This is a genomic window from Luteimonas sp. J29 (assembly GCF_000472505.1).
Taxonomy (GTDB): domain Bacteria; phylum Pseudomonadota; class Gammaproteobacteria; order Xanthomonadales; family Xanthomonadaceae; genus Luteimonas.
In genome coordinates, this window is the sequence record NZ_AWZR01000001.1 from 55,417 (window position 1) to 506,236 (window position 450,820).

383 protein-coding genes, 1 pseudogene and 3 riboswitches (2 of these 387 running past the window's edge) are annotated in these 450,820 nt (G+C 72.5%); of the genes and pseudogenes, 192 read left to right on the forward strand and 192 right to left on the reverse strand.

The features are described from left to right. From LUTJ29_RS0100235 to queF, 4 genes are all read right to left on the reverse strand, one after another. A protein-coding gene (locus LUTJ29_RS0100235) for an NADP-dependent isocitrate dehydrogenase (protein WP_027070781.1) crosses the window boundary here: on the reverse strand, window positions 1-1,349 show its 5' portion. 874 nt of this gene lie to the left of the window's left edge; the window shows 1,349 of its 2,223 coding nt (coding positions 1-1,349); it begins with the start codon at window positions 1,347-1,349; the stop codon falls past the left edge of the window. Window positions 1,350-1,535: 186 nt separating this feature from the next. Then, window positions 1,536-2,012, reverse strand: a complete 477-nt coding sequence (locus tag LUTJ29_RS0100240; protein ID WP_027070782.1) for a hypothetical protein — start codon at window positions 2,010-2,012, stop codon at window positions 1,536-1,538. A gap of 32 nt (window positions 2,013-2,044) precedes the next feature. Further along, on the reverse strand, window positions 2,045-2,413 hold the full coding sequence (locus LUTJ29_RS15540; RefSeq protein WP_084524499.1) for a LysM peptidoglycan-binding domain-containing protein: 369 nt from the start codon (window positions 2,411-2,413) through the stop codon (window positions 2,045-2,047). An 87-nt stretch (window positions 2,414-2,500) separates the two neighbouring features. After that, entirely contained in the window at window positions 2,501-3,313 is an 813-nt protein-coding gene (queF, locus tag LUTJ29_RS0100250) for an NADPH-dependent 7-cyano-7-deazaguanine reductase QueF (RefSeq protein WP_027070783.1), read from the reverse strand. Between the two features lie 61 nt (window positions 3,314-3,374). Between queF and LUTJ29_RS15545 the strand changes: the two genes are divergently transcribed. Continuing rightward, window positions 3,375-3,815 (forward strand): protease inhibitor I42 family protein, encoded by a 441-nt coding sequence (locus tag LUTJ29_RS15545; RefSeq protein WP_051322546.1) that lies wholly within the window; start codon window positions 3,375-3,377, stop codon window positions 3,813-3,815. Window positions 3,816-3,833: 18 nt separating this feature from the next. Here the strand turns inward: LUTJ29_RS15545 and LUTJ29_RS0100265 are convergent, their stop codons facing one another. After that, window positions 3,834-5,153, reverse strand: coding sequence for an amidohydrolase (locus tag LUTJ29_RS0100265; RefSeq protein ID WP_027070784.1), 1,320 nt, complete (start codon window positions 5,151-5,153; stop codon window positions 3,834-3,836). Window positions 5,154-5,246: 93 nt separating this feature from the next. Between LUTJ29_RS0100265 and LUTJ29_RS0100270 the strand changes: the two genes are divergently transcribed. Next, window positions 5,247-6,032, forward strand: coding sequence for a TSUP family transporter (locus tag LUTJ29_RS0100270; RefSeq protein WP_027070785.1), 786 nt, complete (start codon window positions 5,247-5,249; stop codon window positions 6,030-6,032). A gap of 3 nt (window positions 6,033-6,035) precedes the next feature. Here the strand turns inward: LUTJ29_RS0100270 and LUTJ29_RS0100275 are convergent, their stop codons facing one another. Further along, entirely contained in the window at window positions 6,036-7,331 is a 1,296-nt protein-coding gene (locus tag LUTJ29_RS0100275; protein WP_043739972.1) for an amidohydrolase, read from the reverse strand. Between the two features lie 56 nt (window positions 7,332-7,387). Further along, the gene (locus LUTJ29_RS15550; RefSeq protein ID WP_084524501.1) at window positions 7,388-8,041 is read right to left on the reverse strand and encodes a mechanosensitive ion channel family protein; all 654 of its coding nucleotides are present in this window, start codon (window positions 8,039-8,041) and stop codon (window positions 7,388-7,390) included. A gap of 396 nt (window positions 8,042-8,437) precedes the next feature. Here LUTJ29_RS15550 and LUTJ29_RS0100285 point away from each other — a divergent pair, with 396 nt between their 5' ends. Together LUTJ29_RS0100285 and pncA are read left to right on the forward strand one after the other, a co-directional pair. Further along, window positions 8,438-9,322, forward strand: a complete 885-nt coding sequence (locus LUTJ29_RS0100285) for a fructose bisphosphate aldolase (RefSeq protein WP_043740098.1) — start codon at window positions 8,438-8,440, stop codon at window positions 9,320-9,322. Window positions 9,323-9,503: 181 nt separating this feature from the next. Then, window positions 9,504-10,148 (forward strand): bifunctional nicotinamidase/pyrazinamidase, encoded by a 645-nt coding sequence (gene pncA, locus LUTJ29_RS0100290; protein ID WP_027070788.1) that lies wholly within the window; start codon window positions 9,504-9,506, stop codon window positions 10,146-10,148. 12 nt (window positions 10,149-10,160) lie between these two features. Here pncA and metE read toward each other — a convergent pair whose 3' ends face one another. The 10 genes from metE to LUTJ29_RS0100340 form a co-directional block, all read right to left on the reverse strand. Beyond that, window positions 10,161-12,449: a 5-methyltetrahydropteroyltriglutamate--homocysteine S-methyltransferase gene (gene metE, locus LUTJ29_RS0100295; protein ID WP_027070789.1), complete on the reverse strand. Its 2,289-nt coding sequence runs from the start codon at window positions 12,447-12,449 to the stop codon at window positions 10,161-10,163. A gap of 129 nt (window positions 12,450-12,578) precedes the next feature. Then, a riboswitch (cobalamin riboswitch) is annotated at window positions 12,579-12,808 on the reverse strand. A 210-nt stretch (window positions 12,809-13,018) separates the two neighbouring features. Continuing rightward, window positions 13,019-13,870 (reverse strand): formyltetrahydrofolate deformylase, encoded by an 852-nt coding sequence (gene purU / locus LUTJ29_RS0100300; protein ID WP_027070790.1) that lies wholly within the window; start codon window positions 13,868-13,870, stop codon window positions 13,019-13,021. 88 nt (window positions 13,871-13,958) lie between these two features. Beyond that, window positions 13,959-14,285, reverse strand: a complete 327-nt coding sequence (locus LUTJ29_RS0100305) for a thioredoxin family protein (RefSeq protein WP_027070791.1) — start codon at window positions 14,283-14,285, stop codon at window positions 13,959-13,961. Beyond that, entirely contained in the window at window positions 14,257-14,736 is a 480-nt protein-coding gene (locus tag LUTJ29_RS0100310) for a flavodoxin (RefSeq protein WP_027070792.1), read from the reverse strand. Before LUTJ29_RS0100310 ends, LUTJ29_RS0100305 begins: the two co-directional genes overlap by 29 nt. A gap of 196 nt (window positions 14,737-14,932) precedes the next feature. After that, complete coding sequence (locus tag LUTJ29_RS0100315) at window positions 14,933-16,009, reverse strand: ribonucleotide-diphosphate reductase subunit beta (RefSeq protein WP_051322547.1); 1,077 nt, start codon at window positions 16,007-16,009, stop codon at window positions 14,933-14,935. Window positions 16,010-16,160: 151 nt separating this feature from the next. Further along, window positions 16,161-18,677 (reverse strand): ribonucleoside-diphosphate reductase subunit alpha, encoded by a 2,517-nt coding sequence (locus LUTJ29_RS0100320; protein ID WP_027070794.1) that lies wholly within the window; start codon window positions 18,675-18,677, stop codon window positions 16,161-16,163. Window positions 18,678-18,842: 165 nt separating this feature from the next. Beyond that, window positions 18,843-19,067: riboswitch (cobalamin riboswitch) on the reverse strand. Between the two features lie 103 nt (window positions 19,068-19,170). Then, window positions 19,171-20,322: a cell division protein ZapE gene (gene zapE, locus LUTJ29_RS0100325; RefSeq protein WP_027070795.1), complete on the reverse strand. Its 1,152-nt coding sequence runs from the start codon at window positions 20,320-20,322 to the stop codon at window positions 19,171-19,173. After that, window positions 20,315-20,986 carry an alpha/beta hydrolase gene (locus LUTJ29_RS0100330; protein ID WP_027070796.1) on the reverse strand — a complete coding sequence of 224 codons (672 nt, stop codon included), beginning with the start codon at window positions 20,984-20,986 and terminating at the stop codon, window positions 20,315-20,317. Before LUTJ29_RS0100330 ends, zapE begins: the two co-directional genes overlap by 8 nt. Before the next feature lie 628 nt (window positions 20,987-21,614). Further along, the gene (locus LUTJ29_RS15555) at window positions 21,615-23,387 is read right to left on the reverse strand and encodes an ExeM/NucH family extracellular endonuclease (protein WP_051322548.1); all 1,773 of its coding nucleotides are present in this window, start codon (window positions 23,385-23,387) and stop codon (window positions 21,615-21,617) included. Between the two features lie 82 nt (window positions 23,388-23,469). Next, window positions 23,470-23,985: a c-type cytochrome gene (locus tag LUTJ29_RS0100340; RefSeq protein WP_027070797.1), complete on the reverse strand. Its 516-nt coding sequence runs from the start codon at window positions 23,983-23,985 to the stop codon at window positions 23,470-23,472. Between the two features lie 140 nt (window positions 23,986-24,125). Between LUTJ29_RS0100340 and recC the strand changes: the two genes are divergently transcribed. Genes recC through recD form a run of 3 tightly spaced genes read left to right on the forward strand, consistent with a single transcriptional unit; the run spans window position 24,126 to window position 33,282 of the window. After that, window positions 24,126-27,515, forward strand: coding sequence for an exodeoxyribonuclease V subunit gamma (recC, locus tag LUTJ29_RS15560; protein ID WP_043739975.1), 3,390 nt, complete (start codon window positions 24,126-24,128; stop codon window positions 27,513-27,515). Beyond that, window positions 27,512-31,315 (forward strand): exodeoxyribonuclease V subunit beta, encoded by a 3,804-nt coding sequence (locus LUTJ29_RS15565; protein WP_084524505.1) that lies wholly within the window; start codon window positions 27,512-27,514, stop codon window positions 31,313-31,315. The genes recC and LUTJ29_RS15565 overlap by 4 nt, the downstream gene beginning before the upstream one ends. Beyond that, complete coding sequence (gene recD / locus LUTJ29_RS15570) at window positions 31,312-33,282, forward strand: exodeoxyribonuclease V subunit alpha (protein WP_043740104.1); 1,971 nt, start codon at window positions 31,312-31,314, stop codon at window positions 33,280-33,282. Before LUTJ29_RS15565 ends, recD begins: the two co-directional genes overlap by 4 nt. Before the next feature lie 260 nt (window positions 33,283-33,542). Here recD and LUTJ29_RS0100360 read toward each other — a convergent pair whose 3' ends face one another. From LUTJ29_RS0100360 to LUTJ29_RS0100375, 3 genes are all read right to left on the reverse strand, one after another. Next, entirely contained in the window at window positions 33,543-35,417 is a 1,875-nt protein-coding gene (locus tag LUTJ29_RS0100360) for a 3'-5' exonuclease (protein WP_232221118.1), read from the reverse strand. A 35-nt stretch (window positions 35,418-35,452) separates the two neighbouring features. Continuing rightward, complete coding sequence (locus LUTJ29_RS0100365; RefSeq protein WP_144774706.1) at window positions 35,453-35,773, reverse strand: hypothetical protein; 321 nt, start codon at window positions 35,771-35,773, stop codon at window positions 35,453-35,455. A gap of 898 nt (window positions 35,774-36,671) precedes the next feature. Further along, on the reverse strand, window positions 36,672-37,649 hold the full coding sequence (locus tag LUTJ29_RS0100375) for a helix-turn-helix domain-containing protein (protein WP_027070800.1): 978 nt from the start codon (window positions 37,647-37,649) through the stop codon (window positions 36,672-36,674). A 107-nt stretch (window positions 37,650-37,756) separates the two neighbouring features. Here LUTJ29_RS0100375 and LUTJ29_RS0100380 point away from each other — a divergent pair, with 107 nt between their 5' ends. Both LUTJ29_RS0100380 and LUTJ29_RS0100385 read left to right on the forward strand, forming a co-directional pair. After that, on the forward strand, window positions 37,757-38,635 hold the full coding sequence (locus tag LUTJ29_RS0100380) for an MBL fold metallo-hydrolase (protein ID WP_027070801.1): 879 nt from the start codon (window positions 37,757-37,759) through the stop codon (window positions 38,633-38,635). A 137-nt stretch (window positions 38,636-38,772) separates the two neighbouring features. Next, on the forward strand, window positions 38,773-39,687 hold the full coding sequence (locus LUTJ29_RS0100385; protein ID WP_027070802.1) for an AEC family transporter: 915 nt from the start codon (window positions 38,773-38,775) through the stop codon (window positions 39,685-39,687). 67 nt (window positions 39,688-39,754) lie between these two features. Here the strand turns inward: LUTJ29_RS0100385 and LUTJ29_RS0100390 are convergent, their stop codons facing one another. After that, the gene (locus LUTJ29_RS0100390; protein WP_027070803.1) at window positions 39,755-41,101 is read right to left on the reverse strand and encodes an outer membrane protein transport protein; all 1,347 of its coding nucleotides are present in this window, start codon (window positions 41,099-41,101) and stop codon (window positions 39,755-39,757) included. Window positions 41,102-41,309: 208 nt separating this feature from the next. On the opposite strand from LUTJ29_RS0100390, the gene LUTJ29_RS0100395 reads away from it, so the two are divergent. The 3 genes from LUTJ29_RS0100395 (at window position 41,310) to crcB (ending at window position 42,796) form a co-directional block, all read left to right on the forward strand. Continuing rightward, window positions 41,310-42,002, forward strand: coding sequence for a rhomboid family intramembrane serine protease (locus tag LUTJ29_RS0100395; protein ID WP_027070804.1), 693 nt, complete (start codon window positions 41,310-41,312; stop codon window positions 42,000-42,002). A gap of 79 nt (window positions 42,003-42,081) precedes the next feature. Continuing rightward, window positions 42,082-42,402 (forward strand): DUF1820 family protein, encoded by a 321-nt coding sequence (locus tag LUTJ29_RS0100400; RefSeq protein WP_027070805.1) that lies wholly within the window; start codon window positions 42,082-42,084, stop codon window positions 42,400-42,402. A 7-nt stretch (window positions 42,403-42,409) separates the two neighbouring features. Next, the gene (gene crcB / locus LUTJ29_RS0100405; RefSeq protein ID WP_027070806.1) at window positions 42,410-42,796 is read left to right on the forward strand and encodes a fluoride efflux transporter CrcB; all 387 of its coding nucleotides are present in this window, start codon (window positions 42,410-42,412) and stop codon (window positions 42,794-42,796) included. Window positions 42,797-42,811: 15 nt separating this feature from the next. On the opposite strand, the gene LUTJ29_RS15575 is transcribed toward crcB, so the two are convergent. From LUTJ29_RS15575 to gpmI, 3 genes are all read right to left on the reverse strand, one after another. After that, entirely contained in the window at window positions 42,812-44,371 is a 1,560-nt protein-coding gene (locus LUTJ29_RS15575; RefSeq protein ID WP_232221119.1) for a S41 family peptidase, read from the reverse strand. A 97-nt stretch (window positions 44,372-44,468) separates the two neighbouring features. Beyond that, the gene (locus LUTJ29_RS0100415) at window positions 44,469-45,665 is read right to left on the reverse strand and encodes a peptidoglycan DD-metalloendopeptidase family protein (protein WP_043739979.1); all 1,197 of its coding nucleotides are present in this window, start codon (window positions 45,663-45,665) and stop codon (window positions 44,469-44,471) included. Then, window positions 45,662-47,176 (reverse strand): 2,3-bisphosphoglycerate-independent phosphoglycerate mutase, encoded by a 1,515-nt coding sequence (gpmI, locus tag LUTJ29_RS0100420; RefSeq protein ID WP_304412411.1) that lies wholly within the window; start codon window positions 47,174-47,176, stop codon window positions 45,662-45,664. Before gpmI ends, LUTJ29_RS0100415 begins: the two co-directional genes overlap by 4 nt. A 161-nt stretch (window positions 47,177-47,337) precedes the next feature. On the opposite strand from gpmI, the gene LUTJ29_RS0100425 reads away from it, so the two are divergent. The 3 genes from LUTJ29_RS0100425 to LUTJ29_RS0100435 all read left to right on the forward strand — a co-directional run bounded on the left by LUTJ29_RS0100425 (window position 47,338) and on the right by LUTJ29_RS0100435 (window position 50,559). After that, a complete protein-coding gene (locus LUTJ29_RS0100425; protein WP_027070809.1) occupies window positions 47,338-48,009 on the forward strand; it encodes a hypothetical protein in 672 nt (223 codons plus the stop codon). Window positions 48,010-48,083: 74 nt separating this feature from the next. Then, window positions 48,084-49,760, forward strand: a complete 1,677-nt coding sequence (locus LUTJ29_RS15580; protein WP_043739982.1) for a M28 family metallopeptidase — start codon at window positions 48,084-48,086, stop codon at window positions 49,758-49,760. A gap of 400 nt (window positions 49,761-50,160) precedes the next feature. Beyond that, window positions 50,161-50,559: an MAPEG family protein gene (locus LUTJ29_RS0100435; protein ID WP_027070810.1), complete on the forward strand. Its 399-nt coding sequence runs from the start codon at window positions 50,161-50,163 to the stop codon at window positions 50,557-50,559. A gap of 7 nt (window positions 50,560-50,566) precedes the next feature. Here LUTJ29_RS0100435 and LUTJ29_RS0100440 read toward each other — a convergent pair whose 3' ends face one another. Next, window positions 50,567-51,058, reverse strand: coding sequence for an MgtC/SapB family protein (locus tag LUTJ29_RS0100440; protein ID WP_027070811.1), 492 nt, complete (start codon window positions 51,056-51,058; stop codon window positions 50,567-50,569). A gap of 27 nt (window positions 51,059-51,085) precedes the next feature. Next, a complete protein-coding gene (tyrS, locus tag LUTJ29_RS0100445) occupies window positions 51,086-52,303 on the reverse strand; it encodes a tyrosine--tRNA ligase (protein WP_027070812.1) in 1,218 nt (405 codons plus the stop codon). Between the two features lie 177 nt (window positions 52,304-52,480). On the opposite strand from tyrS, the gene LUTJ29_RS15585 reads away from it, so the two are divergent. Both LUTJ29_RS15585 and LUTJ29_RS0100455 read left to right on the forward strand, forming a co-directional pair. Beyond that, window positions 52,481-53,956: a peptidoglycan DD-metalloendopeptidase family protein gene (locus LUTJ29_RS15585; protein WP_232221120.1), complete on the forward strand. Its 1,476-nt coding sequence runs from the start codon at window positions 52,481-52,483 to the stop codon at window positions 53,954-53,956. A 94-nt stretch (window positions 53,957-54,050) separates the two neighbouring features. Further along, entirely contained in the window at window positions 54,051-55,151 is a 1,101-nt protein-coding gene (locus LUTJ29_RS0100455) for an anhydro-N-acetylmuramic acid kinase (RefSeq protein ID WP_027070813.1), read from the forward strand. Window positions 55,152-55,154: 3 nt separating this feature from the next. Here LUTJ29_RS0100455 and LUTJ29_RS0100460 read toward each other — a convergent pair whose 3' ends face one another. From LUTJ29_RS0100460 to LUTJ29_RS0100485, 6 genes are all read right to left on the reverse strand, one after another. Then, window positions 55,155-56,252, reverse strand: coding sequence for an alpha/beta hydrolase (locus tag LUTJ29_RS0100460; RefSeq protein ID WP_043739991.1), 1,098 nt, complete (start codon window positions 56,250-56,252; stop codon window positions 55,155-55,157). Window positions 56,253-56,536: 284 nt separating this feature from the next. Next, window positions 56,537-56,800, reverse strand: a complete 264-nt coding sequence (locus LUTJ29_RS15590; RefSeq protein ID WP_051322550.1) for a hypothetical protein — start codon at window positions 56,798-56,800, stop codon at window positions 56,537-56,539. Further along, window positions 56,797-58,107 (reverse strand): MFS transporter, encoded by a 1,311-nt coding sequence (locus LUTJ29_RS0100470; RefSeq protein WP_027070815.1) that lies wholly within the window; start codon window positions 58,105-58,107, stop codon window positions 56,797-56,799. The genes LUTJ29_RS15590 and LUTJ29_RS0100470 overlap by 4 nt, the downstream gene beginning before the upstream one ends. Continuing rightward, complete coding sequence (locus LUTJ29_RS0100475) at window positions 58,104-58,904, reverse strand: exodeoxyribonuclease III (RefSeq protein ID WP_027070816.1); 801 nt, start codon at window positions 58,902-58,904, stop codon at window positions 58,104-58,106. The genes LUTJ29_RS0100470 and LUTJ29_RS0100475 overlap by 4 nt, the downstream gene beginning before the upstream one ends. Window positions 58,905-59,028: 124 nt before the next feature. After that, a complete protein-coding gene (locus tag LUTJ29_RS0100480) occupies window positions 59,029-59,379 on the reverse strand; it encodes a zinc ribbon domain-containing protein YjdM (protein WP_027070817.1) in 351 nt (116 codons plus the stop codon). 66 nt (window positions 59,380-59,445) lie between these two features. Further along, on the reverse strand, window positions 59,446-60,621 hold the full coding sequence (locus tag LUTJ29_RS0100485) for a cytochrome-c peroxidase (RefSeq protein ID WP_084524507.1): 1,176 nt from the start codon (window positions 60,619-60,621) through the stop codon (window positions 59,446-59,448). Between the two features lie 122 nt (window positions 60,622-60,743). On the opposite strand from LUTJ29_RS0100485, the gene pyrE reads away from it, so the two are divergent. Then, window positions 60,744-61,403, forward strand: a complete 660-nt coding sequence (pyrE, locus tag LUTJ29_RS0100490; protein WP_027070819.1) for an orotate phosphoribosyltransferase — start codon at window positions 60,744-60,746, stop codon at window positions 61,401-61,403. 25 nt (window positions 61,404-61,428) lie between these two features. After that, the gene (locus tag LUTJ29_RS0100495) at window positions 61,429-62,085 is read left to right on the forward strand and encodes a hypothetical protein (RefSeq protein WP_051322551.1); all 657 of its coding nucleotides are present in this window, start codon (window positions 61,429-61,431) and stop codon (window positions 62,083-62,085) included. Window positions 62,086-62,091: 6 nt separating this feature from the next. Here LUTJ29_RS0100495 and LUTJ29_RS0100500 read toward each other — a convergent pair whose 3' ends face one another. Continuing rightward, window positions 62,092-63,345, reverse strand: a complete 1,254-nt coding sequence (locus LUTJ29_RS0100500) for a TIGR03862 family flavoprotein (protein WP_027070821.1) — start codon at window positions 63,343-63,345, stop codon at window positions 62,092-62,094. A 134-nt stretch (window positions 63,346-63,479) separates the two neighbouring features. Between LUTJ29_RS0100500 and LUTJ29_RS0100505 the strand changes: the two genes are divergently transcribed. Beyond that, a complete protein-coding gene (locus LUTJ29_RS0100505) occupies window positions 63,480-64,550 on the forward strand; it encodes a Gfo/Idh/MocA family oxidoreductase (RefSeq protein ID WP_144774712.1) in 1,071 nt (356 codons plus the stop codon). A 929-nt stretch (window positions 64,551-65,479) separates the two neighbouring features. On the opposite strand, the gene LUTJ29_RS0100510 is transcribed toward LUTJ29_RS0100505, so the two are convergent. From LUTJ29_RS0100510 to coaBC, 3 genes and pseudogenes are all read right to left on the reverse strand, one after another. Further along, on the reverse strand, window positions 65,480-67,816 hold the full coding sequence (locus LUTJ29_RS0100510; RefSeq protein ID WP_084524572.1) for a phosphomannomutase/phosphoglucomutase: 2,337 nt from the start codon (window positions 67,814-67,816) through the stop codon (window positions 65,480-65,482). Between the two features lie 20 nt (window positions 67,817-67,836). After that, a complete protein-coding gene (gene dut, locus LUTJ29_RS0100515; protein ID WP_144774711.1) occupies window positions 67,837-68,292 on the reverse strand; it encodes a dUTP diphosphatase in 456 nt (151 codons plus the stop codon). 14 nt (window positions 68,293-68,306) lie between these two features. Next, window positions 68,307-69,514: pseudogene (gene coaBC, locus LUTJ29_RS15595) on the reverse strand (bifunctional phosphopantothenoylcysteine decarboxylase/phosphopantothenate--cysteine ligase CoaBC). A gap of 195 nt (window positions 69,515-69,709) precedes the next feature. Between coaBC and radC the strand changes: the two are divergent. From radC to LUTJ29_RS0100545, 5 genes are all read left to right on the forward strand, one after another. After that, entirely contained in the window at window positions 69,710-70,384 is a 675-nt protein-coding gene (gene radC / locus LUTJ29_RS0100525; protein ID WP_027070825.1) for a DNA repair protein RadC, read from the forward strand. A 108-nt stretch (window positions 70,385-70,492) separates the two neighbouring features. Beyond that, window positions 70,493-72,181: an arginine--tRNA ligase gene (argS, locus tag LUTJ29_RS0100530; RefSeq protein WP_027070826.1), complete on the forward strand. Its 1,689-nt coding sequence runs from the start codon at window positions 70,493-70,495 to the stop codon at window positions 72,179-72,181. Window positions 72,182-72,193: 12 nt separating this feature from the next. Continuing rightward, window positions 72,194-72,916 carry an SPOR domain-containing protein gene (locus tag LUTJ29_RS0100535; protein WP_027070827.1) on the forward strand — a complete coding sequence of 241 codons (723 nt, stop codon included), beginning with the start codon at window positions 72,194-72,196 and terminating at the stop codon, window positions 72,914-72,916. 147 nt (window positions 72,917-73,063) lie between these two features. Next, the gene (locus LUTJ29_RS0100540; RefSeq protein ID WP_027070828.1) at window positions 73,064-73,417 is read left to right on the forward strand and encodes a hypothetical protein; all 354 of its coding nucleotides are present in this window, start codon (window positions 73,064-73,066) and stop codon (window positions 73,415-73,417) included. Window positions 73,418-73,652: 235 nt separating this feature from the next. Next, entirely contained in the window at window positions 73,653-74,408 is a 756-nt protein-coding gene (locus tag LUTJ29_RS0100545; RefSeq protein WP_027070829.1) for an SDR family NAD(P)-dependent oxidoreductase, read from the forward strand. Between the two features lie 178 nt (window positions 74,409-74,586). Here LUTJ29_RS0100545 and LUTJ29_RS15600 read toward each other — a convergent pair whose 3' ends face one another. The 3 genes from LUTJ29_RS15600 to LUTJ29_RS0100560 form a co-directional block, all read right to left on the reverse strand. Beyond that, a complete protein-coding gene (locus tag LUTJ29_RS15600; RefSeq protein WP_051322552.1) occupies window positions 74,587-75,537 on the reverse strand; it encodes an MBL fold metallo-hydrolase in 951 nt (316 codons plus the stop codon). A 185-nt stretch (window positions 75,538-75,722) separates the two neighbouring features. Then, window positions 75,723-77,612, reverse strand: a complete 1,890-nt coding sequence (speA, locus tag LUTJ29_RS0100555; RefSeq protein ID WP_027070830.1) for an arginine decarboxylase — start codon at window positions 77,610-77,612, stop codon at window positions 75,723-75,725. A 66-nt stretch (window positions 77,613-77,678) separates the two neighbouring features. Beyond that, window positions 77,679-79,469: a M48 family metallopeptidase gene (locus LUTJ29_RS0100560; RefSeq protein WP_186442033.1), complete on the reverse strand. Its 1,791-nt coding sequence runs from the start codon at window positions 79,467-79,469 to the stop codon at window positions 77,679-77,681. A gap of 218 nt (window positions 79,470-79,687) precedes the next feature. Between LUTJ29_RS0100560 and speE the strand changes: the two genes are divergently transcribed. Beyond that, a complete protein-coding gene (gene speE / locus LUTJ29_RS0100565; RefSeq protein WP_027070832.1) occupies window positions 79,688-80,539 on the forward strand; it encodes a polyamine aminopropyltransferase in 852 nt (283 codons plus the stop codon). Between the two features lie 55 nt (window positions 80,540-80,594). Here speE and LUTJ29_RS0100570 read toward each other — a convergent pair whose 3' ends face one another. Continuing rightward, window positions 80,595-80,933 carry a P-II family nitrogen regulator gene (locus tag LUTJ29_RS0100570; protein ID WP_043740114.1) on the reverse strand — a complete coding sequence of 113 codons (339 nt, stop codon included), beginning with the start codon at window positions 80,931-80,933 and terminating at the stop codon, window positions 80,595-80,597. A gap of 162 nt (window positions 80,934-81,095) precedes the next feature. Between LUTJ29_RS0100570 and LUTJ29_RS0100575 the strand changes: the two genes are divergently transcribed. The 3 genes from LUTJ29_RS0100575 to LUTJ29_RS0100585 all read left to right on the forward strand — a co-directional run bounded on the left by LUTJ29_RS0100575 (window position 81,096) and on the right by LUTJ29_RS0100585 (window position 85,052). Continuing rightward, complete coding sequence (locus tag LUTJ29_RS0100575; RefSeq protein ID WP_027070834.1) at window positions 81,096-81,380, forward strand: accessory factor UbiK family protein; 285 nt, start codon at window positions 81,096-81,098, stop codon at window positions 81,378-81,380. A gap of 10 nt (window positions 81,381-81,390) precedes the next feature. After that, on the forward strand, window positions 81,391-82,902 hold the full coding sequence (locus tag LUTJ29_RS0100580; protein WP_027070835.1) for a YifB family Mg chelatase-like AAA ATPase: 1,512 nt from the start codon (window positions 81,391-81,393) through the stop codon (window positions 82,900-82,902). A gap of 92 nt (window positions 82,903-82,994) precedes the next feature. Continuing rightward, window positions 82,995-85,052: a S9 family peptidase gene (locus LUTJ29_RS0100585; protein WP_027070836.1), complete on the forward strand. Its 2,058-nt coding sequence runs from the start codon at window positions 82,995-82,997 to the stop codon at window positions 85,050-85,052. Window positions 85,053-85,235: 183 nt separating this feature from the next. On the opposite strand, the gene LUTJ29_RS17920 is transcribed toward LUTJ29_RS0100585, so the two are convergent. After that, window positions 85,236-87,092 (reverse strand): GGDEF and EAL domain-containing protein, encoded by a 1,857-nt coding sequence (locus tag LUTJ29_RS17920; RefSeq protein WP_186442032.1) that lies wholly within the window; start codon window positions 87,090-87,092, stop codon window positions 85,236-85,238. A gap of 165 nt (window positions 87,093-87,257) precedes the next feature. Here LUTJ29_RS17920 and LUTJ29_RS0100595 point away from each other — a divergent pair, with 165 nt between their 5' ends. Together LUTJ29_RS0100595 and LUTJ29_RS0100600 are read left to right on the forward strand one after the other, a co-directional pair. Next, window positions 87,258-90,965 (forward strand): indolepyruvate ferredoxin oxidoreductase family protein, encoded by a 3,708-nt coding sequence (locus LUTJ29_RS0100595; RefSeq protein ID WP_027070837.1) that lies wholly within the window; start codon window positions 87,258-87,260, stop codon window positions 90,963-90,965. Window positions 90,966-90,985: 20 nt separating this feature from the next. Then, window positions 90,986-91,630, forward strand: coding sequence for a hypothetical protein (locus LUTJ29_RS0100600; RefSeq protein ID WP_027070838.1), 645 nt, complete (start codon window positions 90,986-90,988; stop codon window positions 91,628-91,630). Window positions 91,631-91,642: 12 nt separating this feature from the next. On the opposite strand, the gene LUTJ29_RS15610 is transcribed toward LUTJ29_RS0100600, so the two are convergent. Beyond that, entirely contained in the window at window positions 91,643-93,310 is a 1,668-nt protein-coding gene (locus LUTJ29_RS15610; protein WP_051322554.1) for a serine hydrolase, read from the reverse strand. Window positions 93,311-93,419: 109 nt separating this feature from the next. Continuing rightward, window positions 93,420-97,265, reverse strand: a complete 3,846-nt coding sequence (locus tag LUTJ29_RS17925; RefSeq protein ID WP_156911522.1) for a patatin-like phospholipase family protein — start codon at window positions 97,263-97,265, stop codon at window positions 93,420-93,422. Window positions 97,266-97,409: 144 nt separating this feature from the next. Between LUTJ29_RS17925 and LUTJ29_RS0100615 the strand changes: the two genes are divergently transcribed. Together LUTJ29_RS0100615 and LUTJ29_RS17930 are read left to right on the forward strand one after the other, a co-directional pair. Next, entirely contained in the window at window positions 97,410-98,300 is an 891-nt protein-coding gene (locus tag LUTJ29_RS0100615) for a hypothetical protein (RefSeq protein WP_198012641.1), read from the forward strand. Window positions 98,301-98,388: 88 nt separating this feature from the next. Continuing rightward, window positions 98,389-98,883 carry an I78 family peptidase inhibitor gene (locus tag LUTJ29_RS17930; RefSeq protein WP_084524511.1) on the forward strand — a complete coding sequence of 165 codons (495 nt, stop codon included), beginning with the start codon at window positions 98,389-98,391 and terminating at the stop codon, window positions 98,881-98,883. A 56-nt stretch (window positions 98,884-98,939) separates the two neighbouring features. Here the strand turns inward: LUTJ29_RS17930 and LUTJ29_RS0100625 are convergent, their stop codons facing one another. The 11 genes from LUTJ29_RS0100625 to LUTJ29_RS18775 all read right to left on the reverse strand — a co-directional run bounded on the left by LUTJ29_RS0100625 (window position 98,940) and on the right by LUTJ29_RS18775 (window position 111,294). After that, on the reverse strand, window positions 98,940-99,176 hold the full coding sequence (locus tag LUTJ29_RS0100625) for a hypothetical protein (protein ID WP_027070841.1): 237 nt from the start codon (window positions 99,174-99,176) through the stop codon (window positions 98,940-98,942). An 82-nt stretch (window positions 99,177-99,258) separates the two neighbouring features. Further along, window positions 99,259-100,503: a tetracycline resistance MFS efflux pump gene (locus LUTJ29_RS0100630; RefSeq protein WP_027070842.1), complete on the reverse strand. Its 1,245-nt coding sequence runs from the start codon at window positions 100,501-100,503 to the stop codon at window positions 99,259-99,261. A gap of 194 nt (window positions 100,504-100,697) precedes the next feature. Beyond that, complete coding sequence (locus LUTJ29_RS0100635) at window positions 100,698-101,894, reverse strand: lytic murein transglycosylase (RefSeq protein ID WP_043740126.1); 1,197 nt, start codon at window positions 101,892-101,894, stop codon at window positions 100,698-100,700. A gap of 340 nt (window positions 101,895-102,234) precedes the next feature. Then, window positions 102,235-102,624, reverse strand: a complete 390-nt coding sequence (locus tag LUTJ29_RS0100640) for a YchJ family metal-binding protein (RefSeq protein ID WP_027070844.1) — start codon at window positions 102,622-102,624, stop codon at window positions 102,235-102,237. Between the two features lie 4 nt (window positions 102,625-102,628). After that, window positions 102,629-103,234 (reverse strand): GTP cyclohydrolase I FolE, encoded by a 606-nt coding sequence (gene folE, locus LUTJ29_RS0100645; protein ID WP_027070845.1) that lies wholly within the window; start codon window positions 103,232-103,234, stop codon window positions 102,629-102,631. 49 nt (window positions 103,235-103,283) lie between these two features. After that, the gene (locus LUTJ29_RS0100650; RefSeq protein WP_027070846.1) at window positions 103,284-104,780 is read right to left on the reverse strand and encodes an efflux transporter outer membrane subunit; all 1,497 of its coding nucleotides are present in this window, start codon (window positions 104,778-104,780) and stop codon (window positions 103,284-103,286) included. Continuing rightward, window positions 104,774-105,517, reverse strand: coding sequence for an SDR family oxidoreductase (locus LUTJ29_RS0100655; protein ID WP_027070847.1), 744 nt, complete (start codon window positions 105,515-105,517; stop codon window positions 104,774-104,776). The genes LUTJ29_RS0100650 and LUTJ29_RS0100655 overlap by 7 nt, the downstream gene beginning before the upstream one ends. Before the next feature lie 111 nt (window positions 105,518-105,628). Further along, window positions 105,629-108,808 (reverse strand): multidrug efflux RND transporter permease subunit, encoded by a 3,180-nt coding sequence (locus LUTJ29_RS0100660; RefSeq protein ID WP_027070848.1) that lies wholly within the window; start codon window positions 108,806-108,808, stop codon window positions 105,629-105,631. A gap of 191 nt (window positions 108,809-108,999) precedes the next feature. Continuing rightward, window positions 109,000-110,205: an efflux RND transporter periplasmic adaptor subunit gene (locus tag LUTJ29_RS0100665; protein ID WP_051322556.1), complete on the reverse strand. Its 1,206-nt coding sequence runs from the start codon at window positions 110,203-110,205 to the stop codon at window positions 109,000-109,002. Continuing rightward, complete coding sequence (locus LUTJ29_RS15625; protein WP_051322557.1) at window positions 110,195-111,025, reverse strand: SDR family oxidoreductase; 831 nt, start codon at window positions 111,023-111,025, stop codon at window positions 110,195-110,197. Before LUTJ29_RS15625 ends, LUTJ29_RS0100665 begins: the two co-directional genes overlap by 11 nt. Before the next feature lie 23 nt (window positions 111,026-111,048). Next, window positions 111,049-111,294 (reverse strand): hypothetical protein, encoded by a 246-nt coding sequence (locus tag LUTJ29_RS18775; protein WP_027070850.1) that lies wholly within the window; start codon window positions 111,292-111,294, stop codon window positions 111,049-111,051. Window positions 111,295-111,429: 135 nt separating this feature from the next. On the opposite strand from LUTJ29_RS18775, the gene LUTJ29_RS0100680 reads away from it, so the two are divergent. After that, complete coding sequence (locus LUTJ29_RS0100680; RefSeq protein WP_027070851.1) at window positions 111,430-112,467, forward strand: LysR family transcriptional regulator; 1,038 nt, start codon at window positions 111,430-111,432, stop codon at window positions 112,465-112,467. 21 nt (window positions 112,468-112,488) lie between these two features. On the opposite strand, the gene LUTJ29_RS0100685 is transcribed toward LUTJ29_RS0100680, so the two are convergent. Further along, entirely contained in the window at window positions 112,489-113,466 is a 978-nt protein-coding gene (locus LUTJ29_RS0100685) for a zinc-binding dehydrogenase (protein ID WP_027070852.1), read from the reverse strand. A gap of 130 nt (window positions 113,467-113,596) precedes the next feature. Between LUTJ29_RS0100685 and LUTJ29_RS0100690 the strand changes: the two genes are divergently transcribed. Next, a complete protein-coding gene (locus LUTJ29_RS0100690; protein WP_027070853.1) occupies window positions 113,597-114,757 on the forward strand; it encodes a mechanosensitive ion channel domain-containing protein in 1,161 nt (386 codons plus the stop codon). A 97-nt stretch (window positions 114,758-114,854) separates the two neighbouring features. Then, window positions 114,855-115,349, forward strand: a complete 495-nt coding sequence (locus tag LUTJ29_RS0100695; RefSeq protein WP_027070854.1) for a lipocalin family protein — start codon at window positions 114,855-114,857, stop codon at window positions 115,347-115,349. A 181-nt stretch (window positions 115,350-115,530) separates the two neighbouring features. On the opposite strand, the gene LUTJ29_RS0100700 is transcribed toward LUTJ29_RS0100695, so the two are convergent. The 3 genes from LUTJ29_RS0100700 to LUTJ29_RS0100710 are packed head-to-tail and all read right to left on the reverse strand — an operon-like array spanning window position 115,531 to window position 118,269. Beyond that, entirely contained in the window at window positions 115,531-116,919 is a 1,389-nt protein-coding gene (locus LUTJ29_RS0100700; protein WP_027070855.1) for an MFS transporter, read from the reverse strand. Window positions 116,920-116,939: 20 nt separating this feature from the next. Further along, window positions 116,940-117,827 carry an RNA polymerase sigma factor SigJ gene (gene sigJ / locus LUTJ29_RS0100705; RefSeq protein WP_027070856.1) on the reverse strand — a complete coding sequence of 296 codons (888 nt, stop codon included), beginning with the start codon at window positions 117,825-117,827 and terminating at the stop codon, window positions 116,940-116,942. A 10-nt stretch (window positions 117,828-117,837) separates the two neighbouring features. Beyond that, window positions 117,838-118,269 (reverse strand): carboxymuconolactone decarboxylase family protein, encoded by a 432-nt coding sequence (locus LUTJ29_RS0100710; protein ID WP_027070857.1) that lies wholly within the window; start codon window positions 118,267-118,269, stop codon window positions 117,838-117,840. Window positions 118,270-118,638: 369 nt separating this feature from the next. Between LUTJ29_RS0100710 and LUTJ29_RS0100715 the strand changes: the two genes are divergently transcribed. From LUTJ29_RS0100715 to LUTJ29_RS0100725, 3 genes are all read left to right on the forward strand, one after another. After that, window positions 118,639-120,033 (forward strand): hypothetical protein, encoded by a 1,395-nt coding sequence (locus tag LUTJ29_RS0100715; protein ID WP_027070858.1) that lies wholly within the window; start codon window positions 118,639-118,641, stop codon window positions 120,031-120,033. A 76-nt stretch (window positions 120,034-120,109) separates the two neighbouring features. After that, the gene (gene htpG / locus LUTJ29_RS0100720; RefSeq protein ID WP_027070859.1) at window positions 120,110-122,017 is read left to right on the forward strand and encodes a molecular chaperone HtpG; all 1,908 of its coding nucleotides are present in this window, start codon (window positions 120,110-120,112) and stop codon (window positions 122,015-122,017) included. 537 nt (window positions 122,018-122,554) lie between these two features. Further along, window positions 122,555-123,394 (forward strand): hypothetical protein, encoded by an 840-nt coding sequence (locus LUTJ29_RS0100725; RefSeq protein WP_027070860.1) that lies wholly within the window; start codon window positions 122,555-122,557, stop codon window positions 123,392-123,394. A gap of 3 nt (window positions 123,395-123,397) precedes the next feature. Here the strand turns inward: LUTJ29_RS0100725 and LUTJ29_RS0100730 are convergent, their stop codons facing one another. Together LUTJ29_RS0100730 and putA are read right to left on the reverse strand one after the other, a co-directional pair. Further along, window positions 123,398-123,661: a hypothetical protein gene (locus LUTJ29_RS0100730; RefSeq protein ID WP_027070861.1), complete on the reverse strand. Its 264-nt coding sequence runs from the start codon at window positions 123,659-123,661 to the stop codon at window positions 123,398-123,400. A gap of 80 nt (window positions 123,662-123,741) precedes the next feature. After that, window positions 123,742-126,984: a bifunctional proline dehydrogenase/L-glutamate gamma-semialdehyde dehydrogenase PutA gene (gene putA, locus LUTJ29_RS0100735; protein ID WP_027070862.1), complete on the reverse strand. Its 3,243-nt coding sequence runs from the start codon at window positions 126,982-126,984 to the stop codon at window positions 123,742-123,744. 416 nt (window positions 126,985-127,400) lie between these two features. Here putA and coxB point away from each other — a divergent pair, with 416 nt between their 5' ends. The 5 genes from coxB to LUTJ29_RS0100760 are packed head-to-tail and all read left to right on the forward strand — an operon-like array spanning window position 127,401 to window position 131,595. Beyond that, window positions 127,401-128,327 (forward strand): cytochrome c oxidase subunit II, encoded by a 927-nt coding sequence (gene coxB, locus LUTJ29_RS0100740; protein ID WP_027070863.1) that lies wholly within the window; start codon window positions 127,401-127,403, stop codon window positions 128,325-128,327. Window positions 128,328-128,350: 23 nt separating this feature from the next. Then, window positions 128,351-129,967, forward strand: a complete 1,617-nt coding sequence (gene ctaD, locus LUTJ29_RS0100745) for a cytochrome c oxidase subunit I (RefSeq protein ID WP_027070864.1) — start codon at window positions 128,351-128,353, stop codon at window positions 129,965-129,967. Between the two features lie 5 nt (window positions 129,968-129,972). Continuing rightward, window positions 129,973-130,116, forward strand: coding sequence for a hypothetical protein (locus tag LUTJ29_RS18780; RefSeq protein WP_198012649.1), 144 nt, complete (start codon window positions 129,973-129,975; stop codon window positions 130,114-130,116). Beyond that, a complete protein-coding gene (locus LUTJ29_RS0100755) occupies window positions 130,113-130,691 on the forward strand; it encodes a cytochrome c oxidase assembly protein (protein ID WP_027070865.1) in 579 nt (192 codons plus the stop codon). The genes LUTJ29_RS18780 and LUTJ29_RS0100755 overlap by 4 nt, the downstream gene beginning before the upstream one ends. Before the next feature lie 25 nt (window positions 130,692-130,716). Continuing rightward, the gene (locus LUTJ29_RS0100760; protein WP_027070866.1) at window positions 130,717-131,595 is read left to right on the forward strand and encodes a cytochrome c oxidase subunit 3; all 879 of its coding nucleotides are present in this window, start codon (window positions 130,717-130,719) and stop codon (window positions 131,593-131,595) included. Between the two features lie 122 nt (window positions 131,596-131,717). On the opposite strand, the gene LUTJ29_RS0100765 is transcribed toward LUTJ29_RS0100760, so the two are convergent. Further along, complete coding sequence (locus LUTJ29_RS0100765; RefSeq protein WP_027070867.1) at window positions 131,718-131,948, reverse strand: twin transmembrane helix small protein; 231 nt, start codon at window positions 131,946-131,948, stop codon at window positions 131,718-131,720. Between the two features lie 65 nt (window positions 131,949-132,013). Here LUTJ29_RS0100765 and LUTJ29_RS0100770 point away from each other — a divergent pair, with 65 nt between their 5' ends. The 4 genes from LUTJ29_RS0100770 to cyoE are packed head-to-tail and all read left to right on the forward strand — an operon-like array spanning window position 132,014 to window position 135,492. Continuing rightward, the gene (locus tag LUTJ29_RS0100770; protein WP_027070868.1) at window positions 132,014-132,733 is read left to right on the forward strand and encodes an SURF1 family protein; all 720 of its coding nucleotides are present in this window, start codon (window positions 132,014-132,016) and stop codon (window positions 132,731-132,733) included. Next, window positions 132,730-133,299, forward strand: a complete 570-nt coding sequence (locus LUTJ29_RS0100775; protein WP_027070869.1) for a hypothetical protein — start codon at window positions 132,730-132,732, stop codon at window positions 133,297-133,299. The genes LUTJ29_RS0100770 and LUTJ29_RS0100775 overlap by 4 nt, the downstream gene beginning before the upstream one ends. Continuing rightward, the gene (locus LUTJ29_RS0100780; RefSeq protein WP_043740130.1) at window positions 133,299-134,510 is read left to right on the forward strand and encodes a COX15/CtaA family protein; all 1,212 of its coding nucleotides are present in this window, start codon (window positions 133,299-133,301) and stop codon (window positions 134,508-134,510) included. The genes LUTJ29_RS0100775 and LUTJ29_RS0100780 overlap by 1 nt, the downstream gene beginning before the upstream one ends. A gap of 43 nt (window positions 134,511-134,553) precedes the next feature. Beyond that, complete coding sequence (gene cyoE, locus LUTJ29_RS15630) at window positions 134,554-135,492, forward strand: heme o synthase (RefSeq protein WP_043739997.1); 939 nt, start codon at window positions 134,554-134,556, stop codon at window positions 135,490-135,492. On the opposite strand, the gene LUTJ29_RS0100790 is transcribed toward cyoE, so the two are convergent. From LUTJ29_RS0100790 to LUTJ29_RS0100805, 4 genes are read right to left on the reverse strand one after another with little or no spacing between them, the layout of a single operon-like run. Continuing rightward, window positions 135,485-135,925, reverse strand: coding sequence for a hypothetical protein (locus LUTJ29_RS0100790; RefSeq protein WP_027070871.1), 441 nt, complete (start codon window positions 135,923-135,925; stop codon window positions 135,485-135,487). The two genes, cyoE and LUTJ29_RS0100790, sit on opposite strands and share 8 nt — an antisense overlap. 41 nt (window positions 135,926-135,966) lie before the next feature. After that, complete coding sequence (locus LUTJ29_RS0100795; RefSeq protein ID WP_027070872.1) at window positions 135,967-136,572, reverse strand: GyrI-like domain-containing protein; 606 nt, start codon at window positions 136,570-136,572, stop codon at window positions 135,967-135,969. Between the two features lie 19 nt (window positions 136,573-136,591). After that, a complete protein-coding gene (locus tag LUTJ29_RS0100800) occupies window positions 136,592-136,942 on the reverse strand; it encodes a DUF2200 domain-containing protein (protein ID WP_027070873.1) in 351 nt (116 codons plus the stop codon). Between the two features lie 26 nt (window positions 136,943-136,968). Continuing rightward, window positions 136,969-137,352 (reverse strand): nuclear transport factor 2 family protein, encoded by a 384-nt coding sequence (locus LUTJ29_RS0100805; protein ID WP_027070874.1) that lies wholly within the window; start codon window positions 137,350-137,352, stop codon window positions 136,969-136,971. 160 nt (window positions 137,353-137,512) lie between these two features. Between LUTJ29_RS0100805 and LUTJ29_RS0100810 the strand changes: the two genes are divergently transcribed. Both LUTJ29_RS0100810 and LUTJ29_RS0100815 read left to right on the forward strand, forming a co-directional pair. Continuing rightward, entirely contained in the window at window positions 137,513-138,103 is a 591-nt protein-coding gene (locus LUTJ29_RS0100810) for a hypothetical protein (protein WP_144774609.1), read from the forward strand. A gap of 11 nt (window positions 138,104-138,114) precedes the next feature. Beyond that, window positions 138,115-139,098 carry a hypothetical protein gene (locus LUTJ29_RS0100815; protein WP_027070876.1) on the forward strand — a complete coding sequence of 328 codons (984 nt, stop codon included), beginning with the start codon at window positions 138,115-138,117 and terminating at the stop codon, window positions 139,096-139,098. A 15-nt stretch (window positions 139,099-139,113) separates the two neighbouring features. Here the strand turns inward: LUTJ29_RS0100815 and LUTJ29_RS0100820 are convergent, their stop codons facing one another. From LUTJ29_RS0100820 to rpsU, 8 genes are all read right to left on the reverse strand, one after another. Beyond that, on the reverse strand, window positions 139,114-139,509 hold the full coding sequence (locus LUTJ29_RS0100820) for a GFA family protein (protein ID WP_027070877.1): 396 nt from the start codon (window positions 139,507-139,509) through the stop codon (window positions 139,114-139,116). A 108-nt stretch (window positions 139,510-139,617) separates the two neighbouring features. Beyond that, on the reverse strand, window positions 139,618-140,928 hold the full coding sequence (locus LUTJ29_RS0100825; RefSeq protein WP_027070878.1) for a glycosyltransferase: 1,311 nt from the start codon (window positions 140,926-140,928) through the stop codon (window positions 139,618-139,620). Next, window positions 140,925-142,907 (reverse strand): S9 family peptidase, encoded by a 1,983-nt coding sequence (locus LUTJ29_RS0100830; protein WP_043739999.1) that lies wholly within the window; start codon window positions 142,905-142,907, stop codon window positions 140,925-140,927. The genes LUTJ29_RS0100825 and LUTJ29_RS0100830 overlap by 4 nt, the downstream gene beginning before the upstream one ends. Before the next feature lie 96 nt (window positions 142,908-143,003). Then, complete coding sequence (gene dnaG / locus LUTJ29_RS0100835; RefSeq protein ID WP_027070880.1) at window positions 143,004-144,722, reverse strand: DNA primase; 1,719 nt, start codon at window positions 144,720-144,722, stop codon at window positions 143,004-143,006. Between the two features lie 137 nt (window positions 144,723-144,859). Further along, a complete protein-coding gene (locus LUTJ29_RS0100840; RefSeq protein ID WP_051322558.1) occupies window positions 144,860-145,735 on the reverse strand; it encodes a YihY/virulence factor BrkB family protein in 876 nt (291 codons plus the stop codon). A gap of 36 nt (window positions 145,736-145,771) precedes the next feature. Beyond that, entirely contained in the window at window positions 145,772-146,272 is a 501-nt protein-coding gene (locus LUTJ29_RS0100845; protein ID WP_027070882.1) for a GNAT family N-acetyltransferase, read from the reverse strand. 365 nt (window positions 146,273-146,637) lie between these two features. Further along, window positions 146,638-147,084 (reverse strand): GatB/YqeY domain-containing protein, encoded by a 447-nt coding sequence (locus LUTJ29_RS0100850; RefSeq protein ID WP_027070883.1) that lies wholly within the window; start codon window positions 147,082-147,084, stop codon window positions 146,638-146,640. Window positions 147,085-147,181: 97 nt separating this feature from the next. Next, window positions 147,182-147,397, reverse strand: a complete 216-nt coding sequence (rpsU, locus tag LUTJ29_RS0100855; protein WP_027070884.1) for a 30S ribosomal protein S21 — start codon at window positions 147,395-147,397, stop codon at window positions 147,182-147,184. A 139-nt stretch (window positions 147,398-147,536) separates the two neighbouring features. On the opposite strand from rpsU, the gene tsaD reads away from it, so the two are divergent. The 5 genes from tsaD (at window position 147,537) to LUTJ29_RS0100880 (ending at window position 151,822) form a co-directional block, all read left to right on the forward strand. Next, window positions 147,537-148,574: a tRNA (adenosine(37)-N6)-threonylcarbamoyltransferase complex transferase subunit TsaD gene (gene tsaD, locus LUTJ29_RS0100860; protein ID WP_027070885.1), complete on the forward strand. Its 1,038-nt coding sequence runs from the start codon at window positions 147,537-147,539 to the stop codon at window positions 148,572-148,574. Window positions 148,575-148,648: 74 nt separating this feature from the next. After that, a complete protein-coding gene (gene folB, locus LUTJ29_RS0100865; RefSeq protein WP_027070886.1) occupies window positions 148,649-149,017 on the forward strand; it encodes a dihydroneopterin aldolase in 369 nt (122 codons plus the stop codon). Next, the gene (locus LUTJ29_RS0100870; protein WP_027070887.1) at window positions 149,018-150,286 is read left to right on the forward strand and encodes a mechanosensitive ion channel family protein; all 1,269 of its coding nucleotides are present in this window, start codon (window positions 149,018-149,020) and stop codon (window positions 150,284-150,286) included. A 64-nt stretch (window positions 150,287-150,350) separates the two neighbouring features. Then, a complete protein-coding gene (folK, locus tag LUTJ29_RS0100875; RefSeq protein WP_027070888.1) occupies window positions 150,351-150,863 on the forward strand; it encodes a 2-amino-4-hydroxy-6-hydroxymethyldihydropteridine diphosphokinase in 513 nt (170 codons plus the stop codon). A 128-nt stretch (window positions 150,864-150,991) separates the two neighbouring features. Next, window positions 150,992-151,822, forward strand: a complete 831-nt coding sequence (locus LUTJ29_RS0100880) for a DUF6159 family protein (protein WP_027070889.1) — start codon at window positions 150,992-150,994, stop codon at window positions 151,820-151,822. A gap of 180 nt (window positions 151,823-152,002) precedes the next feature. Here LUTJ29_RS0100880 and LUTJ29_RS0100885 read toward each other — a convergent pair whose 3' ends face one another. Beyond that, on the reverse strand, window positions 152,003-152,740 hold the full coding sequence (locus tag LUTJ29_RS0100885; RefSeq protein ID WP_027070890.1) for a pteridine reductase: 738 nt from the start codon (window positions 152,738-152,740) through the stop codon (window positions 152,003-152,005). Window positions 152,741-152,793: 53 nt separating this feature from the next. On the opposite strand from LUTJ29_RS0100885, the gene LUTJ29_RS15635 reads away from it, so the two are divergent. Next, window positions 152,794-153,972: an SAM-dependent methyltransferase gene (locus tag LUTJ29_RS15635; RefSeq protein ID WP_043740000.1), complete on the forward strand. Its 1,179-nt coding sequence runs from the start codon at window positions 152,794-152,796 to the stop codon at window positions 153,970-153,972. Further along, window positions 153,969-154,394 (forward strand): hypothetical protein, encoded by a 426-nt coding sequence (locus LUTJ29_RS0100895; RefSeq protein WP_051322559.1) that lies wholly within the window; start codon window positions 153,969-153,971, stop codon window positions 154,392-154,394. The genes LUTJ29_RS15635 and LUTJ29_RS0100895 overlap by 4 nt, the downstream gene beginning before the upstream one ends. A 33-nt stretch (window positions 154,395-154,427) precedes the next feature. Here LUTJ29_RS0100895 and LUTJ29_RS0100900 read toward each other — a convergent pair whose 3' ends face one another. The 3 genes from LUTJ29_RS0100900 to LUTJ29_RS0100910 form a co-directional block, all read right to left on the reverse strand. Further along, window positions 154,428-156,776 (reverse strand): family 20 glycosylhydrolase, encoded by a 2,349-nt coding sequence (locus LUTJ29_RS0100900; RefSeq protein WP_027070892.1) that lies wholly within the window; start codon window positions 156,774-156,776, stop codon window positions 154,428-154,430. A gap of 159 nt (window positions 156,777-156,935) precedes the next feature. Next, window positions 156,936-159,749: a TonB-dependent receptor gene (locus LUTJ29_RS0100905; RefSeq protein WP_027070893.1), complete on the reverse strand. Its 2,814-nt coding sequence runs from the start codon at window positions 159,747-159,749 to the stop codon at window positions 156,936-156,938. 83 nt (window positions 159,750-159,832) lie between these two features. After that, complete coding sequence (locus LUTJ29_RS0100910; RefSeq protein WP_051322560.1) at window positions 159,833-160,861, reverse strand: glucokinase; 1,029 nt, start codon at window positions 160,859-160,861, stop codon at window positions 159,833-159,835. Between the two features lie 347 nt (window positions 160,862-161,208). On the opposite strand from LUTJ29_RS0100910, the gene LUTJ29_RS0100915 reads away from it, so the two are divergent. The 4 genes from LUTJ29_RS0100915 to LUTJ29_RS0100930 are packed head-to-tail and all read left to right on the forward strand — an operon-like array spanning window position 161,209 to window position 165,552. Then, window positions 161,209-162,282 carry a LacI family DNA-binding transcriptional regulator gene (locus tag LUTJ29_RS0100915; RefSeq protein ID WP_027070895.1) on the forward strand — a complete coding sequence of 358 codons (1,074 nt, stop codon included), beginning with the start codon at window positions 161,209-161,211 and terminating at the stop codon, window positions 162,280-162,282. Window positions 162,283-162,287: 5 nt separating this feature from the next. Next, window positions 162,288-163,337 carry an SIS domain-containing protein gene (locus LUTJ29_RS0100920; RefSeq protein WP_051322561.1) on the forward strand — a complete coding sequence of 350 codons (1,050 nt, stop codon included), beginning with the start codon at window positions 162,288-162,290 and terminating at the stop codon, window positions 163,335-163,337. Continuing rightward, complete coding sequence (nagA, locus tag LUTJ29_RS0100925; RefSeq protein WP_027070897.1) at window positions 163,337-164,488, forward strand: N-acetylglucosamine-6-phosphate deacetylase; 1,152 nt, start codon at window positions 163,337-163,339, stop codon at window positions 164,486-164,488. Before LUTJ29_RS0100920 ends, nagA begins: the two co-directional genes overlap by 1 nt. Continuing rightward, window positions 164,485-165,552, forward strand: coding sequence for a heparan-alpha-glucosaminide N-acetyltransferase domain-containing protein (locus LUTJ29_RS0100930; RefSeq protein WP_027070898.1), 1,068 nt, complete (start codon window positions 164,485-164,487; stop codon window positions 165,550-165,552). The genes nagA and LUTJ29_RS0100930 overlap by 4 nt, the downstream gene beginning before the upstream one ends. A gap of 110 nt (window positions 165,553-165,662) precedes the next feature. On the opposite strand, the gene LUTJ29_RS15640 is transcribed toward LUTJ29_RS0100930, so the two are convergent. Both LUTJ29_RS15640 and LUTJ29_RS15645 read right to left on the reverse strand, forming a co-directional pair. Next, window positions 165,663-168,743 carry an efflux RND transporter permease subunit gene (locus LUTJ29_RS15640; protein WP_043740001.1) on the reverse strand — a complete coding sequence of 1,027 codons (3,081 nt, stop codon included), beginning with the start codon at window positions 168,741-168,743 and terminating at the stop codon, window positions 165,663-165,665. Window positions 168,744-168,748: 5 nt separating this feature from the next. Then, the gene (locus tag LUTJ29_RS15645; RefSeq protein ID WP_084524514.1) at window positions 168,749-169,906 is read right to left on the reverse strand and encodes an efflux RND transporter periplasmic adaptor subunit; all 1,158 of its coding nucleotides are present in this window, start codon (window positions 169,904-169,906) and stop codon (window positions 168,749-168,751) included. Between the two features lie 63 nt (window positions 169,907-169,969). On the opposite strand from LUTJ29_RS15645, the gene LUTJ29_RS0100945 reads away from it, so the two are divergent. The 3 genes from LUTJ29_RS0100945 to LUTJ29_RS0100955 all read left to right on the forward strand — a co-directional run bounded on the left by LUTJ29_RS0100945 (window position 169,970) and on the right by LUTJ29_RS0100955 (window position 172,373). Then, window positions 169,970-170,431 carry a MarR family transcriptional regulator gene (locus tag LUTJ29_RS0100945; RefSeq protein WP_198012642.1) on the forward strand — a complete coding sequence of 154 codons (462 nt, stop codon included), beginning with the start codon at window positions 169,970-169,972 and terminating at the stop codon, window positions 170,429-170,431. 36 nt (window positions 170,432-170,467) lie between these two features. Next, window positions 170,468-170,827 (forward strand): SDR family oxidoreductase, encoded by a 360-nt coding sequence (locus tag LUTJ29_RS15650; protein ID WP_232221121.1) that lies wholly within the window; start codon window positions 170,468-170,470, stop codon window positions 170,825-170,827. Between the two features lie 256 nt (window positions 170,828-171,083). Then, window positions 171,084-172,373, forward strand: coding sequence for an alpha/beta hydrolase (locus LUTJ29_RS0100955; RefSeq protein WP_051322562.1), 1,290 nt, complete (start codon window positions 171,084-171,086; stop codon window positions 172,371-172,373). Between the two features lie 542 nt (window positions 172,374-172,915). On the opposite strand, the gene LUTJ29_RS18540 is transcribed toward LUTJ29_RS0100955, so the two are convergent. From LUTJ29_RS18540 to LUTJ29_RS0100965, 4 genes are all read right to left on the reverse strand, one after another. Beyond that, window positions 172,916-174,169, reverse strand: coding sequence for a hypothetical protein (locus LUTJ29_RS18540; RefSeq protein ID WP_144774556.1), 1,254 nt, complete (start codon window positions 174,167-174,169; stop codon window positions 172,916-172,918). A 76-nt stretch (window positions 174,170-174,245) separates the two neighbouring features. After that, entirely contained in the window at window positions 174,246-174,719 is a 474-nt protein-coding gene (locus tag LUTJ29_RS0100960) for a hypothetical protein (RefSeq protein ID WP_027070901.1), read from the reverse strand. A 743-nt stretch (window positions 174,720-175,462) separates the two neighbouring features. Then, window positions 175,463-175,849 carry a hypothetical protein gene (locus LUTJ29_RS18545; RefSeq protein WP_144774557.1) on the reverse strand — a complete coding sequence of 129 codons (387 nt, stop codon included), beginning with the start codon at window positions 175,847-175,849 and terminating at the stop codon, window positions 175,463-175,465. Window positions 175,850-175,996: 147 nt separating this feature from the next. Further along, window positions 175,997-176,923, reverse strand: a complete 927-nt coding sequence (locus LUTJ29_RS0100965) for a LysR family transcriptional regulator (RefSeq protein ID WP_027070902.1) — start codon at window positions 176,921-176,923, stop codon at window positions 175,997-175,999. A 145-nt stretch (window positions 176,924-177,068) separates the two neighbouring features. Here LUTJ29_RS0100965 and LUTJ29_RS0100970 point away from each other — a divergent pair, with 145 nt between their 5' ends. Together LUTJ29_RS0100970 and LUTJ29_RS0100975 are read left to right on the forward strand one after the other, a co-directional pair. After that, window positions 177,069-177,773, forward strand: coding sequence for a pirin family protein (locus LUTJ29_RS0100970; RefSeq protein ID WP_027070903.1), 705 nt, complete (start codon window positions 177,069-177,071; stop codon window positions 177,771-177,773). A 164-nt stretch (window positions 177,774-177,937) separates the two neighbouring features. After that, window positions 177,938-179,023, forward strand: coding sequence for a DNA topoisomerase IB (locus tag LUTJ29_RS0100975; RefSeq protein WP_051322563.1), 1,086 nt, complete (start codon window positions 177,938-177,940; stop codon window positions 179,021-179,023). Window positions 179,024-179,156: 133 nt separating this feature from the next. Here the strand turns inward: LUTJ29_RS0100975 and LUTJ29_RS0100980 are convergent, their stop codons facing one another. Together LUTJ29_RS0100980 and LUTJ29_RS0100985 are read right to left on the reverse strand one after the other, a co-directional pair. Next, window positions 179,157-180,380, reverse strand: a complete 1,224-nt coding sequence (locus LUTJ29_RS0100980) for a multifunctional CCA addition/repair protein (RefSeq protein WP_027070905.1) — start codon at window positions 180,378-180,380, stop codon at window positions 179,157-179,159. A 335-nt stretch (window positions 180,381-180,715) separates the two neighbouring features. Then, window positions 180,716-182,665 (reverse strand): lytic transglycosylase domain-containing protein, encoded by a 1,950-nt coding sequence (locus LUTJ29_RS0100985; protein WP_027070906.1) that lies wholly within the window; start codon window positions 182,663-182,665, stop codon window positions 180,716-180,718. A 68-nt stretch (window positions 182,666-182,733) separates the two neighbouring features. Here LUTJ29_RS0100985 and LUTJ29_RS0100990 point away from each other — a divergent pair, with 68 nt between their 5' ends. After that, window positions 182,734-183,531, forward strand: coding sequence for a sulfite exporter TauE/SafE family protein (locus tag LUTJ29_RS0100990; RefSeq protein WP_027070907.1), 798 nt, complete (start codon window positions 182,734-182,736; stop codon window positions 183,529-183,531). 284 nt (window positions 183,532-183,815) lie between these two features. Here the strand turns inward: LUTJ29_RS0100990 and LUTJ29_RS15655 are convergent, their stop codons facing one another. The 3 genes from LUTJ29_RS15655 to LUTJ29_RS15660 all read right to left on the reverse strand — a co-directional run bounded on the left by LUTJ29_RS15655 (window position 183,816) and on the right by LUTJ29_RS15660 (window position 186,667). Then, on the reverse strand, window positions 183,816-184,730 hold the full coding sequence (locus tag LUTJ29_RS15655) for a hypothetical protein (RefSeq protein ID WP_043740002.1): 915 nt from the start codon (window positions 184,728-184,730) through the stop codon (window positions 183,816-183,818). Between the two features lie 72 nt (window positions 184,731-184,802). After that, window positions 184,803-185,348 carry a response regulator transcription factor gene (locus tag LUTJ29_RS0101000; RefSeq protein ID WP_027070908.1) on the reverse strand — a complete coding sequence of 182 codons (546 nt, stop codon included), beginning with the start codon at window positions 185,346-185,348 and terminating at the stop codon, window positions 184,803-184,805. Further along, entirely contained in the window at window positions 185,345-186,667 is a 1,323-nt protein-coding gene (locus tag LUTJ29_RS15660; RefSeq protein ID WP_051322564.1) for an ATP-binding protein, read from the reverse strand. Before LUTJ29_RS15660 ends, LUTJ29_RS0101000 begins: the two co-directional genes overlap by 4 nt. 126 nt (window positions 186,668-186,793) lie before the next feature. On the opposite strand from LUTJ29_RS15660, the gene LUTJ29_RS0101010 reads away from it, so the two are divergent. The 3 genes from LUTJ29_RS0101010 to LUTJ29_RS15665 are packed head-to-tail and all read left to right on the forward strand — an operon-like array spanning window position 186,794 to window position 190,044. Beyond that, window positions 186,794-188,647 carry a DUF294 nucleotidyltransferase-like domain-containing protein gene (locus tag LUTJ29_RS0101010; protein WP_027070909.1) on the forward strand — a complete coding sequence of 618 codons (1,854 nt, stop codon included), beginning with the start codon at window positions 186,794-186,796 and terminating at the stop codon, window positions 188,645-188,647. Then, window positions 188,644-189,327 carry an exonuclease domain-containing protein gene (locus LUTJ29_RS0101015; RefSeq protein WP_027070910.1) on the forward strand — a complete coding sequence of 228 codons (684 nt, stop codon included), beginning with the start codon at window positions 188,644-188,646 and terminating at the stop codon, window positions 189,325-189,327. Before LUTJ29_RS0101010 ends, LUTJ29_RS0101015 begins: the two co-directional genes overlap by 4 nt. Before the next feature lie 48 nt (window positions 189,328-189,375). Continuing rightward, window positions 189,376-190,044, forward strand: coding sequence for a hypothetical protein (locus LUTJ29_RS15665; RefSeq protein WP_051322565.1), 669 nt, complete (start codon window positions 189,376-189,378; stop codon window positions 190,042-190,044). A 49-nt stretch (window positions 190,045-190,093) separates the two neighbouring features. Here the strand turns inward: LUTJ29_RS15665 and LUTJ29_RS0101025 are convergent, their stop codons facing one another. The 4 genes from LUTJ29_RS0101025 to LUTJ29_RS0101040 all read right to left on the reverse strand — a co-directional run bounded on the left by LUTJ29_RS0101025 (window position 190,094) and on the right by LUTJ29_RS0101040 (window position 194,143). Next, window positions 190,094-190,456 carry a hypothetical protein gene (locus LUTJ29_RS0101025; protein WP_027070911.1) on the reverse strand — a complete coding sequence of 121 codons (363 nt, stop codon included), beginning with the start codon at window positions 190,454-190,456 and terminating at the stop codon, window positions 190,094-190,096. Window positions 190,457-190,568: 112 nt separating this feature from the next. Then, entirely contained in the window at window positions 190,569-192,389 is a 1,821-nt protein-coding gene (locus tag LUTJ29_RS0101030; protein WP_027070912.1) for a sodium:solute symporter family protein, read from the reverse strand. 18 nt (window positions 192,390-192,407) lie between these two features. Then, the gene (locus LUTJ29_RS0101035) at window positions 192,408-192,662 is read right to left on the reverse strand and encodes a DUF4212 domain-containing protein (protein WP_027070913.1); all 255 of its coding nucleotides are present in this window, start codon (window positions 192,660-192,662) and stop codon (window positions 192,408-192,410) included. Window positions 192,663-192,766: 104 nt separating this feature from the next. After that, window positions 192,767-194,143 carry a DcaP family trimeric outer membrane transporter gene (locus tag LUTJ29_RS0101040; RefSeq protein ID WP_027070914.1) on the reverse strand — a complete coding sequence of 459 codons (1,377 nt, stop codon included), beginning with the start codon at window positions 194,141-194,143 and terminating at the stop codon, window positions 192,767-192,769. Window positions 194,144-194,346: 203 nt separating this feature from the next. Here LUTJ29_RS0101040 and acs point away from each other — a divergent pair, with 203 nt between their 5' ends. Then, entirely contained in the window at window positions 194,347-196,290 is a 1,944-nt protein-coding gene (gene acs / locus LUTJ29_RS0101045) for an acetate--CoA ligase (RefSeq protein WP_027070915.1), read from the forward strand. 82 nt (window positions 196,291-196,372) lie between these two features. Next, window positions 196,373-197,041: a response regulator transcription factor gene (locus LUTJ29_RS0101050; RefSeq protein WP_027070916.1), complete on the forward strand. Its 669-nt coding sequence runs from the start codon at window positions 196,373-196,375 to the stop codon at window positions 197,039-197,041. A gap of 7 nt (window positions 197,042-197,048) precedes the next feature. Here the strand turns inward: LUTJ29_RS0101050 and LUTJ29_RS0101055 are convergent, their stop codons facing one another. From LUTJ29_RS0101055 to LUTJ29_RS0101090, 8 genes are all read right to left on the reverse strand, one after another. Beyond that, window positions 197,049-200,513: a PAS domain-containing hybrid sensor histidine kinase/response regulator gene (locus tag LUTJ29_RS0101055; protein WP_027070917.1), complete on the reverse strand. Its 3,465-nt coding sequence runs from the start codon at window positions 200,511-200,513 to the stop codon at window positions 197,049-197,051. 645 nt (window positions 200,514-201,158) lie between these two features. Continuing rightward, window positions 201,159-201,323 carry a 50S ribosomal protein L33 gene (gene rpmG, locus LUTJ29_RS0101060; protein WP_027070918.1) on the reverse strand — a complete coding sequence of 55 codons (165 nt, stop codon included), beginning with the start codon at window positions 201,321-201,323 and terminating at the stop codon, window positions 201,159-201,161. Window positions 201,324-201,336: 13 nt separating this feature from the next. Continuing rightward, window positions 201,337-201,573 carry a 50S ribosomal protein L28 gene (gene rpmB, locus LUTJ29_RS0101065; RefSeq protein WP_027070919.1) on the reverse strand — a complete coding sequence of 79 codons (237 nt, stop codon included), beginning with the start codon at window positions 201,571-201,573 and terminating at the stop codon, window positions 201,337-201,339. A gap of 238 nt (window positions 201,574-201,811) precedes the next feature. Further along, complete coding sequence (locus LUTJ29_RS0101070) at window positions 201,812-204,532, reverse strand: bifunctional acetate--CoA ligase family protein/GNAT family N-acetyltransferase (RefSeq protein ID WP_027070920.1); 2,721 nt, start codon at window positions 204,530-204,532, stop codon at window positions 201,812-201,814. Between the two features lie 220 nt (window positions 204,533-204,752). Then, the gene (locus LUTJ29_RS0101075; protein WP_027070921.1) at window positions 204,753-205,679 is read right to left on the reverse strand and encodes a ParB/RepB/Spo0J family partition protein; all 927 of its coding nucleotides are present in this window, start codon (window positions 205,677-205,679) and stop codon (window positions 204,753-204,755) included. Beyond that, on the reverse strand, window positions 205,676-206,500 hold the full coding sequence (locus LUTJ29_RS15670) for an AAA family ATPase (protein WP_051322566.1): 825 nt from the start codon (window positions 206,498-206,500) through the stop codon (window positions 205,676-205,678). Before LUTJ29_RS15670 ends, LUTJ29_RS0101075 begins: the two co-directional genes overlap by 4 nt. 155 nt (window positions 206,501-206,655) lie before the next feature. After that, window positions 206,656-207,297 carry a 16S rRNA (guanine(527)-N(7))-methyltransferase RsmG gene (gene rsmG / locus LUTJ29_RS0101085; RefSeq protein ID WP_027070922.1) on the reverse strand — a complete coding sequence of 214 codons (642 nt, stop codon included), beginning with the start codon at window positions 207,295-207,297 and terminating at the stop codon, window positions 206,656-206,658. Next, on the reverse strand, window positions 207,294-207,944 hold the full coding sequence (locus LUTJ29_RS0101090) for a 4'-phosphopantetheinyl transferase superfamily protein (RefSeq protein WP_232221122.1): 651 nt from the start codon (window positions 207,942-207,944) through the stop codon (window positions 207,294-207,296). Before LUTJ29_RS0101090 ends, rsmG begins: the two co-directional genes overlap by 4 nt. Before the next feature lie 85 nt (window positions 207,945-208,029). On the opposite strand from LUTJ29_RS0101090, the gene LUTJ29_RS0101095 reads away from it, so the two are divergent. The 4 genes from LUTJ29_RS0101095 to LUTJ29_RS19120 all read left to right on the forward strand — a co-directional run bounded on the left by LUTJ29_RS0101095 (window position 208,030) and on the right by LUTJ29_RS19120 (window position 211,742). Continuing rightward, on the forward strand, window positions 208,030-209,391 hold the full coding sequence (locus tag LUTJ29_RS0101095) for an AMP-binding protein (RefSeq protein WP_027070924.1): 1,362 nt from the start codon (window positions 208,030-208,032) through the stop codon (window positions 209,389-209,391). 89 nt (window positions 209,392-209,480) lie between these two features. After that, window positions 209,481-209,747 (forward strand): GlsB/YeaQ/YmgE family stress response membrane protein, encoded by a 267-nt coding sequence (locus LUTJ29_RS0101100; RefSeq protein WP_027070925.1) that lies wholly within the window; start codon window positions 209,481-209,483, stop codon window positions 209,745-209,747. A 362-nt stretch (window positions 209,748-210,109) separates the two neighbouring features. Then, window positions 210,110-210,553 (forward strand): PepSY domain-containing protein, encoded by a 444-nt coding sequence (locus LUTJ29_RS0101105; RefSeq protein WP_232221123.1) that lies wholly within the window; start codon window positions 210,110-210,112, stop codon window positions 210,551-210,553. A gap of 106 nt (window positions 210,554-210,659) precedes the next feature. Then, entirely contained in the window at window positions 210,660-211,742 is a 1,083-nt protein-coding gene (locus tag LUTJ29_RS19120; protein WP_198012643.1) for a DUF5671 domain-containing protein, read from the forward strand. A gap of 6 nt (window positions 211,743-211,748) precedes the next feature. Here LUTJ29_RS19120 and xth read toward each other — a convergent pair whose 3' ends face one another. The 4 genes from xth to LUTJ29_RS0101130 all read right to left on the reverse strand — a co-directional run bounded on the left by xth (window position 211,749) and on the right by LUTJ29_RS0101130 (window position 217,233). Next, the gene (xth, locus tag LUTJ29_RS0101115) at window positions 211,749-212,522 is read right to left on the reverse strand and encodes an exodeoxyribonuclease III (protein ID WP_027070927.1); all 774 of its coding nucleotides are present in this window, start codon (window positions 212,520-212,522) and stop codon (window positions 211,749-211,751) included. A gap of 68 nt (window positions 212,523-212,590) precedes the next feature. Further along, window positions 212,591-214,735 carry an EAL domain-containing protein gene (locus tag LUTJ29_RS0101120; protein WP_027070928.1) on the reverse strand — a complete coding sequence of 715 codons (2,145 nt, stop codon included), beginning with the start codon at window positions 214,733-214,735 and terminating at the stop codon, window positions 212,591-212,593. Between the two features lie 168 nt (window positions 214,736-214,903). Beyond that, window positions 214,904-215,815 carry a hypothetical protein gene (locus LUTJ29_RS0101125; RefSeq protein WP_027070929.1) on the reverse strand — a complete coding sequence of 304 codons (912 nt, stop codon included), beginning with the start codon at window positions 215,813-215,815 and terminating at the stop codon, window positions 214,904-214,906. A 5-nt stretch (window positions 215,816-215,820) separates the two neighbouring features. Continuing rightward, window positions 215,821-217,233, reverse strand: a complete 1,413-nt coding sequence (locus LUTJ29_RS0101130) for a coniferyl aldehyde dehydrogenase (protein WP_027070930.1) — start codon at window positions 217,231-217,233, stop codon at window positions 215,821-215,823. 49 nt (window positions 217,234-217,282) lie between these two features. Between LUTJ29_RS0101130 and LUTJ29_RS0101135 the strand changes: the two genes are divergently transcribed. The 7 genes from LUTJ29_RS0101135 to LUTJ29_RS0101165 all read left to right on the forward strand — a co-directional run bounded on the left by LUTJ29_RS0101135 (window position 217,283) and on the right by LUTJ29_RS0101165 (window position 224,738). Then, entirely contained in the window at window positions 217,283-217,840 is a 558-nt protein-coding gene (locus LUTJ29_RS0101135; protein WP_027070931.1) for a gamma carbonic anhydrase family protein, read from the forward strand. A 144-nt stretch (window positions 217,841-217,984) separates the two neighbouring features. Beyond that, entirely contained in the window at window positions 217,985-218,668 is a 684-nt protein-coding gene (locus LUTJ29_RS0101140; RefSeq protein ID WP_027070932.1) for an RDD family protein, read from the forward strand. Next, window positions 218,665-219,702, forward strand: coding sequence for a stage II sporulation protein M (locus LUTJ29_RS0101145; RefSeq protein WP_027070933.1), 1,038 nt, complete (start codon window positions 218,665-218,667; stop codon window positions 219,700-219,702). Before LUTJ29_RS0101140 ends, LUTJ29_RS0101145 begins: the two co-directional genes overlap by 4 nt. Then, complete coding sequence (locus LUTJ29_RS0101150) at window positions 219,699-221,300, forward strand: DUF4129 domain-containing protein (protein WP_027070934.1); 1,602 nt, start codon at window positions 219,699-219,701, stop codon at window positions 221,298-221,300. The genes LUTJ29_RS0101145 and LUTJ29_RS0101150 overlap by 4 nt, the downstream gene beginning before the upstream one ends. After that, window positions 221,297-222,421: a DUF4350 domain-containing protein gene (locus LUTJ29_RS0101155; RefSeq protein ID WP_027070935.1), complete on the forward strand. Its 1,125-nt coding sequence runs from the start codon at window positions 221,297-221,299 to the stop codon at window positions 222,419-222,421. The genes LUTJ29_RS0101150 and LUTJ29_RS0101155 overlap by 4 nt, the downstream gene beginning before the upstream one ends. Then, window positions 222,418-223,407: a MoxR family ATPase gene (locus LUTJ29_RS0101160; RefSeq protein WP_027070936.1), complete on the forward strand. Its 990-nt coding sequence runs from the start codon at window positions 222,418-222,420 to the stop codon at window positions 223,405-223,407. The genes LUTJ29_RS0101155 and LUTJ29_RS0101160 overlap by 4 nt, the downstream gene beginning before the upstream one ends. Then, on the forward strand, window positions 223,404-224,738 hold the full coding sequence (locus LUTJ29_RS0101165) for a DUF58 domain-containing protein (RefSeq protein WP_232221124.1): 1,335 nt from the start codon (window positions 223,404-223,406) through the stop codon (window positions 224,736-224,738). Before LUTJ29_RS0101160 ends, LUTJ29_RS0101165 begins: the two co-directional genes overlap by 4 nt. 162 nt (window positions 224,739-224,900) lie before the next feature. On the opposite strand, the gene aroE is transcribed toward LUTJ29_RS0101165, so the two are convergent. The 5 genes from aroE to LUTJ29_RS0101190 all read right to left on the reverse strand — a co-directional run bounded on the left by aroE (window position 224,901) and on the right by LUTJ29_RS0101190 (window position 228,838). Beyond that, window positions 224,901-225,743, reverse strand: a complete 843-nt coding sequence (gene aroE, locus LUTJ29_RS0101170) for a shikimate dehydrogenase (RefSeq protein ID WP_027070938.1) — start codon at window positions 225,741-225,743, stop codon at window positions 224,901-224,903. Between the two features lie 52 nt (window positions 225,744-225,795). Then, the gene (locus tag LUTJ29_RS15680) at window positions 225,796-226,221 is read right to left on the reverse strand and encodes a GNAT family N-acetyltransferase (protein ID WP_051322569.1); all 426 of its coding nucleotides are present in this window, start codon (window positions 226,219-226,221) and stop codon (window positions 225,796-225,798) included. Continuing rightward, window positions 226,218-227,207, reverse strand: a complete 990-nt coding sequence (hemB, locus tag LUTJ29_RS0101180; protein ID WP_027070940.1) for a porphobilinogen synthase — start codon at window positions 227,205-227,207, stop codon at window positions 226,218-226,220. Before hemB ends, LUTJ29_RS15680 begins: the two co-directional genes overlap by 4 nt. Window positions 227,208-227,257: 50 nt before the next feature. Next, on the reverse strand, window positions 227,258-227,506 hold the full coding sequence (locus LUTJ29_RS0101185; protein ID WP_043740010.1) for a hypothetical protein: 249 nt from the start codon (window positions 227,504-227,506) through the stop codon (window positions 227,258-227,260). A 342-nt stretch (window positions 227,507-227,848) separates the two neighbouring features. Next, window positions 227,849-228,838, reverse strand: a complete 990-nt coding sequence (locus LUTJ29_RS0101190; protein WP_232221140.1) for a pteridine-dependent deoxygenase — start codon at window positions 228,836-228,838, stop codon at window positions 227,849-227,851. 385 nt (window positions 228,839-229,223) lie between these two features. Here LUTJ29_RS0101190 and LUTJ29_RS0101195 point away from each other — a divergent pair, with 385 nt between their 5' ends. The 10 genes from LUTJ29_RS0101195 to LUTJ29_RS0101240 all read left to right on the forward strand — a co-directional run bounded on the left by LUTJ29_RS0101195 (window position 229,224) and on the right by LUTJ29_RS0101240 (window position 237,057). Beyond that, a complete protein-coding gene (locus LUTJ29_RS0101195) occupies window positions 229,224-229,493 on the forward strand; it encodes a phosphopantetheine-binding protein (protein WP_027070943.1) in 270 nt (89 codons plus the stop codon). Further along, window positions 229,490-230,173 carry a ketosynthase gene (locus LUTJ29_RS0101200; protein WP_232221125.1) on the forward strand — a complete coding sequence of 228 codons (684 nt, stop codon included), beginning with the start codon at window positions 229,490-229,492 and terminating at the stop codon, window positions 230,171-230,173. The genes LUTJ29_RS0101195 and LUTJ29_RS0101200 overlap by 4 nt, the downstream gene beginning before the upstream one ends. Then, complete coding sequence (locus tag LUTJ29_RS15685) at window positions 230,170-231,030, forward strand: lysophospholipid acyltransferase family protein (protein ID WP_084524520.1); 861 nt, start codon at window positions 230,170-230,172, stop codon at window positions 231,028-231,030. Before LUTJ29_RS0101200 ends, LUTJ29_RS15685 begins: the two co-directional genes overlap by 4 nt. Next, a complete protein-coding gene (locus LUTJ29_RS0101210; protein WP_027070945.1) occupies window positions 231,018-231,314 on the forward strand; it encodes a dehydratase in 297 nt (98 codons plus the stop codon). The genes LUTJ29_RS15685 and LUTJ29_RS0101210 overlap by 13 nt, the downstream gene beginning before the upstream one ends. Beyond that, complete coding sequence (locus tag LUTJ29_RS15690; RefSeq protein ID WP_051322570.1) at window positions 231,311-232,309, forward strand: acyltransferase; 999 nt, start codon at window positions 231,311-231,313, stop codon at window positions 232,307-232,309. Before LUTJ29_RS0101210 ends, LUTJ29_RS15690 begins: the two co-directional genes overlap by 4 nt. A 10-nt stretch (window positions 232,310-232,319) precedes the next feature. After that, window positions 232,320-232,871, forward strand: coding sequence for a LolA-related protein (locus LUTJ29_RS0101220; protein WP_232221126.1), 552 nt, complete (start codon window positions 232,320-232,322; stop codon window positions 232,869-232,871). Beyond that, on the forward strand, window positions 232,868-235,216 hold the full coding sequence (locus LUTJ29_RS0101225; protein ID WP_027070947.1) for an MMPL family transporter: 2,349 nt from the start codon (window positions 232,868-232,870) through the stop codon (window positions 235,214-235,216). The genes LUTJ29_RS0101220 and LUTJ29_RS0101225 overlap by 4 nt, the downstream gene beginning before the upstream one ends. A gap of 100 nt (window positions 235,217-235,316) precedes the next feature. Continuing rightward, complete coding sequence (locus tag LUTJ29_RS0101230) at window positions 235,317-235,748, forward strand: phosphotransferase (protein ID WP_043740013.1); 432 nt, start codon at window positions 235,317-235,319, stop codon at window positions 235,746-235,748. A gap of 51 nt (window positions 235,749-235,799) precedes the next feature. After that, window positions 235,800-236,519 (forward strand): 3-oxoacyl-ACP reductase FabG, encoded by a 720-nt coding sequence (fabG, locus tag LUTJ29_RS0101235; RefSeq protein ID WP_027070949.1) that lies wholly within the window; start codon window positions 235,800-235,802, stop codon window positions 236,517-236,519. A gap of 76 nt (window positions 236,520-236,595) precedes the next feature. Beyond that, window positions 236,596-237,057 (forward strand): hypothetical protein, encoded by a 462-nt coding sequence (locus tag LUTJ29_RS0101240; RefSeq protein ID WP_043740016.1) that lies wholly within the window; start codon window positions 236,596-236,598, stop codon window positions 237,055-237,057. Window positions 237,058-237,078: 21 nt separating this feature from the next. On the opposite strand, the gene LUTJ29_RS0101245 is transcribed toward LUTJ29_RS0101240, so the two are convergent. From LUTJ29_RS0101245 to LUTJ29_RS0101260, 4 genes are read right to left on the reverse strand one after another with little or no spacing between them, the layout of a single operon-like run. Further along, a complete protein-coding gene (locus tag LUTJ29_RS0101245; RefSeq protein ID WP_051322572.1) occupies window positions 237,079-238,740 on the reverse strand; it encodes a tryptophan 7-halogenase in 1,662 nt (553 codons plus the stop codon). 51 nt (window positions 238,741-238,791) lie between these two features. Beyond that, on the reverse strand, window positions 238,792-239,595 hold the full coding sequence (locus LUTJ29_RS0101250; protein WP_027070952.1) for a glycosyltransferase family 2 protein: 804 nt from the start codon (window positions 239,593-239,595) through the stop codon (window positions 238,792-238,794). Beyond that, window positions 239,588-240,367, reverse strand: coding sequence for a beta-ketoacyl synthase chain length factor (locus LUTJ29_RS0101255; RefSeq protein ID WP_027070953.1), 780 nt, complete (start codon window positions 240,365-240,367; stop codon window positions 239,588-239,590). Before LUTJ29_RS0101255 ends, LUTJ29_RS0101250 begins: the two co-directional genes overlap by 8 nt. Further along, on the reverse strand, window positions 240,364-241,566 hold the full coding sequence (locus tag LUTJ29_RS0101260; protein ID WP_027070954.1) for a beta-ketoacyl-[acyl-carrier-protein] synthase family protein: 1,203 nt from the start codon (window positions 241,564-241,566) through the stop codon (window positions 240,364-240,366). The genes LUTJ29_RS0101255 and LUTJ29_RS0101260 overlap by 4 nt, the downstream gene beginning before the upstream one ends. 110 nt (window positions 241,567-241,676) lie before the next feature. On the opposite strand from LUTJ29_RS0101260, the gene LUTJ29_RS0101265 reads away from it, so the two are divergent. Next, complete coding sequence (locus LUTJ29_RS0101265; RefSeq protein WP_043740022.1) at window positions 241,677-242,366, forward strand: YdcF family protein; 690 nt, start codon at window positions 241,677-241,679, stop codon at window positions 242,364-242,366. A 23-nt stretch (window positions 242,367-242,389) separates the two neighbouring features. On the opposite strand, the gene LUTJ29_RS0101270 is transcribed toward LUTJ29_RS0101265, so the two are convergent. From LUTJ29_RS0101270 to LUTJ29_RS0101280, 3 genes are all read right to left on the reverse strand, one after another. Further along, window positions 242,390-244,618, reverse strand: a complete 2,229-nt coding sequence (locus LUTJ29_RS0101270; RefSeq protein WP_051322630.1) for a S9 family peptidase — start codon at window positions 244,616-244,618, stop codon at window positions 242,390-242,392. Window positions 244,619-245,044: 426 nt separating this feature from the next. After that, complete coding sequence (locus LUTJ29_RS0101275) at window positions 245,045-245,758, reverse strand: glutathione S-transferase C-terminal domain-containing protein (protein WP_027070957.1); 714 nt, start codon at window positions 245,756-245,758, stop codon at window positions 245,045-245,047. A 171-nt stretch (window positions 245,759-245,929) separates the two neighbouring features. Then, window positions 245,930-248,509: a glycoside hydrolase family 3 protein gene (locus tag LUTJ29_RS0101280; protein WP_027070958.1), complete on the reverse strand. Its 2,580-nt coding sequence runs from the start codon at window positions 248,507-248,509 to the stop codon at window positions 245,930-245,932. A gap of 309 nt (window positions 248,510-248,818) precedes the next feature. Here LUTJ29_RS0101280 and LUTJ29_RS0101285 point away from each other — a divergent pair, with 309 nt between their 5' ends. Both LUTJ29_RS0101285 and LUTJ29_RS0101290 read left to right on the forward strand, forming a co-directional pair. After that, a complete protein-coding gene (locus LUTJ29_RS0101285; RefSeq protein ID WP_232221142.1) occupies window positions 248,819-249,778 on the forward strand; it encodes a LacI family DNA-binding transcriptional regulator in 960 nt (319 codons plus the stop codon). Between the two features lie 261 nt (window positions 249,779-250,039). Then, window positions 250,040-253,093, forward strand: a complete 3,054-nt coding sequence (locus LUTJ29_RS0101290; protein WP_027070960.1) for a TonB-dependent receptor — start codon at window positions 250,040-250,042, stop codon at window positions 253,091-253,093. Window positions 253,094-253,197: 104 nt separating this feature from the next. Here LUTJ29_RS0101290 and LUTJ29_RS0101295 read toward each other — a convergent pair whose 3' ends face one another. Continuing rightward, complete coding sequence (locus LUTJ29_RS0101295) at window positions 253,198-254,787, reverse strand: MFS transporter (RefSeq protein WP_084524524.1); 1,590 nt, start codon at window positions 254,785-254,787, stop codon at window positions 253,198-253,200. Window positions 254,788-255,004: 217 nt separating this feature from the next. On the opposite strand from LUTJ29_RS0101295, the gene LUTJ29_RS0101300 reads away from it, so the two are divergent. The 10 genes from LUTJ29_RS0101300 to LUTJ29_RS0101345 all read left to right on the forward strand — a co-directional run bounded on the left by LUTJ29_RS0101300 (window position 255,005) and on the right by LUTJ29_RS0101345 (window position 268,965). Then, window positions 255,005-255,655: a TIGR00645 family protein gene (locus LUTJ29_RS0101300; RefSeq protein WP_027070962.1), complete on the forward strand. Its 651-nt coding sequence runs from the start codon at window positions 255,005-255,007 to the stop codon at window positions 255,653-255,655. Between the two features lie 575 nt (window positions 255,656-256,230). Further along, a complete protein-coding gene (locus LUTJ29_RS0101305; protein WP_027070963.1) occupies window positions 256,231-259,386 on the forward strand; it encodes a TonB-dependent receptor in 3,156 nt (1,051 codons plus the stop codon). Window positions 259,387-259,679: 293 nt separating this feature from the next. Next, window positions 259,680-260,435 carry a SapC family protein gene (locus LUTJ29_RS0101310; RefSeq protein WP_027070964.1) on the forward strand — a complete coding sequence of 252 codons (756 nt, stop codon included), beginning with the start codon at window positions 259,680-259,682 and terminating at the stop codon, window positions 260,433-260,435. A 5-nt stretch (window positions 260,436-260,440) separates the two neighbouring features. Next, a complete protein-coding gene (locus LUTJ29_RS0101315) occupies window positions 260,441-261,463 on the forward strand; it encodes a cupin-like domain-containing protein (protein WP_043740023.1) in 1,023 nt (340 codons plus the stop codon). Window positions 261,464-261,524: 61 nt separating this feature from the next. Further along, the gene (locus tag LUTJ29_RS15695) at window positions 261,525-263,159 is read left to right on the forward strand and encodes a tryptophan halogenase family protein (RefSeq protein ID WP_051322573.1); all 1,635 of its coding nucleotides are present in this window, start codon (window positions 261,525-261,527) and stop codon (window positions 263,157-263,159) included. A 7-nt stretch (window positions 263,160-263,166) separates the two neighbouring features. Then, window positions 263,167-263,868, forward strand: a complete 702-nt coding sequence (locus LUTJ29_RS0101325) for a DUF6445 family protein (protein ID WP_027070966.1) — start codon at window positions 263,167-263,169, stop codon at window positions 263,866-263,868. A gap of 55 nt (window positions 263,869-263,923) precedes the next feature. Next, window positions 263,924-265,186 carry a cation:proton antiporter gene (locus tag LUTJ29_RS0101330; protein WP_027070967.1) on the forward strand — a complete coding sequence of 421 codons (1,263 nt, stop codon included), beginning with the start codon at window positions 263,924-263,926 and terminating at the stop codon, window positions 265,184-265,186. 55 nt (window positions 265,187-265,241) lie between these two features. Next, window positions 265,242-267,422: a DNA helicase II gene (uvrD, locus tag LUTJ29_RS0101335; protein ID WP_027070968.1), complete on the forward strand. Its 2,181-nt coding sequence runs from the start codon at window positions 265,242-265,244 to the stop codon at window positions 267,420-267,422. Between the two features lie 58 nt (window positions 267,423-267,480). Continuing rightward, complete coding sequence (gene gnd, locus LUTJ29_RS0101340; RefSeq protein WP_304412412.1) at window positions 267,481-268,428, forward strand: phosphogluconate dehydrogenase (NAD(+)-dependent, decarboxylating); 948 nt, start codon at window positions 267,481-267,483, stop codon at window positions 268,426-268,428. Between the two features lie 87 nt (window positions 268,429-268,515). Next, the gene (locus LUTJ29_RS0101345) at window positions 268,516-268,965 is read left to right on the forward strand and encodes a universal stress protein (RefSeq protein ID WP_027070970.1); all 450 of its coding nucleotides are present in this window, start codon (window positions 268,516-268,518) and stop codon (window positions 268,963-268,965) included. On the opposite strand, the gene LUTJ29_RS15700 is transcribed toward LUTJ29_RS0101345, so the two are convergent. Then, the gene (locus LUTJ29_RS15700; RefSeq protein WP_232221127.1) at window positions 268,928-270,031 is read right to left on the reverse strand and encodes an oxidoreductase; all 1,104 of its coding nucleotides are present in this window, start codon (window positions 270,029-270,031) and stop codon (window positions 268,928-268,930) included. The genes LUTJ29_RS0101345 and LUTJ29_RS15700 overlap by 38 nt on opposite strands. Continuing rightward, complete coding sequence (locus LUTJ29_RS0101355) at window positions 270,028-270,327, reverse strand: DUF2782 domain-containing protein (RefSeq protein WP_027070971.1); 300 nt, start codon at window positions 270,325-270,327, stop codon at window positions 270,028-270,030. Before LUTJ29_RS0101355 ends, LUTJ29_RS15700 begins: the two co-directional genes overlap by 4 nt. A 112-nt stretch (window positions 270,328-270,439) precedes the next feature. Here LUTJ29_RS0101355 and polA point away from each other — a divergent pair, with 112 nt between their 5' ends. The 5 genes from polA to LUTJ29_RS0101380 all read left to right on the forward strand — a co-directional run bounded on the left by polA (window position 270,440) and on the right by LUTJ29_RS0101380 (window position 276,607). Further along, window positions 270,440-273,217 carry a DNA polymerase I gene (gene polA, locus LUTJ29_RS0101360; RefSeq protein WP_027070972.1) on the forward strand — a complete coding sequence of 926 codons (2,778 nt, stop codon included), beginning with the start codon at window positions 270,440-270,442 and terminating at the stop codon, window positions 273,215-273,217. Between the two features lie 483 nt (window positions 273,218-273,700). Then, window positions 273,701-274,180, forward strand: coding sequence for a YetF domain-containing protein (locus tag LUTJ29_RS0101365; protein WP_027070973.1), 480 nt, complete (start codon window positions 273,701-273,703; stop codon window positions 274,178-274,180). Window positions 274,181-274,224: 44 nt separating this feature from the next. After that, window positions 274,225-275,307 (forward strand): DNA polymerase IV, encoded by a 1,083-nt coding sequence (gene dinB, locus LUTJ29_RS0101370; RefSeq protein ID WP_027070974.1) that lies wholly within the window; start codon window positions 274,225-274,227, stop codon window positions 275,305-275,307. Next, window positions 275,304-276,029 carry a phosphoglycolate phosphatase gene (gene gph / locus LUTJ29_RS0101375; RefSeq protein WP_051322575.1) on the forward strand — a complete coding sequence of 242 codons (726 nt, stop codon included), beginning with the start codon at window positions 275,304-275,306 and terminating at the stop codon, window positions 276,027-276,029. The genes dinB and gph overlap by 4 nt, the downstream gene beginning before the upstream one ends. Before the next feature lie 98 nt (window positions 276,030-276,127). Then, on the forward strand, window positions 276,128-276,607 hold the full coding sequence (locus LUTJ29_RS0101380) for a hypothetical protein (RefSeq protein WP_027070976.1): 480 nt from the start codon (window positions 276,128-276,130) through the stop codon (window positions 276,605-276,607). 54 nt (window positions 276,608-276,661) lie between these two features. Here LUTJ29_RS0101380 and LUTJ29_RS0101385 read toward each other — a convergent pair whose 3' ends face one another. The 3 genes from LUTJ29_RS0101385 to LUTJ29_RS0101395 all read right to left on the reverse strand — a co-directional run bounded on the left by LUTJ29_RS0101385 (window position 276,662) and on the right by LUTJ29_RS0101395 (window position 279,829). After that, window positions 276,662-278,536 (reverse strand): TonB-dependent receptor, encoded by a 1,875-nt coding sequence (locus LUTJ29_RS0101385; protein WP_043740163.1) that lies wholly within the window; start codon window positions 278,534-278,536, stop codon window positions 276,662-276,664. A 114-nt stretch (window positions 278,537-278,650) separates the two neighbouring features. Next, window positions 278,651-278,887: riboswitch (cobalamin riboswitch) on the reverse strand. A gap of 91 nt (window positions 278,888-278,978) precedes the next feature. Continuing rightward, window positions 278,979-279,350: a TfoX/Sxy family protein gene (locus LUTJ29_RS0101390; RefSeq protein ID WP_027070978.1), complete on the reverse strand. Its 372-nt coding sequence runs from the start codon at window positions 279,348-279,350 to the stop codon at window positions 278,979-278,981. Continuing rightward, window positions 279,347-279,829 (reverse strand): GAF domain-containing protein, encoded by a 483-nt coding sequence (locus tag LUTJ29_RS0101395; RefSeq protein WP_027070979.1) that lies wholly within the window; start codon window positions 279,827-279,829, stop codon window positions 279,347-279,349. The genes LUTJ29_RS0101390 and LUTJ29_RS0101395 overlap by 4 nt, the downstream gene beginning before the upstream one ends. A gap of 43 nt (window positions 279,830-279,872) precedes the next feature. Between LUTJ29_RS0101395 and LUTJ29_RS17935 the strand changes: the two genes are divergently transcribed. Then, window positions 279,873-280,643: a TMEM175 family protein gene (locus LUTJ29_RS17935; protein WP_051322576.1), complete on the forward strand. Its 771-nt coding sequence runs from the start codon at window positions 279,873-279,875 to the stop codon at window positions 280,641-280,643. Further along, window positions 280,640-281,305 carry a dethiobiotin synthase gene (gene bioD / locus LUTJ29_RS0101405; protein ID WP_027070980.1) on the forward strand — a complete coding sequence of 222 codons (666 nt, stop codon included), beginning with the start codon at window positions 280,640-280,642 and terminating at the stop codon, window positions 281,303-281,305. The genes LUTJ29_RS17935 and bioD overlap by 4 nt, the downstream gene beginning before the upstream one ends. Before the next feature lie 92 nt (window positions 281,306-281,397). Here the strand turns inward: bioD and LUTJ29_RS0101410 are convergent, their stop codons facing one another. The 3 genes from LUTJ29_RS0101410 to LUTJ29_RS15710 are packed head-to-tail and all read right to left on the reverse strand — an operon-like array spanning window position 281,398 to window position 286,573. After that, window positions 281,398-284,553 carry an efflux RND transporter permease subunit gene (locus LUTJ29_RS0101410; protein WP_027070981.1) on the reverse strand — a complete coding sequence of 1,052 codons (3,156 nt, stop codon included), beginning with the start codon at window positions 284,551-284,553 and terminating at the stop codon, window positions 281,398-281,400. 60 nt (window positions 284,554-284,613) lie between these two features. Beyond that, window positions 284,614-285,804, reverse strand: a complete 1,191-nt coding sequence (locus LUTJ29_RS0101415; protein ID WP_051322577.1) for an efflux RND transporter periplasmic adaptor subunit — start codon at window positions 285,802-285,804, stop codon at window positions 284,614-284,616. 25 nt (window positions 285,805-285,829) lie between these two features. Then, a complete protein-coding gene (locus LUTJ29_RS15710; RefSeq protein ID WP_051322578.1) occupies window positions 285,830-286,573 on the reverse strand; it encodes a TetR/AcrR family transcriptional regulator in 744 nt (247 codons plus the stop codon). 221 nt (window positions 286,574-286,794) lie between these two features. Here LUTJ29_RS15710 and LUTJ29_RS15715 point away from each other — a divergent pair, with 221 nt between their 5' ends. Both LUTJ29_RS15715 and LUTJ29_RS15720 read left to right on the forward strand, forming a co-directional pair. Further along, window positions 286,795-287,994 carry an efflux RND transporter periplasmic adaptor subunit gene (locus LUTJ29_RS15715; RefSeq protein WP_043740025.1) on the forward strand — a complete coding sequence of 400 codons (1,200 nt, stop codon included), beginning with the start codon at window positions 286,795-286,797 and terminating at the stop codon, window positions 287,992-287,994. Between the two features lie 6 nt (window positions 287,995-288,000). After that, window positions 288,001-291,168 carry a multidrug efflux RND transporter permease subunit gene (locus LUTJ29_RS15720; RefSeq protein ID WP_051322579.1) on the forward strand — a complete coding sequence of 1,056 codons (3,168 nt, stop codon included), beginning with the start codon at window positions 288,001-288,003 and terminating at the stop codon, window positions 291,166-291,168. 123 nt (window positions 291,169-291,291) lie between these two features. Here LUTJ29_RS15720 and LUTJ29_RS17940 read toward each other — a convergent pair whose 3' ends face one another. From LUTJ29_RS17940 to queD, 4 genes are all read right to left on the reverse strand, one after another. Continuing rightward, window positions 291,292-293,496, reverse strand: coding sequence for a phospholipase (locus LUTJ29_RS17940; protein WP_144774518.1), 2,205 nt, complete (start codon window positions 293,494-293,496; stop codon window positions 291,292-291,294). Between the two features lie 24 nt (window positions 293,497-293,520). Continuing rightward, a complete protein-coding gene (locus tag LUTJ29_RS0101440) occupies window positions 293,521-294,450 on the reverse strand; it encodes an ankyrin repeat domain-containing protein (protein ID WP_144774517.1) in 930 nt (309 codons plus the stop codon). 131 nt (window positions 294,451-294,581) lie between these two features. Further along, window positions 294,582-294,986: a phasin family protein gene (locus LUTJ29_RS0101445; RefSeq protein ID WP_027070984.1), complete on the reverse strand. Its 405-nt coding sequence runs from the start codon at window positions 294,984-294,986 to the stop codon at window positions 294,582-294,584. Between the two features lie 138 nt (window positions 294,987-295,124). Beyond that, window positions 295,125-295,481 (reverse strand): 6-carboxytetrahydropterin synthase QueD, encoded by a 357-nt coding sequence (gene queD / locus LUTJ29_RS0101450; protein ID WP_027070985.1) that lies wholly within the window; start codon window positions 295,479-295,481, stop codon window positions 295,125-295,127. A gap of 146 nt (window positions 295,482-295,627) precedes the next feature. Here queD and LUTJ29_RS0101455 point away from each other — a divergent pair, with 146 nt between their 5' ends. Further along, on the forward strand, window positions 295,628-297,310 hold the full coding sequence (locus LUTJ29_RS0101455) for an electron transfer flavoprotein-ubiquinone oxidoreductase (protein WP_027070986.1): 1,683 nt from the start codon (window positions 295,628-295,630) through the stop codon (window positions 297,308-297,310). A 212-nt stretch (window positions 297,311-297,522) separates the two neighbouring features. Here LUTJ29_RS0101455 and LUTJ29_RS0101460 read toward each other — a convergent pair whose 3' ends face one another. The 3 genes from LUTJ29_RS0101460 to LUTJ29_RS0101470 form a co-directional block, all read right to left on the reverse strand. Further along, entirely contained in the window at window positions 297,523-298,443 is a 921-nt protein-coding gene (locus tag LUTJ29_RS0101460; protein WP_027070987.1) for a 2-dehydro-3-deoxygalactonokinase, read from the reverse strand. After that, window positions 298,440-299,351: an SMP-30/gluconolactonase/LRE family protein gene (locus LUTJ29_RS0101465; protein WP_027070988.1), complete on the reverse strand. Its 912-nt coding sequence runs from the start codon at window positions 299,349-299,351 to the stop codon at window positions 298,440-298,442. The genes LUTJ29_RS0101460 and LUTJ29_RS0101465 overlap by 4 nt, the downstream gene beginning before the upstream one ends. A 295-nt stretch (window positions 299,352-299,646) precedes the next feature. Then, window positions 299,647-300,270 (reverse strand): 2-dehydro-3-deoxy-6-phosphogalactonate aldolase, encoded by a 624-nt coding sequence (locus LUTJ29_RS0101470; RefSeq protein ID WP_027070989.1) that lies wholly within the window; start codon window positions 300,268-300,270, stop codon window positions 299,647-299,649. Window positions 300,271-300,530: 260 nt separating this feature from the next. Between LUTJ29_RS0101470 and LUTJ29_RS0101475 the strand changes: the two genes are divergently transcribed. From LUTJ29_RS0101475 to LUTJ29_RS17945, 11 genes are all read left to right on the forward strand, one after another. Further along, window positions 300,531-301,496 (forward strand): LysR substrate-binding domain-containing protein, encoded by a 966-nt coding sequence (locus LUTJ29_RS0101475; RefSeq protein WP_051322581.1) that lies wholly within the window; start codon window positions 300,531-300,533, stop codon window positions 301,494-301,496. Window positions 301,497-301,696: 200 nt separating this feature from the next. Continuing rightward, window positions 301,697-304,648, forward strand: a complete 2,952-nt coding sequence (locus LUTJ29_RS0101480) for a TonB-dependent receptor (protein ID WP_232221128.1) — start codon at window positions 301,697-301,699, stop codon at window positions 304,646-304,648. 475 nt (window positions 304,649-305,123) lie between these two features. Further along, a complete protein-coding gene (locus LUTJ29_RS0101485; RefSeq protein WP_027070992.1) occupies window positions 305,124-308,216 on the forward strand; it encodes a TonB-dependent receptor in 3,093 nt (1,030 codons plus the stop codon). Window positions 308,217-308,570: 354 nt separating this feature from the next. Then, on the forward strand, window positions 308,571-310,556 hold the full coding sequence (locus tag LUTJ29_RS0101490) for a sialate O-acetylesterase (RefSeq protein ID WP_084524527.1): 1,986 nt from the start codon (window positions 308,571-308,573) through the stop codon (window positions 310,554-310,556). Window positions 310,557-310,612: 56 nt separating this feature from the next. Beyond that, window positions 310,613-312,325, forward strand: coding sequence for a DUF5597 domain-containing protein (locus LUTJ29_RS15730; protein ID WP_051322582.1), 1,713 nt, complete (start codon window positions 310,613-310,615; stop codon window positions 312,323-312,325). Between the two features lie 4 nt (window positions 312,326-312,329). Then, window positions 312,330-315,188, forward strand: coding sequence for a TIM-barrel domain-containing protein (locus LUTJ29_RS0101500; RefSeq protein WP_027070994.1), 2,859 nt, complete (start codon window positions 312,330-312,332; stop codon window positions 315,186-315,188). Window positions 315,189-315,384: 196 nt separating this feature from the next. Then, window positions 315,385-317,811: a glycoside hydrolase family 95 protein gene (locus tag LUTJ29_RS15735; protein ID WP_051322583.1), complete on the forward strand. Its 2,427-nt coding sequence runs from the start codon at window positions 315,385-315,387 to the stop codon at window positions 317,809-317,811. 217 nt (window positions 317,812-318,028) lie between these two features. Then, window positions 318,029-319,441, forward strand: a complete 1,413-nt coding sequence (locus LUTJ29_RS0101510) for a sugar porter family MFS transporter (RefSeq protein WP_027070995.1) — start codon at window positions 318,029-318,031, stop codon at window positions 319,439-319,441. Window positions 319,442-319,586: 145 nt separating this feature from the next. Beyond that, window positions 319,587-321,143, forward strand: a complete 1,557-nt coding sequence (locus tag LUTJ29_RS0101515; protein WP_027070996.1) for a sodium/sugar symporter — start codon at window positions 319,587-319,589, stop codon at window positions 321,141-321,143. A gap of 60 nt (window positions 321,144-321,203) precedes the next feature. Next, a complete protein-coding gene (locus tag LUTJ29_RS0101520) occupies window positions 321,204-323,177 on the forward strand; it encodes a S9 family peptidase (RefSeq protein ID WP_043740027.1) in 1,974 nt (657 codons plus the stop codon). A gap of 73 nt (window positions 323,178-323,250) precedes the next feature. Continuing rightward, a complete protein-coding gene (locus LUTJ29_RS17945; protein WP_051322584.1) occupies window positions 323,251-324,369 on the forward strand; it encodes a sensor domain-containing diguanylate cyclase in 1,119 nt (372 codons plus the stop codon). A gap of 10 nt (window positions 324,370-324,379) precedes the next feature. On the opposite strand, the gene LUTJ29_RS0101530 is transcribed toward LUTJ29_RS17945, so the two are convergent. The 6 genes from LUTJ29_RS0101530 to LUTJ29_RS0101555 form a co-directional block, all read right to left on the reverse strand. Continuing rightward, window positions 324,380-324,769, reverse strand: a complete 390-nt coding sequence (locus LUTJ29_RS0101530; RefSeq protein WP_027070998.1) for a YciI family protein — start codon at window positions 324,767-324,769, stop codon at window positions 324,380-324,382. Window positions 324,770-324,791: 22 nt separating this feature from the next. Next, complete coding sequence (gene msrB, locus LUTJ29_RS0101535; RefSeq protein ID WP_027070999.1) at window positions 324,792-325,259, reverse strand: peptide-methionine (R)-S-oxide reductase MsrB; 468 nt, start codon at window positions 325,257-325,259, stop codon at window positions 324,792-324,794. Window positions 325,260-325,336: 77 nt separating this feature from the next. Beyond that, window positions 325,337-325,591 carry a DUF3297 family protein gene (locus LUTJ29_RS0101540; RefSeq protein ID WP_027071000.1) on the reverse strand — a complete coding sequence of 85 codons (255 nt, stop codon included), beginning with the start codon at window positions 325,589-325,591 and terminating at the stop codon, window positions 325,337-325,339. 46 nt (window positions 325,592-325,637) lie between these two features. Beyond that, window positions 325,638-325,922: a DUF4031 domain-containing protein gene (locus tag LUTJ29_RS0101545; RefSeq protein WP_027071001.1), complete on the reverse strand. Its 285-nt coding sequence runs from the start codon at window positions 325,920-325,922 to the stop codon at window positions 325,638-325,640. 125 nt (window positions 325,923-326,047) lie between these two features. After that, window positions 326,048-326,611, reverse strand: a complete 564-nt coding sequence (locus tag LUTJ29_RS0101550; protein ID WP_043740028.1) for a DUF3016 domain-containing protein — start codon at window positions 326,609-326,611, stop codon at window positions 326,048-326,050. Window positions 326,612-326,719: 108 nt separating this feature from the next. Continuing rightward, window positions 326,720-327,355 (reverse strand): arylesterase, encoded by a 636-nt coding sequence (locus LUTJ29_RS0101555; protein WP_232221129.1) that lies wholly within the window; start codon window positions 327,353-327,355, stop codon window positions 326,720-326,722. Window positions 327,356-327,539: 184 nt separating this feature from the next. Between LUTJ29_RS0101555 and LUTJ29_RS0101560 the strand changes: the two genes are divergently transcribed. From LUTJ29_RS0101560 to LUTJ29_RS0101570, 3 genes are read left to right on the forward strand one after another with little or no spacing between them, the layout of a single operon-like run. Next, complete coding sequence (locus tag LUTJ29_RS0101560) at window positions 327,540-328,271, forward strand: ABC transporter ATP-binding protein (RefSeq protein ID WP_051322636.1); 732 nt, start codon at window positions 327,540-327,542, stop codon at window positions 328,269-328,271. Between the two features lie 4 nt (window positions 328,272-328,275). Next, window positions 328,276-330,780 (forward strand): FtsX-like permease family protein, encoded by a 2,505-nt coding sequence (locus LUTJ29_RS0101565; protein WP_027071005.1) that lies wholly within the window; start codon window positions 328,276-328,278, stop codon window positions 330,778-330,780. A 10-nt stretch (window positions 330,781-330,790) separates the two neighbouring features. Continuing rightward, window positions 330,791-331,021 (forward strand): RNA-binding S4 domain-containing protein, encoded by a 231-nt coding sequence (locus LUTJ29_RS0101570; protein WP_027071006.1) that lies wholly within the window; start codon window positions 330,791-330,793, stop codon window positions 331,019-331,021. 257 nt (window positions 331,022-331,278) lie between these two features. Here LUTJ29_RS0101570 and fabB read toward each other — a convergent pair whose 3' ends face one another. The 3 genes from fabB to LUTJ29_RS0101585 all read right to left on the reverse strand — a co-directional run bounded on the left by fabB (window position 331,279) and on the right by LUTJ29_RS0101585 (window position 333,423). Continuing rightward, complete coding sequence (gene fabB / locus LUTJ29_RS0101575; RefSeq protein WP_027071007.1) at window positions 331,279-332,511, reverse strand: beta-ketoacyl-ACP synthase I; 1,233 nt, start codon at window positions 332,509-332,511, stop codon at window positions 331,279-331,281. Then, a complete protein-coding gene (gene fabA / locus LUTJ29_RS0101580) occupies window positions 332,508-333,017 on the reverse strand; it encodes a 3-hydroxyacyl-[acyl-carrier-protein] dehydratase FabA (protein WP_027071008.1) in 510 nt (169 codons plus the stop codon). The genes fabB and fabA overlap by 4 nt, the downstream gene beginning before the upstream one ends. A 148-nt stretch (window positions 333,018-333,165) precedes the next feature. Beyond that, window positions 333,166-333,423: a hypothetical protein gene (locus tag LUTJ29_RS0101585; RefSeq protein ID WP_027071009.1), complete on the reverse strand. Its 258-nt coding sequence runs from the start codon at window positions 333,421-333,423 to the stop codon at window positions 333,166-333,168. Between the two features lie 160 nt (window positions 333,424-333,583). Between LUTJ29_RS0101585 and LUTJ29_RS0101590 the strand changes: the two genes are divergently transcribed. The 3 genes from LUTJ29_RS0101590 (at window position 333,584) to LUTJ29_RS0101600 (ending at window position 336,085) form a co-directional block, all read left to right on the forward strand. Then, window positions 333,584-334,579: a methyltransferase gene (locus tag LUTJ29_RS0101590; RefSeq protein ID WP_232221130.1), complete on the forward strand. Its 996-nt coding sequence runs from the start codon at window positions 333,584-333,586 to the stop codon at window positions 334,577-334,579. A gap of 88 nt (window positions 334,580-334,667) precedes the next feature. Beyond that, the gene (locus LUTJ29_RS0101595) at window positions 334,668-335,378 is read left to right on the forward strand and encodes a 16S rRNA pseudouridine(516) synthase (protein ID WP_027071011.1); all 711 of its coding nucleotides are present in this window, start codon (window positions 334,668-334,670) and stop codon (window positions 335,376-335,378) included. Further along, window positions 335,375-336,085, forward strand: a complete 711-nt coding sequence (locus LUTJ29_RS0101600) for an HAD family phosphatase (protein ID WP_027071012.1) — start codon at window positions 335,375-335,377, stop codon at window positions 336,083-336,085. The genes LUTJ29_RS0101595 and LUTJ29_RS0101600 overlap by 4 nt, the downstream gene beginning before the upstream one ends. A 45-nt stretch (window positions 336,086-336,130) precedes the next feature. Here the strand turns inward: LUTJ29_RS0101600 and LUTJ29_RS0101605 are convergent, their stop codons facing one another. Further along, on the reverse strand, window positions 336,131-336,712 hold the full coding sequence (locus LUTJ29_RS0101605; RefSeq protein WP_051322585.1) for a DUF1415 domain-containing protein: 582 nt from the start codon (window positions 336,710-336,712) through the stop codon (window positions 336,131-336,133). Further along, window positions 336,705-337,187, reverse strand: coding sequence for a YajQ family cyclic di-GMP-binding protein (locus LUTJ29_RS0101610; RefSeq protein WP_027071014.1), 483 nt, complete (start codon window positions 337,185-337,187; stop codon window positions 336,705-336,707). Before LUTJ29_RS0101610 ends, LUTJ29_RS0101605 begins: the two co-directional genes overlap by 8 nt. A gap of 153 nt (window positions 337,188-337,340) precedes the next feature. Between LUTJ29_RS0101610 and LUTJ29_RS0101615 the strand changes: the two genes are divergently transcribed. The 3 genes from LUTJ29_RS0101615 to LUTJ29_RS15750 all read left to right on the forward strand — a co-directional run bounded on the left by LUTJ29_RS0101615 (window position 337,341) and on the right by LUTJ29_RS15750 (window position 340,097). Next, entirely contained in the window at window positions 337,341-338,453 is a 1,113-nt protein-coding gene (locus LUTJ29_RS0101615; protein WP_027071015.1) for a prephenate dehydrogenase, read from the forward strand. Window positions 338,454-338,604: 151 nt separating this feature from the next. Next, window positions 338,605-339,516 (forward strand): DMT family transporter, encoded by a 912-nt coding sequence (locus LUTJ29_RS15745; RefSeq protein WP_051322586.1) that lies wholly within the window; start codon window positions 338,605-338,607, stop codon window positions 339,514-339,516. A gap of 8 nt (window positions 339,517-339,524) precedes the next feature. Further along, complete coding sequence (locus tag LUTJ29_RS15750) at window positions 339,525-340,097, forward strand: hypothetical protein (RefSeq protein ID WP_051322587.1); 573 nt, start codon at window positions 339,525-339,527, stop codon at window positions 340,095-340,097. 58 nt (window positions 340,098-340,155) lie between these two features. On the opposite strand, the gene LUTJ29_RS0101630 is transcribed toward LUTJ29_RS15750, so the two are convergent. Further along, the gene (locus LUTJ29_RS0101630; protein WP_027071016.1) at window positions 340,156-340,785 is read right to left on the reverse strand and encodes an OmpW family outer membrane protein; all 630 of its coding nucleotides are present in this window, start codon (window positions 340,783-340,785) and stop codon (window positions 340,156-340,158) included. 508 nt (window positions 340,786-341,293) lie between these two features. Between LUTJ29_RS0101630 and aceF the strand changes: the two genes are divergently transcribed. The 11 genes from aceF (at window position 341,294) to LUTJ29_RS0101685 (ending at window position 352,582) form a co-directional block, all read left to right on the forward strand. After that, the gene (gene aceF / locus LUTJ29_RS0101635) at window positions 341,294-342,670 is read left to right on the forward strand and encodes a dihydrolipoyllysine-residue acetyltransferase (protein WP_027071017.1); all 1,377 of its coding nucleotides are present in this window, start codon (window positions 341,294-341,296) and stop codon (window positions 342,668-342,670) included. Between the two features lie 89 nt (window positions 342,671-342,759). Beyond that, window positions 342,760-344,889: a dihydrolipoyl dehydrogenase gene (gene lpdA, locus LUTJ29_RS0101640; protein ID WP_084524531.1), complete on the forward strand. Its 2,130-nt coding sequence runs from the start codon at window positions 342,760-342,762 to the stop codon at window positions 344,887-344,889. A 266-nt stretch (window positions 344,890-345,155) separates the two neighbouring features. Then, window positions 345,156-345,551 (forward strand): ATP synthase subunit I, encoded by a 396-nt coding sequence (locus tag LUTJ29_RS15755; RefSeq protein ID WP_198012644.1) that lies wholly within the window; start codon window positions 345,156-345,158, stop codon window positions 345,549-345,551. Continuing rightward, window positions 345,548-346,420: a F0F1 ATP synthase subunit A gene (gene atpB, locus LUTJ29_RS0101650; RefSeq protein ID WP_027071019.1), complete on the forward strand. Its 873-nt coding sequence runs from the start codon at window positions 345,548-345,550 to the stop codon at window positions 346,418-346,420. Before LUTJ29_RS15755 ends, atpB begins: the two co-directional genes overlap by 4 nt. A 68-nt stretch (window positions 346,421-346,488) precedes the next feature. Next, window positions 346,489-346,767, forward strand: a complete 279-nt coding sequence (gene atpE / locus LUTJ29_RS0101655; RefSeq protein WP_027071020.1) for a F0F1 ATP synthase subunit C — start codon at window positions 346,489-346,491, stop codon at window positions 346,765-346,767. A gap of 89 nt (window positions 346,768-346,856) precedes the next feature. Further along, the gene (locus LUTJ29_RS0101660) at window positions 346,857-347,342 is read left to right on the forward strand and encodes a F0F1 ATP synthase subunit B (RefSeq protein WP_027071021.1); all 486 of its coding nucleotides are present in this window, start codon (window positions 346,857-346,859) and stop codon (window positions 347,340-347,342) included. A 3-nt stretch (window positions 347,343-347,345) separates the two neighbouring features. After that, complete coding sequence (locus LUTJ29_RS0101665) at window positions 347,346-347,873, forward strand: F0F1 ATP synthase subunit delta (protein ID WP_027071022.1); 528 nt, start codon at window positions 347,346-347,348, stop codon at window positions 347,871-347,873. Window positions 347,874-348,015: 142 nt separating this feature from the next. Continuing rightward, window positions 348,016-349,581: a F0F1 ATP synthase subunit alpha gene (atpA, locus tag LUTJ29_RS0101670; protein ID WP_043740029.1), complete on the forward strand. Its 1,566-nt coding sequence runs from the start codon at window positions 348,016-348,018 to the stop codon at window positions 349,579-349,581. 122 nt (window positions 349,582-349,703) lie between these two features. After that, on the forward strand, window positions 349,704-350,564 hold the full coding sequence (gene atpG / locus LUTJ29_RS0101675) for a F0F1 ATP synthase subunit gamma (protein WP_027071024.1): 861 nt from the start codon (window positions 349,704-349,706) through the stop codon (window positions 350,562-350,564). 106 nt (window positions 350,565-350,670) lie between these two features. Beyond that, window positions 350,671-352,086, forward strand: coding sequence for a F0F1 ATP synthase subunit beta (gene atpD / locus LUTJ29_RS0101680; RefSeq protein WP_027071025.1), 1,416 nt, complete (start codon window positions 350,671-350,673; stop codon window positions 352,084-352,086). A 73-nt stretch (window positions 352,087-352,159) separates the two neighbouring features. After that, a complete protein-coding gene (locus LUTJ29_RS0101685; RefSeq protein ID WP_027071026.1) occupies window positions 352,160-352,582 on the forward strand; it encodes a F0F1 ATP synthase subunit epsilon in 423 nt (140 codons plus the stop codon). Window positions 352,583-352,676: 94 nt separating this feature from the next. Here the strand turns inward: LUTJ29_RS0101685 and LUTJ29_RS0101690 are convergent, their stop codons facing one another. Beyond that, on the reverse strand, window positions 352,677-353,060 hold the full coding sequence (locus tag LUTJ29_RS0101690; RefSeq protein WP_027071027.1) for a GtrA family protein: 384 nt from the start codon (window positions 353,058-353,060) through the stop codon (window positions 352,677-352,679). A gap of 168 nt (window positions 353,061-353,228) precedes the next feature. On the opposite strand from LUTJ29_RS0101690, the gene glmU reads away from it, so the two are divergent. After that, the gene (glmU, locus tag LUTJ29_RS0101695; RefSeq protein WP_027071028.1) at window positions 353,229-354,599 is read left to right on the forward strand and encodes a bifunctional UDP-N-acetylglucosamine diphosphorylase/glucosamine-1-phosphate N-acetyltransferase GlmU; all 1,371 of its coding nucleotides are present in this window, start codon (window positions 353,229-353,231) and stop codon (window positions 354,597-354,599) included. 169 nt (window positions 354,600-354,768) lie between these two features. On the opposite strand, the gene LUTJ29_RS0101700 is transcribed toward glmU, so the two are convergent. From LUTJ29_RS0101700 to LUTJ29_RS0101735, 8 genes are all read right to left on the reverse strand, one after another. Then, complete coding sequence (locus tag LUTJ29_RS0101700; RefSeq protein WP_156911532.1) at window positions 354,769-356,049, reverse strand: ATP-binding protein; 1,281 nt, start codon at window positions 356,047-356,049, stop codon at window positions 354,769-354,771. Window positions 356,050-356,091: 42 nt separating this feature from the next. Beyond that, window positions 356,092-357,435, reverse strand: coding sequence for a sigma-54 dependent transcriptional regulator (locus LUTJ29_RS0101705; RefSeq protein WP_027071030.1), 1,344 nt, complete (start codon window positions 357,433-357,435; stop codon window positions 356,092-356,094). A 29-nt stretch (window positions 357,436-357,464) separates the two neighbouring features. Beyond that, a complete protein-coding gene (locus LUTJ29_RS0101710; protein WP_232221131.1) occupies window positions 357,465-357,962 on the reverse strand; it encodes a nuclear transport factor 2 family protein in 498 nt (165 codons plus the stop codon). Between the two features lie 10 nt (window positions 357,963-357,972). Further along, a complete protein-coding gene (locus LUTJ29_RS0101715) occupies window positions 357,973-359,205 on the reverse strand; it encodes an FtsX-like permease family protein (protein ID WP_027071032.1) in 1,233 nt (410 codons plus the stop codon). 32 nt (window positions 359,206-359,237) lie between these two features. Then, window positions 359,238-360,539, reverse strand: coding sequence for an ABC transporter permease (locus LUTJ29_RS0101720; RefSeq protein WP_027071033.1), 1,302 nt, complete (start codon window positions 360,537-360,539; stop codon window positions 359,238-359,240). A 43-nt stretch (window positions 360,540-360,582) separates the two neighbouring features. Further along, window positions 360,583-361,308: an ABC transporter ATP-binding protein gene (locus tag LUTJ29_RS0101725; RefSeq protein ID WP_027071034.1), complete on the reverse strand. Its 726-nt coding sequence runs from the start codon at window positions 361,306-361,308 to the stop codon at window positions 360,583-360,585. A gap of 104 nt (window positions 361,309-361,412) precedes the next feature. Then, on the reverse strand, window positions 361,413-361,622 hold the full coding sequence (locus LUTJ29_RS0101730) for a hypothetical protein (protein WP_027071035.1): 210 nt from the start codon (window positions 361,620-361,622) through the stop codon (window positions 361,413-361,415). 2 nt (window positions 361,623-361,624) lie between these two features. Further along, complete coding sequence (locus tag LUTJ29_RS0101735) at window positions 361,625-362,920, reverse strand: efflux RND transporter periplasmic adaptor subunit (protein ID WP_027071036.1); 1,296 nt, start codon at window positions 362,918-362,920, stop codon at window positions 361,625-361,627. A gap of 179 nt (window positions 362,921-363,099) precedes the next feature. Here LUTJ29_RS0101735 and glmS point away from each other — a divergent pair, with 179 nt between their 5' ends. Continuing rightward, the gene (glmS, locus tag LUTJ29_RS0101740; RefSeq protein WP_027071037.1) at window positions 363,100-364,929 is read left to right on the forward strand and encodes a glutamine--fructose-6-phosphate transaminase (isomerizing); all 1,830 of its coding nucleotides are present in this window, start codon (window positions 363,100-363,102) and stop codon (window positions 364,927-364,929) included. 33 nt (window positions 364,930-364,962) lie between these two features. Here the strand turns inward: glmS and LUTJ29_RS0101745 are convergent, their stop codons facing one another. Next, a complete protein-coding gene (locus LUTJ29_RS0101745; protein ID WP_027071038.1) occupies window positions 364,963-365,202 on the reverse strand; it encodes a hypothetical protein in 240 nt (79 codons plus the stop codon). 158 nt (window positions 365,203-365,360) lie between these two features. Here LUTJ29_RS0101745 and LUTJ29_RS0101750 point away from each other — a divergent pair, with 158 nt between their 5' ends. Further along, window positions 365,361-367,478: a TonB-dependent copper receptor gene (locus LUTJ29_RS0101750; RefSeq protein ID WP_232221132.1), complete on the forward strand. Its 2,118-nt coding sequence runs from the start codon at window positions 365,361-365,363 to the stop codon at window positions 367,476-367,478. Between the two features lie 3 nt (window positions 367,479-367,481). On the opposite strand, the gene LUTJ29_RS15760 is transcribed toward LUTJ29_RS0101750, so the two are convergent. Beyond that, complete coding sequence (locus LUTJ29_RS15760; protein WP_051322590.1) at window positions 367,482-369,065, reverse strand: AMP-binding protein; 1,584 nt, start codon at window positions 369,063-369,065, stop codon at window positions 367,482-367,484. A gap of 247 nt (window positions 369,066-369,312) precedes the next feature. Here LUTJ29_RS15760 and LUTJ29_RS18790 point away from each other — a divergent pair, with 247 nt between their 5' ends. From LUTJ29_RS18790 to LUTJ29_RS0101775, 4 genes are all read left to right on the forward strand, one after another. Further along, on the forward strand, window positions 369,313-369,615 hold the full coding sequence (locus tag LUTJ29_RS18790) for a hypothetical protein (protein ID WP_027071040.1): 303 nt from the start codon (window positions 369,313-369,315) through the stop codon (window positions 369,613-369,615). A gap of 169 nt (window positions 369,616-369,784) precedes the next feature. Further along, window positions 369,785-370,624: a p-hydroxycinnamoyl CoA hydratase/lyase gene (locus LUTJ29_RS0101765; protein WP_027071041.1), complete on the forward strand. Its 840-nt coding sequence runs from the start codon at window positions 369,785-369,787 to the stop codon at window positions 370,622-370,624. 33 nt (window positions 370,625-370,657) lie between these two features. After that, window positions 370,658-372,109, forward strand: a complete 1,452-nt coding sequence (locus LUTJ29_RS0101770; protein ID WP_027071042.1) for an aldehyde dehydrogenase — start codon at window positions 370,658-370,660, stop codon at window positions 372,107-372,109. A gap of 9 nt (window positions 372,110-372,118) precedes the next feature. Continuing rightward, window positions 372,119-373,840 carry an acyl-CoA dehydrogenase family protein gene (locus tag LUTJ29_RS0101775; RefSeq protein ID WP_043740031.1) on the forward strand — a complete coding sequence of 574 codons (1,722 nt, stop codon included), beginning with the start codon at window positions 372,119-372,121 and terminating at the stop codon, window positions 373,838-373,840. 9 nt (window positions 373,841-373,849) lie between these two features. Here LUTJ29_RS0101775 and LUTJ29_RS0101780 read toward each other — a convergent pair whose 3' ends face one another. Both LUTJ29_RS0101780 and LUTJ29_RS0101785 read right to left on the reverse strand, forming a co-directional pair. After that, entirely contained in the window at window positions 373,850-374,530 is a 681-nt protein-coding gene (locus LUTJ29_RS0101780) for a TetR/AcrR family transcriptional regulator (protein WP_027071044.1), read from the reverse strand. 194 nt (window positions 374,531-374,724) lie between these two features. Next, the gene (locus LUTJ29_RS0101785) at window positions 374,725-375,639 is read right to left on the reverse strand and encodes a helix-turn-helix domain-containing protein (protein WP_051322591.1); all 915 of its coding nucleotides are present in this window, start codon (window positions 375,637-375,639) and stop codon (window positions 374,725-374,727) included. Window positions 375,640-375,805: 166 nt separating this feature from the next. Between LUTJ29_RS0101785 and pobA the strand changes: the two genes are divergently transcribed. Next, on the forward strand, window positions 375,806-376,984 hold the full coding sequence (gene pobA / locus LUTJ29_RS0101790) for a 4-hydroxybenzoate 3-monooxygenase (protein ID WP_027071046.1): 1,179 nt from the start codon (window positions 375,806-375,808) through the stop codon (window positions 376,982-376,984). A 25-nt stretch (window positions 376,985-377,009) separates the two neighbouring features. On the opposite strand, the gene LUTJ29_RS15765 is transcribed toward pobA, so the two are convergent. Genes LUTJ29_RS15765 through LUTJ29_RS0101805 form a run of 3 tightly spaced genes read right to left on the reverse strand, consistent with a single transcriptional unit; the run spans window position 377,010 to window position 379,989 of the window. Further along, on the reverse strand, window positions 377,010-377,945 hold the full coding sequence (locus tag LUTJ29_RS15765) for a LysR substrate-binding domain-containing protein (RefSeq protein WP_051322592.1): 936 nt from the start codon (window positions 377,943-377,945) through the stop codon (window positions 377,010-377,012). A gap of 50 nt (window positions 377,946-377,995) precedes the next feature. Continuing rightward, complete coding sequence (locus LUTJ29_RS0101800) at window positions 377,996-378,952, reverse strand: PDR/VanB family oxidoreductase (RefSeq protein WP_027071047.1); 957 nt, start codon at window positions 378,950-378,952, stop codon at window positions 377,996-377,998. Next, window positions 378,949-379,989 carry an aromatic ring-hydroxylating dioxygenase subunit alpha gene (locus LUTJ29_RS0101805; RefSeq protein ID WP_027071048.1) on the reverse strand — a complete coding sequence of 347 codons (1,041 nt, stop codon included), beginning with the start codon at window positions 379,987-379,989 and terminating at the stop codon, window positions 378,949-378,951. Before LUTJ29_RS0101805 ends, LUTJ29_RS0101800 begins: the two co-directional genes overlap by 4 nt. 366 nt (window positions 379,990-380,355) lie before the next feature. Between LUTJ29_RS0101805 and mhpT the strand changes: the two genes are divergently transcribed. The 9 genes from mhpT (at window position 380,356) to LUTJ29_RS0101850 (ending at window position 388,300) form a co-directional block, all read left to right on the forward strand. Next, on the forward strand, window positions 380,356-381,570 hold the full coding sequence (mhpT, locus tag LUTJ29_RS15770) for a 3-(3-hydroxy-phenyl)propionate transporter MhpT (RefSeq protein WP_043740033.1): 1,215 nt from the start codon (window positions 380,356-380,358) through the stop codon (window positions 381,568-381,570). A gap of 176 nt (window positions 381,571-381,746) precedes the next feature. Further along, window positions 381,747-382,445 (forward strand): substrate-binding domain-containing protein, encoded by a 699-nt coding sequence (locus LUTJ29_RS0101815; protein ID WP_027071049.1) that lies wholly within the window; start codon window positions 381,747-381,749, stop codon window positions 382,443-382,445. Window positions 382,446-382,491: 46 nt separating this feature from the next. Then, window positions 382,492-383,520, forward strand: coding sequence for an amidohydrolase family protein (locus LUTJ29_RS0101820; RefSeq protein WP_027071050.1), 1,029 nt, complete (start codon window positions 382,492-382,494; stop codon window positions 383,518-383,520). Window positions 383,521-383,522: 2 nt separating this feature from the next. After that, window positions 383,523-384,206: a 4-carboxy-4-hydroxy-2-oxoadipate aldolase/oxaloacetate decarboxylase gene (gene ligK, locus LUTJ29_RS0101825; RefSeq protein WP_027071051.1), complete on the forward strand. Its 684-nt coding sequence runs from the start codon at window positions 383,523-383,525 to the stop codon at window positions 384,204-384,206. A gap of 2 nt (window positions 384,207-384,208) precedes the next feature. Next, complete coding sequence (locus LUTJ29_RS0101830) at window positions 384,209-385,129, forward strand: DUF1932 domain-containing protein (RefSeq protein ID WP_027071052.1); 921 nt, start codon at window positions 384,209-384,211, stop codon at window positions 385,127-385,129. Next, a complete protein-coding gene (locus tag LUTJ29_RS0101835) occupies window positions 385,126-386,031 on the forward strand; it encodes an amidohydrolase family protein (protein ID WP_027071053.1) in 906 nt (301 codons plus the stop codon). The genes LUTJ29_RS0101830 and LUTJ29_RS0101835 overlap by 4 nt, the downstream gene beginning before the upstream one ends. Before the next feature lie 3 nt (window positions 386,032-386,034). Then, window positions 386,035-386,475 (forward strand): protocatechuate 4,5-dioxygenase subunit alpha, encoded by a 441-nt coding sequence (gene ligA, locus LUTJ29_RS0101840; RefSeq protein WP_027071054.1) that lies wholly within the window; start codon window positions 386,035-386,037, stop codon window positions 386,473-386,475. Further along, window positions 386,475-387,332, forward strand: coding sequence for a class III extradiol dioxygenase subunit beta (locus LUTJ29_RS0101845; RefSeq protein WP_027071055.1), 858 nt, complete (start codon window positions 386,475-386,477; stop codon window positions 387,330-387,332). Before ligA ends, LUTJ29_RS0101845 begins: the two co-directional genes overlap by 1 nt. Then, on the forward strand, window positions 387,329-388,300 hold the full coding sequence (locus tag LUTJ29_RS0101850; RefSeq protein WP_027071056.1) for a Gfo/Idh/MocA family oxidoreductase: 972 nt from the start codon (window positions 387,329-387,331) through the stop codon (window positions 388,298-388,300). Before LUTJ29_RS0101845 ends, LUTJ29_RS0101850 begins: the two co-directional genes overlap by 4 nt. Window positions 388,301-388,503: 203 nt before the next feature. On the opposite strand, the gene LUTJ29_RS15775 is transcribed toward LUTJ29_RS0101850, so the two are convergent. The 3 genes from LUTJ29_RS15775 to LUTJ29_RS0101865 all read right to left on the reverse strand — a co-directional run bounded on the left by LUTJ29_RS15775 (window position 388,504) and on the right by LUTJ29_RS0101865 (window position 392,880). Next, window positions 388,504-389,268, reverse strand: a complete 765-nt coding sequence (locus tag LUTJ29_RS15775; protein WP_051322594.1) for a YggS family pyridoxal phosphate-dependent enzyme — start codon at window positions 389,266-389,268, stop codon at window positions 388,504-388,506. Between the two features lie 7 nt (window positions 389,269-389,275). Beyond that, complete coding sequence (gene hemF / locus LUTJ29_RS0101860) at window positions 389,276-390,205, reverse strand: oxygen-dependent coproporphyrinogen oxidase (protein WP_027071057.1); 930 nt, start codon at window positions 390,203-390,205, stop codon at window positions 389,276-389,278. 311 nt (window positions 390,206-390,516) lie between these two features. Further along, complete coding sequence (locus tag LUTJ29_RS0101865; RefSeq protein WP_027071058.1) at window positions 390,517-392,880, reverse strand: S9 family peptidase; 2,364 nt, start codon at window positions 392,878-392,880, stop codon at window positions 390,517-390,519. A 168-nt stretch (window positions 392,881-393,048) separates the two neighbouring features. Between LUTJ29_RS0101865 and LUTJ29_RS0101870 the strand changes: the two genes are divergently transcribed. The 4 genes from LUTJ29_RS0101870 (at window position 393,049) to LUTJ29_RS0101890 (ending at window position 399,288) form a co-directional block, all read left to right on the forward strand. Continuing rightward, a complete protein-coding gene (locus LUTJ29_RS0101870) occupies window positions 393,049-393,321 on the forward strand; it encodes a YcgL domain-containing protein (RefSeq protein WP_027071059.1) in 273 nt (90 codons plus the stop codon). Next, window positions 393,314-396,592: an ankyrin repeat domain-containing protein gene (locus LUTJ29_RS0101875; RefSeq protein ID WP_027071060.1), complete on the forward strand. Its 3,279-nt coding sequence runs from the start codon at window positions 393,314-393,316 to the stop codon at window positions 396,590-396,592. The genes LUTJ29_RS0101870 and LUTJ29_RS0101875 overlap by 8 nt, the downstream gene beginning before the upstream one ends. A 707-nt stretch (window positions 396,593-397,299) precedes the next feature. Then, on the forward strand, window positions 397,300-397,824 hold the full coding sequence (locus tag LUTJ29_RS18550; protein WP_144774505.1) for a hypothetical protein: 525 nt from the start codon (window positions 397,300-397,302) through the stop codon (window positions 397,822-397,824). A 528-nt stretch (window positions 397,825-398,352) separates the two neighbouring features. Continuing rightward, complete coding sequence (locus LUTJ29_RS0101890; protein ID WP_027071062.1) at window positions 398,353-399,288, forward strand: energy transducer TonB; 936 nt, start codon at window positions 398,353-398,355, stop codon at window positions 399,286-399,288. A 7-nt stretch (window positions 399,289-399,295) separates the two neighbouring features. On the opposite strand, the gene LUTJ29_RS0101895 is transcribed toward LUTJ29_RS0101890, so the two are convergent. The 3 genes from LUTJ29_RS0101895 to trxA form a co-directional block, all read right to left on the reverse strand. Then, the gene (locus tag LUTJ29_RS0101895; protein WP_186441988.1) at window positions 399,296-399,823 is read right to left on the reverse strand and encodes a GAF domain-containing protein; all 528 of its coding nucleotides are present in this window, start codon (window positions 399,821-399,823) and stop codon (window positions 399,296-399,298) included. A 171-nt stretch (window positions 399,824-399,994) separates the two neighbouring features. Continuing rightward, entirely contained in the window at window positions 399,995-401,740 is a 1,746-nt protein-coding gene (gene rho / locus LUTJ29_RS0101900; RefSeq protein WP_343122685.1) for a transcription termination factor Rho, read from the reverse strand. Window positions 401,741-401,969: 229 nt separating this feature from the next. Then, on the reverse strand, window positions 401,970-402,296 hold the full coding sequence (gene trxA / locus LUTJ29_RS0101905) for a thioredoxin TrxA (RefSeq protein ID WP_027071065.1): 327 nt from the start codon (window positions 402,294-402,296) through the stop codon (window positions 401,970-401,972). A 364-nt stretch (window positions 402,297-402,660) separates the two neighbouring features. Here trxA and rhlB point away from each other — a divergent pair, with 364 nt between their 5' ends. From rhlB to ung, 5 genes are all read left to right on the forward strand, one after another. Beyond that, window positions 402,661-404,415 carry an ATP-dependent RNA helicase RhlB gene (gene rhlB, locus LUTJ29_RS0101910; RefSeq protein WP_027071066.1) on the forward strand — a complete coding sequence of 585 codons (1,755 nt, stop codon included), beginning with the start codon at window positions 402,661-402,663 and terminating at the stop codon, window positions 404,413-404,415. Window positions 404,416-404,542: 127 nt separating this feature from the next. Continuing rightward, a complete protein-coding gene (ftsE, locus tag LUTJ29_RS0101915; protein WP_027071067.1) occupies window positions 404,543-405,232 on the forward strand; it encodes a cell division ATP-binding protein FtsE in 690 nt (229 codons plus the stop codon). Next, entirely contained in the window at window positions 405,225-406,175 is a 951-nt protein-coding gene (gene ftsX, locus LUTJ29_RS0101920) for a permease-like cell division protein FtsX (RefSeq protein ID WP_027071068.1), read from the forward strand. The genes ftsE and ftsX overlap by 8 nt, the downstream gene beginning before the upstream one ends. 5 nt (window positions 406,176-406,180) lie before the next feature. Next, window positions 406,181-407,023, forward strand: a complete 843-nt coding sequence (locus LUTJ29_RS0101925) for a response regulator (protein ID WP_027071069.1) — start codon at window positions 406,181-406,183, stop codon at window positions 407,021-407,023. Then, window positions 407,020-407,745 (forward strand): uracil-DNA glycosylase, encoded by a 726-nt coding sequence (ung, locus tag LUTJ29_RS0101930; RefSeq protein ID WP_027071070.1) that lies wholly within the window; start codon window positions 407,020-407,022, stop codon window positions 407,743-407,745. The genes LUTJ29_RS0101925 and ung overlap by 4 nt, the downstream gene beginning before the upstream one ends. Window positions 407,746-407,915: 170 nt before the next feature. Here the strand turns inward: ung and LUTJ29_RS0101935 are convergent, their stop codons facing one another. From LUTJ29_RS0101935 to aroQ, 6 genes are all read right to left on the reverse strand, one after another. Further along, window positions 407,916-408,656 (reverse strand): copper resistance protein B, encoded by a 741-nt coding sequence (locus tag LUTJ29_RS0101935; protein ID WP_051322595.1) that lies wholly within the window; start codon window positions 408,654-408,656, stop codon window positions 407,916-407,918. Window positions 408,657-409,018: 362 nt separating this feature from the next. Next, a complete protein-coding gene (locus LUTJ29_RS0101940; RefSeq protein WP_051322596.1) occupies window positions 409,019-410,812 on the reverse strand; it encodes a copper resistance system multicopper oxidase in 1,794 nt (597 codons plus the stop codon). Between the two features lie 88 nt (window positions 410,813-410,900). After that, window positions 410,901-411,269 (reverse strand): CopL family metal-binding regulatory protein, encoded by a 369-nt coding sequence (locus LUTJ29_RS0101945; protein ID WP_027071073.1) that lies wholly within the window; start codon window positions 411,267-411,269, stop codon window positions 410,901-410,903. Between the two features lie 73 nt (window positions 411,270-411,342). Beyond that, complete coding sequence (gene accC, locus LUTJ29_RS0101950) at window positions 411,343-412,710, reverse strand: acetyl-CoA carboxylase biotin carboxylase subunit (RefSeq protein ID WP_027071074.1); 1,368 nt, start codon at window positions 412,708-412,710, stop codon at window positions 411,343-411,345. A 10-nt stretch (window positions 412,711-412,720) separates the two neighbouring features. Then, window positions 412,721-413,206: an acetyl-CoA carboxylase biotin carboxyl carrier protein gene (accB, locus tag LUTJ29_RS0101955; RefSeq protein WP_027071075.1), complete on the reverse strand. Its 486-nt coding sequence runs from the start codon at window positions 413,204-413,206 to the stop codon at window positions 412,721-412,723. Window positions 413,207-413,247: 41 nt separating this feature from the next. Continuing rightward, the gene (gene aroQ, locus LUTJ29_RS0101960) at window positions 413,248-413,697 is read right to left on the reverse strand and encodes a type II 3-dehydroquinate dehydratase (protein WP_027071076.1); all 450 of its coding nucleotides are present in this window, start codon (window positions 413,695-413,697) and stop codon (window positions 413,248-413,250) included. 188 nt (window positions 413,698-413,885) lie between these two features. Between aroQ and LUTJ29_RS0101965 the strand changes: the two genes are divergently transcribed. Beyond that, a complete protein-coding gene (locus tag LUTJ29_RS0101965; protein ID WP_027071077.1) occupies window positions 413,886-414,503 on the forward strand; it encodes a glutathione S-transferase family protein in 618 nt (205 codons plus the stop codon). A gap of 102 nt (window positions 414,504-414,605) precedes the next feature. On the opposite strand, the gene LUTJ29_RS15785 is transcribed toward LUTJ29_RS0101965, so the two are convergent. Next, a complete protein-coding gene (locus LUTJ29_RS15785) occupies window positions 414,606-415,031 on the reverse strand; it encodes a MerR family transcriptional regulator (protein ID WP_084524536.1) in 426 nt (141 codons plus the stop codon). Window positions 415,032-415,106: 75 nt separating this feature from the next. On the opposite strand from LUTJ29_RS15785, the gene LUTJ29_RS0101975 reads away from it, so the two are divergent. Next, window positions 415,107-415,931 (forward strand): aminotransferase class IV family protein, encoded by an 825-nt coding sequence (locus LUTJ29_RS0101975; RefSeq protein WP_051322597.1) that lies wholly within the window; start codon window positions 415,107-415,109, stop codon window positions 415,929-415,931. A gap of 19 nt (window positions 415,932-415,950) precedes the next feature. Here LUTJ29_RS0101975 and LUTJ29_RS0101980 read toward each other — a convergent pair whose 3' ends face one another. The 5 genes from LUTJ29_RS0101980 to LUTJ29_RS15795 are packed head-to-tail and all read right to left on the reverse strand — an operon-like array spanning window position 415,951 to window position 422,050. Then, window positions 415,951-416,550: a TlpA disulfide reductase family protein gene (locus tag LUTJ29_RS0101980; RefSeq protein WP_027071079.1), complete on the reverse strand. Its 600-nt coding sequence runs from the start codon at window positions 416,548-416,550 to the stop codon at window positions 415,951-415,953. After that, window positions 416,547-418,883 carry a protein-disulfide reductase DsbD gene (locus tag LUTJ29_RS0101985; protein WP_027071080.1) on the reverse strand — a complete coding sequence of 779 codons (2,337 nt, stop codon included), beginning with the start codon at window positions 418,881-418,883 and terminating at the stop codon, window positions 416,547-416,549. The genes LUTJ29_RS0101980 and LUTJ29_RS0101985 overlap by 4 nt, the downstream gene beginning before the upstream one ends. Continuing rightward, window positions 418,880-419,209 carry a divalent-cation tolerance protein CutA gene (gene cutA, locus LUTJ29_RS0101990; protein WP_027071081.1) on the reverse strand — a complete coding sequence of 110 codons (330 nt, stop codon included), beginning with the start codon at window positions 419,207-419,209 and terminating at the stop codon, window positions 418,880-418,882. Before cutA ends, LUTJ29_RS0101985 begins: the two co-directional genes overlap by 4 nt. Before the next feature lie 52 nt (window positions 419,210-419,261). Continuing rightward, window positions 419,262-421,112 (reverse strand): hypothetical protein, encoded by a 1,851-nt coding sequence (locus LUTJ29_RS15790; protein ID WP_043740036.1) that lies wholly within the window; start codon window positions 421,110-421,112, stop codon window positions 419,262-419,264. After that, entirely contained in the window at window positions 421,109-422,050 is a 942-nt protein-coding gene (locus LUTJ29_RS15795; protein ID WP_051322598.1) for a GNAT family N-acetyltransferase, read from the reverse strand. Before LUTJ29_RS15795 ends, LUTJ29_RS15790 begins: the two co-directional genes overlap by 4 nt. Window positions 422,051-422,196: 146 nt before the next feature. On the opposite strand from LUTJ29_RS15795, the gene LUTJ29_RS0102005 reads away from it, so the two are divergent. Beyond that, window positions 422,197-422,691, forward strand: a complete 495-nt coding sequence (locus LUTJ29_RS0102005; protein WP_027071082.1) for an acyloxyacyl hydrolase — start codon at window positions 422,197-422,199, stop codon at window positions 422,689-422,691. A gap of 15 nt (window positions 422,692-422,706) precedes the next feature. Here LUTJ29_RS0102005 and alr read toward each other — a convergent pair whose 3' ends face one another. Next, window positions 422,707-423,780, reverse strand: a complete 1,074-nt coding sequence (alr, locus tag LUTJ29_RS0102010; RefSeq protein ID WP_027071083.1) for an alanine racemase — start codon at window positions 423,778-423,780, stop codon at window positions 422,707-422,709. Continuing rightward, window positions 423,780-425,063 (reverse strand): D-amino acid dehydrogenase, encoded by a 1,284-nt coding sequence (locus LUTJ29_RS0102015; protein ID WP_027071084.1) that lies wholly within the window; start codon window positions 425,061-425,063, stop codon window positions 423,780-423,782. The genes alr and LUTJ29_RS0102015 overlap by 1 nt, the downstream gene beginning before the upstream one ends. A gap of 214 nt (window positions 425,064-425,277) precedes the next feature. On the opposite strand from LUTJ29_RS0102015, the gene LUTJ29_RS0102020 reads away from it, so the two are divergent. From LUTJ29_RS0102020 to groL, 3 genes are all read left to right on the forward strand, one after another. Continuing rightward, on the forward strand, window positions 425,278-425,751 hold the full coding sequence (locus tag LUTJ29_RS0102020; RefSeq protein WP_027071085.1) for a winged helix-turn-helix transcriptional regulator: 474 nt from the start codon (window positions 425,278-425,280) through the stop codon (window positions 425,749-425,751). Window positions 425,752-426,628: 877 nt separating this feature from the next. Then, window positions 426,629-426,919 carry a co-chaperone GroES gene (gene groES, locus LUTJ29_RS0102025; RefSeq protein WP_027071086.1) on the forward strand — a complete coding sequence of 97 codons (291 nt, stop codon included), beginning with the start codon at window positions 426,629-426,631 and terminating at the stop codon, window positions 426,917-426,919. 140 nt (window positions 426,920-427,059) lie between these two features. Next, on the forward strand, window positions 427,060-428,697 hold the full coding sequence (groL, locus tag LUTJ29_RS0102030) for a chaperonin GroEL (RefSeq protein WP_027071087.1): 1,638 nt from the start codon (window positions 427,060-427,062) through the stop codon (window positions 428,695-428,697). Window positions 428,698-428,776: 79 nt separating this feature from the next. Here groL and LUTJ29_RS0102035 read toward each other — a convergent pair whose 3' ends face one another. The 3 genes from LUTJ29_RS0102035 to aat all read right to left on the reverse strand — a co-directional run bounded on the left by LUTJ29_RS0102035 (window position 428,777) and on the right by aat (window position 431,474). Next, on the reverse strand, window positions 428,777-429,973 hold the full coding sequence (locus tag LUTJ29_RS0102035; RefSeq protein ID WP_027071088.1) for a hypothetical protein: 1,197 nt from the start codon (window positions 429,971-429,973) through the stop codon (window positions 428,777-428,779). Window positions 429,974-430,111: 138 nt separating this feature from the next. Further along, a complete protein-coding gene (locus tag LUTJ29_RS0102040) occupies window positions 430,112-430,684 on the reverse strand; it encodes a hypothetical protein (RefSeq protein WP_027071089.1) in 573 nt (190 codons plus the stop codon). Between the two features lie 106 nt (window positions 430,685-430,790). Beyond that, on the reverse strand, window positions 430,791-431,474 hold the full coding sequence (aat, locus tag LUTJ29_RS0102045) for a leucyl/phenylalanyl-tRNA--protein transferase (RefSeq protein WP_198012645.1): 684 nt from the start codon (window positions 431,472-431,474) through the stop codon (window positions 430,791-430,793). A 483-nt stretch (window positions 431,475-431,957) separates the two neighbouring features. Here aat and LUTJ29_RS0102050 point away from each other — a divergent pair, with 483 nt between their 5' ends. Beyond that, window positions 431,958-432,167: a cold-shock protein gene (locus LUTJ29_RS0102050; protein ID WP_027071091.1), complete on the forward strand. Its 210-nt coding sequence runs from the start codon at window positions 431,958-431,960 to the stop codon at window positions 432,165-432,167. 136 nt (window positions 432,168-432,303) lie between these two features. On the opposite strand, the gene LUTJ29_RS0102055 is transcribed toward LUTJ29_RS0102050, so the two are convergent. The 7 genes from LUTJ29_RS0102055 to LUTJ29_RS15805 form a co-directional block, all read right to left on the reverse strand. Continuing rightward, window positions 432,304-432,747 carry an HIT family protein gene (locus LUTJ29_RS0102055; RefSeq protein WP_027071092.1) on the reverse strand — a complete coding sequence of 148 codons (444 nt, stop codon included), beginning with the start codon at window positions 432,745-432,747 and terminating at the stop codon, window positions 432,304-432,306. Window positions 432,748-432,991: 244 nt separating this feature from the next. Beyond that, a complete protein-coding gene (locus LUTJ29_RS0102060; protein ID WP_027071093.1) occupies window positions 432,992-433,219 on the reverse strand; it encodes a hypothetical protein in 228 nt (75 codons plus the stop codon). 137 nt (window positions 433,220-433,356) lie between these two features. Continuing rightward, window positions 433,357-435,294, reverse strand: coding sequence for a hypothetical protein (locus tag LUTJ29_RS15800; protein WP_043740037.1), 1,938 nt, complete (start codon window positions 435,292-435,294; stop codon window positions 433,357-433,359). A gap of 146 nt (window positions 435,295-435,440) precedes the next feature. Then, window positions 435,441-438,062 carry a serine/threonine-protein kinase gene (locus LUTJ29_RS0102070; RefSeq protein WP_027071094.1) on the reverse strand — a complete coding sequence of 874 codons (2,622 nt, stop codon included), beginning with the start codon at window positions 438,060-438,062 and terminating at the stop codon, window positions 435,441-435,443. Then, window positions 438,052-438,633 carry an ECF-type sigma factor gene (locus LUTJ29_RS0102075; RefSeq protein ID WP_027071095.1) on the reverse strand — a complete coding sequence of 194 codons (582 nt, stop codon included), beginning with the start codon at window positions 438,631-438,633 and terminating at the stop codon, window positions 438,052-438,054. The genes LUTJ29_RS0102070 and LUTJ29_RS0102075 overlap by 11 nt, the downstream gene beginning before the upstream one ends. A 75-nt stretch (window positions 438,634-438,708) precedes the next feature. Further along, on the reverse strand, window positions 438,709-439,566 hold the full coding sequence (locus LUTJ29_RS0102080; RefSeq protein WP_051322599.1) for an EcsC family protein: 858 nt from the start codon (window positions 439,564-439,566) through the stop codon (window positions 438,709-438,711). Between the two features lie 67 nt (window positions 439,567-439,633). Next, window positions 439,634-439,891, reverse strand: coding sequence for a hypothetical protein (locus tag LUTJ29_RS15805; RefSeq protein ID WP_043740039.1), 258 nt, complete (start codon window positions 439,889-439,891; stop codon window positions 439,634-439,636). Window positions 439,892-440,789: 898 nt separating this feature from the next. Between LUTJ29_RS15805 and LUTJ29_RS0102090 the strand changes: the two genes are divergently transcribed. From LUTJ29_RS0102090 to LUTJ29_RS0102130, 9 genes are all read left to right on the forward strand, one after another. Further along, the gene (locus tag LUTJ29_RS0102090; protein WP_027071098.1) at window positions 440,790-441,842 is read left to right on the forward strand and encodes a glycoside hydrolase family 11 protein; all 1,053 of its coding nucleotides are present in this window, start codon (window positions 440,790-440,792) and stop codon (window positions 441,840-441,842) included. A 13-nt stretch (window positions 441,843-441,855) separates the two neighbouring features. After that, window positions 441,856-442,773: a hypothetical protein gene (locus LUTJ29_RS0102095; protein ID WP_027071099.1), complete on the forward strand. Its 918-nt coding sequence runs from the start codon at window positions 441,856-441,858 to the stop codon at window positions 442,771-442,773. A gap of 107 nt (window positions 442,774-442,880) precedes the next feature. Next, window positions 442,881-443,414 carry a hypothetical protein gene (locus LUTJ29_RS15810; RefSeq protein ID WP_051322600.1) on the forward strand — a complete coding sequence of 178 codons (534 nt, stop codon included), beginning with the start codon at window positions 442,881-442,883 and terminating at the stop codon, window positions 443,412-443,414. Between the two features lie 77 nt (window positions 443,415-443,491). Then, window positions 443,492-443,938: a hypothetical protein gene (locus LUTJ29_RS17950; RefSeq protein WP_051322601.1), complete on the forward strand. Its 447-nt coding sequence runs from the start codon at window positions 443,492-443,494 to the stop codon at window positions 443,936-443,938. Between the two features lie 43 nt (window positions 443,939-443,981). Next, on the forward strand, window positions 443,982-444,242 hold the full coding sequence (locus LUTJ29_RS18555) for a hypothetical protein (RefSeq protein WP_156911526.1): 261 nt from the start codon (window positions 443,982-443,984) through the stop codon (window positions 444,240-444,242). A 73-nt stretch (window positions 444,243-444,315) separates the two neighbouring features. Continuing rightward, window positions 444,316-444,771: a PA2169 family four-helix-bundle protein gene (locus LUTJ29_RS0102115; protein ID WP_027071100.1), complete on the forward strand. Its 456-nt coding sequence runs from the start codon at window positions 444,316-444,318 to the stop codon at window positions 444,769-444,771. Between the two features lie 168 nt (window positions 444,772-444,939). Beyond that, window positions 444,940-446,235, forward strand: a complete 1,296-nt coding sequence (gene egtB / locus LUTJ29_RS0102120) for an ergothioneine biosynthesis protein EgtB (RefSeq protein WP_027071101.1) — start codon at window positions 444,940-444,942, stop codon at window positions 446,233-446,235. Beyond that, window positions 446,232-447,194, forward strand: coding sequence for an L-histidine N(alpha)-methyltransferase (egtD, locus tag LUTJ29_RS0102125; protein WP_027071102.1), 963 nt, complete (start codon window positions 446,232-446,234; stop codon window positions 447,192-447,194). The genes egtB and egtD overlap by 4 nt, the downstream gene beginning before the upstream one ends. Window positions 447,195-447,332: 138 nt before the next feature. Then, window positions 447,333-447,701: an excalibur calcium-binding domain-containing protein gene (locus LUTJ29_RS0102130; RefSeq protein WP_051322602.1), complete on the forward strand. Its 369-nt coding sequence runs from the start codon at window positions 447,333-447,335 to the stop codon at window positions 447,699-447,701. A 94-nt stretch (window positions 447,702-447,795) separates the two neighbouring features. Here the strand turns inward: LUTJ29_RS0102130 and LUTJ29_RS17955 are convergent, their stop codons facing one another. Together LUTJ29_RS17955 and LUTJ29_RS0102140 are read right to left on the reverse strand one after the other, a co-directional pair. Further along, window positions 447,796-448,269, reverse strand: coding sequence for a BON domain-containing protein (locus LUTJ29_RS17955; protein WP_027071104.1), 474 nt, complete (start codon window positions 448,267-448,269; stop codon window positions 447,796-447,798). A gap of 248 nt (window positions 448,270-448,517) precedes the next feature. Then, window positions 448,518-449,438 (reverse strand): LysR family transcriptional regulator, encoded by a 921-nt coding sequence (locus LUTJ29_RS0102140; protein WP_027071105.1) that lies wholly within the window; start codon window positions 449,436-449,438, stop codon window positions 448,518-448,520. 139 nt (window positions 449,439-449,577) lie between these two features. Here LUTJ29_RS0102140 and LUTJ29_RS15820 point away from each other — a divergent pair, with 139 nt between their 5' ends. The 3 genes in view from LUTJ29_RS15820 to LUTJ29_RS0102155 are tightly spaced (at most 41 nt apart) and all read left to right on the forward strand, a layout consistent with a single transcriptional unit that may run on beyond the window. Then, on the forward strand, window positions 449,578-449,883 hold the full coding sequence (locus tag LUTJ29_RS15820; RefSeq protein WP_232221133.1) for an Atu4866 domain-containing protein: 306 nt from the start codon (window positions 449,578-449,580) through the stop codon (window positions 449,881-449,883). A gap of 41 nt (window positions 449,884-449,924) precedes the next feature. Then, the gene (locus LUTJ29_RS0102150; RefSeq protein WP_027071106.1) at window positions 449,925-450,662 is read left to right on the forward strand and encodes an SDR family oxidoreductase; all 738 of its coding nucleotides are present in this window, start codon (window positions 449,925-449,927) and stop codon (window positions 450,660-450,662) included. Then, a protein-coding gene (locus LUTJ29_RS0102155) for a nuclear transport factor 2 family protein (RefSeq protein WP_027071107.1) crosses the window boundary here: on the forward strand, window positions 450,662-450,820 show its beginning. The gene runs 327 nt beyond the window's last position; the window shows 159 of its 486 coding nt (coding positions 1-159); the start codon lies at window positions 450,662-450,664; the stop codon falls past the right edge of the window. The genes LUTJ29_RS0102150 and LUTJ29_RS0102155 overlap by 1 nt, the downstream gene beginning before the upstream one ends.

Genomic DNA, 450,820 nt, shown 5'->3' on the forward strand with positions numbered 1-450,820 from the left:
ACCGCGTGCTCGAACACGGTCTCGCCCTTCGAGTCGGTCACCCGGATCACGCCGTCGCCCGGCGCCTGGAAGGTCTTGTCGTGGCTGCCGTATTCCTCGGCCTTCTGCGCCATCAGGCCGACGTTGGGCACGCTGCCCATGGTCGCCGGGTCGAACGCGCCGTTGGCCTTGCAGTCCTCGATCACCGCCTGGTAGATGCCGGCGTAGCAGCGGTCGGGGATCACCGCCTTGGCGTCCTGCAGCTGCCCTTGTGCGTTCCACATGCAGCCCGAGTCGCGGATCATCGCCGGCATCGAGGCGTCGACGATCACGTCGCTGGGCACGTGCAGGTTGGTGATGCCCTTGTCGGAGTTGACCATCGCCAGCGCCGGGCGCTGCGCGTACAGCGCGGCGATGTCGGCCTCGATCGCCTCGCGGGTGGCCGCGGGCAGCGCCTGGATCCGCGCGTACAGGTCGCCGATGCCGTTGTTCGGGTTGAAGCCGGCCTCGGCCAGCGCCGCGGCGTGCTTCTCCAGCACCGGGCGGTAGAACTCCTCGACCACCACGCCGAACATGATCGGGTCGGAGACCTTCATCATGGTCGCCTTCAGGTGCAGCGAGAACAGCACGCCCTGCGCCTTCGCGTCCTCGATCTGGCGGGCGACGAACGCCGCCAGCGCCCTGCGCGACATGCGCGCGCCGTCGACGATCTCGCCGGCCTGTACCTTCAGCGAGTCCTTCAGCACCTTCGTGCTGCCGTCCTTGCCGTGGAAGGTGATCGACAGGACGTCGTCGGCCGGCATCGTCGCCGACAGTTCGCTGGCGTAGAAGTCGCCCTCGTCCATGTGCGCGACGTGCGACTTCGAATCCGGCGACCACTTGCCCATCCGGTGCGGGTGCTTGCGCGCGTAGTTCTTCACCGCCGCCGGCGCGCGGCGGTCGGAATTGCCCTCGCGCAGCACCGGGTTCACGGCGCTGCCCAGCGCCTTTCCGTAGCGCGCCTTGATGTCGCGCTCGGCGTCGTCCCCGGGTTCGTCGGGATACTCGGGCAGCGGGTAGCCCTGCGCCTGCAGTTCGCGGATCGCGGCCTTGAGCTGCGGCACCGAGGCGCTGATGTTGGGCAGCTTGATGATGTTGGCTTCCGGGGTCTTGGCCAGCTCGCCCAGTTCGGCCAGGTCGTCGCCCACCGCGCGCTCGCCCAGCAGGTCCGGGAACTGGGCCAGGATCCGCCCCGACAGCGAAATGTCGCGCGTCTCCACCGCGATCCCCGCGGCGCCCGCGAACGCCTGCACGATCGGCAGCAGCGAGGCCGTGGCCAGGAACGGCGCCTCGTCGGTGAGGGTGTAGATGATCTTCGGGGTCTCGGACATGCGGGCTCGTCTCGTCGCGGCGGCGGAAAGTCAATCGCGCCATTGTCGCGCGTCGGCCCGGACGGGGCAAAACCGCGCCGTGCCTTACCCCGGCGCAGGGACGGCGGGCCCGCGTTGCGCGCGCGAAAAAAGAAGAGGCGCGGGCTGTGCCGCGCCTCCTGCCCGCTTCGCGTCCGGTGGTGCTGGTCAGCGCACCTCGAATTCGCTGCTGCCGACCGGGTTGCCGTCCTGCGACACCTCGAAGCGGTAGCGGCCGGGCGGCCAGCCGTCGGGCTTGCTGATGTGGAAGTCGGTGACCTGCGCGCCGGCGGCGACGTCCTTCTGCTCTTCGGCCACGACCTGGTCGCTGTCCAGGTGGGTCCACCTCGCGTCCAGCCGCCGCGCCGGGCCGTCGGTCTCCACCGACGCGTGGATGGTGTCGCCGCTGGCGAAGGTGGTCTGCGGCGCGGCGATGCGGTTGTCGGCACCGATCGCGTTGCCGAGGCTGATGCTGGCGGTACTGGCCGGTGCCGGCGCGGGCATCGGTGCCGCTGCGGGTGCGGCCGGTTCGGCGGCGGTCGGCGGCGGCACGGCCGGGGCGGGCTCTTCCTTGCGGCAGCCGGCGAGGGCGGCGGCGCCCACGGCAGCGGCCAGCAGGGCCTGGGAAAGTCGGATCTGGCGCATGGGAAGGTCCTCTTCGATGGGCGATGGGCGTGTCAGGCCTCGGCAGGCGGCGGGGCGCGGCCCTCGCCGGCCTCCTCGATCTCGGGCAGGGTGATCACCTGGCCGGGGAAGATGCGGTCGGGGTTGTCGATGGTGTCGCGGTTGGCGTCGAAGATGCGCTGCCAGTAGCTCGCCTTGCCGTACACGCGCTTGGCGATCGCCGACAGGGTGTCGCCCTTCTCGATGGTGTAGCTGCGCGCGCCGAGGCTGCCGGCACCGCCCTGGGCGGCCGGGACGCTGTCGGCGCCACTGACCACGTTCGAAAAATCGGGCTTGCCCCCGGTCGGCTTCACGCCGTCGGCCGGCACGCTGCTGGCGCCGCTCTGGACGCCCGAGAAGTCGGGCTTGCGGTCGTTGGTCATGGCGCGGCTCCTGCGCTGGAAGTGCAGCGCGACGGTCGCACGCGACGCGTTAAGGGCGCATCGCGATCGCGCCCGCGGGCCGTTCAGCTATTGCCGGTCCTCGCGTCGCGGCGGTGGCGGCGTGGTACCGGGCGTGGCCCGCCACGGATTGATGTCCAGCCCGCCGCGGCGGGTGTAGCGCGCCTCTACCGAAAGCCGCCGCGGCGCGCAGCGCGCGAGCACGTCCACGAACACCTTCTCCACGCACTGCTCGTGGAAGCCCGCGTGCTCGCGGAACGAGACCAGATAGCGCAGCAGCGCGGTGCGGTCGATGCGCGGGCCGCTGTAGGCGACGTCGATCGTGGCCCAGTCCGGCTGGCCGGTGACCGGGCAGTTGGACTTGAGCAGGTGGCTGCGCAGCACCTCGTCGGCCTCGTCGCCGGGATCGGCCCGGAGCAGGCCGGGATCGGGCGGGCCGTAGCGGTCGATGTCCACCTCGAGCGCGTCGATGCAGGCCGCGCCGTCGTCGCCGCCCGCCGGCGGCAGCCCGAAGCGCACCTCGACCGGACCGCCGGCCGCGCGCGACAGGTCGTCGGCGATGCGCTGGCGCACCGCTTCGGGCGCATCGAAGCGCTCGCCGTTGAGCGAGTTGAGGTAGAGCTTGAGCGACTTCGACTCGACCAGGTGCGGGGTCGTGGCGGGCACCAGGAACGTGGCGGTGGCGACCTGCGGCTTGCCGCGCGCGTCCAGCCACGACAGCTCGTAGGCGTGCCAGCGGTCGTGGCCGGCGAACGGCAGCGCGCCGTCGACGCCCAGCGCCGCGCGCGATGGTGCACGCGCCACCGGGAACAGCAGCGCCGGATCGTAGCGGCGGGGATAGGCGACCTCGCGGCCGAGCAGCGAGTCTTCGGGTCGTGTCATGGCGCGATTCTAGTCGCTGTGCTGTCATGAGCCCGGGAACCGCCCTGCGGGAGGCGACGCGATGCGCCCGCTCCACGTCCTGCTGCTGCCGTGCCTGCTGGCCGCCTGCGTCCACCACCGGTCACCGGCCAATGCCTCGGAACCCGCCCGGTTGTCTGCCGCCGACGCGCCGGAGGTCGTCGCGCCGGCAGCGCAGGGCCCGACCGTGCTGGCCGTGGGCCAGGTACTCGAGATCGCCCTGCAGGGCAATGCCGGCACCGGCTACGCCTGGGAACTCGTGGAGGACGGTGCACCGCGGCTGGTGCGCGCGGTGCCGCCGCCACGGCAGGAAGACGGGGCGCCGGCGGACCCGCCCCTGGTGGGGGCGGCCACCACCCTGCGCTGGCGTTTCCGCGCCGTGGAGCCTGGCCAGGCGCGGATCCGGCTGGTCTACCGGCGGCCGTGGGAGCAGGGCGTCGCGCCGCTGCGCGAGGCGGTGTTCGATGTGGTGGCGGCGCCCTGAGGAGCGGCCCGCGCGGCCTCAGCCCTCTCCGCCGTGCAGGTAGTCGAGCGAGACCTGCAGCATCGCCCGCAGTCCGACGTCGAGCGCCTCCTCGTCGAGGAAGAACTCCGGCGAGTGGTTGCTGGCCGCGTTGGCGGGATCGACGCCGCGCGGGGTGGCGCCGACGAAGAAGAACAGGCCCGGCACCTCGCGGGCGAAGAACGAGAAGTCCTCCGCGCCGGTGATCAGGCCCGGGTCGAGGACGTTGCCCTCGCCGACCGCCTGCTCGAGGCTGGGCCGCATCCGCGCCGCCAGCGCCGGGTCGTTCACGGTGACCGGGTAGTTGTGGTCGATCGGGATCCGCGCCTCCACCGTGGCCCCGTGCGCGGCGGCGACGTGTCCGGCGACGTTGCGCAGGTCGTCGAGCACCGCCTGGCGCATGTCGTCGTCGAAGGTACGGATGGTGCCGATCAGTTCGACCTGGTCGGGGATGATGTTGTGGCGGATGCCGCCCTTCACCGCGCCGAAGGTCAGCACGACCGGCAGCCGGGTGATGTCGGTGCGGCGGCTGACGATGGTCTGCGCGGTCGACACCAGGTCGGCGGCGGCGACGACCGGATCGACGCCGTTCCACGGCCGCGAGCCGTGCGTCTGCCGGCCCTTGACCGTGATCTCGAACGCGTCGGACGCGGCCATGAGCGGGCCCGGGCGCACCGCGATCCGGCCGGCATTGAGCGAGGAGCTCACGTGCAGGCCGAACACCGCGTCGGGCCGGAAGTCGGCGAACACGCCCTGGGCCAGCATTTCCTCGGCGCCGCCGGCCTCGCCTTCCGGTGCGCCTTCCTCGGCCGGCTGGAAGATGAAGAGCACCTCGCCCGGAAGTTCGTCCCGCATCGCGACCAGCGCTTCGGCCACGCCCATCAGGATCGCCACGTGCGCATCGTGGCCGCAGGCGTGCATCACGCCCACGGTCTCGCCGCGGAAGGTGGCGGTGGCCTTCGAGGCGAACGGCAGGTCCACGCGCTCGGTGACCGGCAGAGCGTCCATGTCGGCGCGCAGCGCGATCCGGGGGCCGGGCCGCCCGCCCTTGAGCACCGCGGTGACGCCGGTGGTGGCGATGCCGGTCCTGGGCTCGAGCCCGAGCGATCGCAGGTGCGCGGCGACCAGCGCGGCGGTGCGCGTCTCGCGGTTGCCCAGCTCCGGGTGCTGGTGGATGTCGCGGCGCCACTCGATCACCTTCGACTGCAGCGTCCGCGCGGCCTCGACGACTTCGGGGCGCTGTTGCGCGGACACGGCGGCGAGGGGCAGGCTGGCGGCGAGCAGGCAGGCGAGGGCGGTGGGCAGCAGGCGCGGTTGCATCGAGCGGTCTCCCGGGAAGTGCCCCGGATGCTAACCGAACGCGCGCTGCGTAGACTCGCCGTTCCCGCGCCACGCGCTCCTTCTTCCCCCGCGATGCACGAACTCGCCCTGCAGGTGCTGGCGTGGCTGTTCCTGGCCGCGCTGCTGGCCGGTTTCATCGACGCGATCGCCGGCGGCGGGGGCATGGTCACGATCCCGGCGATGCTGCTGGCGGGGATCCCGCCGCTGCAGGTGCTGGGCACCAACAAGCTGCAGGCCGCGTTCGGCTCGGGCGCGGCCAGCTGGAGCTACGCGCGCGGCGGCCACGTCGACCTGCGCGCGCAGTGGCCGATGGCGACGGGGGCGGCGCTGGGTTCGGTCGGTGGCGCGCTGCTGGCCACCGCCCTGCCCACCGACTGGCTGCGCGCGGTGCTGCCGCTGCTGCTGGTGGCGGTCGCGCTGTACTTCGGCTTCAAGCGCGGCGTGGGCGAGCTCGAACGCCACCGCCGGATCAGTCCGCTGCTGTTCGGACTGCTGTTCGTGCCGGCGATCGGCTTCTACGACGGCGTGTTCGGTCCCGGCACCGGTTCGTTCCTGATGCTCGGCTTCGTGTCGCTCGCCGGCTTCACCATCCTCAAGGCGACCGCGCACACCAAGCTGCTCAACTTCGGCTCCAACCTCGGCGCGCTCGCGGTGTTCGCCGCGGCCGGCGCGGTGTTGTGGAAGGTCGGCCTGGTGATGGGCGCGGGCCAGTGGATCGGCGCGCGGCTGGGGGCGCGCTTCGCGATGCGCCGCGGCGCGCGGGTGATCCGGCCGCTGCTGGTGGTGGTGTCGATCGCGCTGGCGCTGCGCCTGCTCGCCGACCCGGCGCATCCGCTGCGCCAGTGGGCGGGCGGGTAGGCCTCAGCCGCCCTCGAGGAAATCCACGGTCGCCTGCAGCAGCGCGCGCAGGCCGAGGTCGAGCGCGGACTCGTCCGGCGCGTACAGCGGCGAGTGGTTCATCGGCGCCGACTCGAGCGCCTGCCCGCGCGGCGTGGTGCCGACGAAGAAGTAGAAGCCCGGCACCTCGTTGGCGAACACCGAGAAGTCCTCGGCGATGGTGTAGCGCGGCACCTCGACCACGTTGCCGGCGCCGGCGGCCTTCTCCAGCGAGGGGCGCAAGCGCTGGAACAGGGCCGGGTCGTTGCTGGTCGAGGGCGCGTTGCCGGCGACCTCGAGCTGCGCGGTCGCGCCGCTGGCCGCGGCGAAGTGGGTGGCGGTGGCGCGGAAACGTTCGATCACGTCCTCGCGCACCTGCGGGTCGAAGGTGCGCAGGGTGCCGACCATCGTGGCCTGGTCGGGGATGATGTTGAAGCGCGTGCCGCCCTGGATCTGGCCGGCGGTGAGCACCACCGGATGCGCGGTGATGTCGACCTGGCGGGCGATGATCGCCTGCGTGCCCAGCAGCACCTGCGCGGCGACGGTGAGCGGGTCCACGCCGGCCCAGGGCTGCGAGCCGTGGGTCTGGCGGCCGCTGATGGTCAGGGTCCACTCGTCGGCGCTGGCCATGAACGGGCCGCTGCGCACGCCCAGCTGGCCGGCGTGCAGCCGCGACCACACGTGCAGGCCCAGCACCGCGTCGGGCCGGAAGTCGTCCCAGATCCCTTCGTCCAGCATGCGCCGCGCGCCGGCCACCTCGCCGGCCACCGGCGGCCCTTCCTCGGCGGGCTGGAAGATGAACATCACTTCGCCCGGCAGCTCCTCGCGCATGCCGGCCAGCGCCTGCGCCACGCCCATCAGGATCGCCACGTGCATGTCGTGGCCGCAGGCGTGCATCACCCCCACCGGCTGGCCGCGGTACTCGCCGCGCACGGTCGAGGCATACGGCAGGCCGGTGGCCTCGGTGACCGGCAGCGCGTCCATGTCGGCGCGCAGCGCGATGCGCGGGCCGGGCCGGCCGCCCTTGAGCACCGCGGCCACGCCGGTGGCGCCGATCCCGGTGCGCGGCTCCAGGCCCAGCGCGCGCAGGTGGTCGGCGACGACCCCGGCGGTGCGCACTTCCTCGTTGCCCAGTTCCGGATGCCGGTGCAGGTCGCGCCGCCACTCGACCACCTTCGCCTGCAGCGCGCGCGCCGCGGCGTCGACGTCGGGCGCGGCCTGGGCGGCCGCGGGCAGCAGGGCGATCAGGGCGGAGAGGGCAAGCGGGGCGATGCGGGGCATCCGGGACCTCCGGCGTGGCGTGGAGCCCGCATCCTATGCGAACGGCGCCTGCGCGATCAGGGGAAGTGGCTGGCCACCGAACTTCCGCCGCCGCCGGTCGGCAGGCGCGCGGCGTCGCCGTCGCCGCTGGAGGGCTGCGCGGGCGGGGGCGGGGGCGGTTCCCCGCGCCAGCGCCGGGTCGCGCGCTGGAAGAACAGGCTGTTGGGCACCCGCAGCACGCTCTCGCCGCCGCCCGGGTGGGATTCGGCCAGGGTGACGTAGACCAGGTTCATGTCCACCACGCGCCCGCGCAGGCCGGGCTTGTCGCCGCTGTCGACCAGCTCGATGTGGTCGAGCAGCCGGAACGGGCGCGTGACCAGGATCAGCAGCGCGCAGAACACGTTGGTGAGCACGCTCCACAGCGCGAAGAACGCGACCGCGGCCACGGTGGCGAAGCCGGTGAACGCGCCCCACAGCACCGCGCCCGACACGCCCAGCGCGCGCAGCACCAGCAGCAGGGCGGCGAAGCCCAGCAGGAAGCTGGTCGTGCGCCGGGCGATGAGCACGATCTGGGCCGGCAGGTCGTAGCTGGCCGCCAGGCGCCGCACCAGGCGCAGCACCAGCCAGCGCAGCAGCAGCGCCGCGAGCACGATCGCCACCACCTGGAGCAGGACGCTGATCCCCTCCAGCCAGGGCTGCAGCCACGGCGGCAGCATCGGCCTCAGGTCCATGCGCGGGGCTCGCGGTCGCGGGATCCGGCGCGGGTGCGATGCGGAATCATGCAGGCGTCGCCGGCAGGGGCGCGGATCGGAAGGGGCGCCAGCTTGCACCAGCGCGCGGCGCGTGGGCAAGCGCGGCCGCCGCCGTGCCGGACATGCGCGGCAGGTGCGCTCTGGCGCTGCGTGCAAGGCCGTGCAGGCCGATGCGGGCGGGCTCTCGTGCGTTGCGCGCGGGCCACGACGTCGCGCCACGCACCGCGGCGTCCGTCCGACGACAGGACGGGTCGGTGGCGCGCCGCCGCCCGCCGCCGGCCGCACGTCGCGCGGGGCGGGCCGGCGCCGGCGGGCGCGCTATCATCCCCGGCTCCCGTCCCCGACCCATTGCACAGGAGTCCCGCCATCGTGGCCATCAACCCGCAGCAACGCGACCGCATCGCTTCCGGCAAGGGCTTCATCGCCGCGCTCGACCAGAGCGGCGGCAGCACGCCCAAGGCACTCAAGCTCTACGGGGTGGACGAGTCGGCGTATTCGAACGAGGAGGAGATGTTCGCCCAGGTGCACGCGATGCGCACCCGGATCGTCACCAGCCCGGCGTTCGACCAGCGCATCCTCGGCGCGATCCTGTTCGAGCGCACCATGGACGGCGAGTTCGCGGGCAAGAACGCGGTCGCCTACCTGTGGGAAGACAAGGGCGTGGTCCCGTTCCTGAAGATCGACAAGGGCCTGGCCGACGAGGCCGACGGCGTGCAGGTGATGAAGCCGATGCCCGGCCTGGCCGACCTGCTGGAGCGGGCCAGGGCGCGCGGCGTGTTCGGCACCAAGGAACGCTCGGTGATCAAGGCCAACAACGCCAAAGGCATCGCCGCGGTGCTGGACCAGCAGTTCGAGGTCGCCCGCCAGGTGGTCGCCGCCGGCCTGGTGCCGATCATCGAGCCGGAGGTGGACATCAAGGCCGCCGACAAGGCGCAGATCGAGGTCGCGCTCAAGCAGGGCCTGCTCGAGCGCCTGGACGCGCTCGATCCGTCCGGCCCGGTGATGCTCAAGCTCACCCTTCCCGAGGTGGACGGCTTCTTCAAGGAGCTGGTGGAGCACCCGGTGGTGCTGCGCGTGGTCGCGCTCTCGGGTGGCTACAGCCGCGACGAGGCGAACGCCCGGCTCGCCCGCAACCCCGGCGTGATCGCCAGCTTCAGCCGCGCGCTGACCGAAGGCCTGACCGCGCAGCAGAGCGACGACGAGTTCAACAAGGCGCTCGACGCCTCGATCGAGTCGATCTACCAGGCCTCGATCACCTGAGTCCGCGCGCTGTCACCCTCCCGCGGCGGGCCCCGCCATCCCCCTCCCCCGCGGAGCAGGGCCTGATTCATCCTCCCCCGTCTGCGGGGCAGGGCCGGATCCCCCTCCCCCGCCTGCGGGGGAGGGCCGGGTGGGGGCCAGCCGCCCCCCGCCCCTCCCCTTCCCCGTCACGCCCCCCACGATGCCCACGCCCCACCCCCCCACCACCGCCCTGCTGGTGATCGACCTCCAGCCCGACTTCATGCCCGGCGGCGCGCTCCCCTGCCACGAGGGCGACGCGATCGTGCCCGGCATCGCCGACCTGCTCGCCTCGCGCGCCTACCGCACCGTGGTCGCCACCCAGGACTGGCATCCGCGCGGCCACGCCTCCTTCGCCTCCAGCCACGCCGGGCGCCGGCCGTTCGAGACGATCGAACTGCACGGCCATCCCCAGGTGCTGTGGCCCGACCACTGCGTGCAGGGCACGCCGGGTGCCGCCCTCGATGCGCGTGTCGACTGGAGCCTGGCCGACCTGATCCTCCGCAAGGGCACCCGCCCGCAGGTGGATTCCTACAGCGCCTTCCGCGAGAACGTCGGCCCCGACGGCCACCGCCCGCCCACCGGCCTGGCCGGCTGGCTGCGCGAGCGCGGCATCGAGGAGGTGCACCTGTGCGGCCTGGCGCGCGACTACTGCGTGCTGTGGTCGGCGCAGGACGCGATCGAGGCGGGCTTGCGCGCGAGCGTCCTGTGGGAGCTCACGCGGCCGGTGACGCCGGAAGGCGATGCACCCACGCGCGCCGCACTCGGCGCGGCGGGTGCATCGGTGGAACAGGTCTCGCCCCCATGAGGGGCATGGATGCTAGGCGGCCGCCTGGTCCAGGCGCAACTCCTTGGCCGCCGCAACCATCGCCTCCAGGGCGGCCGTTGTCTCGGCCCAGCCGCGGGTCTTGAGTCCGCAGTCCGGGTTGACCCAGATCTGGTCGACCGCGAGCACCGACGTGGCCTTGCGGAGCAGGTCGCCCATTTCATCGCGATCGGGAATGCGCGGGGAATGGATGTCGTAGATGCCCGGGCCGATGGCGTTGGGATAGCGGAACTGCGCGAACGCATCCAGCAGCTCCATCCGCGACCGCGAGGTTTCGATCGAGATCACGTCCGCGTCCATCGCGGCGACCGCTTCTATGATGTCGTTGAACTCCGAGTAGCACATGTGGGTGTGGATCTGCGTCCCATCGTCCACCGGCGAAGTCGTGATGCGGAAGCACTCCACGGCCCATTCCAGATACGCGTCCCAGTCCTTGCGCAGCAGCGGCAGGCCCTCGCGCAGCGCGGGTTCGTCGACCTGGATGATGCCGATGCCGGCCGCCTCCAGGTCCGCCACCTCGTCGCGCAGCGCAATCGCGATCTGCCGGCATGTGTCCGCACGCGGCTGGTCGTCGCGCACGAACGACCACTGCAGCACGGTCACCGGGCCGGTCAGCATGCCCTTCATCGGTCGTTGGGTCAGCGACTGGGCGTAGGTCGACCAGCGCACCGTCATCGGCGCGGGGCGCGACACGTCGCCATAGATGATCGGCGGCTTCACGCAGCGCGAGCCGTAGCTCTGGACCCATCCGTTCCGGGTGAAGGCGAATCCTTCCAGCTGCTCGCCGAAATACTCGACCATGTCGTTGCGTTCGAACTCGCCATGCACCAGCACGTCGATGCCGATCTGCTCCTGTACCTGCACGCAGTGCGCGGTCTGCTGTTCGAGGAACTGGACGTACTGTGACTCGTCCAGCCGGCCGGCCCTGAACGCGGCGCGCGCCTTGCGCACCTCCGGGGTCTGCGGAAACGACCCGATCGTGGTGGTCGGAAACGCCGGCAAGCCATAGCGGCGCTGCTGGAGCGCGCTGCGCTGCGCATATGGGCTCTTGCGGCGCGCATCGTCCGGGGTGAGGGCCTCGACCCTCGCAGCGACCTCGGCCCGGTGGACGCGCCTGGACCGGCGGCGTTGCTGGAGACGCTCGCGTGCGAGCTCGAGGGTCGCGTTTGCCGATGCCAGGCCATTGAGCGCATCGGCCACCACCCGAAGCTCGCCGATCTTCTCCTTGGCGAAGGCAAGCCAGCCGCGAAGTTCCGTCGCCAGTCCGGTTTCGAGGCTCGCGTCGATGGGCACGTGCAGCATCGAACACGAGGGCGCCACCTGCAGGCGCTCCTTGCCGAGGCGGTCGGCGGCGCTGCGCGCGAGCAGCACGGCCCGGTCGAGATCGGCGCGCCAGATGTTGCGACCGTCCACCAGCCCGAGCGAGAGCACGCAGTCCTCGCGCAGCGCACCGAGCACCGCATCCAGCTGTCCGGGCGCACGCACCAGGTCCACGTGCAGTCCCTGGGCCGGCAGGGATGCGGCCCACGGCAGGTTGTGCTCCAGCGTGCCGAAGTAGGTCGCCAGCAGCAGCTTCGGGCCGGCCGCATCGGCAAGCGTGTGATAGGCCTCCTCGTATGCGCGCCGCTCCGCATCGCCGAGATCCAGCACCAGGCAGGGCTCGTCCAGCTGGACCCACTCCGCGCCGGCATCCCGGAGCTGGGCAAGCAGTTGCGCGTACGCCGGAAGCAGCGCCGGCAACAGGTCCAGGGCCTGGCTGCCGTCCACGCACTTGGACAACAGCAGGAAGCTCACCGGGCCCAGCAGCACCGGGCGTGCCCTGGCGCCGGCGTCGCGCGCTTCGATGAACTCCGCAAGCGGCTTGTCGCCACGCAGGCGGAACGACTGCCCGCGCTCCAGCTCCGGCACCAGGTAGTGGTAGTTCGTGTCGAACCACTTGGTCATCTCCAGCGCAGGCAGGTCGAGGCCGTCGTCCTGCCAGCCACGCGCCATCGAGAAGTAGCCGCGCAAGGGGTCCGCATCGAACAGGGGCCTGTAGCGTGCGGGAATGGCGTCGAACAGCACGGCCGTGTCCAGCACGTGGTCGTACAGGGAAAAATCGTTGCAGGGCACGACATCGGCGCCTGCGGCGTGCTGCAGCTGCCAGTGCCGCAGCCGGAGCGCCCTGGCCTGGTCGTGCAGCTGTCCGGCGGTTGAGTCGCCGCGCCAGTAGGCCTCGACGGCCTTCTTCAGTTCGCGTCGCAGGCCGATGCGGGGAAAGCCCAGATTGCATACGGTGGTCATGTACGTGTACTCCTCGGTTCGTGGTCGCCCCCTCGGGCGATGCGGAGCCGTGCGGACACACGCGAAGGCACGCGCCTTGGTTCGAAAGGCGCGACCTTCCCGCGCCTCCCACGGGCGCCAGGTCGACGGAGATCGCTCTCCGGCCGAGGCAGGTCTTCGGGCTCGTGGACGCAGGACGGGGTGCGTCCTCCCTACTGTTCGCCGCTTCCCGGGCAATGCCCAGTGCTTATGGCGAAGGTCGTTTCCACATACCGCTGCGGGGCAGCGCCGGCTTCGACCCGTGGGTCCTACCGGCTTCCCTTTCAAACATATCGCTCTATCAAGATAAAGCGATACGTACCTTGGCGGGCGGGACATTACGCCGGTCCAGGGGCGGGGTCAAGCGTCGGCGAGGCGGCTTCGGGCATCCTCCCGACGTCGGCCTCGCGGCTGGCGGAAGGGCCGCGGGAGATGTCGAGCTACGGCGGGCGTACCGGGCCAGGTGCCGGGATGCCGAGGCGATCGGATCGATCCGGCTGCAGGCGGCGGGCGCGCACCTGCATCGCCCCAGGGCATCCGGGAATGGCGGCTCAGCGGAACACGACCGTCCGGTGGCCGTTGAGCAGGATCCGGTGCTCCACGTGCAGCCGCACCGCGCGCGCCAGTACCCGCGACTCGATGTCGCTGCCGATGCGGATCAGGGCGGCGGGCGTCATCGCGTGGTCCACGTGTGCCACGTCCTGCTCGATGATCGGGCCCTCGTCCAGGTCCGCGGTCACGTAGTGCGCGGTCGCGCCGATGATCTTGACCCCGCGCGCGTGCGCCTGGTGATAGGGCCGGGCGCCCTTGAAGCTGGGCAGGAAGCTGTGGTGGATGTTGATCGCGCGCCCGGCCAGCGCCTCGCACAGCTGCGGCGAAAGGATCTGCATGTAGCGCGCCAGCACCACCAGGTCGACCCGCTCACGCTCCACCAGATCCAGGAGCTGCCGCTCCTGCGCGGCGCGCGTGGCGGCGTCCACCGGCAGGTGGTGGAAGGGCACGCCGTAGGAGCCGGCCAGCTGGGCGTAGTCGGGATGGTTCGAGGCCACGCCCACGATGTCCGCGCGCAGCTGGCGGCTGTGGGTGCGGAACAGCAGGTCGTTGAGGCAGTGGCCCTGGCGGCTGACCAGTACCAGCAGGCGCGCGCGCCGGCGCACGTCGTGCATCGCCCAGTCCATCGCGTGCGCGGTCCCGACCGGCTCGAACGCGCTGCGCACCGCGTCGATGTCGCCACGGGCGGGCACGTCGAAATGCACGCGCAGGAAGAAGCGGCCCGACTCGGCATCGCCGAACTGCTGCGCGTCCAGGATGTTGCAGCCGTGCTCGAACAGCAGGCCGGACACGTGGTGGACGATGCCGGTGCGGTCCGGGCAGGACAGGGTCAGGACGTAATCGCGGGGCATTGCAGGCAACGGCAGGACGGCGCGCGACTATGTCATACGCCGCAGCGCAGCACGACCACCGTTTCCGGCGCAACCGATCCGGTCGCGCCTAGAAGTGTGCCGACACGGCCGCGGCGAGCTGCGCCGGCGACTGGAAGCCGGGCAGCCGCGCCACCTCCACGCCGTCGCGGAACAGGGCGAGCGTGGGCGTCTGGCGCAGGCCCAGCTCGCGGAAGAACGCCTCGCCCACCGTCTCCAGCCTGGCCCCGAGCAGGACCAGGCCGGCGGCCGCCGGTTCCCCGGCGAAGCGCTGCAGCGACAGATCCAGCATCCGGCAGGCGGGGCAATCGTCCTTGTAGTAGTCCACCAGCAGGCGCGGATGGGCGGAGATGGCCGCCCGCCAGTCGTCAGGCGATGCGGCGTGCAGGGTCTGCATGGGCAGGGCTCCCGAGGGTGTCGAGGACGTGGTCGGTCCATTGCGCGATCCGTTCGCTGTCGCGGCGACCGTGCGGCATCTGTTCGATCTCCAGGCGCGGATGCGGGGAATCGAAGAAGGCGGCGATGCGACGCACGGCGCCGCAGTAGTACTCCTGGCCCCACTGGGTCTCGCCGGTGCCGAACACCGCGACCTGCCGGGGCTTGCCCACCGCCTGCACCAGCTGCGCGATGAAGCGTTTCATCTCCGCCGGCGTGCGCCCGCCGTTGTCCGACCAGGTGCCGAACAGGTACAGGTCGTGGCGCGGATCGGGGCCGGCGGCGGACAGCTCGTCGATGCCGGTTTCGATCCAGCTGACCTGGTGCCCGCGCGCGCGACAGCGGTCGCGCACGATCCGCGCCACGTCGCGGGTGTTGCCGCTGAGGGAGGTGAAGGCGATCAGGATGCGCATGCGCTGGGGCCGCACGCCGGTGCGGTTCCGCGATGACCTGGAACGGAGCCGGGCCGCAGGAGCGCGCCTGCGCGCGAGGTGCTTCGCGACCAGGGTCGTGCCGAGGCGGAGAATGTGCCGCCCGGCGCGGCCTGCGCGCCAGGGCTGCCCGCTGCGCGGCGAACGGCAAGAGGCCAGCCGGGGCAACGGCGCCGGCTCACAGGTCGTCGAAGCCGTTGTCGAGGTTGGTCTTCTTGTACGACGCGTTGCGCATCTCGAAGAAATCGGTCTTGGTCTCGGTGAAGTTGTCGGCGTAGGCCTTGATCCACGGCATCACGTTGTCGGCGGTGTCCGGGTACAGGCTTTCGATGCCGAGCATCCCGGCCATCTTGTTGGCCCGGTACTTCACGTAGCGGATCATCTCGTCGATGTTGATGCCGTCGATGCCGTCGAGCACCTCGCCGGTCCACTGCACCTCCAGCTCCACCGCGTGCTCGAAGGCGCGGTGCACGTACTCGGTCAGCTCGTCGGTCTGCAGCTCCGCGTTCTCGCCGACGATGGCGCGGATCACCTCGCTGATGAACTTGGTGTGGGCCAGCTCGTCGCGGTTGATGAAGCTGATGATCTTGCCGGTGCCGGCCATCCGGTTCTGGCGCACCAGGTTGTAGAAATAGGCGAAGCCGGAATAGAAATTGATGCCCTCCAGGATCGAGGACTGGATCAGCGCGCGCAGCAGGGTCTCGGCGGTCTTCTCGCGCATGAAGTCGTCGTAGGAGCCCATGATCGGCGCGTTGCGCCTGAGGATCGTGGGGTGGGTGCGGGCGATCTCGAAGATCCGCTTCTGGTTGGCCAGGTCGGTGATCGAGGCCAGCACGTAGCTGTAGCTCTCGTTGTGGATCACCTCCTGCTGGCCGATGATCGCCGCGTTGGCGTGCGCGGCCGGGTCGGTGATGTACTCGGCCACGTTGTAGATGAAGCGCGTCTGCGGCGAGTCCAGCGTGGCCAGCAGGCCGATGATCGAATCGAAGGCGTTCTTCTCGCGCGCCGACAACTCGCCGTACTGGCGCGCGTCGCCCTTCATGTCGACCTCGTCCGGGATCCAGAAGTTGGTCGAGAGCTCCTTGTAGGCGCGGTAGAAGGACGGGTAGGGGATATCGTTCCAGTTGAGGATGCCGGAGGTGCGGCCGTTGATGATCCCGGTGGATCGGTTGGGATGGCGCGGCTCCAGGATGCGGATGCGTTCGAGCGGCGTGGCGGTGCGGGGCGTGGCGGTCAGCGGTGCGGTGGCAGACATGGTGTCCGGTCCTCGATGTGGGTTCATGCTCCCTCCCCCGCGTGCGGGGGAGGGCTGGGGTGGGGGCGCGCGCCGCAGGAGCGAAAAGCGGGCCCCCATCCGGCCCTTCGGGCCGACTTCCCCCGCAGGGCGGGGGAAGCGGGTCAGCGCGTCAACTCGAACACCATTCGCACTCCGCGATATCGATATCGTTCGAGCGCACGTAGTAGGTGGTCTTCAGCCCTTCCCGCCACGCCGTCATGTGCAGATCCAGCAGGGTCGAGGCACGGATGGTGGAAGGCACGTAGAAGTTGAAGCTGATCGACTGGTCGATGTGGCGCTGGCGGCGCGCGTTCTGCCGCACCGAGGCGAACTGGTCCAGCTTCCACGCGCCCTTCTCGTAGTACGGCCAGGTCTCCAGCGACAGCCCGGGCGCGGCCACCGGACGCCGGTAGTCCTTCTTCTCCTCGTAGTAGAACGCCGAGTAGATCGGGTCGATCGACGCGGTACTGCCCGCGATCTGCGCGGTCGACATGTTGGGCGCCACCGCGAGCAGCCAGCCGTTGCGCAGGCCGTTGACCGCCACCTGGGCCGCCAGGTCCAGCCACGCCGGGCTGTTGTAGCCGCGCTCGCGGAAATAGGCGCCGGTATGCCAGTCGCTGCCGGCGAAAACCGGATAGGTGCCCTTCTCTTTCGCCAGCTCCATGCTCGCCTGCACCGCGAGGTAGTTGATGCGTTCGTACAGCGCATCGCTGAACTCCTCGGCCTCCGCCGAGTTCCAGTCGACGCCCTTGAGCGCCAGCAGGTGGTGCCAGCCGAAGGTGCCCAGGCCGATCGCGCGATACTTGCGATTGGTGATCGTGGCCTGCGGCACCGGCAGCTCGTTGAGGTCGATCACGTTGTCGAGCATGCGCACCTGGATCGGCACCAGGCGCTCGAGCACGTCGCTGATCAGGTCGCCCTGCCCCTCGGCCGCGACCACCGCGCGCCCCAGGTTGATCGAGGACAGGTTGCAGACCACGAAATCGCCGGCTTGCCTGGTGGTGACGATCTGGTCGCCGGAGATGACCTCCCGGATCATCCGGGTCGGGCCCTGGTTCTGCAGGATCTCGGTGCACAGGTTGGACGAGTAGACCATGCCGCAGTGCTTGTTCGGGTTCTTCCGGTTGACCTCGTCGCGGTAGAACATGAACGGGCTGCCGGTCTCCAGCTGCGACACCATGATTCGCTTGAAGATGTCGATCGCCTTGACCGTCTTGCGCGCGATGCGCTCGTCGTCCACGACTTCCTGGTACTTGCGGCGGAAAGTGCCGTCGCCGCGCGCCTCGTCGTAGAAGTCCTGCAGGTACCAGCCCTTGATCCGCTTCACTTCGTACGGGTCGAACAGGTACCAGTCGCCGCGACGCTCGACGGCCTCCATGAACAGGTCGGGAATGCAGACCGCGGTGAACACGTCGTGCGCGCGCAGGCGCTGATCGCCGTTGTTGAGGCGCAGGTCGAGGAAGGCCTCGATGTCGCGGTGCCAGATGTCCAGGTACACCGCCACCGCGCCCTTGCGCTGGCCCAGCTGGTCCACCGAGACGGCGGTGTTGTTGAGCTGCTTGATCCACGGCACCACGCCGCCGGAGGAGTTGGGCACCCCGCGGATCGGCGCACCGGCCGCGCGCACGTAGCCCAGGTACGCACCCACGCCGCCGCCGCCCTTGGACACGCGGGCGATGTCGGTGTTGGAGTCGTAGATGCCCTGCAGGCTGTCCTCGACCGTGTCGATGAAGCAGCTCGACAGCTGGCCGCCCACCTTGCCCGCGTTCTGCAGGGTCGGCGTGGCCACGGTCATGTACAGGTTCGACAGCGCCCAGTAGGCCTCGCCGACCAGCTGCATGCGCCGCTCGCGCCCGCCCTGTCCGGTGCCGCCCTCGTGCTGCATCAGGTACAGCGCGATGGTCAGCCAGCGCTCCTGCGGCAGCTCGTAGACGTTGCGCGCGTTGTCGGTGGCCAGGTAGCGCGTGGCCAGCAGGTACAGCCCGTTGTAGGTGAACAGCCGGTCGCGCCCGGGATCGATCATGCGCCCGGCCTGCTCCAGCTCTTCCTTGGAGTAGGCGCGCAGGATGTCGTTGGAGTAGATGTTGCGGTCGGCCAGGCTCTCCTGCAGGCCGACATAGGAGCCGTACTTCTGCGCCGCGTCGTAGAAGCGGTTGCGGCTGGCGCGCTTGTACAGCCGGTGCAGGTAGATGCGCGCGGCGAAGTGCTCCCACTCCGGCGCGGTCAGGTCCACGCGTGCCTCGGCCTCGCGGATCAGGTGGTCGACCAGGTCGTCGGCATTCACCGTCGCCTTGCGCTCGACGAAGCCGAACACGCTGCGCTTGTAGTCGGCCACGTCCAGCTGGGGGAACTCGGCGTGGATGGCGTCGATGCTGCGCTCGAGCCGGGCGCGGTCGAAGGGCAGGCGGCGGTTGCCGGCCTCCTTGGTGATCCAGGTATCCACCGGTGCGTCCGGCTGCGCGGACCCCGTGGGGCGTTCGACCGGCGGTGGGGGGATCGCGTCGCAGGGGTTCGCGATGGATTGCAGGGGCGAGTGGCCGGTGGCGGGGCCGGCCGGCCCGGCGCCCGGCGCCGGCGGCGGAACAGGCGGCGACGGGCTTGCACTCGCGGCCGCGGGGGCGGCGCAGGTCGGGTCTGGGTGGGTCATGCATCCTCCACGGGTGGCGCACGGCCGGCCTGTCCCTCGCAGGCGGGCATGGCGGCGGAGGCGGGGCGGGAAACGGCGTCGCGGGACGGTGGACGCGTGCGCGTCCACGGACCTGCTCCACCGGCCATCTCCCCCCGGAGATTCCGCGGCCGGCACCGCGCGGCGTGCATGCGCGCGGCTGTCGGCAGGTCTTCGGACTGACGGGTCCGGAAGGCCGTGGCCTTCCACCTCCCCCGCCGCTTCCCGGAGCGTTGGCTCCAGTGCTGGTGGCGGGTTCGTTCCCGATTACCGCTGCGGGGCAGTGCCGGACTGGCGCCAGGGGCGCGTCACCGGCTTCCCTTTTAATCCGGCCAGCTGCGGCTGGCCCGAACCGACGACCACAAGGTAGTGGGGTGGGTCGGCTTCCGTCAACCCATATCTTGTGTACGGCCCGACGGCGGGCGCCTGTTTGGCCGGCCTGCCTGCCGGCCGGTCCGGCGCAGGGCGGGCGCCCTCAGCCGCGGTGCTCGCGCGCCAGGTACTCGGCGCCCTGCATCTCGACCAGGCGCGAGGACGTGCGCTCGAACGCGGCGGCCAGGCGCTCGCCGGTGTAGAGCGCGTGCGGCGCGGCATCCGCGGTGCAGACCAGGTTGACGTGGCCGTCGTAGAGTTCGTCCACCAGGTGCACGAAGCGGCGAGCGGCGTCGTTGCGCAGTTCGTCGAGCACCGGGATCCCGCCCAGCAGCACGGTGTGGAACTCGCGCGCGATCTCGATGTAGTCGGCGGTGCCGCGCGGTCCCTCGCACAGCGCGGCGAAGTCGAACCAGGCCATGCCCTTGCTGCGCGCGCGCACCGGGATGCGGCGGCCGTCGATCTCGATCCCCGCGTTGCGGTGGCCGTCGTCGCCGCCGAGCTCGTGCCAGCGCGACTCCAGCCACGCCTCCGAACCGGGGTCGAGCGGCGCGCGGTATACCGGGGAACGGGTCAGCGCGCGCAGCCGGTAGTCGGTGTCGCTGTCCAGGTGCACCACGGCGCAGTGGGCCTGGAGCAGGTCGATCGCGGGCAGGAAGCGCTGGCGCTGCAGGCCGTCGCGGTACAGGCCGGGCGGGTCGATGTTGGAGGTGGTCACCAGCACGATGCCCTCGGCGAACATGCGCTCGAGCAGGCGGCCGAGGATCATCGCGTCGCCGATGTCGCTGACGAAGAACTCGTCGAGCACCAGCACCCGCAGCCGGCGCCGCCAGGCGCGCACGATCGTCGCCAGCGGATCGCGTTCGCCGGCGTGGGTCCGCAGCAGTTCGTGCACCGCGCGCATGAAGCGGTGGAAGTGGGTGCGGCGCTTGCCGGGCACCCCGCCGGCCCCGGACGACAGCGCCTCGCCGCGCAGCTCGGGCAACGGCAGCGACTGGTGGAACAGGTCGACCAGGAAGGTCTTGCCGCGGCCGACGCCGCCCCACAGGTACAGGCCGCGCGGCGCCGGCGTCGCGGCCTGGCCGCGCAGGCGCGCGATCAGGCCCGTGCGTGGCGGTGGACGCAGCAGTTCGGCATGCAGGCGGTCGAGCTCGCGCAGAGCGGCGTGCTGCGAGGGGTCGTCGTTCCAGTCGCCGCGTTCCACGCCGGCGCGGTACAGCGCCGAGGGGGGCGATGCCTCCGTCGGCTCAGCCATCCGCGGTGGGGAGGTAGGGGCGCACACCGTGCTTGATCGCGCCGCGCAGGTCGATCAGCTTGCGGTGGAAGAAGTGGCTGGTGTCGGGCATGCGCACCAGCTCGGCCTGGGCGCCGCTGCGCTCGAGCCAGTCGTACACCGCCTGCGGGTCCACGATCTCGTCGGCCTCGCCCTGGATCACCAGCCACGGCATGGTTGGCAGCTCGATCGCGTCGAAGTCCCAGCGCCCGGCCGGCGGCGCGATCGAGAGCAGCAGCCCGGGCTGCAGTTCCGCCGCCGCGCGCAGCGAGACGTACGCGCCGAAGCTGAAGCCGGCCAGCCACAGCACGTGGCCGGGCCGCCGGGCGCGCACCCAGGCCGCCACCGCGCGCAGGTCGTCGGCCTCGCCATTGCCGTGGTCGAACTCGCCTTCCGAGGCGCCGGTGCCGCGGAAGTTGAACCGCACCGTGGTCGCGCCCAGCTCGCGCAGGCTGCGCGCGGCCATGGTCACGACCTTGTTGTGCATGGTCCCGCCCTCGGTCGGGAGCGGGTGGCAGACGATGGCCACCAGCGGCAGCGGCGTCGCGTCGCCCTCGGGCGGGTCGACCGCCACCTCGAGCCGGCCCGCGGGTCCCGGCAGCTGGAGCGTGGCGGCGTCGTCGGGGAACGGGGGCAGGTTGGACATCGCGGCATGATACCGGGGCGCGCCGTGCGACCGGCATCAACCGCCCGCGAACGCGCCGCCAACCTGCACGGGAGGCACAGGCCACTGACGGCCTCTGAATCGGGAATACGCCGGCTGATCGACGCCGTTTTCCGCATTTTCGCAGGAATTACCGACGCAAGGCGCCAACTGGCGTCGGCGCCCCGCCTTCGATCGCCCCCCTTGCCGTCCGGCACGAGCACCGTTCCAGCGCGCGGACGCCGATCCCGGGATGGCGGCCGTCCAGCGCGCCGACCCGGACCGCGACGCCAGGTCGAGGCGCTGATCGGCCGGCACCAGCGCAACGTCCTCGATCGCGACCCGGCGGATTCGAGCCGGCCGGTGGCCAGCGCCTCCCCGGCGCCGCCAGCGCCTGGCCGATGGCCTTGGGCGAGCCGTCGATCGCCACCACGTGGCAGCCCGGGCGGTGCCTGGCCAGCCAGCGCGCGGCGGCCCCCGGTCCGCCGCCGGTCTCGAGGGCGCGCATGCCAGGTCGCACAGGCAGCGCCTCGGCCACCGCGCGCAGCCCGGGTGAGATCCGCTCGTCCCCGGGGTCGCCAGCCATGTCCGGACCGCCTGCCTGCGACGGGGGGCCATGGGCGCGGTGAGGCTAGAGGTCCAGCCCCACCAGCAGCGGGTCGTGGTCCGAACTGCGCCAGGGTCTGGGTGGACGATCGCCGCCGTTGCCGTCACGATCGCTGGCGTTCGCCGGTTCGTCGGCATTGCTGTGCCACACCGCCGCGCCCGCGAGGCGGCGGGCCAGGGCCGGGCTGAGCAGGGCGTGGTCGAGGCGACCGGCGAGGCCGTCGAACACGAAGCTGTGGGGGCCGCGACGGCCGGAGGGGGCGAGCGCATCGACCCAGCCTTCGGCACGCAGCAGGCGCAGCGGGTCTTCCTGGCTGTAGCTGTTGAAATCGCCGGCGATCACGGCCAGATCGCTGCCGGTTCCGGTTGGGTCGCGGGCCATCCACGCCGCCAGGCGGCGTGCCGATTCGACCCGGGTCGCGTTCCAGCAGGCCTGGCCGTCGCCCTGGTCGGCATCGGCGCCGCGGGCCTCGCCGCAGCCCTTGGACTTGAAGTGGTTGGCCACCAGCACGAAGGCCGGCCCGCTGTCGCGGCCATCGTTCCGGGGAACGAAGGCCTGGGCCAGCGGCACCCGGCTGCGGGTGCCGAAGGGGCCGCCCTCGAGCGTGGCCGGCGCGCCGAGCGGACGCAGCCGCGAGCGGCGATAGACGATGGCGACCCGGATCACGTCCCCGCCCGGGCCGTGCCCGGCGTCGACGAAGGCCCAGTCGCCGCCGCCGGCGTTGAGCGCCGCGACCAGCTGGGCCAGGCTCGAATCCGGCCCGTAGCCGTCGTTCTCCAGCTCCATCAGGGCCGCCGCGTGGGGATCGAGCGCGTGCAGCGTGGCGACCAGGGCGTCGAGCTGGGCCCGCAGCTGGGCCGGGGTGCGGGCGCCGCGCGCGGTCGGGAAGCCGCCGCCGCGGCCGTCGCCGTTGAACAGGTTGTGCAGGTTGAGCACCGCCAGGCGCAGGTTGCCCGGCACGGTGGGCGGCGGCGGCCGGTCTGCGGGCTCGAGACGCAGCGGCGCGATCAGCTGCAGCCGTACCTCGCCCCAGCGCTGGTCGACGATGCCCTCGACGTCGCGCGCCACGCTGCCCAGGCGCGGCGGCGGCCGGTCGTCGAGGTACCAGGTGCGGCCCGGGTTCTCGTCGGCCCTGGCGTCGTCGAGCAGCAGCAGGCGGCGCGCGTTGTCGGCCGCCACCCGGGCGGCCTGCTCGCCGGGCGGCACCACCTCGGTGGGCACCGCCAGGCGTCCGCCGAAGCTGGCGTGCAGCACGCCGCGGCGGGACAGCTGGTGCTGGCCGGACACGGTCAGCGGCGCCGCGATCCGCACGCGCATGCCCTCGTAGGGCTCCCAGTCCACCGGGGGTGCGTGGAGCAGCAGCGGCGCCACCTCGCCGCGGCCGGTGACCTCGATCCGGCCTGCCTGCAGGGTGGTGAGCGTGCCGCGCGCGCGGTCGCCGTGTTCGACCACCCGGCCCTGCAGGCGCACGCGGTCGCCCGCGCGCAGGCCGGGCTCGTCGAGGTCGGAGACCACGAACAGGCCGTCGGAGGTCGCCGGGTCGCCGTCGCCGTCGTCCTGCACGAACCAGCCGCCGAGGTGGCGGGCGAAGTTGCCGGTGACCACGCCTTCGACGGTGACCTCCTGGCCGAGCAGGGGGCTGGCGTCGCCGCGGCCCTGGACCGCGCCGATCGCGACCACGCCATCGGCCCGCGGCGACGGCTGCGGCGCGGCGGTGCCGGTGGGGAGTTCGCAGCCGGCGGCCAGGCTCGCGGCCAGGAGCAGGGCGGGGAGGCAGGGGCGGCGGGCGACGGGCATGCGGAGGCGTCGTGCGGGTGGCGGACACGACAACGCCGCCCGGAGGCGGCGTCGCGCGCGGTGGCCGGAACCGGCGACCAGCCTACTTCAGGTTGTCGAGCATCCAGTCGACCGACGCCCGGACCTGCTCTTCGGTCAGGGCCGGGTTGCCGCCCTTCGGCGGCATCACGCCGGCGCTGCCGGTGTAGCCCTCGATCGCGTGGCGGTACAGGGTCTCGGCGCCCTGGGCGATGCGCGCGGACCACTGGCCGGCGGCCAGGGTCGGCGCTCCGCCGGCGCCCGAGCCGTGGCAGCCCGAGCACAGGTTCTGGTAGATCACCGAGCCGTCCAGGGTGCCGCCGTAGGCGACCTGCGACGCGGCGGCAGCCGCGGCGGCGGCGGCGGCCGCGGCCTTGGCGGCGGCGCCGGTGCTGCCGGCATAGACCGCGCCGACCGGGGCGATGCGGTTCTCGGTGCGCTTGGCGGCGGCCGGGTCGACCTCCGGGGGCAGCACGCGGTGGAGCGCGATCGCGGCGACGATCAGGCCAAGCGTGATCGCGACCAGGAAGGCGATCACCAGCGAAAAGCGCTTGAGGAACTCAAGGTCGTAATTGCGCACGAAAACACCCTTGGCAGGCGGCAGACGGGCCGCAGCTGGCCGGCAAGTATAAGGCAAGCCCCGGCCGCGTTGCGCCCGCATGCCGGGCGCGGCCCCCGGGTCTCGTGTCCTGCGAAGCGGCTCCGGCACAATGCCCGGACATGGCCGACCCCGCGCAGCCCGACTTCCGGCTCTACCACTCCAACGCGCTGGAGGTGCTGGCGGGCGTGCTGGCCGACGTCCTGCGCACGCCCGCCGACCCGCGGCGGCCGCTGGCGCCGGACGTGGTCCTGATTCCGCAGGTGGCGATGCGGCGCTGGCTGCAGGCCACCCTGGCCGAACGCCACGGCGTGGCCGCGAACATCGCCTTCCTCACCCCGGGCGAGTTCGTGGCCCTGGCGCTGGAAGCCAACCTCGGCCCGACCCCGGACGAACTCGAGCCGGAGGTGCTGCGCTGGCACCTGTACGCCGCGCTCACCGACCCGGTGCTGCTGGCGCGGCCGGCGCTGGCGGGCATCGCCGCCTACGTCGGCGGCGACGACCCGCTGCGTGCCTGGTCGCTGGCCGGCGAACTGGCCGGGGTGTTCGGCAAGTACCAGGCGTGGCGCCGCGACTGGCTGCTGCGCTGGGAGGCGGGCGCGGACCCCGACGACCCGCAGGCCGAGCTGTGGCGACGGGTGGCCCGCGGCCGCGCCCACCGCGCGCGCCGGATCCAGGCCTACCTCGAGCGCCACGGCCGCCACGACGGGCCGCTGCCCGCCGGCCTGCCGCCGCGGCTGTGCGCGTTCGCCACCCTCAACGTCTCGCCCGACGTGCTGCGCGTGATCGCCACCCAGGCCCGGGTCGGGACCCTGCACTGCTTCGTGCCTTCGCCGGTGAAGGACTACTGGGGCGACCTGCAGAAGGTGCGCCGGCTGCCCGAGGCCGAGCTGCACGCGCAAGGCCCGCTGCTGGCCGGCGGCGAGAACCGCCTGCTCCAGGCCTGGGGCGTGGCCGGCGTCGACTTCATGCGCCTGGTCGGCGACCACGAGGTGGTGCACGCCTCGGCCGAACTCGATGTCCACGCCGACCCGGGCGACGGTGGCGGCCGGCTCCACGGCAGCCTGCTGCGGCGGCTGCAGTCGGACCTGTTCCACCGCCGCGGCGCGCCCGGCTGGCCGCTGCGCGAGGCGGTGGACCGCAGCGACCCGAGCCTGCAGTTCCACGCCTGCCATACCCGCCTGCGCGAACTGCAGGTGCTGCGCGACCAGCTGCGCGCACTGTTCGACGACGACCGCTTCGATCCGCCGCTGCAACCGCGCGAGGTCGCGGTGCTGGCGCCGGACATCGATCCCTACCTGCCCTACCTCGACGCGGTCTTCGGTGGCCGCGGCCAGGGCGACGCGATTCCCTACGCGCTGGCCGACGCCAGCCCGCTCGCCAACGAACCGCTGGCCGAGGTGTTCCTGCGCCTGCTGGCGCTGCCGGTCTCGCGCTTCGGCCTGCACGAGGTGCTCGACCTGCTCGCCAGTCCGGCGCTGGCCGAGGCCAACGGACTCGACGCGCCCGCGCTCGAGCAGCTGCACGCCTGGCTCTCGGCGGCCGGCGCGCGCTGGGGCCTGGACGGCGAGCATCGCGCGCGCTTCGATGCGCCGGCCGACCACGCCTACACCTGGACGTTCGCCCTGGACCGGCTGCTGCTCGGCCATGCCAGCGGCAGCGACGCGCTGGTGGCCGCGCCCGACGGCCGCCTCGTCGCGCCGCTGCCGGAACTCGAAGGCGGCGCGCTGGACGCGCTCGACACCCTGCTGCGCCTGTTGCGCGAGCTGGCGCGGCAGGCACAGGTCCTGGGCGAGGCGATGCCGCCCGCGCGCTGGCGCGAGCGCCTGCTGGGCCTGCTCGACGCGCTGCTGCCGCGGCCGCCGTCCAGCCCGGCGTCGCAGCGTGCGCTCGACCGCCTGCGCGCGCTCGTGGATGCGTTCGCGAAGAGCGCGGAACAGGCCGGATTCACCGCCCCGGTCCCGGCCGAGGCGGTGCGCGCGCACTTCGCCGCCGTGCTCGCCGAGGCGGACACGCGCGCGCCGCTGCTCACCGGCGGCGTGAGCATCGCGCGCATGGTGCCGATGCGGCTGCTGCCGTTCCGGGTGATCTGCGTGCTCGGCCTCAACGACGGCGAGTTCCCGCGCCGCGATCCCGCGCCGGGGCTCAACCGCCTCACCGCCGAACTCGGCACGTCTCGCCGCCGCGCCGGCGACCGCTCCAACCGCGACGACGACCGCTTCCTGTTCCTGCAGCTGTTCACCGCGGCGCAGGACGCGTTCTACGTGAGCTGGCAGGGCGCCGACCCGCGCGACGGCAGCCGCCGCGAGCCCTCGGTGCTGGTGTCGGAGCTGCTCGAAGCCGCGGCCGCGCAGCACGCGCCCGGTGCCGCGGAGGACGTGGCCGAGGCGCTGGTCGTGCGCCATCCGCTGCAGCCGTTCTCCGCCGAGGCGTTCGGCGCCGGCGGCGATCCGCGCCGCTTCTCCTACGCCGCGCACTGGCGCGAGGCCGCAGCCGGGGCCGGGCGCCGGCGCGCGCCGTTGCCGCCGTGGTTCGAGGGCGAACCGCTGCCGGCGCCCGACGCGGAACCGGACCTGCCGCTGTCCGCGCTGCGTCGCTTCCTGATGCGGCCGGCCGAGGAACTGCTGCGGCGCATGGACGTGCGCCTGGTCGGCATCGACGAGCGCGGCGAGGACCTCGAGCCGCTCGACGCGCCGGCGGGCGGGCTCGAGCGCAGCCGGCTGCAGCATGCGCTGTTCGAGGAACTGCTGCAGGGACACGACGACGCGCGCATCCACGCCCGCCTGGGCGCGCGCGGCCTGCTGCCGTCGGCCGCGCCGGGGCGGCGCGTGCTGGCCGAGGCGCGCCGGACGCTGGCGCCGTGGGTGGACGCGTTCTCGCAGTGGCGCGGCGATGCGCAGCCGCGGTCCGTGGCCGCCGAGGTGCAGATCGACGGGGTGCGCATGCATGGCCGCATCGAAGGCGTGTATCCCGACGGCATCGCGCGCCTGCGCTTCGGCAAGCTCAACGGGCCGGCCGCGATCCGCCATGGCCTGGACTGGCTGCTGGCGCGCGCGGCGGGCCTGGACCTGCGCCTGGTCGAGTTCCACGACGCCGGCAGCGACGGCCACGGCCCGCACGAATCGCCCGACCTGTCGCCGCAGGCCGCGCGCGCCGCCCTGCGCCGGCTGCTGGAGCTGCGCGCCACCGGCCTGCGCGAACCGCTGCCGTACGCACCCTACAGCGCCTGGGCCTACTTCAGCTGCGACAAGGATGAGGCCAGCGCGGTCGCCGCCGCGCGGGCGCAGTGGCATGGCGGCGGCAACGGCGGCTATGCCGAAGGGCAGGGCGAGGCGATCGGACAGGTGCTGCGCGGACGCGATCCGTTCGCGGACGACGCGCTGCTGCTGCGCTTCGCCGACCTGGCGATGACGGTGTTCCTCGCCCTGCGCGCGGGCCAGGTCTACCAAGGCGTCGATGCCGACGCGCTCGCGGGGCTGGCCGCGCGCTTCGAGCCGGAGGAGGGCCAATGAGCGCGTCCGACCCGTACCTGGCCCAGCCGCTCGAAGGCGTGTTCGCCATCGAGGCCTCGGCCGGCACCGGCAAGACCTTCACCCTCGCCACCCTGCTCGCGCGCCTGGTCATCGAGCGTGGCCTGGGCGTGGACGGGATCCTCGCGGTCACCTTCACCGAGGCCGCCACCCAGGAGCTGCGCGCGCGCGTGCGCCGGCGGCTGCTGCTGGCGGCCGAACTCGCCGCCGGCAACGAGTGTCCGGGCGCCGATGACGCGCCGCTGATGCGCCGGCTGATCGACGCGCACCTCGCCCGCGGCACCGAAACGCCGGCCGCGCTGCGCCGGCGCCTGCGCCAGGCCGCCGACGGCATCGACCTCGCGGCGATCTCCACCATCCACGGCTTCTGCCTGCGGGTGCTGCGCGAGCATCCGCTCGAAAGCGGGCAGGGCTTCGACCCGCCCGAACTGCTCGCCAGCGACTCGGAACTGCGCGCGGCCATCGCCGCCGACCTGTGGCGTGCCCATGCGCGCGACGTGGCCGCGGTCGAGGACCTGCACGCGCTGTGGCCGCAGGGCCCCGATGCGCTGGCCGCGGATCTTGCCCTGCTCACCGGCGAGCCGGTGCTGCGGCCGCCGCCGCCCGCGGACCTGCCCGATCCCGGCCCGATGCTGCAGGCCGCGCAGCAGGCCTTCGCCGAAGCCGCGCGCACGCATGGCGACGCGTTCCGCGACGAGCTGCTGCGCGCGGTCGAGGGCAAGGTGCTGCACGGCGGCAGCTACCGGGCGGACTGGATCCAGGACCTGTTCGACCAGCTGCGCCGCTGGTGCAGCGGCGTGCCGGACGCTCCGTTCGAGCATGGCAAGCTCGGCCAGCTGCACCGCGACACGCTGCGCCTGCGCACCAGCAAGGCCGGCGCCGGGCGCACGCCCGACTCGCCGCTGTGCGATGCGGTCGAGGCCTACGCCCATGCGCTGGCCGAGGCGGGGCGCATGACCGGCGCGCGCCGCGTCGCGCTGCTGCACCGCGTCCGCGAAGACGCCCGCCGCCGGCTGGAGGCCCACAAGCGGCAGGCGCGGGTGCTCACCTACGACGACCTGATCGCGCGCGTCGCCGACGCGCTCGACGGCCCGCACGCCGACGCGCTGGTCGCGCGGCTGCGCGCGCAGTACCGCGTCGCCCTGGTCGACGAGTTCCAGGACACCGATCCGCGCCAGTGGCGGATCTTCCACCGCACCTTCGGCGCCGCCAGCCCGGAGCCGGCGCTGTTCCTGGTGGGCGATCCGAAGCAGGCGATCTACCGCTTCCGCGGCGGCGACGTCGAGACCTACCTCGACGCCGTCGCCACCGCGCAGGAGGCGCCGCCGCTGGCGCACAACTTCCGCTCGCGGCCCTGCGTGCTGCAGGGCATCGAGGCGCTGTACGCGCAGGCGCAGGCGGTGCACGAGGCGGACGCCGACAAGGTGCCGCCGCCCTTCATCGACGGCCGCATCCGCTTCCATCCGGTGCAGCCGGGCGGCAAGCGCGACGATGCCGCGTATCTGCGCAATGGCGCGCCGGCGCCGGCGGTGACGTTGTGGCGGGCACCGTTGCCGACCGAGGTGGACCGCAGCGGCAAACTCAAGCCGCACAGCGCGCCGGCGTCGCGCGAACTCGCCACCCGGGCCTGCGTCGCCGCGATCCATTCGGTCCTGCGCGACGCGCGCGAGGGCCGCGCGACGATCGGCGACCGTCCGGTCCAGCCCGGCGACATCGCGGTGCTGGTCCGCACCCACCGCGACGCCACGCGCATGCGCGACGCGCTGGCCGCGGCCGGCATCCCGGCCGTCGCCGCCGGCCGCCAGAGCCTGTTCGCCACGCCCGAGGCGCACGAGCTGCACACCCTGCTGCAGGCGCTGGTGCACGGCGCCGACGACCAGCGCCTGCGCGCGGCGCTCGCCACGGTGCTGCTGGGCCACGACGCGCACGCGATCGCCGCGCTCGCCCGGGGCGAGGCCCTGCAGCGCTGGCAGCTCGAGGCGCTGGGCTGGCGCGAACGCCTGCAGCGCGGCGGTCCGCTGGCCCTGGTCGGCGAACTGTGCGCGCAGGCCGCGCGGCGCCTGCTCGGCCTGGCCGACGGCGAACGCCGCCTCACCAACTACCTGCAGCTGGCCGAACACCTGCAGGAGGCGCAGCGCACCACGCTCGGCCTGCACGGGCTGCTCGACTGGCTGGCGCGCGCGATCGCCGGCGCCAGCGCCGACGACGAGGCGCAGCAGCTGCGCCTGGAGTCGGACGCGCGCCGGGTGCAGATCGTCACCCTGCACAAGAGCAAGGGCCTGGAGTACCCGCTGGTGTTCCTGCCGTATGCGGGCATCGGCGCACGCGCGCCGAGCCCGGGCCGCCGGGTCGTCGTCCACGACGGGCGCGGCCGCGCCCTGCACTGGAAACTGCAGGAGGAGGCGAGCGGATGGGAACGGGCCTGCGAGGCCTGGCTGCAGGGCGAGCGCGCCGAGAACGCGCGCCTGCTCTACGTCGGTCTCACCCGCGCCCGCGACGCGCTATGGCTGGCGACGGGCCTGTTCTACAACCACGCGCAGTCGCCGCTGTGGACCATGGTGTCCGACCTCGACGCGCTTGTTGCGCGCGCGCCAGACGCCATCGCCATCGATGCCGCGCCGCCGCCTGCGCAGCTGCCCTGGCTGGGCGCCGACGAAAAGGACGACGTCCCCCGCGCGCGCGCGCCAAAGCGCCCGCTCGCCAGCGACTGGTGGGTCTACAGCTTCACCCAGCTGGCCAACGCCGACGCCGGCCACGACCTGTCCGGCGCCGCCACCCAGCCCGCCCCGGGCGGCCGCGACGAGCCCGATCCGGACCCCGACGCCGCGCCCACCGACGCTACCGACACCGACACCGATATCGACGTCGACCCGCGCTTCGGCGGCACGCGCTTCGGTGTGGTGCTGCACGAAGTCTTCGAACATGCCGACTTCGCCGCCTGGCAGGGCTGGCACGCCGGCGACGACGCACCCGCAGGCGAACGCCGCAAGATCACCGAGGCCCTGGGCAAGGGCGGCTATGCGGCCGCAGACATCGATGACGGCGTGGCCCTGATCGTGCCCATGGTCGGCCACACCCTCAATACCCGCCTGCCCGAAGGCACCACCCTCGCGGCCGTGCCCGACGCGCACCGCCGCCCGGAGATCGAATTCCAGTTCGCCCTCGCCCCCACCCGCGTCGACGCGCTGCTGTCCCTGTTGCACCGCCACGGCCTGCTCACCGGCCGTCAGGGCTTCGGCCTGCGCCGCCGGCTGGAAGGCCTGATGACCGGCCTGATCGACCTCACCTACCTGCACGACGGCCGCTGGTACGTCCTCGACTGGAAATCCAACCGCCTGCCCGGCTACGCCCCCGCGCAGCTGCAAGACGCCATGGCCCACAACGAATACCACCTGCAGGCGTTGCTCTACACCCTCGCCCTGCACCGCTGGCTCCGCTTCCGGCTGGGCGAGGCCTACGACTACGCCCGTGACTTCGGCGGTGTCCGCTACCTCTTCTGCCGTGGCATCGACGCCACCCGCAACGATGGCCAGGGCATCCACGCCTGGCGCTTCGACCCGGACCTCGTCCACGCCTTGGACGCCCTGTTCGCCGGCGACTCCACGCGCTCCCACGCGGGTGGCCAAGGATCCGGACACGCGCCACCGGAGCCTGCCGGATGCGCTCCTTCCTCCGACCCCGGTGAAGGGCCGGGGCCGCAGACGCCGAATCCCGCCGGATCCGCTCCCTCCCCCGCCAGCGGGGGAGGGCCGGGGTGGGGGCCGCCGGAGCCGACCAAATGACCCTCCTCAGTACCCTCCACCGAAGCGGCCACCTCCGCACCCTCGACCACGCTCTGGCCGAAAGCCTGCGCCGCCTCGACCCGGACACCCCCGACGCCGTTCTCGCCGCCGCCGCCCTGGCCTCGCTGGCCGTTGCCGCAGGCCACGCTGGCTTCGATCCCGCGCAGCCGCACCAGCTGGTCGACGCCCCGATCGACTGGCCCACCCCCGAGACCTGGCGCCAGGCCCTGGCCTCCTCGCACTGGGTCGCCCGGCCTGACGCCGGCGACGCCGAATCCCCCGCCGAAGCGCCCCTCGTCCTCGAACACGGCCTGCTCTACCTGCGCCGCTACCGCGAGTACGAGCGCCGCCTGGCCGCCGGCCTGCGCCGCATCGGCGAAAGCGCCCCCGCCGCACCTCTTCCCCCGCCTGCGGGGGAAGATGCCCGAAGGGCAGATGGGGGCCCGCCCGCGCCTCCTGCCGGCGACGAAGCCGCCCAGGTCCCCACCCCCCTGGCCAACCTCTTCGCCCAGCTCTTCCCCCAGGCCGCGACCGGCGGCGACCTCCAGGCCCACGCCGCCGCCGCCGCGCTCCACCACCACCTGCTGCTGGTCACCGGCGGCCCCGGCACCGGCAAGACCACCACCATCACCCGCATGCTGGTGCTGCTGGTCGCGCAGGCGCTGCAGGCCGGCGGCGCGCCCCCGCGCATCGCCCTGGCCGCGCCCACCGGCCGCGCCGCCGAACGCATGGCCGAGAGCGTGCGCAACGCCGTGCAGACCCTGTCCGCGCTCGGCATCGACCCCGCGCTCGCATCCCACCTGCCCACCACCGGCACCACCCTGCACCGCCTGCTCGGCACCATCCCCGACCGCCCGGACTTCCGCCACCACGCCGACAACCCGCTGCCCTTCGACGTGGTGGTGGTCGACGAAGCCTCGATGATCGACCTGCCGCTGATGGCCAAGCTGGTCGAAGCCGTCCCCGACGGCGCCCGCCTGGTCCTCCTCGGCGACCCGGACCAGCTGCCTTCTGTGGAAGCAGGCGACGTCCTCGCCGGCATCCTCGCCGCTGCATCCAATCCGCGCGCCACATCCGACACCTCCCCCGCTCGCGGGGGAGGTCGCGCCGAAGGCGCGGGTGGGGGTGCTCTCCGACCAGCTGCCCATGCCCCCACCTTCCCCGTCCGCCACATCCACCTCGCCCGCGGCTACCGCCAGAGCGCCGCCCTCGACGTGGCTCCCCTCGCCACCGCCGTCCGCAGCGGCGACGCCGACCGCGCACTGGCACTCCTGCGCAGCGGCCAGCTCTCCGGCGTCCATTTCCACGAAGGCGACACCGACCCCCTGCAGTCCCACCGCGACCACCTGCTCGCCCACTGGACCGCGCTTGCCGACACGACCGACCCGGCCGAAGCGCTCGCCCGCGCCAACCGCCTGCGCATCCTCACCGCCGTACGCGAAGGCCCCCAAGGCGCCCGCAGCCTCAATGCCCGTATCGAAGAACTGCTCGCCGGTACCCGCCGCGGCGCCGGCCCGGCCTCGGCCGCCGGCCGCTACTTCCACGGCCGCCTGTTGCTGATCACCGAAAACAGCTACCGCCACCGTCTGTTCAACGGCGACATCGGCATCTGCCTGCGAAGCGAAGCGGGCACCGCGGCGCATGACGGCAGCGGCAGCCTGATGGCTTGGTTCCCCGGCGACGACCCGCACAACCCGCGCCCCTTCCACCCCGCCGCGCTCCCCGCCCACGACAGCGCCTTCGCCATGACCGTGCATAAGGCGCAGGGCTCGGAGTTCGGGGAGGTGTGGCTGGTGCTGCCGGAGCGTCCCAACCGCGTCCTGTCGCGGGAGCTGGTGTACACCGGCCTCACCCGCGCCCGCGATGCGCTCCACCTGCATGCGTCTGCGGCGATCCTCAAGGACGCCCTGGCCCGTCACGCGACACGCTGGTCCGGGCTGAGGCAGCGGTTGTCCCTGGGCGCTTGAGAAAAATCTAATTTGTGATTTAGATTTCGGGAGGTGTCGACCGCTCGGGGCGAAATCTAGAATCCAATTTGGAAATCGCTTGATTCAGTCATTCCGCCCAAATAATCTAATTAGAACTTTAGATTGTTGGGGTGTTTGAACGCCAACAGCCTGAAGTTCCGGGACGCCGATTTCGATTGAGCCGCGAATGGGCATGACCGCGCGCCGCCACCAGGACAGTGGCGCGCATTTCGGCAAGATCGTGCGCCTTCTTGCGTGTTTCAGGCAGCCAGCCGTCGCGACACGCCTTCCACCACGCGCCGGATCTGCTCCACCACTGCACCCTCCCCATGGTGCGACATCTCCAGCTGCCGCAGCGCTCGCGTCATGGCGACATAGAGCACCCGCACCTGCTGCTGCTTCCGCCCGGCATCCTCGTCGTGGCTTGCAAGCTCGCAGACGCCGGGAATGAACACCGTGTCGAACTCCAGCCCCTTGCTTGAGTGCATGGTCATCACCTTGACCGAGGGTGGGCCGTTGAACATGGCGCGGCGCTGGCTGTCCGACGCCAGCAGCACGGCCAGGCCGCGCTTCTGCAGCTGCTTGGCGATCAGTCCGGCCAGCTGGTTGGAGTGGCACAGCACGGCGAAGTCGTTGGGACTGGCGCCGTTGGCGGTCGCGTCCTGGATGCGTTCGGCGATGATGTCCGCCTCGGCCCAGATGTTGCGCGCACGCCACAGTTCCGGCATCGGGCCGCGCCGGCCGGCGCTCTCGGGGGCGACCACGGGCACGTGGTCGTCGTCGGCGTCCTGGCCGGTCAGCACTTCCTCGGCGAAGGCCTTGGCGACGGCCAGCACTTCCAGGGTGTTGCGGTAGTTCAGGCGCAGGATGGTGGTGCGGCCCTGGGCCTGGATGCCGACGCTGGCGAAGGAGAATCTGCGGCGGCCGGGGCCGCCGTACAGGCTCTGGGCGTCGTCGTAGAGCAGCAGCAGCGAATTCGTCTCAGGGTCCACCATCTGGGCCACGAGGCGCAGCCACTCGGGGGCGAAGTCGTGGCCTTCGTCGATCAGCACCGCACCGTACTGACCGCGCGGGATGGCGCTGGACTCCACGCCGTCGATCACCGACTGCACCAGCAGCTGGGCATACGCGTCCGCGCTGTCCTGCCGCGGCGGCATGCGCAGGCCGTAGCTCTTGAGCTGTTCGCGACACCATTCGTGGAAGTTGCGCACGGCTACGCGGTCGTGGACGCCGTGGCCCTGCATGAGGTGTCCGAGCCGGCTGGCCAGGGTCTTGTTGAAGCAGAGCACCAGCACCGGCTTGTGCTGGCGGCGGGCGAGCTCCACGCAGCGATAGCCGAGAATCATGGTCTTGCCTGAGCCGGCCACGCCGTGGATGACGCGGTGGCCGTCGCCCAGCGAACGGGCGAGCTGCTCCTGTTGCAGGTCCATCACCCGGATGATGTCGGGAATCCCGACCGGCGCCGCTTCGTCCCTGGCCGGCGCCGCCAGCAGGTCGCCCTGCACCTGGATGCGCAGCTGCGGAAACAGATGCCAGCGCACGCGCTCGATCTGCGGCAGGCTGAGCAGGCAGGGGAAGGGCATCAGGAACATGTCCCACAGCCGCTTCTGGAACTCCTCGGTGTCCACGCCCTCGGTCATCTCGTCGCGGCAGATCACACTGCCAGGGGGCAGGAAGTGCTCCAGCTCCATCAACTCGAACTGGCTGCGGGTGATGCCAGTCAGCACCACGCCGAAACCCCACGGCATCAACAACTTGCCGGCGCGCTTGTCTCCCGGGGGATGGCACAGCGCCGGGTCCTGCTGCAGCAGGCGGACAATCTCCATCGCGTACTCGCGCGCCTGCCGCAGCGGGTTGGGCGCGGTGACGCGCCCGCGGTCGGTGTCGATGACGGCGCGGTCGCGATCGAGTTCGGCCAGGGTCTCCGCCTTCCAGTCCTTGACCTCGAGCACCAGGAAGCCGCGCGACGGATGCAGCACCACGAAGTCGGGGTGCCGGTAGCGCGGGCCGATCGGCACGTCGTACCAGCACAGATACTCGTCGTCGAGCTTGTCGTCCAGGCGCGCGGAGAAGCGTCGTTCACCCGGCGTCATGCGCGACAGACAACTGCCGCGGTTCGGAATCAGCGTGGCCATCGGACTCCCCGAGCCATGGGACACCGGTGCCGAAGTTACCCCAAACCGATGGGGAAGCGACGTTCCGCGGCAATCTGGCTGGAGGCAGCGGCAGCGGCAGCGAGCGACCGAGCTGCTGGCAGGGTCTGCCGTACGGTGCCCACCGCGTCCCGGATGGTCTTGCCGGCAGCATCAAGCGCCTCGCATTCCTGAGCGCACGCGGCTGACGTTTCGTACTCGTCCGGTGCAGACTCCAATGCACGGTCGGGTTGCGACGCCGCCCACGCCTGGTAGTGATCGGGCAGGTCGCGGGCCACCGCGGGATGCTGTCCGAGATCGACCTGCATCGTGCCAAACGAATAGCCACTGTTGGCCACGGGCCGCATACGGCCGTCCGGACCTACGTTACCGGCGAAGCTCAAGCGCTAGGCAAGATCGCGGCCGGCGATGCTCCCTTCCGAGGTCACACCCACGGCGAAGTAGGCCGCCGCCTGCAGCTCGTTCCCGGTCAGGGGATTCGCGTCGGTCATGATCCATTTCCTTATGGGACGGATCCGTCATGGCGCGCCGGACAGGCACTCCCGTACCCATGGCTCCGCCTGCAGCGCTTCCCACTCGCTTCGCAACGTGGGCGCTTGCCCGAAATCGGCGATACACGCGCCGTTTGCGCCTGCAAGATCCCCAAGATTGCCATTGCACAACAGCAATGGTTTGTCGATGTGTTGCCATCCGCTGCTGCATTCCGTGTCGGTCTCGGAACCCGGACGGCCGCACACGTGGGTGCGTCGCGCTTCAGTCGAAGACGTGGCCCGCGCAACGACCCTGCCCTCGTACGATTTTCCGGAGGCGACGTAGGACCAGGTACCGCAGATCCGATCGCCTTGTTGTACCAGGACGTAGCGACTGCATTCCCCGGGCGAGGGCGCGTCCTCGCATGACTGCCAGACGCCAGTAAAGGCTCCGGCAGGCGGGGTTCCCCAGGCTTGCTCACGGACCGAAGTCGCCGACGGACTTCCGTCCCCATCCGCATGCGCGCGTCCGTCATCAGGCAAGGTACCCGGCGCGGCGCACGCTGCGAGCCCCAACCACGCCACCATCCCTAGTGTTCGCATCCGGAATCCCTCCTGACGAGGGGTCTACCCTACACCATGGGAAGGGGCGGCATTGATCGAAGTGGCCGGATTCCGTGGCCATAGAGAGCGAGATCGGTTTGGTCTCCGAGGGGGCCGCGCTCGGCGCATAGCGGTGCAGGCGGGGAGGGGTCCGCGCCGGAAATCATGCGCCCGCGTGCATCCCCTCCCGCGTCCCGAACGTCCGCCGCCACTCCCTCGGACTCACCCGGTGGCGCTTCCTGAAGTGCTCGCGCAGCGACACCGGCGTCTGGAATCCGGCCAGGTCGGAGATCTTCTCCACCGGGAGTGAAGTGGTCTCCAGCAGCTCGCACGCGCGGCGCAGGCGTTCGTTGACCAGCCACTCGACCAGGGTCATGCCGGTGGCCTTGCGGAAGTGGCGGGTGAACGTGCGGCGGCTCATCGCGGTGCGCGCGGCCAGCTCGTCGACCGTGTGGGGGGCGGCAAGGTGGGTGCGCAGGTGGTCGAGCAGGGCGTTGATCTTCGCGTCCTGGGTGGACGCGGCCACCGGCTGTTCGATGAACTGGGCCTGGCCTCCCTCGCGGTGCGGGGCGATCACCAGTCCGCGCGCGAGCCGGTTGGCGACGCGGGCGCCATGCACCTGGCGCACGATGTACAGGCAGCAGTCGAGTCCGGCGCCGACGCCGGCCGAGGTGACCAGCCGGTCGTCCTCGACGTACAGGGCGTTCGCGTCCAGCGCTACCCGCGGAAACCGGCGCGAGAAGTCGTCTTCGGCCATCCAGTGGGTGGCGGCGCGGCGTCCGTCCAGCAGCCCGGCATAGGCCAGCGCGTAGGTGCCGTAGCACAGGCCGACCACGCGCGCGCCGCGGGCGTGGGCCCGGCGTAGCGCGTCCTGCAACGCGGCCGAGGGCGCGTCGTCCAGGTCGTGCCAGCCGGGCACCACCAGGATGTCTGCGGTGTCGGCCAGTTCCAGGCCGCCGTCGGGCTCCAGCGCGAGCGCCCGCTCGGCCCTCAGGGCCTGCTCGTCCGGCGCCACGATGCGCAGCTCGAACAGCGGCTGGCCCGGCGCATGGGTGCCGAACACCATGTACGGCATGGCGAAGTGGAACGGGCTGAAGCGCGGATAGGCGATCAGCGCGACCACCGGGACGGAGGCGGACATGGGTGCTCCGGTGGCCCGAAGGCATCGGTAATGGTCTCGTGGGCCAGTTATATGCCTCGCGGGGCGTTCCGACAATGGCCGCCTGCCTTCCCTGACGGAGTCCCGCGATGAAACCCACCGCCCTGTTGTCCACCCTTGCCCTGTCCCTGGCCCTGGGCGGGACGCCCGCTGCCGCCGCCGAGCCCACTGCGTCCGCTCCTACGGTGCAGATCCAGCAGATCCGCAACGCGACCCTGAAGCTCGAGTACGCCGGGCGTACCTTCCTGGTCGACCCGATGCTGGGCGCCAGGGGCGCCTACCCGGGCTTCAAGGGCACCTACAACCAGCACCTGCGCAACCCGCTGGTCGAGCTGCCGATTCCGGCCGCCGAGGTCATGCGCGGGGTCGATGCGGTCGTCGTCACCCACACCCACCTGGACCACTGGGACGGCGGCGAGCACGCCTTCGTGCCCAAGGATCTCCCGATCTTCGTCCAGCACCAGGCCGACGCGGAGCAGGTCCGCGGCCAGGGCTATCGCGACGTGCGCGTGATCGAGGGCAGCGCGGAGTTCGAGGGCGTGCGCCTGACCCGCACCGGCGGCCAGCACGGCACCGACGCGATGTTCGCGGTCGAGCCTGTCGCCGGGCTGCTGGGCCAGGCCATGGGCGTGGTCTTCCAGGCCCCGGGCGCGGCCACCGTCTACGTGGTGGGCGACACCACCTGGCATGGCGAGGTGGAGCAGGCGCTGGCCGCGTTCAAGCCGGACGTCGTCGTGCTCAACACCGGCGACGCCCGCGTGCTCGGCTTCACCGGCTCGATCATCATGGGCCGCGACGACGTGCTGCGCGCTGCCCGCGCCGCGCCGGGGGCCGCCATCGTCGCCACCCACATGGACGCGATCAACCACATGACCCTGTCGCGCGAGGTGCTGCGCGACCACGTCCGGCAGAACGGCCTCGAGGACCGCGTGCGGGTGCCGGCGGATGGGGAAACGATGGCCTTCTGATCCTTCCACGGCTCCCCCCGGGACCATCGATTCGGGGGACGGGGCCGGATGATCCCCCGCTGCCCCACCAATGAACGATGGTGCGCCCGCCACGGGCCCCTATCATTGCTCCCCCTCCCCACGGACTTCGGCCCTCCATGGCCTTCGATGCCTTTGCCCTCGCGCTGGTCATGCTCGCGCTGGGCATGCTGTTCGCCCGGTTCCGGATGTTTCCCGACAGTGCCGCGGACACGCTGAACCTGGTGGTGCTCTACGTCTGCCTGCCGGCGGCGATCCTGGTCTACGTGCCGCGCCTGCGCTTCGATCCGGCGCTGGTGGGCCTGGTGGCCGTGCCGTGGCTGCTGGCGCTGGCCGCTTGGGTGGCGCTGCGCCTGCTGGCGCCGCGCATGCGGCTGCGGCGCGACGAGCTGGGCGCGCTGCTGATGTGCACGATGCTGGGCAATACCAGCTTCATCGGCTATCCGATGATCCAGGCCCTGCTCGGCGACGAAGCGCTGCCGTATGCGGTGGTCTACGACCAGTTCGGCACTTTCGTGATGCTTTCGACCGTGGGCCTGGTGGTGCTGGCGCGCTACGGCGGCGAACACCCGCCCGGCGTGCGCGAGATCGCGCTGCGGATCGTGCGCTTCCCGCCGGTGTGGGCGCTGGTGTTCGGCCTGACCCTGATGCCGGAACAGCCGCCGGCCTGGATCGCGACCGCGCTCGGCCAGCTGGCGTCGGTGATGCTGATGCTGGTGATGCTGGCGGTGGGCATGACCATCCAGTTGCGCCTGCCGCGCGACGAGGTCGGGCCGCTGGCGCTCGGCCTGTCGCTCAAGCTGGTGCTGCTGCCGGCGCTGGCCCTTGGGTTGGCGCTGGGCTTCGGGCTGCAGGGCGACATGCGCCAGGTGGCGGTGCTGGAGTCGGCGATGCCGACCATGGTCACCGCGGCCGCGCTGTCGATCTCGCACGGGCTGGCGCCGCGGCTGGCGGCGGCCCTGGTCGGTTACGGCATCGTGCTGGCGATGGCGACGCTGCCGGCCTGGACCTGGCTGGTGCAGCGGCTGGGCTGAGCGCGGACGAAAAAGAAGGCCCCGCATGTGCGGGGCCTTCCGGGTGTCGCGCGATCGCGGCGGGCGATCAGAACTTGTAGTTGATCGAGGCCGCGAAGATGTCGCCGCCCACGTCGTAGCCGCCGAAGATGTGGTTGGCGGTGGCCGAGCTCGTGCTGACGCGCGAGTCGTTCACGAACAGGTGGGTGTAACCGAAGTTGTACTCGGTCTTCTCGTTCGGGGTCCAGGACAGGCCCAGCGACAGCCACTTGCGGGTCTGGTCCGGCACGCGCACGTCGCGGTGCTGGTACGAGGTCGGGGTCTCGTCGTAGGCCAGGCCGCCGCGCAGGGTGACGGCGTCGCTGAGCTTGTAGTCGGCGCCGATCGAGGCGAAGGTCGAGTCGTCGTAGCCGAACTCGAGCACGGTGTCGTCCTGCGCGGACTCGAAGTCGACCGTCACGCTGTCGAACGCGGGCGCCCAGGCGGTGCGCGACACGTCGCCCATCACCGTCCAGCGCTCGTTGATGCGGTGGGTCAGGCTGAAGGTCAGGGTCTCGGGCAGGGTCACGGTGGCGCTGCCCTTGGTCGGGACGAACCAGCCCGGGCGCACCTGGGCCAGCACCGCGGCAGCGTTGCCGGGGACGTCGAAGTAGGCGTCGCCGCCGCTGATGTCGTGCTCGACCTTGGAGCGGTACGCGATGCCGAAGTGGGTGTCCTCGCTCGGGCTCAGCAGGGCGCCGACGGTGAAGCCGATCTCGTTGTTCGAGCCCTTGATGGTGCTGAAGCCGTCGGCGTTGCCCGGGCGGAAGCCCAGCGCGGCGGCGCCGCCGGTGTACAGGATGGTGCCGAAGTCGATCGCGTTGCTGAGCTCGATGCTCAGGTGCTCGACGAACACGCTGCCGCCGAACGAGACGTACGGGTTGACGTCGTAGGAGAACGAGAAGCCCAGGTCGACGGCCTCGAGCTCGGTCTTGACGGCGTTGTAGCGGCCGACCCAGTCGCGGTCGTATTCGGTGGCGAAGCCGAACGGCGCAGTCAGCGAGATGCCGAAGTGCATGTTGTCTTCGGCGCCGAACGGGACGTGGAAGTAGGCCGCCGGGACCGGGGCGATCTTGCCCGCGTCGCCGCCGTTGCCGCCGCCGATCTGGCCGCCGAGGCCGCCGAGGTAGCTGCCGGTGCCCTCGAAGTCGGCGCTGAAGCTGATCACGCTCAGGTCGGCCTGGAACTGGCGCCCGTCGAGGCCGCGCATGGCCGCGGGGTTGGTGGCGATGACCGAGGCGTCGCCCGGGGCGCTGATGGAGCCGGCGAAGGCGCGGCCCAGGCCCTTGGCGCTGTTCTCCTTCAGCTGGAAGGCCGCCGCATGGGCGGAGGACGCGAAGGCCAGGGAGCCGGCGATGCCGAGCGCCAGGGCGGTGACGTGAGGGGTGATTCGCATTGCGGTTCTCTTCTTCCGGAGTGTGTGGTGGTCGCCGTGCCGCAGCGTGGTCGGGCCAGGTGGCCCGCCGTCGCCGCCGTTCCTCCCGGGCGCGGCACATGGCGCGCCCGACTATACCGTACTGTCCCGTGTGGTGAATGTGTCTTCCGGCACGCGACGGAACACCGGGCGTGTCCGCCGCGGACGCCGACCGGGTAAGGTGGGCGCCATGTTCGTGTCCGTTCCGGTCCGGTCCGGCGCCTCGCCGCGCTGGGCGACGCCGCTGCTGTCGGTCCTGCTGTGGGCGGCCTTCGTCTGGGCGCTGTCGCGGCCGGACGCGCACCAGCGCGCGCTGATGCTCGAGTGGGGCGCGCTGGCCGGCGGGGTGCCGGGCGCGGGGCCCTGGGAGAGCTGGGCCGACCCGCAGCAGTGGGCGCGCCTGGTCACCGCCCTGTTCCTGCATGCCGACTGGGCCCACCTGCTGGGCAACCTGGTGTTCCTGCTGATCTTCGGCCTGCCGGCCGAGCGGGTCATGGGCCCGTGGCGCTTCCTGGCCCTGTTCTTCCTCGGCGGCGCCCTGGCCAACCTGTTCGCGGTGCTGGTCATCGGCACCCCGGGCCGCCTGATCATCGGCGCCAGCGGCGCGGTCTCGGCGGTGATCGGGGCCTACCTGGCGCTGTTCCCGCGCGCCCGGCTGGGGGTGGTGGTGCCGCTGGGGCTGTTCCTGGAGTTCGTGCGCGCGCCGGCCTCGCTGCTGATCGGGGTCTGGGCCGCGCTGCAGATCGTGTTCGCCTACATCGGCCCGGCCTACGGCGCGGTGGCCTGGGCCGCGCACGCGGCCGGGTTCCTGTTCGGGATCGTGTTCGCGATCGGCTCGCGCGGGGCGATCGCCCGGCGCCTGCGCCGGATGCAGGGCTACTGAGCGCCGGCCGCTGGAGTTCCGGCGGTCCCGCCCCCACTCAGGGCGCCTCCCAACCATGCCTCGCTCCTATAATCCGGCCATGTCCAAGACGCTTTACAAGGTCTCCTTCCTCAACCACGGCAAGGTCTACGAGCTCTACGCCGGGCGCGTGGAGAGCGGGCGTCTGTGGGGCTTCGTCGAGGTCTCCGACCTGGTGTTCGACGTGCACGACGGGATCGTGGTCGACCCCACCGAGGAGCGGCTGCGCGACGAGTTCGGCAACACCCGCACCCTGCACCTGCCGATGCAGTCGGTGCTGCGGGTGGAGGAAGTGGAGAAGAAGGGCCAGTCGGCGATCCGCGACGCGGTGTCGGGCGAGAAGGTGGTGACGCCCTTCCCGCTGCCCGCCAAGCCGCGTTGAGGCGCCGGTGACCGGCGCCGGACTGCTGCTGGCGGCGCTCGGGGGCGCGACCGGCTCGGTCGCCCGGATCCTGCTCGGCCACTGGGTGAATGCGGGCGCCGCGCCGCTGGCGTTCCCGCGCGGCACCTTCGCGGTCAACCTTGCCGGCTGCCTGGCCGCCGGGCTCCTGGCCGGGCTGGCCGAACGCCATCCGGGCTGGCTGGGGCCCGAGCTGCGGATGGCGCTGTTCGCCGGCCTGCTGGGCGGGTTCACGACCTTCTCCGCGTTCGGCCTGGAGACGGTGCAGCTGCTGCGTCGGGGCGAGTGGCTGCTGGCCGCGGGCTACGCCGGCGGCAGCGTGCTGCTGGGGCTGGCCGCGGTCTGGCTGGGCCTGCGCCTGGCCGGGCCGGCCTGAGCCGGCCGCCCCGGGCTACTCCTCCGGCGCGACCTCCGGAGCCGGGGCCGGAGTCGGCGCAGGCGCCGGCGCGGCGGGCCTGGGCGTGGGCTTCTTGAGTTCGGCCAGGGCGGCCTGGATCGGGCCGTCGCCGTCGAGCACGTCGCCGGCGCCCGCGCCTTCCTCCTCGTCGTCGCCGCGCAGGTGGCCCGGCAGCATCGCCTCGGTGTAGCGGGAGCGGGCAGCCGGGCGCGCGGGCGGGTCGGGCTGGAGCACGACGTCCGGGTCGATGCCGCGGGCCTGGATCGAGCGTCCGCTGGGGGTGAAGTAGCGTGCGGTGGTGAGCTTGACCGCGTCGCCGTTGCCCAGCGGCATCACTGTCTGCACCGAGCCCTTGCCGAAGCTGCGGCTGCCGACGATGCGCGCGCGGCCGTTGTCGCGCAGCGCGCCGGCCAGCACCTCCGAGGCGCTGGCCGAGCCGGCGTCGATGATCACCACCACCGGCGCGCCGTCGAGGATGTCGCCCGGCGTGGCGCTGAATTCGGTGTCGTTGACCGGGTTGCGGCCGCGGGTGCTGACGATGCGCCCGCTGTCGAGCAGGTCGTCGGCGACGCGCACCGCGGCGGTGAGCAGCCCGCCGGGGTTGCTGCGCAGGTCGATCACCAGGCCCTTGAGCGGGCCGTCGGCCTGCAGTTCGCGCACGGTGCGGGCGAAGTCGTCGCCGGTCTCGACCTGGAACTGGCTGATGCGCACGTAGCCGTATCCCGGTTCGAGCAGGCGCCCGCGCACGCTGGCCACGCGGATGGTGTCGCGGTGCACGGTGATCTCCAGCGGCTCGGGCTCGCCCTCGCGCAGCACGGTCAGCACGGCGCGCGTGCCGGGCGGGCCGCGCAGCGGGCCGTGGCCTTCCGCGTCGGCCGGGGTCAGCGGGCGGCCGTCGACGGCGACGATGGTGTCGCCGGAGCGGATCCCGGCCCTGGCCGCGGGCGTGTCGTCGATCGGCGCGATGACCTTCACCTTGCCGTCGGGCAGCTGCAGCACCTCCACGCCGATGCCGTCGTAGGCGCCGGTGGTGCCCTCGTCGAAGGCCTCGGCCGCGCTCTTCTCCATGTAGGCGCTGTGCGGGTCGAGGTCGAGCAGCAGGCCGCGGATCGCCGAGGTCATCAGCTTGCGGTCGTCGACCGGGTCGACGTAGCCCTGGCGGATCGCGTTGAACACCCCGACGTAGCGGCGGATCTCGTCCAGCGGCACCCCGGTGGCGGCGCTCTCGGCGGCGTCGGGGTCGTCGCTGGCCGGCACCGGTTCGCCGGCGTCGGCCGGGTTGGCGGGCGGGTCGTCCGCGGCCGGACCGGAGGCTGCCGGCGACGGGTCGGCGGGCGGCCCGTCGCCGGCAGCCCCGGGACCGGCCGGCGCGGCGTCCGTTTCCGGATCCGCGGGTTCGGCCGGCGGCACTGTGGGCGGCTCCTGCGGACCTGCCGCTGCGTCCGGCGCCGGGGTCGCGGCGTCCGCGGGCGACGGCTGCGCCTGCCAGGCCAGCGCGGACGGGGACGCCAGCATGAGCAGGACGGCGAGCAGTGGCAGGGTGGGCAACCTCATGGCGACTCCGGAAGCGGCGGACGTGGACCGCGCGGCGCGGCCAGGGCCCGATTATGCGTGCCGGCCCCGGTGGCGTCAGGTGCAGGCGCGCCGCCGCTCAGCGGCGCTGCAGGAAGCCGCCGGGATTGACCGGCTTGCCGTCGCGGCGCAGCTCGAAATACAGCGCAGGCTGGCCCTGGCCGCCCGAGTTGCCGACCGTGGCCACCGGATCGCCGCGCTTGACCCGGGCGCCGGCCTCGCGCAGCAGGCTGTCGCAGTGCGCGTACAGGCTCATCGTGCCGCCGCCGTGGTCGATGATCAGGATCATGCCGTAGCCGGTCATCCAGTCGGCGAACACCACGGTGCCGTCGGCGACCGCGCGCACCTGGGTGCCGGCGGGCGCGCCGATCAGCACGCCCTGGCTGTTGCGGCCGTCGGGCATGCGCGCACCGTAGCCCGCCAGCAACGCGCCCGAGACCGGCCAGCCCAGGCCGCCGACCTGGGGCGGTGGCGTGGTCCGCGCGGTCTGCGCCGGCGCGCGCTGGGTCCCGGCGGCCGGCGCCTGGCGGCGCTGGGCCTCGGCGCGCGCGGCGGCCGCACGCAGGCGTTCGAGCAGCCGTTCGAGCGCGCGCGCGTCGCGCCCGAGCGCCTGCTCGCGCTGGTTGCGATCGCGGTAGCGGGCTTCCAGGTCCGACAGGGCGGTGGCGCGCGCCTTGCGATCGCGCTCGAGGGCGGCCACCTGCGCCTGCTGCGCTTCGCGGGCGCGCTCGAGTTCGGCGCGGCGTTCGGCCAGCTCGCGCTCGAGCGCCTCGAGGCCGGCGAGTTCCCCGGCCAGGGCCGCGATCCGCGCCGCGCGCTGGCGCTGCAGGTAGCGCTGGTAGGTGAGCGCGCGGCCGGCGTCGGCGAGCTGGTCCTGGGCCAGCAGCAGCTTCAGCGGCGCGGCGTCGCCGGCGGTGTAGCTGGCGCGCAGCAGCGTGCGCAGCTCCCCGCGTTGGGCGGACAGACGCGTGCGCAGGGCGTCGCGACGCTCCGACAGTTCCCCGAGCGCGGCCTGCTGGCGCTCGAGTTCGGCCGTGGTCGCCTGCAGCGCACGTGCGCTGCGCGCCACCCGTTCATCGAGTTCGCGCAGGCGCCGGGCCGCGGCGCCGCGCTCGCCCTCGAGCTTGCGGCGTTCGCTGGCGACCTCGCGCAGTTCCTTGCGCACTGCCTCGAGCCGGCGCTCGGCGTCGCGCGACTGCTGGGCCGTCGCGGGCGCCGCGACGCAGGCCGCGAGCAGCAGCGCCGCCCAGGCCCGCGCGCGGACGCGTCCGGTCATCCCTTCGGGACCAGCAGGCTCGCGCCGGTCATTTCCGCCGGCTTCTCCAGCCCCAGCATGTCGAGCAGGGTGGGCGCCAGATCGCGCAGGGCGCCGCCGCTGCGCAGGCGCGCGTCGCGGCTGCCGACGTAGACCAGGTCCACCGGGCCGACGGTGTGCGAGGTGTGCGGCTCGCCCGTCTCGGGGTCGCGCATCATCTCGCAGTTGCCGTGGTCGGCGGTGACCAGCAGTTCGCCGCCCTTCGCGCGCACCGCGGCGATGATCTTGCCGACCGCCTGGTCCACCGTCTCCACCGCCTTGATCGCCGCCTCCAGCACGCCGGTGTGGCCGACCATGTCGGGGTTGGCGAAATTGCAGATGATCGCGTCGAAGCGTTCGGCCTCGATCGCCTCCAGCAGCTTCTCGCACACCTCCGGCGCGCTCATCTCCGGCTGCAGGTCGTAGGTCGCAACCTTGGGACTGGGCACCAGGATCCGCTCCTCGCCCGGGAACGGCTGCTCGCGGCCGCCGCTCATGAAGAAGGTGACGTGGGCGTACTTCTCGGTCTCGGCGATGCGCAGCTGGGTCATCCCGTGCGCGGCCAGCACCTCGCCCAGGGTGTTGACCAGGTTGTCGGGCGCGAACGCGACCGGCGCCGGCAGGGTGGCGTCGTACTCGGTCAGGCACACGTAGCGCGACAGGGCCGGGCGGCGCACGCCGGGGCCGAAGCCGTCGAAGCCTGGCGACACGAACGCGGCGCTGAGCTGGCGCGCGCGGTCGGCGCGGAAGTTCATGAACACCACCGCGTCGCCGTCGCGCATCGGCCGGGCGCCCGCGATCGCGGTCGGCTTCACGAACTCGTCGTTCTCGTCGCGCGCATACGCCGCCTGCAGCGCGGCCAGCGCGTCCGGCGCATCGCCCTGCGCCTCGACGATCGCGTCCCAGGCCAGGCGCACCCGCTCCCAGCGCCTGTCGCGGTCCATCGCGTAGTAGCGGCCGGACACGCTGGCCACGTGCGCGTTGCCCAGCGCGGCGCAGCGCTCCTGCAGCGCGCGCAGGCTGGACTCGGCCGAGCGCGGCGGGGTGTCGCGGCCATCGAGGAAGGCGTGCACGGCGACGCGCGCCACGCCGCGCCGCGCGGCCAGGTCGAGCATCGCGAACAGGTGTGCCTCGTGGCTGTGCACACCGCCGGGAGAGAGCAGTCCCATCACGTGCAGCGTGCCGCCGTTGCCCAGGACCGCCTCGCACGCGGCGTTGAGCTCGGCGTTGTCGAAGAAGCTGCCGTCCTCGATCGCGGCGTCGATCCGGGTCAGGTCCTGGTACACGATGCGCCCGGCGCCGATGTTCATGTGCCCGACTTCGGAATTGCCCATCTGCCCGTCCGGCAGCCCGACGAAGCGGCCCTCGGTGTGGACCAGCGTGGTCGGGTGCCCGGCCAGCAGGCCGCGCCAGGTCGGCACGTTGGCCAGGGCGATAGCGTTGTCGCGCGGGTCGTCGCGATGGCCCCAGCCGTCCAGGATCAGCAGGACCACGGGGCGGGGGCGGCTGGCGCGGGGGGCGGATGCAGGCACGACGGGAGTCCCGGTGACTTTCGACTGGTGCGATTGTAGCCAAGCGGGTGCAAGCTGTAGGCCAACGTCACGGCGGCGACCGTTGCAGCGGCAACCGCGCCGCCCCACCCGGGAGAACCGACATGAAGCGTGCAACCACCCTCCTGGCCCTGGCCTGCGCCGCCCTCCTGGGCGCGGCGCCGGCGTTCGCGCAGCAGGACATCAGCAAGGTCAACGGCAGCATCGTCGCCCAGGCCGGACGCGCCTACGGCGACGTCGAGACCGTCAACGGCAGCATCACCATCGAGGCCGGCGCCCAGGTCAAGGATGCCGAGACCGTGAACGGCAGCATCCATGTCGGCGACGACGTGGTCGCCGACAGCCTGGCCACGGTGAACGGCCAGATCCGGGTCGGGTCGCGCGTGCGGGTGCGCGGGGACATCGAGACCGTGAACGGCGGGATCTTCGTCGACCGCGGCAGCAGCGTCGGCGGCGACATCGAAACGGTCAACGGCTCGATCGGGCTGGTCGACGTCGACCTCGACGGCGGCATCACCACCGTGGGTGGCGACATCACCGTGGGCATCGGTTCGCACGTGCGCGGCGGCGTCACCGTCACCCGCCCGAGCTCGAACTGGTTCCCGGTGCAGATCAAGCGCCGGCCGAGGATCGTGATCGGCCCCGACGCGGTGGTCGAAGGCCCGCTGCGCTTCGACCGCGAGGTCGACCTGTACGTGCACGAGACCGCCCGCACAGGCGCGGTGACCGGCGCCACGCCGGTGCCGTACAGCGGCGCGCGCGCGCCCCGCGACTGACTCCGGCGCCGCCGGCGCGCCACGCGCGCGCCGGCCGCGTAGAATCCGGGCACCGCCATTCTCGGAGTTCCCGGATGCGTTCCACCCTGATCCTCCTCTGCGCCGGCGGCCTGCTGCTGGCCGCGTGCAGCCGCGCGCCCGATGCGGGCACCACGGCTCCCACCGCGTCCACGGACGGGCACGCCTTCAAGGCCGACATCGACGCCGACGACCTGCGGGTGCTGGTCGAGACGCTGGCCTCGGACGAGTTCGAGGGCCGCGCGCCCGGCTCGGCCGGCGAAGAGAAGACGGTGGCCTACATCCAGGCCCAGTACGAGCGCATCGGGCTGGAGCCCGGCGGCGACAACGGCACGTACTTCCAGGCCGTGCCGATGGTCGAGACCACCGCCGACGAGTCCACCGTGCTGCGCCTGGACAGCAACGGCCACCAGCGCGAACTGAAGTTCGGCACCGACATGGTGCTCGGCACCCGCACCGGCCAGGAGCTGGTGAGCGTGGCCGACAGCGAGCTGGTGTTCGTCGGCTACGGCGTCAACGCGCCCGAGCAGGGCTGGAACGACTACGAAGGCCTCGACGTCAAGGGCAAGACGGTGGTGGTCCTGGTCAACGACCCGGGCTTCCACGCCGGCGACGAGTCGCTGTTCGAAGGCAAGCGCATGACCTACTACGGGCGCTGGACCTACAAGTTCGAGGAGGCCGCGCGCCAGGGCGCCGCCGCCGCGCTCATCATCCACGACACCGAAGGCGCGTCCTATGGCTGGGAGGTGGTGCGCAACTCCTGGTCCGGCCCGCAGTTCGACCTGCGCCCCGAGGACGACCCGGAGCCGCGCATCCCGGCCCAGGGCTGGATCACCGGCGAGGTGGCGCGGCAGCTGTTCGCCGAGTCCGGGCTGGACCTGGACGAGCAGTACGCGGCCGCCAACCGCCGCGGCTTCAAGCCGGTGCCGCTGAAGGCCAAGGTGTCCTTCGACCTGCGCAGCACCGTGAGCGAGAAGTCCTCGCGCAACGTCGTCGGCTACCTGCGCGGCACCGGGGCGCCCGAGGAAACCGTGATCTACATGGCCCACTGGGACCACCTCGGCAAGCACGAGGGCGAGGGCGACACGATCTACAACGGCGCGGTCGACAACGCCACCGGCGTGGCCGGCATCATCGAGATCGCGGAGAAGTTCGCGGCCCGGCCGCCGCGGCGCTCGGTGGTGTTCGTGGCGGTGACGCTGGAGGAATCGGGCCTGCTGGGTTCGAAGTACTACGTCGCCCAGCCGCCGTTCCCGCTGGAGAAGACCGTGGCCGTCGTCAACCTCGACGCGATGAGCGTGGCCGGCCGTTCGCGCGACGTGGTGGTCACCGGCAAGGGCAACTCCGAGCTCGAGGACATCCTCGCGCCGCTGGCCGGCGCCCAGGGCCGCACGCTGGTGGAGGAGAGCAACCCGGCCGGCGGCTACTACTTCCGTTCCGACCACTTCAACTTCGCCAAGGCCGGCGTGCCGGCGCTGTACGCCAAGGGCGGCGGCGACCTGCTCGAGGGCGGCGAGGCGGCCGGCAAGGCCGCGTCCGAGGAGTACGCACGCCGCTACCACCAGCCCAGCGACGAGATCCACGACGGCTGGCGCTGGGACGGCATGGTCGAGGACCTGGAACTGCTGCACGACGTCGGCCGGACTCTGGCCGACGGCGACCAGTGGCCGAACTGGTACGAAGGCAATCCCTTCAAGGCCGCGCGCGACGCGGCGCGGGCGGGCGCGCAGTAAGCCCGGCGCATCGAGGGTCGTGTCGGGAACGGCGCCTGCGGGCGCCGTTCCCTTTTTCCGGGGGTGCTGCGGGCTGCCCCCACCCCGACCCTCCCCCGCGGGCGGGGGAGGGGGCGCCACGGCCGCAGCGGCGATTCCCGCGGTCCCTTTCCCCGTCCGCGGGGGAGGGCCGGCCGTCGAGGTGGCCGCCGCCGCCACCGCGCACTCCCTCCCCCGCCCGCGGGGGGAGGGCCGTGCGACGCGCGAGAGCGGCCTGATGGTGATCTCCCTCCCCCGCCCGCGGGGGAGGGGCCGGGAGGGGGGCGCCGCCGCCGCGCCGCCCACCCGCTTGCAGCCGCTTCGTCCCGCGGCCGCCACCCGCGCGCTGGTCTACTGGGCCTCCCCTGACCGGAGACCGCCCATGACCCTCGCCACCGCCTACTGGTGCGTGCTGATCGCCGCCCTGCTGCCCTACGTCTGGATCTCGCTGGCCAAGGCCTCGGGGTCCAGGTACGACAACCGCAACCCGCGCGCCTGGCTGGCCGCACAGTCCGGCAACGACCGCGTCCAGCGCGCGAATGCCGCCCACCTCAACGCGTTCGAGGCCTTCGCGCCGTTCGCCGCCGGGGTGGTGATGGCGCAGCTGGCCGGCGTGGCCCCCGCCACCATCGCGCTGCTCGCGGTCGCGTTCGTGGCGTTGCGCGTGCTGCACGGCGTCCTGTTCCTGGCCGGCGCGGCGAGCGCGCGCAGCCTGGTCTGGCTCGCCGGCTTCCTGTGCGTGCTCGCCCTGCTGGTGCTGGCGGCGCTGCGGATCGCCTGAGCCCGGCTCAGCCGCCTTCGCGCGGGACCGGCCCCGACGGTCGGCGGCGCTCCCACCAGGACAGCGCCACCAGCACGAACAGCGCCAGCGCCGTGGCGGCGACGGCGACGATGTAGTAGTCCAGCCCCGCGGCCACGCCGATCACCGCCACCGTCAGCAGCGAGGCGGCGGTGGTGATGCCGGCGATGGTCTCCCCGCCGCGGCGGCTCTCGCCGAAGATCGTGCCGGCGCCGATGAAGGCGACCCCGCCGATCACCGCTTCCACCAGGCGCAGCGGATCGACCCGGAGCACGCCCGCCGACCGGCCGGACAGGTGCATGTCCACGGTCAGCGCGCCGATCGCGACCAGCAGCGCCGAGGCGCCGGCCACCAGCATGTGGGTGCGGAACCCCGCGGGCCGGCGCTTGAGTTCGCGCTCGTAGCCGACCAGCCCGCCGAGCACCATGGCGACCGCCATGCTGCCCACGACGTCGAGCTGGGCCATCAGTCCGGGAGTCATGCGGCAAGCCTTGCCTGCCGCATGTCGTCAGCCGGTGACGAGGCGCACGCGCGCGAAGTTGCGCTTGCCGACCTGCAGCACGCCCTCGAAGCCGGGCGTGAACACCCGGCCGGCGTCCTCGACCACGGCGCCGTCCACCTTCACCGCGCGCTCCTTGAGCTTGCGGTTGGCCTCCGAGTTCGACGGGGTGATCCCGGCGGCGGTGAGCAGCGCGGCGATGCGCAGCCCCTCGGCGGGTATCGCGACCTCCTGCAGCGGCAGCAGCGAGGTGTCGCCCTGGCCGGTGACCGCGGCGTGCCAGCCGGCGATCGCTGTCTCGGCCGCGGCGGCGTCGTGGAAGCGGGTCGCGAGTTCGCGCGCCAGGCGCAGCTTCACGTCGCGCGGGTTCAGGCCGGCGGCGACCTCGGCCTTGAGCTTCTGCGCCTGCGCGATCGAGATCTCGAAGCTCAGCAGCTCGATCCACTTCCACATCAGTTCGTCGCCGATCTTCATCGTCTTGTTGACGATGTCGATCGCCGGCTCGGTGATGCCGATGTAGTTGCCGAGCGACTTGCTCATCTTGTGGACGCCGTCCAGGCCCTCGAGCAGGGGCATGGTCAGCACGATCTGCGGCGGCTGGCCGTGCGCTTCCTGCAGGCCGCGGCCCATGAGCAGGTTGAACTTCTGGTCGGTGCCGCCGAGCTCGACGTCGGCCTTCAGCGCCACCGAGTCGTAGCCCTGCACCAGCGGGTAGAGGAACTCGTGGATCGCGATCGGCTGCCGGGCGGCGTAGCGCTTGGCGAAGTCGTCGCGCTCGAGCATCCGCGCCACCGTGTGCTGGCCGGCGAGGCGGATCATGTCGGCGGCCGACATCTTGCCGAACCACTCGCTGTTGAACCGGACCTCGGTGCGCTCGCGGTCGAGCACCTTGAACACCTGCGCCTCGTAGGTGCGGGCGTTCTCGAGCACGTCCTCGCGGCTGAGCGGCTTGCGGGTGGCGCTCTTGCCGGTCGGGTCGCCGATCATCCCGGTGAAGTCGCCGATCAGGAACACCACCTGGTGGCCGAGGTCCTGGAACTGGCGCATCTTGTTCAGCAGCACCGTGTGGCCCAGGTGCAGGTCGGGGGCGGTCGGGTCGAACCCGGCCTTGACCCGCAGCGGGCGCCCCAGCTTGAGCCGGGCCTCCAGCTCCTCGCGCTTGAGGATCTCGTCGGCGCCGCGGGCGAGCAGCTCCAGGGTGGCGGGGTCGAAGACGGGCTGGGTCATGGGATCGGGGCGCGGGGAGGCGGCATCCGGGGTGTGATGCCGGTCAAAGGAAGCCGTAAAGGATGCGTTAACAAGTGTGCGCTCGCGAAACCCTTTGGACAACAAGGGTTTGACGCACCCAGTTCATGTCCTTATGTTACCGCGCTGACGTGCCCGTCACGCCCCGGACCACCCGTCATGTCGCAGCCGCCCTCGATGTCACCGGATGACGCCCGTCGCCAGGCCATCCGGGAACACAACCTGCGTGCCGCTGCCGAGAACACCGCCAACGAACGGCTCCACGTCGATCCGCGCGACCTCGCGGCGCGATTGCCGTTCAACGGCCGCTGGACCCGACGCGACTGGGCCCACGCCAGCCTGTTCGCCACCCTCGGCGCACTGGTGATCGGCCTGGTGCCGGGCTTCTCCAACGCCATGCGCGTGGCCGAGGACACGCCCGAGATCACCACCATGGCGCTGCCGCTGCCGCCGCTGCCCAAGGCGCCGCAGCGCGCCGAGCAGCTGCGCAACTGGGAGCTGGTGCGGGTCGAGTCGGGCCAGACCCTGGGCGCGATCTTCCAGCAGCGCGGGATCCCCGCCGTCACACTGCACCGCCTGCTCGACGCGACCCCGGACCGCGAGGCCCTGACCCGCCTGCGCCCGGGCGCCGAACTGGCGTTCGAGCAGGCCCCCGACGGCCGCCTGCTCGCGTTCCGCTACGACCGCAGCGACACCCAGCGGGTCGAGCTGTCGCTCGAGGGCGACCAGGTGGCCGAGAAGGTCATCGAGCGCCCGGTCGAGGTGCGCACCGCGGTGATCAGCGGCAAGGTCGGCCGCTCGCTGTTCCATTCCGCGCGCAGGCTGGGCCTGAGCCCGGCGGTGATCAACACGCTCACCGACGAGGTGTTCAAGTACGACATCGACTTCGACCGCGACGTCACCGCCAGCGACCGCTTCTCGGTGGTGGTCGAGCAGACCTGGCGCGAGGGCGAACTGATCCGCTCCGGCCCGGTGACCGCGGCGGTGTTCACCGCCAAGGGCAAGCCGTTCACGGCAGTGCGCTTCGAGCGCGACGGCAAGGCCGAGTACTTCACCGCCGAGGGCCGGCCGCTCAAGAAGAGCTTCATCCGTAGCCCGATCCAGTACGCGCGCCTGAGCTCGCGCTTCGGCACCCGCCGCCATCCGGTGCTGGGCACCCAGCGCATGCACAAGGGCGTGGACTACGCCGCGCGCACCGGCACGCCGATCATGGCCGCCGGCGACGGCCGGGTGGTGTCGGTCGGCTGGCAGGGCGGCTACGGCAACACCGTGGTGCTCGACCACGGCAAGGGCCACACCACGCTGTACGCGCACATGTCGCGCACGGCCAAGCTCAGGCGCGGCGACCGCGTTTCCCAGGGCCAGGTGATCGGCTACGTGGGCTCGACCGGCCTGTCCACCGGCCCGCACCTGCACTACGAGTTCCGCGTCAACGGGGTGCACCGCAACCCGCTGCAGCACACCATGCCGCCGCCCGAGCCGCTCACCGGGGCCGCGCTGGCCCGCTTCAAGGCCGAGACCGCGCCCGCGCTCGCGCGCATCCGCGAGGTGGAGCAGGTGCTCTACGCCAGCGTGTCGACGGACCAGGACCAGCGCGTCGCCGCCGCGGGCACCGGCAAGGGCGGCAAGGGCTGACGCTCGGTCCGCGGCGGCCGGGCTGCCCGTCGCCGCCGTTCGCCCCGGCACCGCGCGGGCGTGGCGTCCGCGGCCGTGCCCGTAGAATCGCGCCATGTCCGACCTCTTCCTCGGCCTGATCTCGGGCACCAGCGCCGACGGCATCGACGCCGCCCTGGTCGAATTCGACGGCGGCCGCGCGCGGCTGCGCTTCGGCCGCACCTATCCCTGGGATCCGGACCTGCGCGCGCGGCTGGTGGCGCTGGGCCAGCAGGAGGCCGCCCTGACCCTGGATGCGGTGGCGGAACTGGACGTGAGCATCGGCCGCGCCTTCGCCGCGGCGGCGAACGCGGCGCTGGCCGACAGCGGCACCCGGGCCGCCGACGTGCGCGCGATCGGCTCGCATGGCCAGACCCTGCGCCACCGGCCCTGGGGCGAGGTCCCGTACACGCTGCAGCTGGGCGATCCCTCGACCATCGCCGAACGCACCGGGATCACCGTGGTCGCCGACCTGCGCCGCCGCGACGTGGCCGCCGGCGGCCACGGCGCACCGCTGCTGCCCGGCCTGCACGCGGCCCTGCTGCATGTGGCCGGCGAGGACCGCGCCGTGCTCAACCTCGGCGGCATCGCCAACCTCACCCTGCTGCCCGCGACCGGTCCGGTGCGCGGCTTCGACACCGGGCCGGCCAATGCGCTGATGGACGCCTGGTGCCTGCGCCACCTCGGCCATGCGTACGACCGCGACGGCGCCTTCGCCGCGAGCGGCCGGGTGGACGAGGCGCTGCTGGCGCGGCTGCTGGCCGACGACTGGTTCGCGCTGCCGCCGCCCAAGTCCACCGGGCGCGACCACTTCCACCTCGGCTGGGTCGAGGCCCGGCTGCGCGGCGGCGAGGCACCGGCCGACGTCCAGGCCACGCTCACCGCGCTCAGCGCGCGCACCGTGGCCGATGCGCTGCGGGCCACCCAGCCGGGCACCGCGCGGGTGCTGGCCTGCGGGGGCGGCGTGCACAACCCGGTGCTGATGGCGGCGCTGGCCGCCGCCCTGCCCGGCGTGGAGGTGGAATCGACGGCCGCGCACGGCGTCGATCCCGACCATGTCGAGGCGATGGGATTCGCCTGGCTGGCGCGCCAGACCCTGCTCGGCCTGGCCGGCAACCTGCCGGAGGTGACGGGCGCCGCCGGCCCGCGCGTGCTCGGCGGCGTCTATCCGGCCTGAGCGCTACTCGCGCACCAGCGGCCGCACCACCTCGAGCAGGCTGACCAGGGTCTTGCCGGGCTCCTCCCACGGCACCATGTGCGCCGAGCGCTCGAACCAGACCCCGCGCTTGAACGGCGCGTCGACCTGCTCCAGCCAGTCGGCGGTGATCTGCGAGGGCGTGGTGTAGTCGTGGCGGCCCATGAACATCACCACCGGGATCGGGAATTCGCGCACGCCGGTGAAATCGACCTGCACGAACTCGTCCAGCAGCCGTTCCAGGCTGAACAGGCTGCCGGCCGACAGCGCGGCGCGGTCCTGCGCGTCATAGTCGGGCGACAGGCGCGCCGCGCCGTAGTACCAGAGGTTGGTCTCGTCGCGGTACGCGGCCATGCCGCCGTAGTGCTGCGGCCACTTGCGGGCGGCGACGATGCGATCGCGGGTCAGCGGCGCGTCGCCCGGGTAGGGCAGCAGCGCCTCCATCTCGCGCACCGCCTCGGCGTTGCCGCGGCGACGCGCCTCCTCGAGCCCGTAGGCGAGGCTGAGGCGCTCGTTCTCGCGCACGTTGACCACCTGGCCGATGCCGACGTAGGCGTGGAACAGGTCGGGCCGGGCGAGCGCCGCGTGCATCGCCGGGATCGTGCCCCAGCTGTGCGCCACCAGCACCAGGCGCTGCTTGCCCAGCTTCGCGCGCACGTGTTCGGCGATGGCGACGAGGTCGTCGACGTAGGTCTGGATGCGCAGGGTCTCGCCCAGCGCTTCGGAATGGTCCTCGCGCCAGGTCTTGCCGGCGCCGCGCTGGTCGTAGTGGACCATCGTGAAGTATTCCTCCAGCGGGCGCTGGAACTGCCACAGGCTGGGGATCGTCGGCGACGCCGGGCCGCCGTGCACGAACAGCACGACCGGGTTGGCCCGGTCCTGGCCGCGGATGCTGATCCAGTGGTCGAGGCCGTTGACGGGGTGGCGATAGGTCTCCTGCACGCCGTCCGGGCCGGGGATCCGCATCAGGTCCGCGACCACGGCGCGCGCGCGCGCCGCGTCGTCGTCCGCGGGCGACTGGGCGCGCCCGGGTGCGATGGCCAGGCCGCACAGCAGCAGGGCGAGGGCGATGCGTCGGACCATGGGGGGGCTCCTCGATGCAAGGCGCCATGATGACGCCGCGGGCGGCTCCGGGGAAACCGTGGCTGGCTCCACGCCGCGGCCGATCCGTCCTCCCCGTGCTGCTGCGCCCGCGCCTGCATGCCGCGGCACGAACGGCCCGCGCTGGCGCGACCTTCCCCCTGTAGGAGCGGCTTCAGCCGCGACCGGTGCCCCGGCTGTCCGCGCACGCATGGCTCCTGGTCGCGGCTGAAGCCGCTCCTACAGGAGGCAGCGGGCCCGGGCGCCGCCGTGCCGGGCCGGCCGCGTCAGTCGGGAGACGGCGGCCGGATCCGGCCGATGGCGGCGAAGCCCGGGTCGTTGGGCACCTGCTCCAGCGCCGCGATCGCGGCCTGCAGGGCGTCGGCCTCGGCATTGTCCAGGTGCACCGAGCCGTCGCCCTCGTACACGTGCAGGCCCTGCTCGAGCAGGTAGAGCAGGGCCTGCGGCAGTTCCCAGCCGCGGGCCTGGGCCACGCGCCTGATCCGGTCGACCAGGACCGGGTCTGCATCCCGCAGCACGATGTCGGTCATGTCGCCCCCCCGGAGGGTTCCTTCACCGGCTCACGGATCCTGCGCCACAGCCAGGCCAGCAGCAAGAGCGTGGGGACCACGGTGAGCGCGCTGAGCACGAAGAAGGTGCTGTACGACGTCCGCTCGACCAGGTAGCCCGACAGCCCGCCGGCGAACTTGCCCGGCAGGTTCGCCAGCGACACCAGCAGCGCGAACTGGGTGGCGGTGAAGGCGCGGTCGGTGAGCGAGGACATGAACGCGATCAGGACCACGCCGGCGAAGCCCTGGCACAGGTTGTCGGCGGTGATCGCCGCGTAGAACGCCCAGATCTGCGAGGGGTACTGGGCCATCAGCAGGAACGCCAGGTTCGACAGCGCCACGCCCAGCGTGGCCACGAACAGCATCCGCCGGAACCCGTAGGCGGCCACGGCCATGCCGCCGAGGAAGGCGCCCGCGATCCCGGTCCAGATGCCGTAGAGCTTGGACACCGTGGCGATGTCGGCCTTGCTGTAGCCCGAGTCGAGGTAGAACGGCCCGGCCATCACCCCGATCACCTGGTCGGGGAACTTGAACAGGCCCACGAACAGCAGCAGCACGAGGCCGAGCGCCACGCCGTTGTTGCGGAAGTAGCTGGAGAACGGCTGCCAGAACGCGCCGAGGAAATCGATCCGGCGCTCGACCGTGGTCTCGGGCTGGTCGGGCTCGCGGCTGAGCAGGGTGGCCGCCACCGGCAGCAGCATCAGCGCCGCCATCGCGGTGTAGGCCCAGCGCCAGCCCTGGAACTCGGCCAGGTACAGCGCGCCGGCGCCGCCGAGGATCAGGCCGAAGCGGTAGCCCAGCGTATAGGTCGCGGCGAGTGCGGCCTGGGCGCTCGCCGGCGCGATCTCGATGCGGTAGGCGTCGACCACCGAGTCCTGGGTGGCGCCGGCGAACGAGCCCACCAGCACCCAGGCCACCAGCGGGCCGACGCCGAGGTCGGGCCGGGCCAGCGCCAGCGCGAACAGGCTCGCGGCCACCAGCAGCTGCGCGAACAGCAGCCACGAACGGCGGCGGCCGAGGAACGCGGTGAGTGGGAACGCGTAGCGGTCGATCAGCGGCGCCCACAGGAACTTGAGCAGGTAGAAGAAGCTGGCGAGGCTGATCAGGCCGATGCTGCCCAGGTCGAGCCCGACGTCGCGCAGGCGCGTGGACAGGGTCATCGAGGCGATCAGCAGGAACGGCAGGCCGGAGCCGAAGCCGAGCACCAGCATGGTCAGCGCCGAGGGCGTGGCGAACGCGCGCCGGATCCCGGCCCAGCCGCGGTAGGAAGGCGCGGCCGCTTCGCTCACGTGGCGTAGTCCACGACGTAGGGGGCGTGGTCGGACAGGCGCGGCTCGCGCTGCACGAAGCAACCCGTGATGGTCTCGGCCAGCGCCGGCGTCACCAGCTGGTAGTCGATCCGCCAGCCCACGTCATTGGCGCGCGCCGCGCCGCGGTTGCTCCACCAGGTGTATTCCTCGGCGTCGGGCTTCGCCACCCGGAAGCTGTCCTTCCAGCCCAGCGCCGGCGGCTCGACCAGGCCGTCGCCGTGGTCGTCGGCGATCATCGAGTTCAGCCATGCGCGCTCGGGCGGCAGGCAGCCGGAGTTCTTCTGGTTCGAGCTCCAGTTCCGGATGTCGCGGCGCGAGCGCACGATGTTCCAGTCGCCGCACAGCACGTAGTCGCGGCCGCTGGCCAGCCACTGGTCGAGGATCGGCCGCAGCCAGTCCATCACCTCGAACTTGAAGCCTTGGCGCTCCTCGCCCGAGGAGCCGGACGGGATGTAGAACGAGACCACGCTCAGGCTGCCGAAGCGCGCCTCGATGTAGCGGCCTTCGTCGTCGAACGGCGCCCAGCCCAGCGAGGTGCGCACCTCGTCGGGCTCGCGGCGGCTGTAGATCGCGACCCCGCTGTAGCCCTTCTTCGTCACCGCGTCGCGATAGACGCAGTGCCTGAACGGGCGGAAGCAGGCGTCGCCGAGCTGGTCCTCCTGGGCCTTGGTCTCCTGCAGGCAGACCACGTCGGCGTCCTGCTGCGCGAGCCAGTCGAAGAAGCCCTTGTTGGCGGCGGAGCGGATGCCGTTGGCGTTGAAGCTGACGATGCGCATCGGTCGGGGGTTGGCGTGTGTGCGGCAAGCCTAGCGGAAACGCTCCGCGCCTGTCCGCGCCGGCGCGCCGGCGCGGTGGCGCGGCCCGCGCGTTGCGCGGCGCTTCACCCGGGCGCGGGCGCGTTCAGGCCTTGCGCACGAACTCCGACTTCAGGCCCATCTGGCCGATCCCGTCGATCCTGCAGTCGATGTCGTGGTCGCCCTCGACCAGGCGGATGTTGCGCACCCGGGTGCCGACCTTCACCACCTGCGACGATCCCTTGATCTTCAGGTCCTTGACCACGACCACGGTGTCGCCGTCGGCCAGCGGGGTGCCGTTGGCATCGCGCACCTGCGCCGCCGCCGCGGCCGCGGCGGCCTGCTCGGCCTGCTCGGCCGGGGACCACTCGTGCGCGCATTCGGGGCACACCAGCAGCACGCCGTCCTCGTAGGTGTAGCTCGACCCGCATTGCGGGCACGGGGGCAGGGCGGACATGCAGGCTCCTCGCGCAACTGGGGGCCGGGGATTGTCGCATCCCCTGCGCCGCGGTGCGCCCGGAGGCTATTCCGGGCGCGGCGTGTCGGCGGTGCTCGGCGGCAGCACCGGGTACTCCACCCGGGGCTGGCGGCCGGTGAGCGTGCGCAGGAACGCGGCGATCGCCCTGGCCTCGTCGTCGTCGATCTCGCGGCCCAGCTGCGCGCTGCCCATGATCGCGACCGCCTGCTCCAGGTCCCAGACCTGGCCGCTGTGGAAGTAGGGCGCGGTCAGTTCGACGTTGCGCAGCGGCGCGGCGCGGAACACGTACTCGTCGCTGGCGGTGGCGGTGACCTCGAACCGGCCCTTGTCGCCGGGCGGCAGGATCTCGGCGCCGGGGCGCTCGATCACCCCGAACGGGAAGTAGGCCTGGCCGCCGAAGTTGCGGCCGTTGTGGCAGGACGCGCAGCCGCTGGAGACGAACAGTTCCAGGCCACGGCGCTCGGTGGCGTCGAGCGCGTCGTCCTCGCCCAGCACCCAGCGGTCGAAGCGCGAGCCGGGGGTGACCAGGGTGGCCTCGAAGGCCTCCAGGGCCAGCGCCATGTTGTCGAAGTTGACCGGCTCGGCCTCGCCCGGGAAGGCGCGGCCGAAGCGTTCGACGTACTCGGGGATGCTGCGCAGCGTGCGTTCCACCAGTTCGGGCGTGCTGTTCATCTCCACGCTGGCCTGCACCGGGCCCTTGGCCTGTTCGGCCAGGTCGGCGGCGCGCCCGTCCCAGAACTGGGCGCCGTTGAACACCGCGTTGAGCACGGTCGGCGAGTTGCGCGGTCCGCGCTGCCAGCCGTGGCCGATCGAGGTGGGGACGTTGTCGGCGCCGCCGGTGCCGACGCTGTGGCAGGTGTTGCAGGTGATCAGGTGGCTGCGCGACAGGCGCGGGTCGAAGAAGAGCATGTGCCCGAGCTCGACCTGCTCGGCCGAGAGCGGCTTGCCGCGCAGTTCCTCGACGCGTTCGGGAATGGTGCCGAACAGGGCCGCCGCGGTGGCGCGCAGGGTGTCGCCGTCGGCGGCGGCCGTGGCCGGGTCGGATGCGGTAGCCGCGGGCGCGGCGCCGGCCACGCCGTCGGCCGCCGGGCCCGCCGCCTCCGCCTGCGGCGCGGTGGCCGCGGCCGCGGCCGCGTCGCGGTCGCCCTCGGCCTGCCGGCAGCCCACCGCGACCAGCAGCGTCGCGGCGATCGCCAATGCCAGCCTGGTGCGCTTGCCCATGGTCGATCCTCCGTCGTGTCCTGTCGCCGCCACCATAGGCCCGGCCGGCGCCGGGCGCCTTGATCGCGGTCAATGGCCGGCGGTTGCTACCATGGCCGTTCCGCGGCTTCCTGCTCCACGCCATGCCCGACCATCGCACCCGGTTCCTGCGCCTGGCGCTGCAGGCCAATGCCTTGGGTTTCGGCGAGTTCACCCTCAAGTCCGGCCGCATCAGCCCGTATTTCTTCAACGCCGGCCGCTTCGATTCGGGCGCGGCGCTGGCCGCCCTGGCCGGCTGCTACGCCGACGCGCTGGACGACGCGGGCATCGACTTCGACCTGCTGTTCGGCCCGGCCTACAAGGGCATCCCGCTGGCGACTGCGCTGGCCTGCGAGTACGCGCGGCGCGGACGCGACCTGCCGCTGGCCTTCAACCGCAAGGAGGCCAAGGACCATGGCGAGGGCGGCCGCCTGGTCGGCGCCCCGCTCGGCGGGCGCCGGGTGCTGGTGGTGGACGACGTGATCACCGCCGGCACCGCGATCCGCGAGGCACTGGCCATCATCCGTGGCGCAGGCGGTACCCCCGCCGGGATCGTGGTCGCGCTCGACCGGCAGGAGGTCGCGGGCGAGGGCAGGCGCGAGTCGGCCACCCAGGCGATCGCGGCCGAGGCCGGGATCCCGGTGGTGGCGGTGGCCACCCTGGGGGATCTTCTTGCGTTTGCCGACCAGAGTGCCGAGCTTGCGGACGAACGTCCGCGCCTGCAGGCGTACCGGGCGCAATATGGCGTCGGCGACATCCACTGATTCGGACCGCGGGGGGCGGAATTCGATGAAGAAGAGCATCTGGCTGGCCGTGGTGCTGGGCGTGCTGGCGACCGGGGTGGAGGCGCAGAACCGCCGGCAGCCGGCCAAGCCCGCGGCGGAGAAGCGGCTGTACTGCTGGGACGAGGGCGGGCAGCGGGTGTGCGGCGACGCCCTGCCGGCGCACGCCGTCGACGCGGCGCGCACCGAGCTGAGCGCGCGCAGCGGACGGCCGCTGGCGCAGGTGGACGAGGCGATGACGCCCGAGGAGCGCGCGGCGGCCGAGGAGGCGGCGCGCCAGGCCGAGGTCGCAGCCGCGGCCGAGGCCGCGCGCCAGCGCCGCGAGCGCGCGATGGCCGAGTCCTACGAGACCGAGGAGGAACTGCGCAAGGCCTTCGACGACCGCATCGTGCTGGTGGACGAGGCGCTCAAGACCTCGCGCATGGGCGTGGCCAACCTGCGCCAGAGCCTGGTGTCGCTGCTGCGCCAGGCCAACGACCTGGAGCTGCGCGGAGAGCCGGTGCGCAAGCGCCTGCTCGACAGCATCCAGTCCCAGCACCGCGACCTGCTTCGGCAGCAGGCGATCATGCGCCAGCAGCTCGAGGAGCGAGCGTCGCTCGACGCCGAGCTCGAGCACGCCGTCGAGCGCTACCACGCGCTCCGCGGCGGCCGCGACCGGCGCTGAGCAGGCTCAGCGCGGGGTCGGCGCGCCGCGCAGCCAGCCGATCGCGCCTTCGGCCGCGACCAGGCCGGTGGCGAAGCAGGCGGTGAGCAGGTAGCCCCCGGTCGGCGCTTCCCAGTCGAGCATTTCCCCGGCGGCGAACACGCCCGGCCGGGCGCGCAGCATCAGACGCTCGTCGAGCGCTTCCAGGTGGATGCCGCCGGCGGTGCTGATCGCCTCGGCTACCGGTCGTGAGCGCAGCAGGCGCAGCGGCAGGCGCTTGAGCGTGGCGGCGACCCGGCCCGGGTCCTGCAGGTCCTCGGGCGACAGCGCCTCGCGCAGCAGGCCCGCCTTCGCGCCGTGAATGCCGGTCGTCCGGCGCAGGTGCTCGGACAGGCTGCGGCCGCCGCGCGGGCGGGCCAGGCGGGCAGCCAGTGCCTCCGGCGCCGTTCCGGGCGCGAGGTCCAGGGCGATGTCGGCATGGCCGCTGCATTCGACAAGTTCGCGCAACGTCGCCGAAACGGCATAGATCAGGCTGCCTTCCAGCCCATACTCGCTGATGACGCACTCGCCTTGCAGGGACCGCGGGTTTCCGACCGGATCGGTCCAATGCAGGACCACCGGCTTGAGCGGCGCGCCGGCGTGGCGCTGGGCGAAGTGGGGGGTCCAGTCGACCTCGAAGCCGCAGTTGGCCGGGCGCAGCGGCGCGACCTCCACGCCCTGCGCGGCGAGCAGGGGCGCCCACGCGCCGTCGCTGCCCAGCTGCGGCCAGCTCGCGCCGCCCAGGGCCAGGACCGTGGCGGCCGGGCGGATCCGGCGCGGGCCCTCCGGGGTGTCGAAGCAGGCCGCACCGTCGGCGTCCCAGCCGGTCCAGCGGTGGTGGACGTGGATCGCCACGCCCTGCGCGCGCAGACGCCGGACCCAGCCCCGCAACAGCGGGGCGGCCTTGCGGTCGAGCGGGAACACCCGTCCCGAACTGCCGACGAAGGTGTCCACCCCCAGCCCGCGGGCCCAGTCCCGCAGCGCGTCGGCGTCGAACCGCTCCAGCCAGCGTCCGACGTCGGCGGCGCGCTCGCGGTAGCGGCTGGCGAACAGCGGGCGCGGATCGGAATGGGTGAGGTTGAGTCCGCCCTTGCCCGCGATCAGGAACTTGCGGCCGACCGAGCCCTTCGCCTCGTACAGGTCCACCGCCAGGCCCGCCGCGCGCAGGCGCTCGGCCGCGATCAGGCCCGCGGGGCCGCCGCCGACCACCGCGACGCGGGAGGAAGGGTCGGCGTCGAGCATATGGGCATTATCGCCGCCGGCGCGTGCCGCCTGCAGTGGGAGCGCTACCATGCGGGCACGACACGCAGAGGAGGAAAGCGATGGGCGCAGACAAGGGCACACCCGGCTGGACGCGGCGCCAGACGCTGCAGTCGATGGCCCTGGCGGGCGCGGCGGCCGCCTGGAGCCCGCGCACGCTCGCCAGCGATCGCCGGATCGGGGTGGCGCTGGTGGGTCTGGGCCACTACAGCCGCGACCTGCTGGCGCCGGCGCTTGAGCTGACCAGGCACTGCCGGCTCGCCGGTCTGGTCACGGGGTCTCCGGAGAAGCTGCCCGAGTGGCAGGGCCGGTACGGGATCCCGGACCGCAACGTCTATTCCTACGACGACTTCCACCGCATCGCCGACAACCCGGAGATCGACGTCGTCTACATCGTCACGCCCAACCACCTGCACAAGCCGCTGGCGCTGGCCGCGGCGGCCGCGGGCAAGCACGTCTGGTGCGAGAAGCCGATGGCGATGGACGCCGCCGAGGGCGAGGCGATGGTCAGGGCTTGCCGCGACAACCGGGTGCAGCTTGCGGTCGGCTACCGGATGCAGCACGAACCCAACACGCGCCGGTTCATGGCGATGGCGAAGGAGCGTCCCTACGGCCGCATCGTCAAGCTGCGCGCGGACGCGGGCTGGTTCGGCTGGCGGGAGGGCGCCGATGGCGCCTGGCGCCTGGATCCGGCGCGCGGCGGCGGGGCGATGTACGACATGGGCGTGTACTGCATCAACGCGGCGCGCTATTGCACGGGCATGGAGCCGCTGGCGGTCCAGGCCTGGGACGAGACCGCGCGCCGCGAGGTGTTCAAGGGCGTGGACGAGACGATCCGCTTCCGGCTCGAGTTCCCCGAGGACATCGTGGCCGAATGCGTGACCAGCTTCGGCCGCAACCTCAATACGCTGCAGGTCGACTGCGAGCGCGGCTGGTACATGCTGAGTCCGTTCCAGGGCTACGAGGGCAACCAGGGCCGCGCCAGCGACGGCACGGTGTTCGCGCCGCAGCTCGGCGCGCGCCCGCGGATGCAGGCCGAGCAGATGGACCAGGATGCGCTGGCGATCCTCGAGAACCGGGCGCCGCGCGTTCCCGGCGAGGAGGGCGTGGCCGACTTGCGCGTGGTCGATGCCGCGTTCGCGTCCGCGAAGGCGGGCGGCGAGCGGGTGGACATCGCGAGGGGTTGAATCCGGACATCCGCGGGCACGCAGGCCGGGTGGATCGAACGCGCGGCGCGGACGGGCCCCGTCAGGGCGGTGCGCCTTGGGGTCGTCGCGGAAGGCGCGGTGCGCTCGTTGGTGCGTGCCGGTGGTGGGGCCGCGCCCTGGCCGGGCAGTTCATTCCGCGAATGTCCCCCGGCCTCCGCCTGGAGGCGGATGCCTCCTCCTCGAGTTCGCTCCAGGAACCGCCCGGCCAGGACGCAGGGTCGGCTCCGGGGGCATTGGCGGCGGCGCTTCGGCGTCGTCGGGGAAGGACCGATGCACTCGTTGGTGCGTGGTGGCGGTGNGGCCGCGNCCGGGCCGGGCNGTTCNTTCCGCGAATGTCCCCCGGCCTCCGCCTGCNGGCGGANGCCTCCTCCTCNAGTTCGCTCCAGGAACCGCCCGGCCAGGACGCAGGGTCGGCTCCGGGGGCATTGGCGGCGGCGCTTCGGCGTCGTCGGGGAAGGACCGATGCACTCGTCGGTGCGTGGCGGCGGTGGGGCCGCGCCCTGGCCGGGCAGTTCCTTCCGCGAATGTCCCCCGGCCTCCGCCTGCTGGCGGAGGCCTCCTCCTCAAGTTCGCTCCAGGAACCGCCCGGCCCGGTCGCGGCCCGGTTCCGGACGGTGGCGCGGTGGGTGTGCCGGGAGAAGCGCCGTGTGCGGATGCTCCCGCCGTGTCGCGCATTCGACAGCGCGCTTGGGAAAGCGCCGCGGTGCCGGAGAGGACGGACGCGGGGAGCCCCGGGGATGAAATCAAGGAGGAGGCGACGGCCGATAGCCGGCGCCGGGGGACATTCGTCCCCGAGGTTCCCCGTGGCCGGCCCCGCGAGCCCCTGTCCGCCTCCCCGGCGCACGAAAAAGAAGACCCGGCTGCATGTGCCGCAGCCGGGTCGGATGCAGGACGCCAGGGCGGGATCGCTAGAACGGCAGCTTCAGCTCCGGATCCACCGCCAGGATCTGCTCGCGGAAGTCGCGCAGGATGCGGCCGAGCGCGTCCTCGTTGTCGGCGTCGAAGCGCAGCACCAGCACCGGCGTGGTGTTGGAGGCGCGGACGAGGCCCCAGCCGTCGTTCCAGTCCACGCGCAGGCCGTCGATGGTCGACAGCCTCGCGCCTTCGAACCTCGCCTGTTCCTGGAACCGCGCCACGAACGCGTGAGGGTTGCCGTCGGCCACCTCGACCTTGATCTCCGGGGTCGACACGCCGCCGGGCAGCGCCTTGAGCGCGGCGCTGGGATCGTCCGGCTCCAGCGCGAGGATCTCCAGCAGGCGCGCGGCCGCGTAGATGCCGTCGTCGAAACCGTACCAGCGCTCGGCGAAGAAGAAATGGCCGCTCATCTCGCCGGCAAGCTCGGCCTCGGTCTCGCGCATCTTGGCCTTGATCAGCGAATGCCCGGTCTTCCACATCAGCGGGCTGCCGCCGTGGCGCAGGATGTGCCCGGGCAGGCGCCCGGTGCACTTGACGTCGTACACGATCACCGCGCCCGGGTTGCGGTCGAGCACGTCGGCCGCGAACAGCATCAGCAGCCGGTCGGGGTAGATGTTCTCGCCGTCCTTCGTCACCACGCCGAGGCGGTCGCCGTCGCCGTCGAAGGCGATGCCGAGGTCGGCGTCGAAGCGCTGGACGGTGCTGACCAGGTCCTCGAGGTTGTGCGGTTCGCTCGGGTCGGGATGGTGGTTGGGGAAGGTGCCGTCGATCTCGCAGTACAGCGGGATCACCTCGGCGCCGATCGCCTCGAGCACCCGCGGACCGATCTCGCCGGCCACGCCGTTGCCCGCGTCCACCACCACCTTGAGCGGCCGCGCCAGCTGGATGTCGCCGGCGATGCGCTCGACGTAGGCGTCGCCGATGTCGCGCTGGACCGCGTCGCCCGGCTCCGGCGCCGTGTGCAGGCGTCCGTCGGCGATGCGCGCGTACAGGTCGGTGATCGCGTCGCCCGACAGGGTTTCGCCGCCGACCACGATCTTGAAGCCGTTGTAGTCGGGCGGGTTGTGGCTGCCGGTCACCGAGATGCAGCAGCCGGTGCGCAGGTGGAAGGCGCCGAAGTAGGTGACCGGCGTCGGCGCCAGGCCGATGTCGATCACGTTGCGCCCGGCCAGGCGCAGGCCGCGGACCAGGCCCGCGACCAGGTCGGGGCCGGAGAGCCGGCCGTCGCGGCCGACCACGATGTCGCGCAGGTCCTTGTCCGCCATCAGCGAACCGACCGAATGCCCGATCAGTTCGGCGATTCCGGCGTCCAGCGACTGGCCGACGATGCCGCGGATGTCGTAGGCGCGGAAGATGCCGCGGTCGATGTCGACCGCGGGCGGCGGGGGCGGCGTGTCCTCGGTGACCACCACCGGGGGCGGCGCAGCCGCTTCATCGGCCGCGGGCTCCTCGGACAGGGCTTCGACCAGGGTGCGCTCCGGCGGCTGCTCGGCCGGCGGCGGCCCCTCGAGCGCCCGGCTCACCCGGGCCGGCAGGCGCCACAGCAGGTAGGCCAGCACCAGCAGCACCACCACCACCGCGAACAGCGGGATGCCCTCGAGCCCGAACGGCGTCCCACCCGTGCGCGGCAGCGAAGCGGCCACCCGCAGGTCGGTGCCGGGGACCGGCGCGGCCATCCGCTCGGCCGCCTCGGCCTGGGCCGGATCGCCCTTCTCCTGCAGGGTGAAGCCGCCCTGGCGCACCGCCACGTAGGTGGCCGGATCCACGTCGGTCGCGTCGAGCGCGGCGGTCACGCGCGTGATCGGCAGGCGCGCGAAGGCGACCGCCACGGTCGCCTCGTCCAGCTGCACGGGAGCGGCCAGGCCCACGCGCGGCCCGCCGCCGGCGCGGATCACCGAGACCACCGGTTCGCCGCGCATCAGCGCCGCTTCCATCACCGACACGGGGCCGAACCCGCCATCGGGCAGCGCGGCGTACGTGCGGTCGAGGGCGGGCGGATGGAACTCCACCACTTCGGCCTCGTCCCAGCCGGCGGCCGCGGCGGCGGCCGCGGCCTCGAGGTCGCCTTCGCGCAGCGCCGCCACCACCGGGGCGGCGGCGATCCGCTCGCGCAGCGCCTGGACGTCATTGCGCACCGTGCCGGAGATCAGGCCCACCACCGTGTCGCGGGCGAGGCTGACGCTGGTGCGGCGCGAGTCCTCCTGCAGCGCGCGCCAGCCGCTCCACGCCAGCCAGGCCGCGAGCAGGGCCAGGATCGCCGCCAGCACGGGCAGCCACGGCCGCAGTTGCGCATAGACGCGCGCCTTGTTCGGTTCGCTCTTGGTCGTCATGCTCATCCTGTTGCCTGGTGTCAGCGCACGCCGGTGTGGCCGAAGCCGCCTTCCCCGCGCGCGCTCTCGTCGAAAGTATCCACGACCTGCAGCTGGGCGCGTACCACCGGCAGCAGCACCAGCTGCGCGATGCGGTCGCCCGGTTCGATGGTGAATGGTTCGCGGCCGCGGTTCCACACGCTGATCAGCAGCGGGCCCTGGTAGTCCGCGTCGATCAGCCCGGTGCCGTTGCCCAGCACGATGCCGTGCTTGTGGCCCAGGCCCGAGCGCGGCAGGATCACCGCGCACAGCCCCGGGTCGCCGATGTGGATGGCCATGCCCGAGGGCACCAGCGCGGCGTCGCCCGGCGCCAGGGTCAGCGGTGCGTCGAGCGCGGCGCGCAGGTCCATGCCCGCGCTGCCGTCGGTGGCATGCGCGGGCAGCGGCCATTCGCGCCCGAGCCTGGGGTCGAGCAGGCGCACCTGCAGGTCGACCATGGCGGTCGCGGACCTCATGCGGGCAGCCGCCTGGCGACCAGGTCCACCAGCGCCGCGGCGACCTCGTGCTTGGACGCCGGCCCGAGCCGGCACTCGCCGCTGTCCCAGTACACGTGCAGGGTGTTGTCGTCGCGTTCGAAGCCGCCTTCGGCCGCGCCGACCAGGTTGGCGGCGATCAGGTCCAGGCGCTTGGACGCCAGCTTGCCGCGCGCATAGCGCTCGACGTCGTGGGTCTCCGCGGCGAAGCCCACCACCAGCGCCGGGCGCTGGCGGTGCGCGGCGACCTCGGCCAGCACGTCGGTGGTGCGCACCAGCTCCAGCACCAGGGTCTCGCTGCCGGCGGTCTTCTTGATCTTGTGCGCCGAGACCTGGCGCGGGGTGAAGTCGGCCACGGCCGCGGCGCCGATGTACACGTCGGCCGGCAGCGCGCCGACCACCGCCGCGTGCATCTGCGCCGCCGAACGCACGTCGATGCGGCGCACGCCGTCGGGCGTGTCCAGGTGCACCGGACCGGCCACCAGCACCACCTCGGCGCCGCGCGCGCGCGCGGCGGCGGCGATCGCGAATCCCATCTTGCCGCTGCTGCGGTTGCCCAGGAACCGGACCGGGTCGATGTCCTCGTAGGTCGGGCCGGCGCTCACCAGCACCCGCCTGCCGGACAGGGGCGCGCTCACATGGCCTCCAGCGCGGCCACGATCGCCGCCGGCTCGCTGAGGCGGCCGGGTCCCGACTCGCCCTCGGCGAGCGGGCCCTCGTCCGGGCCGATGACGGTCGCGCCGCGTTCGCGCAACAGGGCGACGTTGGCCTGGGTGGCCGGGTGCAGCCACATGCGGTGGTTCATGGCCGGGCAGAGGGTGATGGGGGCGGTGGTGGCCAGGCACAGGGTGCTGACCAGGTCGTCGGCCAGGCCGTGGGCGAGCCTGGCGATAGTGTTGGCGGTGGCGGGGGCGACGACCACGCGGTCGGCCCAGCGCGCCAGTTCGATGTGGCCCATCGCGGCCTCGGCGGCGTCGTCCCACAGGCTGGTGCGCACCGGCAGGCCGGACAGCGCCTGGAAGGTCTGCGCGCCGACGAAGCGCTGTGCGTTCCCGGTCATCGCCACCTGGACCTGCGCGCCGGCGTCGCGCAACCGGCGCACCAGCTCGGCTGCCTTGTACGCGGCGATGCCGCCGCACACGCACAGCAGCAGGCGTTGTCCTCGCAGGCCGCGTCCGGCTGCCATCGTCAGCGAAGTCCTACCCCGGATCCGGCCGACAGCTTACCCGATGGCGGGCGTCCGGCCGGCTGCGCAGGCGGCGCGCGATCGGTTGCAATCGCTCCACGCTGGCGGCCCGGCCGGCCGCGCCCCGCGCTCACATCCCCAGCCCGCGGACGCCGCGGCCGGCCGCCAGCGCCTCAGGGACGAGGACCTCCACCGATGCGCATCCGCGACTGGCCGGGCCATGAGCGCCCGCGCGAAAAGCTGCTCGCCCGCGGCCCCGGCGTGCTGTCCGACGCCGAGCTGCTGGCGATCTTCCTCGGCTCGGGCCTGCGCGGCCAGGACGCGGTCGCCACCGCCCGCCAGCTGCTCGAACGCCACGGACCCCTGCGGCGCCTGCTCGAACTCGAACCGGCGGCGATGGCGCGCCTGCCCGGGCTCGGCCCGGCGCGCGCCTGCTGCCTGGCGGCGGCGCTGGAGCTGGGCAACCGCTGGCTGGCCGCGGGGCTCGAACGCGGCCAGGCGCTGACCGACCCGGGCTCGGCCGGACGCTATTTCGCCCGGCGCCTGCGCCCGCAGCCGGTCGAGGTGTTCGCGGCCCTGTTCCTGGACACGCGCCACCGCGCGCTGGCGTTCGAGGAACTGTTCCGCGGCACCATCGACGGCGCCGAGGTGCACCCGCGCGAAGTGGTGCGGCGCGCGCTGGCCCACAACGCCGCGGCGGTGATCGTCGGCCACAACCATCCGAGCGGGAATCCCGAGCCCAGCGCCGCCGACCGCGCGGTCACCGCCCAGCTCAAGCAGTCGCTGGCGCTGGTGGACGTGCGCCTGCTCGACCATTTCGTGATCGGCGACGGCGTGCCGGTGTCGCTGGCGGCGCGCGGTTGGGTGTGAGGGCCCTTGCGCAGCGCTCGCGGCCTGCGTGAACGCCACGCGCGGCCGGCGGACGCGGCGGCGCGCCAAGCGGGTAAAATGGGCGGCCTGACCTGAGCGCAGACCCCCGTGAAATCCCAGCTCCGCGGCCTGATCGAACAGGCCATCGCCGCCCTGCGCGACGCAGGCGCCCTGCCCGCCGACCTCGCCACGCCCGACTTCGTCGTCGAGCGTCCGAAGGACCGCGCGCATGGCGACTTCTCCACCAATGCCGCGATGCTGCTGGCCCGGCCGGCGAAGTCGAACCCGCGCGCGCTGGCCCAGGCGCTGGTCGACGCGCTGCCGCGGGGCGACGACATCGCCGCGGTGGAGATCGCCGGCCCCGGCTTCCTGAACTTCCGCCTCTCGCCCGGCGCATGGGGCCGGCAACTGGCGCAGGTGCACGCCCAGGGCGCGGCCTACGGCCGCAACGACAGCGGTGGCGGCCGCACCGCGGGCGTCGAGTACGTGTCGGCCAACCCCACCGGCCCGCTGCACGTGGGCCACGGCCGCGCCGGCGCAATCGGCGACTGCATCGCGCGCGTGCTCGAGGCCAACGGCTGGGACGTGCGCCGCGAGTTCTACTACAACGACGCCGGCGTGCAGATCAACAACCTGGCGCTGTCCACCCAGGCCCGCGCCAGGGGCTACAGGCCCGGCGACCCGCAGTGGCCGGCCGACGCCTACAACGGCGACTACATCGCCGACGTCGCCGCCGCCTACCTGCGCGGCGAGAGCGTGGAGGTCGACGGCCACGTCGTCACCGGCAAGGACGACGCGGACGACCTCGAGGCGATCCGTCAGTTCGCCGTCGCCTACCTGCGCCGCGAGCAGAACGCGGACCTGGCCGCGTTCGGCGTGACCTTCGACGTCTACTTCCTCGAGTCCTCGCTGTACACCGACGGCAAGGTCGAGGAGACCGTGCGCCAGCTGGTCGCCAACGGCCACACCTACGAGGAAGGCGGCGCGCTGTGGTTGCGGACCACGGCGTTCGGCGACGACAAGGACCGCGTGATGCGCAAGTCCGACGGCACCTACACGTACTTCGTGCCGGACGTGGCCTACCACCTGTCGAAGTGGGAGCGCGGCTACGAGCGCGCGATCACCGAACTCGGCGCCGACCACCACGGGTCGCTGGCGCGGGTGAAGGCGGGCCTGCAGGCGCTGGGCAGGGGCATCCCGGAGAACTACCCCGAATACGTGCTGCACCAGATGGTCACGGTGATGCGCGGCGGCGAGGAAGTGAAGCTGTCCAAGCGCGCCGGCAGCTACGTCACCCTGCGCGACCTGGTCGACGAGGTCGGCCGCGACGCGACCCGCTGGTTCCTGGTCGCGCGCCGGCCCGACTCGCAGCTGGTGTTCGACATCGACCTGGCCCGCAGCCAGTCGCTCGACAACCCGGTGTACTACGTGCAGCTCTCGCACGCGCGCATCTGCGGCCTGATGCGGCAGCTGGAGGAGCGCGGGCTGGACTTCGACCTGGACCAGGGCCTCGCCCAGTCGCCGGACCTGTCCGACGCGTCGCTGCGCGACCTGCTCATCGACCTGTCGCGCTGGCCGGAAGTGGTGGCCGCCGCGGGCGAGCAGCTCGAACCGCACCTGGTCGCGGCCTACCTGCTGGAGCTGGCGCAGGGGTTCCAGTCCTACTACAACGACCACCAGTTCCTGGTGGACGAGGCACCGGTGCGCAACGCCCGGCTGGCGCTGGCGCTGGCGGTGCGGCAGGTGCTCGCCAACGGCCTGCAGCTGCTTGGCGTGAGCGCCCCCGAACGGATGTGAGACAGTAGAGCGATGGCGGCGAAACGCGGCAAGTCACAGGCAAGGCGCAACGGCAGCAACGGGCTGCCGGGCTGGGCGTGGATGATCCTCGGCATCGTGATCGCGCTGGCCGCGGTCATGTTCGCGCCCCGGTTCCTCAAGTCCGATCGCGCCGACGGCTTCTTCCGCCCGCAGCCCAACCCTTCGGCGCAGCCGGCGGTGAGCGCGATCGACGAGGCCGAGCCGCCGCCCGTCGCCCGCCCGGCCGATGCCACGGTGCGCCCGGGGGCCGAGCCCGCGCCGGCCGGTCCCGAGTACGACTTCTACACCGTCCTGCCCGAGCAGGAAGTGGCGCTGACCGACGCCGAACTCGCCGCCAGCGCGCGCGAGGAGGCCGAGCGCCAGCGCCGCACCCTGGCCGCGCAGCAGCAGCGCGAACGCGACGCGGCCGAGGCCGCCGCGCCGGCGCCGCCCACCGCCGCCGCTACCACGACCACCGCCTCGGCCGCCCCGGCCGCCGACGGCGCGCGCTACCTGCTGCAGGCCGGCTCGTTCAGCTCCCATGGCGACGCCGAGGCGCTCAAGGCGCGTATCGCGTTGCTGGGCCTGAGCGCGCGGGTCGAGGAAGGCACCGCCAACGGCAAGACCGTGTACCGCGTGCGCATGGGGCCCTACGCCACCGCCACCGAACTGGCCGAGGCCAAGCAGAAGCTCGGCAACGGCGGGCTGCCGGCGCTGGCGATCCGCGCCAACTGAGGCCGTCCGCGCCTGCCCGTCGCCGCGCGTGCGACGGGCGCATGGCAGGCGCGCGGCACCCCGCATCGACCGGACCGGCGCGCCGCCGCGCGTCGCAGGCTGCGCGATGCCCGGGCGGGAGACTGGCGGGACTGGAGGAGCCCCGCCATGGCCATCGAAGCCGCCCTGATCAAGCCCGTCGTCGACGCCCTGCTCGCGCTGTTCCGCGAGAGCAGCGACCTCAAGCTCAAGCGCAGCGCCGAGCGCGCGTTGCGCGAGGCGATCCGCGAGCTGCTCAAGGCCAATCCCGACGAGAACCGCGCCCAGGCGCGGATCGCCATCGCCAAGGCGGCCGGGCTGCTGTCGGAGGACGTGGTGCTGGCCGAGGGCATGCTGGAGAAGCACCGCGCGACCAAGGCCGCAACGCGCGGCAAGTCGGCGACGGGGCGGCGCCGGGCGCGGCAGGAGAAGTTGGCGAAGCCGGCCGGCAAGGAGGCAGGGGACGGGCAGGCGCGGGGCTGAGGCGGCGGTGGCTGGCCTAGCGTTGATCGCGGGCGTGCCCCCACCCCGGCCCTCCCCCGCAAGCGGGGGAGGGGGCTTGCAGGTCCAGTCCCGGCGTGTCCAGCGACCCACGCTCCCCCCGCAGGCGGGGATGGGCTTGCAGAAGCGTCCTCCCTCCCCCGCTTGCGGGGGAGGGCCGGGGTGGGGGTGAGCGCCCGCAATACACTTGTCGTCCCCGCCGCGTCGGAGTCCATCCATGGCCCGCACCATCCTCATCACCGGCGCCACCGCCGGGTTCGGCGCCGCCGCCGTCCGGCGCTTCCTCGCCGACGGCTGGCAGGTGGTCGCCACCGGCCGCCGCGCCGGCCGCCTGCAGGCGCTGCGCGACGAGCTCGGTGGCGACCGCCTGCACGTGGCCGCGTTCGACATCCGCGAGGCCGAAGCGATGCAGGCCGCGCTCGATGCGATCCCGGCGCCGTTTCGCGGCATCGACGTGCTGGTCAACAACGCCGGGCTCGCGCTCGGCACCGCGCCGGCGCAGCGCGCCAGCCTCGCGCAGTGGCGGCAGATGATCGACACCAACATCACCGCCCTGGCCACGCTCACCCATCGCCTGCTGCCGGTGCTGATCGAGCGCCGCGGCGCGATCATCAACATCAGTTCGATCGCCGGCAGCTACCCGTATCCGGGCGGCAACGTGTACGGCGGCACCAAGGCCTTCGTCACCCAGTTCTCGCTCGGGCTGCGCTCGGACCTGCACGGCACCGGCGTGCGCGTGACCTCGATCGAACCGGGCATGGCCGAGACCGAGTTCACCCTGGTGCGCACCGGGGGCGACCGCGCCGCGTCCGATGCGCTCTACGCCGGCGCCAACCCGATCACCGCCGAGGACATCGCCGGCGTGATCCACTACGTCGCCACGCTGCCGCCGCACCTCAACGTCAACCGGTTCGAGATCATGCCGGTCTCGCAATCCTTCGCCGGCTTCCAGGTCCACCGCGAACCGCAATAGCCGGCCTGCGCCGCCGACGCGGGAGCGGCTTCAGCCGCGACCGGCGAATCCGGATGCAACGTCCTTCCGATCCGTCACGGCTGCGAACGGCGTGATGGAGCCGCTCCAGCGCGGCCGAGCCAGGCGAAGCCGGCTCCCGCGTGCCAGGAGCGCGCGCCGCCGGGGCGGCGGGACCGCGCTACTGCGCCGGAACCCAGGCGAAGCTGCCGTCCTCGCGGCGCTCGATCCGCCCCACGCCCGGGAACGGGAAGTGCGGCGAGGCGATCGCCAGCCCCTCGTCCGCGGCGCGGGCCAGCAGCGCCTCGCGGCTGGCCTCGGCCACCGGCGCGTCGCCGTCGAACCGGATCGTCCAGCGCGGACGCCGGACCGAGATCACGTGGTGGTGGGCGGCGTCGCCGATGTAGAGCAGGCGCGCGTCGCCGTCCTTGACCAGGTAGGCGCTGTGGCCCGGCGTATGACCGTCCACCGCCACCGCGTCCACGCCCGGCACCACGTCCCCGGCGCCCGGCGCGAAGGTGTCCACTTGCGACGCGATCGCCTGCACCAGCGCGGCCTGGCCTGCGTCGGCCTGCATCGCGGCCCATTCGGGTTCGGACAGGCGCACCGTGGCATTGGGGAAGGCCGGCTGGCCGTTGCCGTCGACCAGTCCGCCGACGTGGTCGCCGTGCGCGTGGCTGATGAACACGTCCGTGACCTGCGCCGGTTCCACGCCCGCCGCGCGCAGCGACTGCGGAAAGCGTCCGCCGTCGGCGAAGCTGGCCGCGCCGGCCCCGGTATCGAACAGCATTACGCGCTCGCCGGCGGTCACCAGCAGGCCCTGGATGGACAGCTGCAGCGGATCGGTGGCCAACCCTTCGGCCTGCAGCAGCGCGTCGACGTCGGCCCTGGGCTGGCCGACCGCGAGGATGGTGCCGTCGTTGGGCAGGGTGATGTCGCCGTCGCGGACCATCGCCGCCTCGAAGGCGCCGATCGCAAAGCGGTGCACGTCGGGCGAACTGTCCGGCACGGCTTCGGCCGCGGGCGCTTCGGCCTGCGCGGCGGGTGCCGGCGGCTGTTGCGAGCACGCGGCGCAGGCGAGGGCGATGGCGCTGGCCAGGGCCAGCAGGCGATGGCGGGAGGCGATGGTCATGCAAGGTTCCCCGGCGTCCAGGAGGTCGGCGCGAGGATAGCAAGGCGCCGCGGCGTGGTTCGACGCCCGCAACGCCGGGACGGGGCGCGCGTGCATGGCGCGTCGCAGGCTGGACGCGCGCAGGCCCGGCGCCGGTGCCGGGAAGCGGCGACGGCGCCCGGGCCAGGGCGTCGCCGCAGCGCCGCCTACTCGAGCGGCGACTCCTCGAGGTAGGTGTAGCCGGTCAGCCCGCGCTCGAGCGCCTCGTTCAGGCGCGCCGCCTCGCTCTTGGCCAGGTCCACCGCGCCGACCCGCGCGCGGTAGATGCGGCGCAGGTCGTCGAGCCTGTAGCCGACGTAATCGAGCATCACGTCGGTGGTGTCGCCCTTGCGCTGCTGGGTGATCGCGTAGCCGTCGCCGTCGAGGCGGACCTCGACCGCGTCGGTGTCGCCGAACAGGTTGTGGATGTCGCCCAGGATCTCCTGGTAGGCGCCGACCAGGAAGAACGCCAGCCGGTAGCTCTCGCCCTTGCGCAGCGGGTGCAGCGGCAGCGAGGCATCCAGGCCCTCGTTCTCGACGTAGATGTCGATCTTGCCGTCGGAGTCGCAGGTCAGGTCGGCGATCACGCCGCGCCGCGCCGGCTGCTCGTCGAGGCGGTCGATCGGCGCGATCGGGAACACCTGGTCGATCGCCCACACGTCGGGCAGCGATTCGAACACGCTGAAGTTGACGAAGTACTTGTCGACCAGCCGCTCGTCGAGCTCGTCGATCGCCGTGCGGTGGCTCTTCTCGTCCCAGCTCAGGCGCGCGCGCACGCCGTGGGCGATGGCGTAGAACAGGTCGTCGATGCGGGCGCGGTGGACGAGGTCGATCTGGCCCAGGGCGTAGGCCGCCAGCCCCTCGGCGTGGAAATGCAGCGCCTCCTGGTACAGCTCCACCGGCGGGCGCTTGCCGAGGTCGGCGTGGATCTCGCGCAGGTAGCGGATCGCGCTCGGCTCGTCGTCGTGCTGGTCGGGCACCCGGCCTTCCGGCGCCGGCTCGACCTCGACCACGTTGGTCACCAGCACCGCGTGGTGCGCGGTCATCGCGCGGCCGCACTCGGTGACGATGCGCGGCGGCGCCAGGCCGTGTTCGGCGCAGGCGTCGGCCAGCGGCTGGACGATGGTCGAGGCGTACTGCTGCAGGCCGTAGTTGATCGAGCAGAAGCTGCGCGAGCGGGTGCCCTCGTAGTCCACGCCGAGCCCGCCGCCGACGTCGACGTGGGTGATGGTCGCGCCCAGGCGCGAGAGCTCGACGAAGTAGCGCGTGGCTTCGCGCATGCCGTTGGCGATGTCGCGCACGTTGGAGATCTGCGAGCCCATGTGGAAGTGCAGCAGGCCCAGCCAGTGCGCGTTGCCGCCGTCGCGCAGGGTCTTCCACAGGTCCAGCACCTGGCGCGGCGAGAGCCCGAACTTGGCCTTGTCGCCGCCGCTGTTCTGCCACTTGCCCGCGCCGAGCGAGGCCAGGCGCATGCGCACGCCGATGCGCGGCTCGACCCCGAGCGCGGCCGCCTCCTCCAGGATCAGCGGCAGCTCGGAGGGCTTCTCCACCACCAGGAACACGTCGAGGCCGATCTTGCGCCCGATCAGCGCCAGGCGGATGTACTCGCGGTCCTTGTAGCCGTTGCACACGATCAGGCCACCCGGGCGCGAGAGCGCGAGCACCGCCATCAGCTCGGGCTTGCTGCCGGCCTCCAGGCCGAAGCTCTCGCCGTGGTGCGAGGCCAGCGTGCCGGCCACGGCGGCGTGCTGGTTGACCTTGATCGGATAGACCGCGGTATAGCCGCCGGGGTAGTCCCAATCGGCCTGGGCCTGGGCGAAGGCGGCCTGCAGCCGGCGCAGGCGGTCGCCCAGGATGTCGGGGAAGCGCACCAGCAGCGGCAGCTTGGCGCCGCGCGCCAGCGCCTTGTCCACGATCTCCGGCAGCGGGATCGCCACGCCCGCCTCGCCCAGCGGCCGCACCACCATCCGGCCGTCGTCGCCGGCGTCGTAGTAGCCCTCCGACCAGTGCGGAATGGAGTAGGTCTTGCGGGCGTGGTCGATCGACCAGGCGGTCATCGGCGGTCACCGGGCGGGGGGCGGGAGGCCATTCTAGGGCCTGCCCGCCACGGCCGGGGTTGCAGTTCAGCGCGTGCCCTTGCGGTAGACCGGTTCGCCGCACAGCCGGCGCACCTGGCGCGCGAGCCGGGCCTGGTGGGTGCCGGTAGACAGCTCCAGGGTCGCGCCGGGCAGGGCCAGCGACTGCTCCAGCTGCGCCAGTCCGGCGGCTTCGCTCACCACCGATCCGCGCCAGTCGAGCAGCACGAGGTAATGCGGCGGCGTCCCGGACAGCGCCGGGGTGCGGCGTACGATCCATGCGCGGGCCACCCGCGGTTCGCAGGCCAGGCGCGCGCCCAGGCGGCGCAGGGCGTCGGCATCGAGGTCGTGCGGCTGCAGCGCGTCCGCCGGGGCCGCACCGTCTTCCGGGGCGGCCGGCGCGGGACCGGCCAGCGCCGCGAACGTGGCGCACAGGGCCTGGATCCGGGCGATGGCCTCCGGCGCCAGGCCCGGACCGAGCGCCAGCGCCTGCAGTGCGTCCAGCGCGGCCCGGGCGGCGCGCGGATCGAGCTCCACCGCCCGCTGCAGCCTGACGGCGCCGGCCGCGGGGTCGTCCCCGCGCAGCTGGAGCAGGCCGGCGCGCAGCAGCGACGGGACGTGGTCCGGGCTGGCGGCGAGCGCGCGCTCGTAGGCCGGCAGCGGGTCGATATCGATCCGCACCTGCTCGGAGAGCCGCGCGAGTTCGGCCAGCTCGGCCGCGGTCGGCGCCGCCAGCGCTTCGAGCGCGGCGAGCCTGCGGCGGTCGGCGGCGGCGGCCTCGTACCCCGCCTGCCACTGCGCGCGCACGGCGTCGCGCCAGGCATCGTCGAAGCGGCGTTCCAGTCGCGCCTCCAGGTCGCCGAGCATGGCCGCCGCCGGCTCCGCCGCGGCCCGCGCTCGCGGCCGGGCGTCCAGCGCCTGGAGACGCTGGAGCAGGGTGGGATGGGTGTCGGAAGGATCCGCCGCAGGCTGCGGTGCATCCGCGGCCGCCAGCCGCGCGACATCGTCGAGGCCGCCAGAGGTGGCCGCCTGCAGCAGCGGCGCCTGCAGCTGCGCCGGGGGATGGGACTGGATGCGCGCACGCGCCCACAGCCGCGGCCAGAAACGCGCCTCCAGGCGACGCGAGGCCAGCTCGATCGTCGCCAGCGCGTCGGCCGCGGCCTGGGCGCCCACCGCGCGCGCGGACGCGGCGTCGGCCGCGTACTCGTGCGCCCGGGCGAGGGCGCGGCTGGCGAGGTCGAAGCGCGGTGCCAGCCAGCCGTAGAAGCGCGACAGCAGCCAGGCGAACCCGAACCCGTGCGCGCCCAGCCCGTCGCGCAGCCGGTACCAGGTGCCGCGCGAGAGGTGGACCCAGGCGGCGAAGCGGCCGTCGTCGGCGGTGAAATGCCCGAACTCGTGCGCGATCACCGCCGCCAGCCGTTCCCGGTCGAGGATCCGCAGCAGCGGCAGGCCCAGCACCAGCACGTGCCGGTGGCCGAGCAACCCGAGCGCGCGCGGGAGGCTGGCGGCCCTGGCGTTCAAGTCGCCGTCGATGACGATGCCCTCGAGCGGCGGCGCGCCCATGGCCCGGCGCAGGCGCTCGACCTCGGCCTGCAGCGCCGGCGCCTCGCCGGGCGCCAGCCGGTGGCCCTCGGGCGGCTCGAACCGCACCCACAGGGTGCGCACCACCACGGCCGCGACCGCGGCCGGCAGGACCAGCACGTAGGCGTGTTCCGGCCCCAGCGCGCCGCCGCCGAGCAGGTGCGCGGCAACCAGCACGAACGGTGCCAGCACGAGCACCAGCACGCCGACCACCACGCCGTGGCCGAGCAGGGCGAGCGCCAGAAGGCGCAGGCGCACGTCCGTGGGCGGCCGCGCCGCCGCGCGCGGGCCGCGCCCATCTTCGTGCTGTCCGCCGCCTTCGGCCATGGCGCCCCCGTCCGTGTCCGGGCCATCGTAGTGGATCGGCCACGGAACCGTGCGTGCGCGCTGGCTACAATGGCGCCCCGCGACGCGCCCGCCGCGGGGCCGTGCGCATGGCGCAGGGCACGCACCACTCCATCCCCAGGACCGCCCCCATGACCGCCAGCGACTGGCTCCACGAGCAGTTCGAGCCCACCGGCTCGTCGATCGGCTTCCGCGTCACCCGCAAGCTCGACGAGGTGCAATCGCCGTTCCAGAAGATCGAGGTCTGGGAGTCGACCGACTGGGGCAACGTGATGCTCATCGACGGCGCGATGATGGTGACCACGCGCGACAACTTCCTCTACCACGAGATGATGGCGCACCCGGCGCTGTTCACCCATCCGGACCCGAAGCGGGTGGTGATCATCGGCGGCGGCGACTGCGGCACGCTGCGCGAGGTCCTGCGCCATCCGGGCGTGGAGAAGGCGGTGCAGTGCGACATCGACGAGCAGGTCACGCGCATGGCCGAGAAGTACTTCCCGGAGCTGTGCGAGTCGAACGGCGACCCGCGCGCGGAAGTCCTGTTCGACGATGGCATCGCGTACATGCGCAACGCCGAACCGGCGAGCCTGGACGTGGTGATCGTCGACTCCACCGACCCGGTCGGGCCGGCCGAGGGCCTGTTCAACCAGGCGTTCTTCGAAAGCTGCCACCGCGCGCTGAAGGACGACGGCATCCTGGTCCAGCAGTCCGAGTCGCCGCTGGCGCTGCTGGACCTGATGCGCGAGATGCGCGCGGAGATGGCCAAGGCCGGCTTCGACAGTTTCCAGACCCTGCCGTTCCCGCAGCCGTGCTACCCCACCGGCTGGTGGAGCTGCACCATGGCGCGCAAGGGCGGGCGCGGCTTCGGCTTCCGCGAGGCCGATGCGCGGGCCAAGCCGTTCGCCACGAAATACTACAGCGCCGAGGTGCACCTGGGCGCGCAGGCGCTGCCGCCGTTCGTGGCGCAGGCGCTGGACGGCTGAGCCGCAGGGCGGTCGCGGCCGGGCATACCGGCCGCGACCGCCGGGGATTGGCGCGCTACAGCGCGTCCGCGTCGAGTTCGCCGGTGCGGATGCGCACCACGCGCAGCAGGTCGTACACGAACACCTTGCCGTCGCCGATCTTGCCGGTGCCGGCGGCCTTGACGATCGCCTCGGTGACCTGCTCGACCTGGTCGTCGGTGACCGCAATCTCGAGCTTCACCTTGGGCAGGAAGTCGACCACGTACTCGGCGCCGCGGTAGAGCTCGGTGTGGCCCTTCTGGCGACCGAAGCCCTTGACCTCGGTGACCGTGATGCCGGTGACGCCGACCTCGCCCAGCGCCTCGCGCACGTCGTCGAGTTTGAACGGCTTGATGATCGCCATCACCATCTTCATCTGCAGGCTCCACGGGGTGGGGTCGGGGTCGCGGTCGCGGCGCGGCGTTAGCATACCGCCGTCGGCGGTCGGGATTTTCCTACAGCCGGCCGCGCCCGGTCCCGACTGCGCCCTCACGCGGCGCGGGAGACGCTGGGCGCATCCACGCATCGGAGCCGCGGCATGATCGACCTGAACCACATCGACGACCTCGCCCGCCGCCTCAGCGGCCTGGTCCCGCCCGGCCTGCGCGAAAGCCGCGAGGAACTGCAGGAGAACTTCAAGGCCGTGCTCCAGTCCGGCCTGGCCCGGCTCGACCTGGTCACCCGCGAGGAATTCGAAGTCCAGCGCGAGGTCCTGCTGCGCACCCGCGAGAAGCTCGAACGGCTGCAGGCCGTGGTGGCCGAGCTCGAGGCGCGCCAGGCCGGCGCCGGCCCGGACGCGGCCTGCGGCGACGCCGCCGGCTGATCCCGCCGCCATGGGGCTTGCGCTCGTGCATGGACGCGCGCGCGCCGGCGTGCACGCGCCCGCGGTGACGGTCGAGGTGCACCTGGGCGGCGGCCTGCCCTCGATGTCGATCGTCGGCCTGCCCGAGGCCGCGGTACGCGAGGCCAAGGACCGGGTGCGCGCCGCGATCCAGTGCGCCCAGTTCGAGTTCCCCGCGCGCCGGATCACCGTCAACCTTGCCCCGGCCGACCTGCCCAAGTGCGGCGGCCGCTTCGACCTGCCGATCGCGCTGGGCATCCTCGCCGCCAGCGGCCAGATCCCGCGCGAGCCGCTGGCCGGCTGCGAATTCCTCGGCGAACTGGGTCTGGCCGGGGAACTGCGTCCGGTGGACGGCGTGCTGCCGGCCGCGCTCGCCGCGGCCCGCGCCGGCCGCCGGCTGGTCGTGGCCGAGGCCAATGGCCCCGAGGCGGCGCTCGCGGCAGGGCTGGACGCCTGCACCGCGCGTACCCTGCTCGAGGTCTGCGCGCTGCTCGACGGACGCAAGCAGCTGCCGCCGGCGGTGGCGCCGCCGCAGCGTGCGGTCGAGCGTCCGGACATGCGCGACGTGCGCGGCCAGGCGCAGGCGCGGCGCGCACTGGAAATCGCGGCCGCCGGTGGCCACCACCTGTTGCTGTCCGGTCCGCCCGGCTGCGGCAAGACCCTGCTCGCCACCCGCCTGCCCGGCCTGCTGCCCGAAGCCAGCGAAGCCGAGGCGCTGGAGACCGCCGCGGTGGCCTCGGTCGGCGGGCGCGGGCTGGATCCGGCCTGCTGGCGCGAGCGTCCGTTCCGCGCCCCGCACCACACCGCCAGCGCCATCGCCCTGGCCGGCGGCGGTGGCGACCCACGCCCGGGCGAGATCTCGCTCGCGCACAACGGCGTGCTGTTCCTGGACGAACTGCCCGAGTGGGACCGGCGCGCGCTGGAGGTCCTGCGAGAGCCGCTGGAGTCGGGCGTGGTCACGATCTCGCGCGCCGCGCGCCAGGTCGAGTTCCCGGCGCGGTTCCAGATGGTCGCGGCCATGAACCCCTGCCCCTGCGGCTGGGCCGGCGACATGTCCGGACGCTGCCGCTGCACGACCGACCAGATCGAGCGCTATCGCGCGCGCATCTCCGGGCCGCTGCTCGACCGCATCGACCTGCACGTCGAGGTGCCGCGGCTGCCGCCCTCGGAGCTGCGCCCCGACGCGCCGCCCGGCGAATGCAGCGCGTCGATCCGCGCCCGGGTCGAGGCCGCGCGCGCGATCCAGCACCGCCGCGGCGGCCGCCTCAACGCGCGGCTCTCGCAGCCCGCCACCGCCGAGGCCTGCCGCCTGCAGTCCGCCGACCAGGCCCTGCTCGAACGCGCGGTCGAGTCGCTGTCCCTTTCGGCGCGCTCCGTGCACCGGATCCTGCGCGTGGCCCGCACCATCGCCGACCTGGCCGGCAGCGACGCCATCGCCACCACGCACCTCAGCGAGGCCCTGGGCTACCGCCAACCGTGCGGCCACGACCGCAAGGCGGCCTGACCCCGTCGCCGGATCCCGGCCCGGCGGGCCCCTGCGGCAGGCGGCCGGCTTCCGCCGTATGCTCGGTGCCCCGAACCTGCCCGGAGCCGTCCATGCATCGCCTGCTGCTTGCCTCCGCCGTCGCCGTCGCCCTCGCCGCCACCGGCGGCACCGCCACGGCCGCGCCGGCCTCGCTCGACGAGGTGGAACTGATCCCGCGCGATGCGCTGTTCGGCAATCCCGAGCGCGCCAACGTGCAGATGAGCCCCGACGGCCGCTACCTGAGCTGGGTCGCGCCGCTGGAGGGCACGCTCAACGTCTGGGTCGCGCCGGCCAACGATCCGTCCGCGGCGCGCGCGGTGACCCGCGACACCGCGCGTGGTATCCGCAGCTATTTCTGGTCTCATCTGCCCGACACCCTGCTGTACCTGCGCGACACCGGCGGCGACGAGGACTTCCACCTGTACGCGGTCGACCTGCGCAGCGGCGCCGCCCGCGACCTGACCCCGTACGGGAAGACCACCGCCCGGGTCGTGGGCGTGAGCAGGCGTCATCCGGGCACCGTGCTGGTGGGCATGAACGACCGCGACCCGCAGTGGCACGACCTGTACCGGGTCGACCTGGCCAGCGGCGAGCGCACCCTGGTCGAGGAGAACACCGGCCAGATCGGCGAATACGTGGCCGACGCCGACTACCAGCTGCGCTTCGCCACCCGCTCGCGCCCCGACGGCGGCCTCGACCTGCTGCGCCGCACCGGCGACGGCTGGGAGAAGTACGACGAGGTGCCCTTCGAGGATGGCCTGAGCACCGGCTACGCCGGCCTCACCGACGACGGCTCCACCCTCTACCTGCGCGAATCGCGCGGGCGCAACACCAGCGCCCTGTTCGCGATCGACACCGCCACCGGCGAGCGCCGCCTGGTGCACGAGGACGCGCGCGCCGACATCGGCGGCGGGCTCGCCGATCCGGCCACGGGGGAAGTGCAGGCGGTGTCGGTCAACTACCTGCGCGAGGAGTGGACGGTGCTCGACGATGCGATCCGCGCCGATCTCGAGCGCATCGCCGCGATCGGCCCCGGCGAGGCGTCGATCAATACCCGCACCCTCGACGACCGGACCTGGATCGTGGCGTATTCGGCCGCCGAGTCGCCGGTCGAGTACTACCGCTACGACCGCGACGGCCACGGCAACGGCGAGCTGACCCACCTGTTCTCCGGCCGCCCGGCGCTGGCCGGCAAGCCGCTGGTGCCGATGTGGCCGCTGGAACTGGAGTCGCGCGACGGCAAGACCCTGGTGAGCTACCTCACCCTCCCGGCGCATGCCGACGCCGATGGCGACGGCAAGGCCGACAGCCCGGTGCCGCTGGTGCTGCTGGTGCACGGCGGCCCCTGGGCGCGCGATGCCTACGGCTACAGCGGCTGGCAGCAGTGGCTGGCCAACCGCGGCTATGCGGTGCTGAGCGTGAACTACCGCGGCTCGACCGGCTTCGGCAAGGACTTCACCAACGCCGGCGACGGGGAGTGGGCGGCCGGCATGCACGACGACCTCATCGACGCGGTGCAGTGGGCGGTCGAGTCGGGCACCACCACCGCCGACAAGGTCGCGATCATGGGCGGCAGCTACGGCGGCTACGCCACCCTGGTCGGCCTCACCTTCACCCCGGACACCTTCGCCTGCGGCGTCGACATCGTCGGTCCGGCCAACCTCAACACCCTGCTCTCCACCGTGCCGCCGTACTGGGCCAGCTTCTACAAGCAGATCGTGCGGCGCATGGGCGACCCGGAGACCGAGGAAGGCCGCGCCTGGCTCACCGAACGCTCCCCGCTCACCCGCGTCGACGCGATCCGCAAGCCGCTGCTGATCGGCCAGGGGGCCAACGACCCGCGCGTGAAGCAGGACGAGAGCGACCAGATCGTCAACGCGATGACCGCCAAGGGGATCCCGGTCACCTACGTGCTGTTCCCCGACGAAGGCCACGGCTTCGCCCGCGCCGAGAACAGCAAGGCGTTCAACGCCGTGGCCGAGGGCTTCCTCGCCCAGTGCCTGGGCGGCCGCGCGCAGCCGATCGGCGACGACTTCAAGGGCTCGAGCATCACCGTCCCCACCGGCGCCGACGGCGTCCCCGGCCTGGCCGAGGCGCTGCGGTCGCATACCCGGGACGTGCGCCAGTAACCGCGCGTGGCGCGCTCCCCGCGGCGCGGGGAGCGGCCGGCCCGGGCGGTGGGCGGACCTCCGGCGTTGCGCGTCGCAGGCGCGCGTGCGCGAGGGCCTCCGGGCCGGCGCGCAACGGCTGGTTGCCGGGCCGGTCATGCGTCGCTGCCGATTGCGGCCCGTCCCCGGGCCGGCGCGGGCCCTTCAGCCTGGCGCCGCGCTGGCCCCGAATCCCTGCACCAGCTCCGCGTTCTCCACCGCTTTCGAGAACAGGAACCCCTGCGCCCGTTCCACGCCGCAGTCGCGCAGGGCGCGCACCTGGGCCTCGGTCTCGACGCCTTCGGCGACCACGTCCAGGCCGGCGTGGCGGGCGAGCCCGGCGATCGCCTGGACGATGGCGAGGTCGCGCGTGTCGCCGGGCAGGCCGGAGATGAAGCTGCGGTCGAGCTTGAGCACGTCGATCGGCAGGCGCTTGAGGTGGGACAGCGAGGAATAGCCGGTGCCGAAGTCGTCGAGGGCGATCGAGATCCCGAGCTCGCGCAGGCGCTTGAGGGTGTCCACGGCGGTCTCGACGTCCGGCAGCAGCGCGCTCTCGGTCAGCTCCACGCACAGCCGCGACGGCGGCAGGCCGCTGTCGGCCAGGGCCTGGCGCACGTCGTCCACCAGCGAGGCCTGGGCGAACTGGCGCGCCGACAGGTTCACCCGCAGCCTGGGCGCCGGGCCGTCCGCGGGCGCAGGCCAGGCCAGGGCCTGGCGGCAGGCTTCGCCCAGCATCCAGCGCCCGATCGGCAGGATCAGCCCGCAGCCCTCGATGATGTCGATGAACTCGCACGCCGGGCGGCAGTTGCCGTCGCTGTCGTGCCAGCGCAGCAGGGCCTCGGCCGCGATCCAGCGGCCGCTCGACAGGTCGACCTCGGGCTGGAAATGCACCTTGAGCTGGCCCGACTCGAACGCGTCGCGCAGCGCGCGCTCGGTGCGGATGCGCGCGACCAGTTCGCGGTGGCGCCCGGCGTCGAACACCTCGCAGCGGTGCAGGCGCGAGCTGCGCGCCGTGAGCGCGGCGGTCTCGGCGTTGCGCAGCAGGTTGTCGGCCGATGGCGCCGACAGGTCGCGCGCGAAGGCGATGCCGGCGGTGACGATGGCGGCGGTGCCGCTGACGTCGAGCTGGGCCTGGACCAGGTCGGTGCAGCGTTCGGCCAGTTCCAGGGCCTCGGTCTCGTGCATCGGCCGGTGCGGCAGCACCGCGAACGCGTTGCCGCGCACGCGCGCGAGCGTGGCGCGTCCGTCGAGCTCTTCGAGCAGGCGGCTCGCGGCCTCGACCAGGACCTCGTGGCGGGCGTCGCCCTCGTGCGGCGAAGCGTCCAGGTGCAGGTGGATCACCACCGGCCCGGCCTCGCCGCCCGGGATCGGCCGCAGCGCCGCGTGCACCAGCTGCACCACGTGGTCGCGGTTGGGCAGGCTGGTGTGCGGGTCGAACAGTTCGAGGTGGCGCACCTGCCCTTCGAGCCGGCGCCGCCGGTCGATCTCGTAGGCCATGGCCACGTAGTCGCCGATGCTGGCGGCGAAGGCCTGGTCCTCGGGCGTCCACACCCGGGACGGGCCGACGTGTTCGTGGCAGATCACGCCGAGCAGCTCGCCGGCCGAGCGTACCGGCGCGTCGAGCAGCGAGCCGACGCCGTGCCGCCGCAGGTACTCGCCCAGGCCGTTGCCACCCCCGTCGCGCTCGACCGAGGCCATGTTGATCACCCGCACCTCGTCCAGGGCCTGCGAGTAGTCGCGGTCGACGTGCAGGGCCATGTCGCGCGGCCGGCAGTGGCGGCCGGTGCTGCGCTGGTAATGGTGCAGGCAGGTCAGCAGGCGGGCATCGGGATCGTGCTGCCAGATGTTGACCCGTTCGACCTCGAGCGTCTCGGCCGCGGTCTCGCAGATCACCGCGAACGCGTCCTCCAGGCTGCACGCGTCCTGCCACACGCGCCGGGCCAGCGACACCAGCGCCTGGTTGTGGCGCCGGGCCCAGGCCCCGCGGTCGCGCAATGCACCTGCCTGTACATCGGCTGCCATCAGCCCCCCTTGGCCCCGGCCTCCGCCGGTCCGGCTCGCGTGGCGTTTGTTGTATACCCCTGCCGGGGCCCGCGCAAACCGGGCCGCGGGGACGCCACTGTTACAATCGATACCATCTATCAGGACCGGCGGCGATCCCCCGCGCCGCCCGCCAAGCGAGTTTCCATGACCAGCACCGCCGAACTCTCGTCCCCCGCCTCGGCCCATGCCGGACTGACCCGGGGCGTGACCGACCCCGACTACACGCTCGACCACAAGTACACCCGCACCGAAGGGCGGATCTACCTGTCGGGCGTGCAGGCGCTGGTGCGGCTGCCGCTGATGCAGCGGCTGCGCGACCAGGCCGCGGGGCTGAACACCGGCGGCTTCATCTCCGGCTACCGCGGTTCGCCGCTGGGCGGCTTCGACCTGGAACTGTGGCGCGCGCGCAAGTACCTCGAGCAGGCGAACGTGAAGTTCCAGCCCGGCCTCAACGAGGACCTGGGCGCGACCATGGTCTGGGGCACCCAGCAGACCAACCTGTTCCCTGGCGCCAAGGTCGATGGCGTCTACGCCATGTGGTACGGCAAGGGCCCGGGCGTGGACCGCTGCGGCGACGTGTTCAAGCACGGCAACGCCGCCGGCACCTCGAAGCACGGCGGCGTGCTGGCGCTGGCCGCCGACGACCACGCCTGCCGCTCGTCCACCCTGCCGCACGGCAGCGAAGGCGAGTTCACCAGCGCGATGATGCCGATCCTCAACCCGGCCGGCGTCCAGGACATCCTCGACATGGGCCTGGTCGGCTGGGCGATGAGCCGCTACACCGGGCGCTGGGTGGGCTTCAAGACCATCGCCGAGACCGTCGAGTCGTCCGCGTCGGTGGACGTGAACCCGCTGGCGTTGCAGATCGCCACGCCGGAGGACTTCGAACTGCCGCCGGGCGGGCTCAACATCCGCTGGCCGGATCCGCCGCTCGACCAGGAGATGCGCCTGCACCGCTACGCGGTCAAGGCAGCGCAGGCCTTCGCCCGCGCCAACCGCATCGACAGGATGGTGATCGACACGCCCGACGCCTGCCTCGGCATCGTCACCACCGGCAAGAGCTACCTGGACGTGCTGCAGGCGCTGGAGTACCTCGGCCTCGACGCCGACCGCTGCCGCGAGCTGGGCATCCGCGTCTACAAGATCGGCATGACGTGGCCGCTCGAGCCGCTGGGCATCCGCGCCTTCGCCCGCGGCCTGCGCGACATCCTCGTGGTCGAGGAGAAGCACGCCTTCATCGAGAGTCAGATGAAGGAGCTGTTCTACAACTTCGAGGGCGACCGCCCCTCGATCGTCGGCAAGTACGACGAGGAGGGCAACTGGATCCTGCCCTCCACCGGCGAGCTGACCCCGGCCACCATCGCCGGCGTGATCGCGCGACGGCTGATGAAGTTCGTGCCCCAGGGCAGCCGCGACACCGCGCACATCCGCGAGGTGCTGCGCTGGATGGAGCTCAAGGAGGGCGAGCTGGCCCTGCCGCGCGCGCAGTTCCCGCGGGTGCCGCACTACTGCTCGGGCTGCCCGCACAACACCTCGACCGTGGTCCCGGAGGGCTCGCGCGCGCTGGGCGGCATCGGCTGCCACTACATGGTCACGTGGATGGACCGCAGCACCGACACCTTCACCCAGATGGGCGGCGAGGGCGTCACCTGGTGCGGGCAGGCCGCGTTCACCGACACCCCGCACGTGTTCCAGAACCTGGGTGACGGCACCTACTTCCACTCCGGCTCGCTGGCGATCCGCCAGGCGATCGCGGCCGGGGTCAACATCACCTACAAGATCCTCTACAACGACGCGGTGGCGATGACCGGCGGGCAGCCGGTCGACGGCGTGCTGAGCGTGCCGCAGATCGCCCACCAGGTGCGCAGCGAGGGCGTGCATACGATCGTCGTGGTCAGCGACGACATCGGCAAGTGGCGCGACCGCTCGATCTTCCCCGCCGGCACCGAGTTCGAGGACCGCAGCCAGCTCGACGCGGTGCAGCGCCGGCTGCGCGAGGTCAAGGGCGTGAGCGTGCTGATCTACGACCAGGTCTGCGCCACCGAGAAGCGCCGCCGGCGCAAGCGCGGCCGGATGCCCGACCCGCCCACGCGCGTATTCATCAACACCCTGGTGTGCGAAGGTTGCGGCGACTGCGGGAAGAAGAGCTTCTGCGTCTCGGTGCTGCCGAAGGACACCGAGTACGGGCGCAAGCGCGAGATCGACCAGAGCAACTGCAACAAGGACTACCGCTGCGTCGAGGGCTTCTGCCCGAGCTTCGTCACGGTGCACGGCGGCAGGCCGCGCAAGGGCGACAAGGCGGCGACCGCGGCGCGCCTGGCCAGCCTGCCGCCGCCGGTGTTCGCCAGCGACCTGTCGCAGCCCTGGAACATCCTGATCACCGGCGTCGGCGGCACCGGCGTGGTCACCATCGGCGCGCTGCTGGGCATGGCCGGCCATCTCGAGGGCCTGGGCTCGACCGTGCTCGACCAGACCGGCCTGGCGCAGAAGGGCGGCGCGGTGACCACCCACATCCGCATCGCGCGCACGCCGCGGGACATCCACGCGGTGCGCATCGCCGCCGGCGAGGCCGACCTGGTGCTCGGCTGCGACATGGTGGTGGTCAACGACTACTGGGCGCTGTCCAAGATCCGCGCCGGCCGCTCCCACGTGGTGCTCAACACCTGGGAGGCCATGCCGGGCACCTTCACCACCCGCCCGGACATGGAGTTCCCGGCCGCCGACATCATCCAGGCGGTGCGCCAGGCGCTGGGCGGCGAGTCGCCGCTGCAGATCGACGCCACCGAGCTCGCCACCGCGCTGATGGGCGACGCGATCGCCACCAACCTGTTCATGCTCGGCTATGCCTGGCAGCGCGGGCTGGTGCCGCTGTCGCTGGACTCGCTGATGCGCGCGGTGGAACTCAACGGCGCGGCGGTGGAGATGAACAAGACCGCGTTCGCCTGGGGCCGGCTGGCGGCGATCGATCCGGAGGCGGTGTACGAGGCCGCGGGCGTGGTGCGCAACGCGCCCACCGCGGCCGAGGACACGCCGTCGCAGCTGCAGTCGCTGCCGCCGGGCGAGTGGGAGAGCACCGAGTGGGGCGCGACCAGCGCGCCGCGCGCGCTGCGCGCCGGCGACGAACTGCGCCACGTGCCGCCGCACGCCGGCACCGACGCGGTCGCGTTCCTGCCGCTCGACGACCTGCGCCTGTCGCGCTCGCTCGACGAACTGATCGCGCGCCGGGTCGAGTTCCTCACCGAGTACCAGGACGCCAGGTACGCGAAGCGGTATTCGGACTTCGTCGCCCGCGTGCGCGAGGCCGAGCGCACCCGCGCGCCGGGCTCGACCGACCTGTCCGAGGCGGTGGCGCGCTACTTCTTCAAGCTCATGGCCTACAAGGACGAGTACGAGGTGGCGCGGCTGTACACCAGCGGCGAGTTCATGCGCCGGCTCGAGCAGCAGTTCGACGGCGACTACCGGCTGCACTTCCACCTCGCCCCGCCGCTGCTGGCCAGGCGCAACGAGAAGGGCGAACTGGTCAAGCGCGAGTACGGCCCGTGGATGCTGAAGGCCTTCGGCCTGCTGGCGAAGCTGCGGTTCCTGCGCGGTGGCCCGTTCGACGTGTTCGGCCGCACCGCCGAGCGGCGCATGGAGCGCCAGCTGATCGACGACTACGAGCGCACCATCGGCGGGCTGCTGGACCGGCTCGACGGCGGCAACGTCGGCCTCGCGGCCGAGATCGCCAGCATCCCCGAGCAGATCCGCGGCTACGGCCACGTCAAGGAAGCGCACCTGCACCAGGCCAAGGCCCGCGAAGCCGAACTGCTGCGCGAATGGAACAATCCGCTCAGGATCGTGCAGGCGGCTTGAACCGGAGGAGGCGTGCAGCGATGACCACGGAACCGGACGTACCGCCGCCTCCCGCCCCACCGCCCCAGGCACCGCCGCCTCCGGCCGCCGCGCCCTCCGCGCGCGGCGGCCGCTTCGAGCTGGTGGTGGGCGCCAGCGCCATCCTGCTCTCGGTGGTCTCGCTGTTCGTGGCGATCAGCGCCAACCGCACCCAGGAGCGGATGCTGGCCGCCAGCATCTGGCCCTCGCTGCTGTTCAGCACCAGCAATACCGCGCCCGACGGCACGCCCCAGCTCGGCATCGACCTGCTCAACCGCGGTACCGGGCCGGCGCGCGTGCGCTGGCTGGAGATGTACTACCGCGATGCCCCGCTGGCCGACTGGCGCGAGCTGCTGCGGCGGTGCTGCGCATCCTCGCCCGCCCAGGTCGAGGAGGTGTACGGGATCAGCAGCGGCGTGCAGAACCGCGTGCTGGGCGCGGACGAGTGGGTGCGGATGCTGCAGATCCAGCCCGAGGACGCGCCCGACGCGATCTGGAAGGCACTCGACCGGGAGCGCCACAACGTGCGCATGCGCGCCTGCTACTGCTCGGTGCTCGACGACTGCTGGCTGTTCGACAGCGGGCGCGAGGATCCGGAGCCGGTCAAGCGCTGCCCGGCCCCCGGTCCGGTGCTCTGGCGCGGCTGAGGCCGCGCCGGGTCACTCCCTGCGCACGAACACCATCGTGCGCCCGCCCTGGGTCAGCACCACCCGCCGGGGCGCCGCGTCGTCGGGCTCGAACCGCAGCGTCGCATCCACCGCCTTGAGGAAGAAGCGCGAGCCGGACTCGGCGAAGATCTCGAGCGCCGGCTGGCCCTCGAGCTGCACCTTCGGCGTGTCGCCATCGAGGAACACGCGCAGGAGCGCGCCGTCGAGCACGTACTCGCCCGCGACCCGCTCCAGCGCCGCGCGCGGCAGGGTGGTCTCCACGCGCCCCTGCGGCGGCGGCTCGTCCGAGCGTTCGACCCGCTCGCCCTCGCCCTCGTCCTCGGGGAAGTAGCGCATCGCCACCACCCGGCTCTCGGCGTCGCGCTCGAACACCACCCGCGAGTGTCCTTCGGGGAACACGAACTCGTCCTTCGCCACCGGGATCAGGCGGTAGGGGCGGCCGCCGGTGCGCTGCGACGTCAGGTGGCCGTCGCTGACCCGCACCACGCGCGTGCTGTCGGCGTCGATGCGGTACACCCCGGCGTACTCCTCGAGCGCGGCCGCATCGACCTCGATGGGCGTCTTGTCCGGATACGGCCGCCCGATCGCATGCGCGGCCAGCGCGCGGGCGAGCTGCTCGGGGCTCTGCCTGCCCGGGGCCAGCCCGTCGCTGTTGCGCAGCACCGCCACGGTCACCTGTTCCCCGGGCACGTAGCCCAGCGCGCTGACGAAGCCGAAGATGCCGCCGCCGTGCTCGAGGTAGCGCTGGCCGCGCAGGGTCCGGGCGAAGATGCCGAAGCCGTACTCGCCGTCGGCGGCCTTGCCCGCCGGCGTCGTCATCGCACGGTAGGTCGCGTCGTCGAGCACCCGCCCGCCGTGCAGGGCGCGGTTCCAGCGCAGCAGGTCGTCGACGGTGGACACCAGCGCGCCCGCGGCATGCGGCTGGGTCATGCTCAGCGGCAGCGCCGGGGCCCAGCGGTCGCCCTGGCGGGTATAGCCGTTGACATGGCCCGGGATCACCGCGTCGGCCGGATGGCCGTAGCGGGTCGACGCCATCCCCAGTGGACGGAAGAACGCCTCGTCCAGGTAACCGTGCCACGACTTGCCCGTGACCGCCTCGATCACGGCCCCGGCCAGCACGTAGCCGGAGTTGTTGTAGCGCCAGCCCTGGCCCGGGGCGAAGTCGGGCTTCTCGTCCTTGAACACGTCCACCAGCTGCGCGGTGGTGAGGTCGCGGCGGATCGTGCCGTCGGGCATCACGTCCGGCATCGAGGTGTAGCTGCGCACGCCCGAGGTGTGGTCGAGCAGCATGCGCACGGTGATCGCCTCGCCGCCGGGGTAGCCGGGCAGGAACCGGTCGAGCGGATCGTCCAGCGACAGGCGGCCTTCGCCGGCCAGCTTCAGTACCGCCGCCGCGGTGAACTGCTTGGTCACCGATCCGATCCGGAACACGTGGTCCGGCGACAGGTCCACGCCGAGTTCGAGGCTGGCCTTGCCGCAGGCGCCGCGGTACAGCACCTGGTCGCCGCGCGCCACCAGCACCGCCATGCCGGGGGCGTCGTCGTCGCATTCGGCCGCGAGCGTGCGCGCGGCATGAGCGGCCACTTCGTCGGGGGTCGGCAGGGCGGCATGCGCCGCGACGGGCAGGAGCAGCAGCAGGGCGAAGGCGGTCAGGCGCATGGGACCAGTCCGGTGGCGGCATCGGGAAGCACGCTAGAGGGCGCGCGTGGGGGTGCGAACGTGTGGAACGTCATGGCAACGCCCGTGCGGGGGCGCGGCAGGCCCCGCCTCATTGGCCATCCCCGGCCCGCGGCGGCGCGGCCTCGGGACCGCGCCCGCGGCGCAGCTTGGCCCGGGCGGCGTCCGAACGCGCCTGGTGGCGGTGCCGCGCGAGCGCGAGCGTCCGCTGCAGCCAGGCCTGCAGCCGGCGCGCGTGGCGGTCCAGGCAGATGCCGCCGATGCCGTAGTGGCCGCCGCGGATGTCGACCGCCGTCACCACGTGGCGGTTGATCAGCAGGCGCATGAATTCGGTGGCCAGGCCCAGCCGGCGCACGTGGTCCTGCACCCGCAGCAGGCGCAGCGTGCGTCCCGACACGACCGCGACCCCGAGCGTGGTGTCGGGGATGCGGTGGCTGGTGCGGGCCAGCACCGAGGACCAGCGCAGCCGCAGCAGGAACAGGTGGGTGGGTGCGGGCGAGGCCAGCGGGCCGGAGGTGAGGATCGAGTGCTCGACGTGGTTGATCCTGCCTTCGGCCATGAGCCTGCGGCACAGGCCCGCCCAGTCCCCGTCGGCCGCGACCTCGTGCCGATCCAGGCGCAGCATCCGCTTCGGGCCGTCGTTGTCCAGGCGCGGCAGGCCAAGGCGCTGCTGGCAGAACGACACGAAGCGCGCGCCGAAGGTGGGCGCGCCCACCACCCAGGCGATGCGGAACATCGGCGCCCAGCTCCAGTGGCGGAAGGCGTTGATCCAGCCGCGGTTGTCCGGATGGTCCCAGGCGTGCTCCAGGCCGAGGTCGTGGTACACCGCCTCCATCAGCCGGATCAGTTCCTGGCAGAAGTAGAAGCAGGCGCGGAAGTCGGCCGGGTCCGGCATCCGGGTGCGCCGCTCCAGCGGCGAGGCCGGCGGCTCGCCGGCCTGGCGCGGCGCTTCGACCAGATCGGTCCAGGCGGGATGGAACTGCGCGTCGAGCACCGCCAGCGCCGGCGTGTCGCGCAGCCGGTCGAGCAGTCGCGCGAGCGCCTCGCCGTGGCGCGCGAAGCGTTCGTCGAGCCGCGGCAACGGCGCCACCCAGCGCTGGCGCAGCGCGATCAGCAGCTTGCCCTTGTCCGGCGAGTCGGTCAGCCCCAGCCGCGGCGGCCCGTGGCCGGCGGCCGCCGTGCGCAGGCGTTCGAGCGCAGGCTCCAGCGCGCGTCGCGCCACGTCCTCGCCCAGCCGCCGGTAGCTCTCGAACTGGGCCTCGTCGAAGTACTGGTCGGAGGTCGGTTCGTGCGGGAACGCCGGGTGGCTGCGCGCGTAGTGCAGCACGTCGGCCGGCTCCTCGCCGGTCAGGGTCGGCTTGAGGTAGAGCAGGGTCCCGGTGGCGCCGTCGGCGTAGGTGATGCGGCCGACCGCGCAGCTGCGCTCGGCGGTGCCGTCGTCGCGCGGGACCAGCCCCGACACGTCGAGGTCGATGTCGGCGCCGAAATCGACCCGGCACTTGTGCACGGCGTTGCCGAGGTCGGCGAACGCGCGCGCCGGGTCGGCCGCGGCGTCCACGCACAGGATGAAGCGGCAGCGCCGGCGCACCAGTTCGTAGATGCCGAGGTTCTCGAAGTGGCCGCCGTCGGACAGGTGCACGAACTTGCCGCCGGCATGGGTGCGGCCGAGCAGTTCGGCCAGCAGCCAGCGGCCGAAGAACGGCACCGCGTCGCCGCTGGGATGGCCCGGGTGCAGCGGGTTGGGCAGCCACCAGCCCAGGCGCGCGTCGAACAGGGTGAGCAGGAAGGTCACCGCGGGCGAGCTGTGGTAACCCATGTTGGGATTGACCGCGGCGCCCGAGATCGCGATCGCACCGCCGAGGGTGAGCGAGGACGCGAGCGCGTCGCGCCCGGGCCGGCGGCCGGGGCCGGCGGTGGCGGCGATCGCCGCCTCGGTGTCGCCGATCGGCCGTTCGCCTGCGCGCGAATCGGGCGGCAGCCAGCCGCACCAGCCCGGGCTCAGGCAGAACGAGGCCGCCTTGCGGTCCTGCCAGTCGAGCTGCCTGGCGGCGACGAGGTTGAGCGCGGTGCCGATCAGCGGATACAGCGGCCGGGTGCCGTCGTCCATGCGCTCGCGTTCGACCACGTCGGCCAGAGGCAGGTCGTCGTCGGGGTCGAAGTTGGTGGTCGGTTCGGGATTGCGCGGCACGTTGCTGGCGCCGAGGTAACAGCGCACCAGGCGATTGCGGTAGAAGGCGTTGAGGCTGAATTCGTTGACGTCCACCGCCCAGGCGAACAGCAACCACGTGCCCAGCGCGGCGAGCACCAGCAGCGCCAGCGCACGCGGGTAGGCCTCGACCGTCGCCCGCAGCCCGTCGAGGTAGGCCGGCAGGCCGTTTCCGGTCGGCGGCGCCGGTGCCGCGGCGGTGCCGCCGGCCAGGTGTTCGAGCGCCGGGCCTGCCAGCTGCAGCAGCACGTGTCCGGCCAGGCTCAGCGCCACCAGCAGGCCGAACACGAAGATCCACGGCGCCACCCGCACCAGCAGGTCGATCCAGCGCGAGCGGCGGGTGCCGGCCTTGGCCAGGCGCGCCCCGTGCGCGGCCAGCAGGCCCAGCCCGGTGGTCGCCAGCCAGGTCGCCACGCCCGCCCAGCCGGCGGCCGAGAGCGCCTGCCGGCCCTGCTCCGCCCCGGCGCGCAGCAGCCACGGGCCGTAGATGGTCAGCCCCAGCGACAACGTCATCCCCAGCGCCACCAGGGCGCAGGTCTTGCCGCCCACGCGCGCCCAGATCTCGCGCTGCAGGTCGCTCATCGCCGGGCCGGCGAGGCCCAGGTGCACGATCGCGGTCAGGGCCACGGCCAGCGCCATCAGCAGCGGGCCGGCCACCAGGACGTGCCACAGGCCGTCGCTGCCGGCCCATGTCGCCAGCCAGCCGCGCAGCAGCGCGACCAGCAGCCCCGCGAATACGGCCGCGCCGGCCGTTCCCAGTACGAACCGCCACGGATGCCGCAGCAGCGGGGGCGGTGGCGCCTGGCGCCTGCCGGCCAGCCCGCTCCAGGCCAGCCAGCCGTGCCAGATCAGCAGGTACAGCGCGGCGGTGGCCACGCCCAGGTCGGCGCCGGCGGCGCTCCACTCCGGCGGCAGCCAGCCGACCGCGCCGGCGAGCGGCGCCGGCAGGTGCTGGTACCGCGCGAGCCCCAGCGCGCCCAGCATGGAGCCGAGCGCCAGCGACAGGATCGTGCCGAGCGCGGCGAGCACCACCGGGCGCGGCGGCGGCTCGGTCTCCGCATCGCCCTGCGGCCGGCGGTCGGCCCAGGTACTGACATAGGCCAGCATCAGCATCGCCGCCATGCCGGCGATGCCCGAGGCCACCAGCGGCACCACCGGCCAGCGGCGGGTGAGCACGTCGGCGCCCGCGTACACCAGCAGCGGCAGCAGGCACAGCGCCAGGATCAGCGCGCACAGCTGCACCTGGACCAGCAGCACGTTGCGCACGTAGGTGCCGACCATGCCGAGGGTGTCGCCGGAGAACGGCGACTTGCGCGGCGCCAGGTAGTTGCTGTACTCGCGCAGGTGGCGTAGCGGCCGGGTGTCGGCGGGCGCGTCTTGAGCGCGCGCCGGGCCGGCGTCGTCCGGCGCGCCCAGGGTCGCGAACGCCCGGCGGAAGCCATGCCGCCGCACCAGCGCCTGGAGGAAGGCGCCGACGTAGCCGCCACCGGACACCGTGGACAGGTAGTGGAAGCACTCCAGCAGGCCGTTGCGCGCCAGCGCCTGCAGCACGCCCAGGCCGAAGGTGGCGCTGCGGATGCCGCCGCCCGACAGCGCCAGTCCCCAGGCCTCGACCGACTGCGGGTCGCGGCGCAGCGCCGGCCCGAGGATGGTGCGCAGTTCGGCGTCCCTGACCGCGCGGATGTCGGGGAGCCGGCTGTCCTTGCGCCGGCGGCTCCGGGGCCGGGGCATGACGTCCTTCAGGCGCACCGCGTCCTCCATGTGCGTTGGCCGATCCCCCCGTCCGCCACTGTAGTGCAAACGCGGCGCGCGGCCGATTCCCGCCACGGGACTGGTGGCCGGCGGCGGCACGGCGCAGACTCGCCGCGGGAGGGCATGGCCATGCCGCTGCGCCGCATCTACGACAACTGGGGCCAGCTCAACGCCGCCAGCGGCGCCCCGCGTTCGCGCGCGCGCCGCGAATGGGAGGCGTGGCTGGAGCGGCGGCCGCTCGTCGCCTACTGGGGCGATTCGTGGTTCACCACCCCGCTGTACCGCAATCTGGCCTGGCACAGCTTCTCGCGCATCGACGGCATGTCGATCCGCCTCGGCAAGCCCGGGCTGACCGCGGCGCGCATGCTCACGCCGGCCGCGTGCGCCAACAATGCCGAACGCTTCGCCTCGCGCGGCTTCGACCTGCTGTGCGTGAGCGCCGGCGGCAACGACTGCCTCGGCGAGCGCCTGGCCGCGATCTTCGCCGGCCGCGGGCGCATGGACGCCGACGCCGCGTTCGACGCGGTGGTCGCGCACGGCACCTTCGAACGCCTGCGCGCGCGCTACGCGACGCTGATGGCGCAGATGGCCGGCGTCGGCGACCACTTCCGGGTGCTCGGCCACGGCTACGCGCCGCCATCGCGGCACGCGATCGGCAAGCCCGGCGCACTGACCGTGCGCGACCTGGGCCTGGCGGCGCTGGTGATGGGCACGGTCGGGCCCTGGCTGTGGCCGGTGATGCAGCCGGTGCTCGGCAGCAAGGCCGAAGCGGAGCGCTTCGCGCAGCGCTTGCTGGTCGAGGGCTTCCGCGACCAGGTGCTGGCGCCCACGCGCGCGGCCTGGCCCGGGCAGTTCGCCTACGCCGACTTCTCCGCGGTCGGCTCGCGCGACGATGCCGGTTTCTGGTACGACGAGATCCACCCCACCGAGGCCGGCTTCGGCCTGCTGGCGACGGGATTCAACGCCCTGCTGCGGCGCGCGCTGCCGCCGGCCAAGCGCGGCGCCGTGGCCTGAACCGGTCCCAACCCCGGCCCCGCGCCACGGTTCGCGCGCGCGGGGGGCGGGCGGTAAGGTGGACGGCCCGTTCCGCCGGAGTCCGCCCATGCGACACCCGAACCCCGTGCTTCCGCGCGCCGGCCTGCTCGCGCTGGTCCTGGCGCTGCCGCTGGCCGCCTGCCAGCAGCCCGCGCCCGAACCGCCGGCCGAACCGCCCGCGCCGGAGCAGCCCGCGCAGCCCGGGCAGCCGGCCATGGAACCGGTCGAAGCGCCGCCGGCCGAGGCGATGGGCGCCACCGGCGGGACCGACCCCGCCGCGGGGCCGGACGCCGAGGCCCTCGGCGGCCCGGTGCCGACGGCGCCCGACGAGAGCGGGGCCGCGTTCGAGGACACGCGCCCCGGCTGCGACGCCGCGGCGGTGCAGTCGCTGATCGGCGAGGAGGCGACCGAGGCACTGGTCGAACGCGCCCGGTCGCAGAGCGGCGCCAACAGCGTGCGCGTGCTCAAGCCCGGCGACGCGGCGACCATGGACTACCGTGGCGACCGCCTGAACATCCTCACCGACGACGGCGGCACGGTGCAGTCGTTCAACTGCGGCTGAAGCCGAGTCGCGAAGGCGCCTGCGCCCGGGCCGCCCCGGCGCGGGCGCCGCATCGTTCAGTCGTCGCCGCGCCTGCGGCGGAAATCCACCGGCGCGCTGTCGCGGCGCTCGCTGCTCCAGGTCGCGCTGGCCTCGCGCTCGCAGTCGCGCGACACCGGCTCGCCGGGGCGGTCGGGTCGGCTCGCGCAGGCCGGATTGCGGTCGACGGCGGCGTTGCTGTCGCGCACCTCGTAGCTGCCGCAGCCGGCCGCCAGCAGGGCCAGCAGCGTCGCCGCGGTGGTCTTCGTCCGCATGGTGGCACCTCCGTTGCGTCGATGGCGGGATGCTCCCACCTCCGTCCGCCCCCGGGATGTGCCGGGGGTCACGCCGCCGGGTTCAGTCCGGCTGGACGGACGCCGCGGCATGGCGGGGTGCGTGCCGCCAGGCGATGACGGCGCCCAGCGCCAGCAGCAGCCCGGCCAGCGCCCACGCCGCGCCCGGGAACTCCACCGGCGCGCGCTCGCCGATGAACAGGCCGAACACGCTGGCGAACGCGATCGGCGCGATGATCCCGGCCACCGACACCAGGCTCATCAGCGCGCCCTGGATCCGGCCCTGCATGTCCACGTCCACCTCGCGCGTGATCAGCGCCTGGCTGGCCGGCGCGGCGATCGCCCACAGCGCGCTCACCGGCAGGCCGAGCAGGAAGATCCAGCCTTGCGGCGCGAACGCGTACACCGCGAACCCGACCGTGCCGCAGCACAGCCCGAAGATCAGCGCGCGCCGCTCGCCCATCGCCCGCACCACGCGCCCGACCACGGCCGCGTTGACGATGACGCTGCACACGCCGACCAGGAACAGCACCCAGCCCACCTGCCACGGACCCCAGCCGAAGCGCACGTCGGCGAACAGCACGAACACGCTCGGGTACACGTAGTGGGCGAGGTTGGCGATGAACACCACCGCCGCCAGGCCGACGATCCGGGGATAGCGCCCGATCAGCAGGATCGCCGCGTACGGCCGGATCGCGCGCCAGTCGAAGCGCGTGGCGCGCGACTGCGGCGGCAGCGATTCGGGCAGCACGAACAGGCCGTAGCAGAAGTTCACCAGCGCCAGCCCCGCGGCGAACCAGAACGGCATCCGCAGGTCGATCTCGCCCAGCCAGCCGCCGATCACCGGGCCGATCGTGAAGCCGAGCCCGAACGCCGCGCCGATCATGCCGTAGCTCTTCGCCCGCGCTTCGGGGGCCACCACGTCGGCGACGTAGGCGTTGGCGGTGCTGAAGCTGGCCGCGAACACGCCCGAGAACACCCGCGCCAGCAGCAGCCACCACAGCGACGGCGCCAACGCCATGATTACGAAGTCCACCGCCAGGCCCAGGCACGAGAGCAGGATCACCGGGCGCCGCCCGTAAAGGTCCGACAGCGCGCCCTGGACCGGCGAGGACAGGAACTGGATCGCGGCGAACACGGTGCCGAACACGCCGATCCACAGCGCCGCGGTCGCGGTGCTGCCGGTGAATTCCTCGACCAGGTGCGGGAGCACGGGAATGATCAGCCCGAACGCCAGCACGTCGATCAGCACGACGAGGAAGATGAAGACCAGAGCGGCCTTGCGCGGCGAGGGTGCGGGGGAGGTCATGGCGCATCCGATGCGTCGGCGCGAAGCGGCGGATTATGCGCGAATCGCAAGGGCGGCGAATATCCCCGTCCGGCAGCGATGCATGCGCGGCGCGGCGACTACACCATGCGGCACCGGATTGCGCCGGGCATCGAGGCCGGTGTCGATGCGAACGCCGGCGGTCGCGCTTCGCGCCGCCGTCCAACGCGCGCCGGTCAGGGCGCGGCCGGGGCGTCCGCGCGCAGCGCCTCGAGGATGCGCAGGCCCGCGCGCCCGTCGGCGGGCGACAGGCCCAGGCGCCGCTGCTCGGCCTGGATCGCGCGCCGGGTGCGGGTGCCGATCATGCCGTCCACCTCGCCGATCGCATGCCCGCGCGCGAGCAGCAGGGTCTGCAGCTCGCGGCGCTGCGCGCGCGACAGCCCGGGATCGTCGGTCGGCCACGGCGTGGCCAGGCCGCCGCCGCCGCGCAGGCGGTCGGAAAGCAGCGCGATCGCCAGCGCGTAGCTCTCGGCCGCGTTGTAGGAATAGATCGCGTCGTAGTTGCGGAACACCAGGAACGCGGGACCGTCGCGCCCGGCCGGCAGCACGATCGCGCTGCGCGCGTCCGACGGCGCGATCGCGCTGCCGTCGGCGCCGGTCACGCCGCGCGCGAGCCAGTCCGTGATCGGGCGCCGGTTCGTGCGCCCGGCCAGCGACGCGTCGAAGCCGGCAGGCAGCTTCACTTCATGGCCCCAAGGCCGGCCAGGCTGCCAGCCGCTGCGCTTGAGGTAGTTCGCGGTCGAGGCCAGCGCGTCGGGGATGCTGCCGACCAGGTCGCGGCGGCCGTCGCCGTCGCCGTCCACGGCGATCCGCGCGTAGGTGGTCGGCATGAACTGGGTGTGGCCGAACGCGCCGGCCCAGGAACCGGTGATGCCCGGGTCGCGCAGGTCGCCGCGATGGAGCAGCTCGAGCACGGCCAGCAACTCGCCGCGGAAGAACTCCTGGCGGCGGCCGAAGCACGACAGCACCGACAGCGACTGCAACAGTGGCCGCTTGCCGGAGACGCGGCCGTAGTCGCTTTCCACGCCCCACACGGCGACGATCGTTTCCGGATCCACGCCGTACTGCGCCGAGACCTTCGCCAGCAGTTCGCGGTGCGTCTCCAGCATCGCGCGCCCGTCGGCCACGCGCTCGTCGTCCACCAGGCCGGCGAGGTAGTCCCAGATCGGGGTGGTGAACTCGGGCTGCGCGTCGAGCAGGGCGAGCACGCTGCGGTCGGGCGCGATCCCCGCCATGTAGCGGTCGAAGGCCTCACCGGGGATGCCGCGCGCCACGGCCTGCGGACGCAGGCGGCCGGTGACGCAGCGGCGGTACTCCGGATCGTCGGTGGCCTGCGCGGGCGCGGACGTGACGGCGGGTGGCTGCTGTGCCATCGCGGCCAGCGGCAGCGCGCAGGCCAGCACGGCGAGGGAAACGGCGACAAGCGTGGGGGCGCGGGACATCGCGGGGCACCGTGGGGGAACGGGGCCAGCAGCATAGCGTGGCGGGGCGTTGGGCGACGTTCACGGGCGCGGCGAATGCACGCGCGGTGCGCGTGGCCGCCGGGGCCGCGGACGGACGCGCACGTGTCGACCCGCTCCCTCGTGACGGCATGCGAACGATGCGACCGGGACCGTCCTTCGACGGGAAAGACCGGAAAGCCCGCTCGTGTGCCAGGGCGCACGCTGGAGGTCGTTCGAGGTGGGCGCTGCGTGGTCGTGGCTGAAGCCGCTGCTACGGCGGGGGAACGGCGTCGAGGTAGGACCAGTGCCCGTCCTCGCGCACGAAACGGCTGTGCTCGCGCATGCGCACCACGCTGCCGCCGCCGATCCGGTACTTCGCGACGAACACGACCTCGGCCGTGTCGGGGCCGGTCGACACATGCGACTCGACCTGCAGGCCCAGCCACACCGGCCGCTTGCGGGCATCGGGATCGAAGTCGAGGGTGGCCGGGCGAGTCGACGGGTGCCAGCTGCGCAGCAGGTAGCCGGCGTCGCCGCGCACGTAGGCGCCGTAGCGCGAGCGCATCAGCGCCCCGGCGTCGGGCGCGGGCGCGCCGGCGTGCAGCGGGCCGCAGCAGTCGCCGTAGGCGCGGCCGCTGCCGCAGTCGCAGGCCTGCGCCATGCGCTCAGCGCCGGCCCTGTCCGGTCTCGATGAAGCGCAGGAACTCGGCGCGGGTGCGCGCGTCCTCGCGGAAGCTGCCGAGCATGGTCGAGGTGACCATGCTCACGCCGCGCTTGTGCACGCCGCGGGTGGTCATGCATTCGTGGCTGGCGTCCACCACCACGCCCACGCCGTGCGGCGCCAGCGCGCGCTGGATGCAGCCGGCGATCTGCGCGGTCATCTTTTCCTGCACCTGGAAGCGGCGGGCGTAGGCGTCGACCACCCGGGCCAGCTTGCTGATCCCCACCACCTTGCCGTCGGGCAGGTAGCCCACGTGCACCCGGCCGATGATCGGCGCCATGTGGTGCTCGCAGTGGCTCTCGAACTCGATGTCGCGCAGCACGATCATCTCGTCGTAGCCGGCCACCTCCTTGAAGGTGCGGGCCATGTACTCGTCCGGGTCCAGCCCGTAACCGCTGAACCATTCGGTGTACGCGTCGACCACGCGCCGCGGGGTGTCGAGCAGGCCCTCGCGCGCCGGGTCCTCGCCGGCCCAGCGCAGCAGGGTGCGCACCGCTTCCTCGGCCTGCGCGCGGGGCACGCCGTTGCGCGTGTCGTTGTCGTGGCTCACGGCGACTCCTGCCTGCGGGATCCGGGCCGCCTATGGTAGCGCCCGCCGCTCAGGGGCGGGACGCCACCCGGCGCTCGGCCGCCTGCGCGTCGGGCAGCTCGCGCCGCCCGGCGATGCGCTCGCGTTCGGGCACGTGCCGCGGCCAGCCGCCGGCCAGCGCCTTGTACAGCGCCACGGCGCTCGCCACGCTGCGGGTGCGCCCGTCGGCGAACGCGTCCTCGGCCTGCAGCTGCACGCGCTCGGCGTCGAGCACTTCCAGCAGGCCCGAGGCGCCGGCCTCGTACCGGGCGCGCGCCAGCCGCGCGGCCGCGGCCGCGTCGCGCGCGGCGCGCTCGAGGTGGGCGTCGGTGGCGCGCGCGCGCGAATGCCGCACCAGCGCGTTCTCGGCATCCTCCAGCGCCAGCAGCACCGCCTGCTGCCAGCGCGCCAGCTCGCCCTCCGCATCGGCGTTGGCCGCGGCGATGCGCGCGCGCACGCGGCCCACGTCGAGGAACGACCAGTCGACCCCGAGCGCCACGATCCGGGTCTCGCTGTCGCGTTCGAACAATGCGCTCGAGTCGATCGCCTGGCTGCCGATGAGCCCGCCCAGGGTGAAGCGCGGAAACAGGTCGGCGGTGGCCACGCCGATGCGCGCGGTCGCCGCGTGCAGGCGCGCCTCCGCGGCGGCCACGTCCGGGCGCGCGCGCAGCAGGTCGCCGGGCGTGCCGGGGTCGATCCGCGGCGGGAGCGACGGCAGCGGAGCGGCCGGCGACAGTTCCGCGACCAGTGCGCCCGGGTCGCGCCCGGTCAGCACCGCCAGCCGGTGCATCGCCACCTGTTCCTGCGCCTCGAGTGCCGGGATCGTCGCGGCGGTGGTCTCGAGCTGGGCGCGGGCGCGCGCGGTGTCGAACTCGGTGCCGGCGCCGGCGTCCAGGCGCGCGGTCACCAGTTCGAGCGTGCGCTGCTGGTTGTCGCGGTTGGCGCGCGCCACGCGCAGGCGTTCCTGGGTGCCGCGCAGTTCCACGTAGGTGCGCGCGACCTCGCCGGCCACCGCCACCTGCAGCGCGCGCAGGTCGGCGGCGCTGGCCTCGGCCTCGGCGCGGCCGGCCTCGATCGCGCGCCGCACCCGGCCGAACAGGTCCAGCTCCCAGCTGGCGGCGACGCCTGCGCTCCAGGACTCGCCGTCGCGCGCCTCGCGCGCCAGGCCCGGCGCCTGGTCGGCGCTGCTGCGCACGTCGGCGGCCTCGCCGTGCGCGGTGATCGTGGGCAGGGCGTCGAAGCGCGCGCCGCGCAGCAGCGCATTGGCGCGGTCGAAGCGGGTCAGGGCGATCCGCAGGTCGTGGTTGGCCTGCAGGGCCTCGTCGACCAGCCTCGCCAGCAGCGGATCGCCCAGGCCCTGGAGGAAGGCATCCTCGGCCGACGCCACGTCCGTGGCGCCCTCGAGGGCGGACGCGTCGGCCTCGAACCGCTGCGGCACCGCCATGTGCGGCCGCACGTGGTCGGGGCCGACCATGCAGGCCGACAGCAGCGCCGCGGCCAGGGTTCCGGTCACGAGTTGCTTCACCATGGCAGTACCTCCCCGAGGTGGAAGAATCCGCCGTTCGGCGCGTCGTCGCCGGCCAGCGCCAGCTGCACGCTGGTGCGCGCGCCGTCGGCTGGCGCGAGCTCGCCGTGCTGCTCGCCGTCGATGCGGTTCATGTCGGTCCGGACGTAGCCGGGGTGGATGGCGTTCACCCGGACCGGCGTGTCCTTCAGTTCCCAGGCCAGATGCACGGTCCAGGCGTTGACCGCGGCCTTGGAGGCGCTGTAGGCGGGCACCTTCATGTCGTAGACCGGCGAACCCGGCCGCGCGTGCAGCGTGGTCGAGCCGAGGATGCTGGAGACGTTGACGATGCGCCCGGCCGGCGACCGGCGCAGCAGCGGCAGGAACGCACGGGTGACCGCGACGAGCCCGAACAGGTTGGTCTCGAACGTGGTGCGCCAGGCCTGCAGCGACTGCGCGGACACCGGCTGGCCGGGTTGGTCGATCAGGATGCCGGCGTTGTTGACCAGGATGTCGAGCCGGCCGTGGCGGCGCTCGACCTCCGCGGCGGCGGCCTCGATGCCGGCCTCGTCGGTCACGTCGAGGGTGAGCGCCTCGACCGGCAGCCGATGCGACTGCAGCACCAGCGCCGCGGCGATCGCGCGTTCGCGGTTGCGCCCGGCCAGCAGGGTGTGCACGCCCGCCTCGGCGAGCTGGCGCACCGTCTCCAGTCCGATGCCGCGGGTGGCGCCGGTGACCAGCGCGATCCGGGGGGAAGGGATGGACGTCATGGCAATGGAATCCTCTGCAGCGGGGAGAGGCGGCGCCCGGCCGCACCTCCCGGGGTGGGGGAAACCGGCGGCGCAGCGCCGGCCGGTTCCGCGAGTCGATCCTCAGGCGTCGATCCGCACCGGCTCGTGCGCCGCGGGCCGGGGCGCATGCGACACCAGCGGCCGGTTGGCCAGCTTGCGCAGCGCCACGTAGAACACCGGGGTGAGGAACAGGCCGAACGCGGTCACGCCCAGCATCCCGGCGAACACGGTCACGCCCGTGGCCGAGCGGACCTCGGCGCCCGCGCCGGAGGACAGCACCAGCGGCACCGTGCCGGCGATGAACGCCACCGAGGTCATGATGATCGGGCGCAGCCGCAGCCGGCAGGCTTCGAGCGCCGCTTCGACGATGCCCTTGCCCTGCAGCTCGAGCTCGCGCGCGAACTCGACGATCAGGATCGCGTTCTTGCACGCCAGGCCCATCAGCACCACCAGTCCGACCTGCACGAACACGTTGTTGTCGCCGCCGGTGAGCCAGACCCCGACCAGCGCCGAGAGCATCGTCATCGGCACGATCAGGATCACCGCCAGCGGCAGCGTCCAGCTCTCGTACAGCGCCGCGAGCACCAGGAAGGCGAGCAGCACCGCGAGCGGGAACACCACCAGCGACGCGCGGCCCTGGGTGGCCTGCTGGTAGCTCAGGTCGCTCCATTCGATCGCCATGCCCGGCGGCAGCACCTGGGCGGCGAGCGCCGTCACCTGCGCCATCGCCTGGCCCGAGGACAGCACCCGCGGGTCGGACTCGCCGAGCAGGTCCGCGGCCGGATAGCCGTTGAAGCGGATCACCGGGTCGGGGCCGTAGGCCTGGCGGATGTCGACCATCGAACCGATCGGCACCATGTCGCCGGCGGCGTTGCGCGTGCGCAGGTTGGCGATGTCCTCGACCTGGTCGCGGAACGGCCCGTCGGCCTGCGCGATCACCTGCCAGGTGCGGCCGAACAGGTTGAAGTCGTTGACGTAGGCCGAACCCAGGTAGGTCTGCAGGGTCTCGAACAGTTCGGTCAGCGGAACGCCCTGGGCCTTGGCCTTGACCCGGTCCACCACGGCGTCGAGCTGGGGCACGTTGGCCTGGTAGCTGGTGATCGGGTAGCCCAGCCCCGGCGCCTGCGCGGCCGCGCCCTGGAACGCCTGCACCGCCTCCTGCAGCGCGCCGTAGCCCAGCCGGGTGCGGTCCTCGACGAACAGCGACCAGCCCGATCCGTTGCCCAGCCCCTGGATCGGCGGCGGCATGAAGGCGAAGGTGAAGCCGTCCTGGATCTCGCCCAGCCTCTGGTTGAGCTCGGCGGTGATCTCCTCGGCGCTGCGCGAGCGCTCCGAGAACGGCGCCAGGGTGAAGAACACCACGCCATTGTTGGGCGTATTGGTGAACTGCAGCGGGTTCAGGCCCGGGAACGCGACCTCGTTGCGGATGCCGTCGATCTCCCCGGCGATCGCCGCCATGCGCTTCATCACCGCGTCGGTGCGCTCGATCGAGGCGCCCTCGGGCATCTTCACGCCGGCGATCAGGTACAGCTTGTCCTGCACCGGGATGAAGCCCGCCGGCACGGCATTGAACATCACCGCCGCGCCCGCCAGCAGCACCAGGTAGACCACGAACACCGCGCCGCGCCGTCCGAGCGCGCGCCCCACCGCGCCTTCGTAGCGCTGCGAGCTGCGCTGGAAGAAGCGGTTGAACGGGCGGAAGATCCAGCCGAACAGGCGTTCGATCACGCGCGTGGGCGCGTCCCTGGCGGCGTCGCGGGGCCTGAGCAGCTTGGCCGCCAGCGCCGGCGACAGGGTCAGCGAGTTGATCGCCGAGATCACCGTGGAGATCGCGATGGTGACGGCGAACTGCTTGTAGAACTGGCCGGTGACGCCGTCGAGGAAGGCCATCGGCACGAACACCGCGCACAGCACCAGGGCGATGGCGATGATCGGCCCGGACACCTCGCGCATCGCCAGGTGGGCCGCTTCCACCGGACTGGCGCCTTCCTCGATGTGGCGCTCGACGTTCTCCACCACCACGATGGCGTCGTCCACCACGATGCCGATCGCCAGCACCAGGCCGAACAGGGTCAGGGTGTTGATCGAGTAACCCAGCACGTACAGCACGGCGAACGTGCCGACCACCGACACCGGCACCGCCAGCAGCGGGATGATCGAGGCGCGCCAGGTCTGCAGGAACAGGATCACCACCAGCACCACCAGCAGGGTGGCCTCGAGCAGCGTGCTGATCACCGACTTGATCGAATCGCGCACGAAGATCGTCGTGTCGTAGATCGACTGGATCTCGACGCCGGGGGGCAGCCGCGGGCGCAGTTCGTCCATCTTGGCCACCACCGCGTCGCGGATCTGCAGCGCGTTGGCGCCCGGTGCCTGGAAGATGCCGATCGCCGCCGCGTTCTTGCCGTCCAGGCGCGCGCGCAGGGTGTAGTCGCCCGCGGCCAGTTCGATCCGGGCCACGTCGCGCAGGCGCACGATCTCGCCGTCGGCGCCGGCCTCGAGCACGATGTCGCCGAACTCCTCGACGCTCTCCAGGCGCCCGCGCGCGTTGATCGGCAGCAGGAAGTCGCTGCCGTTGGCCATCGGCTCGGCGCCGAGCTGGCCGGCCGAGACCTGCACGTTCTGCTCGCGCACCGCGCGCAGCACGTCGCCGGCGGTGAGCCCGCGCGCGGCCACCCGGTCGGGGTCGAGCCAGATCCGCATCGCGTAGTCGCCGCCGCCGAACAGCTGCGCGTCGCCGACGCCGTCGATGCGCGCCAGCTCGTCGCGCACGTGCAGGCGCATGTAGTTGCGCAGGTACAGCGAGTCGTAGCGGCCGTCCTCGGAGGTCAGGTGGACGACCATCAGGAACACCGGCGACTGCTTCTGGGTGGTCACGCCCTGGCGGCGCACGTCCTCTGGCAGGCGCGCCAGCGCCTGCGACACGCGGTTCTGAACCTTCACCGTCGCGTCGTCCGGATCGGTTCCGGGACGGAAGGTGACGGTGAGCTGCAGCACGCCGTCGGAGCCGGCGACGGACTTGATGTACATCATGTCCTCGACGCCGGTGATCGCCTCCTCCAGCGGCGTGGCCACGGTCTCGGCGATTTCCTTGGGATTGGCGCCGGGATACACGGTGCGCACCACCACCGAGGGCGGCACCACCTCCGGGTATTCGCCGATCGGCAGCAGCGGGATCGAGATCAGGCCGGCGGCGAAGATCACGATCGACAGCACCGCGGCGAAGATGGGTCGGTCGATGAAGAACCTGGAGAAGTCCATGGGGGGAAGTCCTTGCGGCGGTCGCCGCGATCGCCGCGCATGCGCGGCATGGAAGAAAAAACCCGGCCCGGCGGCCTCCCCGCAGAGGGAGGGAACGGGGAGACCGCCAGCCGGGCGGGCCGCGGGGGAGGGACGGCCCGTTGGGGAAAGCTGCCGCCGGGCCGCCGGCCCGGCGGCCCGGCGCTACGGCATCAGCGCGCGGCCTGCCGGCCCGCGTCGGCGGTGGCGTCGGCCGCCTCCGGGGGCGAGGCCATCGCCACTTCCCTCGGCGCGACCGGCATGCCGGGCATGAACACCCGCTGCACGCCGCTGACGATCACGCGGTCTTCGGTCGAGAGCCCCGAATGCACCACGCGCAGGCCGTCGATCACGCGGCCAAGCTCGACGTCGCGGCGCTGGGCGGTGTTGTCCTCGCCCAGCACGTAGACGTACTTGCGGTCCTGGTCGGTGAGCACGGCCTTGTCGTCGACCAGCAGCGCCGTTGTCTCGCGCGCGTCCTCGAGCTGGACCCGGGCGAACAGGCCCGGGGTGAACAGCCCGTCGGGATTGCGCAGGACCGCGCGCGCGCGGATCGTGCCGGTGGCCGGATCGACGCGGTTGTCGATGAAGTCGAGCGTGCCCTCGTGCGGCAGGCCCTCCTCGCCGGCCAGGCCGACGCGCACCTTGCGCTCGCCGTCGCCGCGGCCGGCCGCCGCGTTGCGGCTGTAGCGCAGCCAGGTCTGTTCGTCGGCCTCGAAGTACACGTGCACCGGGTCCTGCGAGACCACCGTCGTAAGCACGGTGGCATCGGCCTGGGCGAGGTTGCCGACCGTCACCATGGCGCGGCCGGCGCGGCCGTCGACCGGGGCACGCACCTGGGTGAACTCCAGGTCCAGGCGCGCCGCGGCGACCGCGGCCTCGGCCGCGCGCACCGCGGCGTTGCCCTGGGCGCTGGCGGCGCTGCGGGTCTCGAACTCCTCGCGCGAGATCGCGCGCGCCTCGACCAGCGCGCGGGCGCGCTCGTCCTGGGCCGCGGCCAGGCGCGCTTCGCTGCGCGCCCGTGCCAGTTCGGCCTCGGCGCGGGCGAGCGCGGCGCGGTAGGGGCGCGGGTCGATCTCGAACAGCAGGTCGCCCTTGCGCACCAGCTGGCCTTCCTCGAAGGCCACGCGCTGCACGTACCCGCTCACCCGCGGGCGCAGCTCGACCGTCTCGACCGCGACCACGCGGCCGGTGAAGTCGTCCCACTGGCGTACCTCGCGTTCGAGCACGCGGGCCACGCTCACCTCGGGGGCGGGCATCGTCTCGGCGCCGTCGGAGGCGCTGGAACTGCAGGCGGTGGCGAGCGCCGCGGCCAGCAGCAGCGGCAACAGGCGCGCGACGCGCCGTGCGGGGGAGGGGAATCGTCGGTCAGTATTCATCGTGGACACTTCCTGGTGACGTGGGGGAGGCGATGGCATCGAGCAGCGCCCGCGCCGAACGCATGTGCCGCGCGGGCAGCACGTCGCCGGCGGTGGTGCGGTGCGCGCGGATGCCGTGGAACGATGCGGCGGCGGCGGGCGTGCCGGCAATGACTGCGGAAGTCATTTCGCCGGCGTAGTCGTGGATCGGCGCCGGACACTGGTGGCGCGCTTCGTCGAGCATCGCCAGCGCGCGACGCCCAAGTGCCAGCGCCGCGGGCGAATCGGCCGCGACCGGCGCGTCCATCGACAGCAGCTGCACGCGCTGGCCCTCGCGCCCTGCTTCCTCGTGCAGCACGCGCGCCATCATCCGCAGTGCCGCGGCCGCGATCGAGCAGTGGCCGTAGCCGGCCCACGGATAGCGTCCGCCGGGCCCGCCGATCAGCACGTAGCCCGCGCTGCCTTCGGCCAGCAGCGGCAACAGGTGGCGCGCGGCGAACAGGTGCGGCAGCAGGTCCTGGTCGAGCGTGCGCTGCAGGACCTCGGCCGGTTCGTCGATCAGGCGCCCGCACGGATGCGAGCCGGCCAGGCTGGCGACGACGCCGTCGACGACGAGGCCCGGCGTCCGCAGCCGTCGCGCCAGCGCGGCCGCGTCGGCGTCGCTGGCGACGGGGGCGAGCAGCGCGCGCAGGCGGCCCTGTGGATGGCGGCCGGACAGCGCTTGGCGGGTGGCGTCGTCCATGCCCACGGCCAGCACCGCGCGGCCGGCGGCCAGCGCCGCCTCGACCACGCCGCGGCCGGCGGCGCTGCCGGCGCCGAGCACGACCAGGGCGCGACCCATTGTCCCGGAATCAATTATCCCGCTCATGGGAATGTTTCTCCCGTCAGAGGGATGTCTTCGACCCTGCAGGCCGCCGCGAACACCCGATCGACCAGCCACAGCACGCCCGGCAACAGGGCCAGGGTGAGGGCTGCGCCAAGCAGCCAGCTCCAGCCGGCGCCAACAGCAAACCATTGATCGATAAGGAGTGCGCTCAGGGCCAACAGGTCCACGGCCAGCAGCATGGCGAGGCTGGCGCGGGAGAGCTGGCGGTGCGGGACGGCGGGCATGGCAGCGGTCCGTCGGTGGGGATGGCGCACATCCTGCACCTCGAATCAGGACTTGATTAGTCCCCAATCAAGGGAATAATTGTCCAGCAGGCGGGCCAATCAACAAACACACCCAGGGAGGCGGCGATGACCGCGATGACCCACGATCTCAACGAGACCCTGATCTTCGTGAAGGTGGTCGAGCACGGCAGCTTCATCGGCGCCGCCCGCTCGCTGCGCCTGCCCAAGACCACGGTCAGCCGCAAGGTGCAGGAACTGGAGTCGCGCCTGGGCGCGCAGCTGCTCCATCGCACCACGCGCAAGCTCGGCCTCACCGAGGCCGGCAGCGTCTACTACGAACATTCGCAGCGCATCGCGCGCGACCTGATCGAGGCCGAGAGCGCGGTCGGCCAGCTCCAGGCCGGGCCGCGCGGCTGGCTGCGCTTCACCGCGCCGTACTCGATCGGCATCGACAAGATCGCGCCGCTGCTGGGCGAGTTCCACATGCGCCACCCGGAGGTGCGGGTGGAAATGACGCTGTCGAACGAACCGGTGGACCTGATCGCCACCGAGATCGACCTGGCGTTGCGGCTCGGGCCGCTGCCCGACTCGAGCCTGGTCGCGCGCCGGCTCGGCACCATCCGCACCCAGGTGTTCGCGGCCACCTCGTACGTCGAGCGCCACGGCGAGCCGCTGCATCCGGACGAACTGCAGTACCACCGCACGCTCGCCATGCACAAGCACCGCCACGGCAACGGCTACGCGTGGACGCTCGACGACGGCAGCGGCCAGCGCCAGTTCCCGATCAACCCGATCCTGGTCGCCAACGACCCGGCCGCGCTCAAGGGCGCGCTGCTGTGCGGCGAAGGGCTGGTGATCGGCGCCGACGTGATGGTCAAGCAGGCGGTGGAACTGGGCAAGGTCAAGCGCGTGCTCGCCGGCTGGGTCGGCCCCGAGTACGAGTTCAACGCGGTGTTCCCGCGCGGGCACGGCCAATCGCCGAAGGTGCGCGCCTTCATCGACTTCCTGCTCGAGCGGCTCAACCTCGAGATCGACTACATGAGCGAGCACTGCCCGCTGCTGGCCGGACGCTGCGGCAAGGACGCGGCGCAGGCGAACGGGGCCGCGGCCGACCGCGCGGCCGAGGACATCGCCGCCGGCAAGCGCATCCTCGAGACCGTCACCGCGGACTGACGGGAGGCGCGGCGGCCGCGGTCAGCCGCGCAGCAGCACCTTGCCGCCGCGGCCCGGGCGCTGGCTCGCCGCGGCGGCCTCGGCCACCTGCTCCAGGTCGTAGATCGCGTCGACGGGCAGGCGCAGCTGCCCGTCGAGCGCGCGCTGGACCAGTTCCGCGAACAGCGCGCGCTTGCGCTCGGCCGGCATCTCGCGGCTGGCCTTGCTGCCCCAGAACCCGCGCACCTGCACGTCGCGGAAGATCACGTCGCCGGGCGGCACGTGCATGGGTTCGCCGCCCATCGCGCCGAACGACACCAGCACGCCGCCATGGCCGAGCAGGCCGCACAGGTCGGCGCTGGCGCGCCCGCCGACCGAATCCACCGCGGCGCGCGCGCCGTCCGCGCCGAGGCGCTCGCGTGCCGCGTCGCGCCAGCCGTCGGACTGCGTGCACAGCACGTCCTCCACCCCCAGCGCCGCCAGTTCGGCGACGCCTTCCTCGCGCCGCACCAGGCTGAGCACGCGCACGCCGCGCGCGGCGGCCAGCATCGCCAGGGTCTTGCCGACCGCGCCGTTGGCCGCGTTCTGCACGATCCACTGGCCCGGTCCGACCGCCAGCGATTCGAGCAGCATCAGCGCGCTCAGCGGCATCGCGACCAGCTGCGCGGCCAGTTCGTCCGGCATGGCGTCGGGCACCGGCACCAGCGCGCGCGCGTCGGCGACGAAGTATTCCGCCCAGGTGCCGCGCGCCGACGCGGCGGTCACCCGCTGCCCCGGCGCAAAGCCCTCCACGCCCTCGCCGATCGCGTCGACCACGCCACAGCCTTCGCTGCCGCCGATCGCCGGCAGCGTCGGTTTCCACCCGTACTGCCCACGGATGGTGAACAGGTCGTGGTTGTGGATCGGCGCCAGCCGCATGCGCACGCGCACCTCGCCCTTGCCGGGCTCCGGCACCGGGCTGTCGCCGGGCGCCAGGACCTCGGCCGGATCGCCGAAACGTGCGTGGATCGCGCTGCGCATTCGATGCTCCCGTCTGGACCGGAGCGCCACGCTAGCGCAGCACGCGCCGCGATGCGAGTTCCACGAATCGACGCCGCGTGCACGCCGTGCATGCGACGGTCTTCCGTTCCCCGTCCACGGATACGCCGGCATGCCCGACTGGCAACAGGCCATCGCCGCCGCGTGGCCGCTGCTGGCGGCGCTGCTGCTGGGGCTCGTGGTGCGCCAGCTGCTGTTGTCCGTCGCCCGCCGCGCCGACCGCCACGCCGCCTCCCGCACGTCCGCGCGGGTGGTGCGGGTGATCGTGGTGCCGGCGGCGCTGGCGCTGCCGCTGCTGTTCCTGATGCAGGCGGTGCGCGCCACGCCGCTGCCGCCGTCCGCGGTGGCGCAGGCGCAGCACTGGCTCGGGATCGGGGTCCTGCTGTGCGCGGTCTGGCTGGCGGTGCGCGTGGTGGCCGCGCTGGAGGCGCGGATCCTGCGCGAACACCCGGTCGACGTGGAGGACAACCTCGCCGCGCGCCGGATCCAGACCCAGACCCGGGTGATCGCGCGCGTGGCCCAGGGCGCGATCGTCCTGGTCGGCGTGTCGCTGGCGCTGATGACCTTCCCCGCGATCCGCCAGCTCGGCGCCACCCTGCTGGCCTCGGCGGGCATCCTCGGACTGGTCGCGGGCATCGCCGCCAGGCCGGTGTTCGGCAACCTCATCGCCGGCCTGCAGATCGCGCTGGCGCAGCCGATCCGGCTCGACGACGTGGTGATCGTCGAGGGCGAGTGGGGCCGGATCGAGGAGATCACCAGCACCTACGTGGTGGTGCGCGTCTGGGACGAGCGGCGGCTGGTGGTGCCGCTGCAGTGGTTCATCGAGAACCCGTTCCAGAACTGGACCCGCACCAGCGCCCAGCTGCTCGGCACCGCGTTCCTGTGGCTCGACTACCGCACGCCGATGGACGAAGTGCGCGCGCAGCTGCAGCGCATCTGCGAAGAGGATCCGCGCTGGGACGGGCGGGTGTGCATCGCCCAGGTCACCGACACCCGCGAACACACCATGGAAGTGCGCCTGCTGGTGAGCGCGCGTAATTCCGGCGACTTGTTCGACCTGCGTTGCGTGGTGCGCGAGCGCATGATCGACTTCCTCGAGCGCTGCCATCCGCAGGCCCTGCCGCGGCTGCGCGCGGACATCGCGCGCGAGGAGCGCAGCCCGCGCCGCTCGCCGCGGCCCGGTCCGGCGACCGCCGACACCACCTCGCCCGGCGCCGAAGACGGACAGGACGACCTCGCCCGTGCCGTGGCGGGGCCACCGCCTCCGGGCTGAACCGTGCGCGCCGCCGGCCGTTGCGGCGCGACGGTCGCTTCACCCGCGCCGCCCTACCGTGTCCCGGCCCTGTTCCCCTTCTTCCATCGGATCCCGCATGAGCGACCTGCCCGAACTCAAGACCGTCCCCGCCGTCGACCTCGCCCGCTACATGGGCACCTGGTACGAAATCGCGCGCCTGCCGATGCGGCACGAGCCGCGCGAGGCCACCGATGTCTCGGCGACCTACGCGCTGCAGGACGACGGTTCGGTCGAGGTGCGCAACCGGATGCGCCTGGACGGCGAGGTCGACGAAGCGGTCGGCCGCGCCACCGCCAACGACGATCGCGGCAGCCGGCTCGAGGTGACGTTCCTGCCCGAGGGCCTGCGCTGGATCCCGTTCACCAGGGGCGACTACTGGATCATCGCGCTCGATCCCGGCTACACCGTCGCCCTGGTCGGCAGTCCCGACCGCAAGTACCTGTGGCTGCTCGCGCGCGAGCCGGCGCTGGACGAACTCGTCCGCGAGCACTACCTCGGGATCGCGCGCCAGCAGGGCTTCGACCTCGCCCCGCTGATCCTCACGTCGCACACCGGGCAGCCGACGGCCTGAGCACGGCACCGCGCCGCTTCCGGCGCGCAATGGGTTGTCGTCACCACGACGGTGGCGGTGACGGCGCGCGCCACCCGTCGCCTTGCAGCATGGCGGCGAAAGCCTGCCCCGCTGCCTTCCCCCGCGCGGCAGGCAGTCTTGCGCTAGCACGCGGTGCACAGGCGCCATCCGCGCGCGCCGATCACAGCCTGAGACGGCCATGGAGCGGCAGGCTCGCCAGCGGTGCGATCGCCGCCAGCGCGAAGATCCAGCGCGCGGCCGGCGCCAGGTCCGGCGCGTCGCCCCCCGTCCCGGCGGCAAGATTCATCACCAGTCCCGCTGCCGCTACCCCGAACGCAGTGGCGCACAGCTGCACCGTCATGAGCGAGGATGCGGCCAGGTCCTGTTCCCCGGCCGGCGCCTCGCGCAGCACCGCGGCACCCAGCCACGGGTAGACCAGCCCCACGGCCGCGCCGCCTGCCGCCAGGGCGACGCACACCAGGGCCAGGACGCCACCTCCGGTCGGCCACGCCATCAGCATGGCCAACGCCCCCATGGACAACGCCGAAAGCAAGGGCGCGATGCACAGGAATCGGTGGCGCCGCGCGGGGGACGCGCCCGAGCCGGACATCGCCGCCGCGGTCCAGCCCGCGGACAGCAGGGCGGCGCCGAAGCCGGCCGCCAGCGGCGACTGGCCGTGCAGCGCCTGCAGGAACAGCGGCACGAAGGCCTCGGTGCAGGTCACCGTGACCGCGAACAGAGCCGACACGGCATACAGTGCCCCCAGCGGCCCCGACAGCTGGAATGCCCCGATCGGCAACAACCGCCGCGACGCCGACGACTCCGTCCGGACCAACGCCCAGGCCAGCATCGCCGCCAGTCCGAGGCAGGGCACGCTCCACGGAAACGGCAGCACGCCGGCGACCGATGCCACCAGCACAGCGCACAGCAGCAGCACCAGCTGGCGCCACGGCAGCGACGGGATGGCCATGGGCGCTCGCGTCGCCCGGGGCAACGCAAGCCCCGCGCCTGCCGCGAACGCCGCGGCTCCCAGCACCACCATCCAGAACGCGAGGCGCCAGAGCCCGGCTCCCGCATGCAGGCCGCCGAGCAGCGGCCCCAGCACGGTGGCCACCCCCCACATCCCCGAGAACAGCGCCATCACCCGCGGCCACAGGGGCGGCGGGAACACGCTGCGCACCAGGGCATAGGGCAGGGCCAGCAGCAGGCCACCCCCCAGGCCCTGCAGCACGCGCCCGCACAGCATGACCGCCATCGACGGGGCGAGCGCGCACAGTGCCGAGCCGGCCGCGAACACCGCCGCCGCCCGGAGGCATGACGCGCGCGGCCCATGCCTGGCCAGCAGGCGGGCGGCCACGACCGCGCCCAGCACCGAAGCCACCACGAACAGGCTCGTGTTCCATGCGTAGTAGGGCATTCCGCCGACGTCGGCCACCACCGCCGGGAGCAGCGTGGCGGAGAGGTATAGGCTCACTGCATGCAGGGCCACGCCTGCGGCCAGGACCGACGCGCGCGGCAGGTGGACCCCGCGGAGGATGTCCCGCCAGCCCGGTTCCGAAGCGGCGTGCACCGCGGCATCCCCCGCGCGGCTCACGCGACGCCCCCGAGCGCGAGGGCGGCGAGCTTGTCGGGATTGCGCACGATATAGACGCCGGTGGCGCGGCCCTCCCCGTCGTACGAGAAGCTCACCGCGGCCTCGAGCCGCCCGTCCGAGGTCAGCAGCGCGCCGCGGGCGCCGTTGATCGTCGCGTCTTCCCAGGCATACGCCCGCCACCAGGCCGACAGGCGCGCGGCGATGAACTCCAGGACCATGGCGCGTCCGCACACGGGGGTGGCGATCGCGGCCACCTTGCCGCCGCCATCCGCCGCCAGGACGACGTCCTCCGCCAACATGCCCGCCAGCAACGCCGTCTGCCCCGTCGCCACCGCATGGCGGAACGCTTCGAGCAGGCTCGCCTGCCGGCGCGGGGGGACGTGCTGCCGCGCCACCGGCCGGCCGATGTTCGCCCGCGCCCGCGACACCAGCTTCCTGCAGGCCTCCTCCCGCACGCCGATGATGCCGGCGACCTCGGCGTGTCGCAGCCGGAAGATGTCGTGGAGCAGGTACGCCGCCCGTTCCTTGGGCGCCAGCCGCTCGAGCAGCAGCAGGAACGCCGTGGACAGGCTGGACGCCAGCTCGGCCTCCTGCTCCGGGGACGCCGTGCCGGCGCCCTGGACCGGCTCGGGCAGCCAGAACCCGACGTAGTCGGTCCGCGCCCGCTGGGCCGATTCGAGCATGTTCAGGCAGCGCCGCACGCACACGGTCGTCAGCCAGGCATCGGGATTGTCGATCGCGGCCCGGTCCGCGCCGAGCCACTTCACGAATACGTCCTGCACCACGTCCTCGGCGTCCGCCCTGGAGCCGAGCGTGCGGTAGGCCAGCCCGGTCAGGAACGGGCGCCGACGCTCGAACAGGTCCACCCACGCTGCATCGTCCATGCCGGCTGCCTCAATGCGACCCGATCTGGACGCGGTTCCACAGGTTGATCATCGCCGCCGTGACGGTGAGCACCGCGACCTGCTCCTCGTTGAAGTGGCGGCGCAGCCCGGCGCGCAGCTCGCCGTACCCGGTGCACGCGTCGAGCGAGGTCAGGGCCTCGGTCCAGGCCAGCGCGGCCCGTTCGGCGGGGCTGAAGTCGCCCACCTGCCGCCACACCACGAGCCGGTCCAGGCGATCGTTCGTCTCGCCGTCGGCGCGCGCTTCCCGCGCATGCATCTTGACGCAATGGCCGCAACCGTTGATCTGCGACGCCCGCAACTGGACGAGATGGTGGATGCCGCGGTCGAGCCCGGCGGCATCCATCGCCTCGTGCACGCGTTCGAGCGCTTCCATCACGACAGGAATGGTCCGGGCATAGTGGATGGGCTTGTTGTCCGCCATGGGCAGTTCCTCCTGTTGTACCTGCCCTTGTGACAGTCGACGGCAGTGGATCGTGACGTGCCCGGGTGGCAACCGCGACCGAGGCGGCGTCTCCGACCCGGGTCGCGGACCGCGGACCTCCCCGCGGCGCGCTCCCGGCCGCCGTGGCCACGCGAGGCCCACCGCAGCATCGCCAGGGTGGCGGACCGCGGGGCGTCGCCGAAGCCCGCGCGTTCGTGCCGCCGCCAATCGGGGCGGATCGGCCGGACGCAGCGGGCGGGCCTTGCGGCGGACGGGCGCGCACTTGGCCATGGAACCAGCCTGGCAGGCCCGCCGGCTGCACGACGGGCGCGCGGCGGCTAGACTTCGGGCCTCTCGCGGGGAGTGCGGATGGAACACCAGGACCCGCCGGCGCAGGCCGGCCAGGACGGCGGCGAGGCGCGGCACGCCACCCGCATCGCCTTCGAACGCCTGCGCGAGCGCACCGACGAGCTCGAGCTGCTGGTCTCGGGCCTGTTCGCCTTCGCGCTGCTGGCGCTGCCGCCGCGGATCCTCGACGCCTACCAGCGCGCCAGCGTGCACGTCGACGGCGTCCTCGACCATGTCCTGCGCTACGGCTACATGGTGGGCGCGGGGCTGAGCTACGCGCTGGCCGTCGCCTTCATCGTGCACCTGGCCATCCGCGCCTACTGGGTGGGCATGATCGGGCTGAAGTCGACCTTCCCCGACGGCATCCGCTGGGACCGCCTGCCGCTCGTCGGCCCGGTGACCCGCGGTTTCTACCAGCGCTCGATCGGGGGCCTGGACGACATGATCGACGGCGCCGACCGCGCCGCCTCGATCGTGTTCGCCATGACCACGCTGATGGCGCTGGTGATCGCGTGGACGGGCCTGTACATGGTCGGCGGGCTGCTCGCCGGATGGCTGGCCGGCGGCCTGTTCGCCGATCGCGAACGCGCCGCCATCGCCGTGTTCCTCGGCCTTGCGGCGCTGCTGATGCTGGTTGGCCTCGGCGCGCCGTTCGCCGACCGCGTGGCCGCGCGGCGCGAAGCCGCCGGCCGCGACGCCGGTTGGGCGCGCCGGCTGGGCGAACGGGTCCTGCGCATCTACGGCTGGCTGATGCCGCAGCGACTGGTGTACACGGTGCAGTACACCCTGCAGAGCAACCTGCCCAACCGCCGCTTCATGTTCGCGTACATCGGCGGCATCGTCTTTGCGTTCTTCATCAGCAGCTGGGTGCTGCTCAACCACGACCGCCTGGCCTACATCGACAGCTACCGGGTGCTGGGCGAGGAAGCGGCGTGGGAGGGGATGCACTCCGCGCACTACGAAGCCATGCGCGAAGGCCCGCACCGGTCCACCGTGGTGCCGATGATCCCGGCCGACCGGGTGTCCGACACCCACCTGCGCCTGTTCATCCCGCACCGCCCGCAGCGCGACAACGACCTGGCCCGCGAGCGTTGCGAGGCGCTGGTGGACGGCCGCAACGAGGCCACCGGACCGGCCGCGGCCGACGTGGCCCGGCGCTGCCTGGCGTCGCTGTGGACGGTGTCGCTGGACGGCGCGCCGGTGCCGCTGGACGACTTCGTCCCCACCGAGCGGCAGGACCTGGGCATGCGCGGACTGACCGGTTACATCGAGGTCGGCGGGCTGCACGCGGGCCTGCACCGGCTGGAGCTGGTGTGGAACGCGGACGGGGCCGACTCGGGCCGCAACCGCCGGCGCGAATACCGCATCCCGTTCTGGTTCACCCCCGGGATCGAGCAGGCGGCCGCCCCGCCCTGAGCCGGGCGAGGCGCTTGAAAAACGCGCCCGCGCACGCATATCCGGCGCCCGCCGTGGCCTTGAGAAGGAGCACCCCGTGACCGCAGCCGCCGAGACCCGCCGCTTCGAAGCCGAAGTCGACCAGGTCCTGCACCTGGTGACCCACTCGCTGTACTCGCACAAGGAAATCTTCCTGCGCGAGCTGGTGTCCAACGCCTCGGACGCCTGCGACAAGCTGCGCTTCGAATCGATCGCCAACCCCGACCTGCTGGCCGGCGACCCGGAGCTGCGGATCGAGCTGAGCTGGGACAAGGACGCGCGCACCATCACCGTGCGCGACACCGGCATCGGCATGGACCGCGACGAGGTGGTGGCCAACATCGGCAGCATCGCCAGCTCCGGCACGCGCCGGTTCCTGGAGGCGCTGGGCCAGGACCGGAAGGCGGATGCGCGCCTGATCGGCCAGTTCGGCGTGGGCTTCTACTCGGCCTTCGTGGTCGCCGACCGCGTCACCGTGCTCACCCGCCGCGCCGGGGCGCCGGCCGAAGCCGGCGTGCGCTGGGAGAGCGACGGCCGCGGCGAGTACACGCTCGGGCCGGCCACGCTCGAGTCGCGCGGCACCATCGTCGTCCTGCACCTGAAGGAAGGCGAGGACGAATTCCTCGACGGCTGGAAGCTGCGTTCGCTGGTGCGCAAGTATTCCGACCACGTCGCGTTCCCGATCCGGATGCCGAAGGAGGCTCCGGCCGCCGGCGACGACAAGGACAAGGACAAGGACAAGGACAAGCAGGAGCCGGGCACGCAGTGGGAGACCGCCAACGACGCCTCGGCGCTGTGGACGCGGCCGAAGCCGGAGATCACGGACGAGGAGTACCGCAACTTCTACAAGTCGCTCGGCCACGACTTCAACGACCCCGTGGCGTGGTCGCACAACCGGGTCGAAGGCAGCCAGAGCTTCACCACCCTGCTCTACATTCCCTCGCAGCCGCCGTTCGACCTGATGATGGGCGGACGCGACGAGCGCAAGGGACTCAAGCTCTACATCAAGCGCGTCTTCATCATGGACGCGGCCGAGGAACTGCTGCCCCACTACCTGCGCTTCGTACGCGGCGTGGTCGACGCCGACGACCTGCCGCTCAACGTCAGCCGCGAGATCCTGCAGCAGAACCGGCAGCTGGAGAAGATCCGCGGCGCGTGCGTCAAGCGCGTGCTGGACCTGATCGAGAAGCTCTCGCGCGACGAGCCGGAGAAGTTCGCCGCCTTCATCAAGGCCTTCGGCAACACGCTCAAGGAGGGTATCGTCGAGGATCCGGGCAACCGCGAGCGGATCGCGAAACTGCTGCGCTTCGCCTCGACGAAGAGCGAAGGCGAGGAGCGGACCGTGTCGCTGGACGACTACATCGCGCGCATGGCCGAGGGCCAGGACGCGATCTGGTACATCACCGCCGACGGCCACCGCGCTGCGGCCGGCAGCCCGCAGCTCGAGCGCTTCCGCGCCAAGGGCATCGAAGTGCTGCTGATGTCCGACCGCATCGACGAGTGGATGCTCGGCCACCTGCGCGAGTACGCCGGCAAGCCGCTCAGGCACGTGGCCAAGGGCGAGCTGCCGCTGGACGAGGCGGAGAAGACGCGGCAGGAGGAGGCCGCGCAGGCGGCGGCGCCGCTGCTGGAGCGGATCCGCTCGCTGCTCGGCGAGGCGGTCGGCGAGGTCCGGGTGTCCGCGCGGCTGACCGATTCGCCTTCCTGCCTGGCGCTGTCGGAGTGGGAGATGGCGCCGCACCTGGCGCACCTGCTGCGCGAGGCCGGCCAGGACGTGCCGCAGGGCAAGCCGACGCTGGAGGTCAACCCGCGCCACGCCCTGCTGCAGCGCCTGCTCGGCGAGCACGACGACGCGCGCGCCGCCGACCTCGCCCACCTGCTGCTGGAGCAGGCCCAGCTCGCCGCCGGCGCGCCGCTGGCCGACCCGGCGGCGTTCGTGCAGCGGGTGAACCGGCTGCTGGGGTGACGGCGGGGGCGAGGCGCTCCGGGCCTGCCCCCCTCCCGGCCTCCCCCCGCTGGCGCGGGGGGAGGGGCCCGGAAGGCGCCGGCCGGTGACGGACGCCGCGTCCCCGTACGCGTGCCTCAGGACTCTCCACCCGCCGTCGCCGCACACGCCACCCGCCCGCACCGCGCCTCCCGGCCCCGCGCATCTCGCCCCCTCCCCCGCTCGCGGGGAGGGCTGGGGTGGGGGGGTACCGGACGTCGCACCAGTGATCCTGGCACCNGCCAGCCTGCAGCCCCCCGCGCATCCCGCCCCCGCCCCCGCTCGCGGGGGAGGGCTGGGGTGAGGGGGGTACCGGACGTCGCACCAGTGATCGTTGCACCGTGCCAACCCCGTGGTGCAGCCCGCAGGGACGCGGGCGTCGCGGCCGGCGCGGTGCTCCCGTGACCGCCGCGCCCGACGGCGAGGCATGCCCTCGCCAGGGCGGCCGCGTTACGATGCGGCGCCCCGCATCGCGCTGTTGCCCATGACGGCCCGCACCCCCGACGCACCGACCGCGGCATGAGCGCCGCGCCCGGCGCGCCGGCCCATCCCGGCGATCGCTTCGACCGCTGGCAGCCCTGGATCGCCGGCCTGCTCACGGCCGTCGTGCACCTGTGCCTGCTGCTCGCGGTCCTGCTGGTGCCGCCGCTCGAACTCGACCGGCCGCGCGGCGAGGACGCCGCCGGCGGCAGCGTGATCCAGGTCGAATTCATCGGCGAGGGGCCCGAGACCCCGGCGCCGGAGCCGGAGGATGCCCCGTCGCCCGCCAGCGATCCCGCACCGCCCCCGGCGGCCGCTTCGCGCCTGCAGGCCACCCCGGCGCCGACCCGCCAGCCGCTGCCGCTCGATGCCCACGTGGCCACCGCCCCGGCGGTCGTGCCGCCGCGGCCCGGTCGCGGCGAAGGCACGCCGTCCGCGGCCGCGCGTCCGTCCAGCCGCCGTCCCGGCCACACCTGGGGCCAGCCGCCCGGCATGGCGCCCCGGGACCACGCCCCGGTGAACGCGGGTCCCGCGCCGGTCCCGACCGTGGGCCGCGGCCAGCGCCAGGCATCGCCGTCCGACGAGCCCGGGCTGGAAGCCGGCGGCTACCAGGTGGTGTACGAGCCCTCGGCCGAGGCCCGCCTGCGCGAGTGGCGCGAGCAGGGCATGACCGAACTCTTCATCCCCCTGCCCGGGACCCGGCGGCTGATGGTCTGCCCGCTGGAAACCGTGATCCGGCGCGAATCCGGACCCTGCCGCCAGCTCGATCCGGGCGATCCGGAACTGGCGCGCATCGGCGACGCGCGCGAGGTGATCGCCGTGCGCCAGGTCTACCGCGAGGGCCGCCTGGTCTGGCGCGGCCCCGGGGCCTACCGCTGAGGGTCAGGCGTCGCGGTCGCGGGTGGCGCGCAGCCACGCCAGCGCGCCCGGGCGCATGCCCTTGAACTTGGGGTCCCCGTCCAGCGGCGCCACCAGCAGGCGACGCGGTGCGAAGCGCCGCTTGAGCGCGTGATAGACCTGCGACCGGCTGCGCGCCGAGCGCACGAGGTACAGGCCGGGGGCGAGCTCGGCCAGTTCCGGCGCCGCGCGTGGCGTGGCGTCGGCATCGAGGTACACCAGGTAGAGGCGGGGCGTGCCGTCGGCCATCCGCGCACGTTCCCACCGCCGCGCGCATCGCGGCGTGAACCGCGGCGGCCGGAGGTCGCGGGACGGCCGGCGGCCCGCGCTCAGTCCCCCAGCGTCAGCAGGCTGGCGTTGCCGCCGGCGGCGGTGGTGTTGATGGTGACCGTCTTTTCGGTGGCGAAGCGCGGCAGGTAGTGCGGGCCGCCGGCCTTGGGGCCGGTGCCCGACAGGCCCTGGCCGCCGAACGGCTGCACGCCCACCACCGCGCCGATCTGGTTGCGGTTGACGTAGATGTTGCCGACCCGCGCCCGCTGCACGATGCGCTCGACGGTCTCGTCGATGCGCGAGTGGATGCCGAGGGTGAGGCCGTAGCCGGTGGCGTTGACGGCGTCGACCACCGCGTCGAGCTGGTCGGCGTGCCAGCGGATCACGTGCAGCGCCGGGCCGAAGTTCTCGCGGGTGAGTTCGGACAGCGCGCCGATCTCCCAGGCGCGCGGGGCGAAGAAGGTGCCGTGCTCCGTGCCCGCGCCGAGCGGCGCCTGCGCGATCGGGCGCGCGCGCTCGTCCATGCGTGCGGCGTGCTCCTCGAGCAGCCGCTTCGCGTCCTCGTCGATCACCGGGCCGACGTCGGTCGAGAGCAGCGCCGGGTCGCCCACCTGCAGTTCGGCCATGGCGCCGGCGAGCATGTCGATCACCTTGTCGGCGATGTCGGACTGCACGTACAGCACGCGCGCGGCCGAGCAGCGCTGGCCGGCCGAGGTGAAGGCCGAGGCCAGCGCGTCCTTGACCAGCTGCTCGGGCAGGGCCGACGAGTCGGCGATGAGCGCGTTCTGGCCGCCGGTCTCGGCGATCAGCACGCCGATCGCGGCATCGCGCGCGGCCAGCGCGCGGTTGATCGCGCGCGCGGTCTCGGTCGACCCGGTGAAGGCCACGCCGGCCACGCGCGGGTCGGCGGTGAGCGCGGCGCCCACGGTGGCGCCGTCGCCGGGCACGTACTGGAGCACGTCCTCGGGGATGCCGGCCTCGTGCAGCAGCTTCACCGCGTGCCAGCCGATGAGGGTGGTCTGCTCGGCCGGCTTGGCGATCACGCTGTTGCCGGCGGCCAGCGCCGCGGCCACCTGGCCGGTGAAGATCGCCAGCGGGAAGTTCCACGGGCTGATGCACACGAACACGCCGCGCCCGGCCAGCTGCAAGGTGTTGGACTCGCCGGTCGGACCGGGCAGGGCCCCGGGCGCGAACAGCGTGCGCGCCTGACCGGCGTAGTAGCGCAGGAAGTCCACCGCCTCGCGCACCTCGGCCACGCCGTCGGGGATGGTCTTGCCGGCTTCCTTCGTGCACAGCGCGATGAACTGCGGCATGCGCCGTTCGAGCAGGTCCGCCGCGTGCTCGAGGATCGCCGCGCGCGAGGCGGGCGCGGTCGCGTCCCAGCCCGGCTGCGCCCCGGCCGCGTTGGCCAGCGCGCGGTCGATGGTGTCGGCGTCGGCGGCCTGCCAGCGGCCGACGCGCTGGCGCCGGTCGGCAGGGTTGGTCACCTCCACCACGGGCCCGGAAGACACGGCGCCGGGGACCAGCGGACCCGCGCGCCAGCCGTCGGGCCCGGCTTCGGCCAGCGTGGCCCCGATCCGCTCGGCCAGGGCGCGCAGCGCGTCGTCGTTGGCGAGGTTCACGCCCATGGAGTTGATCCTCTCGATGCCGTGGCTGCGGTACAGGTCGACCGGCAGCGGGATGCGCGGGTGCGGGACCGGGTCGAAGCCGGCCACCACCTCGACCGGATCGCGCACCAGGTCGTCGATCGACACGTCCTCGTCGCTGATCCGGTTCACGAAGCTTGAATTGGCGCCGTTCTCCAGCAGCCGCCGCACCAGGTAGGGCAGCAGGTCCTCGTGCGAACCCACCGGCGCGTACACGCGGCAGGGCACGCCGAGCCGGTCGGCGGGGATGACCTCGGCGTACAGGTCGTCGCCCATGCCGTGCAGCTTCTGGAACTCGAAGCCCGGCGCGCCGCCGTCGCCCGGGCGATGGCCGGGCGGCAGCATCGCCTGCGCCATGCGGTGGATCGCGGCGATGGTCTGCGCGTTGTGGGTGGCGAACATCGGGTAGATCGCATCGCTGTTGGCCAGCAGCCGCGCGGCGTTGGCCTGGTAGCTGACGTCGGTGCTGGGCTTGCGGGTGAACACCGGGTAGCCGTCGAGGCCGTCGACCTGGGCGCGCTTGACCTCGCTGTCCCAGTACGCGCCCTTGACCAGGCGCACCGGGATCCGGCGGCCGTGGCGGCGGGCGAGGTCCGCGATCCAGTCGATCACGAACGGCGCGCGCTTCTGGTAGGCCTGGACCACGATGCCGAAGCCTTCCCAGCCGGCCAGCGACGGGTCGCTCCAGGCGGCCTCGATCACGTCCAGCGACAGCTCCAGCCGGTCGGCCTCCTCGGCGTCGATGGTCAGGCCGATGTTGTAGTCCTTCGCCTGGCGGGCCAGCCGCAGCAGGTCCGGGGCCAGTTCGGCCAGCACCCGGGCGCGCTTGGCGTGCTCGTAGCGCGGGTGCAGGGCCGAGAGCTTGACCGAGATCGAGGGCGCGGTGATGGGGTCGGCGAACGGGCCGGTGCGGCCGATCGCGGCGATCGCCTCGCCGTAGGCGTCGAGGTAGCGGGCGGCGTCGCGCCGGGTCAGCGCGGCCTCGCCGAGCATGTCGAACGAGTAGCGGTAGGCCGCGTTGGCGCCCTTGCGGCTGCGGGCCAGGGCCTCGTCGATGGTCCGGCCCATGACGAACTGGTGGCCCATGATCCGCATCGCCTGGCGCACGGCCAGCCGCACCACCGGCTCGCCCACGCGCCCGACCAGGCGCCGGAGCGCGCCGCGCACGTCGCGCCGGGTCTCCTCGGCCAGGTCCACCAGGTGGCCGGTGAGCATCAGGCCCCAGGTCGAGGCGTTCACCAGCACCGAGTCCGAGCGGCCCACGTGGCGGCGCCAGTCGGCCTCGCCGAGCTTGTCGCGGATCAGCAGGTCGGCCGTGTTCTGGTCGGGGATCCGCAGCAGGGCCTCGGCCACGCACATCAGCAGCACGCCCTCCTCGCTGCCCAGGTCGTACTGGCGCATGAAGGCCTCGATCGCGCCCTGGTCGACGGCGCGGGCGCGCACCCGGCGCACCAGGTCGGTGGCGGTGGCGCGGATCGCGGCGCGGTCGGCCTCGCCCCAGCCGGGGACGGGCCGGCGGGCCACCGCCAGCAGTTCGCGGACATGGGCGGCCTCGTCCCGGGTCCAGGCCGCGGTGATCGCCGCGCGCAGCGGCGACGGCGGGGCCGGGTCGGGGTCGGTGCCGGTCGGGGAGGCGGGAAGGACGGGTGCGTTCATCTTGGCGGGACGGCTGGGCGGCGCCGACGGCGCCGGCATCGGCCATTGTCGCGGCCGCCGCGTTCGCGCGGCTTGAACGAATCCGCCATCCGCGGCGCGGGCGCCGGCACAAACCGCGCCACGCCGCGCCCGCGCACCGCCGCAGGGGCGGCCCGCGCCCGCCGCCGGGGCCGCGACCGCCCGGCGGTTTCCCGGCGCGCGCCGCCCCGCGGCGCCGGTCGCGCCGTGGCTCGGCTTGCCCCTAAACCCGCGCGGCCGCTACCATTTGGAAGTTTTCGCGTGCCGGCGACGAAGGCACGCGAGGTTCCGATGCGACTCGCGCGACGGCCGGATCCGGGCGCGCGGGAGTCGTTTTGACAGTTCGCAACGGTTGGCTGGCGGCCCCGGGCCGCGACCGACCACATTGGGGTCCAGCAATGATGCAGGCGCGTTTCTCGCGGTGGGTGGTGGCGGCATTGGCGTCCATGCCGTTGGCGGCGCTGGCCGCCGACCCGGTCCCGTGGCAGCTGAACATGGGCCGCGGCGTGACCGCGTCCGCGCAGAACGCCTACGAGGCGCACATGCTGGCGCTGTGGATCTGCGTCGGCATCGGCGTGGTGGTGTTCGCGGCCATGGCCTACGCCATGTTCAGGTTCCGCCACTCCAAGGGCGCGGTGCCCGACACCAGCTTCACCCACAGCACCAGGCTGGAGATCCTCTGGACCGTGATCCCCGTGGTCCTGCTGGTGATCATGGCCGTGCCGGCGACCGCCAAGCTGATCTCGATGTACGACACCCGCGAGTCGGAGATGACGATCAAGGTCACCGGCCTGCAGTGGATGTGGAAGTACGAGTACCTGGGCGAGGGCGTGGAGATCACCAGCCGCCTCGACCGCGAGAGCGACCGCCTGCGCCAGAACCGCAACGCCACCCGCGCCGAGCTCGAGGCGCACCCGGCCTACCTGCTCTCGGTCGACAACGAGCTGGTGGTGCCGACCAACACCAAGATCCGCTTCGTGATCACCGCCGACGACGTGATCCACTCCTGGTGGGTGCCGGCGCTGGGCTGGAAGCAGGACGCCATCCCCGGGATCATCAACGAAGGCTGGACCGACATCCGCGAACCGGGCGTCTACCGCGGCCAGTGCGCCGAGCTGTGCGGCAAGGACCACGGCTTCATGCCGATCGTGGTCCGCGCGGTGCCGCGCGAGGAGTTCGACGCGTGGCTGGCCTCGAAGAAGGCCGCCGGCCAGGCCCCGGCGGAGACGCCCGGCACGACCGACGACGCGCAGGGCACCGAGCCCGCCGACCCGCAGGCGCCCGAACAGGCCGCTCCCGCCACCGACGCCGCCAGCGCCGTCTGACCGATTCCGAAAGGCCGAACGCAATGTCCACGCATACCGCCACCGCCGACCACCACGACGCCCACGACCACAAGCCGGGCTTCGTCGAACGCTGGTTCTTCTCCACGAACCACAAGGACATCGGCACCCTCTACCTGCTCTTCAGCTTCCTCATGGTCATCGTCGGCGCGGCGATGAGCGTGGTGATCCGCACCGAGCTGGCGGTGCCGGGCCTGCAGCACGTCAGCCCGCACTTCTTCAACCAGATGACGTCGATGCACGCGCTGGTGATGATCTTCGGCGCGGTCATGCCGGCCTTCGTCGGCCTGGCCAACTGGATGATCCCGCTGCAGATCGGCGCGCCCGACATGGCGCTGCCGCGCATGAACAACTGGTCGTTCTGGATCCTGCCGTTCGCCTTCACCATGCTGCTGCTGACGCTGTTCCTGCCCGGCGGCGCGCCGGCCGGCGGCTGGACCATGTACCCGCCGCTGTCGCTGCAGGGCGGCGCGAACGTGTCGTTCGCGATCTTCGCGATCCACATGATGGGCATCAGCTCGATCATGGGCGCGATCAACGTGATCGCCACCATCCTCAACATGCGCGCGCCGGGCGTGGACCTGCTGAAGATGCCGATCTTCTGCTGGACCTGGCTGATCACCGCGTTCCTGCTGCTGGCGGTGATGCCGGTGCTGGCCGGCGCGGTCACCATGCTGCTGACCGACAAGTTCTTCGCGACCTCGTTCTTCAACGCCGCCGGCGGCGGCGACCCGGTGATGTACCAGCACATCTTCTGGTTCTTCGGGCATCCCGAGGTCTACATCATGATCCTGCCGGCCTTCGGCATCGTGTCGGAGATCATCCCGACCTTCAGCCGCAAGCCGCTGTTCGGCTACCAGGCCATGGTGTACGCCACCGCCGCGATCGCGTTCCTGTCGTTCATCGTGTGGGCCCACCACATGTTCACGGTGGGCATGCCGCTGGGCGGCGAGATCTACTTCATGTTCGCCACGATGCTGATCTCGATCCCGACCGGGGTGAAGGTGTTCAACTGGGCCTCGACCCTGTGGCGCGGCTCGATCAGCTTCGAGACGCCGATGCTGTGGTCGATCGCGTTCGTGATCCTGTTCACCATCGGCGGCTTCTCCGGCCTGATGCTGGCGATCGTCCCGGCCGACTTCCAGTACCACGACACCTACTTCGTGGTCGCCCACTTCCACTACGTGCTGGTGACCGGCGCGCTGTTCGCGATCATCGCCTCGATCTACTACTGGTGGCCGAAGTGGACCGGGCGCATGTACAACGAGAAGTGGGGCAAGTTCCACTTCTGGTGGACGGTGGTGTTCGTCAACCTGACCTTCTTCCCGCAGCACTTCCTGGGCCTGGCCGGCATGCCGCGCCGCATCCCCGACTACAACGTGGTGTTCGCGGACTGGAACCTGGTCAGCTCGATCGGCGCCTTCGGCATGTTCCTGACGCCGTTCATGATGATCTTCATCTTCGCCCACTCGCTGAAGCACGGGGCGAAGGCCGGCGCCCGCCCGTGGGAAGGCGCGCGCGGCCTGGAGTGGACGGTGCCGTCGCCGGCCCCGCACCACACCTTTGCCACGCCGCCGGCGATCAAGCCGGGCGACCTGGCCCACGACGACGTCACCCACTGAAGGCGATGACCGCGATGACCGCGCCCCGGCACGACGACGAGCGCATTGCGCAGCAGCGCAAGCGCGCCGTGCGCACGGCCGTGGTCGCGGGCGCGATCGCCCTGGCGGTGTACGTGGCGTTCATCCTGTCCGGGGTGGTCGGGCGATGAGCGCGGGCCGCAAGTTCGGGATCGCCAAGCTCCTCGGCGTCTCGCTGGCCGCGTTCGCGTTCACCTTCTCGCTGGTGCCGCTGTACCGGATCGCGTGCGAAAAGGTGTTCGGCATCCGCCTGGAGAACGGCGCCGCCGACGCCAGCGCCATCGCCTCCGCCACGCCGGCCGAGCGCTGGGTGACGGTGGAGTTCGACAGCACCGTGAACTCGAAGCTGCCGTGGGCGTTCGAGCCCAACGCCACCCGCATGCGGGTCAAGGTCGGCGAGCAGTACGAGGCCACCTACGCCGCGCGCAACCGCGCCGACCGCCCGATCGTCGGCAGCGCGACGCCGTCGGTGGCGCCGGCCCGGGCCTCGGGCTACTTCAACAAGACCGAGTGCTTCTGCTTCACCGCCCAGACCCTGATGGCGGGCGAGGAGCGCGACCTGCCGGTGCGCTTCATCATCGATCCGGCGCTGCCGCCGGACGTGCACACCATCACCCTGTCGTACACCATCTTCAAGAACGACGTGCTCACCGAACGCCTCGCCGCGGCGGCGCCGTCGTCCACCGTGCCGCATTCGGCACCCTGACCCAACGCACCCACGGACCTACGTCATGGCCCACACCGCCCACCACGACCCCAACGTCTACTTCGTGCCGCACGGCAGCCGCTGGCCGGTGTTCGCGTCGGTGGCGCTGTTCACCACGATGTTCGGCCTGGCCACGTGGTTCAACGACGTCGGCTGGGGCCGCACCGTGTTCTTCGTCGGCATCGCCGGCCTGGTGTCGATCCTGTTCAAGTGGTTCGCCGACGTGATCCTCGAGTCGGTCTCGGGCTACTACAACAAGCAGGTGGACGTCTCGTTCCGGATGGGGATGGTGTGGTTCATCTTCTCCGAGGTGATGTTCTTCGCCGCCTTCTTCGGCGCGCTGTTCTACACCCGCCAGTTCGCGCTGCCGTGGCTGGGCGGCGAAGGCGACGGCGTCGCGACCAACTACCTGCTGTGGGAAGGCTTCAGCGCCGCGTGGCCGAGCGCGGGCCCGGGCGGCGTCGGCGGCGCCTTCCAGACCATCCCGGCCTGGGGCCTGCCGCTGCTCAACACCCTGATCCTGCTCACCTCGGGCGTGACCATCACCATCGCCCACCACGCGCTCAAGGCCGGCAACCGCGGCCAGCTGCTGCTGTGGCTGGGCGCGACCGTGGCGCTGGGCTGCGTGTTCCTGTTCTTCCAGGCCGAGGAGTACATCCACGCCTACTCCGAGCTCAACCTGACCCTGCGCTCGGGGATCTACGGCTCGACCTTCTTCATGCTCACCGGCTTCCACGGCGCCCACGTGACCCTGGGCACGATCATGCTGATCGTGATCTGGCTGCGCTGCGCCAAGGGCCACTTCACCAAGGAAAACCACTTCGCGTTCGAGGCGGTGGCCTGGTACTGGCACTTCGTCGACGTGGTCTGGCTGGGCCTGTTCCTGTTCGTCTACGTGCTTTGACGGACGACCATGTCGAACCCGGGCCGGGGCCCCGCGAGCGCGGCGGCCCCGGACCACGCGAAGGCGCCGGCATGCCGGCGCTTTTCCGCTTTTATGGCTTCGCCGCGGCGGCCGCCGCCCGCTCAGGGATTGGGGTTTCGGCCCACGCCGTGGAATTCGATCCAGCCCATGTAGTGGGCCAGCACCACCAGCAGGATCAGCACGATCGACAGCGCGATGCGCCTGGTCAGCGCGTTGACGGTGCGCTTGGTCTGGCCCTTGTCGACCAGCATGTAGTACAGCCCCGCGCCCAGGTTCCACAGGATCAGCGCCAGGAAGGCGACGATCACCAGGGTCTTGAGGGAGTCGTTCATCGGCCTGTTCCGGGGCGCGGCATGCGCCGGTCGCGGCCATTATCGCAGTCCGGGAGGAAGGCGGCATGAGGGCGGGCCACGGCCGCGTGCTGGGCTGGGTGCTGGCGCTGGCGGCGATCGCGCTGTTCGCCTCGCTGGGGCGCTGGCAGCTGGGCCGCATGGAACAGAAGCAGGCCATGCTCGACGGGGTCGAACGCACGCTCGCGGCGCGCCACGCGCTGCCGCTGTCGGCGGCCGGCGACCCGGCGCGCGCGCGCGACTTCGACTGGGCGGCCGGCGACGGCGCGTTCGCCGACGCGCCGGCCGTGCTGCTCGACAACCAGCAGCGCGACGGCCGCCCCGGCGTGCGCGCCTACCGGTTGTTCGCGCCCGCGCAGGGCGCGCCGCTGCTGGTCGAGCTCGGCTGGCTGCCGCTGCCGGGCGATCGCACCATGCCGCCGGTGCCGCGGCCCGACGGCGAGCACCAGGTCCAGGGCCTGCTGTTGCCGCCGCCCTCGCCCGGCATCGCCAGCCCGCGGCTGTCGCGCACGCCCGGCGGTGGCGCGGTGGTGTCGACCGCGCTCGACGCGCCCGCGCTTGCCGAGGCGCTGGGCGTCCCGGCGCTGCCGCCGCGCGTGCTCAGGCTCGATCCCGACCTGCCGCTGGGGTTTGCGCGCGACCTCGACGTGCTGCCCAATACGCTCACGCCGCAGCAACACCTGGGCTACGCCGTGCAGTGGTTCGGGTTGGCCCTGGCGGTGCTCGCCACCGCGCTCATCCTCACCTTCCGCCGTCCACGCCGATGAACGCATCCTCCAATCCCGGGCAGCGTGGCCGCAACCGCGCGACGCTGGCCCTGATCGTCCTGCTGTTCCTGGGCACCGCCCTGGCCGCGGCCGCGCTGCGGCTGTCGGGCTGGCGCCCGGAAGGCACGCGCAACCATGGCGAGCTGCTGGATCCGCCCGCCGACCTGCGCCAGGCCACGCTGCGCCTGCGCGACGGCGGCGAGTACGCATGGAACCCGGCCGAACGCACCTGGCGCATCCTCGTCGCGCCGCGCGCGGGCTGCGACGCGCCGTGCGTGGAGCTGTCGCGCCAGATCGACCTGGTGTGGCAACTGTTCGGCCATCGCGCCGACCGCGTGCACGTGCTGTGGGTGGGCGACGCGCCCGCCGGCGCGGTGCGCAACGCGGCCTGGCGCGAGATCGTGCGCGATCCGGCACTGGTCGCGGCGCTGCCGCGCAACGACGACCCGGCCGGGGCGCCGGTGTACGTGGTCGATCCGAACGGTTTCGTGATCCTGCGTTACCCTCCCGGCTTCGACCCGGGCCACCTGCGCGAGGACGTGGCCCGACTGCTCAGGCTCAGATGATGGCAAGTCCCGCTTCCCTCCCGTCGCGTCCGCACGTGTACCGCCACTTCCACCGCATCGCGTGGCTGGCGGTGGCGCTGACGTTCTGCGTGATCGTGTTCGGCGCGTTCGTGCGCCTGTCCGACGCCGGCCTGAGCTGCCCCGACTGGCCGACCTGCTACGGCCGCGCCACCTGGCCGCAGGCGGCGCAGGAAGTGAGCGACCACGCGGCGAGCGCGATCCGCCCGTTCGAGGACCACAAGGCCTGGCGCGAGCAGGTGCACCGCCACCTCGCCGCCTCGCTCGGCGTGCTGGTGCTGGTGCTCGCGCTGCTCGCCGTGCGCCGGCGGCGGTTCGGCATCGCCCTGGTGCTGGGCGCGTCGGCGCTGGTGGCGGCGGCGGTCCCGATGTACATGCGCGGCCTGGTGGTGCCGGCGCTGCTGGTCGCGGGGGCCGGAGAGGCCCTCCTGCTGGGCGCCGCGCTGGCGTGGATGCGCGCCAACCGCACGGTCGCCGGGCGCGACCTCGCGCCGGTGGGCGCGCTGGCGCTGGCGGTGGTGGTGTTCCAGGCCCTGCTCGGCAAGTGGACGGTCACCATGCTGCTCAAGCCGGTGATCGTGATGGGCCACCTGCTCGGAGGCATGCTCACCTTCTCGCTGCTCGCCTGGATGGCCTGGCGCGCCACCCACCTGCCGGTGGTGCATGCCGACGCCGTGGTGCTCCGGCGCTGGCTCGTCGCGGCGATCGCGGTGCTGGGGGTGCAGATCGCGCTCGGCGGCTGGGTCAGCGCCAACTACGCCGCGCTGTCGTGCGGCGCCGGCGGCTGGACCACGCCCGAGCCGCACTACCTCGATTTCCCGAAGTGCGTCGGCCAGTGGTGGCCGCCGGCCGACTTCCGCGAGGGCTTCGTGCTCTGGCGTGGCGTGGGCGTGGACTACGAGGGCGGGGTGCTCGACGGCGCGGCCCGCATCGCGATCCAGCTCGCGCACCGGATGTTCGCGGTCGCCGCCGCCGGCGTGCTGCTGGCGCTGGCCTGGCGCCTGTCGCGCACGCCGGGCCTGCGCGGCTGGTCGCTGGTGCTGGTGCTGCTCACGCTCGGCCAGGTGCTGCTGGGCGTGCTGAACGTCAAGCTGTCGCTGCCGCTGCAGGTGGCGGTGATGCACAACGGCGGCGCCGCGCTGCTGCTGTTCGTGCTGGTGTCGCTGCTGGCGCGGCTGCAGCGCGCGACGTGAGGCGCATGGCCGCGAACCCGCGCGTGGCGCCGTGGGAGGCGTGATGGGCACCGGACGCGCCTTCCTCCTCGGCCAGTACTGGGCGCTGACCAAGCCACGGGTGGTCGCGCTGATCGTGTTCACCGCGCTGGTGGGCATGTTCCTGGCCGTGCCGGGACTGCCGCCGCTGCGCCAGACCGTGTTCGGCCTGCTCGGCATCTGGCTCGCCGCCGCCTCGGCCGCCGCGATCAACCACCTGATCGACCAGCGCATCGACAAGGTGATGGCGCGCACCGCCGACCGCCCGCTGGCGACCGGCGCGCTGCGGCCGGCCCAGGTGCTGGCGTTCGCGGCGTTCCTCGGCGCGGCCTCGATGGCGATGCTGGTCGCGCTGGTGAACCCGCTGACCGCGGCGCTCACCTTCGCCTCGCTGATCGGCTACGCCATCGTCTACACCGGCTTCCTCAAGCGCGCCACGCCGCAGAACATCGTGATCGGCGGCATCGCCGGCGCCGCGCCGCCGCTGCTGGGCTGGGCCGCCGTGACCAACATGGAAGGGCAGTGGGACTGGGCCCACGCCCTGCTGCTGGTGCTGATCATCTTCGTCTGGACCCCGCCGCACTTCTGGGCGCTGGCGATCTTCCGCCGCGCCGACTACGCGCGCGCGCTGGTGCCGATGCTGCCGGTGACCCACGGCGTGGAATACACGCGCTGGCAGATCCTGTTCTACACCGTGCTGCTGTGCGTGGTCACGGTGCTGCCGGTGGCGATCGGCATGAGCGGCCTGTTCTACCTCGGCGGCGCCGTGGTGCTGGGCCTGGCCTTCCTCTGGTACGCCTGGCGGCTGCTCGACCCGCCCGACGAGCTGTTCGCGATGAAGGTGTTCAACTACTCGGTCGTGTACCTGATGGCGCTGTTCGCCTTCCTGCTGCTCGACCACTGGCTGCTGCCGTGGCTGGAGCCGGCCGCGGCGCCGGCGCTGCGGCTCGAACGCATCAGCTGATCGGCCCGAAGCGCTGGCGCAGGAACCTCGCCGCCGCCGCCGACAGCCCGGCGATCTTGGGCGTGGCCTGGCGGTAGAACTTGAAGTTCAGCTCGGTTTCCGGGCGGCCATCGTCCCAGTCGCAGAACCGGCGCAGCGTGTCCGGCGACAACGGCCGGCGAACCGGCGCGTCGCGGCGGACGCGGATGCTGACCCGCGGCGTCTCGCGGGCCACGCCGGGCGTTCGCGGCAACGGCTCGGCCCAGGTGACCGTGCCCATCGCGACCAGGCCCGGGCCGTCGCCGGGTCCCTCGGCGAACACGAACAGGGTGTCGCCCGCGGCGATCGCCTTGCCGCCGTACATGGTCTTACAGGCGCTGAACGCGAACTCCGCCGCATGCGCGTCGTCGAGGCGGGCCTTGATCGCGAATGCGCGCTCGTTGCCTGCGGCCATCGGATTCCTCCCGCGTCCAGGGTGCCTGCGCCGCGGTCCGCTCACGCCATCGGCTGGCGGATGATCGTGCGCCACTTCGCCGGATCGGCGCGGCGCACGTCGCTCAGGTAGATCTCGTGGTGCCTGCCGGCGAGCCGGCCACGCCCGGCAATGAAGTCGTGCACGCGCGCGATGGTCGGCCCCTCCTCGCTGAACGGGCCGACGTGCAGGACCTGGGCGCAGCGTCCTTCCGTGAACGCCTCGAGCCGCAGCCGGTCGAGACCGGGCGGGGCCTTCTTCGCCCGGACCTGTGCGATCGCGGCGTCGAGCAGCGCGTCGTCGACGAAGTCCGGCTGCAGGGCCATCATCGTCCAGCGCCAGCGCGCCCGGTCGTTCGCGGCGAACACGGCGTGGTCGTCCGCCCACCACAGCCCTTCCAGCGGCATCACCGCGTAGTCCGGGCCGCCCGCCTTCTTCAGCATGAACTTCGCGGCGTACGAAACCGAGAACAGCGCCTCCACCGCTTCGGCATAGGCCGGCTCGGTGTTCGGATCGCCCTGGCCGTCCACCATCAGGAATCGCAGCGTGGGGACGTGCACCTCCACCACCTGTTTCGCCGGGGCCGTGTAGAGGTGGCGCAGCTCGCGCTTGAGGTCGATCTTGGTCATGGGGCGGCAGGATCGTGGATCAGCTGCGCAGGATCTTCTCCATCGGCTTGCCCTTCGCCAGCTCGTCGACGAGCTTGTCGAGGATCCGGATCCTGCGCATCAGCGGGTCGGCGACCTCCTCCACGCGCACCCCGCACACCACGCCGGTCACCCGGTCGGCGGCCGGGTTCATCGCCGGGGCCTGGGCGAAGAAGGTCTCGAGATCGTGTTCGTGTTCGATCTGCCGCTGCAGGCCCGCATGGTCGTAGCCGGTCAGCCAGCGGATCACCCGGTCGACCTCGTCCCGGCTGCGACCCTTGCGCGTGGCCTTCTGCACGTAGAGCGGGTGGACGCTCGAGAACTTCATCCTGAACACGCGTTGGGGATCCATGCCTGCCTCCTCGTGGCTGCGCCGGCTCAACCGCGGTCGATGATCGCCGCGATCCGGTCGCCGTCGAAATGGAACTCGGTCGTCCCCTCCAGCGCGAGCTCGGTGCCCGCCGGCGGTCCGTCGGGCAGGTCGACGGCCAGGCGGCCGCGCCAGGCGATGCGGGCGGTGGCCGCGGCGGGCGCGAGGTCGAGCCCGAGCAGGCGCTGCTCGCGCTCGGCGAACAGGGTGCAGGCCTGTTCGGCCAGCGCGCGGAACTGGGCGATGCCGTCCGCCTGCGCGGTGAGCCGGCCGCCGGAGTGGTTCTCGAAGCGCACGCCCGGCGCCAGCAATGCCAGCATCGCGTCCACGTCGAAGCCGTTGTAGGCCGCCAGGTAGCGCTCGACCAGCGCCCGATGCCCGGAACCGTCCATCGTCTCCTCCCTGTGCGTGGCCACGCGCCGCCCCGCCGGCGCCGGTCCGGCGGGCCGAGCACATGGTAGCGACTGCGCGCGCAGGTTGCGCGGCGGCGTTGACGGGAGGGACGCCGGCTCTGCTAACGTTGCCTCGCCGGCGTGCCGACAGGGGGAGATGATGACCGGACGCTTCTTGCCGCGGCGCGGGCGCGTGCCGCTCCTGCTGCTGTGCCTGCTCTGCGCCATGCCGGCGTGGGCGGAGACGCACTACTTCTGCTACATCAAATCGGCGAACGGCGATCCCATCGGCTACTACATGTCGCCGGTGCTGACCACCGCGCACGAGCGCATCGAGGACATCCAGACCGCCTCGAAGTTCTCCGAGTACCTGAGCGACAACGACTACCGAATAGCCGCGGCGACGCGGAACATCGGCTGCGTGTCGAGCCAGAACGCCGGGTATGTCCGCCAGCAGCATGCCGAGTTCCCCACCAGGTACGCAGGCATGCAGCTTGTTGGCTGGCCCGGGCTTCCGGTGCCGGAAAAGCCCAAGGAGGAGCTGCCCTCCGGCCCGTACATCATCATCGAGGAAGCCGAGAGCTACGTGATCCCGGCCGAAGTGCTCGAGGCGCAGAGACTCGCCGACGAACGCAAGCGGGCCGCCGTGCTTGCGCGGATCCTCGCGCAGCAAGCGATGCGCGACGCGGAGCTCGACGCCATGATGCGCGAGGCCAATGAACGCGCGCGGCGCCGCGGGCGGATGCAGTGAGGCGGCGCGCGTTGCAGGTCGCCTGGCTGCTCGCACTGTGCCTGCTGGCCGGCCTGGCGGCCGCGCAGACCGCCGCGCCGATCCGGCTCAACCAGCGGGTGCAGGGCACGGTCTCGGCCGACGGCGGCAGTTTCCACGCCTTCGCCGCCGTCCACGCGACCAGGGTGCGGCTGGTGCTGGAGCTGCCCGACGCGCTGGGCGCGGTCACCCTGTACGACGGCAAGGGCGAGGAGATCGCCTTCGCCGAAGGGCGTGGCGAGGTGGAGCTGTTGCACACCCTCGCGGCGGACGGCATCTACCTGGTCGGCGTGACCGGCCTGGAGCCCGGCGCCCGCTACCGGCTGACGCTGGCCGCGCAGGAGCCGCGCACCGTCTACCTGTACGACGACGTGCCCGAGCCCATCGTGGACGCGTGGGCCGAGCCGGCCCGCGAGTCGGCGACCGCCGCCGTCACGCCGGAGCGGCGGCAGGAGGTCCCCGTCGCCCGGAAGAAGGTGCTGGTGACGGACGACCCGACCGGCGCGGACGACGCGGCGGGCTTGGGCACTGGCCAGGCCGTCGCCGACGATGCCGTCGATCCCGCGACCTGGGGCGCCTACGCCCGCCTGGTCGGCCGCCGCACCGCCGCCCCCGGCCGCTTCCGCAACCAGCTGGCGTGGACCTGGGCCCGCCCCGGCGAGGTGCTGCACGAGGACTGGTACGACAGCCGCGGCAGGCACCTGGGCACGGTCGTCATCACCCGCGGCGGGCAGCCGGGCGAATTGCTGCTGCGCTCGGGCCTGTTCGGCGACAAGGAGTGGCGCGGGCGGGTGGATGGCGACGGAAGCATCACCTTCGTCGGCACGCGGCTGACCAAGCTTCCGTTCGTGGTCGACCTGGCGCCAGACGGCGCCTATCGCTCGCGCACCGCGAAGGTGGATGGCGACGACCGCGCGGTGTCGATCGTGCCCGCGGACGACGGCAACACCTGGCCGCTGGCGCCCGCCGACGGCTGAGGCGTCGCGACGACGTCAGGCGATGCGCGCGATGCCGTCGGGCAGCCCCACCCGGGGGTGCCGGCGTTCCTCGTACACCGGCACCGTCGGCGGCGGGAAGCCGGGACCGGCGAAGGCGCCGACCGGGAGCGCGACCAGTCCAGGCCGCGCCTCGGGCACGTAGTACACGCTATCGCCGCACACCGGGCAGAAGTGGAAGCGCGCGCGGCCGCCCCCGTCGCCAATCCGAACGTACGCCGTGCTGCGCCCCGACACCTTCACCGCGTCGGCCGGGAACTGCGCTTGCACCGCGAACGCGCTGCCGCTGCGCCGCTGGCACGCGAGGCAATGGCAGACGGACACGCGCACCGGTTCGGCGCGCACGGTGGCGGCGAGCTGGCCGCAGGTGCAGGAGGCCGTCCGGATCGTCATCGCGTGGCCTCGTGAGGATGTTCAAGCCGGCGCGGCCGGCGGCGGCGCGCCGGTCGCGGCCGGCGATGCCTTCGCACAGGTCGCAGGGATCGCGGACGGGAAGTTCGATCATGGCCTGTCCTCCGTGCCGGATGCGCCGGCAAAGCGCTGTTCGATCAACCGCACCGCGGTGGCCACGCCGTCCTCGCGCGCGACCCGTGCGCCCAGCGTGCGCGCCCGGCGCGCCATCGCGTCCGAAGCGGCCACCTGCGCGATCGCATCGGCGAGGCGGCGTGCGGTGAGGCCGCGGCGCCACAGCGGGCGCCCGCCGACGCCGGCCCGCCGCAGCGCGCCTGCCCACATCGCCTGTTCCGGGATGTGCGCCACCACCACGGAGGGGACGCCTGCGCGCAGCGCGGCGTGCGAGGTGCCCGCGCCGCCGTGGTGCACCACCAGCGCGCAGCGCGGAAAGACCTCGCCGTGCGCCGCGGATCCGACCAGCAGGACATCGTCGTCCGCGCGCAGCCCCGCCGCCTCCCAGCCGGGCGCCTGCACCACCGCGCGCAGCCCGGCGCGCCGCGCCGCCTCCACCAGCAGGGCGACCGTCTCGCGCAGGTCGCTGCCCGCCATCAGGCTGCCGAAGGTCAGGTACGCCGGGGGCGGGCCGTCGGCGAGGAAGCGTTCGAGCGCCGGCGGCACGCCGCCTTCGACCGGCGCGGCCAGGTCCAGCGCGCCGCTGACGTGCACGTGCGCCGGCCAGTCCGGCGCGGGCGGGCAGAGCACCGGGCTGCAGGCGAGCAGGGTGAGCTGCGGCGAGTTCCAGACCCGGTCGAGCAGGTCGCCGGCGGGCGCCAGGCCATGCCGCGCGCGCATCCGGTCCACGTCGCGCTTCATGCCGTGGTCGAGGACGAAGCGCGCCGCGCGCCAGGCGAGGCGGTTGCCCGCGTGGCCGAGGTCGGGCAGGCCCATCGGCGGGCGATACGCGGACGGCAGTGCGACCGGCGCCAGCGCCACCGCCGCCCAGTCGCGGCCGTGGCGATCGGCGGCGGCCTGGAGCGGATGCAGGACGTGGTGCCCCACCACCAGGTCGTGGCCGGCGCACAGGCGCTCCGCGGCTTCGAACATGGCCTCCTCGGCCGGCAGCAGGATGCGCTCGAACATCCGCCGCGCCTGCCGCGCCGGATTGCGGATACGCTCGAGCTCGCGGCCGATGCGCGCGAGCTCCGCGCGGTCGCCGACCACCGGCGAGGCCACGTCCTCGAGCCGGAACGGCAGCCGCGGGGCCAGCACCGCGTAGCGCGCGCTGTCCACGCAGGTCACCGCCAGCGTCACCGCGTGCCCGGCCGCGTGCAGCCCGTGCGCCAGCGCCAGGAACGGGCGCACGTCGCCGTGGCTGCCCCAGGTCTGGAGCCCGATCCGCATCGCCGGCGCGCGGGTCACTCGTCCAGCAGGTGCCGCTGCCAGAACAGCACCGAGGCCGCGCCGAAGTAGTCGCTGTTGGCCTTCTTGCGGAAGCCGTGGCCTTCGTCGTTGAACATCAGGAACCAGACCGGGCGGCCATTGGCGCGCACCGCGGCGACGATCTGCTCGGCCTCGGTGTACGGCACGCGCGGGTCGTTGCGGCCCTGGGCGACGAACAGCGGCGCATCGATGCGGTGCGCGTTCTTCAGCGGCGAGATCCGGTCGAACACGGCGCGCATCTCCGGGTCGCGCTCGTCGCCGTACTCGGCGCGGCGCAGGTCGCGGCGGTAGTCCTCGGTATTGGTGAGGAAGGTGGTGAAGTCCGAGATGCCGACGATGTCGATGCCGGCGCGGATCCGGTCGCTGTAGTGCATGAGCGAGGCCAGCACCATGTAGCCGCCGTAGCTGCCGCCGGTCACGCCCACGCGCGAGGCGTCGAGCTCGGGCTGCTGCGCGATCCAGTCGAGCAGGGCGCCGATGTCCCGGACCGAGTCCTCGCGCTTCTCCGCGTTGTCCAGCGTGAGCCAGGTCTTGCCGTAGCCCGACGATCCGCGCACGTTCGGCACCAGCACCGCGACGCCCAGCTCGTCGAGCAGGAACTGGGTGCCGGCGTTGAAGCCAGGGCGCGCCTGCGACTCGGGGCCGCCGTGGATGCTGATCACGACCGGGTAGCCGCTGGCGGGGGCGGGCTTCGACGGGCGGTAGTAGAACGCCGGGATCGTGCGCGGCTGGCCGTCGACGCTGTCGAAGGTCGGATAGCGCACCAGCGTCGGCGCCACGAAGCGGCTGGTGTCGAGGCCGCCGACCTCGCTCTTCGTCCAGCGTTCGATGCGACCGCCTTCCAGGTCGATCACGTACGCGTCGCTGGGGGAGGTGGCGGTGTTGAGCGTGACCGCCAGGCGGCGGCCGTCGGGCGAGAACTCCAGCCCGCCCACCAGGCCGACCGGCAGCTCGGGCAGCGCGACCGGCGCATGCGCGGGCAGGGCCAGCACGGTCAGGCGGTGGATGCCGTCCTCGTTGGTGACGTAGGCCAGGTGGCGGCCGTCGGTCGACAGGTCGAACGCGTCCACGTCCCAGTCCGGCGTGCTCAGTTGCCGCGGCGCATCCATCCCCGGCGCATGGAAGCGCAGCGTGCGGAACTCGCTCTCCGTGCCTCCGAGCGGTTCGTCGGAAACGAAGTACACCCCCTTGCCGTCGGGCGCGTAGCGCAGGCCGCCGAACGCGGCCTTGCCGCCCTCGACCGGGAACAGGCGCAGCGTGCCGCTGGCCAGGTCCGCTTCGCCCGGGTACGCCTCGTTGGCCGAAACGTACTTCATCACCAGCAGCCGGCTGCCGTCGGGCGAGAAGTCCTGCGCGCTCCACGCCCCGCCCTGCTGCACCAGCACGCGCGACTGGCCGCTGGCGAGGTCGCGGACCCACACGTCGTGGTCGCGGCCGGTGCGCGCGGTGCTGCTCCAGGCCATCAGGCGGCCGTCGCGGCTGAACACCGTGCCGCTGTTCTGGCTGCGCCCGCCGTCGGTGAGCAGGGTGGCCTCGCGGTCCTGCAGATCGAACCAGTACAGCTGCGAGAACTCGTCGCCACCGCGGTCCTTGCCGAACACGAAGCCCTCGCGCGCCGCCCCGGGCGGCGCGACCGAGACCCCGCCGACCGGTTCGGGATAGAAGGTGAGCTGCTCGCGCATGCCCAGCGGCTCGCACACGCGGTGGACCTGGCTGGTCTCGGCGAAGCGGGTGCCGACGAGCAGGCAGCCTTCCGACGTCCAGCCGGCGACGCCGGCGCCGCGCGTGTTCTGGTAGCGGCTGAGGCGCTCGACCAGGTCGGCCGGGATCGCGGGGATGTTCTCGGTGATCCGGTTGCCCTCCTCCCTGCGCTCGACGGCGGAGGGCGACTGGGCGAGGGCGGGCAGGGCAAGGGCCAGGCCCAGGGCGAGGCCGGCGGTGGACGGGGACAGGCGCATGGAAGGCTCCCGGGAAGACGGTAGGGTCAGGCTAATCCAGATCGGGTTGCGGGGGCTGCGCCGGCGCGACGGAACCAGCCGCCCGCCGCCGCCGTCCTACCTCCGCGCCTGCAGCAGCTCCCGCAGCTCCGCCTTGTCCGCCTCGTCCAGGCCGCCGCCGCGCTGCTTCTCCCGCAGCTCGTCGATGCGCTGGTCGATGGTCTGCCGGTCGAGCTGGGCGATGGCGTCGAGGAATTCCTCGCGCCAGGTGCTGCTGTCGCCAGGCAGGTCCTGGCTGGCCAGCTTCTGCAGCGCCGCGCCTTCCTCGCGGTCGGCGAAATGCTCGAGCAGGGCGCCGGTGGTGATCTCCGGGCGCGTGCTGACCAGCGCGATCAGCTCGGTGAGCAGGTCGATGCCCGGCTGGCGCAGGCCGACGAACCGGTACGGCGGCGCCAGCTCCAGCGCCAGCGACGGCTGCTGCAGCAGCAGCGCGATCGCGCTGCGCACCATGCTCCGCCGCGGCGGCGCCAGCGGCCGGCTGCCGCGGCCGCGCACCGGCGCGGACGGCGCCGCGGCGGGCTTCGCCTGCAGGCCGGTGATGTCCGCCAGCCGCTGCTGCATCAGGTCGCCGAAGGCGCCGTCGGGGATCTGCGCCAGCAGCGGCCGCGCGCGTTCGGCCAGGCGCGCGCGGCCGTCGAGCGTGGACAGGGACACGCCCTCGGACAGGGTGTCGAAGAAGAACCGGGAGAGCGGCGTCGCCTGCTGCAGCCGCGCCTCGAATCCTTCCGCGCCCTCGCGGCGCACGATGCTGTCCGGGTCCTCGCCGTCGGGCAGGAACAGGAAGAACGCCTGGCGGCCGTCGCGCATGCGCGGCAGCACCGACTCCACCGCCTTCCACGCCGCGGAGCGCCCGGCGCGGTCGCCGTCGAAGCAGAAGTACACGTCGGGCGCGTTGCGGAACAGCAGCTCGGCGTGGTCGGGCGTGGTCGCGGTGCCGAGCGTCGCCACGGCCTGCGCCACGCCGTGTTCGAACAGCGCGACCACGTCCATGTAGCCCTCGACCACCACCAGCCGCGCGATCTTCTGGTTGGCCTGGCGCACCTGCCACAGCCCGTACAGCTCGCGGCCCTTGTGGAACAGCGGCGTCTCGGGCGAGTTGAGGTACTTGGGGCTGTCCTCCTTGCGCAGCACCCGGCCGCCGAAGGCGATCACGCGCCCGCGCCGGTCGTGGATCGGGAACATCACCCGGTCGCGGAACTTGTCGTACACGTGGCCGCGATCGTTCTTCGACAGCAGCCCGGCGCGCTCGAGCAGGTGCAGGCGGCGCGGGTCGGTGCCGAGCGCGTCCTTCAGCGCCGAGAAGCCTTCCGGCGCGTAGCCGATCCCGAACTGCGCGCGCACCGCCTCGCCCACGCCGCGTTCGTCGAGGTAGGCGCGCGCGCGGTCGCTGCCGGCCAGCTGGCGCTGGAAATAGCGCGCCGCCGCCTCCAGCGCGTTGTACAGGTCCAGGCTCTCGGGGTTGGCGTTGCGCTGGCGGGTCTCGCGCGGCACTTCGAGGCCGGCCTTGCGCGCCAGTTCGTCCACGGCGTCGAGGAACTCGAGCCGGTCGTACTGCATCAGGAACGAGATCGCGGTGCCGTGCGCGCCGCAGCCGAAGCAGTGGTAGAACTGCTTGGTCGGCGAGACCGTGAACGAGGGCGAGCGCTCGTCGTGGAACGGGCAGCGCGCCGAGTACTCGCGGCCCTGGCGCTTGAGCGGCACGCGGGCCTGGATCACCTCGACGATGTCGGTGCGCGCGAGCAGCTCGTCGATGAAGGCGTCGGGGATGCGCGCCACCGCTCAGGCCCTCCGCGCGCGCGCGCGGCCGTGCGTGACGCCGCCCGGGGCGGCGCCGCTGCAGCGGTCGGGTGCGTCTGGGGTCCGGGACACCGCGCCATGATCGCATCCCCGGCGCGGGGCGGGGACGGGCCGGCTCAGGCCGGGCCCGCGCCAGCGGCCTTGCGGGCTTCGCGCCGCGCGTCCACCCGTTCGTCGATCAGCGCCGTCACCATGGCGCCGGCGAAGAACACCACCGCCGCGTAGTACATCCACACCAGCAGGATCACCAGGGTGCCCATCGAGCCGTAGGCGCTGCCGGGCGCGGCGTGGGCGATGTACAGGCCGATGGCCCAGCGCCCGACCACGAACAGCAACGAGGTGATCGCGCCGCCGAGGAACGCCTGGCGCCAGCCCACGCGCCGGTCCGGGAGGAAGTGGTACATCAGGGCGAAGGCCAGCGAGTACAGCGCCAGTGCGGCCAGGTTGCCCAGCACCGGCAGGGTCGGCGAACCGGCGAACAGCACCTCCAGCGTCGTGGTCAGCGCCGCCGAGACCACCAGCAGGAAGCCCAGCGCGAGCACCACGCCGAACGAGAACACCCGCTTGCGCAGCCAGGCCTGCAGGCCGAGCCGGCGCGCGTCGGTGCGGAACACCAGGTTGAGCGTGGTCTGCAGCCGCGCGAACACCGCGGTCGCGCCGGCGAACAGCAGCAGGGTGCTCCACAGGCCGGCCAGCGAACCCACGTCCGGCCGCGCCCGGGCGTTGCGCAGCACGGTGGCCGCGACCTCCTGCGCGCCAGTGCCGGCCAGCGCGCCGAGCTGCGCCATCAGCTCCTCCTGCGCGGCCGGGTACAGCGACGCGCCCAGCCACAGCAGCAGCACCAGCAGCGGCGCCAGCGAGAGCAGGGCGAAGAACGCCAGCGAGGCGGCGTGGGTGAGGATGTCGATCTCGACGAAACGGCGCGCGAACTGGACCGGCGGCGTCCGCTGCAGGCGGTCGATGCGGGCTTGGAGCGTCGGAGGCAGGCGCATCCCGGGCATGGTCGGGGTCCCGGCGTCGCGGCGGCGTCAGCGGCCCGCGTCGGCGGCGGCCAGCCGCGCCAGCGCCTCGCCGGCCACGCGCTGGGTGGTCCAGCCGTCCATGCCGACCGCGCCGAGGCTGCGGTAGAAGGCGATCGCCGGGGCGTTCCAGTCCAGCACCGCCCACTCGAAGCGACCGCAGCCGCGTTCCACGGCCAGCCGCGCGAGGTGGACCATCAGCCGCCGCCCGATGCCGAGGCCGCGGAAGCGCGGCTCGACGAACAGGTCTTCCAGGTACAGGCCGGGCCTGGCCAGGAAGGTGGAATAGGTGTGGAAGAACAGGGCGAAGCCGGCGACCGCGCCGTCGACCTCGGCCATCACCACCTCGGCGCAGGGCGCGGGTCCGAACAGGGTGTCGGCGAGCCTGTCCTCGTCGGCTTCGACCTCGTGGGCGAGCCGCTCGTACTCGGCCAGCGCGCGGATCAGCTCGAGGATCCTGGGCACGTCCCCGCGATGCGCGGGGCGCAGGACGATGTGGGGAGTCTGCATCCGCGCGATTGTGCGGCATCGGCGTCCGGTCGCGCGTCCCGGGCCGGGATGCCGCCCTGCCGCGACGGCGCCGAAGGGCCCTGGCGCCAGGGCCCTGGAGGGTGCTCCCTCCGGTCGGACGTCCTGCCCGGGCCGCGGCCGGGGCATGTCCCCGTACCGCTTGCATCCCCCCGGGCCGCGTCGCTGCCGAACACGGCGCGGGATGCGTGGCTTCGATGGCAGGAACGGCCGGTTCCCGCCCCGCGAGGCTGCCGTAGGAGCGGCTTCAGCCGCGACCAGGAAGGCGTCAGCCGTCCGGATATCCGGGCGCGCCGGTCGCGGCTGAAGCCGCTCCTGCAGGGGGGCGCGGAAGCGGCAGGGCGGGCTCAGCCCGCCAGCGCCTTCTTCACCAGGGCCGAGACCTGGCCCATGTCGGCGCGGCCGGCCAGCTTCGGCTTGAGCACGCCCATCAGCTTGCCCATGTCGGCCGGGCCGCTGGCGCCGGTGGCGGCGATGGCCGCGTCGATCTCGGCCTGGATCTCGGCCTCGCCCAGCTTCTCGGGCAGGTAGGCCTCGATCACCGCGATCTCGGCGCGCTCGATCGCGGCCAGGTCCTCGCGCCCGGCGGCGGCGTACTGGCTCACCGAATCCTTGCGCTGCTTGACCATCTTCTCCAGCACCGCCAGCACGGCCGCGTCGTCGAGCTGGATGCGCTCGTCCACCTCGCGCTGCTTGATCGCGGCGTTGATCAGGCGGATCACGCCCAGGCGCTCCTTCTCGCCGGCCTTCATCGCGGCCTTCATGTCGTCGGTCAGTCGCTGCTTGAGGGACATGCTGCTCTCCGGTGCGGATTGCGGAAGTTCAGTGGGGCAGAAACACAAAAAGCCGGCCACGCTCGCGCGTGCCGGCTTACGGTGGTGCCACGGCGGCTCAGTACAGGCGCTGGCGCTTGGTGACGTCGCGCGCGACGCGGCGCGCCTGGCGCTTCACCGCGGCCGCGGCCTTGCGCTTGCGCTCCTGGGTCGGCTTCTCGTAGTACTCGCGCTTGCGGGTCTCGGCGAGCACGCCGGCCTTCTCGCAGGTGCGCTTGAAGCGACGCAGGGCAAACTCGAACGGCTCGTTTTCGCGGACTTTGACGCTGGGCATGGGAATCTCGGTTCCTGGGTCACCGGCCGGCGGCCGGGCTGGGGCGAACGGATCGTTCGCTTGCGCCTGGTCCCCTGACCGGGCGAGCCGCGTATGATAACTGCCTGACTTGCAACGGCGCAAGCCGCCTCCCGCCCCCATGAAGGTCCTCGGCATCGAATCGAGCTGCGACGAGACCGGCGTGGCCGTCTACGACACGGCCCTGCCCGGCGCGGCCGGCCTGCGCGCCCACGCGGTCTACAGCCAGGTGGCCCTGCACGCCGGCTACGGCGGGGTGGTGCCCGAGCTGGCCAGCCGCGACCACGTCCGCAAGCTGCTGCCCCTGGTCCGCCAGACCCTGTCCGGGGCCGGACTGGGGGTGGGCGACCTCGACGGGGTGGCCTACACCGCCGGCCCCGGCCTGGTCGGGGCCCTGCTGGTGGGCGCGGCGGTGGCCCGGTCCCTGGCCTGGGCGCTGGAGGTGCCGGCGATCGGGGTCCACCACATGGAGGGCCACCTGCTGGCCCCGCTGATGGAGGACGACCCCCCGGTCCCGCCGTTCGTGGCCCTGCTGGTGTCCGGCGGCCACACCCAGCTGGTGGCCGTGGACGGGATCGGCCGCTACCGGCTGCTGGGCGAGACCCTGGACGACGCCGCCGGCGAGGCCTTCGACAAGACCGCCAAGCTCATGGGCCTGCCCTACCCGGGCGGTCCCCAGCTGGCCGCGCTGGCCGAACAGGGCCGGGCCGGGGCCTACCGCTTCTCGCGCCCGATGACCGACCGCCCCGGCCTGGACTTCAGCTTCAGCGGGCTCAAGACCCAGGTGCTGCTGGCCTGGCAGCAGTCCGACCGGTCGGCGCAGACCCGGGCCGACATCGCGCGCGGCTTCGAGGACGCGGTGGTCGAAACCCTGGCGATCAAGTGCGAGCGCGCGCTGGACGCGGCCGGCAGCGACGTGATCGTGGTGTCCGGCGGCGTCGGCGCCAACCGCCGCCTGCGCGCGCGGCTGCAGGAGATGGCCGCGGCCCGCGGCGGCCGCGCCTGCTTCCCGCGCCCGGCGCTGTGCACCGACAACGGCGCCATGATCGCCTTCGCCGGCGCGCTGCGCCTGGCCGCCGGCCAGCACGACGGCCTGGAGATCAACGCCGTGCCGCGCTGGGACATGGCCACGCTGCCGCCGGTGGCCGCGGCCGCGTGAGCGCACGCAACGCGCCGACGCGCCCTGCGGACCGGTTTCCCTCCACCACGCCGACCTCGGCGACAATGCCCGCCATGGACAAGGTTTTCATCGAGGGCCTCGAGATCGACGCCCTGATCGGGATCTACGACTGGGAGCGGCGGATCCGCCAGACCCTGGTGTTCGACCTCGAGATGGCGTTCGACAACCGCGTGCCCGCCGCCAGCGACGACATCGCCCGCACGCTCGACTACAAGGCGGTGAGCAAGCGCCTGATCGAGTACGTCTCGCAGTCGGACTTCGGCCTGGTCGAGACCCTGGCCGAGCGCTGCGCGCGGATCGTGATGGAGGAGTTCAACGTGCCCTGGTTACGATTGAAGCTCAGCAAGCCGGGTGCGGTGCGCGGCGCGCGCGCGGTCGGCGTCATCATCGAACGCGGCGACGCGCCACACGGGAACGGATAGTTGCAGCCACACCTCGAATACCTGCGCACGGCGCTCGCGCCGTACCCCTGGGCCTACACCCTGGCCGTGGTCGCGGCGCTGCTGCTGGCGGCGTGGCTGGCCAACTGGGTCACCAAGCGGATCCTGCTGCGCGGCATCCAGCGCCTGCTGGCCGCCACCGCGGCGCGCGGCGAGGCCGAGGGCCGCCAGGTGCGGATGCGGGTGATCCCGCGCCTGGCCAACGTGGTGCCGGCGATCGTGATCGCGGTCGGCGTGGGCATGGTGCCGGACCTGCCGCCGCAGCTGGCCACGGTGCTGCGTTCGCTGTGCCAGGCCTTCATCGTGCTGACCCTCGCGCTGGCGGTGTCGCGCGCGCTGGACGTGGCCAACGAGGTCTACGAGCGCCGTCCCGACGCGCGCAACCGGCCGATCAAGGGCTACCTGCAGGTGGCCAAGATCATCATGTTCGCGCTGGTCGCGATCTCGATCGTGGCCACCCTGGCCGGGGTCCAGTTCCTGCACGTGCTCACCGGCCTGGGCGCCGCGACCGCGGTGCTGATGCTGATCTTCCAGGACACCATCCTGTCGCTGGTGGCCAGCGTGCAGATCAGCAACGACGGCCGGGTGCGCATCGGCGACTGGATCGAGATGCCGTCGCAGAACGCCGACGGCGACGTGATCGACATCGCCCTGCACACGGTGACGGTGCAGAACTGGGACAAGACCATCACCACGGTCCCGACCAAGAAGCTGATCAGCGAGTCGTTCAAGAACTGGCGCGGGATGAGCGAGTCGGGCGGGCGCCGGATCAAGCGCGCGCTGTACCTGGACCAGCGTTCGGTGCGCTTCCTCGACGACGAGGAGGTGGCGCGGATGCGCCGCTTCACGCTGATCGACGACTACCTCGACCGCAAGGCGGCCGAGCTGCGCGACTGGAACGCGCGCCTGGCCGAGCGCGGCGCCGAGCCGGTGAACCGGCGCCGGGTCACCAACCTCGGCACCTTCCGCGCCTACGTCGAGCAGTACCTGCGCCACCATCCGTCGATCCACCAGGGCATGACCCTGCTGGTGCGGCAGCTGCAGCCCACCGCCGAGGGCCTGCCGCTGGAGGTGTACTGCTTCACCAACGACGTGCGCTGGGCGGCGTACGAGGGCATCCAGTCGGACATCTTCGACCACCTGCTGGCGATCCTGCCCGAGTTCGACCTGCGCGTGTTCCAGAGCATGGGCGACGGTCCGCTGCAGGTCGACCTGCGCCGGGAGCAGGCCGTTCCCGCGCCCGCCGGCTGAGCCGCACGGCACTCGCCGCGCCGCGGCCGGATGCGCGATGATGTGCGCCCTCCCGGAGCGCGCCATGCACACCGCCTACCTCAGCCTCGGCAGCAACCTCGAGCCCGGTCGGCACCTGCGCGCGGCGGTGCACGCGCTGCGCGAGCGCTTCCCCGGGGTGCGGGTGTCGCCGTTCTACCGCTTCCCGGCGGTGGGCTACGACGGGCCGGACTTCGTCAATGCCGCGGCGGTGCTCGAGACCGACCTCGACGCGCACGCGCTCAACGCCTGGCTGCACGCGCTCGAGGACGCGCACGGCCGCGACCGCAGCGGCCCGCGCTACAGCGACCGCACCCTCGACATCGACATCGTGCTGTTCGACGACCTGGTCGCCGAAGGCCCGGGCCCGGCCACGCCGACCGGCACCACGCCGGTGCTGCGGGTGCCGCGCGACGAGCTGCGCCACGCCTTCGTGCTCAAGCCGCTGGCCGACATCGCCCCGGACGCCCGCCACCCCGTGTCGGGCCAGCGCATCGGCGCGCTGTGGGCGGCACATCCCGACCACGACGTCGCGTTCGAGCCGGTCGCGCTGGCCTGAGGCCGCCGGGGGACGCCGGCGGCCGGTCACATCCGCGCCGCCGGCCCCGTCGTGTCATGGCAATCCCGCCTTGCCGCCGCCGGCAAGCGGCGGCAGGATTCGACCGGCAAAGGGGAGGAGGACACGCCATGTTCGACAAGGTTTCGCGCAGCTGGGAACTGGTCAAGGCCAGCGCTTCGGTGCTGCGATCGGACAAGGAGCTGATGCTGTTCCCGGTGATCTCCGGGCTCGTCACCCTCGTGGTCGCGGCCACCTTCCTGGTGCCGGCGATCGCGCTGAAGCTCTTCGCCAACGGCGTCGGCGTGGGCGGCGTGCTGCTGGGCTTCCTGTTCTACTTCGTCCAGTACAGCATCATCATCTTCTTCAACTGCGCCCTGGTGGGGGCGGCGATGATCCGGCTCGACGGCGGCGATCCCACGCTGGCCGACGGCCTGCGCGCCGCGCGTGCGCGGCTCCCGTCGATCCTGGGCTACGCGGCGATCGCCGCCACGGTCGGCGTGCTGCTGCAGGGCCTGAAGAACAGGGACAACTTCCTGGTGCGGATCATGGCCGGCGCGCTCGGCGCGGCCTGGACCCTGGCCACCTTCCTGGTGGTGCCGGTGCTGGTCTCGCGCGACGTCGGCCCGATCGACGCGCTCAAGCAGAGCGTGGCCCTGCTCAAGCGCACCTGGGGCGAGAATGCGGTCGGCCAGGTGGGCATCGGCGCGGCATTCGCCGTGGTGAGCATCGGCATGCTGGTGCTCGGCCTCGCGCTGATGGGGCTCGCGGCCCAGGTGTCGGTGGCGCTGGGGGTCGCGGTGCTGGTGCTGTTCGTGGTCGCGCTGCTGCTGGTGGGCGTCTACCAGGCAGCGCTGAGCGGCATCTACTCCGCAGTCCTCTATCGCTACGCCGTCTCCCACGAAACGCCGGACGCCTTCCGCGGCGCGGATCTGGAGCACGCGTTCCTGCCGAAGGATTGAGGCTCTGGTCGCGGCTGAAGCCGCTCCTACAGAATGCGTGCGCCTTGTAGGAGCGGCTTCAGCCGCGACCCACGGAACCATCCACCCGTCCCCGGCTCCCCGAAGCCGCTCCCGCAACGCGACCCTGGACGTGTCCCTGTAGGAGCGGCGTCAGCCGCGACCCCAGGTGCCCACCACCCCTCACACCGGCTCCCGCCCGCCGTCCACCGCCACCACCGTGCCGGTCGTGTAGCCGGCATCGCGCAGCAGCCACAGCGCGGTGTCGGCGATCTCCTCCACCGTGCCGGTGCGGCCGAGCGCGGTGCGCGCCAGGATCCGCGCCTGCAGCGCCGGGTCCGGCGCGTCCTCGGGCCACAGGATCGCGCCGGGCGCGAGCGCGTTCACCCGCACTTCGGGCGCCAGCGCCACCGCCAGTGCCCGGGTCATCGCCTCCAGCGCGCCCTTGCTGGTCGCGTAGGCCGCTAGGTCGGCGCGCGGCTGGCGCGCGTAGACGTCGCTGATGTTCAGGATCGCGCCGCGCGCGGCGCGCAGGTGCGGGGCCGCGGCCTGGGACAGGAAGAACGGCGCGCGCAGGTTGGCGGCCAGCAGCGCGTCCCACTGGTCCGGCGTCACCGTGCCGAACGGCGTGAGGAAGAAGGCCGCGGCATTGTTCACCAGCGCGTCGAGCCGGCCGAACCGGCCCACCGTGCGCGCCACCAGCTCGGGCAGGGCGTCGAAGCGCGCCAGGTCCGCCTCCACCACCAGGCTGCTGCCGGGGCGCGCCTGCTCGAGGTCCGCGGCCAGCGCGTGCGCCGCGCCGGCCGAGTGGCGGCAGTGCACGGCCACCGCGTAGCCGGACGCGTGCAGCCGGCGCACGATCGCGGCGCCGAGGCGGCGTGCGCCGCCGGTGACCAGGGCCACGGGAATCGGTTGCGGCATGGCGGGCTCCGGATTGCCGTTATCCTGTCGCATTGTCGCCGCAGACGCCGCCGATGTCCGACCACACGCTCCCGGAAGAAGCCTTCGCGCACAGCCAGCGCCTGCAGGCCCTGATCCGGGAGCAGATCGCCGCCGCCGGCGGCGCGATCCCGTTCTGGCGCTTCATGGAGCTGGCGCTGTACGCGCCGGGACTGGGCTACTACAGCGCCGGCGCCACCAAGTTCGGGCCGGCGGGCGACTTCGTCACCGCGCCCGAGCTCGGCCCGCTGTTCGCCGAGTGCGTGGCCATCGCGCTCGCCCCGGCGCTGCGCCGGCTCGGAGCGCAGGCGCGCTTCTTCGAGATCGGCGCGGGCAGCGGCCGCTTCGCGGGCGACGTGATCGCGCTGCTGCGCGAGCTCGACGCGCTGCCCGGGCGCTACGCCATCCTCGAACCCAGCGCCGACCTGCGCGAGCGCCAGCAGGCCTACCTCCGGGCGACGCTGCCGGCCGGGGACTTCGCGCGCGTGGAGTGGATGCAGGGCCCGATGCCGGACGACTGGGACGGGGTGCTGTTCGCCAACGAGGTGCTCGATGCGCTGCCCACGCCCCGGTTCGCGATCCAGGGCGGCGAGGTGTTCGAGGAGCACGTCGCGATCGACGGCGACGGCTTCCGCATCGTCGAGCGGCCCGCCGACGCCCTGCTCACCGCCGCGGTGCGCCACGTCGAGAGCCAGCTCGACGGTCCGTTCGCCGACGGCCACCGCGCCGAACTGCTGCCGCAGCTGCCGTACTGGCTGCAGGCCGTGGCCGGCGGGCTGAAATCGGGCGCGATGCTGTTCGTCGACTACGGCTATCCGCGGCGCGAGTACTACGACCCGCGAAGGCGCGACGGCACCCTGCGCGCCTTCCACCGCCACCGCCTGGTCGAGGACGTGCTCGCGCGCCCCGGCCTGCAGGACATCACCGCCTCGGTCGATTTCACCGCGCTGGCCGAGGCCGGCACCGGGGCCGGGTTCGATCTCGCCGGCTACTGCACCCAGGCCTGCTTCCTGATCGCCAACGGCCTCGAACGGCGGCTGGCGGCGCACGAGGCGCGCGCGCCCGGCGAGGCCGAGCGCTACGCGCTGCGCCAGCAGGCCAAGCTGCTCACGATTCCCGGCGGCATGGGCGAGCGCTTCCAGGTGATGGGCTTCGCGCGCGACGTGCCGCTCGAAGCGGCGTTCGTGTTCGGCGACCTGAGCCACCGCCTGTGAGCCGGCGCCCGCGTCCCCGCTACCGGCCCGGCGGCTCGCTCAAGCCGCTGCGCCACGCCTGGCTGTGGGCGACGCTGTGGTGCCTGGCGATCGCGGGCGTGGTGGTGTTGTCGCTGATGCCGCCGCCGCCGATGCCCGACTTCGACCAGAGCGACAAGTGGTCGCATTTCCTCGCCTACTGCGCGCTGGCCGCGGGCGCCGTGCAGCTGTTCCGCAACTGGCCGGCGCTGCTGGGCGCCGGCCTCGGCCTGGTGCTGCTGGGCATCGGCCTGGAATACGCGCAGGGCAGCCTCACCGCCACCCGCATGGCCGATCCCGACGACGCGCTGGCCAATACGCTCGGCGTCATCGCCGGACTCGCCACGCGGCTCACGCCGCTGCACGACCTGCTGCTGCGCGTCGACGGACGGCGCGAGGACTGAGCCGGCGCCCGCGCGGGGCGCCGGCCACGCCCGTCAGCGCGGAACCAGCGTCGCGCGGTCCAGCACCCACATCGCCGGCCGGGTGTCGCCGGTGGTGGTGAAGCACAGGTCGGTGCTGCCGGGCGCGTCGCCCGGGAACGCGGCCTCCACCTCGACGAAGCCGTCGGCCCCGGTGCGCTCCGGCAGCGGGATGCGGGCCACGGCCGGGCCGTTGCAGCCGCCGGTCTGCACCAGCAGTTCGCCATGCGGCGTTTCGGCCGGCATGAATTTGCGGTGCGGCTCGTCGTGGGCGAGCTGGAAGTAGTACGGCATCCGTCCCAGGCGCACCTTCACCGCGGCGATGCCCTCCAGGTCGGCCTCCGGCCACAGCCAGCACGGATAGAAGATGGTCACGTTGAACAGCGCGCGCTCGCCGTCCACCGGCCCGTCGTCCTCCAGCCGCAGCAGCAGCCGGCCGGTGTCGGGGCAGGTCGCCAGCTGTTCGTCGCTGCGCACCAGCAGGCTGGCCGCGTCGTAGACGTGGCGCGTGGCCGGCGCCAGCGGGCGCGGGCCGTCGAACGCGGCCGCGCGCACCTCCAGCGGCAGCGCCGCCTGGATCGGCGATTCGTACAGCGGCGAATCGCCGTCGGGATCGCTGCCGTCGGTGGTGTAGCGGATCGGATAGCCGAGCGGGTTCTCCAGCGCCACCTCCACCGTGCCCGCGGCGCGGTCGGCGCTGGCCGTGGCCTGGACCTCGAACGGCGTGCGCGCGTAGGCGATGCCGAAGGCCTCGTAGCGGCGCAGCTGCACCGGCAGGCGGGCGAGAAAGCCGTCGAAGCTGCGCGCCTCGGGCGGCGACCACGCGGTCTCGGCCAGCGCCGCGATGCGCGGGAAGACCGCATGCTGCACCCGGTCGAAGGTGCGCATGTGCTCGGTCCAGACGTTGGCCTGCACGCCGAGGATGTGCCTGCGCTGGGCGGGGGCGAGCACCGCCGGCACCGGTTCGAACTCGTACACGTCGCGCAGCGTGACCTGCACCGGCCGGCCGGGCGGCTCGTTCGGCGACGAGGTCTGCAGGTAGTCCAGGTACAGCTTGTCGACCGGGGCCATCACCACGTCGTGGCCCGCGCGCGCGGCGGCGATGCCGCCCTCGATCCCGCGCCAGGACATCACGGTCGCGTTGGGCGCGATGCCGCCGTCCAGGATCTCGTCCCAGCCCAGCAGCCTGCGGCCCTTGCCCGACAGGTAGGCCTCGATGCGCTTGATGAACCAGCTCTGCAGCGCGGTCTCGTCGGCGATGCCGAGCTCCTTCATCCGCGCCTGCACCCGCGGCGAGGCCTGCCACTGGTCCTTGACCGCCTCGTCGCCGCCGACGTGGATGTAGGGCGCGGGGAACAGCGCCATGATCTCGTCGAGCACGTCCTCGATGAAGGCGAACGTGCCTTCGTCGACGTTGAACAGGTACTGGTGCACGCCCCATTCGTTCGACACCGGCGGGGTGTCGCCGAGCGAGCCGTACTCGGGATACGCCGCGACCACCGCCTGCACGTGGCCGGGCATGTCGAACTCGGGCACCACCATGATGTGGCGCTCGCCGGCGTAGGCGACGATGTCGCGGATCTGGGCCTGGGTGTACCAGCCGCAGTACGGCCGGGGTTCGCCGGTATCGGGGTCGGTGCCGGCCTCGCCGGCCGGGATCCGGCAGCCGCCGACCTCCATCAGCTTCGGGTACTTCGGGATCTCGATCCGCCAGCCCTGGTCGTCGGTCAGGTGCCAGTGCAGCACGTTGAGCTTGTGCCGGGCCATCGCGTCGATCAGCCGCTTGATCTCGTCGACCGACTGGAAGTGCCGCGCCGAGTCGAGCATCAGCCCGCGCCAGGAAAAGCGCGGCGCGTCCTCGATCCGCAGCGCCGGGATCCGCACCGCCTCGCCCTGGGCCGAGGACAGCAGCTGCCACAGCGTGACCGCGCCGTAGAACAGGCCGCGCTCGTCGCTGGCGCGCACCTGCGCGCCCTCGCGGGCGACCTCGAGTTCGTAGCCTTCCGGCGCATCGGGCGAGGCCGCCGGGTCGATCGCGAACACGATCGCGGCCTGCGCGCCCTCGCCGGCCAGCGCCGGGGTGAAGCCGTGGGTGGCCGCGACCATGCCGGCGAAGTGCCCGGCCACGCGCCGCGCGGCCTCGTCGGCCGCGCCGAGCGCGACGCCGGCGTCGAAGCGGAAGCTGCCCTCGCGCTGCTCCATGCGGGCCGGCAGCGGCACCAGGGCCGGCTTCGACACCGCCTCGGCCTGCGTGGCCGGGGGCGGCGCGGGGCGCGGCGCGCTGCGCTCGCCGCAGGCCGCCAGGACGACGGCGGCGCCCAGGACCAGTGCGAGGCCGCGCGCGCGTGAAGACAACTGGGTCATCGGTTCATCCTCGTCTTGCTCCTGAAGTGTGCATGGCCGCCATGCCGGCCATGGCGGAGCCGCCATGGCGCCCGGCCCGACGATAGCGAAAAAAGGCGGGCCCGGAACGTGACCGGGCCCGAAGCGAGGACGGCATACGTCCGGGAGGGTCGCCGTCGGTCAGAACTGCATCCGCAGCGAGGCCATGTAGCGGCGCCCGGTGCGGTACAGGCCGCGCACCAGCTTCTCGGTGTTCGGCACGCCCTCGACCTGGGCGTAGGTGTAGTACTCCGAGTCGAGCAGGTTCATGCCGTCCAGGGTCAGGCTGAGGCGGTCGTTGATGCGGAAGCCGATGCTGGCGTCGAGCGACTCGTAGTCGTCGGTGACCAGGAAGTTGCCGCGGTCGACCTGGGTGTAGTACTTCGAACGCCAGGAGTAGGTGACGCGCGCGCTCCAGCGGTCGTTCTCGAAGAACGGGCTGATGTTGTACTGGTCCTTCGAGGTCCACGGCATCGGGTCGCCGTTGCTGGCCTCGGCGTCGGCGTAGGTGTAGTTGGCCAGCAGGCCCAGCCCGCCCCACAGCGCCTGCTGGTAGGCCAGCGAGAAGCCCTTGATCGTCGCCTCGCCGGCGTTGTCCGGGCGCGAGACCACGAAGTCCATCACCTCGCCGGTGCTGACGTTGAGGTGCTGCTCGGTGCGGGTGGTGTGCAGGATGTAGTTGCCGACGTCCTTGTGGAACACGGTGCCGGCCAGGATCGCGTTGTCGGCGAAGTACCACTCCGCGGAGAAGTCGAGGTTGGTGGAGCGGTACGGGTCGAGGTCCGGGTTGCCGCCGCCGCCGGTGAGCGTCTGCGGGCCGAGCCACAGGTAGGTGGACATGTCGCCGAAGTTCGGCCGCGCGATCACCTTGGCCGCCGAGAAGCGCAGCACCAGCTCGTCGGACAGGTCGTAGACGACGTTGAGGTTGGGCAGGAAGTCGTCGTACTTCTTGCGCACGCTCACCTGCTCGTAGGCGTCGGCGGTGCAGGCCGCGCCGGTGGTGCACTGCCAGCCCATGCTGTTGGACTCGGTCTGCACGAAGCGCACGCCGATATTGCCGCGCAGCCCGTTCCAGCTGTAGTCGGCCTGCACGTAGGCGGCGTCGACGTCCTCGGTCACGGTCCAGGTGTTCTGCACGAACGAGGGGTCGGCGAAGATGTCGGGCACCGGCATGGTCTGCCACGGCGCCAGCCAGTCGCCGCTGAGGATCCAGTCGGCCATCGCCCAGCCGTCGATGGTGAAGCGGTTGGACAGGTCGCCGGTGTCGCCGAAGCCGCTGAGGTAGTTCGAGGGCAGCGGGCGCGGCGAGAACTGCGCCGCCGTGGCGTCGCCGTAGCCGGCCACCGCGGCCACCGCCACGCCGGCCATCGTCTGCCCGGTCTCGTGCTCGCGGCGCTTGAGGCCGAAGCGGACCTGGTACACCGGCGAGTCGAGGCGGATGCCGAAATCGACCTGGCCGTAGGTTTCCTCGTCCCAGGTCGGCTTGGTCACGATGTTGCCGCCCCAGCCGGTGTTCCAGCCCGCCGGGTCGTTCGGGTCGGCGCCCCAGCCGCCGTCGATGCGGAACGCGTCGGGGTCGGTGAACGGGCTGCCGGCGACGTTCGGGCTGGTCGCGGGCGCCGAGCCGTAGTTGTAGCCCGCGAAGTCCAGCCGCGGCGTGCCGGTGAGGTCGTAGCTGTAGTCGGCCCAGTTCAGGAACTCGCCGAACACCTGGCGCCCGGTGCCGCCGGTGGCCTTGGTGGTGCCCGCGTGCGCGGAGGCGAACCAGCGCTCGTCGTTCCAGGTCGCCTTGAGGTCGTAGGAGTCGGTCTCCACCGTGGCCTGGCGGTTGATCAGGTCGTACACGGTCAGCGCGTTGCTGAACGAGGCGCGGGTGATGACGCCGCCCTCCACCTCCAGGTCGGTCAGCCGCATCAGGCTGTTCCACGCGTTGCCGTTGAAGGCGAACATGGAGTGGCTGATGTTGTCGTAGTCGGCGGTGACGTCGAGCGCGTTGAACTCGATGTCCAGCTTCTCGTGCGGGCGGAACTGCAGCGCCACCGACACCGTGTCGCGCTTGCGCTGCTGCTCGAAGTAGTGCGCGCTGATCGAGTTGGGCGCGACCGCGTCCGGGTTGGCGCGCAGGGTCGCCTCGCACGCGCCCCGGCACGCCGGCGGCACTTCCACGCCCGCGCCCCAGTCCATGGTCGGGTCGAACGAGCTGCCGCCGCCCTGGCCTTCGGCGTAGTCGCGGCCGGTGACCGTGCCGTAGGACTCGACGCCGTCGCGGCGGATGCCTTCGTCCGCGCGCTGCGCGGCGACGATCACGCCGAAGTTGCCGGCCTCGTTCTTCCAGCCCAGCAGCAGCGAGGCCTGCGGGTCGCCGCCCTCGATGCGGTCGTTGTACAGGTAGCCGACGTGGCCGGCGATGGTGGTGCCGTCGAGGTCCAGCGGCTTGCGCGTGTGCACGATCACGGTGCCGCCGATCGAGCCTTCGTCGATGTGCGCCTCGGGCGACTTGTACACCTCCACCCTGCCGACCAGCTGCGGCGCCAGCAGCGAGTAGTTGAAGGTGCGGCCGGGCTGGTCGGTGATGAACCAGTCGGCCGAGGCCACGGTCTGGCCGTTGAGCAGGGTGCGGTTGAGCGCGGGGTCGGTGCCGAGGATGCTGATCTTCTCGCCCTGGCCGAAGGCCTTGTCGATGGTCACGCCCGGGAGCGTGGAGATCGCCTCGGCCACGTTGGTCGAGGGGAACTTGCCCACGTCCTCGGCGGTGACCACGTCGATGATCGCGTCGCTGTTGCGCTTGGTGTCCAGCGCCTGCTGCAGGCTGGCGCGGATGCCGGTGACGACCACCCGGTCGAGGTCGGTGGCGTCGTCGGCCGCCGCGGTCGCGGCGTCCTGGGCGTGGGCCGGCATGGCCACCCCGAGGCACACGGCGATCGCGGTCGAGAGCATGGATTTACGGTGTCTCATGGCGGTTCTCCCCATCACGGTATTTGGCTGGCGGTGCTCGCCGTGGTTCGGCGCGTTGGTGTCTCCGGGCGGCGGGCATCCCTTCACGCGTCGTCCTGGTGCCGGATCCGGTCGAGGTACCAGCTGGCGGCGCCGATCACGCCCAGCTGCCCGTGCTCGACCAGGGTCACGGGAATCTTCTGCAGCGCCTCGCGCATCGGCCCCTTGTCGAGGAAGCGCGCGACGAAGCTGCTGTGTTCGAGGAAGTCGCGGATCTGCGGCAGGATCCCGCCGGCCAGGTGCACGCCGCCGTGGGCGCCGTAGAGCAGCGCCATGTCGCCGACCGCGCTGCCGAGCAGGCCGCAGAACAGGTCCAGGGTCTCGCGCGCGAGCGCGTCGTCGCCGGCGCGCGCGGCCGCGCTGATCGCGTCTGGCGTCGCCCGCGTCGGCGCCTCGCCGCGCACCCGCGCCAGCGCCAGGTGCAGGCGCAGCAGGCCGGGCCCGGACAGCGCGTGCTCCATCGGCACGTGGTGCCGTTCGCGCAGGAACTCCTGCAGCACCTCGATCTCGAGCGGCGTGGACACCGTGAGCGCGGCCTGGCCGGCCTCGGTGGCGAGCACCACCGCGCCGCCGCGCGCGGGGATCCGCACCGCCGCGCCCAGGCCGGTGCCCGGGCCCACCACCAGGGTCGGCCCCGGCACCGCGGCCTGCGCCGGCCCCGACAGGCGCAGCAGCGACGGCGTGCCGGCCCCGGCCACCGCGTGCGCCACCGCCTCGAAGTCGTTGACCAGCTGGAAGTCCTCGAAGCCCAGGCGGTCGCGGATGCGCGCCGGCACCACCGGCCAGGGCAGGTTCACCGACAGCAGCGAGCCGTCCTCGAGCGCGTGCCCGGCGCAGGCGATCACGCCGTGGCGGATCGCCGTGCCGGGGCCGAGCGTGGCCAGGAACGCCTGCAGCACCTCGGCCAGGCCGGCGAAGTCGGCGCAGGCGTACTTGCGGTACTGCAGCAGGCGCGACGGATCGCGGCCGTCCACCAGGCCGACCCGCACGTGGGTGCCGCCGACGTCGGCGGCGATGAACGGCGCGCCGGCGGTCGGCGGCGTGCTCGGCAGGGGGCTGGCGGATGCGCCCACGTCGACTCCTGTGCTCCGCCCCGGGCCGGTGCCCGGGGCCTGGCTGGAGTGTTGGAGTGCGTGACATCGTTGTCAAGCGATGCTGGCCCGGCCGCCGGCAGGCGCGCCGCATTCGAGGCAACGTCAGGACAATCCGCCAGGGGTTGCGCGGATCGGCGTCATGGGCGCCCGCAAACATGCGCCCTGGCGCGGCATGTCTGGCGCGTGTCCACGGGACACATGCTGCAGGACAACACCGGAACGGCGCGGCGCGCGCGGTACGGGACGGGGCCCCAAGTGGCATTCCGGCGCAAAGTATGACAACGTTAGTCGTCGTGACCGACCAGCGGACAAATCCGGAGCCGGACATGGGTGACGAGCCAGCCAGCCAGCGCAAACCGACGATCCGGACGGTCGCCCAGCGCGCCGGGGTCTCGCTCAAGACCGTCTCGCGCGTGATCAACAACGAGCCCTCGGTGCTGCCCGCGACCCGCGCCCGGGTGCTGCAGGCCATCGCCGAGCTCGACTACGAGCCCGATCCCTCCGCGCGCAACCTGCGCAGCTCCAGCGCCTACGTGATCGGCCTGGTGTACGACAACCCCAACCCGTACCACATCATCGGCATGCAGAACGGCGTGCTCGCCGCCTGCCGCGAGACCGGCTTCGGCCTGCAGATCCATCCCTGCGACGCGACCTCGCCGCTGCTGGCCGAGGAACTGGTGGAACTGGTCCAGCGCTCGCGCCTGGCCGGGCTGGTGCTGACCGCGCCGATGTCCGAGCGCATGGACCTGGTCGAGGCGCTGGGCCGGGCCGGCGTGCGCGCCACCCGCATCATCGCTGCGGCCGAAGACCCCGACGACGGCTATCCCTGCGTCTACGTCGACGATCGCGACGCCGCCTACGAGATCACCGAGCACCTGATCCAGCTCGGCCACCAGCGCATCGGCTTCCTCTGGGGCGGCCAGGAGCACCGCTCCAGCTCCGAGCGCTACCTGGGCTACGAACAGGCGCTCAAGGACTACGGCATCACCCTCGACAAGCACCTGGTGATCCCGGGCGACTACACCTTCGACGACGGCTTCCGCGGCGCGCGCCGCCTGCTCGCGCTGCGCGACCCGCCCACCGCCATCTTCGGCTCCAACGACGAGATCGCGGCCGGCGTGCTGGCCGCGGCCAAGTCGGCCGGCATGAACGTGCCCTACGACCTGTCGATCGCCGGCTTCGAGGACAGCCCGTTCTCGCGCCAGTCCTGGCCGGCGCTCACCACCGCCAAGCAGGCCACCGAGGAGATCGCGCGCCACGCGGCGCGGATGCTCATCGCCAGCCTGCGCCCGGACGCGCCGCCGGTGCCCAACCAGGGCTTCGTGCCGCAGCTGGTGGTGCGCGGATCGACCGCGCCGGTGCGCCCGCGCGCGCCGGCGCCTGCCAATGGTGAACCATGAACCCCATGCATGACCCCGGCCCGCCCGCGACGTGCGCCGGTTCCACGCGCATGTTCCGGGAAGCCGCCGAGGCGCCCGACGTGCTCGCCGCGCAACTCGCCGCCAACCGCGACGTGCTGTCGGCGCTGGCCGCGGAACTGCAGCGCAGCCCGCCGCCGTTCGTCGCCACCTGCGCGCGCGGCAGCTCCGACCATGCCGCCACCTACGCCAAGGCCCTGCTCGAGACCCGGCTGGGCATGGTGACCAGCTCGATCTCGCCCTCGGTCGGCTCGGTCTACAGCGTGCCGCAGCGCCTGCGCGGCGCGCTGTTCCTCGCCATTTCCCAGTCGGGCAGGAGCCCGGACCTGGTGCGCAATGCCGAGGCCGCGCGCGAGGCCGGGGCGCGGGTGGTGGCGATGGTCAACGTCGCCGACTCGCCGCTGGCCGCGCTCGCCGACGTGGTGGTGCCGCTGCACGCCGGCCCCGAGCGCAGCGTGGCGGCGACCAAGAGCTACCTGGCCTCGCTCTCGGCGATCCTGCAGCTGGGTGCGCTGTGGAGCGGCGATGCGGCGCTGCTCGACGCGCTCGAGCGGCTGCCCGCGGCGATGCGCCGCGCCTGGGACTGCGACTGGTCCGACGCGGTGGACGGCCTGGTGCCGGCGCGCAACCTGTACGTGCTCGGGCGCGGCCTCGGGCTCGCCGCCGCGCAGGAGGCCGCGCTCAAGTTCAAGGAAACCTGCGGCCTGCACGCCGAGGCCTACAGCGCGGCCGAGGTCAAGCACGGGCCGATGGCGCTGGTGGGCGAGGGCTTCCCGGTGCTGGTGCTCGCCCAGCCCGACGCCACGCTCGACGGCACGCGCGCGCTGGTCGCGGAGTTCCGCGCGCGCGGCGCCCGGGTGTGGGCTGCGCTGCCCGGGCCGGAAGGCAACCTGCCCGTGGCCACGCCGCCGCATCCGGCCTGCGCGCCGCTGCTGCTGGTGCAGTCGTTCTACCGCATGGCCAACGCGCTCGCGATCGCCCGCGGCCACGACCCGGACCAGCCGCCGCACCTCAACAAGGTCACCGAGACGGTCTGATGGCCACCGCGCTGGTCAATGGCCGCGTGCTGGGTGACGCGGGCTTCCTCGAAGACCACGCGGTGCTGGTGGAGGGCGGTCGCATCGCCGCCGTGGCCGCGGCCGGCGATCCGCGCGTGCGCGATGCCGATGCCGTCGACCTCGAGGGCGGCTGGCTGCTGCCCGGCTTCATCGACGCCCAGGTCAACGGCGGCGGCGGGGTGCTGCTCAACAACACGCCCACGGTCGAAGGCGTGCGCGCGATCGCCCGCGCGCACCGGCGCTTCGGCACCACCGGCCTGCTGCCGACGCTGATCAGCGACCGGGTCGGGACCATGCGCGAGGCGATCGCGGCCGTGCGCGAAGCGATCGCACGAGGCGTGCCCGGCGTGCTCGGCATCCACCTCGAAGGGCCGTACCTGGCGCCCGCGCGCAAGGGCACGCATGACGCGTCGGTGTTCCGGGTGCCCGATGCGGACGAGGTCGCGCTCGCTGCCTCGCTGGGCAACGGCGTCACCGTGCTCACCCTCGCGCCCGAACGCGTCCCGGCCGACACGATCCGCGATCTCGTCGCCCGCGGCGTCATCGTCTGCGCGGGCCACACCGCCGCGGACTACGAAGCGGCTCGCGCCGGCCTCGACGCGGGCGTGCGCGGATTCACCCACCTCTTCAACGCCATGACCCCGATCGCGGGGCGCGAGCCGGGCGTGGTCGGCGCCGCGCTCGAGGACCAGGGCAGCTGGTGCGGGATCATCGTCGACGGCGTGCACGTGCACCCGGCCAGCCTGCGCGTGGCGCTGGCGGCCAAGCCGCGCGGCAAGCTGTTCCTGGTCACCGACGCGATGCCGATGGTCGGCGCCGGCAGCCCCTCGTTCGAGCTCTACGGCGAGACCATCACCGCGGTCGATGGCGTGGTCCGCAACGCCGCCGGGGCGCTGGCCGGATCGGCGCTCGACATGGCCACGGCCGTGCGCAACTGCGTGCGGCTGCTCGGCCTGCCGCTGGAGGAGGCCGCGCGCATGGCCGCCACCTATCCGGCGCGGTTCCTGCGCATCGACGGCGAACGCGGGCGCATCGCGCCCGGCCTCGCGGCCGACCTGGTGCTGCTCGACGCCGCGCTGCAGGTGCGCGCCACCTGGATCGGCGGCGACATGGAGCGGCACGCGGCGTGAGCGGCGCCCGGCGCTTCGACTCGGTCGACGCGCTGCGCGGGCTCACCGTCGCGGCCATGCTGCTGGTCAACACCCCGGGCGACTGGGGCCATGTCTACGCGCCGTTGCTGCACGCACCCTGGCACGGCTGCACGCCGACCGACCTGGTGTTCCCGTTCTTCCTGTTCGTGGTCGGCGTGTCGATCGCGCTCGGTGTGGCGCCGCGCGCGGAGGCGGGCGCGGCCACGGCCGCGCTGCATCGCGCGATCGCCGTGCGCGGGCTGCGCATCGTCGCGCTCGGCCTGCTGTTGCACCTGGTCGCGTGGTGGGCCTTCGACACTCCGCACTACCGCGTGTGGGGGGTGCTGCAGCGGATCGGCCTGTGCTTCCTGGTCGCCGCGCCGCTGGCGCTGCACCTGAAGCCGCGCACGCAGTGGGCGCTGGTGGCCGCGCTGCTGCTCGGCTGGTGGGTGCTGCTCGCGCCCGCTGGCTACGCGCCGCTGCACAACCTCGCCGACCGCATCGACACCGCGCTGTTCGCGCCGCTGCTGTACCGGTACGACCCGGGGACCGGCCTCGGCCACGATCCGGAGGGGCTGGTGTCCACGCTGCCGGCGATCGCCACGGTGCTGCTCGGCGTGCGCGCCGGCGACTGGCTGCGTCGCGGCCGGCCGCAGCGGCTGTTGGGGATGGGGATCGCGATGCTGGTGCTCGGCGCGCTGTGGTCGCTGGCGATGCCGTTCAACAAGGCGCTGTGGACCTCGTCCTACGTGCTGTGGACCGCCGGCTGGGCGGCGCTGGCACTGTGGCTGCTGCACCTGCTCATCGACCGCCGCGGCTGGCCCGCCGTCGGCCGCAGCTTCGGCGTCAACGCGATCACCGCCTATGCCGGTTCGGCGCTGATGGTGTGCCTGCTCGCGGCCAGCGGGCAGTGGGGCGCGGTGTACGGGTGGGCGTTGGCGGGGTGGATGACGCCGCGGTTCGGGCCGTACGTGCCGTCGCTGGCGTTTGCGCTCTGTTTCGTCGCGCTGTGGTGGGGGGTGGTGCGGTGGATGGATGCGCGGGGGTGGCGGGTGCGGATCTGAGGAGGGGGTCGCGGCTGAAGCCGCTCCTACAGCGGAGCGGGCGGGGGGCGTGGTCGTGGTTGAAGGCGCTCCTGCAGGGGAGACGGGCGTGGTCGCGGCTGAAGCCGCTCCTACAGGGGGCGGGGGGTGGCGGGTGCGTGGGTGCGCCGGTGGGTGCGGTGGAAGCGGCTGGCGAGGTCGTCGACGCAGGTGTAGAGCACGGGGATCACCAGCAGGCTGAGCACGGTCGAGGTGACCAGGCCGCCGATGACGACGATCGCCATCGGGGCGCGGAACGAGGGGTCCGCGCCGAAGCCGAGCGCGATCGGCAGCATGCCGGCGCCCATCGCCAGCGTGGTCATCACGATGGGCCGGGCGCGCTTGCGGCAGGCGTCGAGCAGGGCATCGAGCCGCGACAGGCCGTGGTCGCGCCGCGCCACGATCGCGTACTCCACCAGCAGGATCGAGTTCTTGCTGGCGATGCCCATCAGCATCACCATGCCGATCATCGCCGGCAGGCTCAGATGGTGGCCGGTCGCCACCAGCGCCAGGATCGCGCCGGGGATCGACAGCGCCAGCGCGCCGAGGATGGTCAGCGGCTGCAGCCAGGTGCCGAACAGCAGCACCAGCACCACGTAGATGCAGGCCACGCCGGTGCCCATCGCCAGCAGGAAGCCGCGGCCGCTCTCGTTCGAGGTCTCGGCCTGGCCGATGTCGGCGCGGGCGAGGCCGGGCGGCAGTCGCGCCAGGCTCGGCAGTTGCGCCACGCGCCGCTGCACCTCGCCCAGCGCCTGCCCGTCGAGCTCGATCTCGAAGTTGACGTTGCGCAGCCGGTCGAGGCGGTCGATCTGGGCCGGACCGCTGGCGATCTCCAGCGTCGCCACCTCGCGCAGCGGCACCGGGCCGCGGGCGCCGGGCACGGTGAGCTGGCGCAGCAGGTCGAGGTCGCGCGTGGCCTCTTCGGGCAGGCGCACCACGATCGGCACCTGGCGCTGGTCGAGGTCGAGCCGCGGCAGCAGCTGCTCGTAGTCGCCCTGGGTGGCCACGCGCACGGTCTCGGCAATGGCCTCGGTGCTGACGCCGAGGTCGGCGGCGCGCGCGGGGTCGGGGCGCACGATCACCTCCGGCCGCTGCAGGCTGGACCGGGTCGTGACCTGGCCGATGCCGGGCAGGGTGCGCAGCTCGCGTTCCACCACCGCCGCGTGCCGCGCCAGCAGGTCGGCGTCCTCGCCGGAGAGGGCGAGGGTGTAGGTGTCGCTGCTGCCGACGCGGATGCGCGCGCCGGGCACGTCGCGCAGGCGCGCGCGCAGCTCGCGCTCGACCTGCTGCTGGGTCACCCCGCTGCGTTCGCCGCGCGGCGCCAGGCCGAGCGTGAGCCAGGCCATGCGCGCTTCCGGCACGCCGCCCGGGGAGTCCTCGCCGCCGCTGCCGCCGCCGATCGCGGCGTACACCCGGCGCACGTGCGGATGCCCGGCCACGGCGCGCCGCGCCTGCTCGGCCACCGCGCGGGTGCGCTCGTACGGGCTGCCCGGCGGCAGCTCGATCGTGACCTTCACCTGGCCCACGTCCTCCGGCGGCATGAAGCTGGTCTGCAGCGTGCCGGTCGCCAGCGGCAGGCAGGCGAGCACGACGAACGCCGCCGTCGCGGCCAGCGCCGTGCCGCGATGGGTGAGCGCCCAGCGCGCCGCCGCGAGGCAGGCGGGCATCCACGACGGCTCGCGCGCCACCTGCCTGGGCGCCTTCAGCAGGTACGCCGCCATCATCGGCGTCAGCAGCCGCGCCACCACGAGCGAGAAGAACACCGCGATCGCCGCGGTCCAGCCGAACTGGCGGAAGAATTTCCCGGCCAGGCCGTCCATGAACGCGGTCGGCAGGAACACCGCGACCAGGGCGAACGTCGTCGCGATCACCGCCAGCCCGATCTCGTCGGCCGCCTCGCGCGCCGCCTGCAGCGGCGACTTGCCCTCGGCGAGGTGGCGCATGATGTTCTCGATCTCCACGATCGCATCGTCCACCAGGATCCCGACCACCAGCGACAGCGACAGCAGGGTGATGATGTTGAGCGTGAATCCCATCCACTGCATCAGCACGAAGGTCGGCAGGATCGACAGCGGCAGCGCCACCGCGCTGACCAGGGTGGCGCGCACGTCGCGCAGGAACAGGCCCACCACCAGCACCGCCAGCACCGCGCCCTCGAGCAGCAGCGACAGGCTGCCGCGGTAGTTCTCGCGCACCGGATCGACGGCGTTGAACGCCTCGGCGATCTCCAGCTCCGGGCGCTCGCGGGCCAGCCGGTCCAGCGCCTCGCGCACCCCGTCGGCCACCGCGAGGTCGCCGGCGCCGATCGCCCGCACCACCTCGAAAGCCACCACCGGACGCCCGTCGAGGAACGCGCCGCTGCGGCGCTCGGCGCGGCCGTCGGTGACCGTGGCCACCTGGTCCAGGCGCGCGATCCGCCCGTCCGACAGCGGCAGTTCGAGCGTGCGCAGCGCGTCCGCCGACGGCACCTCGACCCGCGTGCGCACCGCCTGCTCGCCGCCGCCCAGCCGGGCGCGGCCGCCCGGCGCCTCGCGCTGCAATTGCAGCAGGCGGCGCGAGACGTCGGCCGCGCCCACCCGCAGCGCCAGCAGCTGGTCGGGATCCAGTTCCACCCGCACCTGGCGGTCCACGCCGCCGATGCGGCGCACCGCGCCCACGCCCGGCACCGCCAGCAGGCGCCGGGTGACCAGGTCGTCCACCAGCCACGACAGCGCCTCCTCGTCGAGGCGCTGCGAGGCCACGGTGTAGGTGAGGATCGGCGCGTTCTTGAACTCGATCCTGCGCACCACCGGGTCGCGCAGCGCGGGCGGCAGGTCGCTGCGCACGCGCGCCACCGCGGCGCGGGTGTCGTCGAGCGCCTGCTGCGGATCCTTCTCCAGGCGGAACTCGGCGGCGATCGTGGCCACGCCGTCCTGCACCGTGGTGTGCAGGTGGCGCAGGCCGGTCATGGTCGCCATCGCGTTCTCCAGCCGCCGCGCGACCTCGGTTTCCATCTGCGCCGGCGCGGTGCCGGGCAGGCTGGCGGTGACCACGACCATCGGCAGGTCCACGTCGGGGAAGTGCTGCACGGTCGCGCCGCGGAACGCGAACAGGCCGGCCAGCGTGAGCAGGGCGAACAGCAGCGTCGCCGGCACCGGGTTGCGGATCGACCACGCGGAGACGTTGATGGCCATGGCGGTCAGCGCGCGTCCGCGACGGCCGCGTCGGCGACCACGCGCACCGCCACGCCGTCGGCGAGGAAGGCCACGCCCGATTCCACCACCCGCTCGCCGGGGGCCAGCCCGGCGCGGATCTCCACCCGGTCGCCGCGGCGCGCGCCCGGTTCCACCGTGCGCTGGCGGACCGTGTCGCCCTCGACCAGGAACACGTGGCTGCCGCCGTCGCGCAGCAGCAGCGCGCTCTCGGGCAGGGTCAGCACCTCGCGCATGCCCAGCAGCAGTTCGCCGCGCGCGAACTGGCCGGCGCGCACGCCGTCGCCGGCCGGGAGATCGACGTACACCAGCCCGGTGCGGGTCTGCGGATCGACCTGCGGCGCCACCTGGCGCACGCGCCCTTCGAGATGGCCCGTGCCGCTGGCGATCCGCGCCACCTGGCCCGGCGCGACCCGGGCGAGGTCGGCGGCGGGCACCTCGGCGCGCCATTCCAGCCGGCCCTGGCGCTGCAGGCGCAGCAGTTCGGCGCCTTCCTGCACCAGCGCGCCCTCGACCGCGGCGCGCGCGCTGACCACGCCGTCGTCGGGCGCGAGGATGCGCGCATAGCCCAGACGCATCGCGTCGGCCTCCACCTGCGCCCGCGCCGCGGCCAGCCGTGCCCGCGCCGCGTCGCGCGCGGCCACTGCCTGGTCGATCGACTGCCGCGACATCAGCCCCGAGTCGCGCAGTTCGAGCGCGCGCGCCGCCGAGCGCGCGGCGTCGTCGGCCATCACCTGCGCCTCGCGCAGCGCCGCGCGGCTGGCGTCGAGCTGGGCCTGCAGCGGCCCCGGGCTCAGCTCGGCCAGCAGCTGGCCCTTGCGCACCGTATCGCCCACGTCCACCAGCAGCCGCGACAGCCGCTGGCCGCCGATCTCCGCGCCCACCACCACTTCCTGCCAGGCGGCGATGCTGCCCACCGCGGGCAGGGTGGACGGCCAGGTCCGCGGTTCGGGCGCCACGGCCCGCACCGCCAGCGTCGGCGGCGGGGGCGCCGTCTCGTCCCCGGCGGCGTCGCGCAGCGCCAGCAGCAGCACCGCGCCCAGCGCAATGCCCGTGGAGACCACCGCCAGCCAGGCGCGCCCCCCGCCGGGCAGGGTCCCCCCGAAGGCGCGGCGCGGGCGGGGGTGTCGGGTCCTGCGGTCCATCGTCGGCGCTCCGATAGTTCGTATTACGATCCAATACTGATACGCAATACGAACCATGTCAAGATGATGCCCATGGCCCGCAAGCACCCGTCCACCCGCCAGCCCCCGGACCCCCGCGAAGGGCTGGTCGACACCCTGGTCACCGCCTCGTTCGTGGTGATGGCGGTGATCAGCCGCATCGGCGCCGCGCACGACCTGTCGCTGTCGATGGTCCGGATGCTCGGCATCCTGCGCGACCGCCGCCCGCGCATGACCGACCTGGCCGACTACCTCGGCCTCGAGAAGCAGACGATGTCCGGCCTGGTCGCGCGCGCCGAGAAGCGCGGCCTGGTCGCGCGCGTCGCGAACGAGGACGACGCCCGCGCCACCGACGTGGTGCTCACCGACGAGGGCGCGCGCCTGCTGCGGCAGCTGCGCGCCGAGGGCCGCGCCGCGCTCGGCCCGCTGGTGGAGAACCTGGACGCGTCCGAACAGCAGCTCGCGCGCGACCTGCTGCAGCGCCTGTTCCGCGGCCGCCGCGACTGAGGCTCAGCGCCGTCGTGGCGCGGACTTGCCCGCCTGTTGCGCCGCCTCGCGCCCTCGCACATCGTCAACATCACCTCGGTCGCCGCCCGCACCGGATCGCCCGGCGAATACGTCGCCTACGCCGCCACCAAGGCCGCCCTCGACGCCCTCACCGTGGGCCTGGCCCGCGAACTCGCCCCGCAGCGCATCCACGTCAACGCCGTCTCCCCCGGCACCATCGACACCACCATCCACGCCCGCGCCGGCGAACCCGACCGCCCCGCCCGCGTGGCCCAGCGGATACCGATGCAGCGCCCCGGCCAGCCCGAAGAAATCGCCAACGCCGTCGCCTGGCTCGTCTCCCCCGAAGCCTCCTACATCACCGCCACCATCCTCGAAGCCACCGGCGGCCTCTAGCTCCCCTGTAGGAGCGGCTTCAGCCGCGACCCCCACCCCAACCCCCTCCGCGCATCCGGGTCCCCAACGCACCCCACCACGCGCCGCATCACACCCACCCCACACACCCCAACCACACCCACCACCCCCGCCCCCCCATGACCATCCACACGCGCCCACCCACCCCACGGCGCTACGGTCCTCCCCACCGCGTCGCCCCGGCGCATGACCCACGGGCCCCGCCTGCACGGCGTCGCCCACCGGACGGGAGCGCCACATGGCCGCCAGCACCTGGATCGCCGCGCTGCTCGCCGTCGCCTCGCTGCAGGCGACGGCCGCCACGCCACCCGACGACGCCTGCGTCGGCACCTACCGCCTGCAGGACGGACGCGACGTGGACCTCGCCCGCTCCGGCGACGACGGCTACCGCTGGCGCATGAAGGACGGCACCAGCGGCAAGCTCGACCCCGCGCCCGACGGCGGCTGGACCAGCACGCTCGGCTGGACCGGCCGCCCCGACGGCCATCGCGTCGAACCCGACGCCTGCGCCGACGGCCGCCTGCGCTTCGACGGCGTCGCCGGCGAGCGCATCGCCTTCGACACCCGCGAGACCCGCTTCGCCGTGCAGGGCGCCACCCTCGCCGGCCGCCTCGTGCTGCCGCCGGGCGACGCACCGGTGCCGGTGGTGGTGTTGGTGCACGGATCCGAACGCAGTTCGGCGCGCGAGGACTACGCGCTGCAGCGCCTGTTCCCCTCGGCGGGCATCGGCGCCTTCGTCTACGACAAGCGCGGCACCGGCGCCTCCGGCGGCCACTACACCCACGACTACCTGGTGCTCGCCACCGACGCCATCGCCGCCGCCCGCGAAGCGCGTCGCCTCGCCGGCGCCCGCGCCGCGAGCATCGGCTACCAGGCCGGCAGCCAGGGCGGCTGGGTCGCGCCGCTGGCCGCGCGCATCGAACCGGTGGACTTCGTGGTGGTGAGCTTCGGCCTGGCCGTGTCGCCGCTGGAGGAAGACCGCGCCGCCGTGGTGCTGGACATGGAACGCCACGGCTTCGGCCCCGACGCGCTGGCCGGCGCGATGGAAGTGGTGGACGCCACCGCGGAGATCCTGCGCAGCGGCTTCCGCGACGGCCATGACGCCCTGGCCCGCGTCCGCGATCGCCACGGCGACGCGCCCTGGTTCCGCCACGTCCGCGGCAACGCCACCTTCTTCCTGCTGGAGAAGACCGAGGCCGAGCTGCGCGAGGTCGGCCCGGGCCTTTTCCCCGGCATCCCCGTCGATTACGACCCGATGCCCGTGCTGCGCAACCTGCGCGTGCCGCAGCTGTGGCTGCTCGGCGGCCAGGACATCGACGCCCCGCACGCGGAAACCGAACGCCGCCTGCGTGCGCTGGCGGATGAAGGGCTACCGATCCAGGTGGTCGTCTATCCCGACGCCGAGCACGGGATGTACGAGTTCGAGGTGGCGCCGGATGGGACGAGGCTGTCGACGCGGCAGCCGGAGGGGTATTTCGAGGCGATGCGGGATTTTATCGGAGGAGAGTGGAAGACCGCGGACAATTAAAGATCCATGTGGATGTCTAACGCCAGAATTAAGCCGTGCTGCGAAGCGGCATCCGCTTGAATGACTTGTTAGGTGCGATCTCTCACCACTCCACGTACTGCGACATTTCTTCTGCGAAGGCAGTCATTGATTGACACCACTTAGGCTCAACTTCCAAGTGCAACACACCAGCTCTCAGGGGTGTTGCACTTGGGGTGTTAATTCACCCCTCACGCCCATTGAGCAGAGAAGCCATCTGAACTGCATCTGATCGCTGCAAGAATAGGTACAAGAGCTTGCAGCTACCGAACTTCCGATGAAGCTCCGACTCGCGAGAAGGATGGTTGCCGAAGCGAAAGCGACGCGTTGCACCTGACCGAGCCGGAAGCTCGTAGACGCCAAAGCTGCGCGGCAAAGTGAGATGGCCGTCGGGTCTTACCTCGGCTGGCGGGACTGCACGCGCACCCAACTCTTGCTCTGTTGAAGCTGCCATGATCTCGCTCTGTGAGGCCTAACGCTTGAGTTAAGCCGCGCCGCGAAGCGGCGTCGGCTTGAATGAATTGTTAGATGTGACGATGGCCCCACCGTAGGAAAAACAGCAGGTAAGGGTCCCGGATATCCAGCACATCATTTCCACTGTCCCACTCCAAGATCGCGCGATTCTCTGATTCGTTGGCGATTGTCGCGATATGGCTGCAAGCCCCAGTCACACTCGAACCGCTCGGAACTTCTCTGGCGCACTGACGCCCAATCCTCTCTTGGAGGTTGGCATAGCGAATGGTTAGCTCAGGGGGGTCGTCGGCCACTGCCTTCAAGATTAACGGATATACGTCGCAGATCTCTCCGTTGACCAATTGATAGTGTTTCCTGTCTTGGCCGCGAGTCTTCGGCCCTTCGCTCATCTTGATAGTTGTAGATGAGTAGTCGGAATTCGCGGCGGTTCTTCCGCAGATTCTTTGAAAAGTCACGTCGCTGGTTTCTATTGGAGTCCCTGCGGCGAAAGGCTCTTCGATATCGAGCTCAAAGCACGTGTTTAGACAGAGCGTCTGCATCAACTGGGGGGAGCCTGCGGCCTCTGCAGCCAGCGCGTTCAAGTACCCCTGCGGCAAAGTCGCGTTGAGATGCTTGAAGCCGGCGTGGGCAATTTTCACTAGCTGATCCTGATCCCAGTAATCGAAATCAAGCTTGACGAGCCTGCCGCGCAGATCGGGGTTTGCGCGTACGGCATCGTCAGAATGATAGGGAACCGACGCCACAATAAATATTACGTTCTGGCGCGCGGCTTCTTTAATCTGGTTAGAAATTTCTTTCTGCACTTCTGCTGGGATGTAGTGAAAGTCATCCACAAACACGACCAAGCCAGTGTCGCTCAGTTCACGAATTAGCAGTTGCAAATAGTCAACCGAATCCGTTTCGGTGGTCGTTTGCGAGTTAGACCAAGCACCTTCGACAGAGACTTCGCCTTGCCCCTTTACAAGGAATCCTGCAGATCCCCCCACCTTTCCGCCGACCTTTCCGTCGAATCCTTTCGAATTGGATGATGAGGATGTGATGGGTGTGCCGATAAGATCAAAAACGCGGTCCCAAAGCTTTTCGGGACTGTTAACGCCCGCGCCGGTGACTTGAACTAGGCGGTCTCGTCCCACGTTTGTCTCAACAAACACGGTCTTTCCGGATTTTGATGGCCCGGATAGCGAAATTACCAACGCTCCGGCGTTGAGGGCTTGCTGAAGCTCCTTCGCCCTCTCTTGAAGATGGTCGCCTACATACGTGTGGGTTGGCAGTCGCCCCGGGGTAAAGATCTCAGTAGCCTTCATTAATGATCCTCACAGCTAACGCCGCCCATCACGCGCGTGCGTCTTCGCACGTCGCGTGCATGGGCTTGTTGGGCAGCTATTCACCCTTCACCTCGACAACTGAATAGTCCCAGACCAAGCGGCCTCTGGGCTTCAGTGCGTCGCCGGAAAAGTAAACCAATTCGTTAAAGTCGCGTGCCTGGCCCGGCGGAACGCCCAGATACACATACTCGTTGCTCTCCCCGATGATGAGGCAGTTCCTCTCGCTTTCGCCTGAGCAGTCTCTCATCGTTACCTTCAGCGTCACCTGCTTGAGGGTATATTGCGCGGAGCCGTTTATCAGACGGCCGGAAAGTGTGTATCCGCTGTAGTCGGGCTTGAGCGTCACTCCTTCGAATTTCAGCTCCGCCGGCCTGATGCGAGAGAGAGCCAGCTTCTCCTTTCTTTCCTCATTTGCGTAGATGACAAAGCCCGCGGCAGCACCCAGGCCTACTATCACCAAGGCGAACTTGCGGAATCCTGCTGAGACAACCAACAGGATGAGAATTACGATGCCGATTAGCCAACCCATAGTTTCTTATTCTGAAGCCCAACGCCTGAATTAAGCCGACCCGCGAAGCGGGTTCGGCTTGAATGAATTGTTAGACCGCACCTTACCACCCGTCCACATGACCGTCTTGGCTGACGGTGAGTATGCGAATGCCGGCTAGGCGGACTAGCGGGGCGTTCCGCCACCGCGCGGCCAACTGGGCGAATTTGGAACTATACGGAACCGCAACCGCAAGCGTGGGGTTCTCCGGCAGGGTCTCGATTGTCAGGAGCTGCCCTAGAGCCTCGCGAAGAAGAGGGTACTCAGCAGAAGACTTGGAGCGAGCAAGAGGCCCTTTCTTTGCCTCAGCGACAAACGGTGAGTTGTCCATCAGGGTTGCGTACACATCGCCAACGCCAGGCCTGGAGTGCACCTCAATGGCGCCTGGAAGAGAATCGTTGTGATAGGTGACTTGCCACCGCTCGGCAGTATCACAGTGCCAGCCGTGATCCCGCATGAAATCACGGACAGAGAAGTGAACCTTCTCGCCAAGCCGAACCTGTGCGCCGTCGATAGCGACCAAAATAGTTCCTTTGGCACGTCCACTGGAAAGCAGATGGATAGCTAGCCTGAGACTGACCTCTGCTTCTGGCATGACTTGCGATGAACTCGACATGCGGTCTAACGCCTAAGTTAAGCCGACTCGTGTAGCGCAGCCAACAACATGGCAAGCTTTTTTTGCCATGTTGCTGGCGTAGCGAAACGAGTTCGGCTTGAACGCATTGTTAGGTGTCATTTGCTTCGTTCCTTGGGGAATCCGCTCCCCGCAGGTCGGTGGGATGCGGCAGAACCGCCGGTGCAGGGCCGGACAAGCCGTAGACCTCAACTCCGGACAGCGTCCCCTCGCTTGAGTAGACGAAGATGCCAGACATGTGATCTTGGTCTCCGAAGGTGTAGTCGCCCAGGACATGCACTCCTGGGGCAGGACTCGGTCTGCCGGGGATCTTAAAGTTGAAGCTGGCACAACCGCATTCGCAGCGCCAGGTAGATGCCGCCGCCATGTCCAATTGGCTCAAGTAGTCGCGCGCCTCGGGTCCGCCATGCTCAAGCATCCAGCGTGCGAGAGCATGCTCGTCCTTAGTGAGTGGCCGGATCGCTTCGTTGTCTGCCATGACACCTAACACCTATTAGACCCCGCTTCGGGGCGGTAACGCCGACGATACTGCCCTAAACCAGATTGTTATTGAGTATCGCCGCGGATTCGTCGATATGCACGGCACTTCCTGTCCGGCCAACGGTGCTCCGCGTCAGACGCCACCTCAGCCGCCACGAACCTCCCGCGCCCACGGCTCCCCCACCAACCCCTCCGCCAGATAATCCACCAGCGCCTGCACCCTGGCGGGCCGCCTGCGCCCCGGCGGGGTCACGATATGCAGCGCGAGCGGATCGCCCTGCCAGTCGTCCAGCACGCTTTCGAGCGTGCCGTCGCGCAGGTCCTGCCAGACCAGGAAGTCCGGCTGCAGGGCCAGGCCGAGGCCGGCGCGCAGGGCGGGGAGGAACACTTCGGCGTTGTTGGCCTGCAGCTGGGTAGGGACGACCTGGGTGTACTCGCCGTGGCGGGGGTGGCGGAAGCGCCAGGCGCTGCCGCCGCGCTGGTAGGCGTACTGCAGGGCGCGGTGGCGGGCGAGGTCGCGGGGGTGCTCGGGGCGGCCGTGCCGCGCGAAGTACGCCGGGGCGCCGACCACGCACAGGCGCACGCTGCACAGGCGGCGGGCGCGCAGGCTGGAGTCGGCCATGGCGGCGATGCGCAGGGCGAGGTCGACGCGGTGGGCCACCAGGTCCACCACTTCGTCGCTGAGCTGGATGTCCAGCTCCACCTCGGGATGGGCCTGGAGGAAGCCGGGCAGCATCGGCGCCAGGCGCGAGACGCCGAACGACATCGGCGCGGCCAGGCGGATGCGGCCGCGCAGGCGGGTGGACTGCTCGGCGGCCTCCTGCTCCACCGCCTCGCCTTCCTCGAGGATCCGGCTGGCGCGTTCGAGCGCGGCTGCGCCGGCCTCGGTCAGCGCCATGCGCCGCGAGGTGCGGTGGAACAGGCTGGTGCCGATGCGCCGCTCCAGCCGGCCGATGGCCTTGGACACGGTGGCCTGCGACAGCGACAGCGCCTCGGCGGCGCGGGCGAACGAGCCCGCCTCGGCCACCGTGGCGAAGATCGCCCAGGCTTCGAGGTCCGGCAGCTTGGCCATCGGTGGCTCCGCGGCGGGTTCGGGGCATCGTCCGGCCGCGGGCGCGAGCATGTCAAGAATGGAAAGAATGCTATTCGGGCCTTTCCATTCTCAAGGGGCAGGGTGGTTCCTAGACTGGCCCCAGTCCCCGCATTGGAGGTTCGCCATGATCGAGCGCCGCCCCTTCGCCACCCTCGGTGGCGCCAACCACGGTTGGCTCGACGCGAAGCACCACTTCTCGTTCGCCAGCTACCACGACCCGGACCGCGTCCACTGGGGCGCGCTGCGGGTGTGGAACGACGACACCATCCAGCCGGGCACCGGCTTCCCGCCGCACCCGCACGCCGACATGGAGATCATCACCTACGTGCGCGAGGGGGCGATCACCCACCAGGACAGCCTGGGCAACAAGGGCCGCACCGTGGCCGGCGACGTGCAGGTGATGAGCGCGGGCACCGGCATCCGCCACGCCGAGTACAACCTCGAGCCGGGCGTGACCCGGATCTTCCAGATCTGGATCTTCCCCGATCGCCAGGGCGAGGCGCCGGCGTGGGGCACGCGGCCGTTCCCGAAGGACGGGCGCTCGGGCCGGTTCGTGGCCCTGGCCAGCGGCATCGAGGGCGACGACGACGCGCTGCCGATCCGCACGAATGCGCGCGTGCTCGGTGCCACGCTCAAGGCCGGCGAAAGCGCGGAGTACGCGTTCGCCGGGCCGGGCCGCTACGGCTACCTGGTCGCCGACCGCGGCCGGGTGGAGGTGGACGGCGTGGCGCTGGAGCCGCGCGACGGCGCCGCGATCAGCGGCCAGGACCGCCTCCGCGTCACCGCGATCGAGGATGCCGAGCTGGTGCTGGTGGACACTGCCGGGTAGCCGCGAGCTTGCCGTTCCACCCTGTAGGAGCGGCTTCAGCCGCGAACCGCCCGCCCACGATGCCTGCCATGGCACCGGGCGGATCGTGGTCGCGGCTGAAGCCGCTCCTACAGGGTTGCGGGGTGGTTCACCGGCGCATCACGGCGGGCCGGGACACTCCGCGCATGCCCCGCGCCACCACCACGACGACCCGCCGGCCGCGCCGCCACCATGCGCTGACGCCGGCCGAGCGCGATGCCATCGTCGCGGGCCTGCGCCATGTCAGCGACGCCTCGCCCGGCATCCGCCGCGAGCGCCGCGGGCGCGCGTTCTCCTATCGCGATCCCGACGGCGCGCTGGTGCGCGACGACGACACGCTCTCGCGCATCCGCGCGCTCGCGATCCCGCCGGCCTATACGCAGGTGTGGATCTGCGCCTCGCCGCTCGGCCACCTGCAGGCCACCGGGCGCGACGCGCGCGGGCGCAAGCAGTACCGCTACCACCCCGACTGGCGCCCGCTGCGCGATGCCAACAAGTTCGACCGCATCGTCGCCTTCGGCCGCGCGCTGCCGAAGCTGCGCCGCCGCGTGCGCGCCGACCTGGCGCGGCCGGGGCTGCCGCGCGAGAAGGTGCTGGCGGGCGTGGTCGCGATCATGGCCAGCACCCTGGTCCGCGTGGGCAACGACAGCTACGCGAGCGAGAACGGCTCGTTCGGCCTGACCACGCTGCGTACCCGGCACGCGCGCTTCCTCGCCGGCGAGCTGCGGCTGCAGTTCGTCGGCAAGGGCGGCCGCGCCCACGAGGCCGGCATCCAGGACCCGCGCCTGCGGCGCCTGGTGCGGGCGATGCACGAACTGCCCGGGCAGCGGCTGTTCCAGTACCGCGATGCGGACGGCGCGCTGGTGGCGGTGGAGTCCTCCGACGTCAACGACTACCTGCGCGAGTGCATGGGCGAGGCGTTCACGGCCAAGGATTTCCGCACCTGGGGCGCGACCGAGGCGGCGTTCCGCCAGCTGGCGACGATCGCCTGCGACGACGCGATCTCCGACACCGCCGCCGCGGGCGTGTGCCGCGAGGTGTGCACGGCCGTGTCCGCGCTGCTCGGCAACACGCCCACGGTGTGCCGCAAGAGCTACATCGACCCGCGCGTCTTCGACGGCTGGCGCGACGGCCGCCTGCAGCGCCGCGCCGCCAGGGCCCGCGGCCCGCGCCAGTGGGAAGCCGCCCTCCTGGGCTTCCTCTCGCGCGCAAGCCGCAAGGCGAGCGCCTGAAACACCCTGCACCTGCTGCACCCGCTGTAGGAGCGGCTTCAGCCGCGACCACGCCGCCACGATGCCTGGCGTCGCGGCGTGTGGATCCGGGTCGCGGCTGAAGCCGCTCCTACAGGGGGATCCCGCTCGGCGGTCAGGACTGGCGCGCGGCGCGGATCGCGGCGATGCGGGCCTTGCGCAGGGCCTGTCCGATGCGCGGGCCGTCGAGGCCTCCGGTGGCGAGGTCGTGGGCGTTCACCGCCAGTGCGGCGGCGTGCAGGCGGCGCAGTTCGGGCCCTTGCGGGTAGGGCTGGTCTTCCAGTCCGAGGCGGCCGCGCTTGTCGGCCTCGCACGCGATCACGAGCTTCTCGATCCGACCGGGCTTGCGGAACGCGTCGCAGCGCTCGAGCAGTTCGAGCACGGTCTCGTCGCGCAGTTCGAGCATGCGGTGGACGTTGAGGTGTTCGCGGCAGGCGATGATCGCCAGGTCGCGATGCTCCAGCGGCACCTTGAGCCGTTCGCACAGCCTGCGCAGCGGGGCGACGCCGGCGCGCTCGTGGCCGATGTGGCGCGGCAGCTCCTGCTTCGGGGTGAGCGCCTTGCCCAGGTCGTGGGTGAGCGCGGCGAAGCCGACCACGGTGTCGCCCGGCGCGAGCCTGGCGGCCATGTCGCTGACCAGTTCCTGGTGCGCGCCGGTGTCGATCTCGGGGTGGTACTCGGCGCGCTGCGGCACGCCGTAGAGCGCATCGACCTCGGGCAGCACGACGGCCAGCGCATCGGCCTCGCGCAGCGTGCGCAGGAAGGCGGACGGCTGCGGCGCGGCCAGCGCCTTGCACAGCTCCTGCCACACGCGCTCGGCGACCAGGCTCGACAGCTCGCCGCTGGCCGACATGCGCTGCATGAGCGCCATGGTCTCGGGCGCGACGCGGAAGCCCAGCGGCGCGAACCGCGCCATGAAGCGCGCGGCGCGAAGCACGCGCAGCGGATCCTCGACGAAGGCGGCGCCGACGTGGCGCAGCACGCGCGCCTCGAGGTCGCGCACGCCGCCGAAGGGATCGACGAGGTTGCCGTCGGCGTCCTCGGCGATGGCGTTGATGGTGAAGTCGCGGCGCTCGAGGTCCTGTTCGAGGGTGACGGACGGGTCGGCGTGGACGACGAAGCCGCGGTGGCCCGGCGCGCTCTTGCGTTCGGTGCGGGCGAGCGCGTGTTCCTCGCCGGTGTCGGGATGCAGGAACACGGGGAAATCGCGGCCGACGGGGCGGAAGCCGGCGGCGAGCATGGAGTCGGGGGTTTCGCCGACGACGACGAAGTCGCGATCGCCGGGCGGCAGGCCCAGCAACCGGTCGCGCACCGCGCCGCCGACGAGGTAGGTCTTCATCGCCCTATGATGCCTCGACTCACCAGCTCCTTCCCCCGCTTGCGGGGGAAGGCTGGGATGGGGGCAGTGTCCGACGCGAGACCGTTGGGCGCGGCGATCTGATGCGGCCCCCACCCCGGCCCTCCCCCGAACGCGGGGGAGGGGGCGTGATCTCGACCTTCTCGCCGCGCACCAGCTCCTTCCCCCGCTTGCGGGGGGAAGGTGGGATGGGGGCAATGTCCGACGCGGAATCGTCGAGCGCGGCGATCTGATGCGGCCCCCAACCCGGCCCTCCCCCGCAAGCGGGGGAGGGGGCTGCATATGGGAGGGACTGGCGGGCGGAGCCTCGCGCAGTCTCAGCCGGCCTGCGGTGCCGCGTCCGGCGCGGGGCATTCGAAGCGCTTGCGCTTGCCGTTGCCCGCAGCGGCGCCCAGCATGCGTTCGCTCACCGGACGCGCGGTGCCGAACATGCGCCAGTCGTACAGCACGCTGAAGGCCAGCACGCGCGCCACGTATTCGCGGGTCTCGCGGTAGCTGATGGTCTCGATCCAGATGTCGGGGTCCATGTGCCCGCGCTGCGACAGCCAGCGCGAGGTCGGCGTCGGGCCGGCGTTGTAGGCGGCGATCGCCACGTAGGGCTTGCCGTACATCGCTTCCTTCTCGCGCAGGTAGGCGGTGCCCAGGGTGATATTGGTGGCCGGGTCGTACAGGCTCTCGGCGCCGCCCCAGGGCAGGCCCAGGCGGCGCGCGACCGCGGCGCCGGTGCTTGGCAGCACCTGCATCAGGCCGCGTGCGTTGGCCGGGGAGCGGGCGCGGGGGTTGAAGGTGCTCTCGGCGCGGATCTCGGCGGCCACCCAGGCGGGGTCGAGGCCGTTCCTGCGCGCCTCGCGTTCGATCAGGTCGGCGTGGTGGATCGGGAAGCGCAGCGTGTACAGGCGTTGCTCCTCGGGCACCTTGCCGAGGTTGAACACGGCACGGTCGAACCAGCCGTGCTCCTGCGCCACCTGCACCGCGATGCGGCGCTGGCGGTCGTCCAAGCGGGTGAGCGCGTCGTTCCACTCGCGGGTCGCCCAGCCGCTGCGGTCGGCGCGGAACAGGGCCATGGCGCGCACCAGGGCAGGGTCGGCGGCGACGGCCGCCTTCTCCGCGTCGCTCCAGTCGGGCATCAGCGGGCACAGCGCGTAGGGACGGTCGAGGCGGTCGGCGGCGAGGAAGCCGTGGAAGTCGGGGCGGGAGGCGGCCCTGGCGAACAGCGCGCGGGCGCCTTCGCGGTCGCCGGTGAGTTCGAGCATGCGCGCCTCGAACCACGTCCAGCGCGAGCTGTCGCGCTGCTTCGGATCCATCCTGCGCAGCGCATCCAGCGCCGCTTTCCAGTCGCCGCGCGACAGCGCCTCGCGCACGCGCCACTCGTGCAGGCGTTCGTCGTAGGCCGAGTCGGGCACCAGCGCCAGCAGGCGCGCCGAATCGGGCAGGTACGACGCCACCGTCCACAGCGCGGCCTGGTACAGCACGCGGCCGCGCTCGGCCTCGGTGAAGTCCAGCGCCTGCGCGATCGCCGGCAGCTGCGCCTCGGCGGCGAGCGGGTCGTCCTTGGCCAGCTTCGCCAGTCCGTGCGAGGCGACCAGCCGGCTGCGCGCGGTCTTCGGCCATTGCGTGGCGCGCGGGTGCGGCGCCTGCACGAAGGCGGCGTAGTCGTTGGCCAGCGCCAGCTGCTCGGCGGGCAGGCCGCGGGCGGCGGCGCGCATCACGCCCGGTTCCCATTCGGCGGCGGCCAGTTCGATCCGCTCCCAGCGCAGCGCGTCAGTCAGGCCGCCGCGCGCGGCGAGGGCGTCGAACACCGGATCGCAGGCGTCGGGCAGCGACTTGCCGCTGCTGCGCCAGATCGCCTGGGCATCGGCGGTCCACTGCGCGTCGGCGGCGCCGGCCGCGAGCCGCGCCTGCAGGTCGCCGCAGCGCAGCGTGGTGTCCTTGATCGCCGGCGACCAGGCGGCGCGGAACGTGGTCCAGTCCTTGCGCTTGAGCAGCGAGCGCAGCCAGGCCTCGCGGAACGCCTCGGCCACCGGCTGGCCGGCGTGGCGCTTGAGGAAGTCCTGCGCGCGCGCCGCGGGCAGGGTGTCGATGTCCTTGCGCAGCGTGGCCATCTCGACCCACGGCCGGACCGGGTGGTCGGCGGGCAGCGCCGGCGGCGGCAGGCCGCGTTCGGCGGCCTCGAAGGCTGCGCGCAGGGTGGCGTCGTCCTGCGCGCGCAGGAGCGGCGCGGCCAGCAGGGCCAGCGCGGCGAGTACGATACGGGGCTGCTTCCACATGCCGCCGACTATAGCCAGCGCCCGATGAACGACTTTTCAGGCCGCCGCCCGTGCGCGGGGGCATTCCGATGATCGAGGGCTGGTGGATGTTCCCGCTGCTGGGCGTGGCCGCCGGCGTGATGGCGGGCCTGCTCGGCATCGGCGGCGGGCTGGTGCTGATCGGCGCGCTGGTGTGGCTGCTGCCGGCGCACGGGATCCCGGCCGACGCGGTGATGCACACCGCGCTGGCCAGCTCGCTGGCGAGCATCATCCTGACCGGCGCGTCCTCGGCGCGCGCGCACAACGCGCGCGGCAGCGTGCTGTGGCCGACCGTGGCCTGGATGGTGCCCGGCCTGCTGCTGGGCGGCTGGCTGGGCAGCTGGTTCGCCGTCGCGGTGCAGGGCGAGGTGCTGCGCTGGTGCGTGGCGCTGTACTGCTTCGTGGTCGCGGCGCAGATGGCCTTCGGCGGCCCGCGCGGCGGCGTGGCCGGGGACGCGGTGGTGCCGACCGGCTGGCCGATGGCGGCGGCCGGGAGCGGGATCGGCGCGGTCTCGGCCGTGGTCGGGATCGGCGGCGGCAGCATGACCGTGCCGCTGCTGGTCTGGCGTGGCGTGCAGCCGGTGCGCGCGGTGGGCACGTCGTCGGCCTGCGGCGTGTTCATCGCGATCGCGAGCGCCGCGGGTTATGCGGTGCATGCGCCGGACGGCGCGCTGCCGGCGCACGCGGTGGGCTACGTGTACCTGCCGGCGGCGATCGGGATCGCGCTGGCCTCGGTGCTGGCCGCCCCGCTGGGCACGCGCCTGGCGCACGCCATCAGCGGCACGGCGCTCAAGCGCGTGTTCGCGGTGTTCATGGTGCTGGTGGGGATCAGCGTCCTGGCCCGGTGAGGGCGCGGCAAGCTGATGCGGCCCCCACCCCTGCCCTCCACCGCACGCGGGGGAGGGAGCCTGGTCTGAACCTTCTCCCCGCGCACCGGCGCCTTCCCCCGCTTGCGGGGGAAGGTTGGGATGGGGGCAGTGTCCGACGCGAGACCGTCGAGCGCGGCGCGCTGATGCGGCCCCACGCCAGCTCTCCCCGCGCCACTCCCGCAAGTGGCGGAAGAGCCTGCGTGCAGGCTGGGCAACGCGCTCACCACCGGCCCTCGTCAGTCCAGGCCGGCGACGGTGCCGACTCAGGCCGCGGGGGCTTCGCTGCCTGCGTCTGCCGGCGGCCCGGGGGCGGGGTCCGGGGCCCGGCGCTGGAGGGCGTCCCGGGCGTGGCGGAGGAAGTCGCTGACGTACCAGCGGCCGTCGTGGCGTTCGAGCTGGACCACGGTGTCGATGGGGCTGCCGGCCACGGTGTACTGCATCCGCACCAGCGCGACGTCGCCGGTCTGCGACTGCAGCTGCACGTCCATCGCGCGCAGGTCGGCAGGCAGGTCGAGGCCGTAGGCCTTGAGCGCATCGAGCAGGGTCGTGGCCATGCGCGAGATGCGGCGCAGGCCGTCGTCCAGCCCCGCTTCGGCGAAGGCCGCGTCGGTGTCGAGCGCGGCCTCGCGCGCGGCCGACGACAGCGCCGCGATCGCGGCCTGCGCGCGTGCGCGGTCGCCCAGCGGCGCCTGCGCCGCCCAGGTGCCCAAAGCCTGCACCAGCTGGGGGTAGTGCTCGCGCTCGGCGTCGCTGAAGTCGCCCTGGCGGCTGATGTACTGGGTGGTGAAGATGGTCAGGAACTCCGCCGCCGCGGCCAGGCTGGTGTTGGCGAGCTGGCGGTCGAAGGCCTGCTGCAGGTCGCGTTCGGCATCGGGCGCGGACAGGACCGCCATCGCGCGCGGGATGTGCGGCGCGAACGGCAGCTGGTCGAGCGGCCAGCGCGTGCGGCCCTCGCGCCAGGCCTGCTGCAGGCTTGCGTGCAGCTCGGGCGGCACCGCGTCGCGGGCGAACGCGTCGAGCTGTCCGTCGGCGAGGTGGCCGGTGAGCAGGCGCACGGTCTCGGCTGGCGTGGGCGGCGGCTTGCGCTGCGCCTCTTCCCCGTCGCGCCCGCAGCCGGCGAGCGTGGCCATCAGCACCAGCAGCAGCGCGCATGCGCACGCGATCGTGCGGTTCCCCATCGCGACGACCCTCCCCGGGACCTGGACACTCCCCGCCCGCATCTTGGCGGCTGCCGCGGCGCGCGGCAACCGCTACTTCACCCGCCGCTTCTCGAGCTTGCGGGCCAGGGTGCGGCGGTGCATCCCGAGCTGGCGCGCGGCCTCGGAGATGTTGAAGTCGGCCGCGGCCAGCGCTTCGTGGATGTGCTCCCACTCCAGGGTCTTGATCGAGGTCTGGCGCCGGGTCAGCGGCACGCCGGTGTCGCCGTCGCCGCTGCTGGCGAAGGCGGCCTCGATGTCGTCGGTGTTGGACGGCTTGGCCAGGTACTGGTGCGCGCCGAGCTTGATCGCCTCCACCGCGGTGGCGATGCTGGCGTAGCCGGTGAGCACCACGATCTTCATCCCGGGGTCGTGCGCGTGCAGCGCCTTGACGCAGGCCAGGCCCGAACTGCCCGCGGCGAGCTTGAGGTCGACCACGGCGTGGGTGGGTGCGTAGCCGTCGGCGAGCACCTCCTGCATGGCGTCGAGGCTGGCGGCGTGGCGCACGACGTAGCCGCGGCGCTCGAACGAACGGCTCAGGGTGCGCGCGAACGCGGCATCGTCCTCGACGATCAGCAGCTTGCGGCCTTCTGTGTTCACTCGTCCTCCTGCTCCAGCGACAGCGCCGGCAGCGGCAGGGTGACGGTCACCGCGGCGCCGCCGGCGGGCTCGTTGTTGGCGGTAATGGTACCCCCCAGGGTGCGGGCCACGTTCACCGCCAGGAACAGGCCCAGGCCGCGGCCCGGCGCGCCCTTGCTGGACTGGTAGGGCTTGCCGATGCGCTCGATCATCTCCGGCGGGAAGCCGGGGCCGTCGTCGCGCACGGTGAGCACCAGCGCGTCCTCGAACAGCGTCGCTTCCATCTCCACCCGCGAACGCGAGGCCTCGAGCGCGTTGTCGAGGATGTTCCACAGCATCTGCTGCAGGCCGGCGTCGGAGACGATCGCGGCGTCGCGCTGGATCCGGTCGTGGTACTCGAAGCCGCGCACCGCGCGACTGCGCTTCCACTCGTCGACCAGGTCGTCGAGGAAGGCGCGCAGGGTGGTGCCGCGCGGCTCCTCGCCGCGGGTCTCGCCGGCGGTGGCGAGGATGTTGGAGACGATCGCCTTGCAGCGCAGCACCTGCGCCTGCATCTCGGTGACGTCCTCGAGCAGCTCCGGCTCGGACGCGAACTGCGGCAGGTGCTGCCAGTCGCCGAGGATCACCGCCATCGTCGCCAGCGGCGTGCCCAGTTCGTGCGCCGCGCCCGAGGCCAACAGGCCCATGCGCACGATGTGCTCCTCCTCGGCCGCGCGCTGGCGCATCGCGGCCAGGCGCGCGTCGCGGGCGCGGATGATATGGCGGATGCGGATGATGAACACCACCAGCAGCACCGCGATCAGGGCGAAGCACAGCAGCAGGCCGAACAGGTAGGGGTTGTCGAGGCCGCCGAGCGGGCCGCCGGGCAGGTGCACCGGGCCCGGGAACAGCGTCAGCCCGATCACGCAGGCGCAGGTCAGCGCCACCACCAGCCACGCCGACCAGGCCTTGAGCAGCTCCGCCGCCAGCACCACCTGCAGCAGGTACAGGAACACGAACGGATTCGCGATCCCGCCCGACAGGTACAGCTGCACGGTCAGGGTCGCCACGTCCACCAGCAGGCCGACCAGCAGCGCGGTGTTGGTCACGCGCCGGCGCGGGCGCAGCATCGCCACCAGGTTGAACAGCGCCAGCACCCCGACCGCGGTGAACATCGGCGCCAGCGGCAGGGCGATGCCCAGGCCCCAGTGCACCAGCGCGATGGTGACCAGCTGGCCGACCACCGCGATCCAGCGCACCAGCACCAGCTGGCGCATGGAATTGGCGTTGGCGCTGCGGTGCGGCTCGTCGAGCGCGAGCGGGTCGGCGAAGCGGGGGATGGCGGTGTCGGCCTGGTTCATCGGCAAAGGGGGCGTCCGGCGCTGCGGCTGCCACCATGCCCGCCCGGCGCCGCGGCGTCCACCGCCGGCCTCGACCTTGGTCTAGCCCCGCCGTCGGCGCGGGGGTCGCGGCGCTACCATCCCGGCATGGACAGCCCGCTGGCCGACGTCGAAGGGTTCCTCGCCCAGACCCCGCCGTTCGACCGGCTGGAACCGGCGGCGCTGCGTCGCGCGGCGGCCGCGTTCCAGGCCGTGTACCGGCGCGCCGGGACCGTGGTGCTGCGCATCGGCGAACGCAGCGACACCCTGTACCTGATCCGGCGCGGCGCGGTCGAGGTGCACGACGCCGACGGCAACCTGGTCGGACGCTACGGCGAGGGCGACGTGTTCGACCTGCAGGCCCTGCTCGGCGGCCAGCCGGTCCAGTTCACCAATACCCTGATCGAGGACTCGCTGCTGTGGTGCATGCCGCTGGCCGAGTTCGACGACCTGCGCGCGGGCTCGCGCGAGTTCGACGAGTACTTCATCCGCAGCCTGGAGCAGCGCCTGGTGGCGGCGCTCGAGGGCCGCCTGCCGGGCGGCCAGAGCAGCATGCTGTTCATGACCCCGCTCGGCGACCTGGTCCGGCGCGGGCCGCTGTCGGTGCCGCCGTCCACGCCGGTGTCCGAGGCCGCGCGGACCATGTCCGAGCACGGCGTGTCCTCGCTGCTGGTGGGCGAGGACGGGCGGCCGGACGGCATCCTCACCGACCGCGACCTGCGCAACCGCGTCGTGGCCAGGGCGCTCGACCCGTCCACGCCGGTCGCCGAGGTGATGACGCCGTCGCCGCTCGCGCTCGAGGCCGACAGCCCGGTGCTCTCGGGCATCGTGGCGATGGCCGCGCGCGGCATCCACCACCTGCCGCTGCTGCGCGACGGCAGCGTCGTGGGCATGGTCACCACCCGCGACCTGCTCAACCTGCAGACCCAGCATCCGCTGTACCTGGCCGCGCGGATCCACAAGCAGCCCACGCCCGAGGCGGTGGCCGAACTGTGCCAGCGCATCCCGCGCCTGTTCGAGCTGATGCTCGCCTCGGGCCTGCGTCCGGAGGAAGTGCCGCGGGTGATGAGCACGATCGCCGACGCGGTGGCGCGGCGGCTGATCGTGCTCGCGCAGGAGCAGCTCGGGCCGGCGCCGGCGCCATGGGCGTGGCTGGCATTCGGCTCCCAGGCGCGCGAGGAGCAGAGCCTGCGCACCGACCAGGACAACGGCATCGTCTATGCCGACGACGCGCCCGCGGGCGCCGACGACTACTTCGCCGGGCTGGCGCGGTTCGTGTGCGACGGCCTGCATGCCTGCGGCTACACCTATTGCCCGGGCGGGATCATGGCCACGACGCCGCAGTGGCGGCAGCCGCTGTCGGGCTGGCTGCGCCATTTCGAACGCTGGTCCGGCCTGCCCGACCCGGAGGGCGTGCTGCGGGTGAGCATCTTCTTCGACCTGCGCGGCATCGACGGCGACGCCGGCCTGGTGGCGCGCATCCGCGAGGCCATGGCCGAGGCCGCGAGCGGCAGCGGCAAGGCGGTGTTCCTGACCGCGCTCGCCCACCAGGCCGCGAGCTACGACGTGCCGCTGGGCTTCTTCCGCCGCTTCGTGCTCGAGCGCCGCGGCGAACACCGCGAGACCCTCGACATCAAGGCCTCGGGCCTGATGCCGCTGACCGACCTGGTGCGGGTGCGCGCACTGCACGCCGGCATCACGGTGCCCGCGACCCGCGACCGGATCACGGCGCTGGTGGCGCGCGGGGCGATCGACCGCGGCCACGGCGACCGCCTCGACGGCGCCTACCGCCTGCTGTGCGGCCTGCGCGTGGAGCTGCACGCCGACCAGGCGCGCCGCGGCGTGGAGCTGCACAACCATCTGGACGTGCGCCGGATCAGCCACGCCGACCGCGCCGCGCTGCGCGACGCGTTCGTGGTGGTGCGCGAGGCCCAGGAAGCGCTCAGGCAGGATTTCCCGTGAGCCCGTGGCGCGAATGGCGGCGCCGGCGCGCGCTGCGCCAGTGCCGGTTGCCGGTGCAGCAGCAGGCGCTGCAGGCGCCGTTGCCCACGTCCTCGACCCCGTTCGAGCAGCTGCCGGCGGTGGCGCTGGATTTCGAGACCACGGGCCTGGACCCGGCCCGCGACCAGATCCTGTCCGCCGGCTGGGTACCGATCGACGGTGGCCGCCTGCGCATGGGCGCGGCGCGCGAGGTGAAGGTGCGGCCGCGCGACGATGCCGGCGTGGGCCAGAGCGCGACCATCCACGGCCTGCTCGACAGCGACCTGGCCGGCGCCGCCGACGAGCGCGCGCTGCTCGAGGAGCTGCTGCCGGCGCTGGCCGGGCGCGCGATCGTGGCGCATGCGGCGGGGATCGAGCGCGGCTTCCTGCGCGCGCTGCTGCGCCGCCATGGCGGCGTGCCGCTGCCCAACCCGTTCATCGACACCCTCGCGCTGGCCCGGACCCTGCTCGCCGGCGGCGACCGCGGACGCGCCGACGCCGAGGGCATGTTCACCCTCGCCGCCGCGCGCGCGCGCCACGGCCTGCCGCCGCACAGCCAGCACTCGGCCGCGGCCGACGCCATGGCCTGCGCCGAGCTGCTGCTTGCCCAGGTCGAGGCCATGGGCGGGGGGGAGAAGGTGCGCCTGCGCGACCTCGACTAGCGCCGCGGCTTCGTTCAAAGTCACGACATTCCCGCACGACACCGACGGATGAACCAGGACCAGACCTCGCACGGCCCGTTGGCGCGCTTCGGCGGCTTCCTGTCGATGGTGCGCCAGTACCTCGGCATCGGGAACCGGGTGCGCCGGATGCCGATTCGCGACCCGCAGGCGCTGCGCGACTTCCTCGACACCCGCGCCAGTTTCATCGCCCAGACCAGCCTGTACGGCTACATGCGCACCCGCGCCGGCCAGCGCTATCCGGAACTGTTCGAGAACGACGGCTTCGTCGAGCTGCTCAATGCCGCCAAGTGGCGCGTGTGGCTGGCCTGCCTGTCCGACCTCGGGGCGTTCTCCGGCGGCCTGCTCGCCAGCCGCGGCATGCCGGAGGAGCGGGTGGGGATGCTGATGCGGCGCCTGGTCGACCAGGTGCTGGAGAAGGCCGGGATCCCGGCCGAGGCCGACGAGGGCTTCGCGGAGCACGCCCAGCAGGTGCGCGCGCGGATCGCGCTCACGCCGTGGTCGCGCATCGGCGACGACGAGGGCTGCTTCCACGAGAGCCCGGAGGCGCTGGTGCGGCACGCGCCGATCGTGAAGACGCTGATGGAGCTCGACGCCGACATCGTGCGCAACTCGGTGCGCTTCCGCTGGAAGGAGGTCCGCTTCGAGCTGCGCGACCTGCTCGACGCAAAGGCGGTGGACGCGGCGTTCGAGCCCTGAACGCGAAGGCGCCGGCACCGGGCCGGCGCGTTCGCGATGCCGTGGCGGCTCAGCCGCCCGACAGCAGCTTGTTGGCGATCCAGTACAGGCCCTGCGCGGCCTGGCCTTCGAGCGGGAACGACAGCATGCCCATCACCGAATAGCCCAGCAGCCAGGGCATGACGTAGAAGCGGGCCATGAAGAAGAACCAGGCCACGTAGAGCGGAACCACCGCATCGACCAGGAAGCCGGGCGTGATCGGCTTGAACAGCCGGATCAGCGGGTCGGTGGCCTTGACGAAGAACCGGTTGAAGAAGAACTGGCTGTCCTCGGGCAGGAACAGGCGCATGCCGAATCGACCGATCAGGGTCCACATCACCATGCCCAGCAGGTAGTCGATCACGACTGCGTACAGCGGTACTCCGGTCACCATCGAGTTGCGGCTCCTCCCGCGACTGGCCCCTTCGGCCATGCTCTCACAAACAAGGATGCCGGGGGAGTTGCCTCCCCCGGCATCGGGTGGGTACTGCGTGTCCGCGGATGGATCAGTGGTGGCGCACCAGCGCCTCGCCGCGCGGAATGCGGACCTCGTCGACCATCCGCTGGGTCTCCTCGTCCGGCGCCGGGGTCACCAGGGTGACCACGATCATCGCGATGAAGCTGGCGACCACGCCGACCACGCCGAAGCGCAGGTGGTCGAGGCCGAACCAGGGCTCCATGCCGTTGCGCACCGCGAGCAGGTAGCCCCAGCCGGCGGCCAGGCCGACCACCATGCCGGCGATGGCGCCGGGGCGGTTGGCGCGCTTCCACCACACGCCCAGCACCAGCGGGGCGAACAGGCCGGACATCGCGAAGCAGAACGCCCAGGCCACGGCGCCGAGGATGCCCTCGAGCCGCATCGCCGCCACCGCAGCGCCGGCCGCACCGATCACCAGCAGCAGGACGCGGGCGGTCATGATGCGGCGCTTGGTCTCGGCCTTCGGGTCGATGATCTTGTAGTACAGGTCATGCGACAGGGTGTTGGCCATGGCCAGCAGCAGGCCGTCCGCGGTGGACAGCGCCGCGGCCAGGCCGCCGGCCGCCACCAGGCCCGAGATCACGTACGGCAGGCCGGCGAATTCCGGGGTGGCCAGCACGATGATGTCGGGGTTCAGGAAGAACTCGTTGACCTGCAGGATGCCGTCGCCGTTGGAGTCGCGGATCGCCACCAGGCCGATCTCGCCCCAGTTCCTCACCCAGCCCAGCGCCTCGACGTCGGCGATGGCCTTGCCGAAGATCGAGCTGGCCAGCTGCGGATCGAACAGCGACAGCTTGCTCAGCGTGGCCAGGGCCGGCGCGGAGAAGTACAGCAGGAAGATGAAGAACAGCGACCAGGCCACGGACGAGCGCGCGGCCTTGACCGACGGGGTGGTGAAGTAGCGCATCAGGATGTGCGGCAGCGACGCGGTGCCGACCATCATGCAGAACGCCAGGGTCACGAACTGCCACGCTGCCATCGCGCCTTCCTTCGGCGACGCGTGCAGGGTGGTCAGGGCCGAGAGACCGGCCACGGTGTCGGTCGGCGGGGTGCCGACGCCCAGCACCGGCTCGAGCTCCTGGATGTGCGCCACCGCGGGGCCGTACTGGAACTGCGGGAACCAGCCGAAGCCCTGCGCGCCCGACATCCACACGATCGGCAGGATGTAAGCCACGATCAGCACGATGTACTGGGCCACCTGGGTCCAGGTCACCGCGCGCATGCCGCCGAGCATCGAGCACACCAGGATGCCGGCCAGGCCCAGCCAGCAGCCCACCTCGAACGGGATCAGGAACGCGCGCGCCGCGATGGTGCCGGTGGCGGTGATCTGCGCGGTCACGTAGGTGAACGACGCCACGATCAGCACGATGATGGCGCAGAAGCGCGACAGCTTGCCGCCGTAACGGGTCCCGATGAAGTCGGGCACCGTGTAGCAGCCGAACTTGCGCAGGTACGGCGCCATCAGCGTGGCCACGAGGATGTAGCCGCCGGTCCAGCCGACCACGAACGCGAGGTACGGATAGCCCGACATGAAGATGCCGCCGGCCATCGCCACGAACGACGCGCCGGACATCCAGTCCGCCGCCGTCGCCATGCCGTTGAACACCGGGGGCACCGAGCGGCCGGCGAGGTAGTACGCATCCGCCGCCGCCGTGCGCGAGAGGATGCCGATGAACGCGTAGATGAAGATGGTGAAGCCGACGAAGCACAGGCCGATCGCACGCGCGCTCAGCCCGAACTTCTCCAGCAGTGCCATCGCGAAGAAGAACAGCAGGAACCCGCCCGTGTAGATCCCGTAGATCTTGGGCAGGCTCTGGATGAAGGTCTTGCCTTCGAATTGGAGTGCCATGACGTTATCCCCTGGTGGTCAGTCTTCGTCTTCGTGGACGCCGTACTTGACGTCGATGGCGTGCTGTTGCCGGCTGAACAGGAACAGCTGGACGACGAACACGATCAGCGACCCCTGGGCCGCCATGTAGTAGCCGAGCGGCCAGCCGAAGAAGCGGACTTCGCTCAGGTCGTGCGCGAACCAGTGGATCACGAACGCGAAAAAGAACCAGATCACGAGATGCGTGATCGTGAGGTTCCGGGTCTTGCGCCAATGTTCTGTGGCTGAACTCATGTCTGAAACACCTCCGAGGAACTTCGGGTTCGAACGCTGGGTGGTTCCTGGTGCCCGGGATCGGCGAAGCCGCCGCCAGCCGGCGGCGGCCCGCTCTCCCCGGGTCAGAAGGAGTACTTGATGGTCGTGTGGAAGCGCTTGAGGTCGCCCTTGCGGTCGTCCTCGAGCTCACGCTGGCCCCAGCTGACCTCCGCGCCGACGTCCAGCTTCGGGAACGGCGAGTAGATCAGGTTGGCGTGGAACGACTGCGCCCTTTCGACCTCGGCCCAGCTGGCCGGTCCCCATCCGGCCAGGCTGCGGTCGTTGTCGAACTCGGCCACCGAGTACATCAGGTTCGAGCGCAGCTTCGGCGAGAAGGCGTGGCGCCAGGCCACGAAGCCGCCGCCGCCGTCGCGCGCGTGGAGGTTGCCGTTGGCGTCGAGCGCGGCGTCCGCGCCCAAGCCGAAGGCGAGGTAGCGGCCGATGCCCGAGCCGTAGCTGGCCATCCAGCGGATGTCGTCGCTGGCGCCGAGGTTGAACCGGCCCGACAGGCTGACCGCGGCGCCGGTGTCGCTCTCGTCGCCCGACTTGAGCTGGCGCAGCAGGCCCGCGATGCTGAAGTGGCCCCAGTCGCCCTTCATCACGTAGCGCGCGGTGAGGTCGGGCAGCAGGTCGCTGCCGCCGGCGTTGTTGCGCGCCGCGGTGGCCACGGTGCTGACCGTGGTCTGCGGGTTCTCCAGCGCCACCGACCACGGGCCGTTGGTGTAGCGCACCTGGGCCTGGCGGACGAAGGTGGTGCCTTCGGTGACGCCCACGAAGTCGACCGCCTCGGGCAGCGCGGCGACGTCCTGGAAGTTGGACCAGGTCTGGCCGGCCAGCCACTTGTTCCAGGTCACGTAGGCGTGGCGGATGGTGATGCCGTGGGTGTTGGTCGAGACCTCGTTGCCGAGGTTGGCGGTGCCGCCGCCGAACATGTCGGCCTCGATGAAGCCGCGGAACTTGTCGCCGCCCTCGCTGGTCCAGTCGGCCGCCAGCCAGAAGCGGGAGAACGCGGCGTGGAAGTCGGTGTACGGATCGGTGTCCGGCTCGGCGCCGTTGGCGGTGACCGGGATCGTGCTCGGCACGTAGAACATGCGGCCGGCCGAGCCTTCGGCGATCGCGCCGTCGCTGGTGTCGGTGACCATCGCGTCGAGCTTGATGAAGCCGCCGTACGAGAACACGCTGCCGGGGTTGCCGGCGGTCAGGATCGGCGAGCGCTGGATCGCGGGCTTGCCGTCGCTTGCCGTGGCCACCCGGACCTCGTCGAGCTCGGTCTTGGTCGCGGCCACCGCGGCCTCGGTCTGCTGCTGTTGCTGCAGCAGCGCCTGGACCTGGGCCTCGAGCTGGGCGATGCGCGCCTCCAGCTCCTTCTCCTTCGCGGTCTGCCCGAACGCCACCCCCGGGGCGACCAGGGCCAGCGACATGGCGAGCGCCAGCGGCCGCATCGGATTGCGTCTTTTCATCGATTCCCCTCCCAGAGACAAGTGAAGAACGCCCAACGTGGGGAGGCTGCGCGCGGCCGCGGGCGGTGCCTATTCGTCTTTGGTAGGAGGGGGCGGGGCTGCGACCAAAGTCCTAGCGTTGTGCTGCAACGCAACATGCGCGGATGCGGCAAACTCATGCGTGGAACCGATCCGTTGGACTTTGATTGCCTTGGGAGGACGAGATGAGTGACCTCTACCCTGTGCCGCCGGACTTCGCGGCGCGCGCGCGCATCGACCGCGCCACCTACGAACGGGACTACCAGGCCTCGGTCAGCGACCCGGAGGCGTTCTGGGGCCGGGCCGCGGCCCGCCTGGACTGGTACCGGGCCCCGACGAAGATCAAGGACGTCAGCTACGACCTGGAGGACTTCCGGATCCGCTGGTTCGAGGACGGCGAGCTCAACGCCAGCGTCAACTGCCTCGACCGCCACCTGGCCACCCGCGGCGACAAGACCGCGCTGATCTGGGAGCCGGACGATCCGGCCGCCGAGCCCAAGCACGTCAGCTACCGCGAGCTGCACGCGCGCGTGTGCAAGCTGGCCAACGCGCTGCGCAGCCTCGGGGTGAAGAAGGGCGACCGGGTCACGATCTACCTGCCGATGATCGTCGAGGCGGCGGTGGCGATGCTCGCCTGCGCCCGCGTCGGCGCGATCCACTCGGTGGTGTTCGGCGGTTTCGCCCCGAACTCGATCGCCGATCGCGTGGCCGACTGCGGCAGCAAGCTGATCATCACCGCCGACGAGGGCCTGCGCGGCGGGCGCAAGGTGCCGCTCAAGGCCAACGTCGACGCGGCATTGAAGATGCCCGGCACCCAGAGCGTGGAGACGGTGCTGGTGGTGCGCCACACCGGCGCCGCGGTCGACATGCAGATGCCGCGCGACCGCTGGTACGACGCCGTGGTCGACGGCCAGCCCGGGGAATGCGAGCCCGAGCGCATGAACGCGGAAGACCCGCTGTTCATCCTCTACACCTCCGGCTCCACCGGCAAGCCCAAGGGCGTGCTGCACACCACCGGCGGCTACCTGCTGTACGCGGCCTACACCCACGAGGCGGTGTTCGACCTGCGCGAGGACGACATCTACTGGTGCACCGCCGACGTGGGCTGGGTGACCGGCCACAGCTACATCGTGTACGGCCCGCTGGCCAACGGCGCGACCTCGCTGGTGTTCGAGGGCGTGCCCAACTACCCCGACTTCTCGCGCTTCTGGAACGTCGTCGACCGGCACAAGGTGACCATCTTCTACACCGCGCCGACCGCGATCCGCGCGCTGATGCGCGAGGGCGCCGACCCGGTGAAGAAGACCTCGCGCGCGAGCCTGCGCCTGCTCGGCAGCGTCGGCGAGCCGATCAACCCCGAGGCCTGGCGCTGGTACCACGAGGTGGTCGGCGACGGCCGCTGCCCGATCGTCGACACCTGGTGGCAGACCGAGACCGGCGGCATCCTGATCTCGCCGCTGCCCGGCGCGATCGACCTCAAGCCCGGCTCGGCGACGCTGCCGTTCTTCGGCGTGCAGCCGGCCCTGGTCGATGCCAACGGCAAGATCCTCGAGGGCGCGGCCGAGGGCAACCTGGTCCTGCTCGATTCCTGGCCGGGGCAGATGCGCACGGTCTACGGCGACCACCAGCGATTCATCGACACCTACTTCAAGACCTACCCGGGCATGTACTTCACCGGCGACGGCTGCCGCCGCGACGAGGACGGTTACTACTGGATCACCGGCCGCGTCGACGACGTCATCAACGTCTCCGGCCACCGCATCGGCACCGCCGAGGTGGAAAGCGCCCTGGTCTCGCACCCGAAGGTGGCCGAGGCCGCCGTGGTCGGCTTCCCGCACGACATCAAGGGCCAGGGCATCTACGCCTACGTGACCCTGGTGGCCGGCGAGGTGGAAAGCGACGAGCTGCTCAAGGAGCTGGTCGCGCACGTGCGCAAGGAGATCGGGCCGATCGCCTCGCCCGACTTCCTGCAGTGGGCGCCCGGCCTGCCGAAGACGCGCTCGGGCAAGATCATGCGCCGGATCCTGCGCAAGATCGCCGAGAACCAGCCCGACCAGCTCGGCGACACCAGCACCCTGGCCGATCCGACCGTGGTCGACTCGCTGGTGAAGAACCGCAGGGGCGCGTAAGGACACGCGACGGGCGGCGGAGGGCCCGCCTTCCGCCACCCGCCGCCCGTGGCAGTACCCAGGACCGATACCCCCATCCCCCATGACCACGATCCTCGTCGCCGACGACCATCCGCTCTTCCGGGAAGCCCTGCGCGGCGCGGTGGTCCGCGTGATCCCCGAGGCCGAGCTCTACGAAGCCGACAACGCCGACGGCCTGTACGCGATGGCCGACGCGCACCCCGACGCCGACCTGCTCCTGCTCGACCTCAACATGCCCGGCGCCCAGGGCTTCAGCGCCCTGGTCCACCTGCGCGGCCTGCACCCGCAGCTGCCGGTGGTGATGGTGTCGGCGCGCGAGGAGCCGGCGGTGATCCGGCGCGCGCTCGACCACGGCGCCATGGGCTTCATCCCGAAGTCGTCCAACGCCGAGCTGCTGGGCACGGCCCTGCGCCGGGTGCTCGACGGCGACCGCTGGGTGCCCGAGGTGGCCGACACGGCGCCGCGCATCGGCCCGGACGAGCAGGAGATCGCCGCGCGCGTGCGCGAGCTCACGCCGCAGCAGTTCCGGGTCCTGCAGATGCTCGGCTCGGGCATGCTCAACAAGCAGATCGGCTACGAGCTCGGCGTGTCCGAGGCCACGATCAAGGCCCACATGAGCGCGATCCTGCGCAAGCTCGGCGCCTCCAACCGCACCCAGGCGGTGCTGATGGCGGGCCGCCTGGCGGTGGACCCGGAGAAGGTGGTGGTCCCGGAGGGGCCCGAGGACTAGCCGCCGCTCAGGCCTCGGCGCCCGCGTCCACCCGGCGCCGCTGCGCGGTCAGGAACGCGCGCAGCGAGGCCGGCTTCACCGGCTTGGTCAGCACCCGGTAGCCGCGTTCGCGCGCGGCGCGCTTGAGCGCGTCGCTGCCGTCGGCGGTGAGCAGTGCGCCGGGGACCGGCGAACCGGCGGCCTCGCGCAGGGCATCGAGGGTGTCGAGCCCGTCCAGGCGGTCGTGCAGGTGGTAGTCGACCAGCAGCACGTCCGGCTGCTCGGACAGGCGCTCGAGCGCCTCGTCGACGGTCGGCGCGGTGACCGTGCGGATGCCCCAGCGCGAGAGCAGGGCGGTCATCCCCGAGAGGATGTCGCGGTCGTTGTCCACGCACAGCACGGTCATGCCGGTCAGCGCCTGGTCCACGTCCACCCGCGGCCCCTCGTCGCGGCGCTCGGGGACCTGCCGCGAAGCCTCGCCGCGCGGCACCACGATCGAGAACATGCTGCCGTGGCCGACCATCGAGCGCGCGTCGAGCGTGTGGCCGAGCAGGCGCGAGATGCGCTGGCAGATCGACAGGCCCAGGCCCAGTCCGCGGCCGTCCCAGTCGAACGGCTGCTCGAAGCGGTGGAACTCGTCGTAGATCTGGCGCATGTGGTGCTCGGGGATGCCGGGGCCGGCGTCCCAGACCTGCAGCGCGACCTGGTCGCCGCGCCGGCGCGCGGCCAGCACCACCCGCCCGCGCGGGGTGTAGCGCAGGGCGTTGGCGATGAAGTTCTGCAGCACCCGGCGCAGCAGGCGGCGGTCGCTGCGCACCACCAGCGCCGGTGCGTGCACCCGGATGTTGATGCTGCGCGCGGCGGCCATCGGCGCGTACTGCGCGGCCAGTTCGCGCAGCAGCGCCCCGGCGTCGAAGTCGGTGATCTCGGGCTTGAGCTTGCCGGCATCCAGGCGCGAGACGTCGAGCAGGCCGTCGAGCAGTTCCTCGGCCGCGCGCAGGGCCGCATCGATGCGCTCGGCCAGGTGCGCCTGCTCCTTCGGGTCGCGGCTTTCGCGCAGCGCCGAGGCGAACAGGCGCGCGGCGTTGAGCGGCTGCAGCACGTCGTGGCTGATCGCGGTCAGGAACCGCGAGCGCGACTCCTGCGCCATCTCCGCCTCGCGGGTGCGCTCGGCCACGCGCTGCTCGAGGTACTCGTTGATCTCGCGCAGCTCGCGCTCGGCGCGCTTGTAGTCGGTCACGTCGCTGTAGCTGGTGGCGTAGCCGCCGCCGGGCAGCGGCTGGCCGCGCAGTTCCAGCACCTGGCCGTTGGCGCGCACGCGCTCGCTCACGTGCGGCGAGCCCGCGCGCATGTAGGCGATGCGCTTGGCGACCTCGAGTTCGATCTCCTCCGGCCCCAGCGGCCCGAGCTCGCCGCGCTGGGCGTTGTAGCGGATCAGGTCGGCCACCGGCCGGCCGACGTAGAGCATGCCGTCGGGGTAGTCGAACAGCTGCTGGTAGCGGCGGTTCCACGCCACCAGGCACATGTCGGAGTCGACCACGCTCACGCCCTGGTCGATGTTCTCCAGGGTGTTGGACAGGATCTCGCGGTTGAAGCGCAGCTCCTGGCCGGCCTCGTCGAGCACGGCCACGACCTCGCCGACCTCCATGCCCGAGCCCTTGAGCACGCTGGTGAGCACCAGCCGCGCCGAGGCCGCGCCCACCGCCGCCGCCAGCAGGCGCTCGGTGAACTGGACCCACTTGCGGTCGGCGCGCGCCTGCGGCTGCAGCTCCACGCCCTGCTCGCGCGCGTACTGGCTGAACGCGCGCTGCGCGGTGCGTTCGCCGACGATGCGCACCGCGAGGGTGAGCAGGTCGCCGATGGCGACCGACGCCTTCCACTCGCCGGCGGCGAGCGGGCTGCGCTCGGCGTAAGGGTCGAGGAACGGCGCCGCGCGCAGGCGCTCGTCCAGGCTCGGGCGCCAGCGCGCCGAGACCAGCAGCAGCGCGCCGACGTTCATCAGCAGCGACCAGAACGTGCCGTGGGTCAGCGGGTCCCAGCCCCACAGCCCGAACAGCTGGCGCGGGCGCAGCCAGTGGATGCCGAACGGGCCGTCGCGCACCCAGGCCGGATCGAACCAGCCGGCGTCGGTCAGGGTCGGCAGCAGCAGCGTGTAGACCCAGACCGCGAACCCGATCAGCAGGCCGACCTCGGCGCCGCGGCGGCTGGCCCCGTGCCAGTACAGGCCGCCGATCAGCGCCGGCGCGAACTGGGCCACGGCGACGAAGGCCATGAGGCCGAACGAGGCCAGCGAGGTGTCGCTGCCGCTGGCGCGGTAGTAGCCCCAGGCGAGGCCGGCGATGAACACGATCGCCACGCGCCGGATCCACAGCACCAGCGAGGCGACGTCGCCGCCCCCGCGGCTGGCCCAGCCGCGGCGCAGCAGCAGCGGCATCACCAGGTCGTTGCTGACCATGGTCGCCAGCGCCACGCTGGCCACGATCACCATGCCGGTGGCGGCGGAGAAGCCGCCGACGTAGGCCAGCAGGGCCAGGGTGTCGCGGTGCTCGGCCAGCGGCAGGGCCAGCACGAAGCTGTCCGGGGCCACGCCCGAGCCCTGGCCGAACAGGTGGATGCCGGCGCTGGCGATCGGCACCACCATCAGCGTCACCACCACCAGGTAGGCGCCGAACATCAGCCGCGCGCGGCGCACGTCGTCGACGTTGCCGCATTCGACGATCGCGACGTGGAACTGGCGGGGCAGGCAGAAGATCGCCAGGAACGCCAGCAGGGTCTGGGCCACGAAGCCCACCGGCGGGCCGACCTCGAGCAGCGAGCGGGTGGCGGCGACGTAGTCCAGGTCGCGCGCGCCGAGCCAGCCGGAGGCGAACAGCCCGACCGCGACCAGCGCGACCAGCTTCACCAGCGACTCCAGCGCCACCGCCAGCATCATGCCCGGGCGGTGCTCGGTGGCATCGACCTGGCGGGTGCCGAACAGGATCGCGAACAGCGCCATCAGCGCGGCCACGTACAGCGCCGGGTCGCCGAGCACGCGCCCGGAGGTGCCCTGGCCGCCGAGCACCCCGAGGCTGATCGCCACCGCCTTGTACTGCAGGGCCAGGTAGGGAACCGCCGCGATCAGGGCGATGGTGGCGACCAGCGCGGCCAGCGGCTGCGAGCGGCCGTAGCGCGAGGCGATGAAGTCGGCGATCGAGACCGTGTTCTGGGCCTGGGCGACCCGCGCCATGCGCTCGAGGATGCGCCAGCCGAACAGCAGCAGCAGCAGCGGACCGAGGTAGATCGGCAGGTAGCCGATGCCCGAGCGCACCGCGGTGCCGACCGCGCCGTAGAAGGTCCAGGACGAGCAGTACACCGCCAGCGCCAGGCTGTAGACCAGCGGGCGCAGCCACGGCCGCTGCGGATACAGTGGGTAGCGGTCGCCGATCCACGCCACCGCGAACAGCAGCGCGGCATAACCGACCGACACCAGCAGCAGGACCCAGCCCGGCAGCATCCAACCCTCCCCCGATCGGTGCGCCCCGGAGTGTAACGCGGCCGGTCGCGGCGGCGGCGCGGGCCGCCCCCACCCCGACCCTCCCCCGCATGCGGGGGAGGGGGCACGGCTATTGCGCGGATTGCAGGTCTCCGCGCGCCCTTCCCGCGTTCCGGCCGTGCTCCCACACCACCGCACAGTCGCGGAATGTCCCCCTCCCCCGCGCGCGGGGGAGGGGAGGTGCTGGACGAGGCCGGCGTGGCCCGGCGGTCCCCCCTCCCCCGCGCGCGGGGGAGGGGACGCGGCTCTTGCGCGGGTCGCAGGTCTCCGCGCGCTTCCCGCGTTCCGGCCGTGCTCCCACACCACCGCGCAGCCGCGGAATGTCCCGCCTGCCCCGTGTGCGGGGGGGTCGCGGCTCTTGCGCGGGTCGCAGGGCTCCGCGCCCTTCCCGCGTCCCGGCGGTGCTCCCACACCACCGCGCAGCCGCGGAATGCCCCCTCCCCCGCGTGCGGGGGAGGGTTGGGGTGGGGGCCCGCCGTCGCCGCGGGACCCGTCCGCCGCGCCCGGCGCGGCCCCACAACGCAAAAACCCGCCTTGCGGCGGGTTTCGCGGCCCCGGCTCGCGCCGGGGATTCCTCGGCAGCCACGCTGTCGCGTGGCGGTCAGGTCACTTGATCTTGCCTTCCTTGTAGATCACGTGCTTGCGGACGACGGGATCGTACTTCTTGATCTCCATCTTGCCGGGGGTGTTCTTCTTGTTCTTGTCCGTGGTGTAGAAGTGGCCGGTGTTGGCCGACGAAATCAGACGGATCTTGTCGCGCTTGGATGCCATGACGTCCTGCTCCTCAGACCTTCTCGCCGCGCTTGCGCAGCTCGGCCAGGACGGCATCGATGCCGTTCTTGTCGATGGTGCGCAGCGCAGCCGTGGAAACGCGCAGCTTCACCCAGCGGTTCTCGCTGGCGACCCAGAACCGGCGCTCGTGCAGGTTCGGCATGAAGCGGCGGCGGGTTTTGTTCATCGCGTGCGAGACGTTGTTGCCGGTCGTCGTACGCTTGCCGGTGACTTGGCAGACTCGGGACATTGCACACCTCGAAAGTGTCATGGTGCCCCCCTTGGCCAGGGAGGCGGCGGCCCCGGCGGGCGCCGGCCCCGGGGGGCCGCGCCTGCCACGCAATGCGGGACAGGGTCGCTGCATGGGGGCGGGGGGATCGCGTTCCCGGCCGCTCCGGCGCCCGGGGCGCAAGGGGCCTGGGCACAGCGAGCCGGCAATTATGCCCGCCAGGCGGCCTGTGGACAAGTCCGGCCCCGGCCGGCCGGGTTCAGCCGGGGGCGCCGCCGGGCGGCGTCCCCGGGGCGGGGACCGGCAGCCGCACCACCATCAGCCCCGGCTCGTCCGGGTCCGGGGTGATCCGGAACCCCAGCTGCTCGCACATGGCCAGCATGCCCCGGTTCTGGCGCAGTACCTGGCCCTCGACCTCGCGCAGCCCCATCCAGCCGGCGGCCTCGATCATGATCGACATCAGCTGCCAGCCCAGGCCGCGGCCCTTGAGGTCGGAGCGGACCAGGATCCCGTACTCGCCGGCTTCGTAGTTGGCGTCGGCGTGCAGGCGCACCGCGCCGAGCATGGCGCCGTCGGCGTCGATCGCCGCCAGCGCGATCGAGCGCGCGTAGTCCATCTGGGTCAGCCGGGCGATGAACTCGTGGCTGAAGTGGCGCACCGACTGGAAGAAACGCAGGCGCAGGTCCTCGTCGGTGACGTGGCTGAAGAACTCGCGGAACAGGGCCTCGTCCTCGGGCCGCACCGGGCGCACGAAGGCGCGGGTGCCGTCGGCCAGGGTGATGTGGCGCTCGAGCTCGCTCGGGTAGGGGAAGATCGCGAAGCGCGGGTGGCCACGGCCGCGGTGCAGGGCCTGGACCGGGCCGACCAGGATCCGGGCGTCGACCACCACCACCCCGTCGGCGTCGGACAGCATCGGGTTCAGGCTCAGCTGCCGGATCTCGGGCACGTCGGCCGCCAGCTGGGCCAGCTTCACCAGGGTCAGCGCGATCGCGCGCTCGTCGGCCGCGCGCTCGCCGCGGTGGGCCTTGAGCCGGCGCGAGACCCGGGTGCGGCCGATCAGCTCGTGGGCCAGGCGCAGGTCCAGCGGTGGCAGGGCCACGGCCAGGTCGTCGACCACCCGCACCGCGACGCCGCCGCGGCCGAACACGATCACCGGGCCGAACACCGGGTCATCGGCGATCGCCGCGATCAGCTCGCGCGCGTGCGGCCGCTCGACCATCGCCTGCACGGTCACTCCGCGGATGCGCGCGTCGGGGCGGCGCTCGCGCGCCAGCCGCAGCACCTCTTCGGCGGCGTCGCGCACCGACTGCTCGCTGCCGCGGTTCAGGCGCACGCCGTCGACCACGGTCTTGTGGGCGATGTCAGGCGAGTCGATCTTGACCGCGACGGTGCGCCCGGCCGCCAGCAGCGGCCGCGCCGCCTCGACCGCGGCCCCGGGGTCGGCCGCGGCCAGCGGCGCCTCCAGTTCGATCCCGTAGCAGGCCAGGATCCGCGCGGTCGCCTGCGGGTCGAGCTGCACGTCGCCGCGCGCCAGCGCCTCGCGCACCAGCGCGCGCGCACCGTCGGCGTCCACCGCGAAGTCGGCCGGCAGGCTGGGCGGGGTTTCCATCAGCGCCTGCTGCGCCTCGCGGTAGCGCACCAGGTGCATGAAGCCGTTCACGGCTTCGGTCTCGGTGGCGTACGCGGGCACGCCGGCGCGGTGCAGCTCGGCCAGGGCCTGGTCGTCGTCGGCCAGCCAGACCGCGAATACCGGCTTGCGCGCGGCGCGCGGCGGGCGGCGTTGGAGCGCGCCCGACAGCGCCCTGGCCGCGTCCAGTGGCGAGGTGAACGCGGTCGGCACGTTCACCACCAGCAGCGCGTCGCTGTCCGGGTCCTGCAGCAGCGCCTCGACCGCGGCGCCGTAACGCTCGCCGTCGGCGTCGACCACCAGGTCCACCGGGTTGTCGTGCGACCAGCCGCCCGGCAGCACCGCGTCGAGCGCGGCCACCGTCTGCGGCGCCAGCGTGGCGAGCGTGCCGCCGAGCCTGGCCAGCTGCTGCGCGGCCAGCAGCCCCACGCCGCCGCCGTTGCCCAGGATCGCCAGCCGGCGGCCGGGGAAGGTGCGCACCGTGGAAAGCGTCTGCGCGGCAGCGAACAGTTCGTCCAGGGCCTCGACCTGGAGCAGGCCGGCGCGCTGGAACGCGGCCGCGTGCACCGCGTCGGCGGGCGCCAGCGCGCGCAGGCCGATCTCGGTGATGCTCGCCGCCGGCTGCGGCCGCGCGGCGCGCACCAGCACCACTGGCTTGGCGCGCGCGGCCGCGCGCGCGGCGGACATGAACTTGCGCGCGTCGGCCACCCGCTCGACGTACATCAGGATCGCGCGGGTATGGCGGTCGGTGGCCAGGTAGTCGAGCAGGTCGGCGAAGTCCACGTCGAGCGCGTCGCCGAGCGAGACCACCTTGGAGAAGCCGATCGCGCGCGACACGCCCCACTCCACCAGCGCGGCCGCGATCGCGCTCGACTCCGACACCAGCGCCAGGTCGCCCGGCTGCGGCGCGCGTGCGGCGATGCTGGCGTTGATCCCGGCGTGGGCCGAGACGATGCCCAGGCAGTGCGGGCCGACGATGCGCATGCCGTGCGGGCGCGCGGCGTCGCGGATCGCGTCGTGGAAGGCGTCGCGGCCCGGTCCCAGGTGGGCGCTGAGCAGCAGCGCCGCGCCCACCCCCAGCTGCGCGGCTTCCGCCACCAGGCCCGGCACCAGGTGGGCCGGCGCGGTGATCACGGCCAGGTCCGGCACCCAGCCCAGGTCGGCGAGCCGGCGCACGGTGGCGATGCCGTCGATCCGGCGGTGGCGCGGGCTGACCCAGCCGATCTTCCCGCCGTAGCCGCCCTGGCGCAGGTTGCGCATCACCGCGCGCCCGGCCGAGCGTTCGCGCGGGCTGCCGCCGACGATCGCGATCGACGACGGCTCGAAGACCGATTGCAGGCGCCAGGTGCTCATGCGGGCACAGTATCGGCCACGCCGCATGGCCGGCCGATGATGGCGGCGGGGGCGGGCCAGGCTGCCGGCGCGCCGGCGGGGAACCCGCCCCGCAGGAGCGGCTTCAGCCGCGACCCCACTGCCCGGGATCCCGGGTCCGGAGGCCGGTTCGCGGCCGCAGCCGCGCCTGCAGCCGGAACGGCCGGTGCGGCGCGTCGCGCCCGTCCGGACGCGCGTGCGCTCACTTGCCGCGCAGGCGTTCCAGCACCCCGTCGAGCGCGTCGAGGCCGGCGTAGTGGATCACCAGCTTGCCCTTGTTGCCGCGGCCGTTCTGGATGCTGACCCTGGCGCCCAGGATCTCGGACAGTTCGTTCTCGAGCCGGGTGATGTCGGGCGCGGCCGCGCCCCTGGGCGCCGGCTTGCGGCGACCGCCGGCCGGCACCTTGCCCGCCGCGAACTGCGCCGCGCGGTGCTCGACCTCGCGCACCGACCAGCCCTGCTCCGCGGCTTCCTTCGCCAGCTTCGCGGCGAGATCGGGCGAGAGGGTCAGCAGGGCGCGGGCATGGCCCATCTCCAGCTTGCGTTCCTCGACCAGGGCGCGGATCGCCGGCGGCAGCTCCAGCAGCCGCAGCAGGTTGGAGACCGCCGCGCGCGAGCGGCCGACGGCCTCGGCGGCGGCGGCGTGGGTGAGGTCGAACTCGTCGATCAGGCGCTGCAGCGCCTGCGCCTCCTCCAGCGGGTTGAGGTCCTCGCGCTGGATGTTCTCGATCAGCGCCATTGCCACCACGGTGCGGTCGTCGACCTCGCGCACCACCGCCGGGATCTCGGCCAGGCCGGCCAGCTTGGAGGCGCGCCAGCGGCGCTCGCCGGCGATGATCTCGTAGGTGCGGTCGGCCAGCGCGCGGACCACGATCGGCTGGATCACGCCCTGGGCACGGATCGATTCGGCCAGCTCGTCCAGGCGTTCGCCGTCCCAGTGCTTGCGCGGCTGGTACTTGCCCGGGCGCAGCGCGTCGACCGGCAGGTTGCGCAGCGCCTCGCCGGGCTCGGGTTCGAGCTTCGGCGCCTGGGCCGCGCCCTTGGGGCCGAGCAGGGCCTCCAGGCCACGGCCGAGGCCGCGCTTGCGGGCGGGCGCGGGCTTGGTGGACGCTGGCTTGGCGGTGCTCATGCCGGGGTCTCCGTTTCGTGTGGGGTGTCGGGCCGCGCCTGGCGCGCGGCCTGTTCGCGCTCGCGCTGGTGGCGCAGCACCTCGCCGGCCAGGCCGAGGTAGGCGATGCCGCCGCGCGAGCCGCGGTCGTAGCCGATGATGCTCTGGCCGTGGCTGGGCGCTTCGGCCAGGCGCACGTTGCGCGGCACGATGGTACGGAACACCTTGTCGCCGAAGTGTTGCACCAGCTCGGCCGAAACCGCGTTGGCCAGGTTGTTGCGCACGTCGAACATGGTCCGCAGCACGCCCTCGATCTCCAGCGCCGGGTTGAGCCGTGCCCGGAGCGCCTCGATCGTCTCGAGCAGCGCGCTCAGGCCCTCAAGCGCGTAGTACTCGCACTGCATCGGCACGATCACCGAATCGGCCGCGGTCAGTGCGTTGAGGGTCAGCAACGACAGCGCCGGCGGGCAGTCGATGATGATGAAGTCGTAGCGCGGGCGCAGCGGTTCGAGCGCGCGCTTGAGCCGCTGCTCGCGGCCCTCCTCGTCCATCAGCTCGATCTCGGCCGCGGTCAGGTCGGTGTTCGCCGGCAGCAGGTCGTAGCCCTCGGCGGTCTCCACGATCACGTCCTCGGCGTGCAGCTCCTCGAGCAGCACGTCGCAGGTCGAGGCGTGCAGGTCGCGCTTGTCGATGCCGCTGCCCATGGTCGCGTTGCCCTGGGCGTCGAGGTCGATCAGCAGCACCCGCTTCGGGGTGGCGGCCAGCGCCGCGGCGAGGTTGACCGCGGTGGTGGTCTTGCCGACTCCGCCCTTCTGGTTGGCAATGGCGATGATGCGGGCCATGGGGTCCGGGTGCCTCGGTTGCGGCGGGGATCGGCCGCGAAGGGCGGCCCGGACGGGGGATTATGCCGCGCCCGGCGCCCCCGCGTCGTCCGCGGCCCGTGGACCACGCCGCGGCCGGCCGCCCGCGGCCGCGGCCGGCGCGCCGCCGCGCGGCTTCAGGACAGGCGTTCGACCACCACCAGGTGGCGCTCGGCGGCCAGCCCGGGCACGTCCAGCCGGTGCACGCCCTCCAGGCGCCAGCCGGCCGGCAGCGCGGCCAGTTCGGTGTCCGGGCGCTGGCCCTTCATCGCCAGCAGCCGGCCGCCCGGGCGGACCAGGTGCCCGCCCACGGCCAGGATCTCGGCCAGCGGCGCCAGCGCGCGCGCGGTGATCGCATCATGGGCACCCGGTTCATCCAGCGCCTCGGCGCGCGTTTCGGCCACCCGCGCGTTGGCCAGGCCCAGCTGGCGCACCGCTTCGCGCAGGAAGCGCGCCTTCTTGCCGTTGGACTCGACCAGGGTGACCTGCAGGTCGGGGCGCGCGATCGCCAGCGGGATGCCGGGCAGGCCGGCGCCCGTGCCCAGGTCGGCCAGACGCTGCAGGCCCTCGGTGTGCGCCGCGATCGCCAGCGAATCGAGCAGGTGCAGGACCACCATCTGCCGCGGATCGCGCACCGCGGTCAGGTTGTAGGCGGCATTCCAGCGCTGCAGCAGCGCCAGGTAGTCGAGCAGCGGGCCGGCCAGCGCGGCGTCGAGCCCGAGCGCGGCCAGGCCGGATTCGACGGTCCCGCGCAGCGCGTCGGGGGAGGATGCGGTCATCGCGCCATTGTAGGACCGGGCGCGACGTCCGCCGCCGGCGAGGGCCGCCAGGCCAGGGTGGCCAGGTAGCCGGGCGCCGGCGTGAACGCATGCAGGCGCCAGTCACCGGGCGCGCCCAGGGCCGGGTCGCAGGCGTGCAGCCGCCAGCCGTCCGGTTCGCGGGTGAACTCGAGCTTCCCCAGGCCGAACGCGATGCCGTGGCCGTGGGCCTTGAGCACCGCCTCCTTGGCGCACCACAGGCGCACGAACCAGTCTTCGGCCTCGGCCGCCGGCAGCGCCGCCAGCAGCGCCGCCTCGCGCGGGGTGAAGAAGCGCCGCGCCAGGGTCATCGCCCGCGGCCGCGGGCGCAGCCACTCGATGTCCGCGCCCACCCGGGCGCCGCGCGCCAGCGCCACCAGCAGGCGTTCGCCGCTGTGGCTCCAGTTCGCGTCCAGGCCGGCGTGGGCGGGCCCCAGGTGTGGGCGGCCGCGGGCATCGCGCCAGAGCCCGAGCGCCTCCTCGTCCACCGCCAGCTGCGCCGCCAGCCAGCGCCGGGCCTGCGGTTCGGCCCGCTCGCCGCGCCGGTACGGGCCCCAGGCGCAGCGCACCGCGCCCAGGTCGAGGCTGTCGGGCGGGTGGGGCATCGGCGGGCCGGACTCGGTCTCCATGGGCCGGCCAGCGTAAGCTAGCGGCCGGACGGCGTGAACTGCGCGGAGAAGAATGTCGGCGGCGATCGGGCACCACACCGCACCCATGCACGCGCCATCGCCGCTGCCGACGGGCGATGGCGCGCGGGCCTTTGCATTCGACGGCGCGCATGTGGTCAGCGCCGCCGCGTTCGCCGGGCACGTGCGCGCGCTGGCGGCGCGGCTGCCGCGCGCCGGCTTCGCGGTGAACCTGTGCGAGGACCGTTACCGGTTCCTGGTCGCGTTCTGCGCGGTGGCCGTGCGCGGGCAGGTGAACCTGCTGCCGCCGACCCGGACCCGGGCCGCGATCGACGAGGTGCGCGCGCGCCATCCCGACAGCTACTGCATCGGCGACGGCGAGGCCTGCGGCTGCGACGCGGGACTGCTGCCGAGCGGGAGCCACTTCGTGCACCTGCCGCAGCGGCTGCCCTGGCTCGACGGTCCGCCACTGCGGGTGCCCGACGAAGCGGTGGTCGCGATCGGCTTCACCTCCGGCAGCACCGGTACGCCGATGCCGCACGCCAAGACGCTGGGCGCGCTGCGCGCCAGCACCGCGCGCAACCTGGCCGCGCTCGAGAGCCTGTGGCCGGCGGGCATGCAACCGCAGGTGGTGGCGACGGTGCCGCCGCAGCACATGTACGGGATCGAGATGTCGGTGGTGCTGCCGCTGCTCGGGCCGGTGGCGGTGCACCGCGGGCGCCCGTTCTTTCCCGAGGACATCGCCCGCGCCCTGCACGAGGCCGCCGCGCCGCGGCTGCTGGTGACCACCCCGGTGCACCTGCGCGCGCTGGTCGGCTCGGGCGTGGCGCTGCCGCCGATGGCGGGGATCGTGAGCGCGACCGCGCCGCTGCCGCAGGCGCTGGCGGCCGAAGCCGAGGCATGCTGCGGCTGCGAGGTGCGCGAAACCTTCGGCTCCACCGAGACCTGCATCATCGCCAGCCGCCGCGCGGCCGCGGGCGAGGCCTGGCGCCTGTTTCCCGGCGTGCGGCTGGAGCCGCGGCCCGACGGCACCCTGGTCACCGTGCCGGGGCTGCCCGCGCCGGTGCTGCTCGCCGACGTGGTCGAACTGCTGGGCGAAGGCCGCTTCGAGCTGCGCGGCCGCCAGGTCGACCTGCTCGAGATCGCCGGCAAGCGCGCGTCGCTGGCCGACCTGACCCGGCGCCTGCTCGAGGTGCCGGGCGTGGAGGACGGCGCGGTGTTCCAGCTCGACGACGAGCGCGCCGGCGTGCGCCGCATCGCCGCCGTGTACGCCAGCGACACCCTCGGCGAGGCGGCTGTGCGCGAGGCCTTGCGCCGCAGCATCGACCCGGTGTTCCTGCCGCGGCCGCTGCGGCGGGTGCGCGCGTTGCCGCGCAACGACACCGGCAAGCTGCCGCGCACCGCGCTGCTGCGCCTGTTGCAGTGCGGCGAGGACGACGCGTCGCGCTGACGCCGCCGTCACGATCGGGCTGCCAGCATGAAGTCCACTCCGCACGCAGCCAGCGGCGGGCGGACTTCACTGATCAGGAGGCAGCACTCATGGGCATCATCATCTGGCTGATCGTCGGCGGCATCGTGGGCTGGCTTGCCAGCATCATCATGAAGCGCGACGCGCAGCAGGGCATCATCCTCAACATCGTGGTCGGCATCGTCGGCGCGCTGATCGGCGGCTGGCTGATCGGGCCGTTGCTGGGCGCGGGCTCGATCAACGACGGCATCACCGTGATGAGCTTCATCGTGTCGCTGATCGGCGCGGTGATCCTGCTCGCGATCGTCAACCTGTTCCGCCGCGGCAGCGTTCGCTGACGCACAGTTCTCTCTCTCTTGCTGCATACGGTGCCCGGCCTTGGCCGGGCTTTTTTTCGCCGGCGTCCAGGCGCCGGGCATCCTCCGCTTCGTCCCCGCGCCCGCGCAGGAAGGTGACGCTCGAGCCGTCGCGCGATCCCCGGGCGCCGGCCGGGTTCGCGCCTGCCCCAGGCGTCGGGTACGGCCGCGGCGGCCCGGCATCGCGGCCGCCGCATCCGTCGCCGCAGGGATGGCGCGGCGCCCGCGCGTCCTTCGCGATCCCCGCCGCCACGTGAACCGGATGGCGGCCGCGCACGCGGGTTCACGACGGCTTGCCCGCGTCCCCGCGAGCATGCGCCTTCCCCCTGCGAGGAGTACATGCAATGCGACGTCCGATCCGTTTCCGCAAGGCCTGGCTGGCCATGGCCGTGGCGGCCGCCGCCGGCACCGCACTGGCCCAGGACGCCGACAAGGCCCTGACCGGGGCCGAGGTCCGCGCGAAGATCGAAGCCGAGGGCTACACCAACGTCCACGACGTCGAGTTCGACGACGGTGTCTGGACCGCCGACGCGCGCAGCGCCGACGGCCGCAGCGTGGACCTGTCGATCGATCCGCGCACCGGCAAGGTCTATCCCGACCACCAGGTCTCCAGGCTCGGCAAGGACGACATCGAGGCCCGCCTCGCCACTGCCGGCTACGGCGACGTGCACGACGTCGAATTCGACGACGGCGTGTGGAAGGCCGAGGCCCGCGACGCTTCCGGCCGGAAGGTCGAGCTGCGCCTGGATCCGGAGGACGGCCGCGTCATCGGCGAGCACAGGGACTGATCCTGCCCGCGCGGTAGCGCAGCGCGCGACTTGCGCCAGCGCACTTGACCAGGCCGGTGGCCGCCCCGCAGGGTGGCCACCGGCCTTTTCGCATCGGGAGACGCGCATGGCAGTCCCGCAGGAACTCGAGCGCTTCGTGCGCGACGCGCTGGCCGCCGGCATGCCGCGGCCGCAGGTGGAATCGGTGCTCGCCGAGGCCGGCTGGAGCCCGGCCCAGGTGCGGGCCGCGCTGGCCGAGTACGCCGACGTCGACAGTCCCGTGCCGGTGCCGCGACCACGCCCGCAGCTGTCGGCGCGCGAGGCGTTCGAATACCTGCTCCTGTTCGCCACCCTGTACCTGTCGGCCTGGCACCTGGGCAGCCTGCTGTTCGACCTCGTCAACCACGTCCTGCCCGACGCGGCCGACCCGGCCTATCGCGTGGTGCGACTGGGCCCCTCGATGCGCTGGTCGATCGCGGCGCTGGTGGTCGCGTTCCCGCTGTTCGCCTGGCTGGCGCGGCGCATCGGCGGCGATCTCGCGCGCGATCCGGTGAGGCGCCTGTCGCCGGTGCGGCGCTGGCTGACCTACCTCACCCTGTTCATCGCCGCCGCGGTGCTGATCGGCGACCTGGTGGCGCTGGTCTACAACGTCCTCGGCGGCGAGGCCAGCCTGCGCTTCCTGCTCAAGGTGCTGGTGGTGGGCGCGATCGCCGGCGCGGTGTTCGGCTACTACCTGTCCGACCTGCGCCGCGACGAGTCCGGCCGCGACAGCCGCGGCATCGGCCGCGCGCTGGTGACGGCCGCGGCGGTCGCGGTGCTGGCCTCGGTGGTGGCGGCGATCGCGGTGATCGGCACGCCGCCGGCGCAGCGCCAGGCGCGGCTGGACGAACGCCGGGTGGACCACCTGCGCCAGCTGGAGGCCGCGATCGACGAGTACGCGCGGCGCGAAGGCCGGCTGCCGCCGGCGCTCGAAACGCTCGGCGACGAGACCGGCCGCAGGCTGTCGCTGGTCGATCCGCTCGGCACCACGCCGTACCAGTACGAACCGGGCGAGGGCCGTCGCTACCGGCTGTGCGCCGTGTTCGCGACCGACACCCGCGACGGCACCACCAGCCTGCGCCAGGACGAAGGCTGGCGCCATCCCGCGGGCCGCCACTGCTTCCAGCGCATGGCGCCCGAGGCGGCCCGGCCGGAGGCGTCGGTCGACTAGGCCGCGTCAGCGCCCCAGCACGACCCACGCCGGCGCGTGGTCGCTGGGGCGCTCCCAGGTGCGCGGCTCGCGGTCGATGCCGGACTCCGCGGCGTCGCCGCGCAGCGCGTCGGAGACCAGGGTGAGGTCGATGCGCAGGCCCAGGTTGCGGCGGAACGCGGCCTGGCGGTAGTCCCACCAGCTGAAGATGCCCGCTTCCTCGTGGTGCAGGCGGAAGCCGTCGTGCAGGCCGAGCGCCAGCAGCCGGCGCAGCGCCGCGCGTTCGGCGGTCGAGGTCAGGATGTGGTCGTCGTTCCAGATCGCGGGATCGTGGACGTCGCGGTCCTCGGGCGCGATGTTGAAGTCGCCCAGCACCACCAGGCGCGGGTGGCGCTGCAGTTCCTGCGCCAGCCAGCCGTGCACGGCGTCGAGCCAGCGCAGCTTGTAGGCGTACTTGTCCGTGCCCACGTCCTGGCCGTTGACCACGTACAGGTTGACGATGCGCACGCCGTCGACGGTGGCGGCGATCGCCCGCCGCTGGTCGTCCGCGAACCCGGGAATGCCCGCCTGCACGTCCGTGATCGCGCGGTCGCGGGCCAGGATCGCGACGCCGTTGTAGGTCTTCTGCCCATGGAACACGCTGCGGTAGCCGAGCGCGGCCAGCGCCGCATCGGGAAAGCGTTCGTCGTCGAGCTTGGTCTCCTGCAGGCCGACCACGTCGGGTTGCGCCTCGCGCAGCCAGCGTTCGAGGTGCGGCAGGCGCACGTTGAGCGAGTTGACGTTCCAGGAGGCGATCTTCATGCGACGACCTGCGCGTGGGGACCGGCCATGTTAGCCCGCCCCGCCGGCGGTGGTCGCGCCCGGGCCCGCTACGTGGGGACGGCGCGCGCGCCGTGCAGCAGGCGTTCGGCGCCGGCCTCGTCCAGCGGGCGGCCGAGCAGGAAGCCCTGGCCGTCGTCGCAGGACAGGGCGCTGAGCTGGGCCAGCTGCTCGGCGTCCTCGATTCCGCCGCCGACCACGCTCATGCCCAGGCCGTGCGCGGTGGCGATCACCGCCGCCACCACCTCGCGCTGGCCGAGGTCGGCGAAGCGGGCCAGCTTGACCACGCTCACCGGGATCCGCGGCAGCCGCGCCAGCGAGGTGACCGAGGCGCCGAAGTCGTCGACGACCAGCTGCACCCCCATCGCGCCCAGGGCCGAGAGGGTGGATTCGATGCGCGGGTCGTCGTGGATCAGCTCGCGCTCGCCGATCTCCAGCCGCAGCGCCGACGGCGCGATGCCGTGCGCGGCCAGGGCGCCGCGGACCTGGTCGACGAAGCCGCCCGAGCGCAGCTGGCTGCCGGAGACGTTCACCGCCATGCTCAGCGGCGCGTCGTCGCGCGGCGCATGCCGCGTCCATGCCGCGAGCCGGGCGCAGGCCGCGTCGAGCACCCAGGCGCCGATCTGGCCCATCAGCCCCGCGCGCTCCGCCGTGGGCAGGAACTCGGCCGGCAGCAGCGTGCCGCGGCTGGGATGGCGCCAGCGCAGCAGCGCCTCGAAGCCGAGCAGGCGCTGGTCCGACAGCGACAGCAACGGCTGGTAGGCGAGCGTGAGCTGGCCGCGCTCGACGGCGTGCTGCAGTTCGGCGGCCAGCTGCAGGTGGTCGTCGTTCTCGCGGTCGGCGCTGTCGTCGAACAGGTGGTAGCCGTTGCGGCCGTGCTGCTTGACCCGGTACATCGCGGTGTCCGCGTCGCGCAGCAGGTCGGCGGGGCGCGCGTGCGGATCGCTGGTGACCGACACGCCGACGCTGGCCGACAGCGCCAGCTGCAGGCCGTTGCCGACCGCGAACGGTTCGGAAAGCGTCGCCACCACCCGCGCGGCGAGGTCGTGCAGGTCGGCATCGCCGGCGATGTTCTCGCACAGCATCACGAACTCGTCCCCGCCGAGGCGCGCGACGGTGTCCTCGCGGCGGCCGACCGACGACAGGCGGCGCGCGAGCTCCACCAGCACCTCGTCGCCGACCTCGTGCCCGTACGAGTCGTTGATGGTCTTGAAGTGGTCGAGGTCGATGAACACCAGCGCCACCCGGCCGGAATGGCGCTCCAGGCGCAGCATCGCCTGGCCGAGGCGGTCCATCAGCAGGTAGCGGTTCGCGAGCCCGGTCACCGGGTCGTGCATGGCCTGGTGGGCGAGCGCGCGTTCGGCGAGCTTGGCCTGGGTGACGTCGCGGGTGGAGGTCAGCACCCCGACCACCGCGCCGGAGACGTCGGTCTCGGGCGACATCGTGGTATGGAACCAGCCCTCGCGGCCGTCGTGCAGCACCAGCGAGAACTCGTGCTCGCGCGGCGCGCCGGTGGACAGCACTTCGCGCAGCGCGGACTCCCACGCGTCGAGGCCCGGGATGTCGGGCACGATTTCGCGGTCGGTGCGGCCGATCAGGTCTTCCAGGGCCATGCCGCGCAGGCGCTCGCCGGCCGGGTTGACGTAGCGGTAGCGCAGGTCGGGCGAGTACTGGGCGATGGCGTCGGATGAGCCGTTGAGCACCGCGCGCAGCTGCGCCTCCACCCGCGCCAGCTCGGCGCTGGCCGCGGCCGAGCGCTCGGCCAGCCGCTCCATCGCCTGTTCGGCGACCACGCGCCGGGTGATGTCGCGCGAGATGCCGAAGGTACCGATGATGCGGCCGTCGAGGTCGCGCAGCGGGAACTTGCTGGTCGAGACCCAGCGCGTGGAGCCGTCGACGAAGCTCTCGCACTCCTCGATGTCGATGATCGGCTCGCCGGTGCGGATGATCTGCTGCTCGTCGGCGAGCGCCGCGGCCGCGTGCTCCTCGGCGAACAGGTCGAAGTCGGTGAGCAGGTAGCACTGTTCGCGGGTCAGGCCATGGCGCCGGGCCATGCCCAGGCTGACGCGCAGGAACCGGCTCTGCAGGTCCTTGAAGTAGATGACCTCGTCGGCGCTGTCGAGCAGGTTGCGGATCCAGATCCGGTCCATCGACTCGTCCGGCGCCGGCCCCCGTGCGCGGTCGTCCGCGCTCATCGCACGCCCCCGCGGCGCCCCGCGCACGGCGGCGTCGGGGCGGACTGGCACGACCTGGGTCCCTTCCGTGGGCGGGGCAGGATACCGGACATCGATGCTGACCGTGCGTGTGGGTCGACCCCGTTAACGGCCGCCGCGTGCCGGCCTTGAACCGGCGCGGGCGGCCGCTCAGGCCAGGCCGCGCGCCTGCAGCACGCGCCAGGCGGCGGTCTTGAGCTCGAAGTCGAAGCGCTGCAGGTTCTCCGGGTGCAGGTCGGCCATGAACAGGGTGCGCCAGTAGCGCTGCAGCCGGCGCGGCAGGGCCGGCCAGGCGAGTGACGGGTCGGCCTCGAGGCCCAGGCGCGCGAGCAGGGCGCCCGGACCGCCGCCCGGGGCGGCCACGGCGTCCGCGCGGGTCGCCGCGAACAGGTGCGCCAGCAGCCGCTCGTAGAGCAGGTCCGGCATCGACGCCGCCTCGAGCATGGCGGGCGCCAGCGGCACGGAGGCGTCGGCCAGCCCGGGCTGGCCCTGGCGCCAGCTGCGGTACAGGCGCTGGGTGGCGATCAGCCAGGGCGCGGGCGGCGGCGGACTCGCCGTCGACGGCGCGACCACCGCGGCGCACGGGCTGCGTTCGCGCGTGGCCCCGGCCAGTCGCCCGGCGACGCCGGCGCCCGCCGTGCAGACCAGGACCAGGTTGCCGCGGGTGGCGACGTTGAGCTGGGCGAGATACGGCGCGAGGTCGCCCCAGGCCGCGCGGCCGGGGCCGCCGCCGCGCTCGGGTCCGGTGAGCCCGTCGCCGTCGCAATCCGCGTCCAGGTGCAGGATCGGGCTGGCCCGGCCGTCGCGGGCGGACCAGGTGGCGGCCTTGATCGCCGAGACCACGTCGGTGCGGCCCTGGCAGTCCACCAGGCGCGACCAGCCCGGATGCCGCTCCTCGAGCCAGCGGTGCAGGGCGATCCCCGGGCGCGGGCCGTGTTCCTGCCGCCACTGCACGATCCAGACCCCGGTGGTGGCGAGGTCCTGCAGCCGCGGCGGGCGCGGCAGGCCATGGCGCAGCCGGTGCTCGATGGGGTCGGCGTCGTCCGGGGGCGGCGTGGCCATGGCGATCAGCGCACGAGGAAATCGACGAAGCGGGCGACGCGGGCCCAGGGCGGGCGCAGCAGGTCGCTGCCGGCGCGGCGCGGCTGCCACAGCACCGGCAGCTGCTTGCTCATCGCGTCGAACCCGGCGCGGCCGTGGTAGGCGCCCATGCCGCTGGCGCCGACGCCGCCGAAGGGCAGGCCGTCGATGCCGAAGTGGACCAGGGTGTCGTTGACCGTGACTCCGCCGGCCAGGGTGGAGCGCAGGATGCGCTCGATGCTGGCGCGGTCGTTGCCGAAGGGATACAGCGCGAGCGGCCGGTCGCGGCGGTTCACCGCGTCGATGGCCGCGTCCAGCGAGGCGACGCTGCGCACCGGCAGGATCGGGCCGAACAGCTCCTCCTGCATCACGCTGGCGTCGTCGCCCGGCTCGAGCACCAGGTGAGGCGCGAACAGGCGGCGCGCGGGATCGTGCCAGGGCGCCAGCGGCACCACCTCCAGGCCGCGCGCGCGCGCGTCGTCCAGGTACGCCTGCAGGCGGGCGAAGGCGGCGTCGTGGATGATCCGGGTGTAATCGCCGTCGGCGCCGCCGCCGTACCGCGTGGCGGCCTCGGCGCGCAGCGCCTCGACCAGCGCATCGCGCCGCACGCGGTCGCCGACCAGCAGCACGTAGTCCGGCGCGATGCAGGTCTGGCCGGCGTTGAACCACTTGCCGCTGGCCAGGCGCGCGGCCACCCGCGGCAGCGGCGCGTCGGGGCAGACGATGGCCGGCGACTTGCCGCCGAGCTCGAGGGTGAGCGGTACGAGGTTGGCGGCGGCCGCGGCCATCACCTTGCGCCCCACCGCGGTCGAGCCGGTGAACACCAGGTGGTCGAACGGCAGCGCCGCGAACGCCGCCGCCACCTCGGCGCCGCCCGTGGCCACCGCGACCCGGTCGGCGGGGAACACGTCGCCCAGCAGCGCGCGCAGGAAGTCGCTGCTGCGCGGCGTGTGCTCGGACGGCTTGAGGAAGACGTGGTTGCCGGCGGCGATCGCGGTCGCCAGCGGCACCAGGGCGAGGTTGACCGGGTAGTTCCAGGGCGAGATCACGCCGACCACGCCCAGCGGCTCGCTGCGCAGTTCCGCCCGCGCCGGCCAGAACCGCCAGCCGGTGCCGACCCGGCGCGGCCGCGCCCAGCGCCGCAGGTGCCGGCGCAGGTGGTCGATCGCGGCCAGCACGGTCATGCCGTCGGCGATGAGCGATTCGTGGCGGGAGCGGTGGCCGAAGTCGGCGGCGATCGCCGCGGCCATCTCCGGCAGCCGTGCCTTGAACGCGGCGCGCAGGCGGGCCAGGTCGTCCAGGCGCTGCTCCACGCCGGGCCGCGCGTGCTGCCAGGCGGCGCGCAACCGCGCCAGGGTGGGCGCCAGCGCGGCCGGCGGCGTGTCGGTGGAAGGCTGCATCCGGCCAGTGTAGTCGGGGCCGACGGGAGGCAGGCCCTACAATGGCCGGATGACGCCCATGCCTTCCCCCCGCCTGCGGGCCTACCGCGACCAGCTGCCCCGGATCGGCGCGCGGGTCTTCATCGATCCCTCGGCCGAGGTGATCGGCGACGTGGTCCTGGGCGACGACGTGTCGATCTGGCCCATGACCGTGGTCCGCGGCGACGTCAACTTCATCCGCATCGGCGCGCGCACCAACGTCCAGGACGGGGTGGTGATCCACGTCAGCCACGACGGCCCGCACCTGAAGGACGGCGGCTTCGCCACCGTCATCGGCGAGGACGTCACCATCGGCCATCGCGCGATCATCCATGCCTGCCGGATCGAGGACGCCTGCCTGATCGGCATGGGCGCGGTGGTGATGGACGGCGCGGTGGTCAAGCGCCACGGCTTCGTCGGCGCGGGCGCGCTGGTGCCGCCGGGCAAGGTGGTGGGCGAGGGCGAGCTGTGGCTGGGCAATCCGGCGCGCATGGTCCGCCGCCTCGACGACGCCCAGATCGAGGGCCTGTACTACAGCGCGCAGCACTACGTCCGGCTCAAGGACGAGTACCTCGCCGCGAATCGTTGAGGGCCGCGCCCGCGGTCGCTCGCGCCGCCCCCGCTCGCGTACAGTAGGTCGGGTGCCGCCCGCGGCACGGCCATTGGGAGAGGGCGACTTGGGAGTGCGCACCACCGCAACGGACGCGGCGGTCGCGGAGGGCGCGACCGCGTGATGCTGGACACCGTCCGCGAAATCCACACTCCCGAGGGCGTCGCCCTGCGGCTCCCGGCCGCCGGCCCCGTGCCGCGCGCGTACGCGTGGCTGATCGACCTGATGATCCGGTTCGGCCTGGCCACCCTGGCGTCGCTGGCGCTGGCCCTGCTCGGCCGCGGCGGCATGGGCCTGTACCTGGTGGTGCTGTTCCTGGTGGTGTGGGCCTACCCGGTGCTGTTCGAGGTGCTGTGGGACGGGCAGACGCCGGGCAAGCGCGCGCTGGGCCTGCGGGTGGTCGCGGCCGACGGTGCGCCGGTGGGCTGGCTGGCCTCGGTGGTGCGCAACCTGATGCGCACCGTGGACATGCTGCCGTTCGGCTATGCGGTCGGGTTGGCCTCGGGCCTGGTCGACCCGTGGGGACGCCGGCTCGGCGACGTGGTCGCGCGGACCATGGTGGTGCATGTGCCGTCCACGCGCGGGGCGGTGGCGCTGCCGCCCGGGCCCGCGCTGGCGCCTGCGGCGCCGTTGCTGCCCGAGGAGCAGGCGGCGGTGCTGGCCCTGGCCGAACGCGCCCATGCGCTCACCCCCGGGCGGCGGCGGGAGCTGGCCGACATCGCCGCGCCCGCCACCGGCGCCACCGGCGACGCCGGCGTGGAACGCCTGTTCGCCATCGCCCGCTGGCTGCTGGGCCGCGGCACATGAGGCAGGACGCGTTCGTCGCCCGCTACGAGGCCGAGTGGCAGGCGTTCGAGGCCTGGCTGGAGCGCCGGGGCAGCCGCCACCGCGCCGGCCGCCAGCCGCTCCCGGATGGCGCGGCGCTGGACGATGCGCAGATGCCCGCGCGCTACCGCCGCCTGTGCCAGCAACTGGCGCTGGCGCGGCGGCGCGGCTACAGCCCGCTGCTGGTCGAACGCCTGCAGGCGCTGATGCAGCGCGGCCACGACGTGCTCTACCGCGCGCCGCCGGTGCCGTGGCGGCGCGCGCTGCATTTCCTGCTGGCCGGGTTCCCGCGCCTGGTGCGCGCGCAGCGCGGCTGCCTGTGGCTGTCGGCGGCGCTGCTGGCGTTGCCGGCAGTGGCGATGTTCGCCGCCGTGCAGCTGCGGCCGGAGCTTGCCCACAGCGTGTTCTCCGCGCAGGACCTGGCGCGGTTCGAGCGGATGTACGACCCGGCCGATCCGGCGCATGCGCTGGGCCGCGAGAGCGGCACCGACCTGGCGATGTTCGGCTACTACATCTACAACAACGTCAGCATCGGTTTCCGCACCTTCGCCTCGGGCCTGTTCGCCGGCGTGGGCACCGCGCTGGTGCTGGCGTCGAACGGGGTGGTGTTCGGCGCGATCGCCGGGCACCTGCAGGCGGTGGGGCATGGCGATCCGTTCTGGCGTTTCGTGGCCGGGCATTCGGCGCCGGAGCTGGTGGCGATCGTGGTCGCCGGGGCGGCGGGACTGCGCCTGGGCCTGGCATTGCTGGCGCCGGGCCGCAGGCGGCGCGTTGACGCGCTCGTCGAGGCCGGGCGCGTCGGCGGCCAGCTGTGCCTTGGCGTGCTGGCGATGCTGGTGTTCGCGGCGTTCGTCGAGGCGTTCTGGTCCTCGACGGGATGGATCCCCGCGCCGGTGAAGTTCGGCGTGGGCACGGCGCTGTGGCTGCTGGTGCTGGGTTGGCTGGGTCTGGCCGGGCGCGGTCGCGATCCATGGCAGGACGCCGCGCCGCCCCGGCGCGGGGGCGCGGACGCATGAGGCTGGATGCGGCCCGGGTCGCGCTGCGACCGCGTTCGCCGTGGGAGGCGATGGAACTGGGACTGGCCCTGGTGCGCCGGCATGCGCGCGACGTCTGGCGCCCATGGGCGCTGGCGACGCTGCCGCTGTTCGCCGCCTTCAACGCCCTCGCCTGGTCGCTGGACGCGATGTGGCTGGCGACGCTGGCGATGTGGTGGCTGCTGCCGCTGTTCGACCGGATCCCGCTGCTGGTGCTGTCGCGCGCGGTGTTCGGGCCGGCGCCGCCGGCGCGCGAAGTACTCGCCGCGCAGATGCGCCTGGGCGCGCGCGGCACGCCTGCGCGACTGGCGTGGGCCCGGTTCAGTCCGTGGCGCTGGATCGTGATGCCGGTCGAACTGCTCGAGGGGGTCGCCGGCGACGTGCTGCGCGAGCGCCGCAGGGTGGTGGCCGACGGCATCCAGGGCCACGCGTTCCTGCTGGCGATGGCGGGAATCTCGTTCGCCGGCGCGCTGCTGCTGTCGCTGCTGCTGCTCGTGCTGCTGTTCGTCCCGGCGCAGCTGTTGCCGGAGTCGGCGCGCGCGATGTGGTCGCTGCTGGTGGACACGCCCACGCGCGCCAGCATGCTCGGGATCAACCTCGCCCTGTGGCTGGCCCTGTCGGCGATCGAGCCGTTCATGGTCGGCGCGGGCTTCGGCCTGTACCTCGCGCGGCGCGCACGGATCGAGGCCTGGGACATCGAACTGGCGCTGCGGCGCATGCGCGCGCGCCTGGCCGCCGCGGCCGGGGCCCCGCTCCAGGCGCTCGCGTTGGCGCTGGCGCTGGCGCTGGGACTGCTGGCGATGCCGTCAGCGCCGGTCGCGGCCCAGGCGGCACGGCAGCTGCAGGAACAGCGCGAGCACCTTCGCCTCCTGCCGCCCAAATCGCAGCAGCCCGGCGAGCGCCCCGCGGCGCAAGGCGACACCCTGCGCGAGGTGTTCGGCGATGCGGCGCTCCGCGACGATCCCGCGTTCCGCCAGGCCGTGCGCCGCGCGCACGAGGATCCGCTGCTCGACCGCAGCCGGACCGTCTACCAGTGGGAGCCGCGCAACCCCCGCAAGGCCGAGCGCCGGGACCTGCCGCCCTGGCTGCAGGTGGTCGGCCGGCTGGTGGCCGTGGTCGCCGAGTCCGGCCTGTGGATCCTGCTCGGGCTGCTCGCGCTGGTGCTGGCCTTGACCGCGCGGCACTGGTGGCCCTGGATGCAGCGGCTGCAGGCCGCGGCGCGACCGCCGCCCGAGACCACCACAGCGCCGGTGGCCGAGCCCGTGCGCCTGCCCGACGACCTGGTGGCGGAGGCGCGCAGGCAATGGCGCGAAGGACGTCCGCGCCGCGCGCTGGCGCTGCTCTACCGCGGCAGCGTCGAGGCGATGGCCGAGCGCATCGGCGTGGCGCTCGTCCCCGGCGCCACCGAGGCGCAGTGCCTGCGCGCCTCGCGCCGCCTGCCCGAGGAAGCCGACCGCAGCGCGTTCGCGCGCGTGGTGCGGGTGTGGCAGCAGGCCGCGTACGCCGGCCGCATGCCCGGCGACGGCGAGTTCGAGGACCTGCTGGGCGAACTCGCGCGGCGCTTCGGGTGGGCGACATGAACCGGCCCTGGTTGCGCCTGCTGCTGCCGCTGCCGCTGCTGCTGGTCGCGGCCGCGCTGGTGGCCTGGTGGCTGCACGCCCACGAGCGGGTGCCGCACCGGACGCCGCTGCCGGCGGCCGGCGAGGCCGCCTACAACCCGCTGTACGCGCTGCGCCTGGCGCTGCGCGCGGACGGGGTCCAGGCGGTCTCGCGCCAGCGCCTGGACCTGGCCGGGCATCCGCTGGGCAAGCGCGACACCCTGGTGATGCTCGGCGACCCGGACACGCTGGCGGCGCGCGACGTCGATGCGCTGCTCGCCTGGGTCGAAGGCGGCGGACACCTGCTGGCCACGGCCCCGGGCACCGCGCGGCGCGCGCCCGCGCATCCCGGCGGATTGCTGCCGCGGCTGGGCATCGCGCCGCACGCCGGGGACGATGCCTGCGCGGACCTGCGCATCCCCGGCCAGCCGCCACGCGTGGAGTTCTGCCGCGCGCCGCGCTTCTCCCTGCGCGACGTGGACCCGGAACTGGCCTGGGGCGACTTCGCCGCCGGGTTCGTGTTCGCGCGCATCCGCCGCGGCGAGGGTGCGGTGGACGTGCTGTCCTCGCTCGACTTCATGGCCAACGGCGCGCTCCGGGATCCAGCGCACGCGCTGCTCGCCCGCCAGCTGCTCGACCGCAACTACCGGCACGGCACCATGCACCTGGTCTATGCGGCGAGCGTGCCGCCGCTGTGGCGGCTGCTGCTCGAACGCGGCTGGATGGCCTGGGTGCCGCTGGCGCTGGCGCTGGCCGCGTTCCTGTGGATGCGGCTGCAGCGGTTCGGCCCGGTGCTGCCGCCGCCGCCGGCGGAGCGGCGCTCGCTGCTCGAGCACGTCCAGGCCGGCGGCGAGCACCTGCGCCGCTACGGCCACGCCGGCCTGCTGCACGCCGCGCTGCGCGACGCGTTCCTCGCCCGTCTGCGCCGGCGCGACCCGCTGGCCGGGGCGCTCGAGGGCCGCGCCCGGGCCGAGGCGATCGCCGCCCGCACCGGCCTCGACCCGGCCACCATCGAACATGCCCTGCGCGAGCCGCGTCCCGGCGACCGCAGGGATTTCCTGCAGCGCATGGCCCGACTGATCGACATGGGAAGACGACTATGACCCAGACCCCGACCGCCCCGCCCGCCGCCCATTCCGCGGCCCTGGTCGAACGCGTGGCGCGCGTGCGCGAACAGGTCGCGCGCGCCTTCATCGGCCAGGACGAGGTCCTCGACCAGGTGCTGGTGGCGCTGCTCGCCGGTGGCCACGTGCTGCTCGAGGGCGTGCCGGGACTCGGCAAGACCCTGCTGGTGCGTGCGCTGGCGCGGTCGCTGGGCTGCGCCCATGCGCGGGTGCAGTTCACGCCCGACCTGATGCCCAGCGACGTGAGCGGCCACGCGGTGTGGGATGCGCGCAGCGAGACCTTCAGCGTCCGCCGCGGGCCGATCTTCACCAACCTGCTGCTGGCCGACGAGATCAACCGCGCGCCGGCCAAGACCCAGTCGGCGCTGCTGGAGGCGATGCAGGAACTGCAGGTCACGATCGAGGGCCAGAGCTTCGCCCTGCCGCCGCCGTTCATGACCCTGGCCACGCAGAACCCGGTCGAGCAGGAGGGCACCTATCCGCTGCCCGAGGCGCAGCTCGACCGCTTCCTGCTCAAGGTGCTGATCGGCTACCCGGAGCATGCCGACGAGGTGGCGATGGTGTCCGCGATCAGCCAGGGCCAGGTCGCCGCCGCGTTCGACCTGTCGCAGGTGGAGCAGGTGCTTGACGCCGACGGCATCGTCGCCCTGCAGCAGGCGACCGCGGCGACGGTGGTCGATGCGGCGGTGGTCGACTACGCGGTGCGGATCGTGGCGGCGACGCGCGGCTGGCCGGGGATCGCGCTGGGTGCCGGCCCGCGCGGCAGCCTGGCCCTGGTGCGCGCGGCGCGCGCGCAGGCGGTGCTGGCCGGACGCGACTTCGTCACCCCCGACGACGTGCGCGACGTCGCCCTGCCGGCGCTGCGCCACCGCATCGCGCTGGCGCCGGAGCTGCAGATCGAGGGCCAGGACGCCGACCAGGTGCTGCAGGCGCTGCTGGCCCGGGTGGAGGCGCCGCGCAAGTGAATCCGGTCCCCGTCCGCGGCCGCGCGCTGCCGCGTCCGGCGCCGGCCCTGGTGGCGGCGCTGGTCGCCTGGGGCGTGGCCGGCGCGATCGCCAGCCTCGGCGGGCTGCCGCCGCTGGCGTGGCAGGCGGCGGGTGCGGCGCTGGCGCTGCTTGCGCTGGTGGACGTGGCGCTGCTGTGGCGCATGCCGGTGCCGGACGTGTCGCGCCGCGTGCCCGAGGCGCTGGCGCTCGGGGTCGAGCGCGAAGTGCGGCTCGAGCTCGAGCCTGGCGCGCGCACGGTGCGCGTGGACGTGCACGACCTGCACCCGGGCGGCTGGGAGGTCGAAGGCCTGCCGCGCCGGCTGCTGCTGCGTCCGGGCACGGTGTCGGGCATCGGTTACCGGGTGCGCCCGGACGCGCGCGGCCGCTTCGCCTTCGACGGCGTGCACTTGCGGCTGCATTCGCCGTTGCGGCTCTGGCACCGCCGCTGCCTGGCCGGCAGCGCGCAGCCGGTGCGCGTGTTCCCGGACTTCGCGCCGCTGTCGAAGCTCGCCCTGGTCAGCGCCGAACGTGCGTCGCGGATGATGGGCGCGCACATCCGCCGCCGCCGCGGCGAGGGCACCGACTTCCACCAGATGCGCGAGTACCGCGTCGGCGACAGTCTGCGCCAGATCGACTGGAAGGCGACCTCGCGCGCGCGCAAGCTCATCTCGCGCGAGTACCAGGACGAACAGAACCAGCAGCTGGTGCTGGTGCTCGACACCGGGCGACGGATGCTCGCGCGCGACCACGGCCTGGCCCATTTCGACCACGCCCTCGACGCCTGCCTGCTGGTGGCGTGGCTGGCGCTGCGCCGCGGCGACGCGGTCGGGCTGCTGGCGACCGGCGGCGAGCGCCGCTGGGTGCCGCCGCGGCGCGGGATGGCCGCCATCGACGAACTGCTGCGCGCCAGCTACGACCTGCAGCCCGGGCCGGTGGCCACCGACTACCTCGCCGCGGCCACCGGACTGGCGCTGCGCCAGCGCCGCCGCGGCCTGCTGATGCTGGTCACCAACCTGCGCGACGAGGACATCGAGGACGTGCTCGCCGCGGTGCGCATGCTGCAGCGGCGACACCTGGTGGTGGTGGCCTCGCTGCGCGAGCGCGTGCTCGACGAGGTGCTCGGACAGGACGTGTCCGACCTCGCCGGCGCGGTGCGCGCGGGCGCCACCGCGCGCTATCTGGCCGAACGCGCCGCCGCGCACGACACGCTGCGGCGGCACCGCGTCAGCGTGCTCGACGTCACCCCGGAGCAACTGCCCGGTGCCCTGGTCGAGCGCTACCTGGCGATCAAGCGCGAAGGGCTGCTCTGACGCGGCCGCAGCGCCCGTGTGCGCGGCGCGCCACGGGACGTTTCCATCACATAGGAGCGGCTTCAGCCGCGACCATGGTTCGCAGGCCATGACGAACCCGGAACGTCCTCGGTCGCGGCTGAAGCCGCTCCTGCAGGGAATGCCCGGGGCTGGAATGGCGTGTCAGTCGGCGGTCACCAGGGCCGCGTGCCGCGCCTGCAGTTCGGCGTAGACCTCGTCGGTCAGCGGGCGCACGCCGTGCCACAGGGCGAAGCTCTCGGCCGCCTGCTCCACCAGCATCCCGAGCCCGTCCACCGCCTGCTGCGCGCCGCCCGCGCGGGCCCAGGCCAGGAACGGGATCGCGACCTCGCCGTAGCTCAGGTCGACCGCCGCGCACCGCGGCGCCAGCAGCGACATCGGCAGCGGCGGCAGGCCGCCGCCGCGCGCGGCCGAGGTCGCGTTGACCAGCAGGTCGAAGCTGCCCAGGGCCGGCAGGTCGGCCATGTAGCGCGCGTGCACCCGGCCCGGCTGGCCGAGCGCGTCGGCGAGCGCGTCGGCCCGTTCCGGCGTGCGGTTGACGATGTACAGGTCGCCCACGCCGGCATCGAGCAGCGACGGCGCCACCCCGCGCGCGGCGCCGCCGGCGCCGATCAGCAGGGTGCGGCGCTGGCGCAGGTCGAGGCGGTGGCGCTCGGTGAGGTCGCGCACCAGCCCGGCGCCGTCGGTGTTGTCGCCGTGCCAGCCTTCGGCGCTGCGGACGATGGTGTTGACCGCGCCGGCGCGCTGCGCGCGCTCGGTGCGGGTCGCGCACAGCGCGTAGGCGGCCTGCTTGTGCGGCAGGGTGATGTTGGCGCCCGCGCCCCCGGCCGCGGCGAAGGCCTCGAGTGCGCGCGGGAACTCCTCCGGCGTGGCGTCGATCGCCTCGTAGCGCAGGTCGATGCCCGCCTGGCGGCCGAAGGCGGCGTGGATGCGGGGGGAAAGCGAGTGCCCGACGGGATGGCCGAAAACCGCGTACAGGCTGCTCATGGCATTCGTGCTCGCGCTGGGGAACTGCCCGGAGTCTACTCCGCGGCGTGGGTCAACGCAGGGTGCGCAGGTAGAGCTGCTGCGTGCCGGCGGCCTCGTAGCCCAGCGCGGGATAGAACGCCTGCGCTTCCTCGCGCGCCAGCGCAACGGCCACCTGCACACGGTCCACTCCGCGCCGCCGCGCCCAGGCCTCGGTGGCGGCGACCAGCTGGGTCCCGACCCCGCGGCGCCGGGCGCAGGCTTCCACCGCCAGGCAGGTCAGCACCACGCGCTCGCCGTCGGGTGCCAGCCGGTGCTCGGCCGCGGCGAAGCCGCAGGGTCCGGTGTCGCCCTCGGCCAGGAACACCGCGTGCGTGGCCAGGTCCAGCAGCCGCGACAGGCGCGCCGGTAGCCCCGCGGGGTCGCCGCCGTCGTCGCCGCTGGCGGAAAGCAGCGCGGCGAGGGCGGGGATGTCGGCGGGATCGGCGCGGCGGATCATCCTTCTCGCAGCCAGCGGGCCGCGTCCAGGGCGAAGTAGGTCAGCACGCCGTCGGCGCCGGCGCGGCGGATCGAGAGCAGTGCCTCCAGGGCGCAGGCGCGCTCGTCCAGCCAGCCGTTGAGCGCGGCCGCCTTGAGCATCGCGTACTCGCCGCTGACCTGGTAGGCGAAGGTCGGCACGCCGAAGGTCTCCTTCACCCGGCGCACGATGTCGAGGTAGGGCAGGCCCGGCTTGACCATCACCATGTCCGCGCCCTCGTCGAGGTCGAGCTCGACTTCGCGCAGCGCTTCGTCGCTGTTGGCCGGGTCCATCTGGTAGGTCTTCTTGTCGGCCTTGCCGAGCGCGGCGGCCGAGCCGACCGCGTCGCGGAACGGACCGTAGAACGCGCTCGCGTACTTGGCGGCGTAGGCGAGGATGCGCGTGTGCACGTGGCCGGCTTCTTCCAGCGCCATGCGGATCGCGCCGATGCGGCCGTCCATCATGTCGCTGGGCGCGACCACGTCGGCGCCGGCCTCGGCGTGCGACAGCGCCTGGCGCACCAGCGCCTCGACGGTGGCGTCGTTCATCACGTAGCCATCGCCGTCGACCAGGCCGTCCTGGCCGTGCGAGGTGTAGGGGTCGAGCGCGACGTCGGTGATCACGCCCAGTTGCGGAAAGCGCGCCTTGAGCGCGCGCACCGCGCGCTGGCACAGGCCGTCCGGGTCCCAGGCCGCGGCCGCATCGGCGCTCTTGGCCTCGGGCGCGGTCACCGGGAACAGCGCCAGCGCGGGGATCCGCAGTTCGCTCGCGGTCTCGGCCACCCGCAGCAGCTCGTCGACCGACAGCCGCTCCACGCCCGGCATCGACGGCACCGGCGCGCGGCCGGCCGGCTCGTGCACGAACACCGGATAGATCAGGTCGTCGGCGGTGAGGGTGGTCTCGCGCATCAGCCGGCGCGAGAAGTCGTCGCGGCGCATCCGCCGCATGCGGGTGTCGGGGTAGGCCATGGCGGCCATTCTACGCCCGGCCCCATTCGCGGGGCCGGGCGCAGGGGTGGTCAGATCAGCCCACCACCCAGGCCCAGGCGCCAGATCGCCACGATGATCACCAGGGCGTTGAGCAGCAGGCCGGCCTTGGCCCGCCCGCGGCGGCCGGTGCGGGTGAACAGGATCCCGATCGCGGCCAGGATGGCGCCGACCGCCGCGAACGGGATCAGCAGCCAGTTGGTGATGCCCACGATCGGCAGCAGGGCCAGGATCATCCAGGCCAGCGCGACGATGCCCCAGATCAGGCTGATCAGTCCCATGCGTTTCCTCCGGTTGTCGGGCGCGATGCCCGGTGTGCACGACGGGTGCTGCGCGGGGATTGTGACCCGGATGGACGTGAACCGGCCGCCCGAGCGCTCTCGCAGACAGGTGGAGGACGCCGCGCGTGGCGCGCGCCTTCGGAAGGGGCCGCGGCGCCACGGGCGCAGGGGCGCACCGCTCGGGCAGGCGTTCCTTGCCCCCCCACTCGCGGCCGCGGCACGTCCCCGTGCCGCTTGCGCCCCTGCGCCCGCGCCGCCGCGGCTCGCGTCGGAGGAGACGGGTCTCCGGTTGAGGAAACGGGGCCGCCCGGGCGCCTCCCGGACGCGCGTGGGTGGACCCGTTCAGCCCGCCCCGTGCACCCCGTCGATCTCCAGCGCCAGTTCGCGCCGGCAGATCGCGGCATGCAGCAGGATCCGCGGGACCCGGTCGCCGAAGTGGCGGTCGAGCGCCTGCGCCACCAGCGGCAGGTCGTCGCGGTCGCGCACGTACGCCTTCAATCGCGTGCCGGGGCCGAACCGGGCCGGCAGCTCCGGCGCGCGGGCGCGTGCCGCGCCGAGCAGCGCGTCGAAGTTGGCCAGGGTCTCCTCGAACTGCGCCAGCAGCTCGCCGGCATGGCGCGAGGCATGGCCGACCACCGCGGCGGTGCCCGAGAGCATCAGCGGCATGTCCGCGCCCGGCGGCGGCAGCATCGCCCGCGCGAACGTGGGCGGCTGCGGCCCGTACTGGCGCGGGTAGCGGTAGGCGCTCACCTGGCGCGGATTCTCCACCGGCGTGCCTGGCGAGCGCGCGGCCAGCCAGTACACCTGGATGGTTCGGTCCCGGTCGCAGCGGCCGATCGCGGTCGCCGCCGGCAGCATGCTCGCGTCGAAGTCGCCCAGGCCGCGCGCGCGGCCGACGCAGAAGCGCCGGTAGCGCTCGGCGTCGCCCTCGCCCTGGGTGATCGCGTCGAGGTAGTTCCAGACCCGCAGCATGTGCGGGTAGTCGCTGCCGGCGATGAAGCGCGTCAGCGAGCGGTAGGCGTGCTCGGCGGCGAGCAGGATGCCGGTGTTGTCGCCGTCGCCGGTGTGGCCTTCCGGTTCCGCCACCTCGATCGCGCCGAACAGCAGCTGCCCGTCGCAGGCCCACGCGATCTCGCCGTCGCGGCCCGCATGCACCGGGGCGGAGGCGTGCCAGACCTCGAGCGGCGCCGCTCCATAAGGTTCAAGCGGCACCCGCAGGTAGCGCGGGTCGTCCACCCGCGGCGCGCTGTCGCCGAAACCCAGCACCGCCAGCACGTCGTCGCGCGCCAGCAGCGCGCCCACGCCGGTGTCGTAGGCATACTCGACCTGCAGCCGGGGCGGTGGCCCCGGGGGCAGCGGCGACGGGCGGCTCACCGGCCGGCCTCCCGCAGGGCGTCGTGGCCGGACGCGTCTCCAGCCGGCGTCGAGGGCCGCGCCACGGGCGTGCCGGCGGGTGCGGGCAGGCGGGCTGCCGGGCGTCCCGCCAGCCCGCCGGGAACGTCGCCGTCTGCGGGTCCGTCGCTGGAGGTGGCGGGCGGGGTCTGGCTGGCCATCCGGTCGGTGTCGGGCACGGGCTGCGGCGCGGACCGGCATCATAGCGGACACCCCCGCCACGGCCGCGTGGTCTGCGCCGCGCAGCTGAACGGCGCCGCCCGCCCTTGCGCCGCGCGGCGCGATGCAGGATCGTTGCGGGCCCTTTCCGAACCGCCCGATGCCCATGTCCGAACAGACCGCCGCCGAACGCGAACTCGCCGAACTGCTGGTCGAAAGCCTGAACCTGGACGGCGTGGACGCGGCCGGGATCGACCCGGAGGCGCCGCTGTTCAATGCCGGGCTGGGGCTGGATTCGATCGACGCCCTGGAGCTGGCGCTGGCGATCAGCAAGCGCTACGGCTTCCAGCTGCGCTCGGACAGCGACGAGAACCGGCGCATCTTCGCCTCGCTGCGGGCGCTGTCGGAACACGTCCAGCAGCACCGCACCACTTGATCCCGGTCCTGCAGATCGCGCTTGCATTGGCCTATGCGCTGCTGGCGCACCTGGCCAGCGCGCGCGAGGCCCCGCGCCTGGCGTTCGCCGCGCTGCTGGTGCTGGTGGCGCTGCTGTTCGCCGCGCCGCTGCTGCGGCTGCGGCCCTGGGCGTTCGCGCTGGCCGGCGCGTCGGTCGCCGGCGCGTGGTGGCTGCACGCACGCGGGCTGGACGCGCTGCCGCTGCTGCTGGTCCCGGTGGTGTTCGTGGCCCTGGTGGCGTGGATGTTCGCGCGCACCCTGCGCGCCGGACGGGTGCCGCTGATCACCCGCATCGTCTCGGTCCTGGACGGCGAGCCGGTCGACCGGCTCCCGGCCGACGTGGCCACCTATGCCCGCCGCCTGACGGCCGCGTGGGCCGTGCTGCTGGCGGGCCTGGGACTGGCCAACCTGGTCCTGGCGCTGCTGGCCAGCCCGGGCGGACTGCTGGCGCAGGCCGGCATCGTGCCGCCCTGGCCGATCACCCATGCCCAGTGGTCGTGGTGCGCCAACCTGCTGGGCTACGGCGTGGTCGGCGGGTTCTTCGTGCTCGAATTCCTGTGGCGGCGGCATCGCTTCCCCGAGCGCCAGCACGGCTTCGTCGATTTCGTGCGCCGGCTCGGCGGGCTGGGGCCGGCGTTCTGGCGGGACGTGCTGAGATGAACGCCGGCCCGCGGCTCCGGGCGGCCTGGCGCGGCCGTCCCGCGCCGTCGCCGGCCGGCGCGCCGGCGTCCGCGGCCGTGCGACCGGAAGGGCGCCTGGAGGCGGCGGCCTGGCGGCTGTGCAACCTGGTCCAGTTCGCCTTCACCCTGGCCTGGACCGCCGCGTGGATCTGCCTGGCGCTGCTGCTGCGGCCGCTGTCCGGCCGCGAGGCGCGGCTGCCGCTGCGCATGGCCGCGCGCTGCTGGGCGCCCGGCCTGCTGCGCGGCGCCGGGGCGCGCCTGGAAGTGGAAGGCGCCGCGCGCGTGGACTGGTCGCGGCCCTGCCTGCTGGTCGCCAACCACGCGTCGGTGATCGACGTCTGCGCGCTGTTCCGCGCGGTCCCGGTGCCGCTGCGCTTCCTGCTCAAGGACGAGATGAAGCGGGTGCCGTTCGTGGGCTGGTACGCGCGCGCCACCGGGATGCTGTTCATCGTCCGCGACAGCGCCCGCGCCGGTGCGCTGATGCGGCGCGAGGCGGCGGCGATGCTGGCGCGTGGCCAGGTGCTGTGCCTGTTCCCGGAAGGCACCCGCAGCCGCGACGGGACGGTGGCGCCGTTCAAGGGCGGATCGCTGCAGGCGGCGATCGACGCCGGCGTGCCGGTCGTCCCGGTGGCCGTGGAGGGCGCGGGCCGGGTGCTGCCCGTGCAGGGCTTCTTCCGGGTGCGTCCGGGCCCGATCCGGGTCGGTTTCGGCGAGCCGCTGGCGGTGCGCGAGGACGGCGCCCCGGTGCCGCGCCAGGTGCTCGCCGACCGCGCACGGACGCGGATTGTTGGCATGCTGGAGGCATGGCGACGGAAGGACGCGACGTGCGGTTCGTGATCGGCCACGACCATCCGGCCCTGCCCGGCCATTTCCCCGGACGGCCGGTGGTGCCGGGCGTGGTGCTGCTGGACCGGGTGCTCGAGGCGGTCGAACGCGAGGCCGGTCCGCTGCGCGCACTGGCGCTGCCGCAGGTCAAGTTCCTGCAGCCGCTGCTGCCGGGCGAGGAGGCGCGGGTCGAACTCGAGCCGGTGGCCGCGTCGCCTGGTGCGCGCTGGCGCTTCCGGGTGCTGCGCGGCGACGCCCTGCTCGCCAGCGGCGACGTCGCCGAGGCCGCGTCGTGAGCGCGGACTGGCGGCAGCGGCCGGAAGGCGGCGGGCGGTTCGCGCTGCGCCTGGTGCGCGCGATCGCCAGCCATGGCGGACGCCCGCTGGCGCGCCTGCTGCTGTATCCGATCACGGCGTACTTCCTGTTCCGGCGCGGCCCGGAGCGGCGCGCCTCGATCGCGTTCCTCGGCCGCGCGCTCGGCCGGCCGGCGGGCCTGCTCGACGGCGCGCGCCACGTGCACACCTTCGCCTCGACCATCCTCGACCGGGTGTTCCTGCTTCAGGGCAAGGAATCGCGCTTCCGGATCGAGACCCGCGGCCTCGACGAACTCGAGGCACGCCTGGCCGAAGGCCGCGGCGTGCTGCTGTTCGGCTCGCACCTGGGCAGCTTCGAGGCGATGCGGGTGCTGTCGCGCCGCCGCCCCGGGCTGAAGCTTCGCGTGGTGCTCGACAAGGGCCACAGCCGGGTGCTGACCCAGGTGCTCGACGCGCTCGCGCCGGAGATCGCCGCCGGCGTGATCGACGCCGGCCAGGACGGCCCTGCGCTGATGCTGCAGATCCAGCAGGCGGCGGCCGAAGGCGCGCTGGTGGCGCTGCTGGTCGACCGCAGCGTGCCCGGCCAGCCGGTGCTGCAGGTGCCGTTCCTCGGCGCCCCGGCCCCGTTCCCGACGGCGCCGTGGCTGATGGCCACGGTGCTGCGGCTGCCGGTGGTGCTGGGCTTCGGCCTCTACCGCGGCGGCAATCGCTACGCGCTGGAGTTCGAGGATTTCTGCGATCCGATCGACGTGCCGCGCAGCGAGCGCGCCGCCGCGATCGAGTCGCTCATCCGGCGTTACGCCGCACGGCTGGAGCATCATGCGCGTCAGGCGCCCTACAACTGGTTCAACTTCTACGATTTCTGGCATGTCGACGAACCGCAGACCCGACCCGGCCCGTCCGGCGCACCGCTGGCTGCCGGCCCTGCTGCTGGCGGCGACCGCACCGCTGGCATGGGCGCAGGCCGCCCCGGATAGCGACGCGATCGTGCGTTCGCTGGCGCGGCCCGCGCCGGCGGCGACGCCGTTCGTCGAGGTGCGCGAGTCGCCGCTGCTCAAGGCGCCGCTGCGGGTCTCGGGCGAATACCGCCGGCCCGACGCCGACACCCTGGTGCGCGAAGTGCGCGCGCCCTACGCCGAGACCACCACCCTGCGCGACGGCCAGGCGGTGCTGGCGCGCGAAGGCAGGCCCGAGCGTCGCTTCGCGCTCTCGCGCGCACCGGAACTCGCGGCCCTGCAGGGCAGCTTCGGCGCGCTGCTGTCCGGCGACCCCGAGGCGCTGCGCCGCCACTACACGGTCGAGTCCGAGGGCGACGCGCAGCGCTGGGTGCTGCGCCTGGCGCCGCGCGACGACCGGCTCGCCGCGAAGCTGCGCGAGCTGCGCCTGCATGGCCGCGGCGACGAGCTGCACTGCATCGAGCATGCCGCGATCCAGGGGGAGGTGCGGCGCACGTTGATGGGCGCGGCGGCCGAGGCCGCCCGGCGCGAAGGCGACGGCGCCGACATCGCCGCGCTGTGCCGCGGCGACGCGACCGGATGAGCGCGGCCGCGCGCCTGGCCTGGGCGCTGGCATGGCTGCTAGCGCTGCTGGGCTTCGGCGCGTGGCTGTCGCAGTCGCTCACCGTCAGCGGCGACCTGCGCCGCTTCCTGCCCGACGCTCGCACGCCCGAGCAGCGGCTGCTGCTCGACGAACTCGGCGAGGGCCCCGGCTCGCGCCTGCTGATGCTGGCCCTGTCGGGCGACACGCCGCAGGCGCTGGCCGAACGCTCGCACGCGCTGCGCGAGGCGCTCGCCGACGACGCGCGCTTCGTGTTCGTGGCCAACGGCGCCGACGCCGGGCTGGACGCGATTCCCGACGCGCTGCGTCCATACCGCTACCTGCTGTCGCCCCGGCTCGATGGCGGCACGCTCGACGCGGATGCGCTGGCCGAGGCGCTGGACGCGCGCCTGCAGGACCTCGGCTCGCCCGCGGCCGACCTGGTCGAGCCACTGGTGCCGTCCGACCCGACCCTCGAGACCCTCGCCCTGGCCGAGGCCTGGCGGCCGGCCACGCTGCCGCAGTCGCTGCACGAGGCCTGGTTCGACCGCGCGGGCCGGCAGGCGCTGCTGCTGCTGGAAACGCGCGCGGCCGGCTTCGACCCGGACGGCCAGCGCGAGGCGGTGGCGGCGATCCGCGATGCGTTCGACGCCGTGCGCGGCGGATCGCCGGCCGTGCTCGAGATCATCGGCCCGGGCGCGTTCGCCGACGAGATCGGCACGCGCACCGCGCGCGAGGCGGGCTGGATCGGCAGCGTCGACACGGTCGGCCTGGTGCTGTTGCTGCTGCTGGCCTACCGCAGCTGGCGGATCCCGCTGCTGGGCGTGCTGCCGCTGGCGAGCGCGGGGCTCGCGGGCCTGGCCGCGCTGATGCTGTTGTTCGGCGACCGCGTGCACGGCATCACCCTGGCCTTCGGCTTCACCCTGATCGGGGTGGTGCAGGACTATCCGATCCACTTCTTCAGCCACCAGCACGCGGGGCTGTCGCCGCGGCGCAACGTGCGCCGGCTGTGGCCGGCACTGGCGACGGGCGTGGCCGCGACCTGCATCGCCTACCTGACCTTCCTGTTCTCGGGCGTGGACGGGCTGCGCCAGCTGGCGGTGTTCACCATCGTCGCGCTCGCCACCGCGGCGCTGTGCACGCGCTGGCTGCTGCCGGCGCTGGTCGATCCCGCGCCGCGCGACGTCGCCGCCTCGCCGCGGCTGCTGGCGCTGTGGCGCCGGATCGAGCGCCTGCCGCGTCCGCGCATCGCGCTCGCGGTGCTGGCGCTCGCCGCGCTCGCCGTGGTCGCGCTGCGGCCGGGCGCGTTCTGGGAGAACGACCTGTCGCGCCTCACGCCCGTGCCCGCGCCGCTGCTCGAGCGCGACGCGCAGCTGCGCGCCGAACTCGGTGCGCCCGACGTGCGCTACGTGCTGACCCTGCAGGCCGCCGACGCCGAGGCCGCGCTGGCGGCGAGCGAAGCGCTGCGGCCGGCGCTCGACGCGCTGGTCGCCGATGGCGCGATCGACGGCTACGACCTCGCCACGCGCTACCTCCCGAGCGCTGCGCGCCAGCGGGCGCGCCAGCGCGCGCTGCCGGCGCCGGACGCATTGCGCGCCGCGCTCGATGCCGCCGTCGCCCGGTCGCCGTTCCGGCCCGACGCGTTCGAGCCGTTCCTGGAGGACGTGGAGCGCGCGCGCCAGGCCCCGCCGCTGCACCCGCGAGACCTCGCCGGCACGCCGCTGGCGCCGCGCGTGGGCGCCCTGCTGTTCGAAGGCGAAGGCCACGCGACGGCACTGGTCTCGCTGACCGGCCTGCGGGACGTGGCCGCGGTCGAACGCACGGCCCGGGCGCATGGTGCCCGCCTGCTGGACATGAAGCAGGCCTCCGAATCGCTGGTCGCCGACTACCGCGCGCGGATCCTCGCCGCGCTGGCGCTGGCCGCGCTGGCGCTCGCGGCCACCGTGTGGTTCGCCCTGCGCGCGCCGCGCCGGGTGCTGCGGGTACTGCTGCCGATGGCGCTCACGACCGTGCTCGTGCTGGCGGTGCTGCGCGGGTTGGGGGTCGAGCTCAACCTGTTCCACCTGGTGTCGCTGATCCTGGCCGCGGGCCTCGGCCTCGACTACGCGCTGTTCTTCGAGCACGCCGGCGAGGACCGCGACGACCAGCTGCGCACCCTGCACGCGGTGCTGGTGTGCAGCGCGATGACCCTGCTGGTGTTCAGCCTGCTGGCCCTGTCCTCGGTGCCGGTGCTGCGCGCGATCGGCGGCACCGTCGCCCTGGGCGTGGTGTTCAACTTCGTGCTGGCCCTGCTGGTGGCGCGGGCGCCGGTCGGCGAACGCGAGGCAGGACCGGAGGCGGCGGCATGAGCGCCATGGCACCACGCACGCGCTTGCGGCCGGCCTGCATGGCCATGCTCCGGGACGTCGGCAGGAGCAGCCGCCCGGCACCCGGGCCCGGAGGCACGCGATGAGCCGGCTCGACCGCGCCACCATCGAAGCGCTGGTCCCGCACAAGCATGCGATGTGCCTGTGGGACGAGGTGCTGGACTGGGACGCCGGGCGCATCCGCCTGCGCGCGACCAGCCACCGCGACCCGGCGCACCCGCTGCGCGGCACCGGCGGCCTGCGTGCGGTGCACCTGTGCGAGTACGGCGCCCAGGCCATGGCCGTCCACGGCGGGCTGCTGGCGCGCGAGGCCGGTGGCGTGGCGCCGCCGGGGATGCTGGTCGCGCTGCGGGGGGTGCGCCTGCTCGTGGCCCGCATCGACGGCCTGCCCGGCGCGCTCGAATGCGAGGCGCAGCAGCTGGCGGCGTCCGAAGCCAGCCAGCAGTACGCGTTTCGCATCCTGCACGGCGGCGACCTGCTCGCCGAGGGCCGCGCCACCGCGATGTTGCGCTGACCCCGCCGGCGGCCGGCGCATAATCCGCGCTTTCCCGGAGAAGGACCCGACATGAAACGAGCCCTGGTCACCGGCGGCAGCGGCGACATCGGCGGTGCGGTCTGCCGCCGGCTCGCGGCGTCGGGCTGGCACGTGATCGTGCACGCCAACGCCAACCTCGAACGCGCCGCCGCGGTGGTGGACGGGATCCATGCCGCGGGCGGCAGCGCCCAGGCGGTGGCGTTCGACGTCGCCGACGGCGGTGCGGCGCAGGCCGCGATCGAGGCGCTGCTGGAAGACGGCGCGATCCAGGCCGTGGTCAACAACGCCGGCATCCACGACGACGCGCCGATGGCCGGAATGTCGGACGCGCAGTGGAAGCGCGTGGTCGACGTGTCGCTGCACGGCTTCTTCCACGTCACCCGCCCGCTGCTGCTGCCGATGGCACGCACCCGCTGGGGCCGGATCGTGAGCGTGTCGAGCGTCGCGGCGGTGCTCGGCAACCGCGGCCAGGCCAACTACGCCGCGGCCAAGGCCGGGCTGCATGGCGCGACCAAGTCGCTGGCGCGCGAAATGGGCTCGCGCGGCATCACCGCCAACGTGGTCGCCCCGGGCGTGATCGCCGGACGCATGAGCGAGGGCGCGTTCGACCCGGCGATGGTCCGCCAGATCGTCCCGGCCGGCCGCGCCGGGACGCCGGACGAAGTGGCGGCGCTGGTCGCCTTCCTGTGCTCGGAGGAGGCCGGCTACATCAACGGCCAGGTGATCGGCATCGACGGCGGCATGAGCTGAAGGGGCGGCGTCACGGGTTGCGCCGCGTTCACGGGCTCCGGCCCACACTGGCCACGATCCACCCGGAGCCGCCGCCATGGCCCGCAACGCCCGCCTGCTGACGACCCTCGCCGCGACCCTGCTGCTGGCCGCGTGCGCCAGTTCCCACGTACTCACCGGCACCCCGCGCCCGCCGATCGATCCCGACCAGGTGCGGATCTACTACGGCCCCCCGCCGGGCGGCTACGAGGAGATCGCGCGCCTGGACGTGGGCAGCGGCGCGTTCACCTACGGCAACCGGAACAAGGCCAACGCGGTGATGCGCAACCTGCGCCGCGAGGCCGCGAAGCTCGGCGCCAACGGCGTGCTGCTGCAGGGGACCGCGCAGGGCCCCGACCGCGGCGCGGTCAGCGTGGGCGGGGGCGTGGGCCGGGTCGGCGGCCACACCCACACCGGCCTGGGCGTGGGCGTGAACATCTCGCCGACCCAGGCGCATGCCTCGGGCATCGCGATCTGGGTGCCGGACCCGCCGCCGGCGGCGCCGGATCCCACGCCCTGATCCGGGCCGTTCCGCCTCGCGTCAGGCGGGCGCCTGCTCCTCCGCGGCACGGCTGAACCACTGCGCCGGCAGCGCGGACGGATGCGCGGCCGGATCGTGTCCGGCGAGCAGTGCATCGAGGCCGTGGTCGTCGAGGTCGGGGACCCTGGAACGGGCCAGCGCCAGCACCTCGCACGCGAGCTGGCGCATGCAGGCCACGTCGCGGGCGGTGCGCTCGAGATAGGCGTCGTCGTCGAGCCGTTCGGTCAGCCCGGCATTCATGCGCCGGCACCAGTCCACCGCGTACTGGTCGTAGGCGCGCGCGGCATCCAGCCGCGGCGCGGCGTCGCGCAGGCCCCAGTCGCGCAGCAGCGCCTGCATCGCCAGGTTGAGGCTGCGCCCCTCGTCGAAGTACGGACGCAGCCGGCCCAGCACCGGCAGCCGTGTCAGCCGTCCACTGAAGAACAGCGGCGCCAGCAGCGACCAGTAGTAGGCGTAGTCCCACAGCACCTTGGCCGGCATCACCTCCGGATGGCCGAACACCGGGTACTGGTCCTGGTAGAGCGTGAGCGTGTTGCGGTAGAACGAGAAGTACAGCTGCTGGAACAGGTCGGCATGAAGTCCGATGGGCTCGCCGGCGAAGTCCAGCCGCACCAGTTCGGCGATATAGGTGTTGCTGATCGCGATGAAGTCGCTGCCGGGCGAGTAGAACGGATCGAGGAACACGCCGGCCTCGCCGGTCAGCGCCCAGCGCCGGCCCGAGAACACCTGGCGGCAGCCATGCGAGAAGTGGCGCAGGAACAGGAAGTCCTGCACCTTGTGGCGCGGGTCCTCCAGCGCCCGTGCCGCGCGCGGCTGGTGCCGGCGCAGCCAGTCCATGGCCTTGGCGTGGGTGTTCATGGTCTCCAGCGGATGCATCTTCGCGTCGCAGACGATGCCCAGCGAGTGCGAGTCCGAGGCCAGCGGGATCAGCCAGAACCAGTAGCCCGGGCCGCACAGGTGGTTGGTCGACTTCCAGCGTTCGGCGGGCTGGAAGCGGTCCGGCCAGTTGCCCTCGCCGGTCCAGGCGTCCACGTCGATGTGGCCGTCCACCCGCCACCAGGCGGCGTTGGCGTCGTGGTCGTTGGCCTCGGCCAGGCCCAGCTTGCGCTTGAGCAGCCCCGCGCGGCCGGCCGCGTCCACTACCCAGCGCGCGCGCAGCACGTGTTGTGCGCCTTCGTGCTCGAACGCCACCGCGTGCGCGCCGCCGTCGTCGGCCAGTTCGATCCCGCGCACCACCGCGCCATGGCGGAAATCCGCGCCCAGCGCCAGCGCGCGTTCTCCGAGGTGGTTCTCGAAGCGGCCGCGGTCGAGCTGCCACGAAGGCGTGGGCAGCAGCCGGCTCACGCCCATTTCCGAGCAGGCGTGCACCTGCGCCATGCCGTCGCTGAAGAAGTAGCGCAGGCCGTACTTGCGCACCTGGGCGGTTTCCATGTGCCCGCGCAGGCCGAGCACCTCTGCGAAGTAGTGGGCGCCGATCTCGACCGTCGACTCGCCCACCTTGTGCGCGGCCTCGCGCACCGGATGCGGGCGGCGCTCGAGCACCGCCACGCTGCGGTCGGGCTGCTGCAGGCGCAGCTGCATCGCGAGGGTCAGGCCGGCGAGTCCGCCGCCGAGGATCAGGACGTCGACGTCGGTGGCGGGGGCTGGCGAAGGGCTTGGCATGCTGCGGTCTCGCGTGGCGGAAGGGGGAACGCGTGGTGCCGCAGCGGACGCCTACCGGCGCGCGACGGGACCGGATGTATCGGGGTCGAATACCACGGGCGGGCGTCGGCGGGCGTCGCGGTAGGCGCGCACCACCCGGCCGTTGGCGATCACCTGGCCGACCACGTGGCTGGTGATCCGGTACAGGTCGCGGAACAGGCGGAAGTGGCTCTTGCGGAACTGCTCGCTGCCGCCGGGCACGGCGTAGCGCGTTTCCACCGGGACCGCCACCACGCCGTACCCGAGGCGGCGCGCGGCCGAGATCAGGATCTGGGCCTCGAACACGAAGCCTTCGCCGGGCACGTCCTGCAGCGCCAGCACCGGCGCCGGGTACAGCCGCTGCCCGCTCTGGCTGTCCACCAGGCCGAAGCCGCAGCCCCAGGCGATGCCCCAGTCGCCGAACTCGTTGCCCAGCCGCCGGTACCAGGGCTGGGTGCTGCGCTTGCGCAGCCGCGCGCCGATGATGATGTTGCCCGGGTGGGCATTGGCCGCGGCGACGAGGCGCGGGATGTCGCGTGCGTCGTGCTGGCCGTCGCCGTCCATGGTCACCACCGCGGCCACGCCGCGGCGCAGCGCCTCGGCGAAGCCGTCGCGCAGGGCGCGGCCCTTGCCCATCCGGCGCGGATGGCGCAGCAGCACCGCGGGCGTGCCGGCGACGATCGCGGCGGTGTCGTCGTCCGAGCCGTCGTCGACCACGATCACCAGGTCGGACTGCTCCAGCGCGCCCGCCACCACTTCGGCGATGCGCAACGACTCGTTGAGCGCCGGGACCACCACCGCGACGTTACCGCGATGCAGGAGCGGCTGCTCAGCCATGCGCGATGTCCAGCTGCAGGTGGCGGCCGGCCCCTGCATGCAGCGCGACGCGGTCGCGGCGGCATGCCAGCGCGTCGAACAGCGGCAGCATCGGTGCCATCGCGTTGGTGCGGCCGCGCATGGCCAGCGCGCCCTCGCCGTCGCCGGCCTCGCCGTCGCACAGCGTCGCCGTGAGGCGCGGACCGGCGCCCGCGCGCGTGAGCACCAGCGCGGCGCCCAGCAGGCCTTCGCTGTGCGTGATCGTCGAGAGCAGCCCGGTGGCCCAGGTGTCATAGCCGACCAGCAGCACCGCGTCGGCGTCCGTGGCCAGCTGCGCCAGCGCTTCGAGCAGGCCCTGGGCGAAGCTCGCGCGATGCGCGCTGATCGCGGTGGTCGTGCGCATGCAGCCGGTACCGATGGTCCAGTAGCCGGCGGCGGCGTTGTGCACCGAATTGTGGAACTTCGTCGGCGAGACCTCGGTCGGCGCCTGCGCCAGGGTGGCGCACATGTAGTCGGTGATGCCCAGGTCGCCATGGGTGGAGGTGAACACCGACGGCAGCGATTCGGGCGCGACGCCCGCGTCGCGGCAGGCGGCCTGCGCCACTTCGAGCGCGACCAGCACCGAGGGCGGCGCGCGCCGGCGCTCGTTCGCAGGCAGCAGCTGCGGCGCGGGCTTGGCCGGCGCGTCGGCAGGCAGCGTGCCCGTGGTGGCGAACGCGCGCGCGGCGGCCCAGTCGGGCAGGCCCTCGCTCCAGTAGCCGATGCCGGCGATGGTGGCCGCGAGCGGGGTCATGCCGCGCCGCCCCGGCCGAACACCAGCGAGCAGTTGTTGCCGCCGAAGCCGAACGAGTTGTTCATCGCCCAGGCGACCGGACGCTCGGCATTGTCGAACCGGATCTGCGGCCCGCAGGCCGGGTCGGGCGTGGTGCTGTTGAGCGTGCCCGGGAGCCGCCCGTCGCGCAAGGCGATCAGGGCGAACACCGATTCGACGATGCCGGCCGCGCCCAGGGTGTGGCCGGTCCAGCCCTTGGTCGAGCTGGCGTGCAGCGAGTCGGGGAACAGCGCGGCGACCGCGCGCGCCTCGATCGCGTCGTTGGCCGGGGTCGAGGTGCCGTGCAGGTTGAGGTAGCCCACGGCGCCGGCGTCGATGCCGGCCCGCGCCAGCGCGTCGCGCATCGCCAGCGTGGCGCCGAGGCCCTCGGGATGCGGCGCGGACATGTGGTGGGCGTCGCTCGACTCGCCGTAGCCGCGCAGCTGCAGGCCGTCCTCGTCCGGCGCCGCGCGCTCGAGCACGGCGAAGCCGCCGGCCTCGCCCAGGGAAAGCCCGTCGCGCGAGGCGTCGAACGGCCGGCACGGTTCCGCCGACACCAGGCCGAGCGCGTTGAAGCCGAACAGCACGCTGCCGCACAGCGTGTCGACGCCGCCGACCAGGGCCGCGTCCACCACCCCGGCGTGGATCAGGCGCGCGGCCTGGGCGAACACCTTGGCGCTCGACGAGCAGGCGGTGGCCACGGTCACGCACGGGCCGCGCACGCCGGTGGCGTGCTGCAGGAAATCGCCCAGCGAATGCAGGGTGTGCACCATCGGCCGCTGCAGGTCGGGCGGGAAACAGGGCTGGCCCTGCGCGTCCACCGTCGCGCGCGCATAGCCTTCCTCGCTGGCGCCGATGCTCGACGTCGACGTGCCCACCACCAGCGCGACGCGGTCGGCGCCGTGGCGCGACACCGCGGCGTCCAGCGCCTCGCGCACCCCGTCCTGCTGCAGCGCCAGCCACGCGAGGCGGTTGTTGCGGCACTCCCAGGCCGCCAGTGCCTCCGGCAGCGACGCCTCCTCGATCCCGTCCACGCGCCCGATCCACGTGGGTAGCGGCGCGGGCCCGAATTCGTTGCGGCGCAGTCCGCTGCGTCGCGCCTGCAGTGCCCGGGCCTGCGCCTCCACGCCGCGCCCGAGGGCCGTGGTGGCGCTGAACGCGCGGATGGCGACGGGCGGCATGGGGCGGGGTGAACTGGTCGCGGGCACGGCGTGTCCTGTCCGGAGCCGGGCGAGTATAGCCAGCGCGCCGTGACGATAGACTGGCCGCCTTCCGGATCGGTTCCCTCACGATGCCGCGTTCACGCCTTGCCTACCGGCTGTCGCTGCTGGCCGATCGCGACGCCCTGCATTCGCTGGCGGTGGCGGCCCTCGCCTGCGTGGCGAGCCTCGGCGTGGTCTACCTCGGCTACCTGGCGCACGTGGTCCGGATCGCGCGCCGGGCGCCGTGCGAACCGGCGTGCGGCGAGACCGTGCTGCTGTTCGGCAAGCACGCCCCGGGCGGGCGTCCGGATCCCGATTTCCAGGCGCGCCTGTGGCGGGCCGCCACGCTGTGGCGCGAGCGCCCGCCGCGCAGCATGCTGCTGCTGGGCGGTGGCCCGGCGGGCGCGCCCAGCGAGGCGCGGCTGGCGCGCGAGCACCTGCTGTTGCTGGGCGTGCCGTCGGACGCGCCGCTGGTGCTCGAGGAACGTTCGCGCGACACGCTGCAGAACCTGCGCAATGCGCGCGCGCTGTGGCGGGACGGCGCGGCGCCCGCGACCGTGACCCTGCTCAGCAGCCGCTACCACCTGGCGCGTTGCGCCCTGCTGGCAGAGCGGCTGGGCCTGCACTGGGAACTGTGCGCGGCCGAGCCGGCGTTCGCCTGGCGGCCGGCGGTGCTGTGGCGCCTGGCCGCGGAAGCGGCCTACGTGTGCTGGGTGGACCTCGGCGCGCGCTGGGCGCGCCTGATCGGCCACCAGCGCATGCTGGCGCGGCTGGGCTGAGTCCCGCCGCGCCCCACTCCCGCCTACGGACGCAGGCAGCGGCGCAGGAACGTTTCGGCCAGCCGGTAGCGGTGCAGCGCGTCGCTGCCGCGCAGTCCGTGCTTGGCGCCCGGGTAGGTCATCAGCTCGAACGGCGTGCCGCGCGCCTGCAGGTCGCTCATCAGTGCGGTGGAGTTGGTGAACAGCACGTTGTCGTCCGCCATGCCGTGCACCAGCAGCAGCGCGCCCGGCCGGATGTTGGCCGAGTGCGCGAGCACGCGCGCGGCCGCGTAGCCGTCGGGGTTCGCGTCGGGCAGGCCCATGTAGCGCTCGGTGTAGTGGGTGTCGTACAGCGCCCAGTCGGTCACCGGCGCACCGGCGATGCCGCAGGCGTAGTCGTCGGGCGCGCGCGCCAGCAGCATCAGGGTCATGTAGCCGCCGTTCGACCAGCCGTGCACGCCGATGCGATCGCCGTCCACCCACGGCTGCGCGCGCAGCCACTCCACGCCCTTGCGCTGGTCGTCGACCTCCACCGTGCCCTGGCGACCGTACAGCGCGCCGCCGAACTCGCGCCCGCGCCGCGGCGTGCCGCGGTTGTCGAGCGAGAACACCACGTAGCCCTGCTGCGCCAGGTACTGGTTGAAGAACGCGTCCGAACGCCCCGGCCAGGCGTCGAGCACCGTCTGCGCCGCCGGACCGCCGTACACATGCACGATCACCGGGTACTTGCGGGACGGATCGAAGCCGGCCGGCCGGATGAGGCTGTAGTGCAGCGGGGTGGTGCCGTCGGCCGCGGTGAGGGTGCCGAATTCGGTCGGCAGGTGCGCGGCGCGGTAGGGCGCGTAGGGGTGCGCCGGATCGTCCAGGTCGTTGGGCAGCAGGCTCGCGATCAGGCGCCCGTCGGCGTCGTGCAGCACGACCTGCGGCGGCGTGGTGGTGCTGGACCAGCTGTCGACGTAGACGCTGGCATTGCGCGCGAAGCTCGCGTTGTGCACGCCGTCCTCGCGCGACAGGGTGCGGACCCGGCCGCCTTCGAGCGGTACCACGTGGACGTGGCGCTGGGTCGCAGCCGCGTCCGGCGCGGCGCCTTCCACGGCGCGTGCGCCGGCGCTGAAGTACACGAGGCCACGTGCCTGGTCGACCGCGAGCAGCTCGTCCACCGGCCACGGGCCGCTGGTGATCGGCTCGAGGTGCGAGCCGTCCTCCGACGCGAGGTACAGGTGCTGGTAACCGCTGCGCTCGGACGACCAGATGAAGCGGCCGTCGGCCAGGAAGCGCAGGCTGTTGTGCAGCGGCACCCAGGTGTCCGCGGTTTCGGTGACGAGGATGCGCTGGCGGCCGGTGGCCAGGTCCGCCTCGACCAGGTCCAGGCGCTGCTGGTCGCGGCTCTGGCGCTGGAAGGTCAGGCGCTGCGGATCGCGCCAGTCCACGCGCGCCAGGTAGATGTCGGGATCGGGACCGAGGTCGATCCACTTCGGGCGCGCGCCCGCGCGCGGGGCGATGACGCCCAGCTGGATCCGCACGTTGGCCTCGCCCGCGGCCGGGTAGCGCTGTTCGACGACCTCGGTGCGGTCGGCGTACACCTCGTAGCGGCGCACCAGCGGCACCGGCGATTCGTCGATGCGGGCGAAGGCGATCGCAGAGTCGTCCGGCGCCCACCAGTAGCCGGTGTGGCGATCCATCTCCTCGTCGGCGACGAATTCGGCCACGCCGTTGGCGACGGTGTCGCTGGCGTCGGAGGTCAGTCGCAGCTGGCGGCCGGTGGCAAGGTCGATCACCCAGAGGTCGCGGGCCCGGATGAAGCTGACGAAGCCGCCGCGCGGCGAGATCTTCGGATCGGTGGCGAAGCCTTCGCCGGAGGTGAGCTTGCGCACCGCGTCGGCGCCCCCCCGCTCCAGGTCGTACAGGTAGAGCTCGCCGCCGAGCGGGAACAGCAGGCGCTTCGAGTCGGGCGACCACTGGTAGTCGACGATGCCCGAGAGCCCGGCGATGCGCTGGCGCTCGCGGCGCGCCTTCTCCTCGTCGCTCAGGGCCTCCTCGCCGGGCAGCACCACGCTGGAATCGACCAGCATCCGGGTCTGCCCGCTGGCGACGTGGTACTCCCACAGGTCGAGCCGGTTGCGGTCATCCCGGCGCCCGCGCAGGAAGGTGACGCGCGAGCCGTCGGGCGCGATCTGCGGCTTCATCAGGGTCGGCCCCGACAGCGGGGCGTCGCCGGTGATGGCTTCGAGGGTGAGCTTGCCCGGCGCGGGCGGATTGGCGAGTGCGGGCATGGCGGCGAAGGCGAGTGCGGCGATCAGCACGGTCAGGCGCATGGAGCGGCGTTCCCGTCGGAATGGAATGGCGGACATCGTAACCGGGCGCGACGCGGGCAACGGGTGCCCGTGGTCATGCGTGCCCTCGGCCACTCCTGCCAGCCCTCGCGACGGGCGCCCGGAGAGCGCGTCCATCACAGGCCGCACGCGCCCCCGGTTCTTCACCTGCCGTAGCCTGGAAACGCACCGCAGCGACGCCGCAGTGACCCGGGGCGGGAGGGTGCGAGCGGCACACGGATGTGCCGCGGCCGCGAGTCGGACACGGACGTCCGACCGAGCGGCGCACCCTCCCGCCCCGGGGCGCTGCGGCCCGTCCGAAGAGGTGAACCGGAACGTGGGGGCCAGGCCCGGTCGGGCCAGCGCACCCGTCCGCGCCTCACCGCTTCACCGCTTCGGCTCGATCCCGAACAGCAGCTTCTTCTGCTCGTCGCTCATCGGCTTGCCCGCGTCGGGATTGACCTGCTTCGCCAGCGCGTAGGCGCGCGCGGTCGCCGGCCGCGCCCGGATGGCGGCGTGCCAGCGCCGCACCTCGGGGTAGGGCGCCATGTCGATGGGCGCCTTGTCGTAGACCCCGATCCACGGGTAGATCGCCATGTCCGCGATCGTGTACTCGTCGCCGGCGACGAAGGCGCGCCCCGCCAGCCGCCTGTCGAGCACGCCGAGCAGGCGGTTGGCCTCGTTGGCGTAACGGGTCTTCGCGTACTCGATCGGCTCGGGCGCGTACACGTGGAAGTGCCCGTACTGCCCGGTCATCGGCCCCAGGCCGGCCATCTGCCAGAACAGCCACTCCAGGGTCGCGGTGCGGCCACGCAGGTCGGTTGGCAGGAAGCGTCCGGTCTTCCCGGCCAGGTAGAGCAGGATCGCGCCGGATTCGAACACGCTCAACGGGCCGCCGCCGTCGGCCGGCGCGTGGTCGACGATGGCCGGCATCTTGTTGTTGGGCGAGATCGCGAGGAACTCCGGCTTGAACTGGTCGCCGTTGGCAATGTCGACGCCATGCACGCGGTACTCGAGTGGCGCGCCGGCTTCCGCCAGCTCCTCGAGCATCAGAGTGATCTTGTGGCCATTGGGGGTCGGCCAGTAGTACAGGTCGATCATGGGGGGGACTCCTTGCAGGAACACCCCCAAGTGTAGGCACTGCCGTCTCCGGCGTGTGTCGACGCCGCGCCACCACGCGCGCGGCCCGGGCATGGCCCGGGCCGCGCGGGGAAGGAAGGAAAATACCGGGGCGGCCAGTCCATGGTCGGCGCGCCCCGGCGGAGGAGACGGTCAGCTGGTCGGGCAGGTGACCAGCTGGTCGTATTCGGTGCTGGCGGCCACGCGCGCCAGCGCGATCTTCGCGCCCGCGTCGCTGCGCAGCTGGAACGGGACGTCGAGCCGGCCGGTGTCGGCGCCGTACAGGCGCAGGCACTTGAGCGGCACCGCGAGCCGGATCCACTCGCCGCGCGGCAACCCGGCGAGCGCGTCGCCGATCTCGACCTCGCTGCCGCAGCCTTCGCCGCACGCCGCCCCCAGCGACGCCTTGCCGCCATCCGGCAGCGCATCCACGCGCAGGTGCAGCACCACGGGCACGTCGCCGTTGGTCTCGCGGGTCAGGTCGAGCGGTTCGGACGACACGACACGCACCTCGGCCGGACCCGACCAGGCGAACAGGCGCGCGCCTTCCTGCACCTCGTGGTTGATCGCCGTCATCTGCAGCGAACCGTCGCCGGTCGCGGCGGCGGGCTGGGTGACGTCGACCGCGTTGCCGTCGGCGCCGACCAGGCGCAGCGTGTAGCCGGTGGCCGGCACGCCGCGTTCGAACCAGGTATTGGCGGACGCCGCGTCCGGATCCACGCCCGGATCCTCGGGCAGCGGCGCGAGGTCGCCGTTGTCGGCGTAGGTCAGGCCGTAGCCGAACGGGAACGCCGGGTCGTAGCCCTCCTGGCCGTAGTTGTTGAGGTACTGGTCGGCGCGCCTGGGCCAGGAGAAGCTCAGCTTGCCCTTGAAGTCGAACTGCGGCTGGCCGTCCGCGCCGCGCAGCAGCACGTCGGCCACGCCACCGCCTTCCGAACCCGGCAGCCACGCCGCGACGAAGGCGTCGGACGCGTTGATCTCGCGGTTCATCCACAGCGGGCGGCCGCTCAGGAACACCGCCACCACCGGGATGCCGTCGGCCTTGAGCTTCTGGATCAGCTCCAGGTCGCCGGACTTGCCGGACTTGAACAGCAGGTCGGACAGGTCGCCCTGGAACTCGGCGTAGGGTTCCTCGCCGAACACCACGATCGCGACGTCGGGCTTGCGCTTGTACGCACCGTCCACCGCCAGTTCGGCGCGGCCGCCCGCGGCCTCGACCTGGGCGCGGATGCCGTCCCAGATCGTGTCGGCGTTCGGGAAATCCTCGCGCCTGGTGTCGCTGCCCTGCCAGGTGAGGGTCCAGCCGCCGGTCTGCTTGGACATGTTGTCGGCGCCGTCGCCGGCCACCAGCACGTTCTGCTTCGGCGACAGCGGCAGGATCCCGCCCTGGTTCTTCAGCAGCACCAGCGACTCGCGCACCGCCTGGCGCGCGACCGCGCGGTGCTCGGGCGCACCAAGCAGCTCGAACTTCCCGCCCAGCGCACGCTCGGAGGGCTTGGGCTTGTCGAACAGGTTGGCGCGGAACTTCACCCGCAGGATGCGGCGCACCGCGTCGTCGAGCCGCTCCATCGGGATGGTGCCGGCCTTGACGTGGGCCAGGGTGGACTCGTACAGGCCCTTCCAGCTGTCGGGCGCCATGGCCATGTCGAGGCCGGCGATGAAGGTCTGCGCGCAGTCGGTGGTGGTGCAGCCCTCGACCTGGCCGTGGCCGTTCCAGTCGCCGACCACGAAGCCGCCGAAGTTCATCCGGCCCTTGAGCACGTCGGTGAGCAGCGGCTTGTGGCCGTGCATCTTCCGGCCGTGGTAGCTGTTGAACGAGGCCATCACCGCCTGCGCCCCGGCCTCGATCGCGGGCACGTAGCCGGCGGCGTGGATGTCGCGCAGCTGCGCCTCGGTGGCGGTGTTGTCGCCCTGGTCGCGGCCGCCGTCGGTGCCGCCGTCGCCCAGGTAGTGCTTGACCGAGCTCATCACGTGGTGGTCGTCGAGGAACTCGGGCGTGCCCGGCTTGCCCTGCAGGCCCTCGACAAACACGCCGGCGAACGACGCCACCAGTTCGGGGTTCTCGGAGTAGCCCTCGTAGGCGCGGCCCCAGCGGTCGTCCTGCGGCACCGCGACGGTCGGCGCGAAGGTCCACTCCATGCCGGTGGTGCGGGTCTCGATCGCGGTGATGCGCGCGATCTCGCGCAGCAGCTCGGGATTGCGCGTCGCGCCCAGGCCGATGTTGTGCGGGAACAGGGTGGCGCCGACGATGTTGCTCTGGCCGTGCATCGCGTCGATGCCCCAGATCACCGGGATCGCCTTGCCGCCGCCGCTGGTGTCCATCGACGCTTCCCAGAACGCGTCGGCCAGCGCCAGCCATTCCTCCGGCTTCGCGTTGTAGCGGCCGCCGGGGTCGGACCCGCCGCCGGCGAGGATCGAACCGAGGCGGTACTTGCGCACGTCCTCGGGCGTGGTGCTGGCGATGTCGCCCTGGATGACCTGGCCGACCTTCTCCTCCAGCGTCATCGACGCCAGCAGCTCGTCGACCTTGCGCTCGAGTTCGGGATCTTCCGCGAACGGCCACTGCGGCTGCGGCCAGTTGGCCGGATCGATCGCGCCCGGGGCGGTGGTCGCGGACGCATCCGGCTGCGCGGCGCCGCCGGCGCGGTCGCCGCTGCACGCGGCGAGCAGCAGGGCCGCGGCCAGCCCCGCGGTCAGGCGCGAAACGGACAGGAAGGCGCGGGATGTACTCATGTAAGGCGATTCCCCTCGTGGCGGCAGTCGGCGAACCCGTCGCGGCGAAATGGCGCGTCGCGACATGACAGCGTTGTCAGAATGTGCACCATACCCGGTCTTTGGCGGCGATGCTTGCTGCACAGCACAAGCGGCCCGCCGGGATCCCGGGAGAAGCAGATGGCACCGCAACCCGACGAGGTGGGCAAGCGCGCGGCCGGCGTGGAGGACGACGCGGCTCTGGCAGAATCCCCGCCCGTGAAACGCAGGATCGACAGGCCGGTGGGCCGGGTGCGGATCGAGGACGTCGCGGCCGAGGCCGGCGTGTCGATGAAGACCGTCTCGCGCGTGCTCAACGACGAGCCCAACGTCTCGGAGGCGACCCGGGAGCGGGTGCGCGCGGTCGTCGAACGCCTGCAGTACCGCCCGCATCCGTCCGCGCGGGTGCTGGCCGGGCGTCGCTCCTACCTGGTGGCGATGCTCTACGACAACCCGTCGAGCAACTACCTGATGGAGGTCGAGCTGGGCGTGCTCGACGCCTGCCAGGCCCAGCACTACAACCTGATGCTGGCCCCGCTGGAGTACGACGCCAAGGACATCGTGGCAAAGGTCGAGGCGCTGGTGCTGCAGTCGCGCCTGGACGGCGTGGTCCTGACCCCGCCGATCACCGACGACGCCGCGCTGCTCGCCCGCCTGGACGAGCTCGGGATCCCGTGGTCGAGCATCTCCGCGCGCGAACCCAACCGCCGCGTCGGCGTGGTCGTCGACGAGCGCAGCGCGGTCGCGGAGATGATCGCCCACCTCGCGGGACTGGGACACCGCCGGATCGCGCACATCAAGGGCCATCCCGCGCACGGCGCGAGCGAGTGGCGCCTGGCCGGATACCTCGACGGCCTCGAGCGGGCCGGGATCGGGCTCGACCCGGCGCTGGTGGTCGAGGGCGGCTTCTCCTACGAGTCGGGTTTCGACGCCACCAACCGCCTGCTCGACCTGCCCGAACCGCCGACCGCGATCTTCGCCGCCAACGACGACATGGCGGCCGGCGCGATCGGCGCGATCTGCGAGCGGGGCATGTCCGTGCCGAAGCACGTCTCGGTGTGCGGGTTCGACGACACGCCGATCGCGCGCCACATCTATCCGGCGCTGACCACCGTCCGCCAGCCCACGCGCGACATGGGCCGCCTGGCGGGACTCGAGCTGCTCAGGGAAATCCGCGAACGCGGACAGGGAAGCCTGGTCACGGTGCCGTACACGCTCCAGCTGCGGCGCTCGACCGGCCCCAAGCCCTGACCGGTCGCTGGCGCTTCGCGCCATCCCGCTGATCCCCCCTTGCCGATGGCCAGGGGCCGGTCGGTGACAGCGCAGTCGGCGCAGAAGCGTGCTGCACCGCACCATCATTTCCGCCGGGGAGCGCCGGAAAACGCGCGGTGGTAACGCTACCATCGCGACGCGTTTGACAACGCTGTCAGTCATCGACCTAATGCAGGCGCGCGGCCAGCGGCCGTGCCGACAATCCGATTTTTCGTGACGACCTTGGGAGAGGGAAGGTTCATGAAACACACGCACGCAGCGCCCCGGCGGCGCATGCTGGCGTCGGCGCTGCTTCTCGCGCTGGCGTCACTCGCAGCACAGGCCCAGGACGCGAGTCCTGCCACCCCACCCGGCCAGGCCGAAGACGCGGACACGCTCGACGCCGTCGTCGTGGTCGGCATCCGCGCCAGCCTCGAATCGTCGATGAACCTCAAGCGCGATGCCCAGGGCGTCGTCGACGGGATCGTCGCCGAGGACATCGGCAAGTTCCCCGACACCAACCTGGCCGAATCGCTCCAGCGCATCAGCGGCGTGTCGATCGACCGTTCGATGGGCGAGGGCTCGCGCGTCACCGTGCGTGGCGTCGGGCCGGACTTCAACCTGGTCCTGCTCAACGGGCGGCAGATGCCGGCCTCGAGCATCGAGGCGACCAACGCCTCCAACTCGCGCGCGTTCGACTTCGCCAACCTCGCCTCCGAGTCGGTCTCGGCGGTCGAGGTCTACAAGACGGGCCGCGCGGCCACGCCCACCGGGGGCATCGGCGCCACCATCAACATCCGCACCGCGCGCCCGTTCGACAGCGGCCCGCTGGCCAGCGTCGGCCTCAAGGCCGTGCACGACGCATCGGTCGACAACCTGCCGGAGCCGATGCAGGGCCGGCAGTGGACCGGCGAGCTGTCGGGCATCTTCGCCGACACCTTCGCCGACGGCCGCTTCGGCGTCGCGCTGAGTGGCAGCTACCAGGACCGCGACTTCGGCTACAACGAGGCGGGCGTGGCCGGCGGCTGGTACGGCTGTCCGCGCTGGTGCGACCCGCTCGCGACGCCCGAAGTGGCGGCCAATGCGACCAACCCGCCGGGGCCGGACGACGTGTACGCCGTGCCGCAGAACCTGCTGTACGCGGTCAATTCCGTGCGGCGGCAGCGCACCAACGGCCAGGCCACGCTGCAATGGGCGCCGACCGAGACGGTCACCGCGACCCTCGACTACACCTACGCCGAGAACCGGATCCGGGCCCGCCGCCACGAGCTGTCGACGTGGTTCAACCTCGCCGCCTCGGAGACCGAGTGGACCGACGGCCCGATCGCCTCTCCGCTGCGCTACACCGAGTACGCCGGTTGCTACAACCCGTCCACCGACCAGTGGGCCGGCAGCGACAACGCCAACAACTGCCCGGCCGGCTTCGAGCCGCGCTGGGGCGACCTGGCCATGGCCGGCTCGCTCAACTGGACCAGGAACGAGAACAAGTCGCTCGGCTTCAACCTCGCCTGGGAAGTCAACGACGCGCTCGACCTGGAGTTCGACTACCACAGCTCGAGCGCCGAGTCGGGCGCCGACAGCCCGTACGGCTCCAACAACGTGATCGGCACCGCGGCGTTCGTGCGCGGCGTCACCAGCGTCGACTTCAGCGGCGACTTCCCGGTGCTCTCGGTGCTGCTGCCGCCCGGCATGGACGGCGTCGGCGCCGACCAGATGATGGTCACCGGCTCGTCGTTCCGGAACAGCTACATGAAGTCGGAGGTGGACCAGGGCCAGCTGCGCGGCAGCTTCCGCTTCGGCGACTACTCGCGGCTCGACTTCGGGGTGGCCTACACCGAGGTCCGCAACCGCACCGCCTACCACTTCACCCAGCGCGACGACTGGGGCGGGTTCGGAAACGGCGCCGCGGACTACGACGACAGCCTGTGGATCGGCGACGACATGAGCCGGTACTTCGACCGCTTCCCCGGCAGCGGCAACGCGTTCGGCGACTTCTTCGTGTTCGACTTCCTGGCCCTGCGCGATGCCGCCATCGCCGCCCGCGGCGGCGACGAGGCCGCGTACCTGCCGCCGGACCACTTCTCCACCGACCGCCGCACCACCGAGAAGTCCAGGAGCGCCTACGTGCAGTGGAGCGACACCTTCGGCGAGCAGATGCCGCTGAATGTGGCCGTGGGCGTGCGCTACGAGGAGACCGACGTCATCTCCAGCGCCCTGGTGCCGATCGCGACCGGGCTGCTGTGGACCGGCAACAACGAGTTCTCGGTCCAGTTCGGCGACCCGGACTTCACCACCCTGCGCGGGAGCTACGACTACTGGCTGCCGAGCATCGACCTGGGCCTGGAGCTGGCCGACGACATGCTGCTGCGCGCCAGCTACGGCCACAGCATCGGCCGGCCGCAGTGGAACCACATCCAGGGCGGGCAGACGATCGATTCGTTCGCGGCCTACGAGGGCGGCACCGGCTCGCAGGGCGACCCGGGCCTGAAGCCGCTGGAATCGCGCAACCTCGACCTCTCGTTCGAGTGGTACTACGGCGAGGGCAGCTACGTCTCGGTCGGCTGGTTCCGCAAGGATATCGACAACTACATCGGCACCTCGGTGATCGAGACCAGCGCCTTCGACCTGCGCACCCCGGTGGGCGGCGCCCTGTTCAACGAGGCGGTCGCCAACGGCTGCGTCGAGGGCTCGATCGACTTCCGCGGCTGCGTGCGCCGCTACATCCTCGAGAACTACGCCGGCACGCCGGGGGTCGTGCAGACCGGCGTCGGCCAGGACGGGCAGCCGCTGGGCACCATCGCCGGCATGCCCGGCGACCCGCTGGCGGTGTTCCGGATCACGGTGCCGGTCAACCGCGACTCCTCCCAGCTCGACGGCTGGGAGCTCAACGTCCAGCACATGTTCGGCGACACCGGCTTCGGTCTCGCGGCGAACTACACCATCGTCGACTCCGACCTCACCTACGACGACCGCGACCTGTTCGATCAGTTCGCCCTGGTCGGCCTGAGCGACTCGGCCAACCTGGTGGCGTTCTACGACAAGGGGCCGTGGCAGGTGCGCGCGGCGTACAACTGGCGCGACCGCTTCCTGGCCAGCACCTACGACAGCTGGCGGCCGAACCCGGTGTACGTCGAGGACTACGGCCAGCTCGACCTCAACATCAGCTACCAGGTCAACGAACACCTGTCGCTGCATGCCGAGGCGATCAACCTGACCGACGAGACCGCGCGCACGCACGGACGCGACGAGCGGCAGGTGTTCTACGCCACCCAGACCGGGCCGCGCTACATGCTCGGCCTGCGCTACCGGTTCTGACCGCGGGCGGCCGCGGCGCGCGGGCATGCCCGCCGCCGCGGCACGTGGCGGACCCGGCCCGTCTCGGCGGCCCCGGGTCCGCGGACCCGGCTGGATGCCGCGGGTCAGTGGCCCGCGGACGCGGCCAGCCGGTCCAGGTCGATGCCCTGGCGGCGCAGGATCGCCGGGGTGCGCGCGGCGTAGAACGCGAGGTAGGCGAAGCAGGCGACGCCGACCAGGAAGCTGACGTGGATGCCGGCGGTGTCGGCCAGCCAGCCCTGCAGCCAGCTGACCAGGCCGCCGCCCATGATCATCATCACCAGCAGGCTGCTGCCCTGTCCGGTGTTGCGGCCCAGGCCGGTGATCGCCAGCGCGAAGATGCACGGCCACATCGTGCTGCAGAACAGGCCGACGCTGGTGAAGGCGATCACGCTGGTCATGCCGCTGGTCAGCATGCCGACCACCAGCGCGGCGATGCCGCACAGCGAGAAGATCAGCAGCATCCGCGCCGGGTTGCCGCGGCTGGCGAAGGTCGCCGCCACCATCACCACGATCACCGCGGCGTAGAGCAGGAACTGCGAGACCGAGTAGCCGGCGATGGTGTTGACCGCCAGGAACACGCCGAAGGCGAGGTAGGGCAGCAACAGGGTGAGCACCAGGCGCACGTTGGGCGGCGCGCCGAAGGCGCCGGCGGCGCCGGCCCAGCGGCCGATCATCAGGCTCGCCCAGTACAGCGAGACGAACGGCGCGATCATCGACGTGTCCAGGCCGAGGCCACCCTGGTCGGCCGGCAGCTTGAGGTAGGCCGGGAGGTTGGCGATGGTCGCGACCTCGACGCCGACGTAGACGAAGATCGCCAGCATCCCCAGCACCAGCTGCGGATAGGCGAAGGCCGAGCCCTTGTGCACCAGCCTGCTTGCGTCCGCGGCTTCCTCCGCCGCGATCCCTTCCAGGTCGATGCGGTTGGGTACCGACGAGAACTTCAGGAACACCGCCACCAGCACGAACGCGGCGCCGAGCACCAGGTACGGGACCTTGACCGACTCGATGCTGGCCTCGGTGCCGCCGGCGGCCACGCTGCCGAAGATCGCCAGGCTCACCAGCAGAGGCCCGATCGTGGTGCCGAAGTTGTTGACGCCGCCGGCCATGGTCAGGCGCTGCGCGCCCGTCGCCGGGTCGCCCATCATGATTGCCAGCGGGTTGGCGGCGATCTGCTGCAGCGAAAAGCCCAGGCCGACGATGAACAGGCCCGAGAGCATCAGCCCGAACGACCCGGTGTTGGCGGCCGGGTAGAACAGCAGCGTGCCGACCGCCGAGACCAGCAGGCCCACGGCGATGCCGTTCTTGTAGCCGATCCGGTTGAGCAGGTCGGCGCCGATCGCCCTGGAGGTGAGGAAGTAGATGATCGAGCCGACGGTATAGGCGACGTAGAACGCCACCGCCACGTACTGGCTCTGCGCCTGGGTCAGGGAAAAGGCGTTCTTGAAGACCGGGATCAGGATCTCGTTGCTGGCGGCCACGAAGCCCCAGAAGAAGAACACGGTGATCAGGACGAGGAACTGCGACCAGCGGGTCTGGTGGGTCGTCATGGGGCTGCCGTGGAAGACGAAGGAAGGGACTGACAGGTTGGAGGCGGCCGGACGATGGTCCGGCCGCCTCCGGCCCGGGCGCGGCGCGGCGCGCCTCTCCTCGCGTCGCGGCCGCCACCCGGGCACCCCGAGGCTTGTACAGGTCGCTTGACAACGTTGTCAAACGTTGCCGCGGAAAGCGCTTGGCCGGACGCGCAAGTCATTGAATATTCCGCCGATTCCTGTGCGACGCAGCATGGACTCCGCGCGTCATGCGCCGGCACCGGTCCGGACGCTTGGCGGCCGCCGGGCGGGCCGCTAACCTCCGCGCTCCCGCCACGCCGCGCCGCGCCCCCACCCGCCGATGTCCACCACCATCCCGCCTCACGGGCTCCGCCCGCTCGCCTTCGTGATCTTCGGTTCGCGCTGGCTGCAGCTTCCCCTCTACCTCGGCCTGATCGTCGCCCAGTGCGTCTACGTGGTCCTGTTCCTCAAGGAGCTGTGGCACCTGGTGCACGACGTCAACAACCTCAACGAGCAGGGCGTGATGCTGCTGGTGCTGGGGCTGATCGACGTGGTCATGATTTCCAACCTGCTGGTGATGGTGATCGTCGGCGGCTACGAGACCTTCGTATCGCGCCTGGGCCTGCAAGGGCATCCCGACCAGCCCGAGTGGCTGAGCCACGTCAACGCCAGCGTGCTCAAGGTGAAGCTGGCGATGGCGATCATCGGCATCTCCTCGATCCACCTGCTCAAGAGCTTCATCGCCGCGGGGGAAGTGGGGCTGCCGCTGTGCGGAAGCATCGAGTTCGTCAATGCGATGGCCACGCACGCGGCCGCGGTGGCGGACGGGCTGTCACCGCTCGAACCGGCCTGCACCCGGGTCACTGCCGAAGGCGTGATGTGGCAGTCGATCATCCATGGCGCCTTCATCCTTTCGGCCATGGGCATCGCCTACACCGACAAGCTCATGACCGGAAGCACCACCCGGCGCGAGCACGCCGCCGGCCATTGATGTTGCGACGCAGCGCCGTCGCCGGGCGTGTTCCACGCTTGCCCCGGCGGTGGCCTGCGCGCCTTGCACGCGGAGAAGACAGCGGTAGCCTTCCGCGCACTTGCGCGAGGCACGGAGGCCGTTTCGGGAGAAACGACCGCGCTGTCATGCGCTTCGTGTCGTGTTGCTGCAGTGCAAAGTGACACCCCGCGTAACACCATGTTATCAATTCGTAGCGCTGATGTTAGCGCTAACAACTATTACGACAAGGCAGGGAGGCAGGCCGGTTCCGTGAAACAGGCGCCATGCCGGTGTCGCCCGGGGGCTGCAGGCCGGTCCCGCGGGCGGACGATCCGGGCGGCCAGCGGACGGCGGATGCAGTGATTGACACGCGCGCCAAGTGGCGTCGCGGTTGCCCGGAGGAGGGCGTCGTCAGAAAGCATTTGTACTGAAGGTCGTTGTGATAACGGGGAGGGCAGTCGGATGAAGATGTGCAGATTCACGTCCCGCACTGTCGCGGGTAGCGGGCCCTGACCGCTGCCTGGCGCCAGCGACATGCTTTTCTTCGCTCCAATCCAGTGCTGAGGACAAATTCCATGAACCAGAAGTTGAAGGGTTTGAAGTCGAAGGCAATGTTCACCTTCGTGGGTGGCATGCTGGTCATCAACCCCGTATTCGCGCAGGACCCTGCCCCGCAGCCGGCGCAGCAGGATGCATCGACCCTCGACACCGTCGTCGTCACCGGTCTGCGCAACAGCCTCGAGAACTCGATGGGCATCAAGCGCGACACCAGCGGCGTGGTGGACGCGATCAGCGCCGAGGACATCGGCAAGTTCCCTGACACCAACCTCGCCGAGTCGCTGCAGCGCATCACCGGTATCTCGATCGAGCGCCGCAACGGCGAGGGCGCGCAGGTGACCGCGCGCGGCTTCGGCCCCGGCTACAACCTCGTGACCCTGAACGGACGCCAGATCCCCGGCGCCGACGCCTACTCCAGCGGCGACGTCATCACCGGCGGCGTGGGTGCGGGTACCCGCGGCTTCAACTTCGCCCAGCTCGCCTCCGAGGCGGTCAGCGGCATCACCGTCTTCAAGACGGGCCGCGCGCACGCGCCGAGCGGCGGCATGGGCGCCACCGTCGACATCCAGACCTCGCGTCCGCTGAACCTGCCGTCCGGCCTGACCTTCAACGCCGGCCTGAAGGCGATGTCCGACGAGTCGCAGACCATCGGCAGCAGCATCACCCCCGAGCTGTCGTCGATCATCAGCTGGGCCAGCGACGACAAGCGTTGGGGCGCCAGCCTGAGCACCAGCTTCCAGCAGCGCAAGGGCGGCGAGGTCCAGGCCACCGAGAACGAATGGCGCGTCTCGCGCTGGACCGGCGTGCCGGAGGCATGGGGCAACCGCGTCGAGGTCATCAACGCGCCGGCCGAGGGCTCGCTGTACTCGGTGCCCGCCGACCTGCGCTACGCGTTCTCCAACTTCGAGCGCAAGCGCGTCAACGCCCAGGCGGTGCTGCAGTTCGCGCCGACCGACGCGGTGACCTTCACCCTCGACTACACGCACTCGACCAACCAGCTCTCCGAGGACCGCGGCGAGCAGACCCAGTGGTTGAACCAGGGTCCGTTCTCGCGCATCGAGTTCGACACCAGCGGCGCAGTCGCGGTGCCGACCTACATCCGCGAAATCGTGGGCACCAAGGACTTCGGCTACGAGCAGCAGCGCAACGAGCAGAAGTACAAGCTCGACTCGATCGGCTTCAACGCCGACTGGCAGGTGACCGACCGGCTGAACCTGAAGTTCGACGCGCACAGCTCCGAGACCAAGAGCCTGCCGAACGACCCGATCACCGGCGGCAGCGTCACCGCGTTCTCGTTCGCCGGCACCAGCGCGTGCCAGTCCGCCGGCGGTCCGTACTGCGGCGGCAACTGGGCCCAGGAGTACTGGTTCAACACCGGCCTGCCGATCATGGCCCGCACCTGGTACCCCGAATCGCCCAACGCCAACGACGCCTTCAACAACGTCAACGGCGTGGTCAACCCCGAGTTCCCGCCGGAGCAGATCGGCACCCAGATCCAGCGCATCTGGTACTCGCGCCAGGACAGCAAGGTCGAGCAGGGCCGCATCGACGGTACCTTCGACTTCGACAACAGCCGCCTGCGCTTCGGCATCGACTCGTCCAAGGTGTCGATGCGCCGCCTGACCTCGAACGACCACCAGACCGTGCTCGGCAACTGGAGCGTGGACAACGTCGGCGAGGAGCCGGGCTTCCAGGACCTGATCCGCCCGATCAACATCTCGGGCATGTTCAACGACTACAACACCGCTGGCGCCCCGCAGAATGCGTGGTGGGGCAATGCCAGCCAGCTGGCGCAGTGGGCCAGCGGGTTCTACGGCACGTCCTCGACCATCAGCGGCGTGATGGCCAACGACAACCTCATCGAGGAAAAGACCAGCGCCGCGTACGTGCAGTGGGAGTTCGACGGCCAGCTCGGCACGATGCCCTACAACCTGGTGCTCGGCGCCCGCTACGAGCAGACCGACCTGCGCTCGGTGTCGACGATCCAGGTCCCGCAGTCGATCAACTGGAACGGCGACAACGACTTCGCCATCACCCCGTCGGCCGAGGAAATGCCGTTCGCCGAGGAGGCCGAGTACAGCTACTGGCTGCCGAACCTGGACTTCAGCATCGATTTCACCAACACGCTGAAGGGTCGCCTCTCGCTGAGCCAGACCATCGCGCGCGCGCCGTACGGCAACCTGTATGCCGGTCCGACCGCGAACGCCCCGAACGGTTCGGTGCTGCTGGGCTTCCGCGCCACGGGCGCCGCCCAGAACCCGGCCCTGCTGCCGCTGGAGTCGGACAACATCGACGTGGCCCTGGAGTGGTACTTCGCCCCGGCCAGCTACGTGTCGCTGACGTTCTTCGACAAGCGCGTCAACAACTTCATCGGCAACACCCAGGTCCAGGAGAACCTGTACGGCCTGCGTGACCCGACCGGTGGTCCCGATGCCCAGGCCGCGCTGGCGTTCCTGACCAGCCCCGCGTGCCGTGCCCAGGTCGGCCCCAACGCCGCCCCGCACGCCTGCGGTGCCAACGCCATCGCCCTGTTCACGGCGGCGGCGCTGCAGCGCAATGCCGACATCACCGGCGGCCTGGCGGCCTACGACGGCACCGACGCGCAGTGGAACGCGATGGAGGCGCTGGTGCGCCAGCCGGGCCGCGAGTTCGTCGGCATCGCCGAGGACCCGCTGTACATGTTCAACGTGAACCGTCCGGTCAACCAGCGGAAGGCCAACATCCGCGGATGGGAGCTGGGCAGCCAGTACTTCTTCGGCGACAGCGGCTTCGGCATCCAGGCGAACTACACCAAGGTCAGCGGCGACGTGGGCATCGACGATGCCGCGGCCCCCGGCGTGGAGCAGTTCGCGCTCACCGGCCTGAGCGACACCGCCAACGTGGTGTTCATGTACGAGAAGTACGGCTGGACCGCGCGACTGGCCTGGAACTGGCGTGACGAGTACCTGTTCGCGGCCAACCAGGGCAACTCGACCAACCCGTTCTACGTCGAGGACTACCAGCAGTGGGACTTCAGCGTCACCAAGCAGCTGAACGACAACTGGTCGGTGGGCCTGGAGGCGATCAACCTCACCGGCGAGGACCTGCGCTGGCGTGCGCGTACCGATCTCCAGATGCTGCGCCTGCTCGACCAGAGTCCGCGCTACATGGCGGCGATCCGCTACACCTTCTGAGCCGAACCTCTCCAAGGCTGCGAAGGTGTGAGGGACGGGGCCGTTGCGAAAGCAACGGCCCCTTTTTTCCGGCCGGCGCGTGCCGCGACGCCGGTCCGCATGGATCGCCGGCCGCTCGCGCGCGAAGGCCGCGCCGCCGACGCAGGATCCCCGCGCCGGTGCGCATGCGCCGCCTCGATTTAATCGCGCGGCGGGGGCATCATTGCAATGGTCGCCACGACGCGTGGCGCATCCCCGAACGAACGCCGGCGGGCGACACCGCCGGCACGGTCCGGGCCAATGCCGGAGACGACATGGCGCGACACGAACTGCTCGACAACGTGGTCCACAAGGACCTGCGCGTGGACACACGCTTCGGCGCCGGACTGGGCGACCCGGCCGGCCTGGTCCCGGTGTGGCCAACCGAGTTCGCCGAGCTCCAGCGCGAGTACCCGATCTTCCTGCAGAAGGGCGAGGGCGAATCCGAGTACCACGCCGTGGCGCTGCTCGGCTTCGATGCGTCGGAGAACCTGTACCTGGACGGCGACCGGTGGAACGCCAGCTACCTGCCGGGCGCGGTGGTGCGCGGCCCGTTCTCGATCGGCTTCAGGGATCCCGTGCCGGGCGGTCCGCTCGAGCCCGAGCCGGTGGTGCACGTCGACATGGAGCATCCGCGCGTGACCCGCGACGGGCAGGGCGTCGCCGTGTTCATGCCCAAGGGCGGACACAGCCCCTACCTCGACCACGTGATCACGGTGCTCAAGGGCATCCATGACGGGGTCGGCGCGGCGCGGGCGATGTTCGCGGCGCTGGATCGGGCCGGCCTGGTCCAGCCGGTGGAACTGGACCTGCGTTTCGACGAGGCCCGCGGCGCGCGCGTGACCGGGCTGTACGGCATCGACCGGGACCGGCTCGCGGCGCTCGACGCCGCGCAGCTGCACGAACTTCACCGCCAGGGGCTGCTGGAGGGCGTCTACCTGATGCTTTCCTCCCTTTACAACATGCGCCGGCTGATCGCCGAGAAGCAGCGCCGGCTGCGGATCCAGGACGGCGCGGGCGCGGTCGCCTGAGTCGCATGTCCGAAACGCCCGCCCGCGTGCGCGAGATCCACGGCAGCCGGCCCGACCGGCTGCCGCTGCCGGAGCTGCTGGCCGGCGGCGAGCCGGTCGTGCTCAAGGGCCTGGTGGACGGCTGGAGCCTGGTCCAGGCCGGCCGCGAGTCCGCGCGGGCGGCGATGGCCCACCTGCTCGCGCACTACAACGGCCGGCCGCTGCCGTACTCGTGGGGGCCGCCGGAGACCCGGGGCCGCCCGTTCTACGAGGACGGCTTCACCCGGCTCAACACCGAGGCCCGCCGCGGCACGCTCGACGCGGTGCTGGCGGACATCGCCGCGCACCTGGACGATCCGTCGCCGCCCACCCACTACGTGGCGTCGGTGCCGGTCGACGGCGTGCTGCCGGGGCTGCGCGCGTCCAACGACCTGGATTTCGCCGCGCACGGCGTGGATGCCCCGCCGGCGATCTGGATCGGCAACCGCATCACCGCCTCGTGCCACTACGACGCGCCCGACAACATCGCCTGCTGCGCGGTCGGGCGCCGGCGCTTCACCCTGTTCCCGCCCGCGCAGGTGCACAACCTCTACCCGGGCCCGCTCGAGCCCACGCCCGGCGGCCAGGCGGTGAGCGTGGTGGACTTCGATGCGCCCGACCTCGCGCGCTATCCGCGCTTCGCCGAGGCGCTCGCCCACGCGCGCGTGGCCGAACTCGAGGCCGGCGATGCCCTGTTCATCCCCAGCATGTGGTGGCACCACGTGCAGGCGCTGGAGCCCTTCAACGTGCTGGTCAACTACTGGTGGAGCAGCATGCCGGCCTGGATCCCCACGCCGATGCACGCGCTCTACCACGCGATCTGGTCGATCCGCGACCGGCCTGAGCGCGAGAAGCAGGCCTGGCGCGAGATCTTCGAGTACTACGTGTTCGGCCCGGCCGAGAGGGCCGGCGAGCACCTGCCCGGGCCGGCGCGCGGCGCGCTCGGCCCGATGGACGAAACCATGGCGCGGAGGATGCGGGCGATGCTGATCGCCAGGCTCAACCGCTGACACCGGCCGGCGGCGGATGGGGGCCGCCGGACGCACCGCATTACCCGGGGAGGAACCAGACATGAGCGAAGGCAGGATCAGGCGCGTCGTCATCGCCGGCGGCGGCACCGCCGGCTGGATCGCGGCGTGCGCGCTCACCCACCAGTTTCCGAAGGACGTGCTCAAGGTCGTGCTGGTGGAGTCCGAGCAGATCGGCACGGTGGGCGTGGGCGAATCGACGATCCCCACCATCCGCACCTTCCACCACCTGCTCGGCATCGACGAGCGCGAGTTCATGAGTTCGGTGGCGGCCAGCTTCAAGCTCTCGATCTCGTTCGAGAACTGGCTGCGCCCGGGCCACCGCTACTTCCACCCGTTCGGCCTGACCGGGCTCAATACCTGGGCCTGCGAGTTCCACCACTTCTGGCTCGATTCGCGCCGTCGCGGGATCCAGTCCGAACTGGGCGACTTCTGCCTGGAAACCGTCGCCTCGCGCGTGGACCGCTTCGTCCTGCTCGGCAAGGACGGCGGCGCGTCGCAGTGGTCCACGCGCTGGGCCAGCGGCGGCCTGTCGCCCGACCGGCTGCAGGTCAACTACGCCTACCACTTCGACGCCGGGCTGTACGCGGCCTACATGCGCGAACGCGCCGAACGCCAGGGGCTGGAGCGGGTCGAGGGCCGGATCGAGCAGGTGCGCCAGCACCCCGAGACCGGCTTCATCGAGGCCCTCGTGCTCGAGGGCGGCAGGGTCATCGAAGGCGACCTGTTCATCGACTGCACCGGCGGGCGCGCGGTGCTGAGCGAGCAGGCGCTCAAGACCGGCTACGAGGACTGGAACCACTGGCTGCCGAGCAACCGCGCCGTGGCCCTGCAGACCGAGGCCGACGGGCCCGCGGTGCCGTACACGCGGGCGATCGCGCACGAGGCCGGCTGGCACTGGAAGATCGCCCTCCAGCACCGCATCGGCTGCGGCATCGTCTTCTCCGACGCATTCATGTCCGACGACGAGGCCACCGCCAGGCTGCTGAAGGAGAACCCGGCCAGGCCGCTGCGCGACCCCTGGATCATCCCGTTCCGCACCGGGCGCCGGCGCAAGGCCTGGAACAAGAACGTCATCGCCATCGGCCTGTCGAGCGGATTCATCGAGCCGCTCGAATCGACCAGCATCCACCTGACCCTGAGCGGCGTGGCCCGGCTGCTCAAGCTGTTCCCCTACGACGGCATCGACGAGTCGATGGTGCGGCGCTACAACGACATCAGCCGCGCCGAGATGGAACACGTGCGCGACTTCATCATCCTCCACTACCACCTCAACCAGCGCGACGAGCCGATGTGGCAGCAGGTGCGCAACATGACGGTGCCGGACGAGCTCGCGCACCGGATCCAGATGTTCCGCGACCGCGCCCACGCGCTGCAGGGCGAGGACGAGCTGTTCCGCCTCGATTCGTGGACCCACTGCATGCTCGGGCAAGGCGTGGAGCCGCGTTCCTGGCATCCGCTGGCGCGCACGCTCGCCGACAACGACCTCAAGCGCCTGTTCGAGGGCATCCGCCAGCCGATCCAGCAGGCGGTCGCGGCGATGCCGACGCACCAGCAGTTCCTCGACCAGTACTGCAAGGCCCCGCCCTCGGCGTGGGAGCTGATGTACGAGCGGGCCCGCGCTCACGCGCGCATCACCGGCAAGGTCGCCGGGGTGGGCGGCGAGCTGCGCCAGTGAGGCGGCGATGCTGATCGAGCCGCATCCCGGCCTGCGCTTGCAGGCGCGCAGGATCGGCGCCGAGGGCGCGCCGCTGCTGGTCATCGACCAGGCGGTGGCCGACCCCGACCGGCTTGTGCGCAAGGCCGCGCGCGGGCATTTCACGCCGCAGGGCGCGATGTTCCCCGGCCTGCGGCTGCGTGCGCCGCTGTTCTACGAGGTGTTCCTCGAGCGCCTGCTGCGGCCGCTGCTGGCCGACCACTTCGGGCTTCCCGCCGATGGCCGGATGAAGTTCGCGATGTGCCACTACTCGCTGGTCAGCCAGCGGCCGGAGCGGCTGGTCTTCCTGCAGCGGATCCCGCACATCGATTCGGCCGCCGCCAACGGCCTGGCCACGGTCCATTACCTGTTCCGCGGCGACTGGGGCGGCACGGCGTTCTACCGCCACCGGTCCACCGGATTCGAAACCGTGGACCAGACCCGGCACGCGGAGTACTTCGCCAGGCTCGAGGCCGAGGCGCTCGACGAGGCGGCCGACACGCCCGGCTACATCAATGGCGACTCGCCGCTGTTCGAGCGCATCGACAGCGTGGACGGCGCGTTCAACCGGCTGGTCGTCTACCGCCGCAACTCCCTCCACTCGGGCAACATCGACAATGGCCGCGTACCGCCCCCGGACGTGTACGCGGGACGGCTGTCCATCAACAGTTTCATCGACATCCAGGCGTGATGCGCACGCACCCGGGCGGCGCGGCCCGTCATGCCGCGGGCGACGGCGCATGGCGATGAGCGCGGCGCTGCTGCTGCTCCTGCAGCTGGTGCTGGTGCTGGCCGCGGCCAAGGCCTGCGGCGAGCTGCTGCGCCGCCTGGGCCAGCCGCCGGTGATCGGCGAGATGGCCGCCGGGCTTGCGCTCGGCCCGCTGGTGTTCGGGGTCTGGATGCCGGAGGCGCATGCGGCGCTGTTCCCGGTCGCGTCGCTGCCGGTGCTGGGCGGGCTGGGGACGCTGGGGGTGACCGTGTTCATGTTCGTCATGGGCGCAGGGCTGCGCGCGCCCGAAGGCAGTCGTGCCCAGGTGCGGGCCGCGGTGTCGATCGGCGGCGTCGGCATCGTGGTGCCGCTCGCGCTGGGGTTGGCGATCGCGCCCGGGCTGTACCGGGACTTCGCCCCGGCCGGCGTCGGCTTCTGGCCATTCGCGCTGTTCGTGGCCGCCGCCGTGTCGGTCACCGCGTTCCCGGTGCTGGCGCGAATCCTGAAGGACCGAGGCATGCTGCACTCCACGCCGGGGCGCCTGGCGCTGGGCGCGGGCCTGGTCAACGACGGCGTGGTGTGGATCTTCCTCGCCGCGGTGCTGGCGCTGGCCGGCGCCGGGTCGGGGCGTGGCGCCTTGCTGGCCGTGGGTGGGGCCGTGGTGCTCGGCGCCGCGACGTTCGGGCTGCTCGGGCCGCTGTTCGCGCGCCTGCTGCGACCGGCGACGTTCGACGGCGAGCCGCGCGTCCCGGCGCTGGTGCCGGTGTGGCTGGGGCTGCTGGGGTGCGCGGCGTTCTCGGAGTGGATCGGCCTGCACGCGATCTTCGGCGCGTTCCTGTTCGGCGCCTGCCTGCCGCGCGACGACCGCCTGCTGCGCTGGTTCGGGCGCCGGATCGAGCCACTGGCGGTCGGGCTGCTGATGCCGGTGATGTTCGTCGCCGCTGGCCAGCACGCCACGCCGGAGGCGTTCGGCGGGATGGCCGGTGGGACGTTCGTGCTGCTGCTGGCGGTGGCGATCGCGGGCAAGTTCGCCGGCTGCGCGGCCGGCGCGCGCCTCAACGGCTGCGGCTGGCGCGATAGCCTCGCCATCGGGTCGCTGATGAACGCGCGCGGGCTGATGGAACTGATCGTGCTTCGGGTCGGCTACGACGCGGGCCTGATCGGACCGGAGCTGTTCACGATGCTGTTCGTCCTGACCCTGGTGACGACGGTGATGGCTTCGCCGCTGCTGGCGCTGATCGACCGGGGACGGGCGATGCCCGGAGCCGCGCCGGACGCCGTGGCCGGGGGCCCTCCCTGAGCGCGCGCCGGACCCCGTGCCGGGGCCTGCGACGGCGGTCGCCTAGAATGTGCGCATGGATGTCTCCCACCTGCTCGACGGGCTGAACGCGGCCCAGCGCGAGGCCGTGTCCGCGCCGCCCGGCCATTACCTGGTCCTGGCCGGCGCCGGCAGCGGCAAGACCCGCGTGCTCACCCACCGCATCGCCTGGCTGCACGAGGTGGTCGGCGTCCCCGTGCACGGCATCTTCGCCGTGACCTTCACCAACAAGGCCGCGGCCGAGATGCGCCACCGCATCGAGGGCCAGCTGCGCCACGGCGCGCGCGGGCTGTGGATCGGCACCTTCCACGGCCTCGCCCACCGGCTGCTGCGCCTGCACTGGCAGGACGCGAAGCTGCCCGAAGGCTTCCAGATCCTCGACAGCGACGACCAGCTGCGCCTGGTCAAGCGCGTGGTCCAGCAGCTGGAGTTCGACGAGGCGCGCTTCCCGCCGCGCCAGATCGCGTGGTGGATCAACGCGCAGAAGGACGAGGGCCGCCGCCCCCAGCACATCCAGGCCGCCGGCGACGAGTGGTCGAGCGTGATGCTGCGCAGCTACCAGCTCTACCAGGAGCGCTGCGACCGCGCCGGGCTGGTCGACTTCGCCGAGATCCTGCTGCGCGCGCACGAGCTGCTGCGCGACAACCCGCCGCTGCTCGCGCACTACCGCCAGCGCTTCGGACAGCTGCTGGTCGACGAGTTCCAGGACACCAACGCGATCCAGTACGGCTTCGTGCGCCTGCTCGCCGGCGACACCGGCCAGGTGTTCGTGGTCGGCGACGACGACCAGTCGATCTACGGCTGGCGCGGGGCCAGGGTCGAGAACATGCAGCGCTTCCTGCGCGACTTCCCCGGCGCCCGGACCATCCGCCTGGAGCAGAACTACCGCTCCAGCGCCAACATCCTGGGCGCCGCCAACGCGGTGATCGCGCACAATCCCGACCGGCTCGGCAAGCAGCTGTGGACCGACAGCGGCGACGGCGATCCGATCGACCTGTACGCGGCCTACAACGAGATCGACGAGGCGCGCTTCGTGATCGAGCGCATCTCGCAGTGGGTGCAGGGCGGCGGCAGCCACGGCGACTGCGCGATCCTCTACCGCAGCAACGCCCAGTCGCGCGCGTTCGAGGAAACCCTGCTCGCCGAGCAGATTCCCTACCGCGTGTACGGCGGCGTGCGCTTCTTCGAGCGCGCCGAGGTCAAGGACACGCTAGCGTACCTGCGCCTGGTCGCCAACCGCGGCGACGACGCGGCCTTCGAGCGCGCGGTCAACACGCCCGCGCGCGGCATCGGCGAGCGCACCCTCGACGAGGTGCGGCGGCTGGCCCGCGGCCAGGGCGTTTCGCTGTGGCAGGCCTCGCTGCAGGTGCAGCAGTCCGGCGCGCTGCAGGCGCGGGCGCGCAACGCGCTGGCCGGCTTCCACGCGCTGGTCGAGTCGCTCGACGCCGAAGTCGCCGAGCTGCCGCTGAAGGACAAGATCGACCACGTGCTGGCGCGCTCGGGCCTGCGCGTGCACTACACCAACGAGTCCAAGGGCGCGGCCGATTCGCGCGTGGACAACCTCGACGAACTGGTCTCGGTGGCCTCGCGCTTCGTCAAGGGCGACGAGGACGACGCGGCGCAGCTCAGCGAACTGGTCGCGTTCCTGTCCTACGCCGCGCTCGAGGCCGGCGAGGGCCAGGCCCAGGCCGGCGAGGACGGCGTCCAGCTGATGACCCTGCACAGCGCCAAGGGCCTGGAGTTCCCGCTGGTGTTCCTGGTGGGCATGGAGGAAGGGCTGTTCCCGAACGCGCGCTCGATCGAGGAGAGCGGGCGGCTGGAGGAGGAGCGGCGCCTGGCCTACGTCGGCATCACCCGCGCGCGCCACAAGCTGGTGCTCAGCTACGCCGAGTCGCGGCGCCTCCACGGCCAGGACATGTACGGCGTGCCCTCCCGCTTCCTGCGCGAGATCCCCTCGCCGCTGCTCAACGAGGTGCGGCCGCGGGTGCAGGTCTCGCGTCCGGCCTTCCCGCAGCGGCCGCGGCGCGACTGGGGCCACGCCGCGCTCGAGGAAGGCCCCGGCCTGAAACTCGGGCAGACCGTGGTACATCCCAAGTTCGGCGCCGGCGTGGTCACCGACATCGAGGGCAGCGGAGCGCACGCGCGCGTGCAGGTGAACTTCGACGAGGTGGGCAGCAAGTGGCTGGTCACCGCCTACGCGAACCTGCAGCCGGCCTGACCCGGCACCCGTCGCGCGCGGGGCGTCTTAGCGGTTCCTTGCCGGTGCCTGGGGCAAGATGGACCCGCGCCGCGGAAGGCGCGCTGGAAGAGGACAGGCGATGCAGCTGGGCATGATCGGACTCGGGCGCATGGGCGCGAACATGGCGCAGCGCCTCCACCAGGGCGGACATGCGGTGGCGGGCTACGACCCGTCGCCGGAGGCGCGGATGCGGCTCGAGGCCGCGGGCATGGAGGTGGTCGACTCGCTCCAGGCGCTGGTGGCGCGCCTCGAGGCGCCGCGCGCGCTGTGGATGATGGTCCCGGCCGGCGATCCCGTGGACGAGGCGATCGCCACGCTGCGGCCGCTGCTCGCGCCCGGCGACGTGCTGGTCGACGGCGGCAACTCCTGGTACCGCGACAGCCAGCGCCGGCACGCCGCGCTGGCCGGGGCCGGCATCGCCTTCCTCGACGTCGGCACCAGCGGCGGCGTGTGGGGCCTGCAGGAGGGCTACAGCCTGATGGTCGGCGGCGATGCGGAACCGGCCGCGCGGCTGGCGCCCGTGTTCGCCAGCCTCGCGCCGGCGGCCGACCGCGGCTGGGCGCACGTGGGGCCGAGCGGGGCGGGGCATTTCGCCAAGATGGTCCACAACGGCATCGAATACGGGCTGATGCAGGCCTACGCCGAGGGCTTCGCGATCCTCGAGCGGCGCCGCGACCTGGTGCCCGACCTCGCCGGCCTGGCCGAGCTGTGGCGGCACGGCAGCGTGGTGCGCTCGTGGCTGCTCGACCTGACCGCCGGGGCGCTGCGCGACAACCCCGGCCTGGAGGGCATCGCCGCCTGGGTGCCGGATTCGGGGGAGGGTCGCTGGACGGTGGCCGAGGCGATCGAACTCGACGTCCCCGCGCCGGTGATCACCCAGGCGCTGCTGGAACGGCTGCGCTCGCGCCAGGACAACGCCTACGCCGACCGGCTGCTGGCGGCGATGCGGGCGGCGTTCGGCGGTCACGGGGTCAAGCCGGCCTGAATCCGGCCCCCGGCCTGCGCTGGATCAATGCGGGCCCCGGGCGCCGATGCTTCCATGGGCCCGTCCCCCCGGAATGGAGGCAGTGCCATGTACAGCCACATCCTGATCGCGAGCGACGGTTCGGCCCTGGCGGGCAAGGGCCTGGACGCGGGCCTGGCGCTCGCGGCCGCGCTCAAGGCCAAGGCGACCCTGGTCACCGTGTCCGATCCCTGGCAGGCGATGATGGCCGCCGAGCCGTCCGCGCTGGCGATGGACGCCGAGGTGCGCGAGGAGCAGCGCCGGCAGAAGGAGGCGCAGGCCCGCGCGATCCTGGAGGAGGGCCGCGAGCGCGCGGCGCTCGCCGGCGTGGCGCTGGAGACGGTCTACGTGCCCGAACGCCTGGTCGACGAGGCGATCCTCGAGACCGCGAGCCAGGTCGGCGCCGACCTGATCGTCATGGCGTCCCACGGCCATCGCGGCCTGCGCAAGCTGCTGCTGGGCAGCCAGACCCAGTCGGTGGTCACGCGCAGCCCCCTGCCGGTGCTGGTGGTGCGCTGAGCGCGGCCGTCGCGGCCAGCGGCACCACGCGGCCGGTGGCGGCGCTCTCGCGGCCGGCCTCGAGCACCTCCATCACCGCCAGCGCCTGCTCCAGCGTCGCGGGCGGTGCGCCGCGGCCCAGGATCGCGTCGCGCATGGCGGCGTAGCAGGCGAGGTAGTCGCCCGGTGGGCTGTCGATCGCGCGAGGCGGCCCGGCGCCGTCCGGCCCGGCCGGGGCGAACAGGCCGGGGCGCGGATCGTGGCCCCAGCCCGGGCTGCCGGGCGCGATGCCGTCGCGCAGCGCGGCCTCCTGCACGTCCAGCCCGTGCTTGGTGAAGCTGCCGCCGGTGCCGTGGACCGCGAAACGCAGGCCGTTGTCGGCCACCAGCGCGCCCGCGTGCAGCACCGCGCGCAGGCGCGGCCAGCGCAGCACGACGTGGAAGCTGTCGTCCACCTGAGCGCCGTCGCGCTGCGCGGCGATGTCGGCCCACAGGTCGTGCGGCATGCCGAACAGCAGTAGCGCCTGGTCCACCAGGTGCGGACCCAGGTCGAACCACAGCCCCGCGCCGGGACCGGCGCGATCGCGCCAGCGGTCGGGCACCAGGGGGCGGAAGCGGTCGAAGTGCGAGTGCAGTTCGATCACCTCGCCGAGGCGCCCGTCTTCGACCAGCCGGCGCAGGGCAAGAAAATCGGCGTCCCAGCGCCGGTTGTGGAACACGCTCAGCACGCGTCCGGCCGCGCGCGCCGCCGCGGCCATGCGCCGCGCCTCGTCGAGGCTGGTGGCCATCGGCTTGTCCACCAGCACGTGGCGCCCGGCGGCGAGCGCGGCGATGGCCAGCGGCGCGTGCACCACGTTCGGCGTGGCGATCACCACCAGGTCGATGCGCGGATCGGCGAAGGCGGTGGCGGGATCGGGCACCACCGAGGCACCGGGACAATCGGCGAACACGCGGTCGGCCCGGCTCGACACCACGGTGCGCAGCCGCAGCCCCGGCGTGCGTGCGATCAGCGGCGCGTGGAACACCCGGCCGGCGTAGCCGTAGCCGACCAGGGCGACGCCGAGCGCATCGCCCACGGCGTGCGTCACCAGCCGAACAGCTTGAAGTAGGTCTGCGGCGGATCGTCGCCGTCACGCGTGGACATGACCCGGCCGTCGCGCACGTACAGGTAGTAGGTCGGCCCGCGCAGCGGCTTGACCTGCACCACGCGCAGCTCGCCGCCGACGCGGTACTCGGTCACGACGTCGCCATTGGCTTCCGTCCGCACCACTTCCTCGGCGCCCGGCGGGATCTCGACGGCGGCCGGGTCGGGCGTGCTGGCGCAGGCCGCCAGGCCCAGCAGCACGGACAGGGCGACGGACGGGAGCAGGCGGCGTGCGGACATGGCGGTCATCCGGTGTGGCGGGTGCCTCCATTATGCGCGGCGCGGGCGGCGTTGGCGCGCGCCACGGCCGCCGGCGACGCCCCGTGGACCGGCGGGCGCGTAGAATCGAGCGATGCCCAGGCTCGTACTGATCGACGGCTCGTCCTACCTGTTTCGCGCGTTCCACGCGCTGCCACCGCTGACCAACGCGCAGGGCGAGCCGACCGGCGCGCTGTTCGGCGTGGTCAACATGCTGCGGGCCACGCTCAAGGAGCGGCCCGACTACGCGGCCTTCGTGCTCGATGCCAGCGGGCCGACGTTCCGCGAGGCGCTGTATCCCGAATACAAGGCCAACCGCCCGCCGATGCCCGACGACCTGCGCGCGCAGGTCGAGCCGATGTGCCGGATCGTCGAGGCGCTGGGCTTCCCGATCCTGCGCGAGGAGGGCGTGGAGGCCGACGACGTGATCGGCACCCTGGCCTTGCGGGCGGCGGCCGAGGGCATCGACGTCACCATCTCCACCAGCGACAAGGATTTCGCCCAGCTGGTGCGCGAACCCGCGCCCGGGCAGGGCCTGGTCGAGCTGGTGAACACGATGACCGGCGGCCGGATGGACAGCGTCGAGGCGGTGGTGGCCAAGTTCGGCGTGCGCCCCGACCAGATCGTGGACATGCTCGCGCTGATGGGCGACAGCGTGGACAACATCCCCGGCGTGCCCAAGTGCGGGCCCAAGACCGCGGCCAAGTGGCTGGCCGAATACGGCAGCCTCGACGGAGTGATGGCCGCCGCCGGCACGGTGAAGGGCAAGATCGGCGAGAACCTGCGCGCGGCGCTCGGCCACCTGCCGCTGAGCCGCGACCTGGCGACGATCCGCACCGACGTGGCGCTGCCGATCGGTCCGCGCGACCTTGGCCTGCGCGAGCGCGAGGTGGAGGCGCTGCGCGAACTGTACACGCGCTACGGCTTCAACCAGGCGTTGCGCGAACTGGACGGCGGGAGCGCGGTCGACGCGGCGGAGAAGGAGCCGGCGCGGGCGCGCGGCAACGCCCGCTACACCGCGCCCGCCGCCGCGGAGGCGCCACCGCCCGATCCGTCCCTGGCGGCGCCCGGGGAATACGAGACCATCCTCGACCCCGCCCGCCTCGAGGCCTGGATCGCCGACCTGCGCCGCGCAGGCCGCTTCGCCCTGGACACCGAGACCGATTCGCTCGACCCGATGCGCGCGCGCCTGGTCGGGATCAGCTTCGCGGCCGAGCCGGGGCGCGCGGCCTACCTGCCGCTGGGCCACGACTATCCCGGCGCTCCGCCGCAGCTCGGCCGCGACGTCGCCCTCGCGCTGCTGCGGCCGCTGCTCGAGGACCCGCAGGTCGCCAAGATCGGCCAGCACGGCAAGTACGACCTGCACGTGTTCCGCCGCCACGGCATTACCGTGCGCGGCTACGCCGACGACACCATGCTCGAGAGCTTCGTGCTCGACTCCAGCCAGCGCCACGACATGGATTCGCTGGCGCGGCGCGTGCTCGGCTACGAGACCGTGCCGTACGAGGCGGTGGCGGGGAAGGGCGCGAAGCAGATCCCGTTCAACGCGGTGGCGGTGGCCGACGCCACCCGCTACGCCGCCGAGGACGCCGACATCACCCTGCGCCTGCACAACGCGCTGTCGCCGCGGCTGGCCGAGGCGCCCGGGTTGCACATGGTGTACCGCGAGATCGAGATGCCGCTGGTGGAGGTGCTGGCGCGGATCGAGGCCAACGGGGTCATGGTCGACGCCGACGAGCTGCGCCGCCAGACCGCCGACCTGTCGCGACGCATGCTCGCCGCGCAACAGAAGGCCACCGAACTGGCCGGGCGCAGCTTCAACCTCGATTCGCCCAAGCAGCTGCAGGCGCTGCTGTTCGACGAACTCGGGCTGCCGGCGCTGGTGAAGACGCCCAAGGGCCAGCCCAGCACCAACGAGGAGGCGCTGGAGGCCATCGCCGACCAGCACGAACTGCCGCGCGTGATCCTCGAGTACCGCGGCCTGGCCAAGCTGCGCAGCACCTACACCGAGAAGCTGCCGGAGATGGTCAATCCCGACACCGGCCGGGTGCACACCAGCTACCACCAGGCCGGCGCCGCCACCGGCCGCCTGGCCTCGAGCGACCCGAACCTGCAGAACATCCCGATCCGCACCGTCGACGGCCGCCGCATCCGCAAGGCGTTCGTGGCGCCGGAGGGGCGTCGCCTGGTGGCCTGCGACTACTCGCAGATCGAGTTGCGGATCATGGCCCACCTCTCAGGGGACGAAGGCCTGCTGGGCGCGTTCGCCGCCGGCGCCGACATCCACCGCGCCACCGCGGCGGAAGTGTTCGGCCGCCGCCTCGAGGAGGTGACGCCCGAGGAGCGGCGCGCGGCCAAGGCGATCAACTTCGGCCTGATGTACGGGATGGGCGCGTTCGGCCTGGCCCGCAACCTCGGCATCGGCCGCGGCGAGGCCCAGGACTACATCGCCACCTACTTCTCGCGCTACCCCGGCGTGCGCGACTTCATGGAGCGCACCCGCCAGCAGGCCCGCGAGCAGGGCTACGTGGAAACCGTGTTCGGCCGGCGCCTGTACCTGGAGTTCATCCAGCGCGGCAACCAGGCCCAGCGCGCCGGCGCCGAGCGCGCCGCGATCAACGCGCCGATGCAGGGCACGGCGGCCGACATCATCAAGCGCGCGATGGTGGACATCGACGCCTGGCTCGCGGGCCAGGGGGGCCGCGCGCTGATGATCCTGCAGGTGCACGACGAACTGGTGTTCGAGGTCGACGCCGACTTCGTCGAGACACTGCTGGCCGAGGTGCCGGCGCGGATGTCGGCGGCGGCGGAATTGCGTGTTCCGCTGGTGGTCGAATCGGGCGTGGGGATGAACTGGGACGAGGCGCACTGACGCCCGGTGGCCGTTCAGGTGCGTGTGAGCGCTCACAGCGCGTGAAGGTTGCGTTACTCCACGTGACTTCCGGCACACCCCTGTTTTTCCAGGGTCCTGGCATCGGTTCCGCCGTCGCCCGATCGAGGTAAACGCCGGCTGAACTTTGCCCTCGCGGCTGCGATTTCTTCACGAACTCTCAATGTCCGTGGTGGTCAGATAGATCGCGACAGATGCAAGGTCTGTCGCTGATCTCTCCCATCCCCTGGAGCAGATCCCCCGGAACGTAAGACTTCTCCCCGAGTCCCGTTCCCCCCGGCCCCGCAGGCCCCCCCTGCCTGCGGGGCTTTTTGTTGCCCGTTGGCCGCCCCCGCACCCGCGTGCTCTGTCGTTGCGCGGCCGGCGCCGGCACGTCGCGGACGTCGACGCCCGGAACCCGCGGCACTGCCCCGCCTTCATCCCCCGCCTGCCAGCATGCCGGTGTCCCCTGCAGGAGGTCGCGCCATGTCCGGGATGTTCGAGCTCGAGCTGCCGTGGTGGGAGCTGGCGCTGCGGGGTGCGGCCGTGTACCTGGCGATGCTGGTCCTGGTGCGCCTGTCGGGAAAGCGCACGGTGGGCGAGTTCACGCCGTTCGACCTGGTGCTGGTGGTGCTGCTGGGCGAATCGGTCGGCGGCGCGCTGATCGGCGAGGACATGTCGCTTCCCGGTGGATTGATCGTCGCGGCCGTGCTGATCGGGCTGAACTGGCTGGTCGGCTTCCTGTCCGCCCGGATCCCGCTGCTGGACCGGATCATCGAGGGCCAGCCGGTGCTGGTCGCGCGCGACGGCCAGGTCTTCCGCGACGTGCTGCGCCGGCAGTCGATCAGCATGGCCGAGTTCGAGGCGGGGATGCGCGCCGCCGGCTGCGCAGCCGTGGACGAGATCCGGGTGGCCGTGCTCGAGCCCAACGGACACATCAGCGTCATCCGCCGCGACACCGCTTGAACCGCGGCCCGCGCGGCCGCGCGACGGCCTAGAATCCACTGCGCGTGCGCAAGATCATCCACATCGACATGGACGCGTTCTACGCCTCGGTGGAGCAGCGCGACGATCCGTCGTTGCGCGGCCGCCCGGTGGTGGTGGCCTGGCGCGGACCGCGTTCGGTCGTGTGCGCGGCCTCCTACGAGGCGCGGCGCTACGGCGTGCGCTCGGCGATGCCGGCGGTGCGGGCCGAGCGGCTGTGCCCGGAGGCGGTGTTCGTTCCGCCGGATTTCCCGCGCTACAAGGCGGTCTCGCGACAGGTGCAGGCGATCTTCCGTGAGCACACGCCGCTGGTGCAGCCGCTGTCGCTGGACGAGGCCTACCTCGACGTCACCGAGCCGCTCATCCCCTCGCCCAGCGCCACCGCCACCGCGCAGGCGATCCGGCAGCAGATACGCGAGCGCACGGGCCTGACCGCATCCGCGGGCGTGGCGCCGAACAAGTTCCTGGCCAAGATCGCCTCGGACTGGAACAAGCCCGACGGACTGTTCGTGATCCGTCCCGCGCAGGTCGATGCCTTCCTGCAGCCGCTGCCGGTATCGCGGATCCCGGGCGTGGGCAAGGTGATGCAGGGCAAGCTCGCCGGACTGGGCGTGGAAACGGTGGGCCAGCTGCGCGGGCTCGGCCTGGAAGAGCTCCAGGCCCGCTTCGGCAGCTTCGGCGCGTCGCTCTACCGGCGCGCCCGCGGCATCGACGAGCGCCCGGTGGAGCCGCACCAGCCGGTCAAGTCGGTGTCCAGCGAAGACACCTTCGAGACCGACCTGCGCCTGGACGAACTCGAACCCCACGTCCGGCGCCTGGCGGCGAAGACCTGGGACGCGGCGGCCCGCAAGGGCGGGCGCGTCGGCCGCACCGTGGTGCTCAAGCTCAAGACCGCGCAGTTCCGCATCCACACCCGCAGCCTGACCCCGGACGTGCCGCCGGACAGCGCCGAGACGCTGTGCGCGGTCGCGCTGGCCCTGCTGCGGCGCGCCGACCTGCCGCCGGCCACCCGCTATCGCCTGGCGGGCGTGGGCCTGTCCAACTTCCGCGAGGCCGGGGAACCGGACCTGCAGCCGCCACTGTTCCCCACCCTGGAGCCCGCCGCATGAGGGACGCCAGCCCGCTGGGCCACGCTGCCGCCAGCGCCATCGGTCCGTCGTCCCCGTTTCCCGGTGCGGTCCTGTTCGACCTCGACGGCACCCTGGTCGACAGCGCCGGCGGGATCGCCTGGGCGCTGGACCGCACCCTGGAGGACCTCGGCCATGCGGCGGTGGGCGAGGCCCTGGCGCGGACCTGGATCGGCGAGGGCGCGCGGACGCTGCTGCGGCGCGCGCTGGCCCATGCCGGGTCCCCGCTCACCCGGGACGCGCCCGGATTCGCGCAGGCCTTCGAGCGGCTGATGCACCACTACGACGCGTCGCTGCCGCGCCAGGCCCGGGCGTATCCCGGTGCGGAGCAGGCGCTGCGCGGCCTGCGCGCCCGGGGCATCCGCGTGGCGTTGTGCACCAACAAGCCGGAACGGTTCATCGGGCCGCTGCTCGAGACGCTCTCGTGGCGCGGACTGTTCGACGCCGTCGTCGGTGGCGACACGCTCCCCGAAGCCAAGCCGTCGCCGCAACCGCTGCGGCACCTGGCCGAGGGGTTCGCCCTGCGGCCGGCCGATTGCGTGATGGTGGGCGATTCGCGCACCGACGCCGATGCCGCCCGGGCCGCGGGCATGCTGCTGGTGCTGGTGGACTACGGCTACCACCGTGGTTTCGACCTCGGGACGGCCGAGGCGGTCGCCATCACCCCGGACCTGCGCAGCCTGCTGGTGGGCGCGCCGGACTGAACGCAAGCCGCGCCTGTCAGCACTCGACCGCGCCTGCTGACAACACCTCCACCGCGTCCGGCGCTAGGCTCGGGACAGAGCCTGGAGTGGAGGCAACGATGAGCGACATACGACAGGGGGCGGCGGCGGCGCTGTGGCAGGACCTGGTCCGCGAGGCGCAGGCCGCCAGCGGCGGCACGCTGGACGAATCGCAGGAGAGCTACCTGGTGTTCGTGCTGCTGCGCCACCAGCGCGACGGGCAGCTGCTGGCCCGGATCCAGGCGCTGGAATGGCTGCATGCGCAGCAGCAGGTGGGCAGCGCCCGCGCCGACGCGCTGCGCGACGTGGGCGACCGCTGCCTGCTGGTGGCGGGCCTGTTCCCGGACCTCGCGCAGCGGCGCCGGGTGAGCGTGGACTACTTCATCGACCTGGGGCGCGGCGCCTACCAGGGCGTGGCCGACGCGGGGCGCGACGCCTACGCCGAGCTGTTCGCGCGCCTGGCCGAAGGGTATCGCCAGCTGGTGGCGGTCCTGCGCGGCGTGCGCGGGCCGGCGGGCGCGGCAGGCATCCTGCCGCCCGCGCACGCGGTCCTGCACTGAGGCGACGCCGGTCGCGCGGGACGCCGGCGCAATCCCCGCCGGCGCCCGTGCCGGTCAGCGCGCCGGCCGCCAGCGCAGCGCGAGGTGGTACTCGCGTCCGGGCTGGAAATACCAGGCCACGGTTTCGTACGCGCGGTCGAACACGTTGCTGGCGCGCGCCAGCAGCGTCCAGTCCGGATGCGGCGAATACTCCAGCCGCAGGTCGGCCGTGGCGTACCCGCCCAGGCGCACGGTGTTGGCCGGGTCGTCGTAGCGCGCGCCGGCGCCCTTGACCGTGATGCCGGCGCGCAGCGGGCCGAACGTCCGGTCGAGCTCGATCCGGCCGGTGTTGCGCGCGCGCCGGGCCAACACGCGGTCGTGGTTCGCGCCGTGGCTGCGGTCGCGCGGGTCGGCGTGGCTCAACGCCACGGAGACGTCGGTGCCCGCGAGCGTGGTGCCGAAGCTGAACTCGGCGCCGCGCACCCGCGCCTGGTCGACGTTGCTGCCCACGCCGCGGTAGTCCGGCGGCGGATAGACGAACACGATCAGGTCGTCGATGCGGCTCTCGAACACGTCCAGCGACCAGTGGTGCCCGGCGCCGCTGCGCGCCAGCCCGAGGTTGAGGCTGACCGATTCCTCCGGACGCAGGCCGGGGCTCTCCGAGCCCGGGTAGTACAGGTCGTTGAACGTCGGCGCCTTGAAGCCGGTGCCCAGGCTCGCGGTCAGGCGCAGGCCGTTGCCCGCGTCCAGGCCCCAGCCCAGGCCGCCGGTGACGTGGCTGCCGAACTGCTCGTTGTCGTCGTGGCGCAGGCTGGCCTGGACGCGCTGCCTGCCCACGCGCCCGCCGTAGGCGGCGAACACGCCGGTGTTCGCGCGCCCGGACACGGCGTAGGCCGTGGTGCTGTCGACGCGGTCCTCGAGATGGTCGACGCCAAGGCTGAGCAGGTGCGCGCCCGCCAGCCGCACGTCGGCCTGCAGCGAGACGCTGTCGCGCCGGGTCTGGAAGCTGGCGCGCGGTTCGTCGTCGTGGAAGTCGTCGGAGCGGTCGACGCTGCGCGACAGGGCCAGCGTCGTCGCGACGCGACCTTGCGCCGGTGCGTGCAGCAGGCGCGCCCCGGCGATGCGCTGGCGGACCCGGGAGCGGTTGGTCCACGAGCCATCGAATTCGTTCTCGCCGTCGGCCTGCAGGAAGCGGCCGTCGAACGTGACCGCCTCGCCCAGCTGCAGGCCGCCGCGCAGCGTGATCGAGGTGTTGCGGTAGCCGTCGTCGTCCGGTTCGTCGGCGAAGCAGCCCTGGAACAGCGCGCCCGAGCCGCGGCAGGCATTGATGCCGTCGGTCGAGTCGTAGGCGCCGTCCACGCCGAACCAGCCGCGCTGGCCGCGGTAGCCGAAGCCGGCGCTGGCCTCGCGCGCGCCGTGGCTGCCGGCGCCGGCCTGCGCGTGCCGCGACAGGCCGGGTGCGCCGCCGCCGCGGGTGAAGACCTGGATCACGCCACCGATCGCCTCGGAGCCGTACAGGCTCGAGCGCGGCCCGCGGATGATCTCGATACGCTCGATCTGCGCCAGCGGCAGGTCCTGGAACGCCGGCATGCCGGCGGTGGCCGAGTTCATCTTCACCCCGTCCACCAGCACCAGCACGTGGTCGGATTCGGTGCCGCGGATGTACAGGCTGCTGAGCTTGCCGCGGCCGCCGGTGTTGCCGACGTCGATGCCGGCGCGGCCGCCCAGCAGTTCGATCAGGTCGCGCGCCTGGCTGCGCTCGATCTCGTCGCGCTCGATCACCTCGGCCGGCACCAGGCTGTCGGCCAGGCGTTCCTGGCTGCGGCTGCCGGTGACGAGCACGGTGTCCAGGTCGGTGGCGCCGCCATCGGCGCGGGCGCCGGCGGGGAGCGCCAGCAGGGGAAACAACAGGATGGATGCGGCCACGGCCGCCGGGAAGGGATGACGCATGCAGTCCTCCGTCGCGCGCACGCCCACGTACGCGCAGGGGTTACGGGGAGTCACGGACGAAGGAAGGCGCAGCGTGATCCATGCCGGCATCGCCGCCGCGACGCCCTCCGCGCCGCAACCAGTGGACTTCGTGGCCGGTCTCCGGACTTGCGCGCGAGGCATCCGATACCTCGGCCGACGCGCCTTCCCATGCCGTGCGGCACAGTGGCGGATGCGGCGGCCTGGACGCGCCTACCGTTGCGGGGGCAGTGCCGGACTGGCCGTGTCGCGTGGTGCGACGCCGGCGTCACCGGCTTCCCGTTTCAGCCCTTGGACGAACGTCCGCGGGCCACCTCGAAGCAGCCGCCATTGTAGAGGGCGCGGCGCGTGAATGCCGCACCGGGGCGGGCCGGCGCGCCTGCGGTGGCGTATGGACGCGCGCGCGGCGGCGGGGCGTCCGCCCTCAGTCGTCGCGCGAGGGCTCGTCGAACAGGTCGGGCGCCGGCATCGCGCCTTCGTCCTGGTGGTGGGTGGTGGTCACCGGCGCGGCCGCCGGGCGCCCGCGCGGCGGCGGGAGCTCGGCGGTCGCCGCCTCGACCGCGGCCACCAGTTCGGCGCGCCGGGCCTCGGGGACTTCCTGCCAGTGGCAGTCCCGGAGCGCCCCCTCGAGCGCGTAGAGCATGTTCAGGCTGGGCTTGAAGCCCGCGCGCCGCACGCGCATGAAGGCCTCCACCGCGCCCGCGGCGACCAGGTCGGCCTCGGTGTGCAGTCCCACCTGGCGCAGCCAGGCCGCGGACTTGGGACCGATGTTGCGCATCTTCAGCGGTGGATTCATGGCAGCGACTCGACGTAGATGCGGGCGATGGCTTCCAGCCCCTCCTGGTCGATAACGTCAAAACGGCCCGGATCCGGGCTGTCCAGGTCGAACACCCCGACCAGCCCCCCGTCGCGGACCAGGGGCACGACCAGCTCCGAGCGCGAGGCCGCGTCGCAGGCGATGTGGCCGGGGAAGGCGTGGACGTCCTCGACCCGCTGGGTCTGGCGGGTGCGTGCGGCGGCCCCGCAGACGCCCTTGTCGAGCGGGATCCGCACGCAGGCCGGCAGCCCCTGGAACGGGCCGACCACCAGTTCGGTGCCGTCGAAGAAGTAGAAGCCCACCCAGTTCAGCCGCGGCAGCGCGTGGTAGACCAGCGCCGAGAGGTTGGCCGCGTTGGCGATGCGGTCGCGCTCGCCATGGAGCAGGGCCCGGGCCTGCCCGGCCAGCTGCCGGTACTGCTGCGGCCGGTCACCGCTTAGACTGGGAACGCTGAACATGGGGGCAGTGTAGCAGCGGGTTCGCGCCCGCTCCGGAGGCCGTGTGGGCAGGCTGGACCATCTCGATCGCGATGCCGCGGGGTTCCGGCTGCGTGGACAGCAGGTGACCCGCCTGGAGACCTTCGTCGACGCGGCGTTCGCCTTCTCGCTGACCCTGCTGGTGATCTTTACCAGCGAGTTGCCCCAGAGCGCGGCCGAACTGCGCGAGGCGCTGAGGAAGGTGCCGGCCTTCGCCGCCTGCTTCGCCCTGCTGATGATGTTCTGGGCGGCGCACAACCGCTGGAGCCGCCGCACCGGGCTGGAGGACGCGCGCGCGACGCTGCTCAGCCTGGCCTTCGTGCTGGTCGTGATGGTGTACGTGTATCCGCTGCGGATGGTGGTCTCGAGCTTCCTCTCGCTCCTCACCGCGGGCTGGCTGCCAGGCGAACTGCGCCTCGCGCCCGGTTCGCTCATGGGCGACCTGCAGACGACCTTCCTCGTCTACAGCCTCGGTTTCGGACTGCTGGCCTGGCTGCTGTGGCGGATGAACGCGTACGCCTTGCGCCGCGCCGCGACGCTGGAACTCGACGCCAACGAGCGCCACCTGCTGCGCACCGAAAGCGGGTCGCATGCGATCCTGGCCACGGTGGCGGGCGCGAGCCTGGCGCTCGCGCTGCTGCTGTACGCGGTCGGCCCCGCGCCCGACGGCCCGTGGCGCCTGCTGGCGGGCGCGCCGATGTGGCTGTACTGCGTGCTCGCGGCGTGGATGCGGGGCTACCACGTGCGTCGCGAGCGGAGCCGGCGTGCGCTGGCCGGCGACGGAGGACGCGCGTGAGCCGGGCATGGTTCGTCACCGGCACCGACACCGGCGTGGGCAAGACCTTCGCCTCGGTGGCGCTGCTGCACGCGCTGCGCGGGCGCGGCCTGCGCGCGGTCGGCATGAAGCCGGTGGCGGCGGGCTGCGAGCGCACTGCGCAAGGGTGGCGCAACGAGGATGCGCTGGCGCTGCTGGCGGCCAGCGATCCGGTGCCCGCGTACGCCGACCTCAATCCCGTCGCGCTGCCGGCGGCCACCGCGCCGCAGCTGGCGGCGCGCGAGGCCGGCGTCGAGGTGGCCCTTCCGCGGCTGCTGGACGCGTTCTCGCGACTGTCGGCGCAGGCCGACGCAGTCGTGGTCGAGGGCGCGGGCGGCTGGGCGGCGCCGCTGGGCGATGGCCTGGAGCAGTCGGCGATCGCGCGCGCGATCGGCGGCGAGGTGCTGCTGGTGGTCGGCCTGCGCCTGGGCTGCCTGAGCCACGCCCGCCTCACCGCGCGCGCGGTCGAAGCCGACGGCTGCCGCCTGGCGGGCTGGATCGGCAACCGCGTCGACCCGGCCTTCGAACGCGTGGACGACTACCTCGGCCTGCTGGGCGAGGCGCTTCCCGCGCCCTGCCTGGGCGTCCTCGGCCACGGCGTCGATCCCCGCGCCGCGGCGTCCGCCCTGGCGCTCCCCCCGTAGGAGCGGCTTCAGCCGCGACCCGGTCCCCGGGCAGGCGGCGCGCCGACGTTCCCCGGTCGCGCCGCCTCTCTCGCCAGGCCTGCTGCGGCGCCTCAGGCGCGCTGCGGCTCCGCCGACCTTGCCGCCGCCGCTTCCGCGTCGCGCGCGTGGTCGCGGGCGAGGTACATGTAGAACGCCGGCAGCACGAACAGGGTGAACAGCGTGCCGATCGTCATGCCCGAGGCGATCACCGTGCCCATCGAGAAGCGCGAGGCCGCGCCCGGGCCCCTGGCGATGAGCAGCGGGATCATCGCGAACACCAGCGCCGCGGTGGTCATCAGCACCGGGCGCAGGCGGATCGCCGCGGCCCGCTCGATCGCCTCGCGCTTGGACAGGCCTTCGTTGATCTGCAGCTTGTTGGCGAACTCCACGATCAGGATGCCGTGCTTGGAGATCACGCCCACGAGGGTGACCAGGCCGACCTGGGTGTAGATGTTGATGCTCATGCCCGGGAAGGCCTCGATCCCGGCGAAGCCCAGGATCCCGCCCACGATCGCCAGGACGTTGAGCGTCAGCAGCGCGCCGCAGATCGCCATCGGCACGGTCAGCAGCATGATCAGCGCGTCGCGGAAGCTCTCGAACTGCGCCGACAGCACCAGGAAGATCACCACCAGCGCCAGCGCCAGGGTCAGCAGCATCGCCGATCCCTCCTGCTTGAACTGGCGCGACTCGCCGGCGTAGTCCACCGAGTAGCCCTGCGGCAGGATGTCGCGCGCGGCCTGGTCGAGGATCGCCAGCGCCTCGCCCTTGCTCACGCCGGGGCGCGGGGCGAAGGTGATCGCCACCGCGTTGAGTTGCTGGAAGCGCTTGAGCGACTGCGGCTGCGCGCTTTCCTTCAGCGTCACCAGGGTCGAGAGCGGGATCAGCTCGCCGTCGCGGGTGCGGGTGTAGTAGTTCTGCAGGTCGGACGCGTTGAGCCGGTCGCTGCGCTGCACCTGCGGGATCACCAGGTACGAGCGGTTCTGCATCGCGAAGCGGTTGGTGTAACCGCCCGAGAGCATCGCCGACATGTCCGCCGCCAGGGTCCGCATGTCGATGCCCAGCGAGGCCGCCTTGTCGCGGTCGATGTGCACCTCGATGCGCGGCTTGTCGATCTTCAGGTCCTTGTCGAGGAAGATGAAGCGCCGGCTCTCCATCGCCCGCTGCAGGATCGCGTCCGCCAGCTCGCTGAGCTGGGCCAGGTCGCCCACGCCGCCGATAACGAACTCGCCGCCGCCGTCGCCGCCGGCGCTGGGCAGCGACGGGGGGACCAGGGCGAACGTGTTCAGGCCGGTGACTTCCGAGATCTGCGGCTGCAGGTCCTGCTCAAGCACCTGCTTGGTGGAGCGGCCGCGCTCGCTCCACGGCTTGAGTACGAAGCCGGCCATCGCCATCGGGCTGGCGCCGCCCCCCGTGCCGCCGAAGCCGCCGTTGAACAGGAAGTAGTCCTGGACTTCGGGAATGCCCTGGGCGATCCGCGACATCTCGTCGGTATAGCGCTCGACGTAGTCCAGGGTCGCGGTCGGATCGGCCTGGGAGATCGCGAAGATGAAGCCCTCGTCCTCCAGCGGCGCCGGTTCCTTGGGTGCGGTGGCGTAGAGGAACACGCACGACACGAGCACGATGGCACCGAACGCCGCGACCACCGATTTCGTCTCCAGCGTGCCGTGCAGGCGGCGCATGTAGCCGGCCTGCAGCGCGTCGAACTTCCGGTCCAGCCACGCCTCCAGCCGGCCCTTGCCGCCGGCGCCGTGCGGCTTGAGGATCTTGGCGCTCATCATCGGCGACAGGGTCAGCGCGATCACGCCCGACAGCAGCACGCTGCCGGCCAGGGTGAAGGCGAACTCGGTGAACAGGATGCCGGTCAGGCCGCCCTGGAAGCCGATCGGCAGGTACACCGCCACCAGGGTGGTGGTCATCGCCACCACGGGCCAGGCCAGCTCGCGCGCGCCCTTGATCGCCGCGTCGTAGGGCGACATCCCCTCCTCGATGTGGCGGTGGATGTTCTCCAGCACGATGATCGCGTCGTCGACCACGATGCCGATCGCCAGCACCATCGCCAGCAGCGTCAGCAGGTTGATGGTGAAGCCCATCAGCAGCATCAGGAACAGCGCGCCGATCAGCGACAGCGGCACGGTGACCGCCGGGATCAGCACGCTGCGCAGCGAGCCCAGGAACAGGTAGATCACCACGATCACGATGATCACCGCCTCGATGATCGTGCTCACCACCTCGTTGATCGCGTCCTGGATCGCCTCGGTGCTGTCGTAGGGGATGGTGGCGACCAGGCCCTCGGGCAGCTGGGGCACGATCTCGTTGTCCCACAGTGCGCGCACGTCGGCGATCACGTCCAGCGAGTTGGCGTCGGGCGAGACGAAGATGCCCATGAAGGTGGCCGATTCGCCGTTGATCCGCACCGAGGTGCCGTAGTTTTCCGAGCCCAGCACCACGTCGGCCACGTCGCCCAGGCGCACGATCGCGCCGCCCTGCTCGCGGATCACGAGCTGGCGGAACTCCTCCGGGCTCTGCAGGTCGGTGCGCGCGGTCATGTCGATCGCGACCATCTGGCCCTTGGTCGAACCCACCGCGGAGAGCACGTTGTTGGCCCGCAGCGCGTTGGACACGTCGCTGGCGGTGACCTGCAGCGCGGCCATGCGGTCGGGCTTGAGCCACACCCGCATCGCGAACGTGCCGGCGCCGAGGATGTCGGCGCGCTGCACGCCCGGCACCGTCACCAGCTTGGGCTGGACCACGCGGGTGAGGTAGTCGGTGATCTGGTTGTTGTCGAGCGTCTCGCTGGCGAACGACACGTACATCGCCGCGATCTGCTGGCCCTGCTGCAGGTCGATCACCGGGTCCTCGGACTCGGGCGGCAGCTGGCCGCGCATCTTGTTGACCTTGGCCGCGATCTGGGTCAGCGCCTCGTTCGGGTCGTGGTCCAGGCGGATGTAGGCCTGGATCGTGCTCACGCCGGCCGAACTGGTCGAGGACATGTAGTCGATGCCCTCGGCGCTGGCGATCTCGCGCTCGAGCGGGGTGGTGATGAAGCCCTGGATCAGGTCCGCGTCCGCGCCGTAGTACACCGTGGTCACGTTGACCACCGCGTTGCGCAGCTCCGGGTACTGGCGCACGTTGAGCTCGGAGAACGCGCGCAGCCCGAAGATCAGGATGAACAGGCTGACGACCATCGCCAGCACCGGCTTGTTGATGAAGATGTCGGTGAATTTCATGGCTCGACTCCCCCTCCCCCGCGCGCGGGGGAGGGTCGGGGTGGGGGCGCGGGACCGACGTCAGCGGTTCTGCGTCTGCGGCTCCGGGTCGGCGGCCGGCTGGATCTCGTTGTTGATGGTGACCTCGGCCTCGTTGCGCAGCTTCAGCAGGCCGCTGGTGGCCACCTGCTCGCCGGGCTTGAGTCCCTCGACCACCGCGACCAGGTCGCCGCGGGTCGCCCCGGTGCGGACGAAGCGCTGGGTGACGACCAGCTTGTTGCCGGTGAGCGGGTTGCCCTGCATGTCGGTCTCGCCCTCCTTGCGCGGCACCTCGCTGATGACGAACACCGCGTTGCCGTAGGGGTTGAAGCTGACCGCGGTCTGCGGGATCACCACCACCTCGCGTTCGCCGCCCAGCGAGAACCGGACCCTGGCGAACGCGCCCGGGCGCAGCAGGTGCTCGGGGTTGGCCAGGGTGGCCTGGGCGGTGAAGTTGCGCGTGGACGGGTCGATCCGCGGCTCGATCGCGGTGACCTCGCCCTCGAACTCGCGGCCGGGCAGGGCGTCGACCGTGGCCCGGATCCTGGTGCCCGGCCGCAGCTTGTCCATGTACTGCTCGGGCAGGGCGAAGTCGAGGTGGATCGGGTCGAGCTGCTGCAGGGTCACGATCGGGTCGCCCGGCGAGACGAACTGGCCGAGGTTGACCCGGCGGATGCCGAGCTCGCCGGAGAACGGCGCGCGGATGGTCTTCTGCGCGATCAGCGCGCGCTGCGCCTCGACCTGCGCGCGCGCGTTGGCGGCCGCCGAGACGCGCTGCTGCACCTCGTCCAGCGAGACCAGCTGGTCCTTGCCCAGCTGCTGCCAGCGCTCGGCCTGGACCTCGGCCAGCCGCGCGGTGCTCTCCAGCGCCTTGAGCGTGGCCACCTCGTTGTCGGTGTTCAGGCGCACCAGGACCGCGCCGGCCTTGACCGGCTGGCCGGGCTCGAACTCGATCGCGCGCACCACGCCGCCGGCCTCGGTGGTCACCTCGGTGCCGTTGACGGCGACGAAGGTGCCGACCGCCTCGCCGTCGTCGCTCCAGCGCTGCGTGGCCGCGGTGGCGGCGCTGATCGCGGCCGCCGGCTGCGGCATGTTGTCGAAGAACTGGTTCATCTGCTGGCCGATGGCCCACTTGACGAGGAACACGCCGCCGAACACGAGCAGCGTCCCGATCAGCATCAGGACCATGCGCAGCGCGAACCGGGGCTTGCGCGGGGGATGGATGGTGGACATGGGGGAACCTTGGCGGGGGAACGGGTCAGCGTTGGGGTTGCGGGGGATACGGGCAGGCCACGCCGAAGACGTCGCGGCACAGGCGTTCGTTCATGCGGTCGAGCGCGTCGCCGTCGGCCGGGTCGAACAGGGGACGCCAGCCGAAGCCGTTGAGCAGGTAGTGCAGGTGCTGGAACAGCAGCCGGTAGGGGTCGCCGATGGCCGGGTCGAGCAGGCCCTGCTGCTGCACAAGCGTATGCATGCCCACGCACAGCAGCCATGGGCCGATCGTCAGGGCCTGGTCGGGCAGCGCGAAGCCGTCCGGCAGGTCGCCGTCGCGCCGCGCCTGGGCGGCGATGGCGTCGACCATTGCGCCGACCGGCTCCCAGGCATCGAGCGCGCGCTGGCGGCTCGCGGGCGAGGCCGCACCCCAGACCACGTCGCTCCAGACCAGCTGGGCCAGCCGGAAATGCTCTGGCTGCTCGCGCAGCACGATCAGGTCGGCCAGCGCCAGCGCGACGATGCGCTCGCGGGTCGGGCCGCGCCAGCGCGCCGCCCGCTCGAACAGGCCGATCCGCTCGAGGCTGTTGCGCGTGGCCAGCGCCACCAGCAGATCCTCCTTGCTGGCGAAGTGCCGGTACAGGGTGCCCGTGGCGTACTCGCACTCCTCGGCGATGCGCGACATCTGCAGGTTGAGCAGGCCGTCGCGCTGGATCAGCGCCTGCGCGCAATCGAGGATCCTGGCCTCGCGCAGGGCGAACTCGCGTTGCTTGCGTGCAGTGGTGTTCAAGGCGGGGGATCCGGCGGGGCGGCCGCCCGGGCCGGCAGCTGGGCGGGCGTGGATTGTGAACCGGATTCATTCCATGATCCAGTCTCACGGACTGCGATCGCAGTCGCGGATGCTCTGACTTGTGGCAGTGGTGCGGACCGGGCACCACTCGTATACTGTCCAGTACAGTAATTACAACACCCGGCCGGCGCCCGCGCGCGTCGCCTGACAGGGATTGCCCCATGCGCCGCTTGCCCGCCTGTATCCCCCTGCTCCTGCTGCTGTCCGCCTGCGGTGGCGACCAAGCCCCGCAAACGCCTCCCCCGCCCGAGGTCGGCGTGGTCGAAGCCAAGGCCACCGACCTGCCGCTCACCCTCGACGTGGGCGGCCGCCTGACCGCATTCCGCAGCGCCGACGTGCGCGCGCGCGTGTCCGGGGTGCTGCAGCGGCGCGCCTACACCGAAGGCAGCGACGTCAAGGAAGGCGAGGTGCTGTTCGTCATCGATCCGGCCCCGCTGCAGGCGGCGCTGTCCAATGCCCGCGCCGCGCTCGCCCAGGCCGAGGCCAACTACGCGAACGCGCGCGCCAACGCCGAGCGCGCGCGCCGGCTGGCGCCGCAGAACTACGTGTCCGCCGCCGACCTCGACAACGCGCTGGCCGCCGAACGCAGCGCCCAGGCCGCGGTCCAGGCCGCGCGTGCGGCGGTGGAGACGGCGCAAATCAACCTCGGCTACGCCACCGTGCGCGCCCCGATTGCCGGCCGTGCCGGGCGCCAGAGGGTGACCGAAGGCGCCCTGGTCGGCCAGGGCGAGGCGACCCTGCTCACCACCGTCGACCAGATCGACCCGCTGTACGCGAACTTCTCGCTGGGCGTGGGCGAGCTCGACCGCATCCGCCAGGCCCAGGCCGCGGCCCCGGACGCCGCCTCGAGCGTGGACGTGGTGCTGCCCGACGGCAGCGTGCATCCGCACGCCGGCACGCTGGACTTCTCCGGCGACGTGGTCGACCCGGCCACCGGCGCGATCTCGATGCGCGCGGTGGTGCCGAACCCCGAAGGCCGCCTGCTCCCCGGCACCTACGTCAGCCTGCGCGCCAGGCTCGGCCAGCTGCGCGGCGTGTTCGCCATCCCGCAGGCGGCGGTGCAGCGCGACGCGCGCAGCGCCTACGCCCTGGTGGTGGACGCCGACGGCCAGGTCGCGCGCCGCGACCTCGAGCTCGAACGTGCCGAGGGCGGCGACTGGATCGTGTCCTCCGGCCTGTCCGAGGGCGACCAGGTGATCGTGTCGGGCCTGCAGAAGGTCCAGCCCGGGGCGCCGGCCAAGGCCGTGCCGTGGACCCCGCAGGGCGCGGCCGCCGCGCCGGCCGCAGCCGGACAGGCGCCTGCGCCCGCGGACAACGCAGGCAATGCCGGCGACGACGCCGGCGACGGCAAGCAAGACTGAGCCGCCATGCCCCGTTTTTTCATTCACCACCCGGTCTTCGCCTGGGTCGTCGCGATCCTGATCTCGCTCAGCGGCATGATCTCGCTGCTGAACATGGGCGTGGAGTCGTACCCGAACGTCGCCCCGCCGCAGGTCACGGTCAACGCGACCTATCCGGGCGCCGACGCGCGCACCGCCGAGCAGGCGGTCACCCAGGTCATCGAGCAGCAGCTCACCGGCATCGACAACCTGCTGTATTTCAGCTCGACCTCGAGCTCGTCGGGCCGTGTCTCGATCACCCTGACCTTCGAGACCGGCACCGACCCGGACATCGCCCAGGTGCAGGTGCAGAACAAGGTCGCGCTGGCCACGCCGCGGCTGCCTTCGGAGGTGGTGCAGCAGGGCGTGGTGGTGGCCAAGGCCAACAGCGGCTTCCTGATGGTGGTCGGGCTGCGCTCCAGCGACCCGTCCATCGACCGCAACGCGCTCAACGACCTGATCGCCTCGCGCGTGCTCGAACCGCTGGCGCGCGTGCCCGGCGTCGGCAACACCCAGCACTTCGGCTCCGAGTACGCCATGAACATCTGGCTGGACCCGGTGAAGCTGCAGGGCTACGGGCTGTCGGCGACGGAGGTGCTGCAGGCGGTGCGCTCGCAGAACGCGCAGTTCGCCGCCGGCTCGATCGGCTCCGACCCGGCGCCGGCCGGCCAGGGCTTCACCGCGACGGTGGCGGCCGAAGGCCGCTTCAGTTCGCCCGAGGAGTTCCGCAACATCATCCTGCGCGCCGACGCGGACGGCGCGATCGTGCGTCTGGGCGACGTGGCGCGGGTCGAGGTCGGCGCGCAGGGCTACGGCTTCGACGCCAAGTTCAACGGCCAGCCGACCGGTGCTGTCGCGGTCATGCTGCAGCCGGGCGCCAACGCGCTCGCGGTGGCCGAGGCGGTGACCGCGCGCATGGACGAACTCCAGGCCACGTTCCCGCCGGGCGTGGAGTGGTACACGCCGTTCAATTCGACCACCTTCGTCCGCATCGCCATCAACGAGGTGGTCAAGACCCTGGTCGAGGCGGTGGTGCTGGTGTTCCTGGTGATGCTGCTGTTCCTGCAGAACATCCGCGCCACCATCATCCCGACCCTGGTGATCCCGGTCGCGCTGCTCGGGACCTTCCTCGGCCTGAGCCTGATCGGCTTCACCGTCAACCAGTTGACCATGTTCGCGATGGTGCTGGCGATCGGCATCGTGGTCGACGACGCGATCGTGGTGATCGAGAACGTCGAGCGGATCATGGCCGAGGAGCACCTGCCGCCGCTGGAGGCCACCGAGAAGGCGATGGGCCAGATCACCGGCGCGGTGGTGGCGATCACCGTGGTGCTGGCGGCCGTGTTCATCCCCAGCGCGCTGCAGGGCGGCGCCTCGGGCGAGATCTACAAGCAGTTCGCGATCACGATCGCGATGGCGATGGCGTTCTCGGCGTTCCTGGCGCTCGGCTTCACACCGGCGCTGTGCGCGACCTTCCTCAAGCAGCACGCGCCGCCCGGCGAGCGCTCCGAGAACCGCTTCGTGCGCGGCTTCAACCGTCTGTACGAACGGGTGAGCCGCACCTACGTCGGCCATATCGGCAGCGCGATCTCGCACGCGCCGCGCTGGATGGTGGTGTTCGCCGTGCTCGCGGTTCTGTGCGGGGTGCTGTTCACGCGCCTGCCGGGCAGTTTCGTGCCCGAGGAGGACCAGGGATACGCGCTGGCGATCGTGCAGCTGCCGCCGGGTGCGACGCTGCAGCGCACCCAGGCCGTGTTCGAGCAGGTCCGCGCCACGCTGGAGAACGTGGAAGGCTACGACAGCATGATGCAGATCGCCGGCTTCAGCTTCGTGGGCCAGGGCGAGAACGTCGGCATGGCCTTCATCCGGCTCAAGCACTGGGACGAGCGCGACGTCACCGTGCCCGAATTCATCCAGAACGCCAACGGCGCGTTGTTCGGCATCCGCGACGCCTCGATCTTCGTGGTCAACCTGCCCACGATCCAGGGCCTGGGCCAGTTCGGCGGCTTCGACATGTACCTGCAGGACCGCGCGGGCGTCGGCCGCGAGGTGCTGGGCCAGGCACGCGACACGCTGCTTGGCGCCGCGGCGCAGCGCAGCGACGTGCTCACCGGGGTGCGTCCGAACACGCTGGCCGATTCGCCGCAGCTGCAGCTCGGCGTCGACCGCGCCCAGGCGCACGCGATGGGACTGTCGGTGGGCGACGTGTACAACGCGATCCAGCTGATGCTGGCGCCGGTGTACGTCAACGACTACTTCTCCAACGGCCGCATCAAGCGCGTGATCATGCGCGCCGACGCCCCCTACCGCACCGGCCCGGAGTCGTTCGCGCACTTCTACAGTCCCTCCAGCCTGCAGCGCGGCGAGGACGGCAACCCGGCGATGATCCCGCTCAGCAACGTGGTCTCGTCGGAGTGGATGATGAATACCCCGTCGCTGACCCGCTACAACGGCTACGCGGCGATCAACATCAACGGCTCGCCGGCGCCGGGGCGCAGCTCGGGCGAGGCGATGGCGGCGATGGAGGACATCGTCGTCAACGAGCTGCCGTCGGGCATCGGGTTCGACTGGACCGGCCTGTCGTACCAGGAAATCATCGCCGGCAACACCGCGACGCTGCTGCTGGTGCTGTCGGTGCTGGTGGTGTTCCTGTGCCTGGCCGCGCTGTACGAAAGCTGGTCGATCCCGGTCTCGGTGCTGCTGGTGGTGCCGCTGGGCATCCTCGGCGCGGTCGTCTTCACCATGCTGCGCGGGCTGTCGAACGACATCTTCTTCAAGATCGGCCTGGTCACCGTGATCGGCCTGGCGGCGAAGAACGCGATCCTGATCGTGGAGTTCGCCGTGCTCGAACGCGCCGCGGGCAAGACCCTGCGCGAGGCGACGGTCGAGGCCGCGCGCCTGCGCCTGCGCCCGATCCTGATGACCTCGCTGGCGTTCATCATGGGCGTGACCCCGATGGCGCTGTCGACCGGCGCCGGCGCCAACGCGCGCCACGCCATCGGCACCGGCGTGATCGGCGGCATGCTGTTCGCCACCTTCCTCGGCCTGCTGCTGATCCCGGTGTTCTTCGTGGCCGTGCGGCGGATGCTGGGCGACCGGATGGACGAGCCGCTGCCGGGCCACGACGCCGGCAAGCTGCCGCCGGCCGCGCACTGACGCGTCCTTGCCTGCCGGGCCGCGCCGGCAGGCCGTTCGATCGCCATCGTTGGGCCGGGAGGGACGCCCGCCGGACGCCGAACCGGGGTCGCGCCCGGCGTGGGCGCGAGGCGCCGGGCAGGGTCAGCGGGCCAGCAACGCGTCCGCCGCCTGGCGTGCCTCCGTGTCCTGCTGGATGGACCCTGACTGCGCGGCGCGCGCTTCCAGCTCCACCTGTCCCGACTGCATCCACAGGCGCGCCGGCGGGGTCTCGAGCAGCGCGGCGGCGCTGGCGCTGATCTTGCCGGCGTCGCCCTCGCGAAGTGCGTCGAGGAACCGCGTCATCGCCTGCCCCGATTCGCCGCGCAGCACCGACTGCAGCGGCGTCTGCGCCGCTTGCGCCTGGTCGCGCCCGCGATCGAGCAGCTCGCGCGCGGCCCGCTCCCTGCGCGCGATCTCGGCATCCAGGCTCGGGATCACGGCCGTGGCCATGCCGTGGCGTGCGAGGCCCTCGTCCAGCGCGGGCCCGGCCTGGCGAGCGAGGCGGACCGTGCCATGCAGTCCCAGCGCGCCGGCGGGGTGGTTCGGTGCGTGCGTGGCGACGGTGCCGACGAGGAAACCGGTGGTCGCCCCCAGCCTCGCGCCGGCGCCCGGCCCGCGCTGCGTCGTGGCATCGATGCGCGCGCCAGTCGCGTGCAGCGCGTCGGAGACGGCGTCGCCCGTCCGGTGCACGCCACCACGCACCGATGCGCCATGGCGGCCGAGGTCTCCGGCCAGTGCGGCACCGACCGCATCGGCGACGAGCCGGTAGCGCCCCGCGTCGGCGCGACCGCGTTCCAGCGCGTCCGCCGCCGCGGCGACGGCCTCGGTCCTGGCCTGCCGGGCGCGCGCTTCGAGCGACGCGGCGAGTTCGCCGGAGCGTTCCTGCATGTCGCGCCCAAGTCCGCCGGGGAGTCCTCCCGCGATCCAGTGGACGCCGCGTGCGCCAGTTGTGCCGATCGAGTAGACGCGAGCTTCCATTGCACCTCCCACGCGCAGCGCGAGGGCTTCGGCACTCGCACGGTACTCGCGCCACTGGGCGGCGAGTGCGCCGCCGTTGCGCACGCCGTGGTCGATGGTGATGCCCGCGACGCGGTAGCCCTGGCCGGCGAAATCCCCCGCGTGCGCCCATGCGTGCGACGCGGTGGTGCCGGTCCATTCGAGTCCGCCGCGCGCTGCCGCCCCGCCCGCTTCCAGCAGTTCGCCCATGCGCCGTCCGGCCTCGGCAGAGCGCGCGGTCGCGGCGAGCACGCTCAACATCGGCCCGGCGAGGCGATGCAGGTCCGCGATCGACGCGGCTTCCTCGCGCGCCACCAGCGACTGGCCCTGGGCGGACATCGCAACCAGTGGCGGCATGCGTCGGCCGGCCGCCTGTGGCAACTCGCCCAGCAGCGCGGCGCCGTCGCCGCGCGCCAGCCGGTCCACGAAGGCGTGGATCGCGGGATGCGAGGACCCGGGGACGCCGTTCGACAGCGCCTGCTCGAGCCGCCCGCGCGCTTCGGGGACTTTGCGCAGCATTGTCGCGGTGTCGGCGAGGATCCCGGCCAGTCGCCGCCGCGAGGCGGGATCGAGGCTGGCCAGGTCGCCCTGGATGCCGTCGTTGAGCACGTCGCCCTTGACGTGCCAGGCGGTGACGGTGCGTGCGGTGTCGTAGATCCGAAGGCCATCGTTCTCGCGTGCGAAATGGGCGACGGTCTCGGGATGCAGGCCGGCCGCATTGAGCGTCACGGTGCGCATGCCGGTAACCGCCGATGCCGCGGCTGCGAGCCCGCCACCGAGGCTGTGGCCGGTGATGTCGAAGTCGAGGCCGCCACGCTGGAGCATTGAGGCGAGCTGCATCGCGCGATCGTAGTAGTCGGTTCGCAATCCGACCGACTGTGGGAAATTGTTGCCCAGAAAGTCTTCCGCGGCCGTGGATCTTGGCATTCCACCTGGCCCGATCACCTCACCGGCCGACCCCTTGAACACGAGCGTAGGCTTGAATCCCGGTCCCAGTACTTCTGGATCAGGGATATAGATTTCCGCGCGGAAGCCGGAATCGTTGGGTTGCAGCAGGAGCCTCAGCTTCTCGTCGCTAATGTCTAGATCCGGCATGAGTTCTCGCAGCCGCCCTAGGTCTTCGGTGACCCTGATCCAGCCTGATGGTGGGGTGCCCGCGGCCATGGCGGAGTCGTAGACATCTGCCGAGAGCGCGGCCATCTGGCGCGCGTGAAGCAGTTCGTGCAGTCCGGCAGCACTCGCATGGGCAGCGGGATCCCGGCTCTTGCCGAGCTCCGAGATCAGCGACTGCCGTTCGGCGTTTCCATCCATGGAACATCTCCCATCGCATGGGGACTAGAGAAGGGGAATCTCGGCCTCGTCGTGCGGAAACCCCAGCCGCTCCCGCATCAGCCGGTAATGTTGCGGCATCGGCGGACGTTCGAATCCATGTCCCAGGAGCCAGTGCTGGCATTTCCGTTGCCAGGTCGGATCGTCCGGGTTTCCGGGGTGCCAGAAGATCGCCTCTATGGCGTGCGAGTCCGGGCTGCGAACCGGCTCGTCAAGAGCGTAGTCGAGCGTCGGATCCGCGCCGCGTTCCAAGAGCCAGTGGGCCATCATGAAGCCGCCCCTGGCGGCATAGGTCGTGAGGATGGTGGAGGCCGGCGATGCCTCGATGTCCACGTCGGCACCCCTCTCCACCAGCAGCTGCACGTTGCGCCATTTGTTCTGCTTGATGAAGGCATGGAACAACAGCGCTTCGCCATTGGCGTTGCGCGTGTCGGGGTCGCCGCCGTGGTCGAGCAGGATCCCCAGGTAGACCGGATCGTCCTGCTCCGCAGCCCAGACCATGGCGTTGCCGTAGTATTGGGGGCTGCTGCCGCTGCGCACGGGAAACGGCTTCTTCGCATTCGGGTCGGCGCCCGCCTCCAGCATGGCGCGCAGGCCTTCGGGGCTGCCGCTGTAGATCGGCCAGGCGAGCAGTGGCATGCCGCCGTTCTGGCCGCCGAAGATCACGTCGGGATCCACGCCCTCGTCCTGCATGAGGCGCCGGACTTCGGTGGCGTCGCCGCGTTCGGCGGCGATGGCCAGGGCCTGGGCGCGGGGATCGGGGAAGGCGCGTTCGAGCGAAGCCTGGTATCGCGAGCGGGGCTGCGATGCGGACAGGTCGAAGCCGCAGCCCGGGAGCGATAGCAGCAGGCAGGCCAGCAGTGCGACCAGCCATGGCCGGGCGATGCCCAAGCCCGTGCGCGGCGCGCGCGCGATCGCCTCCTTCACTCCATCCATGGCGTGTTCCGGTGCGTGCGGTGGCCCAAGCATACCCGCATGCTGCGGACACAAAAAAGCCCGGCAGCCTGGGCTGCCGGGCCTGGTGCGTCGACGGCGCGGGGAGGGACGCGTCGCCGGCGGCTGGGGGATCAGCGGCGCTTGCCGGCCTTGGAGGCCGAAGCGACGACGCTCTCCGCCTGGGCCTGGGCCTTGGCGGTGGCGCTCTCGAGCTGGGTGCGGGCCAGTTCGGCGATCGCCTCGTTGGTCTTCACGGTCGCGCCGAGCACTTCCTGGCCGACGCTGATGATGCGCTCGACGTTCTCGCGGGCCACCTGCACGCCCTTCGGGAACAGCGTCTTCAGGCCGTCCAGGTCGCGCACGTCGGCCGCCTGGCCGAGGAACGAGAACGTGGCTTCGGTGTTCTCCTCGATCGCGGCCAGCTGCATGCCGAAGACCTTCTGGGCGTTCTCGAGGGCGAGGTGGTTGATGCGGGCGGCGGCGTCGGCGAACTGCCGGGTCGCGGCGGCGAACTGCTCGTTGTACTGGTAGTTCATGGTGATCTCCTGCGATCGGGCGGCACGGACTTGCCGGTTTGTGCGGTGCACCATAACTCCGTTCTTGCTGCATTGCAACAAGATTCGGCCGCTTCCCGCCCGTGCGTTCAGGAGTCCAATAAAATCAAGGCGTTATGGTCAAGGCCCGGTATACCGGCAGCCCGAGGTGCAGGTCTCGTGGACCACCACTGCGCTGAGCGCGGGCAGGGCCGGGCGCAGCCGCTCCCAGATCCAGACGGCCAGGCGCTCGCTGGTCGGGTTCTCCAGCCCCGGCACCTCGTTGAGGCAGTGGTGGTCGAGCTGGTCGTAGAGCGGCCGGAACGCGGCCTTGATGTCGGCGAAGTCCATCACCCAGCCGGTGTCCGGCCCCGGCTCGCCGCTGACCTGCAGCTCGATCCGGAACGAGTGGCCGTGCATGCGCCCGCACTTGTGGCCCGGCGGCACGTTCGGCAGCCAGTGCGCGGCTTCGATGGTGAAGCTCTTGAAGATGTCCATCGCGGGATTCTCCGCGCATGTCCGGCGGCCGGCAATGCATGCCGCGTCGAAGGATGCGCCAGCGTACGTTAGGATGACGGGCCGCGCGCGGCCACCGGCCGTGCGGGATCCGTCCTCTCACGTGCCGTCCGCGAGCAGCGCCGCCCATGACCCCAGAAGAACTGTTGAGCAAGTACGGTCCCCGCGAGTCCATGGAGTACGACGTGGTGGTCGTGGGCGCCGGCCCGGCAGGGCTGGCCACCGCGATCCGCCTCAAGCAGCTGGCCGCGGAGTCCGGGCGCGAGGTCTCGGTCTGCGTGCTGGAGAAAGGCTCCGAGCCGGGCGCGCACATCCTCTCGGGCGCGATCATGGATCCGCGCGCGCTGTCCGAGCTGTTCCCCGACTGGGAGTCGCGCGGCGCGCCGCTGAAGCAGCCGGTCACGCGCGACGAGTTCCTGTTCCTGGACGAGGGCAAGGCGAAGGCGACGCCCGACTTCTTCCTGCCCGACTGCTTCCGCAACCACGGCAACTACATCGTCTCGCTGGGCGCGGTCACGCGCTGGCTGGCGCAGCAGGCCGAGGCGCTGGGGGTGGAGATCTTCCCGGGCTTCGCCGCGGCCGAGGTGCTGTACGACGACGCCGGCGCGGTGCGCGGCGTGGCCACGGGCAACCTCGGCCTGGGCAAGGACGGTGAACCCACGCCCGAGTTCCAGCTGGGGATGGAACTGCTGGCGAAGTACACCATCTTCGCCGAGGGCGCGCGCGGCCACCTGGGCCGCCAGCTGATCGCGAAGTACCGCCTCGACGAAGGCCGCGACCCGCAGAGCTACGGCATCGGCATCAAGGAGCTGTGGCAGGCCGATCCCGCGAAGCACCAGCCCGGCCTGGTGGTGCACACCGCCGGCTGGCCGCTGGACGCGAACACCTACGGTGGCTCGTTCCTGTACCACGCCGAGGACGGGAAGATCGCGGTCGGCTTCGTGGTCGGGCTCGACTACGCCAATCCGTACCTGAGCCCGTTCGAGGAATTCCAGCGCTGGAAGACCCATCCGGCGATCCGCAGGCACCTGGAGGGTGGCAAGCGCATCGGCTACGGCGCGCGCGCGATCACCGCCGGCGGACTGCTGTCGCTGCCGAAGCTGGTGTTCCCGGGCGGCGCGATGGTCGGCTGCGAGGCGGGCTTCCTCAACGCCAGCCGGATCAAGGGCAGCCACGCCGCGATCAAGACCGGCATGCTCGCGGCCGAGGCCGCGTTCGCCGCGATCGGCGAGGGCCGCGCGCGCGACGAACTCGCCGCGTACCCGCAGGCGTTCGAATCGAGCTGGCTGCATGCCGAACTGCGCCAGGCGAGGAATTTCAAGCAGTGGTTCAAGAAGGGGCGCAGGCTGGCCACGCTGATGACGGGCATCGAGCAGTGGCTGTTGCCGAAGCTGGGCATCCGCAATCCGCCGTGGACGCTGCACCGGGACAAGCCCGACCACGCCTGCCTGGAGCCGGCCTCGCGCCACCAGCGCATCGCGTATCCGAAGCCGGACGGCGTACTCACCTTCGATCGCCTGAGCTCGGTGTTCCTGTCGAGCACGATCCACGACGAGGACCAGCCCAGCCACCTCACGCTGAAGGACGCCTCGGTGCCGGTCGAGGTGAACCTCAAGCAGTACGCGGGCCCCGAGGCGCGCTACTGCCCGGCCGCCGTGTACGAATTCGTGGGCGAGGGCGAGGACGTGCGCCTGCAGATCAACTTCGCCAACTGCGTGCACTGCAAGACCTGCGACATCAAGGACCCGACCCAGAACATCGTCTGGGTCGCGCCGCAGGGCGGCGGGGGTCCGAACTACGCCGGGATGTAAGGCGCCGCCCGCGCAGGCGGCGCATCCCCGGATGCGCGGACCGACCTCGCCGTTCCACGTCCTGCGGCGCGCCTGCGGTGCGGGCCGCGGTGGCGCACCGTGGACTGCAGAAGGTGTTGCTGACCAGGACGAACGCCTGATCGACGCCGGGCAGCCCGGCATCGGCCGGCCGTCAGCGATTGCGTGATGCGTGCGTGGCCCCGTGCGCAGCGTCAGCCCGCGCTGGCCGATGGCTCGCGTACGGTTCCGGCGCGACGCGTCCACAGCGCATGCAGGCCGCGCGCGGCCAGTTCCTCCGGATGGTGCCGGACCTCGATTCCGAGCGCGCCGAGCGCGCGCGCGTACACCTCGATCAGACGCTCGCTGCCGACCACGTGCACCAGGCCTGGATGCGCGCGGTCGACGGCGAGGCCGCCGCGCAGTTCGTGGCCGACCAGCAGTCCCGAGAGGTAGGACGCCAGGCCGTCGCCGTACAGGCCGGCCAGTCCCGCGGCGCGCACGCCGAACAGGTGGTGCAGCAGGCCGCCGGCGTGCGCGCTGCGCGCCAGCCCCGCATCGAACGCGGCCGGGTCGAACGCGTCGTCGTCGCCACCGTCCATCAGTGCGCCCACCAGGCTGTGCCGGCGCAGGAGGCCGTACAGTTCGCCGGTCAGCGCGGTGTGGATGCGAACGACGCGGCCGTCGCGGATCGTCACCCACTTGCTGTGGGTGCCGGGCAGGCAGATGCGGTGTTCGCCGGCGGGCAGCAGTTCCAGCAGCGCGGCGAGCTGGCTTTCCTCGCCGCGCATCAGGTCGGGCACCGGCTCGGACGCATCGCGCAGGCCCGGCACCAGCCACAACCTGCGCCCCTCGAATCCGTCGGGCACGAAGCGGCGCAGACCTGCGGCGATCGTGTCGAGGCCGGCGGGGCAGTCGAGATAGGGGACTTCTTCCCAGCCGCCGCGTCCGCCGACCATGCCGCACATCACCAGGTCGGCGTCGTCCCACCCGGCAAGCTGCGAGGACAGCACCTCGGCGAAGCGCCCGCGGCTCGCGCGCGCGCCCTGGTCGCTTCGCCGGCGCGCGACGATCGTCCCGTCCGCGTCCAGGCGGTACAGGCGCAGGTGGGTGCCGCCCCAGTCGATCGCGATCACGCGGGCCGGAACCTCGGTTCGGCGATGCCGCTGCCCGCGTCCAGCGCCAGCGCGAACACGCCGCCGGCGGTGGGCATGGCGGCGAGCGTGGCGTCGTCGAGCTCGTCGCGCGCGGTAGTGACGTACAGGGTGTCGAACCGGTCGCCGCCGATCGCGCAGCAGGTGGGGCGGCCTTCGGGGATGGCGATCACGCGGTCGACTTCGCCGTCGGGCCTGTGGCGGACCACGCAGCCGCCGTCCCAGTGCGCGTTCCACAGTCCGCCGGCGGCATCGACCGTGGAGCCGTCGGGCGCGCGCCCGTCGCGGGTCTCGGCGAACACGCGCACGTTGGACACGGAGGCGCGCACCGGGTCGTAGTCGCCGCGCAGGATCCTCGGCTGCGCCGTGTCGCACCAGTACATGGTGGCGCCGTCGGGCGAGAAGCAGATCGAGTTGGGCACCGCGGCCGCCGGCAGCGGCAGCGGGCGCAGGCCGTGCGCGGCCGAGAACTGGTAGAAGCGCCCCAGCGGTGGATCCGCGCCGGTCTCGTCCTTGGTGCCGAACACGAAGTTGCCGTGGCGGTCGCAGCGGCCGTCGTTGCTGCGCGTGGACGCGCCCAGGTCCGGCTCGAGCGCGCACAGCGTCTCCAGCGCCAGGCTCGCCCCCGGCACCGGCGCCGCGGCCAGCCGGATCGACTTGGCCAGCGCCAGCAGCAGCCGGCCGTCCTCGCACAGCGCCAGGCAGCCCAGCGGTTCGGGCAGGTCCCAGTGCCGGGTCTGGCCGGTCGCCGGTACGTGCATCCACAGCCGCGCGGACAGGATGTCGGTCCAGTACAGGCACGCGCGCCGCGCGTCCCAGACGATGCCCTCGCCCAGCCGGCAGCGGCTGTCGACCGCGAGTTCCGCGGTGGCCACGTTCACAGCACCCATTGCACCTCCGATCGCTTCACCATCCGCACGCGACTGCACTCGCGCGGCCGCGCCCCGGACCGCGGCCCGTGCGCGCCAGCCGCCTGCAGTGGATGTTCCCGTTCCGGACCACGCCGCACCGCGATGCCGCCCCCGGCACCGCGACCCTCGTCGTCCGGGTCCCGTGCATGCCCCCGCAGGTCGTGCCCCCGGGACGCGTGGACGCCGGGGGGCGGCGCCTGCCAAGGCGCATTCCAGCATACGGAACCCGGCTGCGGACAGGCCGCCGCCTGCCGGGTGACCGGTGCGACGGGCGTCATGCGCTGGCACCCATCCAGGCGTCGCGGAAGCGCCGCGCCTGCTCGCGGGTGCGCGCAACCGGCTGGCCGGCGCGGTAGAGCTCGCCGCCGATGCCGGCGCCCTGGCAGCCGGCCGCGCGCCAGGCGGGCAGGCTGTCCGGCGTGATCCCGCCCACCGCGAACAGCGGCACCGGCGGCAGTACCGCGCGCAGCGCACGGACCATGCCCGGGCCGAAGACAGCGGCGGGGAACAGCTTGAGCATGGGCGCCCCGGCCGCGATCGCGGCGAGGGCCTCGGTCGGGGTCGCGAAGCCTGCGATCGCGGGCACGCCGCGCGCGGCCGCGCGTTCGATCACCGGCGGCCGCGCGTCCGGAGTGACCGCGAGCGCGCCGCCCGCCTCCAGCAGCGCGTCGACCTGCGCGGGTTCGAGCACCGTGCCGGCGCCGATCCGCGCGCGGTCGCCGAAGGCCGTGGCCGCCAGCGCCAGGCTGCGCCGCCAGTCGGGCGAGTTGGTCGGAATCTCGATCGCGTCGTAGCCGGCATCGACCAGCGCTTCGACATGCGCGACCACGTCGTCCGGCCCGATGCCGCGCAGGATCGCGACCAGGGGCAGGCGGAAGGGGAGGTCGGGGACGTCCATGCGGATGCGTGACTCCTCAGGCCCGGGGTCGGGCCGGGACGCTGCCCCTCCGGTCGTGCGGGCCCGTGCCCGGTGGCGATCGCAGCATGTGTCCCCCTCCCTCCGATTCGCTCGTCGCCGGGCTGCATTCTCCGCGCGGGCACTCCCGGGCGGGCCGGCACATCCGGCGATGACGATAGCCTCCGGGCGCGGGCTATGCGCGACAAATGAAATTTTGGCCGTACCCTATTCCGCCGGTGCATAGCGCGAGGGGAAGCAGCATGGTGCAGCCGACGACCGCCTGGTCCGCGATGACGCGCCTGAAGACGCGCCACCTGGCACTGCTGCTGCACCTGTACGAGCAGGGGTCGGTGCTGCGCGCGGCCGAAGCGGCGCACATGACCCAGCCCGCCGCCTCCAAGCTGCTGGCCGAGATGGAGTCGCTGCTCGGCGTCACGCTGTTCGAGCGCCATGCGCGCGGGGTGGAGCCGACCTGGTACGGGCAGGTGCTGGCGCGCCGCGCGCGCTCGGCGCTCGCGGAGATCGGCCGTGCCCAGGACGAGATCGCCGCGCTGCGCGATGGACGCGTGGGCCAGGCCGCGATCGGCACCGTGGTCAATCCAGGGACCACCCTGGTGCCGCAGGCGGTCGCCGCGGTCAAGCGCGACCATCCCGGCATCCTCGTGCGGGTGGAGATGGACTACAGCCGCGCGCTGGTCGCGCGCCTGCTCGATGGCCAGCTCGACATCGTGGTCGGCCGCATCATGGGCCCCGAGGGCGCGGCGGACCTCGCGTTCGAGCCGCTGGCCGACGAACCGCATTCGGTGATCGTGCGCGCCGGCCATCCGCTCGCGCAGCGCACGTCGCTCGGGCACGCGGATCTCTCCGGCCAGGGCTGGATCATGCCGCCGCCGGGCAGCGTGCTGCGCCACCGGCTCGACGCAGTGTTCCTGGAGCGTGGCCTGGAACCGCCGCGGGACATCGTCGAGACCGCGTCGCTGCCGGTGATGATCCACCTGCTGCGGCACAGCGACCTGCTGGTCGCGCTGCCGGCGCAGTCGGTCGCGCCGTACCTGGACACCGGGCAGATGCACGTGCTGCCGATCGAACTGGGCGTGCGCATGGAGTACTTCGGCCTGGTCCGCCGACGCGACCAGGTACTGTCTCCGGCGGCGGAACGCATGCTCGAGGCGCTGCGCGCCACCGCCCGCCGGCTGTACGGTCCGGGCCTGCCCGCCGGCGCGTGAGCGGGGCGCGTCGTCCCGGCAGCTATTCCGCGCGGATGTAGCTGCAACCCGAAAAATCATTGGTTGTGCATGACAGCACGTGCCTAGTCTGCCCATGGCAGCGCTGTCCGGCGCTGTCACGGAACGGGACCAGGCGCCGCAGATGCGCCGGTCCGGTGCGTTCCGCATCGCCTGTCATGTGCCCGTGGGAGGGGACCGCCATGCCAATGTTCCGCCAGTGCCGCCCGCATGCCGGGGTCGGCGCGACCGACCCGTTCCGACTGTTGCGCCGTTCCGCGATCGCCCTGGGCGTGGGCGCCATCCTCGCCACGAGCGCACACGCGCAGGAGGCCGCCTCCGCGGCCGACACCGATCCCGTGGAACTGGACGGCCTGGTCGTCACCGGCATCCGCGGTTCGGTGTACCGCGCCCAGGACATCAAGCGCGAGGCCGACACCTTCGTCGATTCGGTCACCGCGCTCGATATCGGCGCGCTGCCCGACCGCAGCGTGACCGAAACGCTCTCGCGGATCCCCGGCGTGACCATTGACCGCTTCCTGTCGGTGGGCGACCCGGAGCACTTCTCCGCCGAGGGCAGCGGCGTGGCCGTGCGCGGCCTCACCCAGGTGCGCTCCGAGCTCAACGGCCGCGACAGCTTCTCGGCCTCGGGCGGGCGCGCGCTGAGCTTCCAGGACGTGCCGTCGGAGCTGATGGCCGGCGTGGACGTGTACAAGAACCAGAAGGCGGACATGATCGAGGGCGGCCTCGGCGGCACGGTGGACCTGCGCACCTTCATGCCGCTGGACTTCGACGGCAGCCGCCTCGGCCTGTCCTTCAGCGTCAACCGCGGCGACTTCGCCGAGCGCGTGATGCCCTCGGCCTCGATGCTCTTCAGCAACCGCTGGGACACCGACCACGGCGAATTCGGGATCCTGGTGGACGTGGCCCACTCCGAGCTGGCCACGCGCACCGACGGCCTGTTCGTGCGGCCGTTCTTCGACAACGCCAACAGCGACCTCGACGGCGACGGCGCCGCGGACCCGGTGTGGCTGCCGCGCGGCGCCGACTGGCGCACGCTCGAGTACGAACGCAAGCGCCAGGGCGCCTACGTCGCGCTGCAGTGGCGCCCGAACGAGCGCCTGGACCTGTCGGCCACCGCGTTCCAGAGCCGCTACGACGAGCTGTGGTTCGAGGACGCGATCTTCGTCCAGAACGACCCGCGCCTGGTCGCGCTCGACGCCAGCCAGCCCTACCGCCTGGACGGCAACGTGTTCGTGTCGGGGCGCCTGCGCGCCGACGGCGACATCCCGATGGGCACCGACATCCGCGCCTCGCACCGGCGCTCGCGCACCAGCGACTACTCGTTCGCCGCCAAGTGGCGCATGAGCGAACGCACGGAACTGTCCACCGACCTGCAGTTCATCAAGGCCACCACGCGCGCGCTGGATTCGACCGTGGCCCTGGGGCTGAACGTGCCGTGGATCGACGTCGACCTGGGCGGCGGCGTGCCCGTGATCGGGGTCGACCGCGACTTCGTCGCCGACCCGGCCAGCTACTACTGGGCGTTCACCATGGACCACCGCGACGACAACGAGGCCGAGGAAGTGGCCTGGCGCGCCGACCTGCGCCACAGCTTCGAGCGCGGCGCGATCGAGGCGGTGAAGTTCGGCGTGCGCGTCACCGACCGCGACGCCGACAACATCGACACCGGCTACGACTGGCAGCCGGTGATCCAGCCGTGGATGCAGTGGTGGGCGCTGCCCGGCGACCAGCCGCTGCCCGGCCTCGACCTCGGCCCCGGCGCGACCCTGGACCTGGTGAACCTGGCCACGTTCCCGGACTTCTACCGCGGCGACGCGAACATCCCCGGCGCCTTCCTCGCCCCGCGCCTGGCCACCGCGCTGGGCTTCCCCGGCAGCTACCAGGCGATCCACGCCGCGGCCGATCCGTACTACCTGTGCTGCTACGCCGGCACCTACGTGCCGCGCGACACCAGCGACCCGCAGTGGGGCAACGTCCAGCGCGAGCGCACCTACGCCGCCTACGCCATGCTCGAGTTCGGATTCGAACAGGCACCGGTCTCCGGCAACGTCGGCGTGCGCGTGGTCCGCACCGAGAACAGCGCCGACGGCTACCTGGTGTATCCGTCCGAGGCCTACGCCCCGTACCTGGGCAACGGCGAGTCGGACCCGGTCCACGCCAGCAACAGCTACACCGACGTGCTGCCGAGCGTGAACGTGAAGTGGGAGCCGCTGCAGGACGTGGTGGTGCGCTTCGCCGCGTCGCGGGCGATCGCGCGCCCGTCGTTCAACGAGCTGCAGGCCTTCCAGATCCTCTCCGTCGCGCCCCGCGACGGCGTGACCGTGCCCGACGACGGCAGCACGCTCCCGCTCGAGGACATCGAACTGTCCTCGGACACCTACGGCAATCCCTACCTCACGCCGATGAAGGCCGACCAGTTCGACCTCTCGCTGGAGTGGTACTTCGCCCCGGACCGCGGCGGCATGGCGTGGATCAACGTCTTCCACAAGGACGTGCGCGACTACTTCCGCCGCCAGAGCCTGCTCGAGCCCTATCGTGGCGCCGACGGCAACACCTACCAGTACCTGGTCACCCGGCCGGTGAACGTGGGCAGCGCGCGCATCCAGGGCGCCGAGGTCGGCTGGAACCAGTTCTTCGACTTCCTGCCCGCGCCGTTCGATGGCCTCGGCATGTCGGCCAACTACACCTACATCGACAGCTCGACCCGGATCCCGGACGACCCGTCGGTGCTGCCGATCGACACCGACGGCGCCCTCCTGGGCGACCTGCCCGCGGACGGCCTGTCGAAGAACGCCTACAACGTGGCCCTGTTCTACGAGAAGGGTCCGTGGCAGGTCCGCTTCGCCTACAACTGGCGCAGCCAGTACCTGCTGTCGGTGGGCGCGAACGGCTACAACGGCGAGGACGGCGGGGTCGCGTGGAAGCTGCCGGTGTACAGCGACGCCTTCGGCCAGCTCGACGGCTCGATCTTCTACCGCGTCTCCGATCATGTGCAGATCGGCCTGGAGATGAACAACCTCAACAACGCCGAGCAGCGCACGATCATGCAGCAGGGGGCCGCCGGCAGCCGGGTGACGTCGTGGTACGTGAACGACCGCCGCTACGCCGCGACCCTGCGCCTGACCTTCTGACCGGGCCCGGCCGCCCCCGCTGCCCGCCCTCCCGGGCGGCGGCGGCCGGCCTTGGACTTTTGGCGCACCGGCCCGGGCGTGGCGACTGTAACGCCTGCAAGTGTTTGCCGCGCCTCGAAAATATCTGTTCGCCGGCGGTTTGACGGGCGGAAAAGGCTAGCGCTAACATCGGATCGCGCGGCGTCCGTCGCCGTACCAGGGAGAGAAGGGGAACAGCCGGGGCGTCCGGCGCATCCAGCGGTGTTTCTGCGCGCGGCGCCGGCACGGTGGCGCCGTCTTTTCGCGCAGCGGTTCGCAGCGTTCCGGACCCGATGGCCGATGTAGCCGCCGGGCCGGGCCGGTTTCCGTGCCACACAACTCGACCACGATCGCACGCAATTCCTCGGGAGGGAGATCCATGCGAGCACACCACACACGCCGGCAGGCAACACGCCCGTCTGGTATCGACACCCTGCGCACGTTCCGCCGCAGCGCCATGGCGCTGGGGGTGGCCGCCCTTCTTTCCGGGCCGGCCCTCGCGCAGACCGCGGGCGGCGACGCCCCGCAGGGCTCCGACCCGGCCGTGGAACTGGACTCGGTCATCGTCACCGGCATCCGCGGCAGCGTCATGCGTGCGCAGGAGATCAAGCAGGAGGCGAACCAGATCATCGACTCGGTCACCGCCGAGGACATCGGCGCGCTGCCCGACCGCAGCGTCACCGAGACGCTCAAGCGCATCTCCGGCGTCACGGTCACCGGCTTCGCGGCGCGCGACGATACCGACCACTTCTCGGCGGAAGGCTCCGGCGTGATGATCCGCGGCCTGACCTTCGTGCGCGGCGAGCTCAATGGGCGCGACGTGTTCAGCGCGAACGGCGGCCGTGGGCTGAGCTTCGAGGAGGTCCCGTCCGAGCTGATGGCCGGCGTGGACGTGTACAAGAACCCCTCGGCCGAGATCATCGAAGGAGGCCTCGGCGGCACCGTCAACCTGCGCACCCGCATGCCGTTCGACGAGCCCGGCCGCAAGATCGCGGCCAGCGTCGATTACAACCGCGGCGACAAGGCGAAGGATGGCCGCCCCTCGGCCTCGTTCCTGTTCAGCGACCGCTGGCAGACCGGCGCCGGCGAGATGGGCTTCCTCGCCAACCTCTCGTACTCGGAGCTGGCGACCCAGTCCGACGGCATCCAGATCCAGCCGTTCTCGCGTCGCGGCCGCACGCCGGCCGAGCAGCCCGAGGGCCTGCCCGACGGCGTGGGCTGGGTCTACGACTGGGAGCAGGAGACCTGGGTGTCCGCGGACAGCCAGCGCGACCTGCTGCTCGAGGGCAGCGGGCGCGACCACGTGTTCGTGCCCGGTGGCGTGAACTGGCGCCGCACCGACTTCGACCGCAAGCGCAAGGGCGGCGCGCTCGCGTTCCAGTGGCGCCCGAGCGACGACACCGAGATCTACGCCCAGGTGGTCACCGCCAAGTACGACCTGGCCTGGCGCGAGCATTTCATGGAGTACGCCGGCGCCGGCGAGGCGAACGACACCTCCAACTGGAACGGGGACCCGAACTACTACGACCAGTCGTGGGACGGCGGCGACGGCCTGGCCGACCGCACCAACCGCATCATCCCGATGCCGGGCACGACGTTCGACTACGACCAGAACGGCCGCTTCATCCGCGGCGCCATCCGCCTCGGCGGCTGGCGCGGGACCCCGGACGACGAGACCCCGTCGATGTACAAGGGCCCGGGCATCCAGTTCGCCGTCGGCAACCGCTACAACGTCCAGCATTCGCAGACCACCGACTGGTCGGCGGGCTTCAAGCATTTCTTCTCCGACAACTTCCTGATGCGGGCGGACTTCCAGTACGTGAAGGCCACCAGCGACAACGTCGACTTCGCGGTCCACACCTCCACCCTGCTCGAAGGCATCTTCCTCGACCTGTCGGGCAAGTACCCGTCGGTCACCCTCGACAACCCGGAGCGCGCGCTGCAGCAGGACACCTACTTCTGGCGTTCGGCGATGGACCACATCGCCGACAACGTCGGCCACGAGCGTGCCGGGCGCGTGGACTTCGAGTACAACTTCAACGACAGCGACTGGTTGCGCCTGGTGAGGTTCGGCGCGCGCATCGCCGACCGCGAGTACACCAGCCAGTGGACGACCTGGAACTGGCGTGCGATCAGCGACGACTGGAACCGGATCGAGAACCCGGACCCGAACCGTCCGCCGGTGGCCTGGATCGACCAGTTCTATCCGGCCCAGAGCCAGCTGTACACGCTGACCGACTTCTTCCGCGGCAAGGCCAACCTGCCGACCCAGTTCTGGACCGCGCAGGACAGCTTCGTCGACATCGCCCAGGTCAACGCCACCCTGGCCACGATCCCCGGCGCGCAGTGGACGCCGATCACCTTCACGCCGGACGCGATCAACCAGCAGCGCGAACGCACCCAGGCGGCCTACGGCGTGCTGTACTTCGGCAACGACGAGCTTCGCTTCCCGGTGGACGGCAACGTCGGCGTGCGCGCGGTCAAGACCTCGGTCAAGGCCCAGGGCGGCGGCCTGATGCCGGACATGCGCGGCCAGTTCGTCGAGTCGGTGATCCCGGAGCTGGAGGACATGTTCTACGGCCAGGCCTTCACCAGCCAGGTCAACAGCTCCTACACCGACATCCTGCCCAGCCTCAACCTGAGGGTGCGCTTCGACGGTGGCCTGCAGTGGCGCTTCGGCGCGTCCAAGGCGATCGCGCGGCCGGAGTTCCGGCTGATGCAGAACTGGATCACCCTCGGCGCCAGCGCCGCCGGCTGCGCCCAGGCGCTCAGGGACGGCCTGCGCACCGAGCTGTGCGGTCCCGACGACCTGGCCTACAACGGCAGCGGCGGCAATCCCGCGCTCAAGCCGATGAGGGCGAACCAGTTCGACACCGCCCTGGAGTGGTACTTTGCCCAGGACGGCCACGTCTACACCACGCTGTTCTACAAGGACGTGGAGGGCTACTTCGCCACCTCCGTCGCCGACGAGCTCATCGACGGACGCGTGTACACGATGACCCGCACGCGGAACCTGGACGAAGGCAAGATCCGCGGCTTCGAGGTGGGATACTCGCAGTTCTTCAACTTCCTGCCCGGCTTCGGCATCCAGGCCAACTACACCTTCGTCGACAGCTCGGGCGGCACCAACGTCGACATCGGCATCCCCGACGGCAGCCAGCCGACCGAGGTGCCGCTGGACCTGCCGCTGGAAGGCCTGTCGCGCCGCAGCTACAACCTGATCGCGATCTACGAGCGGGGCAAGGTCTCGACCCGCCTGGCCTACAACTGGCGTTCGCGCTACCTGCTGACCTCCAGCGACGTGATGCCGGCGATGCGCCAGCCGGTGTGGAACGACGACTACGGCCAGCTGGACGGCTCGTTCTTCTACAACATCAACGACAACATCCAGATCGGCCTGCAGGCCAACAACCTCACCAACAGCATCACCAAGCTGCTGATGGGTCCGCGCGGCTACCGTCGGGACGGCTTCATCGACGAGACGCTGTACAACCGCGCGTGGTTCGAGAACGACCGCCGCTACTCGCTGGTGCTGCGCGCCAGCTGGTAACCGGCCGCGACCGGGAAGGCCGCGCGGTTCGCCGCGCGGCCTTCTACTTTGCGCCGTGGCAACGCATGGCGCGCCGCTTCGTGCGTCGCAGCATTCCCCGCCGATATATCCGGCGACGATTTCTTCATTGGTCCGGCATGACGCCGCTGCCTATCCTGCGTTCGCAACCCGCCGGGGCGTGGTCGCGGGCGTTTCCGGTGGCGGCGGCGATGCGGCGCGCCCGGGTCCGGATCGCGCCGCATCGGTGACGGCGGGGAAGGCGGACGGCATCATCCGGCAGGCGACCGGCGATCCCCGCCGGCCGGTCGCGCCTGGCCCGACCGACGGCAGGGACCCCTGGCACGGAGATCCTCGATGAAGAAGGCATCCATCCATCCGGCACGACGCGTGCAGGCGGCCGGCGCATCCGCTCCCGGGCAGTCGCCCCGGCGCGGGGCGGGGCCGCGCAGCGCCGCTGCGCTCGCGCTGTTGCTGCCGCTGGCGGCCGCGCACGCAGTCGAACTGCCGCGGGTGTTCGGCGAAGGGATGGTGCTGCAGCGCGACCAGCCGATCCCGGTATGGGGCCGCGCCGACCCCGGCGCCCAGGTCCGGGTCGCGCTCGGCGACCAGCGCGTGGAGACCCGGGCCGGTGCGGACGGCCATTGGCGGGTCGAACTGGCGCCGCGCACGGCGGGCGGACCGCTGGTGATGCGGGTCGATGACGGCAAGGCGCCGGTCGAGCTTGGCGACGTGATGATCGGCGACGTGTGGCTGGCCTCGGGCCAGTCCAACATGGAGTGGCGGCTGTCCGAATCGGCCGACGCCGAGGTGGAGATCGCGCGCGCGACCGATCCGCTGATCCGCCATTTCAAGGTCCGGCGTGCCTGGTCGGGCGAGCCCGAGTGGCAGCTGGCGGGCGGGGAGTGGATCGCGTCCTCGCCGCAGGTGGCGGGCAACTTCTCGGCGGTCGCGCACTTCTTCGCGCGCGAACTGCGCGCCTCGCAGGGCGTGCCGATCGGCATCATCGACAGTTCCTGGAGCGGCAGCGCGATCGAGGCCTGGATGGACGCCGCCAGCCAGGGCATCGACGCCGACGGCCTGGCGGCGATGGCGCGCCAGCTGCGCGAGGACGACGCGCGCGCGCTGGCGCAGACGCGGCAGAACCTGGCGCGCTGGGAGCTGCCGGCCGACGACGCCGGCTGGCAGGCGCCCGGGCTGGACGCGTCCGGCTGGGACGACATCCCCGTGCCCGGACTGTGGGAAAGCGCAGGCTGGAACGGCATGGACGGCGTGGCCTGGTACCGCACCGGCTTCACGCTGTCCGCGGAAGAGGCGCGGGCCGGGGTGACCCTGGGCGTTGGCCGGATCGACGACAGCGACACCACCTGGGTGAACGGCGTCGAGGTCGGCGCGACGTCGATCCAGTACAACCTGCCGCGCGTGTACGAAGTGCCGGCGTCGGCGCTGCGCGAGGGACTGAACGAGATCGCGGTGCGGGTGGTCGACGTCGGTGGCGGGGGCGGCATCCACGGCCCGGACGACGAGCTGTTCGTGCAGGTGCAGGGCGGTGCGCGCCGGCCGCTGGCCGGCACCTGGAAGTTCCGTCCGGCCGAGGTCACCGCGCTCACGCTCGACGACGACAAGCACCAGCGCCCGACCCTGCTCTACAACGCCATGATCCACCCGCTGCAGCCATATCCGGTGCGCGGCGTGATCTGGTACCAGGGCGAGTCCAACGCCGGCAGCGTGGAGCAGGCGCTGCGCTACCGCGAACAGTTCCCGGCGATGATCCGGCAGTGGCGCGCGCAGTGGAATGCGCCGGAGCTGCCGTTCCTGTGGGTGCAGCTGGCGAGCTGGCACTCGGGCGGCGACCAGGGCGACAGCAGCCCCTGGGCAGTGCTGCGCGAATCGCAGACCGCGACCCTGTCGCTGCCAGCGACCGGGCAGGCGGTGGCGATCGACATCGGCGACGTCGACGACATCCATCCGCGCAACAAGCAGGATGTCGGCCGTCGCCTGGCGCTGGCCGCGCGCCGGGTGGCCTACGGCGAAGACGTCGTGCATTCGGGCCCGGTGTTCACCAGTGCGACCTTCGAGGGCGGGGCCGCGCGCCTGGCGTTCGAGGCCGACGGGCTGGCGGTGCGCGGTGGCGGCCGGCTGCAGGGCTTCCGTCTCGCCGGCGCCGACCGCGTGTTCCATCCGGCGGATGCGGTGATCGAGGGCGACGCCATCGTCGTGCGCAGCGACGCGGTGCCGGCGCCGGTCGCCGTACGCTACGCCTGGAGCGACGCGCCGGTGGACGCCAACCTGGTCGGCGCCAGCGGGCTTCCCGCCTCGCCATTCCGGAGCGACGACTGGTGACGGGAACGGGGGCGCCGGAGCTGCGACGCGGGGCCGCCCCCACCCGACCCTCCCCCGTGGGCGGGGGAGGGCTTTCAAGGTTCCGCGGCGCCCTGGCCGGCGCGGTGCTGCTGGCGGCCTGGCTGGCGGCCTGCCAGCCGCACGGCGGCCAGGAAGGGCAAGCGGCGGCCGGACGCGGGGCCGCGGCCGGTGCCGGATCCGGCGAGCGCCCGATCCCGCGTTTCGAGAGCCGCGATGGCCGCCATGCGCTGATCGTCGATGGCGCGCCGTTCCTGGTCCTCGGCGGCCAGGCGCACAACTCCAGCAACTACCCCGAGCCGCTCAAGCAGGTGTGGCCGGCGCTGGAGGAGCTCGGTGCCAACACCCTGTCGATCTCCATCGCCTGGGAACAGGTCGAGCCCGAGGAGGGCCGGTTCGACTTCTCCTTCGTCGACCATCTGCTCGAGCAGGCCCGCGCGCACGACAAGCGGCTGGTCCTGCTCTGGTTCGCCACCTGGAAGAACAACGGGCCGAACTACGCGCCGGCCTGGGTGAAGCTCGACAACGACCGCTTCCCGCGCGTGGTGCGCGAGGACGGCGTGGTGCTGAACTCGCTCTCGCCGCACGCGCAGTCGACGCTCGACGCCGACCGCCGCGCCTTCGCGCGCCTGATGGCGCACCTGCGCGAGCACGACCGCGAGCGCACCGTGATCATGGTCCAGCCGCAGAACGAGCCGGGCACCTACGGCGGCGTGCGCGACTACTCGCCGCTGGCACGGCAGGCGTTCGAGGGCCAGGTGCCGCAGGCCCTGCTCGAGCGGCTGGGCAAGCGCCCCGGTACCTGGCGCGAGGTGTTCGGCGCCGACGCCGACGAGACCTTCCATGCCTGGCACATCGCCCGCTACATCAACGAGGTGGCGAAGGCCGGCAAGGCCGAGTACCCGCTGCCGATGTACGTCAACGCCGCGCTGCGCGGCCCCTTCAACCCGGGCCAGCCGGGCCAGTACGCCAGCGGCGGTCCGACCGACAACATGCTCGACGTGTACAAGGCCGCGGCGCCGGACATCGACCTGCTGGCGCCCGACATCTACATGCCCGAGTACCTGCACTACACCACGGTGCTCGAACGCTACGCGCGCCCGGACAACGCGCTGTTCGTGGCCGAGACCGGCAACGCGCCCGAGTACGCGCGCTACCTGTTCGCCGCGCTCGACCACGACGGCATCGGCTGGGTACCGTTCGGCATGGACTACACGCCCTACGGCAACTGGCCGCTGGGCGTGAAGCGCACCACGCCCGGGACCATCGCGCCGTTCAGGCTGGCCTTCGCCCTGGTCAACCAGGGCATGCGCGAGTTCGCGAAGGCGGCGTCGGAAGGGCGCCTGCACGGCGTGGCCGAGCAGCCCGGCGTGCCCGAACGCACGATCCGGCTCAACGCGCGCTGGAACGCCACCATCGCCTACGGCCTGCCGCACTTCTGGTTCCAGGGGCAGGCGCCCGGCAATCCGGAACCGGTTGGCGGCGCGCTGATCGCCGAGCTCGGTCCCGACGAGTTCCTGGTCACCGGCATGCATGCACGCGTGACGCTGCAACCGGCCGCGGAAGGCGAGGCGCTGATCTACGAACGGGTCGAGGAAGGCCGCTACGTGGACGGTCGCTGGGAGTTCCACCGCAACTGGAACGGCGACCAGACCGACTATGGATTGAACTTCTCCGACGCCGTGCAGCTGCTGCGCGTGCGCCTGGCGACCTACCGCACCACCACCGACGTCGAGCCCCGGGAGGACTGACGCCATGCAACGATTCCGCCGATCCGCGCCGCTGCTGGCGCTTCCGCTCGCCGCGATCCTCGCCGGCTGCGGCGCCCGCGCCGACACGCGCTGGGAGCACGTGGGCAGCGACGTCGTCGTGCGACCGGCCGCCGCGGACGCGGCCGACGTGCGCCTGCAGGTGGTGTCGGACCGGATCATCCGCGTCACCGCCGATCCGGACGGGACCTTCGAGCGATCGCCGAGCCTGATGCGCGTGGAGCGCGACGGTCCGGCGCCGCGTTTCGACGTCGCCGAGGCCGACGGCACGCTGCGCGTATCCGCCGCCGGGGTGTCGGCCGAGGTCTCGCTCGAGGACGGCCGGGTCGCGTTCTTCGACGGCGAGGGCCGGCCACTGCTCGCGGAGGCCGCGGGCGGGCGGGGCTTCACGCCGGTCCGGTTCGATGGACGCGACTACTACAGCGTCCGCCAGCGCTTCGAGTCCGCCGGCGACGAGAGCCTGCACGGCACCGGCCTCCACCAGCAGGGCTGGATGGACCTCAAGGGCCGCGACGTGGAGCTGCTCCAGCACAACATCGACAAGGCGATTCCCTACCTGGTCTCGAGCCGCGGCTACGGCATCCTCTGGGACAACAATTCGATCACCCGCTACGGCGACCCGCGCGGGTTGCGCCAGATCGGCGAGGTGGTGGCGCTGTACGACCGCGACGGCGTGGAGGGCGCGCTGACCGCGACCTACTCCATCGACGGCGACGCCAGGCTCGTGCGCCGCGAGGAGAAGATCGACTACCAGTTCATCTCCGGGCTGGAGGACTTCCCGGAGGAGGGCAAGAACCTCGAGCCCGGCGGCCGCAGCCTGGTGGTCTGGGAGGGCCAGTTCGCCGCCCGCCGCGACGGCCGCCACACCTTCTCGCTGTTCGGCAGCGAGTACATGAAGCTGTACGTCGACGGCGAGCTGGTGGTCGACCGCTGGCGCCAGAACTGGAACCCGTGGCACCACGAGTTCGCGCTCGACCTGCGGGCGGGCGAGCGCCACGACCTGCGCATCGAATGGGACCGGATCGAACCTGCGTACATCGCGCTGCAGGGCCGCGACCCGCTGCCACCGGAGGAGGCCGCCGACCTGTCGATCTGGTCGGAGGCGGCGCAGGTGATCGACTACTACGTCGTGGCCGGCGGCGACATGGACGGCGCCATCGCCGGCTACCGCGAGCTCACCGGCAAGGCGGTGCTGCTGCCGAAGTGGGCCTACGGTTTCTGGCAGAGCCGCGAGCGCTACAAGACCCAGCAGGAGCTGACCGGCGTGCTGGACGAGTACCGCCGCCGCAAGCTGCCGATCGACGCGATCGTGCTCGACTGGTCGTACTGGCCGGAGGACGCCTGGGGCTCGCACGACTTCGATCCCGGGCGCTTCCCCGATCCCGAGGGCATGGTCCGCCACGTCCACGAGCGCAACGCCCAGGTGATGATCTCGGTGTGGCCGAAGTTCTACCCGGACACGGAGCACTTCAAGGAACTCGACGCGGCCGGATTCATGTACCGGCGCAACATCGAGGTCGGCGAGCGCGACTGGATCGGCGAGGGCTACCTGAACTCCTTCTACGATCCGTTCTCGCGCGAGGCCCAGGCGATCTTCTGGCGCCAGGTCGACGCCAAGCTCAACCGCAAGGGATTCGACGCCTGGTGGCTGGACGCCACCGAGCCGGACCTGCACAGCAACCTGGACATCGGCGAGCGCAAGGCGCGCACCATGCCCAATGCGCTGGGCTCCTCGACCGAGTACTTCAACGCCTATCCGCTGCCGCATTCGGAAGGCGTGTACCGCGGCTCGCGCGAGGTGGACCCGGACAAGCGCGTGTTCATCCTGTCTCGCGCCTTCTTCGCCGGCCAGCAGCGGGCCGCGGCGGCGTTCTGGAGCGGCGACATCGTGCCGCGCTGGGACGACTTCCGCGAGCAGATTTCCGGCCTGGTCAACGCCTCCATGGCCGGCGCGCCGAACGTGAGCTTCGACATCGGCGGCTTCTCGCCCGAGCGCCGCTACGAGCGCAAGGATCCCGCACACCTGGCCGAGTGGCGCGAGCTCAACCTGCGCTGGTTCCAGCATGGCGCCTTCGTGCCCATCTTCCGTTCGCACGGCCAGTTCCCGTACCGGGAGATCTGGGAGATCGCGCCGGAGGGCACGCCGCACTACGACAGCTTCGTGCACTACCTGAAGCTGCGTTACACCCTGCTGCCGTACATCTACACCCTGGCCGGCGACACCTGGCACCGCGACGGCACCCTCCTGCGCGCGCTGGCGATGGATTTCCCCGGCGACCCGAAGGCACGCGAGGTCGCCGACCAGTACCTGTTCGGCCCCGCCTTCCTGGTTGCGCCCGTGACCACGTTCGGCGCCACCAGCCGCGAGGTGTACCTGCCGGCCGGCGCGCAGTGGGTCGACTTCGACACCGGACAGCGGCACGAGGGCGGCCGCACGATCACCGCGGCCGCGCCGCTGCAGCGCATGCCGCTGTTCGTGCGCGCCGGCTCGATCGTGCCGCGGACCGTGGTCCAGGAGTACGTGGACCAGGTGCCCGACGCGCCGCTGACCATCGAGGTCTATACCGGCGCCGACGGCCGCTTCGCGCTGTATGAGGACGACGGCCGCGGCTACGGCTACGAGCGCGGAGAATGGTCGCGGATCCCGCTGGCCTGGGACGACGCGGCGGGCGCGCTGACCATCGGCGCGCGCGAAGGCGCGTACCCCGGCATGCCTGCCACGCGCGAAATGCGCGTGCGCTTCATCGACGGCCCGCGCGGCGACAACGGCGCGCTGGAGCCGGCGGCCGACGTCACGGTGGTGTACGACGGCAGCGAGGTGGTCGTGGAGCGGCCGGGGGCATGACGCGCGGCGCGCGCCTGGCGACCCCCACCCCGGCCTTCCCCCGCATGCGGGGGAGGGAGTTGATTGCGCGCGGAGCGGACGCAGTCGCCACATGGGCGTACACGGCGCTCCCTCCCCCGCGTGCGGGGGAGGGCCGGGGTGGGGGCAGCAACGGCCTCGGGCAGGCCCCAACCGCATCCGGCCCCGACCACTCGCCATGAGCTTCGACCCGCGCCGCCGCGACGCGCTCAAGGCCGCGACCCTCGCCGCCGTCGCCGGCGGGCTTGGCCTCGTCCCGGGGTCTCCACGCGCCGGCGGCGATGCGCGGCCCTCCGCAGCGGATGCGGGCGCCATCGACACCGCCGCGGAGCCGGGTGCGTGGAACCATCTCCGCCTCTGGTACCCGCGCCCCGCCACCCAGTGGGTCGAGGCGCTGCCGCTGGGCAACGGCGCGCTGGGCGCCATGGTCTGGGGTGGCGCCAGGTATGAGCGGATCCAGCTCAACGACGACACCCTGTACGCCGGCGGCCCGTACGACCCGGCGCCCGAGGGCGTGGGCGAGGCATTGGCGCGGGTGCGCAGCCTGCTGTTCGCCGGCCGCTACGCCGAGGCCGAGGCGCTGGCGAACGAACGGCTGATGGCGCGGCCGCTCAAGCAGATGCCCTACCAGCCGCTCGGCGACCTGGTGCTGGACTTCCTCGAGATCGCCGAGACCGGCGGCTACCGGCGCGAGCTCGATCTCGATGCGGCCATCGCGACCACGACCTTCGAGGCACGCGGCATGCAGCACCGGCGCGAGGCGCTGGTGTCGGCGCCGGCCCAGTGCCTGGCGGTGCGGCTGACCGGCGACATGCCCGGCCGCATCGGCCTGCGCGTGGGCCTGCAGAGCGACCAGCCCTCGGCGCGCGCGGTCGCCGACGGGAACGGCGGCCTGCTGCTGCAGGGGCGCAACGAACCGGCGCACGGCATCGAGGGCCGGCTGCGCTTCTGCGCCCGGGCGCGGGTGCTGCCGGTCGGCGGCACGCTGCGCCACCTCGGCGACCGGATCGAGGTGCGCGACGCCGACGAGGTCGTGGTCCTGCTGGCCGCGGCCACCAGCTTCCGCCGCTACGACGACGTCTCCGCCGACCCCGACCTCGCCACCGCGCAGCGGCTCGACCGCGCGCTCGCACAGGGCTGGGACGGGATCGTCCGCGAGCACCTGCGCTTCCACCGCGCGCTGTTCCGCCGGGTCTCGATCGACCTCGGGCGCTCGCCGCCGGACGTGGCCGCGCTGCCCACGGACGAGCGCGTGGCGCGCTTCGCCGACGGCCACGACCCCGAGCTGGCCGCGCTCTACCACCAGTTCGGCCGCTACCTGCTGATCGCCAGCTCCCTGCCCGGCACCCAGCCGGCCAACCTGCAGGGCATCTGGAACGACCTGATGCACCCGCCATGGGAGAGCAAGTACACGATCAACATCAATACCCAGATGAACTACTGGCCGGCGGAGGCCAACGCACTGCCCGAGTGCGTGGAGCCGCTGGAGCGGATGGTGGCCGAACTGGCCGAATCCGGAGCGCGCACCGCGCGCGCGATGTACGGCGCGCCGGGCTGGGTGGCGCACCACAACACCGACCTGTGGCGCGCCACCGCGCCGATCGACGGCGCCCAGTGGGGCCTGTGGCCGCTCGGCGGGGCCTGGTTGCTGCAGCACCTGTGGGACCGCTGGGACTACGGCCGCGATCCCGCCGTGTTGCAGCGCGTGTATCCGCTGTTCCGCGGCGCCGCCGAGTTCTTCGCCGCCACCCTGGTCGAGGACCCCAACACCGGCGCGCTGGTCACCGCGCCTTCGATCTCGCCGGAGAACCCGCATCCGCACGGTGCCACCCTGTGCGCCGGCCCGTCGATGGACGCGCAGATCCTGCGCGACCTGTTCGACCGCTGCATCGCGGCCTCGCGCCTGCTGGGCGTGGATGCGGACTTCGCGGCACGCCTGGCCGCGCTGCGCGAACGGCTGCCGCCGCACCGGATCGGCAGGGCCGGCCAGCTGCAGGAGTGGCAGCAGGACTGGGACATGGAGGCGCCCGAGCCCGACCACCGCCACGTCTCCCACCTCTACGCCCTGCATCCCTCCAGCCAGATCAACGTGCGCGACACGCCGGCGCTGGCCGCTGCCGCGCGCCGTTCGCTGGAGCTGCGCGGCGACGAAGCCACCGGCTGGGGCCTGGGCTGGCGCCTGAACCTGTGGGCGCGGCTGCGCGATTCCGGGCGCGCGATGCGGATCCTGCGCCTGCTCATCAGCCCCTCGCGCACCTATCCCAACCTGTTCGACGCCCATCCGCCGTTCCAGATCGACGGCAACTTCGGCGGCACCGCGGGAATCACCGAGATGCTCGTGCAGAGCTGGGGCGAGACCGTGTTCCTGCTGCCCGCGTTGCCGCGCGAGTGGCGCGACGGCCACCTGCGCGGCGTGCGGGTGCGCAACGCCGCCAGCCTCGACCTGTCCTGGCGCGGCGGCAGGCTCGACTCCGCCGTCCTGCGCAGCGAACGCGGCGGCCGCTACCGGGTCGACTACCGCGGGAACGAACTGGGACTGGAACTGGCCGCCGGCGGAACCGCGCGGTTGCGGGCGGGACACGGCGACCGGCTGGAGCAGGCGTGAGGGGCTGCACGGCGCGGCGAAGCAGTTGCGTCGGCAACGATCCGGGGCGGCTTGTGCTGCATTGCAGAAACCATCCGCCCCACCTCTCGGGCTACCCTAGCGCGCCTTGTGACAGCGCAGTCATCACGGTTCCGCCGGCACGGTGGACCTGGCGGGGGACGGAACGGGCCGGCCTCCGTCCAGGCGGCAACACACAGCATTCCCGGGGAGCGAGTACATGAGCAGTCCCAACGCCTCAGGCGAGAACACCCGCTTCATCATCCTCATCAGCCTGGTCGCCACCATCGGCGGCTTCCTGTTCGGCTATGACAGCGGCGTGATCAACGGCACGGTCGACGGCATCACCACCGCGTTCCAGTCCGATGCCGCCGTCACCGGCTTCAACGTCGCCTCCATGCTGCTGGGCTGCGCGGTCGGCGCCTGGTTCGCCGGCACCCTGGCCGACCGTTACGGCCGGCGCACGATGCTGCTGTGGGCGGCGGTGTTCTTCATCATCTCGGCCTGGGGCTCGGGCATCGCCAACTCCTCGCTGGAGTTCGTGGTCTACCGCGTGCTCGGCGGCCTGGCGGTGGGCGGCGCGAGCGTGATGTCGCCGGCCTACATCAGCGAGGTGTCGCCGGCGCGCTACCGGGGGCGGCTGGCGACGGTGCAGCAGATCGCGATCATCTCCGGCCTGTTCGCCTCGTTCCTTAGCAACTACATCCTCGCGCGCCTCGCCACCGCGTCCACCGCGATGCTGTGGTGGGGGTACGAAGCCTGGCGCTGGATGTTCTGGGCCGAGCTGGTGCCGGCCACCCTGTTCCTGCTGCTGCTGTTCTTCATCCCGGAAAGCCCGCGCTACCTGGTCGCGCGCGGCCTGCGCGAGCGCGCCACGTCGGTGCTCACCCGCCTGTACGGCGCCCTGCAGGGCGAGCGCAAGCTCGGCGAGATCGACGCCTCGCTGGCGTCCGACCACCACCGCCCGCGCCTGTCCGACCTGGTCAACAAGGCCTCCGGCAAGATCCGCCCGATCGTGTGGGTGGGCGTGGGCCTGGCCACGTTCCAGCAGTTCGTCGGCATCAACGTGGTGTTCTACTACGGCGCGGTGCTGTGGCAGGCGGTCGGCTTCTCCGAGAACGACGCGCTGGCGATCAACGTGCTCTCCGGCGGCCTGAGCATCGGCGCCTGCATCGTGACCGTGCTGCTGATCGACAGGGTCGGCCGCAAGCCGCTGCTGTGGCTGGGGTCGGTCGGCATGGCGATCACCCTGGGCCTGGTGACGTACGCGTTCTCCACCGGCGGCCTCGACGATGCCGGCACGCTGCAGCTGAGCGATTCGATGGGCCTGCTGGCGCTGGTCGCGGCCAATGCCTACGTCGTGTTCTTCAACATGTCCTGGGGCCCGGTGATGTGGGTGATGCTCGGCGAGATGTTCCCCAACCAGATCCGCGGTTCGGGCCTGGCGGTGGCCGGCCTGGCGCAGTGGACGGCGAACTTCCTCATCACCTGGACCTTCCCGATGCTGCTCGCCGGCCTCGGCCTGGCCTTCGCCTACGGCATCTACACCGTCATGGCGGTGCTGTCGGTGTTCTTCGTGCTCAGGTTCGTGCACGAAACCAAGGGCCGCGAACTGGAGCAGATGGAAGGCTGACGCCGCACGGCGTCCCGCCGCGTCGCCCCGGCGGCGCGGCGGAGCGTGCGCCACGCCTGGCGCGACCACCCGCGGACGGCGGCGCGCGGCGCCGCCTCGCCACCCGCCGCGCCGGCCCGCGCGGCGCGATCGCCGGAGGTGACGGATGCAGCTGTCGGGTCTGGATATCGGGATCGTGCTGGCCTACCTCGCCGGCATCTTCCTCCTCGCGCAGTGGGTCTCGCGCGCGAAGGCGGGGCACGACCGCGACGCCGAGGACTACTTCCTGGCCGGCAAGGCGCTGCCGTGGTGGGCGATCGGCGCCTCGCTGATCGCGGCCAACATCTCGGCCGAGCAGATCATCGGCATGTCCGGGTCGGGCTACGCGATCGGCCTGGCGATCGCGTCCTACGAATGGATGGCGGCCGCCACCCTGCTGATCGTGGGCAAGTGGTTCCTGCCGGTGTTCCTGCGCAACCGCATCTTCACGATGCCGCAGTTCCTCGAGCAGCGCTACGGCCGCCGCATCCGCACGGTGATGGCGGTCTTCTGGATCGGCCTGTACGTGTTCGTGAACCTGACCTCGATCCTGTGGCTGGGCTCGCTGGCGATCGCCCACGTCTCCGGCGTGGACCAGACCTGGGCGCTGCTGGGCCTGGCCGCGTTCGCGCTTGCCTACCAGATCCATGGCGGGCTCCGCGCGGTGGCGCTCACCGACGTGGTGCAGGTGGTGCTGCTGGTGCTGGGCGGGCTGCTGCTGGCCGGGATCATGCTCGAGCGCATCGGCGGCGACGCCGGCATGTGGGGCGGCCTGCAGCGCCTGCGCGCCGAGGCGCCGGGCCACTTCCACATGATCCTCTCGCCCGACCATCCCTTCTACAAGGACCTGCCCGGCATCAGCGTGCTGGTCGGCGGGATGTGGATCATGAACGTGAGCTACTGGGGCTTCAACCAGTACATCATCCAGCGCGCGCTCGCGGCGAAGGACATCGGCGAGGCCCAGAAGGGCGTGCTGTTCGCGGCCTTCCTCAAGCTGCTGATGCCGCTGATCGTGGTCCTGCCCGGCCTGGCCGCGGTGCTGCTGGCGCCGGGCCTGGAGCGGCCGGACGCGGCCTACCCGGCGATGATGGCGCTGCTGCCGGCCGGTGCGCTGGGGATCGTGTTCGCGGCGCTGATCGCGGCCATCGTCTCGTCGCTGGCCTCAATGAGCAATTCGATCTCGACGATCTTCACCCTTGACCTCTACCGCCGACGCGACGCCGGCGAACAGCACCTGGTGCGGGTGGGCCGGATCGTCACCGCGGCCTCGATGCTGCTGGCCGTGCTGGCGGCGCGCCCGCTGCTGGGCAGCTTCGACCAGGCCTTCCAGTACATCCAGGAGTACACCGGCTTCTTCACCCCCGGCATCGTGGTGATCTTCGTGCTCGGGCTGTTCTGGAAGCGCGCCAACGAAGCGGGCGCGCTCGCGGCCGCGATCGGTTCGTTCCTGCTCTCGATCGTGCTCAAGCTGGCCTGGCCGGCGCTGCCGTTCATCGACCGCGTCGGCCTGGTGTTCCTGCTCGCGCTCGGGCTGGCGGCGGTGGTCTCGCTGCTCACCCCGCACGTGCCGGCGCGCGACGTGATCGAGACCGGGGACGTGGACTACCGGACCGGTGCGGCGTTCAACGCGGGCGCCGTGGCGGTGCTCGCGATCCTGGTCGCGCTGTACGCCGTGTTCTGGTAAGGCCGCGCGCGTTCCACCGCGCGCCGCAAGCGCGTAGGATCGGCCCGGGGAGGGGACGACATGCAGGCAATCGTGCTTGCCGCCGCCTGGCGGCTGTCGGTGGCGGTCGCGCTCGCGGCCACCGTGCTCGCGCCGGCCCGCGCCGCGGCGCCGGTCGACCTCGGGGACTACGTCCGCCGCGACCGTTTCGAGGACATCCGCATTTCGCCCGACGGCCGCCACCTGGCCGCGACCGTGCCGCTGGAGGACCGGGTGGTGCTGGTGGTACTCGACCGGGCCACCGGCGGGATCGCCAGCGGCGGCGCGGGCGCGGCCAACACCGAGGTGGTCGATTTCTGGTGGGCCGACGACGGGCACGTGCTCCTCACCATGGGGCAACGCTTCGGGAGCAGGCAGGTCACCTACCCGACCGGCGAGATCCACGTGCTCGAACTGGACAGGAAGCGGGTGCGGCGCCTGATCGGCGAGGCCGGGCAGGCGGGCATCGTGCAGAACCTCGTCCCGACCACGCCGGAGTTCGCCACCGTGGTCGATCCGCTCCCCGATGAGCCCGGCGTGGCCCTGGTCGCGGTGGAACTGCCCGATGCCCAGCCCAGGGCCCAGCTCGAGCGCCTGAACCTGCGCTCGGGCCGCCGCACCACGGTGACCGCCGCGCCGGTGCGCCGCGCCCGCTTCATCCTCGATCCTGCCGGCGTAGCGCGCTTCGCCTACGGCTTCGACGTGGAGAACTACAGCAAGCTGTACTACCGCGACGGCGAGGGCGCGGCGTGGCGCCTGGTGCACGACGCACGCGGCAGCGACTTCATCGCCAAGGCCGTGGGCATGGCGGCCGACGGCGCCACCGCCTACGTGCAGGTCACCCGGCCCGACGGCGGGCCGGACGCGATCGAGGCCTGGGACATGCGGACCCTGGCCCGGACCCCGCTGCTCCAGGATCCGGTGGTCGATCCGGAGCGAATCATCTACGACAGCGACGGTCGCACCCCGGTGGGCGCGCGCTACATGGACGATGGCGTGCGCCTGCGCTTCTTCGACGAGGATTCGGCGGTGGCACGGCGCTACCGCATGCTCGAAAGCGCATTGCCCGGCAGCGCCGTGGCGATCACCTCCGGCACCCGCGACGGCCGGCTCTCGCTGGTGCACGCCGCCAGCGATCGCGATCCCGGCCAGTACCTGCTGTTCGATGCCGAGGCCAGGACGCTCGATGGCGTGTTCGCACGCATGGACTGGCTCGCGCCCGGGCAGGCGGCGCCCACCCGCCGGATCCGGCTGCAGGCGCGCGACGGCGTCGCGCTCCACGGTTACCTGACGCGTCCCGCCGGCGCGGACGAAGGGCCGCTGCCGCTGGTGGTGATGCCCCATGGCGGCCCGTTCGGGGTCTTCGATGCGTGGTACTTCGACACCGAGAGCCAGCTGCTCGCGGCCGCCGGCTATGCGGTGCTGCGGGTGAACTACCGCGGGTCGGGGAACTACGGGCGCCGTTTCCAGGAAAGCGGCGCCGGCCAGTGGGGCGGCGCCATGCAGGACGATCTCACCGATGCCACCCGCTGGGCGATCGACGAGGGGATCGCGGTGGCCGACCGGATCTGCATCGTTGGCGCCAGCTACGGCGGGTACGCGGCGCTGATGGGGGTGGCCCGGGAGCCCGGCCTGTACCGCTGCGCGGTCGGCTACGTCGGGGTCTACGACCTGCCCGCGCTGCACGCCGACCGGGCGCGCACGGCCGCGTCCCTGCGCCACTGGGTGAACGAATGGATGGGCGCGCGCGACACCCTGGCCGCGCGCTCGCCGGTCAACCTGGCGGCGCGGATCAAGGCGCCGGTACTGCTGGTCGCCGGGGGCGCCGACACCATCGCCCCGATCTCGCACAGCCGCCGCATGCAGCGCGCGCTGGAGGCGCATGACGTGCCGGTGCGGACGCTGTACGTGGACAGCGAGGGCCATGGCTTCCGCAGCGAGGACAACCGCCGTCGCTACTACGCCGAGCTGCTGTCGTTCCTGGCCGGGCATCTCGGCGGCGCCACCGCGCAGTGACCGTTGCGGCCGTGACCTTGATGGCGGTCGCGGCGCAGCGGGATACACTGCCTCCATCATGGAGGAGCGGGGGATGCGCGACATGCGGTGGCGGACGGCGGCTGGCGCAGGGACGGGTGCGCCCGGCGGGGGGCTGTCGGTCGACGCCGCGCGCCTGTCCGACGTGCTTGCGCGGATCTCGCGCGAAGCGCTGCAGGCCGATGGCCTCGACGACGTCCTGCAGCGCATCGTCGACTGCGTCGTCCAGCGGCTGCCCGTCCCGATCGCGAGCATCATCCTGCTCGACGACAGCGGCACCCGCTTCGTGAAGGAAGTCTGGGCCGGGGACATCCCGCTGGCCGAGATCGACGTGACCATCTGGGACGTCTCGATGGGCATCGCCGGGCGCTGCGCGCGCACCGGCAAGCCGCAGCTGATCACCGACGTCAGCCGCGACCCGGACTACGTGATGGGCAACCCGGCGGTGCGCTCGGAATACGTGGTGCCGATCCGGCATCGCGGGCGCCTGCACGGCGTGCTCAACGTCGAAAGCACCGGCGACGACTTCTTCACCGCCGAGACTTGCGCGGTGTTCGACGCGATCGCGCACCAGGTGGCCGGCGCCATCCACCTGGCGCGCGTGGTGGCGGAACTGGAAGCGGCCAACCGCAAGCTGCGCGAACTCTCCACCGTCGACGGCCTCACCGGCCTGGCCAACCGCCGCTGCCTCGACGAGCGCCTGGCCTTCGACTGCCGGGAGCAGCGTGGCCCGCTGGCGCTGCTGCTGGTGGACGCGGACTGCTTCAAGCAGCTCAACGACGCCCTGGGCCACCTGCACGGCGACGAGTGCCTGCGGCGCCTGGCCGGCATCTGCGGCGGGTTCGCGCGCGGCGAAGGCGACATGGCCGCGCGCTACGGCGGCGACGAGCTGGCCCTGGTGCTGCCGGGGCGCGAGGTGGACGAGGCCATGGCGATCGCCGAGCGCCTGCGCCAGCGGGTGGAAGAGGCGGCGATGGCGCACCCGGTGTCGGTGGTGGCGCCGTGGGTCACGGTCAGCGTCGGGGTCAACGTCGTCGGACCCGGCCGGACCCGGACCCCCGCCCGTCTGCTCGCGGGCGCGGACCGCGCCCTGTACGCAGCCAAGTCGCAGGGGCGCAACCGGATCGCCGCGGCGACGCCGCCGCCGGAGCGACCCGGACCGGCCGCCGGCTGAAGGCGGCTGCTCAGGCGTGCGCCGGGCGGGCGCCCACCTGCCTGCGCACCGCGTCGACGTCGCGCACCGGGCGCACCTCGATGCAGCCGGTCTCTGCCCAGGGGAACTGCGCGGCCAGCTCCAGCGCTTCCTCCAGGCTGTCCGCCTCGACCAGGTTGAAGCCGGCCAGGATCTCCTTGGTCTCGGCGAACGGCCCGTCGACGATGCTCACCTTGCCGTTGCGGCGGCGCACCGACTTCGCGGTCGAAGGGCGCTCGAGCTGCCTGTAGTCGACCAGCGTGCCGTGGGCCTTGAGTTCGTCGGCGCGTTCGAGGCAGTGGCGCATGCGGCTCTCGTATTCGCCTTCGGGCAGCGCTTCCTGCAGCGCCTCGTCGATGTAGACCAGCAGCAGGTATTGCATGGGATCGTCCTGGCGGTGGGGGTCAGTCGGCGGCGCCGGCCTCGGCGCCGCCGCGACCGAGCGGATCGGGCAGCGGCTGGCCCGCGTCCACGAAGGCCAGCGACACCGAGTTGATGCAGTGGCGCTCGAAGGTGGGGGGCGGACCGTCGGGGAACACGTGGCCGAGGTGGCTGCCGCAGCGCGCGCAGACCTCCTCGGTGCGGACCATGCCGTGGCTGGTGTCGCGCACGTAGCGCAGGTGCTCGGGCGCGTACGGGGCGAAGAAGCTCGGCCAGCCGGTGCCCGAGTCGAACTTGGCCCCGGAGCGGAACAGCGGCAGGCCGCACAGGCGGCAGCAGTAGACGCCCTCGCGCTTGTTGTCGAGGAACACGCCGCAGAACGGCGCCTCGGTGCCGTGGGCGAGCAGGACCCGGCGCTCGGCCTCGTCCAGGCCGGCCTCGAGGGCGGCGCGCTGGGCGGGGTCGGGCGGGGTCAGGTCGAATCCGGACACGTGGCGGCTCCTGCGGTGGAGCAGCGAGTTTGCCACCTGCGCCGCGGATGCCCAAACGCCCCCGGCGGCGGCGCGCGTCAGCCCCTGGGCGGCAGCAGGTACCAGGCTTCGACCTCGCCCCTGAGCTTCACCGTCAGCGGCTGGCCGCGGCGGTCGAGCGCCTTGCCGGCGGCCACCCGGATCCAGCCTTCGCTGATGCAGTACTCCTCGACGTCGCGCCGTTCCACGCCCTTGAAGCGGATCCCGATGCCACGGTCGAGCGACGCCTCGTCGTAGTAGGGGCTGCGCGGGTCGTTGGACAGGCGGTCGGGCGGGGAATCGGTCTCGGTCATGGCGGGCGCGTGGCGTCGGTACCCGCGCGATTGTAGCCGACCCGGCTCAAGACGCCTCGCCGCGTCCCTGCGCCTTCGCCCGTGCGATCACCGCGCGCACCAGGTCGCGGTCGCGGTGGCGCGAGATCGGCCGCGCGCCGAGCGCGATCGCCAGCTCGCGCAGTTCGGCGGTGACGTCGTAGTGGGCGCCGCTGGTGCGGTCCTGGAACGCGTGGCGCGGGATGCCGAGGCGCGCGGCGAAGGCGTGCAGCTCGTCGAGCGTGTCGGCCATCAGGTGCGCCCAGCGCCTGCCGCGCCACAGCGTGACCGCATCGTCGACGTAGACAGCCATCCTGCGCAGGGTCCTCGTGGGGCGAGGCGCCATCTTCGCGCAAACGCGGGGTCGCGTGGTCGCGCAACCGCGTGGGCGATGGCGGATGCGACGAGGGCGCCGTCGCCGGCGCCCTCGGGCGGGGTTCAGTGGCTGGCGACCACCGGCGGACCCAGTTCGTCGCGGGCCCAGCGGTCGATCATCCGCTTCTCGTAGTACAGGTTGTCGCGCACCGGATGGCTGCCGGTGGTGAGGAAGCCGGCGTCGCGCAGTTCGCGGGTGCCCTCGGCCAGCACTTCGCCGTTGGCGCCGAGGTGGCGCACCTCGAGCTTCATCGACGGCGGGTAGTGGTCGCGCACGATGCGCACGTCCTGCATGTGCATGCCGCGCCAGGGCTCATAGCGGCCCGCGCGATGCAGGTCGGTGATCGTCACCTCCAGGCGGTGACCTTCGGGCAGGCGCCTGGCGGCGGCCTCGCGCACGTGCTCGGCGAGCTCGTACACCCAGTTGCCCTGGGCCGCGCGCCAGCGGTTGCCGCTGAACTTGAGGTCGGAGAATCCGGAGGGATCGGTCCACTGCACGCTGACCGGGCCGTCGTCGGGCAGGGCGCGGGGCGCATCCGGATCGGTCACGTTGCGGGTGGCCGCGACGGCGGTGCTGGCCGCGAACAGGACGGCGACGAACAGAAGGAAGCGGGTGGCGTGTCTCATGGCGATACTCCTGTCAGCACGCCGAGTCTGCGACCGCGGGGCTGAACCGTGCACGACCCCGCAGGGTGCCCGCCCCGCGGGCGGGCGACCGGGCCCCTTGCCGTGGCCTCAGTCCACGGCGGCCGCGTCCAGCAACGGGGCCAGCGCCGGCCAGACGTGATCGAGCAGGCGGCCCTGGACCTGGGCGGTCGGGTGCAGGTTGTCGTCCTGGAAGGCCGTGCGGTCGAGGGCGATCGGCTCGAGCAGGAACGGCACCAGGCCGGTGTCGAACAGCGCGGCGAGCTCGCGGTAGTTGCGTTCGAAACCGCGCGTGTAGTCCTCGCCCAGATTGGGCGGCATGCGCATGCCGACCAGCAGGACCCGGGCGCCGGCATGCTTCGAGGCGCCGATCATGCGGGCCAGGTTGCGCCGCGCCTCGCGCAGCGGCAGGCCGCGCAGCCCGTCGTTGGCGCCGAGCGCGATCACCACCACGTCCGGTCGGTGGCGCAGCAGCTCGCCGACGATGCGCGAGGCCCCGCCGGCCGTGGTCTCGCCGCTGATGCTGGCGTTGACCACGCGCCAGCCGGGCTTCTCGCGCGCCAGCCGCTCGCCGAGCAGCGAGACCCAGCCCTCGTGCGCGGCCATGCCGTAGCCGGCCGAGAGCGAATCGCCCATCACCAGCACCGTGCGCTGCGTCGCCGCCGGCGGCGCGGCCTGCGGCTGCGCGACGGCAGGCAGCAGCGCCAGCAGCAGCAACAAACTCATGGCCCATTGCATCGGCCGGGCCCAGCCGCCATAAGGACATCCGCGGGGCCGGACGCCGGCCCCGCGCCCATGCGGGCGGGACGGCTGCGGAACGCCGCGTCGTCGGTTGGCCTGATGCATCGATCGATCCTCGCTCGTGGTGCGCCCTGCGCCTGCGATCCACGATAACCAATCCGGAATGAACATGGCCGACGCCCAAGCGTTCCCCGCCGCCGCCGACCCTGCCGACCGCGCCGCCGTGCCCGCCCTGCGCGTGCGCGGCCTGGGCAAGCGCGTGGACCTGCCTTCCGGGCCGCTGACCATCCTCGACGGCGTCGGCTTCGACATCGCCCGGGGCGAGGTGGTGGCGGTGGTCGGGGCCTCGGGCTCGGGCAAGAGCACCCTGCTGTCGCTGCTCGCCGGGCTCGATGTCCCCAGCAGCGGCTCGGTGGACCTCGACGGCGAGCCGGTCTCGGGCCTTGACGAGGACGGCCGCGCGCGGGTGCGCGGCGACAAGGTCGGCTTCGTGTTCCAGAACTTCCAGCTGCTGCCCTCGCTCACCGCGCTGGAGAACGTGATGCTGCCGCTGGAGCTGCGCGGCGACGCCGACGTCGAGGCGCCGGCCCGGGCCATGCTGGCCAAGGTCGGGCTGGGCGAGCGCCTGCACCACTACCCGCGCCAGCTGTCGGGCGGCGAGCAGCAGCGGGTGGCGCTGGCGCGCGCCTTCGTGACCGGGCCGTCGCTGCTGTTCGCCGACGAACCCACCGGCAACCTCGACACCCGCACCGGGCAGGCGATCATCGAACTGCTGTTCGCGATGAACGCCGACGCCGGCACCACCCTGGTGCTGGTGACCCATGACGACCACCTGGCCTCGCGCTGCCACCGCACCCTGCGGCTGGACGGCGGACGCCTGGTCGCGGACGGACGCGGCTGATCCGATGCGCACGCTGACCCTGGCCTGGCGGCAGCTGCGCCGCGACCTCGCCGCCGGCGACATCCGGATCCTGTTCGCCGCGCTGGTGCTGGCGGTGGTGGCGGTGACGTCGGTCGGCTTCGTCACCGACCGCGCCGCGCGCGCGCTGGCGATGGAGGCCAACCGCCTGCTCGGCGGCGACGCGCTGGTGCGCAGCGATGCGCCGGTCGCCGGGCCGATCGACGAGGCCGCCAACGACCCGGCGCTGCGCCGCACGCGGACGGTGGAACTCGACAGCATGATCCGCGTGGGCAACGGCGCCGACGCGCAGCTGCGCCTGGGCGACCTGCGCGCGCTGGACGCAGGGTTCCCGCTGCGCGGCGCGTTCCGGATCGTGGGCCGCGACGGGGTGGAACGCGATGCGGCCACCATACCGGCGCCCGGCACGCTCTGGCTCAGCCGGGCCGGTGCCGACGCGCTCGGTGCGCGCATCGGCGACCGCGTCGGCATCGGCAGCCGCGAGTTCGAGCTCGCCGCGCTGGTGGTCCAGGAACCCGATGCCGCGATCGACTACTTCAACGTCGCGCCCAAGGCCTTCCTCAACCTCGCCGACCTGCCGTCCACCGGCCTGGTGCAGGAAGGCAGCCGGCTGCGCTACCGGCTGGTGGTGGCGGGCGACGCGGCCGCGGTCGAACGCTTCACCGCGGTGGCGCGCGACAATCTCGGCCGCGGACAGCGGATCGAGACGATCGGCGACGCGCGGCCGGAAGTACGTTCGGCGCTCGACCGCGGCGGGCGCTTCCTCGGCCTGGCCGCGCTGGTGTCGGTGGTGCTGGCGGCGGTGGCGGTGGCCATGGCCGCGCGCCGCCACAGCGAGCGCCACCTGTCGGGCGCGGCGGTGATGCGCTGCCTGGGCGCGCAGCAGCGCACCCTGGTCGGGATCCACGTCGGCGAACTGCTGCTGCTGGGCCTGGCCGCGTGCACCTTGGGCGTGGCGATCGCGTTCGCGCTGCAGTGGTCGGTGGCCGGCTGGCTGGCGCAGGCGCTCAAGGTGGAGATCCCCCCGGCGGGCATCTGGCCGGCGCTGCGCGGCTACGGCGTCGGCCTGGTGGTGCTGCTGGCGTTCGGCGCGCCACCGGTACTGGCGCTGCGCAGGGTGCCGGCGTTGCGGGTGCTGCGTCGCGACCTCGACGGCAGCGAGCCCTCGGCCTGGGCCGTCGCGCTGGCCGGGATGGGCGGTCTCGCCGCGCTGCTGTGGTGGCAGGCCGGCTCGGCCACGCTGGCGGTGGCGATGCTGGCCGGGATCGCGCTCACCCTGGCGGCGCTGGCGCTCATCGCCTGGCTGCTGATCCTGGTCGTGCGCCGCCTGCGCGCCCGCCTGCGCGGGGCGTTGCGCTACGGCCTGGCCAACGTCAGCCGGCGCGCCGGCGCAAGCATCGCACAGGTGTCCGCACTGGGGCTGGGGCTGATGGCGTTGCTGCTGCTCACCTTCGTGCGCACCGACCTGCTCGACCGCTGGCAGCTGGCGCTGGGGCAGGACGCGCCCAACCGCTTCATCATCAACGTGCAGGCCGACCAGATCGCCCCGGTGCGCGACTTCGTCGCCGGGCGCGGCATCCCCGAGCCGGTGCTGTTCCCGATGGTCCGCGCGCGCCTGGTCGAACGCAACGGCGAGCCGGTGCGCGGCGAGGACTATGGCGACGACGTCCAGGCCCGGCGCCGCGCCGAGCGCGAGTTCAACCTGTCGATGGCGCAGGCGCTGCGCGACGACAACAAGGTCGTGGCCGGCACGTTCTGGAACGGCAGGCCGTCCGCTCCCGAGCTGTCGGTGGAGGAGAACTTCGCCAGGGGCCTGGGCTGGCAGCTGGGCGACCGGATCGCGTTCGACATCGCCGGGCGCCGCTTCGAGGCACCGATCACCAGCCTGCGCAGCGTGGAGTGGGAGAGCTTCCAGCCCAATTTCTTCGTGCTCGCCTCGCCGGGTGCGCTCGACGGCTATCCCGCCAGCCACATCACCGCGGTGCAGGTGCCGGCCGGCGATGCGCGCTTTACCGCCGAGCTGGTGCAGGCGTTCCCGAACCTGTCGGTGATCGACGTCGACGCGGTGCTGGCCCAGGTGCGTGCGACCGCCGACCAGGTGTCGACCGTGGTGCAGGTGGTGTTCTGGTTCTCGCTGCTGGCCGGCGTGCTGGTGCTGCTGGCGGCGGTGAGCGCCAGCCAGGACGAGCGCCTGCTCGAGGGCGGGGTGATGCGCGCCCTGGGCGGCAGCCGCGGGCAGCTGCGGATGGCGCAGGTGTCGGAGTTCGCGGCCATCGGCCTGCTCGCCGGGCTGGTGGCGACGGTCGCCGCCTCGGTGCTGTCCGGCGTGGTCGCGACCCGGGTGTTCGACCTGCCCTGGCGCCAGGACTGGATGCTGGCCGCCGTCGGCTGCGCGATCGGCGTGGCGGTGACCCTGGCCGCCGGGCTGTTCGCCACCCGCCGGGTGCTGGACGCGCCGCCTTCGGCGACGCTGCGCGAACTGCAGGGCTGAGGAGGGCGCCATGGCCGAAACGACGTTCGAACTCGAGGGCGACCACGTCGAACTCAACCAGCTGCTGAAGCTGTGCGGCGTGGTCGACAGCGGAGGCGCCGGCAAGGCGCTCGTGGCCAGCGGCGCCGTGCGCGTCGATGGCGCCGTGGAGCTGCGCAAGACCTGCAAGATCCGCGCGGGCCAGGTGGTGGAGGCGCAGGGCCTGCGCATCCACGTCGCCGCCCCGCCCGATTCCCCGTAGGAGCGGCTTCAGCCGCGACCACAGACCCTCGCCCCCCAGCCCCGGCCGACACGCCCTTCGCCGTCCAGGCCGCGCACGGCAAGCTCAGCCGCCGGGGCGCAACGGGTCGCGGCTGAAGCCGCTCCTACGGGGGGCGGCCGTGCGTGGCGCGGGGGCGGGCGGTCCCGGGCCAAGGGGCCCGGGATGCGGGGTTTCCTGGTCGCGGCTGAAGCCGCTCCTACGGGGGGGCGCCGTGCGTGGCGCGGGTGCTTGCCCGCTCAGCCTTCCCAGCGGCGCAGCACCAGGCTGGCGTTGGTGCCGCCGAAGCCGAAGCTGTTGGATAGCACGGTGCGCAGGGCGGCGTCGCGGCTTTCGCGCACCAGCGGCAGGTCGGCGGCTTCCGGGTCGACGGTGTCGACGTTGATCGAGCCGGCGATGAAGCCCTCCTGCAGCATCAGCAGGCAGAAGATCGCCTCGTGCACGCTGGTCGCGCCCAGCGAATGGCCGGTGAGCGACTTGGTCGAGGAGAACGGCGGCACCGCGTCGCCGAACACGGCGCGCATCGCGCGCAGTTCGGCCACGTCGCCGACCGGGGTCGAGGTGCCGTGGGTGTTGACGTAGTCGATCCCGCCATCGAGGCCGTCGATCGCCGAGCGCATGCAGGCGATGGCGCCGTCGCCCGAGGGCGCGACCATGTCCTCGCCGTCCGAGCTCGCGCCGAAGCCGACCAGCTCGCCGAGGATGGTGGCGCCGCGTGCCTGCGCGTGGCCGAGCTCCTCGAGCACCAGCGCGCCGCCGCCGCCGGCGATGACGAAGCCGTCGCGGTCCACGTCGTAGGGGCGCGAGGCGCGCTCCGGCGTCGCGTTGTATCGGGTCGACAGCGCGCCCATGCCGTCGAACAGCATCGCCATGCCCCAGCTGACCTCTTCGCCGCCGCCGGCGAAGACCACGTCCTGCAGGCCGGCCTGGATCTGCTGCGCGGCGACGCCGATGCAGTGCGCCGAAGTGGCGCAGGCCGAGGAGATCGAGTAGTTCAGGCCCTTGATGCCGAACGCCGTGGCCAGGCAGGCCGACACGGTCGAGCTCATCGTGCGCGTGACCTGGTACGGGCCGACCCGGCGGATGCCGCGTTCGCGCAGGGTGTCGGCCGATTCGATCTGGTTGGTCGGCGAGCCACCGCCCGAACCCATGATCAGGCCGGTGCGCGGATTCGAGACCTGGTCTTCGCCCAGGCCCGACTGCGCGATCGCGTCGCGCAGCGCCACGTAGGCGTAGGCCGCCGCGTCGCCCATGAAGCGGCGCAGCTTGCGGTCGATCTGCGCCTCGAGGTCGATCCGGGGCACGCCCGAGACCTGGCTGCGCAGGCCGCGGTCGGCGAACGCCTGGTCGAAGGCGATGCCGCTGCGGCCTTGGCGCAGCGCCGCGGAGACCGTGGCCAGGTCGTTGCCGATGCACGAGACGATGCCGGCCCCCGTGACCACCACGCGGCGCGGGCCAAGCGCGAGGCTCATGCGTCGCCCTCCCGCTGGAACAGGCCCACGCGCAGGTCGGAGGCGGTGTAGATCTCGTTGCCGTCGCAGTACATGCGCGCATCGGCGATGGCCATGATGAGCTTGCGCTTGATCAGGCGCTTGATGTCGACCTCGTAGCGCACCAGCTTCGCGGCCGGGCCGACCTCGCCGGTGAACTTGACCTCGCCCGCGCCGAGCGCGCGGCCGCGGCCGGGCAGCTGCTGCCAGGTGAGGAAGAAGCCGACCAGCTGCCACATCGCGTCCAGTCCGAGGCAGCCAGGCATCACCGGATCGCCGGCGAAGTGGCACTTGAAGAACCACAGGTCGGGGTGGATGTCGAGTTCGGCCTCGACCCGGCCCAGGCCGTGGGCGCCGCCGTCGTCGTCGATGTGGGTGATGCGGTCGAACATCAGCATCGGCGGCAGCGGCAGGCGGCCGCTGCCGGGCGCGAACAGCTTGCCCTCGCCGGAGGCGATCAGTTGTTCGTAGCTGAACGAGTCCTTCATCGGCGCGGCGGTCCTCACTCTGCGGGACCGCGAAGTATCGCGGAAACGCGGGCGCGATGCCGCACGTGGCGGTGGGTCAAAGCGTCCAACGGGCGCCCGTTGCGACCAAAGTCGGGCCTCGCCGGCACGCCACTGCGCGGCGGCGGCCTCAGTCCACTTCCTCCAGCCCGGCGCCGAAGCGGCGGCCGTGCCCGCGCTCGTCGCTCACCCGCAGGACCTCCGCCCGGTCCAGGTCGGGTGCGCCGTACACGGCGCAGACCACCGTGCCGTCGCGGCGCCCGAGCGCGTGCAGTCGGTAGCGCGACTGACCGCTGCCGGTCTCGGGCGGGTAGTGGCGCGGGGGCTCGCTGCCCTCCAGGTCCAGTTCGCTGTTGTCGATCGTGCCGCCCACGAACAATGCCCGCATGCCGTCCTCCCGTGGCTGGAATCCTGATGGAACCGCAAGCGTGCCCGCACCGGCGTCCTTGCCGGGTCAAGGCGGCGGGGAGGCTTTGCGCCCGCACGGCTAGAATCCGGGACCCGCCGCGACCCGTGCCCCGATGCCAGACCCGGCCCTCGACGCCCTAATGCAGCCCTTCGCCGACCGGCGCCTGGACTGGCCGGAGGCGGGCGCCCTGTTCCTGCGCGCGCGCGAGGGCGCGGCCCTGCATGCGTGGGCGCCACGCGACCGCGTGGTCTGCGAGCAGTCGTTCCGGCCCGCGTACGACGCCCTGCAGCGGGCGGGCTTCGAGGCGCGGGTCGAGGGGACGGACGCGTTCCCGCTGGTGCTGGTCCTGCCGCCGCGCCAGCGCGACGAGGCGCGGGCCCTGTTCGCCCGGGCGCTCGCCCGTACCGCGCCGGGCGGCCGGGTGGTGGCGGCCATGGCCAATGAAGCCGGGGCCCGTTCCGGGCAGGCCGACTTCGAGGCCCTGCTGGGGCCGGCGCAGTCGATGAGCAAGCACAGGTGCCGCGTGTTCTGGGCCGGCACGGGCCGGGCCGATGCCGCCCTCGCCGAGGCCTGGCGCGGGCTGGACGCGCCGCGGCCGATCCTGGAGGGCCGCTGCACCAGCCGCCCGGGCGTATTCGCCTGGGACCGGGTGGACCCGGCCTCGGCGCTGCTGGCCCGGCACCTGCCCGGCACCCTGTCGGGGCACGGCGCCGACCTGGGCGCCGGCTGGGGGTTCCTGTCCGACTGCGTGCTGGCCCGCTGCCCAGGGGTCGGGGCGCTGGACGTGGTGGAGGCCGAAGCGCGCGCGCTCGACTGCGCCCGCGCGAACCTCGCCGGGCACGCACCGCGGGTCGCGCTCGAGTTCTTCTGGCACGACGTCACCACCGGGCTGCCGCGCCGCTACGACTTCATCGTCACCAACCCGCCGTTCCATGCCCTGCGCGGCGAGCCGCGTCCCGACATCGGCTGCGCCTTCATCGCCGCGGCCGCCGCGGCGCTGCGTCCGGGGGGGCAGCTGTGGCTGGTGGCCAACCGCCAGCTGCCGTACGAGCAGGCGCTGGCGTCGGGGTTCGCGCAGGTGGACGAGGTGGCGCGCGCGGACGGTTACAAGGTGGTACGGGCGGTGAAGGGATGACCGGCATCCGCGCCACGGACGCATGTCCCCGGGGCGCTGCACGCGGGCGCCGGCCCGCGCCGCGCTTCCGCGCGCGGGGAGGCGGGCCATGAAGCTGCTCCGCCTGCTGGCCAACCTCGGCTATGGCAGCCGCCGCGAGGTGCTGGCGATGTTCCGCGAGGGCCGCGTCACCGACGCCGACGGCGAGGTGCTGTACGCCGACGACCGGGTCGAGCACGCGCGGGTACGCCTGGACGGCGAGCCGCTGGACCCGGCCCCGGGCATGGTGCTGATGCTGCACAAGCCGGTCGGGCACACCTGTTCGACGAAGGACGCCGGCCGCCTGGTCTACGACCTGCTGCCGCCGCGCTTCCGCCTGCGCAATCCGGTGCTGTCGACCGTCGGCCGCCTCGACCGCGACACCAGCGGCCTGCTGCTGATGACCGACGACGGCCAGCTGCTGCACCGGATCATCTCGCCCAGGTCCAACCTGCCCAAGACCTACGAGGCCGAACTGGCCGCGCCGCTGCGCGGCGACGAGGCGGCACTGTTCGCCAGCGGCACCCTGGTGCTCGAGTCCGAGGACACGCCGCTGCGGCCGGCCGTGCTCGAAGCGATCGCGCCCACCCGCGCGCGGCTGACCGTCACCGAGGGCCGCTACCACCAGGTGCGGCGGATGTTCGCCGCGGTCGGCAACCACGTGCAGGCGCTGCACCGCAGCCGCATCGGCGGCCTCGACCTGGGCGACCTCGCGCCGGGCCAGTGGCGGCTGCTCGAGGCCGGCGACCTTGCGCGCCTGTTCGGCGCGGAGCACGCATGAGCCGCGCCGCGCCGCTGCCGTTCGCGCCCGCGGCGGTGGTGTTCGACATGGACGGGCTGATGCTCGACAGCGAACGCGCGATCACCGACTGCATGGTCCGCGCCGCGCAAGAGGCGGGGCACGCACTGCCGCCGTCGCTGTGGCTGGAGCTGGTGGGCACGGCCGAGGACGCCTGCCGCGAGCGCCTGGCCGGCCTGCTCGGCGCGGACGCCGCCGACGCGCTGCTGGCGCGGGTGGACGTGCTGTACGACGCGGTGGTCGATGCCGGCGTGCCGCACCGGCCGGGCGTCGTGGCGCTGCTCGACTGGCTGGACCGGCACGGACTTGCGCGCGCGGTGGCGACCTCCACCCGGCGCCCGCTGGCGCTGCGTAAGCTGCGCCTGGCCGGGCTGCTCGAACGGTTCCACGCCGTGTGCACCAGCAGCGACGTGGCCCGGCCCAAGCCGGCCCCGGACGTGTACCTGCTCGCCGCGCGCCGGCTCGGGGTCGCGCCGGAGCGCTGCCTGGTGCTGGAGGATTCGCCCACCGGGGTGCGCGCGGCGCTCGCCGCGGGGATGCTGCCGGTGCAGGTGCCCGACCTGCTGGCGCCGGACGAGGAGGTGCGCGCGTTGGGGCACCGGATCGTCGCCTCGCTGGACGAGGTGCGGGGGTTGCTGGAGGCGGTGGTGGCGGAGCGCCGCGGCGACGGCGCGTGCGCCCGGGACTGAAGCGGTTCCTGCGCCAGGGCAGGCGGGTCGCGGCCGAAGCCGCTCCTACGGTCCGGACGCCGGTCCGGGGTCGTCGTCGGCGAGCAGGCGCCGCCAGCCGTCGAAGCCGAGGGCGCGCACCCGCTCGATGTTGCGCTGGACGATCGCGTCCGGGTCCGGGAACGCCTCCACCGCGCGCGCCACGCTGTCCTCGCGCAGCAGGTGCAGGATCGGCCACGGCGCGCGGTTGGTGAGGTTCTCCACGTCGTCCGGGCCGGAGTCGGCGAACTGGTAGTCGGGATGGAAGCTGGCGACCTGGAGCACGCCGTCGAGTTCCATCGCCTCGAGCAGCGCATCGGCCTCGTCGAGGAAGTCGTTGAAGGCGAGGAACTCGCCGAGCACCAGCGGGTGCACCAGCAGGGTGGTGTCGATGTCGCTGGCGGGCGTGTCGCGCAGCAGCGCCATCTCCTCGCCCAGCTGGGCGAGCAGGGCCTGCGGCGTGCTGGCATCGCTCACCACGATCCGCACCTGTCCCTTGGCATGCACGGCCTTGGCGAACGGGCACAGGTTGAGCCCGATCACGGCGCGTTCCAGCCAGCGCCGGACCCCGCGCTCGACCGCAGCCGGGTCGAAGGCGCCGTCAGTCACGGAAATTGTCGAACTGCAGCGGCAGGCCGAAGTCCTCGCCGCGCAGCAGCGCGATCGCGGCCTGCAGGTCGTCGCGCTTCTTGCCGGTCACGCGCAGCTTGTCGCCGTTGACCTGGCTGTCGATCCTGAGCCTGGATTCCTTGAGCTTGGCCTGGATCTTCTTCGCCAGCTCGCGGTCGATGCCCTGGCGCACCGTGACCTTCTGCCGCGCGCCGGAGACGTTGGTGTCGATGTCGCCTAATTCGAGGCAGCGTGCGTCGATCCTCCGCGCGATCAGGCGCGCGCGCAGGATGTCGGTCATCTGCTGCAGCTGGAACTCGCTGGGCGCGGACTGGGTGATGACCGCGTCCTCGCGCACGAACTTCGCGTCCACGCCCTTGAAGTCGAAGCGGTTGGACAGTTCGCGGTTGGCCTGGTCGACGGCGTTGATCAGCTCGTGGGTGTCGACTTCGGAGACGATATCGAAGGAGGGCATGGCGGCTCCGGTGGAGGATGCGTGCGCTGCGCGGATGCCTCGCGCCGCGGCCCGCACAGGGTACTCCATGGTTACCCACGCAACGGATGCGCGCGCCGCGACCAGCGCTTAACGTGTCGCCGCGCCGCTCCGGGCGCGCGGTTCCCCCGACGCGTGAAACCATCCCCTGTCATCGGCATCGTCGGCAGCGCCGGCACCTACGGACGCTGGCTGCGCGGCTTCTTCGCGCGGCACATGGGCCTGCGCGTGCTCGGCCACGATCCGGGCGATCCGGCCGCCGATCCGCCCGAGGCGCTGCTCGAGCAGGCCGACGTGCTGCTGTTCGCGACCCCGATCCGGGTCACCGCGGCGCTGATCGACGATTACGTGCGGATGGCGGCCGGCCGCGAGGCCGGGAAACTGTGGCTCGACGTGACCTCGATCAAGCAGGACGCGGTGGAGGCCATGCTGCGTTCGCGCGCCGAGGTCGTGGGCCTGCACCCGATGACCGCGCCGCCCAAGGCGCCGACCATGAAAGGCCGGGTGCTGGTGGTGTGCGAGGCGCGGCTCGACCGCTGGCGGCCGTGGCTGCGTTCGCTGCTCGACGCGCTGGAAGGCGAGTGCGTGTACGCCAGCGCGCAGCGCCACGACGAGATGATGGCCCTGGTCCAGGCGATGGTGCACGCCTCGCACCTGGCCCAGGCGGGGGTGCTGGAGGAGTACGCCGCGCGCCTGGGTGGCCTCGAAGCGATCATGCCGTTCCGCTCGGCCTCGTTCGAACTCGACGTCGCGATCGCCGCGCGCATCCTCTCGCTCAACCCCGCGATCTACGAGGAGATCCAGTTCGGCAACACGCATGCGGCCGAGGTGCTCGACCGGCTGCTGGAACGGCTGGCGGAGCTGCGCGACCTGGTGCGGCGCGGCGACGACGATGCCCGCGCCCGCTTCCGCGAGCGCTTCCTGCGCAGCCGCGAGGCCTTCGGCGCGCGTGCCCTGGCCGAGGGCAACTACGCCTACGAGCGGGTCGGCTACCTGCTCGCCGACCTGGTCGGCTCGCGCTATACCAGCGTGCACCTGCCCGACGACCGGCCCGGTTCGCTGTGCACGCTGCTGCACGTGTTCGAGCGCCACGGCGTGAGCCTGGAGTCGATCCACTCCTCGCGCACCCCGGGCGGCGAGGTGCACTTCCGGATCGGCTTCGTGCGCGGCACCGATCCGGCCGGCCTGGCCGCGGCGGTGGAGGAGATCGGGCGCAGCGGGATCGGCCGGGTGCTCGAGAGCGGCTGAGGGCGCCGCCGCCATGGCCGGCACGCGGTCCCGGAGCCCGGATGCGGCATCATGTCGGCCCGTGCCGAGGAGTCCCATGGCCCCCGCCCCCCGCCCCCCACGCCCGCGAGGCATGCGCGCCGGTGGCGCCGTTCCCGGGCGCGCGCCACGCATGAACGTGCAGTCCGAATACCGGCCGGGCGCGGCCGCGGCCTGGATGCTGGCGGCGGGGCTGCTGTTCGCGATGATGGACGCGGGCATGAAGTGGATCTCCAGCGACTATCCGCCGTTCCAGGTCGCGTTCCTGCGCAGCGCCGCGGCGCTGCCGCTGGTGCTGGCGTGGATCGTCCTGCGCGGCCGCGCCGGCACCCTGCTGCGCGTGCACTGGGGCCTGCACCTGCTGCGCGGCATGCTGGGCGTGGCGATGATGGTCGGCTTCGTGTACGGACTGGCGCGGATGCCGCTCTCGACCGCGTACGCGATCGTGTTCGTGGCGCCGCTGATGGTGACCGCGCTCGCGGTGCCGCTGCTCGGCGAGAAGGTCGGCCCGCGGCGCTGGGCCGCGATCGCGGCCGGGCTGCTGGGCGTGCTGGTGGTGCTGCGCCCCACCGGCGCCGGCGTGGCCACGCTCGCCGGGCTCGCCGTGGTGGGCGCGGCGCTGGCCTACGCCGTGGCCGCGATCACCGTGCGCAAGCTGGCGCTGCGCGACAGCCCGGAGGCGATGGTGTTCTGGTTCCTGGTGCTGCTGGGGCTGATGGCGGGCGCGGTCGCGGCGTTCGACTGGCGTCCGCTGCAGGCCGCGCACTGGCCCGCGGTGGCCGCGGTCGGGATCACCGGCGCGCTCGGGCAGGTCGCGCTGACCCATGCGTTCCGGCTCGGCCAGGCCAGCCAGATCGCGCCGCTGGAGTACGCGGCGCTGGTCTGGGTGGTGCTGCTCGACCTGGCGTTGTGGCGCGCGCTTCCCGACGCGATGACCTGGCTTGGTGCCGCGATCATCATCGCCAGCGGCCTGTACCTGATCCGCCGCGAGCGCATCGTCGCCGCCGAGTGCCAGGACGGCGTCGCGCGGACGCCGCCACCCTAGCCGCGCCGATGCCGCTGCTGCTGCTCCCGTTCGCGCTGTTGCTGCTGCTGGCCCTGGTGCTGGTGGCGCTTCCGCTGGGGCTCTGGCTGCGCCTTCGCAGCGGCCGCGCGCGGCGGCGCGCGCATCCGCTCGCGGTGACGGCCAACGTCGCGCTGCTGGCGGCCTCGGCGCTGCTGTTCGTCGCCGGCGCGCTGGTGGCGGGACTGTGGATCGACGGCGCGGCGCCGAACGCGGCGGCGGGGCTGCTGGCCGGGGGCGCGCTGGGCGCGGTCGGGCTGCGCCTGGCGCGGTTCGAAGCCGGCGGCGGCATGCTCCATTACACCGGCAACGCCTGGCTGGCGTCGGCGCTGGTGCTGCTGGTGGCGCTGCGGGTGGCGCTCGCGGCCTGGCAGGCGTGGCACCGCGCCGTCGAGGGCGTGCCGGCGCCGGTGCCGTGGCCATGGCTGGCCACGCCGGCGAGCCTGTGGGGATTCGGCGGCCTGCTGCTCGGCTATCCGCTGGCCTTCATGCTGGGCGTGCGACGCCGGTTGCGGAAGCTCGGGATGCTGCGGACGCGCGCCTTCGGAACACGCTGGCCCTGAAAGAAGACAGCGGACCCGGGGAGGGTCCGCTGCCGTCATGCGCGTCGATGGCGGAAGGTCAGAAGCGGGCGCCGATGCCGATGCCCACCATCCACGGGTTGAAGCGCACGTCGCGGGCGACGGTCTCGCCGGCCCTGCGCGCGTCGGCGTCGCCGTCGAGGTAGCGCGCGTCCGCACGTGCGAACCAGGTGGGGTTGATGTTCATGTCCACGCCGACCGTGCCGATCGCGCCCTTGGGCGAGGTCAGGCCGATGTGGGCGCCATCCGCGGTCGGGATGTCCTCGTGGCTGATGTTGGTCTGGTGGTAGCCCAGGCCGACGAACGGGCGGAAGGTCTGGTCTGCGTCGCCGAAGTGGTACTGGGCGCTGAGCGCGATCGGCTGCGACTCGACGGTACCGATCTTGCCGGCGTCGCTGCGGATGCGGTGGTCGAAGCGGTCCGCCGCGCCCCACAGTTCCACGCCGATGTTGTCGGTGGCGTGCCAGGTGGCGCTGAGCGTGGGCGCCACGCCGCCGTCGGCGTCGATGCGCGCGCCGGGCAGCGGATCGGAATCGGGTTGCAGGAGGGCGCCGCCGCCGACCACGGAGAAGCGCTTGCCCGAGGCGGTGCCGCCGTCCTGGGCGAATGCGGGAGCAGCCAGGAGCGTGGCGATGGCGGCCGACAGGCCGAGGGTACGCAAGGGATGCATGGGGGACTCCTCATTATTTCGTTGTGGATGGCGCCGTTGCCCCTGAGGTGGACACGGCGTCGCCCAACCTATGCGGGCGAGGATGAACCGATGCGTGCAGGCGTGACCGGCGCGTAGCCGCCATCCGGCTGGGGTTCATCAGCGTGACGCGGCGCTGAGCGGAGGACCCGGCGTCGACCTTCCGGCGCTTGCGTCCGGCGCTGGCTCGCGTCCCGCGGAGGCAGCGCCTTCACACCCGATACACCTGCGCATGGAATGCAGCGTTGCCGCGGACCGGGCGCGGCCGCGTCGTTGTCCCGGGGACAGGCGAACCCGGGCGTGCGTCGCGCGCACCGTTCGCACCCGCATGCGGATCTCCGCGTGCAAGCTTGCAGGCGCAACCAAGGCGCACCAGGCCGGAAGGCGCGGGGGGTTCGGGTCGACCGCGCACCGCAGGGCGTGCACCGGTTGGCGAAGACTCGGCCATCCGGACACAATAGGAATCCCCTTTGCCGCTGGAGAGGGCCGCATGGCCGAGCTCAAAGAGTCCCGCGTCCCCGATATCGGCGGGTACGAAGACGTCCCGGTGATCGAGGTACTGGTCGCGGTCGGCGACACGGTCGCGCAGGACCAGGGCCTGGTCACGCTCGAATCGGACAAGGCCACGATGGAAGTGCCCTCGGCCTTCGCGGGCGTGGTGAAGGAACTCAAGGTCAAGGTGGGCGACACCCTGTCCGAGGGCGCGGTGGTGGCGGTGATCGAAACCGCCGCCGGGTCCGGGGCCGCGGAGACGCCGGCGCCGGCGCCGGCGAAGGAAGCGCCCGCGCCGCAGCGGCCGAAGGAACCCGACCCGGTGGTCGAACCGGTCGCGACCGGCGGCCAGGCCGATCGCCTCGCCCAGGCCTCGATCGATGCGCAGGCCGGGAAGGCGGACTCGCCGGTGCAGCCGCCGGTGCGATTCGAGGCCGACGCACTGATCCCGGGCAAGGTGCCCTATGCCAGCCCCGCGGTGCGCCTGTTCGCGCGCGAGCTGGGCGTGGACCTGGGCCAGGTGACGGGCACCGCCAAGGGCGGCCGGATCACGAAGGAGGACGTGCAGAAGTACGTCAAGGGCGTGCTGGCGGGCGGCGCGACCGCCGCGCCGGGTGCCGCGGCCGCCGGCGGCGGACTCAACCTGCTGCCGTGGCCGCAGGTGGACTTCTCGAAGTTCGGCGAGGTCGAGGAGAAGCCGCTGTCCCGGATCAGGAAGATCTCCGGCGCCAACCTCGCCCGCAACTGGGCGATGATCCCGCACGTCACCCAGCACGACGAGGCCGACATCACCGACCTCGAGGCGCTGCGCGTGGCGCTGAACAAGGAGAACGAGAAGGCCGGCATCAAGCTGACCATGCTCGCGTTCCTGGTCAAGGCCTGCGTCAACGCGCTGAAGAAGTATCCCGAGTTCAACGCCTCGCTCGACCCGTCGGGCGAGACGCTCATCCTCAAGAAGTACTTCCACATCGGCTTCGCCGCGGACACGCCCAACGGCCTGGTGGTGCCGGTGATCCGCGACGCCGACCGCAAGGGCGTGGTCCAGATCGCGCAGGAAACCGCGGAGCTGGCGAAAAAGGCGCGCGAGGGCAAGCTCGGGCCGGCCGACATGTCCGGCGGCTGCTTCTCGATCAGTTCGCTGGGCGGCATCGGCGGCACCGCGTTCACGCCGATCGTCAACGCGCCGGAGGTGGCGATCCTCGGCGTGTCGAAGTCCTCGATGAAGCCGGTCTGGGACGGCAAGCAGTTCCAGCCGCGGCTGGTGCTGCCGCTGTCGCTGAGCTACGACCACCGCGTGATCGACGGCGCCGCCGCCGCGCGCTTCACCGCCTACCTGGCGCAGCTGCTGGCGGACATGCGCAGGGCGCTGCTGTAGCGCCGACGCGGCCGGCCGCCCCGGCGGCCGGCCTTCCCCACGCAGCGTGATGCGGCGGGCCGCGCCCCGCCCGACCCGAGGAACAGAGCATGGCGAACACGGTTGAAGTGAAGGTGCCCGACATCGGCGGCTACGAAGACGTGCCGGTGATCGAGGTGCTGGTCGCGGTCGGCGACACGGTGGCGAAGGACCAGGGCCTGGTCACGCTGGAGTCGGACAAGGCGACGATGGAAGTGCCCTCCTCGCACGCCGGCGTGGTGAAGGAGCTGAAGGTCGACGTCGGCGACACGGTGTCCGAGGGCAGCGTGGTCGTGGTGCTGGAGGCCGAAGGTGCCGGGTCGCCTTCCGCGCCCGCGGGACAGGCAGACGCGGGCGGTGCGTCCTCGCCCGGCGCGCCGCCCCAGCCCTCGCCCGCGGGCGGGGGAGGGGGCGGTTCCGCGAGTGGTGGCGTGGTCGAGGCGAAGGTGCCGGACATCGGCGGCTACAGCGACGTGCCGGTGATCGAGGTGCTGGTGGCCGCGGGCGACCGCGTCGCGAAGGACCAGGGCCTGGTCACGCTGGAATCGGACAAGGCCACGATGGAGGTGCCGTCCTCGCACGCCGGCGTGGTGAAGGAAGTGAAGGTCCAGGTCGGCGACACGCTGTCGGAAGGCTCGGTGGTGGCGCTGATCGAGGCCGAGGGCGCCGCGCCCGCGGGCCCGGTGCCGGCCAGCCAGAAGGTCGCTCCGGGCAGCAAGCCGCCGGTCACGCCCTCGCCGCGCGCGCCGGCGCCGCAGGCCGCGGCCGCCACCGGGCGCAAGGCCGACGTCGAATGCGCGATCGTGGTCCTCGGCGCGGGACCTGGCGGCTACACCGCGGCGTTCCGCGCCGCCGACCTGGGCCTGGATACGGTGCTCATCGAGCGCTATCCGAGCCTGGGCGGCGTGTGCCTCAACGTCGGCTGCATCCCGTCCAAGGCGCTGCTGCATGCGGCCGATGTGATCGAGCAGGCCACCCACGCCGGCGAGTTCGGCGTCGAGTTCGGCAAGCCGAAGATCAACATCGACACGCTGCGCGGCTACAAGGAGAAGGTCGTCGGCCAGCTCACGAAGGGCCTGGCCGGGATGGCGAAGCAGCGCAAGGTGCGGGTCCTGCAGGGCACCGGCAAGTTCGTCTCGGCCAATGAAATCGAGGTCACGGGCGACGACGGCAAGGTCCAGCTGCTGCGCTTCGGCCAGTGCATCATCGCCGCCGGGTCGCAGGCGCTGAAGCTGCCGGGCTTTCCCTGGGACGACCCGCGCATCATGGATTCGACCGATGCGCTGGACCTCGCCGACGTGCCTTCGAGGCTGCTGGTGGTCGGCGGCGGCATCATCGGCCTGGAGATGGCCACCGTGTACCGCGGCCTCGGCGCCGAGGTGACCGTGGTCGAACTGGCCGACCAGCTCATGCCCGGCGCAGACAAGGACCTGGTCAAGCCGCTGGCCGACCGGCTGAAGAAGCAGGGCATCTCCACGCACCTCAAGACGAAGGTGGTCGAGGCCAAGGCCGGCAAGAAGGGTATCGAGGTGGCCTTCGAGGGCGAGAACATCCCGGAGGGCAGGCTCTACGACCGCGTGCTGGTGGCGGTGGGCCGCGCCCCGAACGGAAAGAAGATCGACGCGGAGAAGGCCGGCGTGAGCGTCACCGAGCGCGGCTTCATCGAGGTCGACGCGCAGATGCGCACCAACGTGCCGCACATCTTCGCCATCGGCGACATCGTCGGCCAGCCGATGCTGGCGCACAAGGCGACCCACGAGGGCAAGCTGGCGGCGGAAGTCGCGGCCGGCCACAAGAAGGAGTGGGTGGCGCGCGTCATCCCGTCGGTGGCCTACACCGACCCCGAGATCGCCTGGGTCGGCGTCACCGAGGCCGAGGCGAAGGCCAAGGGGCTCAAGGTCGGCGTGGGCAAGTTCCCGTGGGCGGCCTCGGGCCGCGCGATCGGCCTGTCGCGGACGGAAGGCTTCACCAAGCTGGTGTTCGACGAGGCGACCCACCGGATCATCGGCGCCGGCATCGTCGGCGTGCACGCGGGCGAGCTGATCGCCGAGGCCGCGCTGGCGATCGAGATGGGCTGCGAGGTCGAGGACATCGGCCACACCATCCATCCGCACCCCACCCTGAGCGAGTCGGTGGCGATGGCGGCCGAGGTCTACGACGGCACCATCACCGACCTGTACCTGCCGAAGAAGAAGGGCTGAGCCCGAACGGCGCCCCGGGTGGGCGCCGCGCGTCGGCACCGGCCGGCGTCGCCAAGCGCGGCCCCCGGACAGGCGAAAGCCCCGGTTGCCCGGGGCTTCCTGGGTGGGCCGCGCGCCGGACCGACGAGGAAAGCGGGCGGGCCCATCCCTGCTGACCCCGCCCGCAGGGAAAGGTTCCCCGTTCCCGCGGCGGCGCCCGCGGCGGCTTGATGGTGCGGCGCACAACGTTGCTTTGGCAAAGCCCCGGCTGCTATAATTTTCAGGCTTTGCAGCAGCCCGAGCCAGGTGCACCCCGTCCCGATCCGGCCCGTCGCGCCGCCCTGCGGCTGCCGATGGCGCAGGGTGTGGCGGGACTTACCGGCGCGGGAGTGCTGGCGACGGTCGCCGGGGGAGAGCCCGCGGTGGCCTTCCTGGCGGGGGCGACGGTGGTGGCCGCGGCGTTCGCGGTCTTCGCCTGGCGCACCGCGGGACGTTCGCCGGTGGCTCCCGCAGGACGCATGTTCATGCGTCTGCTGGTGGGGACCGGGCTCAAATGGCTGGTGGTCGGCGCCGGACTCGTCCTGGCGATGAAGGGCGCCGGCCTGCCTGCGGGATTCGTGCTTGGAGGGGCCCTCACGGCCCTCCTGGTCTCCATGATTGGCTTGCCCTGGTTGCTTCGATGATCCGTGATCTCCTCCGCGCTGCGGGCTCCAGCCCCAGCGAATACGTCACCCATCACCTCAAGCACTGGCAAATCTCGATCGGTGACGGGGCCTTCTGGACCCTCAACGTCGACAGCCTGCTGGTGTCGGTCGTGGTCGGCGTCCTGACCATGGGGACCTTCTGGGTGGTGGCCCGTCGTGCGACCTCGGGCGTGCCGTCCAGGTTCCAGGCGTTCATCGAGATGGCGGTCGGCTTCATCGACACGCAGGTGAAGGACGTCTTCCACGGCAACCGCAGCTTCGTCGCGCCGGTGGCCCTGACCATCTTCATGTGGGTGTTCATGATGAACGCGCTGAAGATGGTGCCGGTCGACTTCTTCCCCGGCCTGGCGCACGCGGCCGGGCTGGAGTACTTCCGCGTCGTGCCGACGACCGACCTGAACATCACCTCGGCGATGGCGCTGGCGGTGCTGCTGCTGATGCTCGCGTTCGCGATCGGCGCCAAGGGCGTCGGCGGCTTCGGCAAGGAGCTGCTCACGGCGCCGTTCCACGGCAACGGCGTGATGAAGGTGGTGCTGGCGCCGGCCAACCTCGCCCTCAACATCATCGAGTACCTCTCCAAGCCGGTCAGCCTGGCGATGCGACTGTTCGGCAACATGTACGCCGGCGAGCTGGTGTTCCTGCTGATCGCGCTGCTCGGCGCGGCCGGCGGCAACCTGGTGATGGAGGCCGGCCTCGCGGCCAAGGCCGGGGGCGTGCTCGCCTTCATCGGCGCGGTGCTGGCCGGCGCCGCGTGGTCGATCTTCCACATCCTGGTGATCACCCTCCAGGCCTTCATCTTCATGATCCTGTCGGTCGTGTACTTCTCGATGTCCACCGAAGCGCACTGACGCGATCGCCCGGTTGCACCTTTCCACCCGTTTTCCCTTCACCCTGTAGATCCACCGAGGAACCCACCATGGAACTCACCGCTCTCATCGCCGCCGTCCAGGGCAACACCGCGCTCGCGATCGGCATCATCATCGGCCTCGGCGCGCTCGGCGCCTGCGTCGGCATCGGCATCATGGGCTCGAAGTTCCTCGAGAGCGCCGCGCGCCAGCCGGAGCTGGTGCCGATGCTGTCGGGCCGCATGTTCCTGCTGGCCGGCCTGATCGACGCCGCGTTCATCATCGGCCTGGCGATCGCGCTGTTCTTCGCGTTCGCCAACCCGCTGCTCAGCGCCCTGCAGGCGGCCTGACACGGGTCGCCGGCCGCGCGCCCGCCTGACGGCGCGCGGCCAGGGTCGGGCGCTCTCCCGCGCCCGTGCGCCAATCGCGGAGCATCACGATGCAATTCAACGCCACATTCCTGGGTCAAGGCCTCGCGTTCGCGATCCTGATCTGGTTCACCTGGAAGTTCATCTGGCCGCCGCTGATGAACGCGATCGAGGAGCGCCAGCAGAAGATCGCCGAGGGCCTGGCCGCGGCCGACAACGCGCAGAAGAACCTCGCCCAGGCCGAAGAGAAGGTCGCCGAGGAGCTCAAGGCGGCCCGCGCCAAGGCCAACGAGATCATCGAGCAGGCGCACCAGCGCGCGAACCAGATCATCGACGCCGCCAAGGCCGAGGCGATCGCCGAGGCGCAGCGCCAGAAGGCGCTGGTGGAGGCCGAGATCGAGGCGTCCGCCAACCGCGCCCGCGAGGACCTGCGCCGCCAGGTGTCGTCGCTGGCCGTGGCCGGCGCCGAGAAGCTGCTGCGCCGCGAGATCAACGCCGACGCGCACAAGGCGCTGCTCGACGAGCTCGCCTCGCAGCTGGCCGACAAGGCGGCCTGATCGATGAGCCAGGCACTGACCCTCGCAAGGCCCTACGCCCGCGCCGCGTTCATGATCGCGAAGGACGCCGGCGCGCTCGCGGAGTGGTCCAGCGCGCTCGACTTCGCGGCCCGCATCGCGGCCGACCCGCAGGCGTCGCAGGTGCTCGGCCATCCGGCCCTGACCCGCGAGCAGGCGGTCGCGCTGCTCGCGCCCGAGGCCGCGCCGGCTTCGTTCAACGACTTCCTCTCGCTGCTGGCCGACAACCGCCGGATCGGGCTGCTGCCCGAGATCGCCGGGCTGTACGCCGGGCTGCGCGCGGACGCCGAGCAGGTGGTCAAGGCCAGGGTCACGTCGGCGACGGCGCTGCCCGAGGCCGAGCTGGAGTCGATCAAGGCTGCGCTGCGCAAGCGCTTCGGCCGCGAGGTCGAACTCGAGACCTCGGTCGACGAGGCCCTGATCGGCGGCGCGGTCATCGCCGCCGGCGACGTGGTCATCGACGGCTCGCTGCGCGGCAAGCTGGCGAGGCTGCAGGCGGCGTTGGCGCAATGAAGCGTGAGCCGTGAGCAGGCGCTCGTGAACCGGGGAACGGCCTGACCGCCCGCCGGTCACGGACCCCGGACACGAAGCACCCATCACGACACAACCGAAATCCGAATGCCGCGCCCGCGGCATACGACCAGGAAACAAAGCAATGGCAACCACCACGCTCAACCCGTCCGAAATCAGCGAGCTGATCAAGACCCGCATCGAGAAGGTCAAGCTGTCCGCGGAGGCGCGCAACGAAGGCGTCGTCACCTCGGTGGCCGACGGCATCGTGCGCATCTACGGCCTCGCCGACGCGATGCAGGGCGAGATGATCGAGCTCCCGTCCGCGGGCGACGGCACCCCGACCTACGCCCTGGCGCTGAACCTGGAGCGCGACTCGGTCGGCGCCGTGGTGCTCGGCGACTACGAGCACCTGCGCGAGGGCGACACCGCCAGGACCACCGGCCAGATCCTGTCGGTGCCGACCGGTCCGGAGCTGCTCGGCCGCGTGGTGAACGCGCTGGGCGAGCCGATCGACGGCAAGGGCCCGATCAACGCCAGGACCTCGGCCCCGGTCGAGCGCGTGGCTCCGGGCGTGATCTGGCGCAAGTCGGTCGACCAGCCGGTGCAGACCGGCTACAAGTCGGTCGACGCGATGACCCCGATCGGCCGCGGCCAGCGCGAGCTGATCATCGGCGACCGCCAGACCGGCAAGACCGCGATGGCGATCGACACGGTGATCAACCAGAAGGGCACCGGCATCAAGTGCGTGTACGTGGCGATCGGCCAGAAGGCCTCGACCGTCGCCAACATCGTGCGCCGCCTCGAGGAGAACGGCGCGCTCGACCACACCATCGTGGTCGCCGCCACCGCCTCCGAGTCGGCCGCGATGCAGTACATCTCGGCGTACTCGGGCTGCACCATGGGCGAGTACTTCATGGACCGCGGCCAGGACGCGCTGATCGTCTACGACGACCTGTCCAAGCAGGCCGTGGCCTACCGCCAGATCTCGCTGCTGCTGCGCCGTCCGCCGGGCCGCGAGGCGTACCCGGGCGACGTGTTCTACCTGCACAGCCGTCTGCTCGAGCGCGCCGCGCGCGTTTCGGCCGAGTACGTCGAGAAGTTCACCAACGGCGAGGTCAAGGGCAAGACCGGTTCGCTGACCGCGCTGCCGATCATCGAGACCCAGGCCGGCGACGTGTCCGCGTTCGTGCCGACCAACGTGATCTCGATCACCGACGGCCAGATCTTCCTCGAGACCGACCTGTTCAACGCCGGCATCCGCCCGGCCGTGAACGCCGGCATCTCGGTGTCGCGCGTGGGTGGCGCGGCGCAGACCAAGATCATCAAGAAGCTGTCGGGCGGCATCCGCATCGCCCTGGCCCAGTACCGCGAGCTCGCGGCGTTCGCCCAGTTCGCCTCGGACCTGGACGAAGCGACCCGCAAGCAGCTCGAGCGCGGCCAGCGCGTCACCGAGCTGATGAAGCAGAAGCAGTACCAGCCGATGTCGATCGCCAACCAGGCGCTGTCGATCTACGCCGTCAACGAGGGCTACCTCGACGACGTGCCGGTGGGCAAGGTGCTGGCGTTCGAGGAGGCGCTGCACGCGCACTTCGCCAACACCCGCGGCGAGCTGATGGACCGCATCAACGCCAGCGGCGACTGGAACGACGAGATCGAGGCCGAGTACCGGGCCGGGATCGAGGAGTTCAAGAAGACCGGGTCCTACTGAGCCGCGCGGCCAGTGGGACCGGCCGCCGGAGACGGCGGCCGCAGGAAGTGACGGGTCCGGGCGCGGTTCATCGCGAACCACGAACGGCCAGGCAGGACAACACCGCGAGCGGAGCAAGCTAGATGGCTGGTGGACGGGAAATCAAGACCAAGATCAAGAGCGTGCAGAACACCCGCAAGGTGACGCGCGCGCTGGAGATGGTCTCCGCCTCGAAGATCCGCAAGGCGCAGGACCGGATGAAGGCCTCGCGCCCGTATGCGCGCGCGATGCGCCAGCTGATCGGCCACCTGGCCCAGGCCAACTCCGAGTTCAAGCATCCGTACCTGGTCGAGCGCGGCGAGATCAAGCGCGTCGGCTACATCATCGTCTCGTCCGACCGCGGCCTGGCCGGTGGCCTCAACAACAACCTGTTCCGCAAGTTGCTGGTCGAGATCCGCCAGTGGCAGGAGAAGGGCGTCGAGGTCGACGTGGTCACCATCGGCCAGAAGGCGACGGTGTTCTTCCGCCGCCTGAAGCTGCGCATGCTCGCCAGCGTCACCCACCTCGGCGACCAGCCGCAGGTGGACCAGCTGGTTGGCGTGATCAAGGTCATGCTCGACGAGTACAACGCCGGCGACGTGGACAAGGTGTTCCTGGTCTACAACGACTTCGTCAACACCATGACCCAGCGCGCGGCGTTCGACCAGCTGCTGCCGCTGCCGCCGTCCGAGGCGGTCGCCCAGCATGACTGGGACTACATCTACGAGCCCGACGCCGAGGTCGTGCTCAACCACGTGCTCACGCGCTACATCGAGTCGCTGGTGTACCAGGCGGTGATGGAGAACGTGGCGTCCGAGCACGCGGCGCGCATGGTGGCGATGAAGGCGGCCAGCGACAACGCGACCAAGCTCATCGACACCCTGAACCTGATCTACAACAAGGCCCGCCAGGCCGCCATCACCCAGGAGATCTCCGAGATCGTGGGCGGCGCCGCGGCGGTCTGAGCCCGGTCCCGCGGGCGCCGCGCCCGCGGGGCTTCCCCTCCGGGGGTTGCGGAAAGCCCCGGCGGTTTTCCGGAACATCCGGTTTTCGAATCAAGCGAGTAGTGACATGAACGCCACCGTTTCACAAGGCAAGATCGTCCAGATCATCGGCGCCGTGGTCGACGTCGAGTTCCCGCGCAACGAAGTGCCTAAGGTGTACGACGCGCTGAAGGTGCAGGGCACGGACATCACCCTGGAGGTGCAGCAGCAGCTCGGCGACGGCGTGGTGCGCGCGATCGCGCTCGGCTCCACCGACGGCCTGCGTCGCAACCTGGTCGCCGTGAACACCGGCCGGGCGATCTCGGTGCCGGTCGGCCCGGGCACCCTGGGCCGGATCATGGACGTGCTCGGCAACCCGATCGACGAGGCCGGTCCGGTGAAGTCCGAGACCACCTGGGAGATCCACCGCGCGGCGCCCTCCTACGAGGACCAGTCCTCGACCACGGAACTGCTCGAGACCGGCATCAAGGTCATCGACCTGATGTGCCCGTTCGCCAAGGGCGGCAAGGTCGGCCTGTTCGGCGGCGCCGGCGTGGGCAAGACCGTCAATATGATGGAACTGATCAACAACATCGCGACCGAGCACTCGGGCCTGTCGGTGTTCGCCGGCGTCGGCGAGCGCACCCGCGAGGGCAACGACTTCTACCACGAGATGCAGGAGTCGGGCGTCGTCAACACCGCCGAGCCGGAGAAGTCGAAGGTGGCGATGGTGTACGGCCAGATGAACGAGCCGCCGGGCAACCGCCTGCGCGTCGCGCTGACCGGCCTGACCATGGCCGAGTACTTCCGCGACGAGGGCCGCGACGTGCTGCTGTTCGTCGACAACATCTACCGCTACACCCTGGCCGGTACCGAGGTGTCCGCGCTGCTGGGCCGCATGCCGTCGGCGGTGGGCTACCAGCCGACCCTGGCCGAGGAAATGGGCGTGCTGCAGGAGCGCATCACCTCGACCAAGACCGGTTCGATCACCTCGATCCAGGCCGTGTACGTGCCCGCGGACGACCTGACCGACCCGTCGCCGGCGACCACCTTCGCCCACCTCGACGCCACCGTCGTGCTGTCGCGAAACATCGCCGCGCTGGGCATCTATCCGGCCGTGGACCCGCTGGACTCGACCTCGCGCCAGCTCGACCCGAACGTGATCGGACACGAGCACTACGACACCGCGCGCCGCGTCCAGGCCACGCTGCAGAAGTACAAGGAGCTCAAGGACATCATCGCGATCCTGGGCATGGACGAGCTGTCGGAGGACGACAAGCTGGCCGTGGCCCGCGCGCGCAAGATCGAGCGCTTCTTCTCGCAGCCGTTCCACGTCGCCGAGGTGTTCACCGGCTCGCCGGGCAAGTACGTCTCGCTCAAGGAGACCATCCGCGGCTTCAAGGGCATCGTCGACGGCGACTACGACCACCTGCCGGAGCAGGCGTTCTACATGGTCGGCACCATCGACGAGGCGGTGGAGAAGGCGAAGAAGATCGCGGCCTGAGGCCGCGGCCTTCCCGGGGCCGGGCGCTGCGACGCGGCCCCTCCCCGGACCCCACTGAACCAGCGAGGAAACCATGTCCACCATCCGTTGCGACATCGTCAGCGCCGAAGCCGAGATCTTCCAGGGCGAAGCGACCCTGGTCGTGGCCACGGGCGAGATGGGCGAGCTCGGCATCGCGCCGCGCCACGCGCCCCTGATCACCCGGCTCAAGCCCGGCAAGGTCGTGGTGACCCAGCCCGACGGCAGCGTGCTCGACTTCGCGATCGGCGGCGGCATCCTCGAGGTGCAGCCGCAGGTGGTGACGATCCTGGCCGACACCGCGATCCGCGCCGACGAGATCGACGAGGCCAAGGTGCGCGCGGCCAAGGAAGAGGCCGAGCGGGTGCTGGCCGGCCGCGGCGAGGCGATGGACGTCGCCGAGGCGCAGCAGAAGCTGGCCGAGGTCATGGCCCAGCTGTCGGCGCTCGAGCGCCTGCGCAAGAACCTCAAGCACTGAGGCACGGCGCCCGCGCCGCGTCCGTGGAAACGCCGGCCCCGCGCCGGCGTTTTCCGTTCCGGACCCGCGGGCCGGCGCGCAGTGGCCGGCAGGCTCAGCGCCGGTAGATCCAGTGCCGCGACAGCACGAAGCACACCAGCCCCAGCGCGATCTCGACCAGGGGCTTGGCCAGCCAGGCCCACCGCAGGCCGAGCACGTCGTCGACGGTGCCGATCGCGATCGTGCTCGCGATGGTCGTGCACAGCCACAGGAAGGCGAAGCGCTGGAACTGCACCCGGCCCATCGTGGTGTGTTCGCCGGCGAAGGTGAACTTGCCGTTGAGCCAGTAGCCGAGCATCGCGCCGCTGACCCGGCCGGTGATGTTGGCTGGCTGGATGAGCATCCCCAGGTGCGACAGCCAGACCGTGACGCCCCAGTCGAGCAGCCACTGCAGGCCGCCGATCAGGAGGTAATGGCTGCCCTGGCGGCGCAGGTTCACGGCCGGTCTCCGGTGCGTCGGCAGGACGGATGGGCGCGCATGGGGGAAAGCCTAGCGCCGCGCCGGTTAACGCCGCATGGGCGCCGGGACGCGTCGCGCGGCGTCCCCTTGCGGCTCCGGTTTCCGTGACCGCTTAGAATCCACGCACTCCGAACCCGCGGAACGCCCATGCCCAGCTGTCCCCTGCACGTCGTGATCCTCGCCGCCGGCGAGGGCAAGCGGATGAAGTCCTCGCTGCCCAAGGTGCTGCAGAAGGTCGCAGGGCGGCCGATGCTGGCCCACGTCGTCGCCACCGCGCGCGAACTGCAGCCGGCCGGCATCCACGTGGTGTACGGCCATGGCGGCGACCAGGTCCGGGCGGCGTTCGCCGACCAGGCCGACCTGGCCTGGGCCGAGCAGGCGCGCCAGCTCGGCACCGGGCACGCCGTGCAGCAGGCGATGCCGGGCGTGCCCGACGACGCACGGGTGCTGGTGATGTACGGCGACGCCCCGCTGTTCACGGTCGCCACCCTGCGCCGGCTGCTGGCCGCGGGCGGGCGGCTGGCGCTGCTGGCGGCCGAACTGTCCAACCCGACCGGCTACGGCCGCGTGGTGCGCGACGCCGAGGGCAACGTGGCCGCGGTGGTCGAGGAGAAGGACGCCACGCGCGACCAGCGCGCGATCCGGCTGGTCAACACCGGCGTGATCGCGGCCGACGCCGACGCGCTCAAGGGCTGGCTGTCGCGGCTGTCGAACGACAACGCCCAGGGCGAGTACTACCTCACCGACGTGGTGGCCATGGCTGCCGCCGACTTCGCCGCGGCCGAACTGGTGATCGTCGAGGACCCGGGCGAGACCGAGGGCGCCAACGACCCCTGGCAGCTGGCCCAGCTCGAGCGCGCCTTCCAGCAGCGCGCGGTGCGCGCGCTGTGCCTGCAGGGCGCGCGCGTGGCCGACCCGGCGCGGATCGACATCCGCGGCGAGGTGGTGGTCGGGCGCGACGTCGAGATCGACGTGGATGTCGTGTTCGAGGGCCGGGTCGAGCTGGGCGACGGCGTGCGCGTGGGCCCGTTCACCCGCCTGTGCGACGTGGTCCTGGCCGCGGGCACCCAGGTGCGGGCGCACTGCGACCTGGAAGGGGCGCGCACCGAAGGGGCGGTCCAGATCGGCCCGTTCGCGCGCCTGCGCCCCGGCACCGTGCTGGCCGACGGCGTGCACGTGGGCAACTTCGTCGAGACCAAGAACACGCGCATGGGCGCGGGCAGCAAGGCCAACCACCTGACCTACCTCGGCGACGCGGTGGTGGGATCGAAGGTCAACGTGGGCGCGGGCACCATCACCTGCAACTACGACGGGGTGAACAAGTCCACGACCAGGATCGGCGACGGTGCCTTCATCGGCTCGAACACGGCGCTGGTGGCGCCGGTGGCGGTCGGCGAGGGCGCGACCATCGGCGCGGGCTCGGTGGTCAGCCGCGATGCGCCGGCCGGCAAGCTCACCGTCGCGCGCGCGCGGCAGGCGACGATCGACGGGTGGAAGCGGCCGGAGAAGAAGTCCTGACGAGATCGCCCGTCGCCCGGACCAGGCCGCGGGCCGCATCCGGTGGGGCGTGGGGGTGGCGCGGAAGGATGGTGTCCCGGGTGCGCTTCGCTTACCCGGGCTGCGCGGCGGCGGGGTGTTTCGTTTGCGGCGCGCGTGGGGACGCGTTCGTCCGGCCAGCAGCGGATGGTCACGTCTGGCCCGGCAATACCATCGAGACGCACAGGCCACCGTCCTTGCGGTTGAGCAGGGCGATGCGGCCGCCGTGGGCCTCGGCGATCTCGCGCGCCAGCGCCAGGCCAAGGCCGGTGCCGCTGCGCTTGGTCGAGTAGAACGGCAGCAGCGCATTGGCCAGCACCGCTTCGTTCATGCCGGTGCCGCGGTCGAGCACGTCGATCCGCCAGCCGTCGGCGATCCGCCGCACCGCCACCGACACGCCGTCGGGCGGCGAGCCGGACTCGTGCGCGTTCTTGAGCAGGTTCAGCATCGCCTGCTCGATCTGGGCCGGGTCGAAGCGCAGCACCTCGTCGGGCACCACGCCCTCGATGCCGAACGGCACCTGGGTGCGCAGCTTCTCGATGAAGCCGGCCAGGTGCACCGGTTCGTCGCGCGGCGCGGGCAGCTTGGCGAAGCGGGCGTAGTCGCGCAGGAAGCCTTCGAGGTGGCGGGTGCGCTCCTCGATCGTGGCCAGCGCCACCGGCAGCTTCTCCAGCTGGCCGCGGCGCAGCAGCTCGGCGCCCGAGTGCGCGAGCGAGGCGATCGGCGCCAGCGAATTGTTCAGCTCGTGGCTGATCACCCGGATCACCTTCTTCCACGTCTGCACTTCCTGCCGGCGCAGTTCGGCGGTCATCTGCCGCAGCAGGATCAGTTCGTGCGGACGGCCGTTGAGCCGGAACATGCGCCGCGCGAGGTGGTAGATGTCCTCGTGGTCCTCGTCGCCCACGGTGAACATCCCGTCGGCGCCACGGGCGAAGGCCTCGCCCACCGCCGGTGGCGCCTCGCCCAGCAGCTCCTCGAGCGCGCGGCCCTCCAGCCGCCGTCCGTCGCCGAGCATGCGCCGCGCGGCCAGGTTGCCCAGCACCACGCGCCGCGACGCGTCGAGCAGCAGCATCGCGACCGGCGTGTTCTGGACCATGGTGTCGAGCAGCAGTTCGCGTTGCACCAGCGACAGCCGCTGCTCGCGCAACGCCTGGCCGAGCTCGTTGTGGGCGTTGACCAGTTCGACCAGGTCGCCGTAGCGGTCCCAGGAGATGCTGAAGCTGAAGTCGCCGTCGCGGTAGCCGGCGACGGTGCCAGTCAGGGCCCGGATCAGCGCGCGCAGCGGCACGAACGTGCGCCACACCACCAGCCCCGCGAGCGTGCCGCAGGCGAGCGCGGAGCACAGCGCCGCCATCCAGACCGGCATCCACTGCGCGAGCGCCACGGCGAGCGCGGCCGCCGCGGCCGCGGCCAGCACCACCAGCGCGACCATGCGCACCGCCAGCGGCACGAGGCGGAAGATGCGCATCGGGCCTCAGCCGCGCGGGATGCCGTAGCGGTCCATGCGCCGGTACAGCGCCTGCCGCGACATGCCCAGCTCCGACGCCGCCTGCGCGATCACGCCGCCGGCGCGCCGCAGTGCTTCCTCGATCGCCGCGCGCCCGGGGTCCTCGCCGTGCGCGGGGCCGGCGGCCTCGGGCGCCGCCACGGACAGCCCCAGTGCCGCGGCCTCGATCACCTCGCCCGACAGCAGCGCCGCGCGCTGCACCGCGTTGCGCAGTTCGCGCACGTTGCCCGGCCAGGCGTGGGCGAGCAGGGCGCCTTCGGCCTGGCGGCTGAAGGACTTGCCCGGCGGCAGGAAGTGGCGCGCCAGCGGCAGGATGTCGCGCGGGCGCCTGGCCAGTGGCGGCAACCGCAGTTCGATGCCGTTGAGCCGGTAGTAGAGGTCCTCGCGGAACTGGCCCTCGGCGATCATCGTCGCCAGGTCGGCATTGGTGGCGCTGACCACGCGCACGCGCACGCTGCGTTCCTGGTTGCCGCCCAGGCGCTGGAAGCGCCCGGTCTCGAGCACCCGCAGCAGCTTGACCTGCCCGGCCGGCGGCAGGGTGCCGATCTCGTCGAGGAACAGGGTGCCGCCGTCGGCGGCCTCGAACTTGCCGACGCGGGCCTTGTTGCCGGCGCCGGTGTACGCGCCCGGCTCGGCGCCGAACAGCTCGGCCTCGATCAGTTCGCTCGGCAGCGCGCCGCAGTTCACCGCCACGAACGGCCCCGGCTTCACCGCCGAGTTGTAGTGGATGATCTCGGCGTACTTCTCCTTGCCCGCGCCGTTGGGCCCGGTGATGAGCACCGGCAGCTCGGAACGGGCCACCTGCAGCGCCAGCGACAGCACGGTTTCGGTGGCGAGGTCGTCGTAGACCAGGCCGCGCAGGTCGTGGTCGCGCGCCATCGCCTGGCGCCGGTCGCGCTCGCCCGCGCTGCGCGCGGCGAGTTCGCGCCGGGTCTCGGCCAGCTCCAGCAGGTTGTTCACCGTGGCCAGCAGCTTGTGGTCGTCCCACGGCTTGCCGATGTAGTCGGCGGCGCCGGCCTTGACCAGGTCCACCGCGGCCTCCAGCCGGGTCCAGGCGGTGAGCAGGATCACCGGCATGTCGGGGTGGCGCGCGCGGATCTCGCGGAACAGCGCCACGCCCTCGTCACCCGACGTGGTGTCGGCGTGGAAGTTCATGTCCTGGATCACCAGGTCGACGCCGCCGCGGCCCAGCACGTCGAGTCCCGTCGCCGGGCCGTCGGCGTGCACGACGTCGATGTCGTGGAGCGAGAACAGCAGTTCCAGCGCGGTGCCGACGGAAGGGTTGTCGTCGATGACCAGGACGGTGGGCATGGGGTCGCGGGTGGTGGCCAGTCGCTATCCTAGCGATTGTCGGTGGCGCGGTGTCCGTAGCTGAGTACGCGGGTGACGGTCCAGAGCCCCTCGTGCAGGCGCCAGACCATGGTGAACTCCGCCTCGCCGTCGCAGGCGCCGGTGGCCGCGTCGCAGAAGCGGTGCCGGCCCTGCGAGATCGCCCCGAACCCGGCCACCGGATGCACCTGCAGGCTGCCCTCGACCAGCTGCCGGGTGTAGCGCCCGCAGGCATGGCGCCGGGTGTTGTCGAGCATCGCTTCCCGGGTCCAGGTCACGCCGCCGGTGTCGTGGTAGAACTCCACCGCCGGATCGAACGCGGCCGCGTGGCGCGCCAGCTGGGCCGGGTCGTCGCAGCGGTTGAAGGCGTCGAACAGTTCGGCGTCGAGCGCGGCGACGGTGGCGTGCAGGGCGGCATCGGCGCGCGCGGCGCCGGGCGCGGCGCAGGCGGCCAGCGCCAACAGCAGCGCCCACGCGGCGCGTCCGGCCATGAGCAGTTGCGGTCCCATGGCCGGCGCCTCAGACGCTGCGGGTCGCGATCGCCGGCGGCACGGAGGCCGCGCGCCGCGCCGGTCCGAACACCGCCAGCTGGCCGAGCAGCCACAGCGCCAGCGCGCCGACCGGCAGGTAGGCCAGCGGCAGCCGCTCGAGCTCGTAGCGTTCCATCAGCACCTGGTTGATGCCGAAGGCGGCCAGCATGCCGATGGCGATGCCGATCGTGGCGAGCAGGAAGTTCTCGGTCTGGAAGTAGCGCATCACCTGGGCGCGGGTGGCGCCGAGCGCGCGGCGCACGCCGATCTGCTTGGTGCGCTGCTGGACCCAGAAGCTGGCCAGGCCGACGATGCCCAGCGCGGTGATCAGCAGCAGGCCGATGCAGACGATCGCCAGCAGCCACGCCATCGACCGCTGCTGCTGGAAGAACTCGTCGCGCATCGCCTCCACCGTCATGGTGTTGTCCTCGAGCACGATCCGCGGCGGTCCATTGCCGCGCAGCGTTTCCACCGCGGCCTTGAGCACCTCGTCGCGGCGCTCGGGCGACGTGCGCAGGACGTAGTTCCCGCCGACCCCGTAGTGGCTGCGGATCGGGAACACCATGCTGTACTCGCGCGCGGTCGGGCCACCCAGCATGTTGGGGCGCACCAGGTGCTCGACCACGCCGACCACGCGGATGCCGCCGTCGCCCCAGCTGTAGAACGTCTTGCCGATCGCGTCCTCGCCCGGGAACAGGCGCTCGGCCATCTTGCGGGTGATGATCGCGCCGGGCACGCTGACTTCCCCGGTCAGGCGCTGCAGGGCCTCGAACTCGAGGTACTCGTCGGGATTGAAGTCGCGGCCGGCGACCAGCTTCAGGCCCAGTGCCTCGAGGAACTGGTCCTCGGCCATGTACACCGTGGCGTTGAGCATGGCCTGCTGCTGGTCGGCGCTCAGCCGGACGCTGCTGTTCCAGGACGAGTTCACGAACGGCACCTGGTTGATCACCGTGGCGTGGGTGACGCCGGGGATGGCGCGCAGCGCGGCGAGGTCGGCGCGGGTCTGGGCCTCGGCGTTGGGATCGTTGCCGATGCCGGTGATCTGCACCCGGACCAGCTCGTTCTCGGCCAGGCCGCTCACTTCGTTGAGCTGGGCCAGGCGCTGGCCGATGAGGAACATCGCGTTGCAGATGATCGCGCAGGTCAGCGCGATCTCGAGCACGATCAGCGCCGCCGCGGTCTTGTGGCGCATCAGCGTGGACAGGATGGGGCGGAATTCCATGGCGTTTCTCCGCAAGACGGGGCCGGGAGGGACTACTGCGACTTGAGCTGGAGCGCGGGGCTCACCTGCACGGCCCGCCACGCGGGCAGCATGCCGGCCAGCAGGCTGGCGGCGATGGCGATGGCGAAGGTGGCCACCAGCATCCCCAGGTCCAGGCGCGCCAGTTCGGCGTAGCCGACCGGCTGCTGGCGCACGCCCCACAGCCCGAGCAGTGCAAGGCCGAGGCCGAGCACGCCCCCCGCCAGGCCGACCACGCCGGCCTCGACCAGGAACTGCTTGAAGATCTCGAGCCTGGAAGCGCCGAGCGCGCGGCGCACGCCGATCTCGCTGCTGCGCCGCAGGAACTTGGCCAGCAGCAGGCCGACGGTGTTGAGCAGGCACACCAGCAGGAAACCGACGCCGAGCCAGAGCTGCATCACCACGTCGCCCGGCACCACCCGGTTGAACTCCAGCAGCTCCATCACGTTGCGCATGCGCACGTTGGTCGGCCGCTCGAAACGCCCGGCCGCGCGCTGCAGCTCGGAGTAGTTCTCCAGGTAGGCGCGGTAGTCGCCCGCCTTCGACGGAGCATCGAGCTCCACCCAGTACTGGATCCAGGTGCACGGCGCGTTGAGGCTGGTCTGGTCGCCGTTGGAGTCGCCCCAGCAGTCCATGCTGCCATTGCGGCCCATCTGCAGCGCCACCGCGGTCGAGATCGGCAGGAAGATCTCGTCGCGCTGCCCGTAGCTGTCCAGGGTCATGTCGTAGAAGCGCGGCGACGGCTGCCACTCGTCGAGGACGCCGACCACCGAGAAATCGGCCTGGTCCAGGCGCACCGTGCGCCCGACCGGGTTGGCCTCGCCGAACAGGCGCCGGGCCATCTCGCGCGAGAGCACCGCGACCCGGGCCTGGGCCTCGTCGTCGCCGCCCGACCAGCCGCCGCCGTGCAGGAACGGCGTGTCGAACATGGGGAAGAAGTCGGCGCTGGTGTAGCGCGCCACGGTCATGAACGCAGGCACGTCCTGCCGCTCCGGCGTCACCGCGACGGCGCCGCCGGTCATCATCGCCTGGCGGTGCCCGCGCTTCTCGCGCAGCAGGGTCTCGGAGTCGAACCGCGTCATCTGGAACGCGGGTTCGTCGCCGGGGGTGAAGCCCTGCATGCTCTGCGGGTCGAGCTGGATGTAGAACAGGCGGTCGCTCTTGTGCGGGATCGGGTCGCCGGACAGCACCCGGAACACGGTCAGCGTGGTCATGCACGCGCCGATGCCCAGCGCGATCGCCAGCACCATCAGCGCGGTGAGCACGCGGTTGCGGCGGAAGCTGCGCAGGGCGAGGTTGAGGTAGTAGCCGAACATGGGAGGGCTCCGGAAGCGGGATGCCGTGGCGGACGGTGCGCGGTCAGGCGGTCGCGGGCTCGGTGGACGCGGACCTGGCCGCGCGGGCCAGGCCCGGCTCGATCGACAGGTCGGTGGCCATGCCGTCGACGATGTGCACGTTGCGCTGCGCGCGCGCGGCCAGTTCCGGGTCGTGGGTCACCATCACGATCGTGGTGCCGCGCGAGTTGATGTCCTCCAGCAGCTCCATCACGCTGCGCGCCATCTGCGAGTCGAGGTTGCCGGTGGGCTCGTCGGCCAGCAGCAGGCGCGGCGAGCCTGCCAGCGCGCGCGCGATCGCCGCGCGCTGCTGCTGGCCGCCCGACAGCTCGGACGGGTAGTGCTTCATGCGCGACCCCAGGCCCACCTGCGACAGCGCTTCCTCGATCCGCAGGCGGCGTTCGCCGGCCGGCATGCCGCGGTAGCGCAGCGGGACCTCGCAGTTGTCGAACAGGTTGAGGTCCGGGATCAGGTTGAAGCTCTGGAAGATGAAGCCGATCTTCTCGTTGCGCAGGCGCGAGCGCTGGTTGTCGTCCAGGTCCTTCACGTCGACGCCGTCGAGCAGGTACTCGCCGCCGGTGAAGGTCTCCAGCAGGCCGGCGATGTTGAGGAAGGTGGTCTTGCCCGAGCCCGACGGCCCGGTGACGGCGACGAACTCGCCCTCGCGCACGTGCAGGTCGAGCGACCTCAGGGCGTGGGTTTCGACGAGTTCGGTGCGGTAGATCTTGGTGACCTGGCGCATGTCGAGCATGTGGGTGTCCTCGGGAAGGTGGCGGCGGAGGAGGGAAGGGCCATCCCGCTGCGCGGCGCCCGGAGAGAGAGGCCGGGCGCGCGCGGCAGGACGGAAAGCGACGCTCAGGCGACGCGGAAGCGCGCCGGCAGCGGCGGATGGCTGGTGTACGCGGCGCGCGGCCTGCGCGCCATGCGGATGCCGTTGGCGGCCTCGCGGCCGGCGCCTGCGCCGACGCTGATCGCGTACAGCTCGTGCAGGCGCAGCGGCACCGCGTCGGTGAGCTGCTGCGCGGTCCAGCGCAGGTTGTGGGGGAAGCAGGCGAAGTTGTCCATGATCAGAGTCCCGAGATGCGGACGCGGTCCGCGTTGTCGAACTGGTCGGTGCCGGAGACGACGATGCGCTCGCCTTCCTCGAGGCCCGATACGATTTCCACGGCGTTGAGGCTGCTGGCCCCGGCCTGGATCGGCCGGCGCACGGCACTGGAGCCCTCGACCACCCAGGCGAAGCGCCCGCCGTCCTGCTCCAGGAACGGCCCGCGCTCGACCATCAGCACGTCCTCGCGGGTGTCGAGCACGATGCGCGCGGACAGGCGCTGGTTCTGGCGCAGGTTCGGCGGCTGCTGGTCCTCCTCGAAGCGCAGTCGCGCGGTGACCTCGCCGTTGACCACTTCCGGCGATACAGCCGCGACCTTGGCCGCGTAGCGGTTGCCGCTGCTGGCGATCTGGGCCGGCACGCCGATCGACAGGTCGCGGGCGAAGCTTTCCGGCACCCGGATCTCGACCTCGAACACGCTCAGGTCGATCACGCTCAGGATCGGCGCGTTGATCGCCACGTTGGTGCCCTGGGCGACCTGCACCTGGCCGACCTGGCCGTCGAACGGCGCGCGCAGGGTCAACGCGTCCACCTGGCGGCGCAGTTCGGCGACCACCGCGCGCTGGCGCTCGGCCAGCAGCTGCTTGTTGCGCGCATCGATGCCGGAGCCCCGGCCCTGCAGGGCGAAGTCCTTGCGCGCCGCGGCCAGGCCGAGCTCGGCCTTCTTCAGCCCGTCCAGGGCCCGGTCGTAGTCGTTGCGCGAGACCGCGCCGCCGTTGAAGGCGCGCTCGTAGCGCTCCACGTCGCGCTGCGCGGCGGTGTAGTCGATCTGGGCCTGGTCGAGCAGCTTGCGGGCGTCGGAGCGGGTGAGCTGGGCGTCGAGCACCGCACGGCTGGCCTCGCCCTCGAGGCTGGCCAGGGTCGATTCCTCCTGCACCAGGCGGCTGCGCAGCTCGGGACTGTCGATCACCGCCAGCTCCTGGCCGGCCTCGACCACGTCGCCGGCCACGACCTTCAGCGTGACGGTGCCGCCGGCGATCGCGTACAGGGTCGGGCTGTTGGCGGTGATGACGCGGCCCTCGGCGGTGAGGTCGCGCACCAGGTCGCCGCGGGTCACCTGGGCGATGCGCAGGCGCGAGGCGTCGAACGAGGCCGAGCCGGACGCCCAGCCGCCGGCCACCCAGAGCGCCAGGGCGAGGATCGCGATCCCGCCGGCGCCGCCGAGCACCCAACCCCTGCGCAGGCGGCGCAGGCCGGTGGGGCGCGCGAGGATCTGGTCCTGTCCGGAGGTGTCGCGGATGCGGGGGGGGCTTTGCATGTCCGGTCGTGGTCTGTCTGCGGGTTCGACGGGGAATTACGCAATCCCCGTGCCAACACCCAAGTCATTGATCGAGAAGGTTTTGTGCGCCACGTCCGGTGTCCGCCCGGACACCCGGCCTGTCCGGGCGGACAGTCCTTTCCCGTACACTTGGCCGATACCTTGGGAGTAGCGGATACATGTGTGGCATCGTCGGCGCGATCGCGGATCGCGATGTGGTCCCGGTCCTGATCGACGGTCTCAAGCGCCTGGAATACCGCGGCTACGACTCCGCGGGCATCGCCCTGGTGGCCGACGGCGACGTCAGCCGCGTGCGCCGCACCGGCCGCGTGGCCGAGATGGAAGCCGCGGCGCTGGCCGGCGGCATGCAGGCCAGCCTGGGCATCGGCCACACCCGCTGGGCCACCCACGGCGGCGTCACCGAGGCCAACGCGCATCCGCACATCAGCCACGGCGTGGCCCTGGTCCACAACGGCATCATCGAGAACCACGAGCAACAGCGCGCGCGCCTGCAGCAGCTCGGCTACGCGTTCGAGTCGCAAACCGACACCGAGGTGATCGCGCACCTGATCCACCACTACCTCAAGTCCGGCGACGATCTGCTCGGCGCGCTGCAGCGCGCGGTCAAGGAACTGCACGGTGCCTACGCGCTGGCGGTGGTCAGCCGCAAGGAGCCGCACCGGATCGTGGTCGCGCGCATGGGCTGCCCGCTGCTGGTGGGCCTGGGCGAGGGCGAGAACTTCGTCGCCTCCGACGTCTCGGCGATCGTGCAGGCCACGCGCCGGGTGATCTTCCTCGAGGAAGGCGACACCGCCGAGGTGACCCGCGAGTCGGTGCGCGTGTTCGACGCGGACGACGCCCCGGTCGAGCGCGAGGTGCACCTGTCGGACGTGTCGCTGGCCTCGCTCGAGCTCGGCCCGTACCGGCACTTCATGCAGAAGGAGATCCACGAGCAGCCGCGCGCGATCGGCGACACGCTCGAGGCGATCATCGACGCCGCCGCGTTCGAGCCGGAACTGTTCGGCAAGGACGCGCGCGAACTGCTCGCCGGGGTCGAGGGCGTGCAGATCCTGGCCTGCGGGACCAGCTTCTACGCCGGCTCGGTGGCGCGCTACTGGATCGAGGCGATCAGCGGCCTGCCATGCAGCGTCGAGATCGCCAGCGAGTACCGCTACCGCCAGGCGGTGGCCAACCCGCGCCACCTGGTGGTGACGATCTCGCAGTCGGGCGAAACGCTCGACACGATGGAGGCGCTCAAGTACGCCAGGTCGCTGGGCCACGACCTCACCCTGTCGATCTGCAACGTGCCCGAGAGCGCGATCCCGCGCGCCAGCCGGCTGGTGTTCTACACCCGCGCCGGCGCCGAGATCGGCGTCGCCTCGACCAAGGCCTTCACCACCCAGCTGGTCGGCCTGTTCGCGCTCGCCGCCACCCTGGCCAAGCTCAACGGCCGCCTGGACGGGGACAAGGAGGCGGGGTACATCGAGGCGCTGCGCCACCTGCCCGGCAGCGTGCAGCACGCGCTGAACCTGGAACCGCAGATCGCGTCGTGGGCCGAGCGCTTCGCGCCCAGGCAGCACGCGCTGTTCCTGGGCCGCGGGGTGCATTACCCGATCGCGCTCGAGGGCGCGCTCAAGCTCAAGGAGATCTCCTACATCCACGCCGAGGCCTATCCGGCGGGGGAGCTCAAGCACGGCCCGCTGGCGCTGGTCGACGCGGAGATGCCGGTGGTCGTGATCGCGCCCAACGACAACCTGCTCGAGAAGGTGAAGTCGAACATGCAGGAGGTGCGCGCGCGCGGCGGCGAGCTGTTCGTGTTCACCGACGCCGACAGCAACTTCGGCGAATCCGAGGGCGTGCACGTGATCCGCACCCCGCGCCACGTCGGCGTGCTCAGCCCGATCGTGCACACCATCCCGGTGCAGTTGCTGGCCTACCACACCGCGCTGGCGCGCGGCACCGACGTGGACAAGCCCCGCAACCTGGCCAAGGCGGTCACGGTCGAGTAGCGCGCGCGGCGGCTGGTTGCCGCCGCGGCCGCTTCAGCCTCCGCAACCCCCGCAACAGGTCGACGGCTGGCGCTCGATCGCGCCGGCGTCCACCGCGAACCCCGTGCGCGCCAGGCAGGCGGCGATCCGCGCCTCGTCCAGGCTGGTGGACACGCGCAGGGTCCGGGTGGCGAGGTCGAGGTCGGCGAGCGCGGCCGGATCGAGCGACTGCAGTGCGTCCTCGACGGCGCCGAGGTCGATGCGGTTCTCGCCGAGCCTGACATGGAATTCCATCGTGGTCCTCCGCGGGGTGGCCGCCGCATCCGGACGGATGCAAGCGCGAGGCCGCAGCATCGCGCGCCAGGCCCCTGCATGCCTTGACCTGGGTCAGCCGCCGGGCGCCGTCCGGGCCACGCCTGATCCAGGTCAAACCGCCGGCGATTGTGGACATTTTGTCCGTTCCCGCGCGCCCGCCTCCGCGCTGCAATGCGCGCATGCGAGGAGGACGTGCGATGAAAGCCAAGGCGTTGTGCATCTGCGTGGCGATGGGCCTGTCGTCGATGGCATCGGCGTCGCCGACGTCCGGATCCGATGCGCCGGCCATGCCCGACCCGGTCGACCTGGATGCGGTGGTGGTCACCGCCGCGGCGCCGGTGGCGACCTTGACCTGGGTGACCGACCCGCGCCTGCCGCGGCAGCCGGTGCCGGCCAGCGACGGCGCCGACTACCTCAAGACCGTGCCCGGCTTCGCCGCGCTGCGCAGCGGCGGCACCAACGGCGATCCGGTGCTGCGCGGGCAGTTCGGCTCGCGCCTGAACCTGCTCGCCGGCGACGGTGCCCTGATGGGCGCGTGCCCCTCGCGCATGGACAACGCGATGTCCTACGTCGCGCCGGAAACCTACGACCTGCTGACCATCGTCAAGGGACCGCAGACGGTGCTGTGGGGCGGGGGCGCGTCGGCGGGCACGGTCCGCTTCGAGCGCGCGGTGCCGTACTTCGACGCGCCCGGCGTGCGCCTGGACGGCAGCGCCACCGTCGCCAGCCACGGCCGCAACGACCAGGTGCTCGACGCGGCCGCGGGCAATCCCACGGTGTACGCGCGGCTCACCGCCAACCGCTCCGAATCGGGCGACTACGCCGACGGCGCGGGCCGGCGCGTGCCCTCGGCCTGGAACAAGTGGAACGCGGATGCCGCGTTCGGCTGGACTCCGGATCCGGACACCGTGCTCGAGGCCAGCGTCGGCACCGGCGACGGCCAGGCGCGCTACGCCGGCCGCGGCATGGACGGCACCCGGTTCGACCGCGACAGCCTCGGCCTGCGTTTCGAGAAGAAGGGCATGGAGGGACGCCTGCGCGCGATCGCGGCCAACCTCTACGCCAACGATGTCGACCACGTGATGGACAACTACACCCTGCGCGACCCGGATCCGCAGGGCGCGATGCCGATGGCGATGGCGAGCAACGTCGCCCATCGCACCCGCGGCGGCCGCGCCGCGCTCGACGTCGGCGGCGATCGCTGGGAGCTGGCCGCAGGCGTCGACGCACGCACCAGCCGGCACGCGCGCCGCGCCGCGATGGGCCGCGACCAGTACCTGGCGCAGCCGTGGACGGTGGACGCGCGCTTCCGCCAGGCCGGCGCCTTCGCCGAGCTGCACTGGCACCTGCGGCCCCGCCAGCACCTGGTCGCCGGCGCACGCGTGGACCGCGCCGAGGTCGAGGACCGCCGTGCCAGCACCGGCGGGATGATGCCCATGCCCAATCCGACCCTGGGCCAGGTGCGCGCGGAAACCCTGCCCTCGGCCTTCGTCCGCTACGAGCGCGACGTCGAAGGCAGGCCGCTGCGCTGGTACGCCGGCCTCGGCCACACCGCGCGCATGCCCGACTACTGGGAACTGTTCTCGCCCGACCGCGGTCCCGACGGCGCGGCCAACGCGTTCGCGGGCGTGCAGCCCGAGCGCACCACCCAGCTCGACATTGGCCTGCGCTACGCCGGCAAGCGGGTCGAGGCCTGGGTGTCGGCCTATGCCGGGCGGATGGCCGACTACATCGTGTTCGACTACCTCGACGCGATGGGCCGCACCGCCACGCGCGCGCGCAACGTCGATGCCGACATCCGTGGCGCGGAGGCCGGCGTGGAGTGGCAGGCGGCCGACCACTGGACGCTCGGCGGAACCCTCGCCCACGCCCGGGGCGAACTGGCCGGCGGCGAGGCGATGCCGCAGATGCCGCCGCTGGAGGCGCGGCTGAGCGCGGCCTGGGACGACGGTACGTGGTCGGCCGGTGCGCTGCTGCGCGTGGTGGCGGCGCAGGACCGCGTCAGTCCCGCGCTGGGCAACGTGGTCGGGCGCGACCTCGGCCGCAGCAGCGGGTTCGCCGTGTTCTCGGTCAACGGCGCCTACCGGATCAACGACCGGATGCGCCTGGCGGCCGGCATCGACAACCTGTTCGACCGCGACTACGCCGAACACCTCAACCTCGCCGGCAACAGCGCCTTCGGCTATCCGGCCGACCCGGTGCGCATCCACGAGCCCGGGCGCTCGGCGTGGGTGAAGCTCGACGTGGAGTTCTGAGCCTCAGCCGGAGGTCGTGGCCTTGAGGATCTCGCGCAGCCGGCGCTTGTCGAGCTTGTTGGCGCCGGTGCGCGGCAGTTCGTCGAGCACCTGGATGCCCACCGGGCGCTTGTACTTGACCAGGGTCTCCTGGCACCACGCCAGCAGCGCATCGACGTCGACGCTGCCGCCGCGGCGCGCGACCACGAAGGCGTACGGGTTCTCGCCCAGATATGGGTCGGGGATGCCGACCACCGCGACGTCGGCGACGTCCGGGTACTGGCGGATGTGGTCCTCGACCTGGCGCGGGTACACGTTGTAGCCGCCGACCAGGATCATCTCCTTCATCCGGTCGACCAGGTACAGGTAGCCGTCCGCGTCGAGGTAGCCGACGTCGCCGCTGTGCAGCCAGCCGTCCGCGTCGAGGCCGGTCTCGGCCGGGTTCTCCTGCAGGCGGTAGCCGCGCATGACCTGCGGGCCGCGCACGCACACTTCGCCGGGCTCGCCCACCGGCACCGGCCGCGACGGGTCGACCACGTCCACGAGCCTGAGTTCGATACCCGGCGCCGGATGTCCCACCGACGAGGGGCGCTGCGGACGCGAGCGCCAGTTGTAGACCAGCGGCGCGCCTTCCGACATGCCCCAGCCCTCGAGCAGCGGCGTGCCGACCTTCTGCATCCAGGCCTCGCGCAGCGGCTGCGGGCAGGGCGAACCGCCGGTCAGCGCCAGGGTCAGGTGGCCCAGGTCGGTGGAGGCGAACTCGGGCGAGGCCAGCAGGCCGGCGTAGATCGGCGCGGGGCCGCCGGCGAACACGGTCGCGCGCTGGCGCTGCAGCTGCTGCAGCACCTGCTCGGGCTGGTAGCGCGGCAGCAGGATCAGGGTCGAGGCCAGGTACAGCGGCGCCAGCATCGCGAAGCCCAGGCCCCAGATGTGGAACAGCGGCGCGACGTCGAGGATGCGCTCGACGTCGTAGCGCAGCTCCCACCCGGTGCAGTGCGCGCGCACCGAGAACACCATGCCGGCATGGCTGTGCTCGACCGCCTTGGACAGGCCGGTGGTGCCGCCGGTGAAGATCAGCAGCGCGGGTTCGTCGGGCGAGAGGTCCGGGCATACCGAGAGGATCGCCCCGGCGGCGTCGCCGCCGTCGTCCTCGAACGGAGCGGTCGCGTCGAGTTCCAGCAGCGCCGCGCCGCCCGTGTCCTCGGCCAGCGCGCGCGCCGCGGCGGCGCTGTCGCGGTTGTGGACGATGAGGTCGGGCGCCCGGGCCCTGAACAGCGTCGCCAGTTCGCTGCGGCCGTAGAACGGGTTCAGCGGCGCGTAGCGCACGCCGGCCGCGAACGCGGCGAATGCGGTGACCACGCACTCGGGGCTGTTGGCCAGCGGCGCGGCCACGATGCCGCCGCGCGGCACGCGCTGCCTGAGTTCGCGCGCGAGCGCCGCCACGCGCAGACCGAGTTCGCGGTAGCTTGTCTCCCGTCCGCCGAACACCAGCGCCGTGCGGTCGGGCGCGCGCGCGACCGAATGCGCGAGCAGGTGGGCCAGCGTGGCCGGGGTGTGCAGGTGCGCCGCGACCTGGGCGACGGCGGATCCGCTCGTGGCTGCTTGCATGGTTCCTCTTCCCGGGCCGGGACGTGGCAGATAGGTATGATATATAACAATTCGCCGAGGTGGTGGAAGTCGCGGCGGGGAAGCGGGTGGTCGCCGCCAGCATGCGGGACGGGCGGGCCCTGGTCGACGAGGTCGGGACCGGTCCGGTCCAGGCGCACATCGGCGTCCGGCCGCGCATGGCGCAGATGGCGGCGTTGCGCAACATCGTCGACACGCTCTGTCCCCGCAGCCTGCGTCCGGTGCGCTGTTGCGCGCCGAACTGGTCGCCCTCGAACGGGGGCTGCGCCGGCAGTGGCCCGGCCGGACGCCCGGGATCAAGCGCCCCGGCCTCGCGCTGCCGGTGGCCGGCATGGAGCGGCGCGGCCGGATCCAACGACGGCGCAGCCGTGCCGACGGGCGCTGCCGGGTGCTCCGCCTGGCCCCGGAAGGCAAGGCCCTGCTGGCCGGGGCCGACCACACGCACGCACGGCACGAGGCGCGGCTGCGGCGCCTGCCGGGCCGCGACGCGACCCGCTTGTGCCAGGCGCTCGAGCGGATCCGCCGGCGCTGAACCCGCCACGGGCCGCCCGGCGGGCCGGTTGCGGCAGGGGCCCGGTGGGCATGGCCAAGGCCGCTCCGTGCACCCCCTTCCATCCGCCCGATCATTTGTTATGCTGCATAACAATGATCGCCCGGAGGCGTTCCGGGCCGACACGCCGCCACAGGTGCGAGGAGACACGATGGCTGATTACCAAGGGCGCTGGAGCTGCGTCGAAGTGGAAGTGCAGGACGGGGTCGCGTGGGTGACGCTCAACCGCCCCGCCAAGCGCAACGCGATGAGCCCGACGCTGAACCGCGAGATGCTGGAGGTCCTGGACGCGATCGAGGTGGACCGCGACGCGGACATCCTGGTGCTGACCGGCGCGGGCGAGTCGTGGTCGGCCGGCATGGACCTGAAGGAATACTTCCGCGAGACCGACGGCCAGGAAGAGATCATGCAGGAGCGGGTGCGCCGCGAATGCTCCGAGTGGCAGTGGCGGCGGCTGCGGTTCTACACCAAGGCCACGATCGCGGCGGTCAACGGCTGGTGCTTCGGCGGCGCGTTCTCGCCGCTGGTGGCGTGCGACCTGGCGATCGCGGCCGACGAGGCGGTGTTCGGCCTGTCGGAGATCAACTGGGGCATCCCGCCGGGCAACCTGGTGAGCAAGGCGGTCGCGGACACGATGGGCCACCGCCAGGCGCTGTACTACATCATGACCGGCAAGACCTTCACCGGCCAGGAAGCGGCGGCGATGGGCCTGGTGAACGCATCGGTGCCGCGCGCGCGCCTGCGCGAGGAAGTCAACGCGCTCGCCCAGGTGCTGCGCGAGAAGAACCAGGTGGTGCTGCGCTTCGCCAGGCACGGGTTCAAGCGCTGCCGCGAGCTGACCTGGGAGCAGAACGAGGACTACCTGTACGCGAAGGTCGACCAGTCCAACCATCGCGATCCCGAGCGCGGGCGCCAGCAGGGCCTGAAGCAGTTCCTGGACGAGAAGACGATCAAACCCGGCCTGCAGACCTACCGTCGCAACGTCGATTGACCGGCCGCCACGGCGGCGAAGAGAGGAGGAACCATGCATCACGTTGAACTTCTGATCGGTGGTGCGCGCCGCGCCGCCGCCAACGGCGCCACGTTCGACCGCCTCAACCCGGTCAACGGCGAAGTCGCCAGCCGCGCGCCTGCGTCGTCGGTGGCCGATGCCATCGCGGCGGTCGACGCTGCGGCCGCGGCGTTCCCGGCCTGGGCGGCGGTCTCGCCCGGCGAGCGCAGGGCCCGCCTGCTCAAGGCCGCGGACCTGATGGATGCGCGCGCCGGCGACTTCATCCGCATCGGCGTCGCCGAGACCGGCGGCACGGCCGGCTGGTACGGCTTCAACGTGATGCTGGCCGCCAACATGCTGCGCGAGGCGGCGGCGCTGACCACCCAGATCAGTGGCGAGGTCATCCCGTCCAACGTGCCCGGCAGCCTCGCCATGGGCGTGCGCCAGCCGGCCGGCGTGGTGCTGGGCATCGCGCCGTGGAACGCGCCGGTCATCCTCGGCACCCGCGCGCTGGCCACGCCGCTGGCCTGCGGCAACACCGTGGTGCTCAAGGCGTCCGAAGCGTGCCCGGGCGTGCATGCGCTGATCGGCGAAGTGCTGGTCGATTCGGGGCTGGGCGAGGGCGTCGTCAACGTGGTCACCAACGCCCCGGCCGATGCGCCGGAGATCGTGGCCGCGCTGATCCGCGACCCGCGCGTGCGCCGGGTCAACTTCACCGGCTCGACCCGCGTGGGCCGCATCGTCGGCAGGCTGGCGGCCGAGTCGCTCAAGCCGGCGCTGCTCGAGCTCGGAGGCAAGGCGCCGTTGCTGGTGCTCGACGATGCCGACCTCGAGGCCGCGCGCGACGGCGCGGTGTTCGGCGCGTTCATGAACCAGGGCCAGATCTGCATGTCGACCGAGCGCCTGGTGGTCGACAACAAGGTCGCCGACGAGTTCGTGGCGATGGTCGCGGCCAAGGCCGCCACGCTCAAGGCTGGCGACCCGGCCGCGAACGACACTCCGCTCGGCGCGCTGTTCTCGCCCGAGGCGGCCGCGCACTGCCGCGAGCTGATCGACGACGCTGTCTCCAAGGGTGCACGCGTCGCCTGCGGCGGCCAGATCGACGGCACCATCATGCAGCCGACGGTGGTCGACGGGGTCACCAGGCAGATGCGCCTGTACTCCGAGGAGTCGTTCGGCAACCTGGTGTCGGTGATCCGCGTCGACGGCGAGGACCAGGCGGTCGAGGTCGCCAACGACACCGAGTACGGGCTGTCGGCGGCGGTGTTCAGCCGCGACGTCTCGCGCGCCTGGCGCGTCGCCTCGCGGATCCAGTCGGGCATCTGCCACATCAACGGCCCGACCGTGCACGACGAGGCGCAGATGCCGTTCGGCGGCGTGAAGGACAGCGGCTATGGCCGGTTCGGCGGCAAGGCGGGCATCGCCGAGTTCACCGAGCTGCGCTGGATCACGATCCAGAACGAGCCGCGCCACTACCCGTTCTGATCCGGCGCGATGCTGCGGTGGCAGCCGCCGCTGGATGACGTCGCCTTCCTCCTCGGCCCGTGGCTGCGGGCCGGGGACGACTGGAAGCGCATCCCGCGTTTCGCCACGCTCGATAGCGACACCGCCGAAGCGGTGCTGGCCGAGGCCGGCCGCTTCTGCGCCGAGGTACTGGCGCCGCTCAACGCGGTCGGCGACGTGCAGGGCTGCCGGCTCGTCGACGGGCGCGTCCGCACGCCCGACGGATTCGCCCAGGCCTACCGGCGCTACGTCGCGGACGGCTGGCCGGCCCTGGCCCGCGACCCCGCCTGGGGCGGCCAGGGCCTGCCCGCGCTGCTGGAACTGGCATTCACCGAGATGCAGGCGGGCGCCAACCATGCGTGGACGATGTACCCGGGCCTGCTCGCCGGCGCGGTCGCCTGCCTGCAGGCGCATGCGTCGCCGGACGTCCAGGCCCGCTTCCTGCCGCCGCTGGTCGGCGGCGAATGGCTGGCCACGATGTGCCTCACCGAGCCGCAGGCCGGCAGCGACCTGTCGCTGCTGCGCACGCGCGCGGTCCCGGCCGCCGACGGCAGCGTGCGCGTCACCGGGGCCAAGGTGTTCATTTCCGGCGGCAGCCAGGACCTGACCCCGAACATCGTCCACCTCGTGCTGGCGCGGCTGCCCGACGCGCCGCCGGGCACGCGCGGGATCTCGCTGTTCGTGGTGCCGGACGTGCTCGAGGACGGCAGCCGCAACGGCGTGTTCGTCGACGGCCTCGAGCACAAGATGGGCCTGCACGGCAGCGCCACCACCGCGCTGCGCTTCGAGGGCGCGGTGGGCTGGCGGGTGGGCGAGGCGCATCGCGGGCTGCCGGCGATGTTCGTGATGATGAACGCCGCGCGCCTGCACGCCGCGATGCAGGGCGTGGCGCACGCGGCGCGCGCGAGCGAGCTGGCCCATGCCTACGCCCACCAGCGCCGGCAGATGCGCGCCGAGCCGCGCATGGAGCCGGAACAGCCCGCCGACCCGATCGCCGCGCATCCGCCGATCCGCCACCTGCTGCGCTGCCTGCGCGGCTGGTCGGAACAGATGCGCGCCGCCGGCTACTGGCTGGGCCACCTGATCGACCTGCATGAGCACGCGCCGGATGCGGACGAGCGCCGGCGTGCGGGGATGCTGGTCGAACTGCTGACGCCAGTGGCCAAGGCGCACTTCACCGAATGCGGGCACCTGCTCGCCAATCGCGCGCTGCAGGCCTTCGGCGGCTACGGCTACGTGCGCGAATACGGCATCGAACAGGTGGTGCGCGACAGCCGCATCGCGATGATCTACGAGGGCAGCAACGAGATCCAGGCGCTCGACCTGCTGCAGCGCAAGCTGCTGGCCGACGACGGCGCGCGCCTGGCGGTATTCTGCGGCGAATGTGAGCGCGTCGCCGCCGCCGCGGAGGCCGCGGGGCAGTCGGGTCCCGCCGCGGCACTGCGCCGCCTGCGGCGCAGGCTCTGGTCCGCGTTCGAACGCGTGCGCGCGGCCGCGGCGAGTGACGTGTCGGCGCCTGCGCGCGTGGCGGACAGCTTCCTGCGCGCGACCGGCCAGGTGCTGCTGGCCTACGCCTGCGTGCGCACCGTGGCGGTGGCGGGTGGATCGGCCGGCGCCGATGCGGTGGAGCGCCGGGAACGGGCGTCGTGGATGCTCGGCGAGCTGCGCCTGGAGTTCAACGCGCAGCTGGCACGCCTGCGCGCCACGCTCTGACGGCGCGGCTCAGGCCGCGTCCGGGAACACTGCGGCGCCGTTGGCGAAGATGCGCGCCACCGCGGTCGCGGCGAGCGAGCGCGCCTGCGCCGGAGGGATGCCGAGCGCGCGCAGCATCGACTGCGCCATGCTGCGGGCGATCTCCGCCGACGGGGTGGCGAGGCGGTCCTCCAGCACGTGGCGCACCGTGATCACGGTCAGGCCCATCACCACCAGCACCGCGCACTCCAGGTCGATGTCGCGGAAGCGGCCGCCGGCCACGCCGCGTTCGAGCACCTGGGCCATGTTCCGGTTGATCGGCGCCTGGGCCATGGTGGAGCCGTCGTTGAGCTTGTACAGCACCCGCGCCGAGTCGCGGAAGCGGGTGGCGAACTGGGCGAACACGCACAGGGCGAGGGCCGAGTGCAGCGCCGCGTCGTCCACGTCGGCGGTGACCGCGATGATGGCCTGCTCGACGCGGTTGCGCACCTCGGCCCCGATTTCGCGGGCGAAGGCTTCCTTGTCGCGGAAGTGGTTGTAGAAACTGCCCTTGGCCACGTCGGCCAGGTCGACGATCTCGTCGATGCTCACCGCGTCCACGTCGCGCTGCGCGAACAGCGCCCGGCCCGCGCGCAGCAGCGCCTCGCGGGTGCGGTCGCGGCGCCGGTCGGGGCGCCGTGCGCGCGTGGCAGGACGGGACTCGTTGGGCATGCGGCCTTCCCTGCGGCGACGGACGGTAGCCGGCGGCGCGGGCGACGCGCCGTGGCCGTGGCCATTATGACCAAATGGTCAGAAGGCATCCACGGGTGCGCGAACGCCCGCCGCCGCGGAGCGGAGCCGACCGGCGGCGCTGGGACGCGGGCGGCCCGCGCCTGGCGGCTGTTGCGTCCGCGGCGGACGCGCCCTCAGCCGCCCCGGTCCAGGTGGTGGCATGCGCGCGCGCGGTAGCTCGACGGCGGGCAGCCCATGGCGCGGCTGAAGAAGCGGCTGAAGTAGGCCGGATCGCTGAAGCCGAGTTCCTCGGCGACCACCTGGATCGGCTTGTGGGTGTAGGCAAGGTCGCGTTTGGCTTCCAGCAGCAGGCGCTGGTGCAGCAGGCCCTGCGCGCTGGTGCCGGCGAGGTCGCGGCAGATCCGGTTGAGGCTGGCGATGCTGATGCCCAGGCGCTGGGCGAAGTAGCCCACCGGCAGGTGCTTGCGGAAGTGCTGCTCCACCAGTTCGCGGTAGCGCTCGAGCTGCAGCTCGCGCGCGCGCCGCGGCGGCGGTGCCGGCTCCGGTCGCCCGCGGTCGGCCTGGTCGCGCAGCAGGTGCACCAGCGCCTGCAGGCTCAGGGCGCGCAGCATCGCCTCCCGGCCCGGCGCGCGCTGGTGGTACTCCTCGTGCAGTTGGGCGAAGGTGGCGGCGAGGGCCGATCCGGACTCGCCCACCCGCAGCCGCAGCGGCTGGCGCAGGTCGCCCGCCGCTCCCAGTTCCTCGGCCAGCCCGGCCAGCAGCGGCGCGGCCAGGGTGACCACGTGGCCCTGGACGTCCTCGCTGAACACGAATCCGTGCACGCACATCGGCGGCACGAACTGCAGCACCGGGCCCTGGGCGCGATGCTCGCGTCCGTCGAGCTGGATCGCGACCCGGCCGCGGGCCACCCACAGCAGCTGGCCCAGGTCGGCGTGACGGTGCGGGGCGATCACCCAGCCGTGGCGGCGGCTGCGCGAGGCGATCGTCTCGCAGTGCACCAGGTCGGGCGCCTGCCACGGCGTTCGCTCGCCGTAGAGCGGGAACAGCGGAATCGCATTGCCTTCGCGGGCGCGGACGGAACCGTTCATGCGTGGCTTCCTCACGGGGCGGGGGACCCGGGTACAGTTATGAACAATAACAAAAATGGGCGGATGAGCGAAAAGTCCCTGTGACGGTCCGGTCCGTGCATTCATCGGCGCGGCCCGGCCGCAAAGAATCGGACCGTGGGGCATGCCCCGTTCCCGTGGAGTGCGGATGAAGACCCAGGTCGTGGTGATCGGTGCGGGCCCGTCGGGCCTGCTGTTGTCGCAGCTGCTGGCGCGCGCGGGCGTGGACGTGGTGGTGCTGGAACGGCAGACGCCCGAGTACGTGCTCGGCCGGATCCGCGCGGGCGTGCTGGAGAAGGGCGCGGTCGAGATGCTGCGGCTCGCCGGCGCGGGCGAGCGCATGGACCGCGAAGGGCTGCCGCACGACGGTTTCCACGTCGGCGTCGACGGCGTGCTGCACCACGTCGACCTCAAGGGCCTGACCGGCACCTCGGTGATGGTGTACGGCCAGACCGAGCTCACCCGCGACCTGATGGAGCTGCGCCAGCGCGAGGGCGGGGTGATCCACTACGGCGCCGCCGACGTGGAGATCCACGACCTCGACGGCGCGCGCCCGTCGGTCTCGTTCACCCTCGACGGTCGCCGCGAACGCATCGAGTGCGACTACGTCGCCGGCTGCGACGGCTTCCACGGGGTCAGCCGCCGCAGCATCCCCGCGGGCGTGCTGACCGAGTACGAGCGCGTGTACCCGTTCGGCTGGCTGGGCCTGCTGTCCGACACCCCGCCGGTGGACGACGAGCTGATCTACTCGCGGCATCCGCGCGGCTTCTCGCTGTGCAGCATGCGCAGCCGCACCCGCAGCCGCTACTACCTGCAGGTGCCGCTGACCGAAAAGGTCGAGGACTGGAGCGACGAGCGCTTCTGGGACGAGCTGCGCAGGCGGCTGCCGGAATCGCACGCCGGGCGCCTGGTCACCGGGCCGTCGATCGAGAAGAGCATCGCGCCGCTGCGCAGCTTCGTGGTCGAGCCGATGCAGTACGGGCGCATGATCCTGGTCGGCGACGCCGCGCACATCGTGCCGCCGACCGGCGCCAAGGGCCTGAACCTCGCCGCGTCGGACGTGTTCGTGGCCTGGAAGCTGCTCGCCCGCGCCTGCGCCGGCGACCACGACGCGCTGCAGCGCTATTCGCCGCTGTGCCTGGACCGGATCTGGAAGGCGCAGCGCTTCTCGTGGTGGCTGACCAGCCTGCTGCACGACTTCCCCGACACGCCCGGCTTCGACCGCCGCATCCGCGAGGCCGAGCTGTCCTACCTGCTGTCGAGCGAGACCGGGCGGCGCAGCATCGCCGAGAACTACGTCGGCCTGCCGTTCCCCGACCTCGACTGAGGCGCGGGCGCCGCCGGCGCGGCGCCTACAGCCAGAACGCCGGCCGGCCGTCGCGCTGGTCGCGGTCCGGATCGAGCGCGGCCGGCAGGCCGGAGCGGATCAGCGCCACCATCGACCGCTGGGCCTGGGTGGTGGGCCGGTGCGCGCTGGTCGCGAGCATCACCCGCGCGGTCAGCCCCGGCGGCGCGATGGACCGGGTGAGGTAGCGCAGCGGCTGGGCCGCGGTGCGCACCGCGTTGGCGCTGAGCAGCGCGTGGCCCACGCCGTCGGCCACCAGGCCGAGGATCGCGTCGACGCCGTCGGCCTCCATCGCGATGGTGGGCGCCTGGCCCATGCGGGCAAGGGTGTCCTCGACCCGCATGCGGATGGTGTTGGGCCGGCGCGGGATCACCAGCGGCAGGCGGGCCAGGTCGGGCAGCGACACCGGCTGCGGATCCGCGCCGGCGCTGGCCCGCGACACCAGCAGCAGCGGCTCCTCGAACACCGTCTCCAGCGCCACGCCCGGCTGCTGCGGCAGGTCGTACACGAGGGCGACGTCGAGGCTGCCGGCGACCAGCGCCTCCATCATCACCGTGCTCAGGCCCTCGCTGATCGACAGGGTCACGCCGGGCAGGTGGCGCGCGGCCGAACGCACCAGGGCGACGGTCAGGAGCTTGGACAGCGTGGGCGGCATGCCGAGCGCGACCTTGCCGCGGGTGCCGCCGCCCAGGCGCGCGAGCTCGTCGCGCAGGCTTTCCACCTGGTGCAGCAGGCCGCGGCCGCGCTCGAGCAGCACCCGCCCGGCTTCGGTCGGGGTGACGCCGCGGCCGTTGCGGACCAGCAGCGGCTGGCCCAGCTCCACTTCGAGCAGCCGCACCTGGCGGCTGAGCGCAGGCTGGGCCACGTCCAGCACCACGGAGGCACGGGTGAAGCTGCCGAGTTCGGCTACCTGCACGAAATAGGCGATCTGGCGCAGGTCCACGGCTCTACCGGTGCGGCGGGACGCCGATGGCCCATTCTACGCACGGCGCCTCAGCCATCGAGGTCGAGCACCAGCCTCGGCGTCAGCGAGCGCGAGCAGCAGGGCGTGAACAGTGCGCCGGAGCTGCGTTCCTCGTCGGTCAGGAACTGGTCGCGGTGGTCGGGGATGCCGGCCCGCACGCGGGTGACGCAGGTGCCGCAGATGCCCTGTTCGCACGACAGCGGGATGAACACGCCGTGCGCCTCGAGGCACTGGGCCACGCTCTGGTCCGCGGCGACGCGGAACACGCGCCCGTCGTTGATCTCGACCTCGAACCCGTCGTTGCCCGACGCATCCACCGGCAGCGCGCTGAACGACTCGCTGTGGAAGCGGCCGGCGCCGAACCCGGCCGCCTCGCAGGCCCGGCGCGCGGCCTCGATGAAGCCGGCCGGGCCGCAGGCGTAGACGTGGCTGCCGGCGGGAGCGCCGGCCACGAGCGCGTCGAGGCTGTGGCTGGGGCCGTCGGGGCCGTCGATGTGGACGCGCACCTGGCGGCTCCAGGGCGCGGTGGCCAGGCGCGCCTGGAACGGCAGCCGCGCGGTGCTGCGCGCGCAGGCGTGCAGCGCGAACGGCCGTCCGTCGCGATGCAGCACCTCGGCCATGCTCAGCAGCGGGGTGATGCCGATGCCCCCGGCGAGCAGCAGGTGGTGCGGCGCATCGCTCGCGAGCGGGAACAGGTTGCGCGGCGCACCGATGCGCAGCCGGTCGCCCTCGCGCAGCGCGTGCACGGCGCGGGAGCCGCCGCGCGAATCCTCGGCCAGCAGGATCCCGAGTTCGTACCACGGCTGTCCGGGCACGTTGCACAGCGAATACTGGCGCACCAGGCCGTCGCCCAGGTGCAGGTCCACGTGCGCGCCCGGCTCGAACGCCGGCAGCGGCGCGCCGTCGATGCGTTCCAGGCGCAGCGAGACCACGCCTTCGGCCTCGTCGGCGCGGCGCGCGACGCGGACGTCGATCGTGTCGCTCACGCGGAGGCGGCGGCCGCTTCGGCCGCGATCGCCCGGTCGATCATGCGCCGCGCCTGCACGCCGCCGGCGTCGATGTTGAGCTTGAGCAGGTCGCGGCCCGGGTGGTCGAGCAGGTTGCGCTGCTGCGATTCGAGCATCGCCAGGTCCTCGGCGAAGATGCGGCCCTGGCCTTCGCGGATGCTGGCGGTCAGTTCGGGGTCGTCGACCTTGAAGCGGCGCGCCATGCCCCAGAAGTACCAGTGGCTGGTGCCGGTCTCGGGGGTGATGAAGTCGACCACGACGCTGGAGGCCTTCACCGCGTCCGGCGCCTGGTGGCCGCCGTTGCCGGCCAGGGCCACGCCGACCTCGATCATGACGTGGCTGGGCAGGGTGAAGTGGCAGATCTGCCAGCGGTCCACCGGCTGGTCGTCGGGCAGGCCGTTGGCGCGCAGCGCGGCGCGCCAGAACGGCGGCGCCATGATGTTCTCCATGAAGCGGCTGGTCACCACTTCCTGGCCGACCACGCGCGTGGTCACCGGCGACTCGTCGATCTCCTTCTGGCCGATGCTGGTGGCGTGGACGTAGGTCTCGTGGGTGAGGTCCATGAGGTTGTCGACCATCAGCCGGTAGTCGGCCTCCACGTGGTACAGGCCGCCGCCGTAGGCCCAGTCCGGGCTTTCAGCCCACTCGAAGTGGGGCAGGGCGTCGGGCGTGGCGAGCGCGGGGTCGCCGGGCCATACCCAGACGAAGCCGTAGCGCTCGAGCACCGGGTAACTGCGGATGCGCGGGAAGCCGCCGACGCGCTGCTGCGGCATCGACACGGTGCAGCCGTCGCGGCCCATCACCAGGCCGTGGTAGCCGCACACCAGCTTGCCCTCGCACACGGTGCCGAGCGACAGCGCGGCGCCGCGGTGCGGACAGAAGTCCTCCACCGCCGCGGCCTTGCCTTCTTCGTCGCGGAAGAAGCACATCGCCAGGCCGCAGATGCGCCGCCCCAGCGGCTTGCCCTCGATGTCGTCCGGGGTGCAGGCCACGTACCAGGCGTTCAACGGAAACATGCGGATCCTCTTGGCTTGGGTTGCCGGCGCGGTCGCAATGCGCGGCCGGGGCGCGGCGCGTGCGGGATGCGGTGGTGGCTCGAGTTATTGACTATTCGGTCATATATGGACGGACCAGTCAAGATCGCTGCCGCCCGCGGAGACGCCGGCCGTGGCGCCGGGGGAGATGCATCGCGGCTGCTGTCCGACGGCACGCCCGCGCGTCGCAAGGCGCCTGTCCCTGGCCCGCCGCGGGCCTCGTGTGGCCGCCGGCCGGTCGCGTGATTCGCGGTTGCGCGATGGCAAGTTATTGACAATAACTAATTGCTGTGGCCTGCTCGACGCCAGCGCCGCCTGCCGGGCGGCGACAGGCAAACGGGAGGATCCATGGGCCAGGCGGTGCGCGAACCGGCGGGCAGGACGGCATGGCTGACGCTGGCGCTGTGCTGCGCGGTGTCGGTGTTCGAAGGGTATGACCTGCAGGCGGCGGGCGTGGTTGCGCCGCGCGTGCGCGCGGCGTTCGAGCTGGGGCCGGACCAGCTGGGCTGGTTCTTCAGCGCCGCCACGTTCGGGCTGATGCTCGGCGCGGCGATCGGCGGCCGGCTGTCCGACCGCCTGGGCCGCAAGGCGGTACTGATCGCCTCGGTGGCGGCGTTCGGCGCCATGTCCGTGGCCACCGCCTACAGCTGGAGCGCCGAGAGCCTGCTCGTCACCCGGTTCCTGACCGGGGTCGGCCTGGGCGGCGCGCTCCCCAACCTGCTCGCCCTGGTGACCGAGAACGCGCCGGCGAACCGCCGCCACTTCGTGGTCGGCGCCATGTACGCCGGCCTGCCCACGGGTGGCGCCCTGGCGGCGCTGACCAGCGCGATGGGCGTCGAGCCCGAGAGCTGGAAGAACGTGTTCCTGGTCGGCGGCCTCGCGCCGCTGCTGCTCACCGTGCCGCTGCTGCTGTTCCTGCCGGACTCGCGCGAGCAGCGCCAGCTCGACACGCGCGAACGCGCTGGCGTGGCCCTGGCCCTGTTCGGCGAGGGCCGCGCACTGCGCACCGTGGCGCTGTGGGTGGGCTTCTTCCTCGCCCTGCTGGCGATGTACCTGCTGCTGAACTGGCTGCCGTCGCTGCTCGTGGGCCGCGGGCTGAGCGTGCGCGATGCTTCGTGGGTGCAGATGCTGTTCAACATCGGCGGCGCGGTGGCCAGCGTGGCCACCGGCCAGCTGATGGACGGGCGCTGGCGCACCGCCTGCGTGCCGGTGGCATTCCTCGCGACCATCGGTGCGCTGCTGGCGATGGCCGCGTCGCCGGCCTCGCCGCTGGCGGCCATGCTCTGCGGCCTGGCCATTGGCGCCACCGTCTCCTCGACCCAGACCATCCTCTACGCCCTGGCCCCCGGGCAGTACCCGACCGCGGTGCGCGGCACCGGCGTGGGCGCCGCGGTGTCGGTGGGGCGGCTGGGTTCGGCGGCCGGCCCGCTGCTGGCGGCGGTGCTGATCGGCGGCGGTTCCAGCGCCAACCAGGTGCTCATGGCGCTGGTGCCGGTGCTGCTGGTGGCCGGCGCGCTGACCTGGTGGCTGACCCTGCGCAGCCGGCCCTCGTCCCAGCACTGACGGCATGGATTGGAGTCGGCCATGCCGGAATGCGATAACAGCTAGAGCGGTTCCCGCGTGGCGGGGATGGTGATGACCACCAACAATGCCGGTCATGCGTTCCCGTCCCGCCCCCCGCCGAACGACGCGATCGCGCACTGACGCGCAGGGGCGCGGCCCGGCCCCGGGAGGCGTGCATGGCTGACCCGCGTCCGGTCCTCGAGGGCCTGTCGTCGATGGCCACGCGCCAGGTGCTCTCGGCGCTGGCGTCCGGGGCCCTGGCGGCCGGGCTGTCCCAGGTGCGGATCACCTCGGTCGGCGGCGTCGATGCCGAGAAGCGCGTCATGGACGGCGAGCCGGTCGACCTGGTGTGGCTGGCGGCGCCGGCGCTCGAGCGCCTGGAAGCGGCCGGGCACCTGGTGCCGGGCAGCCGCCGCGCGCTGATGCGGTCGGAGATCTGGGTGGCGGTGCGCGCGGACGCGCCGCGGCCGCCGGTCGCCGACGAGGCGCAGGTTCGCGAGGCGGTGCTGGCCGCGCGCACCCTGGGCCATTCCACCGGCCCCAGCGGCACCTACCTCACCGGGCTGTTCCAGCGCTGGGGCATCCGGGAGCAGGTACAGCCGCGCCTGGTCCAGGCGCCGCCGGGCGTGCCGGTGGCGGCGCTGATCGCGCGCGGCGAGGTGGAACTGGGCTTCCAGCAGCGCAGCGAGCTGGTCGGCGTGGAGGGCGTGGACGCGATCGGCCCGCTGCCCGACGCGATCCAGCACGCGACGGTGTTCTCCGGCGCGGTGTGCGTGCGCAGCCGCGACCCGAAGGCGGCCGCACGCCTGCTCGACTTCATGGCCTCGGACGCGGCGTCCGGGATCCTGCTCGCCCACGGCATGGCGCCGGCGTGAGCGCAACGTCCGCCCCCGCCGGCGGCGCAAGACCAGGTAGGACCAGATGATCATCGACATCCACGGCCACTACACCACCGCGCCCAGGGCGCTCGAGGAGTGGCGCAACCGCCAGATCGCGGCGATCGGCGACCCGTCGGCCATGCCCAGGGCCTCGGAGCTGAGGATTTCCGACGACGAGATCCGCGAGTCGATCGAGCACAACCAGCTGCGCCTGATGCGCGAGCGCGGCTCCGACCTGACCGTGTTCTCGCCGCGCGCCAGCTTCATGGCCCACCACATCGGCGACTTCCAGGTCTCCTCGGCCTGGGCGGCGATCTGCAACGAGATGTGCCACCGGGTCAGCCAGCTGTTCCCCGACCACTTCATCCCCGCCGCGATGCTGCCGCAGAGCCCGGGCGTGGACCCGGCCACCTGCATCCCCGAGCTGGTCAAGTGCGTGGAGCAGTACGGCGCGGTCGCGGTCAACCTCAATCCCGACCCGTCCGGCGGCCACTGGACCAGCCCGCCGCTGACCGACCGCAGCTGGTATCCGATCTACGAAAAGCTGGTCGAGTACGACATCCCGGCGATGGTCCACGTCAGCACCAGCTGCAACGCCTGCTTCCACACCACCGGCGCGCACTACATCAACGCCGACACCACCGCGGTCATGCAGCTGATCCAGGGCGACCTGTTCCGCGACTTCCCGACCCTGAGGCTGGTCATCCCGCACGGCGGCGGCGCCGCGCCCTACCACTGGGGCCGTTACCGCGGCCTGGCCCAGGAGCTGAAGAAGCCGCTGCTGCGCGACCACCTGCTCAACAACGTCTACTTCGACACCTGCGTCTACCACCAGCCGGGCATCGACCTGCTGGCCACGGTCATCCCGGTGGACAACATCCTGTTCGCCAGCGAGATGATCGGCGCGGTCCGCGGCATCGACCCGGAGACGGGGCACTACTACGACGACACCAGGCGCTACATCGAGGCCAACACCCGGCTCAGCGCCGGGGACAGGCAGAAGATCTACGAGGGCAACGCGCGCCGGGTGTATCCGCGGCTCGACGCGGCGCTGAAGCGGAAGGGCAAGTGACCATGTACGAACTGGGCGTGGTGTACCGCAACATCCAGCGCGCCGACCGCGAGGTCGCCGACGCGCTGGCCCCGCTGGGCTCGGCCACCGTGCACGAGGCGATGGGCCGGGTCGGCCTGCTCAGGCCCTACATGCGGCCGATCTACCCGGGTGCGCAGGTGTCGGGCACCGCGGTGACCGTGCTCCTGCACCCGGGCGACAACTGGATGATGCACGTGGTCGCCGAGCAGATCCGGCCGGGCGACATCGTGGTGGCCGCGGTCACCGCCGAATGCAGCGACGGCTACTTCGGCGACCTGCTGGCCACCAGCTTCCAGGCCCGCGGCGCGCGCGCGCTGGTGATCGACGCCGGCGTGCGCGACGTGAAGACGCTGCAAGAGATGCAGTTCCCGGTGTGGAGCAAGGCGATCAGCGCCAAGGGCACGATCAAGGCGACGCTCGGCTCGGTGAACATCCCGGTGGTCTGCGCCGGCATGTGGGTGACCCCGGGCGACGTGATCGTGGCCGACGACGACGGCGTGGTCTGCGTGCCGCGCGAGCGCGCCGCGGCCACCCTGGAGGCGGCACGCAAGCGCGAGGCCAACGAGGGCGCCAAGCGCGAGCGCCTGGCCGCGGGCGAGCTGGGCCTGGACATGTACGCGATGCGCGAACCGCTGGCGCGCGCCGGGCTGCGGTACATCGACTGACCATGCGACGGGTCGCGCTCATCGGCTACGGCGAGGTCGGGAAGATCCTGGCCGAGGACCTGCGCGCCGCGGGCGTGCAGGTGCGCGCCTGGGACCTGGCGCTCGCCACCGTTGGCGAACCGCTTGGCGATGCGATGCGCGCGCACGCCGACGCGCACGGGGTGGTGCCGGGCCGCGATGCCGCCGACGCCGTCGCCGGCGCCGGGCTGGTGGTCAGCGCGGTCACCGCCAGCCGGACGCTGGATGCGGCCCGCGCCTGCCTCGCAGGCATGCAGGCGGGCGCGTTCTTCCTCGACCTCAACAGCGCCTCGCCCGGGACCAAGCGTGAGGCCGCGGCCGCCGTCGACGGCGCCGGCGCCCGCTACGTGGAAGGCGCGGTGATGACCTCGGTGCCGCCGCACCGGATCAAGGTGCCATTGCTGCTGGGTGGCCCGCATGCGCGCGCGCTGGAGGCGCCGCTGCAGGCGCTGGGCTTCGCCGCGCGCTTCCACGACGAACGCCTGGGCGTGGCCAGCGCGACCAAGATGTGCCGCAGCGTGGTGATCAAGGGGCTCGAGGCGCTGGTCGTCGAGAGCCTCGCTGCCGCCCGCGAATACGGCGTCGAGGACGCGGTCCTGGCCTCGCTGGAGGAGACCTTCCCCGGCATCGACTGGCAGGCCCAGGCCAGCTACTTCTTCCAGCGCGTGATCGAGCACGGCCGCCGGCGCAGCGAGGAGATGCGCGAGGTCGCCCGCACCGTGGCCGAGGCCGGGCTGGAACCCTGGACCGCCGAGGCCGCTGCCCGGCGCCAGGCGCGAATGGCGGAGCTCGCCGACGCGGGCGCGTTCGGCGAGCGCGGCCAGCCCGGTTTCGCCCGAAGTCCCGACTGGCGCACCGAGGCCGACCGCCTGCGCGCCGCCTGCACCTCCCGAGGAACCCGATGACGTTCGAGAAGACCCCCGGCTGGCTGGACTGGCATCCCGATCCCAGCAAGCCCGCCTTCCAGCTCCCGTCCGGCGCGGTCGACGCGCACTGCCACGTGTTCGGCCCCGGGGACATCTTCCCCTACGCGCCCGAGCGCAAGTACACGCCGTGCGATGCGAGCGCGCAGCAGCTGTTCGCGCTGCGCGACCACCTCGGCTTCGAGCGCAACGTGATCGTGCAGGCCACCTGCCACGGCGCCGACAACCGCGCGATGGTGGATGCGCTGCGCCGCTCCGGCGGACGCGCGCGCGGCGTGGCGACGGTGCGCGCGAGCGTGACCGACGCCAAGCTGCACGAGATGCACGAGGCCGGCGTGCGCGGCGTGCGCTTCAACTTCGTCAAGCGCCTGGTCGACTCCGCGCCCAAGGACGAGCTGGCCTCGATCGCCGAGCGCGTGGCCAGGCTGGGCTGGCACGTGGTGATCTACTTCGAGGCCGCGGACCTGGCCGAGCACGAGGCCTTCTTCGCCTCGCTTCCCACCACCGTGGTGGTCGACCACATGGGCCGCCCGGACGTGGGCAGGGACGCGTTCGGGCCGGAGTTCGACCGCTTCATCCGCTTCATGGCCGACAATCCCCGGGTCTGGTGCAAGGTCACCTGCCCCGAGCGCCTGAGCATCAGCGGCCCGCCGGCGCTCGACGGCGAGCGCAACGCCTACCGCGACGTGGTGCCGTTCGCGCGCCGCGTGGTCGAGGCCTTCCCCGACCGCGTGCTGTGGGGCACCGACTGGCCGCACCCCAACCTCACCAGCCACATGCCCGACGACGGCCTGCTGGTCGATTTCATCCCCCACATCGCGCCCACCGCCGAGCTGCAGCGCAAGCTGCTGGTGGACAACCCGATGCGCCTGTACTGGAGCTGATCCATGCCGCTGGACAAACCCTACCTGGACATTCCCGGCACCACCATCTTCGACGCCGACCAGTCCCGCAAGGGCTACTGGCTCAACCAGTTCTGCATGTCGCTGATGAAGGCGGAGAACCGCGCCCGGTTCAAGGCCGACGAACGCGCCTACCTCGACGAGTGGCCGATGAGCGAGGAGCAGAAGCAGGCGGTGCTCGACCGCGACCTCAACCGCTGCATCGCGCTGGGCGGGAACATCTACTTCCTGGCCAAGATCGGCGCCACCGACGGCAAGTCGTTCCAGCAGATGGCCGGCAGCATGACCGGCATGACCGAAGAGGAGTACCGCGACATGATGATCAAGGGCGGGCGCTCGCCCGAGGGCAACCGCTACCTCGGCGAGGACGGCGACGCGCAGCCGCACCGCCAGCCGCAGGGCGCCGCCGGCGGGGAGGTGCGCTGATGGCCCGCATCACCGCATCGGTCTACACCTCGCACGTGCCGGCGATCGGCGCGGCCCTGGACCTGGGCAAGAGCGGCGAGGACTACTGGAAGCCCGTGTTCGCCGGCTACGACTTCTCCAGGCAGTGGCTGCAAGAGAACAGGCCGGACGTGGTGTTCCTGGTCTACAACGACCACGCCACCGCCTTCAGCCTCGACCTGATCCCGACCTTCGCGATCGGCACCGGTGCGCAGTACGCGCCGGCCGACGAGGGCTGGGGCCCGCGCCCGGTGCCGGTGGTCGAGGGCCATCCGGAACTCGCCTCGCACATCGCCCAGAGCGTGATCCAGGACGACTTCGACCTGACCATCGTCAATCGCCTGGACGTCGACCACGGCCTGACCGTGCCGCTCTCGCTGATGTGCGGGCAGCCGGAGCAGTGGCCGTTCAAGGTGATCCCGTTCGCGGTCAACGTGGTCCAGTACCCGGTGCCCTCGGGCCGCCGCTGCTTCGCCCTGGGCCAGTCCATCCGCCGCGCGGTGGAGAGCTTCGACCAGGACCTCAACGTGCAGGTCTGGGGCACGGGCGGCATGAGCCACCAGCTGCAGGGCCCGCGCGCGGGCCTGATCAACCGCGAGTGGGACAACGCCTGGCTCGACAGGCTGATCGACGACCCGGCCGCCGCGGCGCAGATCCCGCACATCGAGTACGTGCGCGAGGCCGGCTCGGAAGGCATCGAACTGGTGATGTGGCTGATCGCGCGCGGCGCGATGGCCGACGTCGCCGGCGGCCCGAAGCCGCGGGTCGCGCACCGCTTCTACCACGTGCCGGCCTCCAACACGGCCGTGGGCCACCTGATCCTGGAGAACGAACGATGAGCAGCATCAAGGTCGCCCTCGCGGGCGCGGGGGCATTCGGCATCAAGCACCTCGACGCGATCGCCAACATCGACGGCGTGGAGGTCGTGTCGCTGGTCAGCCGCGACCTGGAGAAGACCCGCGCGGTCGCCGCGAAGTACGGCATCGGGCACGCCACGACCGAGCTCGGCGAGGCGCTCGCGCGCCCCGACGTCGACGCGGTGATCCTGTGCACGCCCACCCAGATGCACGCCGCCCAGGCCAAGGCGTGCCTGGAGGCGGGCAAGCACGTGCAGGTCGAGATCCCGCTGTGCGACGCGCTCAGGGACGGCGAGGAGGTGGTGGCGCTGCAGGAGAAGACCGGGCTGGTGGCGATGTGCGGCCACACCCGCCGCTTCAACCCGAGCCACCAGTACGTGCGCCGCCGCATCCTCGCCGGCGAGTACCACATCCAGCAGATGGACGTGCAGACGTACTTCTTCCGCCGTAGCAACCTCAATGCGCTGGGCGAGCCGCGCAGCTGGACCGACCACCTGCTGTGGCACCACGCCGCCCACACCGTGGACCTGTTCGCCTACCAGACCGGCGGCGAGATCGTGCAGGCCAACGCGATCCAGGGCCCGATCCATCCCGAGCTCGGCATCGCGATGGACATGTCGATCCAGCTCAAGAGCAGCACCGGCGCGATCTGCACCCTGTCGCTGAGCTTCAACAACGACGGTCCGCTGGGCACCTTCTTCCGCTACATCGGCGACACCGCCACCTACATCGCCCGCTACGACGACCTGGTGCAGAGCACGGCCAAGGCCGGTGAGCAGCCGGTGGACGTGAGCCGGGTGGACGTGAGCGTCAACGGCATCGAGCTGCAGGACCGCGAGTTCTTCGCCGCCATCCGCGAAGGCCGCGAGCCGAACGCGAGCGTGGCCCAGGTGCTGCCCTGCTACCGGGTCCTGGACCAGCTGGAGAAGCAGCTCGCCGCGGCGCCCTGACGGCGGCGCGGGAATTCCGTCCCCGGCACGCGAACCTCACCGTCGGGCCTATCCCTCCTCGGCCCGGTGTGTCGCCGGTGACGGACGGCGACCGGTCGGGGCGGCTTGATTGCACTGGGTCAAGTCGCCCCGGCCGGCCACGTCGTTCCCGTCGGCCCGCGCCAGCCGTCGCGGGACACGCGCCTCGCGGCGCGCCTGCGCAATCAGCGCGCGTCGCCTTCCCCGGTCCCCGCCGCGCCCGGCCAGTACGCGGCGTCGGGCGTGGGCCGGCGGCCGAAGATCGCGGTGCCCACGCGCACCGTGGTCGAGCCCTCGGCGATCGCCAGCTCCAGGTCGCCGGACATGCCCATCGACAGCTCGGCCATCGCGATCCCGTCCGGCGCCTCCTGGCGCAGCCGGTCGCGCAGCTCGCGCAGGCGCACGAAGCACGGCCGCACGCGCGCCTCGTCGTCGGAGAACAGCGCCAGCGTCATCAGCCCGCGCACGCGCAGCGAGGCGAACGCGGGCAGCTGGCGGACGAACGCCGGCACCTCTTCCGGCGGCAGGCCGAACTTGCTCGCCTCGCCCGAGGTGTTGACCTGGACCAGCACGTCGATCGCGCGCCCCTGCTTCTGCAGCTGCGCGTCCAGCGCCTGCGCCACGCGCAGGCTGTCGAGCGCCTGGAACTCGCTGGCGAAGCGCGCCGCGTACTTGGCCTTGTTGGTCTGCAGGTGGCCGATCAGCACCCAGCGCAGGCCGTCGAGGTCGGACATCGCCTCCCACTTCGCCATCGCTTCCTGGACCTTGTTCTCGCCCAGTTCGCGCACGCCCAGTTCGTAGGCCCGGCGCAGGACCGCCTCGTCGACGGTCTTGCTGACCGGCAGCAGCCGCACGGTGGACGGGTCGCGGCCGGCGGCGCGGCAGGCCGCGTCGATGCGCGCGCGGACCGCGTCGAAGCCGGCCCTGAGGGTGGCGGTATCGGCGGCCATGGCGGCCTCAGGCCCCCGCCAGCCAGTCGCGCGGCACCAGGTAGTCGTGCAGGCGCGCCTCGGCGCTGCCCGGTTCCGGCGCGTAGCCGTACTCCCAGCGCGCCAGCGGCGGCATGCTCATCAGGATCGACTCGGCGCGCCCGCCGCTCTGCAGGCCGAAGTGGGTGCCGCGGTCGTAGACCAGGTTGAATTCGACGTAGCGCCCGCGCCGGTAGAGCTGGAACCGGCGCTCGCGCTCGCCGTAAGGCGTGTCCTTGCGGCGCTCGACGATCGGCAGGTAGGCGTCGAGGAAGCCGTCGCCGACCGCCCGCAGGTAGGCGAAATCCTGCTCCAGGTCGGTGTGCAGGTCGTCGAAGAACAGGCCGCCGACGCCGCGGGTCTCGTTGCGGTGCCTGAGGTAGAAGTACTCGTCGCACCAGCGCTTGTGCGCCAGGTAACGCTCCTGCCCGCCGAACGGCTCGCACAGCGCGCGCGCGGTGCGGTGCCAGTGCAGCACGTCCTCGTCGAAGGGATAGAACGGGGTCAGGTCGAAGCCGCCGCCGAACCACCAGGCCACGGTTTCGCCGTCGCGCAGGGCGCGGAAGTGGCGCACGTTGGCGTGGGTGGTGGGCAGGTAGGGATTGCGCGGGTGGAACACCAGCGACACGCCCACCGCCTGCCAGGACGCGCCGGCCAGCTCCGGGCGCGCGGCCGTGGCCGACGGCGGCAGCCGGTCGCCGGACACGTCGGAGAAGCCGATCCCGGCCTGCTCGAACACCGCGCCCTCGCGCAGTACCCGGGTGCGGCCGCCGCCGCGCAGGTGGCTGCCGGTGTCGCCCGGATCGCGCTGCCAGGCGTCCTCGGCGAAGCGGGCGCCGCCGTCGGCGGCCTCGATCGCGGCGCAGATGCGGTCCTGCAGGCCGGTGAGGTAGTCGCGGATGTCGTCGAATCGGTCCATGCCGACATTCTAGGCGTCGCGCGTGCAGCTGGCATTGCGTCCGGTCAGGCGCGCCCGCCGACCGCCCGCGCTCCTCCGCCCTGGACCCGGAGCCAAGCCGCGCCGTGGACGGCGGGCCTTCTCCGCAAATGTCCCCCGGAATCCGCCTCGGGCGGATTCCTCCTCCTTGAGTTCGCTGCGAAGGCCCGCCGCGGACAAGCCAGCCGGGCCGGACGGAATCACCCCGAACTCTTCGGGCAGGACCGGCTCCGTCCCGAACACGGGCCTGCCTCCGGAACGTCAGCCCGGCTCCCCGGAAACCGGCCGGACACCTACTTGAGGGTGCGCTCGAACAGCTCCAGGATCCGCCGGTACTGGTCGTACCAGGAATCGGACTGCTGGTACGCGTGGCGCTCGAGCGGGTAGCTGGCCATCTCCCACTTGTCCTTGCGCAGTTCGATCAGGCGCTGCGCCAGCACCACCGAATCGCGGTAGAACACGTTGTCGTCCATCATGCCGTGGGCGATCAACAGGTGGTCCTGCAGCCCTTCGGCGTATTCGATCGGCGAGGACCTGCGGTAGGCCTCGGGGTCGATGTCAGGCGTGTTGAGGATGTTCGCCGTGTAGCTGTGGTTGTACTGCGACCAGTCGGTGACCGGACGCAGCGCGGCGCCGGCCTTGAACGTGCCGGGCTTGCGGAACAGCGCCATGAAGGTCATGAAGCCGCCGTAGCTGCCGCCGTAGATGCCCACGCGCTCGCGGTCGGCCTGGCGGTGCTCGACCAGCCAGTCGATGCCGTCGAGGTAGTCCTCGAGCTCGGGATGGCCCATCTGCCGGTAGATCGCCGTGCGCCAGTCGCGGCCGTAGCCTTCCGAGGCGCGGTAGTCGAGGTCGAGCACGAGGTAGCCGCGCTGCACCAGCAGGTTGTGGAACATCTGCTCGCGGAAGTAGTTCGGGTAGCGCTCGCTCACGTTCTGCAGGTAGCCCGCGCCGTGCACGAACAGCACCACCGGGTAGCGGCGCCCGGGCTCGAGCGTCCTGGGCCCGTAGAACTTGCCCCAGATGGTCCCGGCGCCATGTTTCGACGGCACCTGCACGTATTCGGGTTGCAGCCAGTCGAACGCGCGGTATTCCGCGGTGCGGGTGTCGGTGAGGGTGCGCAGGTTGCCGCCGTCGGCGTCCATCACCGCCAGCTGCGGCGGCACGTAGCTCGAGGAGTGGCGCAGCGCGATGCGTGCGCCGTCGGGCGAGGCGACGAAGCCTTCCACGCCGCCGAGGCGGGTGAGCTCGCGCACCTCGCCGCCGCCGGCCGGCACCGCGCACAGTTCATAGGTGCCGGGACGGGCGCGGTTGCAGGTGAACAGGAAGCGGTCGCCGGCCGGCGCCAGCACCGGCTGCGAGACCTCCCAGCGGCCCGTGGTCAGCGCGCGGGCGCGGCCGCCGCGCACGGCGTCGACCGTGTACAGGTGGGCGTGGCCGCTCTCCTCGGACACGAACCACAGCGTGCGCTGGTCGGGCATCCAGCCGAACTCGTTGAACGCCCAGTTGATCCAGGCCTCGTCGTGCAGGCGGTGGCGCGACTGCAGGGCCGGGGACGCCGGTTCGAGCACCGCCAGCCAGCGGTCCTTGTTGTCGACCGAGTGCAGCATCAGCGCCAGCCGCTGCGAATCGGCGCTCCACAGCAGGCCGTCGGCGCCGGTTTCGATCCGCACCGCGCGCGGCCCCTTGACCGGCTCGGCACCGGCGTCGCGGCGCAGCGCGGCCAGCGGGTCGTCGCCGATCCCGGGCAACTGCGCGACCGACACCTCGCGCGGCGTGCCCGACCGCAGGTCGACGATCCAGAACGACTGCGCCCGCGGCAGGTTGCGGCCCACGCGGGTGCGCACCTCCTCGGTGTCCTCGTAGCCCGACTCGGTCAGGTACACCGGCATCCGGCCCGGCTGGCCGCGCTCGTCCTGCTTGCGCTCGGTCACCGCGAACAGCCAGCGGCCGTCGGGCGACAGCGCGGTGGCGACGATCTCGACGTCCTTGCCCAGGTACACCGGCGCCGGCGGGCGGCTCGGATCGGCGCGGCGCCATTCGGCCTCCTGCGCGCGCAGCGCCTCGCGCTTCTCGCGCTCGCGCCGCAGCGTCGCCACCAGCCGCAGCTGGTCCTCGCGCATGCGGTCGGCCTTCGGCGGCCTGCCCGGATCGTCCTCGGCCTTCGGCGCGGCGGCGTGGACCACGACCCCGTCGCCGGCGTTCCAGCGGAACCAGTCGTGGCCGCTGCGCCAGACCAGGCTGCCGTCGCTGCCCCAGCGCGGATCGACCTCCTGGGCCTCGGAGCGGGTCAGCTGGAGCAGGGCGCCGCTGCGCAGGTCGCGCACGAACACGTCGCCGCTGCGCACGAAGGCCATGCGCACCCGCTGCGGGTCGAGCACCGGGTCGGCGCCGTCGATCGCGCCGCGCGCGGCGCCGTCGAGCAGGCGCGCCTGGCCGCCATCCACGGGCTGCGCGTACAGGTCCTGGATCCGGGTGTCGCCGCGGCGCAGCGGGTAGTACACCTCGCGGCCATCCCAGGACCACCATGCCTGCTCGACCGGCGGCCCGATCCAGGACGGATCGGCCATGATCCGGTCCAGGGTCAGCGGTTGCGAGGGCTGGGCCTGGAGCAGGCCGGCGAACAGCAGGCAGCACAGCGGAAGGAATCGGCGCATGTCGGACGGAGTCGGCGGAAAAAACCGGCACAGCCTAGCCGGTTTCAGCCGCGCCCGGGCACCCGCCGGGGGTCGCGGCGGCGGTGCCGCCGCCGCAGCTGAACCGCGATGCGTTCCACGGCGGGCCGGTTTCCCGCACAATTCCGCGAACTGCGACACTGCGCGGACATGCACGCCTACGTTTACAAGAGCCGGCGCCGGGCCGACACCTACGTCTACCTCGACGCGCGCGACGCATTCGACCGCCTGCCCGAGCCGCTGCGCGCGCGCCTGGGCCCGCTGCAGTTCGTACTCGACGTGGCCCTGACCCCCGGCCGCAGGCTGGCGCGCGAGAACCCCGACGAGGTCCGCGCGAACCTGGCTGCCCGCGGCTACCACCTGCAGTTCCCGCCCGCACTGGACGCCGATCCGATGAGCGAGGACTGGGGCACCGATGCCTGAGGCCCGCCCGGACCGCAGGCCTGCGCTTGCCGCCGCGGCGATCGCGGCCCTCCTCACCCTCGCCACCGGCGTCGGCGGCGTGGCCGCTGCCGTGGCCGGCGCGCTCGCCCAGCCGGCGCTGGCGCTGGCGATCCGCGCCCGCAGCGGCCTGCCGCGCCTCGACCGCGCTTCGGCGCTGCGCGACCTGCGCGCGCTGCTGGCGTTGTGGGCCGGCGCGCTGGCGGCCGCGGCCCTGCTCGCGGCCTGGCCGCTGGCCGCGCTGCTGCGCGGCGGCGGGCTGGGCGCTGCGCTCGGCCTGAGCGCGGCCGCGGGCGTGTGCGTGGTGGCGCTGTGGCGCAGCTGGCCGCTGTGGCGCTCGAGCGCGCGCGAAGGCGGGACGCTGGCCGCGCACTGGCAGGCGCTCGACACCCGCGACGCATCCGGCTGGCACGGCCTGGCCGCCGCCGCCTGCGTGGCCGCGATCCTGGGCTCGATCCTGCTGCTGGCCTGGCCCGGGCTGCTGGGGCCGCAGGCGCGCTGGGCCGTGGCCGCCGCGGCGCTCGTCGCCTGGCCGCTGCTGCACCTGCTGCTGCAGCGCCTGCCCGACCCGCCGCTGCTGGCCAGGCCCATCCCGGTGGTCGACATGGAGGGCGAGCCCTCCAGCCTCGCGCCCGCGCTCCCCGAGGGCGACCTCGACCGCGCGCTGTACGCGGCCGCGCGCGCCGGTCGCGTCGACCAGGCGCTGGCCCTGCTCGAAGCCGGCGCCGACGCCCATGCGCTGCCGCTGGAGGACGACCGCGACCAGCGCCCGCTCGCGGTCCTCGCCGCGGTGCTGCCCGACCTGCGCCTGCTGCGCGCGCTCATCGCCGCGGGCGTGGACGTCAATGCCGCGCACGGCGGCCTCAACCCGCTGCTGGCGGCCACCCGCGACAGCTGGCACGGCCGCCCCGAGGCGGTGATGACCCTGCTCGCCAACGGGGCCGACCCGCGCGCCGCCGACCGCGATGGCAATACCCCGCTGCACCACGCCGCGCGCAGTTCCGACCCGGGCGTGGCCGCGCTGCTGCTCGACGCGTCCGCGGCGCTCGACACCCGCAACGCAGACGGCCTCACCCCGCTGGGCGTGGCCTGCGCGGCGGGCAACTGGCGCCTGGCCCGGTTCCTGCTCGAACGCGGCGCGAAGCCCGGCGCCGAGACCGGCACCCCGGCCCTGGTGGCGGCGGCCGGCGGCGACGAGGACGATCCCGCGGGCGTGCAGCTGCTGCTCCGGCACAAGGCCAGGGTCGATGCGCGCGACCGCGACGGCCGCACCGCGCTGCACGTGGCCGCGTTCCAGGGCCACGCCGCGATCATCTCCGCGCTGCTCGACGCCGGCAGCGACGTGCACGCGCGCGACGCGGGCCAGGCCACGCCGCTGCTCGAGGCCGCGCGCGGCGGGAGCCTGGCCGCGTTCGAGGCCCTGCTCGCGGCCGGCGCCGATCCCGAGGCGGTGGATGCGCACGGCCGCCATGCCCTGCTGCTGGCGTGCGCGGCGGAGGTGCCCTCCTCGGCGCTGGTCGCGCGCCTGCTCGAACTCGGACTCGATCCCGCGCGCCGCGACCGCGACGGCCGCAGCGCGGTCGAGGTCGCCGCCGGCGCCGGCCGGTGGCGCCTGGTCGCCCTGCTCGACCCGGCCTACGCGCTGCCGGCCAGCGTCCAGGCCGATGCCGGCGAGGCGCCGCCGGCCGACCGTGCGCCGCTGGTGCTGCTGCGCGAAGGCCTCGACGCCGGACGCTACGAGGACCTCGAACGGGTCGCCGCGCTCGTCCCGCCGGCCGACCTCGGCGCGCTGCTCGCCACCGACGGCGAGCTGCCCACCCCGGCGCGCATCGACTGGCTGGTGGCGCAGGGCGCCGACCTCGAGGCCCGGGACGGGGACGGCGACACCGCGCTGTTCCGCCTGCTCGCGCGCGGCCCGGCGGCGGCGCCGGCCATCCAGGCGCTGCTGCGCCACGGCGCCTCGCCCGCCGGGCGCGGCGGCCTGGCCCGGTTCCTGGCCGCCTGCGTCGATGGCGACCAGGCCGGTCGCGCGCTGGAGCAGTGCGCGCTGGACCTGCTCGACGCCGGCGCGGATCCGTTCGGGCCCTCGGACGCGGGCGATCCCGCGCTGTCGCTGGCCGTGCACCTGGGCTGGGACCGCCTGATCGACCGCCTGCTCGAGATCGGCGTCGATGCCGACGCCCGCGACGCGCGCGGCATGACCGCGCTGCACCTGGCCGCGGCGCTGGCGCGCGAGGGCGTGCTCAAGACCCTGGTCCGCCACGGCGCGGCGATCGACCTGCGCGCCCAGGATGGCCAGACCCCGCTCGGCGTCGCCCTGGCCAGCGGCCGCCGCGACCTCGCCGACTGGCTCGACTGGCGCGGCTGGCCGCTGCCGCGGCGCATGCTGCAGCCGGCCGACCTGCCGGCCGCGGCGATGGCCGGCGACGTGGACGCGGTGCGCCGCCTGCTCGACCTCGGCCTGCCGCTGGAAGCGGTCGACGCCCAGGGCTGCACGGCCCTGCTGCGCGCCTGCGGCGGCGGGCATCGCGCGGTGGTCGACCTGCTGCTGGCGCGCGGCGCGCATCCGCAGCACGTGGCCCACACCGGCGCCACGCCGCTGTCGGCGGCGGTGAGCATGCGCCACGTTGAGATCGTCGACCGCCTGCTCGCCGCCGGTGCCCAGCTCGAACAGCGCCTGCCCGGCGAGGTCACGGTGCTGATGCTGGCGGCGGCGCTCGGCCTGCCCGAGATGTGCGCGCGGCTGATGACCGCCGGCGCCAACGTGCACGCCACCGATGCCCAGGGCCTGACCCCGCTGCACTGTGCCGCGCTGTACGGCTTTACCGCGCGCGACCGCACCCGCCTGGTGGCGCTGTTCGACACCCTGCTGCTGGCCGGCGCCGAGGTCGATGCGGTCGCCGCCGGCGGGGTGACGCCGCTGCTGCTGCTGCTCGGCGCGCGCGCCGAGCCGGGCTCGGCCTGCGACGAGGACGTGCTGATGGAAGTGGTCGGGCAGCTGCTCGACGAAGGCGCGAGCCTGGACGCACGCGACCCGCGCGGCTTCGGCCCGCTGCACCTGGCCGCGCTGCACGGCCTGCTGCAACTGACCCGGCGCCTGCTGCGCGCCGGCGCCGACCCCGAGGCGCGCGACGCGCTCAACCGCACGCCGCGCGAGATCGCGGTGATGCGCGGCTTCGTCGACGTCGCCCACGAATACGTCCCGGCCCCGAGCGGCGTGTCGATGGCCCGGTTCCTGCGCGACCGCGGCTGAAGCAGGACATCACTTCGCGATGTCCCTCCATCTTGCAAAGCACCACTAGCCCGGCATCGTCGATTCTTGCCCTGCGCGCTGCCGACGAATCGCGCTCAACCCCTGGCGATCACATGGTGCCCACGCTTTCATGGTTGACTTTGCACTGTTTCAAACGCCACTAGCCCAATTTGGTCCCGATGTGGCGTCGATCTCGGCCGATGGGCCGGCTGTTGACGACCAACAGTCTTGCCAGAATCTCAAGGCAGGAAGGCCGCCGGGCTGCAGTGCGACCACTCCACCGCCATCACCTGGCATCAACGTTCCCGGCCAAGCTGCTTGGCAGGCCAGCGGATGCGGTACGGGTGGGTTGGCGAACGTCTTCTTGGACGTGGCCCTCCGCCTGGCGGCCAGCAATACGTATTCCCGTAATCTGGACGCTCCTCATCCTGGAGTCAGCTTTCTTGGTGCACGCAACTCGCACGATATGTGCTATGCGGTGGCTACGCCTAAAGGCACATGTGACGATCAGTTCTTCACGGCCATGGGAGGCGCATGTGCAGGACACGGGACTGCATGTATGGACTGGGCCCACGCTTACCGTGGGGGTGTGGGCGTCTCCAATGCAGCCCAGAATGCGTACAACAATTCTTCGTCAAAGCGGACTTGCGCACTTTGGGCGATGGATATGCGCGACAACATGTGTCCGCAATGAGGAGGATGCCGACATGATCAGAATCAAGACGCTCGTCGTCGTTCTTCTTGTCGTCTGTATTGCAGCGTGCGGCGGGGAGAAGGTTGGTGCTGTCTCTCCTGCTACTCGCGGAGGCGACGGCCAGCCCGTGCAAGCAACGGCCCCCGCGGAGTCCAATGACCGTACTGCGTCGATGGACGGCGGACACGCGGGGCAAACCGAGTCAATCACTATTCCGAGAGAATATGTGCTCGGAAGATCGACTGTTGTCCTGGAAGGCGAAAGCTGGCGGGAACTGCTGGACAAGTTGCCGGTTTCCCAGCGGGAGATGCTGCAAGACAGGAATGCAGCCTATTTCGGTTCGCTGGAGTTTTCCGACGCGGAAGAGTGGAAGACGATGGCGCGACAAGGCTTTCCGCTGCCGGAAGACTGGATCGATGCCAGCACAATGAGCAGCGACGAGCTCAAGCGCATGGCCGAGCGAGGCAGTACGAAGGCACGGATGCTGTATGCGGATCGCATGATCGACGAGGCAATTGGGCACCTGCCGGTGCGGTAGCGCGATCCCGGGGCCTACGACCACGGCCCTGGTGGTGCCGCCGCAATCCAGGCCTACATCGAGGTCGGGCGGCTGGTCGATTCCACCTCCAGTCCGTTCGCATCTTATGTCGGTGGCCGTCTTCGGTATTCGCTGGATGTACCGGCTTCTCGCGAGGCGATCGCAGGGGCAATGTTTGCAGCGTCCCAACGAGGGGATGCGCGGGCGGCGGCGATGCTCGAGAGGTTCGTGGCGGACAATCCGGGCATGGATGTCGGCAGCATCGTGGCTGCCTATCAGGCGCTGAAGGCCAAAGGCGATTGAAGTTCGCCCGCCTTTCCTCTTCTGGCAGCCCATGGGACCCTCCGGATCCAATTGCCGGCTCGTTCCTGTTGGCGAGCGATCTCTGTGATCTGCGAGCGGATATTTCGCGGGAAGCATTCGTCCGGCAGCCCCCCGGGATGAGCGCGGATGGCCCCCCGGGCCGGAGGCCCCGGGCGACCCGGACGCGGCTATGATCGGTCCGGGTGGCGGCGGGGAGGATGCGCGATGCAGGGGAAGGCAAGGTCCGCCTGGTGGCGGGGACTGGCATGCGCGCTGGCGCTGCTGGTGGCGTGGGCGCCGGCTGCGCAGGCGCAACGCGGGAAGGACGCGCCGGACGATTCGGGCGTCGAGGCGAGCATGCTGGTGACCGGCAAGGTCACGATCCGGGCCGATGGCACGGTCGGGGAATGGAGCATCGACCAGCGCGAGGCGTTGCCCGCGGCGGTGGTCAACGTCATCGACGCCGCGGCGCCGGGATGGCGCTTCGAGCCGATCCTCCTCGACGGCAAGCCCGTCGCCGCAAGGGCGACGATGAGCCTGCGCCTGGTCGCCGAGCCCGAGGGCGACCGCCGGTTCCGGGTGGTGATCCGCCACGCCTACTTCGGGCGCGACGCGCTGGCCGCCGTCGGCCGGCTGCGCGAGCGCACGTCCCGGGCGGAAGAGGACGAAGGCAGCGAATGGCTGCTCCCGTTGCGACTCACCCCGCCGCCCTATCCGGAGGCGGCGGCGCGCAGCGGCGTGCAGGGCACGGTCTATCTGGTGCTGCTCGTCGACCGTAAGGGAAGCGTGCGCGACTCCATCGCCGAGCAGGTGAACCTGCGCGTCTGGAGCAGCATGCGCGAGCTCGAGCGCCTGCGGAAGATGCTGGGCCTGGCGGCGGTGGAGGCCAGCCGCCGGTGGCGCTTTCAGCCGCCCACGCGTGGCGAGCACGCGGACGCGGAACAGTGGACGGTGCGGGTGCCCGTCGAGTTCCGGCTGATGGGCGACCAGGGCCCGGAGTACGGCAAGTGGCAGGTCTATGTCCCGGGGCCGCGCACGCGCGCGCCGTGGATCATCGAGGGCATGGACGACATCGACCTCGTGCCCGACACGCTGGTCGCCGGTGGCGTCTACCAGGCAGGCATGGCCCGCAGGATGCTCGGCCAGCTGCAGGGCAACTGAAGGGCGTTCATGGGCGCCCGGCGGCGGCCAGCGCCTCCAGCCGGCGCGCGCCGCGGTCGGCGATCGCCTGCAGCGCGTGTTCGTGGTCCAGCGAGTAGAAGTCGGGCGCGGGGTGCTCGCTGTCGAGCACGCCGTGGAATGCGTCGCCGAACTGGATCGGCACCGCCAGTTCCGACAGGTTCGCCTGGTCGTCGGGCACGTAGCGCGGGTCGAAGCGCGCGTCGCCGGTGCGCTGCGGCAGGCGCAGCCGGGCGCAGCGGCCGACGATGCCCTGGCCGACGGCCAGCGTGAGCCGCGACTCGAGCACCCGGCTGGCGGCGCGCTTGGGTCCCCAGGCCGCCTGCTGGGTGAGGGTGGTGCCGCAGGGGTCGCGCAGGTAGACGACCGCGTCCGCCAGGTCGAGTTCCTTGCCGGCGAAGCCGCACAGGGTCCACGCCACGTCGGCGGGCGTGGTGGCGTGCGCGAGCAGGGTGTCGAGGGCGTCCAGGCGCGCCTGCGCGTTGGCGAGGAAGGCGGCGGCGGTGCGCGACACCACGGCAGGGTCCACGACGGGCCGGCGCGGGCGCCGTTGCCCGGAAGCGCCATGGTGCGACCGGGCGGCGCGTGAAGTCCAGAACGCCGGTCACACGGCCGCGACCGGGACAACGGAAAAGCCCCGCGTGCGCGGGGCTTTCCATCGTGCCATCGTGCCGGGCCGGATCGGGCCTCAGCGCTTCATCGAGGCGAAGAACTCGTCGTTGGACTTCGTGCTCTTCATCTTGTCGAGCAGGAATTCCATCGCCGCGATCTCGTCCATCGGGTGCAGCAGCTTGCGCAGGATCCAGATCTTCTGCAGCAGCTCCGGCTCGATCAGCAGGTCCTCGCGGCGGGTGCCGGAGAGGTTGACCGCGATCGCCGGGTACACGCGCTTCTCGGCGATGCGGCGGTCCAGGTGCACTTCGGAGTTGCCGGTGCCCTTGAACTCCTCGTAGATCACCTTGTCCATCGCGCTGCCGGTGTCGACCAGGGCGGTGGCGATGATGGTCAGCGAGCCGCCCTCCTCGACGTTGCGCGCGGCGCCGAAGAAGCGCTTCGGGCGGTGCAGGGCGTTGGCGTCGACGCCGCCGGTGAGCACCTTGCCCGAGGACGGCACCACGTTGTTGTAGGCGCGGGCCAGGCGGGTGATCGAGTCGAGCAGGATCACCACGTCCTTCTTGTGCTCGACCAGGCGCTTGGCGCGCTCGATCACCATCTCGGCGACCTGCACGTGGCGCGCGGCGGGCTCGTCGAAGGTCGAGGACACGACCTCGCCGCGCACGGTGCGCTGCATCTCGGTCACTTCCTCGGGGCGCTCGTCCACCAGCAGCACGATCAGGTGCACTTCCGGGTGGTTGGTGGTGATCGCGGTCGCGATCTGCTGCATGAGCATGGTCTTGCCGGCCTTGGGCGGCGAGACGATCAGCGAGCGCTGGCCCTTGCCCTGCGGCGCCATCAGGTCGAGGATGCGGCCGGCGATGTCCTCGGAGGAGCCGTCGCCGCGCTCGAGCTTGAAGCGCTTGCGCGGGAACAGCGGGGTCAGGTTCTCGAACAGCACCTTGCCCTTGCTGGCTTCCGGCGGCTCGCCGTTGATGGTGTCGACCACGTTGAGCGCGAAGTAGCGCTCGCCGTCCTTCGGCCAGCGGATGCGGCCGGACAGGTGGTCGCCGGTGCGCAGGTTGAAGCGGCGGATCTGGCTGGGCGAGATGTAGACGTCGTCCGGGCCGGCCAGGTAGCTGGCCTCGGCGCCGCGCAGGAAGCCGAAGCCGTCGGGCAGGATCTCCAGCACGCCGTCGGCCTGCACGCCCTCGCTGGTGCGGGTGAGCACCTTGAGCAGGGCGAAGATCACGTCCTGCTTGCGGGCGCGGGCCACGCCTTCGATGTTGAGCTGCTCGGCGATGTCGAGCAGCTTGTGCGCCGGCATCCGCTTCAGGTCGCCCAGCGTGTACTGCGGGAAGCCCTCGGGGATGCTCGGCGGCGGCAGGCGGTGCGCCTGCTGGTCGCCGTTGCCGTCGTCCTGGGGCAGGCCGCTGTCGCGGTGGCGGTCGCGCTGGCGGTCGCGGCGGTTGCGGAAGCGGTCGCGGCGGCTGCCGCCCGCGTTGCCGCCGGGGTTGCCGTTGTTGTTGCGGTTGCCGTCATTCGGCTGCTGGCGCTGCTGCTGTCCGCCCTCGGCCTGCGCGCCTTCGCCGCCGGACTGGGCCTGCGGCTGCTGGGGCTGCGCGGCCGCCGGCGCGGGCGTCGCGGCCGGGGGGGCGGATGCGGGGGCGGGCGCGGACTCCTGCGGCCGCGGATCGGCCGGCGGCGGGGAGTCGAACAGCTTCGGGGTGTCGGCGTCGGGGGCGGACTCGGCCTTGCGGGGAGCGCGGGCGGCAGTCTTGCGCACGCGCTTGGTGGCGGTGCCGCCGTCGTCGGGGGTGTTGTCGGACAAGTGCGAAATCCTCGCTAGCTGCGAGCGCCCTGGAACGGGCGGGAAGGAAAGAAACGGGAAGCGTTGCAGACGGGGTGCGGCGCGTTGGTCCACGCCGGAGACGCCAAAACTAACACCGGGCGAGGGCCACGGCAAGGGCGCCGGTGGCGCCGTTCAGCGGCCGCGCGGGGCGCCGGGGACCGCCGCGGCCCGGGGCGCCGGCGCCACGGTGGGCGAGCCGGCGCCTCGGCGTCGGGGGTCAGAGCGCCTTGTCGATGACCTGCGCCAGCTGGGCCTTGCCCACGGCGCCGATCTGGGTGGCCTGGACCTGGCCGTCCTTGAACAGCAGCAGCATCGGGATCGAGCGCACGTGGTAGCGCATCGCGGTGGCGCGGTTCTCGTCGACGTTGACCTTGGCGATCTTGACCCGCCCGGCGTACTCGTCGGCCAGCTCGTCCAAGGCAGGCGCGATCATCTTGCACGGCCCGCACCACGGCGCCCAGAAGTCGACCAGCACCGGCTCCGGGGACTGCAGCACGGTGGCATCGAAATCGGCGTCGGTGGCGTGGATCACGTGTTCGCTCACGGAAGGGCTCCTGGAAGGGGTGGGGAGGCGGCCGGTCGGGCGGCCGCGGGATGGATGGTAAACTTGGGTGATTCGCGGCCCAACTCAAGGGCCACCCGACCGGGAACCCCCGGGGCGCCCCACGCGTCCCTGGTCCGCGAGCCCCCGGGCACGCGCCTCGCGGCGCCGTCCCGATTCCAAGGCAGTCTGCGATGCGGGCGCCGTCCACGCAAGCTCCAGAGCGCGTCATGCAGTCCGAAGCACTTCCCAGCCCGTTTGGGTCGCCGCGATGCGGCGACAGGTCCCGCAGCGCGGCGACCCAAGCGGACCGGGAGCTGCTTCCAGGCACGTGGCGGCAGCGGGAGCCGCACCCAAGATCCCATCCATGAGCGACAAGCCACTTACCGACGTCACCTTCTCCAGCTTCGAACTGCACCCGGCCCTGCTGGCCGGCCTCGAGGCGGCGGGATTCACCCGCTGCACCCCCATCCAGGCCCTGACCCTGCCGATCACCCTGGCCGGGCGCGACGTCGCCGGCCAGGCCCAGACCGGCACCGGCAAGACCCTGGCCTTCCTCGTCACCGTCATCAACCGCCTGCTGACCAGGCCGGCGCTGGCCGAGCGCAAGCCGGAGGATCCGCGCGCGCTGATCCTGGCCCCGACCCGCGAGCTCGCGATCCAGATCCACAAGGACGCGGTGAAGTTCGCCTCCGACCTGGGCCTGAAGTTCGCCCTCGTCTACGGCGGCGTGGACTACGACAAGCAGCGCGCCCAGCTGCAGGCCGGCGCCGACGTCATCATCGCCACCCCCGGCCGCCTGATCGACTACGTCAAGCAGCACAAGGTGGTGAGCCTGCACGCGTGCGAGGTGTGCGTGCTCGACGAGGCCGACCGCATGTTCGACCTCGGCTTCATCAAGGACATCCGCTTCCTGCTGCGGCGCATGCCGATCCGCACCGAGCGCCAGACCCTGCTGTTCAGCGCCACCCTGAGCCACCGCGTGCTCGAGCTGGCCTACGAGCACATGAACGAGCCGGAGAAGGTGGTGGTGGAGGCCGAGACGGTCACCGCCGCGCGCGTGCGCCAGAAGCTGTACTACCCGGCCGACGAGGAGAAGCTGCCGCTGCTGCTGGGCCTGCTCTCGCGCAGCGAGGGCGCCCGCACGATGGTGTTCGTCAACACCAAGGTATACGTGGAGCGGGTGGCGCGCGCGCTGGAGAAGGCCGGCTACCGGGTCGGCGTGCTCTCGGGCGACGTGCCGCAGAAGAAGCGCGAGTCGCTGCTGCGCAAGTTCCAGGCCGGGCAGCTCGAGATCCTGGTCGCCACCGACGTGGCCGCGCGCGGCCTGCACATCGAGGGCGTCAGCCACGTCTACAACTACGACCTGCCGTTCGACGCCGAGGACTACGTGCACCGCATCGGGCGCACCGCGCGCCTGGGCGCCGAGGGCGACGCGATCAGCTTCGCCTGCGAGCGCTACGCGATCGGCCTGCCCGACATCGAGGCCTACATCGGGCAGAAGATCCCGTCCGAGCCGGTCACGCCAGACCTGCTGGTGCCGGTGCCGCGCCAGCCGCGCGCGGCGGTGCCCGCCGACGCCGGCGACGACGACGACGGCGACAGCATCGGCGAGATCTACCGCGAGGTGCGCGAGGCGCGCGCGGCCGAGGACGCCAGGCGCGGCCGGCCCCCGCGCGGCGGTGGCGGCGGCCGCGGCGGCCCGCGCCGCGAAGGCGAGGGCGAGCGTTCGCGCAGCCGTCGTCCGCGTGGCCCGAAGCCGGATGCCGTGGCTGCGGCCGAAGGCGCCGCACCGGCGCAGGAAGCCGCGGCGCCCGCCGCCGCCCGGCCCGCGGTCGACGCGGCCGGCGCGGTGGCCGCCGCGATGCCGGACGAGTCGCGCCCGCCGCGCAAGCGGCGTCGCCGTCGCCGCGGCAAGCGCATCGACGGTGCGGACGCCGCCGCCAATGGCGGCAGCCAGGCGCGCGAGGGCGTGCAGTCGCCTGCCCAGGGCGCGCCGGCGCGGCAGAAGCCCGCGGCGCGGCCCGCCGAGCCGGCGAAGGAGCGCTCGCCTTCGCTGATCTCGCGCATCGGCGCGCGCCTGCGCCGCCTCGTGGGTCGCGCGCCGCAGGGCCAGCACTGACCGGAGCGCGCCCGCCGCCCCCGGTGGAGTGACGGGCGCCGCGGCGACCGCACCGCAACGTGCGCGCGGTCGCGAAGCCCGCGCGCGGCCGGGTCGTGCGCGGTCCAGTTCTGCGATACTCCGGGCCATGGCCGTCCTGCGCTTCGACCGCGTCAGCAAGCAGTATTCGGGTGGGCGCGTCGCGCTGTCCGAAGTGAGCTTCGACGTGGCCGAGGGCGAGATGCTGTTCCTCACCGGCCACTCCGGCGCGGGCAAGAGCACCCTGCTCAGGCTGGTCCACCTGTCCGAGCGCCCGAGCCGCGGCACGGTGCTGTTCAACGACCGCAACCTGCTCAAGGTGGGCGGCCGGCGCGTGGCCCTGCACCGGCGCGAGGTCGGCGTGGTGTTCCAGGACCACTGCCTGCTCGCCGACCGCAGCGTGTTCGACAACGTCGCCCTGCCGCTGGTCCTGCGCGGCCTGCGCCGGGCCGAGATCGGCCGGCGCGTGCGCGCCGTGCTCGAGCGCCTGGGCCTGGGCGACCGCGAGCGCGCGCTGCCGGCGCAGCTCTCGGCCGGCGAGCAGCAGCGCGTGGGCATCGCCCGCGCCGTGGTCGGCGAGCCGCGCCTGCTGGTGGCCGACGAGCCCACCGGCAACCTCGACCCCACCCTCGCCGCCGAGATCATGGCGCTGTTCGCCTCGCTGCCCGAGCGCGGCACCAGCGTGATGGTGGCCAGCCACGACCTGCGCCTGGTCAAGCGGATGAAGAAGCGGGTGCTGGTGCTCGACCACGGCCGGCTGGTGGACGACATCGCGCCGGAGGACCTGGCCGATGAGTGATCCGCGCGCGACGGTGCCGCTGAGGCCGCCGTCCCCGCTCCGCACCTGGATCGACCACCATGGCTACAGCCTGGTGGCGAGCCTGGGCCGGGTGTTCGACCGGCCGTGGGCCGCGCTGCTGACGATCGCGGTGATGGCGCTGTCGCTGGCGCTGCCGCTGGGCCTGGCGCTGGTGCTGTCGAACCTGGAGCGGCTGGCGGGCAACGTCGAGCGTTCGCGCGAGATCACCGTGTTCCTGCGCGAGGACGTGGACGACGCCCGCGCCGCCGCGCTGGCCGGCGAGCTGCGCGGCAACGGGGCGGTCGCCTCGGTGCGGCACGTGACGCCGCAGGAAGGGCTGGAGTCGCTGCGCGCGGATCCCGCGCTGGCCGGCGTGATCGACGCGGTCGGCGACGAGAACCCGCTGCCGCACGCGCTGGTGGTCACGCCGGCGGGCGACGAGCTGGCCCTGGCCGGCTGGCTGCGCGAGCTGCCCCCGGTCGAGCTGGTGCAGCACGACGCGCAGTGGCGCCAGCGGCTCGACACCTGGCTGCGCTTCGGCGCCCGCGTGGCCTGGGTGCTGGCCGCGCTGTTCGGGCTCGGCGCGCTGCTCGTGGTCGGCAACACGGTGCGGCTGGACATCCAGTCGCGGCGCGAGGAAATCGGCGTACTGCAGCTGCTCGGCGCCACGGACGGCTTCATCCGCCGCCCCTTCCTGTACCTGGGCGCGTGGTACGGCCTGGGCGCCGGCGCGCTCGCGGTGGCGTTGCTGGCCGGCGCCGGCGCGGCGCTGGCCGGGCCGCTGGCCGAACTCGCCGCCAGCTACGGCAGCCGGTTCGCGCTGGCCGGCATCGACCTTCCGTGGACGCTCGCCGTACTGGCCGGCTCGACCGCGCTGGGCTGGCTCGGCGCCGGCCTCGTGACCGGGCACTTCCTGCGCCAGACGCGCCCCACCGGAACCTGACCGGCATGATCTCGCACGACCTGCGCCATCTCGACACCGACAACCCCTGCGTGCTGGTGGTGGACGGCTCCAAGCTGGTGCGCAAGCTGATCCACGCGGTACTGCAGAAGGAACTGCCCGGCGTGCGCGTGGCCGAGGCCGGCAGCGTGGCCGAGGCCAACGCGGCGCTCGCCGCCGGTCCGGTGGACCTGGTGACCACCGCGCTGGTGCTGCCCGACGGCGACGGCCTGCAGGTGGCGCGCGCGGTGCGCGAGGCCGGCGGCCAGCGCTACGTGCCGGTGATCGTGATCTCCGGCGACGTGCAATCGCACCTGGAGGACCGGCGCTTCACCGAGGACGTCACCGACTACTTCGACAAGGGGCTCGGCCACAACGCGCTGGCCGCGTTCATCCGCGGCTACGTGCAGCCCGAGCCGATCCCCGACGCGCACGTGCTCTACATCGAGGACAGCCGCACGGTGGCGGTCGCGATCCGGCGCCTGCTCGAAGCGCACCAGATGCGCGTCACCCACGTCACCACCGCCGAGGACGCGATCGCCTACCTCGAGGCCTACGTGGGCACCGAGGCCGCGCCGGGCGCGGACCTGGTGCTGACCGACCTCTACCTCAAGGGCGAGCTCGACGGCCGCGACGTGCTCGACCGGATCCGCAACGCCATGGGCTACGGCAAGCGCCGGTTGCCGGTGCTGGTGATGACCGGCGACGACAACCGCGACAACCAGGCCGCGCTGCTGCGCCAGGGCGCCAACGACCTGGTGCTCAAGCCGATCGAGGAACGCCTGCTCGCGACCAAGGCCCTGTTCCAGCTGCGCCTGTCGCGGCTGCCGGTCCATCCGCTGCAGGTATGAGCGACGCGCTGCGGCTCGAACCCTCGTGGAAGGCGCGCGTGGGCGAGTGGTTCGCGCGCGAGGACATGCGCGCGCTGTCGGCGTTCCTGCGCCAGCGCAAGGCGGCCGGCGCGCGGATCTACCCGCCCGGCCGGCAGATCTTCGCGGCGTTCGACGCCACCCCGTTCGATGCGGTCAAGGTGGTGGTCCTCGGCCAGGACCCGTACCACGGCCCCGGCCAGGCGCACGGGTTGTGCTTCTCGGTGGCGCCGGGCGTGCCGGTGCCGCCGTCGCTGCAGAACATGTACAAGGAACTCGAGCGCGACCTCGGCATCGCGCCGCCCGACCACGGCTGGCTGCTGCCGTGGGCGCGCCGGGGCGTGCTGCTGCTCAACGCGGTGCTCACCGTCGAGGACGGACGTCCCGGCGCGCACCAGGGCCGCGGCTGGGAGGGCTTCACCGACCACGTGGTGGACGTGCTCAATCGCGAGCGCGAAGGCCTGGTGTTCATGCTCTGGGGCAGTTACGCGCAGAAGAAGGGCGCGATCGTCGATGCGCGCCGGCACTGCGTGCTGCGCACCACCCATCCCTCGCCGCTGTCGGCGCACCGCGGGTTCCTGGGCTGCGGGCACTTCTCCAAGGCCAACCGTTACCTCGCCTCGCGCGGGCTGGCGCCGATCGACTGGTCGCTGCCGCGGAGGGCGGAGCTCGACGCGTGGGACGCGGAGGCGGGTCGCGGCTGAAGCCGCTCCTACACCGGTCCTGCTGTAGGAGCGGCTTCAGCCGCGACCCGATTGCACCAGGAGTCGAGAACGCGACGCCCGGACCCGTTCGCGCGCCCTCGCCCCGGCATCGGACCGGCGGCCGCCTTCCGTTCGGGCCGAACCGGAAACCCCGGAGGACGCTCCTCGCCTCAGAACCAGATCCGCACCCCCGCCACCACGCGCGTCTCCCGCGCGTGCCCGCCAACGGCTTCGCGTGCCCGCGCCGCGGCCCCGAACGCGCGCTCGTGCACCACGCCGACATAGGGCGCGAAGCGGCGGGTCACCTCGTAGCGCAGGCGCAGGCCCGCTTCGGCCGTCGACAGGCCGCGGCCGGTGCCGCGGGCCTGGTCGTCGCGGGCGTCGAGTTCCAGTTCCAGCGAAGGCTGCAGCACCAGGCGGTTGGTGAAGCGCAGGTCGTACTCGGCTTCCAGCTCCGCGGACAGGCCGCCCGCGCCCAGGTAGGCGGTGGCCGAGACCTCGAACATGTACGGGGCGAGGCCCCGCACGCCGAGCGCGGCGCGCGTGCGCGGCTCGCCGGGACGGATGTCGTGGCGCATGCCGGCGAACACGTCCCACCAGCGCGCGACGGCGCGCGAGGCCTGCAGCTCGACGTGCGACGCGGTGGTGCGTCCGCCGGCGCGTTCGCCGCCGCCGCGCAGCCACAGGCGGTGGATGTCGCCACCGGTCGAAGCACTGGCGTCCCACGCGGCGCCGTGCTGGCCGTCGTCCTCCCAGCCCTCCAGGCGGTGCAGGGTCACCCGCGTGTAGCGCGCGGGCGCATGCACCATGCCCGCGTGCGCGAGCACGGGGAAGGCGGCCGCGCGGTCGACGTCGGTGACCGGCGGGACCGGCTCGCGCGGCATCGCCGCCGCGGGCGCGCAGTGGCCCATCGCGGCGTGCTCCGGCGTGCAGCCGGCCGGTGCGGGTGCGGGCGTGCAATGCCCCATCGCCGCGTGCCCGGGGCTGCAGGGCGCCGGGGGCGTCGGCGTCGCGGGCGGCGTGCAGTGCCCCATTGCAGCATGATCAGGGCTGCAGGCAGGCGACGCCGGCGGATCCACTCGCGTGGGCGTGCAGTGGCCCATCGCGGCGTGCTCAGGCGAACACGTGGTGGCCGTGCGTGGGTCCGCGGCGGGCGGCGGCGTCGCGTCGTGCGGCGGGTGCTGCGGCGGCGAGGCATGGACGGAATGCCGGGCGGTGGCCTGCCCGGCGACGCCCAGCAGCAGCGTGACGGCGATGGCATGGGCGAAGCGCTTCATGCGCGTTCCTCCACGCGCACCTCGCGCATCATGCCCGCCTCCATGTGGTAGAGCAGGTGGCAGTGGTAGGCCCAGCGGCCGAGCGCGTCGGCGCGCACGCGGTAGCTGCGGCGCGTGCCCGGCGGCATGTCCACGGTGTGCTTGCGCACCATGAAGGCGCCGTTCGCGTCCTCCAGGTCGCTCCACAGGCCGTGCAGGTGGATCGGGTGCTGCATCATCGTGTCGTTGACCAGCACGATTCGCATGCGCTCGCCGTAGTTGAGCCGCAGCGGCTCGGCGCTGGCGAAGGGAATGCCGTCGAACGACCAGGCGAACTTCTCCATGTGCCCGGTCAGGTGCAGCTCCACCGTGCGGCCGGGCTCGCGGCCGTCGGGGTCGTCGAACAGGCTGCGCAGGTCGGCGTAGGCGAGCACGCGGCGGCCGTTGCCGCGCAGGCCGATGCCCGGGTCGTCCAGGCGCGGCGCGGGGGCCATGGTCTGCATGTCGACCAGCGGATTGCCGGCTTCGCTGGCCGGGTGCGATTGCATGCCGTGGCCGGCGTGCGCGCCGTGCCCCGCGCCATGCGACATGGCCGCGCCGCAGGCGCCTTCGGCCATGTGTGCGCCGCATGCGCCCTCGGCCGGCGCACCGTGGCCGCCGTGTCCCATGTCCTGCATCGTCAGCAGCGGGCGCGGATCGACCGCGGGCACCGGCGCCTCCAGCCCTGCGCGCACGGCGAGCGTGCCGCGCGCGTGGCCGGTGCGCCCCAGGTCCTGGGCGAAGATGGTGTAGGCGTCCTGGCCGGACGGCTCGACGATCACGTCGTAGGTCTCGGCGGTGGCGATGCGCAGTTCGTCGACGCTGACCGGGTGCACGTACTGGCCGTCGGCGGCCACCACGGTCATCTTCAGCCCGGGGATGCGCAGGTCGAAGTGGGTCATCGCCGAGGCGTTGATCAGGCGCAGCAGCACCTTCTCGCCCGGGCGGAACTGGCCGGTCCAGTTGCCTGCCGGCGACCGGCCGTTCACCAGGTAGGTGTAGGTGTGGCCGTTGACGTCGGACAGGTCGCTCGGCGTCATCCGCATCCGGCCCCAGGCCGCGCGGTCGGCGAGCGTGGCGCGCAGTCCGTGCTCGCGCGCGTCGCGCAGGAAGTCGCCGACGGTGGGCTTGTACCAGTTGTCGTGGTGCGGCGCCTTCTTCAGGCGCCGGAACAGCGCGGCCGGGTCGAGGTCGGTCCAGTCCGAGAGCAGCACCACGTGCTCGCGGTCCCAGTGGTAGGGCGGCGGTTCGCGCGGGTCGACGACGATCGCGCCGTACAGGCCCGCCTGCTCCTGGAACAGCGAATGGCTGTGGTACCAGTAGGTGCCGGCCTGGCGCAGGGTGAAGCGGTACAGGTACGACTCGCCCGGCAGGATGCCGTCGAAGCTCATGCCCGGCACGCCGTCCATGTTGGCCGGCAACAGGATGCCGTGCCAGTGGATCGAGGTCGGCACGTCGCGCAGGCGGTTGCGTACGCGCAGGGTCACCGTGTCGCCCTCGCGCCAGCGCAGCACCGGTGCGGGCAGGCGGCCGTTGACGGTGATCGCCGGGCGCGGCCGTCCGGTGATGTCGACGATCGAGGCGCCGATGTCGAGCTGGAATTCGCGCCCGGACAGGACGCCGGGCGATGCGGCTTCACCGGCGTCGCGCGCGTGTGCAGGCAGGCGCGCGGTGCCCGCGGCGAGGGCGGCGGTGCCCAGGCACAGGCCCTGGACGAAGCGGCGGCGGCCGGACGACGGCGGCGCCGACGGCAATTGCAGCGGGTGGTGCATGGCGGACTCCGCGGCGCGCGTGCGCGCCGGCTGGCAGGGAGGTCGGCGCGCGGATGCCGCGCGCGATCAGGTGGCCCGCAGGCGCCGCTCAGCCGATGGGAGGACGCAGGGGCGGCCCGGCGTGCACCGGACCACGCTGCGACTGGCCGGTCGCAGCGGGGAGCGGGGCCTGCACGGTCGCGGGCAATGCAGGCGGAGCCGGGAGCATGGCCACGCCGTGCTGCAGGCACAGCTCCAGACAGCGCTCGAGGCAGTCCCCGTCCGGTGCGGCCGGCGCCTCGCGCTCCAGCATGGCCGCGTCGTGGCAGCCGTGCCCGGCCTGCGCCTCCACGGACGCCGGCCGCGGCGCGTCGACCGCCACGCGCGCCAGCGCCAGGTGCGTGCCGGCGACCGCCGGGCCGAGCGTGTCGACCAGCAGGCACAGGCACAGCAGCAGGCGCAGGAAGGAGGCGGTCACCGGCGGCGGGGGGCAGGGCGTACGGCGAGGATAGCGCGACGCGCCGCGACCGTCCCGGCCGCGGCGGCCCGGTTCAGCCGATGCCCAGCGGCCGTTCCTTGCGTTCGGCCAGCCGCTTCTCGAGGTAGTGGATGTTCTGGCCGCCGGCCTGGAAGCCGCCGTCGGCCATGATCCGCTGGTGCAGCGGGATGTTGGTGCGGATGCCGTCGATCACCATCTCCGACAGCGCCACGCGCATGCGCGCGATCGCCTGCTCGCGGTCGGCGCCGTGCACGATCAGCTTGCCGATCATCGAGTCGTAGTTCGGCGGCACCGTGTAGCCCTCGTAGATGTGCGAGTCCACGCGCACGCCCGGGCCGCCCGGGGCGTGGAAGTGCTGGATCAGGCCCGGCGAGGGCAGGAAGGTCTCCGGGTCCTCGGCGTTGATGCGGCACTCGATCGCGTGCCCGCGCAGGACCACGTCCTCCTGCCGGATCGACAGCTTCTGCCCGGACGCGATCCTGAGCTGCTCGCGGATCAGGTCGATGCCGGTGACCATCTCGGTGACCGGGTGCTCGACCTGGATGCGGGTGTTCATCTCGATGAAGTAGAAGCGCCCGTTCTCGTACAGGAACTCGAACGTGCCCGCGCCGCGGTAGCCGATGCGCAGGCAGGCCTCGACGCACACCCGGCCGATCTCCTCGCGCTGCTCGGGCGTGATGCCCGGCGCCGGCGCTTCCTCCACCACCTTCTGGTGGCGGCGCTGCATCGAGCAGTCGCGCTCGCCCAGGTGGATGGCGTTGCCCTGGCCGTCGGCGAGCACCTGGATCTCCACGTGGCGCGGGTTTTCCAGGAACTTCTCCATGTAGACCATGTCGTTGCCGAACGCGGCCTTGGCTTCCTGCTTGGTGGTGGCGATGGCGTTGATGAGCGCGGCCTCGGTGTGGACCACGCGCATGCCGCGCCCGCCGCCGCCGCCGGCCGCCTTCACGATCACCGGGTAGCCGATCTCGGCGGCGATCCTGGTGTTGGTCGCGGCATCGTCGCCGAGCGGGCCGCCGCTGCCGGGCACGCAGGGCACGCCGGCGGCCTTCATCGCCCGGATCGCCTCGACCTTGTCGCCCATCAGGCGGATGGTCTCGGCCTTCGGGCCGATGAAGATGAAGCCGGACTGCTCGACGCGCTCGGCGAAGTCGGCGTTCTCGCTCAGGAAGCCGTAGCCGGGATGGATGGCCTGCGCGTCGGTGACCTCGGCCGCGGCGATGATCGCCGGCATGTCGAGGTAGCTGCGGTTGGACGGCGCCGGGCCGATGCACACCGACTCGTCGGCCATCGCGACGTGCTTGAGGTTGCGGTCGACGGTGGAGTGGACCGCGACCGTGCGGATGCCCAGCGCGTGGCACGCGCGCAGGATGCGCAGCGCGATTTCGCCGCGGTTGGCGATGACGACCTTGTCCAGCATGGCGGCCGCCTCAGCCGATCACGAACAGCGGCTGGTCGAACTCCACCGGCTGGCCGTTCTCCACGGCGATCGCCAGGATGGTGCCGGAGGCGTCGGCCTCGATCGGGTTGAACATCTTCATCGCCTCGATGATGCCCAGGGTGTCGCCGACCTTGACCGTCTGCCCGACGGTGACGAACGCCGGCTTGTCCGGCGCCGGCGAGGCGTAGAAGGTGCCGACCATGGGCGAGGTGACCACGTGGCCCTCGGGCAGGCCGGGCGCCGCGGGTTCGGGCGCGGCCTGGCGGCCGCCGGTGGGGCCGTCGACCGGCGAGAGCATCGGCATCACCGGCTCGCGCGGCGCGGCCTGGGCGGCGGGCGCCGGCGCGTAGGCCACCGGGGCGGCGCTGCTGCCGCGCGAGAGGCGGACGGATTCCTCGCCCTCGCGGATTTCGATTTCGGCCAGGTTCGACTCCTCGAGCAACTCGATGAGCTTCTTGAGCTTGCGCAGGTCCATGGATGGCCTCTGGTGGGACTACCGGAAACGGGGAACGGGGCTCAGTCGCCGGCCGGTGCCAGGCGGCGCAGGGCGGCGTCGAGCGCGTAGGAGTAACTGTCCGCGCCGAACCCGCAGACCACCCCCACCGCCTTGTCGCTGAAGTAGCTGTGCTGGCGGAAGGGTTCGCGGGCGTGGGGGTTGGACAGGTGGATCTCGATGAACGGGATCGCGACCGCGGCCAGCGCGTCGCGGATGGCCACGCTGGTGTGGGTGAACGCGGCCGGGTTGATCAGGATGAAGGCGGTGCCGTCCCCGCGCGCGGCCTGGATCCGCTCGACCAGGACGTGCTCGGCGTTGGACTGCAGGCTCTCGAGCTGGTGGCCGGCGGCGGCGGCGCGTTCGCGCAGGGCGGCGTCGATGTCGGCCAGCGTGGTGCGCCCGTAGACCTCCGGCTCGCGGGTGCCGAGCAGGTTGAGGTTGGGGCCGTGCAGGAGCAGCAGTCGGGCCATCGCAGGGTCGGGGCAAAACAGGCGCGCAGTCTGGCGCAAGCGCCGGATCGTGTCCAGTTCGGCGAAGTTTGCCGGATTTAAGCGGGTGTTTGAGTTTCCGTTCCGTCAAGGGGGCGGCCGGGCCAGGGCCGTGTCGATCCCGGGCCCGCCCGTTCGACGTTCCGGGGAATCCCCCGGAATGGCCGCCGATGACCGCACCCGACACGCTCTACTACTCGCACAACCTCAATCCCCGGGTCGCCGTCGCCGTGGCCCGGCACCTGCGCGCGCCGCTGCGCTTCGTCCGGGCCGAGCCGATGGGCCGCGACCGGGAGGCGTTCCGGGCGATCAATCCCAACACCCGGGTTCCGGTGCTGGTGGAACCGGCGCTCACCCTGTGGGAGACCGACGCCATCGCCATGCGCCTGGCCGCCCGCTTCGCCCCGGACTTCTGGCCGGGGCGGCGGCGCGAGGAAGTGATGATGTGGGTGAGCTGGAGCGCCCACCATTTCACCCGCTGGGCCGGCGACCTCTACTTCGAGCGGATCATCGGCCCGCGCTACCTGTCGCGCCCCACGGACGAGGCCCTGGCGGCGGCCGCGCAGGCCGAACTGGCGTCGTTCGCCGCCGTCCTCGACCAGGCCCTGGCCGGCCGCGACTGGCTGGTCGGAGACGCGCCCACCTACGCCGACTTCCGGGTGGCGTCGGCGCTGCCGTTCGCGGCCGAGGCGGGGATCGACCTGGCGCCGTGGGCGCACGTGCGCGCCTGGCACGCGCGGCTGGCGCAGTTCGAGGCCTGGCGGGACCCGTTCGCCGGCCTGGAGTGAGGGGCGCGCGCCAGCGGGCGCCGGGCGCCGCGGACGTCTGGACGTCGGCGCCGGGCCGGGCCTGCCGGGCCGCGCGTTGGGCGTCGGCGGCGTCCGCGGGATTCAGGCGGGCGTCCGCGTCGATGCCCGTCCGCCTTGGCCCGCCGCCCGCCGGCGTGGCGGCCGCGCCGGCGCGCCTGCGTCGAGTTCGTGCAGGTAGCTGGCCACGATGGCGCGGCTCTCGCGCAGGGTTCGCAGCTGCGCGTCCAGCTCGGCGACCGCCTGACGCAGGGTCTCGCGGATCTCGTCGCAGCCTTCGAACAGCGGGCCGTCGCCCGTGCGCATGCACGGCAGCAGGCGGCGGATGGCCTCGACCGTGAGGCCGGACGCGCCGAGCAGGCGGATGCGCCGGGCGGCCTCGAGTTCGGCCTCGCCGTAGTCGCGGTACCCGGACGCGGTGCGTGCCGGGCGCAGCAGGCCGGCCTCCTCGTAGTAGCGCAGCATGCGCGCGCTGAGGCCGCTGCGGCGTGCCAGCTCGCCGATCCTCATCGCTGGCTCCAGGGTTGACCTTGACAGTGCTGTCAAAGTCTAGCATCCGCGCCCCCACCCCTGGAGGAGCGTGCTATGGACGACACCCGATTCCCCATCGCCACCCTTGCCGCGGGCGCGGACCCGTCCGCCGACCGTGCCGCGACCGCCGCGGACCTGGCGCCGCTGGCGTTCGCGGGCTATGCGCATTTCACCGCGATGCAGGTCCGCGACGGCGGCGTGCGCGGGCTCGACCTGCACCTGCGGCGCCTGCGCGAGGCGTCGCTGGCGATGTTCGGCCGCGCATTGCCCGACGACGTCGTGCGCGCCAGGCTGCGCCGGGCGATGGCGCGCCGGCCGGAGGCTTCGCTGACCGCGACGGTCCATTCGCGCGCCGGCGAGTTCACCGCCGCGGACGGCGAACTGGACATGCTGGTGCGCGTCGATGCGCCGGCGCGGCCGCCGGCCGGGCCGCTGGCGCTGGCGGCGGTCGTCCACCAGCGCGCGCTGGCGCGCTACAAGCACGTCGGCGAGGTGGCCAAGACGTGGTACCTGCGCGAGGCGGTCGCGCGCGGTTTCGACGATGCCGCCTTCATCGATCCGGCCGGGCGCGTGGCGGAGGCCACGATCTGGAACCTCGCCTTCTGGGACGGCGCGGCGGTGGTGTGGCCGGTGGCCGACATGCTGGCCGGCGTCACCATGGGCATCGTGCGGCGCCAGTTGCGGCGGATGGGCGTGCCGCAGCGCGACCGGACGCTCACGCTGGACGATATCGCCGGGCTCGCAGGCGGCGTGGTCATGAACTCCTGGTCGCCCGGCATCGCCGTCTCGCGCATCGGCGACGTGGCGCTGCCGGCCGCGCCGGATCTGGTGCGCCTGCTGCACGAGGCCTACGCGGCCGAGCCCCTGCAGGCACCCTGAACCGGCGCGGCGCCGGGGCTCAGGGACCGGCCCAGCGGTCGATTTCGCCCGGTTCGAACGGCCCGATCTTCTGCTTGAGCAGGCGGCCGTCGGCCGAGACCAGCACCGAGTAGGGCAGCATGCCGCGCGGATTGCCGAGCCGCACGCCCGCGTCGGCCGGGCCCGGCGCGTCGATCGCGAGCGGATAGCGCACCGGCACGCGTTCGAGGAAGGCGCGCACCGCGTCGGGTTCGTCCAGGGCCAGGCCCAGCACCTGCACGCCCTCGGTGCCCTGCTCGCGGGCGAAGCGGTCGAGTTCGGGCATTTCCTCGATGCACGGCGGGCACCAGCTGGCCCAGACGTTGACCAGCAGCGGCCGGCCGGAGAAGTCATGGGGCAGGTGCACGCGGCCGCCGTCCAGCGTGGCCAGGTGCAGCGCCGGCAGCGGCTCGCCCCGCCGCGCCACGCGGCCGCCATCGGGCAGCGGCGGGGCGCTGGCGGTGAGCGCGTCGTTGAGCAGGCGCTGGCCGGTGTCCGTGCCCCAGATCGGGCCGCCGCCGGTGACCATCAGCCCCGCCAGCAGGCCCAGCCCGCCGGCCGCGAGCGCGACCAGGACCACCTTCGCCGGCGTGACCTTCATCGCGCCGCGCGCTCCAGCGCCGAAGCGACGATGTCGCCGGTCAACAGCACCGGCAGGACCTCGCCTTCGCCGCCGCCGCGCGGGTACACCACGTACAGCGGCACGCCGACCGCGCGGTGCGCGTCGAGGAACGCCGCGATGCGCGGATCGGCGTTGGTGTAGTCGCCGACCAGGTAGCTTGCCCCGGCCTGCGCCAGCGCTTCGCGGAACGCCGGCTGCGACAGCACCCGGCGCTCGTTGGCCTTGCAGGTCACGCACCAGTCGGCGGTCATGTTCACGAACACGACGCGGCCCTGGTCGCGCAGCGCCTGCAGCCGCTCGGGGCTCCACGGTTCGGACAGCTGCCCGGTCGCCGCCTGCTGCGGCGGCGGCAGCGAGCCGACCTTCCACACCGGCGCCAGCGCGAGCACCGCCAGCGCCAGCGCCAGCGCACTGCCCAGGCGCCCGCCGCGCCAGCGCCGCCGCTCGAACCACCACAGCGCCAGCGCGAACACCACCAGGCCGACGGCGACCAGCGCCATCGCGTCGACGCCGCGCTGCTTGCCCAGCACCCACAGCAGCCAGATCGCGGTGAGGTACATCGGGAACGCCAGCACCTGCTTGAGCGTCTCCATCCATGCGCCGGGCTTCGGCAGCCGGTCGGCCAGCGCCGGCACCAGCCCCACCAGCAGGAACGGCAGCGCCAGGCCCAGGCCCAGCGCCAGGAACACCAGCAGCGCCAGCCACGGCGGCGCGGTGAACGCGAACGCCAGCGCGCCGCCCATGAACGGCGCGATGCAGGGGCTGGCGACCACGCAGGCCAGCACGCCGGTGAAGAAATCGCCGGCCGGGCCGCTGCGGCTGGCCAGCGCATGGCCGAGGTTGCCGAGCCCGCCGCCCATGGTGAACACGCCCGACAGCGCCAGGCCGACCGCGAACATCAGGTACACCAGCGCCGCCACGAACCACGGCTGCTGCAGCTGGAAGCCCCAGCCCAGGGCCTGGCCGCCGGCGCGCAGCGCCAGGACCAGCGCGCCGATCGCCGCGAACGACACCAGCACGCCGGCCGTGTACCAGAGCGCGTGGCTGCGCGCGCGCTGGCGGCCTTCGCCGCTCTGCGCCAGGCCCAGGACCTTGAGCGACAGGATCGGCAGCACGCACGGCATCAGGTTCAGCACCAGGCCGCCGAGCAGGGCCAGGACCAGCGCCCCGATCGCACCGCCCGCCGGCAGGCCCGCCCCGGACGGGGGACGGGTGCGCGCGGCGTTGTCACCCGAGGCGTCGCGGGACGCGATGGCGCCGTCGCCGGCGCCGCCGGCATCGGCGGGCGCGGATGCCGTCGCGCCGCCCGCCGCTTCCCCGGCAGGCGGAACCCCGCCGGGTCCGGGGCCGGCGTCCGCGGCCGTTGCGGCCGCCGGAGCAGGCGGGGCCCCCGCCGCCGGCAGGGCCACCTCGACGCTGCGGGTCATCGGCGGATAGCAGATGCCCTCGTCCTGGCAGCCCTGGAAGGTGGCGACCAGGCGGATCGTCGCCGCCGCCGGCGTGCGTCGCTTCAGCGGCAGCGGCACGTCGACCTGGTCGAAGTACACCACCACCTCGCCGAAGTGCTCGTCGCGGTGCGCGGTGCCCGCGGGCCAGCGCGGCTCGCCCGCGGCGATGCCATCGGCGCCCTCGACCCGGAAGCTGCTGCGGTCGCGGTAGAGGTAGTAGCCGCGCGCCGGGGTGAAACGCAGCAGCAGGCGCTCGCCGCCGTCGGCGATGGCCTCGAAGCCGAACGCCTGCTCGGGCGGCAGCGGCAGCGCCTGTGCGCGGCCCGCGGCGTCGGTGCCCGGCAGCACGGGCGCGGCGCCGGCGCCGCCGGCCAGCGACCGGCCGAGCGAGGCGAAACCCGGATCGGCGTCGCCGGACGCGGGCAGCGCCACGTCGAGCCGGCGCGTCTGCGGCGGATAGCAGACGCCGGCGTCGGCGCAGCCCTGGTACTTCACCTCCAGCACGAGCGTGCCGGCGTCGCCCGCGGCGGTGCCGGGCAGCACCGCGGCCAGGCGCCCGCGATAGGTCTCGACCTCGCCGAAGAACTCGTCCACGTGGCGCTTGCCGGCGGGCAGCTGCAGCGCGCCCGCCTCGAAGCCGCCTTCCACCACCCGCACCGAAGTCCGGTGGCGGTAGAGGTAGTAGTCGTCCGCGATCGTCCAGTCGATCTCGATCCGGTCGCGCGCCGGCGCGCGCGCCTGCAGCGCGAACGCCTCGTCCACGGGCAGCAGCTGGGTTTCATCGACGGCCCCGGCCGCCGGCAGCGCCACCGCCAGCAGCAGCGCGCAGAGCCGGCCCCGGCGCCTGGCCCGGTGGGGGATCATGCGGAGTCTCCGGTGCGGGTTTCCTCGGCGATCCAGGCCAGGTAGGCCGGCAGGCCGCCGGCGATATCGACCGCCACGACTTCCGGAAGTTCATACGGGTGCAGCGCGCGGATCCGCTCCGTCAGCGCGTCCAGGCGCGCGCGCGTGGTCTTGACCACCAGCAGCACTTCCTGGTCTTCGTGCACCTCGCCCTGCCAGCGGTACACCGAGCGGACGCCGGGCAGCAGGTTCACGCACGCGGCCAGCCGTTCCCCGACCAGCGCGCCGGCGAGGCGGCGCGCGGTGTCGGCGTCGGGGCAGGTGCACAGGCAGGCGATGGCGCTCACGTGATCCGGGGGGCGGGGCGGGCCCAATAGGGTATCCGACCGCGCCGCGCCCTCAGCCGGACAGGTCCTCGGGCCGGCGCCGGCGCCGCACGTCGAGCGCCTGGCGCCAGCGCCGGGTACTGACCAGGCCGCGCGAGTGCAGCAGCACCAGCATCGCCACCACCGTGGCCCCGAAGGCTGCGAGCGACCAGCGCAGCTTCTCCCAGGCGCCGTCGAAACCGAAGTCGATCAGCTGGAACACCACCTGCAGCAGGCCGAGGAAGGCCACGTAGAACAGCACCCGTTCGAGGAACTTCTCCGACTTCTGCGCCTCGTTGCCGCGCAGGTCGTCGACCGTGCGCTCCAGGTCGGACACCACCCCGGCCCAGTAGGCCTCGCGCTGCTGGATGCCGCGGACGGTCTCGATCGATTCGTAGAACTCGCGCTCGGTGTCGTAGCGCAGCACGTTGAAGTAGCGGTGGCGCGCGACGTGGTTGAAGGTGTCGAGGCGGAAGCGGCGAAACGCCTCGAACGCCTCGTCGGCGACGCGGGTGGACCACGCGCCGCCGTCCTTCACCGTCTCGGCGTGCAGCAGGCCGTCGCGCTCGAGCTGCTCGACCAGCCCGCGCACCATCGCCTCGTAGCGGTGCACGAGGGTCTCGTTGTGCAGCGTCATCAGGTGGACGAGGAACAGGTACGGGCAGGTGCCGATCCAGCCGCGCCCGACGTCCAGGCTGCGCGACCCGGCCACGACCTCGTACACCGCCGACTGGGTGGCGTAGACCAGGAAGTGGCTGTCGTCGTCCTCGACCCCGGCCGGCGGGTAGATCGGGTCGGTGCCGTCCTGGATCTCGGAGACGTCCTGGCGCAGGAAGTCGACGATGTTCTGCAGGAAGCCCGACAGGAAGTAGTAGTCGAGGTGGTGCGGCGGGATCCCGGGCGCGCGCAGCAGCTGCTCGTCGTAGCGGCTGCGGCCCGCCTCGTCGCGCGCCGGTCGCACCGCCTGCACGTCGCGCAGCTGCAGGCGCAGCTGCGGCCGCAGCAGGGCGAAGAAGTACGGGTCCTGCAGCAGGACCACGCCGCGGCAGCGCAGGCCGGCCGGCGTGCGCAGCGCGGGGCGCTCGCCTTCGCGCTCGCCGAGCAGCTGCTGCCACAGGCTGCGCCCGGGCACGGGCGGCGCCATGGCGATGCCGCGGCGCCCCAGCTCCGCCCGGATGCCGGCCAGCAGGCTGGCGGCGTGGCGTTCGAACATCGCCTCCAGGTACCCTGCCAGCGGCAGCGCGCCGCCGGCCTCGCGCGAGTGCACGCGCAGGCCGCCGTCGCCGTCGAGCCACTGCGTGCCCTCGGTCGGCGCGACCGCCTTCTGCAGCAGCGACAGCGCGTAGTAGTGGGCGTGGTCGTGCGCGTAGGGAAGTTCCAGCGACAGGTGGTAGGTGAGCGCGGCGTTGGAGTGCGCGACCCAGAACGCGCGGCAGCGCGCCCGCAGCCGCACCGGCTGCGCCAGCGACAGGGCGAAGCGGTCGCCCTCGGTTTCCCAGCGGATGTCGGCGGGGAACGAGATCTCCGGCTCGTCGCACACGTTCTCGCCGTCGCTGTCGCCGGGGCGCTGCGGCGCGCTGGGCGTGTCGAGCAGGAAGTCCTGGATGAACAGCCCGCGCTGGCGGTCGGCGATGTCGTTGAACAGCGGTTCGATCGCGCGGCCCAGGCGGCGGCTGTCCTGGTAATCGTCGCCGCCGTCGTCGCCGCGCAGCGCGGAGAGCAGCTTCCGGTTCCAGAAGCAGCGGCCTTCGCCGTCCACCACCAGTGCCTGCATCCGCGTCTCCTCGACGAGGAAGGAGAGGGTCAGGTGCAGGCGACCGCCCTCGCCGCGCAGGGCGAGGGCGCGCGCGAGCAGGTCGTCGTCGGCCGGTTGCGGCAGGGTCATGCGGGGTTCCCCGGAAGCGTTTCGGTGCCGGCGCCGGGCGCGGCCAGCCGGGCGCGCAGGCCCGGCCCCCTGCCGCCCCGGCCGGCGAGTGGCCGCAGCGCATCCAGCCGCGGCATGGGATCGAGCAGCCGGATCGCCTCGCCGGCCATGCAGCGCGTGGCGCACGCGCGCAGCTGGGCGGCGGTGTCCGGATCGGCGTGCGGGTCGCCGCCCTTGAGCACCGACACCGCGAAGAAGCGTTCCAGGTGCGTGCCGAGCACGCAGGCGTCGAGCGCCGGATGCGGCGGATCGACCACGCCCAGCATCAGGCCCGCGTCGGCGGACTGGCTGGCCGACAGCGGCGGCTGCACGTAGTCGAAGTCGAGCAGGCGCGCGCCCAGCCGCGCCCACACGGCCACGCGGTCGAACTGGTCGATGCCGGCGACCTCGCTGTCGAGCGCATAGGCCTCGGCGTCCATCAGCAGCGGATCGTTGAGTTCGATGAACAGGTACAGCGGCAGCGCGTCGGCGCCGGCGAAGGTCATCCGCGCCAGCCGGCGGGCGGCTGCGACCATGTCGCGCAGGTGGCCGCGGCCACGATGCGCCGGCGCCACGAACACGTAGTTGAGGTTCATCGCCAGCGCCGCGCCGTCTCGGCCCTCGAGCGCGTGGCAGAAGAAGTTCGCGCCGCCCACGACGTCGCCGTCGCGCGAGGCCACCAGCACCCATTCGGCGTAGGGCGCCGCGATCGCGCCGGCGCCATTGAGCGCCAGGCATTCGAGGAAGCCGTCGCGGCCTTCCTTTTCGTCGGGCAGCACGAAGGCCTCGTCGTAGGCGGCGAAGAAGCGGTCGAACACCGCTCCGGGGCCGGTCGCGGCCTCGACGTCGAGCCGTCCGCCACGCCCGCCCTCGAGCTGGAAACCGGCGTCGGCAAGACCGGACAGGGCGGGCAGCGGCATGGGCGGGCGCGTCGTCGGGGAACGGCGACAGGGTAACCGGGCCGCGCCCGGAACGCTGCGTGCCGGGCCGGCGCCGGGGCGGCCGTACCGGACCCGGGCGCGAGGTCTTATCCTGCGCAGCTTCGAGTTCCCCCACCGGTGTCCCCATGTCGCGACCGATCCATGCCCCCGCGCGCCTGCTGGCCCTGCTGGCGCTGACGCTCCCCTGCGCCTTCGCTGCGCACGCCGCCGACCGGTTCGAGGTCGGCGCCGGCGTTTCGTTCACCCGCGACAACGAGGACACCCCGGTGTTCGCCGCCGCCTGGCTTCCGGAGTGGCGCGAGTATCGCGGCGGCACGCTGCGCTGGGAGATCGGCGCGATGCACGTGCGCGGGCGCAGCGATTCGCACTACGACAACTTCGACGACGTCACCGTGGTCCACGCCGGCCTGCGTTACGAGCGGCCGAGCGGCCTGGTCGCCGGCTTCGGCGCCGGCGTGCAGAGCGGCAAGACCGAGGCCCTCTCGGGCGACCCGCAGTTCATCAGCACCTTCGGCTGGCGCTGGAACCGCTTCTCGCTGCTGGCCCGGCACATCTCCAACGCCAGCATCCACCAGCCCAACGACGGCGAGACGATGCTGCAGGCGGCGTGGCGCTTCTGACGCGCCGGCGCCGCGTCACGCGTAGCGGCGCGGCACCCGCTTGAGGCCGGCGAGCAGGCGGTACGGGCTGTTGCCGCTGCGCGCGGCCACTTCCGCCACCGGCAGGTTCGGCCCCCACAGTTCCACGCGGCTGCCGAGCCCGGCTTCCGGGTGGTCGGTGAGGTCGATGGTGAGCATGTCCATCGAGACCCGCCCGATCAGCTCGCCCGGGCGGCCGTCGATCACCACCGGCGTGCCCGAGGTGGCGTACTGCGGATAGCCGTCGGCGTAGCCGGCGGCGACCACGCCCACGCGCGTGGGCCGCGTGGTGGTGTAGGTGCCTGCGTAGCCGATCGGCTCGCCCGCGGCCAGGTCGCGCACCGCGATCACCTTCGATTCGAGCGTCATCACCGCGCGCAGTTCGTCGGCCGCGGCGCAGGGGGCGTCGAGCATGTGCGCGCCGTACAGCATCAGGCCCGGGCGCACCCACTCGCGGCGGGTCGCGGGCCAGGCCATCAGCGCGGCGGAGTTCGCCACGCTCGCCGGGGTGCCGGGCGGCAGCGACGCCAGCACCGACTCGAACACGGCCATCTGCCCCGGCGTGCTCGGGTGGGAGAGCTCGTCGGCGCGCGAGAAGTGGGTCATCGCCACCATCTGCCCGACCCAGGGCAGCGCCGCGAGCCGCCGCCATGCCGGCACGAACTCCTCCGGCGACAGGCCCAGCCGGTGCATGCCCGAATCGAGCTTGAGCCACACCTGCCACGGCTGGCGCGCCCGGTGGCGCTCGAGCAGGTCGACCTGCCAGGGCGAGGCGACCACGGTCCAGAGGCGATGGCGTTCGACCAGGTCGAGCTCGCCGGCGTCGAAGAAGCCTTCGAGCAGCACGATCGGCGCCTCGATCCCGGCCTCGCGCAGCTCCAGCGCCTCCTCCATGCAGGCCACGCCGAAGCCGTCGGCGTCCGCTTCGAGCGCGCGCGCGCAGGCAACGGCGCCGTGGCCGTAGGCATCGGCCTTGACCACGGCGAGCGCGCGACCGCCGCCCAGCCGGCGCGCCAGGCGGTAGTTGTGGCGCAGCGCGTCGAGGTCGATCGTGGCGCGCGACGGACGCATCAGCGCAGGCCCCTGGGCTGCGGCCAGGGACGGTCGTAGCGCGAGATGTCCAGGCCCTCGGGGTCGATCGCCGGCGTGCGGCCGTCGACGAGGTCGGCGAGGTAGCGCGCCGAGCCGCAGGCCATGGTCCAGCCCAGGGTGCCGTGGCCGGTGTTGAGCCACAGGTTGCGGTACTTCGTCGCGCCGACCACCGGCGGGCCGTCGGGCGTGGACGGGCGCAGGCCGGTCCAGAACGTGGCCGCGGAGAGATCGCCGCCGTCGGGGTACAGGCTGCGCACCACCATCTCCAGCGTCTCGCGCCGGCGCTGCGGCAGCGACAGGTCGTAGCCCGACACCTCGGCCATGCCGCCGACGCGGATGCGCTCGTCGAACCGGGTGATCGCGACCTTGTAGCTCTCGTCGAGCACGGTCGAGTGCGGCGCCAGTGCCGGGCGCGTGATCGGGATGGTGAGCGAGTAGCCCTTGAGCGGGTACACCGGCAGGTGGATGCCCACCGGCGCCAGCAGTTTCGGCGACCAGCTGCCGAGCGCGAGCACGTAGCGGTCGGCGGTCTCGACCCGGCCGTCGATGCGCACGCCGGCGATGCGGTCGCCCGCGGCCTGCAGCGCCTCGACGGTCGCGCCGTAGCGGAACTCGACGCCGGCGTCCGCGGCCAGCGCGGCGAGGCGGGTGGTGAACAGGTGGCAGTCCCCGGTCTCGTCGCCGGGCAGCCGCAGCGCGCCGGCAAGCGTGTCGGCGACGCCGGCCAGCGCCGGCTCGACCCGGACGATGCCGGCGCGGTCGAGCAGCTCGTGCGGCACGCCGTACTCGCGCAGCACCGCGATGTCGCGCGCGGCGCCGTCGAGCTGGGCCTGGGTGCGGAACAGCTGGGTGGTGCCGAGGGTGCGCTGCTCGTAGGCGATGCCGGTGGCCTGGCGCAGTTCGCGCAGGCAGTCGCGGCTGTACTCGGCCAGGCGCACCATGCGCGCCTTGCTCACCGCGTAGCGATGGTGGGTGCAGTTGCGCAGCATCCGCCACAGCCAGCGGTACTGCTCCGGGTCGGCGGTGGGCTTGATCGCGAGCGGGGCGTGGCGCGACAGCAGCCACTTCACCGCCTTGAGCGGGATGCCCGGCGCCGGCCACGGCGAGGCGTAGCCCGGCGAGACCTGGCCGGCGTTGCCGAAGCTGGTTTCCATCGCCGGCCCGCTGGCGCGGTCGACCACGACCACCTCGTGGCCGGCCTGGCGCAGGTACCAGGCGCTGGTCACGCCGATCACGCCGGAGCCGAGGATCAGGATGCGCATGCGTGTGCCCGTGTGCTGCTGCCGGCGGGCCGTGCCCGTGCCGGCGGTGGATCCGGAGGACTCTATCGTCGCCGGCCGGGGTCCCGCGGCTGCGTCGGCGCGCGGGCGGGTGCGGCGATTCACCCAGTATAGGAACGGCTGGCCAGTTTATTTTCCCGAAAAATGCGGTGATCGCGAGGTATATTCCTGCAGAAGAGGCCATCCGGAGCGGGATGTGAAGCGCAAGGAACTGGACCGGATCGACCGTCGCATCCTGAAGATCCTGCAGAAGGAGGGGCGGATCTCCTTCACCGAACTGGGCGAGCGGGTGGGGCTGTCGACCACGCCGTGCACCGAGCGGGTGCGGCGCATGGAACGCGACGGGGTGATCACCGGCTACCACGCAAGGGTGGCGCCGGAGGCGGTCGGCGCCGGGCTGCTGGTGTTCGTGGAGATCAGCCTGGCCTACAAGTCCGGCGACATCTTCGAGGAGTTCCGCCGCGCCGCGCTGCGGCTGCCCAACGTGCTCGAGTGCCACCTGGTCTCGGGCGACTTCGACTACCTGATCAAGGCGCGGATCTCGGAGATGGCCTCCTACCGCAAGCTGCTCGGCAGCACCCTGCTGACCCTGCCGCACGTGCGCGAGTCCAAGAGCTACATCGTCATGGAAGAGGTGAAGGAGACGCTGGAGCTGCCGGTGGGGGACTGAGCCGCAGCCCGCGCCCGGTCCAACCGGGACGATCCCGCGCCCGTTCGATCCCCGTGCACTTCGTCGCGACCGCGGGCAGGGCTATCGCTGTCGAGGCGGCGGAGCCGCGGGGGGCTGCCGCCCCGCAGATGGCCCGGCTTCGGAGTCGCGCCCGAGGGCCGTCTGCCGGGCCGTTTGGCGTCGGGGCCGACGGGCCGCGCCGGGGCCGTCAGGCCCCCGCGGCGAATGTCCCCCGGCTTCCGCGTGCAGGCGGAAGCCTCCTCCTCGATTTCGCCGCAGGGGCCTGCCATCCCCAGCACGGCTCGGCTTCGAGATTGCTCCGTGGCCCTGTCGGGTTTCCCGAAGCCGGGCTTGCGAGCGCTGCGCAACAGGTGCGCGATCGGTGGTGCGTCGCGACGTCTTCGCCTGGCCGGATCGGGTTCGGTCGAACGGGTCGCGCCCGTGATGGGCCAATGGTGTGGAGAGGTGCCGACGCAGAGGTCCTGCCGTCAGCCCACTCCAGGCCGCCCGGACGGGTCCAGGCGGGTGCGGGTACGCCCGGGGACGAAATCAGGGAGGAGGCGCCGGCCGCAGGCCGGCGCCGGGGGACATTCGTCCCCGGGCGTACCCGTACCCGGCCCCCTCGCACGCCTGCCGGACTTCCTTGCCGGAAGCAGGGGCGGATGACCTGGACGCGTCTCGCGGCAGCCCCCACCTGCGGGGCCGGCCCGATCCGGAGTGCCGCCCCCCTTGAAAGCCCCGCAGTGGCCCCCATGTTCGGCGCACCTCCCGGGTCCAAGCCGGGATTTTCGCGCCAGCGATGCTGGCACTCCCCAGGGCCGAGTGCTAACATCGCCGCCCCTTTTACATTGCAATCAATCACTTGCGAGGATTGAACATGAGCAACATCAAGCCGCTGTTCGACCGCGTGGTCATCAAGCGCATGGAAGAAGAGAAGGTGTCCGCCGGCGGGATCGTGATCCCCGACTCGGCCGCCGAGAAGCCCATCAAGGGCGAAGTGGTGGCCGTCGGCGAGGGCAAGGTGCTCGACAACGGCAGCGTGCGTGCCCCCAAGGTCAAGGCCGGCGACAAGGTCCTGTTCGGCAAGTACAGCGGCACCGAGGTCAAGCTCGACGGCACCGAGTACCTGGTGGTCCGGGAAGACGACATCCTCGCCATCCTCGGCTGACTGCCATGACGGCGGCGGCACGGGCCCGGTGACCGGCGCTTCGCGGCCTCCCGGCCCCGAGGTCCGCCTCCCGGATCGCCGTCGCTTCCACGCCCAGGTCCAACCAACCACCCCGATCCAAGAATTACGGAGTTTTTCCAATGGCTGCCAAAGAAATCCGTTTCGGTGAGGACGCGCGTGCCAAGATGGTGCGCGGCGTCAACGTGCTCGCCAACGCCGTGAAGGCGACCCTGGGCCCGAAGGGCCGCAACGTCGTGCTCGAGAAGAGCTTCGGCGCCCCGACGATCACCAAGGACGGCGTGTCCGTCGCCAAGGAGATCGAGCTGTCCGACAAGTTCGAGAACATGGGCGCGCAGATGGTCAAGGAAGTCGCTTCCAAGACCTCCGACAACGCCGGCGACGGCACCACCACCGCGACCGTGCTGGCCCAGGCCCTGATCCGCGAAGGTTCGAAGGCGGTCGCCGCCGGCATGAACCCGATGGACCTCAAGCGCGGCATCGACCAGGCGGTCAAGGCCGCCGTCGAGGAGCTGAAGAAGCTGTCCAAGCCGACCGCCGACGACAAGGCCATCGCCCAGGTCGGCACCATCTCGGCCAACAGCGACGAGTCGATCGGCAACATCATCGCCGAGGCGATGAAGAAGGTCGGCAAGGAAGGCGTGATCACCGTCGAGGAAGGCTCGGGCCTGGACAACGAGCTGGACGTGGTCGAGGGCATGCAGTTCGACCGCGGCTACCTCTCGCCGTACTTCATCAACAACCAGCAGTCGATGCAGTGCGAGCTGGATGATCCCTTCATCCTGCTGCACGACAAGAAGATCTCGAACGTCCGCGACCTGCTGCCGATCCTCGAGGGCGTGGCCAAGGCCGGCAAGCCGCTGCTGATCGTGGCCGAGGAAGTCGAGGGCGAGGCCCTGGCGACCCTGGTGGTCAACACCATCCGCGGCATCGTCAAGGTCTGCGCGGTCAAGGCCCCGGGCTTCGGCGACCGCCGCAAGGCGATGCTGGAGGACATGGCCGTCCTGACCGGCGGCACCGTGATCTCCGAGGAAGTGGGCCTGCAGCTCGAGAAGGCCACGATCCAGGACCTGGGCCGCGCCAAGAAGGTGCAGGTCTCGAAGGAGAACACCACCATCATCGACGGCGCCGGCGAGAGCTCGGCGATCGAGGCCCGCATCAAGCAGATCAAGGCGCAGATCGAGGAGACCACCTCGGACTACGACCGCGAGAAGCTGCAGGAGCGCGTGGCGAAGCTGGCCGGCGGCGTGGCGGTGATCAAGGTCGGCGCGGCCACCGAGGTCGAGATGAAGGAGAAGAAGGCGCGCGTCGAGGACGCCCTGCACGCCACCCGCGCCGCGGTCGAGGAAGGCGTGGTCCCGGGCGGCGGCGTCGCCCTGATCCGCGCCAAGGCGGCCATCGAGAACCTCAAGGGCGCCAACGAGGACCAGAACCACGGCATCCAGATCGCCCTGCGCGCGATGGAAGCCCCGCTGCGCGAGATCGTCACCAACGCCGGCGAGGAGCCTTCGGTCATCGTCAACAAGGTCAAGGACGGCTCGGGCAACTTCGGCTACAACGCCGCCAACGGCCAGTTCGGCGACATGGTCGAGTTCGGCATCCTCGACCCGACCAAGGTCACCCGCACCGCGCTGCAGAACGCGGCGTCGATCGCCGGCCTGATGATCACCACCGAGGCGATGGTGGCCGAGCTGCCGAAGAAGGAAGAGCCGCACGCGCACGGCGGCGGCATGGGCGGCATGGGCGGCATGGACTTCTGATCCAGTCGCGCCACCGCGCTGCAACATGGAAAACCCCGCCGCGAGGCGGGGTTTTCTTTTGCCTGCGCGGCGCGGCGCGTCAGTTGCCCAGCAGCCCGCGCAGCAGTCCGCGCGCGGTCTCCTTCGCCGCCGGCCTGGCGGCGTCGCGGGTGGCGCCGGCGGCCAGGCCGGGCATGAGCATGGCGGTGGACTTGCTGCGCACGCGCACGGTCCAGGCCGGGGACCAGTCGCGACCGGCGTCGGCCGGGCGCGGCTCGGCGATGCTGCGCTGGCCGCCGTAGGCGATCATCTGCACCAGCGGCGCGGCCTCGACCCCGGCGAACACTTCGGCCGGGATCCGGCAGCTGCGCGCGTCGGCGCCGAGCACGGTGCGCTTGCCGGTCCACTGCGCCAGCAGCGATTCGGGCAGGTAGTCCATCAGCTCGAGGCCGGCGTAGCCATCCTCGGAGCTGCTCCACATCACGATGGTGTCGCCCTGCGAGGCCATGGCGTGGATGAAGTAGCCACGGGCACCGTCGACCGCGTTCCACTCCAGGGCCATGCCCTCGCCGGGGCTGCCCGTGCTGTCGAGCTCGAGCCGGGGCAGGAAGTCGTCGCCCTGGTCGAGCGCGAACTGCAGGGAAGCCGGCAGGCCGCTGCCCTCGAGCCGGTGGCTGCCGACCAGCGAGGCCTTGTCGGACACGCCGCGTCGCGCGCCCGGATTGGGCCACAGCACGTGCTGAGGGCCGATGTCGGGGCCCTGGGCCGGCACCTGGCGCGGCGCCATCGCGCGCCCGCCCTGCACCGGCTTGCCGTTGCGCACGGTCATCGAGTACTCGACCGGCTGGCCGCTGCGCGCCTGCTCGCCGCAGCCCCAGAAATAGCGCACGCGGTAGCTGGCGCCGTCGGCCAGGCCCAGGCCGCCGCTGCCGTCGTGGCCGCCGGCGGCTGCGTCCCTGCCGCGCTCGCGCGCCAGCAGTTCGATGCTGGGGCCCAGCTGCAGCCCCTTGGGCACGGCCTGGGTGGCCGGCTGGCCGGGCGCGGCGCGGTTGTGCAGCGCGACGTCCAGGTAGCGGCCGGGCATGCCCGGGTGCCGGGTCATGCCGTAGGTGGGGCGCTGGCCGCCCATGGCGCCGGCCAGGCGGCCCATCGCGCCCATGCCGGGCATGCCCGGCATGGCGTGGGTGGCGACATCGATGTAGAGCTCGGCCGGCGCTGCCTGCGCGGGCGCGGCCAGGGTGGCGGCGGACAGCGCAAGCGCCAGGGTCGACGCCGCGCGGAGTGGGGAAACGTGCATGGGAACGTGCATGGATTGGGCCCTTGCTGGATGGGCGGACCGGACGGCGGCCCTGCCGGCCCGGGGCGTCCGGGCCAGCCATCCACGAGGAAAGGGGGCGGCGACTGACAGCGCCGGCCGCATGGCCCGCAGGCCCGTTCAGTCGGCGATCGCGGCGATCCGCATGTAGCGGTCGTAGGTGTCGCGCAGGGTGTCCAGGCGCGCCTGTACCGCACTGCGTTCGGCGGCCGAGAGCGTGGCGAAGGGTTCGTTCGCCAGCACCTCGAGGGCGTGCTCGCGCTTGTGCGGCTCGAGCCGGTCCAGGCGCGCCTGGCCGTCGGCGCCGGCGTAGCGCTCGTGCATCATGTGCGCGTAGAGCACGTCGTTGACCTTTTGCCGCAGCCCGCGGTACTCCGGCAGCGGCAGGTCCGCCGTGGCGGCCACCTGCAGCCCCTGTTCGTCGTATTTCGACAGCGGGATGAAGTGGCTGCCGCTGGCGTCCATCAGCGCGATCTCCTCTTCCATGCCGCGCACGTAGGCGTCCAGCAGGTCGGGCGTGAGGGTCGGACGCGGATCTTCATTGGAGGGATGCCGGACCAGGTCGGCCGACCCGGGCGGCCCGGCCTGCCCGGGGCGCGCGCGTTGTTCACCGCAGGCCGCCAGCAGCAGCGGGAGGAGCAGGGCCAGGGCGGCGGCGGGAACGGCGGGACGGGGCAGGATGGCGTCGGGCATGGATCGGGTCTCGTGGAAGGTGGCGCAGGCGCCGGTCGGAAAGGTGTCCGCTTCATCCACGCGATCGGCGGGTGCGAACTGACAGGCCGGCCACCGGTCCACCGCGTCAGTCCACCGCGGCCGCCAGCCGCAGCGTGACCGGCCGCACGATGGCCTCGGCCAGTCGCCGCCTGAACTCCTCGCGCGTGATCTCGAACGCGCCCATCCGCTGCAGGTGCGGCTTGAGGTACTGCACGTCGTGCAGCAGGAAGCCGCTCCGGCGCAGGCTCGCGCACAGGTGGGCGAACCCGACCGCACCGGCGTTGTTCACCAGGCGGAACTGGCTTTCGCCGGCGAAGTAGCCGCCGATCGCCACCCCGTACAGCCCGCCGACCAGCGCACCTTCCTGCCAGACCTCGACGCTGTGCGCGGCGCCGATGCGATGCAGTTCGGCATAGGCCCGCATCAGCCCGTCGCTGATCCAGGTGTCGTGGCGGCGATCGGGATGGTGCGCGCAATGGGCCACCACCTGATCGAATGCCGTGTCCATGGTGACCGCGAAGCGTCCCTGGCGCGCGAGCCTGCGCGCCTCCCGGCCGATGCGGACGCCGTCGACCGGCAACACCGCGCGCATCGGTGGATCGAACCAGAGCACCCGGCGCCCGTCGTCCTGCGCCATCGGGAACAGGCCGCAGGCATAGGCGCGCACCAGCGTGTCCGCGCCCAGCGGCTGGGACTCGTGCAGCATGCGCGCGAGCGCGTCCGCGTCGCCGCCCTGCAGCCGTCTTGCAAGCGCCAGCAGCGTCCGCACGGCGCGATGCCTCGACCCGCGAAGGCGGCGCCGCATCCAGCCGGTCATGCGCGTGGAATCCCCCTTGGCATGGCGTGCCACCATACGACAAGGCGCCGGAACACGCAGCGCAAGGGCCGCACGGGCGCCCGGCAGCGGCTGCATGGCCGCGCCGCCGCGCCGCTGCGAGCCGCCCCGTCCGGCGCGCCACGCGGATCGCGCCATGCGCCCGCCAGTGCCCGCCAAGCCGCCGGGCCAGGTGGCTGCACGATGAACGGCGCGATCCACTCCGCCCACGACGACTCCAGGTGCTGTATGGTGGCGCCACTGTTCAAAGCGGGATCACGGTACATCGTGGCCCGATGCGGTAGATCACAGGCGCCAGGTCGAAGACGGCCGCTCCGGACGATCCGCTCCATCGCTTCGCGTTACCCCTTGCTCGATACAGTCCGGCCACGCCTCCTGCGCGGCCGTGCATCCCCAACTGATCCAGGGAGTAACACCATGTCTGAGCGTCAAACCGGCACCGTCAAGTGGTTCAACGATGCCAAGGGCTTCGGCTTCATCACCCCGCAGAGCGGTGCCGACCTGTTCGTGCACTTCCGTTCCATCCAGGGCAGTGGCTTCAAGTCGCTGCAGGAAGGACAGCAGGTGTCGTTCAAGGTCGTGCAGGGCCAGAAGGGCCTGCAGGCCGAGGAAGTCCAGGCGCAGTAAGCCTGGCGCCAAGCCTGGACCGCAGTCGCGGTCGACACCGGACCCCGGGCGGCGACGCCCGGGGTCCGTGCTTTTTCGCGGGGCGGTTTCGCGCGGGCGCTCCGCGGCGATACCCGTCACGGCACGCGTGCGTGCGCTACGCGCCGGCGGCGATCCGGCGGACCAGCCTGGCCTGCAGTTGTTCGAGCTCGCCGCGGTCGCCCTGCTGCGCGGCGTGGACGCGCATGTCCTGTCCCGCGTAGCGCGGGACGATGTGCACGTGGATGTGGAACACGGTCTGTCCCGCGGCGGCGCCGTTGAACTGCGCCACCTGCACGCCGTCGGGCTGCAGCTCGTCGACGATCGCGCGGGTCAGCCGTTGCACCACCACCATCACCTTGCACAGCGCATCGGTGTCCACGTCGAGCAGGTTGCAGGCGGCCGAGCGCCTGGGGATCACCAGGGTGTGGCCGAAGGACTGCGGATACAGGTCCAGGAAGGCCAGGACGTCGTCGTCCTCGTAGATCCGGTAGCAGGGCGCCTCGCCGCGGATGATCCGCGCGAAGATGTTCTGCGGGTCGTAGGCATCGGTCAGGCTCATCGGCGGCTCCTCGATCGCCGGGGTGGCGCGGCGACCGCGCCGGGACTGCGGCCATCGCGCAAGGGTCGTGCGCAGTATCGTCCATCGCCCGTGGCGGGAGCCGTGCCGCGCATCGCTGCACAGGCCTTCGGTGTCTGCACACCGCTGCACTCCCCGGCCGGCGTCCGGGTCCGGCCATCCAGGCGCGCGCGACCGGGTGCGCGACCAGCGCGGCAGGCAGGGCCTGGAGATCATCGCGCGCCGCTCAGTCCAGGCGCGCGGCGTAGTCGTCGCGGACGTAGCGGTTGAGGTAGGTGTTCAGCCCGGTGCCGGCCTCGGCCAGGCGCTGCATCTGCATCACGTGCAGCGCGCCCGGGTGGCGCGCGTCGTAGCGGTAGGTGCCGCCGCGCCGGAAGCGGATGTCGATCCAGCCCGGCCCGCAGGCGTAGGCGACGATGCCCGAGTCGCCCCCGGTCGAGCGGTACGGCTGCATCGCGGTCCTGGCCCTGCCCATGATGGCGAGGCTGCCAGCCCCGCGCGCACGGACGCGTGAGCGCAAGGTCGGCAGTTGGATTCCGGAAGACCCCCGCCGGGGCGGGGGCCTGTGTTCCCGGCACGGCCAGGGCGTGCTCAGAGGTCGATGCCGAAGCCGAGGCCGGCCGAGCGTTCGTCGCCGCTGAACGCACCGCCGAGCGAGAACGACGCGCGACCCACGCGCTTGCCGTAGCCCACCGACAGCCCGCGCTCGCCGCCCTGGAAGCCCACGCCCACGGCGACGCGCCCGCGTTCGCTGCCGGCGCCGGCCGCGTTGATCGCCATGTTGAGCATGGCCGTGCCCATCGCGCCCATGCGGTCGATGCGGCGGTCCTGGCGGTGCAGGCGGCGGTCGAGCTGGTCGAAGCGGTCCTCCAGCACGGCCATGCGGTCGTTGAGCCCGCCCGCGTCGAAGCCGATCAGCTGCTGGATCGCCGTGTCGGTGTAGCGGTTGGCCGAGCTCAGCGTGGCCGCGTCGCCGCTGTCCATGTCCTCGCGGATCGCCACTTCGCGCTCGTCCGTATACGCACCGGCCGAGGCCAGGGTGGCGGTGTCGCCCGCCTCGGAGACCTCGCCGGCAATGGCCTGCACCTGCGCCTCGGTCAGGCCGTCCCCGCCGCCGGCCGGGCCGGGCGGTCCGACCAGCGACGCCAGCCAGTCGTCCTCGCTGCCGGTGTAGCCGTTGCCCACCGCCACCTCGTAGGCGCTCAGCCCGCGCGGCCCGGGCGTGCCGCCCGGCGTGGATTCGAGAATGCCGACGCGTTCGTCCAGGCCCGCGAGCGCACCATCGACGGCCGCGAACGCATCGCCCACCGAGCCGTGGCTGCTGCCCTGGACCACGAACGCCGGCGCCGTCCAGGCACCGCCCGCGAACGCCGCGCCGCCGCCGAGGTAGGACGCGACGGTGCTGCCCATCGCGTGCAGCTGGGCCACGTTCACCGCATCGGTGGCTGCCGTGCCGGCGGCGACGCGGACCAGCCGCCGCTCGCTGCCCGCGTCGCCGAAGGACACGGTATCGGCCTCGGTGGCTACCGCGCCGTTGCCGATCGCGACGGCATTGGCGGCCGCGGAGCCGACCTCGGTGTTGCGGCCGATCGCGATGCCGTCCGCGGCGAGCGCCCGGGCATTGCGGCCGACGGCGACGGTGTCGTCCGCCGCGGCCCGGTTCTCGTAGCCGATCGCGACGCTGTAGCGCCCTTCCGCGGTGGCCGTGTCGCCGAAGGCGCTCGAACTGATGCCGCTCGCCCCGGCGCCCGATCCGACCGCCACGGCCCCCGCGCCGCTGGCGCTGCTGCTTGATCCCATCGCGATGGACACAACGGCGGTGGCGCTGTTGTTGCTGCCGACGGCCACGCTGCCCATGGCCGATGCCGTGTTCTGGAAGCCGAACGCGACGCTCAGCTGCCCGCCCGCGTCGTTGTTGCGGCCGAACGCGGAACTGTTGCCGCCGCTGGCGGTGTTGTTGGAGCCGAACGCGCTGTCGCCGGTGCCGCTGGCGGTGTTGCCGATGCCGAACGCCATCGCGGTGAAGCCGCTGGCGGTGTTGTCGCGACCGAAGCCGGCGGCATTGTCGCCGGCGACCTCGTTGGCCGCGCCGAAGGCGCCGCTGTTGCTCCCGGTCACCGTATTGCTGCGGCCGAAGGCGTTGCTGGAACTGCCGTCGACGGTATTGCGCGCGCCGAACGCGCTGGAGTCGCCGGCGCCGCTGACAGTGTTGCCCCAGCCGAACGCGCTGGCCCGGGTGGCGCGGGCGATGTTGCCGTAGCCGAAGGCGTTGCTCTCGACGGCGCTGGCGTTGTTGCCGCGGCCATAGGCATTGGCGGCGGGGCTGCAGGTACTGTTGCGATCGCCGTGCTCGTTGCCCTGGGTGCGGATCAGGGTGTCGCCGCTCTGCTCCCACGCGCCGGTGGCGTCGTTGAACGTCCAGCAGCCGGGGCCGGCGGGATCGGCCCTGGCCGCGGGCACCGCGACGGTCAGGCCGATAGCCAGCGCCAGCGGCGCGAGCGGCAGCAGGGTACGGGAATTCGGGGTCATGCCGTGGATCTCCTGGTTCGATTGGCTGGATGCGTGCCGCATGCCTGCTCGAGGCGCGGACGTCCATCCACGAGATCCGGGGACGGGAACTGACAGGGGGTGCCGGCGGGCCGTCGGGCCGCCTTCGGCAGTCGGCAGGCCTGCCGTCAGGGCAGGACGAGGCAGCTGGCGTCCGCGGGCGCGGCGATGCACGCCGCCAGCGGGGGACGCTGCGCCTGCTGGCCCAGTTCGGCGACCAGCGCGTCGTGCGCGCGCTCGTCGCCGGTCGCGTGGGCGAGCAGCAGCGAGAGCATCCATGGCCGCATCCAGTAGCGGCCCTCGGGGTCGGGTGGGTTCGACGCGCGCAGCGCGGCGGCGCGCCGGGCCGCGGAGGTGTGGTCGCCCCGCGCGTAGTCGAGTTCGGCGAAGGCCTGCCCATGGGCCATGGGCGTGGTGGCGTCCGCCCCTGCAGCGCAGCCGGCCAGGATCGCAGCCGCGTCGGCCAGGCGGCCGGCTCGGACCAGCACGCTCGCCTGCGTTCCGCAGCTGGACTGCCCGGTCGGCGTGTCGCGCAGGCCAAGTTCGCCCAGGATCTCCCAGCTGCGGTCCAGGTCCCGCAGCGCGGCCCCGTGGTCGCCGAGGGCCGTATGCACATAACCCGAGAACATGAAGCACGCCTGCACGTGCAGGTCGCTCAGGCCGAGTTCGCGGGAGATGCCGTTGGCGGTGGCGTAGTGCGGCGCGGCCTCGTCGTAGCGGCCGCGCAGGTGCAGCAGCGCGGCGAGCTGGCAGTGCGCCGCGGCGCGGTTGTCGTGCGGACGCTGGTACACGCGCTCGGCGAGGCGGACCGCTTCGGACGCGACTTCCTCGGCGCGTGCGAACTCGCCGGCGCGGCTGAGGGTCGGCACCTGGTCGGCGAGGGTGGCGACATACATGCCGCTGTCCGGCCCATCGATCTCGCGCGACAGGCGCAGGTGCTCCTCGGCCAGCGCCACCAGGCGCCCGGTCTCTTCGGGCGCGGTCACGCTGAGCGCGGCGGTCAGGCCGTCGAGCGCGGTCAGGTGCAGCTCCGTGTTTTCCAGTCCGTGCGCGGGCAGCGCCTGGATCACGTCCTCGAACGCGGCAAGCGCCGCTTCCGGATCGCCCGCGAACAGGGCCATCCCGAGGGCGACCGTGGCGTCGAGTCGCGGCTGCGGGTCCCCGGTCAGCGACTCGTGCCGCTCGCCCAGTTCGACGGCCGTGCGCGCATGGCGCAGCGAGGACTCGCCGTCACCGAGGTGGCGTGCCAGTTCGCTCAGGACCTGTTCGACCTGCACGCGCTCGCGGGAGGCGCCCGGCGCGTGGCTGGCGAACAGGTTGCGCGCCTGCACCAGGTCCTCGCGCGCCCGGTCGAATTCGTTCAGGCGCAGCCGGGCCTCGCCGGTGAGCAGCAGGATGTCGGCGGCCGCGAGTGGATCGGTGGCCAGGAGCGTCGAGCGCGCGCGCTGCGCGCCCTCGTCGAGCAGGTCCAGCGCGGTCGGCACGCCGCCGGCCGCGGGCCGGGTGGACGCGAACACGCGCTGCAGGAAATCGCGCACCAGGATCGCGCGCTGCGCCTGGACCTGCGCGTTCTCCGCTTCGCGGCGGGTCTGCCCGGCCTGCCACACGGTGGCGCCGATGCCGGCGGCCAGGCTGGCGGCCAGCAGCAGCGACGCGGCGACGCCGACGCGGTTGCGCGCGGCGAACTTGCGCGCGCGGTAGCCCCAGCCGGGCGTCTGCGCCAGCACCGGCAGGCCGTCGAGCCAGCGGCGCAGGTCGTCGGCCAGCGCCTCGGCGGTGGAATAGCGCTGCCCCGGTTCCTCGGCCAGGGCCTTGAGCAGGACCCGGTCCAGGTCGCTGCGCAGCGGCACGTAGTGGCGGTGGTAGGCGTCGGAGGCCTGGCGCACCAGCAGCGAGGGGCGGGTGGTGTCGCTGCCGTCGGTGGCCGATTGCGGCGTACGCCCGGTCAGCAGCCGGTGCAGCAGGGCGCCCAGGCCGTAGATGTCGATCGCGGTGCTGGCCTGGTCGCCGCGCAGCTGCTCGGGCGCCGCGTAGCCGGGGGTCATGGCGCGCCACATGGTCTGGGTGCGTTCGCCGGTGGCGTCGGCGAACTGGCCGATGCCGAAGTCGAGCAGGCGCACGTGGCCGGCCGCGTCCACCAGCACGTTCGACGGCTTGAGGTCGCGGTGGATCACTAGGTTGCGGTGCGCGTAGGCCACCGCGTCGCAGACCTGCAGGTACAGACGCACGATGGTGCGCGCGTCCAGGCCGTGGCTGTCGCAATAGCGGTCGATGCGTTCGCCCTCCACCAGCGGCATCGCCAGCCAGCAGGTGCCGTCGTCGGCCACGCCCGAGTCGACCAGCGCGGCGGCGTTGGGGTGGTTGAGGCGGGCCAGGATCTCGGTCTCGCGCTGGAAGCGTTCGCGCCCCGCGGCGCCCAGCGCGCCGAGCGTCAGCACCTTCAGCGCCGCCTGCTGGCGCGCCGCGCCGCGTTCGCGCCAGGCGCGGTGGACCACGGCCATGCCGCCGCGGCCCAGCTCCTCCTCCAGCGTCCATCCGCCCAGGCGCCGGCCGGCCAGGCCGCCGCTGGCCGGATCGAGCGCGGCGCTGGGCCGCAGGTGCGCGGCGATCAGTTGCTCGAGCCGGCGGCGTACCGGCTCCGGTGCGTCCAGGGCCGCCAGCCAGGCCTCGCGACCGGTTCCGGGCAGGTCCAGCCACTGGTCGAAGAGCGCATCGGCCTGCCGCCACTGCGCCAGCTTGTCAGGCTCCATCGCGCACCCCGTTGCCCGCTTCGTCATCGAGCATCGCCTGCAGGAATGCGCGCGCGCGGTCCCATTCCCGGTAGACGGTGCGCTCGGAGATGTCGAGCATCGAGGCGATGTCGGCGAACTCCATGCCCGCCAGCCAGCGCAGCTCCACGATCTGGCGCCGCCGCGGGCTGATGGCGTCCAGCGCCTGCAGGCCCTGCTCCAGCGCGAGCATGCTGGTGCGCGCCTGCGGTGCGTCGGGGATCCGGTCGTCGAGGCTGACCATGACCTGGTCGCCGCCGCGCTTGCCGGTGGCGCGCTGGCGCGCGTGCTCGACCAGGATCCAGCGCATCGCCCGCGCCGAGGCGGCGAAGAAGTGCTGGCGATCGACCACCGACAGCGGCGCGCCCTGGCTGATGCGCAGGAACAGCTCGTGCACCAGCACCGTCGGGGTAAGGGTGGAGTCGCGCCCGGCCATGCGCGAACCGGCCAGTCGCCGCAGCTCCGGGTACAGGGCTTCGAACACCGCATCCATGCGCGCTGTTCCGCCATCGCGCGCCTGCGCGAGCAGCTGGGTGATGTCTTCGCCTGGCACGCCTTGCGACCTGGTGGCTCGCGGCCGACGCTAGCATCCGCCCGGATGGGGCGCAAACCGCCGCGGTGGCGTGGCTCAGGCCACGGGGCGATCCCCGGCCTCGTTCCCCAGCGCGAGGTAGGCGCGGCGCACGACGTCGGCGCCGTAGCGGCGCTCCAGCCGGCGCACCGTGAAGTGCCCCTGGGCCATGGCCTGGAAATGGCGCATGAACAGCGTGTTGAGCGTGGCGCCGGTGACCGCGCCGACCAGCGGCACCGCCTGCAGCGCCAGCTTCTGGCTCACGTTGACCGAGAACCGCGAGGCGATCGCCGACAGCAGCTGCACGATCAGCGGCCCGCCCTTGCCGACCAGGCCGTGCACGGCCACGTACTCGGCCGCCGCCGCGACCTGCTGCGCCAGCACCGCGCGCGCCGCGAAGTAGCCGGATTCCGCGCCGTCGTCGCTGCTGCTGCGCCCGCCCATGGTCAGCACCTCGAAGCAGGCCAGGGTCGTGGCGCGATCGTCCAGCGATTCGCCCTCGGCGCGCGCGATCTCTGCGATCGAACGCAGGATCACCGTGGTGGTCACCGGCAGCTCCACCGCCAGCCCGGCGAGGCCGAACGCGCCTCCGGCCGCGCCGCTCGCCGCCGCGACCAGGGCATGGGTGCGCGTGCGCGGCGGACGCGCGCCGCGCTTGTCGAGCGTGGCCACGGCGGCGCGCAGCGACTGGTGCAGGGCAGAGCGCACCAGCGCATTGACCAGGCGCGTGGCGGGCGCGGGCAGGCGCCGGGTCATCACGTACTCGAGCGGCGCGCCGACGGCGTTGGCCAGCTGCGCGGCCAGCCCGGGCGTCTCCAGCCGGGCGTGGGCGCGCCGCAACTCCTCGTACGCCGCTGGATCGAGACCGGTATCGCCGTCGGGCAACGGCAGCGCAACGGGCAGGGGATGGCTCATGGGAACACGGTAGCAGCGTCCGGCCGCGGTGGCGCCCGGACGGGGTGGGTGGATCCGGCAGCGGGCGTCAGTGCGGCTGGCCCGCGAGGCGGTTGCCGTCGACGGCGACGATGCGGTCCAGCCGCACCCATTCGCCGGAGCCGAGCCGGACGTGCTCGGCGCCGTCCCGGGTCACGACGTCGAGCACCCGTGCGTGCAGGCGCCGCAGCGCGCCACCCTCGTCGATGAACTCGACGAGCGCAGGCGCACGGCGCGTGGCGGTCGCCTCGATCACGTCGAGCAGGTTGCAGGAAGCGGGTTGGACGAGGGCAGGGGTCTGGCTCATGGGGGCAGGGACGCGGGCACGGGGCGCGGCGTGACAGGGAACCGTCGGGGTCGCGCCCGGGGGGACGCAGGCGCACGACGTTGCCATGCCGCGCCTGAGCGGATCGTGATGGAGGCGTGGTGCCACGAAAGGGCGTCGCCGCCGGCCCGCTCCCGGATGTCGCCGCCGCGGTGCGTGGGAAGGTGCGGCCTGCGACGGTCCGTTCGTCCTCCCGTGTGCCCGGCGGGAAGCGCGGGGGCGCCCGCGAGGCCGTGAACGCCGTGCCGGCACGCCGGCCGGGAGAGCCCCCTGGGCGACGTCCATCGCCGCGCGACGAATGCGGGCGTTGCGCCATCGCCCGGGACGTGCGCCGTCCGCGTTCGAATGGCGCTGGACCGGCACGATGCGCTGCACCATCGTGCGGGCAGGAGCGTCAATGGCGAACGTCGCTGCCGCGCGCCGACCGCGAAAACGAGTGGATGGTTCCGGGCGCAACGATCAATGCGTAAAGGGCGGATGCAGGCGTCGTAAAAAACCCGTATGCCTCGCGCGGCGAGCGCCAGTCGCGCGCGCGAACCGCGAACGCCGTCGCTTTTCCCGCCCCTGCCCGGTGATTTACTTGCGCCGCCGACTGGTAGCGCTACCAATGCCGGTCGGCGCCTGCACACAAGTCCATACAAGCGCGACAGCGCAGCAGGCCGTAGCGGTACACCCAGGGAGGGATATGCCGTGTCGACCAGTCCAGGCCCACGCCGCCCGCCGTGGCGGCGTCCGATCCGCAGCCCGTCGCCGCCGGATCCACGCCACCGGGCGCATGCCACCGCGTGCCGCCACGGGCCTGGCGCCCTCCGAACCAACCCCTGACCCGCGCCCCGTCCGCACGCGGTCCGCGGCGCGGGCGCATCTTCGGAGACCCAACATGACCAGGAACAACCGCCGTCGCATCCTGTCCGCCACCGCGCTGCTGTGCGCCACCGGCTTGCTCGCCGGCGCGGCGCACGCGCAGACGCTCAACAACAACGCCACCGGCACCCACGACGGCTACTTCTACACGTTCTGGAAGGACTCGGGCAGCGCGTCGATGACCCTGCATTCGGGCGGGCGCTACAGCTCGCAGTGGAACAACAGCACCAACAACTGGGTCGGCGGCAAGGGCTGGAACCCGGGCGGCCCGCGCGTCGTGAACTACTCCGGCTATTACGGCGTCGACAACAGCCAGAACTCCTACCTCGCCCTGTACGGCTGGACCCGCAATCCGCTGGTCGAGTACTACGTGATCGAGAGCTACGGTTCGTACAACCCGGCCAACTGCGCCGGTGGCCAGGACTTCGGCAGCTTCCAGAGCGACGGCGCCACCTACAACGTCCGCCGCTGCCTGCGCGTCAACGCGCCTTCGATCGAGGGCGACAACAGCACGTTCTACCAGTACTTCAGCGTGCGCAACCCGAAGAAGGGCTTCGGCAGCATCTCCGGCACGATCACCGTGGCCAACCACTTCAACTACTGGGCCAGCCGCGGCCTGAACCTGGGCAACCACGACTACATGGTGCTGGCCACCGAGGGCTACCAGAGTTACGGCAGCAGCGACATCACGGTGAGCTCCGGGGGCGGCAACAATCCGCCGCCGGGCGGCGGCAGCAAGACCATCGTCGTCCGCGCACGCGGCACCAGCGGCGGCGAGGTGATCAACTTCAAGGTCAACAACCAGACCATCGCCACCTGGACGCTCGGCACGACGATGAACAACTACACCGTGACCACGTCCGCATCGGGCGGCACCCTGGTCGAGTTCATCAACGACGGCGCCAACCGCGACGTGCAGGTGGACTACATCAGCGTCAACGGGCAGATCCGCCAGGCCGAGGACCAGACCTACAACACCGGCGTGTACCAGAACGGCCAGTGCGGCGGCGGCAACGGCCGCAGCGAGTGGCTGCACTGCAACGGCGCGATCGGCTTCGACAACATCTGAGCGGAGGCGCGCGATGGCACCGCACCGTGCATCCTGGCCGGCGCTGGCGGTGGCGGCCGCGCTCGGTGCCGGTGCCACCGCGCTGGCGACAAGGCTGGCGGGCGGCGACGCCCGCCAGTGTCCCGCCGCCGCCACGGCGGCGCCGGCCATCGCGGCGCCTGCGCCAGCGACGGCCGGCGCGCGGCCCGTGGCCGCCGCCGTTGCGGACACGTCCGGCCACGCGGTGCGCGGGGGCGCGCGCGCCGGCGTCCCCGATCCGGCATACAGCGCCGCCCGGGCGCCGGACGTCGACCGGCAGGTCAAGGACCTGCTTGCCCTGCCACCGGACGGGCGCCGCGACATGCGCGGCAAGCTCGCCGACTTCCTCGCGGCGCATCCCGACCACGAAGGCATCGCCCTGGCCAGTCGCGGGGTCGCCAGCCTCGCCGCCAACCGCGACATGCTTCCGGACGCGGCGATCGCCGCGCTCTACCTGGAGCAGGAATCGCCCGAGTTCAGGCGGGTGCTGGCCCAGGTGGCCTCGCTGCGCGGCGACAACCGGTTGATCGAACTGCACGCCGCCGAAGCCGGCCTCGGACTGCATGCGCCGCAGGCCGCCGAACGCCAGCGGGCCCTGGCCGAGCTGGCGCGTACCCGGCATGTCGCGGCCGCCGACCTGGCCGCCCCGCTGCTGGCCGACCACGACACCGGCGTCGTGCTCGAAGCCCTGCTCGCGCTGCGCGCCACCGGCAACGAGCGGCACGTCGCGCTGGTGGACGCGCTGCGCGACCATCCCGACGAAGGCGTGCGCTGGCTGGCGCGCGACGTGGCGGGGGAATTGCGCATGCTCAGCGAACATGCGCGGACCCGCGTCGCCGCGCGCGACCTGGAGGCCGAGCTCCCGCCGCTTCCGCCGCCGCCGATCGACTGCGCCCTGGCCGCGAGGGGCTGACCCGCGTGCCGGCGCGGGATTTTCCGACAGCCGCGCCAGCCGCTGTCCGACGGCGCGCCCGCCGCGCGCCTGCCACGCTCGGCCGACACGATCGCAAGGACGCGACCATGGCCTGCCTCGACCTTCCGGGGATCGCGCAGCACGTCGTCCAGTGCGGGCCAGGCCGCACCGGACGCTTCGACAGCGACGACGACCGCGCCGGCTACCTGCGCGAGCTGGCGGCCGCCGCCCATGCCGAGTACTGCCACCTGCACGCCTACGCGCTGCTCGACCGGCACGCGCACCTGCTGCTGACGCCGGTCGCGCCCGGGCAGGCCATCCGCATGATGCGCGCGCTGGAACGGCGCCTGGCGCGCCCGTTCGCATGGCGCTGCCACAGCCTGGCGCCGTTCGACGACGGCGCCGTGCTGGCGTGCCAGCGCGGGATCGAACTGGCGCCGGTGCGCGCCGGGCTGGCCCCGCGTCCCGGCCGCTACCGCTGGGCGAGTTACGCCGGCAACGCCCCGTCCGTGTCCGATCCGCTGCTGCAGCCGCACCGCGCCTGGCTGGCGCTGGGTCGCGACGCGGCCGCGCGCCGGCGCGCCTGGGCGGCGTTCGTGGACGCTGGTCTGCGCGCCCCGGACGCCCATGCCTGTCGATGAGGCCCACCCGCCCTCGGCGCGAACGCACCGTCATCGCGACGGTCCGCGCAACAGACCCCCGCCACCAGGAGCATCCAATGAAGCTGCTTGCATCCGTCGTCGCCATCGCGATCCTCGCCACGTCGCCGGGCCTGCGCGCCCGCCCCGGGGCCGACGCCACCGCCTGCGAGCGCAATTTCACCGTCGACGGCTCGTTCCTGGGCGGACGGACCTATGCCACGCAGGCCGACGTGCCCGGAGCGACGTATCCCGACGCGCTCTACCGCGTGCGCGACAAGCTCGTGGAGCAGGGCCTGGAGGTGGTCGCGGTGCAGGAGAAGAACGGCTACATCCGTGCCAACAACGCCGTGCGCGGCGGCGAGGGAGGCAGCGCGAACGCGCCGCTGCGCGGCTATGTCACGCGCGTGGACGCCTCCACGGTGAACGTGTCCCTGCAGCTGGTCATCCACGGTGGGCAGTCGGCCAACCGCAAGGTGGTGATGAAGTACCTGTGCGACGCGGTCGAGGCGGCCTCGGCCGGATGACGGCTCATGCCGGGCGCTGCGCGTCATCGCCGCGCACTTGCCGGTGGAAGTCGATGTCGAGCCCTTCCCCGGAGTCGGCCAGGCGCTGCGGCTCCATCGCGTGCAGCGCGCGGGGATGGGGCGCGTGGCAGCGGTGCCGGCTGCCGTCGTGGAGACGCAGCACGATCCAGCGGGGGTCGTATTCGCAGGCTTCGACGCGATCCGCGAGCCGATCGATCCTGCTTCACGCGGTACCTCGTTGCCCGCTGCAGCATGCATCGGCGCGGGTGAAATCGCTGCGCCGCGCATGGCGGCGAATGAATGATCGATGCACATGGTTTCGACGGTCGCTTCATGCCGCGCCGCGCACACTGCATGCACCCCACACGGAGACACGCATGAACACCGAACGCAGGATCCAGCACAGCCTCAACGACCTGATCGAGATCGCGCGCGACGGCGCCGCCTTCTACGGCGATGCCGCGGCGAAGGTCGACAACGCCGAGCTGGCCAACCTGTTCCGGCGGATGGCGGGGCACAAGCAGGAGATCGTGAGCGGGCTGACCGCCGAGGTCGCCGCGACGGGCGGCGAGCCGGCCGGACACGGCACGCTGGTCGGCACCATGCACAAGATGTACGCGAAGGCGCGCGCCGCGCTGGGCAACACCGACTACGCCTACGTGGCCGAACTCGAGGAGCTGGAGGACCGGCTGCTGGAGGCGTTCCGCGAGACGCTCGAGGACGCCGACACCCCGGCCGGGGCCCGCGCGGCCGCGCAGCGCTACCTGCCGCGGGTGGTGGAATGCCACGACATCATGCGCAACCGGAAGATCGCGCTGAAGCACGCGGCCTGAGGCCGCAGGCCCATGCTGCACCGCCGCAGGGACGGGCCGTGGTCCAGGCCCTCTCCGGCGGCAACGTCCTCCCGGAACGGGGGTCGGCGGCCATCGACAACGATGTCGTGGCCCCCGGACCCCGGTTATCCACAGCCCATGGCGCGCGGCGGTGCTAGCCTTCGCGCCATGTCGGTTACCAACGCAACCTTCCTCTCGCCCCAGGAAGCGGCGCTCGCCGTGCGCTACCGGGCCCTGCGTGCACGCACCCGCCGGCTCGCCGCGCCCCTGAGCCCCGAGGATGCCCAGGTCCAGTCGATGCACGACGCCAGTCCCACCAAGTGGCACCTGGCGCATACGACCTGGTTCTTCGTCCGCTTCGTCCTCGACGACCCGTCGGCGATCCCGGAGGGCTGGGCGCGGCTGCTCAACAGCTATTACACCGGCGCCGGCGAGAGCCATCCGCGCCTGCTGCGCGGCCTGCTCACGCGGCCGACGCTGGAGCAGGTGCTGGCCTGGCGCGACGACGTGGACGCGCGCGTGCTGCGCGTGCTGGAGGAAGGCCGGCTCGACGACGCGCGGCTGGTCGCGCTGCGCATGGGCATGCAGCACGAGGAACAGCACCAGGAACTGCTGCTCACCGACATCAAGCACGCCCTGTGGTGCAATCCGCTCGGTCCGGCCTACCGCGAGGACCTGCCCGCGCCCCACAGTGCGCCGGGTCGCGCCGACCCCGGCGTGCGCTGGCTGCATCGCGACGAGACGGTGGTGGAGATCGGCGCGCCGCGCTGGCCGGACGACGGCGCGGAGTTCGCCTTCGACATCGAGAGTCCGCGCCACCGCGTGCTGGTCCCGGCCCACGCCATCGCGCAGCGCCCGGTGACCAACGCAGAGTTCGCCGAGTTCATCGCCGACGGTGGTTACGACACGCCCACGCTCTGGCTGGCCGACGGCTGGGACCTGGCCCAGCGCGAAGGCTGGCGCCGTCCGCTGTACTGGCACGAGGACGGCGTGCGCGAATTCACCCTGGGCGGCTGGCGCGAGCGCGATCCGCACGCCCCGGTCTGCCACCTCTGCCAGTACGAGGCCGACGCGTTCGCGCGTTGGGCCGGCGCGCGCCTGCCGACCGAGGCCGAGTGGGAGATGGCGGCCAGCGCCTGCGAAGTGGACGGCAACTTCGCCGACGACGACGCGCCGCTGCACACCGTGGCGCCGCGTCCCGCCGTGGACGCGGACGCGCCGGCCGACATGTTCGGCAATGCCTGGGAATGGACGTGCAGCCCCTACGTCGCGTATCCGGGCTTCCGCGTCCTGCCCGGCATCCTCGGCGAGTACAACGGCAAGTTCATGAGCGGCCAGGTCGTGCTGCGGGGCGGCAGCTGCGCGACGCCGCGCGGGCACGTGCGCGCCAGCTACCGCAACTTCTTCCCGCCGTCCGCACGCTGGCAGTTCGCCGGCCTGCGGCTGGCAAAGGACGCCGGTTGACCGCAGCACCGGTCCCGACGGACCTGCATCCCAGCGCCGACGACATCACCGGCGACGTGCTGCGCGGACTGTCGCAGGATCCGAAGCGCCTGCCCTCGAAGTATTTCTACGACCAGCGCGGATCGGAGCTGTTCGAGGCCATCACCCGCCTGCCCGAGTACTACCTGACCCGGGTGGAAACCGCCCTGCTGGCCGAACGCGGCGCGGAGATCGCCGACGCGGTCGGACCCCGCGCCCACGTCGTCGAGCCGGGCAGCGGCAGCGGGCGCAAGACGCGCCTGCTGCTCGGGGCGTTGCGCGACCCGGTCGCGTACACGCCCATCGACCTCGCGCGGGACGCGCTCTCCGCCGGTGCGCAGCGGCTGCAGGCGGCATTCCCGGCGATCGAGGTGCTGCCGGTCATCGCCGATTTCACCCGGCCCGTGCCGCTGCCGCGTCCCGCGCGCGACGCCCGCTCGGTGCTGGTGTTCTTCCCCGGCTCGACCCTGGGCAACTTCACCCGCGACGAAGCCGTGGACCTGCTGCGTGCCTTGCGCACGACCATGGGCGACGGGGGCGCCGCCCTGCTGGGCCTCGACCTGGAGAAGGATCCGGCCGTGGTCGAGGCCGCCTACAACGACGCAGCGGGCGTCACCGCCGAATTCACCCTCAACCTGCTGCGCCGCCTCAACCGCGACGTGGGCAGCGATTTCGACCTCGGGGCGTTCGCGCACCGCGCGCGCTACATCGCGGACGAGGGACGCATCGTGACCACGCTCGAGAGCCTGCGCGACCAGGTGGTGACGGTCGCCGGACGCCGCTTCGCGTTCGCCCGCGGCGAGCAGATGCAGGTCGAGCAGAGCCAGAAGTACACCGATGCCCGCATCGCCGACATCGCCGCGGGCGCGGGGCTGCGCGTGGTGGCGGCATGGAACGACCTGCGCGACTGGTTCGGACTCAGGCTGCTGCGCCCCGCCTGACGGCGTCCGCGCCACGTCCCCCGCCCACCGGGGAAACCTCCGCCTGCCGCCGCGGGGCATCGCGTGCGTGGCCAACTTTGCGGTCGGCATGGATGATGCATGTCGATACAGGCTTCAGGCACAGGGGAGACTGCCGCCATGATCCGTCGCATCCCCGCCGCGCTGGCGCCGGTGCTCGCGGCCGCGGCGATGTTCGCCACCGGCATCGCCTCCGCCCACGGCGGCGGCCTCGATGCCAATGGCTGCCACGCCAACCGCAAGACCGGCGAGTACCACTGCCACCGCGGCGGCGGGGTTCGGCCACGTGCCGGCGCGCAGCCGCGCGGCTCCCGGCTGGCCCCGTCCCCGCCGGCGGGCCGCGCGCCCGTCGATCGCCCCTTCGCGAACTGCGACGAGGCCCGCGCCGCCGGCGCCGCGCCGGTGCGTCGCGGCGAGCCGGGCTACGGCCCGCACCTGGACCGCGACAACGACGGCATCGGCTGCGAGCCGTACCGCGGGCGGCGCTAGGCCAGGGGACCGCGCAAGAAAAAGCGCCGCCCGGCATCGCTGCCGGACGGCGCTCCACGACGCTGCCTCGGCAGCGCCGCCCGATCGTCCGTGATCAGTTCGCCTTGATGGTCAGGCGGCTGTTGTCGACATTGACCACGCCCTCGATCTCGCGCGCGATGCGGGTCGCTTCGTCGATCTGGGCCTGGCTCTCGACCTCGCCCGACAGCGTGACCGTGCCGTTGACGGTCTCGACGTCGATCGCGAGGCCGGACACGTCACCGTCGGCGAGCAGCGAGGACTTCACCTTGGTGGTGATCCAGGTGTCGTCCACCGGCTGGTTGGAATCGCCCAGCTGGCCGGTCGCGTTCGCATCGGCGTTCGCGTCGCCGTAGGGCTGGCCGGCCTGCGCATCGGCATCCGACGCCACCGGACCCACCGGCGGAGTCGCGGCCTGGTCGGCCGGTTCGTCCATCGTCGCGGCATCGGCGCGGTCGTCCACGGCCGGATCGGCGCGGTCGGCGCAGCCGACGGAGAAGGCCAGCGCGGTGGTGAGCGCGATGGCCAGGGGAATGCGGGAATGCTTCATGTCTTGTGTGCTCCTGTGGGGATCGGCGGGGCAAGTGTGGGAGCGGACACGTCCATGAGGCGTGACCGGAGCGTTCCGGCGGCGTGAAGCGAGGCCCGGCGCTGAATGCGCGTTCACCTCCGTACCGCGCGCTTGCGCGCTCGAGCCCTCCGCGGTGATCGCCTCCCCATCGGCCCGGCGGACGCGACGGCCCGGCGCTGGCGGGTGGACATGGCTTGCGATGCCGGAAGGCCGTGGATGCAGCCGGCCTAGGGCACCGGTGCGAAGGCGTCGTGCGCGTCGCCGCGGAACGACCGCACGTGCTGCACCAGTGCGCGCAGCTTGGCCGGCTGGTTGCGGCGGCTGGGGAAGTAGAGGAAGAAGCCGGGGAAGGGCGGCAGGAAGTCCTCGAGCAGGGACACGAGCTCGCCGCTGCGCAGCCACCGGCGGTAGTTCTCCTCCATCCCGAAGGTGATGCCACCGCCGGCCAGCGCGGTGCGCAGCATCAGGCGCAGGTCGTTGGTGGTGACCTGCGGGTCGACGTCCACTTCGAAGTCGCGGCCGTCCTCGCTGAATTCCCAGCGGTAGGGCGCGGTCCCGGGGGCGGGTCGCCAGCCGATGCAGCGGTGGTGGACGAGGTCGCGCGGATGCCGTGGCACGCCGTGCCGGTCGAGGTAGGCAGGTGCGGCCACCGCCACCTGCCGCTGCGGGCCGGTGAGCGGGACCGCCACCATGTCCTGTTCGATCACCTCGCCCAGGCGCACGCCCGCGTCGAAACCGCCGGCGACCAGGTCGATCGGGTCGTCGCTCACGGTGACGTCCAGGGTGATGCCGGGGTAGGCGTTGGCGAATCCGGCCACCAGCGGACCGGCGAGGAAACGCTCGGCGATCGACGACACGTTGACCCGCAGCAGGCCGCGCGGCGGGCCGTCGTCCAGTGCTTCCTCCAGCGCCGCATCCACGGTGCGCAGAGGTTCGGCCACCTGGTCGCGCAGGCGCTGGCCCGCCTCGGTCAGTCGCACGCTGCGCGTGGTGCGCTGGACCAGGGCCACGCCCAGCGCGTCCTCCAGCCGGCGGATGCCCTGGCTGACCGCCGACCGGGTCACGCCCAGCGCGTCGGCCGAGGCGCGGAAGCTGGCCCCGTCCGCCACGGCCAGGAACATGCGCAGGAGGTTGAGGTCGGGCGTCATTGGTTAGCCAGTCTAACCGCGGAATCCAGCACAAGACGGGTTCTCTCGACAGATTGCGGCGCCTACCGTGGTCGCCGTACCCCGCTGTCGAGACACCGCCATGACCCGCTCCCCCGTCCGCCAACGTCCCGCCTCCGCCTTGCCTGGCATCGCCGCCCCGGTACCCGCGCACGACGCGACGCGTGCGTATCTGGGCCTGTGGGTGACGGACGACGGCTACGTGCGCCACGCCCTGCTGCCCGATGGCCGCTACGTCGAGGCCCGCGGCAACCGCGAGGCCGCCTACCGCGGCCGCTATGCGGTGAACGGCGACCGCGTCGACTACGTCGACGACACCGGCTTCGTCGGCTACGGCGAATTCATCGACGGGGCGCTCCACCACGCCGGCATGGTGCTGCGGCGTCGGGCGGAGGCCGCCGGCGGGCCGCAACGCGACGTGCGCTGAGGCGTCGTCCCCTTCCCCTGTTCGATTCCACGAGGACATCCATGAACGACAACATCCACGGCAAGGTCGTGCTGGTCACCGGCGCCAGCAGCGGCATCGGCGAGACCACCGCCCGCATCCTCGCCGCCCGCGGCGCGACGGTGGTGCTGGGCGCGCGGCGCGTCGAGCGGCTCGAGGCGCTGGCGGCGGACATCGACGCCGCCGGCGGAACCGCCCTTGCGCGCGCGCTCGACGTCACCTCGCGCGGGGACGTGCAGGCCTTCGCCGGGCATGCCCTGCAGCGCTTCGGCCGCATCGACGTGCTGGTGAACAACGCCGGCGTGATGCCGCTGGCGCCGCTGTCCGCGCTCAAGGTGGACGAGTGGGACCGCATGATCGACGTCAACATCCGCGGCGTGCTCAACGGCATCGCGGCGGTGCTGCCGGTGATGGAGCGACAGGGCCACGGGCACGTGGTGAACGTGTCCTCGATCGGCGGCCTGTTCGTGATGCCGACGGCCGCGGTGTATTGCGCCACCAAGTACGCGGTGCGCGCGATCTCCGACGGCCTGCGCATGGAAAGCGACACGGTGCGGGTGACCTGCGTGTATCCGGGCGCGGTGGAATCGGAACTGGCCAGCACGATCACCCACGCCGAATCGGCCGCGGCGATCGCCCAGTTCCGCACGATCGCGCTCGAGCCCGAGGCGATCGCGCAGGCCATCGCCCATGCGATCTCGCAGCCGGGCGAGGTCGATACCACCGACATCGTGGTCCGCCACGTGCGGAGCCCGCCGTGATGCGCGCGCTTGCCGGCCTGCTGCTGGCCCTCGCGCTGGGCCCGGCCGCCGCGGGCGGCCGCCCCGTCGCGCAGCCGCCTGCCGACGCCGCCATCGCGCAGTCGAATGCCGCCCTCGTGCGCCAGGCCTTCGCGGCCTGGCGCGAAGGGCGTGGCAGC

What these genes read in the sequence shown, in the direction of transcription:
- LUTJ29_RS0101925 (WP_027071069.1), top strand. Translation starts at nt 406,181, where the DNA reads ATGATCTCGCACGACCTGCGCCATCTCGACACCGACAACCCCTGCGTG.
- glmU (WP_027071028.1), top strand. Translation starts at nt 353,229, where the DNA reads ATGCCCAGCTGTCCCCTGCACGTCGTGATCCTCGCCGCCGGCGAGGGC.
- folB (WP_027070886.1), top strand. Translation starts at nt 148,649, where the DNA reads ATGGACAAGGTTTTCATCGAGGGCCTCGAGATCGACGCCCTGATCGGG.
- accC (WP_027071074.1), bottom strand. Translation starts at nt 412,710, where the DNA reads ATGCTGGACAAGGTCGTCATCGCCAACCGCGGCGAAATCGCGCTGCGC.
- LUTJ29_RS0100315 (WP_051322547.1), bottom strand. Translation starts at nt 16,009, where the DNA reads ATGTCTGCCACCGCACCGCTGACCGCCACGCCCCGCACCGCCACGCCG.
- LUTJ29_RS0101520 (WP_043740027.1), top strand. Translation starts at nt 321,204, where the DNA reads ATGCAGGCAATCGTGCTTGCCGCCGCCTGGCGGCTGTCGGTGGCGGTC.
- polA (WP_027070972.1), top strand. Translation starts at nt 270,440, where the DNA reads ATGCCCAGGCTCGTACTGATCGACGGCTCGTCCTACCTGTTTCGCGCG.
- LUTJ29_RS0101610 (WP_027071014.1), bottom strand. Translation starts at nt 337,187, where the DNA reads ATGCCCTCCTTCGATATCGTCTCCGAAGTCGACACCCACGAGCTGATC.
- LUTJ29_RS0101255 (WP_027070953.1), bottom strand. Translation starts at nt 240,367, where the DNA reads ATGACCCCGCTCGCGGCCACCATCGCCGGCATCGGCTACTGGAGCGAG.
- LUTJ29_RS0101330 (WP_027070967.1), top strand. Translation starts at nt 263,924, where the DNA reads ATGAGCGCGGCGCTGCTGCTGCTCCTGCAGCTGGTGCTGGTGCTGGCC.
- LUTJ29_RS0102150 (WP_027071106.1), top strand. Translation starts at nt 449,925, where the DNA reads ATGAACGACAACATCCACGGCAAGGTCGTGCTGGTCACCGGCGCCAGC.
- LUTJ29_RS0101040 (WP_027070914.1), bottom strand. Translation starts at nt 194,143, where the DNA reads ATGAAAAGACGCAATCCGATGCGGCCGCTGGCGCTCGCCATGTCGCTG.
- aceF (WP_027071017.1), top strand. Translation starts at nt 341,294, where the DNA reads ATGGCCGAGCTCAAAGAGTCCCGCGTCCCCGATATCGGCGGGTACGAA.
- LUTJ29_RS0101160 (WP_027070936.1), top strand. Translation starts at nt 222,418, where the DNA reads ATGACCCAGACCCCGACCGCCCCGCCCGCCGCCCATTCCGCGGCCCTG.
- LUTJ29_RS0101595 (WP_027071011.1), top strand. Translation starts at nt 334,668, where the DNA reads ATGAAGCTGCTCCGCCTGCTGGCCAACCTCGGCTATGGCAGCCGCCGC.
- LUTJ29_RS0101735 (WP_027071036.1), bottom strand. Translation starts at nt 362,920, where the DNA reads ATGCAAAGCCCCCCCCGCATCCGCGACACCTCCGGACAGGACCAGATC.
- LUTJ29_RS0100615 (WP_198012641.1), top strand. Translation starts at nt 97,410, where the DNA reads ATGGCCATGCCGCTGCGCCGCATCTACGACAACTGGGGCCAGCTCAAC.
- LUTJ29_RS0100770 (WP_027070868.1), top strand. Translation starts at nt 132,014, where the DNA reads ATGAGGGCGGGCCACGGCCGCGTGCTGGGCTGGGTGCTGGCGCTGGCG.
- metE (WP_027070789.1), bottom strand. Translation starts at nt 12,449, where the DNA reads ATGACCACCGTATGCAATCTGGGCTTTCCCCGCATCGGCCTGCGACGC.
- LUTJ29_RS0101745 (WP_027071038.1), bottom strand. Translation starts at nt 365,202, where the DNA reads ATGGAATTCCATGTCAGGCTCGGCGAGAACCGCATCGACCTCGGCGCC.
- LUTJ29_RS0101730 (WP_027071035.1), bottom strand. Translation starts at nt 361,622, where the DNA reads ATGGACAACTTCGCCTGCTTCCCCCACAACCTGCGCTGGACCGCGCAG.
- LUTJ29_RS0100635 (WP_043740126.1), bottom strand. Translation starts at nt 101,894, where the DNA reads ATGGCACAGCAGCCACCCGCCGTCACGTCCGCGCCCGCGCAGGCCACC.
- LUTJ29_RS17945 (WP_051322584.1), top strand. Translation starts at nt 323,251, where the DNA reads ATGCGCGACATGCGGTGGCGGACGGCGGCTGGCGCAGGGACGGGTGCG.
- LUTJ29_RS0100510 (WP_084524572.1), bottom strand. Translation starts at nt 67,816, where the DNA reads ATGACGACCAAGAGCGAACCGAACAAGGCGCGCGTCTATGCGCAACTG.
- LUTJ29_RS15545 (WP_051322546.1), top strand. Translation starts at nt 3,375, where the DNA reads ATGCGCCCGCTCCACGTCCTGCTGCTGCCGTGCCTGCTGGCCGCCTGC.
- queF (WP_027070783.1), bottom strand. Translation starts at nt 3,313, where the DNA reads ATGACACGACCCGAAGACTCGCTGCTCGGCCGCGAGGTCGCCTATCCC.
- recC (WP_043739975.1), top strand. Translation starts at nt 24,126, where the DNA reads ATGGCCGACCCCGCGCAGCCCGACTTCCGGCTCTACCACTCCAACGCG.
- fabG (WP_027070949.1), top strand. Translation starts at nt 235,800, where the DNA reads ATGAAACGAGCCCTGGTCACCGGCGGCAGCGGCGACATCGGCGGTGCG.
- atpE (WP_027071020.1), top strand. Translation starts at nt 346,489, where the DNA reads ATGGAACTCACCGCTCTCATCGCCGCCGTCCAGGGCAACACCGCGCTC.
- speA (WP_027070830.1), bottom strand. Translation starts at nt 77,612, where the DNA reads ATGACCGCCTGGTCGATCGACCACGCCCGCAAGACCTACTCCATTCCG.
- LUTJ29_RS0100840 (WP_051322558.1), bottom strand. Translation starts at nt 145,735, where the DNA reads ATGCGCCTGCCTCCGACGCTCCAAGCCCGCATCGACCGCCTGCAGCGG.
- LUTJ29_RS0100830 (WP_043739999.1), bottom strand. Translation starts at nt 142,907, where the DNA reads ATGCGCCTGTCCCCGTCCACCGCCGGCCTCGCCCTGGGCCTGGCCCTT.
- LUTJ29_RS0100975 (WP_051322563.1), top strand. Translation starts at nt 177,938, where the DNA reads ATGCCCCGCGCCACCACCACGACGACCCGCCGGCCGCGCCGCCACCAT.
- LUTJ29_RS15580 (WP_043739982.1), top strand. Translation starts at nt 48,084, where the DNA reads ATGCGTTCCACCCTGATCCTCCTCTGCGCCGGCGGCCTGCTGCTGGCC.
- LUTJ29_RS15660 (WP_051322564.1), bottom strand. Translation starts at nt 186,667, where the DNA reads ATGAACCAGGCCGACACCGCCATCCCCCGCTTCGCCGACCCGCTCGCG.
- LUTJ29_RS0101030 (WP_027070912.1), bottom strand. Translation starts at nt 192,389, where the DNA reads ATGGCACTCCAATTCGAAGGCAAGACCTTCATCCAGAGCCTGCCCAAG.
- LUTJ29_RS15610 (WP_051322554.1), bottom strand. Translation starts at nt 93,310, where the DNA reads ATGCGCCTGACCGCCTTCGCCCTGCTGCTGCTCCTGCCCGTCGCGGCG.
- LUTJ29_RS0100790 (WP_027070871.1), bottom strand. Translation starts at nt 135,925, where the DNA reads ATGGCCGCAGGCAACGAGCGCGCATTCGCGATCAAGGCCCGCCTCGAC.
- LUTJ29_RS0100820 (WP_027070877.1), bottom strand. Translation starts at nt 139,509, where the DNA reads ATGACGATCCGGACGGCCTCCTGCACCTGCGGCCAGCTCGCCGCCACC.
- LUTJ29_RS0101870 (WP_027071059.1), top strand. Translation starts at nt 393,049, where the DNA reads ATGCACGCCTACGTTTACAAGAGCCGGCGCCGGGCCGACACCTACGTC.
- LUTJ29_RS0100270 (WP_027070785.1), top strand. Translation starts at nt 5,247, where the DNA reads ATGCACGAACTCGCCCTGCAGGTGCTGGCGTGGCTGTTCCTGGCCGCG.
- LUTJ29_RS0101305 (WP_027070963.1), top strand. Translation starts at nt 256,231, where the DNA reads ATGAACCAGAAGTTGAAGGGTTTGAAGTCGAAGGCAATGTTCACCTTC.
- LUTJ29_RS0101685 (WP_027071026.1), top strand. Translation starts at nt 352,160, where the DNA reads ATGTCCACCATCCGTTGCGACATCGTCAGCGCCGAAGCCGAGATCTTC.
- LUTJ29_RS0101700 (WP_156911532.1), bottom strand. Translation starts at nt 356,049, where the DNA reads ATGGTCGCGCTGGTGGTGCTGGCCGCGGCCGCGGCGGCCGCGCTCGCC.
- LUTJ29_RS0100475 (WP_027070816.1), bottom strand. Translation starts at nt 58,904, where the DNA reads ATGCGCATCGTCAGCTTCAACGCCAACGGCATCCGCTCCGCCGCCAAC.
- rhlB (WP_027071066.1), top strand. Translation starts at nt 402,661, where the DNA reads ATGAGCGACAAGCCACTTACCGACGTCACCTTCTCCAGCTTCGAACTG.
- LUTJ29_RS15680 (WP_051322569.1), bottom strand. Translation starts at nt 226,221, where the DNA reads ATGATCCGCCGCGCCGATCCCGCCGACATCCCCGCCCTCGCCGCGCTG.
- LUTJ29_RS0101345 (WP_027070970.1), top strand. Translation starts at nt 268,516, where the DNA reads ATGTACAGCCACATCCTGATCGCGAGCGACGGTTCGGCCCTGGCGGGC.
- LUTJ29_RS0101975 (WP_051322597.1), top strand. Translation starts at nt 415,107, where the DNA reads ATGGACGACACCCGATTCCCCATCGCCACCCTTGCCGCGGGCGCGGAC.
- ftsX (WP_027071068.1), top strand. Translation starts at nt 405,225, where the DNA reads ATGAGTGATCCGCGCGCGACGGTGCCGCTGAGGCCGCCGTCCCCGCTC.
- egtB (WP_027071101.1), top strand. Translation starts at nt 444,940, where the DNA reads ATGTCGGTTACCAACGCAACCTTCCTCTCGCCCCAGGAAGCGGCGCTC.
- LUTJ29_RS15565 (WP_084524505.1), top strand. Translation starts at nt 27,512, where the DNA reads ATGAGCGCGTCCGACCCGTACCTGGCCCAGCCGCTCGAAGGCGTGTTC.
- LUTJ29_RS0101230 (WP_043740013.1), top strand. Translation starts at nt 235,317, where the DNA reads ATGAGCCGGCTCGACCGCGCCACCATCGAAGCGCTGGTCCCGCACAAG.
- LUTJ29_RS0101455 (WP_027070986.1), top strand. Translation starts at nt 295,628, where the DNA reads ATGACCCCAGAAGAACTGTTGAGCAAGTACGGTCCCCGCGAGTCCATG.
- LUTJ29_RS0100505 (WP_144774712.1), top strand. Translation starts at nt 63,480, where the DNA reads ATGGCCCTGGCGGGCGCGGCGGCCGCCTGGAGCCCGCGCACGCTCGCC.
- ftsE (WP_027071067.1), top strand. Translation starts at nt 404,543, where the DNA reads ATGGCCGTCCTGCGCTTCGACCGCGTCAGCAAGCAGTATTCGGGTGGG.
- LUTJ29_RS0101265 (WP_043740022.1), top strand. Translation starts at nt 241,677, where the DNA reads ATGCCGCGTTCACGCCTTGCCTACCGGCTGTCGCTGCTGGCCGATCGC.
- LUTJ29_RS0100970 (WP_027070903.1), top strand. Translation starts at nt 177,069, where the DNA reads ATGATCGAGCGCCGCCCCTTCGCCACCCTCGGTGGCGCCAACCACGGT.
- LUTJ29_RS0102060 (WP_027071093.1), bottom strand. Translation starts at nt 433,219, where the DNA reads ATGCAGCCGTACCGCTCGACCGGGGGCGACTCGGGCATCGTCGCCTAC.
- tyrS (WP_027070812.1), bottom strand. Translation starts at nt 52,303, where the DNA reads ATGACCCAGCCCGTCTTCGACCCCGCCACCCTGGAGCTGCTCGCCCGC.
- LUTJ29_RS0100535 (WP_027070827.1), top strand. Translation starts at nt 72,194, where the DNA reads ATGGCGGCGAAACGCGGCAAGTCACAGGCAAGGCGCAACGGCAGCAAC.
- LUTJ29_RS19120 (WP_198012643.1), top strand. Translation starts at nt 210,660, where the DNA reads ATGGCAGTCCCGCAGGAACTCGAGCGCTTCGTGCGCGACGCGCTGGCC.
- LUTJ29_RS0101130 (WP_027070930.1), bottom strand. Translation starts at nt 217,233, where the DNA reads ATGCAGCCTTCCACCGACACGCCGCCGGCCGCGCTGGCGCCCACCCTG.
- gnd (WP_304412412.1), top strand. Translation starts at nt 267,481, where the DNA reads ATGGACCCGCGCCGCGGAAGGCGCGCTGGAAGAGGACAGGCGATGCAG.
- atpB (WP_027071019.1), top strand. Translation starts at nt 345,548, where the DNA reads ATGATCCGTGATCTCCTCCGCGCTGCGGGCTCCAGCCCCAGCGAATAC.
- fabA (WP_027071008.1), bottom strand. Translation starts at nt 333,017, where the DNA reads ATGAAGGACTCGTTCAGCTACGAACAACTGATCGCCTCCGGCGAGGGC.
- LUTJ29_RS0101485 (WP_027070992.1), top strand. Translation starts at nt 305,124, where the DNA reads ATGGCGCTGGGGGTGGCCGCCCTTCTTTCCGGGCCGGCCCTCGCGCAG.
- LUTJ29_RS0100395 (WP_027070804.1), top strand. Translation starts at nt 41,310, where the DNA reads ATGTTCGTGTCCGTTCCGGTCCGGTCCGGCGCCTCGCCGCGCTGGGCG.
- LUTJ29_RS15640 (WP_043740001.1), bottom strand. Translation starts at nt 168,743, where the DNA reads ATGGCCATCAACGTCTCCGCGTGGTCGATCCGCAACCCGGTGCCGGCG.
- LUTJ29_RS0101440 (WP_144774517.1), bottom strand. Translation starts at nt 294,450, where the DNA reads ATGGATGGAGTGAAGGAGGCGATCGCGCGCGCGCCGCGCACGGGCTTG.
- tsaD (WP_027070885.1), top strand. Translation starts at nt 147,537, where the DNA reads ATGAAGGTCCTCGGCATCGAATCGAGCTGCGACGAGACCGGCGTGGCC.
- ligA (WP_027071054.1), top strand. Translation starts at nt 386,035, where the DNA reads ATGCCGCTGGACAAACCCTACCTGGACATTCCCGGCACCACCATCTTC.
- LUTJ29_RS0100905 (WP_027070893.1), bottom strand. Translation starts at nt 159,749, where the DNA reads ATGAGACACCGTAAATCCATGCTCTCGACCGCGATCGCCGTGTGCCTC.
- LUTJ29_RS0100380 (WP_027070801.1), top strand. Translation starts at nt 37,757, where the DNA reads ATGAAACCCACCGCCCTGTTGTCCACCCTTGCCCTGTCCCTGGCCCTG.
- LUTJ29_RS0100695 (WP_027070854.1), top strand. Translation starts at nt 114,855, where the DNA reads ATGAGCGACCTGCCCGAACTCAAGACCGTCCCCGCCGTCGACCTCGCC.
- LUTJ29_RS0101315 (WP_043740023.1), top strand. Translation starts at nt 260,441, where the DNA reads ATGTCCGAAACGCCCGCCCGCGTGCGCGAGATCCACGGCAGCCGGCCC.
- LUTJ29_RS0101845 (WP_027071055.1), top strand. Translation starts at nt 386,475, where the DNA reads ATGGCCCGCATCACCGCATCGGTCTACACCTCGCACGTGCCGGCGATC.
- LUTJ29_RS0100320 (WP_027070794.1), bottom strand. Translation starts at nt 18,677, where the DNA reads ATGACCCACCCAGACCCGACCTGCGCCGCCCCCGCGGCCGCGAGTGCA.
- uvrD (WP_027070968.1), top strand. Translation starts at nt 265,242, where the DNA reads ATGGATGTCTCCCACCTGCTCGACGGGCTGAACGCGGCCCAGCGCGAG.
- LUTJ29_RS0102130 (WP_051322602.1), top strand. Translation starts at nt 447,333, where the DNA reads ATGATCCGTCGCATCCCCGCCGCGCTGGCGCCGGTGCTCGCGGCCGCG.
- atpD (WP_027071025.1), top strand. Translation starts at nt 350,671, where the DNA reads ATGAACGCCACCGTTTCACAAGGCAAGATCGTCCAGATCATCGGCGCC.
- LUTJ29_RS0101550 (WP_043740028.1), bottom strand. Translation starts at nt 326,611, where the DNA reads ATGAGACACGCCACCCGCTTCCTTCTGTTCGTCGCCGTCCTGTTCGCG.
- ligK (WP_027071051.1), top strand. Translation starts at nt 383,523, where the DNA reads ATGTACGAACTGGGCGTGGTGTACCGCAACATCCAGCGCGCCGACCGC.
- LUTJ29_RS15550 (WP_084524501.1), bottom strand. Translation starts at nt 8,041, where the DNA reads ATGGACCTGAGGCCGATGCTGCCGCCGTGGCTGCAGCCCTGGCTGGAG.
- LUTJ29_RS0101075 (WP_027070921.1), bottom strand. Translation starts at nt 205,679, where the DNA reads ATGAGCACCGCCAAGCCAGCGTCCACCAAGCCCGCGCCCGCCCGCAAG.
- LUTJ29_RS15775 (WP_051322594.1), bottom strand. Translation starts at nt 389,268, where the DNA reads ATGGCCGCCGATACCGCCACCCTCAGGGCCGGCTTCGACGCGGTCCGC.
- LUTJ29_RS0101050 (WP_027070916.1), top strand. Translation starts at nt 196,373, where the DNA reads ATGACCACGATCCTCGTCGCCGACGACCATCCGCTCTTCCGGGAAGCC.
- LUTJ29_RS0101390 (WP_027070978.1), bottom strand. Translation starts at nt 279,350, where the DNA reads ATGAATCCACCGCTGAAGATGCGCAACATCGGTCCCAAGTCCGCGGCC.
- LUTJ29_RS0100305 (WP_027070791.1), bottom strand. Translation starts at nt 14,285, where the DNA reads ATGCAGACCCTGCACGCCGCATCGCCTGACGACTGGCGGGCGGCCATC.
- LUTJ29_RS15810 (WP_051322600.1), top strand. Translation starts at nt 442,881, where the DNA reads ATGGCCTGCCTCGACCTTCCGGGGATCGCGCAGCACGTCGTCCAGTGC.
- LUTJ29_RS0101490 (WP_084524527.1), top strand. Translation starts at nt 308,571, where the DNA reads ATGAAGAAGGCATCCATCCATCCGGCACGACGCGTGCAGGCGGCCGGC.
- LUTJ29_RS0101780 (WP_027071044.1), bottom strand. Translation starts at nt 374,530, where the DNA reads ATGCCCAACGAGTCCCGTCCTGCCACGCGCGCACGGCGCCCCGACCGG.
- LUTJ29_RS15800 (WP_043740037.1), bottom strand. Translation starts at nt 435,294, where the DNA reads ATGACCCCGAATTCCCGTACCCTGCTGCCGCTCGCGCCGCTGGCGCTG.
- LUTJ29_RS0100435 (WP_027070810.1), top strand. Translation starts at nt 50,161, where the DNA reads ATGACCCTCGCCACCGCCTACTGGTGCGTGCTGATCGCCGCCCTGCTG.
- LUTJ29_RS0101600 (WP_027071012.1), top strand. Translation starts at nt 335,375, where the DNA reads ATGAGCCGCGCCGCGCCGCTGCCGTTCGCGCCCGCGGCGGTGGTGTTC.
- LUTJ29_RS0101815 (WP_027071049.1), top strand. Translation starts at nt 381,747, where the DNA reads ATGGCTGACCCGCGTCCGGTCCTCGAGGGCCTGTCGTCGATGGCCACG.
- LUTJ29_RS0101785 (WP_051322591.1), bottom strand. Translation starts at nt 375,639, where the DNA reads ATGAACGGTTCCGTCCGCGCCCGCGAAGGCAATGCGATTCCGCTGTTC.
- LUTJ29_RS15720 (WP_051322579.1), top strand. Translation starts at nt 288,001, where the DNA reads ATGCCCCGTTTTTTCATTCACCACCCGGTCTTCGCCTGGGTCGTCGCG.
- LUTJ29_RS0101515 (WP_027070996.1), top strand. Translation starts at nt 319,587, where the DNA reads ATGCAGCTGTCGGGTCTGGATATCGGGATCGTGCTGGCCTACCTCGCC.
- LUTJ29_RS0100485 (WP_084524507.1), bottom strand. Translation starts at nt 60,621, where the DNA reads ATGGGCAAGCGCACCAGGCTGGCATTGGCGATCGCCGCGACGCTGCTG.
- LUTJ29_RS0102050 (WP_027071091.1), top strand. Translation starts at nt 431,958, where the DNA reads ATGTCTGAGCGTCAAACCGGCACCGTCAAGTGGTTCAACGATGCCAAG.
- LUTJ29_RS15750 (WP_051322587.1), top strand. Translation starts at nt 339,525, where the DNA reads ATGCCGCTGCTGCTGCTCCCGTTCGCGCTGTTGCTGCTGCTGGCCCTG.
- pncA (WP_027070788.1), top strand. Translation starts at nt 9,504, where the DNA reads ATGCCCACGCCCCACCCCCCCACCACCGCCCTGCTGGTGATCGACCTC.
- LUTJ29_RS0100810 (WP_144774609.1), top strand. Translation starts at nt 137,513, where the DNA reads ATGACCGGACGCTTCTTGCCGCGGCGCGGGCGCGTGCCGCTCCTGCTG.
- LUTJ29_RS15585 (WP_232221120.1), top strand. Translation starts at nt 52,481, where the DNA reads ATGTCGCAGCCGCCCTCGATGTCACCGGATGACGCCCGTCGCCAGGCC.
- rpsU (WP_027070884.1), bottom strand. Translation starts at nt 147,397, where the DNA reads ATGCCCAGCGTCAAAGTCCGCGAAAACGAGCCGTTCGAGTTTGCCCTG.
- LUTJ29_RS0100585 (WP_027070836.1), top strand. Translation starts at nt 82,995, where the DNA reads ATGCATCGCCTGCTGCTTGCCTCCGCCGTCGCCGTCGCCCTCGCCGCC.
- LUTJ29_RS0102040 (WP_027071089.1), bottom strand. Translation starts at nt 430,684, where the DNA reads ATGCCCGACGCCATCCTGCCCCGTCCCGCCGTTCCCGCCGCCGCCCTG.
- fabB (WP_027071007.1), bottom strand. Translation starts at nt 332,511, where the DNA reads ATGAGCCTCGCGCTTGGCCCGCGCCGCGTGGTGGTCACGGGGGCCGGC.
- LUTJ29_RS0100665 (WP_051322556.1), bottom strand. Translation starts at nt 110,205, where the DNA reads ATGAATACTGACCGACGATTCCCCTCCCCCGCACGGCGCGTCGCGCGC.
- LUTJ29_RS0101150 (WP_027070934.1), top strand. Translation starts at nt 219,699, where the DNA reads ATGAGGCTGGATGCGGCCCGGGTCGCGCTGCGACCGCGTTCGCCGTGG.
- LUTJ29_RS0100845 (WP_027070882.1), bottom strand. Translation starts at nt 146,272, where the DNA reads ATGCAGACTCCCCACATCGTCCTGCGCCCCGCGCATCGCGGGGACGTG.
- rpmB (WP_027070919.1), bottom strand. Translation starts at nt 201,573, where the DNA reads ATGTCCCGAGTCTGCCAAGTCACCGGCAAGCGTACGACGACCGGCAAC.
- LUTJ29_RS17920 (WP_186442032.1), bottom strand. Translation starts at nt 87,092, where the DNA reads ATGGCAGCCGATGTACAGGCAGGTGCATTGCGCGACCGCGGGGCCTGG.
- LUTJ29_RS0101985 (WP_027071080.1), bottom strand. Translation starts at nt 418,883, where the DNA reads ATGATCCCCCACCGGGCCAGGCGCCGGGGCCGGCTCTGCGCGCTGCTG.
- purU (WP_027070790.1), bottom strand. Translation starts at nt 13,870, where the DNA reads ATGCCCCGCGATTACGTCCTGACCCTGTCCTGCCCGGACCGCACCGGC.
- LUTJ29_RS0100960 (WP_027070901.1), bottom strand. Translation starts at nt 174,719, where the DNA reads ATGGGTTGGCTAATCGGCATCGTAATTCTCATCCTGTTGGTTGTCTCA.
- LUTJ29_RS15645 (WP_084524514.1), bottom strand. Translation starts at nt 169,906, where the DNA reads ATGGACCGCAGGACCCGACACCCCCGCCCGCGCCGCGCCTTCGGGGGG.
- LUTJ29_RS15590 (WP_051322550.1), bottom strand. Translation starts at nt 56,800, where the DNA reads ATGACCGACATCGTGCTGCGGGATGCAGACCCGGTCCTGGTCGACCGG.
- LUTJ29_RS0100580 (WP_027070835.1), top strand. Translation starts at nt 81,391, where the DNA reads ATGGGGCTTGCGCTCGTGCATGGACGCGCGCGCGCCGGCGTGCACGCG.
- LUTJ29_RS0101445 (WP_027070984.1), bottom strand. Translation starts at nt 294,986, where the DNA reads ATGAACTACCAGTACAACGAGCAGTTCGCCGCCGCGACCCGGCAGTTC.
- LUTJ29_RS15715 (WP_043740025.1), top strand. Translation starts at nt 286,795, where the DNA reads ATGCGCCGCTTGCCCGCCTGTATCCCCCTGCTCCTGCTGCTGTCCGCC.
- LUTJ29_RS15665 (WP_051322565.1), top strand. Translation starts at nt 189,376, where the DNA reads ATGAACCAGGACCAGACCTCGCACGGCCCGTTGGCGCGCTTCGGCGGC.
- LUTJ29_RS0101565 (WP_027071005.1), top strand. Translation starts at nt 328,276, where the DNA reads ATGCGCACGCTGACCCTGGCCTGGCGGCAGCTGCGCCGCGACCTCGCC.
- LUTJ29_RS0101570 (WP_027071006.1), top strand. Translation starts at nt 330,791, where the DNA reads ATGGCCGAAACGACGTTCGAACTCGAGGGCGACCACGTCGAACTCAAC.
- LUTJ29_RS0100625 (WP_027070841.1), bottom strand. Translation starts at nt 99,176, where the DNA reads ATGCGGACGAAGACCACCGCGGCGACGCTGCTGGCCCTGCTGGCGGCC.
- LUTJ29_RS0100630 (WP_027070842.1), bottom strand. Translation starts at nt 100,503, where the DNA reads ATGACCTCCCCCGCACCCTCGCCGCGCAAGGCCGCTCTGGTCTTCATC.
- LUTJ29_RS0100780 (WP_043740130.1), top strand. Translation starts at nt 133,299, where the DNA reads ATGGCAAGTCCCGCTTCCCTCCCGTCGCGTCCGCACGTGTACCGCCAC.
- alr (WP_027071083.1), bottom strand. Translation starts at nt 423,780, where the DNA reads ATGCGTCCGTCGCGCGCCACGATCGACCTCGACGCGCTGCGCCACAAC.
- LUTJ29_RS0102115 (WP_027071100.1), top strand. Translation starts at nt 444,316, where the DNA reads ATGAACACCGAACGCAGGATCCAGCACAGCCTCAACGACCTGATCGAG.
- LUTJ29_RS0101480 (WP_232221128.1), top strand. Translation starts at nt 301,697, where the DNA reads ATGCCAATGTTCCGCCAGTGCCGCCCGCATGCCGGGGTCGGCGCGACC.
- aroQ (WP_027071076.1), bottom strand. Translation starts at nt 413,697, where the DNA reads ATGGCCCGACTGCTGCTCCTGCACGGCCCCAACCTCAACCTGCTCGGC.
- LUTJ29_RS0101830 (WP_027071052.1), top strand. Translation starts at nt 384,209, where the DNA reads ATGCGACGGGTCGCGCTCATCGGCTACGGCGAGGTCGGGAAGATCCTG.
- LUTJ29_RS15655 (WP_043740002.1), bottom strand. Translation starts at nt 184,730, where the DNA reads ATGGGGAACCGCACGATCGCGTGCGCATGCGCGCTGCTGCTGGTGCTG.
- sigJ (WP_027070856.1), bottom strand. Translation starts at nt 117,827, where the DNA reads ATGGACGATGCAGCGTGGGTGGACCTGTTCGAGCGTCGGCGCCCGTTC.
- LUTJ29_RS0100415 (WP_043739979.1), bottom strand. Translation starts at nt 45,665, where the DNA reads ATGACCGGACGCGTCCGCGCGCGGGCCTGGGCGGCGCTGCTGCTCGCG.
- ung (WP_027071070.1), top strand. Translation starts at nt 407,020, where the DNA reads ATGAGCGACGCGCTGCGGCTCGAACCCTCGTGGAAGGCGCGCGTGGGC.
- lpdA (WP_084524531.1), top strand. Translation starts at nt 342,760, where the DNA reads ATGGCGAACACGGTTGAAGTGAAGGTGCCCGACATCGGCGGCTACGAA.
- LUTJ29_RS0100920 (WP_051322561.1), top strand. Translation starts at nt 162,288, where the DNA reads ATGCATGACCCCGGCCCGCCCGCGACGTGCGCCGGTTCCACGCGCATG.
- LUTJ29_RS0100640 (WP_027070844.1), bottom strand. Translation starts at nt 102,624, where the DNA reads ATGGCGCAGGCCTGCGACTGCGGCAGCGGCCGCGCCTACGGCGACTGC.
- LUTJ29_RS0100400 (WP_027070805.1), top strand. Translation starts at nt 42,082, where the DNA reads ATGTCCAAGACGCTTTACAAGGTCTCCTTCCTCAACCACGGCAAGGTC.
- pobA (WP_027071046.1), top strand. Translation starts at nt 375,806, where the DNA reads ATGAAGACCCAGGTCGTGGTGATCGGTGCGGGCCCGTCGGGCCTGCTG.
- LUTJ29_RS0101145 (WP_027070933.1), top strand. Translation starts at nt 218,665, where the DNA reads ATGAGGCAGGACGCGTTCGTCGCCCGCTACGAGGCCGAGTGGCAGGCG.
- LUTJ29_RS15805 (WP_043740039.1), bottom strand. Translation starts at nt 439,891, where the DNA reads ATGAGCCAGACCCCTGCCCTCGTCCAACCCGCTTCCTGCAACCTGCTC.
- LUTJ29_RS0100545 (WP_027070829.1), top strand. Translation starts at nt 73,653, where the DNA reads ATGGCCCGCACCATCCTCATCACCGGCGCCACCGCCGGGTTCGGCGCC.
- LUTJ29_RS0100710 (WP_027070857.1), bottom strand. Translation starts at nt 118,269, where the DNA reads ATGGCGGACAACAAGCCCATCCACTATGCCCGGACCATTCCTGTCGTG.
- putA (WP_027070862.1), bottom strand. Translation starts at nt 126,984, where the DNA reads ATGAACGCACCCGTCCTTCCCGCCTCCCCGACCGGCACCGACCCCGAC.
- LUTJ29_RS0100885 (WP_027070890.1), bottom strand. Translation starts at nt 152,740, where the DNA reads ATGCCGCAACCGATTCCCGTGGCCCTGGTCACCGGCGGCGCACGCCGC.
- LUTJ29_RS0100265 (WP_027070784.1), bottom strand. Translation starts at nt 5,153, where the DNA reads ATGCAACCGCGCCTGCTGCCCACCGCCCTCGCCTGCCTGCTCGCCGCC.
- speE (WP_027070832.1), top strand. Translation starts at nt 79,688, where the DNA reads ATGACCGCCAGCGACTGGCTCCACGAGCAGTTCGAGCCCACCGGCTCG.
- LUTJ29_RS0101555 (WP_232221129.1), bottom strand. Translation starts at nt 327,355, where the DNA reads ATGAGTTTGTTGCTGCTGCTGGCGCTGCTGCCTGCCGTCGCGCAGCCG.
- LUTJ29_RS0101090 (WP_232221122.1), bottom strand. Translation starts at nt 207,944, where the DNA reads ATGGAGACCGAGTCCGGCCCGCCGATGCCCCACCCGCCCGACAGCCTC.
- LUTJ29_RS0101965 (WP_027071077.1), top strand. Translation starts at nt 413,886, where the DNA reads ATGACCGCACCCGACACGCTCTACTACTCGCACAACCTCAATCCCCGG.
- LUTJ29_RS15625 (WP_051322557.1), bottom strand. Translation starts at nt 111,025, where the DNA reads ATGGGTCGCGCCCTGGTCGTGCTCGGCGCCGGCAGCGCCGCCGGCCGC.
- LUTJ29_RS0101765 (WP_027071041.1), top strand. Translation starts at nt 369,785, where the DNA reads ATGGCTGATTACCAAGGGCGCTGGAGCTGCGTCGAAGTGGAAGTGCAG.
- LUTJ29_RS0100495 (WP_051322551.1), top strand. Translation starts at nt 61,429, where the DNA reads ATGAAGAAGAGCATCTGGCTGGCCGTGGTGCTGGGCGTGCTGGCGACC.
- LUTJ29_RS17955 (WP_027071104.1), bottom strand. Translation starts at nt 448,269, where the DNA reads ATGAAGCATTCCCGCATTCCCCTGGCCATCGCGCTCACCACCGCGCTG.
- LUTJ29_RS15695 (WP_051322573.1), top strand. Translation starts at nt 261,525, where the DNA reads ATGAGCGAAGGCAGGATCAGGCGCGTCGTCATCGCCGGCGGCGGCACC.
- LUTJ29_RS18550 (WP_144774505.1), top strand. Translation starts at nt 397,300, where the DNA reads ATGATCAGAATCAAGACGCTCGTCGTCGTTCTTCTTGTCGTCTGTATT.
- LUTJ29_RS0101835 (WP_027071053.1), top strand. Translation starts at nt 385,126, where the DNA reads ATGACGTTCGAGAAGACCCCCGGCTGGCTGGACTGGCATCCCGATCCC.
- hemB (WP_027070940.1), bottom strand. Translation starts at nt 227,207, where the DNA reads ATGGCCTACCCCGACACCCGCATGCGGCGGATGCGCCGCGACGACTTC.
- ctaD (WP_027070864.1), top strand. Translation starts at nt 128,351, where the DNA reads ATGTCCACGCATACCGCCACCGCCGACCACCACGACGCCCACGACCAC.
- LUTJ29_RS0100275 (WP_043739972.1), bottom strand. Translation starts at nt 7,331, where the DNA reads ATGCCCCGCATCGCCCCGCTTGCCCTCTCCGCCCTGATCGCCCTGCTG.
- LUTJ29_RS0100755 (WP_027070865.1), top strand. Translation starts at nt 130,113, where the DNA reads ATGAGCGCGGGCCGCAAGTTCGGGATCGCCAAGCTCCTCGGCGTCTCG.
- aroE (WP_027070938.1), bottom strand. Translation starts at nt 225,743, where the DNA reads ATGAGCAGCCTGTACGCGGTTTTCGGCCATCCCGTCGGGCACTCGCTT.
- LUTJ29_RS0101140 (WP_027070932.1), top strand. Translation starts at nt 217,985, where the DNA reads ATGCTGGACACCGTCCGCGAAATCCACACTCCCGAGGGCGTCGCCCTG.
- LUTJ29_RS0101545 (WP_027071001.1), bottom strand. Translation starts at nt 325,922, where the DNA reads ATGGCTGTCTACGTCGACGATGCGGTCACGCTGTGGCGCGGCAGGCGC.
- LUTJ29_RS0100330 (WP_027070796.1), bottom strand. Translation starts at nt 20,986, where the DNA reads ATGTCCAACCTGCCCCCGTTCCCCGACGACGCCGCCACGCTCCAGCTG.
- LUTJ29_RS0100800 (WP_027070873.1), bottom strand. Translation starts at nt 136,942, where the DNA reads ATGGATCCCCAACGCGTGTTCAGGATGAAGTTCTCGAGCGTCCACCCG.
- LUTJ29_RS0101410 (WP_027070981.1), bottom strand. Translation starts at nt 284,553, where the DNA reads ATGAAATTCACCGACATCTTCATCAACAAGCCGGTGCTGGCGATGGTC.
- LUTJ29_RS15685 (WP_084524520.1), top strand. Translation starts at nt 230,170, where the DNA reads ATGAACGCCGGCCCGCGGCTCCGGGCGGCCTGGCGCGGCCGTCCCGCG.
- LUTJ29_RS0101195 (WP_027070943.1), top strand. Translation starts at nt 229,224, where the DNA reads ATGTCCGAACAGACCGCCGCCGAACGCGAACTCGCCGAACTGCTGGTC.
- rsmG (WP_027070922.1), bottom strand. Translation starts at nt 207,297, where the DNA reads ATGACCGCATCCTCCCCCGACGCGCTGCGCGGGACCGTCGAATCCGGC.
- LUTJ29_RS0100390 (WP_027070803.1), bottom strand. Translation starts at nt 41,101, where the DNA reads ATGCGAATCACCCCTCACGTCACCGCCCTGGCGCTCGGCATCGCCGGC.
- LUTJ29_RS0100725 (WP_027070860.1), top strand. Translation starts at nt 122,555, where the DNA reads ATGAGCGCCGCGCCCGGCGCGCCGGCCCATCCCGGCGATCGCTTCGAC.
- LUTJ29_RS0101415 (WP_051322577.1), bottom strand. Translation starts at nt 285,804, where the DNA reads ATGTCCACCATCCATCCCCCGCGCAAGCCCCGGTTCGCGCTGCGCATG.
- LUTJ29_RS0101300 (WP_027070962.1), top strand. Translation starts at nt 255,005, where the DNA reads ATGTCCACCACCATCCCGCCTCACGGGCTCCGCCCGCTCGCCTTCGTG.
- LUTJ29_RS0100455 (WP_027070813.1), top strand. Translation starts at nt 54,051, where the DNA reads ATGTCCGACCTCTTCCTCGGCCTGATCTCGGGCACCAGCGCCGACGGC.
- cyoE (WP_043739997.1), top strand. Translation starts at nt 134,554, where the DNA reads ATGGGCACCGGACGCGCCTTCCTCCTCGGCCAGTACTGGGCGCTGACC.
- groL (WP_027071087.1), top strand. Translation starts at nt 427,060, where the DNA reads ATGGCTGCCAAAGAAATCCGTTTCGGTGAGGACGCGCGTGCCAAGATG.
- LUTJ29_RS0100915 (WP_027070895.1), top strand. Translation starts at nt 161,209, where the DNA reads ATGGGTGACGAGCCAGCCAGCCAGCGCAAACCGACGATCCGGACGGTC.
- LUTJ29_RS15555 (WP_051322548.1), bottom strand. Translation starts at nt 23,387, where the DNA reads ATGCCCGTCGCCCGCCGCCCCTGCCTCCCCGCCCTGCTCCTGGCCGCG.
- LUTJ29_RS0101590 (WP_232221130.1), top strand. Translation starts at nt 333,584, where the DNA reads ATGCAGCCCTTCGCCGACCGGCGCCTGGACTGGCCGGAGGCGGGCGCC.
- LUTJ29_RS15670 (WP_051322566.1), bottom strand. Translation starts at nt 206,500, where the DNA reads ATGGCCCGCATCATCGCCATTGCCAACCAGAAGGGCGGAGTCGGCAAG.
- LUTJ29_RS0100660 (WP_027070848.1), bottom strand. Translation starts at nt 108,808, where the DNA reads ATGGACTTCTCCAGGTTCTTCATCGACCGACCCATCTTCGCCGCGGTG.
- LUTJ29_RS0101325 (WP_027070966.1), top strand. Translation starts at nt 263,167, where the DNA reads ATGCTGATCGAGCCGCATCCCGGCCTGCGCTTGCAGGCGCGCAGGATC.
- LUTJ29_RS0101805 (WP_027071048.1), bottom strand. Translation starts at nt 379,989, where the DNA reads ATGTTTCCGTTGAACGCCTGGTACGTGGCCTGCACCCCGGACGACATC.
- LUTJ29_RS0101665 (WP_027071022.1), top strand. Translation starts at nt 347,346, where the DNA reads ATGAGCCAGGCACTGACCCTCGCAAGGCCCTACGCCCGCGCCGCGTTC.
- LUTJ29_RS0100850 (WP_027070883.1), bottom strand. Translation starts at nt 147,084, where the DNA reads ATGTCCCTCAAGCAGCGACTGACCGACGACATGAAGGCCGCGATGAAG.
- LUTJ29_RS15760 (WP_051322590.1), bottom strand. Translation starts at nt 369,065, where the DNA reads ATGCAAGCAGCCACGAGCGGATCCGCCGTCGCCCAGGTCGCGGCGCAC.
- LUTJ29_RS0100385 (WP_027070802.1), top strand. Translation starts at nt 38,773, where the DNA reads ATGGCCTTCGATGCCTTTGCCCTCGCGCTGGTCATGCTCGCGCTGGGC.
- LUTJ29_RS0102005 (WP_027071082.1), top strand. Translation starts at nt 422,197, where the DNA reads ATGTCGCGACCGATCCATGCCCCCGCGCGCCTGCTGGCCCTGCTGGCG.
- LUTJ29_RS15635 (WP_043740000.1), top strand. Translation starts at nt 152,794, where the DNA reads ATGTCCGACCACACGCTCCCGGAAGAAGCCTTCGCGCACAGCCAGCGC.
- LUTJ29_RS0100685 (WP_027070852.1), bottom strand. Translation starts at nt 113,466, where the DNA reads ATGCGCAGCGCGATCCACGCACGTTTCGGCGATCCGGCCGAGGTCCTG.
- LUTJ29_RS0101225 (WP_027070947.1), top strand. Translation starts at nt 232,868, where the DNA reads ATGAGCGCGGCCGCGCGCCTGGCCTGGGCGCTGGCATGGCTGCTAGCG.
- LUTJ29_RS0101240 (WP_043740016.1), top strand. Translation starts at nt 236,596, where the DNA reads ATGGCCCGCAACGCCCGCCTGCTGACGACCCTCGCCGCGACCCTGCTG.
- LUTJ29_RS0101380 (WP_027070976.1), top strand. Translation starts at nt 276,128, where the DNA reads ATGAGCGACATACGACAGGGGGCGGCGGCGGCGCTGTGGCAGGACCTG.
- LUTJ29_RS18780 (WP_198012649.1), top strand. Translation starts at nt 129,973, where the DNA reads ATGACCGCGATGACCGCGCCCCGGCACGACGACGAGCGCATTGCGCAG.
- LUTJ29_RS0101470 (WP_027070989.1), bottom strand. Translation starts at nt 300,270, where the DNA reads ATGGACGTCCCCGACCTCCCCTTCCGCCTGCCCCTGGTCGCGATCCTG.
- hemF (WP_027071057.1), bottom strand. Translation starts at nt 390,205, where the DNA reads ATGGACCGATTCGACGACATCCGCGACTACCTCACCGGCCTGCAGGAC.
- LUTJ29_RS0100360 (WP_232221118.1), bottom strand. Translation starts at nt 35,417, where the DNA reads ATGGCCACGCTGATTCCGAACCGCGGCAGTTGTCTGTCGCGCATGACG.
- LUTJ29_RS0100500 (WP_027070821.1), bottom strand. Translation starts at nt 63,345, where the DNA reads ATGCTCGACGCCGACCCTTCCTCCCGCGTCGCGGTGGTCGGCGGCGGC.
- LUTJ29_RS0100955 (WP_051322562.1), top strand. Translation starts at nt 171,084, where the DNA reads ATGGCCGCCAGCACCTGGATCGCCGCGCTGCTCGCCGTCGCCTCGCTG.
- LUTJ29_RS0100240 (WP_027070782.1), bottom strand. Translation starts at nt 2,012, where the DNA reads ATGCGCCAGATCCGACTTTCCCAGGCCCTGCTGGCCGCTGCCGTGGGC.
- LUTJ29_RS15745 (WP_051322586.1), top strand. Translation starts at nt 338,605, where the DNA reads ATGAACGTGCAGTCCGAATACCGGCCGGGCGCGGCCGCGGCCTGGATG.
- queD (WP_027070985.1), bottom strand. Translation starts at nt 295,481, where the DNA reads ATGGACATCTTCAAGAGCTTCACCATCGAAGCCGCGCACTGGCTGCCG.
- LUTJ29_RS0100600 (WP_027070838.1), top strand. Translation starts at nt 90,986, where the DNA reads ATGACCACGGAACCGGACGTACCGCCGCCTCCCGCCCCACCGCCCCAG.
- LUTJ29_RS18545 (WP_144774557.1), bottom strand. Translation starts at nt 175,849, where the DNA reads ATGGCAGACAACGAAGCGATCCGGCCACTCACTAAGGACGAGCATGCT.
- LUTJ29_RS0102070 (WP_027071094.1), bottom strand. Translation starts at nt 438,062, where the DNA reads ATGGAGCCTGACAAGCTGGCGCAGTGGCGGCAGGCCGATGCGCTCTTC.
- LUTJ29_RS0100980 (WP_027070905.1), bottom strand. Translation starts at nt 180,380, where the DNA reads ATGAAGACCTACCTCGTCGGCGGCGCGGTGCGCGACCGGTTGCTGGGC.
- LUTJ29_RS0101185 (WP_043740010.1), bottom strand. Translation starts at nt 227,506, where the DNA reads ATGGGACTGATCAGCCTGATCTGGGGCATCGTCGCGCTGGCCTGGATG.
- LUTJ29_RS0101280 (WP_027070958.1), bottom strand. Translation starts at nt 248,509, where the DNA reads ATGAGTACATCCCGCGCCTTCCTGTCCGTTTCGCGCCTGACCGCGGGG.
- LUTJ29_RS0100575 (WP_027070834.1), top strand. Translation starts at nt 81,096, where the DNA reads ATGATCGACCTGAACCACATCGACGACCTCGCCCGCCGCCTCAGCGGC.
- gph (WP_051322575.1), top strand. Translation starts at nt 275,304, where the DNA reads ATGAGGGACGCCAGCCCGCTGGGCCACGCTGCCGCCAGCGCCATCGGT.
- LUTJ29_RS0101270 (WP_051322630.1), bottom strand. Translation starts at nt 244,618, where the DNA reads ATGCCCGCACTCGCCAATCCGCCCGCGCCGGGCAAGCTCACCCTCGAA.
- LUTJ29_RS17940 (WP_144774518.1), bottom strand. Translation starts at nt 293,496, where the DNA reads ATGGATGGAAACGCCGAACGGCAGTCGCTGATCTCGGAGCTCGGCAAG.
- LUTJ29_RS17930 (WP_084524511.1), top strand. Translation starts at nt 98,389, where the DNA reads ATGCGACACCCGAACCCCGTGCTTCCGCGCGCCGGCCTGCTCGCGCTG.
- dut (WP_144774711.1), bottom strand. Translation starts at nt 68,292, where the DNA reads ATGGTCGACCTGCAGGTGCGCCTGCTCGACCCCAGGCTCGGGCGCGAA.
- LUTJ29_RS15795 (WP_051322598.1), bottom strand. Translation starts at nt 422,050, where the DNA reads ATGCCGCTGCCCGCCCTGTCCGGTCTTGCCGACGCCGGTTTCCAGCTC.
- LUTJ29_RS0101365 (WP_027070973.1), top strand. Translation starts at nt 273,701, where the DNA reads ATGTCCGGGATGTTCGAGCTCGAGCTGCCGTGGTGGGAGCTGGCGCTG.
- LUTJ29_RS0102035 (WP_027071088.1), bottom strand. Translation starts at nt 429,973, where the DNA reads ATGCACGTTTCCCCACTCCGCGCGGCGTCGACCCTGGCGCTTGCGCTG.
- LUTJ29_RS17925 (WP_156911522.1), bottom strand. Translation starts at nt 97,265, where the DNA reads ATGCCCCGGCCCCGGAGCCGCCGGCGCAAGGACAGCCGGCTCCCCGAC.
- LUTJ29_RS0100375 (WP_027070800.1), bottom strand. Translation starts at nt 37,649, where the DNA reads ATGTCCGCCTCCGTCCCGGTGGTCGCGCTGATCGCCTATCCGCGCTTC.
- recD (WP_043740104.1), top strand. Translation starts at nt 31,312, where the DNA reads ATGACCCTCCTCAGTACCCTCCACCGAAGCGGCCACCTCCGCACCCTC.
- LUTJ29_RS0101725 (WP_027071034.1), bottom strand. Translation starts at nt 361,308, where the DNA reads ATGCTCGACATGCGCCAGGTCACCAAGATCTACCGCACCGAACTCGTC.
- LUTJ29_RS0100900 (WP_027070892.1), bottom strand. Translation starts at nt 156,776, where the DNA reads ATGACCCAGTTGTCTTCACGCGCGCGCGGCCTCGCACTGGTCCTGGGC.
- LUTJ29_RS0100690 (WP_027070853.1), top strand. Translation starts at nt 113,597, where the DNA reads ATGCCCGACTGGCAACAGGCCATCGCCGCCGCGTGGCCGCTGCTGGCG.
- LUTJ29_RS0101100 (WP_027070925.1), top strand. Translation starts at nt 209,481, where the DNA reads ATGGGCATCATCATCTGGCTGATCGTCGGCGGCATCGTGGGCTGGCTT.
- LUTJ29_RS0101660 (WP_027071021.1), top strand. Translation starts at nt 346,857, where the DNA reads ATGCAATTCAACGCCACATTCCTGGGTCAAGGCCTCGCGTTCGCGATC.
- glmS (WP_027071037.1), top strand. Translation starts at nt 363,100, where the DNA reads ATGTGTGGCATCGTCGGCGCGATCGCGGATCGCGATGTGGTCCCGGTC.
- LUTJ29_RS0101715 (WP_027071032.1), bottom strand. Translation starts at nt 359,205, where the DNA reads ATGGAATTCCGCCCCATCCTGTCCACGCTGATGCGCCACAAGACCGCG.
- zapE (WP_027070795.1), bottom strand. Translation starts at nt 20,322, where the DNA reads ATGGCTGAGCCGACGGAGGCATCGCCCCCCTCGGCGCTGTACCGCGCC.
- LUTJ29_RS0101705 (WP_027071030.1), bottom strand. Translation starts at nt 357,435, where the DNA reads ATGCCCACCGTCCTGGTCATCGACGACAACCCTTCCGTCGGCACCGCG.
- LUTJ29_RS0101865 (WP_027071058.1), bottom strand. Translation starts at nt 392,880, where the DNA reads ATGCGCCGATTCCTTCCGCTGTGCTGCCTGCTGTTCGCCGGCCTGCTC.
- LUTJ29_RS0101120 (WP_027070928.1), bottom strand. Translation starts at nt 214,735, where the DNA reads ATGAGCGCGGACGACCGCGCACGGGGGCCGGCGCCGGACGAGTCGATG.
- LUTJ29_RS0100680 (WP_027070851.1), top strand. Translation starts at nt 111,430, where the DNA reads ATGACCCACGATCTCAACGAGACCCTGATCTTCGTGAAGGTGGTCGAG.
- coxB (WP_027070863.1), top strand. Translation starts at nt 127,401, where the DNA reads ATGATGCAGGCGCGTTTCTCGCGGTGGGTGGTGGCGGCATTGGCGTCC.
- radC (WP_027070825.1), top strand. Translation starts at nt 69,710, where the DNA reads ATGCGCATCCGCGACTGGCCGGGCCATGAGCGCCCGCGCGAAAAGCTG.
- LUTJ29_RS0102090 (WP_027071098.1), top strand. Translation starts at nt 440,790, where the DNA reads ATGACCAGGAACAACCGCCGTCGCATCCTGTCCGCCACCGCGCTGCTG.
- LUTJ29_RS0101385 (WP_043740163.1), bottom strand. Translation starts at nt 278,536, where the DNA reads ATGCGTCATCCCTTCCCGGCGGCCGTGGCCGCATCCATCCTGTTGTTT.
- rpmG (WP_027070918.1), bottom strand. Translation starts at nt 201,323, where the DNA reads ATGGCATCCAAGCGCGACAAGATCCGTCTGATTTCGTCGGCCAACACC.
- LUTJ29_RS0101540 (WP_027071000.1), bottom strand. Translation starts at nt 325,591, where the DNA reads ATGACCGAGACCGATTCCCCGCCCGACCGCCTGTCCAACGACCCGCGC.
- LUTJ29_RS0100570 (WP_043740114.1), bottom strand. Translation starts at nt 80,933, where the DNA reads ATGAAGATGGTGATGGCGATCATCAAGCCGTTCAAACTCGACGACGTG.
- LUTJ29_RS0101710 (WP_232221131.1), bottom strand. Translation starts at nt 357,962, where the DNA reads ATGGGACCGCAACTGCTCATGGCCGGACGCGCCGCGTGGGCGCTGCTG.
- LUTJ29_RS0100880 (WP_027070889.1), top strand. Translation starts at nt 150,992, where the DNA reads ATGTTCGACAAGGTTTCGCGCAGCTGGGAACTGGTCAAGGCCAGCGCT.
- LUTJ29_RS0101070 (WP_027070920.1), bottom strand. Translation starts at nt 204,532, where the DNA reads ATGAGCACCTGGCGCCTGCAATCGGTCTTCGAGCCGTCGTCGATCGCG.
- LUTJ29_RS0101275 (WP_027070957.1), bottom strand. Translation starts at nt 245,758, where the DNA reads ATGATCGACCTGTACTACTGGCCGACCCCCAATGGCCACAAGATCACT.
- LUTJ29_RS0100440 (WP_027070811.1), bottom strand. Translation starts at nt 51,058, where the DNA reads ATGACTCCCGGACTGATGGCCCAGCTCGACGTCGTGGGCAGCATGGCG.
- LUTJ29_RS0101355 (WP_027070971.1), bottom strand. Translation starts at nt 270,327, where the DNA reads ATGTCCGCACGCCGCCTGCTCCCGTCCGTCGCCCTGTCCGTGCTGCTG.
- LUTJ29_RS15790 (WP_043740036.1), bottom strand. Translation starts at nt 421,112, where the DNA reads ATGACCCTGCCGCAACCGGCCGACGACGACCTGCTCGCGCGCGCCCTC.
- LUTJ29_RS0101095 (WP_027070924.1), top strand. Translation starts at nt 208,030, where the DNA reads ATGCACGCGCCATCGCCGCTGCCGACGGGCGATGGCGCGCGGGCCTTT.
- LUTJ29_RS0100985 (WP_027070906.1), bottom strand. Translation starts at nt 182,665, where the DNA reads ATGTGGAAGCAGCCCCGTATCGTACTCGCCGCGCTGGCCCTGCTGGCC.
- LUTJ29_RS0101510 (WP_027070995.1), top strand. Translation starts at nt 318,029, where the DNA reads ATGAGCAGTCCCAACGCCTCAGGCGAGAACACCCGCTTCATCATCCTC.
- LUTJ29_RS0101720 (WP_027071033.1), bottom strand. Translation starts at nt 360,539, where the DNA reads ATGTTCGGCTACTACCTCAACCTCGCCCTGCGCAGCTTCCGCCGCAAC.
- LUTJ29_RS0100715 (WP_027070858.1), top strand. Translation starts at nt 118,639, where the DNA reads ATGGAACACCAGGACCCGCCGGCGCAGGCCGGCCAGGACGGCGGCGAG.
- pyrE (WP_027070819.1), top strand. Translation starts at nt 60,744, where the DNA reads ATGCCCGACCATCGCACCCGGTTCCTGCGCCTGGCGCTGCAGGCCAAT.
- LUTJ29_RS0101935 (WP_051322595.1), bottom strand. Translation starts at nt 408,656, where the DNA reads ATGGGCCACTGCGCGCCCGCGGCGGCGATGCCGCGCGAGCCGGTCCCG.
- LUTJ29_RS15575 (WP_232221119.1), bottom strand. Translation starts at nt 44,371, where the DNA reads ATGAGGTTGCCCACCCTGCCACTGCTCGCCGTCCTGCTCATGCTGGCG.
- xth (WP_027070927.1), bottom strand. Translation starts at nt 212,522, where the DNA reads ATGAAGATCGCCTCCTGGAACGTCAACTCGCTCAACGTGCGCCTGCCG.
- atpG (WP_027071024.1), top strand. Translation starts at nt 349,704, where the DNA reads ATGGCTGGTGGACGGGAAATCAAGACCAAGATCAAGAGCGTGCAGAAC.
- LUTJ29_RS0100990 (WP_027070907.1), top strand. Translation starts at nt 182,734, where the DNA reads ATGATCGAGGGCTGGTGGATGTTCCCGCTGCTGGGCGTGGCCGCCGGC.
- LUTJ29_RS0101310 (WP_027070964.1), top strand. Translation starts at nt 259,680, where the DNA reads ATGGCGCGACACGAACTGCTCGACAACGTGGTCCACAAGGACCTGCGC.
- LUTJ29_RS0101135 (WP_027070931.1), top strand. Translation starts at nt 217,283, where the DNA reads ATGACGCCCATGCCTTCCCCCCGCCTGCGGGCCTACCGCGACCAGCTG.
- folK (WP_027070888.1), top strand. Translation starts at nt 150,351, where the DNA reads ATGCACACCGCCTACCTCAGCCTCGGCAGCAACCTCGAGCCCGGTCGG.
- LUTJ29_RS0101530 (WP_027070998.1), bottom strand. Translation starts at nt 324,769, where the DNA reads ATGCAATACCTGCTGCTGGTCTACATCGACGAGGCGCTGCAGGAAGCG.
- LUTJ29_RS17950 (WP_051322601.1), top strand. Translation starts at nt 443,492, where the DNA reads ATGAAGCTGCTTGCATCCGTCGTCGCCATCGCGATCCTCGCCACGTCG.
- LUTJ29_RS0100595 (WP_027070837.1), top strand. Translation starts at nt 87,258, where the DNA reads ATGACCAGCACCGCCGAACTCTCGTCCCCCGCCTCGGCCCATGCCGGA.
- LUTJ29_RS0100965 (WP_027070902.1), bottom strand. Translation starts at nt 176,923, where the DNA reads ATGGCCAAGCTGCCGGACCTCGAAGCCTGGGCGATCTTCGCCACGGTG.
- LUTJ29_RS0100765 (WP_027070867.1), bottom strand. Translation starts at nt 131,948, where the DNA reads ATGAACGACTCCCTCAAGACCCTGGTGATCGTCGCCTTCCTGGCGCTG.
- LUTJ29_RS0101850 (WP_027071056.1), top strand. Translation starts at nt 387,329, where the DNA reads ATGAGCAGCATCAAGGTCGCCCTCGCGGGCGCGGGGGCATTCGGCATC.
- LUTJ29_RS0101890 (WP_027071062.1), top strand. Translation starts at nt 398,353, where the DNA reads ATGCAGGGGAAGGCAAGGTCCGCCTGGTGGCGGGGACTGGCATGCGCG.
- LUTJ29_RS0100480 (WP_027070817.1), bottom strand. Translation starts at nt 59,379, where the DNA reads ATGTCCGCCCTGCCCCCGTGCCCGCAATGCGGGTCGAGCTACACCTAC.
- LUTJ29_RS0101010 (WP_027070909.1), top strand. Translation starts at nt 186,794, where the DNA reads ATGGACAGCCCGCTGGCCGACGTCGAAGGGTTCCTCGCCCAGACCCCG.
- LUTJ29_RS0101105 (WP_232221123.1), top strand. Translation starts at nt 210,110, where the DNA reads ATGCGACGTCCGATCCGTTTCCGCAAGGCCTGGCTGGCCATGGCCGTG.
- LUTJ29_RS0101285 (WP_232221142.1), top strand. Translation starts at nt 248,819, where the DNA reads ATGAAGACCGTCTCGCGCGTGCTCAACGACGAGCCCAACGTCTCGGAG.
- LUTJ29_RS0101395 (WP_027070979.1), bottom strand. Translation starts at nt 279,829, where the DNA reads ATGTTCAGCGTTCCCAGTCTAAGCGGTGACCGGCCGCAGCAGTACCGG.
- LUTJ29_RS0101155 (WP_027070935.1), top strand. Translation starts at nt 221,297, where the DNA reads ATGAACCGGCCCTGGTTGCGCCTGCTGCTGCCGCTGCCGCTGCTGCTG.
- atpA (WP_043740029.1), top strand. Translation starts at nt 348,016, where the DNA reads ATGGCAACCACCACGCTCAACCCGTCCGAAATCAGCGAGCTGATCAAG.
- LUTJ29_RS0101820 (WP_027071050.1), top strand. Translation starts at nt 382,492, where the DNA reads ATGATCATCGACATCCACGGCCACTACACCACCGCGCCCAGGGCGCTC.
- LUTJ29_RS0102095 (WP_027071099.1), top strand. Translation starts at nt 441,856, where the DNA reads ATGGCACCGCACCGTGCATCCTGGCCGGCGCTGGCGGTGGCGGCCGCG.
- LUTJ29_RS0101500 (WP_027070994.1), top strand. Translation starts at nt 312,330, where the DNA reads ATGCAACGATTCCGCCGATCCGCGCCGCTGCTGGCGCTTCCGCTCGCC.
- LUTJ29_RS0101630 (WP_027071016.1), bottom strand. Translation starts at nt 340,785, where the DNA reads ATGCATCCCTTGCGTACCCTCGGCCTGTCGGCCGCCATCGCCACGCTC.
- LUTJ29_RS0101940 (WP_051322596.1), bottom strand. Translation starts at nt 410,812, where the DNA reads ATGCACCACCCGCTGCAATTGCCGTCGGCGCCGCCGTCGTCCGGCCGC.
- LUTJ29_RS0102080 (WP_051322599.1), bottom strand. Translation starts at nt 439,566, where the DNA reads ATGAGCCATCCCCTGCCCGTTGCGCTGCCGTTGCCCGACGGCGATACC.
- LUTJ29_RS0102055 (WP_027071092.1), bottom strand. Translation starts at nt 432,747, where the DNA reads ATGAGCCTGACCGATGCCTACGACCCGCAGAACATCTTCGCGCGGATC.
- LUTJ29_RS0101775 (WP_043740031.1), top strand. Translation starts at nt 372,119, where the DNA reads ATGCTGCGGTGGCAGCCGCCGCTGGATGACGTCGCCTTCCTCCTCGGC.
- LUTJ29_RS0100540 (WP_027070828.1), top strand. Translation starts at nt 73,064, where the DNA reads ATGGCCATCGAAGCCGCCCTGATCAAGCCCGTCGTCGACGCCCTGCTC.
- LUTJ29_RS0100795 (WP_027070872.1), bottom strand. Translation starts at nt 136,572, where the DNA reads ATGACCAAGATCGACCTCAAGCGCGAGCTGCGCCACCTCTACACGGCC.
- LUTJ29_RS0101025 (WP_027070911.1), bottom strand. Translation starts at nt 190,456, where the DNA reads ATGGTGACCGGAGTACCGCTGTACGCAGTCGTGATCGACTACCTGCTG.
- LUTJ29_RS0101245 (WP_051322572.1), bottom strand. Translation starts at nt 238,740, where the DNA reads ATGCCAAGCCCTTCGCCAGCCCCCGCCACCGACGTCGACGTCCTGATC.
- LUTJ29_RS0100425 (WP_027070809.1), top strand. Translation starts at nt 47,338, where the DNA reads ATGAAGCGTGCAACCACCCTCCTGGCCCTGGCCTGCGCCGCCCTCCTG.
- LUTJ29_RS0101475 (WP_051322581.1), top strand. Translation starts at nt 300,531, where the DNA reads ATGGTGCAGCCGACGACCGCCTGGTCCGCGATGACGCGCCTGAAGACG.
- mhpT (WP_043740033.1), top strand. Translation starts at nt 380,356, where the DNA reads ATGGGCCAGGCGGTGCGCGAACCGGCGGGCAGGACGGCATGGCTGACG.
- LUTJ29_RS0101875 (WP_027071060.1), top strand. Translation starts at nt 393,314, where the DNA reads ATGCCTGAGGCCCGCCCGGACCGCAGGCCTGCGCTTGCCGCCGCGGCG.
- LUTJ29_RS0101980 (WP_027071079.1), bottom strand. Translation starts at nt 416,550, where the DNA reads ATGAAGGTCACGCCGGCGAAGGTGGTCCTGGTCGCGCTCGCGGCCGGC.
- LUTJ29_RS0101560 (WP_051322636.1), top strand. Translation starts at nt 327,540, where the DNA reads ATGGCCGACGCCCAAGCGTTCCCCGCCGCCGCCGACCCTGCCGACCGC.
- LUTJ29_RS0100730 (WP_027070861.1), bottom strand. Translation starts at nt 123,661, where the DNA reads ATGGCCGACGGCACGCCCCGCCTCTACCTGGTGTACCTCGATGCCGAC.
- LUTJ29_RS0101125 (WP_027070929.1), bottom strand. Translation starts at nt 215,815, where the DNA reads ATGGCCACGCCGCCCCCGGACGACGCCGACCCCATCGAGCACCGGCTG.
- LUTJ29_RS0100650 (WP_027070846.1), bottom strand. Translation starts at nt 104,780, where the DNA reads ATGGTGAAGCAACTCGTGACCGGAACCCTGGCCGCGGCGCTGCTGTCG.
- LUTJ29_RS15785 (WP_084524536.1), bottom strand. Translation starts at nt 415,031, where the DNA reads ATGAGGATCGGCGAGCTGGCACGCCGCAGCGGCCTCAGCGCGCGCATG.
- LUTJ29_RS15600 (WP_051322552.1), bottom strand. Translation starts at nt 75,537, where the DNA reads ATGACCATCGCCTCCCGCCATCGCCTGCTGGCCCTGGCCAGCGCCATC.
- accB (WP_027071075.1), bottom strand. Translation starts at nt 413,206, where the DNA reads ATGGACCTGCGCAAGCTCAAGAAGCTCATCGAGTTGCTCGAGGAGTCG.
- LUTJ29_RS0101035 (WP_027070913.1), bottom strand. Translation starts at nt 192,662, where the DNA reads ATGAGTTCAGCCACAGAACATTGGCGCAAGACCCGGAACCTCACGATC.
- LUTJ29_RS18540 (WP_144774556.1), bottom strand. Translation starts at nt 174,169, where the DNA reads ATGAAGGCTACTGAGATCTTTACCCCGGGGCGACTGCCAACCCACACG.
- LUTJ29_RS0101585 (WP_027071009.1), bottom strand. Translation starts at nt 333,423, where the DNA reads ATGCGGGCATTGTTCGTGGGCGGCACGATCGACAACAGCGAACTGGAC.
- LUTJ29_RS0101465 (WP_027070988.1), bottom strand. Translation starts at nt 299,351, where the DNA reads ATGGGTGCTGTGAACGTGGCCACCGCGGAACTCGCGGTCGACAGCCGC.
- LUTJ29_RS0101260 (WP_027070954.1), bottom strand. Translation starts at nt 241,566, where the DNA reads ATGCCGCCCGTCGCCATCCGCGCGTTCAGCGCCACCACGGCCCTCGGG.
- LUTJ29_RS0100775 (WP_027070869.1), top strand. Translation starts at nt 132,730, where the DNA reads ATGAACGCATCCTCCAATCCCGGGCAGCGTGGCCGCAACCGCGCGACG.
- LUTJ29_RS18775 (WP_027070850.1), bottom strand. Translation starts at nt 111,294, where the DNA reads ATGCCCGCCGTCCCGCACCGCCAGCTCTCCCGCGCCAGCCTCGCCATG.
- LUTJ29_RS0100460 (WP_043739991.1), bottom strand. Translation starts at nt 56,252, where the DNA reads ATGGTCCGACGCATCGCCCTCGCCCTGCTGCTGTGCGGCCTGGCCATC.
- LUTJ29_RS15540 (WP_084524499.1), bottom strand. Translation starts at nt 2,413, where the DNA reads ATGACCAACGACCGCAAGCCCGACTTCTCGGGCGTCCAGAGCGGCGCC.
- groES (WP_027071086.1), top strand. Translation starts at nt 426,629, where the DNA reads ATGAGCAACATCAAGCCGCTGTTCGACCGCGTGGTCATCAAGCGCATG.
- LUTJ29_RS0101055 (WP_027070917.1), bottom strand. Translation starts at nt 200,513, where the DNA reads ATGCTGCCGGGCTGGGTCCTGCTGCTGGTGTCGGTCGGTTATGCCGCG.
- LUTJ29_RS0102140 (WP_027071105.1), bottom strand. Translation starts at nt 449,438, where the DNA reads ATGACGCCCGACCTCAACCTCCTGCGCATGTTCCTGGCCGTGGCGGAC.
- LUTJ29_RS15735 (WP_051322583.1), top strand. Translation starts at nt 315,385, where the DNA reads ATGAGCTTCGACCCGCGCCGCCGCGACGCGCTCAAGGCCGCGACCCTC.
- LUTJ29_RS0101250 (WP_027070952.1), bottom strand. Translation starts at nt 239,595, where the DNA reads ATGGCTGAGCAGCCGCTCCTGCATCGCGGTAACGTCGCGGTGGTGGTC.
- LUTJ29_RS0100945 (WP_198012642.1), top strand. Translation starts at nt 169,970, where the DNA reads ATGATGCCCATGGCCCGCAAGCACCCGTCCACCCGCCAGCCCCCGGAC.
- nagA (WP_027070897.1), top strand. Translation starts at nt 163,337, where the DNA reads ATGGCCACCGCGCTGGTCAATGGCCGCGTGCTGGGTGACGCGGGCTTC.
- LUTJ29_RS0100760 (WP_027070866.1), top strand. Translation starts at nt 130,717, where the DNA reads ATGGCCCACACCGCCCACCACGACCCCAACGTCTACTTCGTGCCGCAC.
- LUTJ29_RS0100310 (WP_027070792.1), bottom strand. Translation starts at nt 14,736, where the DNA reads ATGCGCATCCTGATCGCCTTCACCTCCCTCAGCGGCAACACCCGCGAC.
- acs (WP_027070915.1), top strand. Translation starts at nt 194,347, where the DNA reads ATGAGTGACCTCTACCCTGTGCCGCCGGACTTCGCGGCGCGCGCGCGC.
- LUTJ29_RS0101290 (WP_027070960.1), top strand. Translation starts at nt 250,040, where the DNA reads ATGAAACACACGCACGCAGCGCCCCGGCGGCGCATGCTGGCGTCGGCG.
- LUTJ29_RS0100805 (WP_027070874.1), bottom strand. Translation starts at nt 137,352, where the DNA reads ATGGACGGTTCCGGGCATCGGGCGCTGGTCGAGCGCTACCTGGCGGCC.
- LUTJ29_RS0102015 (WP_027071084.1), bottom strand. Translation starts at nt 425,063, where the DNA reads ATGCGCATCCTGATCCTCGGCTCCGGCGTGATCGGCGTGACCAGCGCC.
- LUTJ29_RS0101770 (WP_027071042.1), top strand. Translation starts at nt 370,658, where the DNA reads ATGCATCACGTTGAACTTCTGATCGGTGGTGCGCGCCGCGCCGCCGCC.